The 395928-nt window shown below is 36.8% G+C and carries 410 protein-coding genes, 5 tRNA genes, 1 rRNA gene, 1 other RNA gene, 5 pseudogenes and 1 CRISPR repeat array (1 of these 423 cut by a window edge); of the genes and pseudogenes, 163 read left to right on the top strand and 259 right to left on the bottom strand.

The window, feature by feature from the left end:
* The 7 genes from G415_RS0109145 to G415_RS0109115 all read right to left on the bottom strand — a co-directional run.
* Positions 1 to 497, bottom strand: a 16S ribosomal RNA gene (locus G415_RS0109145); the annotation flags it as partial.
* Between the two features lie 168 nt (positions 498 to 665).
* Positions 666 to 1928, bottom strand: coding sequence for a pyridoxal phosphate-dependent aminotransferase (locus G415_RS0109140; protein ID WP_022671381.1), 1263 nt, complete (start codon positions 1926 to 1928; stop codon positions 666 to 668).
* 13 nt (positions 1929 to 1941) lie between these two features.
* A complete protein-coding gene (locus tag G415_RS0109135) occupies positions 1942 to 3990 on the bottom strand; it encodes a TRAP transporter permease (RefSeq protein WP_022671380.1) in 2049 nt (682 codons plus the stop codon).
* A 65-nt stretch (positions 3991 to 4055) separates the two neighbouring features.
* Positions 4056 to 5063 carry a TAXI family TRAP transporter solute-binding subunit gene (locus tag G415_RS0109130; RefSeq protein ID WP_022671379.1) on the bottom strand — a complete coding sequence of 336 codons (1008 nt, stop codon included), beginning with the start codon at positions 5061 to 5063 and terminating at the stop codon, positions 4056 to 4058.
* 126 nt (positions 5064 to 5189) lie between these two features.
* Positions 5190 to 6239, bottom strand: a complete 1050-nt coding sequence (locus tag G415_RS0109125; protein ID WP_022671378.1) for an NAD-dependent epimerase — start codon at positions 6237 to 6239, stop codon at positions 5190 to 5192.
* Positions 6236 to 9643: a DNA polymerase III subunit alpha gene (gene dnaE, locus G415_RS10425; protein WP_022671377.1), complete on the bottom strand. Its 3408-nt coding sequence runs from the start codon at positions 9641 to 9643 to the stop codon at positions 6236 to 6238. The genes G415_RS0109125 and dnaE overlap by 4 nt, the downstream gene beginning before the upstream one ends.
* A gap of 85 nt (positions 9644 to 9728) precedes the next feature.
* Positions 9729 to 10487, bottom strand: coding sequence for a DUF3108 domain-containing protein (locus G415_RS0109115; protein ID WP_022671376.1), 759 nt, complete (start codon positions 10485 to 10487; stop codon positions 9729 to 9731).
* Positions 10488 to 10543: 56 nt separating this feature from the next.
* Here G415_RS0109115 and msrA point away from each other — a divergent pair, with 56 nt between their 5' ends.
* Genes msrA through folE2 form a run of 3 tightly spaced genes read left to right on the top strand, consistent with a single transcriptional unit; the run spans position 10544 to position 14563 of the window.
* Positions 10544 to 11083 carry a peptide-methionine (S)-S-oxide reductase MsrA gene (gene msrA, locus G415_RS0109110; protein WP_022671375.1) on the top strand — a complete coding sequence of 180 codons (540 nt, stop codon included), beginning with the start codon at positions 10544 to 10546 and terminating at the stop codon, positions 11081 to 11083.
* A 3-nt stretch (positions 11084 to 11086) separates the two neighbouring features.
* Complete coding sequence (locus G415_RS0109105) at positions 11087 to 13753, top strand: plasma-membrane proton-efflux P-type ATPase (RefSeq protein WP_022671374.1); 2667 nt, start codon at positions 11087 to 11089, stop codon at positions 13751 to 13753.
* A 33-nt stretch (positions 13754 to 13786) separates the two neighbouring features.
* Entirely contained in the window at positions 13787 to 14563 is a 777-nt protein-coding gene (folE2, locus tag G415_RS0109100) for a GTP cyclohydrolase FolE2 (RefSeq protein ID WP_022671373.1), read from the top strand.
* Between the two features lies 1 nt (position 14564).
* On the opposite strand, the gene G415_RS0109095 is transcribed toward folE2, so the two are convergent.
* Entirely contained in the window at positions 14565 to 15734 is a 1170-nt protein-coding gene (locus G415_RS0109095; protein WP_022671372.1) for a thiolase family protein, read from the bottom strand.
* A gap of 173 nt (positions 15735 to 15907) precedes the next feature.
* On the opposite strand from G415_RS0109095, the gene sucC reads away from it, so the two are divergent.
* Both sucC and sucD read left to right on the top strand, forming a co-directional pair.
* Positions 15908 to 17113 carry an ADP-forming succinate--CoA ligase subunit beta gene (gene sucC, locus G415_RS0109090; RefSeq protein ID WP_022671371.1) on the top strand — a complete coding sequence of 402 codons (1206 nt, stop codon included), beginning with the start codon at positions 15908 to 15910 and terminating at the stop codon, positions 17111 to 17113.
* A 3-nt stretch (positions 17114 to 17116) separates the two neighbouring features.
* Complete coding sequence (gene sucD, locus G415_RS0109085; RefSeq protein WP_022671370.1) at positions 17117 to 18004, top strand: succinate--CoA ligase subunit alpha; 888 nt, start codon at positions 17117 to 17119, stop codon at positions 18002 to 18004.
* Between the two features lie 15 nt (positions 18005 to 18019).
* Here sucD and G415_RS0109080 read toward each other — a convergent pair whose 3' ends face one another.
* From G415_RS0109080 to ssrA, 7 genes are all read right to left on the bottom strand, one after another.
* The gene (locus G415_RS0109080) at positions 18020 to 18475 is read right to left on the bottom strand and encodes an RNase H family protein (protein ID WP_022671369.1); all 456 of its coding nucleotides are present in this window, start codon (positions 18473 to 18475) and stop codon (positions 18020 to 18022) included.
* The gene (gene feoB, locus G415_RS0109075; RefSeq protein WP_026939684.1) at positions 18466 to 20367 is read right to left on the bottom strand and encodes a ferrous iron transport protein B; all 1902 of its coding nucleotides are present in this window, start codon (positions 20365 to 20367) and stop codon (positions 18466 to 18468) included. Before feoB ends, G415_RS0109080 begins: the two co-directional genes overlap by 10 nt.
* Complete coding sequence (locus tag G415_RS0109070) at positions 20364 to 20594, bottom strand: FeoA family protein (protein WP_162138545.1); 231 nt, start codon at positions 20592 to 20594, stop codon at positions 20364 to 20366. The genes feoB and G415_RS0109070 overlap by 4 nt, the downstream gene beginning before the upstream one ends.
* A gap of 37 nt (positions 20595 to 20631) precedes the next feature.
* A complete protein-coding gene (locus tag G415_RS0109065; RefSeq protein ID WP_026939682.1) occupies positions 20632 to 20814 on the bottom strand; it encodes a DUF1049 domain-containing protein in 183 nt (60 codons plus the stop codon).
* Positions 20814 to 21761, bottom strand: coding sequence for a methyltransferase domain-containing protein (locus G415_RS0109060; protein WP_081639374.1), 948 nt, complete (start codon positions 21759 to 21761; stop codon positions 20814 to 20816). The genes G415_RS0109065 and G415_RS0109060 overlap by 1 nt, the downstream gene beginning before the upstream one ends.
* A gap of 57 nt (positions 21762 to 21818) precedes the next feature.
* A complete protein-coding gene (locus G415_RS0109055) occupies positions 21819 to 22778 on the bottom strand; it encodes a glucosaminidase domain-containing protein (protein ID WP_081639373.1) in 960 nt (319 codons plus the stop codon).
* Positions 22779 to 22836: 58 nt separating this feature from the next.
* Positions 22837 to 23206, bottom strand: a transfer-messenger RNA (tmRNA) gene (gene ssrA / locus G415_RS11005).
* Between the two features lie 106 nt (positions 23207 to 23312).
* On the opposite strand from ssrA, the gene G415_RS0109050 reads away from it, so the two are divergent.
* From G415_RS0109050 to G415_RS0109040, 3 genes are read left to right on the top strand one after another with little or no spacing between them, the layout of a single operon-like run.
* Positions 23313 to 23786: a DUF2726 domain-containing protein gene (locus G415_RS0109050; protein ID WP_022671366.1), complete on the top strand. Its 474-nt coding sequence runs from the start codon at positions 23313 to 23315 to the stop codon at positions 23784 to 23786.
* Positions 23777 to 23953 carry a Trm112 family protein gene (locus tag G415_RS11000; RefSeq protein ID WP_022671365.1) on the top strand — a complete coding sequence of 59 codons (177 nt, stop codon included), beginning with the start codon at positions 23777 to 23779 and terminating at the stop codon, positions 23951 to 23953. The genes G415_RS0109050 and G415_RS11000 overlap by 10 nt, the downstream gene beginning before the upstream one ends.
* Positions 23946 to 24809: a DMT family transporter gene (locus G415_RS0109040; RefSeq protein ID WP_022671364.1), complete on the top strand. Its 864-nt coding sequence runs from the start codon at positions 23946 to 23948 to the stop codon at positions 24807 to 24809. The genes G415_RS11000 and G415_RS0109040 overlap by 8 nt, the downstream gene beginning before the upstream one ends.
* Here the strand turns inward: G415_RS0109040 and minE are convergent.
* From minE to G415_RS10910, 3 genes are read right to left on the bottom strand one after another with little or no spacing between them, the layout of a single operon-like run.
* Positions 24799 to 25041 carry a cell division topological specificity factor MinE gene (minE, locus tag G415_RS0109035; RefSeq protein WP_022671363.1) on the bottom strand — a complete coding sequence of 81 codons (243 nt, stop codon included), beginning with the start codon at positions 25039 to 25041 and terminating at the stop codon, positions 24799 to 24801. The genes G415_RS0109040 and minE overlap by 11 nt on opposite strands.
* A 3-nt stretch (positions 25042 to 25044) precedes the next feature.
* Positions 25045 to 25839, bottom strand: coding sequence for a septum site-determining protein MinD (gene minD / locus G415_RS0109030; protein ID WP_022671362.1), 795 nt, complete (start codon positions 25837 to 25839; stop codon positions 25045 to 25047).
* Positions 25840 to 25849: 10 nt separating this feature from the next.
* Entirely contained in the window at positions 25850 to 26515 is a 666-nt protein-coding gene (locus G415_RS10910) for a septum site-determining protein MinC (RefSeq protein ID WP_022671361.1), read from the bottom strand.
* Positions 26516 to 26618: 103 nt separating this feature from the next.
* On the opposite strand from G415_RS10910, the gene G415_RS0109020 reads away from it, so the two are divergent.
* Genes G415_RS0109020 through G415_RS0109010 form a run of 3 tightly spaced genes read left to right on the top strand, consistent with a single transcriptional unit; the run spans position 26619 to position 28428 of the window.
* Positions 26619 to 27008, top strand: a complete 390-nt coding sequence (locus G415_RS0109020) for a secondary thiamine-phosphate synthase enzyme YjbQ (RefSeq protein ID WP_022671360.1) — start codon at positions 26619 to 26621, stop codon at positions 27006 to 27008.
* 5 nt (positions 27009 to 27013) lie between these two features.
* Positions 27014 to 28174, top strand: a complete 1161-nt coding sequence (locus G415_RS0109015; RefSeq protein WP_022671359.1) for a cofactor-independent phosphoglycerate mutase — start codon at positions 27014 to 27016, stop codon at positions 28172 to 28174.
* 2 nt (positions 28175 to 28176) lie between these two features.
* Positions 28177 to 28428: a hypothetical protein gene (locus G415_RS0109010; RefSeq protein ID WP_022671358.1), complete on the top strand. Its 252-nt coding sequence runs from the start codon at positions 28177 to 28179 to the stop codon at positions 28426 to 28428.
* On the opposite strand, the gene G415_RS0109005 is transcribed toward G415_RS0109010, so the two are convergent.
* Entirely contained in the window at positions 28417 to 29694 is a 1278-nt protein-coding gene (locus G415_RS0109005; RefSeq protein ID WP_022671357.1) for an ArnT family glycosyltransferase, read from the bottom strand. The two genes, G415_RS0109010 and G415_RS0109005, sit on opposite strands and share 12 nt — an antisense overlap.
* Positions 29695 to 29761: 67 nt before the next feature.
* Here G415_RS0109005 and G415_RS0109000 point away from each other — a divergent pair, with 67 nt between their 5' ends.
* From G415_RS0109000 to G415_RS0108965, 8 genes are all read left to right on the top strand, one after another.
* On the top strand, positions 29762 to 30391 hold the full coding sequence (locus G415_RS0109000; RefSeq protein WP_022671356.1) for an endonuclease III domain-containing protein: 630 nt from the start codon (positions 29762 to 29764) through the stop codon (positions 30389 to 30391).
* A complete protein-coding gene (gene coaE, locus G415_RS0108995) occupies positions 30388 to 30999 on the top strand; it encodes a dephospho-CoA kinase (protein WP_022671355.1) in 612 nt (203 codons plus the stop codon). Before G415_RS0109000 ends, coaE begins: the two co-directional genes overlap by 4 nt.
* Positions 31000 to 31059: 60 nt before the next feature.
* Positions 31060 to 32142, top strand: a complete 1083-nt coding sequence (locus G415_RS10905; RefSeq protein WP_022671354.1) for an OmpA family protein — start codon at positions 31060 to 31062, stop codon at positions 32140 to 32142.
* Between the two features lie 69 nt (positions 32143 to 32211).
* Entirely contained in the window at positions 32212 to 33507 is a 1296-nt protein-coding gene (locus G415_RS0108985) for a TolC family protein (protein WP_022671353.1), read from the top strand.
* Positions 33508 to 34383: a DMT family transporter gene (locus tag G415_RS0108980; protein ID WP_022671352.1), complete on the top strand. Its 876-nt coding sequence runs from the start codon at positions 33508 to 33510 to the stop codon at positions 34381 to 34383. It begins immediately after the preceding gene.
* Positions 34384 to 34441: 58 nt separating this feature from the next.
* Positions 34442 to 34519: transfer RNA gene (locus G415_RS0108975), tRNA-Pro, on the top strand.
* Between the two features lie 7 nt (positions 34520 to 34526).
* Positions 34527 to 34603 (top strand) — tRNA-Arg (locus tag G415_RS0108970).
* A gap of 166 nt (positions 34604 to 34769) precedes the next feature.
* On the top strand, positions 34770 to 35039 hold the full coding sequence (locus tag G415_RS0108965; RefSeq protein WP_022671351.1) for a hypothetical protein: 270 nt from the start codon (positions 34770 to 34772) through the stop codon (positions 35037 to 35039).
* Between the two features lie 6 nt (positions 35040 to 35045).
* On the opposite strand, the gene G415_RS11110 is transcribed toward G415_RS0108965, so the two are convergent.
* The 15 genes from G415_RS11110 to G415_RS0108880 form a co-directional block, all read right to left on the bottom strand.
* Complete coding sequence (locus G415_RS11110) at positions 35046 to 35204, bottom strand: hypothetical protein (protein WP_155825496.1); 159 nt, start codon at positions 35202 to 35204, stop codon at positions 35046 to 35048.
* Between the two features lie 345 nt (positions 35205 to 35549).
* Positions 35550 to 35987 (bottom strand): hypothetical protein, encoded by a 438-nt coding sequence (locus G415_RS0108955; protein WP_022671350.1) that lies wholly within the window; start codon positions 35985 to 35987, stop codon positions 35550 to 35552.
* An 84-nt stretch (positions 35988 to 36071) separates the two neighbouring features.
* Complete coding sequence (locus G415_RS0108950; protein ID WP_022671349.1) at positions 36072 to 36287, bottom strand: hypothetical protein; 216 nt, start codon at positions 36285 to 36287, stop codon at positions 36072 to 36074.
* A gap of 319 nt (positions 36288 to 36606) precedes the next feature.
* Positions 36607 to 37743, bottom strand: a complete 1137-nt coding sequence (locus G415_RS0108945) for a Fic family protein (protein ID WP_026939679.1) — start codon at positions 37741 to 37743, stop codon at positions 36607 to 36609.
* A 157-nt stretch (positions 37744 to 37900) separates the two neighbouring features.
* Entirely contained in the window at positions 37901 to 38446 is a 546-nt protein-coding gene (locus G415_RS0108940) for a hypothetical protein (RefSeq protein WP_022671347.1), read from the bottom strand.
* A 77-nt stretch (positions 38447 to 38523) separates the two neighbouring features.
* Positions 38524 to 38973, bottom strand: coding sequence for a hypothetical protein (locus tag G415_RS0108935; protein ID WP_022671346.1), 450 nt, complete (start codon positions 38971 to 38973; stop codon positions 38524 to 38526).
* Between the two features lie 18 nt (positions 38974 to 38991).
* Positions 38992 to 39336, bottom strand: a complete 345-nt coding sequence (locus G415_RS0108930) for a hypothetical protein (protein ID WP_022671345.1) — start codon at positions 39334 to 39336, stop codon at positions 38992 to 38994.
* A 144-nt stretch (positions 39337 to 39480) separates the two neighbouring features.
* Entirely contained in the window at positions 39481 to 40068 is a 588-nt protein-coding gene (locus G415_RS0108925; protein WP_022671344.1) for a hypothetical protein, read from the bottom strand.
* Between the two features lie 543 nt (positions 40069 to 40611).
* Positions 40612 to 41388, bottom strand: coding sequence for a hypothetical protein (locus G415_RS0108915; protein ID WP_022671342.1), 777 nt, complete (start codon positions 41386 to 41388; stop codon positions 40612 to 40614).
* Positions 41389 to 41603: 215 nt separating this feature from the next.
* On the bottom strand, positions 41604 to 41843 hold the full coding sequence (locus G415_RS0108910) for a hypothetical protein (RefSeq protein ID WP_022671340.1): 240 nt from the start codon (positions 41841 to 41843) through the stop codon (positions 41604 to 41606).
* Entirely contained in the window at positions 41843 to 42289 is a 447-nt protein-coding gene (locus G415_RS0108905; protein WP_022671339.1) for a Panacea domain-containing protein, read from the bottom strand. Before G415_RS0108905 ends, G415_RS0108910 begins: the two co-directional genes overlap by 1 nt.
* A gap of 157 nt (positions 42290 to 42446) precedes the next feature.
* Positions 42447 to 42851, bottom strand: a complete 405-nt coding sequence (locus tag G415_RS0108895; RefSeq protein WP_022671338.1) for a putative toxin-antitoxin system toxin component, PIN family — start codon at positions 42849 to 42851, stop codon at positions 42447 to 42449.
* Positions 42848 to 43132, bottom strand: a complete 285-nt coding sequence (locus tag G415_RS0108890) for a type II toxin-antitoxin system Phd/YefM family antitoxin (protein ID WP_022671337.1) — start codon at positions 43130 to 43132, stop codon at positions 42848 to 42850. The genes G415_RS0108895 and G415_RS0108890 overlap by 4 nt, the downstream gene beginning before the upstream one ends.
* Before the next feature lie 141 nt (positions 43133 to 43273).
* Positions 43274 to 43717 (bottom strand): hypothetical protein, encoded by a 444-nt coding sequence (locus G415_RS0108885; RefSeq protein ID WP_022671336.1) that lies wholly within the window; start codon positions 43715 to 43717, stop codon positions 43274 to 43276.
* A 145-nt stretch (positions 43718 to 43862) separates the two neighbouring features.
* Positions 43863 to 44534: a helix-turn-helix domain-containing protein gene (locus G415_RS0108880; protein WP_022671335.1), complete on the bottom strand. Its 672-nt coding sequence runs from the start codon at positions 44532 to 44534 to the stop codon at positions 43863 to 43865.
* Between the two features lie 241 nt (positions 44535 to 44775).
* Between G415_RS0108880 and G415_RS0108875 the strand changes: the two genes are divergently transcribed.
* Positions 44776 to 44994, top strand: coding sequence for a hypothetical protein (locus G415_RS0108875; RefSeq protein ID WP_022671334.1), 219 nt, complete (start codon positions 44776 to 44778; stop codon positions 44992 to 44994).
* 64 nt (positions 44995 to 45058) lie between these two features.
* Here G415_RS0108875 and G415_RS0108870 read toward each other — a convergent pair whose 3' ends face one another.
* The 5 genes from G415_RS0108870 to G415_RS0108845 form a co-directional block, all read right to left on the bottom strand.
* A complete protein-coding gene (locus G415_RS0108870) occupies positions 45059 to 48142 on the bottom strand; it encodes a conjugal transfer protein TraG N-terminal domain-containing protein (protein ID WP_022671333.1) in 3084 nt (1027 codons plus the stop codon).
* A 15-nt stretch (positions 48143 to 48157) separates the two neighbouring features.
* On the bottom strand, positions 48158 to 48469 hold the full coding sequence (locus G415_RS0108865) for a hypothetical protein (RefSeq protein WP_155825494.1): 312 nt from the start codon (positions 48467 to 48469) through the stop codon (positions 48158 to 48160).
* 182 nt (positions 48470 to 48651) lie between these two features.
* On the bottom strand, positions 48652 to 48993 hold the full coding sequence (locus G415_RS0108855; RefSeq protein WP_022671330.1) for a hypothetical protein: 342 nt from the start codon (positions 48991 to 48993) through the stop codon (positions 48652 to 48654).
* Positions 48994 to 49357: 364 nt separating this feature from the next.
* Positions 49358 to 49678: a type II toxin-antitoxin system PemK/MazF family toxin gene (locus G415_RS0108850; protein WP_022671329.1), complete on the bottom strand. Its 321-nt coding sequence runs from the start codon at positions 49676 to 49678 to the stop codon at positions 49358 to 49360.
* Positions 49669 to 49917 (bottom strand): AbrB/MazE/SpoVT family DNA-binding domain-containing protein, encoded by a 249-nt coding sequence (locus G415_RS0108845; RefSeq protein ID WP_022671328.1) that lies wholly within the window; start codon positions 49915 to 49917, stop codon positions 49669 to 49671. Before G415_RS0108845 ends, G415_RS0108850 begins: the two co-directional genes overlap by 10 nt.
* A gap of 149 nt (positions 49918 to 50066) precedes the next feature.
* Between G415_RS0108845 and G415_RS0108840 the strand changes: the two genes are divergently transcribed.
* Together G415_RS0108840 and G415_RS0108835 are read left to right on the top strand one after the other, a co-directional pair.
* Positions 50067 to 50270 carry a ribbon-helix-helix domain-containing protein gene (locus G415_RS0108840; protein ID WP_022671327.1) on the top strand — a complete coding sequence of 68 codons (204 nt, stop codon included), beginning with the start codon at positions 50067 to 50069 and terminating at the stop codon, positions 50268 to 50270.
* Positions 50251 to 50586 carry a type II toxin-antitoxin system PemK/MazF family toxin gene (locus G415_RS0108835; RefSeq protein ID WP_022671326.1) on the top strand — a complete coding sequence of 112 codons (336 nt, stop codon included), beginning with the start codon at positions 50251 to 50253 and terminating at the stop codon, positions 50584 to 50586. The genes G415_RS0108840 and G415_RS0108835 overlap by 20 nt, the downstream gene beginning before the upstream one ends.
* Here the strand turns inward: G415_RS0108835 and G415_RS0108830 are convergent.
* The 6 genes from G415_RS0108830 to G415_RS0108805 all read right to left on the bottom strand — a co-directional run bounded on the left by G415_RS0108830 (position 50578) and on the right by G415_RS0108805 (position 55014).
* Positions 50578 to 51135, bottom strand: coding sequence for a tyrosine-type recombinase/integrase (locus tag G415_RS0108830; protein WP_022671325.1), 558 nt, complete (start codon positions 51133 to 51135; stop codon positions 50578 to 50580). The genes G415_RS0108835 and G415_RS0108830 overlap by 9 nt on opposite strands.
* Positions 51136 to 51426: 291 nt before the next feature.
* Entirely contained in the window at positions 51427 to 52275 is an 849-nt protein-coding gene (locus G415_RS0108825; protein WP_022671324.1) for a hypothetical protein, read from the bottom strand.
* A 230-nt stretch (positions 52276 to 52505) separates the two neighbouring features.
* Entirely contained in the window at positions 52506 to 53729 is a 1224-nt protein-coding gene (locus G415_RS0108820) for a hypothetical protein (protein ID WP_022671323.1), read from the bottom strand.
* A gap of 35 nt (positions 53730 to 53764) precedes the next feature.
* Positions 53765 to 54388 (bottom strand): tyrosine-type recombinase/integrase, encoded by a 624-nt coding sequence (locus G415_RS0108815; RefSeq protein ID WP_022671322.1) that lies wholly within the window; start codon positions 54386 to 54388, stop codon positions 53765 to 53767.
* Positions 54389 to 54586: 198 nt separating this feature from the next.
* Positions 54587 to 54811 (bottom strand): type II toxin-antitoxin system HicA family toxin, encoded by a 225-nt coding sequence (locus G415_RS0108810; protein ID WP_022671321.1) that lies wholly within the window; start codon positions 54809 to 54811, stop codon positions 54587 to 54589.
* Positions 54808 to 55014: a type II toxin-antitoxin system HicB family antitoxin gene (locus tag G415_RS0108805; RefSeq protein WP_022671320.1), complete on the bottom strand. Its 207-nt coding sequence runs from the start codon at positions 55012 to 55014 to the stop codon at positions 54808 to 54810. The genes G415_RS0108810 and G415_RS0108805 overlap by 4 nt, the downstream gene beginning before the upstream one ends.
* Positions 55015 to 55415: 401 nt before the next feature.
* Here G415_RS0108805 and G415_RS0108800 point away from each other — a divergent pair, with 401 nt between their 5' ends.
* A complete protein-coding gene (locus G415_RS0108800; RefSeq protein WP_022671319.1) occupies positions 55416 to 55718 on the top strand; it encodes a HigA family addiction module antitoxin in 303 nt (100 codons plus the stop codon).
* A 626-nt stretch (positions 55719 to 56344) separates the two neighbouring features.
* Here G415_RS0108800 and G415_RS0108790 read toward each other — a convergent pair.
* From G415_RS0108790 to G415_RS11385, 5 genes are all read right to left on the bottom strand, one after another.
* A complete protein-coding gene (locus tag G415_RS0108790; protein WP_022671317.1) occupies positions 56345 to 57232 on the bottom strand; it encodes a hypothetical protein in 888 nt (295 codons plus the stop codon).
* Positions 57219 to 58010 carry an AAA family ATPase gene (locus tag G415_RS0108785; RefSeq protein ID WP_272943636.1) on the bottom strand — a complete coding sequence of 264 codons (792 nt, stop codon included), beginning with the start codon at positions 58008 to 58010 and terminating at the stop codon, positions 57219 to 57221. Before G415_RS0108785 ends, G415_RS0108790 begins: the two co-directional genes overlap by 14 nt.
* A gap of 128 nt (positions 58011 to 58138) precedes the next feature.
* Positions 58139 to 58798 carry a toprim domain-containing protein gene (locus G415_RS0108780; RefSeq protein WP_022671315.1) on the bottom strand — a complete coding sequence of 220 codons (660 nt, stop codon included), beginning with the start codon at positions 58796 to 58798 and terminating at the stop codon, positions 58139 to 58141.
* A gap of 61 nt (positions 58799 to 58859) precedes the next feature.
* Positions 58860 to 59171 carry a hypothetical protein gene (locus G415_RS0108775; RefSeq protein ID WP_155825490.1) on the bottom strand — a complete coding sequence of 104 codons (312 nt, stop codon included), beginning with the start codon at positions 59169 to 59171 and terminating at the stop codon, positions 58860 to 58862.
* 193 nt (positions 59172 to 59364) lie between these two features.
* Positions 59365 to 59499, bottom strand: a complete 135-nt coding sequence (locus G415_RS11385; protein ID WP_022671313.1) for a hypothetical protein — start codon at positions 59497 to 59499, stop codon at positions 59365 to 59367.
* Between the two features lie 416 nt (positions 59500 to 59915).
* On the opposite strand from G415_RS11385, the gene G415_RS11105 reads away from it, so the two are divergent.
* Positions 59916 to 60167 (top strand): hypothetical protein, encoded by a 252-nt coding sequence (locus G415_RS11105; RefSeq protein ID WP_033378900.1) that lies wholly within the window; start codon positions 59916 to 59918, stop codon positions 60165 to 60167.
* On the opposite strand, the gene G415_RS11445 is transcribed toward G415_RS11105, so the two are convergent.
* From G415_RS11445 to G415_RS10890, 3 genes are read right to left on the bottom strand one after another with little or no spacing between them, the layout of a single operon-like run.
* The gene (locus tag G415_RS11445; protein WP_420319352.1) at positions 60114 to 60542 is read right to left on the bottom strand and encodes a site-specific integrase; all 429 of its coding nucleotides are present in this window, start codon (positions 60540 to 60542) and stop codon (positions 60114 to 60116) included. The genes G415_RS11105 and G415_RS11445 overlap by 54 nt on opposite strands.
* A gap of 16 nt (positions 60543 to 60558) precedes the next feature.
* Positions 60559 to 60855, bottom strand: a complete 297-nt coding sequence (locus G415_RS10895) for a tyrosine-type recombinase/integrase (protein WP_026939677.1) — start codon at positions 60853 to 60855, stop codon at positions 60559 to 60561.
* A 1-nt stretch (position 60856) separates the two neighbouring features.
* Positions 60857 to 61267 carry a hypothetical protein gene (locus G415_RS10890; RefSeq protein WP_022671310.1) on the bottom strand — a complete coding sequence of 137 codons (411 nt, stop codon included), beginning with the start codon at positions 61265 to 61267 and terminating at the stop codon, positions 60857 to 60859.
* 492 nt (positions 61268 to 61759) lie between these two features.
* Between G415_RS10890 and G415_RS0108745 the strand changes: the two genes are divergently transcribed.
* From G415_RS0108745 to G415_RS11440, 18 genes are all read left to right on the top strand, one after another.
* Positions 61760 to 61833: transfer RNA gene (locus G415_RS0108745), tRNA-Gln, on the top strand.
* A 13-nt stretch (positions 61834 to 61846) separates the two neighbouring features.
* Positions 61847 to 61921 (top strand) — tRNA-Glu (locus G415_RS0108740).
* Positions 61922 to 61963: 42 nt separating this feature from the next.
* The gene (locus G415_RS10995; protein WP_162138544.1) at positions 61964 to 62869 is read left to right on the top strand and encodes a MarR family winged helix-turn-helix transcriptional regulator; all 906 of its coding nucleotides are present in this window, start codon (positions 61964 to 61966) and stop codon (positions 62867 to 62869) included.
* Entirely contained in the window at positions 62862 to 64385 is a 1524-nt protein-coding gene (gene hutH, locus G415_RS0108730) for a histidine ammonia-lyase (RefSeq protein WP_022671308.1), read from the top strand. The genes G415_RS10995 and hutH overlap by 8 nt, the downstream gene beginning before the upstream one ends.
* A gap of 1 nt (position 64386) precedes the next feature.
* The gene (gene hutG, locus G415_RS0108725) at positions 64387 to 65301 is read left to right on the top strand and encodes a formimidoylglutamase (protein ID WP_022671307.1); all 915 of its coding nucleotides are present in this window, start codon (positions 64387 to 64389) and stop codon (positions 65299 to 65301) included.
* An 11-nt stretch (positions 65302 to 65312) separates the two neighbouring features.
* Positions 65313 to 66461: an ABC transporter substrate-binding protein gene (locus G415_RS0108720; protein ID WP_022671306.1), complete on the top strand. Its 1149-nt coding sequence runs from the start codon at positions 65313 to 65315 to the stop codon at positions 66459 to 66461.
* Between the two features lie 45 nt (positions 66462 to 66506).
* A complete protein-coding gene (locus tag G415_RS0108715; protein WP_022671305.1) occupies positions 66507 to 68513 on the top strand; it encodes a urocanate hydratase in 2007 nt (668 codons plus the stop codon).
* The gene (gene hutI / locus G415_RS0108710; protein WP_022671304.1) at positions 68510 to 69757 is read left to right on the top strand and encodes an imidazolonepropionase; all 1248 of its coding nucleotides are present in this window, start codon (positions 68510 to 68512) and stop codon (positions 69755 to 69757) included. Before G415_RS0108715 ends, hutI begins: the two co-directional genes overlap by 4 nt.
* Positions 69735 to 70607 carry a branched-chain amino acid ABC transporter permease gene (locus G415_RS0108705; protein ID WP_022671303.1) on the top strand — a complete coding sequence of 291 codons (873 nt, stop codon included), beginning with the start codon at positions 69735 to 69737 and terminating at the stop codon, positions 70605 to 70607. Before hutI ends, G415_RS0108705 begins: the two co-directional genes overlap by 23 nt.
* A complete protein-coding gene (locus G415_RS0108700; protein WP_022671302.1) occupies positions 70604 to 71470 on the top strand; it encodes a branched-chain amino acid ABC transporter permease in 867 nt (288 codons plus the stop codon). The genes G415_RS0108705 and G415_RS0108700 overlap by 4 nt, the downstream gene beginning before the upstream one ends.
* The gene (locus tag G415_RS0108695) at positions 71446 to 72213 is read left to right on the top strand and encodes an ABC transporter ATP-binding protein (RefSeq protein WP_022671301.1); all 768 of its coding nucleotides are present in this window, start codon (positions 71446 to 71448) and stop codon (positions 72211 to 72213) included. Before G415_RS0108700 ends, G415_RS0108695 begins: the two co-directional genes overlap by 25 nt.
* The gene (locus G415_RS0108690; RefSeq protein WP_022671300.1) at positions 72200 to 72904 is read left to right on the top strand and encodes an ABC transporter ATP-binding protein; all 705 of its coding nucleotides are present in this window, start codon (positions 72200 to 72202) and stop codon (positions 72902 to 72904) included. The genes G415_RS0108695 and G415_RS0108690 overlap by 14 nt, the downstream gene beginning before the upstream one ends.
* A 44-nt stretch (positions 72905 to 72948) precedes the next feature.
* Positions 72949 to 74061: an alanine racemase gene (gene alr / locus G415_RS10395; protein ID WP_022671299.1), complete on the top strand. Its 1113-nt coding sequence runs from the start codon at positions 72949 to 72951 to the stop codon at positions 74059 to 74061.
* Positions 74061 to 74825, top strand: coding sequence for an MlaE family ABC transporter permease (locus G415_RS0108680; protein WP_022671298.1), 765 nt, complete (start codon positions 74061 to 74063; stop codon positions 74823 to 74825). The genes alr and G415_RS0108680 overlap by 1 nt, the downstream gene beginning before the upstream one ends.
* On the top strand, positions 74825 to 75571 hold the full coding sequence (locus G415_RS0108675) for an ABC transporter ATP-binding protein (RefSeq protein ID WP_022671297.1): 747 nt from the start codon (positions 74825 to 74827) through the stop codon (positions 75569 to 75571). Before G415_RS0108680 ends, G415_RS0108675 begins: the two co-directional genes overlap by 1 nt.
* Positions 75564 to 76982: an MlaD family protein gene (locus G415_RS0108670; protein ID WP_022671296.1), complete on the top strand. Its 1419-nt coding sequence runs from the start codon at positions 75564 to 75566 to the stop codon at positions 76980 to 76982. The genes G415_RS0108675 and G415_RS0108670 overlap by 8 nt, the downstream gene beginning before the upstream one ends.
* 85 nt (positions 76983 to 77067) lie before the next feature.
* The gene (locus G415_RS11100; protein ID WP_022671295.1) at positions 77068 to 77235 is read left to right on the top strand and encodes a hypothetical protein; all 168 of its coding nucleotides are present in this window, start codon (positions 77068 to 77070) and stop codon (positions 77233 to 77235) included.
* A 23-nt stretch (positions 77236 to 77258) separates the two neighbouring features.
* Positions 77259 to 77381 carry a hypothetical protein gene (locus G415_RS11440; protein ID WP_202897990.1) on the top strand — a complete coding sequence of 41 codons (123 nt, stop codon included), beginning with the start codon at positions 77259 to 77261 and terminating at the stop codon, positions 77379 to 77381.
* Here G415_RS11440 and G415_RS0108660 read toward each other — a convergent pair.
* The 5 genes from G415_RS0108660 to G415_RS0108640 form a co-directional block, all read right to left on the bottom strand.
* Positions 77352 to 78104: a menaquinone biosynthetic enzyme MqnA/MqnD family protein gene (locus G415_RS0108660; RefSeq protein ID WP_022671294.1), complete on the bottom strand. Its 753-nt coding sequence runs from the start codon at positions 78102 to 78104 to the stop codon at positions 77352 to 77354. The genes G415_RS11440 and G415_RS0108660 overlap by 30 nt on opposite strands.
* Positions 78101 to 79189 carry a branched-chain amino acid aminotransferase gene (locus tag G415_RS0108655; protein ID WP_022671293.1) on the bottom strand — a complete coding sequence of 363 codons (1089 nt, stop codon included), beginning with the start codon at positions 79187 to 79189 and terminating at the stop codon, positions 78101 to 78103. Before G415_RS0108655 ends, G415_RS0108660 begins: the two co-directional genes overlap by 4 nt.
* A 65-nt stretch (positions 79190 to 79254) precedes the next feature.
* Positions 79255 to 80793 (bottom strand): DHA2 family efflux MFS transporter permease subunit, encoded by a 1539-nt coding sequence (locus G415_RS0108650; RefSeq protein WP_022671292.1) that lies wholly within the window; start codon positions 80791 to 80793, stop codon positions 79255 to 79257.
* Complete coding sequence (locus G415_RS10390) at positions 80794 to 81759, bottom strand: HlyD family secretion protein (protein ID WP_022671291.1); 966 nt, start codon at positions 81757 to 81759, stop codon at positions 80794 to 80796.
* Positions 81756 to 82205, bottom strand: a complete 450-nt coding sequence (locus G415_RS0108640; protein ID WP_081639369.1) for a MarR family winged helix-turn-helix transcriptional regulator — start codon at positions 82203 to 82205, stop codon at positions 81756 to 81758. The genes G415_RS10390 and G415_RS0108640 overlap by 4 nt, the downstream gene beginning before the upstream one ends.
* A gap of 30 nt (positions 82206 to 82235) precedes the next feature.
* On the opposite strand from G415_RS0108640, the gene G415_RS11135 reads away from it, so the two are divergent.
* Positions 82236 to 82376 carry a hypothetical protein gene (locus G415_RS11135; RefSeq protein ID WP_162138543.1) on the top strand — a complete coding sequence of 47 codons (141 nt, stop codon included), beginning with the start codon at positions 82236 to 82238 and terminating at the stop codon, positions 82374 to 82376.
* Between the two features lie 78 nt (positions 82377 to 82454).
* Positions 82455 to 82874, top strand: a complete 420-nt coding sequence (locus tag G415_RS0108635; RefSeq protein WP_022671289.1) for a Fur family transcriptional regulator — start codon at positions 82455 to 82457, stop codon at positions 82872 to 82874.
* On the opposite strand, the gene uvrA is transcribed toward G415_RS0108635, so the two are convergent.
* The 8 genes from uvrA to G415_RS11380 form a co-directional block, all read right to left on the bottom strand.
* The gene (gene uvrA, locus G415_RS0108630) at positions 82871 to 85663 is read right to left on the bottom strand and encodes an excinuclease ABC subunit UvrA (RefSeq protein ID WP_022671288.1); all 2793 of its coding nucleotides are present in this window, start codon (positions 85661 to 85663) and stop codon (positions 82871 to 82873) included. The genes G415_RS0108635 and uvrA overlap by 4 nt on opposite strands.
* A complete protein-coding gene (gene dnaB, locus G415_RS10385) occupies positions 85664 to 87067 on the bottom strand; it encodes a replicative DNA helicase (protein WP_022671287.1) in 1404 nt (467 codons plus the stop codon). It lies immediately after the preceding gene.
* Positions 87057 to 87512, bottom strand: coding sequence for a 50S ribosomal protein L9 (rplI, locus tag G415_RS0108620; protein WP_022671286.1), 456 nt, complete (start codon positions 87510 to 87512; stop codon positions 87057 to 87059). The genes dnaB and rplI overlap by 11 nt, the downstream gene beginning before the upstream one ends.
* Before the next feature lie 13 nt (positions 87513 to 87525).
* Positions 87526 to 87789 carry a 30S ribosomal protein S18 gene (gene rpsR, locus G415_RS0108615; RefSeq protein ID WP_022671285.1) on the bottom strand — a complete coding sequence of 88 codons (264 nt, stop codon included), beginning with the start codon at positions 87787 to 87789 and terminating at the stop codon, positions 87526 to 87528.
* Positions 87790 to 87814: 25 nt separating this feature from the next.
* Positions 87815 to 88216 (bottom strand): single-stranded DNA-binding protein, encoded by a 402-nt coding sequence (locus G415_RS0108610; protein ID WP_022671284.1) that lies wholly within the window; start codon positions 88214 to 88216, stop codon positions 87815 to 87817.
* On the bottom strand, positions 88200 to 88547 hold the full coding sequence (gene rpsF / locus G415_RS10380; RefSeq protein WP_022671283.1) for a 30S ribosomal protein S6: 348 nt from the start codon (positions 88545 to 88547) through the stop codon (positions 88200 to 88202). Before rpsF ends, G415_RS0108610 begins: the two co-directional genes overlap by 17 nt.
* Before the next feature lie 93 nt (positions 88548 to 88640).
* Complete coding sequence (locus G415_RS0108600; protein ID WP_022671282.1) at positions 88641 to 89333, bottom strand: ComF family protein; 693 nt, start codon at positions 89331 to 89333, stop codon at positions 88641 to 88643.
* Complete coding sequence (locus tag G415_RS11380) at positions 89317 to 89661, bottom strand: TraR/DksA family transcriptional regulator (protein WP_022671281.1); 345 nt, start codon at positions 89659 to 89661, stop codon at positions 89317 to 89319. Before G415_RS11380 ends, G415_RS0108600 begins: the two co-directional genes overlap by 17 nt.
* 240 nt (positions 89662 to 89901) lie before the next feature.
* On the opposite strand from G415_RS11380, the gene nadB reads away from it, so the two are divergent.
* Genes nadB through serA form a run of 8 tightly spaced genes read left to right on the top strand, consistent with a single transcriptional unit; the run spans position 89902 to position 98670 of the window.
* Positions 89902 to 91458 (top strand): L-aspartate oxidase, encoded by a 1557-nt coding sequence (gene nadB, locus G415_RS0108585; protein ID WP_022671279.1) that lies wholly within the window; start codon positions 89902 to 89904, stop codon positions 91456 to 91458.
* Positions 91455 to 92303 (top strand): PLP-dependent cysteine synthase family protein, encoded by an 849-nt coding sequence (locus tag G415_RS0108580; RefSeq protein ID WP_022671278.1) that lies wholly within the window; start codon positions 91455 to 91457, stop codon positions 92301 to 92303. Before nadB ends, G415_RS0108580 begins: the two co-directional genes overlap by 4 nt.
* Complete coding sequence (gene rnc, locus G415_RS0108575) at positions 92242 to 92988, top strand: ribonuclease III (RefSeq protein ID WP_081639368.1); 747 nt, start codon at positions 92242 to 92244, stop codon at positions 92986 to 92988. The genes G415_RS0108580 and rnc overlap by 62 nt, the downstream gene beginning before the upstream one ends.
* Positions 92981 to 93874, top strand: a complete 894-nt coding sequence (era, locus tag G415_RS0108570; RefSeq protein ID WP_022671276.1) for a GTPase Era — start codon at positions 92981 to 92983, stop codon at positions 93872 to 93874. The genes rnc and era overlap by 8 nt, the downstream gene beginning before the upstream one ends.
* Before the next feature lies 1 nt (position 93875).
* A complete protein-coding gene (gene mgtE, locus G415_RS0108565; RefSeq protein WP_022671275.1) occupies positions 93876 to 95249 on the top strand; it encodes a magnesium transporter in 1374 nt (457 codons plus the stop codon).
* Positions 95246 to 96598, top strand: a complete 1353-nt coding sequence (gene glmM / locus G415_RS0108560) for a phosphoglucosamine mutase (RefSeq protein ID WP_022671274.1) — start codon at positions 95246 to 95248, stop codon at positions 96596 to 96598. The genes mgtE and glmM overlap by 4 nt, the downstream gene beginning before the upstream one ends.
* Positions 96599 to 96601: 3 nt before the next feature.
* The gene (locus G415_RS0108555) at positions 96602 to 97093 is read left to right on the top strand and encodes a TlpA family protein disulfide reductase (RefSeq protein ID WP_022671273.1); all 492 of its coding nucleotides are present in this window, start codon (positions 96602 to 96604) and stop codon (positions 97091 to 97093) included.
* Complete coding sequence (serA, locus tag G415_RS0108550; RefSeq protein WP_022671272.1) at positions 97081 to 98670, top strand: phosphoglycerate dehydrogenase; 1590 nt, start codon at positions 97081 to 97083, stop codon at positions 98668 to 98670. The genes G415_RS0108555 and serA overlap by 13 nt, the downstream gene beginning before the upstream one ends.
* Positions 98671 to 98755: 85 nt before the next feature.
* Here serA and G415_RS0108545 read toward each other — a convergent pair whose 3' ends face one another.
* Positions 98756 to 101515: a 6-hydroxymethylpterin diphosphokinase MptE-like protein gene (locus G415_RS0108545; protein WP_022671270.1), complete on the bottom strand. Its 2760-nt coding sequence runs from the start codon at positions 101513 to 101515 to the stop codon at positions 98756 to 98758.
* Between the two features lie 214 nt (positions 101516 to 101729).
* Between G415_RS0108545 and G415_RS0108540 the strand changes: the two genes are divergently transcribed.
* Positions 101730 to 103535, top strand: a complete 1806-nt coding sequence (locus G415_RS0108540; protein ID WP_022671269.1) for a flagellin N-terminal helical domain-containing protein — start codon at positions 101730 to 101732, stop codon at positions 103533 to 103535.
* Positions 103536 to 103583: 48 nt separating this feature from the next.
* Here G415_RS0108540 and pseC read toward each other — a convergent pair whose 3' ends face one another.
* Both pseC and pseB read right to left on the bottom strand, forming a co-directional pair.
* Positions 103584 to 104729: a UDP-4-amino-4,6-dideoxy-N-acetyl-beta-L-altrosamine transaminase gene (gene pseC, locus G415_RS0108535; protein WP_022671268.1), complete on the bottom strand. Its 1146-nt coding sequence runs from the start codon at positions 104727 to 104729 to the stop codon at positions 103584 to 103586.
* On the bottom strand, positions 104726 to 105724 hold the full coding sequence (pseB, locus tag G415_RS0108530; protein ID WP_022671267.1) for a UDP-N-acetylglucosamine 4,6-dehydratase (inverting): 999 nt from the start codon (positions 105722 to 105724) through the stop codon (positions 104726 to 104728). Before pseB ends, pseC begins: the two co-directional genes overlap by 4 nt.
* 81 nt (positions 105725 to 105805) lie before the next feature.
* Here pseB and G415_RS10375 point away from each other — a divergent pair, with 81 nt between their 5' ends.
* Positions 105806 to 108130, top strand: coding sequence for a cytochrome c biogenesis protein CcsA (locus G415_RS10375; protein ID WP_022671266.1), 2325 nt, complete (start codon positions 105806 to 105808; stop codon positions 108128 to 108130).
* On the opposite strand, the gene G415_RS0108520 is transcribed toward G415_RS10375, so the two are convergent.
* The 28 genes from G415_RS0108520 to G415_RS0108380 form a co-directional block, all read right to left on the bottom strand.
* Positions 108095 to 109735 (bottom strand): cytochrome c3 family protein, encoded by a 1641-nt coding sequence (locus tag G415_RS0108520; protein WP_022671264.1) that lies wholly within the window; start codon positions 109733 to 109735, stop codon positions 108095 to 108097. The genes G415_RS10375 and G415_RS0108520 overlap by 36 nt on opposite strands.
* Positions 109723 to 111486: a hypothetical protein gene (locus G415_RS0108515; RefSeq protein WP_022671263.1), complete on the bottom strand. Its 1764-nt coding sequence runs from the start codon at positions 111484 to 111486 to the stop codon at positions 109723 to 109725. The genes G415_RS0108520 and G415_RS0108515 overlap by 13 nt, the downstream gene beginning before the upstream one ends.
* Entirely contained in the window at positions 111464 to 112276 is an 813-nt protein-coding gene (locus G415_RS0108510; RefSeq protein WP_022671262.1) for a cytochrome b N-terminal domain-containing protein, read from the bottom strand. Before G415_RS0108510 ends, G415_RS0108515 begins: the two co-directional genes overlap by 23 nt.
* Entirely contained in the window at positions 112273 to 112662 is a 390-nt protein-coding gene (locus tag G415_RS10885) for a QcrA and Rieske domain-containing protein (RefSeq protein WP_022671261.1), read from the bottom strand. Before G415_RS10885 ends, G415_RS0108510 begins: the two co-directional genes overlap by 4 nt.
* 6 nt (positions 112663 to 112668) lie before the next feature.
* Positions 112669 to 113031 (bottom strand): hypothetical protein, encoded by a 363-nt coding sequence (locus tag G415_RS0108500; RefSeq protein WP_022671259.1) that lies wholly within the window; start codon positions 113029 to 113031, stop codon positions 112669 to 112671.
* 14 nt (positions 113032 to 113045) lie between these two features.
* On the bottom strand, positions 113046 to 113627 hold the full coding sequence (locus G415_RS0108495) for a 4Fe-4S dicluster domain-containing protein (RefSeq protein ID WP_022671258.1): 582 nt from the start codon (positions 113625 to 113627) through the stop codon (positions 113046 to 113048).
* A gap of 2 nt (positions 113628 to 113629) precedes the next feature.
* Positions 113630 to 115936 (bottom strand): molybdopterin-containing oxidoreductase family protein, encoded by a 2307-nt coding sequence (locus G415_RS0108490; RefSeq protein ID WP_022671257.1) that lies wholly within the window; start codon positions 115934 to 115936, stop codon positions 113630 to 113632.
* A complete protein-coding gene (nrfD, locus tag G415_RS0108485) occupies positions 115929 to 117086 on the bottom strand; it encodes an NrfD/PsrC family molybdoenzyme membrane anchor subunit (protein WP_022671255.1) in 1158 nt (385 codons plus the stop codon). The genes G415_RS0108490 and nrfD overlap by 8 nt, the downstream gene beginning before the upstream one ends.
* Positions 117068 to 117607, bottom strand: a complete 540-nt coding sequence (locus G415_RS0108480) for a TorD/DmsD family molecular chaperone (RefSeq protein WP_022671254.1) — start codon at positions 117605 to 117607, stop codon at positions 117068 to 117070. Before G415_RS0108480 ends, nrfD begins: the two co-directional genes overlap by 19 nt.
* A 67-nt stretch (positions 117608 to 117674) precedes the next feature.
* A complete protein-coding gene (locus G415_RS10365; protein ID WP_022671253.1) occupies positions 117675 to 118130 on the bottom strand; it encodes a rhodanese-like domain-containing protein in 456 nt (151 codons plus the stop codon).
* Between the two features lie 88 nt (positions 118131 to 118218).
* The gene (locus tag G415_RS0108470) at positions 118219 to 118893 is read right to left on the bottom strand and encodes a Crp/Fnr family transcriptional regulator (RefSeq protein ID WP_022671252.1); all 675 of its coding nucleotides are present in this window, start codon (positions 118891 to 118893) and stop codon (positions 118219 to 118221) included.
* A gap of 102 nt (positions 118894 to 118995) precedes the next feature.
* Complete coding sequence (locus G415_RS10360) at positions 118996 to 120906, bottom strand: glycoside hydrolase family 57 (protein ID WP_022671251.1); 1911 nt, start codon at positions 120904 to 120906, stop codon at positions 118996 to 118998.
* A complete protein-coding gene (locus G415_RS0108460) occupies positions 120906 to 122120 on the bottom strand; it encodes an ATP-grasp domain-containing protein (protein ID WP_022671250.1) in 1215 nt (404 codons plus the stop codon). The genes G415_RS10360 and G415_RS0108460 overlap by 1 nt, the downstream gene beginning before the upstream one ends.
* A gap of 284 nt (positions 122121 to 122404) precedes the next feature.
* Positions 122405 to 123685, bottom strand: coding sequence for an ATP-grasp domain-containing protein (locus G415_RS0108450; RefSeq protein WP_022671248.1), 1281 nt, complete (start codon positions 123683 to 123685; stop codon positions 122405 to 122407).
* Between the two features lie 26 nt (positions 123686 to 123711).
* The gene (locus G415_RS0108445; RefSeq protein ID WP_022671247.1) at positions 123712 to 124461 is read right to left on the bottom strand and encodes an SDR family NAD(P)-dependent oxidoreductase; all 750 of its coding nucleotides are present in this window, start codon (positions 124459 to 124461) and stop codon (positions 123712 to 123714) included.
* Positions 124443 to 125360: a transketolase family protein gene (locus tag G415_RS0108440; RefSeq protein WP_022671246.1), complete on the bottom strand. Its 918-nt coding sequence runs from the start codon at positions 125358 to 125360 to the stop codon at positions 124443 to 124445. The genes G415_RS0108445 and G415_RS0108440 overlap by 19 nt, the downstream gene beginning before the upstream one ends.
* Entirely contained in the window at positions 125357 to 126148 is a 792-nt protein-coding gene (locus tag G415_RS0108435; protein ID WP_022671245.1) for a transketolase, read from the bottom strand. Before G415_RS0108435 ends, G415_RS0108440 begins: the two co-directional genes overlap by 4 nt.
* Complete coding sequence (locus G415_RS10880; protein ID WP_022671244.1) at positions 126145 to 126630, bottom strand: class I SAM-dependent methyltransferase; 486 nt, start codon at positions 126628 to 126630, stop codon at positions 126145 to 126147. Before G415_RS10880 ends, G415_RS0108435 begins: the two co-directional genes overlap by 4 nt.
* Positions 126631 to 126815: 185 nt before the next feature.
* Positions 126816 to 127892 (bottom strand): ATP-grasp domain-containing protein, encoded by a 1077-nt coding sequence (locus G415_RS0108420; RefSeq protein WP_022671241.1) that lies wholly within the window; start codon positions 127890 to 127892, stop codon positions 126816 to 126818.
* Entirely contained in the window at positions 127889 to 128791 is a 903-nt protein-coding gene (locus tag G415_RS0108415) for a hypothetical protein (RefSeq protein WP_022671240.1), read from the bottom strand. The genes G415_RS0108420 and G415_RS0108415 overlap by 4 nt, the downstream gene beginning before the upstream one ends.
* A 321-nt stretch (positions 128792 to 129112) precedes the next feature.
* On the bottom strand, positions 129113 to 130141 hold the full coding sequence (locus G415_RS10515; protein ID WP_202897989.1) for an ATP-binding protein: 1029 nt from the start codon (positions 130139 to 130141) through the stop codon (positions 129113 to 129115).
* A 100-nt stretch (positions 130142 to 130241) separates the two neighbouring features.
* Positions 130242 to 130421, bottom strand: a complete 180-nt coding sequence (locus tag G415_RS11210) for an ATP-binding protein (RefSeq protein ID WP_202897988.1) — start codon at positions 130419 to 130421, stop codon at positions 130242 to 130244.
* A gap of 130 nt (positions 130422 to 130551) precedes the next feature.
* On the bottom strand, positions 130552 to 131424 hold the full coding sequence (locus G415_RS0108400; protein WP_022671237.1) for an N-acetylneuraminate synthase family protein: 873 nt from the start codon (positions 131422 to 131424) through the stop codon (positions 130552 to 130554).
* 89 nt (positions 131425 to 131513) lie between these two features.
* Positions 131514 to 132524 (bottom strand): cytidylyltransferase domain-containing protein, encoded by a 1011-nt coding sequence (locus G415_RS0108395; RefSeq protein ID WP_022671236.1) that lies wholly within the window; start codon positions 132522 to 132524, stop codon positions 131514 to 131516.
* Entirely contained in the window at positions 132518 to 133282 is a 765-nt protein-coding gene (locus tag G415_RS0108390) for an SDR family oxidoreductase (protein ID WP_022671235.1), read from the bottom strand. Before G415_RS0108390 ends, G415_RS0108395 begins: the two co-directional genes overlap by 7 nt.
* Positions 133279 to 134142 (bottom strand): aldo/keto reductase, encoded by an 864-nt coding sequence (locus G415_RS0108385; RefSeq protein ID WP_022671234.1) that lies wholly within the window; start codon positions 134140 to 134142, stop codon positions 133279 to 133281. Before G415_RS0108385 ends, G415_RS0108390 begins: the two co-directional genes overlap by 4 nt.
* Positions 134109 to 135038, bottom strand: coding sequence for a sialidase family protein (locus G415_RS11090; protein WP_051129563.1), 930 nt, complete (start codon positions 135036 to 135038; stop codon positions 134109 to 134111). Before G415_RS11090 ends, G415_RS0108385 begins: the two co-directional genes overlap by 34 nt.
* A gap of 3 nt (positions 135039 to 135041) precedes the next feature.
* Complete coding sequence (locus G415_RS0108380) at positions 135042 to 135419, bottom strand: hypothetical protein (RefSeq protein ID WP_022671233.1); 378 nt, start codon at positions 135417 to 135419, stop codon at positions 135042 to 135044.
* A gap of 172 nt (positions 135420 to 135591) precedes the next feature.
* Between G415_RS0108380 and G415_RS10345 the strand changes: the two genes are divergently transcribed.
* Genes G415_RS10345 through G415_RS10870 form a run of 3 tightly spaced genes read left to right on the top strand, consistent with a single transcriptional unit; the run spans position 135592 to position 137429 of the window.
* Entirely contained in the window at positions 135592 to 135897 is a 306-nt protein-coding gene (locus G415_RS10345; RefSeq protein ID WP_022671231.1) for an STAS domain-containing protein, read from the top strand.
* 3 nt (positions 135898 to 135900) lie between these two features.
* On the top strand, positions 135901 to 136293 hold the full coding sequence (locus G415_RS0108365) for an ATP-binding protein (protein WP_022671230.1): 393 nt from the start codon (positions 135901 to 135903) through the stop codon (positions 136291 to 136293).
* A 32-nt stretch (positions 136294 to 136325) separates the two neighbouring features.
* Positions 136326 to 137429, top strand: a complete 1104-nt coding sequence (locus G415_RS10870; protein WP_022671229.1) for a formylglycine-generating enzyme family protein — start codon at positions 136326 to 136328, stop codon at positions 137427 to 137429.
* On the opposite strand, the gene aroQ is transcribed toward G415_RS10870, so the two are convergent.
* From aroQ to rpsO, 8 genes are read right to left on the bottom strand one after another with little or no spacing between them, the layout of a single operon-like run.
* A complete protein-coding gene (gene aroQ / locus G415_RS0108355) occupies positions 137407 to 137838 on the bottom strand; it encodes a type II 3-dehydroquinate dehydratase (RefSeq protein WP_026939674.1) in 432 nt (143 codons plus the stop codon). The genes G415_RS10870 and aroQ overlap by 23 nt on opposite strands.
* Positions 137839 to 137841: 3 nt before the next feature.
* Complete coding sequence (locus G415_RS0108350; RefSeq protein ID WP_022671228.1) at positions 137842 to 138177, bottom strand: histidine triad nucleotide-binding protein; 336 nt, start codon at positions 138175 to 138177, stop codon at positions 137842 to 137844.
* Between the two features lie 3 nt (positions 138178 to 138180).
* The gene (locus tag G415_RS0108345) at positions 138181 to 139446 is read right to left on the bottom strand and encodes an adenylosuccinate synthase (protein WP_022671227.1); all 1266 of its coding nucleotides are present in this window, start codon (positions 139444 to 139446) and stop codon (positions 138181 to 138183) included.
* Positions 139446 to 140354 (bottom strand): ATP phosphoribosyltransferase regulatory subunit, encoded by a 909-nt coding sequence (locus G415_RS0108340; RefSeq protein ID WP_022671226.1) that lies wholly within the window; start codon positions 140352 to 140354, stop codon positions 139446 to 139448. Before G415_RS0108340 ends, G415_RS0108345 begins: the two co-directional genes overlap by 1 nt.
* Positions 140347 to 141471: a pyridoxal-phosphate-dependent aminotransferase family protein gene (locus tag G415_RS0108335; protein ID WP_022671225.1), complete on the bottom strand. Its 1125-nt coding sequence runs from the start codon at positions 141469 to 141471 to the stop codon at positions 140347 to 140349. Before G415_RS0108335 ends, G415_RS0108340 begins: the two co-directional genes overlap by 8 nt.
* A gap of 11 nt (positions 141472 to 141482) precedes the next feature.
* On the bottom strand, positions 141483 to 142676 hold the full coding sequence (locus tag G415_RS0108330) for a M16 family metallopeptidase (RefSeq protein WP_022671224.1): 1194 nt from the start codon (positions 142674 to 142676) through the stop codon (positions 141483 to 141485).
* Complete coding sequence (pnp, locus tag G415_RS0108325; RefSeq protein ID WP_022671223.1) at positions 142654 to 144780, bottom strand: polyribonucleotide nucleotidyltransferase; 2127 nt, start codon at positions 144778 to 144780, stop codon at positions 142654 to 142656. Before pnp ends, G415_RS0108330 begins: the two co-directional genes overlap by 23 nt.
* Positions 144781 to 144783: 3 nt before the next feature.
* Positions 144784 to 145050: a 30S ribosomal protein S15 gene (gene rpsO / locus G415_RS0108320; RefSeq protein ID WP_022671221.1), complete on the bottom strand. Its 267-nt coding sequence runs from the start codon at positions 145048 to 145050 to the stop codon at positions 144784 to 144786.
* A gap of 180 nt (positions 145051 to 145230) precedes the next feature.
* Here rpsO and G415_RS0108315 point away from each other — a divergent pair, with 180 nt between their 5' ends.
* From G415_RS0108315 to G415_RS0108290, 6 genes are all read left to right on the top strand, one after another.
* Positions 145231 to 145725: a ferritin-like domain-containing protein gene (locus tag G415_RS0108315; RefSeq protein WP_022671220.1), complete on the top strand. Its 495-nt coding sequence runs from the start codon at positions 145231 to 145233 to the stop codon at positions 145723 to 145725.
* Positions 145726 to 145820: 95 nt separating this feature from the next.
* Positions 145821 to 147464, top strand: coding sequence for a CTP synthase (locus G415_RS0108310; RefSeq protein ID WP_022671219.1), 1644 nt, complete (start codon positions 145821 to 145823; stop codon positions 147462 to 147464).
* A complete protein-coding gene (locus tag G415_RS0108305) occupies positions 147433 to 148347 on the top strand; it encodes a DNA polymerase III subunit delta (protein ID WP_022671218.1) in 915 nt (304 codons plus the stop codon). Before G415_RS0108310 ends, G415_RS0108305 begins: the two co-directional genes overlap by 32 nt.
* Entirely contained in the window at positions 148329 to 148913 is a 585-nt protein-coding gene (locus G415_RS0108300; protein WP_022671216.1) for a hypothetical protein, read from the top strand. The genes G415_RS0108305 and G415_RS0108300 overlap by 19 nt, the downstream gene beginning before the upstream one ends.
* 125 nt (positions 148914 to 149038) lie before the next feature.
* Positions 149039 to 150673 (top strand): L-glutamate gamma-semialdehyde dehydrogenase, encoded by a 1635-nt coding sequence (pruA, locus tag G415_RS0108295; RefSeq protein ID WP_022671215.1) that lies wholly within the window; start codon positions 149039 to 149041, stop codon positions 150671 to 150673.
* Between the two features lies 1 nt (position 150674).
* Positions 150675 to 151565 (top strand): proline dehydrogenase family protein, encoded by an 891-nt coding sequence (locus G415_RS0108290; RefSeq protein ID WP_022671214.1) that lies wholly within the window; start codon positions 150675 to 150677, stop codon positions 151563 to 151565.
* 32 nt (positions 151566 to 151597) lie between these two features.
* On the opposite strand, the gene G415_RS0108285 is transcribed toward G415_RS0108290, so the two are convergent.
* From G415_RS0108285 to G415_RS0108270, 5 genes are read right to left on the bottom strand one after another with little or no spacing between them, the layout of a single operon-like run.
* A complete protein-coding gene (locus tag G415_RS0108285; RefSeq protein ID WP_022671213.1) occupies positions 151598 to 151867 on the bottom strand; it encodes a DUF2442 domain-containing protein in 270 nt (89 codons plus the stop codon).
* 17 nt (positions 151868 to 151884) lie between these two features.
* Positions 151885 to 152022 (bottom strand): DUF4160 domain-containing protein, encoded by a 138-nt coding sequence (locus G415_RS11375; protein ID WP_202897987.1) that lies wholly within the window; start codon positions 152020 to 152022, stop codon positions 151885 to 151887.
* Positions 152000 to 152113: a DUF4160 domain-containing protein gene (locus G415_RS11435; RefSeq protein ID WP_202897986.1), complete on the bottom strand. Its 114-nt coding sequence runs from the start codon at positions 152111 to 152113 to the stop codon at positions 152000 to 152002. Before G415_RS11435 ends, G415_RS11375 begins: the two co-directional genes overlap by 23 nt.
* A 25-nt stretch (positions 152114 to 152138) precedes the next feature.
* Positions 152139 to 153245, bottom strand: a complete 1107-nt coding sequence (locus tag G415_RS0108275; protein WP_022671212.1) for a GNAT family N-acetyltransferase — start codon at positions 153243 to 153245, stop codon at positions 152139 to 152141.
* The gene (locus G415_RS0108270; RefSeq protein ID WP_022671211.1) at positions 153242 to 154423 is read right to left on the bottom strand and encodes an aminotransferase class I/II-fold pyridoxal phosphate-dependent enzyme; all 1182 of its coding nucleotides are present in this window, start codon (positions 154421 to 154423) and stop codon (positions 153242 to 153244) included. Before G415_RS0108270 ends, G415_RS0108275 begins: the two co-directional genes overlap by 4 nt.
* A 365-nt stretch (positions 154424 to 154788) precedes the next feature.
* On the opposite strand from G415_RS0108270, the gene G415_RS0108265 reads away from it, so the two are divergent.
* From G415_RS0108265 to G415_RS0108245, 5 genes are read left to right on the top strand one after another with little or no spacing between them, the layout of a single operon-like run.
* Positions 154789 to 155925 carry a branched-chain amino acid ABC transporter substrate-binding protein gene (locus G415_RS0108265; protein ID WP_022671210.1) on the top strand — a complete coding sequence of 379 codons (1137 nt, stop codon included), beginning with the start codon at positions 154789 to 154791 and terminating at the stop codon, positions 155923 to 155925.
* 12 nt (positions 155926 to 155937) lie between these two features.
* Entirely contained in the window at positions 155938 to 156837 is a 900-nt protein-coding gene (locus G415_RS0108260) for a branched-chain amino acid ABC transporter permease (protein WP_022671209.1), read from the top strand.
* A complete protein-coding gene (locus G415_RS0108255) occupies positions 156837 to 157784 on the top strand; it encodes a branched-chain amino acid ABC transporter permease (RefSeq protein ID WP_022671208.1) in 948 nt (315 codons plus the stop codon). Before G415_RS0108260 ends, G415_RS0108255 begins: the two co-directional genes overlap by 1 nt.
* A gap of 1 nt (position 157785) precedes the next feature.
* Positions 157786 to 158553, top strand: coding sequence for an ABC transporter ATP-binding protein (locus G415_RS0108250; protein WP_022671207.1), 768 nt, complete (start codon positions 157786 to 157788; stop codon positions 158551 to 158553).
* Entirely contained in the window at positions 158550 to 159272 is a 723-nt protein-coding gene (locus G415_RS0108245; protein WP_022671206.1) for an ABC transporter ATP-binding protein, read from the top strand. The genes G415_RS0108250 and G415_RS0108245 overlap by 4 nt, the downstream gene beginning before the upstream one ends.
* A 29-nt stretch (positions 159273 to 159301) precedes the next feature.
* Here G415_RS0108245 and G415_RS10865 read toward each other — a convergent pair whose 3' ends face one another.
* The 6 genes from G415_RS10865 to G415_RS10320 are packed head-to-tail and all read right to left on the bottom strand — an operon-like array spanning position 159302 to position 164665.
* Complete coding sequence (locus G415_RS10865; protein WP_022671205.1) at positions 159302 to 159844, bottom strand: hypothetical protein; 543 nt, start codon at positions 159842 to 159844, stop codon at positions 159302 to 159304.
* A 21-nt stretch (positions 159845 to 159865) separates the two neighbouring features.
* On the bottom strand, positions 159866 to 161728 hold the full coding sequence (gene metG, locus G415_RS0108235; RefSeq protein WP_022671204.1) for a methionine--tRNA ligase: 1863 nt from the start codon (positions 161726 to 161728) through the stop codon (positions 159866 to 159868).
* On the bottom strand, positions 161725 to 162564 hold the full coding sequence (locus G415_RS0108230; protein WP_022671203.1) for a PSP1 domain-containing protein: 840 nt from the start codon (positions 162562 to 162564) through the stop codon (positions 161725 to 161727). The genes metG and G415_RS0108230 overlap by 4 nt, the downstream gene beginning before the upstream one ends.
* Positions 162545 to 163156 carry a DNA polymerase III subunit delta' gene (locus G415_RS10860; protein WP_081639364.1) on the bottom strand — a complete coding sequence of 204 codons (612 nt, stop codon included), beginning with the start codon at positions 163154 to 163156 and terminating at the stop codon, positions 162545 to 162547. The genes G415_RS0108230 and G415_RS10860 overlap by 20 nt, the downstream gene beginning before the upstream one ends.
* Positions 163120 to 163737 carry a dTMP kinase gene (tmk, locus tag G415_RS0108220; protein WP_022671201.1) on the bottom strand — a complete coding sequence of 206 codons (618 nt, stop codon included), beginning with the start codon at positions 163735 to 163737 and terminating at the stop codon, positions 163120 to 163122. Before tmk ends, G415_RS10860 begins: the two co-directional genes overlap by 37 nt.
* Positions 163706 to 164665 carry a 3'-5' exoribonuclease YhaM family protein gene (locus G415_RS10320; RefSeq protein WP_022671200.1) on the bottom strand — a complete coding sequence of 320 codons (960 nt, stop codon included), beginning with the start codon at positions 164663 to 164665 and terminating at the stop codon, positions 163706 to 163708. The genes tmk and G415_RS10320 overlap by 32 nt, the downstream gene beginning before the upstream one ends.
* A gap of 149 nt (positions 164666 to 164814) precedes the next feature.
* Between G415_RS10320 and G415_RS0108210 the strand changes: the two genes are divergently transcribed.
* The 9 genes from G415_RS0108210 to pheA are packed head-to-tail and all read left to right on the top strand — an operon-like array spanning position 164815 to position 174675.
* Positions 164815 to 165672: a peptidyl-prolyl cis-trans isomerase gene (locus G415_RS0108210; protein ID WP_022671199.1), complete on the top strand. Its 858-nt coding sequence runs from the start codon at positions 164815 to 164817 to the stop codon at positions 165670 to 165672.
* Complete coding sequence (locus G415_RS0108205; protein ID WP_022671198.1) at positions 165669 to 165929, top strand: RNA-binding S4 domain-containing protein; 261 nt, start codon at positions 165669 to 165671, stop codon at positions 165927 to 165929. Before G415_RS0108210 ends, G415_RS0108205 begins: the two co-directional genes overlap by 4 nt.
* On the top strand, positions 165922 to 166947 hold the full coding sequence (pdxA, locus tag G415_RS0108200) for a 4-hydroxythreonine-4-phosphate dehydrogenase PdxA (protein WP_022671197.1): 1026 nt from the start codon (positions 165922 to 165924) through the stop codon (positions 166945 to 166947). Before G415_RS0108205 ends, pdxA begins: the two co-directional genes overlap by 8 nt.
* Positions 166911 to 167636, top strand: a complete 726-nt coding sequence (gene rsmA, locus G415_RS10315) for a 16S rRNA (adenine(1518)-N(6)/adenine(1519)-N(6))-dimethyltransferase RsmA (RefSeq protein WP_022671196.1) — start codon at positions 166911 to 166913, stop codon at positions 167634 to 167636. The genes pdxA and rsmA overlap by 37 nt, the downstream gene beginning before the upstream one ends.
* A complete protein-coding gene (locus G415_RS0108190; RefSeq protein ID WP_022671195.1) occupies positions 167621 to 169276 on the top strand; it encodes a ribonuclease J in 1656 nt (551 codons plus the stop codon). The genes rsmA and G415_RS0108190 overlap by 16 nt, the downstream gene beginning before the upstream one ends.
* The gene (locus G415_RS10310) at positions 169277 to 171403 is read left to right on the top strand and encodes an FtsK/SpoIIIE family DNA translocase (RefSeq protein ID WP_022671194.1); all 2127 of its coding nucleotides are present in this window, start codon (positions 169277 to 169279) and stop codon (positions 171401 to 171403) included.
* Between the two features lie 12 nt (positions 171404 to 171415).
* A complete protein-coding gene (locus G415_RS0108180; RefSeq protein ID WP_022671193.1) occupies positions 171416 to 172642 on the top strand; it encodes an aspartate kinase in 1227 nt (408 codons plus the stop codon).
* A gap of 12 nt (positions 172643 to 172654) precedes the next feature.
* Entirely contained in the window at positions 172655 to 173605 is a 951-nt protein-coding gene (locus G415_RS0108175; RefSeq protein WP_022671191.1) for an acetyl-CoA carboxylase carboxyltransferase subunit alpha, read from the top strand.
* A complete protein-coding gene (gene pheA, locus G415_RS0108170; RefSeq protein ID WP_022671190.1) occupies positions 173575 to 174675 on the top strand; it encodes a prephenate dehydratase in 1101 nt (366 codons plus the stop codon). Before G415_RS0108175 ends, pheA begins: the two co-directional genes overlap by 31 nt.
* Here pheA and cysE read toward each other — a convergent pair.
* The 10 genes from cysE to ruvX are packed head-to-tail and all read right to left on the bottom strand — an operon-like array spanning position 174672 to position 185107.
* A complete protein-coding gene (gene cysE / locus G415_RS10305) occupies positions 174672 to 175484 on the bottom strand; it encodes a serine O-acetyltransferase (RefSeq protein WP_022671189.1) in 813 nt (270 codons plus the stop codon). The two genes, pheA and cysE, sit on opposite strands and share 4 nt — an antisense overlap.
* On the bottom strand, positions 175465 to 175911 hold the full coding sequence (gene ybeY / locus G415_RS10300; RefSeq protein WP_022671188.1) for an rRNA maturation RNase YbeY: 447 nt from the start codon (positions 175909 to 175911) through the stop codon (positions 175465 to 175467). The genes cysE and ybeY overlap by 20 nt, the downstream gene beginning before the upstream one ends.
* Positions 175880 to 178153: an HD family phosphohydrolase gene (locus tag G415_RS0108155; protein ID WP_022671187.1), complete on the bottom strand. Its 2274-nt coding sequence runs from the start codon at positions 178151 to 178153 to the stop codon at positions 175880 to 175882. Before G415_RS0108155 ends, ybeY begins: the two co-directional genes overlap by 32 nt.
* Positions 178153 to 179673, bottom strand: a complete 1521-nt coding sequence (gene guaA, locus G415_RS0108150; RefSeq protein WP_022671186.1) for a glutamine-hydrolyzing GMP synthase — start codon at positions 179671 to 179673, stop codon at positions 178153 to 178155. The genes G415_RS0108155 and guaA overlap by 1 nt, the downstream gene beginning before the upstream one ends.
* The gene (locus G415_RS0108145) at positions 179666 to 180970 is read right to left on the bottom strand and encodes a TldD/PmbA family protein (protein WP_022671184.1); all 1305 of its coding nucleotides are present in this window, start codon (positions 180968 to 180970) and stop codon (positions 179666 to 179668) included. The genes guaA and G415_RS0108145 overlap by 8 nt, the downstream gene beginning before the upstream one ends.
* The gene (locus G415_RS0108140) at positions 180971 to 181993 is read right to left on the bottom strand and encodes a deoxyguanosinetriphosphate triphosphohydrolase (protein WP_022671183.1); all 1023 of its coding nucleotides are present in this window, start codon (positions 181991 to 181993) and stop codon (positions 180971 to 180973) included.
* Entirely contained in the window at positions 181987 to 182415 is a 429-nt protein-coding gene (locus tag G415_RS0108135; protein ID WP_022671182.1) for a hypothetical protein, read from the bottom strand. Before G415_RS0108135 ends, G415_RS0108140 begins: the two co-directional genes overlap by 7 nt.
* A gap of 21 nt (positions 182416 to 182436) precedes the next feature.
* Positions 182437 to 183705, bottom strand: coding sequence for a tRNA (N6-isopentenyl adenosine(37)-C2)-methylthiotransferase MiaB (miaB, locus tag G415_RS0108130; protein WP_022671181.1), 1269 nt, complete (start codon positions 183703 to 183705; stop codon positions 182437 to 182439).
* Positions 183702 to 184655 carry an endolytic transglycosylase MltG gene (gene mltG / locus G415_RS0108125; protein WP_022671179.1) on the bottom strand — a complete coding sequence of 318 codons (954 nt, stop codon included), beginning with the start codon at positions 184653 to 184655 and terminating at the stop codon, positions 183702 to 183704. The genes miaB and mltG overlap by 4 nt, the downstream gene beginning before the upstream one ends.
* Positions 184652 to 185107 carry a Holliday junction resolvase RuvX gene (ruvX, locus tag G415_RS0108120; protein ID WP_155825484.1) on the bottom strand — a complete coding sequence of 152 codons (456 nt, stop codon included), beginning with the start codon at positions 185105 to 185107 and terminating at the stop codon, positions 184652 to 184654. Before ruvX ends, mltG begins: the two co-directional genes overlap by 4 nt.
* On the opposite strand from ruvX, the gene G415_RS10855 reads away from it, so the two are divergent.
* Positions 185107 to 186201, top strand: coding sequence for an N-acetylmuramoyl-L-alanine amidase family protein (locus G415_RS10855; protein ID WP_022671177.1), 1095 nt, complete (start codon positions 185107 to 185109; stop codon positions 186199 to 186201). The genes ruvX and G415_RS10855 overlap by 1 nt on opposite strands.
* A 69-nt stretch (positions 186202 to 186270) precedes the next feature.
* On the opposite strand, the gene tsaD is transcribed toward G415_RS10855, so the two are convergent.
* Genes tsaD through dnaA form a run of 20 tightly spaced genes read right to left on the bottom strand, consistent with a single transcriptional unit; the run spans position 186271 to position 207245 of the window.
* On the bottom strand, positions 186271 to 187269 hold the full coding sequence (gene tsaD / locus G415_RS10290; protein WP_022671176.1) for a tRNA (adenosine(37)-N6)-threonylcarbamoyltransferase complex transferase subunit TsaD: 999 nt from the start codon (positions 187267 to 187269) through the stop codon (positions 186271 to 186273).
* Positions 187266 to 188003 (bottom strand): divergent polysaccharide deacetylase family protein, encoded by a 738-nt coding sequence (locus G415_RS10285; RefSeq protein ID WP_022671175.1) that lies wholly within the window; start codon positions 188001 to 188003, stop codon positions 187266 to 187268. Before G415_RS10285 ends, tsaD begins: the two co-directional genes overlap by 4 nt.
* Complete coding sequence (locus tag G415_RS0108100; protein WP_022671174.1) at positions 187982 to 189217, bottom strand: S41 family peptidase; 1236 nt, start codon at positions 189215 to 189217, stop codon at positions 187982 to 187984. The genes G415_RS10285 and G415_RS0108100 overlap by 22 nt, the downstream gene beginning before the upstream one ends.
* Positions 189214 to 190368: a murein hydrolase activator EnvC family protein gene (locus G415_RS10850; protein ID WP_081639362.1), complete on the bottom strand. Its 1155-nt coding sequence runs from the start codon at positions 190366 to 190368 to the stop codon at positions 189214 to 189216. Before G415_RS10850 ends, G415_RS0108100 begins: the two co-directional genes overlap by 4 nt.
* Positions 190352 to 191185: a cell division protein FtsX gene (locus G415_RS0108090; RefSeq protein WP_026939670.1), complete on the bottom strand. Its 834-nt coding sequence runs from the start codon at positions 191183 to 191185 to the stop codon at positions 190352 to 190354. Before G415_RS0108090 ends, G415_RS10850 begins: the two co-directional genes overlap by 17 nt.
* Complete coding sequence (locus G415_RS0108085; RefSeq protein ID WP_022671171.1) at positions 191172 to 191798, bottom strand: cell division ATP-binding protein FtsE; 627 nt, start codon at positions 191796 to 191798, stop codon at positions 191172 to 191174. The genes G415_RS0108090 and G415_RS0108085 overlap by 14 nt, the downstream gene beginning before the upstream one ends.
* Positions 191799 to 191807: 9 nt before the next feature.
* Positions 191808 to 192476, bottom strand: coding sequence for a BsaWI family type II restriction enzyme (locus G415_RS0108080; RefSeq protein WP_022671170.1), 669 nt, complete (start codon positions 192474 to 192476; stop codon positions 191808 to 191810).
* Positions 192467 to 193243 (bottom strand): DNA-methyltransferase, encoded by a 777-nt coding sequence (locus G415_RS10275; RefSeq protein WP_022671169.1) that lies wholly within the window; start codon positions 193241 to 193243, stop codon positions 192467 to 192469. Before G415_RS10275 ends, G415_RS0108080 begins: the two co-directional genes overlap by 10 nt.
* Positions 193243 to 194172: a transketolase family protein gene (locus tag G415_RS0108070; protein WP_022671168.1), complete on the bottom strand. Its 930-nt coding sequence runs from the start codon at positions 194170 to 194172 to the stop codon at positions 193243 to 193245. Before G415_RS0108070 ends, G415_RS10275 begins: the two co-directional genes overlap by 1 nt.
* A complete protein-coding gene (locus G415_RS0108065; protein WP_022671167.1) occupies positions 194162 to 194986 on the bottom strand; it encodes a transketolase in 825 nt (274 codons plus the stop codon). The genes G415_RS0108070 and G415_RS0108065 overlap by 11 nt, the downstream gene beginning before the upstream one ends.
* 3 nt (positions 194987 to 194989) lie before the next feature.
* Complete coding sequence (locus tag G415_RS0108060) at positions 194990 to 195847, bottom strand: uroporphyrinogen-III synthase (RefSeq protein WP_022671166.1); 858 nt, start codon at positions 195845 to 195847, stop codon at positions 194990 to 194992.
* Positions 195828 to 196724, bottom strand: a complete 897-nt coding sequence (hemC, locus tag G415_RS10270; RefSeq protein WP_022671165.1) for a hydroxymethylbilane synthase — start codon at positions 196722 to 196724, stop codon at positions 195828 to 195830. The genes G415_RS0108060 and hemC overlap by 20 nt, the downstream gene beginning before the upstream one ends.
* Entirely contained in the window at positions 196697 to 197980 is a 1284-nt protein-coding gene (gene hemA, locus G415_RS10265; protein WP_022671164.1) for a glutamyl-tRNA reductase, read from the bottom strand. The genes hemC and hemA overlap by 28 nt, the downstream gene beginning before the upstream one ends.
* Positions 197977 to 198927: a polyprenyl synthetase family protein gene (locus G415_RS0108045; protein ID WP_022671163.1), complete on the bottom strand. Its 951-nt coding sequence runs from the start codon at positions 198925 to 198927 to the stop codon at positions 197977 to 197979. The genes hemA and G415_RS0108045 overlap by 4 nt, the downstream gene beginning before the upstream one ends.
* Positions 198908 to 201349, bottom strand: a complete 2442-nt coding sequence (gene gyrA, locus G415_RS0108040; protein WP_022671162.1) for a DNA gyrase subunit A — start codon at positions 201347 to 201349, stop codon at positions 198908 to 198910. Before gyrA ends, G415_RS0108045 begins: the two co-directional genes overlap by 20 nt.
* Before the next feature lie 9 nt (positions 201350 to 201358).
* A complete protein-coding gene (gene gyrB / locus G415_RS0108035; protein ID WP_022671161.1) occupies positions 201359 to 203722 on the bottom strand; it encodes a DNA topoisomerase (ATP-hydrolyzing) subunit B in 2364 nt (787 codons plus the stop codon).
* A complete protein-coding gene (locus G415_RS0108030; protein WP_022671160.1) occupies positions 203715 to 204704 on the bottom strand; it encodes an AAA family ATPase in 990 nt (329 codons plus the stop codon). Before G415_RS0108030 ends, gyrB begins: the two co-directional genes overlap by 8 nt.
* Entirely contained in the window at positions 204705 to 205793 is a 1089-nt protein-coding gene (gene dnaN, locus G415_RS0108025; RefSeq protein WP_022671159.1) for a DNA polymerase III subunit beta, read from the bottom strand.
* A gap of 30 nt (positions 205794 to 205823) precedes the next feature.
* Positions 205824 to 205967, bottom strand: a complete 144-nt coding sequence (locus G415_RS11085) for a hypothetical protein (RefSeq protein ID WP_022671158.1) — start codon at positions 205965 to 205967, stop codon at positions 205824 to 205826.
* Between the two features lie 24 nt (positions 205968 to 205991).
* Positions 205992 to 207245, bottom strand: a complete 1254-nt coding sequence (gene dnaA / locus G415_RS0108015) for a chromosomal replication initiator protein DnaA (RefSeq protein WP_022671157.1) — start codon at positions 207243 to 207245, stop codon at positions 205992 to 205994.
* Between the two features lie 58 nt (positions 207246 to 207303).
* Between dnaA and G415_RS0108010 the strand changes: the two genes are divergently transcribed.
* The 3 genes from G415_RS0108010 (at position 207304) to G415_RS0108000 (ending at position 209030) form a co-directional block, all read left to right on the top strand.
* Positions 207304 to 207636 (top strand): hypothetical protein, encoded by a 333-nt coding sequence (locus tag G415_RS0108010; protein WP_155825482.1) that lies wholly within the window; start codon positions 207304 to 207306, stop codon positions 207634 to 207636.
* Positions 207599 to 208225, top strand: a complete 627-nt coding sequence (locus tag G415_RS0108005; protein ID WP_022671155.1) for a nucleotidyl transferase AbiEii/AbiGii toxin family protein — start codon at positions 207599 to 207601, stop codon at positions 208223 to 208225. Before G415_RS0108010 ends, G415_RS0108005 begins: the two co-directional genes overlap by 38 nt.
* 70 nt (positions 208226 to 208295) lie before the next feature.
* Positions 208296 to 209030: a CsgG/HfaB family protein gene (locus G415_RS0108000; protein ID WP_022671154.1), complete on the top strand. Its 735-nt coding sequence runs from the start codon at positions 208296 to 208298 to the stop codon at positions 209028 to 209030.
* A 371-nt stretch (positions 209031 to 209401) separates the two neighbouring features.
* On the opposite strand, the gene G415_RS0107995 is transcribed toward G415_RS0108000, so the two are convergent.
* The 17 genes from G415_RS0107995 to cysC form a co-directional block, all read right to left on the bottom strand.
* On the bottom strand, positions 209402 to 210832 hold the full coding sequence (locus G415_RS0107995) for a sugar transferase (protein ID WP_022671153.1): 1431 nt from the start codon (positions 210830 to 210832) through the stop codon (positions 209402 to 209404).
* 3 nt (positions 210833 to 210835) lie between these two features.
* Positions 210836 to 211954 carry a glycosyltransferase family 4 protein gene (locus G415_RS0107990; protein ID WP_022671152.1) on the bottom strand — a complete coding sequence of 373 codons (1119 nt, stop codon included), beginning with the start codon at positions 211952 to 211954 and terminating at the stop codon, positions 210836 to 210838.
* The gene (locus G415_RS0107985) at positions 211951 to 213018 is read right to left on the bottom strand and encodes a glycosyltransferase family 4 protein (RefSeq protein WP_022671151.1); all 1068 of its coding nucleotides are present in this window, start codon (positions 213016 to 213018) and stop codon (positions 211951 to 211953) included. Before G415_RS0107985 ends, G415_RS0107990 begins: the two co-directional genes overlap by 4 nt.
* Complete coding sequence (locus G415_RS0107980; protein ID WP_155825480.1) at positions 213019 to 214419, bottom strand: hypothetical protein; 1401 nt, start codon at positions 214417 to 214419, stop codon at positions 213019 to 213021.
* 172 nt (positions 214420 to 214591) lie between these two features.
* Positions 214592 to 215812, bottom strand: coding sequence for a glycosyltransferase family 4 protein (locus G415_RS0107965; protein ID WP_022671147.1), 1221 nt, complete (start codon positions 215810 to 215812; stop codon positions 214592 to 214594).
* A gap of 333 nt (positions 215813 to 216145) precedes the next feature.
* Positions 216146 to 216709, bottom strand: a complete 564-nt coding sequence (locus tag G415_RS10255; RefSeq protein WP_022671145.1) for a glycosyltransferase — start codon at positions 216707 to 216709, stop codon at positions 216146 to 216148.
* A complete protein-coding gene (locus tag G415_RS0107950) occupies positions 216690 to 217865 on the bottom strand; it encodes a glycosyltransferase family 4 protein (protein ID WP_081639361.1) in 1176 nt (391 codons plus the stop codon). The genes G415_RS10255 and G415_RS0107950 overlap by 20 nt, the downstream gene beginning before the upstream one ends.
* Entirely contained in the window at positions 217862 to 218866 is a 1005-nt protein-coding gene (locus tag G415_RS10250; protein ID WP_022671143.1) for a glycosyltransferase family 2 protein, read from the bottom strand. The genes G415_RS0107950 and G415_RS10250 overlap by 4 nt, the downstream gene beginning before the upstream one ends.
* A gap of 15 nt (positions 218867 to 218881) precedes the next feature.
* Positions 218882 to 219337, bottom strand: a complete 456-nt coding sequence (locus tag G415_RS0107940) for a hypothetical protein (protein ID WP_022671142.1) — start codon at positions 219335 to 219337, stop codon at positions 218882 to 218884.
* Positions 219306 to 219785 (bottom strand): hypothetical protein, encoded by a 480-nt coding sequence (locus G415_RS0107935; protein WP_022671141.1) that lies wholly within the window; start codon positions 219783 to 219785, stop codon positions 219306 to 219308. Before G415_RS0107935 ends, G415_RS0107940 begins: the two co-directional genes overlap by 32 nt.
* A gap of 40 nt (positions 219786 to 219825) precedes the next feature.
* Positions 219826 to 220974, bottom strand: coding sequence for a UDP-galactopyranose mutase (glf, locus tag G415_RS0107930; RefSeq protein ID WP_022671140.1), 1149 nt, complete (start codon positions 220972 to 220974; stop codon positions 219826 to 219828).
* Between the two features lie 5 nt (positions 220975 to 220979).
* A complete protein-coding gene (locus G415_RS0107925; RefSeq protein WP_022671139.1) occupies positions 220980 to 221891 on the bottom strand; it encodes a sulfotransferase family protein in 912 nt (303 codons plus the stop codon).
* 1 nt (position 221892) lies between these two features.
* A complete protein-coding gene (locus tag G415_RS0107920; RefSeq protein ID WP_022671138.1) occupies positions 221893 to 223197 on the bottom strand; it encodes a flippase in 1305 nt (434 codons plus the stop codon).
* A 185-nt stretch (positions 223198 to 223382) separates the two neighbouring features.
* The gene (gene cysN, locus G415_RS0107915) at positions 223383 to 225419 is read right to left on the bottom strand and encodes a sulfate adenylyltransferase subunit CysN (RefSeq protein ID WP_022671137.1); all 2037 of its coding nucleotides are present in this window, start codon (positions 225417 to 225419) and stop codon (positions 223383 to 223385) included.
* Positions 225406 to 225771 (bottom strand): four helix bundle protein, encoded by a 366-nt coding sequence (locus G415_RS0107910; RefSeq protein ID WP_022671136.1) that lies wholly within the window; start codon positions 225769 to 225771, stop codon positions 225406 to 225408. Before G415_RS0107910 ends, cysN begins: the two co-directional genes overlap by 14 nt.
* 75 nt (positions 225772 to 225846) lie before the next feature.
* Positions 225847 to 226755, bottom strand: a complete 909-nt coding sequence (gene cysD / locus G415_RS0107905; protein ID WP_022671135.1) for a sulfate adenylyltransferase subunit CysD — start codon at positions 226753 to 226755, stop codon at positions 225847 to 225849.
* Positions 226756 to 226765: 10 nt separating this feature from the next.
* Positions 226766 to 227497 carry an adenylyl-sulfate kinase gene (gene cysC / locus G415_RS0107900; RefSeq protein WP_022671134.1) on the bottom strand — a complete coding sequence of 244 codons (732 nt, stop codon included), beginning with the start codon at positions 227495 to 227497 and terminating at the stop codon, positions 226766 to 226768.
* A 424-nt stretch (positions 227498 to 227921) separates the two neighbouring features.
* On the opposite strand from cysC, the pseudogene G415_RS11430 reads away from it, so the two are divergent.
* Positions 227922 to 229026 (top strand): annotated as a pseudogene (locus G415_RS11430) (transposase).
* Between the two features lie 109 nt (positions 229027 to 229135).
* On the opposite strand, the gene istA reads toward G415_RS11430, so the two are convergent.
* A complete protein-coding gene (istA, locus tag G415_RS10505; protein WP_051129559.1) occupies positions 229136 to 229861 on the bottom strand; it encodes an IS21 family transposase in 726 nt (241 codons plus the stop codon).
* Between the two features lie 217 nt (positions 229862 to 230078).
* On the opposite strand from istA, the pseudogene G415_RS11425 reads away from it, so the two are divergent.
* Positions 230079 to 230912: pseudogene (locus G415_RS11425) on the top strand (transposase family protein); the annotation flags it as partial.
* Positions 230913 to 230953: 41 nt separating this feature from the next.
* On the opposite strand, the gene xerA reads toward G415_RS11425, so the two are convergent.
* Positions 230954 to 231847 carry a site-specific tyrosine recombinase/integron integrase gene (gene xerA, locus G415_RS0107870; RefSeq protein WP_022671129.1) on the bottom strand — a complete coding sequence of 298 codons (894 nt, stop codon included), beginning with the start codon at positions 231845 to 231847 and terminating at the stop codon, positions 230954 to 230956.
* A 50-nt stretch (positions 231848 to 231897) separates the two neighbouring features.
* Here xerA and G415_RS0107865 point away from each other — a divergent pair, with 50 nt between their 5' ends.
* A complete protein-coding gene (locus G415_RS0107865) occupies positions 231898 to 233373 on the top strand; it encodes a pentapeptide repeat-containing protein (protein ID WP_022671128.1) in 1476 nt (491 codons plus the stop codon).
* Here the strand turns inward: G415_RS0107865 and G415_RS0107860 are convergent.
* The 16 genes and pseudogenes from G415_RS0107860 to G415_RS0107765 all read right to left on the bottom strand — a co-directional run bounded on the left by G415_RS0107860 (position 233342) and on the right by G415_RS0107765 (position 245419).
* Positions 233342 to 234574, bottom strand: coding sequence for an ATP-grasp domain-containing protein (locus G415_RS0107860; protein ID WP_022671127.1), 1233 nt, complete (start codon positions 234572 to 234574; stop codon positions 233342 to 233344). The two genes, G415_RS0107865 and G415_RS0107860, sit on opposite strands and share 32 nt — an antisense overlap.
* 48 nt (positions 234575 to 234622) lie before the next feature.
* Positions 234623 to 235798 (bottom strand): annotated as a pseudogene (gene rffA, locus G415_RS11420) (dTDP-4-amino-4,6-dideoxygalactose transaminase).
* The gene (locus G415_RS11415; RefSeq protein WP_022671126.1) at positions 235785 to 235955 is read right to left on the bottom strand and encodes an N-acetyltransferase; all 171 of its coding nucleotides are present in this window, start codon (positions 235953 to 235955) and stop codon (positions 235785 to 235787) included. Before G415_RS11415 ends, rffA begins: the two are co-directional and overlap by 14 nt.
* A gap of 11 nt (positions 235956 to 235966) precedes the next feature.
* Positions 235967 to 236314 (bottom strand): GNAT family protein, encoded by a 348-nt coding sequence (locus G415_RS0107845; protein ID WP_022671125.1) that lies wholly within the window; start codon positions 236312 to 236314, stop codon positions 235967 to 235969.
* A 221-nt stretch (positions 236315 to 236535) separates the two neighbouring features.
* A complete protein-coding gene (locus G415_RS0107835) occupies positions 236536 to 236832 on the bottom strand; it encodes a TDP-N-acetylfucosamine:lipid II N-acetylfucosaminyltransferase family protein (RefSeq protein WP_022671123.1) in 297 nt (98 codons plus the stop codon).
* Positions 236833 to 237700: 868 nt separating this feature from the next.
* Positions 237701 to 237844, bottom strand: coding sequence for a hypothetical protein (locus tag G415_RS11065; protein ID WP_022671119.1), 144 nt, complete (start codon positions 237842 to 237844; stop codon positions 237701 to 237703).
* A pseudogene (gene rfbB / locus G415_RS10490) lies at positions 237844 to 238915 on the bottom strand (dTDP-glucose 4,6-dehydratase). The gene G415_RS11065 and the pseudogene rfbB overlap by 1 nt, the downstream one beginning before the upstream one ends.
* Positions 238908 to 239888, bottom strand: coding sequence for a dTDP-4-dehydrorhamnose reductase (gene rfbD / locus G415_RS0107805; protein ID WP_022671118.1), 981 nt, complete (start codon positions 239886 to 239888; stop codon positions 238908 to 238910). Before rfbD ends, rfbB begins: the two are co-directional and overlap by 8 nt.
* A gap of 23 nt (positions 239889 to 239911) precedes the next feature.
* Positions 239912 to 240460 carry a dTDP-4-dehydrorhamnose 3,5-epimerase gene (gene rfbC / locus G415_RS0107800; RefSeq protein ID WP_022671117.1) on the bottom strand — a complete coding sequence of 183 codons (549 nt, stop codon included), beginning with the start codon at positions 240458 to 240460 and terminating at the stop codon, positions 239912 to 239914.
* A gap of 72 nt (positions 240461 to 240532) precedes the next feature.
* Complete coding sequence (rfbA, locus tag G415_RS0107795) at positions 240533 to 241414, bottom strand: glucose-1-phosphate thymidylyltransferase RfbA (RefSeq protein ID WP_022671116.1); 882 nt, start codon at positions 241412 to 241414, stop codon at positions 240533 to 240535.
* Positions 241411 to 242874 carry a mannose-1-phosphate guanylyltransferase/mannose-6-phosphate isomerase gene (locus tag G415_RS0107790; protein WP_022671115.1) on the bottom strand — a complete coding sequence of 488 codons (1464 nt, stop codon included), beginning with the start codon at positions 242872 to 242874 and terminating at the stop codon, positions 241411 to 241413. The genes rfbA and G415_RS0107790 overlap by 4 nt, the downstream gene beginning before the upstream one ends.
* A gap of 12 nt (positions 242875 to 242886) precedes the next feature.
* Complete coding sequence (locus tag G415_RS0107785) at positions 242887 to 243168, bottom strand: nucleotidyltransferase domain-containing protein (RefSeq protein WP_022671114.1); 282 nt, start codon at positions 243166 to 243168, stop codon at positions 242887 to 242889.
* Positions 243149 to 243595 (bottom strand): hypothetical protein, encoded by a 447-nt coding sequence (locus G415_RS0107780; protein WP_022671113.1) that lies wholly within the window; start codon positions 243593 to 243595, stop codon positions 243149 to 243151. The genes G415_RS0107785 and G415_RS0107780 overlap by 20 nt, the downstream gene beginning before the upstream one ends.
* Positions 243579 to 244607 carry a UDP-glucose 4-epimerase GalE gene (gene galE, locus G415_RS0107775; protein WP_022671112.1) on the bottom strand — a complete coding sequence of 343 codons (1029 nt, stop codon included), beginning with the start codon at positions 244605 to 244607 and terminating at the stop codon, positions 243579 to 243581. The genes G415_RS0107780 and galE overlap by 17 nt, the downstream gene beginning before the upstream one ends.
* A complete protein-coding gene (locus G415_RS10225) occupies positions 244597 to 245100 on the bottom strand; it encodes a hypothetical protein (protein WP_022671111.1) in 504 nt (167 codons plus the stop codon). The genes galE and G415_RS10225 overlap by 11 nt, the downstream gene beginning before the upstream one ends.
* Complete coding sequence (locus G415_RS0107765) at positions 245090 to 245419, bottom strand: nucleotidyltransferase domain-containing protein (protein WP_202897982.1); 330 nt, start codon at positions 245417 to 245419, stop codon at positions 245090 to 245092. Before G415_RS0107765 ends, G415_RS10225 begins: the two co-directional genes overlap by 11 nt.
* A 132-nt stretch (positions 245420 to 245551) precedes the next feature.
* Here G415_RS0107765 and ppsA point away from each other — a divergent pair, with 132 nt between their 5' ends.
* From ppsA to G415_RS0107710, 11 genes are all read left to right on the top strand, one after another.
* Positions 245552 to 247945 (top strand): phosphoenolpyruvate synthase, encoded by a 2394-nt coding sequence (gene ppsA / locus G415_RS0107760; protein ID WP_022671109.1) that lies wholly within the window; start codon positions 245552 to 245554, stop codon positions 247943 to 247945.
* Positions 247946 to 247984: 39 nt separating this feature from the next.
* Positions 247985 to 249340 (top strand): TldD/PmbA family protein, encoded by a 1356-nt coding sequence (locus tag G415_RS0107755; RefSeq protein ID WP_022671108.1) that lies wholly within the window; start codon positions 247985 to 247987, stop codon positions 249338 to 249340.
* A complete protein-coding gene (truA, locus tag G415_RS10835) occupies positions 249310 to 250053 on the top strand; it encodes a tRNA pseudouridine(38-40) synthase TruA (RefSeq protein WP_081639360.1) in 744 nt (247 codons plus the stop codon). The genes G415_RS0107755 and truA overlap by 31 nt, the downstream gene beginning before the upstream one ends.
* Positions 250054 to 250064: 11 nt before the next feature.
* A complete protein-coding gene (gene gatC, locus G415_RS0107745) occupies positions 250065 to 250352 on the top strand; it encodes an Asp-tRNA(Asn)/Glu-tRNA(Gln) amidotransferase subunit GatC (RefSeq protein WP_022671106.1) in 288 nt (95 codons plus the stop codon).
* 5 nt (positions 250353 to 250357) lie between these two features.
* Entirely contained in the window at positions 250358 to 251773 is a 1416-nt protein-coding gene (gatA, locus tag G415_RS0107740) for an Asp-tRNA(Asn)/Glu-tRNA(Gln) amidotransferase subunit GatA (RefSeq protein WP_022671105.1), read from the top strand.
* A gap of 10 nt (positions 251774 to 251783) precedes the next feature.
* Entirely contained in the window at positions 251784 to 252167 is a 384-nt protein-coding gene (locus G415_RS0107735; protein ID WP_022671104.1) for a hypothetical protein, read from the top strand.
* A gap of 1 nt (position 252168) precedes the next feature.
* Positions 252169 to 252477, top strand: a complete 309-nt coding sequence (locus G415_RS0107730; protein ID WP_022671103.1) for a metal-sulfur cluster assembly factor — start codon at positions 252169 to 252171, stop codon at positions 252475 to 252477.
* Complete coding sequence (locus tag G415_RS0107725; protein ID WP_022671102.1) at positions 252477 to 253208, top strand: glycosyltransferase family 2 protein; 732 nt, start codon at positions 252477 to 252479, stop codon at positions 253206 to 253208. Before G415_RS0107730 ends, G415_RS0107725 begins: the two co-directional genes overlap by 1 nt.
* 23 nt (positions 253209 to 253231) lie before the next feature.
* The gene (locus tag G415_RS0107720; protein ID WP_162138541.1) at positions 253232 to 253963 is read left to right on the top strand and encodes a polysaccharide deacetylase family protein; all 732 of its coding nucleotides are present in this window, start codon (positions 253232 to 253234) and stop codon (positions 253961 to 253963) included.
* Between the two features lie 106 nt (positions 253964 to 254069).
* A complete protein-coding gene (locus G415_RS0107715; protein WP_022671100.1) occupies positions 254070 to 254627 on the top strand; it encodes an acetate uptake transporter in 558 nt (185 codons plus the stop codon).
* Between the two features lie 102 nt (positions 254628 to 254729).
* A complete protein-coding gene (locus G415_RS0107710; RefSeq protein WP_022671099.1) occupies positions 254730 to 255272 on the top strand; it encodes a helix-turn-helix domain-containing protein in 543 nt (180 codons plus the stop codon).
* Here the strand turns inward: G415_RS0107710 and rsmG are convergent.
* The 12 genes from rsmG to G415_RS10200 all read right to left on the bottom strand — a co-directional run bounded on the left by rsmG (position 255267) and on the right by G415_RS10200 (position 264374).
* Positions 255267 to 255839 (bottom strand): 16S rRNA (guanine(527)-N(7))-methyltransferase RsmG, encoded by a 573-nt coding sequence (rsmG, locus tag G415_RS10830; RefSeq protein WP_022671098.1) that lies wholly within the window; start codon positions 255837 to 255839, stop codon positions 255267 to 255269. The two genes, G415_RS0107710 and rsmG, sit on opposite strands and share 6 nt — an antisense overlap.
* Entirely contained in the window at positions 255814 to 257700 is a 1887-nt protein-coding gene (gene mnmG / locus G415_RS0107700; protein ID WP_022671097.1) for a tRNA uridine-5-carboxymethylaminomethyl(34) synthesis enzyme MnmG, read from the bottom strand. The genes rsmG and mnmG overlap by 26 nt, the downstream gene beginning before the upstream one ends.
* Positions 257701 to 257732: 32 nt before the next feature.
* Positions 257733 to 259091 carry a tRNA uridine-5-carboxymethylaminomethyl(34) synthesis GTPase MnmE gene (gene mnmE, locus G415_RS0107695; RefSeq protein ID WP_022671096.1) on the bottom strand — a complete coding sequence of 453 codons (1359 nt, stop codon included), beginning with the start codon at positions 259089 to 259091 and terminating at the stop codon, positions 257733 to 257735.
* Positions 259081 to 260625 carry a membrane protein insertase YidC gene (gene yidC, locus G415_RS0107690; protein ID WP_022671095.1) on the bottom strand — a complete coding sequence of 515 codons (1545 nt, stop codon included), beginning with the start codon at positions 260623 to 260625 and terminating at the stop codon, positions 259081 to 259083. The genes mnmE and yidC overlap by 11 nt, the downstream gene beginning before the upstream one ends.
* Positions 260612 to 260875 carry a membrane protein insertion efficiency factor YidD gene (gene yidD, locus G415_RS0107685; protein WP_022671094.1) on the bottom strand — a complete coding sequence of 88 codons (264 nt, stop codon included), beginning with the start codon at positions 260873 to 260875 and terminating at the stop codon, positions 260612 to 260614. Before yidD ends, yidC begins: the two co-directional genes overlap by 14 nt.
* Positions 260856 to 261197, bottom strand: coding sequence for a ribonuclease P protein component (gene rnpA, locus G415_RS10990; protein WP_272943634.1), 342 nt, complete (start codon positions 261195 to 261197; stop codon positions 260856 to 260858). Before rnpA ends, yidD begins: the two co-directional genes overlap by 20 nt.
* Positions 261185 to 261319, bottom strand: a complete 135-nt coding sequence (gene rpmH / locus G415_RS0107680) for a 50S ribosomal protein L34 (protein WP_022671092.1) — start codon at positions 261317 to 261319, stop codon at positions 261185 to 261187. The genes rnpA and rpmH overlap by 13 nt, the downstream gene beginning before the upstream one ends.
* Positions 261320 to 261471: 152 nt before the next feature.
* The gene (locus tag G415_RS11060) at positions 261472 to 261642 is read right to left on the bottom strand and encodes a hypothetical protein (protein ID WP_155825474.1); all 171 of its coding nucleotides are present in this window, start codon (positions 261640 to 261642) and stop codon (positions 261472 to 261474) included.
* A 2-nt stretch (positions 261643 to 261644) separates the two neighbouring features.
* Positions 261645 to 262040 (bottom strand): type II toxin-antitoxin system VapC family toxin, encoded by a 396-nt coding sequence (locus tag G415_RS0107670; RefSeq protein WP_022671091.1) that lies wholly within the window; start codon positions 262038 to 262040, stop codon positions 261645 to 261647.
* A gap of 57 nt (positions 262041 to 262097) precedes the next feature.
* Entirely contained in the window at positions 262098 to 263114 is a 1017-nt protein-coding gene (locus G415_RS10205) for a polysaccharide deacetylase family protein (RefSeq protein ID WP_022671090.1), read from the bottom strand.
* Positions 263111 to 263470: a molybdenum cofactor biosynthesis protein MoaE gene (locus G415_RS0107660; RefSeq protein ID WP_022671089.1), complete on the bottom strand. Its 360-nt coding sequence runs from the start codon at positions 263468 to 263470 to the stop codon at positions 263111 to 263113. Before G415_RS0107660 ends, G415_RS10205 begins: the two co-directional genes overlap by 4 nt.
* Entirely contained in the window at positions 263457 to 264374 is a 918-nt protein-coding gene (locus tag G415_RS10200) for a KamA family radical SAM protein (protein WP_022671088.1), read from the bottom strand. Before G415_RS10200 ends, G415_RS0107660 begins: the two co-directional genes overlap by 14 nt.
* A gap of 34 nt (positions 264375 to 264408) precedes the next feature.
* Between G415_RS10200 and G415_RS10195 the strand changes: the two genes are divergently transcribed.
* The 6 genes from G415_RS10195 (at position 264409) to G415_RS0107625 (ending at position 271074) form a co-directional block, all read left to right on the top strand.
* On the top strand, positions 264409 to 265056 hold the full coding sequence (locus G415_RS10195) for an ABC transporter ATP-binding protein (RefSeq protein WP_022671087.1): 648 nt from the start codon (positions 264409 to 264411) through the stop codon (positions 265054 to 265056).
* Positions 265034 to 265783 (top strand): ABC transporter permease, encoded by a 750-nt coding sequence (locus tag G415_RS0107645; RefSeq protein WP_022671086.1) that lies wholly within the window; start codon positions 265034 to 265036, stop codon positions 265781 to 265783. The genes G415_RS10195 and G415_RS0107645 overlap by 23 nt, the downstream gene beginning before the upstream one ends.
* 63 nt (positions 265784 to 265846) lie before the next feature.
* Complete coding sequence (locus G415_RS0107640) at positions 265847 to 268150, top strand: NADP-dependent malic enzyme (protein ID WP_022671085.1); 2304 nt, start codon at positions 265847 to 265849, stop codon at positions 268148 to 268150.
* 25 nt (positions 268151 to 268175) lie between these two features.
* Positions 268176 to 269177, top strand: a complete 1002-nt coding sequence (locus G415_RS0107635; protein ID WP_022671084.1) for a TRAP transporter substrate-binding protein — start codon at positions 268176 to 268178, stop codon at positions 269175 to 269177.
* Positions 269178 to 269251: 74 nt separating this feature from the next.
* Positions 269252 to 269803, top strand: coding sequence for a TRAP transporter small permease (locus G415_RS0107630; RefSeq protein ID WP_022671083.1), 552 nt, complete (start codon positions 269252 to 269254; stop codon positions 269801 to 269803).
* Positions 269800 to 271074, top strand: coding sequence for a TRAP transporter large permease (locus G415_RS0107625; protein ID WP_022671082.1), 1275 nt, complete (start codon positions 269800 to 269802; stop codon positions 271072 to 271074). Before G415_RS0107630 ends, G415_RS0107625 begins: the two co-directional genes overlap by 4 nt.
* A gap of 31 nt (positions 271075 to 271105) precedes the next feature.
* On the opposite strand, the gene G415_RS0107620 is transcribed toward G415_RS0107625, so the two are convergent.
* The 4 genes from G415_RS0107620 to G415_RS0107605 are packed head-to-tail and all read right to left on the bottom strand — an operon-like array spanning position 271106 to position 275542.
* Positions 271106 to 271648 (bottom strand): nucleoside deaminase, encoded by a 543-nt coding sequence (locus tag G415_RS0107620; RefSeq protein WP_033378894.1) that lies wholly within the window; start codon positions 271646 to 271648, stop codon positions 271106 to 271108.
* Complete coding sequence (locus tag G415_RS0107615; protein ID WP_022671081.1) at positions 271629 to 274208, bottom strand: CBS domain-containing protein; 2580 nt, start codon at positions 274206 to 274208, stop codon at positions 271629 to 271631. Before G415_RS0107615 ends, G415_RS0107620 begins: the two co-directional genes overlap by 20 nt.
* Positions 274186 to 274905 (bottom strand): 7-cyano-7-deazaguanine synthase QueC, encoded by a 720-nt coding sequence (gene queC, locus G415_RS0107610; RefSeq protein WP_022671080.1) that lies wholly within the window; start codon positions 274903 to 274905, stop codon positions 274186 to 274188. The genes G415_RS0107615 and queC overlap by 23 nt, the downstream gene beginning before the upstream one ends.
* A 1-nt stretch (position 274906) precedes the next feature.
* Entirely contained in the window at positions 274907 to 275542 is a 636-nt protein-coding gene (locus G415_RS0107605; protein ID WP_022671079.1) for a 7-carboxy-7-deazaguanine synthase QueE, read from the bottom strand.
* Between the two features lie 128 nt (positions 275543 to 275670).
* On the opposite strand from G415_RS0107605, the gene G415_RS10825 reads away from it, so the two are divergent.
* Positions 275671 to 277560, top strand: coding sequence for a diguanylate cyclase (locus tag G415_RS10825; protein WP_022671078.1), 1890 nt, complete (start codon positions 275671 to 275673; stop codon positions 277558 to 277560).
* Here G415_RS10825 and dtd read toward each other — a convergent pair.
* A complete protein-coding gene (gene dtd / locus G415_RS0107595; protein ID WP_022671077.1) occupies positions 277554 to 278009 on the bottom strand; it encodes a D-aminoacyl-tRNA deacylase in 456 nt (151 codons plus the stop codon). The genes G415_RS10825 and dtd overlap by 7 nt on opposite strands.
* A complete protein-coding gene (locus G415_RS0107590) occupies positions 278006 to 278578 on the bottom strand; it encodes a hypothetical protein (protein ID WP_022671076.1) in 573 nt (190 codons plus the stop codon). Before G415_RS0107590 ends, dtd begins: the two co-directional genes overlap by 4 nt.
* Positions 278579 to 278632: 54 nt before the next feature.
* Between G415_RS0107590 and rfaD the strand changes: the two genes are divergently transcribed.
* The 3 genes from rfaD (at position 278633) to G415_RS0107575 (ending at position 280103) form a co-directional block, all read left to right on the top strand.
* A complete protein-coding gene (gene rfaD, locus G415_RS0107585) occupies positions 278633 to 279568 on the top strand; it encodes an ADP-glyceromanno-heptose 6-epimerase (RefSeq protein WP_022671075.1) in 936 nt (311 codons plus the stop codon).
* A 49-nt stretch (positions 279569 to 279617) separates the two neighbouring features.
* Positions 279618 to 279693 (top strand) — tRNA-Ala (locus G415_RS0107580).
* 14 nt (positions 279694 to 279707) lie between these two features.
* The gene (locus G415_RS0107575) at positions 279708 to 280103 is read left to right on the top strand and encodes a YkvA family protein (RefSeq protein ID WP_026939660.1); all 396 of its coding nucleotides are present in this window, start codon (positions 279708 to 279710) and stop codon (positions 280101 to 280103) included.
* 3 nt (positions 280104 to 280106) lie between these two features.
* Here G415_RS0107575 and G415_RS0107570 read toward each other — a convergent pair whose 3' ends face one another.
* The 4 genes from G415_RS0107570 to G415_RS0107555 all read right to left on the bottom strand — a co-directional run bounded on the left by G415_RS0107570 (position 280107) and on the right by G415_RS0107555 (position 283481).
* Positions 280107 to 280661, bottom strand: coding sequence for a DUF1318 domain-containing protein (locus tag G415_RS0107570; protein WP_022671074.1), 555 nt, complete (start codon positions 280659 to 280661; stop codon positions 280107 to 280109).
* The gene (locus tag G415_RS0107565) at positions 280658 to 281842 is read right to left on the bottom strand and encodes a hypothetical protein (protein ID WP_022671073.1); all 1185 of its coding nucleotides are present in this window, start codon (positions 281840 to 281842) and stop codon (positions 280658 to 280660) included. The genes G415_RS0107570 and G415_RS0107565 overlap by 4 nt, the downstream gene beginning before the upstream one ends.
* A gap of 116 nt (positions 281843 to 281958) precedes the next feature.
* Positions 281959 to 282849, bottom strand: coding sequence for a hypothetical protein (locus tag G415_RS0107560; RefSeq protein WP_022671072.1), 891 nt, complete (start codon positions 282847 to 282849; stop codon positions 281959 to 281961).
* Complete coding sequence (locus tag G415_RS0107555) at positions 282846 to 283481, bottom strand: Crp/Fnr family transcriptional regulator (protein ID WP_022671071.1); 636 nt, start codon at positions 283479 to 283481, stop codon at positions 282846 to 282848. The genes G415_RS0107560 and G415_RS0107555 overlap by 4 nt, the downstream gene beginning before the upstream one ends.
* Before the next feature lie 74 nt (positions 283482 to 283555).
* Here G415_RS0107555 and hcp point away from each other — a divergent pair, with 74 nt between their 5' ends.
* The 3 genes from hcp to G415_RS0107540 all read left to right on the top strand — a co-directional run bounded on the left by hcp (position 283556) and on the right by G415_RS0107540 (position 285688).
* Entirely contained in the window at positions 283556 to 285178 is a 1623-nt protein-coding gene (gene hcp / locus G415_RS0107550) for a hydroxylamine reductase (RefSeq protein ID WP_022671070.1), read from the top strand.
* A 103-nt stretch (positions 285179 to 285281) separates the two neighbouring features.
* Entirely contained in the window at positions 285282 to 285503 is a 222-nt protein-coding gene (locus G415_RS0107545; protein WP_022671069.1) for a type II toxin-antitoxin system HicB family antitoxin, read from the top strand.
* Positions 285500 to 285688 carry a type II toxin-antitoxin system HicA family toxin gene (locus tag G415_RS0107540; protein WP_022671068.1) on the top strand — a complete coding sequence of 63 codons (189 nt, stop codon included), beginning with the start codon at positions 285500 to 285502 and terminating at the stop codon, positions 285686 to 285688. Before G415_RS0107545 ends, G415_RS0107540 begins: the two co-directional genes overlap by 4 nt.
* A 25-nt stretch (positions 285689 to 285713) precedes the next feature.
* Here G415_RS0107540 and trmB read toward each other — a convergent pair whose 3' ends face one another.
* From trmB to G415_RS0107485, 11 genes and pseudogenes are all read right to left on the bottom strand, one after another.
* A complete protein-coding gene (gene trmB / locus G415_RS0107535; RefSeq protein WP_022671067.1) occupies positions 285714 to 286853 on the bottom strand; it encodes a tRNA (guanosine(46)-N7)-methyltransferase TrmB in 1140 nt (379 codons plus the stop codon).
* Positions 286854 to 286886: 33 nt separating this feature from the next.
* Positions 286887 to 288092 carry an argininosuccinate synthase gene (locus G415_RS0107530; RefSeq protein WP_022671066.1) on the bottom strand — a complete coding sequence of 402 codons (1206 nt, stop codon included), beginning with the start codon at positions 288090 to 288092 and terminating at the stop codon, positions 286887 to 286889.
* A gap of 1 nt (position 288093) precedes the next feature.
* The gene (gene argF, locus G415_RS0107525) at positions 288094 to 289020 is read right to left on the bottom strand and encodes an ornithine carbamoyltransferase (RefSeq protein WP_022671065.1); all 927 of its coding nucleotides are present in this window, start codon (positions 289018 to 289020) and stop codon (positions 288094 to 288096) included.
* A complete protein-coding gene (locus G415_RS0107520; protein WP_022671064.1) occupies positions 289017 to 289763 on the bottom strand; it encodes a DUF364 domain-containing protein in 747 nt (248 codons plus the stop codon). Before G415_RS0107520 ends, argF begins: the two co-directional genes overlap by 4 nt.
* A gap of 1 nt (position 289764) precedes the next feature.
* Positions 289765 to 290079 (bottom strand): thioredoxin family protein, encoded by a 315-nt coding sequence (locus G415_RS0107515; protein ID WP_022671063.1) that lies wholly within the window; start codon positions 290077 to 290079, stop codon positions 289765 to 289767.
* 58 nt (positions 290080 to 290137) lie between these two features.
* Complete coding sequence (locus G415_RS0107510) at positions 290138 to 290686, bottom strand: helix-turn-helix domain-containing protein (RefSeq protein ID WP_022671062.1); 549 nt, start codon at positions 290684 to 290686, stop codon at positions 290138 to 290140.
* A 257-nt stretch (positions 290687 to 290943) separates the two neighbouring features.
* Positions 290944 to 291427: pseudogene (locus G415_RS0107505) on the bottom strand (ABC transporter ATP-binding protein); the annotation flags it as partial.
* On the bottom strand, positions 291414 to 292193 hold the full coding sequence (locus tag G415_RS0107500) for an ABC transporter ATP-binding protein (protein WP_022671060.1): 780 nt from the start codon (positions 292191 to 292193) through the stop codon (positions 291414 to 291416). The gene G415_RS0107500 and the pseudogene G415_RS0107505, both read right to left, overlap by 14 nt.
* 2 nt (positions 292194 to 292195) lie before the next feature.
* Entirely contained in the window at positions 292196 to 293239 is a 1044-nt protein-coding gene (locus G415_RS0107495) for a branched-chain amino acid ABC transporter permease (RefSeq protein WP_022671059.1), read from the bottom strand.
* 3 nt (positions 293240 to 293242) lie between these two features.
* Entirely contained in the window at positions 293243 to 294139 is an 897-nt protein-coding gene (locus G415_RS0107490) for a branched-chain amino acid ABC transporter permease (RefSeq protein WP_022671058.1), read from the bottom strand.
* 51 nt (positions 294140 to 294190) lie between these two features.
* Entirely contained in the window at positions 294191 to 295324 is a 1134-nt protein-coding gene (locus tag G415_RS0107485; protein ID WP_022671057.1) for an ABC transporter substrate-binding protein, read from the bottom strand.
* Between the two features lie 348 nt (positions 295325 to 295672).
* Here G415_RS0107485 and G415_RS0107480 point away from each other — a divergent pair, with 348 nt between their 5' ends.
* The 27 genes from G415_RS0107480 to G415_RS0107350 all read left to right on the top strand — a co-directional run bounded on the left by G415_RS0107480 (position 295673) and on the right by G415_RS0107350 (position 327626).
* Complete coding sequence (locus G415_RS0107480) at positions 295673 to 299104, top strand: pyruvate carboxylase (RefSeq protein WP_022671056.1); 3432 nt, start codon at positions 295673 to 295675, stop codon at positions 299102 to 299104.
* A gap of 63 nt (positions 299105 to 299167) precedes the next feature.
* The gene (locus G415_RS0107475; protein ID WP_022671055.1) at positions 299168 to 300595 is read left to right on the top strand and encodes a GNAT family N-acetyltransferase; all 1428 of its coding nucleotides are present in this window, start codon (positions 299168 to 299170) and stop codon (positions 300593 to 300595) included.
* 3 nt (positions 300596 to 300598) lie between these two features.
* Positions 300599 to 301789 carry an MFS transporter gene (locus tag G415_RS0107470; protein WP_022671054.1) on the top strand — a complete coding sequence of 397 codons (1191 nt, stop codon included), beginning with the start codon at positions 300599 to 300601 and terminating at the stop codon, positions 301787 to 301789.
* Between the two features lie 9 nt (positions 301790 to 301798).
* A complete protein-coding gene (locus tag G415_RS0107465) occupies positions 301799 to 303151 on the top strand; it encodes a phenylacetate--CoA ligase family protein (protein WP_022671053.1) in 1353 nt (450 codons plus the stop codon).
* A gap of 11 nt (positions 303152 to 303162) precedes the next feature.
* Positions 303163 to 304473: a phenylacetate--CoA ligase family protein gene (locus G415_RS0107460; RefSeq protein ID WP_022671052.1), complete on the top strand. Its 1311-nt coding sequence runs from the start codon at positions 303163 to 303165 to the stop codon at positions 304471 to 304473.
* Between the two features lie 10 nt (positions 304474 to 304483).
* Complete coding sequence (locus G415_RS0107455) at positions 304484 to 305602, top strand: LuxE/PaaK family acyltransferase (protein WP_022671051.1); 1119 nt, start codon at positions 304484 to 304486, stop codon at positions 305600 to 305602.
* A 12-nt stretch (positions 305603 to 305614) separates the two neighbouring features.
* A complete protein-coding gene (locus G415_RS0107450) occupies positions 305615 to 308314 on the top strand; it encodes an acyl-CoA reductase (RefSeq protein WP_022671050.1) in 2700 nt (899 codons plus the stop codon).
* 26 nt (positions 308315 to 308340) lie between these two features.
* A complete protein-coding gene (locus G415_RS0107445) occupies positions 308341 to 309432 on the top strand; it encodes an ATP-binding protein (protein WP_022671049.1) in 1092 nt (363 codons plus the stop codon).
* 21 nt (positions 309433 to 309453) lie between these two features.
* Positions 309454 to 310752 (top strand): hypothetical protein, encoded by a 1299-nt coding sequence (locus G415_RS0107440; RefSeq protein ID WP_022671048.1) that lies wholly within the window; start codon positions 309454 to 309456, stop codon positions 310750 to 310752.
* Positions 310737 to 312365 (top strand): GspE/PulE family protein, encoded by a 1629-nt coding sequence (locus tag G415_RS0107435; protein ID WP_022671047.1) that lies wholly within the window; start codon positions 310737 to 310739, stop codon positions 312363 to 312365. The genes G415_RS0107440 and G415_RS0107435 overlap by 16 nt, the downstream gene beginning before the upstream one ends.
* Before the next feature lie 2 nt (positions 312366 to 312367).
* A complete protein-coding gene (locus tag G415_RS0107430; RefSeq protein WP_022671046.1) occupies positions 312368 to 313579 on the top strand; it encodes a type II secretion system F family protein in 1212 nt (403 codons plus the stop codon).
* 67 nt (positions 313580 to 313646) lie between these two features.
* Positions 313647 to 314237: a type II secretion system protein gene (locus tag G415_RS0107425; protein WP_022671045.1), complete on the top strand. Its 591-nt coding sequence runs from the start codon at positions 313647 to 313649 to the stop codon at positions 314235 to 314237.
* A 15-nt stretch (positions 314238 to 314252) separates the two neighbouring features.
* Entirely contained in the window at positions 314253 to 315143 is an 891-nt protein-coding gene (locus tag G415_RS0107420) for an ExeA family protein (protein WP_022671044.1), read from the top strand.
* Positions 315143 to 316015: a prepilin-type N-terminal cleavage/methylation domain-containing protein gene (locus tag G415_RS0107415; RefSeq protein WP_022671043.1), complete on the top strand. Its 873-nt coding sequence runs from the start codon at positions 315143 to 315145 to the stop codon at positions 316013 to 316015. The genes G415_RS0107420 and G415_RS0107415 overlap by 1 nt, the downstream gene beginning before the upstream one ends.
* Positions 316012 to 316443 carry a hypothetical protein gene (locus tag G415_RS0107410; protein WP_026939657.1) on the top strand — a complete coding sequence of 144 codons (432 nt, stop codon included), beginning with the start codon at positions 316012 to 316014 and terminating at the stop codon, positions 316441 to 316443. Before G415_RS0107415 ends, G415_RS0107410 begins: the two co-directional genes overlap by 4 nt.
* Positions 316440 to 316853 carry a hypothetical protein gene (locus G415_RS0107405; protein WP_022671041.1) on the top strand — a complete coding sequence of 138 codons (414 nt, stop codon included), beginning with the start codon at positions 316440 to 316442 and terminating at the stop codon, positions 316851 to 316853. Before G415_RS0107410 ends, G415_RS0107405 begins: the two co-directional genes overlap by 4 nt.
* Positions 316828 to 318348, top strand: coding sequence for a type II secretion system protein GspD (locus G415_RS0107400; protein WP_022671040.1), 1521 nt, complete (start codon positions 316828 to 316830; stop codon positions 318346 to 318348). Before G415_RS0107405 ends, G415_RS0107400 begins: the two co-directional genes overlap by 26 nt.
* Positions 318345 to 319127 carry a tetratricopeptide repeat protein gene (locus G415_RS0107395; RefSeq protein WP_022671039.1) on the top strand — a complete coding sequence of 261 codons (783 nt, stop codon included), beginning with the start codon at positions 318345 to 318347 and terminating at the stop codon, positions 319125 to 319127. Before G415_RS0107400 ends, G415_RS0107395 begins: the two co-directional genes overlap by 4 nt.
* 117 nt (positions 319128 to 319244) lie before the next feature.
* Positions 319245 to 320402, top strand: a complete 1158-nt coding sequence (locus G415_RS10185) for an inositol-3-phosphate synthase (RefSeq protein WP_022671038.1) — start codon at positions 319245 to 319247, stop codon at positions 320400 to 320402.
* The gene (locus tag G415_RS0107385; protein WP_022671037.1) at positions 320353 to 321663 is read left to right on the top strand and encodes a sugar phosphate nucleotidyltransferase; all 1311 of its coding nucleotides are present in this window, start codon (positions 320353 to 320355) and stop codon (positions 321661 to 321663) included. Before G415_RS10185 ends, G415_RS0107385 begins: the two co-directional genes overlap by 50 nt.
* A gap of 77 nt (positions 321664 to 321740) precedes the next feature.
* Positions 321741 to 322691 (top strand): malate dehydrogenase, encoded by a 951-nt coding sequence (gene mdh, locus G415_RS0107380; RefSeq protein ID WP_022671036.1) that lies wholly within the window; start codon positions 321741 to 321743, stop codon positions 322689 to 322691.
* Between the two features lie 22 nt (positions 322692 to 322713).
* The gene (locus G415_RS0107375; RefSeq protein ID WP_022671035.1) at positions 322714 to 323562 is read left to right on the top strand and encodes a fumarate hydratase; all 849 of its coding nucleotides are present in this window, start codon (positions 322714 to 322716) and stop codon (positions 323560 to 323562) included.
* Positions 323563 to 323572: 10 nt separating this feature from the next.
* A complete protein-coding gene (locus G415_RS0107370; protein ID WP_022671034.1) occupies positions 323573 to 324139 on the top strand; it encodes a Fe-S-containing hydro-lyase in 567 nt (188 codons plus the stop codon).
* A 141-nt stretch (positions 324140 to 324280) separates the two neighbouring features.
* Positions 324281 to 324658: a succinate dehydrogenase, cytochrome b556 subunit gene (gene sdhC, locus G415_RS10180; protein WP_022671033.1), complete on the top strand. Its 378-nt coding sequence runs from the start codon at positions 324281 to 324283 to the stop codon at positions 324656 to 324658.
* Positions 324659 to 324679: 21 nt separating this feature from the next.
* On the top strand, positions 324680 to 325051 hold the full coding sequence (gene sdhD, locus G415_RS0107360; RefSeq protein WP_022671032.1) for a succinate dehydrogenase, hydrophobic membrane anchor protein: 372 nt from the start codon (positions 324680 to 324682) through the stop codon (positions 325049 to 325051).
* Positions 325052 to 325069: 18 nt separating this feature from the next.
* Positions 325070 to 326884, top strand: a complete 1815-nt coding sequence (gene sdhA / locus G415_RS0107355) for a succinate dehydrogenase flavoprotein subunit (protein WP_022671031.1) — start codon at positions 325070 to 325072, stop codon at positions 326882 to 326884.
* 19 nt (positions 326885 to 326903) lie between these two features.
* Positions 326904 to 327626 carry a succinate dehydrogenase iron-sulfur subunit gene (locus G415_RS0107350; protein ID WP_022671030.1) on the top strand — a complete coding sequence of 241 codons (723 nt, stop codon included), beginning with the start codon at positions 326904 to 326906 and terminating at the stop codon, positions 327624 to 327626.
* Positions 327627 to 327658: 32 nt separating this feature from the next.
* On the opposite strand, the gene xseA is transcribed toward G415_RS0107350, so the two are convergent.
* The 7 genes from xseA to G415_RS0107315 are packed head-to-tail and all read right to left on the bottom strand — an operon-like array spanning position 327659 to position 333305.
* Positions 327659 to 329053, bottom strand: coding sequence for an exodeoxyribonuclease VII large subunit (gene xseA, locus G415_RS0107345; RefSeq protein WP_022671028.1), 1395 nt, complete (start codon positions 329051 to 329053; stop codon positions 327659 to 327661).
* Positions 329043 to 329621 (bottom strand): Holliday junction branch migration protein RuvA, encoded by a 579-nt coding sequence (ruvA, locus tag G415_RS0107340; protein ID WP_022671027.1) that lies wholly within the window; start codon positions 329619 to 329621, stop codon positions 329043 to 329045. Before ruvA ends, xseA begins: the two co-directional genes overlap by 11 nt.
* A 1-nt stretch (position 329622) precedes the next feature.
* Complete coding sequence (locus tag G415_RS0107335; protein ID WP_022671026.1) at positions 329623 to 330765, bottom strand: tetratricopeptide repeat protein; 1143 nt, start codon at positions 330763 to 330765, stop codon at positions 329623 to 329625.
* A gap of 4 nt (positions 330766 to 330769) precedes the next feature.
* Complete coding sequence (locus tag G415_RS0107330) at positions 330770 to 331060, bottom strand: LapA family protein (RefSeq protein WP_022671025.1); 291 nt, start codon at positions 331058 to 331060, stop codon at positions 330770 to 330772.
* On the bottom strand, positions 331060 to 331536 hold the full coding sequence (locus tag G415_RS0107325; RefSeq protein ID WP_022671024.1) for an HIT family protein: 477 nt from the start codon (positions 331534 to 331536) through the stop codon (positions 331060 to 331062). Before G415_RS0107325 ends, G415_RS0107330 begins: the two co-directional genes overlap by 1 nt.
* A gap of 12 nt (positions 331537 to 331548) precedes the next feature.
* On the bottom strand, positions 331549 to 332853 hold the full coding sequence (locus tag G415_RS0107320) for a phenylacetate--CoA ligase family protein (protein WP_026939654.1): 1305 nt from the start codon (positions 332851 to 332853) through the stop codon (positions 331549 to 331551).
* 5 nt (positions 332854 to 332858) lie between these two features.
* Positions 332859 to 333305 carry an amino acid-binding protein gene (locus tag G415_RS0107315; protein ID WP_022671022.1) on the bottom strand — a complete coding sequence of 149 codons (447 nt, stop codon included), beginning with the start codon at positions 333303 to 333305 and terminating at the stop codon, positions 332859 to 332861.
* Between the two features lie 147 nt (positions 333306 to 333452).
* On the opposite strand from G415_RS0107315, the gene gap reads away from it, so the two are divergent.
* Genes gap through G415_RS10175 form a run of 5 tightly spaced genes read left to right on the top strand, consistent with a single transcriptional unit; the run spans position 333453 to position 338231 of the window.
* On the top strand, positions 333453 to 334466 hold the full coding sequence (gene gap / locus G415_RS0107310) for a type I glyceraldehyde-3-phosphate dehydrogenase (RefSeq protein ID WP_022671021.1): 1014 nt from the start codon (positions 333453 to 333455) through the stop codon (positions 334464 to 334466).
* Position 334467: 1 nt separating this feature from the next.
* Complete coding sequence (locus G415_RS11265; protein ID WP_022671020.1) at positions 334468 to 335652, top strand: phosphoglycerate kinase; 1185 nt, start codon at positions 334468 to 334470, stop codon at positions 335650 to 335652.
* Complete coding sequence (tpiA, locus tag G415_RS11260; protein ID WP_022671019.1) at positions 335649 to 336380, top strand: triose-phosphate isomerase; 732 nt, start codon at positions 335649 to 335651, stop codon at positions 336378 to 336380. Before G415_RS11265 ends, tpiA begins: the two co-directional genes overlap by 4 nt.
* Complete coding sequence (gene secG, locus G415_RS0107295) at positions 336381 to 336698, top strand: preprotein translocase subunit SecG (protein WP_022671017.1); 318 nt, start codon at positions 336381 to 336383, stop codon at positions 336696 to 336698.
* On the top strand, positions 336699 to 338231 hold the full coding sequence (locus G415_RS10175) for a peptide-binding protein (protein WP_022671016.1): 1533 nt from the start codon (positions 336699 to 336701) through the stop codon (positions 338229 to 338231).
* On the opposite strand, the gene G415_RS0107285 is transcribed toward G415_RS10175, so the two are convergent.
* Genes G415_RS0107285 through G415_RS0107275 form a run of 3 tightly spaced genes read right to left on the bottom strand, consistent with a single transcriptional unit; the run spans position 338228 to position 340569 of the window.
* Complete coding sequence (locus tag G415_RS0107285) at positions 338228 to 338644, bottom strand: NIL domain-containing protein (RefSeq protein WP_022671015.1); 417 nt, start codon at positions 338642 to 338644, stop codon at positions 338228 to 338230. The two genes, G415_RS10175 and G415_RS0107285, sit on opposite strands and share 4 nt — an antisense overlap.
* Before the next feature lie 13 nt (positions 338645 to 338657).
* Positions 338658 to 339368 carry a UPF0280 family protein gene (locus G415_RS0107280; RefSeq protein WP_022671014.1) on the bottom strand — a complete coding sequence of 237 codons (711 nt, stop codon included), beginning with the start codon at positions 339366 to 339368 and terminating at the stop codon, positions 338658 to 338660.
* Positions 339352 to 340569, bottom strand: coding sequence for a homocysteine biosynthesis protein (locus G415_RS0107275; protein ID WP_022671013.1), 1218 nt, complete (start codon positions 340567 to 340569; stop codon positions 339352 to 339354). Before G415_RS0107275 ends, G415_RS0107280 begins: the two co-directional genes overlap by 17 nt.
* 144 nt (positions 340570 to 340713) lie before the next feature.
* Here G415_RS0107275 and G415_RS0107270 point away from each other — a divergent pair, with 144 nt between their 5' ends.
* The 4 genes from G415_RS0107270 to G415_RS0107255 are packed head-to-tail and all read left to right on the top strand — an operon-like array spanning position 340714 to position 343871.
* Positions 340714 to 341379 (top strand): YggS family pyridoxal phosphate-dependent enzyme, encoded by a 666-nt coding sequence (locus tag G415_RS0107270; RefSeq protein WP_022671012.1) that lies wholly within the window; start codon positions 340714 to 340716, stop codon positions 341377 to 341379.
* A 51-nt stretch (positions 341380 to 341430) separates the two neighbouring features.
* Positions 341431 to 341946, top strand: a complete 516-nt coding sequence (locus tag G415_RS0107265) for a cysteine hydrolase family protein (RefSeq protein ID WP_022671011.1) — start codon at positions 341431 to 341433, stop codon at positions 341944 to 341946.
* 13 nt (positions 341947 to 341959) lie between these two features.
* A complete protein-coding gene (locus G415_RS0107260) occupies positions 341960 to 343108 on the top strand; it encodes a nicotinate phosphoribosyltransferase (protein WP_022671010.1) in 1149 nt (382 codons plus the stop codon).
* Positions 343101 to 343871, top strand: coding sequence for a TatD family hydrolase (locus G415_RS0107255; RefSeq protein ID WP_022671008.1), 771 nt, complete (start codon positions 343101 to 343103; stop codon positions 343869 to 343871). The genes G415_RS0107260 and G415_RS0107255 overlap by 8 nt, the downstream gene beginning before the upstream one ends.
* Here G415_RS0107255 and G415_RS10820 read toward each other — a convergent pair.
* From G415_RS10820 to G415_RS0107200, 11 genes are read right to left on the bottom strand one after another with little or no spacing between them, the layout of a single operon-like run.
* The gene (locus G415_RS10820) at positions 343840 to 344697 is read right to left on the bottom strand and encodes a phosphatase PAP2 family protein (RefSeq protein ID WP_022671007.1); all 858 of its coding nucleotides are present in this window, start codon (positions 344695 to 344697) and stop codon (positions 343840 to 343842) included. The two genes, G415_RS0107255 and G415_RS10820, sit on opposite strands and share 32 nt — an antisense overlap.
* Entirely contained in the window at positions 344694 to 345545 is an 852-nt protein-coding gene (locus G415_RS10815) for a diacylglycerol/lipid kinase family protein (RefSeq protein ID WP_022671006.1), read from the bottom strand. Before G415_RS10815 ends, G415_RS10820 begins: the two co-directional genes overlap by 4 nt.
* A complete protein-coding gene (locus G415_RS0107240) occupies positions 345542 to 346312 on the bottom strand; it encodes an MBL fold metallo-hydrolase (protein ID WP_022671005.1) in 771 nt (256 codons plus the stop codon). The genes G415_RS10815 and G415_RS0107240 overlap by 4 nt, the downstream gene beginning before the upstream one ends.
* Complete coding sequence (gene mtaB / locus G415_RS10160) at positions 346309 to 347529, bottom strand: tRNA (N(6)-L-threonylcarbamoyladenosine(37)-C(2))-methylthiotransferase MtaB (RefSeq protein ID WP_022671004.1); 1221 nt, start codon at positions 347527 to 347529, stop codon at positions 346309 to 346311. The genes G415_RS0107240 and mtaB overlap by 4 nt, the downstream gene beginning before the upstream one ends.
* Entirely contained in the window at positions 347526 to 348092 is a 567-nt protein-coding gene (hisB, locus tag G415_RS0107230) for an imidazoleglycerol-phosphate dehydratase HisB (RefSeq protein ID WP_022671003.1), read from the bottom strand. Before hisB ends, mtaB begins: the two co-directional genes overlap by 4 nt.
* Positions 348089 to 348958: a polyprenyl synthetase family protein gene (locus G415_RS0107225; RefSeq protein ID WP_022671002.1), complete on the bottom strand. Its 870-nt coding sequence runs from the start codon at positions 348956 to 348958 to the stop codon at positions 348089 to 348091. Before G415_RS0107225 ends, hisB begins: the two co-directional genes overlap by 4 nt.
* A complete protein-coding gene (gene xseB / locus G415_RS0107220; protein ID WP_022671001.1) occupies positions 348948 to 349169 on the bottom strand; it encodes an exodeoxyribonuclease VII small subunit in 222 nt (73 codons plus the stop codon). The genes G415_RS0107225 and xseB overlap by 11 nt, the downstream gene beginning before the upstream one ends.
* A gap of 1 nt (position 349170) precedes the next feature.
* Positions 349171 to 350469, bottom strand: a complete 1299-nt coding sequence (locus tag G415_RS0107215; protein ID WP_022671000.1) for a nucleotide sugar dehydrogenase — start codon at positions 350467 to 350469, stop codon at positions 349171 to 349173.
* A 15-nt stretch (positions 350470 to 350484) separates the two neighbouring features.
* Positions 350485 to 351246, bottom strand: a complete 762-nt coding sequence (locus tag G415_RS0107210; RefSeq protein WP_022670999.1) for an undecaprenyl-diphosphate phosphatase — start codon at positions 351244 to 351246, stop codon at positions 350485 to 350487.
* Between the two features lie 6 nt (positions 351247 to 351252).
* Positions 351253 to 352089: a DMT family transporter gene (locus G415_RS0107205; RefSeq protein ID WP_022670998.1), complete on the bottom strand. Its 837-nt coding sequence runs from the start codon at positions 352087 to 352089 to the stop codon at positions 351253 to 351255.
* An 8-nt stretch (positions 352090 to 352097) separates the two neighbouring features.
* The gene (locus G415_RS0107200) at positions 352098 to 352832 is read right to left on the bottom strand and encodes a hypothetical protein (protein ID WP_155825472.1); all 735 of its coding nucleotides are present in this window, start codon (positions 352830 to 352832) and stop codon (positions 352098 to 352100) included.
* A 142-nt stretch (positions 352833 to 352974) separates the two neighbouring features.
* Between G415_RS0107200 and mnmA the strand changes: the two genes are divergently transcribed.
* Positions 352975 to 353973, top strand: coding sequence for a tRNA 2-thiouridine(34) synthase MnmA (mnmA, locus tag G415_RS0107195; protein WP_022670996.1), 999 nt, complete (start codon positions 352975 to 352977; stop codon positions 353971 to 353973).
* Here the strand turns inward: mnmA and G415_RS0107190 are convergent.
* Positions 353963 to 355870: an IGHMBP2 family helicase gene (locus G415_RS0107190; protein WP_022670995.1), complete on the bottom strand. Its 1908-nt coding sequence runs from the start codon at positions 355868 to 355870 to the stop codon at positions 353963 to 353965. The genes mnmA and G415_RS0107190 overlap by 11 nt on opposite strands.
* 83 nt (positions 355871 to 355953) lie before the next feature.
* Between G415_RS0107190 and G415_RS0107185 the strand changes: the two genes are divergently transcribed.
* The 3 genes from G415_RS0107185 to G415_RS0107175 are packed head-to-tail and all read left to right on the top strand — an operon-like array spanning position 355954 to position 358981.
* Positions 355954 to 356688, top strand: coding sequence for a zinc dependent phospholipase C family protein (locus tag G415_RS0107185; protein ID WP_022670994.1), 735 nt, complete (start codon positions 355954 to 355956; stop codon positions 356686 to 356688).
* Between the two features lie 38 nt (positions 356689 to 356726).
* Complete coding sequence (rho, locus tag G415_RS0107180; protein ID WP_022670992.1) at positions 356727 to 358061, top strand: transcription termination factor Rho; 1335 nt, start codon at positions 356727 to 356729, stop codon at positions 358059 to 358061.
* A complete protein-coding gene (locus G415_RS0107175; RefSeq protein WP_022670991.1) occupies positions 358058 to 358981 on the top strand; it encodes a tRNA dihydrouridine synthase in 924 nt (307 codons plus the stop codon). The genes rho and G415_RS0107175 overlap by 4 nt, the downstream gene beginning before the upstream one ends.
* Here G415_RS0107175 and G415_RS0107170 read toward each other — a convergent pair.
* Positions 358962 to 359957 (bottom strand): right-handed parallel beta-helix repeat-containing protein, encoded by a 996-nt coding sequence (locus tag G415_RS0107170; RefSeq protein ID WP_155825470.1) that lies wholly within the window; start codon positions 359955 to 359957, stop codon positions 358962 to 358964. The two genes, G415_RS0107175 and G415_RS0107170, sit on opposite strands and share 20 nt — an antisense overlap.
* A 168-nt stretch (positions 359958 to 360125) precedes the next feature.
* On the opposite strand from G415_RS0107170, the gene rplM reads away from it, so the two are divergent.
* From rplM to argJ, 4 genes are read left to right on the top strand one after another with little or no spacing between them, the layout of a single operon-like run.
* Complete coding sequence (gene rplM / locus G415_RS0107160) at positions 360126 to 360554, top strand: 50S ribosomal protein L13 (protein WP_022670989.1); 429 nt, start codon at positions 360126 to 360128, stop codon at positions 360552 to 360554.
* A 9-nt stretch (positions 360555 to 360563) separates the two neighbouring features.
* A complete protein-coding gene (gene rpsI / locus G415_RS0107155) occupies positions 360564 to 360953 on the top strand; it encodes a 30S ribosomal protein S9 (RefSeq protein ID WP_022670988.1) in 390 nt (129 codons plus the stop codon).
* A 56-nt stretch (positions 360954 to 361009) separates the two neighbouring features.
* Positions 361010 to 362014, top strand: coding sequence for an N-acetyl-gamma-glutamyl-phosphate reductase (gene argC / locus G415_RS0107150; RefSeq protein WP_022670987.1), 1005 nt, complete (start codon positions 361010 to 361012; stop codon positions 362012 to 362014).
* Positions 362011 to 363216: a bifunctional glutamate N-acetyltransferase/amino-acid acetyltransferase ArgJ gene (argJ, locus tag G415_RS0107145; RefSeq protein WP_022670986.1), complete on the top strand. Its 1206-nt coding sequence runs from the start codon at positions 362011 to 362013 to the stop codon at positions 363214 to 363216. The genes argC and argJ overlap by 4 nt, the downstream gene beginning before the upstream one ends.
* Here the strand turns inward: argJ and G415_RS10155 are convergent.
* Positions 363213 to 363689 carry a PaaI family thioesterase gene (locus G415_RS10155; RefSeq protein ID WP_022670984.1) on the bottom strand — a complete coding sequence of 159 codons (477 nt, stop codon included), beginning with the start codon at positions 363687 to 363689 and terminating at the stop codon, positions 363213 to 363215. The two genes, argJ and G415_RS10155, sit on opposite strands and share 4 nt — an antisense overlap.
* A 60-nt stretch (positions 363690 to 363749) precedes the next feature.
* On the opposite strand from G415_RS10155, the gene G415_RS0107135 reads away from it, so the two are divergent.
* The 7 genes from G415_RS0107135 (at position 363750) to miaA (ending at position 375651) form a co-directional block, all read left to right on the top strand.
* Positions 363750 to 366749, top strand: coding sequence for a UvrD-helicase domain-containing protein (locus tag G415_RS0107135; protein WP_022670983.1), 3000 nt, complete (start codon positions 363750 to 363752; stop codon positions 366747 to 366749).
* Positions 366740 to 369475: a PD-(D/E)XK nuclease family protein gene (locus G415_RS0107130; RefSeq protein ID WP_022670982.1), complete on the top strand. Its 2736-nt coding sequence runs from the start codon at positions 366740 to 366742 to the stop codon at positions 369473 to 369475. Before G415_RS0107135 ends, G415_RS0107130 begins: the two co-directional genes overlap by 10 nt.
* A 154-nt stretch (positions 369476 to 369629) precedes the next feature.
* Positions 369630 to 371744: a hypothetical protein gene (locus G415_RS0107125; RefSeq protein ID WP_022670981.1), complete on the top strand. Its 2115-nt coding sequence runs from the start codon at positions 369630 to 369632 to the stop codon at positions 371742 to 371744.
* Between the two features lie 81 nt (positions 371745 to 371825).
* Positions 371826 to 373094, top strand: coding sequence for an MgtC/SapB family protein (locus G415_RS0107120; protein ID WP_022670980.1), 1269 nt, complete (start codon positions 371826 to 371828; stop codon positions 373092 to 373094).
* Positions 373095 to 373103: 9 nt separating this feature from the next.
* Positions 373104 to 373634 (top strand): 4-vinyl reductase, encoded by a 531-nt coding sequence (locus G415_RS0107115; protein WP_022670978.1) that lies wholly within the window; start codon positions 373104 to 373106, stop codon positions 373632 to 373634.
* On the top strand, positions 373631 to 374740 hold the full coding sequence (gene ald, locus G415_RS0107110) for an alanine dehydrogenase (protein ID WP_022670977.1): 1110 nt from the start codon (positions 373631 to 373633) through the stop codon (positions 374738 to 374740). Before G415_RS0107115 ends, ald begins: the two co-directional genes overlap by 4 nt.
* Complete coding sequence (gene miaA / locus G415_RS0107105) at positions 374740 to 375651, top strand: tRNA (adenosine(37)-N6)-dimethylallyltransferase MiaA (RefSeq protein ID WP_022670976.1); 912 nt, start codon at positions 374740 to 374742, stop codon at positions 375649 to 375651. The genes ald and miaA overlap by 1 nt, the downstream gene beginning before the upstream one ends.
* Here the strand turns inward: miaA and htpX are convergent.
* Positions 375622 to 376467, bottom strand: coding sequence for a zinc metalloprotease HtpX (htpX, locus tag G415_RS0107100; RefSeq protein WP_022670975.1), 846 nt, complete (start codon positions 376465 to 376467; stop codon positions 375622 to 375624). The two genes, miaA and htpX, sit on opposite strands and share 30 nt — an antisense overlap.
* A gap of 47 nt (positions 376468 to 376514) precedes the next feature.
* A complete protein-coding gene (gene mobA / locus G415_RS10810) occupies positions 376515 to 377099 on the bottom strand; it encodes a molybdenum cofactor guanylyltransferase (protein WP_022670974.1) in 585 nt (194 codons plus the stop codon).
* Between the two features lie 237 nt (positions 377100 to 377336).
* Here mobA and G415_RS0107090 point away from each other — a divergent pair, with 237 nt between their 5' ends.
* The 4 genes from G415_RS0107090 (at position 377337) to G415_RS0107080 (ending at position 380520) form a co-directional block, all read left to right on the top strand.
* Positions 377337 to 378671: a cytochrome ubiquinol oxidase subunit I gene (locus G415_RS0107090; RefSeq protein WP_022670972.1), complete on the top strand. Its 1335-nt coding sequence runs from the start codon at positions 377337 to 377339 to the stop codon at positions 378669 to 378671.
* 1 nt (position 378672) lies between these two features.
* Positions 378673 to 379701 (top strand): cytochrome d ubiquinol oxidase subunit II, encoded by a 1029-nt coding sequence (gene cydB, locus G415_RS0107085; RefSeq protein WP_022670971.1) that lies wholly within the window; start codon positions 378673 to 378675, stop codon positions 379699 to 379701.
* A 269-nt stretch (positions 379702 to 379970) separates the two neighbouring features.
* Positions 379971 to 380135, top strand: coding sequence for a hypothetical protein (locus G415_RS11055; RefSeq protein WP_155825468.1), 165 nt, complete (start codon positions 379971 to 379973; stop codon positions 380133 to 380135).
* 202 nt (positions 380136 to 380337) lie between these two features.
* Positions 380338 to 380520, top strand: a complete 183-nt coding sequence (locus tag G415_RS0107080) for a hypothetical protein (RefSeq protein WP_022670970.1) — start codon at positions 380338 to 380340, stop codon at positions 380518 to 380520.
* A gap of 2 nt (positions 380521 to 380522) precedes the next feature.
* Here G415_RS0107080 and G415_RS0107075 read toward each other — a convergent pair whose 3' ends face one another.
* The 19 genes from G415_RS0107075 to G415_RS0106990 all read right to left on the bottom strand — a co-directional run.
* A complete protein-coding gene (locus G415_RS0107075) occupies positions 380523 to 380882 on the bottom strand; it encodes a hypothetical protein (protein WP_022670968.1) in 360 nt (119 codons plus the stop codon).
* 74 nt (positions 380883 to 380956) lie between these two features.
* Positions 380957 to 381346 carry a hypothetical protein gene (locus G415_RS0107070; protein WP_022670967.1) on the bottom strand — a complete coding sequence of 130 codons (390 nt, stop codon included), beginning with the start codon at positions 381344 to 381346 and terminating at the stop codon, positions 380957 to 380959.
* Positions 381347 to 381420: 74 nt separating this feature from the next.
* Positions 381421 to 381715: a CRISPR direct-repeat array (repeat unit 30 nt; unit sequence GTTTCAATGCCTCGTAGGTAGAGTAAAAAC).
* Positions 381716 to 381864: 149 nt separating this feature from the next.
* Positions 381865 to 382131, bottom strand: coding sequence for a CRISPR-associated endonuclease Cas2 (gene cas2, locus G415_RS0107065; protein ID WP_022670966.1), 267 nt, complete (start codon positions 382129 to 382131; stop codon positions 381865 to 381867).
* A gap of 1 nt (position 382132) precedes the next feature.
* The gene (gene cas1b, locus G415_RS0107060; protein WP_022670964.1) at positions 382133 to 383128 is read right to left on the bottom strand and encodes a type I-B CRISPR-associated endonuclease Cas1b; all 996 of its coding nucleotides are present in this window, start codon (positions 383126 to 383128) and stop codon (positions 382133 to 382135) included.
* Positions 383129 to 383133: 5 nt separating this feature from the next.
* Entirely contained in the window at positions 383134 to 383640 is a 507-nt protein-coding gene (gene cas4, locus G415_RS0107055) for a CRISPR-associated protein Cas4 (protein ID WP_022670963.1), read from the bottom strand.
* Positions 383637 to 385925, bottom strand: a complete 2289-nt coding sequence (locus tag G415_RS0107050) for a CRISPR-associated helicase/endonuclease Cas3 (protein ID WP_022670962.1) — start codon at positions 385923 to 385925, stop codon at positions 383637 to 383639. Before G415_RS0107050 ends, cas4 begins: the two co-directional genes overlap by 4 nt.
* Before the next feature lie 8 nt (positions 385926 to 385933).
* Positions 385934 to 386662: a type I-B CRISPR-associated protein Cas5b gene (gene cas5b / locus G415_RS0107045; RefSeq protein WP_022670961.1), complete on the bottom strand. Its 729-nt coding sequence runs from the start codon at positions 386660 to 386662 to the stop codon at positions 385934 to 385936.
* 206 nt (positions 386663 to 386868) lie between these two features.
* Complete coding sequence (gene cas7b, locus G415_RS10480; protein WP_202897981.1) at positions 386869 to 387579, bottom strand: type I-B CRISPR-associated protein Cas7/Csh2; 711 nt, start codon at positions 387577 to 387579, stop codon at positions 386869 to 386871.
* Positions 387580 to 387591: 12 nt separating this feature from the next.
* Positions 387592 to 389415, bottom strand: coding sequence for a TIGR02556 family CRISPR-associated protein (locus tag G415_RS0107035; RefSeq protein ID WP_022670960.1), 1824 nt, complete (start codon positions 389413 to 389415; stop codon positions 387592 to 387594).
* The gene (locus tag G415_RS11170; protein ID WP_026939648.1) at positions 389412 to 389723 is read right to left on the bottom strand and encodes a type II toxin-antitoxin system death-on-curing family toxin; all 312 of its coding nucleotides are present in this window, start codon (positions 389721 to 389723) and stop codon (positions 389412 to 389414) included. The genes G415_RS0107035 and G415_RS11170 overlap by 4 nt, the downstream gene beginning before the upstream one ends.
* A 311-nt stretch (positions 389724 to 390034) precedes the next feature.
* A complete protein-coding gene (locus tag G415_RS11165) occupies positions 390035 to 390391 on the bottom strand; it encodes a virulence RhuM family protein (protein WP_026939647.1) in 357 nt (118 codons plus the stop codon).
* A complete protein-coding gene (gene cas6, locus G415_RS10805; protein ID WP_238321457.1) occupies positions 390381 to 390890 on the bottom strand; it encodes a CRISPR-associated endoribonuclease Cas6 in 510 nt (169 codons plus the stop codon). The genes G415_RS11165 and cas6 overlap by 11 nt, the downstream gene beginning before the upstream one ends.
* A gap of 41 nt (positions 390891 to 390931) precedes the next feature.
* Positions 390932 to 391120 (bottom strand): hypothetical protein, encoded by a 189-nt coding sequence (locus G415_RS10800; RefSeq protein WP_051129557.1) that lies wholly within the window; start codon positions 391118 to 391120, stop codon positions 390932 to 390934.
* Positions 391121 to 391210: 90 nt separating this feature from the next.
* A complete protein-coding gene (gene trpB, locus G415_RS0107015) occupies positions 391211 to 392404 on the bottom strand; it encodes a tryptophan synthase subunit beta (RefSeq protein ID WP_022670958.1) in 1194 nt (397 codons plus the stop codon).
* Positions 392401 to 392973 carry a phosphoribosylanthranilate isomerase gene (locus G415_RS0107010; protein WP_022670957.1) on the bottom strand — a complete coding sequence of 191 codons (573 nt, stop codon included), beginning with the start codon at positions 392971 to 392973 and terminating at the stop codon, positions 392401 to 392403. The genes trpB and G415_RS0107010 overlap by 4 nt, the downstream gene beginning before the upstream one ends.
* The gene (locus G415_RS0107005; RefSeq protein WP_022670956.1) at positions 392963 to 393700 is read right to left on the bottom strand and encodes an indole-3-glycerol phosphate synthase TrpC; all 738 of its coding nucleotides are present in this window, start codon (positions 393698 to 393700) and stop codon (positions 392963 to 392965) included. Before G415_RS0107005 ends, G415_RS0107010 begins: the two co-directional genes overlap by 11 nt.
* The gene (trpD, locus tag G415_RS0107000; RefSeq protein WP_022670955.1) at positions 393700 to 394692 is read right to left on the bottom strand and encodes an anthranilate phosphoribosyltransferase; all 993 of its coding nucleotides are present in this window, start codon (positions 394690 to 394692) and stop codon (positions 393700 to 393702) included. Before trpD ends, G415_RS0107005 begins: the two co-directional genes overlap by 1 nt.
* Positions 394685 to 395260 carry an anthranilate synthase component II gene (locus G415_RS0106995; protein WP_022670953.1) on the bottom strand — a complete coding sequence of 192 codons (576 nt, stop codon included), beginning with the start codon at positions 395258 to 395260 and terminating at the stop codon, positions 394685 to 394687. Before G415_RS0106995 ends, trpD begins: the two co-directional genes overlap by 8 nt.
* A protein-coding gene (locus G415_RS0106990) for an anthranilate synthase component I family protein (protein WP_022670952.1) crosses the window boundary here: on the bottom strand, positions 395244 to 395928 show its 3' end. It continues 716 nt past the right edge of the window; only the last 685 of its 1401 coding nucleotides appear in the window; its start codon lies off the right edge, out of view; its stop codon occupies positions 395244 to 395246. Before G415_RS0106990 ends, G415_RS0106995 begins: the two co-directional genes overlap by 17 nt.

The raw sequence follows: 395928 nt of genomic DNA, 5'->3' as shown, positions 1-395928 counted from the left end.
CGTCAAGCAAGCAGGGGTATTAGCCCTGCTGCCTTCTTCCCCTCTGACAGGAGTTTACGACCCGAAGGCCTTCATCCTCCACGCGGCGTCGCTGGGTCAGGCTTTCGCCCATTGCCCAATATTCCCCACTGCTGCCTCCCGTAGGAGTCTGGCCCGTGTCTCAGTGCCAGTGTGGCTGACCATCCTCTCAGACCAGCTACCCGTCGTAGGCTTGGTAGGCCGTTACCCTACCAACTACCTGATAGGCCGCAGGCCCATCCCAGAGCGAGAGCTTGCAAGCAGAGGCCCTCTTTCCCCCTGTCTCTTGTGAGACAGGGAACTATCCGGTATTAGCCCACCTTTCGGTGGGTTATCCCAGACTCTGGGGTAGGTTACCCACGTGTTACTCACCCGTGCGCCGGTTTACTCGTCTCCCGAAGGAGACTTTCTCCCACGACTTGCATGTGTTAGGCACGCCGCCAGCGTTCGTTCTGAGCCAGGATCAAACTCTCATGTTAAAACATGAAAGTAAGACTCAATTAAGTTCTGGCTAAAACTCTATATCAACCAGGGCTTTATCTTCCATCTTGGCTTGTAAAAGATCATGTCGCTTTCAAGCGACGGAATGAGAATATAATACACTTTGGGGGAAAAGTCAAGGAGAATTTTTCAAATTTTATCATTTTTTATAAACCAGCAACCCAATCGCAAATTCTATCAATTGCAACGACTGTATTTGAGCAATATTTCCTTAAAAACTCTTCGTTAACTTCTTCATTTTTTGCAGCTTCTAAAGCTAATTTACCGTCAAAATCGACATAGGCTATTCTGGCTGTCAACTCATCTTCTGGTCTTCCAAAATCATCGCCGGGCAGGAATGCAACCTGAATATCTTCAAGGGCTCTCTTGCAAAGCTCTCTGCTTGTTTTTATACCTATTTTATTAAACTGCTTTTTAAACTTGGAAAAGTTTGGCAGGTAATAAAAAGCTCCATCTGCCAAAGATACACTTATACCGACTTTGTTAAATTTATCAAAAATATACTTAGCCAAAGCCTTTAGAATAGCTCTGCTTCTTTTTAGGTAATCCTGCAAAGCTTCATCTATATTGAAAGCCCTTACTGCAGCATATTGAATCGGGGCACTAACAGAAGTAAATGTCTCGCTTGCAACGGAAGCCATCTTGTCTGCCAAAATTTTCAACTCATCAGGTATGGCAAATGTACCAAGACGCCACCCACCTGCTCCAGCCCACTTACTTAAACCACTGCTTATAATTGTTCCTTCAGGATAAAACTTGGCTATTGAAATATGTTTACCTTCGTGATGCAGTTCTCCGTAAATCTCATCTGATATCACTATAACACCATGTTTTCTGAAAACTTCAGCTAAATCCCTTAAAAGCTCAAGCGGGTATGTCTTTCCTGTAGGATTGTTAGGATAGTTGAGTATTATAATTTTTTGAGAATACTTATTATTTTTGCAATAGTTGTCAACTACATCAGGCATTAAGAGCCAATCATCTTCTTCTTTCGTCTCAAGCCAGACAAGATTTCTTCCCAAAATTTTGGACTGTGGAGCATAAGAAACCCAGCTTGGTGATGCAAGCAAAAGCTCTCCATACATAACAAGCTGAGCTATGAACATAAGCTCCTTTGAACCAGGACCTATCAAAATATTGTCCGGATTAAATCTTACACCCTGGCTTTTTAAATAGTACTCAGAAACAGCTTCTCTAAGTCTTTTCAATCCTTTTACCGGAAGATAATCCTTAACATGGGCGTATCTTTTTAACTCTTCAACAACTGGATCTGGAACATTAAACGGAGACTGACCCAAACCCAGTTTATACACTTTAAAGCCGTTTTCCAAGAGTTCATTACTTTTCTCATTTATTTCTAAGGTAGCAGACAGCGGCAAATCCTTAACATTCATATTTAAACAAAACAAGTTAACACCCTCCTTAAACGGCTTGTGGTTGAGCTTTTGCTCTTGCTTTTTGCTCGATATACAAAAGCCCCCAGATTAAAAGACCAACTAAATACATATAATATTTCATATCGTCTGGTAAATGCAACCAGTGCAAAAGACCAGCAGGATTAAGCAGAATCCATGCTGCAGCCAAGAAAAATGGTATTTCGTACCACTTATTCTTAGTCAAAAACCATCCTTGTAACGCACTCGCAAAGGCAAAGGAACCTAAAACAGCCATAGCAAATATCATTATTATTTTAGGCCAGCTTGTTATGTTATGCAAAATCAAATCGGGATTAAAAACGAACATGAAAGGCAGAATAGCTGTTCTCATATCGTAAATAAAGCCTTGAATAGCTGTAGGTATTGGGTCAGCATCAGCCAATGCAGCAGCAGCATAGGCAGCCAAACCAACCGGTGGAGTATCGTCTGCTATTATTCCAAAATAGAAACAGAAAAGGTGAGCCGCCATTAACGGAACGAAAAATCCGTAATTCTGAGCTATAGTAACTATTACAGGTGCTGTTAAAGAAGCCATAACTATATAGTTAGCCGTGGTAGGTAAACCCATACCAAGAAGCAGACTTGCCATAGCAGTTATGATAAGAAGAAGGTAGATGTTGCCATGTGCCATAGTATCAACAAGTTCGGTTATCATACTTCCTATACCTGTCGCAACAAGACCAACAACTATACCAGCCGAAGCACAAGCAAGTGCAACTATAACCATATTTCTCGAACCAGAAAGGAATGCTTCGCCTATTAAGGCAAATGTGTTTTTTATAGCAGCTGCAAGATTTATGCCCTCCTTTTTTATTTTTCTTAACTCCTGATAAAGAATGACAAAACCCAAAATTATTATCGTCCTAAAAGCAGACATTGCCGGTGAGTGTCTCAAAACCATAAGTTCTATAACAAGCCAAGTTATAGGTATAAGATAGTGAAAGCCGTTTCTTAAAACCTCTTTTGCGTTTGGTAACTCATCTTTCGGTAAGCCCTTCAACCCAAGTTTGCTTGCTTCAAGATGGGAAACATAAAAGAGAGTAATATAGGCAACTAAGGCTGGAATAAAGGCAGCTTTTACAACCTGTATATATGGAACATTAACATACTCTGCTATGATAAATGCAGCAGCACCCATTATAGGAGGCATAAGCTGACCATTTATACTTGCTGCAACTTCGGTGGCACCGGCTTTTGTGGCAGGATAACCGGTTTTTTTCATCAACGGAATGGTAAAAGTCCCCGTAGTCACGACATTGGCAACCGAAGAACCTGATACCAGACCGGTCAAACCACTTGCAACAACAGCAGATTTTGCAGGTCCACCCTTATAGCGCCCTAAACCCGCAAAAGCAAGGTCAATAAAGAACTTTCCGGCCCCTGCCTTCTCTAACATAGCACCGAGCAAAACAAAAAGATAAACAATATTGGTGGAAACCCTTAAAGGTATCCCAAATATGCCTTCAGTTGATAAAGAAAGTTGACTTACATATTTATCAAGCGTAACACCCTTATAAGCAAACAGTTCTGGCAAATTTGGTCCTAAAAAACCATAAAGTGTGAAAAGTATTCCAACTATAGGTAATGCAGGCCCAACAGCTCTCCTTGTTGCTTCAAAAACCATTAATATAAGCAAAAGGCCAAACACTTTATCCGTAAGATTAGGGGAACCCATTCTCATCATAATGCCATTCCAAGCAATAGTGATATATAAAGCGGATATAACACCAACGATGGCAAATATATAATCAATCCACGGAATACCTTCTCTCTGCGATAGGAACGGTAAAAAACCTATTTTTCTCTTTTTGAAAAATGGAACAGATAAGAAAATCATAGCCATAGCAAAAGCAAGATGAATAGAACGAGAAAATGTACTGTCTATCGTTAACCAACTTGCTATAGAAAGCTGAAACAGAGCCCATGATACCCCGATAAACAGAACAAGGTATCTTTCGTATTTATTTAATATCCTTACATCACCCGTGTCTTCTCTTATCAGTTCCTCAACTATCTTTTTTTTGTTATCATCCATAAGAAAACACCTCTGAAAAGGTTTTAACAAATTAAAAAGGGTGGCTTTTGCCACCCTAATATCTTTTACTGCTGAATAAGATTCTTAGGTATGTATTTAATTAAACCACTTTCTCTGTAATATTTGAGTGCTCCCGGATGTATAGGTGCCGTTAATCCTTCAAGCATATTTTTCTTTGTCAAAACAGCAAAGGCAGGATGTAATTTTTTAAATGTATCTAAATTTTCAAAAACTTCCTTCGTTATAGCATAAACAATATTTGCAGGTTCTTTTGCACTTGTAACAACCGTAGCCTTAACACCTACAGTCCATACAATTGGTTTCTTATTTGCAGCCATTGGATAAAACTTCTTAACAGGAATTTCAGCTTTGGCATAATAAGGATGCTCTTTAAGTAACTTTTCAACAGGTTTTCCTGTTATAGGGATTATTCTAACCTTAATCCTTCCACTCGTTGCTTCTTTTATATTACCATTTGGATGTCCAACCGTATAGAAAAAGGCATCAATTCTTCCATCCTGAAGAAGACCCGGTGCTTCAACAGCCTTAACATATTCAGGCTTTATATCCTTTAAAGAGATGCCAAAAGCCTTTAAAATATCTTTTGAGTTTTGAAGCTGACCAGAGCCTGGATTTCCAAGATTAACCCTTTTACCCTTCAAATCATATACGCTCTTTATACCGCTATCAACACTTGCAACAAGCGTAATAGACTCGGGATGTAAAGCAAAAACACTTCTTAAATTCTTCTGAGGACCTTTATTCTTCCACTCCGCAAGACCATGCCAAGCTTCATATTGCCTATCAGACTGGCAAATTCCAAAGTCCAAGTCTCCACTCAAAACAGCATTAATATTGTAAACAGAACCACCCGTTGACTCGACGGTCATCTTAATGTGATACTGCTTAAACTTGGCGTTAACCATCTTAGATATAGCACCACCAGCAGGATAATAAACACCTGTAACCCCACCTGTTCCGATGGTTACAAAGGTAATTTTTGACTGAGCCTTAAAACCCAATCCTAAAACAAGAAACATAATAGCCAAGACAAGATAGCCCAACTTACGCATAAAAACACCTCCAACACAAAAAATTAATTAGGTGATAAAAATTAAATCTCACCCCCTTCATTTTTAAATTATAGTATTATTATGATTTTGTCAATAAATTTTGGTTAAAAATTAATTAATTAACGGTTAAATTTTATAGAACGAACGATACCATTCTATAAACCTTTTTATTCCTACTTCGGGTGGCGTATATGGTTTGTAGTCTAAATCTTCAATCAAAGCCGATACATCGGCATAGGTTGACTCAACATCGCCCGGCTGCATGGGCATAAGGTTTCTTTTTGCCTTTTTACCCAGTTCCTTCTCTATTATCTCAATGAAGCGGTCTAACTTAACAGGCGAGTTATTGCCTATGTTGTAAATCTTGTAAGCCACCTTCGATGATGATGGGTCTGGATTTAAAGCATCCCAGTTATCGTTTGGTTTTGCTGGGTTTTTTATCACTCTTACCACACCTTCGATTATATCATCAATGTAGGTAAAGTCTCTTTCCATTTTGCCATAGTTATAAACATCGATGGGCTTATCTTCCAAAATATTTTTAACAAACTTAAACAGAGCCATGTCCGGCCTTCCCCATGGACCATAAACTGTAAAGAATCTCAAACCAGTTGCCCTTACCCCATAAAGGTAGCTATAGGTATGAGCCATAAGCTCATTGGATTTCTTTGTTGCAGCATACAAACTTATCGGATGGTCAACATTATCCTTTTCAGAGAACGGCTGCTTTTTATTCAGTCCATAAACGCTTGAAGATGAAGCAAAACACAGATTTTCAACTTCAAAATGCCTGCACGCTTCAAGTATATTCAAAAAACCATATATATTGCTGTCAATGTAAGAGTAAGGGTTTTTTAGAGAGTACCTAACACCAGCCTGTGCAGCTAAATTACATACAGCATCAAACTTCTCTTCTCTAAACAGTCTATCTATACTCTCTTTATCCTTTAAATCCACTTTTGAGAATCTATATGACTCATACTTGCTTGATTTAAACACCTTACCATACTCAAAACTTCCTTCGAAACCAGACTCTTTCAGCCTTCCATACTTTAAGCTTACATCGTAATAGTCATTTATGTTATCTATACCAAACACATCAAAGCCTTCACTTGCAAGTCTATTTGCAAGATGAAAACCTATAAAACCAGCAACACCTGTAATTAAGATTTTCATACACCAAACTCCTCATTTAGTTTAAATCTGTATCTTACATTATAACGCTTCAGAGCATCTAAAAGTATATTGTTTATCGCTATTTTCATAAGTGTCTGTATAGTGTATAGATTATCATTCTCTTTAAATCTTATATAGAGCGGTTTATCTCCTTTATTCCTTTCAACAATCGTCTTTAGCTTGTCTATGATTTCTATGTCTTTTTCTGCCAAGATTAGCTCAACACTTCTAACAAACTCATCAATCTTGTCGTATTCTATTATATCTTTAACTATTAGATTGGCCTTTTCTGTTGTAGGGTCTAAATTTCCCAATACTATAAGCAGCTTATTCTTCTCAAACAGCTCGCCTTTATCTTTGTAAAGTGCAGGAAAAACTGTGGCTTCAAATGTGCCGTCTATGTCCATAAATTTAACAAAAGCCATCGTCTCTTTCCTTTTTGTTCTTGTCTTTCTAACAGATACAGGGATACCTGCCATTATAAGTTCGCTGTCAAACTTCTCCTTTGCCGTTTGGCTTGTTGCGTTAACTATGGCTTCTATCAAATTTTTATACTTAGATATAGGGTTGGCACTAACAAAAAAGCCCAAAAGCTCTCTCTCATACTCCAAAATCTTCTCTTCTGACACATTATCAACCTTTTTAAGCTCAGGATAGTTCTCCTTCTCTTCCTTTACTGCTCCAAATAGAGAAGGCATCTTTTTTGTGCTCTTTTTTGTCTTTTCGTTTGCCCAATCTAATATTGTATCCAGATTGGCAAGCAGCGTTGCTCTATCTGTGCCGAGTGAGTCAAAGCACCCACTCTTTATTAAGCTCTCTATGACCTTTTTATTAACCTTTCGCGTATCAACCTTTTTTAGAAAATCAAAAATATCCTTAAACTTACCTTCTTTTCTTGTTTCTATAATGTTCTCTATTGCCGCATCACCCACATTCTTTATAGCAGAAAACCCAAAGCGTATTACTTTCTCTCCATCCTTTTCAGCAACGGCAAAATCATGGAAACTGTCATTTATATCTGGCGGCAGAACAGTTATATGCATTCTGTTGCACTCTTCTATGTATTTGGCTATCTGGTCTGTATTGTTCTTTTCGCTTGTCAGCAATGCGCTCATGAAGTAGGCAGGATAGTGAGCTTTTAGATAAGCTGTCTGATAGGCAATATAAGCATAGGCTGCAGAGTGAGACTTGTTAAAACCATACTCTGCAAACTTAGCCATTAAGTCAAAAATCTCTTCAGCTTTTGCTTTGTCTATTCCCCTTTCAACGGCTCTGCTTACAAATATGCCACGCTGCTCTTCCATGACTTCCTTCTTCTTTTTACCCATCGCCCTTCTTAAAATATCTGCTTCACCAAGTGAATAACCTGCCAGTTTACTTGCTATCTGCATAACCTGTTCCTGATAGAGAATTATGCCGTATGTGTCTTTTAGTATATCTTCAAGCTCTGGCAGTGGATACTCGATAGGTTTTTTACCATGCTTTCTGTCTATAAAATCCTGAACCATACCGCTGCCTAAGGGTCCTGGTCTATACAAAGCAACAAGGGCTATCAAGTCTTCAAATACGGTTGGCTTTAACTCTGTTATAAGTCTCTGCATGCCAGAAGATTCAAGCTGAAATACGCCAAGTGTATCACCACTTCTTAGAAGCTCAAATGTTTTCTCATCATCAAGCGGGATTTTTGATATATCAAAATCATCACCTATCTGCCTTACCGTCTCATCAATAACTGTTAAGTTTTTAAGTCCCAAGAAGTCAAATTTTATCAGTCCAATATCTTCAAGCAAATCCTTTGAAAATTGGGTTGCTATCGTATCTTCACCCGGTGCTTTATAGAGTGGGCATTTTTTGTAAATGGGCTCAGTCGAGATAACAACACCAGCTGCATGAATAGACGCATGTCTTTTAACGCCTTCCAAAACCTTGGATATTTCAAACAGCTTCTTAACTTCATCACTCTTCTCAATCTCACTTTTAAGCTGTGGATTCGACTTAATCGCACCATCAAGTGTTTCGTCGCCGGGAATCATCTTTGCAATTCTGTCTGCTTCTTTGTAAGGAAAGCCTAAAACCCTTGCCACATCCCTGACAACAGCCTTTGCCTTCATTGTTCCAAATGTGATAACTTGAGCAACATTATGCTCGCCGTACTTTTCTCTAACATAATGTATAACTTCGTCCCTTCTTACTGCACAGAAGTCAACATCGATATCGGGCATTGTTACCCTTTCTGGATTCAAAAATCGCTCAAAAAGAAGGTTATACTTTATCGGGTCAATATCTGTTATGCCTATGCAGTATGAGACAAGACTGCCTGCTGCTGAGCCTCTACCTGGACCTACGGGAATCTTGTTCTTTTTAGCATAGTTGATAAAGTCCCAAACGATTAAAAAGTATCCAGAAAAACCCATCTGTTCTATTATATTTAGCTCATGTTCAAGCCTTTTTCTGTAAAGCTCCCTTTTATCTTCATTAAAGCCTTTTGTCTTAATCTCCAACCCTTCATAGGCGAGTCTTCTTAAATACTCTCTCTCATCGCTGCCATCGGGTGTTTTGTAATGCGGCGGTGTGAGTTTTCCTATCTCAAGTTCAACATTGCACATATCAGCTATATAGCCAGAGTTGTGAACAAACTCAGGGTTATCTTTAAATACTTCGAGCATCTCTTCTTCTGTTTTGAAATAAAACTCATTTGAACCCATTCTCATTCTATCTTCATCGCTTATGAGTTTGTTTGTCTGAACACAGAGCAGAGCATCTTGAGCTTCTGCATCTTCACTGTTTAGATAGTGGCAATCGTTTGTTGCAACAAGTGGCGTATTTGTCTCAAGAGCAAGTCTTATTAGCTCTTTATCGATCTTCTCTTGGTCTTCAAGTCCGTGTCTCATAATCTCCAAAAAGAAGTTGTCCTTGCCGAATATCTCTTTATACTCATAAACGGCCTTTTTCGCTCCTTCATAATCACCGCTTAAAAGCTTAAACTGAACTTCACCATGAAGACAGGCACTGCCTGCTATAATACCTTTTGAATATTCTCTTAAAAGCTCTTTATCTATCCTTGGCTTGTAATAGAAGCCCTTCAAGAAACCAATACTGCAGAGATACATTAAATTCTCATATCCCTTATTGTTCTTGGCAAGAAGAGTAATGTGATAATTACCCTTTGTTTGCCTATCATCGAGTTTTGTCGGCGATATATAACCTTCAAAACCCAAAATAGGCTTTATACCTTTCGCTTTGGCGGTTTTATAAAACTCAAGTGCTCCAAACATGTTGCCATGGTCTGTTAAGGCAACAGCTTTCATATTGCTCTTTACTGCTTTATCTATCATTCTATCTATTCTGCTTGCACCGTCTAAGAGACTGTATTCTGAGTGGTTATGTAAATGGACGAAAGACATTTTCTCACCCCCCTTATCATTAAACGCCCATATCATATCATTTCAAGAGAGAAAGTTGAATCCTTTATAAAATAAAGTTAAATTCTCAATAAACCTTTAAATCTATAAGCTTAGCTTCAAATACACCTATAAAATGCCACATTTGAACCAAGACTGGCAACTGCGGAGGCTTTAGAGAAACCCAAACAACCAACTTTTTAACCTTTTCGTTTTTTATAAGCTCACCGTTTCTATCAAGCTTATAAAAAGAAAGTTCTGCTTTCAAAACCCTTCTTTTTCCCTTTTCTCTTCCGAAAGAGTCAAGGTTTATTGTTTCTTCCTTGATGGGCAAAATTTTTATTCTATAAAGTTTCTTGGATACAACAACATCTCTGTAATAAGCTTTGCCCAATTCTATCTTGTGCGTAATAAAAAACATATAGACGGTTAAAGGTGAGAAAACACCATTTTTTGACTTTACAATATACTCTTTTTTGTCCGAATTCTTCTGATACAGAACAGTTGCTTGAGTTCTGTTATCAAATTTAACATAAATCTTTTTTACCTTTTTAGGCCTTTCTATTGAAGAGTAATAATATATATCCCTATTGTTCGATAAATCTATTGCATCTTTGATTTTCACCTTTAATTTAAAAAACCATTTGACCGGAGAGACGGTTTTTCCACTAAAGTTTATAGTATAGGTGTTGTTATCAAGTTTTGCTGTTAATTCTCCTTTTGCTGCATTAAGGCCGCTAAAGTCAAACTTATACTTTGCCTTAAACGATTTTAGATTTAGCTCTTCAGCAACTGCCCAAGATGATACAAAAACCAAAAAAACCACTATAAGCAACTTTTTAAGCATGCAAACCTTTTATCAAAAAAATCGACAAAAGTAAAAATTTAACTAAATTTAAATATATGAGAGTATCAACTGCCATATTTGCCGGCGGATGCTTCTGGTGTCTACAGAAAGTATTTGACCAAACAGATGGTGTTATAAGAACAACAGTTGGATACACAGGTGGAAGATTGAAAAATCCAACCTATGAGAAGGTTTCAGCAGGCATAGGCGGACACTATGAAGCTGTAAAGGTTGAGTATAATACAGAGAAAATATCATACGAAGAGTTAGTTAAAGTATTCTTTAAAAACATAGACCCAACAAACCCTTACGGGCAGTTCTGCGACATAGGTAAACAGTATGAGACTGCCATATTTTACTCTAACGACACAGAAAAGAAAATAGCAGAAAAATTAAAAGAAAAACTCGAAAAAGCCAATATAACCGTAAACACAAAAATACTGCCTGTTTCTGAGTTTTATGAAGCCGAAGAGTATCACCAGAAGTATTACCTAAAATATCCAAAGGAATACAATTACTATTATGAGCATTCTCAAAGGGCATCAGCAACGGAAATGTTTAAAAGAATAGAGAAAATACTTGCAAAGGAGCCCTAAGAGATGAATGCAGATGATTACAAAAACATGCCACTTTACAAAATAGTGGCAGAATTAAAAACAGACGAAAATGAAGGACTTATAAACCAAGAAGCTGAAGAGAGAATAAAAAGGTTTGGACTAAACGAGATTTCAGAAAAAAGAGAATCTCTTTTAAGAAGGATTCTTAGAAGATTCTGGGGACCAATCCCATGGATGATTGAGATAGCAGCTATTCTAAGTGCTATAGTTCATCATTGGGAAGATTTTATAATCATCACAATAATGCTCTTTGTTAATGCCATATTAGACTTTTACCAGGAACACAAAGCCTTAAATGCTATAGAAGTATTAAAAAGCAAACTGGCAAGCAAAGCTTTGGTGCTAAGAGATGGAAAGTGGACAGAGATACCATCAAAGCTGCTTGTTCCCGGAGACATTGTCAAGATAAAAATAGGAAACATAGTTCCTGCTGATGTTATCATCATAGAAAACGACGGTTATCTATCAATAGACCAGTCAGCCCTTACAGGCGAGAGCCTGCCTGTGAGAAAGAATTTAAAGGATGTTGCATACGCAAATTCAATCGTAAAACAAGGAGAAGCAAAAGCCATCGTCATAGCAACAGGCTCAGACACATACTTTGGAAAAACGGTTGGTCTTGTGGCAAAGGCAGAAAAGACACAAAAGAGTCATTTTCAAAAGATGGTCATAAATGTCGGCAACTTCCTTATCATAATAACGGTTATAATGATTTCATTCATCATTTTTGTTGGTGTCAAAAGGCATGAAAACATCTGGGAGCTTATGGAGTTCTCTTTAGTTTTAACCATCGCTGCAATACCTGTTGCCCTTCCCACTGTTTTAACCGTTGTGATGGCCGTTGGTGCTCTAAATTTGGCACGAAAAAAGGCAATAGTAAGCAGGCTATCAGCAATAGAAGAGATGGCTGGAATGGACATACTCTGCTCGGATAAAACAGGAACATTAACACAAAACAGAATGACAACAAAAGAAGCCTATGTAAACAACGGATATTCTCAAAAAGAGCTATTTGTATATGCAGCCCTAACAAGCAAAAAAGAAAACAACGACCCGATAGAGAAGCCAATTTTTGAATGGTTAGAAAAACACAACATTGAACTGCCGAATTTTAAACTTATAGACTTCACTCCTTTTGACCCTGCAATAAAAAGAACAGAAGCAGTTGTTGAGATAGAAGGCAAAGTAATGAAAATCATCAAAGGAGCACCGCAGGTTATACTAAAACTTTCAAAACTCTCATCTCAAGAGAGCGAAGAGATAATAAAAAAGATAGATGAGTTTGCAAATGACGGATTTAGAACCATCGGAGTGGCAATAAAAGAAGAGAAAGAGCCAAAATTTAGATTCGTGGGACTGATACCGTTGTATGATCCGCCAAGAACAGACAGTAAAGATGCAATAAGAGAAGCAAAGAACAAGGGCGTTAAGGTAAAGATGATAACAGGAGACAACATCTCCGTTGCAAGATACATAGCAAAGATACTCAATATCGAAGGAAACATCTATCCGATAAAAGAGCTAAAAAACGAGACGCACGACGAGTATCTGATACTTTCGGAAGTCATAAGTAAAGCCCTTTTAAAAAACCTAAACCTTTCAGAAGAAGAGATAAAAGAAAAAGTCAACAACATCGTTAACGAAGTCAAAAAGGAGATTGAAGGCAAGCTCATTAAAGGAACGGTAAAAAGACACGAAAGTGAGATAATAAAAATCATCGAAGAAGCTGGCGGCTTTGCCGAAGTGTTGCCAGAAGATAAATACTTTATCGTCGATGAACTGCAAAAAGCCAATCATATCGTCGGAATGACAGGCGACGGTGTAAACGATGCACCTGCTCTAAAAAAAGCCGATACCGGAATAGCCGTCAGCAACGCTACAGATGCAGCAAGGGCAGCAGCCGACATCGTTCTTTTAAGTGAAGGATTAAAGGTAATCATAGATGCTATCAAAGAAGCAAGAATCACATTTGAAAGAATGAAGAGCTATACAATCTTCCGCATAGCAGAGACAATACGCATCATCATCTTTATGACACTTTCAATAATTGTATTCAATTTTTACCCGCTAACATCAATAATGATTATAGTTCTTGCCCTGCTTAACGACATACCCATACTTGCAATAGCCTATGACAGCACAAAAGTAAGAAAAAAACCTGTCAGATGGGATATGCACGAGATGCTGGTTTTGTCTTCCTGGCTTGGTATAGCAGGCGTTTTGAGTAGCTTTACCATTTTTTACATCGTTATGATATATCTAAAATCGCATCCAGAAACCTTAACCTTCTTACCACATGTTCCTGCATGGGTAAACATGAACGACAAAGAGTCATGGTATTCATTTGTTCAGTCAATCTTCTTTGCAAAGATGGTCATAGCAGGACATGGAACAATTTACAATACAAGGATTGATGATTGGTTCTTTAAAAAACCCTACCCGTCATTTACCCTATTCCTTGCCACATTTTCAACAAGAATCATAGGAACAGTAATCGCCATCTATGGGTTTGGCATCATGACTCCGATAGGTTTTGAATGGGCTTTATTTATGTGGGCATACGCACTTGCATGGTTTGTATTCAACGATTTTACAAAGCTTCTTGTAATCAAATATTACAGAAAAACAAAAGAGTTGGAAGTGATTTGATTTTAAGTTCAATCTAAATTACAATAGGCATGTATGAGCAACTTGGCAGATGTCCAATCGCAAAAGGACGAAAGAAACATACCAATAGACAAAGTCGGCGTAAAGAACCTTACATATCCTATAACGCTGCTTGATAAAACAAAACAGCATCAGCACACAATAGCAAAAATAAATATGTATGTTCTGCTTCCGAGTGATTTCAAAGGCACACACATGAGCAGATTTATAGAGATATTGAACGAAAATAGAGAGTGTATAGACATAAGAAAAATAGGAAAGATTCTAAGAGAGATGAGAGAAAGGCTAAATGCAAAAAAATCATATATAGAGCTAAACTTTCCTTACTTTATAGAAAAAGCAGCTCCAATAACAGGTATAAAATCATTAATGAGTTATGAGTGCGAAGTTAAAGCATGTGGCGATGAAAACAACAACGAAGAGATAACCTTAACCGTAAAAGTGCCTATAACAAGTCTATGCCCATGCTCAAAAGAGATAAGCGATTATGGAGCACACAATCAGCGTGGTATAGCAAAAATATCGGCGATTTTAAAAGAGTTTGTTTGGATAGAAGACCTAATAAATGTGGCGGAGTCTTCTGCAAGCTGCGACATTTATTCCCTTCTAAAAAGGCCAGACGAGAAGTATGTAACAGAAAAAGCATACAACAATCCCATGTTTGTTGAAGATATAGCAAGAAACATTACCCAAAAACTCCTTCAAGACAAACGCATCTCACACTTTGAGATAGAAGTCGAAAACTTTGAGAGTATTCATAATCACAACGCCTATGCGTTTATAAGCAGATAAATTACACTCTCTCAAACAGGGTTGCAACAGCTTCTCCGCCACCTATACACAAAGCCGCAATCCCGTATTTTGCGTTTCTTCTTCTCATCTCCCTTGTTAAAGAGACAACGAGTCTTGCTCCACTTGCTCCAAGCGGATGACCTAAAGACACAGCGCCACCGTTCACATTAACCCTGTCTATATCCAGTTTCAACTCTTCCAAAGCAGCAAGAACAACACAGGAGAAAGCTTCGTTTATTTCAAACAGGTCAATGTCATTTACATCAAGTCCTGTCTTTTTCAAAAGCTTCTCTATAGCTCCTATAGGAGCAAGCGGAAACAGTTTAGGGTCTAAACTAAACTCAGAATAAGCCACTACTTTTGCTATGGGCTCTAAACCAAATCTTTTTATTGCATCGTAGTCTGCCACGATAAACGCTGCTGCACCGTCTGAAATGGTCGATGCATTGGCTGCTGTTATTGTTCCATCTTCAACAAAAGCTGGCTTGAGCTTTGGTATCTTTTCAAAGTCAACCCTGAAGGGCTCTTCGTCTCTATCAACAACATTAACTCCCTTTCTTGAGCTTATTTCTATAGGCACAATCTCTTCTTTAAATACACCGTTTTCTGCTGAATGCTGAGCTCTTTTATAAGACAAAACAGCATAATCATCCTGTATTTTGCGTGTAATCTTTTTGGCTTTTGCGACCATCTCTGCAAGGTATCCCATATGCACATTATTATAGACATCCCACAAGCCGTCAAATATCATACCGTCAATAGCTCTTCCATCGCCCATTCTATAGCCAAACCGTGCCTTAGAAAGATAGTAAGGTGCATTGGACATACTCTCCATACCACCTGCTATTATTAGGCTGCTATCCTTTAATTTTATAGATTGAGCAGCAAGCATAAGAGACTTAAGACCACTTCCACACACCTTGTTGACGGTTAAAGCATTAACGCTATAAGGTAAACCAGATTTAATAATAACCTGTCTTGCTGGCGACTGTCCAACACCAGCCGATAAAACATTACCCATTATCAATCCATCAACATCTTCAATACCCGTTCTGCTTAGTATCTCTTTAACCACAAAAGAAGCAATCTCTGAAGCCGATAAAGAAGAGAGAGTTCCACCAAAACCCCCAAAAGGGCTCCTTAAAGGCTCAACAACAAAAACACCGTCCATCTTCAATCTCCTTTCCACACCGCTATTTTCAAATTATACTTCAAAAATAGACTACAAACAAAATATTATTAAAACAAATAGAAATATTCCATTGACTTTGGGTTGTTTTGGTGTTATTTTTAAAAATGGTTATAAGTTAACTTTTAGTTTACTTTTTATTTTGGAGGTTGTTGATGAAACTTCACGAATATCAGGCTAAAGAAGTCTTAGCCCAATACGGCATACCGGTGCCAGAAGGCAGGGTTGCCTATTTTCCTGACGATGCATGGATGGTATCGATGGAGTTGGGTTTGCCCGTTGTATTGAAGGCTCAGGTTTTAACAGGCGGAAGAGGTAAAGCAGGTGGCGTAAAAATCGCAAGGACGGCAGATGAAGCACGCCAGTATGCTCAAGAGCTGTTTGGCAAAAAACTGGTAACCAAACAGACAGGCCCAGAAGGTGTTGTAATCAGAAAACTGCTTGTTGAGAAGGCAGCAGACATAGAAAGAGAGATTTACTTCTCTATCGTAATTGATAGGACAACATCAAGACCAACAGTCATCGCATCAAAAAGAGGCGGCATGAGTATCGAAGAAGTGGCAGAAAAGTATCCAGAAGACATTATCAAAATCCCTATCGACCCTGTCGTCGGTTTCTTGCCTTATCAGATAAGAAGATTGAAATATGACCTTGACCTGATGGCTCAGGAAAAGGAAGCTGCAAAGCTCTTCAGTGCACTTTACAAGGTTTTTGTCGAAAAGGATTGCTCTCTTCTTGAATTAAACCCACTTGTTGTGTTGAAGTCTGGACACCTATTAGCCGTTGATGCAAAAATGGACATAGACGACAACGCCCTATATAGAAGAAAAGAGATAGCAAAAATGAGAGACTTAACGGAAGCTGACCCCGACGAGCTCGAAGCACGATTCTCAGGGCTAAACTTTATAAAACTGCAAGGTAATATCGGATGTATGGTTAACGGTGCTGGTCTTGCAATGACGACGATGGATGTCATTAAACTTGCTGGTGGAGAACCTGCAAACTTCTTGGATGTTGGTGGTGAAGCAACACCAGAAACCATAGCAAAAGGGTTTGAGATAATCACAAGAGACCCGAAGGTAAAAGCAATCTTCATTAATATCTTCGGTGGAATCGTCCGCTGCGACAAGGTTGCAAACGGCATTATCCAAGCATTAAAAACCGTTAAAGTAAATATTCCTGTTGTAATAAGACTGACTGGTATGAACAGAGAAGAAGGCATGGAAATACTTAAAAAAGCATCATTTAAGTTCTATGTAGCTAACGACTTGAAAGAAGCAGCAAAAATGGTCTCCGAACTTGCAAAGGGTGGCGCAGTGGAGAAAGAGAAAAACCAAAAAGAAGAGAAAAAGGAGAAGTAATAAATGGCTGTATGTGTATATAGAACAAGCAGGGTTTTAGTGCAGGGTATAACAGGTAAGGAAGGCAGCTATCATGCAAAAGCCTGCAAAGAGTATGGAACAAAAATTGTGGCAGGTGTAACGCCAGGCAAAGGTGGACAAGAAGTTGATGGGATTCCTGTATTTAATACAGTTGAAGAAGCCGTAAAAGAGACTCATCCAAATGTTAGCCTAATATTTGTTCCACCGCCATTTGCAGCAGATGCAATTTTAGAAGCCGTTGGAAGTGGCATAAAAACAATCGTGTGTATAACAGAAGGCATTCCTGTTCTTGACATGGTAAAGGTTAAAAGGGTTATAGAGAAAGAAGGTGTTACGTTAATAGGTCCTAACTGTCCGGGAATTATAACACCTGGTGCAACAAAGATAGGCATAATGCCTGGACACATATTTACCCGTGGAAGCATAGGCATAATCTCAAGAAGTGGAACGCTTCTATATGAGACGGCAGACCAGATAACAAAAGCTGGATTGGGTCAGTCCACATGCGTGGGAATTGGTGGTGACCCAATAGTTGGAACAGATTACATCTTCTGGCTTAAGAAATTCGAAGAAGACCCGGAAACAGAAGCCGTTATGATGGTTGGAGAAATCGGTGGTAACGCAGAAGAGAGAGCAGCAGAATTTATCAAAAAAGGCGGAATAAGAAAACCTGTCTTTGCTTTCATAGCAGGAAGAACAGCACCACCAGGAAGAAGAATGGGGCATGCTGGTGCTATAATAATGGGCAAACACGGAACAGCAGAATCTAAATACAGGGCTTTACAAGAAGCTGGGGTCTATACAATAGAAAATCCGGGATACATTGGCGAGACAATAGCTAAGGTTTTAAAAGAGAAAGCCATAATTTAGTCCAGAAGGCGACATTTAGTCGCCTTCTTTTTTCTGCTTAATGTAAAGTTGAGCTGCCTTTCTTGCAAGACTATCTGCTATCTGATTACCCTTATTGCCACGATGGGATTTAACTACATACCAATCTATAGGAAGCAAAGAGACATAGTGAAGAAGTGTGGAGATATTCTTTCTGTTTTTTAAGGATGTCTTTGACCTGAACGAGAATTTTCCTTTGTTTTCAAACTCTTTAACAACTTTAACAACATAATCACAATCCGTATAGAAGCTGACCTTTTCTATATCGTCAAAGTAATAGTCTAAATACTCAAGTGCTTTAAGAACGGCTAAAAATTCAACAGATACAGAATCTTTACAACTGCAGGCACCAGAAAACTTTATACTCTTCTTATCAACAATAATATATACACCCCAGCCTCCTATCTTAAGATTACTATAACAACTCCCGTCTGTATAAACCTTTATATCCATATACTCATTGCTATTTTAACAACAAAGGCAAGAAGAGATGCAAGGAAAAATGTGGCGGCTGTTATAACAAGAGAATTCTTTAATCCCACTTCCTTTTTTATAGCAGCTATCGTTGCAAGGCAGGGAACATAGAATATAACAAAAACCGTAAAGACAAGCATCTGCTCTTTACTCATAACAGAAGAGAGTTGATTTAGGCCTGCAACACCGAGTGCCTGATAAAGCATAAGAAGAGTTAACTCTTTTTTTAGAATACCAAAAATCAATACAACGCCAACGGCAGCTGGCAAACCCAAAAAACCTTCAAGAAACGGCTTAAACAAATCATTTATGTAAGGCGTAAGATGATAATAATCGATTAATGTAAGAACAACGCTGCCGCCTATCAGCATAGGAACAGCAAGATAGATAAAGTCTTTAATCTTGTGCCATGTCTTTAAAAGAAGCGTTTTAACTGTTGGAAGTCTATAGGGTGGAATGTCTATTATCATCTCTGGACTCATGCCTGGTAAGAGTCTTTTTAAAACCATACCTGTAAAGAAAATCACAACGATATTAAAGATGTAAAGTGCTATAGCATACCAATAACCCAAAAAATAACCAACAAGACCCATAATAACAGTGGTTCTTGCAGAGCATGGCACCAAAGACGCCAAAAATGCAGAGATAAACTTCTCTTTTTTGCTCTTTAAAATCCTTGTTGCCATAATCGCTGGAACACTGCAACCATAACCAGATACAAACGGTATAACACTTGTGCCGTGAAGACCCATCTTATGCATTAAAGAGTCCATTAAAAAACCAATTCGTGGTAGATATCCGATATCTTCAAGCAGAGAGATAAGAAACAGAAACGGTAACAGATAGGGAAAAGCTATGCCAAACGCCGCACCTACCCCATCAACAACGCCTTTAACTATAGAAAAAACGAGTCTATTTGACGAAAGAACTTCAGCAAGATAACTATCAACCTTGTCAAATACTCCAACTATAAAACCTTCAACAGGAACGCCACCTGTAAACACAATATAGAAAATCGAATAGAAAATAAGCACCATAAAGATATAACCAAAAAACGGATGAAGCAGAAAAGCATCAAGTCTTGTCTCTATGCTTTTTTCTTTAATCTTTTTTACCTTTGCCACTTTCTCAAATATATCCATACATAAAGCATGTCTCTCCTGAACTATAACAAGGCCATCCCTTAAGGCATACTTTGCTTGCTTTAGTCTATCAAAGCAATCTGTCTGCTCTTCTATCACCTTTTCGCACGGTTTAAAACCTTCTATAGCCTTTATAGCAAGCATCTTGTAAGGCCATCTGCTCTTTAGATTGCTCTTTTCTATACAGTCTGCAACAATTGATATATACTTCTCAACATCCTTTGAATAGACACATCTCTTTCGTGGTTTTTGGGCGTTCTTTACGGCATTTAGAAGGTTTTTTATCCCTTTGCCCTTCTTAGCTATAACAGGAATAACCCTTACACCCAACACATCCTCAAGCTTTTTCACATTTATAACAATACCTTTACGGTATGCTTCATCCATCATATTGAGTGCAACAACCATCGGTTTTTCAAGCGACATAAGTTCAATAGTCAACTCAATACTTCGTGCAAGCGTTGATGCATCAAGAATATTAACTATAACATCAAAATCCATAGAAAATAGAGCTTTTACAGTCTCTTTCTCTGCATCATCATACCAGCTTAAAGAGTATGTGCCGGGAAGGTCGAAGACTTCAACTATCTCATCATCTATGTATGTCTGCCCTTTTGTATATTCAACAGTCGCACCAGGGAAATTGGCAGATAAGCTCTTATAACCCGCTATTTGGTTAAATAGAGTGCTTTTGCCACAATTCGGTTGGCCAACAAATGCAACCTTCATCCTGCTTCCCTAATGATTATCCTGTTGGCTATTCCTCTGCCTACAACAATATCAACGCCATTGACTTCAATCATCAAAGGCCCACGCATGGGAGCTTTTCTCTTTATCGTTAAAACAACGCCGGGTATTATGCCCAGCTTCCACAGTCTATCCTTAGCTATACATCCACCTTCTACGGCTTCTACAAGATAGCTCTTCTCTGGCAATCCATCAGTCAATCTCATCATGACTTCCATTATAATAATCTCACTTTGTTAGTCAAGTCTAATTTTCTTCCCGACTCCTTTTAATCTCTTTTTCCAGCCTTTTAAGTCTTCTATTTATACTCATTATGCCAAAAGGCACATAAACCCACAAACCTACTATGAACACAACAATTACGATTAAGACAATAGTCTCAACAATAGAGATTGTATTAACAAAAGATTTCTGCAGTATCTCCAACACTATTTAACACCCAAAACAGCGACAAATCCGCCTTCTGAAAATCCTTCCTTGTATGGTTGTGATTCTTTTATCTCTTTTATACTGTCTGCAAACAGCGTCTGATATACACCTTCTATCTCAAAACCCACTTCCTTCATCATATCAATTAGCTCTTTAGTCGAAAAGAAGTTCACATTCTTATAAAACTCGCCCTTCTCTTTCTTTCTTAAATACTCTTTTCCTATTGCTGTCTCCCTATCAACAATGGCAACAATCGTCTTACCGTCCTTCTTTAAAATCCTGTAAACTTCTTTAAGGGACTTCATAGGCTCTTTTACAAAGCAGATTGTAACAGCCATCAAAACAAAATCATACTCTTCATCTAATATGGGCAGATTTTCGGCAAATCCGGGATAGACTTTTATGCCTCTCTCTTGGGCAATTTTTGACATACTATCGGAAGGTTCGACACCTTCCTTTATACCCAAAGGATAGGCAAATCTACCGCTTCCAACACCTATTTCAATGGCTCTGTCCCACTTTGGCATAATACTCTTAAGCATATTGATTTCACTCTCATATACAGCAGGATACTTATCAAACCAATCTTCATACTTATCCGTGCATCTCTCAAACACATCTATGTTTTTCTTGGCATCAAGATAATACTTTACCGCATCATATATATCTTCTGCACTAACAAGCAGCGTTCTTACCTTTAGCTTCTCAGTCAGCTTTTTTCTTGACTTCTGACCCATGTTCTTACCCACAAATGTTGAAACATCGCTTAAAAACTCTTTAACCTTAAACGGGTCATCATGATGTTTATCCTTTGAGAATGGGTTTTCTCTCTGCTCTATAAGATTGCCCTCTTCATCAAAGATACTATAAAAGGGAGATACACCAAAATGACCAGACCATAGACTCTTTTTGTCTTTTGCCGTTGCTACTGCTATAAGGTTTCCCATTTGTATACCCCCTTTTTTTTGGGAGCATTCTAATACAATTGAATTAACAAGGCAAGGTTATTGTAGAGAGTAAGAGCCTGCTGAAGTCTCTGCAACAACACCGGCAGGTGAGAGTTTATCAAATGCAGTCAAATCGTTTGATGCTATTATCTGTTGAATTAGTTTTGTGTACTCTTTTCTCTTCGTTGAATACATTGTCAAATACTCGGCAAGCTTGTAAGGGTTTGGATAATCACCCATTCTATAACGCGCTTCCCTAAAACGCTTATAAGCAGCGCTTCTGTCTAAATTTAGAACATAGCAGACCGTTGCATCGTATAAACTTTTAAATCTTCTTACAATGTCGTTGGGCTTTGGGTGTTTTTTGTGTATGCCATAGATGTTGTTGTAATAGATGGCAAATCTCGAACTGCCCCACCCTGATTCTATACCAGCTTGAGCTATAAGTAAACTTATCGGCACACTGCCAGATTTTTTAACAAGCTCATTAATCGTTTTACATCTGTATCTCTTATAGCCGTATTCAAGCAACTCCTTTTCAACGAAAGTAAGCTCTTTGTGAGAATCAATCTTAGCCTTTATCTTTTCAAAAAGTGCATGCTCTCTGTCAAACTGCTGTTTCACGGTTAAAGCTATAGGAAGCATAACCTTTATAAAGAGTTTTTTTCTTTCTGCTGCGGGAAGCTTTGCAAAGTCCTTAGGAAGGCTTTTTAAGAGATACGGCTCAACGCCAAAGGGATAAGACTTGTAATAATCATAAATTGCCAATCTCTCTTTGAGCTGCTCAACATTTTTCACACTATAGAGAATAACGCCGTTTTTAAGCGCATATCTCTCCTGCCCAAAAGCAAGAAGGGCTATTCCAGCTATAAAAGCTATGGCAAACAGAATGATAAATATTACAGCCAAAATGTTCGTCTTGGGTTTTAAAACAAGCCTGTCGTTCTTTCTCATACCGTCGCTAAATATACACCTAAACATCTCTTCGTCAAGCAAAACGGCTAAAAAAATAACCAAAATAAAAAGAGAGTTAGTTTAATCACGATATATGTTAACTTTTTAGATTGTTTTTTTCTGGTGGAGACGGCGGGATTTGAACCCGCGTCCGGGCGTGCGTCACACCCAAGGGCTTTTACATGCTTAGTTCCCTTTTTGGTTTAGCGTCTGTGGCGTAAGGAAAAAGGGAACAAAACCTTACACCTGACGCACCCGATTGAATAGAAAGGCTACCGCATCGGGCGGACGATAGCCTTCGGTGCTTTAACTCTAAAGGCTTTCTGCAACCTAAAGCACCAAAAGGTGCAGAAGCCTGCTGCTTTTATCTTAAGCAGCTAAAGCGTAATCAGCGTCTGCGTTTCTTTTTCCCTGCCAGTTTTACGAGCGGGCAGGAGCTCGGCATGACCCTTGGATGCTAAAACACCCCGTCGAACCCAAATTTCGTCCCCAATAACAGGCAAAGTGTTAATTTAATCAATTTTAGCAAAAAATCAACCCTTGCTTATTGATTAAAACAAAAAATTAGCCTATTATTGGACAAGTATGTGGTTGATTGTGATAGTTTCACTCATTATCCTTGTTATAGTCTATTACTTCATCACAAAGAATTACAGCATAAAGGCAAAAGATGACTTTGATGTCTATAAAACAAAGGATTTTCTTCTAAACAAAACAGAGAAAATAGCATACGACAGGATACTGCACTTTTTTAAGGAGCAGAAAAAACCTTTCACAATCTTGCCAAAGGTTAGACTCACAGATTTTATTTGGACACCAAAGGAGAACAGAAACGCATATCTAAGAATTCAAACAAAATTTGTCGATTTTCTTATTCTCTCATTTCCACAACTGCAACCCAAACTTGCCATCTTCATAGTCAACCCAGAAAACAAGGCAAAGATGCAATCCTTAAACATAATAGAACCAACACTAAGATCTGCAGGCATAAAGCTGATAAAAATAGAGCCAAAAGAGATTTTTGAAGATGAGCTAATAGAAAAAATCAAGGAGGGTCTAAAATGGCTATAAGTAAAGAGCTTTTAAAAATCATAGCATGTCCAAAGTGCAAAGGAGACCTTAAGCTGAGCGAAGATGAGAAGTTTTTAATCTGTGAAAATTGTAAACTTAAGTATCCCATTGAAGATGATATACCTATCCTAATAGTTGACGAAGCCTTAAAACTGGAAAATGAGTAAATCACTACTCTATGCCCTGCTCTGCGTTGTTCTGTGGGCATTTATACCCGTTGCATCAAAAGAAGCTCTAAAAAATCTCAATAATTTTTCCTTTCTGTTTTTTTCAAACCTGATATCGGCAGCGGTTATGTTTATTTATCTTCTCTCTCAAAGAAAATCATTAAAACTCAACTCGCCAACGGAGTATGCTTTTTTAACATTCTTGGGTTTTCTTGGAAGTTTTGCTTATTATGTATTGCTTTACAAAGCATTTAGTCTATCAACGGCTCAGGAAATTTTCATAATAAACTACAGCTGGCCAATCCTGATTGTTGCCTTAAGTATACCTATACTCAAGGAGAGTATCTCAGCAGTAAAGATAGTCTCAATACTTGTAAGCTTTTTTGGTGTCCTTATTATAGCATCAAAAGGCAACCCATTCAAACTGAACTTTACAAGTATAACAGGTGATATGTTGTCTTTTGCTGGTGCTTTGTGTTTTGCCCTTTTCTCTGTGCTTGGCAAGAAAAACAAAACAGACCCAGAAGTTGCAGTATTCTACTATTTTCTTTCTGCTTCTGTGTTTTCTCTATTCACCCTGCCACTCTTTAGAATTGAAAGCCTTGATACAAATACACTCTTCTGGACATTTATAAATGGAGCCTTCATAAACGGTATATCCTATATATTCTGGTTTAAAGCATTGAAAAGCGGAGAAACTTCCCTTATTTCAAATACGGTTTATCTTACACCTTTTGTCTCTTTGGTATTTATCTCTATCTTTTTGGGTGAGAAGATACACTTCTATAGCCTTTTTGCGCTTCTGTTCATCGTTGGCGGAATTTTGCTCCAAAGCTTTAAGAGATTTACTTATTGATAGGTATATTTATCTCTAAAATCTCAATAGCGTTATCCTTCTGAAGCTTCACATCTATCTGGTCTGGGTCTATCTCAACATACTTCGCTATAACCTTTATTAAATCCTTTCTCAAATCATCAAGAAAAGGCGCCTTGTTTGAGACTCTTTCGTGAGCTAATATGATTTGAAGTCTCTCTTTTGCCTGTTCAGCAGAACTCTTTCTCTTCTTTCTAAAAAAATCCAACAGCATAGCCTATTCCTTAAAAAAGCTTATTATTTTTTCAAACAACCCTTTTTTCTCAACTATCTCCATAAACGGAACATCCTTGCCCAGAATCCTTTGAACGATATTCTTATACGCCTTACCCGATTGGGAGTTCGGATGCAATATGGAAGGCTCTCCAATGTTTGTATAGCTTACAATATTTTCATCTTCTGGCACAACACCTATCAAAGGAATACTCAAAACCTGAAGCACATCGTCTTTACTCATCATATCGCCCTTTTTGACGAGTGTTGGATTGACACGGTTGATTATCAAACTCATCTCTTTTTTGTTGTTTGCTTCCAGAATCCCTATAACTCTATCCGCATCTCTTACGGCGGATATCTCTGGTGTTGTAACTATTATCACTTCATCTGCAGGCAACATGGCGTTTCTAAACCCGCCTTCTATACCGGCTGGCGAATCAAGCAGAATAAAGTCAAACTCCTTTTTCAATTCATCAGTAAGCTCTATCACCTGTTCTGGTTTGACAGCGGATTTATCCCTTGTCTGAGCTGCAGCTATAAGATACAGATTGTCCGTCCTTTTATCCTTTATTAGAGCTTGCTTAATCTTGCATGCCTTTTCAACAACATTAACAACATCATACACAATCCTGTTTTCAAGTCCTAAAATCATATCAAGATTTCTAAGGCCAATATCCAAATCAATAGCAACAACCTTTTTACCAAGCAATGCAAGACCAAGTGCCAAGTTCGCCGTTGTCGTCGATTTTCCAACACCGCCCTTACCCGATGTTATCGTAAGAACCTTCCCTGCCATACTTTTACTCCTATTTAGAATTTATCCACTCATCATAAGGCGTTATAACTATAGCTCCATCTTCAACATGCGCAACTTCAGGTACGACATTCTTCCTTTTTTTAAGGAGCACATTCTCTTCTGGAGAGCGTGTTATATAATCACCAATGCGTATCTGCGGTGGGTTTAAATCAAACGCAAAGATTATAGCATCGTTATCACCACCGTATCCTGCATGTGGCACACCGTAAAGCTTACCCAAAACAAAGATATTACCCGTTGCATAGATATAAGAGTTCGAATTAACATTACCAGCTATAACCAAATCGCCGTTTGCCTTTATCGACTGGCCACTTCTTAGATTACCTTTGAATGTTGACACTTCCTTTTCGCTGGTCTCATTTACAAGATGCAAATCAGAAAGCTCTATAACCGGCAGGCTTATATCTAAACCCTTTTTGCTTTCTGAAACAATAGCGCTTATAGGAATCTCTTTATCCTTCAAAAAAGAGACAAGCTCTTCAGCCAAATGTTTGTTCGTATCGTCAAGCTTAAGCGTTATTATCGAGTTTTTCATGTATTGGCTTGAAACGGCAAGAAGGCTCTCTATCTCTTTAAATATATTCTCCTTATCTGAGCCTTTAATCTCTATCTCAAAACCTAAAAAGTTTTTTCCTTTAATCGAAACCTTACCCATTGCTTGGTTAAATATCAAATAATCTGGTATAATTCAAGAGATAAATTTTGACTTATTGGCAATTTTACAATAAATTTTAAAAAAGTAAGAAGGAGAGAACATCATGATAAGAAAAAGCATAAGAACAAGCACAAGAAAGGAAGCTATAGAGATAACAAGCATGGTTGAAGAAGAGATTAAAGGCATCAAGAACGGTATAGCTATAATCTATGTTCCGCACACAACGGCAGGTGTTATAATAAACGAAGCGTTTGACCCTGCTGTTGCAGAAGACATACTAAACGAGCTCTCTCGATTAATTCCATACTCCGACAAATACAAACATTTAGAAGGCAATGCCGATGCACACATTCAGGCAACATTAACGGGAAGCAGCGTGATGATACCTATCGAGAGTGGAAGGCTTCTTCTTGGCAGATGGCAAGGAGTATTCTTCATGGAGTTTGATGGGCCAAGAAACAGAGAATTCTATATCAAGGTTATAAAGGAGTAAAAGTGATGAAATATTTGATTTTGCTTGGCGATGGTATGGCAGATTGGCCAATTGATGAGCTAAACGGTAAGACACCGCTTGAATATGCAGACACAAAGAATATGGACATAATCGCATCAGGCATAAAGGGTATGGTTAAAACCGTGCCAGAAGGCATGCATCCTGGAAGTGATGTTGCAAATATGAGTGTTTTGGGCTATGACCCAAAGATGTATTACACAGGCAGGGCACCACTTGAAGCAATCAGTCAGGATATAGAGATGAAGGATAGCGATGTTGCATACAGGTGCAACTTTGTAAACATAGAAAACGGCATAATGAAGGACTTTTCTGCAGACCATATTCCAACAGATAAAGCAAAGCAACTAATAGAACTTTTAAACAAAAAGATAAATGAAGAAGGAATAGAGTTCTTTGCAGGCGTAAGCTATAGAAACTTAATGATTTGGAGAGATGGCATAGAAGACAAAAAAACAACACCGCCACACGATATATCAGACAAACCGATAGATGATTATCTGCCAAATGGCGCAGCAAAAGAGAAACTAAGGGAGATAATGAGAAAAGCAGGTGAAGTTTTAAAAGATAATACCATTCACAAAGAAGCAAATGCCATCTGGCTGTGGGGGGAAGGCAAAAAACCATCAATGCCACTATTTAAGGATAAGTTCAACAAAGATGGTTGCATGATAAGTGCTGTTGACCTTATGGTAGGATTGGGTAAATTAACAGGGCTTTTTGTCCCGCAGATTGAAGGACTTACAGGCTTTTTGGATACAAACTTCGAAGGCAAAATAAATGCGGCGTTTGAGTTTTTGAAAGACGGCAGCGATTTTGTATATCTTCATGTGGAAGCAACAGATGAAACAGGACACATGGGCGATGTAAACAAAAAAATAGAAGCAATAGAGCTGTTTGACAAAAAGATAGTGGGTGAAGCAATAAAAATGGCAGATGAGTTTGAAGACGGATTAAAGATTGCAGTCCTGCCAGACCATCCGACACCGATAAAGATAAAAACCCACACAGACGAACCTGTGCCTTTTGCTGTGTGGCATTCAAAAATGCCAAAAAAATCCGATAGTTATAATGAGAACTCCTGCAAAAATGGAGTTTTCATAGAGAAGGGAGACATGTTTATATCTAAAATGTTGTTTGGAGATTAGTCATGGTCGGACCGATAGACTTACAAAATGTTATATTGAACGCAACAGCCCAAAGTCAGCTAAACCAGAACCCTTTGGCTCAAGCCGCTGCAGCAGATGCTTTCAAAGGCTTGATAGAGAAAAAGGAGAAAGAAGAGAAAACAACAAAGGTTGAAGAGAGCGAGAACCACCCACACAACACGATTAACAAAGACAAAGAAGAGCAGAAAAAAAGGGCAAAGTCCAAAGAAGGACATATAGACTTAAGGGCTTAATCTTTCTATTACACAATCATTGCCCTTTTTTTCTATAACAACGGAAGGTTTCGACATCATACTGCGGATGCATGAGAAGTTCAAATAACTCATCTCTAACTGATTCAATCCTTTAAATATGGCTGAGCCGTTTATCCGTTTTAACTCATCACATATTTTAAAACAGGCTTTGGCTTCCTTGGGCGGATGATGAAACGATTTGGGATAAAACATCACAGCAGCCAAAAAACCAAAAGTTATAACAATAAAACCAACAAAAACATACTTCTCTATATTCAATCTGACAACCGAATATGCAGCAAAAAGAGACGCCATTGGATAAAGATAGTAAAGATAGCGTGTAAACTTCTCCTTAGGGATATCTATTGCAATAAAAACAACAACAAGATAAACAAGAACAAGTATCCATAATCTGTCTTTTTTAAACAACTTATCTTTGAAGGTAAGAAACAACCCAATAAGAAAGAAGGGTAATCCAGGCAAAAAGCGTGAAAGCAATCTTTTAAAGTAAAACAGCTGACTTCTAACAGTGCCTTCGGAAAGCTCGCCTGTTATTCTATGGAGTATCTGTTTATTTATAAAAACATCAAAGAAATAAGGGTCAGTTAAAAGTTTATAAACATACCACCAACCGCCTACCACTGCAGCAATAAACAGACCTAAGAAAAACTTTCCAGAAACAAACTCATATTCCTTTACAAAAAGTTTATACAAAATAAAAGACACAATACCAAAAAACGCTATAGGCCCTTTTGTCAATATACCCAATCCAAGGGCAACACCAGAGAGTATATATCTCTTTTTTAAAAGCAGATAGAGATTTAAAAGAATAAAAAATGTTATTACGCTTTCCATTCTTACTATGCTTGTAAGCCTTATCACATGAAAATTAACTATAAAAAATAGGGAAGCCAGCAAACTTGTATTTCTATTTTTAAACAACTCTAAAGCCAGCAGATAAACAAGGATAGCATCAAAAATACCAAAAAGAGCAATAGGAATCCGAGCTGCAAAAGCCGAAACCCCAAAAATTTCAAAAGATAGAGCTATCAACCAGAAATAAAATGGTGGCTTTTTCAAGTAAGGATAACCATTTAGGTAAAGGTTCAGCCAATCATTACTTTGAACGATATGTTTTGCTATAGTTGCATGATTTAAAGAGTCTCCATTAATAAAAGGCTCAAAAGCCCTTCCGAGAAAAAACAGAAAACCCAAAATGAATATAATAAGAATAGACTTTCTATGCTCTTTAAATGCTCCAAACATACCGGCAAATTATATACAAATAGCTTTGTCTTGCAAAAAGATTTAAGCTTAAATATATTTTTACAAGATGGAAAATAGAATAGAGAAAATTTATCGCAAACTATTTGACTTTTATGGGCAGCAACATTGGTGGCCTGCCCAGACAAAAGAAGAGATAATAATAGGAGCCATTCTCACTCAAAACACTGCATGGAAAAATGTTGAAAAAGCCATACAAAATCTAAAAGCAACAGACTCATGCAATCTAAATGCCATCTTCTATATGGACATAGAAAGATTAAAAGATGCAATCAAACCTGCTGGCTTTTTTAATCAGAAAAGCATTTATCTTAAAAACATAAGCCGCTTTTTTAAAGAAGAAGGCGGAATCGAGAGACTCTTTAGCTTTTCAACCGAAGAGTTGCGTAAAAAACTGCTCAGTGTTAAGGGTATTGGTAAAGAGACGGCAGACTCAATCCTGCTTTATGCATTTGAAAGGCCAATATTTGTAATAGACGCATACACAAAAAGATTGGCAGAAAGACATAAACTATCAAAAAAGCTGGATTATGACTGTTTACAGAAACTATTTATGGACAACCTTCCAAAGGATTATAAGCTATTCAACGAGTATCATGCTCTAATCGTAAAGAATGCAAAAGAGTTTTGCAGAAAGAAACCAGATTGCGAAAATTGTCCACTTAGGGAACTGTTATGAAGTTTATAGGGCTTACTGGCTCAATAGCAACAGGCAAAAGCACAGTGGCAAAGATATTTGAAGAGTTTGGCTGTTATGTCATAGATGCAGATAAGCTGGTTCATAAGATTTATGAAAAGGGCGAAGAAGGATACAAAAGGGTTGTTGAAGCTTTTGGAAATGCGATTTTATATGAGAATAGAAACATAGATAGAAAGAAATTGGCAGAGATAGTTCTAAAAGATAAAGAACAACTTAAAAAGCTTGAGTCGATAGTTCATCCTATAGTTGAAAGAAAAAGAAACGAAATCTTAAGTAAAATAGCAAAAAGCAAAAAAGATGCAATTGTCATATACGATGTTCCGCTTCTGTTTGAGAAGGATATGCAGAGCATGTTTGATTGCGTAATTGTCGTATGGACAGACAGAGAGACGCAGATTAAACGACTAATGAAGAGAAACAATTTATCAAAAGAAGAAGCAGAAAAGAGAATAAATCTTCAGATGTCAATAGATAAAAAAAGAGAGCTGGCAGATATAGTGATAGACAATTCAAAGGATTTGGACTACACAAAAAAGCAGGTTTTATCTATAATCCAAGATATAAAACAGAATAAGTTATGCACATAAGATTTGACAAAAATCATCTAAAATTATAACTAAAATCAAAACCCAAAGAAGGAGGAAATTATGAAACGATTTGTCTTGGTTGTATTGATTTTGCTCACACTCTCTTTTTATACAAAAGCAGATGAACTTATAACGGGAGCAAACAAAACCTTCATACCTGCAGATAAAATATTATTCGAAAACAATTTTTCTAAATGCCCTGTTGGAGAGCCACCTTCTAATTTTGATAAAGTCATAGGAGCAGGAGAGTGTGTAAAATACAACAATCAGATATGGTTAGCACCATCGACAAATAGCGATTTCAGGGTATATAAAAAACTTTTCTTGGGAAGAGACGAGTTCTCAATAGAGTTCGACTACTTACCCTATCAGAAAATGGATGGTGCAGTTGGGCCAAAACTCATCTTTAGATTTTTAGAAAGCAGAGGTTCAGCCTGGGATAAAGCAAAACCACCTTATGATATCCAGATAGCAGGCTACTACAACAGATGCGGATTTTACCTTGAAAACATAGGCAAAATAGGAGAGATAAAAAACTGCTTTAGAAAAAGAGTTCATGTCGCTATTCAAGTTAGAAGACATCAGTTAAGAATATACGCCAATGGAAAAAGACTTATATCCGCTCCATTTAATTTAACAGACAACGAGCAAATAAGCGGGTTTGAGTTTATGTTTGTTGAAGATACAAACAGATACGGCGAATTGATAAGCAACATAAAAGTCGGCAAATACTCAAAAAAGGAAGAGAAACCATCGCCAGAAAAAGTAGGGATAAGCGTTGAAAAAACAAAAGAAGGCACAAAGCTGACTATACCAGAAAAGGTTTTATTTGATTTCAATAAGTTTTTCCTAAAAGAAAAAGCCAAAAAAGCCCTACATGTCGTGGCAGAGTTTTTAAAAGAGCAACCAAACAAGAAAATTCTTATCATCGGTTATACAGACAATATAGGTTCTGATACTTATAATTTAAAACTTTCGCTTCAGAGAGCACAAAGCGTGGCAGATTACTTAATCTATGTCGAAGGGATAGACAAAAACAGAATCAAAATCGAAGGAAAAGGTAAATCAAACCCAATAGCACCAAACACAACAGAAGAAGGAAGGGCAAAGAATAGACGGGTTGAGATAGTGATACTTGATTGAGTTAACCCTTTAAATAGTTGCAAATGAAACTATTTTCTTGTAAACTCCCTTCGTAAGGAGGGAGAAGAAATGAAAAAAGTCGCTATTTTTCTGATTATTTTCCTTATTCTTTTTAAACAACAATCACTATCAAAAACCTTAACACTCAATCAAGTTGTCAAAAGGGCCATAAGCAATAACTATCTGATAAAGATACAAAAAGAGAATTTAGAAGCTGCTCGATACAGCTATCTATCTTCTGTTTCAGACATGTTCCCAAAAATAGACTTCTCTTACAATTACACTCATCTTAAAGATAAGCCCTACACAGTATCAATGGGAAGAAAAACCATTATTGGAGATAGAAATAAAGTTGAGTGGTTTTTAAGGCTATCCCAACCCATATTCACAGGATTTGCCCTATCAACGGCGAAAGAGATAGCAAAATTAGGTATAGATTTAAATAAGATTTACGAAAAAGAAGCTATACTGGATGTTGCCTTAGATGCAAAGATAGCATATTTCAATATATTGCTTTTAGAAAAAAGACTCATGGTTGCCCAAGAAACCGTAAAACAACTCAAAGCACACCTAACTGATGCTAAACAGTTTTACAAAGAGCAGATAATACCGCTAAACGACCTTCTAAAGTCAAAGGTTGCATTGGCAGATGCCATACAAAACCAGACAAAAGCCCAAAACGCACTAAAGTTGGCAAAATCAAGGCTAAACACAATATTAACAAACAGCATAGATTCCGATTTTTCAGTTGAAGACATCAAAAATATCGAGATAGGAAAAATACCAAACATAGAGAAACTCTATCAAAAAGCCTTATCAAATAGACCACTAATTGCTGCATTAAAGATTCAAATTCAACAGGCAAAGCTAAATACAAAGCTTGCAGCAAGCAGTTACTATCCACACATAAGCGTTTTTGGAGAGTATCAGCAAAAAGGAAGGGATGTACTTGCAAGTAAAAACAATTTTGGCAATCAGCACAACGCAATGATTGGCATTCAGATAAACTGGCAGATTTTTGACTCATTCAAAACACACTACGATATAGAGTCAGCAGAACACAAAGTATTTGCATTAAACCAACGACTAAACGAAGCAAAACAGCAGGTAAAATTAAGCGTAAAACAGGCGTATTTAGACCTTCAAACAGCAATAGAGAATATAAAAACAGCAAAGGTTGCTTTAAAAGAAGCAAAGGAAAATTACAGAATCACAGACATCAGATATAAAAATCAATTAGCAACTTCAACTGATGTGTTAGATGCAAGAACCTATCTAACACAGGCAGAAATGAACTATTACACTGCCTTGTACGGATATTACATCGCTAAAGCTAAACTCAGAAGGGCTTTAGGAGAATACTAATTGAGCTATTACGCTCTATTTCTTGTTATATTTTCAGCCTTAATGCATGCAACATACAATTTCACATTTAAGAAAAGCAAGATAAAAACCATATATCTGTGGAGCATGTTCTCTGTATCAATCGTAATTATGACAATACTCGCCACTTTTAGAAAAGGCTTCATATCGACAGATACAAAAACAATTGGACTTGCTTCTGCTGCGGCTGTTTTCTTTAGCCTTTATCAAATATACACAGGCAAAGCTTACGCTTTAGCAAAAGGCGATTTATCTATGGTTTATCCATTAAGTATAACAGCACCACTCTATATACCATTTCTGGCATATTTTCTAATTGGTGAAAGAATAGGCATAAGAGTGTTCATAGGCATAGTTTTAGCCCTACTTGGAACATACACAATTCAGTTAAATACACAACTCTCAAACTTCAGGTTTAAGAAGCTCTCACTAAAAGAGAAACATATACCCTATGCACTATTTGCAGGTTTTATCTACTCGTTTGGCTCAATAATAGACAAAATAGGCGTCGGAAAAGACAAATTTTTTATTTATACCTACTGGGTTGTTATATTCATGTTTATATATATGACAGTAAATATATTAAAGAATGCAGAGTTAAAAGAGAAAATCTTTTACTGCTATAGAAACTCTTTACCTGCAGTTATAGCCGGTGGCGTTATACTTACACTCTCTTTTCTCTCCTACAGATACGCAATGGAGATGGCAAAAATCAGCGCTGTTGCAGGAGTAAGGCAGATAAGCTCACTGTTCGGTGTGCTAATGGGAATATTTATACTGAAAGAACCTTACGGTAAACTAAGATTTATAGCAAGCTTGCTTATAGTCATAGGTGTTATTTTGATAAAAATGGGATAAAAAATTTCAATTTTTTAGTTGAATTCGCCATTAAATTGTGATAATAATTGAACGCCAACGGGGTGTAGCGCAGTTTGGTTAGCGCACCTGCCTTGGGAGCAGGGGGTCGGTGGTTCAAATCCACTCACCCCGACCATGAAAGCGCGCCCGTAGCTCAGCTGGATAGAGCAACGGACTTCTAATCCGTGGGTCAGAGGTTCGAATCCTCTCGGGCGCGCCATCTAAAGCCTTTTATGATGCCGTTTAGGGCAACAAGCCTTAAACGGCTTTTTTGGTATTGGAAGTTTCCTGTTGGAAACATATTGGAAGTTTTTGTTTTTATAGGAAAAACTTGATTTTCTTTGTTCTTGTAGTATATTTTTCTAAAAAAGATTAGGAGATTGGCTATGGGCAGAAGAAAAAAAGAAGGAACACTGGTTGTGAGCATAAGAATGCCAACTTATCTGTATGAATTTTTCCGTAAACAAGCTGCAAAGAAAGACTCAACCATAAATTCTGTAATTGTTTCCTTTTTGGAAAGTTGTGCTTGCGCTAAAGAAAAAAAGGAACTTTTACAATCATACAAAGAGTGGTTAGAGGAGGAATATAAGAAAAAACTCGCCCGAAAGTTAGAAAAAAAAGGATTAACAAATGAAGAAGATGAAGATGACCTGTAATTGCTTTTATTCCCACGCTCTTGAGTAATTCCTACCCGCAAATAGAGAACCAAGCCCTGTAAACTGTTTTAGCCTTAATATCTCGTCTTTCCCTTTTCCAAGCTCTTCTGCTATGCGTTTATCACTCCAGCCAGAAAAGTAAAGTTTTTCCACTATTTTAGCCATAGGAAATATCTCGCGAGTGCTTCTTGCTTTGTTATGCCGCTATTCTTTTATCTATAACAACAAAGGCAGATAGCCTTTTACCCTCTCTCTAACCTCTTTTGACTCTTTGCCAACTTATAAAAGTAAAAAAGAGTTTATCATTGCAAAAGCTAAACATTTTCTCCCTTAACCTGTTTCTTGTTTTTCTTCACTCTCACCCCCCTTTCTTTCTCTATAAACTACTTCTTGTGCCCACTAAATATTTCTTCCTCAACCCTTATGGTTGTTTTGAGCATCTAAAATTTTCATGGAAATAAGACCAATCAGAGTGTTTTTCGATGTTTTTATCGAATTTAAAAAACCTGGTCATAAAACCCCGCATTTTCCTATGGTTGTCTTTCTGATTTGGGCATTTCTAAGCTTCTTCTCTTTCTGTTTTTTTCTTTGAGTTATCCACGACTCATCAGAGACGGTTTCAGGGGATAGGCCCTTTGTTTCTTTTCTGACACCTGTTATCTCTTCCAACATCCTGAGTGTGTAATAGGTATCTCTGTTAACAGCCCGTTTTTGTATTTTCCTCTGAACCCGAATGAACCTAAACCTTTTAACCATCTCCCTGTTTTTGCAAATCTCCTCATCTGGATACCAGACTGCTTTATGTCTGTTTGGGTTCAAAGGGCATATAGAAGCTGAGCAGGTGTTAAATCTTGGGCATTTTGAACAATCAACCTGCCCGAGAAGTGGGGTTTTAGGGACTGTCTCTCTTTCTTCGATGTTTTTATCGTCTGAGATGAGCTTGGTCATAAAACCCCCTGTTTTCCTATAGTTGTCTTTTTGTAAAGCACGTGTCTGCCCCTCACAGAGAAAACGAATTAGAGCCTTCTACTTTCAGGCATTAGATTTTGAATAAACTCTGTTTTTTCTCGAAAGCTTGTTTTGCTCGACAAGCTCATAGAACTTCTCTACATCGAGTAAAATGCGACCACCTATTTTGCTGAACATTTCTGGGTATTTTCCTTTTACAGCCCATCTGTAAAAAGTTTTTGGGTTAAATGGGATACCTGCTTTCTCAAAATCTTCTTTTGTCAACTGAATATACCTCATGTTATCCTCCTTTCACTTTGTGTTTGTAAGAAACCTGTATTCCTTTTTCCTACGTTTAGTAACCTGTATCTCTATATATATGGCAGAGGTTGTCACAAAAATTTCCAAAAGGGGTATATAGAAATCAAAGAAGGGACAAGGTTTGCTTTAAAACAAAATAAAAAGCAAACAAAAACAAAAAACAAACGGCCGTATATTTAAAAAACAAACCGTCAAACAAACAAAAATGCCCCTCACGGGGCAGGCGGGCTGAAAGCGGGGTTAAGGGAAAGGACAACAAAAAAGCCCGCACGAGGCGGGCTAAGCTATAACAGACATCTTATTTAGAAAAAGCTTTTAAGTATTCCCTAAAAACAAAAACCCTGTTTCTTCTGTAACCTGTAATCTCTTTTAGTATTCCTAAATCCATAAAGGACTTTATGATGTCGCTTGCTGCTTTAGGAGATAAACCTAAAGCCTCTTGAACATCTTTTGATGTAATTACAGGCTGAGAGAAAAGGTGCTGAAGTAATTTTAACCCGTTTTTTGCTCTCTTACCCATTGAGAGTATCTTTTCTTTCTCTATTCTGTTCTTCAAAGCTATTATCTCTTTCAGAGTTGTAATAGATTCACTGGAAGTCTCAACAACCCCCTCAAGAAAGAACTTAACCCACCCTGCTAAATTATTGTTTTTTCTTACAGAGTCTAAATTTTGATAGTAAAGCAGACGATTTCTTTCAAAAAAGGCAGACAGATAAAGCAGAGGCTTTTCCAAAATGCCATTAGCAACAAGGTAAAGAGTTATGAGGAGTCTTCCAACTCTTCCATTGCCGTCTAAAAACGGGTGTATGGTTTCAAACTGATAGTGAGCTATAGCTATTTTTATCAAATGTGGCAGTCCTAACTCACCGTTATTGAGAAAATTCTCAAGGTCTGAGATGAGCTTTGGTATCTCAGTATGAACAGGTGGAATAAACACTGCATCGTGTATGGTAGCTCCACCTATCCAGTTTTGGGATTTTCTAAATTCCCCTGGAGATTTATTCTCTCCTCTGACAGAAGAGAGAAGTATTTTGTGAATCTCTTTTATTAGCCTTGCAGATATGGGAAGTGTTTTTAGTCTGTCTATAGCATAATTCATGGCTTTTACATAGTTATTTACTTCTCTCCAATCGTCTCGTCTATCTGGTTCTATATCTTTCTCATCACTTAAAGCTTCTTCCATGTTAGTTTGCGTTCCTTCTATCTTGCTTGATACAACAGCTTCCTTATAGACAAGCATCTTTATGAACATATCTACATCTGGGACAAGGTTGGCAAAAGAATTTAACTCACCTAACTCAAAAGAGGCTTTCTCTAACAACTCGTTTATTGTTGGGTCTTTCCAATAAAAAACTCTGTTTATCGGTGAAGGTAAAAAGTATTCATAATCATTGATTTTCTTGTATTCTCCAGCCTTAAAGTGTTCTAAATCTATTGGTTGCATTACACCCTCCACTTTATATTTTACTTTAGCACAGAAAAGTATAATATGCAAAGTTATGTTTTACTTTGGAAGTTGAAAGTAAAATAAAAAACCCGCACAAGGCGGGCTGGAAGTTCAATCAAAACTTTAATATACGATTAGGCCATAACTACAGCAGTCCAAACATTTTCAAGACCTTCGCAACTTTTGCATCTTCTTTGGAAAGCTCTTGCAATGCTTTTATTAGACGGGAGTCTGTCTCAACTTTCCTGACAGATGCGTCAATAAGGCTTTTTCTATCCCAGAAAACAAGCCCTATAACGGTCGCAATGAGAACAGCGAAAACTCCCATTGCACCTACTATCAAATTGCTAATGGTATTTAACCTATTATTCATATCATCAAATCTTTTGTTCACACTTCTGTTCAGGTCATCAAATCTTCTATTTACATCATCAAACCTTCTGTTTATATCACCAAATCTTCTATTTATATCATCGAACCTCTTATTCACATCATCAAATCTTTTATTTATGTCGTTAAACCTTATCTCCATCTCTTTCTGTAAAGCTTTCTGTCCTTCTTCAAGTTTTGTTAGTTTCTCCACTATTTCCCTATCCGTTAGACCCAATGTCTTTTGATATGCAAAAGATGAAGACATAAACGCAAACATCAAAAATATGACTACACCAACGAAAACCGATAGCCTTTTCATTTTCTACCCCTCCTCTATAACATTTTAGACAAAAAACAAATATTGACAACAAAAAACCCGCACAAGGCGGGCTAAAGTCATGCTGCTTTTCTGTATCTCTCACTAATCTCTCTGATAAACTCAACCATCTCTTCATTTGTAAGAACCTTTCTGCTGCCAAATACATCTTTCATCTCCTCATCCCAAAGCCACCCGTTGAAGGTTAGCTCCCATCTGCCGTCTCTGTAGATATACTTTGCAAAATCTTCATCATCAATTTTCGATTCAAACACCAACTCTCCATAAGGAGACAACTCGATGTTGAGATTTGTAGGGTTCTCTTTGATAGTTTTTTCAATAAGACTGTAACCATCGATTTCCCAAGTATCTTCAATTTTTATCGTGAGCTTATCACTAACAGGAGTCTTTAGAAATTCGTATGTTCTTACAAACCTGTCGCCGTTTCTATAAACTTTGTATGAACCAAAACAGTCATAGTCTTTTTCTACGATTACATAGTCCTTTAATGTCTCTATTCTCTCTAACATTTTGCACCTCCTGTTGGGTTAAGCTGCTTCTTCCTCTTCACAATAAAAAGAAAATTCAGATAAAAAATCCATAACTGTTTTAAAGAATTGCTCGTAGTTAACTTCCACAAAATCTGACGGCATAAACCAACATAAAGGCTCTTCCCTTATTGGATTACCATTAAGCTTTTGGAGCTTTAATACAAATTCTCCATCTTTAACCATCAGAAAAATTCTTGCTCGATAATCAAAATGTTGATACCCGTCTATGTCATACACTAACCTTGCAACAAAACCCTTTCTGCTTTTGAAATTCTCTTTGGGTTTCTTGACTTCGATAATTTGCTCAAGACCCTTTAAGATATTCCATACATTTACCTTCATAGCACACCTCCTATAACTTAACTTTATTTTTATCTCTTATTTCTATGAAAAATATGGGGATTTTAAATTAAGGTAGGATTAAAATAACAACAATACGATATCTTGAATTAGAACCATTATTTCAGACTTGCCTATGGCAGGAAACTACTTTACTATCATCTCATCAAAGAAATTACTTACTATTCCAGCCAAAGTCTGACAGATGTCAGCATTATTTACCCCTTTCGTGTTCTTTTCGACTTTCTCTTTAACCCTTTTTGCTTCCACCCCATATAGACTGTAGTCTATGTAGTAACTTTTTCTTTTTACGACGGCTTTTACAACTATAAATAGGTGCCTGTGTGTTGTATCGTTGATAAGTATAACCTTATCTCTAAAAAGGAACTCTTCTACGGCCTCTTGAAACCAATTGTCTAAATTCTTTAAGAAATCTTTTTCGTCTATACCTTTTTTGTTGATAATTTCTCTACTTAAATAGACACAGGGATAGTTGTTGCTTATCGCTGGGTCTATGTAGGGTATGGATACCCAATAGCTTGAGCGAACTTTGTCAGCGACATAGTTTCCTATTACGCCGTTTAGGTAGCAAAGATAGTCATCGTTTCTAACAACATTTCTCCAAACTTTCTCAAACTCTTTCGCCTTTGCGAGGATACTACCATAGGGTTCTGCAAGATTTTCGGGCAACAAAACTGCACCTAAATACTTTTCTGTTTTTACCTTTGTAATCATACTACACCTCCTCTACTCTTTTTATGATTTATCCTTTTTATGAATAGGATTTGGATTCTAAATTAAGGCAGGATTAAAATATAAAACATACCTTCTTGCTTCGGATACTTTATACTCCAGATTTGCCTATGGTAGGCTTGCCCCTTACGGGGTCTCTCCAAAAGGAGAGAATTAAGGTTTATCAAAAACCTATTAACTATTTTAAGCGGTTTTTGGGAAAAATCAACCAAGTTTTGAGTGTGAAGAAAGTTACAGAAAAATCCCCCAAAAACTTTTCGAAGTAAAATTTTACCCCTATTTTTGCAAGTTTTTTGAAAATTTCTGGGGCAAAAAATCTTCATGGTGAGATTTTGAAGCACTCAGCTTATCGAGCCTTTTTCCTTTTCTTATTTCCCTTATGTAGGTTTCCGTATCAAATTCCCTGTCTTTCCACAAACCGAAAGCTTTGTTGATGGCTGAGTGGAAACGAAGGGTTTTTGGAAGCGAGTTGGATTGTTTCATGCTAACTCCGAGAAAATCTTAATGCTTGCTTTATAGACGGTCTTATCCGTTTTCCAGAAAACTTGATACAGCATTAACTAACTTATTTAGGGTATTTTCTAATTCATTTTCTATATTATCATGCAAAGATGATTCATTTTTTTGTTTTTGATAATTCATCCAATTTTTATCATTAAAATTCAATAAGAATTTATACTGCTTAAAATTCCACATAGGAAGAAAAATAAAATGAGTTCCATTCTCAGAGAAATTTTCTACACCAAATGCTCTCTCTGCAGATGAGAAGCCAAAAGAGTAAAAATATATATACCTAACACTCCACCCTTTATCTCTTGCTTGCTGAAAAAGTATATTTGATATAGCCGACTTCTTGGTAAAGTGGTTCTTCCATTCATCTTCCTCTTTCTTGTGTGCTGTGGTTTCTATAAAGACAATTTTGCAATTCTCTTTATTCCAAAATGCTATATCTACCTCTATGCTATTTTTATTAAAGAATAGACCAGGGACTTTTATGGTGAAGTTGTGAAAAAACTCCACCCTTACACCATTCTTTTTTATTTTCTCTGCAATTAAAGAGCCCGTTATCTTATTATACAGTCTTTCAAAAAGAGAATGTTGTTGCTTAGGTAATTCTCGCTCTTCCATATTGTTTTCCGTAAGTTCAAAAATAGAATTAAAGATATTTAAAAAGTCTTCACTAAGGTTATTCCAAGAAAAAAGTTTATATAATCCTATTAAATAAGATACTTTATCAAAACTACTTTCTTTCTTATTTCCTTTTTCAATTTCCTTTTTGAGAGAAACTGGGTCCTCATCCAAAATATGACAGTTATATTTTATTATGAGGTCTAATTCTTTTTCTAACCTTTGGACATTTTCGTTCTGGCAATGATTAGTTTTTTCCTCACTATTTTCGTGACACCAGCAAAAATAGGCATCTTTTATCTCTTTTGGTAATTTGTTTACTGGAGAAACTGGAAGGAGTCGAGGTTTTATTAACTGATATATTGAATGTTCAGGGGTAAAGTATAAATCTATTTTTTCTTACCTTCGTCATCTTTTATGTAATCGATATAAAAGATTGCTTTTAAAGTTCGATTTGTCACATAATAGATATGCAAAAATTCCCAAAAGTATTGTAAGTAGTCAAAAGGTAAACCATCAAAAAGGCCATCGAGAAGACCAGTTTGTCCTTTGTTTTTCTTAGTAAAAAAATCTTCTGTATTTGCATTTACATCCCAAGGAAAATCATGCTTGCATATCTCTTTTTCCATTAAATTGTTATTTCCTCTCCAAATCCTGCCTTTTCTACCTCGTCAAAGCTATACACTTCATCGAGTATTTCAGATAGACTTTTATTTCCAAAGTTCTCAACTATTTCGTCAAGAGCTTTTTTCTCATCCTCATTCAGATGTTTAAAGCTAACTTCTTTATCAGATTTACCTATGAGATATGCCTCATTTCCAGAAAGAGTTATGTGTCTAAAATATCTAATCAAGCCTTTTATACTTAAAGACCCAATAACATCCTCTATTTCTGAGGTGTATGGACCATAAAAATATCTTATATAACGAAAACCCGTGATATTTGAGTTACCTTCGTTTTCTTTTGAGAACTTTCTGTCTGCAAGAAAAAGCAACTTTACCAACTTAGTCTTAGGTATATTGCCAGTTCTCTCAAGTATATATCTCACAACCTCTTCTTTTTTACTTAAACTCATCTGCCTCTTTCTCTATCTCGTTTTTATATTTTACAGCATTTTACCCCCATTTCTCTAAAAAGATAATTTTAGTGCTTTTTTAATCAAATTCAACTATATTTTACCTTTTATTTTTTTTCTTTTTCTATTTCTCCTAAAACATACTCTATTTCTTCTTTTAAATTTTCTCATGTTCATCTCTTTTCTTCAAAAATTCCCCTGGCGTCACTATAAACTCTATAGCAGGATAATCTCTAATATTGCCTGTTATTAGATAATCAGCTTTGCCTGATATAGCAACTTCAAGAAACTTTTTATCTGATTCGTCAGGAATCGTCGTTTTTATTGGCTCTGTAATGACAAACTCTCCTTCTGCTTTGATAAAATCAATAAGTGGAATCACAATCTCCCTACTAAATCCGAATTTATCTCTACAAAGAACTGTCTCATACTCTTTAAGGATTCTATTGTCATAAAGAACTTTTATTTTCTTCAAAAGGAGAAGATTAATCACAACTGCTGGTTTACCGTTGGGATTAAGAAGTCCAGAAACTATGACATTGGTATCTATAACAACTCTCATCTGCTCTCTTGCCTTGCCTTCCTTATCTCTTCTTCTATCTCATCAATGCTCATTTTATCATTTCCTTTTTTAAGTGATATTTGCTGCATAAGTTTTACGGCATTCATTGCTCTTGCCTGTCTGATAGAAGAGAGAGTTTCTTCTAAGTTTGAATCACCTATAGGAGTTAAAAGAGCTATGGGTTTGCCGTTGTTTGTTATTACCATTTCTTGTTCTTCTGGCAATTCTTTCCATATTTTTGCTGGTGATGTTCTTAGGTCTCTTACGGTTATAAATTTCATTCTATCACCCCCTTTCCTTTAAATTAAAATACTCTATTGTCACTCAATTGTCAACTTAATTTCCCCGTATGTCAACGCAATTTAAAAATGTCCCCTCCTTTTGACAAAATAGAAATGTCCCTTTTCTTATTTTTTTATGTTTTACTCATAGACATAGACAAAGAAGAAATAGAATAAGAAGCATTCTCCAAGGAACAAAGAAAGCAGATTTTCTGCTTTCTTTGTTTTACTCTTTTCTATTTTTTTATCTTTTTCTATTTCCCTTATCTTGAGCTCTTTCTCTTTGTAAAAGACTCTTATGTTTTTGTGGATTGATTCTTTGATTAAAACCTTCTGTTTTCTTCTTACGGAATGGATATCTTCTATCTGGAATAGTTTAGAGTTGTATTTTATCGTATAGTTGTTGTTTATTGTTCTTGTTGACTCTAAAGCAAACTCCCACTCATAATCAAAATCTTTGCTTAACGGTTTAAAATACGATAGATTGGATTTTGGTGGTTTTGCAAACCGCTTGTTGAATATTGGCAGGTATTCTTCTAAGAAGCGGTTTGCTTCTTGTTTGGTTTTAATATCTTCCAATCTCATCTCTTTAATCAACCTATCTTGCAGAGTTTTAAATAATCTTTCTATCCTTCCCTTTGCCCCCTTTGCCTGTGGAGAATAGGCATGAATAAGCTTTACATTTAACCTTTCAAGTATTCTTTCAACTTGAGTTTTCGGTTTTTTATTCTCAAGCTGTTCTTCGGTTTGTTGTTTTGTAGGTTGAATGTCTATCTGTATATATGCTTTTTGGTAAACCGTATGTCTTTGTAAACTCTATTAATGAATTTAAAAAGGGATATACTCCTTCGTAATCATAGAATCTTGCGAATATCTCACCTGTTGCGTCGTCTATGTATCCCATAAGGGTTAGTTTTTTATCATATCTGTCTTCTAACCATCTATGGGTTGAGCCGTCTATCTGGATTAGCTCTCCTTTGTGGTGTTTTCTTTCTCTGAAAAGATGAACGGATTTGCTCTTTTTCTTTCTTTTTGTCTTATACAAACCTTCATCCTTTAGAATCGTTCTTAGAGTTTCTCTGCTTATATTGATATTGTGAATAGATGATAGTTTCTCAAGAAATAAAGCTATGGAGAAATCTGGATACAACTCACTATAAAGAGAACATATCTTATTCCTTATAAAATCATCTGTTTTTCTCTTTGATGTTTTACCTCTTAATCTGTGTATCAGACCTTTTTCTCCTTCTTCCTTAAATCTTTTTGCAATCCTTTTTGAATGCCTATAACTTATACCCATAAGTATACTTGCCTGTTTTAAGCTAATCACTCCTTGAGATACCATACCGAGATACTTCAGTCTTTCTGTCTCTTTTTTGCTCATAAGATAATGTCCTTCCATAATACCTCCCTGATTGGATGATACCAATTAGAGAGAAGATAAATAATAAGAATTGATTCTTATCATCTAACGATGATAAGGGACATTCTTATTCTGTATAAAGGGGACATTATCATTTTGCGGGGACACTTAATTTCCCCCGTATTGTCAAGACTTTCCCCGCCTTTCGGTCTCAAAAATCTTGACTTTTCCCCTTTTTGGGGTTAAGAATTAAAATAGGAGCAAAAGTAGGAGGTGTGCGATGGATGCTTTCACGATTACTTTTGTGGTGCTGGCAGTGGTTATAATAGGACTGAAATTCGCTTATTATAAAGCAACGGGGGATAAGGAAGGGCTAAAATCAAAAACAAAGTCATTCAACAATATGTTCTATGATGATAATACTCATACAATTAAACACTCAACTGGCCATGCAACTTTTTCAAGTTGCACTTACATTGATGATACAACAAAATTTTAACAGAAAAGTATAATAAAATAAATAAGATAAAACCCAGCGGGGCAATGCCCCGCTTTTTTTTGTTTTAAGGGAATTTCACATCTTTTTCCCTATCCTTTGCTCCGTCAACTCTCGTTATCTCGCTCACAGGTGTCCCAAAAACCGTAGGCTCTTTGCTCCTGTCGATATTATTTAAGTCGTTATTAAGGTTGTTTTGATTATGTTGGAAGTCCTTATGGTAGTTTTGTAAGTCAATATTAAGTGCTTTTGCTACACCTTGTATGTCCCCATGCATCAAAGACTGGGCAACTTCGTGTTCTCTTGCAAATGCCTGGTCAGGGTCCTGCAGGTTCATTTGCGTAAAAGAGCGGGTAAGAATTTCTCTCATGACATTAGTGGCAGCTTCGAAACCTCTTGAAGAATTAAGTGCAGCCATAGCCTTTTCTATATTCTGTTTATTGAAACCTGCCTCAGGATTCAACTTTATAATACCACCAGTCAGTTTATCAAGATTTAATCCCAGTTTAAGACCGCCAGAAACCACAAACTGCGCCAACGCCTGCTTTCCTTGCTCGCTCTTCAACGACTCCTTCACCGACGCCGACACAAACTTGTTCAAACTATCCACCACTCCGCCTGCTGCCACCATTGCTCTTGCACGCATGCCATCAGGCGTCTCAGCACCTTTTAAGTAACTGGCAAAGGTATGCCCGTAGCTATCTACAATTTTCTGAGAATCAGTGGCCAAAGCCGCATCCACCTGCGGTGCAAGTATTCTGCCCCAGAGATTGCCAGCGGTTTCCAAAGCTGCCTGCAGTTTTGGAGAAATGGCTTTGGTTTCTTCGTATTTATGCCACTCCAATTGTGCGTCTCTTGCACCTTTTTCTCCAGCCTGAGCTGGCGTTGGAGCAAGGTTGAATTGTCTATTCATGTCATACATATACTCGTTTGCGACGGCACGGGCAATGTATGGCACACCTTTTTCTTCTATCAGTTGCTCCCCAGCTTTGCCTCTTTCGTAAGCAGCAATATTAGGAGCGTATCTCATAGTCTTATAATAAGATACCCCATCTCTGGCGCCAGTTTTGGCTATTCCCTCTATGTCAGCGAAAATCTGACCCAGAATTGCCTGTTTATGGAAGTCATGCAATAGGGCTTCAGCTTGAACAGGCGACAACCCATATCTACTTGCTACACGAAGAAACTCTTTTTCACCTATAGCACCGCCAACTCTCTGGACAGCTGCCATCTCCTGCAGGAAACTCATCTCTTTGTTTAAATCGCCACCAAAGTATTTGTTTGCCATTTCTTGCATTGCCTGAGCTTCCTGAAATGCAGCCGTTCCTCTGTATTTGCTTTGTTCTCCAACCCACTGGGCAAAACTGCCATGATAACCATTTGCAACGGCTTGTTTATAGGCATTGTAGGTTCCCATTATAGAGCCAAGAGCGCTTTGGCCTTCCAAAGCGCCAGCCGTTGCCGCTCCCTCAATCCCCATCGCTGCGCCTCTGCTTATGCTCTCAACCATGTTTGCAGCTGAACCAGTCACCATCTTCTTCCAGCCCATCATGATTGCCATGTGTTTTGCAGCAGATTGAGCAGACATAAAATCGCCTTGTGCCAGGTATGTTTCTGCTGCACCACCAAGACCCTCTTCTTTTTCCAATGTCCCCGCTTCTCTCATCCTCACACCACTCTGCAGCTGCGCCTGAGCTCCCTCGTCCGTTGAGATTTTCTGAGATGCAGCCCTTGCGGCAGCGGCAGAGAGACCAGTTACTCCACTAACCATGCTTGTAAGGGCGTAGGCGCTTCCCGAAGCAAGAGCAAAGGCAATCACAGGCACAGAAAACATGATGTAACCCGCCACGGCCATGAGGGTCTGCCCGTGAGCAACGATGAAAGGCATAGTTTGGAATGTTATTAAGCCTGCCGTGCCTTTCTGGAGGGAGTATTTAGCGTAATCTTGCACTATGAAGTTTATCACGCTTGCAACAGGTCCCCAGAAGGCAATCCACATCAATAGGTTGAAAGCCATAGTGCCGTATCTCTTGGTTAAACCAGGAATAAACATCATGGCAAAGATAAGCGGCAACAGAGCGATTATAAAGCTCTGAACCACGAGAAAGCTCATGGGCAGGAAAACGCTTGCTAAGGCGTAGGAAGTAGCCATAGTTGAAGTGGTCTGTAAAGCGGATTCGGTTATAGCAGAATTCAAGCTCGCCGCAGGTAAACCGTAAGAATCTGCAAATCGTAATAAATTTGGGTTTGCAGCATTCACTAACATTGCTTGAGCAATGAGACTCTGAGCAGAAAGCCCTGCACCAACTTCAAAACTCGCAGCTGCCTGAAGCAGATTACCAGCCTCTGCAGTGGTTGAAATCCCAGCAATTCCAAGTTGCTTTAACATGTTGGCAAATGCTTGCATAGCTCCACCTGTTAAGGAAGCATCATTCTGAACAGCAGTGGAAATTAAGTTATAATCTTCCGAACAGGTCACATTTATTCCCGTTGGGTGAGTAGAATCGTAATAGTTCGTAGTCCATGCTGGTCCTAAAGCATCTGCAGCCTCTTTGAGAGTAGAGAGTATGTCTGAAGATGTGAAAATGTCCTGGTAATTAACCTTTCCTAACCTTGACGCCACGAGCCAACAGTCTTTCAAGTAATTTTCAACGGAAACCAACAAATACGCAGTTGAAGGATACACATTGCCCAAAGCCGTGACGGTTAGAATCGCAGATGGCGTTCCGCCCGTCTGCTCGTAGGTAAACTCATCGGGGAAACCCGAAGATGTAAACGCCTCATCAAAGAGCTTAGCAAAACCGTTAGTAAGTTTATTTGAAGTCCATATAACAAGAGCAGCACCTATTGGGACATTTCTAACGGAACTATTGAAGTGATTGATAGGGTCGTAAACCACCACATCCACTTTGGGTGAATACGCTCCATAGTAAAGCGTTGCAACTAAAAGAACTCCCATCGTTAAACTTAACCCACCGTGAGACCCAGCTGCACTGCTTCTGTGATAACCGACTACGAGCAAAAGACCAGCAAGAGTCATGGTAAGTTGCAAAAGGGTGCCGTAATCGCTACTGTTAAGGACATAAGTTACGCCTGCAATGATGTCGTTCATTATAGGGCCGTTGCCGTAATAGATAAGCTCGTAAGCCATTTACTTCCCCCTCTTTTAGTTTTTGTTAATCCTTTTGTTTGTTATTGAGATTGATGCCCACAAAGCTAAACCATCCAAAAGCACCATCAAAATAGAAGTAGGAAGCGGGTTTTTGTGAAAAACAAAATATCCAACGGCTCTTGATACTATGTATGCTACGAAAGAAAGGAAAATAAATAGAATAGAATTATAAACTATTGCCATCCTACCAAGCTCTTTTTCTGGAACTTTTACATCTGCCACTTTTGAGAGTTTTTTGTCAAACACTGCGTAATAATCTTTTAGTTTGTCATAAAACCAATGTGGAGCAGCAACAACGAGAAACACATAAGCACAAAGCAGAAAAAATACGACAAGGGGCTTGTCCCAGCCCTTGCCGTGAAGGAGAAAAACTATCAGAGAAAAGAGAAAGCCGTAAACGATAATAGCCTTTCAAGCTATGTCAGTTCTAACCTCTCTTTCGAAGCCTATTTGCTTTTTCTTTTTGCGGAATAGCATGTCTTACCTCCTTAGAAATCTGATTCGTTTTCTATGTCTTCTAAAGCATTTTTAAGCAACTCTGAGAAAGAATTTACGAGATGCAATATCTTGGGCATATTATCCATTATAGGCATCAGTTCCGTAGCAACCTTTTGTATAGTATTTTCTTTGTCTTTTGGTTTGAAAATAGCGCAAATATTATCGGATTTGTGGGACTTAAGAGTTTCAAGCACCTTGATGGCACTTGTGTTCACAATCTCTGTTTTTTGATGAATAATTTCCATGAGCGTAGTAAGTTCCTCAAGCCTCAAATTGTAGGGTTTGTAGGGTTTTCGTTCTCTTTTCTTTTCTTCTTCAAGCTTTAAAAACATTTCTTCCACCTCCTTTTGTCTTTTTTATATATGCAAAAGGTTGTCACAAAAAAACAAAACTGGTCAGATTCATCTTTCCCCTACAACATGTAACCTGTATTCAAATAGTTTTAGACAGTCTCAAATCCGACATTTTTCTGCGGTTGGGAAAGAGCGGAAATTGAGACTAAAAACTTATTAAAATGCTGTATTTGAGACTGAAATTAAGGATATTGGCGTTGGGACGGGAATAATGGGTGGTTGGTGAGAAAAAGAAAAAAGCGAAAATTTGGTTAGACTGATATATATTATATTGTTTGTTTTATTAAAATGCTGTATTTGAGACTTAGAAAAGAACCCCTGAGAAGGGGCGAGAAATCTTGCTTCATTCAAACATTTCTTTTAACACTTTCAAAACCTTTTCTTGTGTATCCTTATCTATCCTACCCAGTCTCTTTATAAGCCTATTCTTATCGACTGTTCTAATCTGGTCTAAGACAATTTCTCCCTCTTTGTTGTCGAATACGCACTTAACCCTTGTTGGGTAATTTCTTGTCCTTGTTGTCATGGGAGCTACTATAACCGTTGAGATGTGCCTGTTCATCTCATCAGGAGAGATAACAAGGCAGGGTCTGGTTTTCTTTATCTCATGCCCTACGGTGGGGTCAAGGTTAATCAAGAAAACATCAAATCTCTTTACTTCCATTCCCACTCCTCTTCATCCCAGTTACTCTCTGGCATATCAAGGAGCTTGTCATCACCGTTTTTGGCCATCTTCTTGAAAGCCTCATCCCAACCTTTTCTTGGGCTGTTTACTGGCTCAATAATGATTTTATTGTCTTTAATCTCAAGGTTTACCTCATCGGTTATGTTGCACTGCTCTAAGATGGCTTTTGGTATTCTTATACCTTTGGAGTTGCCTATCCTGACTAAAGAAGCTCTCATGGTTTACCCCCTTTTAACGGTTATGACTACATTGTAATTACATAAGAGAGAAAAGTCAATTAAATTACTCCCTTGTCCTTTATTACCACTTGCTTTATCTCGTTCTCGTGGTTATTATCTTAGAAAGTACTCTTTTAAAAGGAGTGTCTATGTTTTCAAAAGAGATTCAAAACGAGATAGAAAAACTCTCAATCCAAACAAACAAAACACAAGAGGAAGTCCTGAGAGAGTCTATAAACCTGTATAAGGAGTTTTTAAAGCTGAAAGAAGAGTTTGACTTATGGGACGAGATAACAGACACAGATTTTGCTAACTTTGAAAAGGAACTTGAAAATGGAGATATACCTTATTGAATTACCAAAAACAAATGGCCACGAACAGCATGGAGTAAGACCAGCGCTTGTTATTTCCAAACCAATAAAACAGATAGCCATAGTAATGCCTTTTACATCGAACATGACGGCCTTAAGATTTCCCTACACTTTAAAAGTAGAACCATCAAAAGAGAATGGCTTATCCTTTCCGTCTGTTTTGTTAATATTTCAGATAAGAGCAATAGATAGCAAAAGGCTCGTTAAAAAGCTTGGTGTTCTTGAAGATGTATATAGAAATCAAGTAATAGAAAGTCTCAAGAAAATTTTAAACCTATCTGGTTCACACTCAGATTAACCCTCTATCTCTCAGGATCTGTTTAGCCTCTGAATTGCTAATCTTAAGATATACGGCTGTCGTGGTAAGCGCCGAATGGCCAAGTAGGTTTTGAACAATAGTCACAGGCACTCCAGCCCTTAAAAGCTCGATAGCCCTTGTGTGTCTTAGGATGTGCGGGTGTGCAAGCTCCTTTGGTATTCCTGCCTCTTCGCACCTGCTTTTAAAAACCCTATAGAAAAAAGTCCTGTCAAGCTGGAATAGAGTATCTTTTATCTGTGGGTATTGGGCTATATAGGTGGCTATCTCTGATGTAACATTGACAGGAACAGGAACAATCCTAAAGCTGTTTTTCTTCCTGGGATTGTGCCTTTTCAGGGTAATAAGCCTTGTCCCTGCATTTCTGAAGTCTATATCTTCGTATTTGATATTCAACACCTCACTTATCCTTGCCCCTGTAAATCTCAAAACAAGGAAGATAAGCCACCACCTGCCATACTGCTTACGCTTTGTGTCTGTTCTGGCATTGTCATAATCTGCTTCGAAAAAACCTCTCTCCTTTTCTCTCATCTTCTCTTTCCTTTTAAAAACCCTCTCTACCTACCGAACCTTGCATCGGCACGGAAAACCAGCTTGTGGATGCGGGATTACAAAGGGCATGTAAATAAATCGATTTTAAGCGAATTTTTTCTCATTTCGACAATTCATCGATTGAGGTCGGATTGTGTGAATTTGGGAGACTATTTTAACACTGAAGGTATTAGGGATAAATTTTGCCACTTTTTAAGAGAAAATAAAGGGTGTTACTTCTTTTAAGTATGTCATAGCTTAAGCCGCTTTATATAGGCTGTTACTTCTTACTTAAGTAAGAAAAGGATCTTTTCCAAAAAATCTTTCGTGTGTTTTTCTGTTTTTGGGTGGATAATATATCATTCCTCTCCATTTCCAAAAACCAAAATCTTTAATGCATAAATTAGTGTTAATCAGTTGCCAAACTTTTATGTTGGGATGAGAGCAATTTTCACATTTATTTCTGGAGCAGTGAGAATTGTTGTTCATATAGTGTTCCACCGATACCCTTACGACCCCTGCAAATAAATCTACTATCTTTATGGATGTGGCTGCTTCTCTTCCAGACCTATCGCGCCCTCTTTTAGATATAAAAAATGGACCGCCCAGTTGAACTCCTTTCTCTTTAGCGAGATCTATTATTGTATTTTTTATTTCTTTTTCTCTTTCTGTATTTCTATCCAGAAACCACTTAATTGATGGAGGATTTGGGTAAAGTTTTTCTTCGTAGTGGTATTTTTTTAAAAAAGCAAATACTCTCATGAAACATTTTTTATATCCTTCCCATATATAGCTTTTGAAATTTTCCTTATCTATTGCAAATATGCCTTTTTCTATCTCTTTTTTATCCAGAACAAAAAAAGAGAAAAGAAAAAAATCGCAAGAAGTGCTGAAATTCTTCCATAAATAGTAATAAAAATTATACAGTCTTTGTGGGTCATGCTTAACTTTTCCTTTTAGTTCTGACCACTTTCTCAAAGGAGAATCTAAATAAGGTCTTGAGAGGTATCTCGCTGTTTCATTAAGTTTCTGTAAATTATCTTCACCTTTTAAAAGAGCTATAGATATGACAAAGCTACGTGTTCCTCCTTTGTAAGTCACACCCAAATCACCGGACTCGTCTGAAATAGCTATGAACATTTTATCCAAACCCTATTGGACAGTAAAAATAAAAAAAGCCGCTCACCCCCTATCGGGGCTGCGTCCCGATCATAGGCGGGACACGCGCGGCTTAAAAGTATTTCATCTAAATTCTATAGCAAATAATGTATATTTGTCAAGTTTTTACATGTTGAATTTATTTTAATGCAACGGCTTGATAAGTAACCCCGACAGGTAAAGTGCGAAGCACCGCAGAGTTGAGACGGGGTTTATGAAAATCTTTTCAGCCCTCCTTTACATATTTCTCTACTAATACTTTCTTTAACGATGCAATTCTCCTCTTTGCATTCGGCTATATAACCACAGCTTAATAGAGCTACAGGACAGTATTTATCTTTTGTTGGAATACAAATAGAATCAGCGCCATTTTTTCCAAAAAGACAAACATTACATAATTTTTTGTTGCACATTCTGGGTACAAAGTCAAAAGTTATGTCAAATTTTTCTGGATAGAAATCACCAATATCTTCCTTATTATTTTTCAATTGATTATAAATTTCTCTAACTATTCTTGGCATGCCCCAGGTTTTAGGAATGGAATTAAGATCTAACACATCCGCAAATAAATTATCTCTAAACAGAGGACTGTTGTTCCAGACATCACCTGGTAACTCTATTTGATCCATAGGTAAATTATTCCAAATATCAGATAACTTGTTCGCATGATTATCATCAGATGCTAACTCTTTTATAGCATTATTAAATATCTTATTATACAATCCTTTTTTATAATCTCTGATACAACACCACAATCTCTTTTTACCATATGTAGAGGTTCTTTTAAATTCTTTGAGTTTTTCTTCAAATTCCTTCTTACTGCTTAAAATCTCCAAGATTCTGCCAGGATTTGCTCTCTTACTCTCAAGATCATAGGTCAATAAATGCAAAGCACATGCCACTCTTACAAGAAGGTCATCTTTTCCTTTAAATCGTTGAATAAAATGCAATATAAAAGCGACAAGATTTCTTTTGTATTCATTTCCTCCGATAGTCGCTTTGTAATTGTCCAGAACTTCTAAAGTTTGGAATATGTTTTGGTAATCGTTAGTCACGTATCTGGATGCAAAGGTAACATTATTAGTGTTAGATTTAAATCTGAATCGTTCTTTACCTTTTTTATCTCTATATTTTTCATAATGTTCTTTGAGAATTTCTTCAGGAGATTTGTTTTTATTTCTAGAATATTCATATACCAGTTCCGAAAAGACATATCCACCCTTATCCCATACGATTTCGAATGACATTTGTCTATCGGTAATATAACAAATCCAATGTGTGAGTACTTTTTCATAATTGGTTAAATCATTTTTAAAAAAGTTTATAAAGTTATAATTGTCTTCTACGCTCCATCTAAGTGTATCTAACCAAGAAATCGTTTTGAAAATTTTAATAAGTAATTCTTTGTTTTTTATTTCTATTTTTATTTTTCTCATTATAGCACCTCATCCATAATTTTACTTAAAAGAGGCTAAACTAACCCTTTTTCTCTTAGTATATTTTTAGCCTCTTGCCCGCTTATCCTCAAATAAACAGCCGTCGTCGTTAAAGCCGAATGCCCCAAAAGATCCTGCACAATAGTAACTGGCACACCTGTCCTTAATAATTCTATAGCCCTTGTGTGTCTTAAGATGTGCGGGTGAGACAGTTCCTTTGGTATGCCTGCTTCCTGGCACCTTTCCTGAAAAACACGATAAAAGTTGCTTCTGTCAATCAAGAAGAGCCTATCTTTTATGTCCGGGTATTGAGCCAAAAAGGTGGCTATCTCACTGGTTACCTGCGGTGGGACTGGAACAATTCTTGTCTGGTTTCTCTTCTTTGGATTATGCCTCTTTAGAGTGATTAACCTCATCTCGGCATTGCGGAAGTCTATGTCTCCATATTTTGCGTTTATCACCTCACTTATCCTTGCCCCTGTAAACCGAAGAACGAGAAAGACAAGCCAGTAATTGCCTCGCTTTTTATGGTAAATTCCAGTTGATTTATCATACCAGTTTTGAAAGGCGATAGTTAAAGCATTTACCTGCTCTTCGGTTAGATAGGTTATAGCTGTTTGCCCTACCAAATAGCTGTTTTTTAATTCAATTGGTAGCATAGCTTTACTCCTCAGAATATTTATTTTATTACAACATTTACTTTAAGATTAAGTTGTATTTTGTCAAGAGAAAAGCTCTGTCTTGACAAAGAAAAATAGGTTTCATCTTTGTGGTTTTGGGAACACTTTACAACAAAATTTAGATTTTGTTGCATTTGTTTTCTACGGGCTCAAGGATGATTTTGAGTTTCATAAAACTTACCTATAAGACAAAAAATCGTCAATAGTCAAGCCAATGTCCTCTGCTATTTTTCTCAAAAGCAAAGGTGATATGTCTCTTCCCTTGTGAAAAGGAACGGTTGTAAATCTTCCGTCAGGATGTTTGAATTGTTTGTGAGAACCTACCTGCCTGACCTCTACAAAGCCAAGTTTATTGAGTATTTTGACTACTTCTTGAGGTTTGAGAACTGGGTATCTGCTCATGCCACTATATTTTGAACTCCAACAAACTCGCTCTCTGGCTCAAGAGCGCCGTCTTCCTCGAGAAGTTTTAACACTTCTTTTAAGTTTTCTATGAGTTCGTCCACTGTCTCACCTTGAGAGTGAGCACCTTTAATACCAGGTATATATCCCACATAAAGGCCAGTGTCTTTGCACTTCTCTATGATGGCAGTGTAGGTTTTCATAAGCACCTCCCAGTGCTTTTATAGAACGATAGCTTACGGATGAGGAGTTGTCAAGGAGAGAAAAATAACCCAACCTCGCAATGTTCTTCTTTTTTACTCAAGGAGGGCGGGCGTCTTCTTAAGAAAGCCCGCCCTCCCTATTTATTCTATAGAATACTATATATAACCCGCCTAAATTCCTATCAGGACAGGGATTACAGAGTGGGTGGTCGGACAATATTTCCCACTCGGTCAGATAAAATTTCCCATCTGGTCGGATAAAATTTCCCTTTTTTAGAAAAATCACAGTGAGGCGGGTTTTGGAATACTATAAGTTGTATATTGTTTTTATCATGTTATCCATGCTATCATGTAAATATGATTATATCTGTTAATTATCACGAATAAGAAAGGAACAAGAGATGGTTAGAATTCCAACAGATAGAGAGCCAATCCACCCTGGTGTTATTTTGCTTGAAGAGTTTTTGAAACCTATGGGCATAAGTCAGAAGAAATTGGCCAAAGCTATAAAGGTTCCTTACCAAAGGGTGAATGAGATAGTAAACGGTAAAAGAAGCATAACCGTAAGCACAGCCTTGAGATTGGCCAAGTTCTTTAATACCACTCCTGATTTTTGGCTGAATTTACAGCTCAGGTGGGATATGTATAAAACTATGGAGAAAGAAGAAAGTATTTTAAAAACAATTAAGCCTGAAGTGGCGTGAGCAAAACCAATAGGCATTGCAGACAGGGAAGTTGCTTGTGTTTTTTTACTCTTCATCAAAAAGTAACTCACCAGACCCTATCACCTTTTCTGCAAACTCCCTGTCGTCTGGAGATAGTTTCAAAAAGCCATACATTTTATCGGTTTTCTCTCCTGATGGGTTAATTCTATCTCTATTCTTTCAGGATTCATAGTTACCTCCTTTAAATAAGAATCATAAAAATAGGTCTAAGCAATTTTGATTAGAAAGCGGTGTGTGTGGGGGGGGGAGTCGATAGACGACCCCCACCACCGCTGGGTTTTATAGTTTTATAGTATCTAAAGATACTATATAGGGGCTTAAAATTGTTGTTTCTATACGGGGTTACAAAAATTTTTGGGATACCAAATTTCCCATTTTGGGATACCAAATTTCCCTCTGGCTTTTTCTTTTTTATCAGAATCGCATTCCAGATTTTATATATATAATTCATACATATAGCAAAATTTCACGAAAATTATTATTTGTATGCGGTGTTTCTAAAAATAACATATGTTCAAAATAGAATGAAGTCGCTTTCATTCCAATTGTATTATATTGGCTCTTAAGAGTGTCTTGGGGTACCAAATTTCCCCTATTGATTTCTTTTATTGGATGGGTTTGATTTTTGTAAATTTTTCATTTACTTCCTTTATATCTGCTCGATAATAAATCTTGCTTTCTTTGTCTAATTTGTATTCTGGTATTCCACATTTATACAAGATTTTCAAGCTTCTTTGTAGAAACTTCCTCTTCTCTGTTTCTGCAATATTTAATTCTGCTATGTGCGATGCGTAGAGTAATTCTTCTTCTGTATAGTATCGTCTCCAATAAAAGTATTTCTTTTTTCTTTTACTTTCTAATACCTCTTTTGTCCCTTGCATGTATAAGATCAGTAGAATAGCATATCCTTTATAATGTTTTAAATTTTTATCTTTGATTTGCTCGATTTTGTAAATATATTCCAAATTAATCACTATGCCTTTTTTTAAGCAAAAGTCAAAGAACCTCTTGTTTACATCTATTCTTAACACATTGACTTCTGTGTCTTCTTCTGCAATGTTATAAATATACGAGGAATACTCTGTTGTTCCGTTTGGCCATAAGTATCTTATTTCTGCATACCTAAAGCGCCTTAAAGAATTTAAAACAGTTTGTCTATTATTTTTTTTAGGGATTATTCCTCTTGTCTTGCAAATCTCCTTTAAGGATACTACTTTACTTGCGATCTCCATAGTTTTGTTTGATCTTTTAACCATTATAGTTGTTTTTTTCCAGCTTTCTGGATTTTTTTGATAGTCCTTGAGTAAAACAAATAATATCAAGAGGTCGTGAACATTTAGGCTTTCCTGTGCCCGTAATTCACACATTAGATTGCTATTTTTGTATTTTCGAATTACCTGATAATCTTTTTGTCGAGTTCGTGTTGGTAAAAAAGGTAAATAGTGTAACACACTATCTTCAATTTGCACGGTGTTGTTTTTAAAGTCTATCATAGCAATATCTTTCGTAATTTTCTTGATCCTGGAAGGGTAAATTGAAAGTGTCGATCACTATACCTTTTCTGCTTATATTACTTTTAATTGTTATGATTTTTTGTTTGTTAGGTATTTTTGTATCGCTTAACATAAAATACACTATTCGTGCCACATTAACTACTTCAGCACTTCCTCTTACCGTTTCTGTCAAAGCATCTACATGTTTACTGTCTATTTTGGATGCATCTTTTCCCCCATATTCTTGTTTTATAGTAGCAATTGTTTGGTAATCCTTATTCGTGTGGTAAATCCCAAGTAAAACAATGTTTCTTTGAGATATTGTATCTAATATTTTGTTTATAGCCTCTCTTATCATGTCGTTCTCATTTACATTCGATATAAAGTTCAATACGGGATCAAGAACTATCATGCCTATATCGTTAGTGCTTATGATTTCTGTAAGTCTTTTTAAGGCTGGAGTTGTCGTTATTTCCCCCATTCTTTTGGTTATAAAAGTTATGTATTGATTAACAATTTTGAGCTTTCTTTGCTCTAAAGGTTTTTTTAAATTTTGGTAAAAATTAACTAAATTTTTGAGCTTGAGTTTTGTTGACCATTGAGTTTCTTCTGGACTAAAATATATCATTCCTTTTCCTGTTTCTTCTACAAATTTTAAAGACAAATAATAAGCATAAGTGGTTTTTCCGACTGCTCCAGGAGCTACAAGAAGGTTTAAAACGCCTGGATACAGCTTCCCATTTAAAAATCCTTTTTCTTCTTTTGCATTCTGTAAAATATCAAGGGCATCTTCCAGAGGAATATCGTCTTCTTGTGTTTGTATTGCATGTTTTGCAAATACTATTTTTTTGTATTGACTTGGATATTTCCTGTATTTTTCTATAATTTTTTGTTTTTCTTGTTCTTCTAAGTTTTTTCGTATTCATGAAGAGTGATGAAACTAAATTGTGCGGCTATTTTGCGTGCTTCATCTTCTTGCTTAAATCTAAATAATTCATCAAAATCAGTAATTGCGTTTCTATCTTCATCTTCCTTATAAGGCGGTTCAGGCACAATGTAAATCTTGTTTTTTAAATCCTCCTGAATTTCTAAAATAAGTTCTTGTAAGGTATTTCCCCCTGCGCAATCCCAATCGGGGACAAGTATAGGAATCTTATCCTGTTCAAGTATGCTTTTAATTGTTTTTGCTTTGATACTTGAAACAGATCCAGTTGCAATTACTGGTATCGCAAAATCACTTACAAGCACAGGAGTTATTACATCGAATTCACCTTCAACTATGAAGACAAAAGGGTCAGGATGTTCAAGGAGCGTTCGAACGTTAAAAATCCCCTCTGCTTTTTCCTTAACTTTTAAAGTCTTGAATCGTTCCTGTTTTGTTTTTGCGAGTGGATCACGGATGTGAAAATGTGTTATGTTCCCATATATATCGTAATAAGCAAATATTATTTTTTCTGTATTTGCAAAAGGTTCAAATTTTTCTGCAAGCTGTAGTTTTTTAAGGATATCTGAAGATAATATTCCGATAGGGAGTTTTTTTATATTCTCTTCTTTCTCAAAGAGCAAATCCCCAAGGCGTTTGTAAAGATATGAAGCTGCCTGGTTTAAATTTAAATTTTTAATTTTTTCATAAAGGTTTTTTTTGCAAAATTTTAAAATCTGCTTGTGCCTTTTCTTGTCTTTCTTTTTCTTGTTTCCAAGATCTAAGTTTTTCTAATCTATTCTTTTCATGTTCGGTAAGCTTTTCATCCTTTTCTTTTTGCTCTAATTCTTGAAGCTCTTTTTCTTTGTCCTTTTGAAAAAGGGTTCCTGCGTATCCACAGGCAAAGCAGTGCCAGGCTACTTTACCATTGCGGGTCAGATAAATATTTAAGTTTGGATGTTTTTTATCTTTGTGGGCAGGGCAAACCCCCACCAACGCCCGCTCCTGTATTTCCATTTAAAATCATGGTTTGGATAAAGTTTTTCAAGGTATTGCTTTGTCTCCTCAAAGGCCTTGACAAACCGAATTTCTTGCCTTAAAGTTTTCATGTGTAACACTCCTTTCTGCCCCTTTTGCGGTGGAGGTTGAAGGGGCGGTTTTTGGACTTGCAAAATTGCTCAATGGGAGCATCTTTGGTCGGGGCTGCTCCTTATTGCTTTTTTCTTTTCTTAAACACATACGAAAATGGCATATCTTCTGCAAATTTTTGGGCAATCCCTGTCAGAATCCAAAAACCAATCTCTAAATCTTTTGCTTTTATTGCTTCCGTTGTTTCCATCTTCAACTTTCAACTCCTTTTTTACCTTCACCAAAAAACAACTACAAAATACATTTTTAATTCCTTTTTTTCCTTCTTTACGAAAGGATATCTCTTTTGTTGCTTTTGTTAAGTCTTTTTCTTATTTTTTCAAATTTTCATAGGCATTATAAAAGATGACATAAAATAAACTTTATTGACAATAAATGTCCTTAAATATCAAAAACAAATATTTTTAATCCTTTTATTTTGTTATTCAGTAGTGTAAAACAAAAAATAAGGAAAATAAGGAATGCGAATAAATAGCTATTCCAATAGTAATTTATTGGAAGTTTTTTCGTGTTTTCAACTACATTTTTAGTCTTTGGAAGTTTTGGAAGTCTTTGGAAGTTTTTTGTGTTTATTTTCGGATACAACATATAGAAAAAGAAGGAGGTGGGAAAATGCAAAAAGGAGAATGGGTATGGATTAAAGAAGCCCCTTCTGTTCTAAAACAAAAATATGGAATATCCCTTTCTCTTGGGTATTTAAGGCGACTTAAATACGAGAAAAAATATCCTATTTTTTCAAAACTGGGGGGTAAGGTATTTGTAGATGTGCACAAAATTTTGGATATTTTAGAGGAAAATAGACAACGGGATTTAGAGAAATGGAATCGTATTTTTTCTATTTATATTTATCATCATGATGCATAAGCTTCTCAATTGCTTGTTTCTTCGCGTCGGGTGCAAGGTGGCTATATATCTCTCAGTCATGGCTAAAGTTTTGTGTCCCATGGGCTCTTTAACTGTGTAAATTGGCGTGCCTTGCATGACTAACCAAGAGGCAAAGGTATGTCTTAAAGTGTGAAAGACAACTTTGTCTCTCGGGTCGGTTATGTTATTGTTTAGGCCTAATTTCTTAACGACTCTTTCAAATGTTCTTGACACTTTGCTTCTTGTTTTTCCATTTTTGTCTGGGAAAACAAGTCCTTGCTCTGTTTTTTCTCTCTTTTTTCGTTCCAAAAGCATATTTTTGATTTCTTCAGTCATATAAGCTGCTCTGTTTTCAGCACTTTTTGAGTCTTTTATATGAATTACACCATTTTCAAAATCTATATCTTGATGTTAAATTGGCTATTTCACTAAATCTCATACCTGTGTAGAGGGAAAGGTAAGCTATCTCATAAGTGTCTTGCGAGTGTTTTTTGAGTTCTTGTAGAAGCATTTTAGCTTCGTCCCTTGTGAGAAAGCGTATGCGTTTATTGTCTTTTTTTGGTATTTTTATGCCTCTTGTTGGATTTTCACCCTTGAAAAATCCTTGTTTTATCGCAACATTAAACATGTGTTTTACTGTTTGAATAGCATACTGTATAGTTCTGGGGGAGAGGCTTTTATCAAGCATGTCAGCCTTTATTTTTTCTATGTCGCTTGGTGTTATATCGTTTAATTTTTTTGTCTGCTAAAAACGGCGAAATATATTTTCTATAAAGTTCTATTTCTCTTCTAAGTGATTCAGGTTTTTTGTTATTTTTCTCAGAGGGAAGATAATATTGCTTCACAAAGGTATTAAATTCTATGCCTACGGGTTTTTCTGTGTATATACCTTCTATGATTCTTTGTTTTATTATAGTTTCCAATTTTTTTACATCAGCGAGAGATATGTTGGATATCAATTTCTTAACTGTTTTTTTCTCAAGTTGGATGAAAATTCTAAATCTACCAACTCGTGGTCTCGGTGTGCCGCACTTGGGGCACCGTGTATGTTTTATGCTATATTCTGTGCCACAGTTTGGACACCAAGCGTAGATAGGCATTTCTATATCCTATCATCACTTCCAATTTCCATTGGAAACATATTGGAAGTTTTTGTTCAAAACTAACAATAAAAAACTATCAAAAAAACACAAAAAATGCAAATAGTTGATATTTAAAAAACATTGTTTTGATAGGGATTTTTTTGAAAAAGCTCAGATAGAAAAGGTTTGGCAGAAAGTGTGCTTTTAGGACTTCTAATCCGTGGGTCAGAGGTTCGAATCCTCTCGGGCGCGCCAGTTTTTTGTTCAATCCACGCCTCACATATAGCGGATATCTTACAAAGAGTGAAAGAATGGAAAAGAAGAAAGCCGCTTTCTTGTTATTCAAAGACTGTTTCCTGTTCTATTTCCTATTATTACATGAGCAAAGGACAGGTAAAAATAAGAAGAAAAAGGGACATTTTTACTTTGGAAAAGGGGTATTTTTAAATTGCGTTGACACTCTTTACCCTTGACTTTCTTATATAAAACGGTAAAATTTGTGCTGGCGGTTGGGATGTCGTCTAACGGTAGGACAGCGGACTCTGGATCCGCGAGTCGGGGTTCGAATCCCTGCATCCCAGCCATTATTTGGTTTGTGGCCCCATCGTCTAGCGGTTAGGACGTCGGCCTCTCACGCCGAAAACAGGGGTTCGATTCCCCTTGGGGCTACCATTTTTTAAACATTTACTAAAGTGCTTAATTAAGGACTTAGTTGTGTCGGTTTTTAGCCTTGCAGGCGAGTTAATCTTAGGTAGCAGGTTTAAACGGCTAAGTGATAGGTTCTTAACAGATGTAAGTCTGATATACAAAAACCAACAGATAGAGTTTGAGCCATCCTGGTTTGCCATATTTTACCTGCTTGACAGATACGGCGAGTTAACCATGAGCGAGATAGCTCATCATCTCGATTTAACGCAGTCTGCTGTTAGTCAATCCATTGCTTCTTTGCAGGAAAAGGGTCTTGTCATTATAAAGCCCGATGAGAAGGATAAAAGATTCAAGGTTGTCTGCTTTACTCAAAAGGCAAAGGAGATTCTAAAGAGCGCCAAACCCATCTGGAAGCTTATAAGGACAAAGATGAGAGAGATGCTCGATGAAGGTGAAAACTCAAAATTTATGCTTGAGGCTTTAGATGAGCTCGAATCCGCTTTTAGAAGAAAGCCACTCTCAAAAAGGGTTCTTGAAAGTATAAAAAACTCAAGCTTTGCCTTTGTTAGATACGCCGATGTCTATTATCTCTCTTTAAAAAAGCTCGTGTTCGAGTGGATGTTTAACTTTGGTTGTGCAGATGAAGAGATTGTCGATGATTTCAAAGGGTTCATTAAAAAAACAGATTCTATACTTGCCGTAAAAGAGAGAGAAGTTGTTGCAGCCGTGATTTATATCAAGGATAAAAACAGTGTGCTTGTCTGCGATAAGGACGATGTTGATAACAAGGTTGCAGCATCTTTAACTTCAAAATTTTTCTCAGAAGTCAAACCTTCAAACTGCAGAGTTCTGCTTGATGCTGACAAGCCAATGATAATGGAGATGCTTCTAAACGAAGGGTTCAAGCTTTCAAAAATCACAGAAAGGGAAGATGTAAACAGAAGGGTTGCGGAGTTTGTAAAAAATGGGTGAGATATTTAGATACGGTTTAGACAATTTAACCATTGAGAATCTGATAAAAATAGCAAAGGGTGAAATTAAAGCAGAGCTTACAGAAGAAACCTTAAACAAAATAGAAAAATCCTTCAATGCCGTAGGAGAGATTTTAAAAAAAGGTGAAGCTGTTTATGGCATAAATACAGGCTTTGGAACATTGTGCAGAACAGTTATATCAAAAGAAGAAACCGACAAACTTCAGTATAACCTGCTCAAAAGTCACGCCTGTGGTGTCGGTGAACCTGTTAAGCCATTTATTGCAAAGTTAATGATGATTATAAAGGTGCACTCTTTATCGCTTGGCTATTCGGGTGTTTCAAAAGAGACAATTCAAAGAATAATCTGGCATATAGAAAACGATGCGATACCCGTTGTGCCGAGCAAAGGCTCTGTTGGTGCAAGCGGCGATTTGGCTCCTTTGGCTCATCTGTTTTTGCCGTTGATAGGTTTAGGAGAAGTGTTTTTCGAAGGCAAAAGAGTAAAAACAGAAGCAGTTTTAAAACAGTTCAACTTAAATCCGTTAAGGCTTCATCCAAAAGAAGGGCTTGCTCTAATAAACGGAACACAATTCATCAGTGCATTTGCATCATACGGAGCATATAGGTTTGAAAGGTATTTAGATTTAGCAGACATATCCGCAGCTTTGAGCATAGAAGCACTTAAGGGCTCAATTAAGCCCTTTGATGAAAGATTGCATAAAGTAAGGCCATTCAAGGGTGCTCAGATTACGGCAAGAAGGGTTTACAGCTTACTTAAAGATTCAGAAATCGTAAGGTCTCACATACATTGCCATAAGGTTCAAGACCCATATTCTTTGAGATGTGTGCCACAGGTTCATGGTGCTGCAAGGAATGCATTAGAGCATCTTAAAGAGTTGATTGAGATTGAGCTAAACAGCGTAACGGACAATCCCGTGATTTTTGATAAGGATACGGTGCTAAGTGGCGGTAATTTTCACGGCGAGCTTTTGGCTTTGGCTATTGATTATGCCACCCTTGCGGCAAGTGAAATTGGCAATATCTCAGACAGAAGAGTTTATCTTCTGCTTGCCGGCGACGATGAAGGTTTACCAAAAATGCTGCTTGAGAAGGTCGGCATAAACTCAGGTTTTATGATAACGCAGTATTTAACTGCTGCACTGTCAAGCGAGAACAAAACCTTAAACTTTCCTGCAAGTGCAGACAGCATACCAACATCATTGGGTCAAGAAGACCATGTAAGCATGGGCTCAATATCTGCAAGAAAATTCAACACCGTTTTAGACAACCTGATTTATATCTTAGCCGTTGAGTTTCTGCTTGGCGCTCAGGCGTTGGAATTTAGAAGACCATTGAAATCAACACCGTTAATTGAGTGGGTTCATGACAAAATCAGAGAAAAGGTGAACTTTGCAAAAGAAGATAGGGTTTTTTCAGAAGACATAGAGAAAGTAAAACGGCTTTTGGAAGATGGTGAAATCGTCAACTATATAAACAGACGGTTGGAGAGCTGAGATGGTGTGGAAAGGAAGGGTTGACGGAAACTTAAAAAGTCAACTAAGGTGGCATCAGGTTGTAAAACCATTTGATAAGCACAAAAAAGAAAAAGGTATATGCATCGTCGGTTTTCGGTGTGATGAAGGCGTAAAAAGGAACAAAGGAAGACTTGGTGCAAAGGATGCGCCAATCAGCATAAGAAAGGCATTGGCTTCTCTGCCGTGGCATTTTGAAAATCTGGGCTTGTATGATGCAGGCGATATAGAGTTTGACGGCAATCTTGAGTCGTCTCAGATGAAACTTGCAGAAAGGGTTGCCCAAATCAAAGAATCAACCCTTTTTCCTGTTGTGCTTGGTGGTGGCCATGAGACGGCATTTGGCTCAATCTATGGAATATATAAAGCAACAGGCAAGATGCCAGCAATTATAAACTTTGATGCACACTTTGACATGAGAGATTACTCAGCTTCACCAAGCAGCGGCACATCGTTTAGACAGATTGGAGATATCTGCAAAAAAGTTAATCAGCCCTTCAACTATTTGTGTATAGGTATACAGAAATCAGCAAACACCCAAGAACTGTTTGAGACTGCCAAAAATTACGGCGCAGACTGGATAGATATTGAGATGATACGATTTAATGTTCAGCATGCAATTAAGCACTTAAATGAGTTCTTAAAAGAGCAAGAGAGTGTTTATCTAACCATCTGCAGTGATGTGTTTGCAAGCTATTTAGCCTGTGGCGTAAGTGCTCCACAACCGTTTGGCCTTGAAATAAAGGAGTTTTTAACACTCTTTTACACGATACTAAAAAGCAACAAGATTGTAGGTTTTGATATATCAGAAGTCAACCCACAGTTGGATATAGACAATCAAACTTCGGCTTTGGCTGCAAGGATTATATTTAAACTTGTTGAAGGAATAACCTTTTAGGGAGGTGTTTTATGAAATTTAGAGCGTTTATCTTTGGTTTGGTTTTTATGTTTATCGCCACAACATCGTCCTTTGCAGCTGGAGTCATAAAAATTGGCTTTTTCGCACCTTTAACGGGCTTTGCTGCAGCTGATGGTGCAAGTGCAAAACATGGAGCCATGCTGGCGGTTGAAAAAATCAACGAAAATGGTGGAGTATTGGGCAAAAAGATTAAACTCGTCGTCTATGACGATGCCGTAAGCTCTCAGCAGGCAGTGGCTATAGCAAGAAAGCTCGTTCAGGAAGATAGGGTTATAGCTGTGGTAAGCGGCTCTTACTCAACACCCACAAGGGCAGCAGCACCAATCTATCAGAGATTCAGAATTCCACTTGTTGTAGCTTATGCAACCCATCCAGACATAACAAAGGCAGGAAACTATGTATTCAGAATTGGCTTCTTGGCAAGCGTTGAAGGAAAAGCCGGTGGCTATGTGGCAACAAAGATTTTACATGCAAAAAGGGTTGCCGTTTTAACAATGGATAACGATTTCGGAAGAGCTCTATCTCAAGGTTTTGTAAAAGAAGCTGAAAAGAACGGTGCTAAAGTTGTGGCAAATTTAAGCTTTTCTCTTGGTGAAAAAGACATGACACCCTATCTGACAAAGATTAAAGCCTTAAACCCTGATTTAATCTATTGCACTGGTTATTACTCTGAAGGTGCTTTAACCGTAAAACAGGCAAAACAGCTTGGAATAAAGGCTCAGCTTTTGGGTCAGGAAGGTTTTGACTCTCCTATGTTCTTAAAAATAGCAGGCAAATCCGCTAACGGCACGATAATAACAACAGACTTAAACAGAGATGACAAAAGACCCATAGCAAGATGGTTTATAGCACAATACAGAAAACAGTTTAATCTTGAGCCGGACATGGTCGGTGCTTCAAGTTTTGATGCAGTTTACATACTTGCAGAAGCAATCAAAGAAGCAAAAAGCACAAACCCTGCAAAAATCAGGGAAGCTTTAGCCCGCATAAAGAACTTCGACGGCGTAACGGGTGATATAAAAGGATTTACGAAAAACGGTGAAGTTATAAAACCCGTTCAAATACAGAAGGTTGTAAACGGTCAGTTTACATATTTCGGTGAGATAGACAATCTAGAGATAATAACACCATCAAATTAGAAGGGGGCTAAAGCTCCCTTCTTCTAAACAAAAGGAGGGAAACAGATGAACCCATTTATCGTATCTTTACCTAATGAGTTGCCAGAATACCCAAAGTTTGTTGAAGGCATAAGAAGGGCACCAGCAAGACACTTCAACCTAAACGAGTATCAAACAAAATTGGCATTAAAAAACGCATTGAGATACATACCTAAGCACCTGCATGAGCAGATAGCCGAAGAGTTTTTAGACGAGCTTTTAACAAGGGGCAGAATCTATGGATATAGATACAGACCTGAAGGAAGAATCTGGGGAAAACCTATAGACCAATACGAAGGCAATACACTGGAAGGAAAAGCCTTTCAGGTTATGATAGACAACAATTTGGATTTTGAGATAGCTCTTTATCCTTACGAGCTTGTCACATACGGTGAGACAGGCCAGGTATTTCAGAACTGGATGCAGTATAGACTCGTAAAAAAATACTTAGAAGTGATGACAGATGAACAGACGCTTGTCGTAATGTCTGGGCATCCTTTAGGACTATTCCCATCTCATAAAAACGCACCACGCGTTATAAACACAAACTCTATGATGGTTGGACTGTTCGACAATCCCGACGATTGGCACATAGCGGCTCAGCTTGGTGTGGCAAACTATGGCCAGATGACAGCTGGCGGTTGGATGTATATAGGGCCGCAGGGAATAGTGCACGGCACATACATAACCATCTTAAACGCCGCAAGACTCTTTTTAGGCGTTCCGTGGGATTCGGATTTAAAAGGACACCTGTTTGTAAGCTCTGGTCTTGGCGGTATGAGTGGCGCTCAGGCTAAAGCAGTCGAGATTGCAGGTGGCGTTGGAATTATAGCCGAAGTGGATTACTCCCGTATTGAGACAAGAAAGAATCAGGGATGGGTAAGCTTTGTAACGGACAGTTTAAGGGAAGCCTTCGATGTGGCAGGTGAACATCTTGAGTCTAAAAAACCCATATCGATAGCATATCACGGCAATGTTGTGGATTTATTGGAATATATGGTTGAAAACAACATAAAACCAGAGTTGATAAGCGACCAGACATCGTGTCATGTGCCTTACGATGGTGGGTATATACCACAAGGATTAACCTTAGAAGAAGCACGCAGAATGATTAAAGAAAACCACGAACTCTTTGTAGAGTATGTCAATAAATCCTTAAAGAAACATTTTGAACTGATAAAAATACTGCACAAAAAGGGCGGATACTTCTGGGATTATGGCAACAGCTTCCTAAAAGCCGTCTATGATGCAGGCGTAAAAGAAGTCGCAAAGAATGGTGAAACAACTGATGAAGGCTTTATCTTCCCATCTTATGTTGAAGATATAATGGGACCTTTGTATTTTGATTACGGCTATGGTCCTTTTAGATGGGTCTGTCTATCACACAAACACGAAGATTTAATCAAAACAGATAAAGCTGCAGCAGAGATTATAGACCCAAATAGAAGAATGCAGGATAGGGATAACTATCACTGGATAGTAAATGCCGAAAACAACAAGCTTGTCGTTGGAACAGAAGCAAGAATCTTGTATGCCGATGCTCAAACAAGGGTTAAGATAGCTTTAAAGTTCAACGAGATGATAAGAAAGGGTGAAATAGGCCCGGTAATGCTTGGACGAGACCATCATGATACAGGCGGCACAGACTCACCTTTCAGAGAGACGGCAAATATCAAGGACGGAAGCAATATAATGGCAGATATGGCTGTCCACTGCTTTGCTGGAAACGCAGCGCGCGGCATGAGTCTTGTTGTTCTGTCTAACGGCGGCGGTGTTGGTATAGGAAAGGCAATAAACGGTGGTTTCGGACTCGTTCTGGACGGCTCAAAAGAGAAAGATGAAATCATTAAAAAGGCTTTAGATTGGGATGTTATGGTCGGTGTGTCAAGAAGGGCATGGGCAAGAAATAAGAACGCATTAGAAGTAATTGATGAGTGGAATTCTGACTCAAAAGGCGCCATAACAAAACCAGAGATTGCAGAAGACGAACTAATAAACGACTTAGTAAAAACAAAATTGGGTGTGAAAAAATGATAGACTTACTCATTATCAGGGCTGAAATCTTTACATCGGACGGCAAACTGAAAAAAGGTGAGAAACTAAAGGAAGTCAAACATTTAAGCGATTACGGAATAGCCGTAAAAGACGGCATTATCACCGATATTGGCAAGACAGAAGATATGCTAAAAAAATACCACAGACAGGCAAAAGAGATTTTGGATGCAGGCGGAAAAGCCTTAATTCCCGGCTTTGTCGATCCACACACGCATGCCGTATTTACAGGAAGCAGAGAGCAAGAGTTCAAGATGCGCCTTGAAGGTAAAAGCTATATGGAGATTTTGCAGGCCGGCGGTGGTATCTTGAATACGCTTAAAAAAGTCAGAGAAGCAAGCCTTGATGAACTCGTGATAGAGCTAAAAAAGAGAGTCAGATTATTTTTCGCATACGGAACAACGACATTCGAAGCAAAAAGCGGCTATGGTTTAAACTTTGACGATGAGATAAAAATGCTAAAGGCTATTCAGATAGTAAATTCAGAGACCGATGCTGAAATAATCCCGACCTTCATCGGTGCTCATGCAATACCGCCTGAGTATAAAGACAACAAAGAGAAATACATAGAGAAGCTAATAAACGAGATTATACCGTATGTTGCAGAAAACAAACTCGCCGAATTCATCGATGTATTCTGCGAAAAGGGTGTCTATACAGCCGGTGAGACATTGAAGATACTCAAAGCCGGCGAAAAATACGGCCTAAAACCCAAAATGCATGCAGATGAGATAGAATCAATCGGCTGCAGCGAGCTTGCAGAAAAACTAAAAATTTACTCCTGCGACCATCTTTTAAAGATAAAAAAATCAGGCATAGAAGCAATGAAGAAAGGCGATACAATAGCGACACTTCTGCCCGGCACTGCATTTAGTTTAAAAGAACCTTTTGCCAACGCAAGAGAGCTCATAGACAACGGACTTGCCGTTGCCCTTGCAACAGATTGCAATCCGGGCAGTTCTTTCAGTGAATCCATGCCGCAGATAATAACGCTTGCCGTTTTAATGATGAACATGCTGCCCAAAGAAGCTTTAAACGCTGCAACAATAAATGCGGCTTATGCAATCGACAAACAGAACAAGCTTGGCTCTATTGAGATAGGAAAACAGGCGGATTTTGTGATTTTAAAGGAAAAGAGTTACTTGTTTATACCGTATCATTACGGTGTAAATCCTATCTGGAAAACCTTTAAAAGAGGCAAGTGTGTTAGCACAGCAGATTATTAACGGTCTGACTATTGGCAGCATATATGCTCTAATAGCTATGGGTTTGGCTTTAATATACGGAATTTTGCGCATAGTTCATGTGGCTCATGCGGCTGTTTATGTTGTTGGTGCCTATGCTGGCTTATACACCTACCTTACAACCCACAGTTTTATCTTAGCCGTGTTGACTTCAATGGTTTCTGCTTCCCTTGTTGGAATTCTCATTGAACTTCTCATCTATCTGCCACTCATAAAACACTCTCCCTTAATATCACTTATAGCCAGCATAGGCGCATTTATAAGCATAGAAGAAGCTGTTAGACTCATATTTGGTCCTTACATAAAATCGTTCCCTTCAACTCTATTTTCTGGCGAGATTCATCTATCGCATATCGTTATAAGCTATGCTCAGATGGTAGTGCTTTCTATAAGTTTGCTCTCCATTATCCTTATTTGGATTACAACGGAAAAAACGCGTTTCGGTATGGCTTTAAAGGCCGTTTCGCAGGATGTTGATTTAGCCGAGATAACATCACTTGATTCCAAAAAACTGATATTTTTGGCTTTTGCCTTTGGTTCGGCGTTTGCAGGCCTTGCTGGTCTGCTTGTTGGTTCTTATTACAACTCCATATATCCATCAATGGGCGATGTTCCAGCTTATAAATCACTTGCAATAATCGTTGTGGGTGGAATGAGCAATATCTGGGGAGCTTTCTGGGCTGCAATATTCATAGGATTGCTCGAGACAATATCGATAGGCGTATTTAACATTCCACTGCCAAGGGATTCGCTTGCCTTTATATTCATGATAATCATGCTTCTGTTCAAACCTGAAGGCATTATGGAATTATTCAAAGGATTAAAAGGATGAGCGGATATATCATTACACTTCTTATAACCATAGGCATATACATCATACTCTCTTTAAGCTTAAACATACTCGTAGGATATTCGGGACAGGTCTCTTTAGGTCATGCTGCATTCTGGGCAATAGGAGCATACTCATTTGCCATCTTAACCACAAGATACTCCGTTGGTTTTATAGAAGCATCAATGCTTTCCGTTCTGATTACCACCTTTGTCGGCATAATATTGGGTCTGCCGAGTTTAAGGTTGTCCGAAGATTTCCTTGTTATAACGACGATAGGGATAAACTTCATAGTCGAAGGCATATTCAACACCTTCAATTACTTTGGCGGAGCAATGGGTATAGGCAACATACCGTTTCCAACTATAAATGGCCATATGATATCAAACCAGGTATTTGCTTTAATAGTTTATACTGCTGTTGTTTTAACAATAATCATCAGCTATCTATTTAAACTCTCATGGAGCGGTTTGGCATGCTCTGCTATTAAAGATGACGAGCTTGCAGCAGATGTAAGCGGCGTATCTGTTGTAAAGTTCAAAATGATAGCCTTTGCTCTAAGCTCTGCTTTGGCAGGATTAAGTGGGATTCTGTATGCAAGCTTTATGGGATTTATCAGCGCTGCGGATTTCTCTTTTCCGGTTTCTGTAACGATTCTTGCTATGGTTATGGTTGGCGGAGAAGGAACGATAATAGGGCCTATATTCGGCGCTGCCCTGCTTGTTCTTCTGCCAGAGCTATTTAGACCCATTCACGATTACAGAATGTTGCTTTATGGACTCCTAATCGTGCTTATGATGAGATTTCAACCCGATGGATTCTTTGGCAGAAAGGGAATCGTATGGTCTCTTTTGAAAAGGTATTGAAAGTTGACAGTATAACACAGATGTTTGGCGGCCTAAAAGCCATAGATAATGTGAGTTTCTATGCGAAAAAGGGCGAGATATTCGGCATAGTAGGGCCAAATGGCGCTGGGAAAACCACACTTTTTAACATAATAAGTGGAACAATAAAGCCAACAGCAGGAAAAATTATCTTCAAAGATAAAGACATAACAAAACTCAAAGCCTTTCAAAGGGCAAAAATAGGCATAGCAAGAACATTTCAGGTTGTAAGGCCGTTTTCAAGTTTGAGTGTATTTGATAATGTTGCAGTAGCCTACGGGTTTAGATTCTATGATAAGCCTTTTGGTAAATTTTTACTAAGAAAGAACAGAAAAATTACCGAAAAAATAGAAGAGATACTGAAAAATACCGGATTAGAAGATTTAAAAGATAGAATAGCTGGCGAGCTTCCTTTGGGTTATCAGAGAAGACTTGAGATAGCACGAGCTTTAGCCTTAAACCCTGAAGTTATCCTGCTTGATGAGTCTTTTTCTGGACTTAGTTTCTCTGAAATGGACGAAATAAAGAGACTGGTTTTAAACTTGAATAGTCAAGGTATGACAATAATCATCATAGAACACCACATGCCCGTTATTATGGATTTAAGCAAAAGGGTTATGGTTATAAACTATGGCAAAAAGATAGCAGAAGGAAAACCAGAAGAGATAGTGAACAACAAAGAAGTCATAGAAGCGTATTTAGGGAAAAGCTATGCTAAAGGTTGAACATTTAACGGTAAATTACAAAAGCATAAAAGCGGTTGAAGATGTATCAATAGAAGTCAAAGAAGGCGAATGTGTTGCCATAATAGGTGCAAATGGGGCAGGCAAAAGCACACTTCTAAAGACAATCATAGGTCTTCTAAAGCAGAAAAGCGGCAATATAGAGTTTGAAGGAGAAGAGATATCAAGCCTTGCAGCCCATAAAAGGGCTCAGCTTGGTATATCGTTTGTTCCCGAAGGCGCAAGAGTATTTCCCAAAATAACAACAGAAGGCAACCTTCTTCTTGCCGTATATCATGAAAAGGATAAGGCAAAGATAAGAGAAAGACTCGAACATGTTTACACTCTATTTCCACGCCTAAAAGAGAGAAACAGCCAGCTTGCAGGAACCCTATCTGGTGGAGAAAGACAGATGCTTGCCTTAGGCAGGGCATTAATGTCAAAACCAAAGCTCCTTATGGTTGATGAGATTTCTCTTGGCCTGATGCCTAAGCTTGTTGATTTTGTGTTTGAGATACTAAGCGAATTACACAAATCGGGCATAACGATACTGCTTGCAGAACAGAATGCAAATAAAGCATCAGAGATCGCACAACGCATGTATGTGCTTGCCTTAGGAAAAATAGAAAAACAGGCAAAACCTGAAGAGATATTAAGCGACCCAGAGATAAGAAAAGCCTACTTAGGCATGTAAAAATTCTTTGATATATATCCTGTTTATTTATATACTTCTTCGGGATGATTAATTTTCACAGTAAGTCTATTGTCCATCTTGATAACTTTCACTATAACTTAAGTCAGCTTATAAAACTGATAGGCAAAAAAGTATCGATAATACCTGTAATAAAAGCTGATGCCTATGGGCATGGCATTGTAAGAATAGCGCGAGAACTTACAAATTACTCTCAGGTTGCATATCTTGGTATAGCCCACATAAAAGAAGGTGTCATGTTGAGAAAGAAGGGCATAACACAACCGATACTCGCAATGAGCTGTGTCGATTCGTTTGACTTGAATATGATGGACGAGTTTGAAATAACGCCTGTTGTTCATAGTCTATTTCTGCTTGAAAGAATTATAGAGTTTGCAAAAAGCAAAGGAAAAAGTATAAAGGTTCATCTAAAGTTTGATACAGGAATGGCAAGGTTGGGCATAAGGGAAGAAGAAGTTGAGAAGGCGATTAATGTATGTATAAAAAATGCCGACTATTTAAACATAGATGGAATTATGTCTCACTTCTCTGATTCCGAAAGCGACTTTGAGTGGACAGAAGAGCAGTTAAACAGGTTTGAAAGGATAATAAAGGCGTTTGAAGATAAGGGTATAATGGTAAAACTCAAACATATAGCAAACTCAGGTGCAATAATCTCATCAAAAAGAACGCATCTAAACTGCGTAAGGCCCGGGCTTTTCATGTATGGATACGCTCCAAGCTTAGAGCTTAAAAATAGCGTTGACTTAAAACCTGTATTAGAGATACAATCTCAACTGATAAACATTCATACCCTAAGAAAGGGTGAAGGTATCAGTTATGGAAGGACATTTGTGGCGGATAAAGATATGAAGGTTGGTGTTGTCGCCTTTGGTTATGCTGACGGGCTCTTTAGAAGCTTGTCAAACAGAATGCACTGCATAGTAAACGGTAAAAAGGTAAAACAGGTTGGAACAATATGTATGGACATGTTCATGTGTGATTTGAGTGATGTTGAAGCCAATGTATCTGACACGGTGATCATAATGAATGAAGATTTAACGGCTTATGAGCTTGCAGAAAAAAGCGGCACAATCCCGTATGAGATTTTAACAAACATTGGAAAAAGTATAAGGGTTAAAAGGGTTTATAGAAGATAATGGAAATTTTTGCTTTAATTGGAAGAGCTGTTATAAACTTTATATCCGAACTCGGCGGAATAGCCGTTCTTTTATTGAATTTTGCAAAATCCATATTTGAAAAACCGAGAATTCACGCCACATTTGAGCAGATGTATTCAATTGGTGTTAAATCGACATTGATAGTATTTTTAACTTCCATGTTCGTTGGAATGGTTGAAGTTTTACAGATTTATCATGGATTTCACAAGTTTGGTGCCGAAGGTATGATAGGATACACGGTTGCTGTATCATTGGGAAGAGAGCTATCACCTGTTCTGACGGCTTTGATGATTGTTGCAAGAAATGTCTCAGCTATGGCAGCAGAACTTGGCACGATGAAAGTAACACAGCAGATAGATGCTTTGGAAGTGATGGCGGTAAATCCAATAAATCTGCTTGTTGCACCACGCATAATAGCGACAACAGTAATGTTGCCAGCTTTAGTTATACTGTCAAATGCTGTCGGCAATCTGGGTGGCTATCTTGTAGGTATGGGCATTTTGCACCTAAACCCAACGGTTTATGTTAAAAACATTCAAATTTACATAGAGATGACGGATTTAACATATGGACTTATAAAGGCTGCTGTGTTTGGCTTTATTATCTCGCTTATTGGCTGTTATATGGGTATCACGACAAAGGGCGGTTCAAAGGGTGTTGGTATATCAACAACAAAGGCTGTTGTCGCTGCAAGCATCTCTGTGCTTGTGGCTGATTACTTTTTGACGGCGTTTCTATTCTGATGATTGAAGTAAAAGATTTGAGTGTGAACTTCTATAACCAGAAGGTTTTAGATGAGCTAAACCTTAACATAGAGAAAGGCAAAATAACGGTAATAATAGGCAAAAGTGGTGCAGGCAAGAGCGTGCTTTTGAAAAACATCATAGGACTTTTAAAACCCAACAAGGGCAGCATTATTGTTGAAGGCAAAGATATAACAAAGATTCGCTATGATGAGTTAAAGAGAATAAGACTGAATTTCGGTGTCCTGTTTCAGGAAGCAGCTTTGTTTGACTCTTTAACCGTCTTTGAAAACATAGCCTTTCCTTTAATTGAGAGAAAACTCATAAAAAACAAAAAAGAGCTAAAAGATAAGGTAAAAGAAGCACTCTCACTTGTCGAACTGCATGATATAGAGAACAAGCTTCCAAGTGAACTATCCGGCGGTATGAAGAAAAGGGTTGGGCTTGCAAGGGCAATCATAACGAATCCAAAGATAATATTCTTTGACGAACCTACGACAGGTCTTGACCCGATAACGGCAATGTCGATAGCAAAACTGATAAAAAATATGCAACAGACATTAAATACAACCTGCTTTATCATAAGCCACGACCTTGCTTTAACATTCAAAATTGCCGATAGAATAGGCTTCTTACATGAAGGAAAAATAATTGAGTTTGGTGATGCAGAGCAGATAAAAAATTCAAACAACCCTATTGTAAAAGAGTTCTTAGAGAGTTATTATGTAGGAGAGAGCCATGAGTAATAGAAAAGTTGAAGTTATTGTAGGCATCTTTATATTGGCCATTCTGGTTGTTCTTGGGTGGTTAACGACACAAATGGGTAAATTTTCACTAAAGAAAAAGCCCACATACACCCTGTATGCAGCATTCAACAATGTAAACGGTTTAGATGTCAACACGAAGGTCAAGGTTGCCGGCGTCGATGTCGGATATATAAAGAACATTGGATTAAGGAATGGCAAAGCTATTGTTGAGCTTGAGATATACAAACAGTATAAAATACCTAAGGATTCAATAGCCGTAATTGCAAGCAAAAGCCTTTTAGGCGAGAAAACACTGGAAATCAAATACGGACACTCAAACGAGTATCTTCAAAATGGAGAATTTATAGCAAAAACCGTTTCTCCAACCGACTTAGGAACACTAATAACAAACATAAACAAGGTATTCAATCAGCAAAACAGGGACAACATTGCAAAGGCTTTAGAAGAGATAAGCAAACTCTCTTCTCGCTTAAACGATGTTGTGGAAGAGAATAGACAAAACATAAAACAGGCTATAGAAAACTTCAATAAATCTATGCAGACACTCGCAGAGATTCTTAAAGACAACAAGCAGGATGTAAGATTGGCTGTAATGGAAGCAAAAGAAGCGATGAAAAAGCTGAACGAGACGCTTGAGAATATCTATCTTATGAGTGCAGATTTAAGACATGGAAAAGGAACATTGGGCAAACTGCTCGTCGATGAGAGCTTATATAACAATGTTGACAATGCGAGCGAACATCTAAACAGCATATTTGCAAAGATTGATACAGGAAAAGGAACGCTTGGCAAATTGGTAAACAACGATGAAGCATACAACAATCTCAACGAGACATTAAAAAGCATAAAGCATTACTTAAAAAGAGGCGACCAGATAGCTCTAAACATCTATGCAGCAAATCAGCACAACTTTAGAGACTCATACAACAAGGGCATTGTTAATGTTGATATATACACGATGCCGGATAAGTTTTACAGAATTGGAATAGTAAGCGAAAAGGATTACGAACATACAGAGCATCCAAAGAACACAGACAACAAGCTCAGATTTACAGCTATGATGGGCAAAAGGTATTACGATTTTGTCTTAAGGGCGGGTATAGAAGAGTCTCGCTTCGGTGCAGGTGTTGACTATTATCTCTTAAATGACAATCTAAAGGCAAGCCTTGATGTTTTCGATTTCAATCATGAAAACGACATAAGAGATAAACATGTTCAGGCAAAATTTCAGCTAACATACAGATGGCTTAGGCACTTTGACATCTTTGCCGGTGTCGATGAGATATTAAATCCGAAAACAAGAAGCGTATTTGCTGGTGCAGGTGTTGAGTTCTCAAGTGATGACACGAAATATCTCTTAACCAAAATGCCATCGATTTCACCTAAGTAAATAAGTAAATAAGATAAAATTATCTTGAAAACGGCATACAAAAGCAGAAAAATTAAAAAATTAATCGACAGAGGTGAGGTGAGCTATGAATGAAGAATTTAAATACATAGATGAAGAAGAAAAAGAGATAATCGAGATGTGGAAAAATGTTGATTTTAGTAAACTCAAAAACGATGAGAAAAATCTGAAAGAGTTAAAAAAGCTGCAAAAAAGTATTTTGAAGAAAACAATAAAGAAGAAAAGTAAACTATAACTTTAAGAATACCTGCTGATGATTTGCAAAAGATAAAAACACTCGCTGCTAAAAAAGGATTGTCATACCAAACCTTTATAAAGAGTATTCTGCATCAGATTGCTGAAGATGTGGAATCAGCTAAAGAGCAAAGGCCTAATATTTGAGATAGCCTTGCAGGAGTAAGCAAGCTTTAAAAATTCTTCAATTGCCTTTAGTTTCTCTTTGGTTAAATCATACTGTATATTTTCTGTTAAATACTTCTTACACTCATCATAACCCACAAGGCTTCTTGACTCTTCACAGATATCGTTTATCAACTGCTTACCCTTCTCTTTTGCTCTAACAAACTTTTCAACAGTATCAGATGATAGTTTCCTATTTGTAATCCATGCAGCAAATACAAATGGCAAACCCGTCATCTCAAACCACTCTCTTGCAAGATCAACTACAGTGCCGTTTGATGTTTTCAATCTTTTTAAAGCATTGTCTCCTATTACAAGCTCGCAATCTGCTTCACCGTCCCAGACATAATCAACCGACATATTGTATTTAAAATGAAAGAGAACCTTCGTTAAGGCAACCGATGTCTTTGAGTTCTTATCAAGCTTTACAACCTTAACCTGCTTTAGTGGTTTTTTTAAAAACAGAACAACACTCTTTACCCTGCTTGTCGTTGAGATACAACCATCCGGCAGAAGAAGATAATCTTCAGAGTTTACATATTCGACAATTGACGCATTGCTAATATCAACCTTTTTAGCAAAAAGCAGCCGTGCACACTTACTCGGCACGGCTGATATAAACTCAAAATCGTTATCAACAATCTTCTTTTTCAAAGCATAATAGAGCGGAACAGCATTCAAAAACTCAACTAATGCAACCTTCATACTCTTCTTTCTACCTTTTTCAACCAGCCTTCTGGCGCTTCAATTTTGCCCGTCTGGAGTCCCGTATAATATTCATAAATCTTTTTTGTTATCTCACCTATCTTGTTGTCATTTACAACAACAGAGCTTCCATCTTCAAATACATACTCACCAACAGGCGAAATCACGGCGGCCGTTCCAAATCCACCTGCTTCTGTTATCTCGCCAGTTCTTATTCCTTCTATAAACTCATCAACCCTAATTCTCTCCTGTTTTGTCTTTATACCCATTCTGTCGGACAACTCCATCACACTTTCGCTCGTTATAGACCTTAAAATCGTATCGGTGAATTCTGGTATAACCACTGTTCCATCCTTCATAACATGGTAATGATTCATTGTGCCTGCTTCTTCGATGTAGGTGTTTGTTGTATCAAGATACAAAACCTGCGTTGCACCGAATTTTTTTGCAAACTCAGCAACCTGCAGAGATGCAGCATAATTACCTGCGGCTTTGGCTGAGCCTGTTCCACCCGGTGGCACTCTGTGAAACTTTTTTGTTATTAGAAGCTTTATAGGTTCTGTAAAACCCTTTGGATAGTATGGACCGCTGGGCGAAAGTATAACCATAAACTTATAAGTCGAACTTGGATGAACACCAAGAGAATCTTCTGTTGCAAACATAAATGGCCTAATATATAAGGATGCACCTTCTTGAATAGGAAACCAGAGCCTGTCAACATCAATCAGAGAGTGTATTGCTTCAATCTGCATCTCTTCTGGTATATGTGGCATACAGAGAATATCAGCAGACCTGTTCATTCTTTTTGCGTTTTTGTCAATCCTGAATGTGTAAATCTCACCATCGTCGTGCATAAATGCCTTTGCACCTTCAAAAATAGCCTGAGCATAATGAAGAACTATGGCACCGGGCGACAGCTCAATAGGAGAATACGGCACTATGCGTGGGTTAATCCACTCACCATCTTCATAATCCATAACAAACATGTGGTCTGTCCTTAAAAGACCAAAGGGCAAAGTCTTGTCTGGCTTAAACGCTTCTGTTCTTCTTTCTGATTTTGGTTTTAAGTTATACTGGATGTTCATTTTACCCTCCCACTATTTTTGATTAGAAGCATATCACTTTATTGAATAATTTTCATTATTTTTTTCTAATGCATTTTACTCATGTCAAGTGAACCCGAAGGTTTCTTTATAAGGAAAACAGTTGGGATAAGAACAACAAACAGAATGGCACAGAAATAGAAAGAATCATTGAAGGCAAGCATGTAAGCCTGTCTCAGTAATTCCTTGTATATAACGGCATATTGATGCATTACATCGTGCAGCTTTAAAGATAAGACATCAAGAGTGTGGTTAAAGCCATCATTCAGCGGCGTTAAATTCTCAACAAGCCTACTCTGGTGAAACTGGGCTCTTCTTGAAAGTATCGTCATAACAATGGCTGTTCCAAAGCTTCCACCTATGTTTCTTATGAAGTTGAACAAACCAGATGCATTACCCATGTCTTCATTGCTGATATTGGCAAATGTGGCAGCAGCAAGTGGCACAAAGAAGAGCGCTATAGCAAATCCCTGCAATGCTCGTGGGTATATAACATTCCAAAAGTCAGCCTGCAGATTGAAATGAGCCATAATGTTTATAGCAATAGCATTTATGATTAGACTTCCAAGAAGCAGTTTTCTTGGGTCAAAACCCTTCTCAAGCAGTTTTCCCGTCAAAGGCATACCGATTAAGGTCGTTAAGGCTCCAGGTCCGAGCACCAATCCCGCCAAAAATGCCGTATAACCCATCAGGTTTTGAAGGTATAAAGGCAGAAGAACAATTGTTCCAAAAAATCCAAAAAAGCCCAAAAACATAACAAGATTACCGAGTGAATAGTTTCTATCCTTGAAAATTTTAAGATTCACAACGGGATGCTCAACCTTAAGCTCGTTGTATATAAACATAATAAAGCCAACAGCTGAAATTATGGCAAGAGTGGTTATAAATCTGCTTTCAAACCAATCCTTTCTCTGTGCGTTATCAAGCAGAATCTGTAATGCTCCAACGGCAATTGCTAAAAATGCAAGTCCCATATAATCTATGCTTTCTATTTTTTCTTTTGCTTTCTTCAGATACTCCGGGTCAAACACAAACAGCTCTATAAGAAGTATTGATAGTATTCCAACGGGTATATTGATAAAGAATATCCATCTCCAGCCCCAGTTATCTGTAATCCAACCACCAAGCACAGGTCCTAAGATAGGCCCAACAACAACACCCATACCAAATATTGCCATTGCCATACCACGCTGCTCTTTTGGAAAGCTCTCAAGCAGAATAGCTTGAGACAAAGGCTGCAAGCCACCACCTGCTATACCCTGAACAAACCTTGACAAAACCAAAAAGTAAAAAGATGGCGCATATCCGCACAAAAACGAGAAGAAGGTAAAAGCAAAAATAGAGAACATTAGATACTTTTTTCTGCCAAACTTTATAGCTAACCAGCCTGTTATAGGTATGATAATGGCGTTTGAAACCATGTAGGATGTCAAAACCCAAGTTGACTCATCAAGCGAGATGCTCAAAGCTCCACGAATGTGTGGAAGTGAAACATTGACAATCGTTGTATCAACAATCTCCATCAAGGTAGGCAGTATAACGGCTAAGGCTATAATCCACTTGCTGGGCTGCTGATTTTTCTGCATTTACTTCACCAGAACAGTTGTCTCAACAGACATACCAACCCTTAACGGCACATCTGGTTTTTTGTCAAACACAATCTTTACCGGCACTCTTTGGACAACCTTTATCCAATTACCTGATGCATTCTCCGGCGGAAATAGAGAAAACACTTCGCCCGTTCCGTATTGAATTGATGCAACCCTGCCTTCAAACTCCTTCGAAGGATAGGCATCTATCTCTATTTTTACCTTCATACCTGGTTTTATTTTGCCGATTTGAGACTCTTTGTAATTTGCCACAATCCATGCACCACTCTTCGGAACAATGGCGCAGATAGGCAGCTGTGGTGATGCAAACTTGCCAACTTCTATGTTTTTCTTTGTTATGAAACCATCTGCTGGCGCTTTTATGTAAGTATAGGAGAGATTGAGTTCTGCCTGATGCTCGGCTGCTTTTGCCGCTTTTAGAGCTTCTTTTAAGCTATTTAAGGATACTTCAGCCCTTTTTAGAGCATCCTGTTTTGCCTTTAAGGTTGCCTTCAAAACATTGTAATTCGTTAGATACTTCTCATAAGCATCTTTTGATATAACCCTGTTTTTGAACAGCTTTTTTGCCCTTTTAAAATCCCACTCTGCTTTTTTTAACTTTGCAACTACAAGGTTTACTTCTGCTTTTGCAGCTTCTATAGCCGCTTTTGCTTCTTCTATTTTTGCTTCATACAGCGATACATTGGCTTCTGCTCTCTGAAGAGCTATTCTGTAAGGCTTCTGGTCTATAACTGCAAGCACTTTACCTTTTTTTACATACTCGTTATCTCCCATAAACACCTTCTCAATAGTGCCGCTTACCTTTGGGTTAACCCAGTATATATCGTTTGTTATGTATGCATCGTCGGTTGAAATATGCGTTTTTTTGTATTGAATAAAGATAAAAGTGGCAATACCAAAAATCAAAAAAATCCCCAAAACGATAAGTTTCTTCTTGCTCATCCTTCCATCTCCTTCTTCTCAAAGTATTCAAGGCAGTTCTGGGTTATTCTTCTAAGCAAATCGTATGCACATCTCTTCTCATCTTCACTAAAACCCTTAAGCAGAACATCTTCATCCCACTCAAAAGCTCTTTTAAATATAACTTCCTTAACCTGTATGGCTTTTTCTGTTGGATAAAGCAGATGAACTCTCTTATCTTCCCTGCTAACCTTTCTTGTCAAATAACCCTTTTTTATAAGAACCTTTATAGATTTTGCCGTTGTGCTTTTATCTATTCTTAGCTTCTTTGATAACTCTTCCTGCGTTATGCCGGGGTTTTCTATGATATTTATAAAAAATGGTAGCTGACCTGCATTTATCTCATAATCCTTTAAAAACTCGTTGGCATACATCATAGAGTGCCTGTAAAGTATGGAAATCCATTTACCCAAAGGCTCTCTTTTCATATTGTGAATAGTATATAAAAAAAGTTTCAATTGCAACTAATTTATAATTATGCTAAAAAAGAAGCATCACCTAAGTTTGACGGAAGGAGAAAAACCCAGGCGATGCTAAAGGTGGGCAATCAAAGAGTCTTATTGATGGGCATATTAATTATACCAAAACCCATCTATTAGTCAAGAATAAAAAATATTACTTGACAATAGAAGCGGGTGTGATTATTATATTTTAAAATTAAAAGGAGGGCATATCTGATGGACGAAATAAAAGAGATGTTAAGGGCTACTAACCTTAAAGCAACTCCTCAGAGATTAGCTATCTTGGAAGAGATTAAAAAGGCAGGGCATATAGACTTGGAAACAATATACAAAAACATTTCTGAACATTTCCCATCTATGTCCCTTGCCACGGTTTACAAAAATATCCACACACTCAAGAGATACGGTCTTATAAAAGAGCTTGCCATCAGTGGAGCAAAAAGCAAGTATGAGATAGCATTTCAAAAGCCACATCACCATCTTATATGCAAGGTTTGTGGCGATGTCATAGATATAGAGCTTGACACATCATTTTTAGAGAAACAACTTAAAGAGATAAGGGATTTTGAAATATCAAGCTGTGATATATACTGCTACGGTATCTGCAGCAAGTGTAAAAATAAGTCGCAGGGTTAAATAACTCTCTTTAAGTAAAAGGCAGTAAAAGAGTTTGAATTAGCAACTTCAACAGGCGTGCCGGATGCAACAATCTGGCCGCCTTTATCTCCACTATCAGGACCTAAGTCAATGATGTAGTCTGCACTCTTCAAAATATCCAAGTTATGTTCAATTACAATTACGCTATTTCCTGTTTCAACAAGTTTTTTCAGAACTTCTATCAACTTCTTCACATCGTCTGAATGCAGTCCAACGGAAGGTTCATCAAGCAGATACAATGTATGTCCAACAGGCGGGCTTATTAAGTATTTTGCAATCTTGATTCTTTGAGCTTCACCACCAGACAGCGTCGTTGCGGGTTGGCCAAGCTGAATATAACCAAGCCCAACATCCCTTATAATCTCAAGCTTCTTTCTTATCTTGGGCACATTCTCAAAAAACTCATAAGCCTGATTAACCGTCATCTGAAGTACATCGTATATGTTTTTACCCTTGTATTTAACCGACAGCGTCGCTTCATTGTATCTTTTGCCGTCGCACACATCACATTTGACATACACATCGGCCAAAAACTGCATCTCAATCTTTATATACCCTTCACCTTTACACTTCTCACACCTACCACCTTTGACATTAAAGCTAAACCGCGAAGGAGTAAAACCTGCAACCTTTGCATCTTCCGTTTGGGCAAACAGCTCCCTTATGTCAGTAAAGACAGAAGTGTATGTTGCAGGATTGCTTCTTGGAGTTCTGCCTATGGGTGTCTGGTCGATTTTTATAATCTTGTCAATCTTGTTCAGATTCTCTATCGTCTCGCATACATTTAATTTTTTACCCATCTTGTAAGCCATTGCATACTCGTAAAAACAGTCAAAAATAAGACTACTCTTCCCACTGCCAGAAACACCACTAACACAAACAAATACGCCAAGTGGCAGTTCGACATCAATATTCTTCAAATTGTGCACTTTTGCACCTTTTATCCTGATAAAATCCTTTGGCTTTCTGTATGCTTTTGGCGATTCTATTTTCAATTTTCCACTTAAATATTTGCCCGTTAAAGAGTTGTCGTTGCTTTTTATCTCTTCGGGTGTTCCAAAAGCCACAACTTCGCCACCAAGCCTGCCACTTGCAGGACCCATGTCTATTATGTAATCTGCAGATTCGATAATATTCGTATCATGTTCAACCACAACAACTGTATTGTCGTTATCCCTTAATCTCTTCAGTGTTTTTATAAGCCTATCGGTATCCCTTGGATGCAAGCCTATGGATGGTTCGTCAAGCACATAGGTTATACCACTCAAACCGCTACCAGCCTGCGTTGCAAGTCTAATACGCTGAGCTTCACCACCAGAGAGTGTATTGGCTGTCCTATCAAGTGTCAAATAGTCAAGTCCAACATCCACAAGAAACTGAAGTCTTGTCTTTATCTCGTTCAACACTCTTTTAGCTATCTGTTTTTGCTGTTCTGTTAAGCTCTCTTCAACCCTTTTGAAATAATCAAGGGCATCTGAGATTCTCATGCGCGTAACATCGATAATGTTCTTTGAGAGTATTTTGACAGATAGACTCTCTCTATTTAGACGAGCACCGTTGCATGCAGGACATGTTATCTCCTTCATTAGGGCGGTTATCTCGCTTTTTACCTTGATGCTATCAGTCTCAGCAAACTGCTCCTGAATCAAACCTATAACACCTTTCCAAACTTTTCTTACCTTTTTGCCCGGCGAAATCTCAAACACAACAACTTCGTCTGGTTTACCAAGCAGGATTATATCTTTTTCTCTTTCTGAAAGCTCTTCAAACGGCGTGTATATGTCAATGCCAAACTGTTTGCATGCTTCCATTAAAAACTTTTGATAATAGTAATATCTTGGTTTTCTCCACAGCTTCACAACACCTTCTCTGACGGATAAACTCTTATCCGGTATAACCTTATCCAAATCAAGCTGATGTCTCTTGCCAAGTCCAAAACACTCTGGACATGCACCAAGCGGCGAGTTAAAAGAGAAGCTCTGTGGCGTTATCGGCTTGTAATTTATACCGCAGTATGGACAGGCAAAATGCTCGCTGTATAACTCCATCTCACCTGTATCTATATCTTTAACATTCACAATACCTTTGCCGATTTTTAATGCAAGCTCAACAGACTCTGAAACCCTTAGCCTTGCATCTTCTTTAACCTTCAACCTGTCAACAACAAGATAGATATCGTGTTTTTTGTTCTTATCAAGCTCAATCTCTTCTTCCAAAAACCTTTCAACGCCATCAACAATAACCCTTACAAACCCTTCTTTTCTTAATTTTTCAAACTCGTTTTTGAATGTGCCTTTTTTGTTTATGGCAATAGGCGAAAGAATTAGAATCTTCCTTCCTTCTTTTTTCATTATCTCGTTTACGATTGATTGCGGGTCTTGTTTTTCTATCTTTCTTCCGCACTGATAACAGTAAACTTCACCTATGTGTGCAAATAGAAGTCTCATATAGTCGTAAATCTCTGTTATCGTTCCAACGGTTGAGCGTGGGTTTGTTGATATACTCTTCTGGTCTATGCTTATAGCCGGTGATAAACCTTCGATGCTTTCGACATCGGGTTTCTCTATTTTCTCAAGAAACTGTCTGGCATAAGCGCTTAAAGACTCAAGATATCTCCTTTGGCTTTCTGCATACAGCACATCAAAGGCAAGTGTTGATTTGCCGCTTCCAGAAGGTCCTGTTATTACGGTTATCTTGCCTTTTGGTATATCAACATCTATGTTTTTTAGGTTATGAACCTTTGCTTTTCTGATTTTTATGAACTTCATTTACAGAGAGTCTGTATGGTCTTCAATCTCTAAGTCTTCGTTAGAGTCGTATTCCTGATTTAGTGTGTATCCGTAATCTTCGGCTGTTTTGGCAAGGTTTCTGAATGTGGCTATCCTGCTTTCAAACTGCAGTTTAACCGTTCCCTGTGGGCCATTTCTCTGCTTTGCTATGATTATCTCTGCTTTACCCTTATCCTGAGAATTCTTGTTGTACACTTCGTCTCTATATATAAAGATAATCAAATCTGCATCCTGCTCAATAGAGCCAGACTCCCTTAAATCTGCCTGAGTTGGCCTTTTATCTTCTCTATTTTCAACGGCTCTGTTTAGCTGAGATAAAGCTATAACAGGTATGTTAAGCTCTTTTGCAAGGATTTTTAAAGAACGGGAGATTTCAGAAATCTGCTGAGTCCTATTTACAGACGCATTTTTGCCTTCTATGAGCTGAAGATAGTCAATAATGAGAAGGTCTATATCCTTCTCCATTTTAAGCTTTCTTGCCTTTGTTCTTATATCGATAGAAGTAAGAAGCGACGAGTCGTCTATGTAAATCTTGACATGTTTAAGTTTATCTAAAGCCTTAACAACCCTATCCCACTCTTCGCTATCAAAAAAGCCTGTTCTTAGCTTTCCCATGTCAACGCCAGACAGTGTTGCTATCATTCTCATCACAAGCTGTCTTGATGCCATTTCAAGCGAGAAAATGCCAACACTCTTTGAGTAATCCAAAGCAGCATTCAAAGCCACATTCAAGACAAATGATGTCTTGCCCATGCCCGGTCTTCCAGCAATGATTATTAAATCTCCTTCCTGAAAACCGTTGGTTAGCCTATCTAAATCTATAAACCCACTTGGAACGCCTGTTAGAACAGTCTTTCTCTCTTTTAGCTTAAGCAAAAACTCAAGCGTATCTTCTGCCAAATCATCAAGCCCTTTATACCTGCCGGCTCTTTTTCCGACTATCTCAAACAACCTTTTCTCTGCAATATTCAGCACATCTTCAATATCTTCAGGCTCATCATAACAGATAGTCGCAACTTCGTTGGACATGGAGATAAGCTGCCTTAGAATAGACTTCTTTTTGATTATCTCAGCGTAGTATTTTGTGTTTGCAGGTGCAGGTAAAAACTCTGTTATGCTGGTTAAATAATCAGGACCTATCTTTTCAAACAAATCCTTTTCTATTAAAGCGTTTGAAACGGTAACGAAGTCAAAAGGAATACCGTCTGCATAAAGCTCCTTTAAAACCTTAAAAATAGCCGCATTCTTCTCATCATAAAAATCTTCTTCACTAACTATCTCTAAAACTTCACTGATTTTGGAATTATCAAGAAAGAGAGAGCACAAAAGCGCTCTCTCTGCTTCGATTGATTGCGGGTAAGACCTTATTGCATTACTGCTCATCTAATGGACTGACTTTAACTTTAACAGAAGCCTTAATGTCTCTGTAAATTGCTATCTCAACTGTATATTCGCCAACTTCCCTTATGCCACCTTCTGGAAGTCTTATGTTTTTCTTATCTATGCCTTCAGCCTTATCCTTTAGCTGCTCAAAAATCTCGTTTGCCGTAACAGAGCCAAACAGCTTGCCTTTCTCTCCTGCTCTGGCTTTTATCTCTATCTCAACACCATCCAAAGCTTCCTTTATCTTATTTGCTTGGGCAATCTTCTTCTCTATCTTTCTCAAGATAGCTCTTCTTTTCTCTTCAACAAGCTTTAAGTTGCTCTTTGTTGCAGCCAAAGCTAAACCCTTAGGTATAAGGTAATTGTTTGCGTATCCGTCTTTTACTTCCTTTATATCACCTGCGTATCCCAAATTTTCAACATCTTCCAATAGAACGATTTTCATTGTTTCCCCCTTTTTAGCCCTTAAGTTTCCTGCTGATTGTAAATGGCATTAGTGCCATTACACGGGCTCTTTTGATGGCTCTTGTGAGCATTCTCTGATGTTTTGCGCATGTTGATGTTGTCTTTCTGCCGATTATCTTATACCTTTCTGTAACATACTTCATTAATGTATCAACATCCTTGTAATCTATCTCTTCAACCTTGTTTGCACAAAACTGGCAAACCTTCTTTCTTGGGTATCTGAAATATCTCTTTTTCTTTTTATTGTCTGTGCTCATTTAAGTTTGACCTCCACTCTCTTTTTTAAAATGGTATATCTTCATCTTCATCTGGTGCTGGCATGCTTATATCTTCTGCTGTCTCATCCTTAGCCTTTAAAGATAAAAACTGAAAGTTGTTTAAAACAATCTCATGCTTAGACCTTTTCAAACCGTTGGCATCTTCCCATGTTCTGTATCTAAGCCTGCCTTCTAAATAGATCAGAGAACCCTTTTTTAGATACTCTGCAATTGTCTCTGCCTGTCTGCCGAATGCAACAACATCAACAAAGAGCGTCTCTGTTTTCCTGTTGCCCTGTTCATCCTTACCAACAGGCGTGTTGACAGCTATGCCAAATGTTGCAATACCCAAACCTGCCGGCGTGTATCTAAGCTCTGGGTCTCGTGTTAGATTGCCTATGAGCATAATCTTATTCAGATTTGCCATTGTCTTCCTTCTTTGCTTCTGCCTGCTGATACTGCTTCATATCCTTCTTTAACATATTAACATTAATCCACCTAAGCACCGCTTCTTTGATGCGCAGATAGTCTTCAATCTTCTTTGGAACGGTTGGCTCTGCCTTGTAATGAACAAGCACATAATAACCCTGCTTAAATTTTTTAATCGGATAGGCAAGGTTGCGCTTCTGCCACAGCTCGTTTTTGAAAATCTCTCCGCCTTCTGATTTAATCCTTTCGCCCACTTCGTTAATAAACTTGTTCAGCTCTTCTTCTGACATCGTGGGCTGCAACACATACAACAGCTCGTAATACTTCATCAACACCCTCCTTCTGGACTTTTGGCTTTCCACGCCTGTGGAAAGCAAGGATATAGCCTTGTTATGATATACAAATGAAAGAAAAAATCAACTTTAACTTTGCGGCGTTGCAGCAAAAGTGAAGAAGTTTGTCTCAATACCTTTTGCTTTAAATAGAGAAGCTATCTCATTTATTGTTGAACCAGTGGTAAACACATCATCGACAATTATAACCTTTTTACATTTCAACTCTTTTGTAATTCTAAATGCTCCTTTTAGGTTTCTCTTTCTCTCTTTGGCGGATAAACCTACCTGTTTCTTTGTCTGTCTAATCTTTTCAACACAATCAAAACACACCTTTATATCTGTTATTTTGCTTATAGTTTTTGCTAAGACAACCGATTGATTATAGCTTCTTGCTTTTATATCTTTTCTATGCATGGCAACAGGGATAATAAAATCAACACCTTCAAACACATCTAAATCTTTTATGATGCTTGAGAAATAAAAAAGAATGTCAAAAACCCTTGGTTGCTCGTAAAATTTAGCAAACTCAACAATCCTGTTTGATATACCGTCTCTATAGTTAAAAAGTACAAAGCCTTTTGAAAACTGCCTATCGCCTTTTAAACAGTCAATACAAATCGAATTTTCAGAAGCAACAGGACGAGAACAGAACCTGCATCGCGGGAAATTTATGTCAAGTTTTGAGAAACACTCATCGCATAAAAAAGACTTACTCTTTGCTTTGCATACGATACATCTATGTGGGAATACGAGATTTACAATCTCATCTGCCAGACTCAATAATCTTTCTGCACTCGATACAGTATTTTGCCGTTGGTTTTGCCTTCATTCTCTCTATCTCTATCTCTTTGCCACACCTTTTGCAGATACCGTATGTGCCCTTTTCTATATCGTATAGCGACTCTTCTATTTCTCTTAAATGAACTCTATCCTTCTCTATAAGGTCATATATAACCTGCCTGGAATAGACAGCAGATGAGAAATCGCCTTCATCACCCTTTAGCTGGATAGAGTTAACCTTTTGTAGATTCTCTTTTATTCTTGCACTTATCTCTTTTTTTAGACTTAACAACCTATCTTTTAACTCTTCAAGTGTAGCTGCATCCATATCCTTTCCCTCCAGCTAAAAAACTACAAGAATAATCACTATTTTGAGATTTTTGTCAAGAGAATTTTACATCTTCTCTGCTTGATTTTATTCAATCTTTTTTGTAGGATTTCGGCATGAAAAAGTTAATAATTGCACTGTCTCTTGTTGTAGCTATTGTAAGTTTATACTCTTGCGGACACAAAACGGACATAGTCCCACCAAAGGAAGTTTTACTTCTCCACTAAAGGAGAAAAACAGATGAAAAATCCCGTTATAGTCGTGGGTAGTGGTGTTGCTGGTCTAAGGGCAGCAATAGAGTTGCTAAACAATGGTTTTGAAGTTTTACTCTTTTCAAAAAGAGAGATAAATTACTGCAATACGGATAAAGCTCAAGGTGGAATAGCAGTTGTTCTAAACGAAAGCGATAGTTTTGAAAAACACATAGAAGACACACTCAAAGCCGGTGCTGGATTATGCAGAAGAGAATCTGTTGAAGTGCTCGTAAAAGAAGGCCCAGAAAGGGTAAAGGAACTTATAGAGTGGGGTGCAAACTTTGACAAAGACAAAGAAGGCAGACTCGACTTCACAAAGGAAGCAGCACACTCCGTAAACAGAATTCTGCATGCCTTAGGCGATGCGACAGGGCACGAGATAGAAAGAACCTTGATAGAGAGACTGAAGAGATTTGACAATGTAAAACTGCTTGAGAACAGAACAGTTGCGAGACTTCTAACCAAGGACAACAGAGCTATAGGCGTGTTGGCATTTAACACGAAAGAGCAGAAATACGAGACATACTTTGCAAAAGCTGTGATACTCGCAACGGGTGGTTATGCGGCTATATACAAAAATACAACAAACCCAGAGATAACAACGGGCGATGGTATAGCTGCTGCATTCTTATCGGGTGCAGAACTTGAAGATATGGAGTTTGTCCAATTTCATCCAACGGCTTTAAAGCGATACAATGCGCCACAGTTTTTAATCAGCGAGTCTATGCGCGGCGAAGGTGCGATTCTTGTAAACGATAAAGGCGAGCGTTTTATGGAAAAATACCATAGGCTTAAGGAGTTGGCACCAAGAGATGTTGTTGCAAGGTCGATAATATTTGAGATGAGAGAAAGAAGCATAGACAAAGTCTATTTAGATGCAACAAAAATGGGAGTAGAGTTCTTAAAAAAGCGTTTTCCAACCATTTACAACGAATGTCTAAAATACGGCCTTGACATAACGAAGGAAGCAATACCCGTTGCACCTGCTGCACACTATACGATGGGCGGTATAAAAAGCGATATTGACGGAAGAACGAATATATATGGACTGTTTGTTGCGGGTGAGACGGCCTGCAATGGTGTGCATGGCGCAAATAGACTCGCAAGCAACTCGATGCTTGAAGGCCTGGTTTTTGGTAAAAGAGCAGCAGATAGTGCGATGGAGTTTGCAAAAGATGCAGAGATAGAAAGGATAGATGTTGACTTATCCAATATAAGAAGATGCAACAGACAGTTTTTGAAAAAACGCATAGCGGATTTAAGGGAAACTGTTTTCAAAAAGCTGGGTGTTGTAAGGCGTATAAGCGAGATGGAAGAGATATTGGAATGCAGCTGGGCACTATTTTTAAAACAGGATGGGCTTTATTATTGTGAAGAAGGTATAATACTGAGAAACATATCGCTGCTTGCTTCTGCCATAGCATACAGCGGCATATCGAGAAAGGGCAGCGTAGGAGCACACTACTGCGTTGATACGCCACACGCATACGAGAATAAAGAGCATATAACTATAAACATAGGAAAATTACAGGATGAGTTATGAGAGTAATTGACACAATAGGCAACACGCCAATAGTCAAACTAAAAACAGGAATATACGCAAAACTTGAATATTTCAACCCAACGGGCTCGATAAAGGATAGAACAGCCCTTGGCATGCTTGACGATGCAATTAAGAAAGGTTTGATAACAGAAAAGGGCATTGTTGAACCAACAAGCGGCAACACGGGTATATCGCTTGCATTCTTGGGTGCATACTTGAATATTCCTATAACAATTGTGATGCCTGAGAATTTTAGTAAACAGAGAATATCAATAATGGAGAGCTTTGGTGCATTAGTTGTTCTAACAAATGCAGAAGAAGGAATGAAAGGAAGCTTAAAAAAAGCTGAAGAGCTAAAGAAAGAAGGCTATCTGCTTTTAGACCAGTTTTCAAACCCTGCAAATCCAAAGATACACGAACTAACAACTGCCGTTGAAATTGAAAAAGAGTTAAAAATAGATATACTTGTATGTGGCGTTGGGACAGGCGGAACTTTAACGGGCATAGCAAGAAGACTAAAGAAGACGAATCCAAACTTAACCGTTGTTGCTGTTGAACCAGCAGGCAGCCCATTTTTGAGTGAAGGCAGGGCTGGACAACACAAGATTCAAGGGATAGGAGCAGGTTTTTTGCCGAGAGTTTTAGATGTTAGATTGATTGATAGAGTTGAGAAAATCACAGACGAAGAAGCATTTTTGTTTAATGATAAACTTCTAAAAGAAGAAGGCATATTTGCAGGAATATCAAGTGGTGCAGCTTACTGTGCTGCTTTGAAGTTGAAAGATGAGTATCCCAAGAAAACGATTCTCGCCATATTCCCAGACTCAATGGACAGATACATTTAAAAGGCTTATGGACTTGGAAGAGAAACTAAAATACACCTTCAGAAACAAAAATCTCCTAAAGCAGGCAATAACGCACAGGTCGTATGTCAAAGACAAAAGATTATCAAACGAAAGGCTTGAGTTTTTAGGTGATGCAGTTTTGGAGCTTGTGATAACTGAATTTCTGCTAAAAAACTATCCGACAATCGACGAAGGCAGGCTATCAAAAATTAGGGCAGCAAGCGTAAACACAAAAACTCTGTCTCAAATTGCAAGAAGGCTTGGACTGTCTGAGTATATACTTGTTGGGAGAAGTGAGAAGAAGGAAGGCATAACGAATAATGACAGCATACTTGAAGATACATTTGAAGCAATTGTTGGTGCGATATATCAGGATAAAGGACTCGATGCTGCAAGGAGATTTGTTGAGACGATGCTTGCAGATACGATTAGAGAGATTGTTGAGAATGGCGTTATTTTCGACTATAAGACGCATCTTCAAGAGATAACGCAGAAAAGGTTTGGCTGTCTGCCTGAGTATGTAATAGTGAAAGAAGAAGGTGAAGAGCATAATAAAACCTTCTATTGCAATGTTTACATAAAAAACATAGAATATGGTTCTGGAATTGGCAAAAGCAAGAAAGAAGCAGAAAAAAACGCAGCTAAAAAGGCTGTTGAGAGACTAAAGGGAGAAGGAAATGTTTAAGAGCGGGTTTGTTGCTATATTGGGAAAGCCAAATGTTGGAAAATCGACATTGTTGAACTTGTTAATTGGTGAAAAGATAGCTATTGTCTCGCACAAGCCACAGGCAACAAGAAAGTCCGTTAAAGGTATTTTGAACGGAGAAGATTACCAGATAATATTTGTTGATACACCCGGTGTTCATGAGTCTGCAAAAAAGCTCAATCAGGTGATGAAAAAATACATAGACGAAGCATTGGAAGATTTTGATTTGGCTGTTGTTATGACAGATAATAACGGTGAGTTAGACGAAGTTTTGGAAGAATACCTAAACAAAATAAAAGAGAAAAACAAAAAAGCGATACTTGTCATTAACAAGATAGATTTAATGAACAAAGAGCAGATAAAAGATATAAAATCAAAGTTTACATCCATTGCTGACTTTGAAGAGATTTTGGAAGTCTCTCTGACCAATCAACCCGATGCAAAAGAGAAAATATTGGAAGCAATCCTGAAACTCTTACCCGAAGGACCAAGATATTATGAAGATGACATTATAAGCACAGAAACAGAAAGGTTTATTATTGCCGAGATAATCAGAGAAAAGATAATGAACAGCGTAGGGCAGGAAATACCCTATCACATAGCTGTTACGGTTGAAGAGTTCAAATACAGAGAAGAGAAAAATTTATACTATATCAAAGCCAACATAATTGTTGAGAGAAGAGCACACAAGATGATTATTATTGGTTCTGGCGGTAAAAAGATAAAAGAGATAGGTAAACAGGCACGACTTGAGATAGAAAACTTCTTAAAGAGCAAAGTGTATTTAGAGTTGTGGGTTAAAATAAAAGAGCACTGGACGAAGAAAGAAGCACTAATTAAAGAATACATAGACCCAAGGTTCTAATATGACAAAAGAGCATGCAAACACAGGTATAATTGTCCAAACAGTAAGAAAATTCATAAGAAAAGAAGCGATAGATAATGTTAGAAATATCTTAAGCAAACTCCATCCTGCCGACATAGCAAAAGTTATTCAGAATTTAGCACCTGATGAGAGAATTTACGCTATAAAAGCGCTTAAGGATTTGCCACTAAAAGCCGAAGCAATTGAGTATCTTGACGATTACAAGATAGCCGCAATGCTGCTTGAAGAGTTATCGCCAGAAGAAGCGGCAAAGATACTTCAAAACATATCTATCGACAAAGCTGTTGACATATTGGAAGAGCTAAACGAAGAGTTTGCAGATAAAGTTGAGTCTCTGTTTGATGAGCAGTTTAAAAACGAGATAGCCAGCCTGCTAAAGTATCCAGAAGATTCAGCAGGCGGCATAATGAACCCAGATTTCTTTGCTATAGATAAGGATTTAACCGTTGAAGAAGCCTTAGAAGAGATAAGAAAGGCAAGCAAAGAGAAAAAGATAATCTATGTCTATGTTGTTGATAAATTTGGGCATCTTATAGGCGTCGTAACATTGAGAGCGTTAATAACAGCAGATAGAAACGAGAAGATAGAGAATATAACAAACACAAATATAATCTCTGTAAGAACGGATATGGACCAGGAAGAAGTTGCAAAGCTTGTTGAAAAATACGACTTGCTTTGTGTTCCTGTGGTAGATAATAAAAATAGGCTTGTCGGAATTATCACTGTTGACGACATAATCGATGTTATAAGGGAAGAGACAACAGAAGACATCTATAAATTAATCGGTACATCGGGTGAAGAGTTTGAAGAGACAAAAATTATCAACATTATAAAATACAGAGCTCCGTGGCTTATTATGAGTTTGATTGGTGAGTCTATATCGGGAAGTGTGCTTAAGTTTTTTGATGGGACATTGAAGACTGCTATATCGCTCTCGTTTTTTATGCCGTTAATCATGGCTTTGGGTGGTAATACGGGTCAGCAGTCTCAGACAATCGTTGTAAGGGCATTGGCGCTTGGCAAGTTTGACGAACATGGGATATGGGAGATAATAAGAAGGCAGATAAAGACGGCAATATCCATAGGAACGCTCTTTGCCATCTTAGGGTTTGCTATGGCGATGGTGTTTCAGAGAAACTTCTATTTGGCGTTAGTCGTTGGCGCTTCGCTTTTTATTTCAATGTTCTTATCAACCATGATAGGTGCTCTTTTGCCTTTGGGATTAAAAAAGCTCAATGTTGACCCGGCTGTTGCTGCATCGCCTTTTATCTCGGCAATGAACGATATAATGGGTCTTCTGATTTATCTAAGCATAGCAACATTCACAATTAGGTATTTTGGAGTAAAGCTATGAAGCTATTTGGAACAGACGGAATAAGAGGAAAAGCCAACATCTATCCGATGGTTGGAGACTTAGCGTATAAACTTGGCAAGGCTTTGGTTTATGCGCTTGATGGGCAAACGGATAGAAAAAGAAAAATAATCATAGGCAAAGACACAAGGCTATCTGGATATATGCTTGAAAGCGCCATAACAAGCGGCGTTGTATCTATGGGTGCTGATGCTTACCTTGTAGGGCCTATGCCAACACCTGCAATAGCCTTTTTGGTAAGAAGTATGAGATGTGATGCAGGTGTTGTAATATCAGCGAGTCATAACCCTTATGATGATAACGGCATAAAGATATTCTCAAAAGATGGTCTAAAGCTTGACGATGAGCTTGAAGAAAAAATAGAGAACTTGATTTTAAGCGATACATTGGATAAGAAAGGCGCAACAGGAGACAAAATCGGAAGGGCATACAGAATCAGGGATACACTGGGAAGGTATATTGTATTTGCAAAAGATACAATACCTTATAGTGTCAGTTTGGAAGGTTTAAGGATTGTGCTTGATTGCGCAAATGGCTCTACATATAAAGTTGCTCCCATGATATTTGAAGAACTTGGAGCAGAAGTTATCGCAATAAACAATCAGCCAAATGGCACGAACATAAACGATAAGTGCGGCTCTACATACCCAAAGACGATAATCGAAGCCACAAAATTATACAGGGCAGATGTGGGCATAGCCTTTGATGGTGATGGTGATAGGGTTTTGATGGTTGATGAGAGATACAATCTTGTTGATGGCGATGCCATACTTGCCATACTTGCTTCAAACTTTAAAAGGGAAAAAAAGCTTAAAAACGACACGGTTGTTGGAACAGTGATGAGCAACTATGGTCTTGAAGTATTTTTGAAAAATATGGGCGTTAATCTTGAAAGGGTTGATGTTGGAGATAAGAATATCGTAAGGAGAATGATTGAAAAGGGTTATAATTTAGGTGGTGAGCAGTCCGGACATATAGTTTTGTGGGATAACAACACAACCGGTGATGGTATCGTGACAGCTTTGGCGGTGCTGTCTATAATGCAGCAGGAGAAGGCCAAATTATCTGAATTAACTCAGAACTTCAAAACAATCCCACAAAAGACGGTTAATGTGATGGTAAAGAGCAAGCCGCCATTGGAAGAGATAGAAGAGATGCAGGAAGCCATCAAAAAGGCAAACAGTATTCTAAAGGATGCTGGAAGATTAATAGTAAGATACTCAGGAACAGAACCGCTTCTAAGAATTACTGCCGAAGCGTTTGAAAACGCTATGGTGGATAGGTGTTTGGAAATAGTCAAAAAAGCCGCAGAAAAAAGCTTAAAGGGGTAAGCCATGAAAAAAACCCTTATTATTTTATTAGCTTTTTTTATCCTTTCTCCAGTTGCCTTTGCAAAAATAAGCATAAGACTTGACGCTCCATACTTTGACAACGACACAACAACAAATGTAGCAAACTATATTGGCAAAAGGCCTGTCGTGCTTGTATTTTTTTACCCTGACTGCACACCATGTGAACATGAAGCAAAAGAGATAAATAAACTATACAAACAATACAAGGATAAGGTCTTTATTTTGGGCATAAGCTTGAGTAGGGATAGATACGATATTGGTGATTTTATAAAGGATTTAAATGTTATTTATCCAATCTGGAGAATACACTCAAAAAGCGATTTAAGAAGTATCGGAGGAATATTAGCAACACCGACAATTGTAATACTTGATAAAAAAGGCAAAATAGTAAAAAAATTTATAGGCAAAAGGCCAATAATTACAATAGAAGAAACACTAAAACAGCTTATAAAGGAGGAACAATGCACAAAGTAGTAATATGTGATAACATTTCCGAAGCTGGCATAGATATTTTAAGAAACGAACCAGACATAGAAGTTGAAATAAAAAGCGATGTGGACAAAAAGGAGTTGCCCAAGCAGTTAGAAGATGCAGATGCCATAATAACAAGAAGTTCAACAACCATAGACAAAGAGTTCCTATCCTATTGCAAAAATCTAAAAGTTATTGGAAGGGCGGGTGTTGGTGTCGATAATATAGATCTAGAAGAAGCAAGCAAAAAGGGTATTGTCGTTTTAAATATGCCAACAGGTAATACGCTTGCTGCAACAGAACATACAATGACATTCATCTTAAACTGCTTGAGATTTATGCCCAATGCCAATTACGAGCTTAAATATAAACATATATGGGATAGAAAAAAGTGGATGGGTATAGAGCTATACGGCAAAACCGTTGGTATTATAGGTATGGGAAGAATAGGAACCAGGGTTGCCATAAGGGTAATGAGTTTTGGTGCAAATGTTATTGTTTATGACCCGTATATTCCTAAGGAGAAAGCAACAAAAATAGGTGCAAAAATCGTTGATGATTTGGACGAACTAATTAGAAATGCCGACATAATCACTATTCACACGCCAAAGACAAACGAAACATACAACATGATAGATAAAGAAGAGATAGAAAAGATGAAAGATGGTGTCATACTGATAAACTGTGCCCGTGGTGGCTTATACAACGAAAAGGCTCTATATGAAGGTCTAAAGAGTAGAAAAATAAGAGCTTTGGGAATTGATGTATTCGAGAATGAACCGCAACCCAATCATCCACTTCTTGAGTTTGACAATGTTATAGCAACACCGCATTTAGGTGCTAATACTTACGAGTCTCAGGTAAGGGTTGGAGAAGGTATAGCAAAGTCTGTAATCGATGCCCTAAAAGGTAGGGGATATGAAAACGCCGTAAACATCAAGATGGAAGAAGAAGAGATAACCGAACTCGGCAAACAGTTTCTCGGTTTGGCAGAGAGAATGGGCTCGTTTTTATCCCAATATGTTAAAAGCTTTATCAGAAAAATTACCGTTTACGCACATGGTGAGATAGAAAGCTGCACAAACTCTCTCGGCTTATTTACGACAGTTGGAATATTGAAGAATATGGTTGATGAACATGTGAATTATGTTAACGCTCCATACCTTGCCAAAGAGAGGGGCTTAGAAATAGAAACAAAAATATACGACAAAGCCACCGAATTCAAAAATTATCTTCTCATAAGTGCAGAATACGACGACGATAAGACTCTTGAGATAGGCGGAACAGTTTTTGAGCCAAACAAGGCAAGAATTGTCTATATGGACGGATTTGACATGGAGATAGAGTTAACAGGAAACATAATAGTTTTCAGAAACCACGACAAACCAGGCATTATTGGCAAAGTTGGTGAGATATTAGGAAGGCACAACATAAACATAGCAGACTTTAGACTTGGCAGAAAGAAAGAGACTGGCGAAGCGCTCTCTTTTATCAAAGTTGACCAAGATGTTAGCGAAGCCATACTTAAAGAGATATGGAATATAGACGGTGCAATTTCCATATCTAAGGTTAGGCTTTAACAAAGGGTGGCATTTGTTTTCCGCCCTTTTTCTTTTTATCTCATCTCAAACCTTAAACCCTAAATCCCAAAAGAGTCTTAATACTCTAATTCGCTTCTGTAATTGTTCGTATTTTTTCCATAAGCTTGTTATACTCTTCAATCATGCCCATCTCTTTGTAGCACAAAGCAAGTTTAGTTAATGTTTTTATTTTATCATCTGAATACTCTAAAAACTCTTCAAACGCTTTAAAAGCTTTCTCATACTCTCCAAACTCATAATAGAGATTGCCGAGTGTATCTAAAACGCCCGGTTTTAAGTTCGGATTCATTGCGATTGCTTTCTCGAGATTCTCTTTTGCCAAGAGATACTCTTCCTTTTCTATGTAAAGTTTACCCAACGCAAGATAAACCAAAGGCTGATACGGAATAAGCTCAACGGCTTCTTTTAGATATTTTTCGGCTTCGTCGAGCTCCTTTCTGTCCACATGAATACTACCAAGTAAAAATGGAATATCGCCAAACGCACCATGCTTATCGTAAAGCTCTTTTAGTATATCAAACGCTTTATCAAACTCTTCTTTTTTCACAAAATCTATTGCCTTTTTGTACATATCAAAGGATTCATCTTCTATCTTTAATTGTTCAAATAGTAAGTTTTGCCTTTGGACATTTTGATCAAGTTTCGCGATTTCATCAACGATTTTTATCCATCTTTTTATCTCTTCGTTATCCGGTTCGTAATCAAGCGCTCTTTTCAAAAGCAGTTTAGCTCTTGGGAACTCCTTTTTTTCAACAGAATTTTTTGCAAGTATCATGTGAGACATAACCATTTTCTTTTCAACTTCATAGTCAAAAATTGCCTTTTCAAAATCAGGCCTTAATTCGATTGCTTTTTCAAAACTTTCAAGTGCTTCTTTATGCATAAATCTGTTTAATGTATGTAATTTTGCCTTCCAGTAATACAAATCAGCAGAATCTGGATAGATACTCAAAGCATAATCAACAAGCTCAAGTCCAGAGTATGTATCTTTAAATTCAAAATACAATTCGGCAAGTCTTATTATTCTATCGAGTTTCTTAACAAATTTTTCTTTATCAACAATAAAATCGTGCTCAAGTTTCAGAAACTCAAGCAATTTATCAACTCTTTTCTTAACCAAAACACTTTTGCTCTTTATAAGTTTGAAATATTTGATGGACTGTTCAATTCTTTTTTTTGTGTCTTGTCCTTCTATATACATCTCTTCTCTGTAAAAGTAGAAGAAATCCTTAAAGTAAAATATTGCAACCGCCGAAGAGAACACATTATCAAAAGTTATTTCATCATTTATTTTATTAACTTCATCTACATCTTTTCTGATTTCTTCAACATTTTTATTTCTTATCCATCTCTTTAAAACCTTGTTGTCAATTGCCAGCGCTTTTGTCGCTTTTTTAATAATGTCCTCAAGTGATTTGCTTATTTTTTCCGTTTTTCTAATAAATGCATCATGTTTTAGTTCAATTCGTGGTTTTTTTATAAAACTTTTGTCTATGCGCTCTTTTAAATACTTATCAATCGCTTCTTTAAAACTTATAACTTCTGTCCCTTCAATATATGCACCACCTTCCGTTGCATTAACATATTTAAACCCTTCATTCTTTGTGCTTTTTATAATCTCTTCTACGATTTTAAGTCCAGAGTAAAGGGTTTCAGTCGTTGGAATCTTCTCTTCATAATTTCCTTTAACCCAGATAACATTCTTAGGTAAACCACCAGATAAGAATACGCCCTTTGCATGGTCTTGACCACCAGAGTAAGCCCAATCCTGACCAATAAATATTATCGGATTTGCACCCATTATATATGCAAGTTGAATAGCTATGTTGGCAACATTGTTTAAAGAGAAATGTTTCTTTTTGGGTTTTTCAAAAATATCCGAGTAAAGGTAGCCTATAGACCCACCTGAAAGTTCAAAAAATGAGTGTTTAAATAATTTTGGTATGGAAAAGTATATACCATCGGCTCCTACAAAATGCGACTTTCTTCTTTTTTTCTCTTTTAATATTGGAGAGTATTTATTCTCGTTAATTTGTTGGTGATCAACGCCACATACAAAATCGGGTTCAACATCTATATCCTTCAATACAGATATTACGCTGTCTGCGGCTATAATCACTGCTTTATCTTGTATTTCTTTTAGCAGTCCAACATTTTTTGACAAAGAAGGACCGCTTGCAACAATTACAGCCGGTTTGTTTTTGAATCTATCATTAAAATATTCTATGTATCCACCTTTGGCTAAGGAAGGTATGTTATACAAGATATTTTCACTCATATGCACGGATCTGTTGATTAAGGTGTTTCTATTTACGATTATCAAAGATAGTTCTTTCTTTAGTATGTCTCTTATTTCCTTTATTTTGTAAAACGATACTTTGTCGTAGTTTGGCGAAGTAAATTGTATTACATCGCTCCAGTTTAGGCGTTGATTAAGTATTTTTATTACCGTTGTTATATTTTTTTGTGCTATTTCTATATTCTTTATTATAGCTATTATTACTTTTTTATCCAGAATAATTTCAGACAAATCTTTATGCTCGAGCGTTTTCTTTATAATACAAGGGTTACTTTCCAGAACAACAATTACCGTTTCAGGAAAGGCTTCTCTTAAAATCTTTAATGTATTGCCGTATCCAAACCCGTGCAAAAAAATTGTGTCAATAGGTTTAACATTTTCTTTTACCTTCCTTTTTTCATCCAGTTCAATATCACCGTAAAATAGCTTATCGTCCTCTACTTTTATATTTGGGTCGTCTTCACAGTTTTCTATTATCTCCAAAATTCCTTTTTCTTTTAAAGCCAATCTGTTTTTTTCAAGCATCTTTGACCCCCACTACTGTAATTGCTTTAATCTTTTAGCAATACCCATTCCTAAAAAAGTTAGACAAAAGGCTAAAGTTTTCTTAAAAGCTGCCGACTAAATAGATAGGCAACAAAAGAAGTAAGGAGGTGATGCCCTTTAGGAGAAATCAAAACCTAAAGGTTAAGGGTTCGGGAATCTATGTTTAACCTTAAAACTTAAAAGGAGGTAAGCAATGGGACTTAGAATCAATACCAACATCGCTGCTGAATATGCAGTATTCAACCTTAACAACACGAACAACAAACTATCACTCTCTTTAAACAGACTTTCAACAGGTTTAAGAATTACAAAGGCTGCAGACGATGCAGCAGGCATGACAATCGCAGACGGTCTTAAGTTTCAGTCCATGAACTTAAATCAGGCTATAAACAACGGCAATAACGCTATCAAACTCATTCAGATTGCAGACATGGCTCTGCAGAAATCCATCGACATCGTTCAGACAATCGCACAGAAGGCAGCACAGGCTGCAAACGCAACAGAAGACCCATCTTCAAGACAAGCTATTCAGGCAGAAATTAACAAACTCATTCAGGAAGTAAACAACATTGCAGAGACAACATCCTATAAAGACACAAAGCTACTTGATGGAACATTTACTGACAAGATAGTCCACATTGGCGCATATATGGACCAGACGATTTCAATAGGAGCAAGAAGAACAGCAGCAGACTCTATCGGTTGGGTGGCTAATGGGACATTGACAGCAGATTGGCTTGAGCCAGAACAGGAAGCAAGCAATACTACAGGTAATATACTTACCTACAATAGCAAGACAAATCTCATTGAATTAAAAGATAACGACTTAACAATCAATGGTGTTGGTGTAGGTCAGGATATAGCTGGAATAGACAGGCTCAGACAGCTTGATGCAAAAACAGTTGCTGCTGCAATCAACGCTGTTCAGCTTGACACTGGTGGTGTTGAAGCAAGGGCATCTAATGTTGTAACCGGAACTGCTGCAATTCAGGCTGGAACAATTAATGCTGGTGATTTATGGATAAACGGTGTTAACATCGGTCAGGTTAATGTTGGAGCAAACGATTCAAACGGTGCGTTAGTCAATGCAATCAATAAATACACAGACCAGACTGGTGTTGTTGCAAGTGTAAACAAGAGTGGTCAGCTTGTTCTTACGGCCATTGATGGAAGAAATATAGCTATAGAGACGCATGGCAATGCCGCAGCCATAACAGGATTAAGTACAGCTGAAACAGCCATTAAAGGAACAAAAAATCAAGTTTTAACTGGATTCAGCTTCTATTTAAATGGTATAAAATTAACGGTAGCAGCTAATGCATCTGGTAAAACTGCGGCTCAGTCTATTAATACCCAGCTTCAGGCAGCGGGTATAAGCACAAATAATATAAGGGCAAGTTATGTTTCGACTACTACTGCGGGTCAATATGATTTAAAGATTATAGTAAGAGATGGTGAAGATTTAAATATCTATGTTGCAAGTAGTCCTGGCACTGTTAATAATGCTGCCGCAAGCCACTTACAATTCTTAGGCCTTGACGATACAAATGCAAATCACGATAATTATTATCTTGCCAATGAATCACACAGAGGAAAAGTAATCCTTACATCAACGGATAACATAACTGTAGGCGGAGACAAGCCAAGTGTTGGCGGATTCAAAAGCGGCGTTATCGCACCTAACAATAAACTCGATGACGTCAATGTAATGACAACTCAAGGTGCTGAGCTCGCAATCAAGATTGCTCAATCTGCCCTAAGCGACCTTGACGCTGTCAGGTCTTCTCTCGGTGCTATCCAGAACCAGATTCAGGCAACCGTCGAAAACATCTCAGTGACGAAGATTAATATTGACGGTGCAGAATCCACAATTAGAGACGTAAACTTCGCACAAGAGTCTTCAACATTCTCCAAACTGCAGATTCTTGCTCAGTCTGGTACCTATGCTCTTGCTCAGGCAAATGCAGTTCAGCAGAATGTTCTCAGACTGCTGCAGTAATAAAAACTCAAGCACACAAAAAGGGAGACTTTCAAAAGTCTCCCTTTTTTATTCTTTTGAAAAAATCTCATAAATAGAGTTAAAAATATAGTTCAACTCTTTTGTAGGAAGCGAAGGATAGACAGGCAGACTCAACTCTCTTTTGTAAAATTCTTCGGCAGTGGGACAATAGGGCTCATTTTTTAATATACTCCTATAAAAGGGCTGTTTATAAATTGGAATATAATGCACTTGAACTCCGATATTTTTATCTCTTAATCTCTTAAAAATTTCTCGCCTTTTTTGAATAAAACCGTCTTTGAGCAAAACAGCAAGCAAATGATAACCACTTTTTGTATCTTCTGTCTCTTCTAAAAACTCAAAAAAACCTTTATCTTTAAATTCATTTCTGTAAAGCGAAACAATTTTTCTTCTCTTTTCAATAAAACCATCAAGTTTTTTTAGTTGAGACAAACCCAAAGCAGCTTGAACATCGCTCATTCTGCCATTAAAGGATAAAAACTGCATCTCATAATACCAATCACCATCGCTTCTAAACACAAAATCGCTTTCATCTTTTGTAATTCCATGATTTCTAAACATCAAAAGCTTTTTGTAAATTTTCTCATCGTTTGTCAAAGCAGCACCACCTTCAATGGTTGTTATAGGTTTTACCGGATGAAAACTAAAAACAGTAATATCAGAAAAATCGCATGAACCTATCTTTTTTTTCTTATACTCTGCACCTAACGCATGAGATGCATCATCGATAAGCTTAAAACCATACTTTTCTGATAGCTCTTTTAGTTTATCCCATTTTAAAGGATTGCCAGCATAATCAACACCTATGACAAGTTTAACTTTATCGTCAACCAAACTTTCAACAGAATTTATATCGATATTACCCGTTTTTAGTTCAATATCCGCAAAAACAGGCTCGCTTCCACACCAGACACCGGCATTTGCCGTTGAAACAAAGCTTATAGGTGTTGTTATAAATTTATCTCCTTTTTTTAAATTTAAGGCGAAACATGAAGCATATAAAGCCGTCGTGGCAGAGTTAAATGCAACGCAATATTTTACTTTACAATAATCAGCTAAAGCATTCTCAAACTCTTTTAACCTTGGGCCTTGCGTTAAAAAATCGCTTTTTAAGACTTCAATAATAGCTTTTATATCGTCTTCATCTATAACCTGATGAGAGTATGGAATCATCCATAAATCTCCTTTAGCTTCTTTTTTAAGTCATCTACCGTAAGCCACCAGCCATTGTTATCTGACCTGAAGCTAAAACCATACTCCTTTCTTTCGCCCTTTTCATTCCATGCGTTTGTTAGGTATTCTTCGCTCTCTGCAACATCTATGGATGGCTGAATGGCATAATAATTTTCAAACTCTATTGTATTGTAAGACTCATCAATAGATACAAGCGTCTCGTGTAATTTTTCGCCGGGTCTTATGCCGATTATCTTAAATTTGGCATCAGGATTTATAGCTTTTGCAAGGTCAGTAATTCTCATAGATGGAATCTTAGGCACAAAAATCTCACCACCCCTCATCGTTTCAAACGAACTCATAACAAACTCTGCGGCTTCTTCCAATGTTATCCAAAAGCGTGTCATCTCTGGATGGGTTATAGGCAACTCTTTTGCTCCTTCTTCTGTCAATCTCATAAAAAATGGTATAACACTACCACGAGATGCCATGACATTACCGTATCTAACAACACTAAATTTTATATCCCTTTTGCCTTTCATTTTGTTTGCTGCGATAAATAGCTTGTCCGCTGCAAGTTTTGTTGCTCCATATAGGTTGATAGGATTAACAGCTTTGTCAGTTGAAAGGGCAATAACCTTCTTTACACCGCTGTCTAATGCTGCATCGATTACATTATTTGCACCAAGCACATTTGTTTTTATTGCTTCCATCGGGTTGTATTCTGCTGCTGGAACCTGCTTTAATGCCGCTGCGTGAACGACATAATCAACATCTTCAAAAGCCCTTTTAAGACGCTCTTTATCCCTTACATCGCCAATAAAGTATCGCATGCACTTGTCGTTGAAAACCTTGCTCATCTCGAATTGCTTAAATTCATCTCGCGAATAGATAATAATCTTTTTGGGTTTATATCTCTTGAGCAGAAGCTCAGTAAACTTTCTACCGAAGCTTCCTGTTCCGCCTGTTATTAAAATTGTTTTGTCATTAAACATGTTGCCTCCCTTTTGTTTTTTAAACTTTTAGCAAAAAGCAAACCAATTGATTTTAAGTCAACAGTTGTATATAGATAGTAGATGGTTTCAGTAATGAAAAAATTTTACAACATGCTCTCTTCCCTTAAACTAACTATTGTAATTTTTATCGCATTAATGATATACTTTATGAGTGCAACACTATATTTTTCTTCAGACAAACAAGCATGGGTTAATGTTTATGGAACAGATTGGTTTGAGTTCATATTTTGGATTTTAGGAATAAATCTAACGCTAACCATCCTAAGATACAAGCTATACAAAAAGCCACCCTTAATTCTAATTCATCTTTCCATACTCGTAATGCTTATAGGAGCAGGGATAACAAGACACAAGGCATTCGAAGGCATACTTCATTTAAGAATTGGCCAAACATCATCAAATTTTTTAGAAACTTTCAGGTCAAATCCTTCTAAAGAAGAGACAAAGCCGCTCGGTTTTGAGATAACTTTAACAAATTTTGTCATAGAGAAATACTTAGGAAGCAATCAACCAAAAAGCTATGATAGCTATATAGTAATAACGGACAGAAACAAGTCTTTTTATTATCACATCTACATGAACCATCCGATAAAATTTAAAGGGCTCAGAATATATCAGATGAGTTATGACCCGGATGAAAAAGGCTCTGTTCTGTTTATCCGATACGACCCAGGAATTTACATAACATACTTCGGATACCTGCTATTCTCGATAGGTTCTTTTCTGCTTATACTATTTCCACCTGCCCAACTAAAAGAGACCTTGAAAAAACTTTCAAAAATAACCCTTATGCTTTTTTTAATAATACACTCAACCCAAAACATATCCAACTCCGCAACCATAAAAGAGTGGGCTAAAAAATCAAAAAAAGTCAGCGAGCTATGGAGCAGAATACTCGTTCAAAACAACGGAAGAATAGAGTCAATGGACACGCTTGACAAAAACATCGTATATAAACTGACAAAGAAAAGCAGCTTATACGGAATGAATTATAACCAGATAATAACAGGAATGTTAACACATCCAAACCTGTTTCAGAACATCAAAATGATTTATATTGGCAACAAACAGATAAGAGAAAAACTCAAGATAAAAGGAAGGTATGCATCATTCAACGACTTTTTTAGTTTAACAGGATTCTTTGCTTATTCTGATGAAATAAACAGAGCCTTAAGAAAGCCACCCAACCAAAGAAGCAGAGAAGATAAAGAATGGCTAAAAATAGCAGAGAGAGTATTTATAGCAAACGAAGTGTATAATGCTTCTATCTTTAAAATGTTTCCTTCTGAATTCAATAACTCAGATTGGCTCTCTGTCCAAGACTTGCAAAATGCATACTACTTAAACATCTTTAAACTTCTGATTAAATCTATATCGAATTACGACACTAAAAAAGAAAAAGAGTTGATAAAAATAATATACACAATCCAAAAGATATACTCACCAAAACTAATACCATCAAAAATAAAAATAGAAGCAGAGATTATATATAATCGCCTATCAATTTTTTCAAAGCTTGCGATACTCTATCCAATTTTTGGCTTGGTTTTAATAATAATCGGATTTTCAAGCAAAAGAATCATCTCAAAATTATACAAACCATGTATTTTTACTGGAATTTCTCTTGTCTTACTTCATTCTGCAAATCTAATTTTAAGATGGTATATATCAGGACACATGCCCTGGTCTGATGCCTACGAATCCATTGTGTTTATAGCATGGAGCATAGCTTTGGTATCCCTTGTTGTATTCAAAAGAAACATCTCAATTTTAGGAGCTGGCTTTTTTGTTTCTGGCATGTTTATGCTCACAGCCCGCCTAAGCGACATAGACCCACAGATAATAAACATAATACCCGTTTTAAAATCATATTGGCTTCTATTTCATGTTGCAGTCATAACTGTTGGGTATGGATTCTTGGCTATCTCTTCGGTATCAGCCATTATATATATCATAGAGACAAAAAACAGAGAACAAACGGAGAGTATATCATCCCTTTCGGCTTACATAGGCCTTCTTCTTTTATCGATTGGAACCATTTTGGGAGCCATCTGGGCAAATGAAAGCTGGGGAAGATACTGGTCTTGGGATCCGAAAGAGACTTGGAGTTTAATATCTATTCTTGCATACTCAACTATACTCCACCTAAAAGCAACAAAAAGAGTTAGCGGCACATTTATGGCTTTTCTTTACATATTTAGCTTTTTCTTTATCCTTATGACATATTTTGGCGTAAACTTTTATTTAGCCTTAGGCCTTCACAGTTATGGAAAAGGAGAAGCATCTCCAGTTTGGTTTTATGCAATAAAAGCCGGTATAGCTATATGGTTCGTTCTTGTTTTGTACACACTATTTACTGTTGGCATCAATAAAAAATCTTCTTAGCTCTTCGAATCTGACCTTTTTGTATTTTTCGGTATTTATAAGGCTTTTATTATCAACCTTTCTTCCAAACAGAACCTTACCTTGAAAAAATAGTTCTTCTGCAGAACCTTTTAAGGCATTCTCATCAAACATAAATCTATTGTTATGACACTGCTCACAGCTTTTGCCGTAAAGTGATATCGTATGTGGCGAATATGGCATTATAACAGACATATTATCAATATCATCAAATACAATTTTGCCATTTCTATCTTTATAGGTGAGTCTATATTGGAAAAGCGGCCTTCCTATCCTATAGATACCATCCCTATCTTTAACCAAAACAAAAGGCATCCATCGCCTTGCAAGCCAGCCAGAATACCAGATACCACTCTTAAGTTTGTTGTCTATATAATCTGGCATTATAGGTTTTAAGCTTGGGTCTTTTAAAGCCTTTTTCAAAAACCGCTCAAGATATGGATCTTCCTGATAAATCAAATTTTTCCACATTGCATAATTTTTGGTTTTATCAAGATAGAGATTTAGCTGAAAGTGGTTTGACTGCCAAAGAGAATGACAAGCGCTACACGAGACATTTTTGTGATACTTATGTGCATCTAATGTTTTATCAAACTGCTTTACATAAAAATTTTTACCGCTAACAGACCTAAAAATATATCCTTTACCAACCCTTTTAACAAAACGGCTGTTAGGCTTTTTTTTGTATCCACCATGACAATTAGCACACCTTATCTTTACTGCATCAAGCTCTCTTTCGTAAAGCTTATAATTACCCATAACATCGGACTTTTTATGACAATCGACACATGTCAAACCCTTCTTAAAATGAATATCGCTGCTTAGATGATGCTGACCTATGCCGTATAGTCTCATCTTGAAATAGCCACTTTTTTCTATAGGAGAACGGAATGATTTATCATAATCCTGTGGAAACAGCCCAACATAATCGCTTCCCACAAATTCGTTGTTATGACACGCAAGACAACTCGACATCTTCGGATGTTTAAAGAATCTATGTGTTTTTGAAAAACCCTTCTTGCCGTAAATTGTAGCATCCATACCTTCGTATCTGCCAAATTTTGAATACTCCATGTGGCAGGCTGCACATCCTTTTGCCCTGTATGTTCCAACAGTTCCAAAAGAGTTGTTTTGAATATGACATCTTAGACACTTTCTCCTTAACAAATCGTCAACCAAATCGGCCGGCTTTTCTATTTTCTCCTTTGGCTCTGGTATGGCTTTTAAGTATTTTGCTTTAAAGATACCATAAATCGGTTTATAACTGCCTTGCGCATGCCATACAAATCTGGTTATGTTTATAGCTGAAGAGAGCGTTCCATGAAGCGAGTTTTTTACTCTTTCTATATCTGCTTTATGGCACTTTGCGCATTGTTTATCAACATACTCAAAGGATGACGGATTTTTTATAACAACCTTGTGCGAATAAATATTATCACGATTCTCTTTCAAAACATGACACTCTACACAACTCAAATTGTGAACATTGTCAATCTTTTCTATCTTATGACAACTTGTGCAATCCCTTATGCCTTCTGCATAAGAAGATATAGTCAAAGCAACAAGAATAACAATCACCTTGAGCATGGCGTTTTACCTTCCAAAAATAGCTTTTTCGAACTTTCAAAATCCTGATAAATCTTATCAGAATAACTGCCATGACACAAAATGCAGCTATATGCAGAAATAATCGTTTTTATCTCTTTTTTATTAAAAGCCATTTCGCTCTTTATGGATACACCCTGAAGCTGTTTTCCTTCAATATTCACAAACGCATCAAGCGGGAAATCTATTGGCAAACCCGAGAGTTTAGAATTATAAACAGGATTAAAGACTATTTTTCCGTTTTTTATGTGAAGTGAGCCTCTGCCTAAGCCGATTGTTGCAGGATTGAAGTGGCAATCTGTGCAGCTTCTTGATCTTAGTTGTGTTGTGTGTGGGTCCCACGATGCAAAAAAGAGCCTATGAAATTGATTTTTGGGTTTTATTTTGCCAGAATAGACCGTAACAAACGACTGACAACCCGGTGCAAACGGCATAATTTTACCCTTCCAACTAATTCCAAGTGTTGGATGAGAAAACCTATTAAACGAGCTAAACTCTCTAAATGCGCCCTTTGTTGGTTTGTGTAAGAGCCAATCAAATTGCTTTTTGTCTTCAAAGTTTGCAACATGACAGCCATAACAGGAAGGCATCCATTCAGAATGACAAGCCTGACAGGAGAGTTTTTTGTGTATGTCGAGTGTATGATAGGGTTTATTTGACATTAGTTTCATCTCTATAGGCTTTCCATCAAGCTTTCTATAAAAAAGTATTCTACCACTTCTGTCTTTTTGAAGGTTATAGATAGGTCTAAAATCCTTGTGCGTATAAGCTACTTCTATATCATCCTTCAACGGTATCTTTGCATTTGTCTGTGCAAGCAACTTAGCCAATTCGTTGGGTTTGCCAAACTGCGGACTATGACAATCTTCACACTGTATTACAACTTGCTCTTCAAATCTCTTATGTTCATAACCATCACCCATTATGCCGTGTTCTGTATGGCAATCTATACACTCAAGTTGAGCCTTCTGCCAATGAATGTCAGCATGTAGTTTCAAATAATATCTACCACCACCCTTAATTACATGCGAAAACTCACCATGTTTATAGGGTGTTCCATATCCTGCCGATTGAAACTGACCAAAGTATGCAAGCCCTATCCTGTTGGAACGATTATGACACTTTAGGCAGTTTGAAGATGGTATGCGTGTAGTTAAAATTGTATGTGGATTATTTTTTTCCTTTACGCCATGACAGTCGATACAGCCACCACCCCTGACTCTTTGCTTCGGGAAAATAGATTGAAGCTGATTTATGTGGCATGCTGCACACATCTTTCTAAAATAGCTAACCGTAAGATTATCCGTTTTTATACTTTTAATCTCTTCAATAGAAGGATAGCTATCAATACCCAAATACTTCCTATTTAAAACGCCAATAATACCCTTATTGGTTGCCATTATAGATTTTTTTACTCTATCAATAACATCAGAATGACACTTAGCACAATACTTAGATGCATATTCAAGTCTGGCAGGATTTTTCACCATTCCCTTATGAGCCACATCCTTATCTGTTGCATATCTGTTTCCGCCATGACAGGTTGCGCAACCAAAAACAGAGATTGGATGAGATTTTCCAACGGTTTTTATATCGTTGTGGCATGCAACGCAAGAATCAACAGTTCTTGGAGCCTTTCTCTTTTTCTCAAAACCAAACTCAAACAGAACAACAACTACAACAAACAGAGCGGATATAACGGCAATCCACCTAAACCAAGCTAATCGCAACATAAAATATAACCCAAAGAATAAGCAGTATGTTTATAACTGTTTTGAACTTTGACTCATTTTTATAAAACATAAGGGCAATAGACGGAAAAAAACCAAGAAAAACGGCAATATCAACATTTACATTCATCTTTAACATATTTTCAACACCTTCAAAAAACCAAGGACCTGTCAAATGCTTTGAAGTCAAATTAAACGGAATGTCCTTTGGCATTTTAAAAAACAGCATAAAAATAACACTCAGCGATAAAGCTATAGATACAAACTCAATCCTTGGTAAAACTCTTTTTGCGTGATAAAAAACAAACAAAAAAAAGAAGAAGGGCAAAAATATCACATGCCACAAAAAAAACTTCCAATAAAAGACAGAAGAATCACTCAAAAACGAACTAAAATACTTCAAAATTACACTATCCTTCATTATATTTTGAGCAACCAAAGCCGCAGATTGACCATTCTGGTCGGCTTTTAAAACATATCCGCTAAACATTAAAAGAATCACGGCAATAAAAGCTAAACTGCCAAATAGATAGTCAGACTCTGTTTTTCTTTTGCTCTTATAAGACAAAAAAAGTTCTATAATCACATGAAAAACGATGAAAAACAAAAGAAGCTCTGAAGAGAAATAGTGAAGTTTTCTAAAAAATAAGCCAAACGGTGTTAAATATGTTATTTTCTGAACACTTTCAAAAGCGTGTTGTGGATAATAGGCAAAGACAAGTGGTATGCCACTCAACAAAGCAACAATAAACAGAGCTTGGCATATCCATGATATTACATAATCTATCTTCATCCTATGATTAAACTATTATTAACAATTTTAAAAGTCAATCTGTTAAGCGGCTTTCTGGCAGGTCCTTTAAGTCTTTTTCCGCTTAAATCAAATACGCTTCCATGACAAGGACATTCAAACAGCTTATCTTTGTTGTTGTAATTCAATATACATCCCATGTGAGTGCAGTGAGCGTCAAAAACTTTAAATCCGCTTTCCACCTTTACAATAAAAATATCGTAATCTTTAAAAAACACAACTCTTTTGTTTATTTTGTTTATCGGGATCTCGACTCTTCTTTTGCTGTATAAGGAATTTATAAAATAATAAAAAGGGAAGGCTAAAGCCAAAACGCCTAAAGCAGGCATATAAACTAAAGCCTTCCCTAAAAAGTCTCTTCTATTCAAATCTGTTTAGCAGCCTTCTATCTCTTCTCCTTCACCTTCAGCAGAAGGTGCTTCTTGTGGCAATTCAGCCTTTTCTTTCTTTGGCTCAAGAGTAATATCTGGATTACCGCCAGTAATTCTTACGATAATCATATTGTAATTATTCCATGCTTTTTTACTCCAAGGATTAGCCTGAACAGCTTTCTGTGCATACAGCTTAGCCGAGTATAAATCGTTATCCTGCAAAGCTTTCTGGGACATCTCCACATATTTCTCGCATAGAGCCTTATCCATTCTGTAATAGTCAGACTGACTTGCCCTTATCTGTAAACCACCCACAACAAACAAGAATATTGCTATCACACTTACAACAACCCATACTCTCTTCATGGCTTTCTCTCCTTTCAATCATTCATACTTACATAATAAACATTAGGCAATGTACCTTTATCTTCCTGAAGTCTCCAAACCTTTTTAGCATCTTTTAGCAGTTTGTAAACCTTACTGTTTCTGTCATTTAAATCACCAAAATTCCTTGCTTCGCCCACGCAAGTTGCAACGCATGCAGGCTCAAGGCCATTGCTTATTCTCGGCAAGCAGAATGTGCACTTATCAACAGCTGTCAATTCTTCATTATAATATCTTGCATTATAAGGACAAGCTTCCATACATGCCTTACAGCCTATACACATAGATGGCTCAACCAGCACAATGCCATCTTCTTCCCTTTTATAACTTGCACCTGTAGGACAGACATCAACGCACGGAGCGTTATCGCAGTGGTTGCACAGTATAGGAAGAAAGGTTACAACGGGATTGCCATCAACTCCTTTTTTCTCAATCTCTAAAACCTGCGTTCTAAACATCTCTTTATTAATCGGCACTTCCCATTCAAATTTGCAGGCACTATAACATGCCATACATCCTATGCACCTATCCTGCACTATAACCATGGTATATCTATGTTTTCTCTTCTTTGCATCCATGATTAACCCCTAACCTTCTTTATTTTGACGAAAGCGTTGTTTAAAGCCGCTGCCCCACTAATTCTGTCAACGCCGTCACTACACAGAGATGAGTCAGAAGCTCCTTTCTTATATGCGACTTCAAGGAATTTGGAGATATGTCCAAACCCATGAGCAATAAACACACAATCCCTTCTTATTCTTGCTGTAGGTTTCACTTTTATAGGTTCAGAATCAACACCAGTTTCAAGACTATGAAGAACAACCTTATCGTGTTCTTTGAGTCCGAGCTTTCTGGCTTCTTCTTCGTTTATCCACAACTCGTTCTCTGGATATATTTCTGCAAGCATCTTGTTGTTTTGGGTTCTTGCATGAGTATGCATAGGTACCCTTCCAAATAACAATCTATAAGCTCCACTCTCTTTCGGCTGAACAGGTGGAACATATTTGGGCAATGGATAGTAATACTCATCCTTCTTCTCTTCGTAAAACTTGGCAAGCTTCGTGGAGTAAAGCTCAACCTTTTTAGAAGGCGTTTTAAATTTAAGCTCTTCTCCTGCAGCCTGGGGGAAAGGTTGCGTGCCTTCAAACACCACAACACCTTTTTCTTTAAGCTCTTTTCGTTGCTCTTCTGGTAACTCTTTCAATATCTCTTCTATTCTCCCTTCGACGCTCTTTTCAAAATATTTACCGTGACCCAATCTTTCTGCTATGCCCTTTGCTATATCCCATGCACCCTTCGTATCAAACAGTGGTTTTACAGCAGGTTCTCTTATTGCGATAAACGGATAAGCATCTTTCTGAATGTGTGGCAAGTCGTATCTCTCAAGATAAACAGATTCAGGCAATATAACATCTGCATACATACTGATGTCGTTTGGTATTATGTCTATATCAACTATAAAGTCAAGGTTAGGTATAACTTCTTCAACGAGCTTGTTCTTACCTATGGAAGAAGAGCCTATTGGATTTGTCCCATAAAGAAGCCAAGCCTTGATAGGATAAGGCTTTTGCATCCTTGTTGCTTCTATCATTCCATTTTCTCTTCCCAAGCTTTTTGGAGCAAGCGGGAATAATGTTCCTGCTCCATCAGCTCTCTCATCGGTTGGCTTTGGCGGCTCCCCTTCTTTTGGTTCTCTAAACTCTATCTCCCTAACATCACATTCGCCTCTGTTGTATTCTGCTAATATATAGGCATACTTGCTTCTTACCCATATACCGCCTGGAACACCCCAATTTCCTGCAAGCGCGTTAAGTATGGCTATAGCCCTTGATGTTTGAGTATCGTTGCCATACCTTGAGAATCGTCTTGGCGGAACAGCAACAACATTAGGAGCGTATTTTGCAAATTCCCAAGCAACTGTTTCTATCGTTGTTGCGTCTATACCAGTCTCTTTCTCTGCCCACTCTGGCGTATATTGTTTAACATGTTCTGCAAGCTGACTAAAACCAAAGCAATACTTATTGACGAAATCCATATTAACCAGCCCATCTCTTATCATTACATGTATAATACCTAAAATAAGAGCAAGGTCTGTTCCCGGTCTTACAGGAAGCCATCTATAGGCTTTTGCAGCAGTTTCAGAAAATCTTGGGTCGCAGTAAACTAATTTCGCCCCTCTTGCTAAAGCTTCCGTCACATCTTCTGCTTCCCTTACTTGCAAAGCACCAAGCAGGTTTCTTCCGAAAGAGATTATATATTTTGAGTTTTTAAAATCGAAAGTCGAGTGCCCTGAAACACCAGTTCCATAAGTTAAAACCCAACCTACTTCTCTTGAACCCATACATTGAGAGTAAGCTGGTATAACAACATTAGGTGTTCCTATGGCATGAGAAAGAATAATAAATGGCTCTTCTCCCGTTCCGTGCAAGAAGCTTGCAACGCTTTTTGCACCATACTTGCTGGTTATCTCTTTAAGCTTATTAGCTACATAGTCAAACGCTTCATCCCAGCTTGCTTTTTTAAACTTTCCTTCCCCTCTTTTCCCAACCCTTATAAGCGGATATTTGAGCCTGTTAGGGTCGTATAAAGACATAATTCCAGAGTTTCCTTTTGCACAGAGATGTCCTCTGTTGTTTGGATTAAAAGGATTACCTTCAAGTTTGTGAACAACACCGTTTCTTGTATGAGCTATAACGCCGCAATTCCAAAAACACATTTCGCAGTATGTAAAACTCGTTTTTCCTTTGTCGTAATGTGTCATTTTCTCATCATACAGCTCTTTTTTAGATTTAGCAGACGAACTCTTAGAAAACACGCTACCTGCCGCTAAAGCAGAAGTCGTTATAGCAGCAGTTTTTATAAACGCTCTTCTTGTTATTTTAGCCATGGTTTTCCTCCTCTAATCGGAGAATCCGACTTCCTAAAACATACAACAGACCCATAACACCTGCAGCTGAGATAAACAGGCTTATCTCAGCAATCGACGGAAAATAGTGTAAAACTTCAACTTTGTCAAAATATACAGAGTTCTCAGGAATAATCTGGCCTGCAATAACGGCATCGTATCTCATGAAGAATACGCCAACTATCACACAGAAAGCAGCAAAAAGCGACGCCCACAAAGACTTAAACCTTGAAAAAATCAAAACAAAGAAAGGAATTAAAATGCCAACCAATATCTCGAAAAACCAGAAATTAAATGCCATAGAACCCGCAACAAGCTCCTTTACTGCCTGATAGGTCATGGGCTCTCTTCCATAAAGTAGCGCTATCGTTCTCCAGATTTTTGCAAATATAACAGTAAGAAGCACCAAGAATAAAGTTTTCGAGAATATCTTTAATGTTATTTCAAATCTTTCATCAGAGAGCTCTTTTCTACTTATAAACAGAACAATAATCGCAAAGGCAGCTCCAAGACCAACAGCTGAAAGAATAAAGAACATCGGAATAAATGGGCCATGCCAGAACGGCCTTGCCACATTTGCAGAAAAAACAAATCCCATGTTGCTATATGCGCTTATTCCAACAATAAAACCCAGAATACTTGCAATAAAGGTGTATTTTTCCTTATTGGCAAGAAGTAGGAGAACTTCAACTATAAGGATAGGCAACTCCATAGCATACAAAACAGACATCCACCAGATAGGAGAAGTCCAGTGAAATGGAACGATATTTACCACAAATCTCAATATTTGCAATCTAAAAGGTCCACCCAAATCCCAAAAAATTATAAAAAATCCAGCAATCAAGGCACTTAAAGCCATCCACATAATCTTTCTACTTAATACATGAAAATTCTCAAAACCAAACAGATGGCCAAAGGCTGCAAGCAAAGAAAGGCCGGTTGTTATTCCGACAAAAAACGAATAGCCTATAATGAGAAGACCCCAAGAAATCTCGCGCGTTACATTATAGCTTGCTTCCTGACCGTTAAAAAATACCAAAGCCATACCTATGCCACCGACAGCAGCAAGTAACAGATAAAACACGACCCAGCCATCAATGGCAAACTGCTTTTTTAAGATTCGCTGAGACATACTTCCCCCTTCTTAATCTTGTTTAGAAAATTTACAAGTATCGACAAAATTTCCCCGTATATTTTACTTTTATCCTTTACGCACTCATAAAACTTATTCACCCATCCGAGATGTTCTCTAACCATCTTACACGCTTCTTCAAATCTTTTCTCTTCTATAAGAAGCGAAAGAAATCCAATTTCTATAGAGATATGGTCTGGCGGCATCTTAAACTCATCCCTATTGTATCTAAAACCACACCTTTCATAGAATTTTTCAACATTCAAAGCTTCATTACCCATAAGTCTCTTTTTAGACCACCAAGACTCATAAGGCACACACTCAACACCACCAAACTTTACATCAAACATGCTAATATAATGACTTTGCAAGTCACTCAAACTCTTACCTTCCAAGATTTCATCCACCTTATTTGTGGACCCTACAAGAGAAAACAACCTTGCAAACTCATGTTTTATCTCTTCTTCTGGATAATAAAGCAAATCCGCACAAATCCCTAAGGCTTCGGAAAGCTCACTCATGTTTTGCCTTTAAAAAGCCCTTCTCCTGATTAAACAGAAGAAGGGCTTGGTCTTTACTGTTTCTTTCTTATTTCTCTACACCTTTACCCAAGCCAGCAGGAGCACCTTTCTCGATTGGTAAACCAGCCTTTTTCCAAGCAAGAAAACCACCCTTTAAGTTGTAAGCTTTATAGCCGAGCTGAACCATATCGTATGTGGAGATTGAGCCTCTTCCGCCAGTTTTGCAGTAAACGATGTAAGTCTTGGACTTATCCTTGAACCATTTAAGAGCTTTAAAGTCCAGCAATCCTCTTGGAGCCCATATTGCACCAGGAATGTGGCCAGCCTTATACTCTGGCAAGCTTCTTACATCAACAAAGATTGCACCTTTCATCTCTGCTGCCTTCTGCGGTGTTACCTGCTGGATGTGCTGCTTAGCAATCTCCATCTTCTTTTTTGAGACAGGCGTTCCAGCATGAGCACCAAAGCTTGCAGTAAAGATGAACATACAAGCTGCTACCATTGACACAAAAAATCTCTTCATAAAGCACCTCCCTTTACAAGTTTTCATTTTCGGTTTCAATTATATAGAGAGAGAAAATTAATAGATGTGATTTAAATCACATCTTGAATTAAGACCTGTTCGAGCAGTAATCCTGAAGTTTTTTTAAATCCTTTATTACTATCTGTTTTTGACCTATATCCAATATACCTTCTTTTTTTAGGCGCGATAAAATTCTACAGACAGTCTCTCTGCACACACCACTTAGGGATGCTATCTCGTTTTGAGTAAGCGGAATAACACATCTCTCTTCAGCAGTAAACATATAATTGTTATCTGTCAATATGTCGAATATTCTCATTTTTGTATCATTCAGTGCAACATTCTCAAGAATTCTTGACTTTATAAGAAATCTATGAGCCATTATATCGAGAACCTTAGCATAAACATCCGGATATTTCTTAAATATTCTCTCGACATCTTTTTTGTGAATGTAATAGACACTACTTCTTTCCACAGCTCTTACATTAGATATAGCTTTACCAAGAGTAAAAGCAGCAAGACAAAACGGTTCAAAGGGTCTTATATACCAAAGTGTGAATTTCTTACCATTTTCATTATTTTTATAAACTTCAATTCTACCATCTTTAAGTATTAAAAGTTTATCTACAACATCATTTTCTATAAATATTATCTCTCCTTTTATATAATTTTTTATCTTTATATACCTGTCGATTTCTCTTAGAGTCTCATTATTGAGATGAGAGAATATCTCTATATTCTTGATTACTCTTATATCACTCATTTCTTCTAAGCCAAATTATACAAAACAATCCACCGATAATCAATTTATACAAACTTCTGATAATCTGACATATTATGTTACGATAATGATATGATAAATTTACTATTTTGCCGCTCTAATAATAAACTCACACTCTATATTCTGAGACTCTTTACTCTCCTTAAATGTATCATCCATTTCGCAGGCTGAATATTCGAGTCTTAAGAAAAATGTATCATTCATAGGCTTAAAAAATACAAAAGGAATCAAAGCGCTTCTTAATGGGTTATGGATAACTTGAAGTGTCTTGTATCTATCACCAATAAACATTATACCTTCTGTTGCGCCAAGCCCGTATTTGGCAGATATTAAAGCAGATAAACTCTCTGCATGATTAACTTCAACATTCTTCAGATAAAAAATCTCTTTATCCGAGCCGTTGTGTGTTGCAAAAAAGAGCGACTCCCTATCCCATGCATCAGGAATAAATGTTATATTGAATGGGTGAATCCTTGCCAATTTTCTATTTGGAAGCTCAATTTTTATGCCAATCCTTATGGCATCTTTCAGAATACAAACACTTTTTTTGAAAACTATCCCTTTATCCTGCTGTGTATCTTCTATTTTCACAAAATCATCACTCTGCTCAATCACAAACTCAGTTTCACCTAAATTCGTAAATTTATGTTCACCTGGCCTTTCTATAATACTATGAAATGAGAAGAAATCGGCTCCAAGCGAAATATCATCATAATAGCCGTGCTGAATCGTGCCAATTAAAGGCTTATTTGAAATATCCTTAAATACAACACTTTTTGCCGTTAAACCCTTGATTTTGTTAAAAACGCAACCTATACTGTCCGTTTCAATCTCAAGATTAAACCTGTCGTTTTTAACCTTTAAATTTTCAATCTCTTTCAAAGGTAAACTTAATGGCTCAATATAAACAGAAAACTTTTCTTTAAACCTTTCAATCCGTTGCCTAAACCTTTTCCATCTTTTGTCTGTTATGTGCGTTCTAAAATCGCTCGATGCAAAATACAAAAGTTTCTTCCACTCTTCATTGTTTGCATTGCCACTAATCAAGGCTTTTGTAAGCCTAAAGACATCGGTATTAATTTCCAAATCATTTCTACCTGTCAAAGCCCAACGGTTTATGTTGTATTTTTCCTGTTTTTTCACAGGAATAGGTTGCTGAGGCGATTCAAGTCGTATGGCTTTATTAATCACATGTTCAGTTAACTCAGAAGGCAAAACAAACTCAAACTCCTTTTTTTTATCTAAAACACACAGAAGCCTTTTAATCCTATTCCACTCATCATGTTCCACCAAACCTTCCGTTTTATATCTTCCTGGCCTAAAGTTAAAAATCTCAGCATCATTAGCATACAAAGGAAAGAATCTCGGTTTTTCCGAATTGTGCGATGAAATATATTCAACATACTCCTTAAGCGACATCTCTCCGTGTGCATATCGTTGAAACTTCTGAAACGCTATTGAGTCAGCCCAGATGACAGGCAGATTCTTTCTTACTCCTTCAACCATGCAAGGATAGTATCTAATCTCTTTATCCCACTCCTTATGAAACCTATAAGGATTATTCCACTCCATAATAAAAGCTTTGAATCCAAAATCAGCATAAATATCAACAAGTCCTTTAGAATAAGCCATTTCGTTTACAAGAACAATTTTCGGTTTTATCCCTAAAAGACTTTTGTAAACTTCAAGTCCAATCTCCTGGTTTTTTATATTCAAAACCTTTGGCATCAACGGGCCAATAATTTGAGAATAACCACTTGCTACAAACTCAACCCTTTTAAGCTCAACAAGCTTCTTTAACTTATCGATCCAGGATGGCTCAATGGAGTTTATTATTTCAAGCGTCAACCCAGTTGCTTCTATGCCAACAGGCGCAAAATTTTCGGCAATATCAAGCAAAGGAAAATAGCACTTTTTAATTACATCTTTTCTCTGCTCTTCTTCGATTGAAGAATACATAAGATTTAGGTGGAAAATAAGATAAAGATTAAGCATTACTCTATCTCTACAACTGTCTCTTTATAAACTCTATCTATCTTGTTCTCAATTTCTTCTCTTTTATCGGCAACAACTATAAAATAGCCCAATCTTTCTGGGTGAGACTTAACAGGATAGTTTGCAATATCACCTTCCTTAAAATAAAAGCCCTTTGCAACAACATTCTTATCATTTTCCATCCAATCGGGAAACTTAAGCTTTCTTATAATGCCCTTCTTATACGGGAAGATATAACGCAAGCTTACAAATCTTTTAGATTGATACTCCAACACTTTTGTATCAATTTTTTCGCCTAATGCTATCAAAATTGCATATTTTAAAAAATCAACACCCGTATTCATTGGAATTTCAACAGAAGAGAAATGTCCGCCTGACAACCTTAAAGCAACTTCTATAACAAAAATCTTGCCATCTTTTACAACAAGGTCTCCTTTTATAACGCCGTTTTTCACACCAAAGGCTTCGGCACACTTTTTAATCTCTTTATCGATCAATTCTCTTTGACTATCATCCAAATCAGGCGGCAAATCTCCACCGTTTTCTATAATGAAAGGTGAGAACTTTTCCAAAAATTCATAATTTCTTGCTGACAGTCCGATTGTATAAACTCTGCCATCAACAACAAAACTCTCTGAGCTAATCTGCAAGCCATCCAAAAACTGCTCAACTATCAAGTAATCCTTAGAGCAAAAACTCTTCGAAAACTCATAGGTCCATTTTAAATCTGTCTTGTGGGTTAGTCTTAAAACCCCCCTTGCGCCGCTGTTGTCGACAGGTTTCAAAACAACAGGATAACCAAACTCTTTTATTGCTTTCCTAAGTTCTTCAAATGTTTCGATTTTTTTATACTTAGGCAACCTTACGCCATATTTACTCAAAATCTCTTTTGCAAGAAACTTATCTTTTGATAAAGCGGCTTTTTCAAAACTTGTATAAAAAGGCAAACTCCTAATTTCTGCAACCTTTGCTAAAATCTCAGGTATATCAACACCAAATGCTATAACACCATCAATCTTACCCTTATAATTTCTAACAAATCCTTCAACAGCTTCTAAATCCTTTACACTTACCTGATGAAACTCATCAACCAACTTAACACCACAGGATTCGGCATTTGCATCAAGACCGATTGTATATAAACCCATTTCTTTTGCTTTTTTTATGCCAAAAATCTGGTCAGCACCTGTTCCAAGAATGAGAAGGGAATTCATTTACACTCCTACCAACATTTCTTGTAAAATAATTCAACATCATGATAAAACTCAAGGGAACAGAAGAATCTCATTTTACCTAAGCTGTTGTTTAGCCAACAAGCTTCTTTAGGAGTCTGTTCGATGTTCCCTAAGCTCCTATTGGTTGATTTAGCTTTTAAGCTACTCCAAAGCTAAACAGCATTCCACCATTTACATTTATTGCTTGATCGGTTATGCAAGATGCCTTTTCACTTACCAGAAACGAAACAACTGCTACCATACTCTTTATATCTCCAAATTTGTTATATTTCTATAAAACCACACCCTTTCTTTGAGAAACCTATCTCTTCTATCTTTTTTCCTATACTTTTGTACCAATTTATATAACTTTTATCTGGCAAAATATTGATTCGAGATTCATAGAAAAAATCAATCAATAAATTCTCAACATCATTTTTGTCATTACCATACGCACAAATATATCCCGGGATTTTTGTCGTATCTACATATTTATCAATACTACGTTTGCATTTCTCATTAAACCACAACATCGTTATTTTATCAGAGATCTCAGACGGCCATTGAATATCAATAACTTTGCCTGGCGGAAAAGCTAATACTCTCCATGTAGCATACTTTCTATCTTCACTTTTAAGAAAAGAAATATCTATCTCTTCTTTTGCTAAATAATTAAAATAAAATTTTATAGGATTTATCCCTGAACCAAACGGTAAGGTATTTACTGTTGTAACATTACCATGAAACCTCGCTGAAACTTCTAAAACAAAATATTTTCCATCGTCAGTCCTGATAAAATCCCCTTTGACAGGTCCATGTTTTATTCCTATAGCCCTACATGCCTTATCTAACAAATCATAAACTTTTACAACTTCTCTCTCAGAAATATTTGCTGGATCATATCCTCCTATCGGCAGAAAATTCGGAAGAGGTGTAATAAATTTTTCTAGAACGCCACAGGGATAAAAAATTTCATCTATATACACTCCATTTACATCTATTTGACGCCCCCTTATAAAAGATTCAACTATAATTTTTCCCAAATCCGTATTATATTCATGGTAAAAATCTTCCATTGTTTCTGTTCTTACAAACCTAACCCCCCTGCTTCCAGAACCTTTTGATGGTTTAATAATCACTTCAGAATTAGACTTAATAAAATCTATTATCTCACTTTTATCATCTGAACATACCCATTTTGGAGTAGGAATGTTGTTTATCTCCCATATTTTTTTCATCCTCTCCTTGTTTAATACATTGTATACAGATTCATTGTCATTGGCTTTTACACCAAAGAAACTGAGAACCCTATTTAATGTCTCTATGCAAAATTCTCCACTACAATACCCCCCAACTATTCTATACTTTCTCTTTATTCTTTCCGAAAACTGCAGATGTGCATCAACATCAGAACCATCAGCTATAAGAACTTCATCAGCAAGACCTAATCCTGGAGCACTTTTATTCTTGTCTGTTAAAATTATTTTCAACCCCAATTCTTTTGCCCACTCTAAAATCCTTAACCCTAATTTTCCAACCCCTATCAAATAAACCGCTTTATCCATTCATTCACCTCGTTTTATTTATTTTGCTACACTCCGAAACTAAATAGCATTCCACCATTCACATTAATCGTTTGACCTGTAATGTAAGCTGCTTTTTCACTTGCTAAAAATGAGACAACTGCCGCCACTTCTTCAGGTTTTGCAACTCTACCAACAGGTATATTTTCGACCTTCTTCTTACCTGCTTCGGTTGTTAGCTCATAAGCAGACATATCAGTCTCAACAAGTCCCGGAGCTACTGCGTTTGATGTTATACCATATCTTGAATAAATCTTTGCGATAGAGTGCGTAAGATTTATCAAAGCTGCCTTTGATGCAGCATAATGGACTTGATTAAAACCACCCCACTGACCGCCGATGGATGTTATGTTTATTATTCTTCCCCATTTCTGCTTTAACATAAAAGGTAAAGTTTCTTGTATAAGCATAAAAGGTCCTTGAAGATTTACCTTCAACATCTTTTCCCAGTCATCGTCTGTTATAGTTTCAAAAGGTTTTTCTTGAGACATAGCCGCATTATTTACAAGAATATCAACTGAACCAAAATATTCTGCAACAGACTTTATTAGCTCTTTAACACTTTCTCTTTCTGATTGCTCAAGATAAAAGCATTTTACACCATAACCTTTTTTGCTTAACTGCTTTTCTAATTCTAAAGCAGATTCTTTGTTTGTTCTGTATGTAAAAGCAACTTTATAACCTTCTTCTGCCAACCTTTTAACTATTGCTTTTCCAATTCCACGACTACCACCAGTTATTAAAGCTGTTCTAAGCATTTTTTTATCTCCGTTTTTATGGCCTTTTCATCTATTTTAAAAACTTCAGCAAGCTCTTTTGGGTCTCCAGACTTACCAAACTTATCCATAATTCCTATTTTTACAACCTTTACAGGTAAACCAAATTCTGCAACAATAGAATCAATCAGAGAACCCAAACCGCCAATTATATTGTGGTCTTCGCAAGTTATTGCAAACTTTTTGCCTTTTAGAATTTCAGCAAAACTATATTTATCCACAGGTTTAAGTGTTGGGACATTAACAACGGATACATTATATTCTTCAGCTGCCTTTAAGGCTCTGTGAGTTTCGATACCTGTTGCAAAAATAACAATACCATCGCCATCTTTCAAAACATTCGGCTCTTTAAATCTAAACTCATAATTGTGCTCATGAATGTTTGGCACAGGGCTTCTTCCCGTTCTCATATAAACAGAACCTTTATAATCTAAGGCAAAATCCAAACATTTTTTTAATTCTATCTCATCGGCGGGCGACAAGACAACAAAATTAGGAATTGCCCTATAAACAGCCAAATCTTCAATAGCTTGATGAGTTGCACCATCCGGCCCAACATCAATTCCAGGATGAGATGCTATAATCTTTACATTAAAATTAGGATAAGCAATTGAATTTCTTGCCTGCTCTATTGCTCTTAAGGATGCAAAAATCGCATAGGTTGAAACTATCGGTATTATCCCAAGCGTTGAAAGTCCTGCAGCTACGCCAAACATGTTTTGCTCTGCGATACCACACTGCACAAATCTATCAGGATATTTATCTCTAAACCAATGCGTAAATGTTCCACCTGCAACATCGGCATCAAGCACAAAAAAATCTTTTCGCCTCTCCGCCAACTCTAATAAATATTTTCCAAACGCTTCTCTTAGTGGTATCACGACTTCAGCTCCTTTAACGCCTGCAACAACTCTTCTTTTGTTAGCCCTCTACTGCCGTGCCATGCAGGATTATTCTCCATAAAAGAAACACCCTTGCCTTTTATGGTATGGGCAATGATGCAGGTTGGCTTACCTTTTACAGATTTTGCCTCCCTAAACGCGTTTCTTATCTGTTCAAAATTATGCCCATCTATCTCAATAACATGCCATCCAAATACTTTCCATTTATCAACCAATGGAGACAAAGCCGTAACATTATCACAGGTATTGTCGCTTTGAAGGTTGTTGTAATCTACAATTGCGACAAGATTGTCAAGCTTATGAAAGGCTCCAAACATTGCACCTTCCCACACTTGACCTTCGTTGCACTCACCATCACCCAAAATAACATAGGTTCTAAATTTTTTATTCAGTCTTTTTGCTCCAAGTGCAATACCTAAAGCAGCAGAAAAACCCTGACCCAAAGAACCAGAAGCAACTTCAATTCCGGGAATGCCAACTTCTGGATGGCCCTGAAGCAGAGCATTAGTTTCTCTAAGTCTCCATAATTCTCTTCTAGATATAAATCCTTTTAGAGCCAAAACAGCATACAAAGCAGGACATGCATGGCCTTTAGACAAAATAAATCTATCCCTTTCAGGGTCATCAGGGCTTTTTATGTTCATTTCTTCAAAGTAAAGATAAGCCAGAATATCAACGACAGATAAAGAACCGCCAGGATGACCAGAACCAGCGTGGTAGATAGACATAAGTAAATGCTTCCTAATTTTATTAGAAATTCCTTTCATTTTTTACCTACCGCTATAATAGATTTAGTTCCACCTTTTATTATTGCCGCTATTTTCCACTTTAAAAAATTAGGCAATTTCCAAAACCAACTTTTTTCAATCAATCCTGGCTCCAGAAAAATAACATCAAAATTGAATAATTCTAATGTGTTTTTTAATGTCTCGGGCGAATAAGGCTTTACATGCGTAGGATCGTTATAAAAATCTTTCCAATCCATTTTCCAATTAGGAGTTCTTATAAAAATAAACCCTCCTTTTTTCAAAACTCTAAATGATTCACTAAGAATATTACTTGGATTTTCTACATGTTCTATGACTGCATTCATTGTAATAAAATCTACACTCTCACTTTCGTGAGGAATAGAATCCTTTTCTATATCAAAGTTAGGATAATCACATGGATAAGAAATTATTTCTATACTCTTGCAATATTCACTAAACCCTTTATCACCGCTTCCTAAATCTATGTTTACGCCTTTCAAATCACAGCCTACTATTTCTTTTATTTAGATATAACGAAACATATTTATCTTTTCCTGACACCTTTTTCTGGCATAGCTCTTTCAAATCCATTTTTAATCCCTACCTTTACTCTTCTCTTTCAAACAAACTTTCAATTCCTACCCCATCAACTATTTTCAATTTCCAATCTAATAACAGAGTAAATTTAATCATCATTACAGAAATATATTCCTTCCTGTCGCTTGGTTCCCACAAATTTCAGGAGCTCTTTCCAACCTTTAAAACAAGCTATTTCATACCTTCCCTTCTGATTACAATCAAAAATAATAGCGCACTTCTTTTTGAGTTTTGTTTTTTCCAAAGGTTTACCTAAAACAAAGTTTATATTCTCCTTAAATAAATTGTATCCATCGAAACATGAAGGTATAAAAACATCAGAAGTGTAATCACCACCTATCTCTCCATGAATTTCATATATTTTGGCATGCTGAAAATCTTTGCTTACTTTCGTAGCTATCTGAAAAAAACCATTCTTTATACTGAGCTCCTCAACAAACTTATGAACAGTCTTCTTTACTGCAAAAGTAAAATCTTCAGGTGGAATATACCAGCCAGCACCAACAAAATCAGGTTTGCCCTTATTTAGCTCTCCTAAGTAGCAAACATGAAAAATTTTTCCATTATTAACAAAATCTATAGAAACAATATCATAGCCAGTTAAATATTCTTCGATGTTAGCCTTTCCATTGTCAGATACTGCTACAGCTTTAGCTATTGCTTCTTTCAGTTCAAACTCATTAAAGCACAACGACATTCCAGCATGTGACTTAATTGTTTTTGACGGCTTAACAAAAACGGGAAATTCAACATCATCCGGTATAGAACCATCACTAATTATTAACTTGGGGGACGGAATGTTCAACTCATTTAGTTTTCTTATTAATAAAGATTTGTCTGTTAAAAGCTTCGCTATTTCTGGAGTTATATATTTCAGGTTAAAATGTTTCGCTATCATGGCAGTAGAGTAAACTGGCATACCTGTTGACCTTGTTAACACACCAGCAAGCCTATCGGCAAAACCATTCTTCTCTATATACTCAATTATGCTCCTAAAATCATAAGAACTTATAGGAGCATAATAGTCTGATATTAAAAACCCTTCGGCATTTTTATTTCTATCGAACGATAAACACTTATAACCTTGCTTACGTATTTCTTTTATTAATGGGATTTGATTCTTACCAGCTCCAACACTCACAATTATGTCTTTTTGGCTTATCATATTTTCCTATACCATTTCAAAAATTCTCTTACCATCTCACACCTTTTAGCCAACACCCTACACCCTTCTTCATTCTCTTTCGTATGTCCCACACAATACACAGGCACATTTAAATAAATCAACTCATAAACACTTACACCAAATGTGGCAATTGCCACATCGCCTTTTAACAATTTAGTCGGATGATACGGCTCAATCTTAAAATTCTCTGGCAAGTCTAATTTTTCTAATCTCTCACGATGCTTAAACGAATCACCAATTAAAATCAAAACTTCTTTGTCGGTATTTTTAATTTTATCAATTATATCAAACAGCATCCCTTTTGGGTCTGAGCCGCCTGTTGTAATAACAATCTTATTTATCTTTTCGGGTAGCTTTTCTTTCGGCTTTAACTTCAAAATTTCCCTATTTATCAAAACCCAATTCCAGCCCCATTCTATATTCTTAAACCCTGCATACTTTTTGGGTTGGAAGTGAGCATTGGGTACGATGATTTTATCAACAACTCTGTAATTTTCGCAAACATGATCAATTATGACTATTTTTGTTGACTTTTGCCATTTTAGCAATGAACTTTTTGAATAACACTGCTTTTCATCAATAACAAGCGTATTTGGTTTATATTTCTCAATCAAATAATCAACAAATCTCTCATCGTTATCGAACCGATTAACTTCAAACTCAAACCCTTCATCTTTTAATCGTTTTTTTGCATAATCGAAATCGTTTATAGCAAACAATACATCTCTTTGCTCTTCTTTTATAAAGCTTGCAAGTGTTATCATCCGAGACAGATGACCAAGACCCACATCTTCAGACGCTTTAAGCTTTAAAACTACACTATTACCCAAAAGTTTACAGTAATTGTCTTTTATAACTTTCAAATCCATTTTAAACATAATCCATCTCCACGCTCATATTTCTTTTAGCAAGATGCATTCCTTATAAACAATAAATTCGACACCGTCATTTAACTGTTGACTACATTAACCAATTTTACTATATTTTAACAAAAGGGTATAAAGCCAACTTTTTTGTCTTGCTCAACGATTTTAAGCTATTTTCCGGGTTGGTTCGTCGGGCTTTTTATCCATGTCAGCCAGGTTGCTCAGATTCAACAATATAGGATATGAAAAACGGCAATGTCTTTGCAGCTTCTTTTCATCAAATAAAAGAAAACTCAATGCACAACATAAAAACCAATCTTGTCTTAGCATTATTTATACATCTTCTAAACTAAAACCTTTATATTCTATTTCATACCCTTTTAAATAAGGAAAAATTTTTTCCGCTTTTCGCTTTAAGGTGTTTATGTTTATTCTGTCTTTATTCATTTTAACTTCCGCAATCAAGACATGCTTTTCCATCTCGTTTAAAGCAACTATATCAATCTCATTCTCTCCCTTTTCATCCCAGTAAGAGCCTATATACGAAAATCTGCCAGAAAGCATTAGCTTTTCTTTAAAATATCTCTCCAAAACTTTACCCAAAAAGGTGTTAAAGTTTTCTTTTATATATCTCTTTACATAATCAAAATTTTTTATCTCTACGGCGGATGAGTTTCTATATACAAATCTAAACCAGAAATTCAGGAAGTTATCGTCTATAACATATTTAATATTTTTTGTCTTTTCCTTAGAAAACACTGGGCGTATTTTCTTGATTATCATGTATTCCTTTTCAAGATTTTCAAGATAGCCACCGACACTTTTTTCTAAAATACTTTCAATTTCGCTCCTTGATGTTTTTGAGTTGGCTATTAAAGATAAAATTGAAAAATAGTTATGATAATCCTTCCCAAACTCATCTATGAGAACATCTCTTCCTTTGCTCAAGAAAAACGAGCCGTCAGAAATTACCGTATCAATCATTTCATCAAATTTTAAAGATTGTTCTTTACATAGCAATTCAACATACTTTGCTATACCGCCGGTAATGGCGTAAAAGCTTATAAAATTGTATGGGTCAAATTTTTCGTAGTCCTTATATATTTCTTTCAGTGTATTTACATCGAAAGGATAAAGAACTATCTTTTTATCCGCCCTTCCATACAAAGGTTCTTTGTTATCTTCAAAAATCTTGTGCATGATAGAATATATAGAACCAGACAAAATAAGGTTAACCCTGCTATTTTCTCTATATGAATCCCATACATTCTGCATCTCGGAATATATAGACGGATTTATACTCATAAATTCCTGAAGTTCGTCTATCGCAAGGTTTATCTGTCTTCTTCTGCTTATCATCATAATATATTCAAAAATATCTTTGAATGATAAAAGTTTGCCGATGATTTTTGTGTTTAGGGTGTTTTTTATGATAGAAGAGTATTCTTCGCACAACAGTTTTTCATTCTTTTTTGATACAAAAAAAATACACTAAATTGTCGTCCTTAAAAGCTTCTTTTATCAATCGAGTTTTACCCACCCTTCTTCTGCCTATTACAAAGGTCATAATAGACGATTTTTCAGACAGCTCTTTTGCTCTTTTTAAGATACTTAATTCGGGTTTTCTATCATAAAACTTCACACTTTACCTTATCACTTTGAATTGCAACCATCATTACTGCAATATATATTGCAGTGATTAGAATGTCAAACTCTCAACACAAACCATTCAACCAATTAAGTAACATATCGACAATTTTATAAATTCCTGCTTAAAACTGACTTCTTATTTTCTTTAGTGGCCTTAAGCCGTCTTCTGGGTCTGCTCGCCAGAGTCTCTCATCTATTTCATTTGGCTGCGGCTCCTTTTTACCATCTCCATCGGCTAAAAAACCATCCTTTACCATCTGAATCATCCTTCTTACCCTATCAGGTAGCCAACAATGACCAAAGCCGAACTCTTCACCTTCACCTTCCAAATCAAAATGAAACTCAACCATTTGAACATTCCACTTATGAATCGCCCTTAAAATCACGCCTTCATTCACAGAGTGGTCAGACCAACCAAATTTAAGATTTACACCTTTTGGCACTTTTATAGCTTTTCTCATAGTTTCAATGGCGGATAGATTGCACTGTTCTGGCGGTGTAGGATAACTTGAAGTACATTGGAGAACGGTTATGTCATTGCAACCTTCTTTAACTAAAACATTAACAGCCGACTTGACTTCATCGAGAGTCGCCATACCTGTTGAAATTATCGCAGGCTTGCCAGTCTTTGCACATTTTCTAAACAAATCATGCCACAAAAGTTCATAAGATGCTATCTTATAAGCATCAACATAAGGCTCTAACTCATCAACAGCATCAAGATAAAAAGGTGTGCAGATAAACTCTATGCTAAGCTCTTTACACTTCCTTGATATTTCGGGTAAAAATTCAATGGGTAATTCCCATTTCTTTCTCTTCCTGTGTTCTTCACTCTTTGTGAGTATTTCAGGAACAAACAGCTCTTCAATCTTAAATAGCTGAAACTTGACACCATCACAACTGCAATCTTTGGCTGCTTCCACAAACCTTAAACATCTATCCAAATCTCCATTATGATTACTGGAAACCTCAGCAATGAATTTGACCTTATCCATAAATTCCTCGTCTAAACTAGTTCTTTAACCCCATTCTAATTAATTTTCCCACTACCTTAGCCCTTAAACAGATATTCTTCCATTCTTTTCTATAAGTTTCTCACCCCGGAAGCATCTGGGCACTCATAATTCATCTTTTTATCACTGATAACAAAGTCATATTTTGCCTTTTCAATGTTCTCTATAACCCCAAAACCTTTTGAAATAATACTATCTTTGATATTCCTATGTTTTGAATAAAATCTAACACCCATTCCCTTCTTCGTTAAATCGTAAGCTATATCAAAAAATAAATTTAGACTTTCATCGCTTTCAACAATAAATAGAGCCTTTTTAGGTCTCTCATCTATTCTTATCTGATGCACATCCTTGTTTATTTCCATAAGTTCCGGTTTTTCACTCAACAATTCCACCACATCTCTTAAACTGAAACCTTTACCCCGTTTTTTAAGTTCATTGAATACGGCATTCATAAACTCCAAATCAGCAAGCGTATCCACAGAAATTCTATGATTTATCTTATAAAAAATATCATCACACAAAATACAATCAATCTTAAATAAATCTTTCTTTAATCCTATAATAGGAAAATGATGCTCCCTTAAATTGGACTTGTTCGATAATTTATCAGCCAAAATCCATGCTTTTTTTCTAAAAACACCTACACTTGAATGAATCGGATACTTGCCATCTTTCTGACAAAAACCAACATAATCAAGTTCTTTATCTTCCGAAATTTTTTCAATCCTTCTGTTTGTTGCATCAGGCCATATTAAAGGGCAATCTCCACTAACCAAAACTGGAACATCAGCGTCAAACTCTATCGCGGCTTTTGTAAGTCTTCCCACAACATCATCAACATCTCCATCGTAGAGAAAGATATTTATATTGTGCTCTTTTGCTACACCAACAAGCTCTCGATTCTCTTCTTCGTTCGTTGTGGCTATTACTATCTCATCTAAGTGTTTAATTTGTTTTGTAAAGTAAATAGTCCAATCTATCATTCTTCTGTCGCCTATCATTTTAAGATGCTTTTTAGGTAATCTCGACGATGAAAGTCTTGCGACTATAAATGCAACAACTCTTTCATTTTTCACCATATTGTCCACCCACCATCAACAATCAAATTATGTCCTGTTATAAACGATGAAGCATCAGACGCCAAGAACACCACAGCACCTTTTAGCTCATCAGGTAAACCAATTCTGCCCAAAGGCACCTTATTCTTTAGATTTTCAATAAAGCCTTTTGACTTTTGCACTTCTTTAGACGGGAAAGGCCCTGGTGATATGCAGTTTACCCTTATCTTTGGAGCAAGTCTTACTGCGTAATATTTAGTCAATTGAATGACTCCTGCTTTTGCAGCACCGTAATGCGGCGGGTTTGTGTAGTTTTCAAAGCCTTTATAGATTCTAAAATCTGGTGAGACAAAACCATACATCGATGAGATATTAATTATACTCCCACCATTTTTCATAAACTCAACAACTTCTCTAATGCACCTAAAAACACTACTCAAAACACCATCAACGCCACTATTCCAAGTCTTATCATCCATGAATGCATCACCCCAAGCAAGGTTTACGGCGTTGTTGATGAGAATGTCTATTTTGTTATCTTTCGAAGCAATAGTTTCAAATGCATTTTTGATACTTTTCGTATTTAAAATATCCATTTCTACGAATTTAATGTCGGTGTCATTGAAAGCATTCAAAAACTTTTCTTTATTTCTTCCAGCAACAAAAACTTTAGCATTTGCTTCTTTCAAAGCCATACTCATAGCTTTTCCAAGATGTCCATACCCACCTGTAATAACAGCTACCCTGCCATCAAGCCTAAAACTATCCATGACATTCATTTTAGTCTCCATAATGATGGAACTATTATTTTCTCATCATTAACAGAAAAATCATCCAAAAAATCAACAAGCTCAAAAACTTCATCATTTAAATCAATATTACTCAAAAATTGCTCATATGAGTCAACTCCAATAATTACTTTGTCAACAAAATCATTTCTCAAAACCCATACAAGCAGAAGCTTAGATAACTCTACTCCCTTTTTATCGGCATATTCTTGTATTAACTTTATCTTATCCTTAACACTATCAAACCAACTATGCAGATTCTCTGACTTTATAAAAAACAAACCCTGCAAAAAAGCCGACCTTGTGTGAATTTCGATACCCTTTTCCTTTAAAACGGGAAAGTATTTTTCAAATCTTCTATCAAACACATTATAGGGCACTTGAATTAAGTCAATGTCAATACTGTTTTTCAAAATATACTCAAGTTCATAAGGATAATAAAGAGAAGCTCCAATTTTTTTAACCAACCCTTTTCTTTTTAAATCCTTGAGTTTATCCAAAACACTATTGTCTTTAATAGATTCAAATCTGTGAGCCAAAAGCGCATAAATATTTTTTACATTCAACCTTTTCAAGCTCTTTTTTAAGCTCAATTCTGGTTCTTCATTATCTAAAAACTTCGAAATAATTTTAAATCTATCTATATCATCAAAACTACCCAATACAACTTCGGCTTTTCCATAGCTTGAAGCCGTGTCCAAAAGGTCAATACCCACTTCTAAAGCATAGGTTAGTATTTTATAGACTTCACCTTCAGAAACCTTACCCGAGCGGTTGTTTATACCGTAATCCATACCAAACTGGGCGGTGCCTATGCCTATCTTAGAGATATAACTTTTCCTTCTATCCATGGCTCATTATCCTCATCACAGGTGTAATAAACAACAAAAAGTCTGCCATCATCAAGCTCAACAAAGTCCGTATATCCACCCTCGTATAAACCGCCAGTATAACTTCCTATTTTAATTCTTTCCCATTTTCTGCCATCTTCTGTTATAGCCAAACCAAATCCTGGCAGAGATTCATTTAAATCCCTAAACGACATACAGACTCTGCCATCTGATAAACTTCTTAAACTCGGCGCATGACCAACAAAATCAAGCTTTCTTGGCTTGCTCCAGCGGATTAAATCATCACTAAAAGAGCAAAAAAGGTCATAGGTATCAGTGTAAGATCTAATTACAGCTATAAACCTATCATTCAAGTTCGCTATGGACATCTCATTCAGTTTTGGCTCAAAATCTTTACTTGCTACGACACTTTTAAATTTCCAGCTTTTTCCTTTGTCAGAAGACGACAAAACCAAAGGTAAGGGAACACCATCAATCAAACCATAAGCCGAAGCTATAAGTTCTCCTTCAAACTCAAACATATGGCCAAAAAATGCGCTTAAAACAACATTTTCTATCTGGACTTTACTTCTTTCTGTAGGCAGACTATCTATTTTAAATCTCGAAACATAACTTTCATTTCTCTTTTTGTACTCAAAACTTCTCGTAACCAAAATAATTTCATCATCAAAAGGACCGGAAAGTATAGCATCAAGCTCATTATCGTTAAACGGCGTGTCAAATTCTGTCCACTCTTTAAGATTCTTACTTTTCAAAATTTTTACTTTGCCATTCTTGCCGTGCGGTTTTGTAATTTCAGTTTCTCCATCTCTATAGGCAACAATTATCTTATCTTCAACCTTTACAACAGTCGGAAACGCTTTATATCTGCCCTTTTCCTTCTTTGCCAAAATCATAACCTACCTGCCTTTCGGTTGAATTCCCTTGTAAATAAAGTCTTTCTCTTCTGCACTTCCTATAACCCTAATGATTTTCTCAACCTTAATAGTTCCTGACCAGCCTATTCTTTGAGTTTCACCTTTAACTTCTACAACCTTTCCGTTGAGTCTTGCAATATCGTTTTTGAGTCTACCTTCAACATAATAACTCACCCTTGAGCGAGAAGTATAATTAGAAACGATGTACACATCTTTCCCATAAACTTCAACAAGCCCAACAAGTATGCCATAATTTTTAATAACGCTCTTTTTCAAAGTATGTCTTTCTGTTTTAGAATTACATCCATAAGTAAATGTCAAAACCAACACAAAAATCAATAAACCAATAAACTTTCTCATAAACAACTCCTTTCCACAAAATTCTTTCTAATTTTAAGCAAAAATCGTTCCTTATATAAAATGGCCTAATTGATCAAAAATTCAAATACCTTGACTTATCTTTACTTTAAACAGATTATGATTTATGATAGAATTAAGCGTAGGAATTCACCGAACAGTTAAGGAGGGAGCAATGGGGGTTAATTTCGAAACAAAAGATAACAAACTCACAATATCGATAGAAGGAAGTCTCGACTCTTTGAATGCCGAAGAGATATACAAAGAAGTAGAAAATCAGCTAAACTCTTTTGAAGGTGATATCATTTTTGACCTTGAAAAACTTGAATATATAAGCTCAGCAGGCCTTCAGGTTCTTCTCATGGCAGCAAAAAAGGTTGACGCCAAAGGATTTTCAGCCTATATCTCAAAACCAAAAAGCATGGTCGATGAAGTGTTAAAAATCTCTGGATTTTACTCGTTTTTAAAAAAGATGGAATAAAAAATGATAGAAGATAGATTTACTTTAGAGAAGGAAAACTTGGAAAAAGCACTTCTGTTTACCGATAAGGCTTGTAAAATAATAAACAATGAGAGATTATGCTATCGCTTTAGACTGATCTATGAAGAGCTAATTACAAATGTTTTCTTTCACGCAACAAAACTCAACGCAACATATACAAATGTAAAAGCAGAGTTAGACAAAGACACAATAATCTTAATTATCGAATACGATGGCGGTGAATTTGACCCGACAAAGTATAAAACAAAAGAGAACAAATTACCTTTAAAAGAGAGAAAAGAAGGCGGGCTTGGTCTGTTTCTCGTATTCAACTTTGCAAAAAAACTGTCATACGAAAGAGTAAACGGAATGAACATTCTAAAGATAAACATATAAAGATTTTCAGAAATTGGCCGAATTAAAATAAAATGAGAAGGCTTGTTTTTCTTTTAGTAGCAATTATATTTAGTCTTCATAATAACGCTTTTGCTTTAGAGTATCAAAATGCTCAGGTTAAACAAGACGGCAATTACTTGGTTTTTTACTACGACCTTATAGGTAATCCCAATCAGGAAGCTGTTGTTGGCATAGAAATAAAAACACCGGATGGCAAGATATACACAACACGAAACCTGCACTTGCAGGGAGATATAGGCCTTGTAAATGTTGGTAACAACAAGAGAATATACTGGGATGTCTTTAAAGATTTCCCAAAGGGTTTGCCTGCCAACTCAAAATGGTCTTTGCTTGTAAGACCAACCCACTATACAAACGCCTTAGGCATGAAGTTTGTTTATATACCTGGTGGATGCTTCATGATGGGAGCAAACCCAAATGATAAGTTAGCAAGAAAAGACGAAAAACCACAGCACAAGGTTTGTTTAAGTGGATATTTTATAGGACAATATGAAGTAACAAACAAACAATTTTGGATGTTTGACCCAAAACATGACAGTGGAAGCAGTAAACTATACACACTTGATAAACCCAATCAGCCTGTTGTTAATGTATCATGGGACGAAGTTCAACAATATATAAAGTGGCTTATAGCAAAAACCGGTGAAGTTTATAGGTTGCCAACCGAAGCAGAGTGGGAATATGCAGCACGAGCAGGCCTAAAAAGAGACACATACTGGACAAACCCAAAAGATGCATGCAAATATGCCAATGTTTACGACGAGACAGCCTACAATAAACTAAACAAATACAAGGTTTCAAAAAAGCATTTCCCATGCAAAGATGGTTATGTAGGAACAGCACCCGTAGGAAGTTTCCTACCTAACAACTTTGGGCTATACGACATGTTGGGCAATGCTGCAGAGTGGTGCTATGACACCTATTACAATAAAGCATACAAATACATGAACAACAAGAAAGACCCTGTATATATAACACCTTACATCTTAGTAAAGGTAGTAAGAGGTGGCAACTGGTTTAACGCCTTTGAAGACAACAGACTCTCAGCTCGAAGCAATTATCTGCCGGGTTTAAGGGAAGAGTTTATTGGTTTTAGGCTCGTCTTAGAACCTTAACAAGATAATCCAATGCATACTCATAGCCATAAATACCAAACCCAACAATAACACCCAAAGCTATATCTGACAAATAAGAGTTATGTCTAAAAGGCTCCCTTTTGTAAACATTAGAGATATGAACTTCAATAAACGGCACAGAGACGGCAAGGAGTGCATCCCTTATTGCTATGCTTGTATGCGCATAGGCTGCAGCATTCATCACAACTCCATCATAATCCTTTTCCTGTATCCTGTTTACAATCTCACCTTCTGAGTTAGACTGAAAAAACTCAATTTCCACATTGAGCATCCTTGCCTTGTCTATAAGACGCTGCTCTATTGAGTCAAGCGAGATATCACCATATATAGACTTTTCCCTTTCACCCAGTAGATTCAAATTAGGTCCATTTATAACAAGAATCTTCATCTTCTAAACCGTAAACGCCATCTTCTTGCCGCCAAGCAAGTGCATATGTATATGGAACACTTCCTGGCCGGCATCTGGTCCATTGTTTATCAAAACCCTATAGCCTGTCTTATCTATACCAAGCTCTTTGGCTATCTTGTTTGCAATAACAGCCATATCAGCAATTATATGTTTGTTTGTCTCGTCTATATCTGCAAGATACTCAATATGCTCCTTAGGAATTATCAAGATGTGCACAGGAGCCTTTGGATTTATATCCTTAAAAGCCATGTACTTCTCATCTTCATAAACTTTATCAGCTGGTAGCTCACCATTCACGATTTTGCAGAATACACACATGGATTACCTCCTTATTGTCTCTTCCCTTTTTGCACCCGTTGAGACAATACTTACCTTAACACCAACAAACCACTCTATATACTCGATATACTTCCTTGCATTCTCTGGCAAATCATCATAATTAAGCACACCCTTTGTTGAATCCCAACCCTTAAATGTTTTGTAAATCGGCTTACACTTTTCAAACTCTTCAAGCTGCGAAGGTATGTATCCTATCTTCTTACCTTCATACTCATAACCAACACAAACTTCAATCTCATCAAGCCCATCTAAAACATCAAGCTTAGTTAAGGCAATCTCATCAACACCATTTATCATTGCAGCATATTTAACAACAACCAAATCAAGCCAACCGCACCTTCTCGGTCTGCCTGTTGTCGCACCATACTCTGCGCCTTTATCCCTTATCTTTTGACCAAGCTCATTAGTTAACTCACTCGGAAACGGCCCATTTCCAACCCTTGTTGTATAAGCTTTAACCACAGCCACAACAGAATCCAAAGCCTTATAAGGCAGGCCTGTGCCAGTAAATGCTCCGCCAACAGTCGGGTGAGACGATGTAACAAACGGATATGTGCCAAAATCAACATCGAGCATAGAACCTTGAGCACCTTCAAAAAGTATGTTTCTTTTGTTCTTGAAAACGCCGTTTAAATAGTAAACCGTGTTTCTTATGTAAGGCTTTAGCTTCTCTGCATAATCCCTATACTCATCAAAAATCTTACCCGCATCGAACGGCTCTATCTCATAAAGCTCACATAACCTATTTATCTCTTTAACATTCTCTTCTATCTTGCTTTTCAACACTTCCAAATTCAATAAATCGCAAACCCTTATGCCCATTCTCGCATGTTTGTCGGTGTATGCTGGGCCTATCCCCCTTTTTGTTGTGCCAATTTTACTACTGCCGAGTATCGCTTCCCTTCTTGCATCAAACTCCTTATGATAAGGCATAACAAGATGAGCTTTTTCTGAAATCAGCAATCTCTCACCGATATCAATACCTAAATCTTCAAGTGTCTGTTTCTCTTCAAGAAAGCTTTTTGGGTCTATAACAACACCGTTGCCTATTACACAAATCTTCTCTGGATGCAAAATTCCCGAAGGAATTAAGTGTAGTATAAATGTTTTATCCGAAACACAAACCGTATGGCCTGCATTACTTCCACCCTGATATCTAACGATAACATCTGCTTCTTCGGTTAAGATATCAACTATTTTGCCTTTTCCTTCATCGCCCCACTGGGCACCAAGAACAAGCCTGTTCATCACTTTCTCCTTTCAAAGAGAATCTGGCTTACTTCATCTAAATTTATAGCAAAACCAGTAGCCGGAATATACTTTCCAAGCTGTTTTGTAATATTTCCATACCTGCCGCCGACGGCAAGTTTTTTATCCTTTGCAAGAATCTCAAATGCTATGCCATGATGATACATAGGATACTCGCAATAAAACAGATCGCAAAACACACTCAATCCAAACTTCTTTTGTATCCTTTTTGCAAGTTCGAAAATTTCACCATCACCATCTCTATCAAATCCACTTCTCTCTTGCAACTCTTTAAGTTCACTTATGAGTCCTTCTTCATAACCTTCTTTCTCTATATCAGATAAGTTTTTTTTATTTACAAGAAACATAAGTCTATCGGCTTTCTCTTTTGAAAGATTGTATTTTGAGATAAGTTCTTTTAATATGTATGTATCGCCTATTCTAACAAAAAAATCATCAAAACCTAATCTCTTTAGACCTTCGACAGCAAGCGATATTATCTCTTCATCTGCGTCCAACTCTTTTATACCAAACAGCTCAACACCAACTTGCCTAAACTCCCTTTTCTTACCTAAATACTCCTTTATATCTCTGTAAACATTCTGGGCATAGCAGACCCTAACGGGAAAATCAAAATCACCAAGCATAACAGCTTGGGTTATCTGAAGCGTTATATCAGCCCTTAGAATCATCGTCTGTCCGCTATTCTTGTCAACTATCTTAAAAAGCTTGTTTTTCAGTGGCTCAAATAGAAACTCGCTCACAGAATCTTCATAGACAAAAGTGGGAGTTATTATCTCTGAATAGCCGCTATCTTTAAACAGACTGATAAGCTTATTTTCTGCTTCCCTTCTTATAGAGCTTAAAGGCTCAAAAAATAGAACAACACCAGACGGTATTCTATTCACTCAATATCTCCATTGCTCTTTTGATTCCTTCGCCAAAATTACCATTTGCATTCAGCTTTTTCAAGGCAATTTCAAGAACAGAAATCACCATCAATATATCAGCTTTATCGAAGTATCCAAGATGAGCTATCCTGAATATTTTACCCTTTAGATGAGCCTGACCGTTTGATATCTCAACACCGTAAGACTTCATCAACTTTATAATCTCAGATGAGTCTATCCCTTCGGGAGAATAAACGGCAGTTAAAGAGTCTGCAGGTCTTCTGCTTAAAAGCTTCAAACCTAAGGATTTAACCGCTTCCCTTGTAGCCTTTGCAAGCAACTTATGTCTTTTAAAAACATTCTCTAAACCTTCATCAAGAATCTTCTTAACTGCAGCGTTAAGTCCAAAAACCAAAGAGACAGCAGGTGTATAGTTACCCCATTTGGCTTTTAACTCACCCAAGATATCAAAATAGTAAAACCTGTTATTGCTTTTTTCTATCTTCTTAAGGGCTTTCTCGCTCACAGACAAAATACTCAAACCCGGTGGCAGCATCAATGCTTTTTGAGAACCCGTTATGCCTATGTCTATATTCCACTTATCCGTCTCAACATCAATTGCACCATAAGCCGTTATACCATCAACAACAAAAACCACTTCAGGATACTTCTCTTTAAGCATCAAGCCAATCTCATCGATAGGATGAAATGTGCCTGTCGAAGTTTCACTCGCCTGAATATAAACAGCCTTTACATCCGGGTTTTTCTCAATCAAAGCCTTTATATCTTCAACCTTCGCATAATCACCATACTCATAAGTCAGCTCAAGATTAACTCCACCAAAAGCCCTTATCAACTTTCCCCATCTTTCGCCAAATTTACCCGCATTTATAGAGATAGCCTTCTCACCTTCATTCAATACATTGCTAACTGCGGCTTCCATAGCTCCTGTTCCACTTGATGCAAACATAACAATCTCGTTTTCTGTCTTGAATAGACGCTTGATTAGCTGTTTTGTCTCATCAAACACCTTCTTAAACTCGTCTGTTCTGTGATGAACGATGGGTTTTGCCATGTAAAGAGCCACATCTTCTGGAACAGGAGTAGGACCCGGCGTCATCAGATACCTTTTCATTTTCTGCTCCTTTACCAATCTATGGAGTCAATATTTCCAAGACATGTTATATGAAACCTATCTAAATCTATAAGTTCAATAATCTCATTGATATCGTCCATGTTAACAGACTTAATCTTGTCCATAATAATCTTCTCATCAATGTAATCGCCATACAGTATCGTATCAACAGCCTGCTTGACCATTACAGAATAGTTAGATTCAAGTCCCAATGCATAAGAGCCGAGCGAATGCGTTTTTGCATCTTCAAGCTCTTGTTTTGTTAAACCTTGCTTTTTTAACTTCAAAAGCTCACTCTTCACAGCATCTAAAAGCTTTTGAGCCTTTTCGTTTGATGTTGCAGCAGAGACAACAAACATCCCGCCTTTTTTATAAAGCCTTATGGATGAGTAAATACTATAGCAGAGCGACTTATCTTCCCTTATAGATTGAAACAGACGAGAGCTCATCATCCCGCCAAAGCTATCGTTCAATATGTAAGCTGCATATTTTCTCTCATCATACACATCAAACAGCTCGCATCCCATAACCACATTCGTCTGAAATATATCCCGTCTAATAACATCTATACCCGGCTTAAATTTAAAAGTGGGCTCAAATGAATAATCTTGTCTATACTCATCAAAGAAAAAATCACCTTCTAAGTTAAAATCAAACCCTTCAACACCACCACCTACAGCAGAGACAATAATCTTATCCGGATTGTAAAACTTGCCCAAGAAATTGAGCAAATCGTCCCTTGTATATGAAGAGACCTTCTCTTTGCTGCCAAGAATCGGCTTTCCATAACTGCCTTCAATAGCGTTTTTTGTAAACGCTTCGTAAACGGCTTCATCTGGATTGTCTTCAACCATGTTTATCTCTTCAATAATTACACCCTTCTCTTTTTCAAGCTCCTTCTCATCAATAAGTGAATTCTTTATCAGATCAGCCAACACATCAAAGCCTTCTTCTAAATAATCTCTCAAAACCTTTATGTAAAAGCCTGTATATTCAGCCGAAGTGAAGGCATTTATAACGCCGCCAATCTTGTCTATATCTGCGGCTATCTCTTTGTATGTTCTATTTTTTGTGCCCTTAAAGAGCATATGTTCAATAAAATGGGCTAAACCCTGCTCTTCTTCTGTTTCAAAGGCGCTTCCTGTGGGCACAAAGATACCCACGGAAACGCTCTTTGTATCCTTAGCTATCCTTTTTATCTTCATTGGATGGACTTGTTGAAGTGTTGTTAAGAAGGACTTTTCTGCTTAAAGCCACTCTACCGAACTCATCGATGTTCATAACCTTGACTTTTACCTTATCGCCTATGTGCAAAACATCGGCTATGTTGGTTATCCTGTCGTTTGAAATCTGGGAGATGTGCAGTAAACCTTCCTTGTTGGGTAAAATCTTTACAAATGCTCCATACTTCTCTATACGCGTTACAACGCCTTCTATCACATCGCCTTCTTTTAGGCTTGCTGTAACTTCCCTAATAAGCTCAACAGCACCATCAAGGTCTGACTCAAGTGTTCCAAACACATTTATTTTACCGTCTGGATTGATATCTATTTTAACATTCGTCTTATCTATAATCGATTTAATCGTCTTTCCACCAGGCCCTATCAAATCCTTTATCTTCTCTGGATTTATAGTTAAGCTTCTAATCTGTGGTGCATATTTGGAGATTGACGGCCTTGGTGAAGGCAAAACGGCAAGCATCTTGTCAAGTATAAACAGTCTTGCTTTTCTTGCCCTTTCAAGCGCTTCTTTGAGAAGGTTTGCATCAACACCCGTTATCTTTATATCCATCTGAAGAGCTGTTATACCATCTTTCGTGCCTGCAACCTTGAAGTCCATATCGCCGTAATGGTCTTCATCACCCAGTATATCAGTCAAAATTGCATAACCACCTTCATACTTTATAAGGCCCATTGCAACGCCGCTTACCGGTTTCTTTATAGGTACACCAGCATCCATCAAAGAGAGTGTTGCACCGCAAACCGTTGCCATTGAGCTTGAGCCATTTGACTCAAGTATGTCAGAGACCACTCTTATAGCATAAGGAAACTCCTCTTCGGTTGGCAACATCGGCTCAACAGCCCTTTTTGCAAGATTGCCATGCCCTATCTCTCTTCTGCCCGGCGGACCTAATCTTCTTACTTCACCCGTTGAGAATGGTAAGAAGTTGTAATGCAGCATAAATCTTTCGTATCCCTCTTCTGAGACATCATCTATAATCTGGGCATCTTCCCTTGAACCAAGAGTGGTTGCAACAAGTGCCTGAGTCTCACCCCGCGTAAATACAGCAGAACCATGGGCTCTCGGCAGAACACCCACTTCACAGGTGATAGGTCTTATCTCATCAAGCTGTCTGCCATCTATCCTTACACCTGTATTTATTATCTTGGCTCTTACTATATTTTTAACAACATCTTCAAATGCAGCCGCCGTCTTCTCTTCTATATACTCTTCGTCTTCAAACTCATCAACTATCTTCTCTTTAACCTTGTTGAAAATCGCTTCTATCGTTGAGTTTCTCTTCTTTTTCTCCTTTATGTTAACAGCTTCCGTAAGCTCATCAGAAGCCAGCTCTTCTATCTTATTCACTATATTTTCAGAAACATCTATCGGCACATATTCTCTCTTTGGTTTTGCAGCCTTTGAGATAATCTCTTCTTGAGCTTCAAGCAGGGCATTTAAGTGCTCTTTTCCAAACATTATAGCTTCAACCATCTCATCTTCGCTTAACTCTACAGCACCCGCTTCTATCATGTTTATGGCTTCTTTTGTGCCTGCAAGTATCAGATTGAGCTTCGACTCATCCAGCTCTTTCATTGAAGAGAACACATCAAGTCTACCGTTTATCTTACTTACCCTAACGCCAGCAACAGGGCCAAAAAACGGTATATCACTCAAGCATAAAGCACACGATGCTGCCGTTATACCCAAAACAGCTGGGTCGTTCTCTCCATCTGCACTTATAGTTGTAACGATAACCTGAATCTCTTGTTTATAGTCTTTGGGAAATAAAGGCCTTATGGATCTATCTATCAAACGAGACACAAGCGTCTCGTGATTGGTTGGCTTACCTTCTCTCTTTACAAAACCACCCGGAATCTTACCCGCAGCATAGAATCTCTCCTGATAATTAACCGTCAAAGGCAAAAAGTCCAAAAACTCCTTTGGTGGCTCTTTTGAAGAGACAGCAGTGGCAAGCACCATCGTGTCGCCAAGTCTTACAACACAGGCACCGTCAGCCTGCTTTGCATACCAACCCGTCTCTATCTTGAAAGGTTTACCGTTTATAGTCTTCTGAACGAAAACCATAGATTAACCCTTCAAGCCAAGTTCTGTTACTACCTTCTTATACTCTTCGAAATTGTAATTCCTTAAATACTTAAGAAGTTTTCTTCTTCTTCCGACGAGTTTGAGAAGTCCCCTTCTTGAGTGAAAATCCTTCTTGTGGGTTTTAAAATGCTCTGTCAGATATTTAATTCTTGCTGTCAAAAGGGCAATCTGAACAGCAGCAGAACCTGTATCGTTCTCATTCTTCCCAAACTTTTTGATGATTTCTTGCTTCTCTTCCTTAGTAAGCATACTTCACTCCTTCTTCCCAAAAAATTTTCCAGCGTTTATATTATACAAAAAGCCTTTATTTGTAAAGGTGTTTTATAAAATAAACAGAAGAAACAAAAACCTTTCCAAAACTTGCCTTTACACAAAAAAGCGTTTATACTCAAAGATGAAATAAATCCAGACAAATTAAGGAGGTGCTCTATGGGTAGCAAAGGTATTGAAATTGTAGGAATGGATGTTAACGAAGTCATTAATCTTTTAAACAAAGCATATGCTGATGAGTGGCTTGCATATTATCAGTATTGGCTTGGTGCAAAACTGGTTAAAGGACCTATGAAAGATGCTGTTATAACTGAACTAACAGAGCATGCAAACGATGAGTTGCGTCATGCAGATATGGTAGCAAACAGGATTATACAGCTTGGTGGAACACCTATTTTAGAGCCAAAAAAGTGGTATGATTTCACAAACTGCGGTTATGATGCACCTTCAAACCCTGTGGTTGAAGAGATTTTAAGACAGAACATAAAGGGTGAACAGTGTGCAATCAGCGTTTACAAGAGTCTGCTTGAGATAACCCACATGAAAGACCCAATCACTTACAATCTTGCACTCCAGATTCTTGAAGATGAAGTTGAACATGAAGAAGACTTGCAATCCTTAATGGAAGACTTCCAGATTCTAACATCCAAATAACAGGCAGGGTTTAACCCTGCTTGCTTAATTTTTCTTGCTCAAAATAACCCTTTTACTTATACTGGTCTGTTAGAAAAAGAGTGAAGGGGTGTTTTATGGCAAAAAAATACATCTTTATAACGGGTGGCGTTGTTTCATCGCTCGGAAAAGGCATAACAAGTGCATCGTTGGGCTTACTTCTTATGTCTTACGGCTTAAAGATTTCACTTGTCAAAATAGACCCATACATAAATGTTGACCCAGGCACAATGAACCCGTATCAACACGGAGAAGTCTATGTGCTTGATGATGGTGCAGAGACAGACTTAGACTTGGGACATTATGAGAGATTCACAGGTCTAACATTAAGCAGAAAAAACAACTTCACCACCGGACAGGTGTATTACACCGTTATAACAAAAGAGAGAAAAGGCGATTACTTAGGCAAAACCGTTCAGGTTATCCCGCACATAACAGATGAGATAAAAAAGCGCATAAAGGAAGCAGGCAAAGACAAAGATGTTTTAATCGTTGAAATTGGTGGAACAATCGGAGATATTGAAGGTTTGCCTTTTTTGGAAGCAATAAGGCAGATGAGATATGATGTCGGAAAGGATAACTGCCTTTACATTCACCTGACACTTGTCCCATACATAAAGGTTGCTGGCGAGCTCAAAACAAAACCAACTCAACATAGCGTAAAAGAGCTTCAATCCATAGGAATTTCACCAGACATAATCGTATGCAGAAGCGAAAAAAGGCTAACAAACGAAGCAAAAGAAAAGATTGCAATGTTCTGTAATGTGGAGAAGGAAGCCGTAATCAACGCCGTTGATGTTGATACTGTTTATGAGATTCCACTCAGATTTAAAAAAGAGAAGCTCGATGAACTTGTGCTTAAAAAATTGGGTTTAGAACCAAAAAAAGAGCAGGATTTAAGCCAATGGCAGGAGATGGTTGAATCAATAAAGAAACCAAAAGACTCTGTCTCAATAGCATTTGTCGGCAAATATGTAGGATTGAAAGAGTCATACAAAAGTCTCATAGAAGCTTTTATTCACTCTGGAGCATCAATGAACATAAAGGTAAACTTAAAATGGATAGAAGCAGAAGAGTTAGAAGAAACAGAACCCGATAAACTGCTTGGCGATGTTGACGGTATTTTAGTGCCTGGCGGTTTTGGATTAAGAGGTATAGAAGGCAAAATAAAGGCCATTCAGTATGCTCGAGAGAACAAAATACCCTTCTTAGGTATCTGTCTTGGAATGCAAGCAGCCGCTGTCGAGTTTGCAAGACATGTCGTAGGATTAAAAAATGCTCATTCAGAAGAGTTTGATAAAAATGCAGAGCATAAGGTTATACACCTTGCAAAGAGATGGGAAAAAGACGGCCAAATTATAGAAAGAGACGAAAACACAGACAAAGGTGGCACAATGCGTCTTGGAGCATACCCATGCATAATAGCACCATCAACACTTGCACACAAAATTTACAACAAAAAGAAGATATCCGAAAGACACAGACATAGATACGAATTCAATAACGATTACAAAGAGCTTTTCAAAAAACACGGGCTTGTCATAAGCGGCGAAAGTCCGGACAAGGAGTTTGTTGAGATAATAGAGATAAAGGAGCACCCATTCTTTATCGGTGTTCAATTCCATCCAGAGTTTAAATCAAGGCCACTAAACCCGCACCCTGTTATAAAGAGCTTTGTTGAAAAGAGCTATGAATCAAAAAGAGCTAAAGCAGAAAATTGAAAAGAATCAAATAGAAAACTTCTATATCTTCTGCGGCGAAGATTACTTTCTAAAAGAGATATATGCAAAAAGAATAGCCGACAAACGCAGACTAAAACTAAAAAAACTCTTTATAGAAAACGAAGATGAGCTTGAAGATTTAAAAACAAAGCTTTTATCAGAAGGTTTGTTCGAAAAAGAGAAAAAGCTATTTTACTGCAAACCCTTGTTCGAGATAGAGAAAATAAACCTACCAAAGCCCAAAAGCAATGTTGTAATCATCGATTTGATTAAGTGTAAAAAGTTTGACAATGTCATAACATTTGAGCCGCCAACAGAAAAAGAGATAGAAGATTTCATCGTAAAAACAGTAAGAAAACAGAAAAAACAGATAGACAAAGAAGCCGTAAACAGATTATTAAACCTTTTCATAAGCACAAAAAACACAACATACATGAACAACGCACTGTCTATGCTCTTACTTTTCACCCTAAACAAAACAGTTATAACAAAGGAAGATGTCGAAAAGTGCTTAACTATAACCTTAAAACCAGACTTCAGGTTTTTTATAGAGACAATAGCAAAAAACAGACTTGACAAGATGGCTGAAAATTTAGACAGCCTACTATCTCAATTCCCGCCACCATTGTTTATTCACCTATTCAGCGGAGAGTTAATAAAAGCCTACTCATCATGCATAATGAACAGAGATACATTTTCAGAGACTTTCAACAGGGCAAGCTTTGATAGATACAGAAAAATATGTGAGACAATAGGGAAAAATAAGATAGAGAAAATACTTGAAGAGCTGTATGAGTTAGATAAAATATCAAAAAGCTCATCGGAGAAGAACATGGATATCTTGATAAAGACAAGGTTGAGCCTATGGAGTATCCAGAAGTAGAAGAAAAAGAGAGCTATTTCTCTTTAAAAAACACAGATTTTATTATAAACATCGACAATACAGGAAAAATTCTAAGCTGGCAGGTAAAAAACAAAGGCATAACCCTAATAAGCACGGCTTCATTTGAAGACAAACTTAGCATAGAGACAGAAGAGCCGTTTGCAAGCAGCACATCTTCTTCTGCCATCTTTGAAAGGGATTTTGAAAATGGCCAAATCAAAAAGGTTTTCAACATAAGGGAAAAATCTCTCGTTGTTGATATATACTTCATAACCCTAAAACCTATGAGCATAGATTTTGGGTTTGAGCTGAAGTTCAACAACTGGATGGATTACATGATGATTTCAAAGGATAGGTTTGAATTAAAAGAGAGCATAGAGCAACAGGCAAAGGATTTTCTTCTTGTAAATGAGAAACAGGATATATACTTAGGTTGCATATTCAAAGAAGAAGCAAACCTAAAGGCAGAGCCAACAAACAACCTACTAAACATCTCTTTAACAAACACACTTGAACTTACGGAAAACGACATGTTTATGCTCTCCTATACATTTGCTCTGGTTTAATTTCTAAAAATAGAACAGCCCACTTTTGCAAAATTCTTATTAAAATACTTGATTTATTTTTAAAATTGGTTTATGTTCATTATAGTGAAAGTGTTTTGAAATAAAATAATTTTAGGAGGTGTCCTATGCGCAACACCATAGCAAGAATCCCAATCCCAACAAATGAGCCGGTTTATTCCTATGCACCAGGAACGGAAGAGAGAGAAAAATTAAAAGAAGCCATCAAAGAGATAAAATCCCAAGAGATTGAGATTCCTTTGATAATCGGCGGAGAAGAGATAAAAACAGGTAATGTAGCAAAAATCGTTGAGCCGCACGACACAAAATCGGTTCTCGGCGTCTATCACATGGCAGGAGAAAAAGAGATAAACATGGCAATAGATGCAGCAATGCAGGCAGCTAAAAAGTGGAGAGAGTATGATTGGATTGACAGAGCTGCCATATTCTTGAAGGCTGCAGAGCTTTTAAGCACAAAATACAGATATCTGATAAATGCTGCAACCATGCTCTCTTTAAGCAAAAATGTATTCCAGGCAGAGATAGACTCAGCTTGTGAGCTTATAGACTTTCTAAGGTTTAACCTGTTCTATATGCAGAAAATTTACGAAGAGCAGCCTTTATATTCACCAAAAGGCACATGGAACATAATGCAGTATAGACCTTTGGAAGGATTCATCTTTGCTGTTCCACCTTTCAACTTCGTATCAATTGCAGGAAATCTGCCAACAGCACCGGCAATGATGGGTAATGTTGTCTTATGGAAACCAGCAGAAAGTTCTGTTTATGCACCATATATTTTCATGAAAATCTTGCAGGAAGCTGGTCTGCCAGACGGTGTAATTAACTTTATACCTGCAATTGGAAGAGAAATTGGTCATTTCGTATTTGCATCTGAACACTTTGCAGGCATCCACTTTACAGGAAGCGTGCCAACATTTAACAAGATGTGGCAAATGATGGCAGAAAACATTCACAAATACAAAGCATATCCCAGAATCGTCGGTGAAACGGGTGGAAAAGATTACATATTTGTTCATAAGTCAGCAAACAGAAGAAAATTAATTACAGCTATAGTAAGAGGAGCATACGAATATCAGGGACAGAAGTGCTCTGCTGTCTCAAGGGTCTATATACCAAAATCTATGTGGAGCGAAATAAAGGATGACTTATTCAAAGAGATTGACAAGATAAAGATGGGTTCACCAGAAGATTTCACAAACTTTATGAACGCCCTAATCGACGAAAAAGCCTTTAAAAAAGTTACAAGCTACATAGACTATGCAAAAAATGCAAGCGATGCTGAGATTGTAAAAGGCGGTGGATACGACAACTCTAAGGGTTGGTTTGTTGAGCCAACAGTCATCTTAACAGAAAACCCACACTTCAAAACAATGGAAGAAGAGATATTTGGCCCGGTCGTAACGATTTATCCTTACGATGATGATAAATATATTGAAACACTACATCTGTGCGACCAGACAAGCCCATACGGATTGACTGGTGCAATCTTCTCAGAAGACAGAGATGCAACAAGAGTAGCTATAGATATACTTGAAGGCAGTGCAGGAAACTTCTACATAAACGACAAACCAACAGGTGCAGTCGTTGGCCAGCAGCCATTTGGCGGAACAAGAGGCAGTGGAACAAACGACAAAGCAGGAAGTCATCTAAATCTTTTAAGATGGGTAACACCAAGGGCAATTAAAGAAAACTTCATAGCACCAGAAAGTTTTGAATATCCATTCATGGCGGAGGAGTAAAATGTCGCTTTTCAACAAAAGCGTAAGTCTTGTAATAGATAAAGTGCCACCGCAGGCGGTGGCTGTTTTTGCTAAAAGATACATAGCAGGCCCTGAACTCGAAGATGCAATAAGGGTAACAAAACAACTCAACGCTCAAGGTGCGATGACAACTATTGATGTCTTGGGTGAGTTTGTTTCTAATGCCGAAGAAACAATACACTTCAGAAACTTAGCCATAAAGGTTTTGGAAGCTATAGACAGCCACAAATTAGACGCTAACTTATCGCTAAAATTAACTCAAATGGGTTTAAAACTTTCAAAAAGTCTATGTCTTGACAATATAGAAAAGATATTTAAAAGAGCAACTGAACTTGGAATATTTGTCAGGATTGATATGGAAGATTCAACATGCACAGACGATACACTCGAGATTTATAGAAATTACAGGGATGAGTTTAATATAGGAACCGTACTTCAAGCATACATGAGAAGAACAATAAACGACATAGAGAAATTGTCAGATGGAAGACTAAATTTCAGACTATGCAAAGGTATTTACGACGAACCAAGGAAAATAGCATATAAAGAGAAAGATATCGTAAGAGACAACTTTATATATTGTCTTGAGACGCTTTTTAAGAAGAAGGCTTATGTAGGAATAGCTACGCACGACGAATACTTAGTATTCCATGCAGAGAGACTAATCAGAGAATACGGATTGAAAAGAGATGAGTACGAATTCCAGATGTTGCTCGGAGTTGACGAAGAGTTAAGAAATATTATTTTGGATAACGGCCACAGATTAAGGGTTTATGTTCCATTTGGAAGAGATTGGCTGCCTTACTCAATCAGAAGACTCAAAGAGAACCCAAACATTGTAAGGTCTGCTTTAGAAGGCTATCTAAAATAACAGTTCAGGGTGGCTTTTGCCACCCTATTTTTTCAAGCAATTCCACCAACTTTATCCGAAGAACTCTTCTCTTTTACAGAGTGCTCATATAGAAACTCTGGATCAAAATCCACACCATTGGGCCACTCTATTGTGTCAAAAACAACTCTAACCCTTCTAAAAAGATCCAAATCCCTAAGCTCTGAAAATTTACCCAAACCAAGATACGGTTCCAAATCAAATATTTTCTCTTCGTTATTTTCAAACCTTATTTTTAATATATAATTATCCAGAACCTTTACACTCTTCACTTCGATATGCATCTTAATTACCCCTTAAATCATCTCAAAGGTTCTATCTTGAATGGTAATTCTCCTTTTTTTTGAGATAGAGTCCAATCAGCAAAAAGTTCATCCTTATGTATCTCTATCCAAGCTTGAACAAGCTTAAGTTGTTTAGCTGGTAAATTTTTCAGCAATAACTTCCCCGTCTTCTATTTTAATAGCAACTTTATATTGATAATATGCATGAATATGTGGGGGTTCATGCTCAGAAGGTGCACAATACATTAAAACATTGATACAGTGGGCAAAACTAATCTATCTCCTTCTGATAAATCCTGTAAGTTTTGTAATGTTCTGCACCCATTTTTAGGATGGGTTTGTTTATGGCATCGTTGTCTTCAAGTGTCCAGGACAGCTCACCACCTTTACCTTTTCTTCTTTCAACAACTTCAAAACTCTTTATATAAAGCAACAAATCAACACCCATTTTTCTGCACTCTGGCAATACACCAAGTGTAATCAACCTGTAATTATCTATCTTTTTGAATCTATAAAGCACTTTCAACGCATTAAACGGTGTTATCTTGCCCTTGGCGTATTTTAAAGCCTGGTTGAAATCTGGCACTATTGCAGAAAAACCACACGGTTCACCGTCTCTTGAAGCTATTATAACAAGCTCTTCTGGAACCATAGTTTTGAAATCTTCTATGCCCCATCTAAACTCTTCATAGGTTGGCGGCACAAAGCCCCAGTTATTCTCCCATGCTTTGCAATACAATTCGTGTATAATCTTTACATCTTCTTCAAAGTTCTTCTTCGAAAAATTCCTTAACTCTATTTTAAACTTCTTCTGAACATAATCGGCAAGCTTTATTAGTTTCTCTTTTGGCTTATTCGCTGTTGTCAAATAAAATGCATATAGATCCTTTATCTTTTTAAACCCGTAAGACTCAATCAAATCGATATAGTAAGCCTTGTTGTAAGGCATCATAAAGACAGGTTCAGAAAAGAATCCCTTTATCAGCAAACCGCTCATATCGTTCATCGAAGGACTTATAGGGCCCCTTATCTCTTTAAGGCTGTTATCTTTTAGAAACTTTTCAGCAGCTTCAAATAAAGCAAAAGCAACTTCTTTATTATTTATACTCTCAAAAAAACCAAAGAAACCAACCTTATCCCTGTGAATTTCATTATGTCTTGGGTTTACGATGGCTGCTATTCTACCAGCTAAAGAACCATCTTTATATGCAAGAAAGAGAGCCCTTTTAGAATACCTATAAAACGGATTTTTTTTATCATCCAGCAGTTTTTTATCTTCTTCTATCAGATTTGGCACATAGAGTAGATCGTCTTCATAAAGCGAAAAAGGAAACCTAACAAACTTATCGATATTATCAGTTTTTTCAATCTTTATCATATGACCTTCAATGCTTTGCCAACCTTATAAAGCTTATCCAGGGCAAAATCTATCTGTTCAAATGTGTGCGTCGCCATAAGACTCAATCTTATCAAAGCACGATTTGGCGGAACAGCAGGCGACAAAACGGGATTTACAAACAAACCTTCATCAAACAACATTCTTCTCATCTTCAAAACCGTTTCGTTATCTCCAACAATCAAGGGAATTATTGGCGTGCAACTTGTTCCAATGTCATATCCCATTTCAACAACACCTTTTCTCATTCTCTCTGTGTTTGCCCATAGCTTATCTATAAGCTCAGGCTCGTTCTCCATAATATCTAAAGCAGCCAAAACCGCAGCAGTCGAAGCAGGCGTTATGCTTGCAGAAAAAATAACACTTCTTGCAAAATGCCTTAGGTAATCTATAACTTCTTTATCGGATGCTATAAAACCACCAAGCGAAGCAAATGATTTACTGAATGTGCCCATTATGATGTCAACTTCATCTTCCAAACCAAAATGATTAGCCGTTCCACGACCATTCTTACCAATAACACCAAAAGCATGAGCGTCATCAACCATCAATCGAGCATTGTATTTCTTTTTAAGTTTTACCATTTCGGGTAGATTGGCGATATCACCATCCATACTGTAAACACCATCTACAACAATGAGTTTACCCGCTTCAAATTCAATTGATGCTAAAACCTTTTCAAGCGACTCCATGTCGTTGTGTAAAAATCTTTTAACCGTTCCAAAAGACAACCTTGAACCATCGACGATACTTGCATGGTCTGACTTATCCAAGATTACATACTCGCCCTTACCAACAAGCCCAGCTATAGCACCCAAGTTTGCTTGAAAGCCCGTACTAAACAGCAGTGCATCTTCTTTGTTAACAAAAGCTGCAAGTCTCTCTTCTAACTCTTCGTGTATATCTAATGTTCCATTTAAAAACCTTGAACCTGCACAACCTGTTCCGTATTTTTCTATAGCCTTAATTGCGGCTTCTTTGACTTTCGGATGAACCGTCAAACCAAGATAGCTATTGGAACCAAGCATTAATATCCTTTTGCCGTTTATGATAACTTCTGTATCCTGCTCTGAAGATATAGGCTGAAAATAGGGATACAGACCTATCTTTCTTATCTCTTCTGCTTCCCTAAAATTATAACATTTCTCAAATAAATCCATTCTGCCCACTCCCTTAGTAAATGATTTACACTTCTATAAAAAAATCGTTTTTTTGTCAAGCAGTGTAAAAATAAGCAGAATCTTAACTAAAATCTAACTTTACTAACAAATTTACCTTTATCTTTTGTTCAATTTAAAGAACAAATGAACCGACACTTGCTTATAATTCAAACACAAAAACAGGAAAGAGTGTATTTTTCAACAGAGTATAACGGCGAGAATTCCTAAGTTAAACAGACTTTAACCTATTTAAAACAGCATTTCAATATATGAAAAATTTTATTTGATTTAATTTAAAAAATGCCTATAATTACAGAAGGGTTGTTGAAACTTTACGAGCAATTAATTTTTTAAGGAGGTGCTGTATGAAGCGCAAGGGTTTGGTTGCACTGGTGGCGCTTTTGGTTACGGTTCTTTTTGGCTTTTCTGCGATGGCAGAAGGCGTCATCAAAATCGGTGTTCAGGCTCCTATCACAGGTAAGTTTGCAAGTGAAGGTCAGTCCATCGACAAAGCTGTAAGATTAATCGTTAAACAGGTTAACGCAAAAGGTGGCATTTTGGGAAAAAAACTCGAAGTCATTACATGTGACGACGAAGGAAAAGCAGTTAAAGCCGCTATCTGTGCAAGAAAGCTCGTTGATGCTGGCGTAATTGCAGTTATAGGTTCCTACACTTCCACATGCGCAGAAGCCGCAGAGCCAATCTATTACAGAGCTGGTGTTCTTCAGACATCTGACGGAACGAGCGACACACTCGTAAAACACGGATACTGGACATTCTTCAGAAACTCTTCTCCTAACTCCGCAGAAGCAAAATTCACAGCTGAATTTTTCTTAAAAAAACAGCACTATAAAAGAATCGCTTTAATTTCCGATTACTCTACATTCTCTGTTAACCTTACAAATGCAGTAGCAAAAGATATCAAGAAACTTGGTGGGAATATCGTATACCAGGGTAAGATCGTTTCCGGTTCTCAGAACTTTACACCTATTTTAACCAAGATTAAATCCTATCATCCTGATGTAATCTACTTCGGTGGTTATTATACAGACGGTGGTCTTATAAGGGCTCAGATGGTTCAACTTGGAATCAAGGCAGATTTCGTAGGCGGTGACTCCAATGACAACCCAGAGTTCTTAAAGCTTGCCGGCAAGGCTGCTGTTGGTGCATACTTAATCAACGTTCCACTTCCAAACATGCTCCCATATCCTGCAGCAAAAGAGTTCTTAAAAGCTTACAGAGAAACATATCATGAGAATCCAGCAAGCATTTGGACTCTCTTCAACGTTGACGGATTAAGAGTAATACTTTATGCAATCCAACAGACAAAATCACTCGACACAAAGAAAATCGCTCACTATTTACACTATGAACTCAAAGACTTCCCAGGTATAACAGGTCCTATAAGTTTTGCACCAAATGGCGAAAGAATCGGAAGTGCATACATGGCTTACCAGATAGGTCCAGATTTAAAATACCACATCGTTTACAAAGAGAAGTAAGAGGAATAGCTTATGGAAATCTTCCTTCAGCAGCTTGTAAACGGTTTAACAATCGGAAGCATTTACGCCCTTGTGGCATTAGGTTATACAATGGTCTACGGCGTACTTAAGCTCATCAACTTTGCACACGGAGACCTTGTTGCCCTAAGTGCTTACATAGGACTTGTAATAATGATGCAATTAGCAGGAGCTTTGTCTCCTGCTGCTTTAATCATTATTACATTTCTTGCAACTATGGTTATTATAGCTATAGCAGGTGTAATACTTGAAAGAACTGCATATAGACCTTTAAGAAAAGCACCACGATTAAGTGCTGTTGTTTCTGCGTTGGGTGCATCTCTTGTTATAGAAAATGGCATAATGCTTATCTGGGGACCAATGCCAAGAATATATCCCGCTAGTATTGTTCCAAATGTAAATTATGATTTACACGGTGTCTACATAAGTTTAATGCAAATACTGGTTTTAGTAATCTCTTTTGTCCTAATGATTGGACTCTACTTCTTTGTTAACAAAACCAAGCTTGGTACAGCTATGAGAGCCTGTGCTATAGACCAAGATGCAGCAAGGTTGATGGGCATTGATGTAAACCGCGTTATAGTCACAACATTCATCATAGGTTCAGCTTTAGGTGCTGTTGGTGGTCTTTTTATAGGCATGTATTACCGTGGCATTACATTCAATATGGGATGGATTTACGGCCTTAATGCATTCGTTGCCGCAATAATTGGTGGAATCGGAAATATACCCGGTGCAATGCTGGGTGGTATGTTGCTCGGAATATTCAACGCCCTTATAGCAGGATATCTATCCAGTAGTTGGGCTATGGCTTTAACATATGTCCTTCTGATAGTGATAATGATTATTAGGCCTACAGGAATCCTCGGAGAGAGAGTGGCGGAGAAAGTATGATGGATACAAAAAAAACGCTTTCCTACGGAATTTTTCTTCTTATTCTTGCAGCTTTACCTTTTGGTTTAAACTCCAACTGGGTCTCTGTAATGACAACTTTTCTTATATATTCAACAGTTGCTTTAAGTCAAGACATAGTCTTAGGTAGGGCAGGCATGTTTGATATGGGTCATGCCATATTCTTTGGACTTGGAGCTTATGCAACTGCTATCTTGAATATGCAATTTGGATGGCCTATTTTAGCTACAATTCCTATAGCTATAATACTGCCAACTATAGCGAGTGTTCTTTTGGCTGCACCTATAATTCACTTGCGCGGCGATTATCTGCTTGTCACGACAATAGGTTTCAACATAGTTTTTACCCAAGCTTTAAAAAATAATGTGTTTGGCGTAACAGGTGGTCCAAATGGTATATTCGGTGTAGAACCGTTAAAAATATTTGGTTTCACATTTGCTTCCCAAAACTCAGTATACTTTCTTGCCTTATTTATATTGATACTTACCCTAATTATCATCCATAACCTTGAGACGAGTAAACCGGGAAGGGCTTTACATTACTTAAATCTTGACTCTTTGGCAAGCGAATGCATAGGTATCAATACAAAGTTTTACAGACTCTACTCATTTGCTCTAAGTGCGGCAATTGCAGGATTGGCAGGTGTTGTATTTACACTTCAATTCTCAGCGGTTAGCCCAGATGCATTTAACTTCATCCAATCAGTCTTATTCTTTACCATAGTTTTAGTGGGTGGACCATCTTCAATTCCAGGCGTTCTTCTCGGAACTTTCTTTATGTTTGTTGTTCCTGAGATATTCAGACAGTTCGCAGAAGCACGATACCTTGTATTCGGTATCGCAATGATACTTATTATGATATTTAGACCTAAGGGCATCTGGCCTGTAAAATTCGGAAGAATCCCAAATTTCTTAACCAAGGAACAGTAAGATGGCACTATTAGAATTACAACAGATAACGAAGATATTTGGTGGTCTTGTTGCTGTTGACTCGCTGAGTCTCTCTATAGACAAAGGAATGATTTACGGCATAATAGGGCCAAACGGAGCGGGAAAAACCACTGTGTTCAACTGTATAACAGGCGTTTACAAACCAGAAAAGGGCAAAATCATATTCAACGGCAAAGACATTACGGGTCTGTCGCCGCACAGAATAGCCAATATGGGAATAGTAAGAACCTTCCAGACAATAAGGCTCTTTGGTGATATGAGTGTTGCAGAAAACATCATGTCTGGAAGACACTTCAGAAGCAGACAGAAGTGGTGGCATGGCATAATCCATACACCTTTCTACTATAAGGACGAAAAGGAGAACTGGCTAAAGGTAAAAGAGTATATGGATCTATTCGGACTTACCCACCTTGCCAAAATGCCAGCAGGCAGCCAACCTTACGGTATTCAGAGAAAGATAGAGATGGCAAGGGCATTGGCGACAGAACCAGAGCTTTTGATACTGGATGAGCCTGCAGCAGGACTAAACGACAAAGAGAGACTCGAGCTTGTTGGGACGATTAAAAAAATTAGAGACATGGGTGTCACTATCCTTCTGATCGAGCACAACATGGACCTTGTTATGAGCATCACAGAATACATTAGCGTTCTCAACTTTGGTAAGAAAATAGCAGAAGGCAAACCCGAAGAGATACAAAACAATCCAAAAGTTATCGAAGCCTACTTAGGTAAAGAGGAAGAAGAATGAGCGAAAAATTACTAATCGTTGAAGACCTTGTCGTCTCATACGGAAGCATTGAAGCCGTAAAGGGTATATCCTTCCATGTCAATAAGGGAGAGTTAATCACAATCTTAGGTGCAAATGGTGCAGGAAAAACAACAACACTAAGAACCATAAGCGGCCTTATAAAGGCAAAATCCGGCAGCATAAGATACAAAAACATTGAGCTTACAAGCCTTCCTGCACATAAGATTGTTGGACTTGGAATAAGCCAATCCCCCGAAGGAAGAAGGGTTTTTGGCACATTGACAGTCGAAGAGAACCTCCTGCTTGGAGCATACACAAAACCAAAGCCCAACACAGCAACCTTAGAGTGGATTTATGAGCTGTTTCCACGATTAAAGGAGAGAAAAACACAGCTTGCCGGAACACTATCCGGTGGTGAACAGCAGATGCTCGCAATCGGAAGGGCTTTGATGGCAGAACCTGAGATGCTACTTTTGGATGAGCCAAGCTTGGGATTAGCACCTGTGCTTGTTAAAGCCATATTCGAAACAATAAAACAGATAAAACAAAACGGCGTTACGATTCTCCTTGTTGAGCAGAATGCAAAGGCGGCTTTAAAGCTCGCAGATAGAGCCTATGTCTTAGAAGTTGGCAAAATCGTCATGGAAGGCACATCCGAAGAGTTGATGAACTCACCAAAGATTCAAGAAGCCTATCTTGGCAAGAAGAAAGAGAATTAAAAGGGAGCTTTTAGCTCCCTTTCTTTAAATCAAACCAACAGATTAACATTTATCATATCAGGATTTACAGGAAGATTTTGAGCTAAAAGCAGCGTAACTTCAGTATAAAGCTTTAATTTTTCCTGCTGAAGCCTTAACTTTCTATCTTCTATCTGTTTAAGCTTATTCTCATAGAGCGATTTTTCTGTTTCGCTTTTTGCCTGCTTAACCATTAAGTCTAAGTTGAGCTGCTCTCTTTGATACTGATTGAGCTTACTGTTCAACATGCTGCCAAGATTACCCTTTACCTGCTCTTCCTTTGCTTTCTTTGGGCAGTATGTAAGCACTTCTGACCTGCCACTTGTCGCTGCAAGATACATACCGTCCTGCTGAAGATTCAGGTAAAGGTCCTTTGCAACAACATAGCAACCCTTCTTTAAGGCTTCCTTCTCAAAACGCTGAATATTGGCAGACTCATGCGTTGCTACACGCATTATGGATGTTCCTGCAGTTGCTGGAGCAGAAGAGCCCCACTCGCCTGGATCTAATTTATAATGCAAAATAGGATTAGCGGCAGATGGAGATATGTTCATTGCCGCTACCCCCTTTCGTTATTAGCTAATCGAAGCCCCCGGTTTAACGGGCTTTTCAACGGTAAGCAGAGCTAAATTCTTGCCATCCTTAGCTGCAAGCAGCATACCGTTTGACTCAATACCCATTAGCTTTGCCGGTTTTAAATTAGCTACCACAATAATATATCTGCCAACCAACTCTTCGGGTTTATAAAACTCCTTCAAACCCGCAACCAATGTTCTTGGTTTCTCTTCACCTATATCTATTTTAAGTTTAAGCAATTTTTTAGATTTTTCAACAGCTTCAGCTTCCAGTACCTTTGCAACCTTAAGCTGAACATTGAAAAACTCATCTATCGAAATTCTCTTCTCTTTCTCTTCCTTTTTCTCTTCTTTCTCTTTCTGATCTATCCTTTTAAACAGAACACCGCTTCTTTTAACCTCTGCTTCGTCAACATTATAAAAATCTAAATAGTAATCAATCTTCTCATCACCCTTTATACCCAACATCTGGCTCATCTTAGCCGCAGCATCTGGCAAAAACGGTCTTATAATACCCGCTATAAACTTAAGCGACGCATAGAGCATATACAAAACTTCGCCAAGCTCATCTTCCTTGCCCTGCTTTTTAAGAGTCCACGGCTCTTTTACGGTTATATACTTGTTTGCAGACTTTATAAAATCGAATATGTCTATTAACGCTTCATCAAACCTAAACACATCAAGATGTTTTTTGACCTTTTCAAAGGTTTCAGATGCAAGGTTTCTCAATGTCTCATCAGATACCGCCTGCGGCCTTTTCACTCTGCCGGCTGAATACTTCTCCATCATTGTCAAGCTTCTGTTTAGAAGATTGCCAAAATCGTTTACAAGGTCAGAGTTTATCCTTTCGATCAATTCCCTTTCAGAGAAGTCGCCATCTAAACCAAACGGTACATTTCTTAAAAGAAAGTATCTGTAAGCGTCTCTTGGATACTTCTCTATCATCTCGTTTGGGTCAACAACATTACCCAAAGATTTACTCATCTTTTTACCATCAACAGTCCACCAACCGTGTGCGACAACATGCTTGGGCAGTGGCAGATCCAAAGCCATCAAGAAGGCAGGCCAATATACTGCATGGAATCTCAAAATATCCTTACCAACAAAGTGAACATCAGCAGGCCATATACTATCAAAATCACCCTTTCTGCAACCTATCGCACTGACATAATTCAACAGCGCATCAAACCAGACATATATGACATGCTTATCGTCAAATGGAACAGGAACACCCCAATCGAACGATGTTCTTGTGATGCTTAAATCCTTTAATCCCATCTTAACAAAGCTCTTTATCTCGTTATAGCGAGTCTGTGGAATAACAAAATTTGGGTTTTTCTCATAAAAATCAAGCAGTTTATCCTGATAAGCAGAAAGCCTAAAGAAATAGCTCTCTTCCTTTACAAGGTCAAGTTTTCTTCCGCAGACGGGACAGGTTTTGTCTTCTCCTATCTCAATCTCTGAGTAATAGCTCTCACATGGAATACAATACCAGCCTTCATACTCACCCTTGTATATATCACCCTTTTTGTAAATGTATTCAAACGCTTCCTGAACGCACTTTTCGTGATAATCATCGGTTGTTCTTACAAAGAAATCATTGGTTATATCCAGTCTCTCCCACAGCTTTTTAAAATTCTCAACGACTTTATCGGCAAGCTGTTTTGGTTGTAAGCCAATCTGCTTTGCAGCCTTCTGAATCTTCTGTCCATGCTCATCTGTGCCTGTCAAAAAGAAAACATCATCTCCGAGCAATCTCCTGTATCTTGCAAGCGTATCAGCGGCCAAAGTTGTATATGAGTGTCCAATATGCGGCACATCGTTAACATAGTAAATCGGTGTTGTTATGTAGTATTTTTTCATATCTCTTCTCCTTCCATCTCTTCATTATTGTTCTCTTCTGTAATCTCTGGTGCTTCAAGCACTTCAACATCAAAAGCACCAACTTCAACCATCAAACCTTCCTGCGTTCTTAAAATAACAGTTTTCTTGATAGGATTTATGTAAACAACCCTGCCTTCCACATCACCTGCTTTAGCCAATGAGTCCATCGGCGGTGCTATCTTTAAGAACTCTTCATACATCTCATGTTCATACCACAAACAGCACATCAACCTGCCACAAGCTCCGGAAATCTTCTTAACATTTATGTTTAAATTCTGCTGCTTTGTCATTTTCATAGAAACAGGATTGAATGTCCTTAAAAAACGGGCACAGCAGAGCTCATCGCCACACAGACCAAGTCCGCCAAGCATTCTGGCTTCATCTCTTACGCCAATCTGACGCATCTCTATTCTCGTTTTAAATATGGACGCAAGCTTTTTAACCAAAGCTCTAAAATCAACCCGAGTAGGTGAAGTGAAATAGAACACTATCTTCTTTCTATCCATCATGTATTCAACTTTTACAAGCTTCATATTGAGATTGAAGTTCTCTATCTCTTTTTTGCAAATCTTGAACGCCTCTTCGGATAGCTTCTTGTTCTCTTCGTATATCTGAAAATCTTCTTCTGTCGCTTTTCTTATTATTGGCTTTATATCATCTTCGATATACTCTGCTTCATAAACCTTAACAACCTTGCCCAACGCAACGCCACGCTCATACTCTGCAACAACCCTATCACCCGGTTTTAACTCTTCTTCAAATGTATAAGGATAGAGCTGTCCAACTCTCATAAACTCAACAATAGCTATTTTCATGTCCACCCCGCAGTGTGAGATATATGTTGATAAGCAACAATCTCTTGTTTAGATTAAACTCTCTATATGTTTTTAAAAACTCAACAATCCTTCCAACACCTTTTGCATCCTTCTTCTCTGAAAAATAAAAAAGGAGCTTTTTCAAAAGGACAAGCATCTCTTCCTTTGAAAACGACTCACAGGAAAGCAGATACTTAAGCAAGCCTTCATCGTCTCCTTCAATCACACTCTTTAGTTCATCATCAACAAAATCCTTTTCTCTCTTTATTGAGACAACCTGACAGCGAGAGTATATCGTATCAAGCAGGTTTTCTGGCTTATAAAAGATAAAAAATGTATTCTCTGGCGGCTCTTCGGTCAACTTAAGCAGTGCATTCTGCGCATCAAAACCAATATCACCAAATACAAACGCAATCTTCTTATCATGCAACACTTCGCATCTATTTTTAATCTCTCTTACATCGTCTATCTTTAGCTTATCAAAAGAGACAATATTTTTATCTTCAACACCAAGCTCTTTGGCAAAACCTATGGCATCATCTATCGTTGCATCTTTCAAGATAAAGCTTGAGAACCTATCAAACCCTTCCATATACCCACAATCTCTTCAAAAACCATATTTTCACTTCTCGAACCATCAACGATAAAGTAATTTTCACAAAATTTTCCAAGCCCTAAATAACCATCCCTAACCCTTCTAAAAAAATCATCACCCTTTGACTCGATAAAATCCCTGCTTTTGATACGCTTATGCATAATCTCAACCGGTATATCAATGCAAAAAACAACATCCGGCTTTAAGCCTTCCAAAGCAAACATGTTCAACTCAAAGAGAAACTCAACATCCATCTTGTCGCCATATCCTTGATACGCAAGTGTTGAGAAAAAACTTCTATCACTTACAACAATACTCTCTTTTAACTTTTCAAAAATCAAATCTGCAAGCTCACTTCTGTCTGCCAAAAACATAAACAGTTTGGCTTTGTCGTTGAAGTTCTCGTTAAGCAGAATATTTCTCAACTTCTCGTTGTAAGGCTCCCTAACAAAAAAGACACTCTTACCTTCCCTTTTTAAAAACTCCACAAACAGCTTAGCCTGAGTTGTCTTACCAGAACCATCGATACCTTCAAATGCTATGTATCTAAAGGAGCTCTTTTGACTTCTTTGGTGCATATATCGCCTTTCCTATGATTTTTATCAAATCACTCCATCCGCTACTCTCATCAACCTTTGCATCAACCACCGGCTGCATCCTTGAATCCAGCATATCTATCATATTCATGAGCACAGCTTCTTTTGTTTTTGGTTTCTTAGGAGAACCATACTCATACTCTCCATGATGAGCCAAAATGCAGTGCAAAAGCAACATCTCTTTTTCTCGATTCAAAAGCCCTAAAGCTTTTATCTTGTCGTGAACAATCGTATAGCCTATAACAATGTGGCCTATCAATCTGCCTTCCGTTGTGTAATTAAATGTCATAGGGTCAAGCTCATACACCTTTCCTATGTCGTGCAGGAGTGCACAACTTACAAGCAAATCCCTGTCTATATCCTTATAGGCTAAAGCAACCTGACTTGCAAGCTTTCCAACCGATACAGTGTGCTCAATCAAACCGCCAACATAGGCATGATGCATCGTCTTTGCAGCTGGTGCATGACTGAAACGCTCAAAGAACTCTTCATCTGTAAATATCTCTTCAAGCAATTTTTTTAATCCTGGATGCTTTACAGAATCTATAAGGCCCAAAAGTTCGCTCTGCAGCTTGCTTATATCCTTCTGTGTCGATGGTAAAAACGCCTTCTTATCCACATCTTCTTCTTCAACCCTTTCCAAATCCTTTATAATCACCTGCCAGTTATCGTTGTAATAGTTGCTCTCACCCGTAATCTTCACAAAATCGCCAGCTTCAAATTTATCCTTCAGATGCAGCAGATTGTTCCAAATTTTAGCATCGATAATTCCGCTTCTGTCTTTAAGCTTCAACCCAACATACTCATCACCATTTCGAGCCTTTAAGATATGCTTCTCAGAAACCAAGAAAGTCTCACCGTTTATCTTCTTTAGCCTTTTCTGTTTTATAGCTTCGATGCAATCATACATTTTTGCTACCTCCCTGCACGCTAAAAGATATATAAAACATCCTTCCTTTTCAAGAAACTTCTTGCTAAAAATCGTTTTTTTTGTATAGTTATGTTTGATAATGTGTGGTTTTGAGTGCAGAAACAGATAACAAAGATGGAGAGACGAAGATGAAAAAAATTTTGATTGTTTTGGTTGTGGTTTTCTTTGGGTTAACGAGCCTACCAAACGCCGCTACTCTTGTTGATAAAATCGTGGCAACAGTCGATGGCAAACCGATAACCCTGTATGAGCTTAAAAACATAGCCGGATTTTACAATGCAAAAAAACCGCAAGAACTATTAAACAGAGTGATAGATGATTATCTGATAAAAGAGTATGCAGAGAATGTTGGCATAACAATAAGCGATGATGATGTTGAAAGATACATAGAAAACCTTGCAGCTCAAAATAACCTAAGCACAGAAGAGTTTATAAACAAGATAAAGGCAAGCGGTATAGATTTTGACTATTACAAGGAAGGTGTAAGACTAATACTTTACAGGATAAAGTTTGCACGAAAGGTGTTTTTACCTTCAATAAAGATAACAGAGCAGGATATAAAAAATTACTATAAGCTGCACAAAAACGAGCTTTCAAGCTCAAACAAGATTGCCGTCTTAAGCATAATAACCTTAGACAGTCTAAAGAAAGCCCAAAAGGTATATAAACTCCTTCAAAAGGGTAAAGATTTTTACAAACTCCTTGAAAAATACTCTTTAACCAAAGATAAGACAAGGGATGTGCCTATTTCTGCTCTAAACCCGTATCTTCAAAGCCAGATTCTAAGCCTAAAGAGTGGCGAACATACAAATATAATAGAGTCAGAAGGCAGATTTTACATAGTAAAACTTATAAAGATAAAAGAAGCTGAAGACATAGATCAACAGATAAGAAATATTCTTATAGACAAACGCATAAATTCAAAGCTAAAAAGCTGGCTGAAGCTTGTTAGGGCAAGAAGTGACATCGAGATTTATCTAAAATGAGATTAGACCAGTTCTTGAAGGAGTCAAGAATAATAAAGCGCAGAACTGTTGCAAAGCAGATGTGCGATGAAGGTTTTGTGTTCGTAAACTCAAAAAAAGCAAAAGCATCCTATGAAGTAAAGATGGGTGATGAGATAGAGATATACTTCAAGCAGAAAAAGATAAAATACAAGGTTGAAGATTTGCCGCAGAAAGGCACGCCAAAATCCTTAGCTAAAAAATATTACACTACGATTAGCGAGGAGTATTATGAATAAACCACTATTAGGCGTTAGTATGGGAGACCCTGCGGGCATAGGCCCTGAGGTGATTTTAAAGCACTTAATATACGAACCAAGCTCTAAACACAAACTCGTCATTTTTGGCTCAAGCGCAGTTTTTGAGTATTACCTTGAAAAGTTCAACCTTGCTATGCAGATAAACTCCATAAAGGATGCAGAGTCTATTCAAAACTCTTACAAAGATGGAGAGATTAATATCGTTGAAGTGGACAAGTTTGACATCGATGAACTAAAGGTTGGCCAAATCAGTGCGGCCTGTGGAGATATAGCATTTAAAAGCTTCGTCGCAGGCGTTGAAGCAACAAAGAACGATTATGTAAGTGCCATTATAACGGCGCCTTTCAGCAAAGAAGCAGTTAATTTAGCCGGGCATAAGTATGCAGGCCATACAGAGATTTTAGCAGAGCTTACCGGAGTAAAAGAGTATGTTATGATGCTTGCTGCAAAGCGTTTCAGAATTGCCCTTGTAACAACGCATGTCCCATTAAGAGAAGTTCCAAAACTCATCACAAAAGAGAGAGTTTACAAAACGATAAAGATAGTAAACGACGATTTAAAGAAGTGGTATGGCATGCCAAAACCAAGAATAGCCGTTGCAAGTCTAAACCCGCACAACTCAGAAGGTGGTCTTTTGGGTGATGAAGAAGAAAAAGAGATAATACCTGCAATCAGGCAGGCTCAAAGCGAAGGAATAGATGTTGAAGGCACATTCTCTGCCGACACCATATTCGTCAAAGACAGACGCAGCGATTATGATTGTTTCATAAGCATGTATCACGATCAGGGATTGAGTGTTTTGAAGGCGTTATACTTCGACACAAGCGTAAACATAACGCTCGGCATACCCATAATAAGAACATCGCCAGATCACGGAACGGCTTTTGACATAGCTGGCAGATTCATAGCAAGCCACAGAAGTTTCTCAGAAGCCGTCAATCAGGCATACAGAATGGCACGATGGAAGCAAAGAAACAGCTCGGGCAACACTTCTTAATAAACGAAGGTGTTGCCCTTAAAATAGCTAAGCAGTGCGAAGGTGAATCTCTAATCATTGAGATTGGGCCTGGCAAGGGAGCCCTAACCGAAAAGCTTTTAGTCGATAATAGAACAGTTATCGGCGTTGAGTTGGACAGGGAGCTTTTTGGCTATCTAAAAGAAAAGTTCAAAGGTAAGAATTTTTATCTGATAGGAGGGGATGCAGCGCACCTTAAGATAAAAAGAAAAGCTGTTATATGTGGCAACCTGCCATACAACTCAGCAAAAGCTATAATAAAGAATTTCGTTTTACAGTTTGATTTTATACCAAAGATGGTTTTTATGGTTCAAAAAGAAGTTGCAGATACCATAACGGCAAAACCACAAACAAAGGAGTTTTCAAAATTCAGTGTTTTATGTCAGCTCTATTACGACACAGCAAAGCTGTTCAATGTCTCTGCAGGCTCATTTAAACCAAAACCAAAGGTCGTATCAAGCGTTGTTAAGTTCAAAAGAAAAAAGAGCAGTTATCAAATAGATAACAGCTTTTTTAAATTTATCGATAAACTATTTTCATATCCAAGAAAAACCGTGAAAAATAACTTAAAACCCTTCTCTGTGAGAGAAGAGTTTGCACATAAAAGACCATCCGATTTAAGTTTGGATGAAATCTATTATCTCTGGAGAGAAGAATGGCAGAATTCGTAAAAATCATAGCTTTGGGTGGATTAGACGAGATAGGCATAAACTCAACCGTATTTGAGACTGAAAACGACCTAATCCTGATAGATGCAGGGTTAATGTTTCCAGAAGAAGATATGTTAGGTGTCGATATCGTAATACCTGACTTCACATACATTTATGAAAACAAGGATAAATTCAGAGCGTTAGTTCTAACTCATGCACATGAAGACCATGTGGGAGCAATTCCTTATCTACTTCAGAACATAAAGGTGCCTATATACGGCACAAAACTTACGCTTGGCCTTGTAAAGGCAAAACTAAAGGAGTTTGATTTAACAAACATAGAGATGATTGAGATAGAACCATCAAAAAAGTTCACAATCGGTGATTTTAAGATAGAGCCTATCAGAACAACACACTCAATTGTTGATGGCGTCGGTTTTGCAATAACAACGGATGTGGGCGTTATTATTCATACGGGTGATTTCAAAATAGACCAGACGCCCGTTGATGGTAAGCCGTTCGACATGCTCAAATTTTCAGAGTATGGTTCTCGCGGTGTAAAGCTGCTTTTAAGTGATAGCACAAACGCTACAGCCAAAGGATTTACAGGCTCTGAAAAAGAGATAAAAAAAGGGTTCTTTGATATATTCTCAAATGCCAAAGGCAGAATCCTGCTTGTCACATTTGCATCAAACATACACAGAATACAGCAGGTTATAAATACAGCCGTCGAGACGAATAAAAGAGTCTGCATAACCGGAAAAAGTATGATACAAAATGCAACCATAGCTATGGAGCTTGGATATTTAAAGGTTCCAGAAAATGTCTTAATAAGCGAAGACGATATCTGCAAATACCCAGACAAAGAAGTCATAATCGTAACAACAGGTTCTCAAGGCGAACCGATGAGTGGATTATCCCGTATAGCGTTAGGCGAACACAAAAAGATTAAGATAAAACCAACAGACACAGTTGTTATCTCAGCCAAAGCAATACCCGGCAACGAAAGGGCTATCCTAAAAATCATAAACACGCTCTCCCGCAAGGGTGCTGATGTCTTTTATGAAGGCAATTCCAATGTCCATGTCTCAGGCCATGCATCACAGGAAGAGTTAAAACTAATGATAAACATGGTAAGACCTGAATACTTTATGCCCATACACGGCGAATACATGATGAGAAGGCAGCACGCAAAGATAGCTCAAGAGCTGGGCATAAAGCCACAAAACATATTCAACATAGATAACGGCGATATACTCAAGATAACAAAGGATGGCGTTAAAGTCGATGGAAAGATAAGAACAGGCAGAGTGTTTGTTGATGGCAAGGGTGTTGGAGATGTTGAAGATGTTGTAATCAGAGACAGAATGAAACTCTCAACAGACGGGTTTGTCGTTGTCATTGTTACGGTAAGCAACACAACGGGTGAACTTTTAAGCAATCCAGAGATTATAACAAAGGGTCTGCTGTATGAAGAGAAATCCCAAAAGCTTTTACACGAAGCAACTATGATGGTAAAAAACCTAATAAACCAAAGCAATATAGATTTAAGAACAGACGCATACGAAATAAAGAAAAAAATCAGAAAGGCGATGAACAAGTTTTTACACAAAAAACTCATGAGAAATCCGATGGTTCTGCCAATAATAATGGAGATTTAAATGAAAAAACTAAAACCTTTTCCTTTAATCAATCTCTTTTTGGCACTCATCATAGTCTTAGCCCTTGTTTCTTATCACTTTAGTGATATCTTTTATCCATATCAGAACATAAAAAACTTCATAGGACTCTTTGGAGCAAAGCTATCATTCTTCCTTTTAAACAGGTTTGGCATTTTGGCTTTTCTTATTCCGCTTTTTATGGCGCTAAGCCTTTTCTCTTTTGCTAAAAGCCCATTAAAATACATAAGAAGCATACTCTTTTCACTTCTATTTATAATCTTTTTTGACATTGTGCTATATGCAACAGTTTCGATAAACAGGGCAAACCTTATAAATCACGGCTTCTTTATCTGCGGCAGTATAGGTTATATGGTTGGCTCATCGGTTATATTCTTCTTGGGTAAAATAGGCACATTCATTATATTTTTGCCGCTCTCATTTGCCATTTTATACATAGCCCAAAAGGAGTTTTTTGTCTTTCTTATCTCTCTCATTCCAAAAAAAGAGAACAAAGAAGTAAAAAAAAACGACAAAGAGAGAATAACAAACAGCAAGACTCATAAAGAGACTTTAGAAGAAAAACAACAAGAACAACCAAAAGAACAGCCTAAAGAAAAAACAGAAAAAACCAACCCAGAAAACACAAGTTCAATCAGAATAGATACAGAGTATTTAGAGAAAAAAGACGAGACAGAGACAGAAAAAACCGAAAGAGAAGCAGAAGACGGATATACATTTCCGTCTATTGAACTTTTGGATGAACCTATCCAGATTGGCGATGAAGAGTTTAACAGGCAAGAGATAGAAGAGAGTGCAAGAAAGTTAGAAGAGAAACTCAGACACTTTGGTGTCGATGGCAAGGTTGTTGGTGTAAAACCAGGCCCTGTCGTCACTATGTATGAGTTTAGACCCAAATCCGGCATAAAAATCAGCAAGATAGCTAACCTTTACAACGATTTAGCTTTGGCAATGGAAGCGATGTCAGTTAGAATCATAGCTCCCATTCCAGGCAAGGCAGCTGTTGGTATTGAGATATCAAACAAACAGAGAAAAACCGTCTATATGAAGGAGATTATCGCATCAAAAACATTTATGAACTCAACGAGCAAACTAACGCTCGGCTTAGGCAAAGATACGGTTGGCAATGTATTTGTAACGGACTTAACAAGAATGCCACACCTTCTGATTGCTGGTGCAACAGGTTCGGGCAAAAGCGTATCGCTCAATACGATGATTGTAAGCATCCTATACAAAGCTACGCCAAAGGAAGTAAAGTTCGTCATGATTGACCCGAAGATTTTGGAGCTTTCCATGTATGACGGCATCCCGCATATGATGATGCCCGTCGTTACAGACCCAAAAGAGGCAGCAGCAGCCTTGAGCGCTCTGGTAAACGAGATGGAGACACGATACAAAATAATGAACGAGACAGGCGTAAGGAATATTGAAGGTTTCAATAAAAAGGCAAAAGCAGGCAGTATAGATTATCCACCCATGCCCTATATCGTCGTTGTAGTTGATGAGCTTGCAGATTTAATGATGGCAAGTGGCAAAAAGGTTGAGATGTATATCGAAAGATTAGCTCAGAAGGCAAGGGCAAGCGGTATTCACCTAATCGTTGCAACACAAAGGCCAAGCGTCGATGTTATAACCGGATTAATCAAGGCAAACTTCCCTGCAAGAATCTCATTCAAGGTAACATCTAAGGTTGATTCAAGAACAATTTTAGACCAGCAAGGTGCTGAAGCCTTACTCGGTATGGGAGATATGTTGTTTATGCAACCCGGTGCTGCAAGCTTAATTAGGGTTCACGGAGCATTTATAAGCGATAACGAGATAAAAAGAGTAACAGACTTTGTAAAATCACAAGGCTCGCCAGAATACAACGAAGAGCTAATTGAAGCAACAAAAGAGATAGTGGGCATAACCGAAAATGACGAAGAGTTAGACCCGATGTTTGAAGAAGCCGTCAGGGTAATAAAAGAAGGTGGCAATCCGTCAATTTCGTATTTGCAAAGAAAATTAAAGATAGGATACAATAAAGCTGCAAGAATTGTTGAACAAATGGAGAAAAAAGGTATACTGTCAAAACCCGACCACAGGGGGAAAAGGGAAATCCTTATTTAGGAGGGATTTAAAATGGCTCTGATTGTTCAGAAGTATGGTGGAACAAGCGTTGGCTCTATTGAACGCATTAAAGTCGTAGCCCAACACATTAAAGAAACAGCAGAAAAAGGTAATAAGGTAGTCGCCATTGTATCTGCAATGGCTGGCGAAACAGATAAATTAATTAAAATGGCAAAAGAACTATCAAAAAGACCAAGCGAAAGAGAGATGGACTTACTTTTGTCCAGCGGTGAGAGAATCTCAAGTGCCCTTGTTGCCATAAGATTAAATGAGATTGGTGCTAAAGCTGTTGCAATGACAGGAAGGCAGTGTGGCATCGTAACAGACGAGATACATACAAAAGCACGAATAAAATCAATTGATGCTAAAAGAATATTTGAACATTTGGATAATGGAGAGATAGTTATTGTTGCAGGATTTCAGGGAATTAGTGAGACAACAGGAGATGTAACAACCTTGGGAAGAGGCGGCTCAGATACAACAGCCGTTGCCATAGCAGCAGCATTAAAGGCTGATATGTGTGAGATATACACCGATGTCGACGGCATCTATACAGCAGACCCACGAATCGTTAATAATGCCAGAAAGCTGGATAAAATCAGCTATTCAGAGATGATGGAGCTTGCAAGCTTGGGTGCTAAGGTGCTTCAAATACGTTCTGTTGAGTTTGGCATGAAATACAATGTGCCGATCATGGTTCTATCAAGCTTCACATTTAATCCGGGAACCTTAGTAACAAAGGAGGACAAAGAGATGGAGAAAATCGTTGTTTCTGGGGTGGCACACGACAAAAATCAGGCAAGGCTCAAGATAAACAAGGTTAAGGATGAACCAGGTGTTGCAGCAAAGATATTTGATGAGATAGCCAAAAACAACATCAATGTTGACATGATTGTCCAGAATGTTAGTGATGATGGTAAAACAACGGACATATCTTTTACGGTTCCAAGAGACGACGCAGATAAGGCGTTTGAAATACTGCAAAACTTATCAAAAGAGCTAAACGCTGGAGAAGTAAGCATAAATAAGGATGTGGCAAAGGTATCTATTGTTGGTGTCGGTATGCGTTCACATCCAGGTGTTGCAGCGAAAATGTTCAACACCTTGGCAACTGAAAACATAAACATAAGGGCAATTACAACCTCAGAAATTAAAATATCTTGTCTTATAGATGAAAAATATACAGAGCTTGCAGTAAGAGCATTGCATGATGCGTTTGAACTATATAAAGAACAATAAGGAGGGCTTTAAATGTTTACCTTGGACTTCGAAAAGCCCATCTATGAGATAGAAGAGCAGATAGCCAACCTTAAAAAGATGGCCGAAGAGCGTAATATAGATGTTCTTGACGAGATAAGGAAACTCGAAGAGAAGAAAAATCAGATATTAAAAAGGGAGTTTGAAAATCTCTCCATAGACAAGATAATAAAAATAGCAAGGCATCCAAACAGACCATACACCCTGGATTATGTAGAAAGAATTATTGATGACTTTACAGAGATTCACGGCGATAGAAGATTTGCAGACGATAAGGCTATTGTTACGGGTTTTGGCTATATAGATGGACAAAGGGTTGCAATCATAGGCCATCAAAAGGGCAAAAACACAAAAGACAACCTTTACAGAAACTTCGGTATGGCAAACCCAGAAGGATACAGAAAATCCCAGCGCATAATGAAGTTAGCAGAGAAGTTTAACATACCTATTATAACATTTGTTGACACACCCGGAGCATACCCAGGTATTGGAGCAGAAGAGAGAGGTCAATCCGAAGCCATAGCCACAAACCTAAAAATGATGTTTGAAACAGAAGTGCCAATTGTGGTTGTTGTAACAGGTGAAGGTGGCTCTGGTGGTGCTTTGGCTATTGCAGCAGGCGACAGAGTCGGAATGCTGCAGTTTGCAATATACGGCGTTATATCGCCAGAAGGTTGCTCATCAATCCTATGGAGAGATACAGAACATTCAATCGATGCTGCAAAGGCAATGAGAGTGGGAGCAAAAGATTTATATGAGCTCGGCGTAATTGATGAAATAATAGAGGAGCCTTTAGGTGGAGCGCATAGAGATTACGATAAGATAGCAGAAAATGTAAAAGACTTTATTTTGAGAAGTTTCGAAGAGTTGCTTGGACTCTCAAAAAAGAAACTCATTCAGAAGAGATGGGAAAAATGGAGAAAGATGACAACGCAATTTCTGTAAAACTTGAAGAGCTAAGAAAAAACATAAGTGATATAGATAAAAAAATCATAGAGCTTCTAAATAAGCGTGCTGTCTTAGTAAAGGAAGTGGGCAGGCTAAAGCAAAAAAGTGGTCTGCCCTTTTATTCTCCCGACAGAGAAGCAAAGATATACAAGATGATTGAAGAGCTGCCCAATGGAGAGTTTCCCAAAAAAAGCCTAAAAAACATCTTCAGAGAGATAATGAGTGCTTCTATAAGACTGGAAGAGCCTTTAACCATTAGCTATTTAGGACCTGAAGCCACCTTCACACATCAGGCGGCAATCGAGCGATTCGGCCTTTCCCTGCATTACATAGCCGAAGAATCGATTGAAGATGTGTTTATGGATGTTGAAGCAGATAGGGCAGATTTTGGCGTCGTTCCAATTGAAAACTCTATAGAAGGTGTTGTTCACTATACGCTCGATATGTTTACAAACTCAAATGTGAAGATAGTCTCAGAAATATATATAGACATTCATCACAACCTTCTCTCAAAGGCAAAGTCTCTGCAAGAGATAAAGGCAATATACTCTCATCCCAACGCTCTTGGTCAATGCAAAAGCTGGTTAAAAAAACACCTGCCCAATGTTCCACTGTTTGAAACTGTCTCAACAGCCAAAGCAGCCAAAATAGCAGAGAAGGATAGTTCTGCTGCGGCTATAGCAAGCAAAGCCGCAAGCGAAATCTATAATCTTAACATCTTGGCAAGCGGCATAGAAGATAAAACAAACAATACAACACGCTTTCTTGTTATAGGCAAAAACATACCTAAACCCACAGGCAACGACAAGACATCGTTTATGTTCTCGATAAAAGATAAGGTTGGTGCACTGTATGAGATATTAAAACCATTCTACGACAATAAAATCAATCTAACACGCATAGAATCCCGTCCATCAAGACAAAAGAGCTTCTCATACATCTTCTATGTTGATGTGGAAGGGCATATTCAGGACAAAAACCTGCAAGATGCACTCTCTAAGATAGAAAATCTGACCGTATTTTTAAAAATCTTAGGCTCTTATCCTAAATCAACATACAAAAACTAATCTATGCCTTCTATCTCATAACTTTTAATATACTTCTCTATCTTCTTAAGCTCTTCTGCTTCCTTTTTTCTTTCCTTCTCTATCTCTTCAGGCTTTCCTTCTCTTAAAGCCGATATCTCTTTCTCAAGCTCCTCAATTCTGTGCAACAGATACCTTATAACCTTACCTTCGACATCCGGCAGTTTTGTATGCTCAAGGTCAACCTTTTTATCAATCTTCTCTTTCTTTATAACCTTTGCAGGGATACCAACAACCGTTGAATTTTCTGGTACATCTCTAATTACAACACTGCCTGAGCCAATCTTTGAGTTATCACCAATCTTCAAAGCACCAAGCACCTTTGCTCCACTGCCAACTACCACATTATTGCCAACAGTTGGGTGTCTTTTTACTTTTTTTAAACTCGTTCCACCGAGCGTAACACCTTGATACAGTGTCACATTGTCGCCAATTTCTGCCGTTTCACCAATAACAACACCCATTCCGTGGTCTATAAAAAACCTTTTACCAATTTTTGCACCGGGATGTATCTCAATACCTGTTAAAAATCGGGAGACATGCGATACAAATCTACCCAAAAACTTAAAATCATGCTCCCATAAGAAGTGTGCAACCCTATGAAACCAGAGTGCATGGAGTCCTGGATAGCAGAATATAACTTCGGGAATGCTCCTTGCTGCAGGGTCTCGCTCAAACACAGCATCTATGTCTTCCTTTATTGTCTCTAATGCACCGGTCTTTTTCAAAGCAACATAACCGGCAGTCAATGTTATTGCTGTCCAACCCAATTTAACTGGAAGCTTCTTCATCTTGACTCTCCTTCTTCAAAAATTCTTCAACAAGCTCACTCTGCATCTTCATCATTTTATCAAACTTCTCCATAGTCTCATGCGTATAACCCAAAAGATGCAAAAAACCGTGAGCAATGATAAAAAGCATATACTCAAAAGGGTCTTGATTCTTCTCTTTTGCTTCTTTTTCTATCGTATCAAGCGAAATAGCTATATCTCCAAAAACATTTCCATCGTATCCGTAAAAACTCAACACATTGGTTGGTGCATCTTTTCCTCTAAACTCTTTGTTTAAATCTCTTATCTCATCATCATCACAGAAAAGAATATTGAATTCTTTAGACTTGTCCACTCCAAAGCTGTCAAATAGAAATTCAACGAATCTCTTTATCGTTTCGCTATTATAAAATGCACTAACCTTGTGTTCTATTAGGGTTAAATTCATTTTCGCCTTTTGCATTCAACTTACAGGTTTCTCCAGCTACATTATCCTTTTTCTCGTCTTCTGGATACTCAATCCTGTGATGGAATATACCAACCAAAACCTTAACAAAACTATCAACAATAAGATTTAAATCCTTTAGCGTCAACTCGCACTCATCAAGCTGGCCATCTAAAAATATTTTATTTGTTATATCCCTTACAAAATCCCTTAAGTGTGCAACCGTAGGATTGGAAAGTGTTTTTGATGCTGCTTCAACTTCATCTGCTATCATAACAATACCCGCTTCTTTTGTCTGCGGCTTAGGGCCTGGATACCTAAAATCTTCTTCCTTAGGGTTTAAACCATTCTCCTTTGCCTTGTTGTAAAAATACTTTATCAAACTCGTTCCGTGGTGTTGCTGGATAATGTCTATTATGTAATTGCCGAGCCTATGTTTTTTTGCTATCTCAACACCATACTTTACATGGTTCTTAATAATCAAAGCGCTAATCGAAGGTTTTAGTTTATCGTGCGGATTGATGCCGTCAACCTGATTCTCTATAAAATAGAGCGGTTTTTTTATTTTGCCTATGTCGTGGTAGTATGAGCCAACCTTAACAATCAACGGGTTTGCTCCTATCTGCGTTGCTGCAGCTTCAGCCAACGACGACACAACAATGCTATGATGATAAGTTCCTGGTGCTTTAATGGCAAGCTCCTTTAGTAAAGGATTATTAAGATTACCTAATTCTAATAGTTTTATATCCGTTGTGATGTTAAACGCATATTCAAAAACCGGCAAAAACCCACTTACAATTATAGCAGAGAGAACACCACCAAAAGAGCCAAAGGCCAAATCTATCAGCATTGATTTGTTAATCTCACCATTTTTAAGTGTGTAAAATAGAAGAATAAACAGAAGACTGCTTAAAGAGACATACAAGCCAGCTTTTATAACACCTGTTCTTGTCTTCTCTTTTCTTATGCCAAAAATTCCAGCTATATTACCCAGAAAGACATAAACACCTACAAAAAACATCTCTGGATTCAAAAGTAGCCAAGCAGAGACACCAAACAGAATAGAAACCAAAAATGCAAGCTCAAAGTCTATCATAATCGCAACCATCATAGAAGCAACGGCAAATGGTGTCGCAAAAAGAACTGCTGTTTGTGGAAGGTCAACATTGGAAAATGTGATAACATTTGACAAATAAACAAATAGCTTAAATAAAAGAATTTGTATAACAACAAGGCTCTCTGTAATTGCAAGTAGCTTAGCTTCGCTTATCCATTTATTCTTTTTTGCCTTCGTTATTCTGTAAACTTCATACAGTATAAAACACAAAACCATAAATAGGAGCATATCAGCTACGAACTTAATATAGGTATTCTGTTTCTGCTTTAAAGAGTTTAAAGCATTAAGTTTAAGATAATCAGCTTTAGTAATAACATCTCCACTGCGTACAATTATTTCACCTTTGGATATTTTGAAAAAAACTTTGTTAACTTTTTTTGCTGCTTCCTGCTTCTTCTGCCGTGTTGCAAGAGAGTTGAATGTTAAATTAGGAACAATCAACTGAGATATTAAATCCCAGACAGTATTTCTCAAACTAACATCATCGACAATACTTTTAAGTCTATTATATGCAATTATCTTTGCTCTTGTTGTATCTATCACATCATCTTTACTTAACAAACGTTCTTTTTGGGGGTTTTTGATGCTCCTTATAATGATTTTATCGGGTGAGAATTTATAAAGTTGTCTTACAGAGTTCACGATATAGTAATGTTGCAGCGTGTTGAGTGCATCCGAAGCATATTTGAATATATCATCCTTATTGTATCTTAAAATTCTCATAAAAAGCGGATGAGACGGTTTTATCTTTAATATTTCAAAAAACTTTTTTTCAGAGCTCTTTAAATCTTCATCGTTTATTTGATTTAACGCCTTTTTTAAAGAGTCTATGGCATTTGAAAAAACATTGGCATTATAATCAAACACAGGCGGTGTGTTATTCATTGCTTCTTCTATTCTTTTCTGGGTTGCCTGTTTGTCTTCAACAAGCATAGAAACGGTTGCTCTGATTGTTTTTGGCGCTATATCGCCTATCTTTAGATTGTAATAGTTCTCAGATGAGCGTGGAAAATTCAAAATAATGATAACAACGAAGAACAGAATGGTTATCACATACTTGTTAAAAACCTTCTCAAAGAAGTTTTCTATGTTATCGGCTAAATCATCTTTTATCTTTTTTAGCTTCATCACTCCCACTCTATTGTTGATGGTGGCTTTGAAGATATATCATAAACCACCCTGTTTACACCTTCAACTTCGTTTATAACCCTATTTGAAATTCTACCCAACAGTTCATAGGGTAGTCTTGACCAGTCAGCCGTCATGCCGTCAACACTCTCAACAACACGCAGAGCAACAACATTTTCATAAGTCCTTTTATCACCCATAACACCTACAGTTGAGATGGGCAACAAAACAGCAAAAGCCTGCCACACATCGTTATAAACGCTTGCCTTTTTTATCTCTTCAATTACGATAGCATCTGCTTCCCTTAAAACATTTAATCTCTCTTGTGTTATCTCGCCAATCACCCTTATAGCAAGACCGGGCCCTGGAAACGGATGTCTGTTTATAAACTCATCATCAAGTCCAAGCTTTTTGCCCAACCTTCTAACTTCATCCTTAAACAGCTCCCTTAACGGTTCAATAAGCTTGAAGTTTAAATCTTTAGGCAAGCCACCAACATTGTGATGGCTCTTTATTGTTGCCGACGGGCCTTTTACAGAGACACTTTCTATCACATCTGGATATAGTGTGCCTTGAGCCAAAAACTCAACATCATCGTACTCTTCAGCAATTTCTCTAAATACATCTATAAATGTATGGCCTATGATTTTTCTCTTTTTCTCTGGGTCAATTACACCCTTCAATCTCTCCAAAAAGAGTTCAGATGCATCGACATAGCGTATATTCACGCCCAATTTTTTAAAGGATTCAAGCACATATTGAGCTTCGTTTTTTCTCAAAAGTCCGTTGTTGACAAAAACGCCTATAAAATTCTCACCGATTGCCTTATTCATTAAAACGGCAACAACACTCGAATCAACACCGCCAGACACAGCACCAATAACCCTTTTATTCTTAACCGTTTCTCTTATCTGATTTATCTGCGTCTCAAGGAAGTTCTCCATATTCCAGTTCGCTTCTGCGCCACATATATCAAACACAAAACGGGCTAGTATCTGTTTGCCTTTCTTGGAGTGGTGCACTTCAGGGTGAAACTGAACAGCCCAAATTCTTCTTTTTGTATTCTGCACAACAGCAAACGGTGAATTATCCGTATATGCAACCGACTCAAAACCTTCGGGTAACTCTTCAAGCCTATCGCCATGACTCATCCATACAACAGAGCCATCAATCTCTTCATCTATAAGCTCATTTTTCTTTTTTAGTCTAATTATTGCAGGTCCATACTCCCTTTTTTTGGATGGTGCAATCTTGCCAGAGAAAAACTTGGCTATAACCTGCATACCATAACAGATGCCAAGAATAGGCAAACCAATCTCAAAAATCTCTCTACTCGGCAGTGGAGCGTCGTTATCGTAAATACTTGAAGGTGAACCGCTCAAAATAATGCCTTTTACATCTGTTTTATCAAAATACCTATTAAAGGGCACAATCTCGGCATATACACCCAACTCCCTGATTTTTCTTGCTATCAGCTGAGTGTATTGACTGCCAAAATCGAGTATTATTATCTTATCCATTACTCTCTCCTATCACACAATCTGCGACAGCAACATCAACAGAACCGACAGAGCCGCTAAAGTATAGGTTGTTTGAGACATTGATAATGCGCTTTATCATCTCATAAAAATTATCGGCAAAGGTGGCGGATTTAAAGTAAGAGACAAGCTCACCGTTGTGTATCAAAAACCCGTTTATTCCAAATGAGAAATCGCCACTCACTGCATTTGCCATATGAAGACCCATAATCTCTGTGATATAGACGCCATCTATCATGTTAAGCAGCTTCTCAAAAGGCAAATCAGACGGCTTGACATAGAAGTTAAAAGGCCCAACATCGACCGATGCAAGCGAGCTTCTCTTTGCATTTGCCGTATTTTTTTGGTTTAACTTAGATGATGTATAACTATTGTGCATAAATGTCTTCAAAACGCCATCTTCAACGATTACCGTATCTTCTCTTCTGTTTCCTTCGTGGTCAAAAGGCAAGGCATAAGGCCTATTTTTGAAGCTTTTAGCATCAATAATCGTTATGCAGTCGCTAAAGACTTTTTCACCCAATTTACCTTCAAACGGCGTTGTATGGTTTATAACGCTGTAAGCACTAAATGCCGAGATAAAATGCGCAAGCATATCTCTAAACACGCTGTTTTCTATTATAACGCTGTATTTTTTTGTCTGAATTGGCTTTGGATACAGCTTATTTACGGCTATACTTGCGGACTTCTTAGCCAAAAAGTCAAAATCTATACTCTCTAACCTATCGGCATCTAAATGAAAATAACCCAAATCGGCAATCTTGTCTTCAGCTAAAACTTCAGCTGCAGCAGAAACCAAACTATAGCTTCCTTCTGCTTTAACTCCATAGCTGTTTGCTACTTCAAATCTCTTATAAGAGATACCAAGACCAATGCTTTTTGTCTGTTTAACCCTTTTGTCAAACTTACCAATCTTTTCGACAGTCTCTTTTAAAAGCTCCTCTGCTTCTGCACTCTTTATGCTCTTAAACTCTGCTTTAACTTCAGAAAAAACAATCGGCTCTTTCGGCAAAATATCTGCGTCAACATCCTTTGCAAACTCAATAGACGATTTTATCTCATTTACAATATCGTCTGGATTATCAAAACCGCTAAACCAACCTGCAGCAAATTTACCATTTTTAACAGCCCTTATACCGCAACCCTTTTTCTCTTCCAAACCCTTTGAAAACTCTTTGGAATTCTTAAGCTCAAACTCTTCGGACTTACTCTCTTCAACATACACTTCAACTTCATCAAAATCATCGGCAATCTTGTTTAGAATCTCTTCAGCTAACACTTAACCACCCTCCCATGGCTTTGGCAGAAATATCTTCTGGTATAGATTCAAGGCAAATCTGTCTGTCATGCCTGATATATAGTCAACAACAACCGTCTCTATATCGTCTGAATAGTGCTTCTCTATCAAATCTGGATGTTCCATAAAGTAATCAAACAGATCACTTAATATCTTTTCTGATTTTTTAACTTCGCTCATAACCCTATCGCTGTAATAGACATGTTCAAAGAGAAAATCCCTTAATTTATTCAAAGCTTCAAGCACATCTTCTTCCATCGAGATAAACTCATAGTTCTTGTCCTGTGTATCCTTTATCACACTTTTAACCATAGTTGCTATTCTTTGTGCATGGCTGTTTCCAAGCACATCGGATATATCTTTTGGTATATCGCTCTCTTTAATTATCGATGCCCTTACAGCATCGTCTATGTCGTGATTTACATACGCTATAATGTCTGCAATCCTAACAATCTGGCCTTCAAGCGTATTGGCAAGGTTGCTTTTATCTTTTGGGATTATTGCCCCTCTGCCTTTGGAGTGCTTCACTATACCATCTCTAACTTGGTTTGTTAAATTCAAGCCTTTACCATCTTTTTCTATAACATCAACAACACGCAAACTCTGAACCCAATGCTTAAAACCCTTTTTTGACTTCTCATTGAGAATCTTCTCACCAGCATGACCAAATGGCGTATGACCCAAATCATGCCCGAGCGCTATCGCTTCTGTTAAATCTTCGTTTAAAAGCAGTGCTTTTGCTATGGTTCTTGCAATCTGGGATACTTCTAAGGTGTGCGTCATTCGGGTTCTGTAATGGTCGCCACCGGGAGAGAAGAATACCTGCGTCTTATGTTTTAGTCTTCTAAATGCCTTGCTGTGGATAATCCTATCCCTATCCCGCATGAAATCCGTTCTTACAGGGTCTTTCTCATCACCCTTGGGTCTTGTTGCATTTTTAGACAAAAAAGCATATCTGCTTAGCGTATCTTCTTCTATCTTTTCAAGGATTTCCCTTATTAGCATAAATCAAGCTCTTTTAAAAACCTATACCAGATGTATCGCTCAAGCTCTTCAATTTCCAAAAAGCAGGCTTCTTTTTTGACAAACAGGGGAGCTTCAGATAACAAGCCCAAAATCAAAGCATCATCTATATTAACTGGAAGGGATTTTATCTCCTTTGAATCTGTAAGGTTAACAACTGCTCTATCTTTGTATCCATCAAGCACAACAACTGAGTGAATACCAAGGCCAGTCATATTTAACAGATTCAACAGAAGCTCATAAACACTGTTATTCTGAACATATACACCGTGAGCAAGAAGAGAGATCATTTTACCCTTTTCAGCGTCGGTTCTAAACTTGTATGTATAGCCTTCATCGTCTTCAAAATAGATATCACAAAAATCATCGCTTAAATCTATATCGGTAAGCTCAATTCTAACCATCGCTATTCACCTTCTGTTTTATTAAATTGGCTCCCCTATCAGGGAATGCTTAAGGGCTTTTGTTATCTTAACCCTTAAACAGTCGCCTGCTTTTATATTATCCCTAAAATCAACATTGACAACTATATTTTGCCTATTTCTACCATAAAGCTTATCGCCCTTCTTTGATTTTCCTTCTATAAGCACTTCAACAATCTTGCCTTCATACTCCTTGAGCTTTTTTTGGGTAATCTCAGCCTGAAGCTGTTGAAGTATGTTTAAGCGTTTAAGCTTTTTGTCTTCTTCAATCTGGCCTTCCATTTCGGCTGCTTTTGTAAATCTTCTCGGTGAGTATTTAAACGAAAACGATGTATCGTATTCAACGGTTTTTACTACTTCAAGCGTCTTTTCAAAATCATTTTCTGTCTCTGTGGGAAAACCAACGATAATATCTGTTGTAATCGAGCAGTTTTTTACTTCGCTCTTCAATAAAAACACCTTCTCAAGATACTCTTCAATCGTGTATTTTCTTCTCATTAGCTTCAAAATCCTATTTGAGCCTGCCTGAAACGGCAGGTGAACATGCTCACACAACTTGTCCAAATCCCTTATCGCATAGATAAGCTCTTTTGAGAAATCCTTTGGATGGGATGTGGTAAATCTAATACGCTTCAAGCCTTCTATCTTGTTCACTTCATAGAGCAAATCAACAAAATTATAGCCCAAGCTCTTGCCATATGAGTTAACATTCTGACCGAGCAAAACAACTTCTTTCGTGCCATTATCGACAAGTTCTTTTATCTCATCAATTATAGCTTCCTTCTTGCGAGAAATTTCCCTTCCACGAGTATATGGAACAATACAGTATGTGCAGAAGTTATCACAACCATACATAATATCGACAAACGAAACCACACTCTTAACATGCGGGAATATATGGTCTGGCTCTTCCATCTTATCCTTTATAAAAACACCTTCAACAGAGTAATCCTTAGCGATTCTGCAAAACTCGTCTATCGTATTTGTGCCGATTACAATATCTGCAACCTTAGATAACCTATCGTATGCAAACTGGGCAACACAGCCCATCGCCACAATCTTTGCTTTTCTGTTCTTAAACCTTAATCTTCCTATCTCACTGTAAATCTTGTTCTCAGCTTTCTCTCTAACCGCACAGGAATTTACAATCAAAAGGTCTGCCGTTTTAGGGTCATCACTCTTCTGCCAACCATTCTCTTCCAAAATCGCTTCAACCTTCTCTGAATCCCTTTCGTTCATCTGACAGCCAAATGTCTTTATGTAAAATCTCATTTTAGATACTTCCTTATGTTCCTGTTGTGCTCTTTCAATGTTTTGCTAAAAATCATGCTTCCATCTTTTTTTGAGATAAAGTAAAGATAGTCGGTTTTTTGCGGCTCATAAGCAGCTGCCAAAGCATCGTAAGATGGATTACAGATAGGCTCAGGCGGCAAACCTTTATGCAGATATGTGTTAAACTTCTCATCAAACCTTGTTGAGTCCATCTGAAGATACATACCCTTTTTCAATCTATTATAAATCACGCCTGCAACCAGTCTCATATCCTTCTTATCCGTTGCTTCCTTCTGAACAATAGATGCAACTATCAGTCTTTTATAGTCATCTTCTTTAAAATCACTCCTGCCCGTGAGCTTCTTAAACTTATCCTTAAACTGCTTACACATCAAAAGCGCAATAGATTCAACCTTATCGTCCTTTGAGACAAAGTATGTATCAGGATATAAAAACCCTTCAAGACTTTTTGCCTTGTCAAACCCGCTGCATCTCTTTACAAAACTCTCGTTGTCGTTTAGCTTAAGCAATCTATCTCCATCAAAGCCAGCCTTTGATAAAACATCTGCAACTCTTTTGATATTATACCCTGCAATAACCGTTATCTTTGCCGTATAAACCTTCGGACTTACAAGTTCGTTTAAAACCTGCTTTGGTGTATAATCTGTGTAAAATAGATGAAGACCTGCCTTTATCTGTCTTGCTTGTCCGCTTAAACGCAGATAATAGTAAAACCAGTCGCTTCTTGTTATTATGCCTTTCTCTTTGAGAGTATCAACAATACTTGGAACAGTTTGATTCTTGGCTATCTCTATGTAAACCTGCTTATGTTTATTCGAAGCTTTAGTGTTTAAAAAACTTTCAAACTTGAATATGGTAAAAACAACAAAAGCCAAAACAAAAAGAAACAGGATTATATTGGCTATAAACAGCTTCTTTATAAAACTCATAGCGAGTCTAAATAGCCTTGAAGGATAAATGTTGCAGCTATCTTATCGATAACCTTCTTTTTATTTTTTCTTCCCTTTACATTGGCGTTATTTAAAATCCTTTCAGAGAACCTTGTTGACATTCTCTCATCCCATTCAACAATCTCAATATCTAAGACTTCCCTTAGCTTGTCTATAAAATCTTCTGTCTCTTGAGCCCTTTTACCTTTCATACCGCTTAAGGTCATAGGCAAACCAACAACGATCCTTGTTATATTGTTGATTTCAGTTATCCTTTTAATCTCATCTATCGAGTTCTCGTCAGAATCTATCACACTTAAAGGCAAAGCTATTGTGTTTGTCTCATCAGATATGGCAAGTCCAATCTTCTTCGTTCCGTAATCAATACCCAAAATACGCATAAGCCACCTTTGACTTGCAAACAGTCGGATTATAACTATAATAACTTTCAATGTTAAAAGCAATAGTTTCGATACTTTTTATCCTGTTCAGCCTGCAGGCAGATGCAACCCAGATAGCAAAACTCAAAAGCTTCAGTATCGTAAACCTGCAAAACGGCGTCGATAACCTAATCTTTAGATTCGACAAGATAAAACATTACAGATTTATAAGATTAAGTGACGATTACTTCTACATAGCCATACCAAACACCATCATAGCAATAGAAACACCACTCATACCGAAAGGTTCTGTTGAAAAAATACTGGTCAGGATAATAAAGGGTGAAACAAGGATATTCTTTAAACTCAACAGAAACTTCAAATACAGGTTTAGACTTCTTCTCTCATCAGATAGGTTTCTTATCGTCAGAATAGAAAAAAGCGTTGCAATAAAGCCACAAGAAAAACAGACATACACACCATCAAAACCGAAAAAGAAGACGGTAATCGTGATAGACCCAGGACATGGCGGCAAAGACCCGGGCGCTGTTGGTATATACAACAAAGAGAAGACAATAACACTCTCAATAGGCAAATATGTAGCCTATTTCTTAAGAAAAGATGGATACAAAGTGGTTATGACGCGCACAAAAGATACATATCCTACCTTAGCACAAAGGGTCGAACTCGCAAACAAGGTTCATGCAACGCTGTTTGTCTCGATACATGCAAACTATGCACCCAAAGACAGACTCAAAGCCAAAGGTTTGGAAGTCTATTTTGTAAACACAACATCAGACAAAAGAGCGCTTTGGCTTGCAGCCAAAGAGAATGGCATGAGTATAGCCCAGATAAGCGACTTAAACCGCATCATTCTATCTCTTATTCAAACATCAAAGATTCAATACTCAAAGGTCTTGGCAGCAGATGTTTACAAAGAGATGTTAAAATATGGAAGAAAAGTATATCGCTCATACAAAGGCAGAGGCGTAAGACAGGCTCCATTCTATGTGCTTGTCGGAACACACTGTCCATCAATCCTGATAGAGACAGCCTTCATAAACAATCCATCCGATGCCTTATACCTAAGAAACCCAACATTCAGAAGAGCTTTAGCAAAAGGCATAGCAAAAGGCATAGAAAACTTCCTAAAAGGCAAAAGTTAGCAAAAATTTCTATTACACTCTAAAGAAGTCCAAGATTTGACAAAACCTTCGACCATAGAAGAAAATTTTTTAATCAACGGTCAGCCTAAGTGACGGGTCGGCTTCTATGGAAGCATAATCAAATGTTGCCCTATCCAAAGATAGAGATGACGCAAACGCAATCATTAATGCATTGTCTGTCGTCAACTCTTTTGGTGGCAGTATAAGATTGATACCTTCTTTTTCGCATCTTTCTTTAAAGGTATCTCTTAAGAGTGAGTTGGCAGATACACCACCAGATATTGACAAATTTTTAACATTTAAATCCTTACAAGCTCTAAGCGACTTTTCAACCAATATATCAACAGCGGATTTTTGGAATGATGCTGCAATATCGGAAATGTCAGTTTTTGACAGGTTACCCAGTTTACTGACAAGGTTTTTGACAAAAGTCTTCACGCCACTAAAACTAAAGTTATAGGATTTTTCATGCTCAAGGCCTTTGGGGATCTTGAAACGATAAGGATTTCCAGTTTTTGACAGCTTATCTATCGCAGGCCCACCCGGATATTCAAGACCTAAAATCCTTGCAACCTTGTCAAAGGCTTCTCCGACCGCATCATCTAATGTTTTTCCAAGCAGTTTATACCTGCCAAAGGATTCAACCAAAAACAGATGCGTATGTCCGCCAGATACAACAAGCGAAAGAAATGGATAGTTAATTTCTCTGTCAAAAAATGGAGCGAATATGTGCCCTTCTATGTGGTTAACAGGAATGATGGGCAATCTGTTTGCATAAGCTAAAGCCTTAGCAAAAGCAACACCAACAAGAAGACTGGGTAAAAGCCCAGGACCAACCGTAACGGCAACATACTCAACATCACCCAAACCCTTTGAAACCCTATTTAGCGCTTCTTCTGTTAAATAGGCTATTGTCTCTGCATGCTTTCTTGCTGCAAGCTCTGGTATAACACCACCAAACTTTGCGTGTATATCATTTTGAGATGAGATAATGTTTGAATAGAGATTGCAGTCTTTATAGAAGGATACAGATGTATCATCACACGATGTATCAAATGCCAAAATCATCTCAACACAAACACCACATTAACAAGATACGGTTTTAGTTCTTTTCTCATTCTTCTTAAAGCTATTAATGTTTTTGGTCTGCAGTGCCCTATAGCAAGAACGACATCCCTTCTCTTTAGCATCTCAATCGCCTTTCTAATCTGGCCTTCAATGTATCCAACATCGGCAACATTATCAAGAAAAACCCTTCTTCTCTGACACAGAACACCTATTTTTTTTGCTTCAATGCATCCCAAACTATCCTTAACGGTATAACTATCAACAAAAAACATTTTATGCTCTTTCAAAAACTCTAAAATCCAATCAATATGCCTTTTATCCCTTAATATTGCAGAGCCTTCGTGATTATTAAGCCCAACAGCATCTGGAATTTTATTTAAAGCTCTCTCTAAAAGCTCAAATGTCTTTCTCTTTGAAGTCCACAAATATATGGCATTTTTACCCGGATTGTTCTTCGGATAATCAAGCGGTTGACTGGGCATGTGAATCATAACAATATAACCGTTTTTTGCAAACTCTTTAGAAAGCTCTTGCGTATAAGGAGCATCGGGTAAAAAAGAAAAGGCAAGGGGAAGGCCAAGCTTTTCAAAACCCCTTGCCAAGCCTACATCATAGCCCATATCGTCTATTACAATTGCAAGTCTCTTCTTTTTTAAAAGATAGAGAGCACTTGCTCCAAATACACTCTGCGATATAAAGACAAAAACAAGAATCAGTGCGATTTTCTTGAACATATTATATCTTCTGCCTTTATCAGCTCTATTGCCCTTAACAGCTGATAATCGTCTTTTAACTCCTTCTGTAGGTCTGTCTCTTTTTTAACCTTCTGACCTGTCGGATTGTTTAGATGATGCAATAGATTGCTTTCTCTTATCGTGAAGTTGCTCTCTTCTTCTATAATCTTTGCCTGATGCACGACAATATCCGGCTCAATGCCAACAGCTTGAATACTCTTGCCACTTGGCGTGTAATATTTAGCCGTCGTAAGCCTTAAAGCAGAACCGTCTCCAAGCGGTATAATCGACTGAACAGAACCCTTACCAAAGCTTCTTACACCCATTATGATTGCCCTTTTATGGTCTTTTAAACAGCCTGAGACAATCTCTGCCGCACTTGCCGTTCCAGAGTTGATTAAAACAACAATAGGATAATTGGGCTCATTACCGTCATCGTGTGCATAGAAGTATCTACTGTCTGACTTGTTTCTTCCCCTAATCGATACAATTACACCCTTCTTAATAAACAAATCACACACACCTATTGCTTCCCTTAAAAGACCACCCGGATCGTTTCTTAAATCAATCACAAGGCCTTTTATTTTGCCCAACTTTTTCAAAGCCTTTTTAAGCTCGCTCGTTGTTCCATCTTGAAACTGCGTTATTCTTACATAACCGATATCACCATACTTTTTGTATTTAACGCTCTTTACATGAATAATCGCCCTTGTGATTGTAACATCAAACGGCTTCTGTTTACCTTCCCTTATAATCGTTATCGTAACCTTTGTGCCGGGTTTTCCACGCAGAAGCTTCACACACTGTTCAAGCGTCATACCAAATGTGCTTTCACCGTTTATCTTTATAATCTTGTCACCAGCTTTTATGCCAGCCTTAAAAGCCGGTGTATCTTCGATGGGTGAGACAACCGTTAAAATACCATCTTTCATCGTAACAACCATTCCAAGACCACCAAACTTACCGGTTGTTGTAATTTTAAGCTCCTTATACTCATCCTTTGTCATGTAAGATGAGTGCGGGTCTAATGAGCTTACCATGCCTTTGATAGCATCGTTAATCAGCTTTGTCTGGCTCACATTGTCAACATAATCATGCTCAATAATCGCCATGACTTTAGCAAAGATTTTTAGCTTCTCATATTCGCTCTCTTTGGCAAATGTCGGCACAGCAACAATTACAAATGCAAAGACCAAGGCAAATAACCTTTTCATCTCAAAAACCTCCTATCAAGAAAATATAACGGATTGACTGGCGTTGCATGTCTCCTTATCTCAAAGTGCAGTTTTGTTGAGCTCAATCTACCTATGCACTGATAAGCCTTAACAATCTGACCCACCCTTAAAGAGCTCTTAAGTCCAGCATAAACGGTATAGTAACCATTTAAGTGGTTTATTATAACAACACCACCATATCCCGGCAAATCACCAACAAACCCAACCTTGCCGTATGCTATGGTTCTTATGCAGCTTCCTTTTTTTGCCCTTATATCTATGCCGTCGTTTCTTGTATAAACCTTAAAAACAGGGTCATACTTCCTGCCAAAATAAGCCACAACCTTACCATAAACAGGCGGTTTTATTTTATGCGCTAAGGCTTTAAACTCTTTCTCAACAAGTTTCGGGTTTACCTTCTGGACAACCTTAAGCTTTCTGCTTTCTCTCTTTTTCTTCTCTTCTTCTATAATCTTCTTAAGAAGCTCCTTTAGATTCTCTCTCTGCTTTGTCAACTGTTGTATCTCGGCAAGATACTGCTTCTTTTTGTTCTCTGCCATCTCTGCAAGCTTGCTCAATGTTGCTTTCTGCGTATCCAAATCTCTCTGTTGACTCTTTATCTTCTCCATAATTTTCTGCTTTTGAACCATATACGCATTTAGCTTGGCTATTCTCTCTTTAAGATACTCCCTTTTTGAGATATAATTCTTTATCTTCTGCTGCATATACGAAGTAATAAACCTGTTCATATAGCTATACCAGACACCCTTGGCATAATAGTTGCTCACCTTCGAATACTCATAATAGCTAACAAGTTCCCTATAGAGCTTCTCTTTCTGCCTTTCTAAATCTAAAGACACCTTGTCAATCTCTTTCTTCAAAGTTGCTATCTTTTTATTTAGCAAATCTAAGTCCCTTTTTGTTCTTTTTATTTTTGATTTCAGAAAGGTTATCCTTTTGTCTGTGTTTGAAATCTGCTTAAGTATCGTCAAATACTGGCTTCTTATCTTGTTGTAATCTTCCTTTCGCTGTTTTATCGTCTCGGAGATGCTTTTTAGCTTCTCTTCTATTGCCTTTTTATTTGCTGAATATCCACAAATCGGATTAAGAAGAATCAAAAAAAGTATAAAAAAACTAAACCTTTTCATCATTGAAAACGAAAACGATAAGCGATGAGACGAAAGTAAACAGAAAACCGATGAGTATATTTAAGGCAAATGTGCTTTTTTGGGAACTTTTAAACAACTCCTTGCTGATGTATGGAATGTCGCCGTATTTGTCGTAAACAAAGTAGATTGCAACAATAACGACAACAGAGAATAGAAAACCCCAAACCGCAGGGACTATCGTATCCTTAAGGAACATCCTAAAGATAATAAACCGCTTTATACCGAAGAATTTAAGCGTATCGTAATCGAACTTGCGATGGGAGTAAAATATCGTCATAATGGACAAAAAGACAATAAACTCAACAGCATACAAAACTCCGACAACAACTTCAGAAAAGTAAATAAGTCTTTCATGCAGGGAGCTAATCTCTGCCAAAACGCCCTTTGGATACTTAACGGCATCAACAATATCAGAGTTCAACGAAAGGGCAAACTGATTAAAGTAAGACTCCGTTGTAAACGAAGGTATAAAGAAAACTTCAATCGAGTAAGGAAACGGATTTCTACTGAATAGGTTTTTATCTATGGAGAACTTCTTAATCATCTCGTTGAATGCCTTATCTTTGTCTATCAGCTTTACTTTACGCACGCCCTTTTTTAGCTCTATCTGGTTTATGAGAGCATTGACTTCTTCTGCTGAAGCTTCAGGTTTTACAAAGACAAACAGTGGCGTCTGGCTTTTTTTCTGCTCAACATAGGCGTTTAATGCAAAAAAGATGCTCATCAAGATACTCATCGTTAAGACAAACGAAACAAATATGAAGAAAAGTGCAACCTTTACATTATCACGCCGTCTCATTGTTTATCTCTATGGTAAAAAACTCATCGTCTATCGAATTCAGCGTTGCAATCAGAAATGTTATACCCTTCTTCTCGTTTAATCTTTTAAACAGGTGAATAACCTTTCTCCTGTAATGCTCAGAGAGATATCTCAAAGGCTCATCTGCTATAACCAACGGAAAGTTGTATATAACACCACGGGCAATATTGACAAGCGACTGTTCGCTAATGGATAACTCCTGCGGATACTTGTCAAGCAGATGACCAATCGAAAGTATGTCAAATATCTCTTCTGACAGATACAGGTTTCTCTTTGTCAGTTTCGTTATAGCCTGCAGGTTCTCCTTGACTGTCATTGTTGAGATAAGCCTTATATCTTCAAATATAATGCCTAAATATCTTCTAAGCAGAAGGATGCCTGAGTAATTCAAATCACCCACATTAAAATCAAACACCCGCACAAACCCACTATCTGGCTTCTCTGCACCATAAATCATCTTTAGAATTGTGCTTTTGCCTGCAGACTGTGGCAGTATTATCTGATTTATCCTGCCTTGAGCGATTCTAAAGTTCAAATTTTTAAATATAACACGCCTGTTATAGCTTTTGTTTACATCAATAAACTCAACCATAAAGCAAAATCAACAATCAACTGTTTTTATTAGCCTTTTTAAATCTCTAATCATCTCGCTAAAATGCTTCGCCTTCTCTGTCTTTTCAAAATCGCTCTTTAAGAAATATATACCGTCAAGCTCATGCTCCAAAATTATTCTCATCTTTCTCGGGTTCCTTTTGTGCACCCTGTAAGATATTTCACCATCTTTATCAGGTGTTGCTAAAAACATAACAATCCTTGATGTGATAGAAGATTGTGTTAGTTTTAATTTCCAATAGGCAGTTTCAAAGCCCCTTTCTCTAAAGGAATTTTTAACCGACACAACGGCTATAATCTCAATATCATTAACTTTTTTGCATCTTTTGTAAAGAATTATATCAGCATCTGGCAAAAACAGATACTGCCCATAATCTATAGCAAGCTTTCTTTTAACCTTTTGATACTCTTCTTCTAAATGACTTTTAAGCAGCTCTTTATCGGATATTATACCAACAAATGAATCATCAATCTCTCTCTTTAACAGCTCAAATATAATCTTCTGAACTCTAAAACCGATATATGTTCTCCATGATTGGTTTGCTCTATTAACGGACTCTTCACTTGAAAAACCCTTTTTAATATACTCATCAATCTTTTTGTTTAAATAACTCTTCTTTTCACTTTCTAAAATCTCGGATATACCATCTATTTCCATAACATCTTCCTATAAAGAGAGCACTCTTTTGATACCCTATCAATTGCCAACTTAAAATAGCCTTCATCTATCTCCACACCTATTGCCTTTCTGTTTAACTTATATGCAGCAATAAGCGTAGAGCCACTACCCAAAAATGGGTCTAAAACCAAATCTCCCACATAACTAAACAGCTTTATACACCTTTTTGGCAACTCAACAGGAAATGGAGCAGGATGACCCACTCTTTTTTTACTCTCGCCAGAAAATGTCCACAGACCGTTTGTCCACTCCAAAAACTCATCCTTTGTTATATCGGAATCGCCTTTATTTAACTTCTTCCAAAACCTTTTATACATAATCAATATAACTTCCACAGGAGCTATCACATAAGGAGCAGACGCAGAAAGCCAGCTTCCCCATGCTGTTCTTCTCGATATATTCCCTTCGTTCCATATTATTGTTGAGTGATATTTAAAACCCACACTTTTAGCTATAGTCGTTATATCGGCATAAACACTCTGCTGACCATTCTTGTTTTTATCAAGCGGAATATTTAGACACAACCGCCCATCTTCTTTTAAAACATCAAAAGCCTTTGACAACCATTTTTCAGTCCATCTTAAATACTCATCGTAAGATGTTTCATCATCATGAGTGTTATACTCAATTCCAACATTATAAGGCGGTGAAGTTATTATAAGGTCAACAGTTGCAGGCTCTATATCAACATTTAAAAAATCAGCATTTATAATCTTTAAACCTTCTAAAACAGACCAAACCTGCATTACACCTTCAAGGTTTTCTTTATCTCTTCTGTTAACTTCTCCTTTGTAAACCCATATTTGCAGAACAGGTCATCTTTTGAGCCAGACTCACCAAACACATCATTTAAACCTATACGCTTGACTCTCGTTGGCAGGTTTTCAGACAAAAACTCACTAACAGCAGAACCCAAACCACCTATTATGGAGTGTTCTTCAATTGTTATCACAAGGTTTGTCTTTTTAGCCGAATTGAATAGCGTCTCTTCATCCAACGGCTTTATGGAAGATGCGTTTATAACTTCAGCTTTTATGCCGTTCTTTTCAAGCAGCTTGGAGACTTCCAAAGCAAGGTGAACCATCATGCCACACGCAACAAGCGTTAAATTATCACCTTCTTTAAGTACATCAAACCTGCCAAGTTCAAACTTCTCTTTGTTTATAAAAACAGGCGATTTTGCACGAGATGTTCTGATATAGACAGGCCCATCCCAATTAATGCTTTCAAGCACAGCCAAATATGTCTCGTTATAATCTGCCGGCACAACAACCTTCATATTCGGCAAAGCTCTCATAAGTGCTATATCACAAACAGATTGATGAGAGCCGCCATCTTCACCAACACTGATACCCGAATGGGAACCACACAAAACAACATGCAGGTTTTGATAACAGATGGACTGTCTTACAATCTCAAACGCCCTGCCCGTAATAAAAACGGCAAATGAAGAAGCATAAGGTCTTAAACCCGAAAGAGCCATGCCGGCTGCAACACCAGCCATATTTGCTTCGGCTATTCCCATATTAAAGAATCTATTTTCAAACACCTTTTGAAACTCTTTTGATTTCGTTGAACCACTCAAATCAGCATCAAGAACAACAACTTTCTCATTTTTTTCTCCTAATTCAACTAATGCCTTTCCGTATGCTTCCCTTGTCGCTTTAAACTCCATTGTCAAGCTCCTTTAACGCCTTTTTTAGCTCTTCATCTGTCGGTGCAACACCATGATACTCAACCCTATTAGCCATAAACGATACGCCATATCCCTTAACTGTCCTTGCTATGATAGCTGTTGGCGAGAGTGCGTTTCTCTTTGCCGTCGTCAGCGTATCAATAAGGTTTTTATACACATGCCCGCCTATCTCGTATGTCCTAAAGCCAAACGCTTCAAGTTTATCCTTAAGCGGGTTTATGTTCATCACATTTGCGACAGCACCATCAATCTGCAAACCGTTATAATCAATAATCACTATCAAATTATTCAGCTTATAATGATTGGCAGCCATAAATGCTTCCCAAACAACACCTTCCTGCAGCTCACCATCACCCATAACGCAAAAGACTTTATATCTCTTCTTCAACACTTTACCAGCCAAAGCCATACCAACAGCCTGCGTTATGCCGTTTCCAAGTGAGCCAGTTGCTGCATCTATACCCTTTAGCTTTTTTGAGTCTGGATGACCCTGAAGTGGCGAGCCGAGTTTTCTCAAAGTCCACAACAAACCCTTCTCAAAAAACCCAGCTTTGGCTAAAACTGCATACAAAGCAGGACAGGCATGACCCTTTGATAAAACAAGCCTGTCTCTGTCTTCCCACTCTGGATTCTCAGGGTCATAGTTCATTATTCCGCCAAAATAGAGTGCAACGAGTATATCAAGCACACTTAATGAGCCGCCAGAATGACCACTGCCAGCCTTGTTCAACATTATCAGAATATCTTTTCTTAAATCCCGTGCAATTCTCTCAAGATTGTCAAACTCTCCCATTGCTCACTCCCCCAATATGTATTTAAACATCTCATCTATACCCGCCTTTTCGGGTATTTCTGCTTCAAAGCCACACGACTCTATGTATGACTTTGTCGTTTTACCTATTGCTATAATCCTTTTTATCTTCTTTGCAAAATCATAGCTGCCGAATGCTTCTTTCAGATGCCAGAACGCAGATGGAGAACTAAACAGACCAAAATCAAACTCACCTTCTGGCTTGAAATAGCCTATCTCTTCGGGTATCACATTCCTATAAGCAGGCACAACCAACACATTATCGAGCTCATCATAAATCTTGTTATACTTCTCAGCCGTAATAATAAGCAATCTGCCCTTATCCTTCAAAAACTCAACCAACGCTTCACCGTAAAAATCACCCGGCACATAATCCAACCTAAAACCCTTCTCTATTAAAGCCTGAGCCGTTTTATCGCCTATTGCTGCCATTCTCTTATCGCACAGATATCTAACGCCGACTCTTTTAAAGAAAAACTCAACAGCCCTTTTGCTTGTAAAGACAACCCAGTCAACCTTGCTCTCCACCATAAACTCAATCCCTTCAAACTTCATAGAATAAACCGGGTGTATATCGAATATCTCATCAAACATCTGTGTGTATCTAATCAAATCTTCCCTATTCGCACTAAACAGCACCTTTGCTTTGTAAAAAGGCTTAAGCTTAGTCTCGATTGAGATATCGGCCGAATCAACATCATGCGTCAAAAAGGCACTATAGTTTTCTTTGTCAATTTTACATGCCTTAAGCAGATACTTTCTATCCAAATCATTATCAAACCAGACAGAGTCAAAAACCGGTGTCAATTTTAAAGGCAAACTCTTACTTATTCCTACTCTCATACTCTTTCACCTTCTTCTTAACATAATCCATTACATCAGCCAAAACAAACAGCATACTTCTATCACACCTTAAATATCTTATAACCTTTTTCAAATCGTCAACAAAGCCATACATAACACGCATGCAGAACTCTTCATTTTCAAAATAGGCATGAGCACCAATTGGATAGTTGCAGCTTGCATTGAGTTCTCTGACAAATGTCCTTTCTGCATCTATGCACAACCTTGTCTTTTTATCTTCCAAAGATTCAATCTGCTCTTTAAACTCAAAATCACGCAGAAACTCAATCGCAACAACACCCTGTCCTGCAGCAGGTGTTATAACTTCCAAATCATACATACAAGTCTCATCGTATAAATCTAATCTCATTAAACCGCTCTTTGAAACAACAATACCATCGACTTCACCATCTTTTAGCTTACTCAAGCGCGTGTCAAGGTTGCCACGCAAATCAACAAACTCAGCATCAGGCTTAATCCTTAAAATCTCAGCCCTTCTTCTTAAGGAAGTCGTGCCAATCTTGGGTTTTTCAAGCTCCAACAGATTACCCTTAAAGCTCACAAATGTATCCTGATGATAATCCCTTTCTAAAACCACAAAATCAAACGGCTCATCTTCAAAAACACTCATATCCTTCAAACTATGAACGGCTATATCAACCCTTTTATCAAGCAGGATTTTCTCTATCTCTTTAACAAACAGACCCTTGCCGCCAAACTGATATAAGGGCTTTTTAATCCTATCGCCTTCTGTCTTAATCGGCACTATCTCGGTTTTAAAACCAAGTTTTTTTAGCTTTTCTGCAACAAACTCAGCCTGCCATAGGGCAAGCTTCGATGAGCGCGTGCCTATTCTGAGTGTTCTGAGAAGAAACATCGTATATCCTTCCTTGAACTGCTTAGGTTAAACAGTCTCCTTAAAAGCTCTATGTAAAGGTCTCCTTCTGGATGATTCAAAAACGACTTTATATTCATCGTTGGTTGATGTAAAACCTTTGACAGAAGTGCCTTTGTCAGTTTATCAACACCATCTAAGATCTCATCATCAACCTTATTTTTATAAATCTTTTTAAACTTGTAAAGCTCAAGCTTTCTAATTCTCTCTGCTGTTTGTCTTATCTGTTTTATAACTTCGTCATAATCGAGACTCTCAACATAAGCCTTATAGGCTTCAATTTCTTCTTCTATTATATCCCTTGCAAGCTCAGCCTGTTTCTTCCTATACTCAATAGACTGCTTAACTATCTCTTTTAAATCATCAATCAGAAACAGCTTTACATTATTCAGCTTCTTAACGCTTTTATCTGTGTCTGGTGGAACAGCCAAATCGAGAATAAAAATCTCCCTATCCTTTGGCAGATGCTCATCTTTGATTATAGGCTCTTTTGATGCAGTCGATGTTATGACAATATCAGCTTTTCTTAGCGCTTCCTTTAGGTTATCCAGTGAATACAGCTCTGCCTTATATCTCTCTGCAAGCTCTTTGGCATTTTCGACAGTCCTATTAACAAAGGCTTCGATTCGTGCACCATGCTCAGAGAAGTGCTCACATGCGAGCCTATTCATCTCTGAAACTCCAATATTTACAACCCTTTTGTCTTTTAGACTGACAAGCTCCTTTATTTTTAATAAACCAGCATAGGCAAAGCTTATCGCACCCTTAGAGATATCCGTTTTTGAGCGCACAACCTTTGCACAGTGGAACGCCTTACGCATAATCCTGTTCAATGTTGCACCACTGGTTGAAAACTCAACAGACCATTTATAGGCTTCCTTTAGTTGACCCAAAATCTGCGGCTCGCCTATAATCATCGAATCAAGCCCGCTTGCAACTTCAAACACATGTCTTATCGCATCAATATCTTCCTTTACATAGAGATAACCTTTTAGCTCATCAATACCTATCTTGGAATAATCAGACAAAAATCTGATAATCTCTTCCTTTTTATCAGAAGCAGAGACATACAGAATCTCAACCCTATTGCATGTTGAAAGAATCATCACTTCATCAAGGCCTAATGACTTTAATCTCTCAAGTTCAACATTCAACTTATCGTTATCAAAGGCTAATTTCTCTCTTATCTCAAGCGGGGAGTAGTTGTGATTTGTGCCAATTAAAGTGATACTTTTCATTTGCTCCTTTCAATAGAGTAATCGGCTATAGCAAGCAGATACTCTTTAAACTTAGAATCCTTTAAGCTTTTAAGTGCATCCTTTGCCTTGGAAGCATAGTTCTTTGCTATTTCTATTGACTCATCAAGCGAATTTCTCTTTACAATCTCCACTATTTCAGAGAGCAGCTGCTCATCTTTGCTTTCAAAAAACTCTTTAACAGCTTCTCTTTTTAATACGCCTTTTTCCAAAGCAATAAGCACGGGCAGTGTCATTTTACCTTCTTTTAAGTCAATGCCTGTATCTTTACCAACAGACTCTTTATCTGACATATAATCCAAACAGTCGTCCTTTATTTGAAACGCCATACCCACATTCTTGCCATACTCAACAAACACATCTTTAAAACTCTTATCTGCAAGCAGACAGCCAACCGTTGTGCTTGCTTCTATCAGAACAGCCGTCTTTTTATAGATAATATCAAGGTAATCTTCCCTTTTTACATCAACATTAAAAGCTTTTTCAATCTCTAAAATCTCACCTTCACTCAACACATAGGCAGCCTTCGATATGACAGATGATATCTCTTGTCCAAACTCCAAAACAAGATTATAAGCCAAAGAGTAAAGATAATCACCGCCCAAAACAGCAGGTTTTACACCATAAATCGCATTAGCAGAAGGCCTGCCGCGTCTATACAAAGCCTCGTCAATTATATCATCGTGTAAAAGGCTTGCCGTGTGGACAAGCTCAATAATAGAGCCAAGCAGAAGCGCTTTTTTCTCATCTCCAAATCCAAGCGAATAGGCAGAATACAAAACAAGTAAAGGACGCAAGCGCTTGCCACCATCTATAACCTGTTTATATACCTTTTTTGTCAAATCGCTCTCTGGTTTAATGAGAGCTTCTAAAGTCCTATCAACATTTTTAATATCACTTTTTAAAGCATTAAGAATCCTTATATCCATCTTCTTCCCTTGCTATCGATATACTTACAACCCTATCATCATCGTCTAAGTTAATTAATCTAACACCCTTAGCATATCTGCCCATAACACTGATTGAGCTTGCATCCATCTTTATCATTTTACCATTTTTGGTAATAATTAACACATCATCTTCATCACTTAAGGTTAAACTCGAGACAACAGCGTCGTTATCCTTTAGTTTGATGCATTTAACTCCTTTGCCGCCCCTTCTTATTTTTCTTATGTCATCAATTTTTATAAGCTTGCCAATACCTGTCTCTGTAACAACAATAACCTTCGTATGCCTGTCCAAATCCAAGCTATCGGCACTTACAACAATGTCATCACCAACAAGCCTTATACCTTTTACTCCAGCTGCAGACCTACCCATATCTCTTACTTCTTCAGCATCAAACCTGATACATAAGCCGTTCTTTGTTACAATAATAATCTCATCACTCTCCTTTACGCCAAACACCCTGATTAGAGAATCCTGCTCGCTCAACCTAATCGCCATCTTACCATTTGACGGTATATTCTCAAAGTGTTTAAACGCCGACTTTTTAACAACACCAGACTCTGTAACAAAAAACAGGCTATCAACATCTCTCATCGGCACGATTGTCTTTATCTGCTCACCAGCCTGCAGTTTTACAAAGTTAACAACAGGCCTTCCCTTTGAAGATGGTGCCTGCTTTGGTATATTGTAAGCCTTAATCGCATAAACCCTGCCAAGGTTGGTAAAGCAGAGCAGTGTATTTAAGCTGTTTGTTAGGAATATATCAACGAGATAGTCGTTATCTGAGAATGTTGCAGCTATTCTGCCTTTGCCGCCTCTGTTCTGGGTTGAGTAAATATCAAGCGGCACAGCTTTAATGTAACCCTTCTTTGAGAATGTGATAATCAGCTCTTCATCTTTGATTACATCTTCAACGCCTATATCGACGATTTTATCTAAAATCTGGGTTCTTCTCTCATCTCCATAGGTGTTTTTAACATACACAAGCTCATCTCTTATAACAGACTTCAAAGTCTCCTTATCCCTTAAAATCTTCTCGTAATACTCAATATCCTTCAAAAGCTGGTTATACTCATCAATTATCTTCTGCTTCTCGAGTGCAACAAGGCGCGCAAGTTTCATATCCAAGATAGCCTGAGCCTGTTTATCACTCAAAGTAAATCTCTTTTTTAGTCTCTCTTTTGCTTCAGATGTGGATTGAGAAGATTTTATAATCGCAACAACTTCATCTATATTATCAAGCGTTATTAAAAGCCCTTCGAGTATGTGAGCCCTGTCTTTTGCCTTTGCCAAAAGATACGATGTTCTTCTCTTTACAACATCTATCCTGTGATTTATAAAGACGCCTATTGCATCCTTTATATTCAAAAGCTTTGGTGTATTATCAACCAAAGCCATCATGTTTATACCAAATGTTATCTGAAGATTCGTTAGTTTAAACAGTTTATTGAGAATCACTTTGGGTTGTTCATCTTTTTTGAGCTCTATAACAACCCTAATACCTTCCTTATTTGACTCATCTCTTAAATCCGCTATACCTTCAATCTTCTTATCTTTAACAAGCTGAGCAATACTCTGAAGTAAGAGAGCCTTATTTACCTGATACGGCAGCTCATAAACAACCAAAGCCTGTCTATTCTTAATCTTCTCTTCCTTTACCCTTGCTCTGATTTGAACCTTACCAATTCCCTTTCTATATGCTTCTTTAATCGAGTTTATATCAAAACAGATACCACCCGTTGGAAAGTCTGGCCCTTTTATAAACTCAAGTATCTCATCTATGCTTATCTCACCATCTCTATCCAAATAGGCAAGGCATGCATCTATTACTTCGTTTAAGTTGTGCGGTGGAATCTTAGTTGCAAAACCAACAGCGATTCCATCTGAGCCGTTCATTAACAGGTTTGGTATAAATGTAGGTAAAACAGAAGGCTCTTCTAATGAGTCGTCATAATTTAAAACAAAATCAACGCTGTTTTTATCAAGGTCTTTAAGCATCTCTTCGGCTAATCGTGTGAGTCTTACTTCTGTATATCTCATTGCTGCAGGTGAATCACCATCAATTGAGCCGAAGTTTCCCTGTCCATCAATCAAAGGATAGCGCATGGAGAAATCCTGACTCATTCTAACCAAAGCATCATAGACAGCCATATCGCCGTGTGGATGGTATTTACCTATGACATCACCAACAACACGGGCACTCTTTTTATACGGTTTATTATGCTCAAGATTTAACTCCTTCATCGCATAGAGAATGCGCCTGTGGACAGGTTTTAAGCCATCCCTTGCATCGGGAATTGCCCTTCCAACAATAACACTCATCGAGTAATCCAAATACGACTGCTGCATCGTATCTTTTATATCAATAGGCAAAATATTCGCCGAACTAAATAAATCTTTCATTTACCAACCTCACACATCTAAATGCTTTACGAATTTGGCGTTTTTCTCAATAAACTCTTTTCTCAACTGTGGATTGTTGCCCATAAGCATATTAAAGACCCTGTCTGCTTCTTCTGCATCCGAGATTGAAACTTGAAGCAGTCTTCTTCTTGCTGGATCCATCGTTGTCTCCCACAACTGCTGTGGGTTCATCTCACCAAGACCTTTATATCTTTGTATCTCAAGTCCCTTTTTGGCTCTCTCTTCAATAAAGTTTAGCATATCCTTAATCGTTTTAAACTCGACAATTTCACCCTTTACTTCTGCTTTAAATGGCGGTCTGCCAAGCAGATTCTTAGACGGTGCATATTTCGTTAAAAGCTCATACTCGTGAGACTCAAAGAAATCTCTGTTTATAAAAATCTCCTTCTCTTCGTTGTCTATCTCATACTTAAACAGAAAACTATCGCCCTGTTTCTCTATCTGTTTTATCTTGATAGATGAGTTCTCAGCCAAACATTCATTTAAATTATCTTTAACTTCAGAAGGCTCATTAAAATCATCAAGAGACGGCGAAACAATAGAGAGACACCTAACAATCTCTTCTGATGGATACTTCTTTGACACCTTATCAACCATACTCTCATAAACAAGCAGCTTATTTAAAATCTTTTTAAACTCTTCTGTCTCAAGCTCTCTTCCATCAACAATCGGTATAAAATCTTCTATTCCCTTATTTACTAAAAACTCTTTCATCTGTTTCTCATCTTTGACATAAAACTCTTTCTTGCCAATCTTACACCTGTAAAGTGGTGGTTGGGCTATATAAACATAACCCTTCTCTATGAGCTCTCTGAAATACCTAAAGAACAGCGTCAAGATAAGCGTCTGTATGTGGCTTCCATCAACATCGGCATCCGTCATAATGATAATCTTATGATATCTAACATCATCTATATTAAACGACTCATTAATTCCTGTGCCAATTGCCGTGATAATGTTTCTTATCTCTTCGCTCTCTAAAACCTTTTTTAAGTTGGTTTTCTCTGTATTGAGTATTTTACCTTTTAAAGGCAAAATAGCCTGAAATACCCTATCGCGAGCCTGTTTTGCACTACCACCGGCTGAATCACCTTCAACCAAGAAAAGTTCAGCCTTTTCTGGGTCTTTCTCCTGACAATCGGCCAACTTACCCGGCAGGCCTTTACTTTCAAAAACCGTTTTTCTTCTAACGAGCTCTTTGGCTTTTCTTGCCGCTTCTCTTGCATTATAAGCCTTTAAAACCTTATCAATTATCGTTTTTGCTATAGCTGGATGCTCATCAAAATACTCATTTAACTTCTCATACAGCTTAGCCTGAATAATATTTTGAACTTCGGTATTAACAAGTTTTGTCTTTGTTTGGCCTTCAAACTGTGGATTAGGCAATCTTACACTCAAGATAGCAACAAGCCCTTCCCTTACATCATCACCCGAGAACTGAATATTACCCTTTATAAGGTTGTTATTTTTTGCATACCTGTTAATCGTTTTTGTAAGGACTGTCTTAAAAGCCGACAGATGAACACCACCTTCAACCGTGTTTATCGAGTTTGCAAATGTGTATATGGTTGATGAGTAAGTATCTGTATAGACAAAGGCAAGCTCCATCTGTATATTACCTTCGCTTATATTAAAGTAAATAGGCTCATCAAATAGCTTCTTTTTTGTTTTAGCAAGAAAGTCTATAAATGAGACAATGCCTTGAGTATAGTGAAATGTCTCTGATTTATCTATCCTTCTATCGATTAGGCTTATCTTTATGCCTTTATTTAAGAATGCAAGCTCCCTTAATCTCTTTGAGAGAATCTCATAATTAAACTCAACAGTCTCAAATATCTCTTTATCGGGCAGGAATGTTATTGTCGTGCCTGTTTTATCCGTTTCACCTATAACTTCAAGCTCTGTTTTTGGAATGCCTTTTTCAAAACTCTGTCTATAGATTTTGCCGTTTCTCTTTACTTCAACTGTTAAACTCTCAGAAAGCGCATTTACAACGCTCACACCGACACCGTGAAGACCGCCTGAGACCTTATAATTCTTATTATCGAACTTCCCACCTGCATGAAGGGTCGTCAAAACAAGCGTAACGGCTGGGATTTTCTCTTCTGGGTGAATATCCGTTGGAATACCACGCCCGTTATCTTCAACAGTTATTGAGTTATCTTCGTTTATATAAACATTAATCGTATCACAATAGCCTGCCATAGCTTCATCAATAGAGTTATCAACAACTTCATAAACAAGGTGATGCAAGCCTTCTGTTGATGTGCCGCCTATATACATGGCAGGCCTTTTTCTTACAGCTTCTAAACCCTTTAAAACTTTTATATCTTCTGCTGTGTATTTATCCACTTTGCTTTAAGCCTCCTAAATCGATAGTGTTGTATCCTTCAAAAGCTTCTAAGGTTGTTAAAAGTATCTGATTTGGCAGTTCTGTTATGGTTTCAAAAGCCTTTTTTTGCCTTTCTCTATCTAAGTCTCCTTCTAAATCATCAATAAGAAAAACAGGCATATTATTCAATTCATTATACACTTTTACTATACTCAAAACAATACATAAAAGGGCTATTTTTCTCTCTCCAACAGAAGAAAACTGAATTTTTCTGCCGTTTAGATAAATGTTAAAGTTATCCTTCTTTAAAGAGAAGAGTATTCTTCTTTTCTGTTTCTCTTTTTCAAAGATATTTTTACCCAAATTAACAATCTCGTATTCTATTTTAAGCTCTTGATTGTAAAACTCATTATAACAGTTATAAACGCTTTTTTCTATTTCTTTTACAAGCTCTTCTCTTAAGCCTGATATCTCTGCCGTTAATGTGTGGATCTCTTCATTTAAGATATTTAGTGCTTTATCGTCGCTGTTTTCTTTGAGTATATTTCTCTTTATTCTTTGCAGTTTTGAATATTTGACTAACTTATCTATTATCTTGTTGTTTTTTGCATAAATCCCACGATCTATTAAGGAGAACAGATAATCCTTACTTTTTAGAGAGATAAACGAGTTTATTGAATAGTCTATGCAGGGAAACATCTTTTTTAGGTTGACAACCGTTGTCTGCTTCGAGTTTAGTTTTAAACTTTTACCTTTTTCATCAAACCTTACAAGCACGGTGTTATTATCTATAACAGCCGTTATTATTGCCGGTTTTTTTAAATCCTTTTGAATTGGTTTAAAACTTCTTATGAATGGATGGCCATTTAGAGATATAAACACGGCTTCTAAAAGGTTGGTTTTACCTGCGCCGTTTCTTCCTTTTATAATGTTTATTCTTTCAAAATCCGCCTTTAGTAAGTCGAAGTTTTTAAAGTTGTTCACTATTATTCTTGTTATCATTTACTCGATTATTGGCGTCATTATGTATTTGTATGAGTAAATGTCTTCTTCTGCTTTAAACATTATTGGATCTTCGCCGGTTTTGTAAATCATATCAACCGTTTCTGAGTTTGTCTGGTTTAGAAAATCCAGTATAAATTTTGAGTCTAACTTTATTATCAGATTAGACTCTGCCTGTTTTGGGTTTATTTCAATTATATCTTCTGCTGTTTCGCCTTCCTGGTTCTGTGCTTTTATAGTGGCTTTTTTCTCATTTAAATTTACTTCTATGGTTATCTCTCTGTTTGAGCTTAAAATAGAGCTTCTCCTTATAGCGTCTTTAAACTCGCTTCTGTTTAACTCTACTGTATTTGATGTCTCTTTATTTAAAAGAATCTGATTGTAATCAGGAAATGCGCTGTTTATCAATTTCGATGTTATGTTTAAGTTTTCTGATTTTATCATTATCTCGTCTTCTGATTTTAGTATCTCTATCTCGCCGTTGAGTGGGATTCGGTTTATGAGCGTTGCACCTGCATTTTCTATGATTAGGCTCTCTTCTGTATTTGAGCTTTTTGAAGCTGATATGTTTATAAGCCTATAGTGGTCTGTCGCTGTTGCTTTGATTTTTTCTTGTTCGAACTCTATATAGATGCCTGTATATTCTCTTGATATGTCGTTTTTATCTGGGCAGTATATTGTCTCCTTTATCAGCTTTTTTAGTACTTCTGCTTCTATTTTTGTTATTGGTTTGTACTCTTTCTTTGGGAGTTGTGGAAACATCTGGCCATCTTGAATCTTTATTGTGGTTTTGAAGTTTTCTGCTTTTATTGTTAGTGTTCTCTCGTTTATGTTTAGTTCTATGTTCTCTGTGTTTATCTCTTTTAGGATACCTGATAGCTTTTGTGTATCTATTACAAAACTTATGTTTTCTTCTGTGTCTGTTTCTGCTGTTTGTGTTAGTGTTGTTATGTTGTTCATTGAGATGGCTGTTAGTTTCTTGTTTTCTATCTTGATTAGTGTGTTGTATAGGATGCTGTCTTTCTCTTTTGCTGTTGATAATGTGGCGTTGTTTGTTATCTCCTTCAACTGGGCTGTGTTTATTAACATTTTTCTTTCCCTCCTTCTCTTTTTTTATTTTTAGATAGTTGTAATAATAACCCTTGTCATTCTGTCAAAATCACCCGCTTTTGTTGTTCTTTTGAAAAGTTCTTTCTTTTTATCTGTGTCAATATTTATTCTTCTATCTTTTTTTCTTCTGTCTCTTTCTTTACTTATTGACATGGTTGAAGATTTTTTGAAAGGTTTTTAAACATTTGTTATCTCTTTTTCTATCTCATCTATTTTTTCTTTTAGAAGTGGATTGTTTTGAATCTCTTTTTCTATTTTTTTGCAGGCGTTTATGATTGTTGCATGACTCTTAACGCCAAATTTTGCTTTGATTTCAGGAAGTGAATTTTTTGTTATCTTTCGTGTTAGATACATTGCCACTTCACGCGGCAAGAGAATCTCTTTCTTTCTTGTTGATGACAATAGCTCTTCGACAGATATATTAAAGTGTTTTGCGACTGTTCTTTGGATATTTTCTGCTGATAGCATCTTCTCTTTTCGCATTACTATGTCTTGAAGCGTCATTTTAACGAGATTTAATGTTATTGGCCTTCTCATAATTGATTTGTATGCTGAGATTTTGATTAGAGCACCTTCAATCTCTCTAACATTTGAACTTATATTTTGTGCTATAAACTCGACAATTTCTGGCGGTAGTTTCAGATTAAACAACTCGGCCTTTTTTTGAATTATTGCTATGCGTGTCTCGAGCTCTGGCGGTTGAATATCGACGATTAGGCCCCAGCTGAAGCGGGATTTTAATCTATTTTCAATATCTGGAATGTCGTTTGGCGGTTTATCGCTCGTTATAACAATCTGTTTCTGGTTTTCATAGAGCGAGTTGAATGTGTGAAAGAACTCTTCTTCAGTTCTCTCTTTTTTTGAGATGAATTGGATGTCATCAATAAGCAGACAATCTAAGTTTCTGTATTTATCCCTGAACTGACTCATCTTTTTATACTGGATTGAGTTTACAAGCTCGTTTGTGAACTCTTCGCTTGATATGTAAAGCACTTTGGCTGATGGGTTGTTCTTTTTAATGTTGTTTCCTATTGCGTGCAGCAGGTGGGTTTTACCTAAACCAACGCCGCCATAGATAAATAACGGATTGTAAGCCTTGGCAGGGTTTTCACTGACAGCTACGCTTGCAGCATAAGCCAATTGATTACTCGGCCCAACAACAAAATTCTCAAAACCATACTTTGGATTTAGATTGTCTTTAAACTGACTTTTAAGTAAAAGTTCTACCTTGGGTAATTTCCCAAATGTCTCTTTTAAGCTCTCTTTAAACTGCTCTTTGTATTTGACTTTTATTAGGTCTTTAAAGCTCTCTTCTGGTATTGCAAGTGTGATTTTTACTGGTGAAACACTAACTGGTTCAATGAGCGATATCTTTTCAATATCTTCTGTTTCTACTTTGCTTTTTAAATTCTCTATTACCTTCTCCCACATAGCAGCTCATTATATTAAATTCGTGATTTTTTATCAATTAGATGATATTATTTTAACAATGGGTGATAAGAGAGCGTTGTTTGAAAAGCTAAAGAGAAAAGGATTGTTTTATAGTTACAGTAAAGATATCACTTATGAGAACCTTAGTGATAATTTGCTTATCGAGTATGTATTAAAATATGCCGATTTTGATGATATAAAGGAGATTATTGAGATTTTTGGTGTAGATAGAGTTAAAGCTGTTTGGGAGAAAAGTATGAAAACTGATAGAAGATTTATAAAAGTCAACCTTATGATTGCCCGCGTGTTTTTTAATATGGATGTTGAATCTGATTATTTTAAGGGTTTGAAGAGTGAGAGATTTAAAGGGATTAGAGTGTTTAACAGATAGAACTAAACAGGTTTTGTTAAAGCTTATAGATGTTGGAATTTTAAGAGACTATTTACTTGTTAGTGGAAGTGGGCTTGCCTTTCATTTATGCCATAGAAAGAGTGAAGATTTAGATTTTTTTACATTTAAAAGTGGATTGTTCAGTAAATTGAAGATTTTGGGTTTATCTGATTATTTTAGAAAGTTTGAAGTATTGAATTTGTCAGATGAGCAGATAGACCTTCTACTTGATGGTGTTAAAACAACATTTTTTGATGCAAAATGGGAATTTTTAAAACCGCATAGAGTTGATTCGTTTAATGTTGCAACAGTTGAGCAGATAGCTATTATGAAAACTCATACTCTCTTTTTAAGGGCAAGATTTAGAGATTATTATGATATGTATTTTTTGGTTAGTGAATTGGGTTTGAAAAAGGTCTATGAGCTTTCTAAAGAAGTACTTGAAGGTATAAGTTTTAAACTATTTGCAACAGCTCTTTTGTATGTTGATGATATAGAAGATGAAGATATATTACATCTTGAACCCAAAAAAGAGCTCTCATTAAAAGATATCAGAGACTTTTTTGAGCAAAAACTTAAAGAGTTGTAATAACTATTTGACTTTGGAATATATTATTTGATAAATTATTATAAATTAAGTTTTGGGGGGAGGTTGTTTTATGAAAGCTAAGTTTAAAGTATTATTGGTATTGTTAAGTTTTAGTTTAATTCTCTTTGTCTACAGCTGTGCCACAACTTCTACTCAGGTCTCGACGACAAATCAGAATCTGAACGAGATTGCAAGCTACAATGGGCCTAAGGCACGCATCGCTGTTGCAAGTTTTAAGTGTAAAGCAGCTAAGTGTGGCGGCAGTATAGGGTCGGGTATTAAAGATATGCTCGTTGACTCATTAGTTAGAAGCAACAGGTTTATAGTCCTTGAAAGAGGGGAAACCTTCAGCGCTGTTCAGAAAGAGCTTGCTATGGCTAAAGGTAAGTATTTCAATAAGAAGCAGGGCCCAAAAGGTGGCCATCTTGAGAGGGCCGATATACTTGTAACCGGTGCTATTACGGCTTTTGAGCCTAACGCAGAAGGCATGGGTGGAGCAGTTGGTGGTCTGTTTGGCGGACTTTTTGGTGTTGGTGCAAAGACAAAGAATGCATACATTGCTATGACTATAAGGCTTGTTGATGTTGCAACAGGCAGAATAATAAACTCAACAAGGGTTGAAGGTAAGGCTTCAAGTTTCAAGATAGGTGGTCTTGGTGGTGGTTTAATAGGTAGTGTTCCACTTGGTGTTGGTTTAAAAATGTATAAAAACACACCAATGGAAAAGGCTATAATGGTTATGCTTGATAATGCCGTTAAAGCTATTTCTAAGCTTGTTCCAGAGAATTATTATAGATATAAGTGAATTGGCATAGAGTGCGATTTTTAGGTTATTTAGCCCCCTTTTAGTAAGCGGGGGCTTCTATTTCTTTCTTCTTTCTTTCTTTTTTCTTAATTTTTGATAGTTATGTTATACTCTTTCTTTTTCTTTTTGTTTTTGTCTTATGTAATTTTTTTGTTAATTAATTATTAGGATTTGTAAAAATAAAGTTAGTAAAAATCTTAAAAGTTATAAGTTTTTGTTGCAAGTTTAAGTTTTGGATTTATTGTTGAACAGACAAAAATTATCTTTAGTTATCTGTTTGTTTTTATTTGCACACGCTTAATGGCAAAGCATAAAATTTTGAATTGGAGAATTAAACTTTAAAAAGCTGAATTGTTTACTCCCATTATATTTCAATAGGCGCCTTCTTTTTTTAAAACGGCTTTAACCGTTTTTATAAGAATAACTATATCGAGCCATAAAGACCAGTTAAGAACATACCAAGAGTCAAGTTCTACTCTTTTTTCAAAAGACAATTTATTTCTTCCAGATACTTGCCACAATCCTGTTATTCCAGGTTTAGACTCAAGAATGATTCCTTTGTATTTACCCATCTCTTCTAACTCTTTGGGAAGATAAGGCCTTGGGCCAACCAAGCTCATTTGTCCCAGCAAAACATTAAATATCTGTGGAAGTTCGTCCAATGAAGTTTTTCTTAAAAATTTACCTACTCTTGTTATTCTCGGATCATATCCTTTAATTTTTTTGTACCTTTTCCATTCATCTCTAACCTTAGGATTTTCTTCCAAATATCTGTTCAGTATTTCATCTGAATTTACAAACATGGTTCTAAATTTTATGCACCTAAATAGCTTACCTTTTCTGCCCACTCTGTTCTGAATAAAAAAGACAGGTCCTTTAGAATCAATTTTTATTAAGAAACCAAATACAAATGTAGTAATCGCCAAAACTGGCAAGATAGCCAAGGATACAGTGAAATCAAAAACCCCTTTCAATATTTTGTTTTTGAGATTCATCAAATTATTGTTAACTCTTAGCACAAACATTTGCTCATCAAACAAAGGGTAAATCTGAACATTAGAGACAGCCACGCCTTTCAGCTCTGGTATAACATAAACCCTTCTAACAAGCAGTTGAACTTTTGAAACCAAGTCAGCTATCTTTTCAGAACCTACAGAAGGCATAGCTATCATCACACTATCAACATTGAGTTTGTCAATAACACTTTCCAGATCACTCACTTTACCTATTATTTTAAATTCTTTATTGTCTATTTCTATATTTCCCTTTTTGAAATCATCCAAAAAACCTATTATAGTCATTCCAAATTCTTTCTGTTTTAAAATAGAACTAACGGCACCTTTGGCAGAACTTCCAGCTCCTACAACAAGCATACTTCTTCCGTACAGACCAATCTTAAGCAAAAATAGTTTAAACCAATGTCTAACAATAGGGACAACAATCACTGCTAAAGAGAAGTAAATAATAAAAATAGATCGTGGAAAATTCCACATCTTTTGCATATATATGAGCGAAAGTGATACCAAAACAGTAAAGAAAACAGAAGAGAAAATCTCTTTTGATTCACTCCAGAATGGCAACCTTTTAGAGTAAAGTCCTTTTATAAAAAATATAGCAACCAATACTACAGAAACCCACCAAATTTTTAGAAAATAGTCACCTTCGTTGGGTTTTATCGATAATAAGCCGTATTTTCCGAGTTCGCCCTTTATAAAAATAGAAAGCATTAGTATAGCACTGCTTATGGCAAAATCAAACAGCAACAAAAGAATCTTTACTAAGTCTTCTTTGACTCTTGGCATATCTCAACCCTGCCGTTTAAAAAACTCTCTTACTTTTTTATCAACAAACTCTTTAAACTCCTGTTGGAATCTACTTTTACAAAACCTTTCTGCATTTTTTCTTATCTTAACACAATCAAACTTTTCTTCAATTTTTTCAAACTTTTTAATAGCCTCTACTAAACTTTCAACTGTCTGTTCTTTAAAAAATAACCCGGTTTTACCATCTATTACAGTTTCTGTTGCTCCACCCTTACCATAAGCAATTACAGGTGTTCCGCAGGCTTGAGCTTCAACCGGAACTATACCAAAATCTTCTTCTGCGGCAAAAACAAACGCTTTTGCCCTTTGCATATAATCCTTTAAGATTTCAAATGGTTGATATCCCAAAATTTCAATATTTTTACCTGCCTTTTTCTTAATCTTTTCTAAATCAGGGCCATCACCAATAACTACAAGTTTTCTTTCTGGAATTTTAGAAAACGCTTCAACTATCAAGTCAATCTTTTTATATGGAACCATCCTTGATGCTGTTAGATAAAAATTCTCCTTCTTTGTATGCAATTCAAATTTATCAACATCAACCGGCGGGTAGATTACAACCGATTCCTTACCGTAGATTTTCTTTATCCTTTTTGCTACATAATTTGAGTTCGCCACAAAATAATCTACTCTATTGGACGTTGTAAAGTCCCAGATTCTTATATAGTGTAAGATAAGTTTCGCTATAAAGCCTTTTACTCCTTTTGACAAACCCGACTCGTTTAAATACTTATGATACAAGTCCCAAGCGTATCTAATGGGAGTATGACAATAACAGATATGAAGTTGATTAGAGTTGGTTAAAACACCTTTTGCTACAGCATGAGAAGATGAGATTATCACATCGTACTCTGATAAATCGAACTGCTCTATAGCTAAAGGGAAAAAAGGTAGGTAATTTCTATACTTGGTTTTTGATTTTGGGAACTTCTGAATAAATGATGCTCTAATTTTAGCTTTTTCAAGTGCCGTTTCCTTTAAAGCTAAATCATCTTTCACAAGAGTATATATGGCCGATGGATAGATATCGTAAATGGCTTCTAAAACTTTCTCTGCTCCAGCTAAAGTTACAAGCCAGTCGTGAATAAGGGCAAATTTCATGAAAATCTCTCCAAAATTCCTATAATTTTCTGTGCCGATTTTTCCCAGCTAAACATTTTGACTCTTTTAAATCCCTTTTGTATTAGTTCCTTCTGTAAAGACTCATTTTCTAAAACAGTTTTCATACCTTTAGCTATATTTTCAACATTATAAGGATCAACATAATATGCAGCATCTCCACATACTTCTGGCAAACTTGCAACATTGGACACAATAACAGGCGTTCCGCAAGCCATAGCTTCTAACGGCGGAATGCCAAAACCTTCAAACTTTGAAACCAATACAAAAAGTTTAGCTTTATTATACCATTTTACCAGTTCATTGTCAGACACGTAACCTGTGAATACTATGTTCTGTTTATTGCCAATTAAGTTTAATGTGCCTGTGTTACGAAAAACCTTCTGGTTAATTCCTCCAACTAATACAAGTTTGTAATTTTTGAATTCTGAATATTTACTTTTCAGTAAAATAAAGGACTTGATTAATCCTTCCATATTTTTGTATGGTTGCAGAGTAGCAACAGACAGAATTATATTTTTCTTTTTTATACTGTCTATTCTTTTAAACTTGCAGGCAATAGCATTGTAAATTACTTCAACCTTATCTTTATCGATATTTAAGTTCTTGGAGATGTCATTTTTAGAAAACTCACTTACAGTAAAGATAAGAAGGGAGTTTTTTGCTATTTTAGGTATCAAAAAGTTATAAAAAGAATAAAACTTTTTAGAAACGGAACAGGGAAAATGTTTCCAACTTATATCATGAATCGTTACTACTTTGTTTTTATAAAATAGCGGAGCAGTATTTACTAAATTTACCAATAAAGGACTTCCGATTCTTTTCAGGTACAAAGGTAAATCTACCTGCTCCCATAAGTGACCCTTATTGATACCTATGGTTTTAACTTCTAATTCTTCTGCTATATTTTTGTGTAAAATATTTTTTGGAGCAACAAATAGAATATCATGATCCATTTTCTTTAATTGTTTAGATATTTCAATTGCAAACCTTTGAGAACCTGTTATCTTTTGAGTTAGAAAACGTGAGTTAATAACACACAGCATCTAAATGTTCTCCTTATTATTCTTTAAGCTAATAAATCCGGAGAATATAAGTGACATATATATCCATAGAAATGGCGGCCAATTTATATCTGGCAAAGCTGCAAACATAGCAAATAAATAAACAATAAAAGACAAAGAAACAGCATATAACAAACCAGCCTTTTGATGATTATGTCGCAATAATGTCAAGTTCTTTTTAAACATCATAGCAAGAAAGTATAGAAAGCTAAAAAATAAAAATAATCCTGGAATACCTAAGTTAGATGCAAGATAAGCCAAAAAAGATGAAGGACGATTTGAACCTAATCCGGCACCTAAAAAGTATGTCTTAGGTAATACAACAGTGTAAGAGAAATAATCAGCCCAAAGTCTGTGTTTAAAGCTGCCGGAATTAACTTTTTTCACGGTTGTTTGTTCAATCTGATTGCTGATTTTAGCACTTCTTGCTTTACCGCTAACAATAAAAAAGGAAAATCCTAAAAGTAAAACAAATATTATAGCAGCAAAAGTTTTATAGTTTTTTTCAAAAAAGGTAAACACAAAAAATAACAAAATCAATGATACAAAAAAGGAGAAATAAGCAGTAGTAGATTGCGTAGCTAATAGCGTAAAAAAAGCAAATGGTATAGCAAATAAATATATCTTTTTAGCGTTAAAAAGATACCTGGTCATTAAAAACATTAAATAAGAAGCCAAAAATCCGCCACAAAACGATGGTTCGCTAAGTGTAGAGAAAATTCTTTTGCTATTATATGGGTAAAAGGAATATGTATAGTTATTATGAAAAACTTTGTATAACCATAGATAGGTAGTATTAGAATAAAAATAAACGGATATATATTCAAATAGCCCAAAAATAACAACAAAAATACCTGTGTAAAATAAAACCTTTGTCAACGAATCAAAAAAAGAGCTATTACGCCTTGAAATAACAATAATGATAGAAAGAAATATAAAATTTAGTATCATATAGCCAGCCTGCCCAATATTGCTAAGGGAAAATTTTAGCGAAGATGGGTCGTGATATTGTAAATCAATACCTTTAGTAGGGCTCATTATGTACACACCTTTAAAGAAAATTGAAAAAACAAAAGCAGAAAGTGCAGAGTATAAGCAAAAAAGCGATAAAAAAATCAAAGCATATCTAAAATTTTTCTCACTATTCTTGAAAATAAAACTTAGTTCTTTTCTAAGATTAGATTTAAAAGTGAGAATGAAAGCAGTAAAAGTTAAAATAATCGACATCCAATAAGGAGATACACCTTTTGACGCATGACCTATATGTATATCAACAAAACTAAATGCTTGGAATACAGAAAAAAATAATGTTGTAAATATTAGAAAATACAATAAACTATTCAAAATATTGCTATTATTCTCTTTACTCTGCAAGTTTACCATTAGTTTTTTTTCTTTCTCCTTTGCCTGTAATTATATGAAACATCATCTTCAGCCTATCAAATTGTCCTCTTTTTATTCTGTTAAAAGCCTTAGGAGTAAAACTCAAATAAACACCTTCTAATAAGATATTTAACCATCATAACTGACAATCCATTAACCTCTTTTACCACTTTTAATCCTTAGCAGAAACAACATCACCATATACACTTTCCCATCTGTCAAGCCATTTATCATAATTATATGTCTCAACAGCTTCTTTTTGAATTAAATCACTTTTTTCTTTCCAAGAGTAAATTTTTTTTTCAAAGTCTACCATTTTTTCATATAAATCTTCTTTATTATTATATTTAAAAATATAACCATTATTTTCATTTATCATCTCAGGAATACCTCCTATTTTAGAACCGATAACGGGTTTGCCATAAAAAAGTGATTCAAAAATTACACCAGGAAAATTTTCTTCCCACAAACTAGGTACAACAGTTACATCAACATTTGGAAAAAATTCATCAGGATGAACTTTCCCTAAAAATTTTACATTTGAACGGTTATATTTTGATTTTAAAAAATCTTCATAATCTTTATCCCCATTACCGGCAACCAAAAGTTTCCAATTTTCTCTTTTACTATTATTTATAAATACATCCAATAATAGTTCTATTCCTTTATTTGGAGCAAGTTTTCCTATAAATCCATATATGATATCATTAGAAATAGTTTTTCTATTGTTTAAATTTATATTATAATTATATTTTTTAATATTTCTGGCATTATATATTACTTCTTTAAATTTAGCATTTTTGAAATATCCATAATTTAACAACTTATTTAAAATAAAATTACTAACTCCCACAACAGTTGGAACATATTTAGAGTTTTTTTTATAAAAAGTTCTCAATACTTTGCATTTTGAACACTGTGTTTGGCATATTTTATTATTTCTAAACATATTAGTAGGGCATAATAAATACTGGTCATGTAAAACTTGAATAAAAGGATATTTATTTTCATATAAAAATTTCCACAATACCGGAGCAGACCATCCCTGAGTGTTGTGTATTGACACAACATCAGGGTTAAAACCTTTTATTATATTTGCAGTTTCTCTCAATATAAAAGGATTATAACTTTCAATAAAATGCCATATGGTTCTTTTCAAACTATTAGGTCTTGTTTTGTTATCAAAAAAAGGAAGATATAAATTTTTAATTGGAACTCTTATAACATCAATATCATTAATCTTTTCTTCTTTCACATGATTTTTATCCCACAACGATACTACTTTTACAATATGTCCTTTTTTCTTCATTCCTTCTACAATATTTTTTAACGTAATCTCTGCACCACCGGCTATATAAGGTTCATAAAATACATTTATATATAATATTTTCATAATGTTCTTCCTAGTCTATTGTTTAAACCATCTTGAATCGCTTGATTTAACAATTTCATTTTTTTCTTTTTTGCAAAAAATTTTAATATCAACATATATACTTTTACATTCAACCAATAAAAAAATTTACTATTTATTAGATTTTCCTTTTCAAAAAAGACTCTGTTTCTGATAGCATAATATACTCTAAAGTTGTCTCCATTTGCTAAAACTTTAAAAGAAGATTCTTTTTTTGAGATATTCCAAGAAGTATCAATATCCTTTAACATACTGTCCAAAACTAAATAAATATCTCCACCATTTTTAGTAATCCTATAACTCCATTCATGATCATCAGAATAAACAAAAAACTCTTCTTTTGGATATTACACCATCAACATATCTATTCGAAAATAATTTCTTAGTAAACGAGTATAACTTACACAAGCCACACTGTTCTTCACAATTTTTTCCATTTTTGAACATAGTAGACGAAGGACAAAGAAGATAGTAATCTCTTATAGTATGCATAACTGGAAGATTAAGTTCCTTTGCTATTTTCCAAACTATTACCGAAAACCCGGCAAGATTATTAGTGTGGATGATATCCGGTTTTTCAGCCTTTAAAATTTTCTTTATTTTTCTTTTAGTTAATACGTTATATGCATCTATTAGATGCCAAAAAGGTTTTTTCCATTTCGGTTGTTCTTTGGTTTCCTTCATCCAATATAAATTTGGAGTTTTTATATAGTAGACTTTCACCCCGTTAACGTAATCAACATATTCTTTGTCACTCGTTGACACCACAACAGAAGTAATATTTCTCCTTACCAATCCCTCTGCAAGAATCTGTACAGACCTTTCAGCACCACCAACAATATTAGGATAATAGAGAGAGTTAAATATTAAGACTCTCATTTTTACTTACCTTTTCGTACACTTTTAGCGTTTTTTTTGCAATTTGATTCCAGCTGAAGTTATTGATACAGTAATTAAAAGCATTCTCTTTAATTTCTTCCATTTTAGAGGTTCTTAAATTTTCTATGCAAAACTCCAAAATTTTTTTTAGTTCAGCCACATTTTCTTTCTGAAACAGAAAACCTGTTATACCATCCTTAACAAACTCTGGAACTGCCCCAACATTCGAAGCTATAAGTATTTTTTTTGAAGCCATCGCTTCAAGAACAGTTATCGAGGCATTTTCAAACAATGAAGGCAACAAAACAATATCACTCTCTTGATACAAATAAGGCATTTTAGAAAACTCTATTTTTCCTAATAGTATGTAATTGTTTTCTAACCCTTGAAGATCTTTAAGAATCTTGGATCTGTATTTTTCATCGTCATAAATGTCACTTCCAGCAAACATAAAAAGTAGCTTTGAAGCATATTTTGTTTTTAACATTTCTTTCAACAAACTAACTGCAATGTGAATTCCCTTTACTCTTGACCACCTTGCAGGTATTAATATTTTTATCTTACTGGTAGGTAAACCAAAAAGCTTTTTCTTTTCAAATTTTGTAAATCTTTCAATATCTATACCATTAGGTATGGTTACAATGTTCGAATTTCGCAAAATCTTACGAGTCTTCTCTTCATAAAGTTTACTCACAGTGATAATAAACTTGGCTTTTTTTAGTTGATTTAGAATCAAAGGCTTTAAAAGTAAATTCTTAAGAGTTTTTTCTGAGAAAAATTTAAAAAAGTAACTAGTATGATTAGTCCAAACAAACCTATCGTAATAACAGGAAGGAACCAAAAACTCCGTAGTTTTAAACTCATGAGTATGGATGACATCGAACTTTCCAAACTTATCAATTATTTCATTTATGTATGGTCTATACCTAAATTTATTTAGTTTTTTTAAAGGATCTTTTAAAAAGAACCTGTAAACAATATTTCCATCAATCTCTGTTTCTTCTAACTTTAAATGTTTATCTTTTGCATTTTCTATTATTTGAAGAATTCTTGCATCTATTCCCAATTTTCTCAATGTCTTATTTAGAAAGTGTATATGGTTAGAAATTCCTCCCAATCTTGGTAAATAATCCATACATAGCGTAAGTACTCTCATAATTTAAAGTACCCTTCCCATAAAGCTTTTGAAAAAAGTTTAACTTTTTTAAAATTATAAAAATTTTTTAAAGATATTAAAATAAATAGAAAAAATGGCTTTAATTTTACAAGAAAGTTATTCCCGTATTTTTTATGAATGAAAGTATAGTTTCTAAAGTTATAAAAATCTCTCCAACTAAGACCTTTTCTTCTTTTACTGACAGATGAAAGCTTACTTAATTTTCTTACTAAAACTGCACGAGTTATACACAAAAACTTAACATTGCTTAGTTTACTCTTTATTCTCAATGAATATTCTAAATCATCACCTCCTATGAAAAACTCCTTCATAGGAAAACCAACAACTTCAACGACTTTCCTATTTATGAGAGGACCTTCAAAAGAAAAGTCCTTAACTTCTATAAATTCAAGTTGCTGCGCTTCCTCCAAATTTTCATACAATTCATAAATTGGAATCTTTAAACGATTAAACCTTAAAAAAGGGTTGGATAGATCAAGTCTAATTCCGTTATACTCCTCAATTCTTGAAAATTTATTTATTCTTAATGGAGTTAATATCATACTCTTTTTACCATAAGATAAAAGATAATAAAGACAATCTTCAATCGCTTCAACATCATCATCCATCAACCACAACCAATCATATCCTTTTTCATAAGCCCTTTTAACTCCTTCATGGAAGCCACCTGCTCCGCCTGTATTTTCGTGCATTCTTACATAGTGAATTGGTAGTTGATGATTGCCACTTGGTGATAATTGGTTGGTAAGTATAAATTCTTTTTCCCACGGCTCACTCAATTCTTTCGGCGGCAGTTCTTGAATAAATCTTTTCTCTTTTAACAACTCAGGTGTGCCATCTGCTGAAGCATTGTCGATTATATAAATCCCATCTAATGGCCTTGTTTGCTTTAGCAATGCTTCAAGACACTCAATTAGAAGCTCTTTTCTATTGTATGTAACGACAACCGCACATACGGTTTCTGTTTTTGCACTTTTCATCTGTTTTTTACCTCTTTACAATCCACTTTCTAAAACTTGCATAATGCTCTTTATTGCTTCAAAAGATTTTTCAAAATCCACTTTTCTAACAGATGGCGGTTTTTTGGGGTTTCTTCCATGAGCAATCCAATCTCTATAACTCTTAATCTGTTTGATAAACCCAACAGTATTGCTGTCAATTATCTTTTTTAAGCTATCCAGAAGGTCTTCTATTCTTATGTATTCCAGATGGTTTAAAATTCTTTCTTTCTCAAAATTGCATTTTTCCAATTCTATACAATAAATTAAACTATTTCTTAAAAATCTTTCTAAACATGCAAAGATTTCTACTATAAACAAATCTTCCACTGTATCTTTACTTTCATTTAAAACATCAATCCTTTCGTATAAGTTTGTTTTTTTGACAAACCTGTAAGTTTCTTTAAAAATTTTATAACTATTATAAATTCTTTCCAGGGCATTTAAATTCACTTATATTCTCCAAGATGTTACAAATATTGTTTTCATTTATAGGTGCAATCTTTTTTCTTTCGAGAGATATATACCATCCAGGATTTTCAAAGCCAACATAAAGCGGTTCCTTAGAATGTGAAATTACATTCTTTTCATTTCCTGCTGATATTTTTGTCTCCAGAAAATGATTTTTTTCTAAATAAACTAATACTACTGCATCTAATATGCCAATCAAATCTGCTCTACCTTCTGCTCCTATTATATAAGCTCCAATTGGTTTTACTTTAAAAACAAAATCATCATTTTTTAAAACATAGAGCTCTTTTGTTTCGTATTTACCTGCATATTCTTCATATATTTCTATATTCTCATACTTCCAACTCAAATTATATTTTTTAGCAAATTCTTCTATTTGTCCAAATAGTAAATCCAAATTTTTCAAAAATTTCTCTACCTTTTTGTTCATCTTTTCCTCCGGAAATTATCAATTACACAAACTTTTTTAATCATCTTACTTTTTCCTCAAACACTTCCAAAGCTTTTTTTACCACATCATCCATGTCATAATAACGATACTCCGCAAGCCTGCCTAAGAATATCACATTGCCAAAATTGTTCGCAAGATCTTTGTATTTTGAGTAGCTTTCTTGATTCTCTTTTGTAAAGATAGGATAATAGGGTATATCTGTCTCTGGATTGTAGGCTTTTGGATATTCCTTTAAAATAATAGTCTTTTCTGTATTTGTCAGATGAATGTGTTTAAACTCTGTTATACGAGTAAAATCGTAATTGTTTGGATAATTAACCACTGCTGCTTCCTGGAAGTATTCTTTTTCAATCACATTGAACTGTAAGTCAAGTGAGCGATATGGTAGCCTGCCAAATTTATAATCAAAAAACTCATCTATCATCCCTGTAAAAATGAGTTTGCCCTTAAATTCTTGATTGAAGAAATATATCTTTTTGCTATCTAAATCAACTTTTATTACTTCTCTAAAGTCTGTGTTTAACATAATTTTAATGTTCTTGTTGTTGAGCATTTTTTCAAAGAGTTTAGTATATCCATATTTAGGCACACCTTGATACTTGTCGTTGAAGTATCTATCGTCTTTCCCAATAAAAACAGGAACTCTCGCTGTAACTTCACTATCTATCTCTTCTGGTTTCATTCCCCACTGTTTGGCTGTGTAGTTAGCAAAGATTTTTTCGTATATGTAATCGGCTAAGAATTTTAAGTCTTTGTCGCTTGACTTTTTAAGTTCAAGTATGGGCACTTTTGAGTTATATTGGTAATTCTCAAGAAGCTTGTTTTCTAATCTTTTGGCAAGCTCACTTGGAAAAATCTTATGTAAGGTATTGAAATTAAAAGGAATTGGAACTTTTTTGCCATCTATAAATGCTAATACTTTGTGATGATATATCTCCCATTCTGTAAAGTTTGATAGATAATCCCATACATCTTTATAATCTGTATGAAAGAGATGTGGGCCATATTTGTGAACGATTATGCCACTTTCGTCTTTAAAGTCATAACAGTTTCCGCCTATATGGTTTCTTTTTTCAATTATGAGAATTTTCTTATTTAATTTATTCGCTATTCTTTCCGCTATAACAGAACCGGCAAAGCCGGAGCCAATAATCAGGTAGTCAAACATAATTTTCACTCCAGCCAGTGTGATAAGTCTCTATTTATTAAATCTTGTAACTTTAAAATATCTTCTTTATAAAATTGCTTCAAATACTCTCGCGTTTCTGGTTTCATTTTTGGCTTTTTTAAATTCTTCTGCATAATTTTATTTATAAGTTTCTGTCTTTTTTCTCTATCAGGCATAACTGTTCTAACCACTGGTCTTATTAACTTTTTAACTAAGCTGTCTTTTGATAGAAATTCATGCAGAAATCTGTTTTTAGGTATACCAGATACATTGAATTTTTCATTCAAACTTTCCGGGACAAAGTTATCATCCACTTCTAAAAATCTGTAAATGTCCTGAACTACACCTAATCTATTGTTCATTAAATCATCATATAGATATATCTTTACATTTTCAAAATTTTCAAGGTATGCCTTTACTTGATTGTAGTACAGACCTACATCTTTGTAAAACCAAGCCCATTCCCAATTAAGTTCCTTTCTTCTGTTTTCCAGTTTTAATGCCTTCTCAAAAGACAATGTTTCTCTTCCATCTCTTGTAAAATGAAGATACTGTGAAAAAGCTCTATCTATAGGGTTTCTTAATACTATGATTATTTTTGGATTCAATAAAAAATTTTTTATATTATCTATTGAATTTTTAAAATAATATAAATAGTCGGGAGAAATGTCTCCTATTGCCTTTTCTCCATTTATTTTCTCAAAGAAACTTTCGTATTCATCTATACTTTTCGACACACTTTTATTCACATTTTCATCACCAGGCCCTTGAAAATTTCCTTCCATGTTAGAAAAAAATCTTAACTCTTTGATATCACTTAAATATATCTCAGGATGCTCTCTCAAATAGTAATACAATGATGTTGTGCCCGCTTTAGCAGCTCCTACTATTAGAAAATTTGGCAATCTTGTATTCACTTTATCCTCCCAATAATGATAAAGCTATGTCTTTTCTTTCCCTGTATAGTCCGGCTATTCTGAAAGAAAGTATCAGGCTTTCCGTGATTAATACTGCTATTGCAGCCCCCGTCGCTCTTTTCAGTAATACTAATAGAGGTAGTATTATAAGATGTGCAATAGACATATATACTATACTTACTGTAAACAGTCTTTTCATTCCAAAATTCAGCAGTATTTGTTGACCTATTACAGCAGATAATATTATCACAGGAGCAGTAAAAATTAGAATCCTTATTATGCCCACCGATTCTATAAATGGCTTACCAAATAGCAGAAGCACAATTTGAGGAGCAACAATAAAAACGGCCGCACATAAAATTATCTCTGAACCAAGCAGTGACTTTAGTTCAGTTCTTACCACTCTTACTGCTCTATCAAAATTTTTCTTCGAAAGACTCGATACATAGGGAAACATAACCTGAAGTATTACATTATTAAGACTCTTTACGGCATTAACCAATCTTTCTGCTGCGGAATAATACCCCACAACGACATTGTTTGTTAACAACCCTAAAACAAAAGTGTTTGAAATGGTATAGAAACTTATACTAACTCTCGATATAAATATATATCCTCCTTCTTTTAGCTGATGTTTTATACTTTTCCAAGAGGGAAACTTTAGTCTCAAATTAAAGTCTTTCCATATTATAGTCAAAGCAGATATTCCTGCTACAATAAACCCAACTGAGTTGATAAGCGGCACATATATATAATCTGAAACCTTGCGGATAAAAATAAAAATGCAAACGGTAAATATTAACTTAGCTATTATGTTTAAAAAAGTAATATATTTCATTCTCTCCATTCCTTGAAAGAACCAAACAGGGAACAAAACCTGACCAACAACCATGCCAAATGTTGAATAATAAATCAGCCAATCTTTTCTAAACTTTTCAAAAGAAAAAACAATGACAGTCATTATTATAAAAGATAAAATTAATAACGCAAACTTTATTATCATAACGGAGCTAAAGATTTCTGAAACTTTCTCTTTGTTTTCCCTGTGTATGGATATTTCCCTTGTTGCTGAAAGCTGAAAACCATAGTCAGTTAATATATTGAAATATTGAATAAACGCTTGAGCAAATGCTATTAAACCAAATTTCTCAGGGCCTAATACTCTTACTAAATAAGGCAGAGTTATCAACGGCAGTATATAATTTGCACCCTGCAAGACCGAAAGTGAAAAAAAGTTTTCCAAAAGCCGTTTTTTATCTTCGGAGTTTGTAAACAACTTTAAATTGTTTATCAATCTATTTTTCATTCAAGTGCTTTTGCCACTTCATTGTTTTTCTTATCTCACTCTCGAACGCAATAATAGATCCAAATAGTTTTTAAACTTTTCAAAAGAGAAAACGAGAGCAGTTATTATCATAAATAATATACTGAACCTTTTCATCTTTCTTTTTTAACAAAGGTTTTTTAAAGAAAGTCATATTTTTATGTAATTCATAGTATCCCTGTTTTTCTAAGGTAGTTTATAATCCTTTCAACGCTTTCCTGAACAGTTAATCTCTCTGTCCTTATATGAATCTCTGGAGCATCGGGTGGTTCGTAAAGTGAATCTATTCCTGTAAAATTCTTTATTTTTCCTTCCCTTGCTTTTTTATAAAGACCCTTAGGGTCTCTCTGCTCACATACTTCAAGCGGCGTATCAACAAATACTTCAACAAACTCATCTTTATCGACAAGACTTCTTGCAAATTCCCTTTCTTCTTTAAATGGAGATATAAAAGCCGTTATTACGATTAGTCCAGCATCAACAAACAACTTCGCAACTTCAGCTATTCTCCTTATATTTTCTTTCCTGTCTTCATCAGAAAAGCCTAAATCTTTGTTTAAACCATGTCTTATATTGTCTCCGTCAAGCAGATATGTATGATAACTTTTTCTATTTAAAGTATCTTCCAAGGCGTTAGCTATAGTCGATTTACCCGAACCACTCAAACCCGTAAACCAAATAATGCATGGTTTATGACCCTTTATTTTACTTCTATCCTGCTTGCTTACCTTATGTTGATGCCAGGATATGTATTTTGATTGGCCTCCTTTTACAATCAGACCTGCACCTACGGTATTATTGGTTATTCTATCTATAAAAATGAAACTGCCTGTATATCTGTTAGACCAATATGAATCAAACGGTATTTCGTTTGTAAAAACAACACGGCAGTATGCGATTTCATTCATATTTAGCCTGTTGTCAGTCTCTTTTTCGAGCGTATTTATATTTATTTTAAAATATATCTCATCTACATAACCTGATAAGTACCCTGTTCCTTTTTTAATATCGTAAGTTTTTCCTACAACTAAGGGCTCATCCCCCATCCAGATAATAAACACATCAACAGTGTCGCTTAATTTTGGCATCTCGGACGGCTTTACAATCAAATCGCCTCTGCTTATGTCAACTTCGTCTTCCGTAAGAACAGTAACTGCCATTGGTGCACGAGCAGAGTCTGTTTGTTCAAATTTTCCATCGTCTGAACTTTGAGCTTCCCTATAAGCAGGTGGCACTATAGCCTTTACCTTTGTTTTTATCCTTGATGGTAAAACAGCTATCTCATCACCTTTTTTTATCTCTCCGGAGATAATAGTGCCACAATACCCTCTGTAATCAAGATTTGGACGATTCACATACTGAACAGGAAAACGAAACTGCCCAGTATTGAACACTGAACTTTGAACTTTCACGCTATTCAGATACTCAAGCAGAGTTTTACCCTTATACCAGGGCATATTACTGCTCTTCTTTACAACATTATCGCCTTTTAAGGCAGAGATTGGTATAAACTCTAAATCTACATTCAACTTCTCTGAATCACCAACAACTTCACTCACTCTCTCTCTAATCTCTTCTATTATTTTCACATAGTCGCTTTTTATCTTTTCAAAAACTTCTTCTCTGTATTCCACAAGGTCCATTTTGTTTATAGCAACGACAATATGTCTTATTCCAAGCAAAACCATTATAAAAGAGTGCCTTTTGGTTTGAGTTAAAACTCCATTTCTCGCATCTATTAAAATAACAGCCAAATCAGCATTTGATGCTCCTGTGACTGTATTCCTTGTGTATTGTTCATGCCCTGGTGTGTCTGCTATGATAAATTTTCTCTTTTCACTTGAAAAATACCTATAGGCAACATCTATAGTTATACCCTGTTCTCTCTCCGCCTGAAGCCCATCAACAAGCAAAGAAAAATCTATCTCATCTTCCGTTCTCTTATACTTTGCTTCTGCCTTTAGAGCCATAAGCTGGTCCTTAAACACAGCCTTTGTTTCATAAAGCAGCCTTCCTATAAGAGTACTTTTGCCATCATCAACACTGCCACAAGTTATAAAACGCAATAGCTCTTTCTGTTCATGCTGACGGAGATATTCGAGTATGTTGCTTTTTATAAGGTTTTGGGTATTTGGTTCTGGGTATTCGGTTTTGGGTTCTGGGTTTTGGATAGCAGATATTTGGTTTTTATTATTTTCCTTCATTGCTCACCCTATATTTAATTAGTGTTTTTATCATTTTTGAAAGTCTTTCTAATTCAGAAAGAAATGTATTGACTTCTGATTCATGTAAATATCCTATATCCCTACATATTAAAAGTTGTGTAATCAACTCTGCAATGGAACCATTTGCTATGTAGAAACATCTAATAGCTTCTTTATTGCTAAATCTCTCATCTCCTTCAGCTATATTACTTGGAATCGATACAGCAGCTCTCCTAATTTGGTCTCTCAAAGAAAAATCTTTTTTAAAAGAATCACTCTCTGTCATTTTATATATCTCAACTGCTAAATTTTTAGCCTTTTTCCACACATCCAATTCCTTAAAATTACCCATCCCTACTCCCTTCAACCCCAGTACCCACTACCCAACACCCAATACCCAATTACCTAATACCCAACACCTACATTTTCAGAAATACCCTTCTATCTTCTTCTTCTCCATACTTCCAACCTGGTCAAAATCTATTAATCTTCCCTGTCTCTCTGAGTACTTCGCTAACAGGGTTTCCTGTATAACTTCAGGTAAAGTTTTTGCTTTCGACTCTATTGCACCTGTAAGTGGATAACAGCCAAGCGTTCTAAATCTAACCCATTTCATTTGAGCCTTTTTTCTTAACTCTAATGGCATTCTATCATCATCCACAAGAATCAAAGTGCCATCGTATTCAACAACCGGTCTCTCTTTTGCAAAATAAAGTGGAACAACAGGAATATTTTCAAGGTAAATATACAACCATATATCTAATTCTGTCCAATTAGACAACGGAAAAACCCTTATACTCTCACCCTTGTTCTTTTTCAAATTATACAAATTCCACAACTCTGGTCTCTGATTCTTTGGATCCCATCTGTGATGTTTGTCTCTGAATGAGAAAATCCTCTCTTTTGCCCTTGACTTTTCTTCGTCTCTCCTTGCACCACCCAAAATCACATCAAACTTATACTTATCCAACGCTTTTTTTAGAGCTTCAGTCTTCATTATGTCTGTATGAACCTTGCTACCGTGAGTAAACGGATTTATCCCTTTCTTTAGTCCTTCTTCATTTATATAAACTATTAAATCAAGCCCTAACTCTTTTGCCCTTTTGTCCCTAAACTCTATCATCTCTCTAAACTTCCATGTTGTATCTATATGCATTACAGGAAACGGTAATTTTGCCGGATAAAATGCCTTCAATGCAAGATGAAGCAAGACGGATGAGTCCTTGCCTATGGAGTATAAAAGCACTGGATTTTCTGCTTCTGCTATCGCTTCTCTTATTATGTGAATGCTCTCGTACTCAAGCAACTTTAAATGCGTTATTTTATCGTTATCCATAACCACACCTTTAAAGTTTTACAATATTTTTCATCACATACTTATAAACTATTTCTGTCATCTCTTCAATCGAGTATTTTTCTGTATCTAAAACTATCTCGGCAGAATCAGGCTCTTCATAAGGTTCATGAATACCGGTTAGGTTTTTTATTTCCCCAATCTCAGCCTTCTTATAAACGCCCTTATAGTCTCTTCTTTTGCACTCATCTATACTTGCTTTTACATAAATCTCAATGAAATTTTTGGTATTTTTCCTTAAAAACTCTCTAATATCCTTATAAGGCGAAACAAAGGAAGCAACAACAGAAATAGAATTGGACTGCAAAACTTTTATCAAAAAACCAACTCTCTTTAAATGGCGAACTCTATCTTCTCTATCGTATCCTATCTCTGGTATCATCTCCCTTATGTCCTTACTATCAATTCTCTGGATAGGAAGATTCTTTATTCCCTTCAATTTCTCATACACCGCATTGGCTATGGTTGTCTTTCCAGATAGCGGAAGTCCAGTAAACCATAAAACAAATGGCTCAACTCTTTTCCTGCCAAAGTTTATTTTATTCCAGATTCTCTCATGGACAAAATACATTATAATTTTACTTATACTTTCCAAAATGCCAGCAGCTATAGCAAGCTCTAACTTTCCAAAAAATATAAAAACAATAAGAATCGTTATACTTGTGGCAAAAACACGCCAAGAGACGGCTTTCAAAAGAGAGCGGGTTTTGGTTTCAATAAACATGCCTTACTTTCCAATCTTTATTATAACCATTTCTCAAAGTCATACATACAATATAATTTATGTTTTTGCAAGTTAATTTATTTTGCAAATCTAATTATTGTAAAACACTTTTTGTAAAATAAAAAGGCAATCATATTGTAAAAATGGTATCTCTTTAGCCCTTTCCATCTTCACAGTTTTTATCCTAAATAAACTTCAGCACCCTTTTTCATTATTTGGGAGTTAAAAACTATCTTATCCTTATCTGCTAAAAGAAATAGTATATCGTGCTCTATAGCCTTTTTCACTAACTCGTTAAACTTCTTGTCTTTTCTATTCTCAACATACCCATTCCTTACAATGTCGGATAATATCCCGGGACTTAAAACAATTTTGTGTCTATCCTCAAAATAAGTAAAATGATTTTTAAAGGAGGGTGGCTTACATGAACAGAGATATGTTAAAAGAAATAATGTCAAATAATATGGATGTAGTAAGAGAACTGGATGAATATGGTAAGAATAAATTAGCCTCTTTAATGGAAGGGTTGTTAATTGAAATAATGGGAAAGGAGAGATATGAATATCTTCTTGAAAACCCAAAGGATAAAGGCAATGGAGTATACAGAAGAACCCTAAATACAGGGCTTGGTAAACTGGAACTTGAGGCTCCAAGAACAAGGAGCTCAAACTTTCGTTTAAATCTCCTACCTCCTAAATATCAAAGATACGACGAAAGTTTTGAAGATTTAATCTTTTCTTTTTTAATCAACTGAGATTCAAAACAGGAAATTGTATACAAGATGAAATTAAGAGGTTTAGACTTTAGCGAAAAAGCTTATGATGAAATACATAAAAACCAAATGCTTGAATTCAAGTCAAAAGAATTACAGGAAAGCTATTATTTCATCTATATCGATGCTTACCATTGCATGGTAAAAGATTTAAAGGATAAAAGGGTTAAAAAGAGTGTTGTCTATACTGTTGCTGGTATAGATATAAACGCGAATAAATCCCTTCTTGGATATTATTCTTTCTTTGGAAAAGAGAATAAATCCACATGGATGGAGGTTTTGCAGGATTTGATAAACAGGGGAATGAAAAGGGTATTGATGTTCAGACGCTTCTTATATTAATAAAAAACTAAAAGAGATTAAAAATTACTGCGATACATTTGATAAAGGGTTGGTTATATTTCAAACCGATATTATCGATAAATTAAAGAAACGATATAAAACCTACACTCAATATTTAGAATCAAAGAAAGAGGAGTTCTTGTCTTTCTTAAAATATCCAGAGACCATAAGAAAATTCATCAATTCGACAAACACCGTTGAATCGGTTCACTCTACCTTTGAAAAACAGAGACTGAGAAAAGAAGGTTTCTTCCAATCTATGGATGTTTTAAATGTTGCTTTGTTTGTTGCAATAGATAAGCTGGATAGGAGATGGAGCGTCAATCCTCTGATTAAGTCAAAAAGATACGAGTTGAATCAAATATTTGTTTCTAAATTTGAAGATTGCGATTCCAGGGATAGTGAAGTATTATGATAAGGGAAAGACACAAGAAACGGTGGAAGTCTCGAGTTTAACAAATTTGCAGTTATCTCTATACCACTGCCTTTTAAAGATGCAACAAGGGGTCTGTAGAAGTTTTCCTTTAGGTATCTGTTAAATCTTTCAACCTTTTCCTTGGTCTGAGGCCTATATGGTTTGCATATTTTTGTATAAACCAGCCTTTGGAGAAATCTAAAAACTTCTGATTAAATCCGTGTCTGTTTTGTCCGTATTTATTTCTCTCTATAATTGCACTCTTTAGATTATCATAAAGTATGGTTTTTGGAACTCCTCCAAAGTATGAAAATGCTCTTATGTGGCAGTCTTGCCATACATCCTGTTTCATTGAGTCTGTGAAGTATACAAATGGAGCCCTTGAGTAGCTTAGAATCATAACAAAACCATAGATAGGTGATTTTCCTCCTCTTATGGTAGTCCAATCAACCTGAGCCTGAAAGCCGGGCTTAGTTTCAAACCTTATTATGCTTTCTTCTTTTCTCTTTGATGCTTGATTCTCTTCATACCATTTGTGCATATACACCTGCAATATTCTTATTTTACCTTCATAGCCTTTTTCTACTATCTCATCTAATACAACAGTTGATGGTATCCTATGGGGTAAAGCCGAGAGAAGCCTTTTTCCGATATACTCTTTAAAAGGGTCGAGTTTACTTGGACAAACCCTTGCTTTATATGGCTTGGGTTCATCCTCCTTTAGCCTTTTTGCTATAGTTCTTCTGTTTATTCCTCTAATCCTTGAAATTGCCCTTATGGAATGTCCTTGTTTATGCAGTGTATGTATCATAACAAACTCCTCATAACTCAGCATCAAGATAATTCCCTTTGTCCTTATTTGGAATCAAAGAGGATTATACATCAAGTGGTGCACTTTTGGTCTGCGTTAGTGGTGTATTTTAGAAGTGCGGGGGACACTTTTACCGAATAGTACATACAAACCCCCAACAATTTTATTTACCCTCCATCTATTTAAAAAGATGAGGGCATGCTACCAAAAGGGTGGGGAGTTTATTGTAGCTTTGACATAAGAAATCAGTGAAAACACAATAAAGGCAATCCTAAAAAGAAACAGATTAAAGCCAAAGAAGATAAGAACGATAAATGGCAACAGAAGAAGGCTGTATGACTATGAACACCTTACGCCATTTACCTATCTTCAGGTTGACACAAAGCATATACTGGATAAATCCGCTTTACCAAAGGATGTGTATGACCACATAGTAAAATACAATCTGCCAGTTTATGAGTATAATGCCATAGATGTAAAAACCAGAATTAGATTTACTGCTTATTCACATAGTTTATCTGCTGCAATATACGATTTAGCCTTTCTTATGCTTGTTGTACTCTGGTTAAGGGCTCATAGTGTCAAAGAGAAGATAAATATAAGATTAGACAATGGTGCTGAATTCTGCTGAAGGAAGCAAAAGAAAAACTAAAAGAATACAACGAACTATTCTCAATCCTGAATACAGAAATAAAACCTATTCCACCTGGTGCAAAATATCTTCAGGCTATTATTGAGAACTCACATAGAAAGGATGATTAAGTATTTCTTCTCTATCTATCCTGAAAGATGTAGAGATGATGAAGAATTCATAAGAAAAGCCCAAAGTTGGCAGGATACCTGGAATCTTGCAAGACCACACTTTGGAATAGATATGAATGATTAATACATGTAAGAGAAACTCAAAAGGTGTAATACCGTGATATCAGACAACATTGCAAGACTCCCAACACTACTGCTTGAGTATTTCTTGAGTGTTGTTTCTTATCCTATGAAGTGGTTGAGAAAGTATCTAAACCTGTATATCATTTCAAAGAGTGGTAAGTATGTCTATGCCCAATACCAAATCTTTTAGTCTGGATGGATAAAAAATGAAATTGAAAAAGTAAGATATCGTTAATTGTTGTCATTATCTAAAAATTCATTCAAAGGGTGCTTATCTAATACATTTTTATACATACTTTCATCAAAATGAGTATATATTTGCGTAGTTAATATGGAACTGTGTCCTAACAGGACTTGAATTTGCCTTATATCTACTCCTGAGTTTAGCAAAATGGTTGCAAAGGTGTGCCTCAAAGTGTGTGGGGTTATTTTTTTGTTGAGACATTTTTTTGAGTATTTTTCTAAAATCTTTCTTATACTTTGGTCAGATAAGGGTTCATTATATTTGTTTAGAAAAATATACCCGTTTTGAATGTTGAATTTATCAATAGTTTGTTTCAATAAATTTAAAATTTTATTGTTAGGTATGTATATTTTTCTTTCCTTGTTTCCTTTTCCTTTTATCATTATAAATTTATTTGAGAAGTTTATATCTTCTTTTTTTATATTGCACAGCTCAGAAACTCTAATGCCGCTAATTAAAAGAATTTCTATAATTAGCAAATTTCTTTGATAAAATTTACTTTTAAAATTATACGCGCACTTTAGGAGTTTTTTAACTTCATCTAAAGATAAGACAACTGGTAATTTCCTATTTTCTTTTAGGCTTATTCTTATTTTTCTAAAGGGATTATTAAAAATGTACTCTTCGTACTCTAAATAATTAATGAATGCTTTAATTGTTATTATTTTTCTTTTTATTGTTTTAGATTTGTTGTATTTTTTGCTTAAATATTCTAAGTATTCTTTGATTTTATCTTTATTGATTTCTTTTATGTTGATATTTCCCAAAAAGGATTTAAAATTGCCCAAATCTATTTTATACATTCTTATGGTGTTATTGCTTAAATTTTTCTGAATTTTGCAATATTTTAGAAATGCGTCGATAGACTTTTCTAAATTCATAAGACTCCTCTATAGAGAAAAATTATACTAAATTTTTATTTTGATAATCAATGGTTAACATTAGTGAGTTTAGGGAAAATTTTCAAGGAAGAGTTTTTAGCTACAGTGTTGTAAGTTTTAAAGAAAAAGCATTAAGAGAATATTGCTTTTTTAGGGCCGACTTTGTCAGAGCAAAAATTGCTAATTATGATTTTATTAATTGTGACATGTCTCATATCGACGCAAAAGGTGCTTATTTTAAAGGTTGCAAATTTATAGATTGCAGTTTTAAACACTCAAATTTTGCTGATGCTGTTTTTGAAGATTGTCAGTTTATTCACACAAAAGACCACAGTGGGATAAATATAAGGAATTATTCCAAATTTGAATCCCTATTCGAAAAATCAGGGATGTTTGGAACAGTATTTAAGAACTGCAAGTTTGAAAATTGCTACATAAAGGGGGTGGGCTTTAGATATTCTTTATTTGATAAGTGTAAATTTAGAAGAGTCATGAATTATTCGGTGTCTTTTGAAAACGCTATTATAAAAAATTGTGACTTCGATATTTTCGATATCAGATCATCTGCAGTTTATGGACTTACCATTGAGAATAGTCGTTTTGAGAAAATTGTGTGTAGATTTGAAAAGAGTATACAAATAATAGGAATAGATAAAATATATAAAGAATTTAATTATTATCTCAAAAATGATCCCAACAGTACTAAAAGTCAACTTTTATTAATATTTTCCAAGTCTAGTAAAGAGAAAAATGATAATGATAAAAAAATTGATATATTAGAATCTCTGAAAAATCTGATGAAATTAAAAAAGAGTCACTTTGAGACTTTAAACCTATTGTATATTTTAGACAAAATTAAGAGTGCCCGAAGCCTACAATATGACACCATTAAAAATAGGTTAATTCAGATTAACAACCTATACCCAAATATTTCAAACATAGAAAAGCTGGTTTTAGCCTATATTGATACTATCACAGAGGATGAAAGTATTTTTATAGACTTGCAAGATATAAACATGATGCTAAAATTGCTGTTTTTTCAGGAAACCAATTTGATATATGCTTACGATATGCTATTAACAAAACACCAAAATCGTACTATTGAAGCAAATGCAGAAACAAATATAATAGAAAAATCTATATACAACTATTATAAACATATATATAAAACATCAAAACTGAAAGCAAGAATAACAATAGACGAAAAAGCTCATATTGACAATGTTATAGCAACCTTAAAACAGATTAAAGAAGAGTTATCTAAAAAAGGACTATATGAAACATATCACTATCAATTATCTTATGTTTCATCAGGTTCAATCGAAATAGTGCTTGAAGCATTAGTTTTTGTTATTGCTGCATTAATAAGTGGATTGAATATAAAATATAGCAAAATTACTTTAATGAATGAGAAAAAAGAAGAGTTTAAACTTGAGTATAATGGGTCTGTTGCAATAAAAACTCTGACAAATGAAATTAAAAGAATTATAGGATTTACTCAAGATAGAACCCCTGTGGAACATTAGGTTCTAATCTTATATGGTCAAATGCAGACCTAATATCTAAACTCTCATTTTTATATTGTTGTTCTATTTCTTTAATATTAGAAAAATACTTGTACTTACTGTAATCGCTTTTTAACTCTACATATTGATTTTCACATATATCCATATTATTCTTGAACTCAACTATATAATTACCATAATAAAATGATAACATGTGCAAAATATAAGGATTAAAAAGGTCGTCGTTATAAGTAAGTAAAAAAGTAGAACCTTGAAATCTTGGATTTATTTCAATAAAGTAAACTTCATTATCTGATATAATATAGTCACATCCAAATATTCCGCGGTAACCCAATTTCTGCAACTCGAGCCCTATAAAATGAGTTAGTTTGGTTATTTTTCTTTCTATTTTTTCATCTATTTTAAGCTTAAAATCAGAACCTTTAAATCTCATTTCTCCTTCGTGTTCTTCAATGATTTGGCGAGATGGTTGATATTTTATAATTTTATCAAAGAAGATTATGGCAAACTGGTTCACTGGTATGCAATTTTCAATGAATTTTTCAATTTTAACTACAGGGGTTTTTATTTTTGAAATAGCTCTTTTAAAATCATCATGATTCGCTATTTTAAATACACCGTCACCACCGTTCGAAATTTGGGAAGAGATAACCCATGGCAACGAATAATCATCGTTGATTAGTTTATAGAATGTTGAATTCGTATTAAATTCATATCTTGTTTTTAGCTTTTTTGTTCTTATCTCTAAGTGGCTACGAAGATAATCGTTTCCTTCAAGAAGATTCAGAGCCCAAATCTTATTATTTAGTTTTATGTACAAATCATAATCAATTAGCAAAACCTTATTGTTTCCTATTCTTTCTAGGTCCTTACACCATTCGTAAGTTCTAAACATCCATAAATTTATACCTTTTGAAAATATTGAACTTCTTAGTTTTTCGAATAATCCTGATGTAAACAAGTAGTTTCTAAAAAAGTTTTGAGTTGAAAATTCTCTTACTTTAGTTTTAAGCTCATAAACATATATATTCCTATATCTTTCTCTCATTTTAGTTGATGTTCTAACGGCTATCACGTTTTCTTGTTTTAAATTCCAATATTTTAAAAGACTTTCTATTTCATCTATGCTTTTCGCTAAAAAAATTGTTCTATTAATAATTTCATCTATGATGTATTCCCTAAACTCACTAATGTTAACCATTGATTATCTCCCCCTGCTTTTTTGTATATTTTAAACATTGGTTTTTGTCTAAAAATAATCTTTTACTTTTTTTAGTTTCATTTGTTTCGTTTTGTTGTTAAAAAATTCTTTCACTTTATTAATAGCAAATTCGACTTCATCTTTAGTGATAGAATAATATAAAGGCAATCTTATAAGTCTCTCACTTTCTTTTGTTGTAAATTCGTCTTTTCCTACGAAATTTCCAAACTTTATTCCCGCTGGGCTGCTGTGAAGTGGGATATAATGAAAAACTACTAAGATACCGTTTTCTTTCAAAAAATTTATAAGTTTTGTTCTTGTTTTTAAATCTTTTACTTTTATATAAAATATATAAAACATGTGGGCATTATGTTTGCACCCTTTTGGAATAATTAGTAATTCAATAAACCCTTTATTTGCTAAATTCAGAAATTCTTTATAATAATATTCCCACATCTTTAATCTTTTTAGGTTTATGTTTTCAGCCTTTTCAAGTTGCCTCCATAAATAAGCAGCACTTATTTCATTCATTAAATAGCTACTTCCAATATCTACTCGGGTGCATTTATCAGTCATTCCTCTAAAAATTGGCTTCTGTTTGTTCCTTTCTCTCTAATAATTTCTGCTCTGTCAATGAATCTTTCGTCGTTCACTATTAAAAGTCCACTTCCACCACCACTGGTGTAATTTTTGGTTTCGTGAAAACTATAAGCTCCAAAATGTCCAATAGTTTAGTTCCCAAAGGTTTTTCTTTGTAATAACTTATCATCCCTTGAGCAGCATCTTCAATCACATACAGATTATATTTATTTGCAACCTTCATAATTTTATCCATTTCACAAGCAACTCCAGCATAATGAACAACAACTATCGCTTTTGTCTTCTCAGTGATAGCGTCTTCAATTTTATTTTCGTCAATATTCATTGTGTCAGGACGAATATTTACAAAAGTTATTCTTGTCCCTCTTAACACAAATGCATTTGCGGTGGATACAAATGTATGGCTCGGTATAATAACTTCATCGTTTTTCTTTATGTTAATTAACATTACACACATCTCAAGAGCAGCAGTGTGAGATGGTGTTAATAATGCTTTTTTTCTTCAAAACATTTCTCGCATCTTTTACCAAAGTAGTCATTTCCTGAAATTTTATCGCTTTTTATAGCTTCAAGTATATATTTTTCTTCGTTTCCAGTATATGGTGGTTTGTTAAATGGAATCATTTTTATCATCTTTAAACAAATAAGAAATATACTTTATATCTCTAACAAAAAAACCGTTTTTGATATAAAAAATTTGGGCTGATATATTGCTCCCTTCTGTAATTACTTTGAGAATACTTATATTCTTATCTATAAGATAATTCTCTAAAAATCGCATCAATAATGTCCCTATTTTTTGCCTTGATATTCATTACCAACGCCTATTAATCCTATTTGAGTTAGTATTTTACAAGTTACTGCTAACTTATTCCTTTCGAAAAAACCTAAACAAAAATCGTCAAATGTTCCCAATATAGCTTTCTTTGCCCATTCACTATAAAACCTGTCTACATACTCCTGAGAAATGCCTATGGATAAAAATCTACTATGTTTATAAAGAGACTTAATTATTTTTTTAATATCCTCAAAACAATCAATATTAACATTGCTTATGCTTTTGGGAATTATATTTGGCTTGTGTTTTTTAGTTAATTTTTTTTCATAAACAATATGAAAATCTACAAAAGAAAACCCCATAGATTCAATGATTTTTATAGATTTTCTATTACTCGCATTGATTTTAGTTTATTTTAGTTTGTATTACATCAAAATTTATTGAGTTTATCTCTTTTTTTAAATTTAAAATATCTTTTTTACAAATGTTATTTGCTTCCAAATCGTATATAGATAATCCAAAAAAATTACTATCCCACTCTAAATACTTTATATGAAACATAACTGTCCCTTAAAATCAACATTCAAAAATCATCTTCCATTGACTTAATAATGTCTCCTGAGAAAAAATTTTTTAATGTTTTTTTGTTCATTTCTATTACTCTTTTATCAATAGATCTTAAATCTATCTCTTTCTTAATATCAAACAATTTAATCCCCTTTTCCTCAAACATTTTCCAACAAGTAACATCACTTCTAACATAAACCTTTTTACCAAACCCTAATAAAGTTATTATATTTCCCATCCCTTGTTGTCTATTATGGTTAAAAATAATTATATTAATTTTGGATAAAAATTCAAGATGCTTATCAAAAGGCATAAATTTCAAAATAGGTTTAAATTTTTTTCTCCAAGTATTTCATATCCTTTTTTAATAACTTTTTTTACATATTCTTTGTTCCCGTAAGAAAGCGGAACATATAAAACTATATTTTCATTTTTATATTTTTTAATTTTTCAAAGACTTCAAAATTGTTATTTGTTTCGGTGGCAGAATTACCAATTTGGATTGTCACATAATCTTTTTGGAGAATGTTATCAATATTATATTCTTTAAACAAATTGTTTGGATACATAATGCATTCGTGCTACTTTCCCTTTGCTCCATACCATTTCTTAGCCAATTCGTAGTCACCTTTAATATATGTGATAAAATGTCCCATCTGTTTTGTTGCTTTTTTCTTTGCTCTGCTTTGCCTTTTAGTAAAGTAGAAATCACCTTCCCATAGAACATGATAACATTTCTTTAATAGCCAAGGTTGCGCTAACAAAGCATAAGTCAATTTTTCATTTCTAACCCATGAATTACTATTTTTTTGCAGTATACATATACTAAATATAGTTTAAAAAAATTTAAAAACATCTCTTCTTGCTTTTACCCATCTTAAAGGATAATCTTTATTCAGACCATATTCGTATCTTTCTTTTCAAGCAATATAAATTCGCGTTCTGAAATATCAAAATTTTTATTTACAAACTCAATAATAAATGGCGGAATAAATTTATCTAAACCACAAATATGCAAAATCATATAGTATATTTTTCCGTGAAGATGTAACCTATAAAGATCACTTGCGTTATTTGCCAATACTCCCCAAAAAACATCACAACCACTTCTTATCTCAAACAGAACAACTTATGTGTAACTTGTAAAGCTAATGTTCCATTCGCAGTTAAAACTATGTAATCTATTTTAAATAATCTTTTAACTTCTCTTCTAATTCCTGGACAAACTTTCCATTATTTGTAATCCAGTGATTGTCCCACAATTCTTTTATTTTGTTGATATATTTATCAAATTGTGGCAAATATGGTCTTGCAACATTGATCATTATATTCTCCTAACATATCTATCCAAATACCACTCCACTGTCTTCTTTATTCCGGTTTCGAAAGTTTCTTCTGCCTTCCACCCAAGCTCATTCTCAATTTTGCTTGCATCTATGGCATATCTTCTGTCATGACCGGGTCTGTCTTTTACGAAAGTTATAAGCTCTTTATAACTTTTTAGTCTTGGATTTTTAGTTTTGAGCTCTGAATTGACAGAAGGTGGATATAGTTCATCCAAAATTTCACATATCTTTTCTGCTATGTATATATTTTCTCTCTCGTTTCTTCCGCCTATGTTGTAGGTTTCACCTGCTTCTCCTTTGTGGAATACAAGGTCTATGCCCTTGCAATGGTCAAGAACATAGAGCCAGTCTCTTATATTCTTACCGTCTCCGTATATGGGAATAGGTTTTCCTTGAAGTGCATTTCTTATTATGTTCGGGATTAGTTTTTCATCATGCTGTTTTGGGCCATAATTGTTTGAGCAGTTCGTTACTACAACATTTAAACCATAGGTCTTAAAATAACTTCTTGCAATCATATCGCTTGCTGCTTTGCTTGCAGAATAAGGAGAATTTGGGGCATAAGGAGTTTTTTCCGTAAACAGTTTACTTGGGTCGTTAGGGAGTGAGCCATAGACTTCATCCGTTGATATGTGGTGAAATCTGCACTCTTTGTATCTGTCTTTATATTCAAAGGGCTCTTTCATCCAATGTTTATAAGCCACATCCAACAGTGTAAATGTGCCATGAACATTTGTCTTTATAAATACATCAGGATTTTTAATTGAGTTGTCAACATGAGACTCTGCTGCAAAGTGAATTACGCCCTGAATATCAAACTCTTTAAATATGTACTCGACAAGCTCTCGATTACAGATATCACCTCTTATAAATTTATATCTTGGATTGCTTTCTACCTCTTTTAAATTCTCAAGATTTCCTGCATAAGTAAGTAAGTAAGTCTAAATTTATTACATTATACTCAGGATGTTTCTCTAAGAAATAAGGAATAAAGTTGCTGCCTATAAATCCTGCACCGCCAGTTATTAGGATAGAAATTAAATTATTCATTGCTGTCTCCTTTTGTTTCACTTAGCATTCTCTTCAAACTGTCTCTCCAATAGGGTATCTCAATACCAAAATCTCTCTTTATTTTTGCTTTATTTAGCACACTATAGTGTGGCCTTTTTGCTGGTGTGGGATAATCCTTTGTTTCTATTGGATTAACTCTTATGTCTATACCTTTTATTTCAAATATTGCTTTTGCAAAATCATACCAACTACAAACACCTTCGTTGCTGTAATGGTAAACCCTTACAGAGTTATGAAGGTTAGGTGTTGAGTTTTGAATTACATTACCATCCTTTTCGTTCATAATTCCCAATTCATAATTCATAATTGTCAGCAGGGCTGATGCAAGGTCTCTTGCATAAGTTGGTGTTCCTACCTGGTCATAGACAACATTTAGCTCCTTTCTTGTTTGTGCAAGCTTTAGCATCGTTTTGACAAAGTTATGGCCAAACGAAGAGCATAACCAAGATGTTCTTATTATGACTCCTTTTGCTTCTGAGTTAATTAATGCTTCTTCACCTTTTAGTTTTGTCAATCCATAAACACTCTGTGGGTTGGTTTTGTCATCTTCTGTGTATGGTCTATAGTTTTTGCCATCAAACACATAGTCTGTTGAGATGTGAATAAGAAATATACCATACTCCTTTGAGACTTTTGCAAGGTATTCAACAGCTTTATGATTTATTAAGTCTGCTAACTCTTTCTCTTCTTCAGCCTTATCAACAGCCGTATATGCAGCACAGTTTATTATCACGTTTACATTGCTCTTATCTATAAATTCCTTGATTTTGTCTTCTTTTGTGATATCTAACTCGTCAATGTCAGTGAAGTAGAATTTTGAATTTTGAGTTTTGAGTGTTGAATTACTCTTTTCTCCATTTATAACTCCTATCTCATGATTCATAATTAACCTATGCAATTCTCCCCCAAGTTGCCCACTGCTGCCAGTGACCAAAATCCTTGCTTCATTCATAATTCAAAACTCATAATTCATAACTATTCAAATATCTCTGCATCCTTCAAATATGGAGCATTTCTGTCTTTGTCTGATACTATAATTTTATCCTTTGGAAACTGCCAATCTATGTTTATCTCTGGGTCATCGAATCTGATGCTTTTATCGTGTTTTGGAGAGTAATAGTTATCAACCTTATAGACAACGATTGCTTCGTCGCTTAAAACTAAAAAACCATGGGCAAAACCTTGTGGAATAAAGAGCTGTCTTTTGTTTTCATCACTCAACTCAACAGCCATATATTTTTTAAAAGTCTGAGAGTTTCTCCTTATATCCACAGCAACATCAAGTATTTTGCCTTTGATTACTCTTATAAGTTTACTTTGGGCATAAGGTGGAAGTTGATAGTGGAGACCTCTCAAAACACCCTTTTTGCTTTTTGATTCATTGTCTTGCACAAAGTTTATCTTTGCAACATTTTTTTCAAATAAATCTTGTCTAAAGGTTTCCATGAAATAGCCTCTATCATCGCCAAACACCTTGGGTTCTATTATAACAACACCTTCTATCTCAGTTTTTATAAATCTCATTGTCTTTGTCTCCTTTTTTTCAACTAAACACTAACATTCATAACTCAAAACTCGCAACTCATAATTTGCAATTCAAAATTCACCATTTATAACTTTTAGTAAATATTCCCCATACCCGCTCTTTAATAGTGGCTCAGCAAGCTTTCTTAGCTGTTCTTTATTTATCCAGCCGTTTAAGTAAGCTATCTCTTCAATACAACCTATCTTTAGCCCTTGTCTTTTTTCAATCGTCTGGATAAATCTTGATGCATCTATTAAGTTCTCATGAGTTCCTGTATCAAGCCAGGCGTATCCTCTACCCATTAGTTCAACTTTAAGTCTATTTTCTTCTAAATACATCTGGTTTATACTTGTTATCTCAAGCTCCCCTCTTCTGCTGGGTTTTACTTCTTTTGCTTTTTTGACGACATCGTTGGGATAGAAGTATAAACCAACAACAGCATAGTTGCTTTTTGGTTTTTCTGGTTTTTCTTCTATACTTACTGCGTTGCCTTTATCATCAAATTCGACTATTCCATACTCTCTTGGGTTGCTGACATAATAACCAAAGACAACAGCTTTGCTCTCCTCTTCTACTGTCTTTTTTGACTGCTTTAAAAGGTCTGTGAAACCGTGACCATAGAATATGTTATCGCCTAAAACTAAACAGGCGTTGTCTTTGTCTATAAAATCTTCACCAACCAAAAACGCATCAGCTAAACCCTTTGGTTTTTCTTGGATTGCATACTCTATTCTCATGCCCAATTGAGAACCATCTGAAAATATATGCTTGTAATTATCAATATACTCTGGTTTTGAGATTATTAAAACTTCTCTGATGCCAGAAAGCATTAGAACAGACAAAGGATAGTAAATCATTGGCTTGTCGTAGATAGGTAAAAGTTGCTTTGATATGCCAAGCGTTATGGGATAAAGTCTTGTGCCTGAACCACCAGCAAGGATTAGGCCTTTCATTGCTGATTCCTCCTATAATCATCCTCCACTCTCTCTATATCATTCTCTTCCACATACTCACCTACCTGGGCTTCTATCAGAATAACAGGGATTTTACCGGGATTTGCAAGCCTGTGTAGTTCACCCATCTTTATGTATGTAGACTCGTTCGGTCTTAAAAGGAATGTTTTATTTCCTACTGTTACTTCTGCTGTTCCTGAAACTACTATCCAGTGCTCGTTTCTGTGGAAGTGTTTTTGCAAAGAGAGTCTTTTGCCCGGTTTTACAATTATTCTTTTTATCTTGTATCCTTTGTCTTCAACCAAGACTTCGTATGTTCCCCAAGGGCGATGAACGATTGAGTGAGTGGTAAGTAGTGAGTTGTGAGTTTCTTTTAGCTGGTTTACTATCTCTTTAACCTGTTGAGTCTGACCCTTCTTTGCTATCAGCAAAGCATCGTTTGTGTCTATAACGATAAAATCTTCAAGTCCTATGGTTGCTATCAGTTTATCTCTGTCGCTGAAGTAGAAGTTGTTTTTACTGTCTATCTCTATCTCTTCTGCTTTGTTATTCTCATTATCATTGCTTACTGCCATCTCTCTGACAAGACTGTCAAAACTTCCCACGTCACTCCAATAAAACTCACTTTTTATAACTTTTATCTTTTTGCTCTTTTCCATTACGGCATAGTCTATGCTTATAGACGGAATGTTTTTCATATCCTTAATTCTTATCTGATTATCGTTTATCTTCTGTCTGTTCTCAAAGCTCTTCAGAGACTCTTCGTAAACTTCAGGAGCATATCTTTTTAACTCTTCAAGATAGACGCCTGCTTTGAACATAAACATGCCAGAGTTCCAAAGATAAGTGATAGGTGTCGAGTGCGAAGCGTTAAGTTCGAGATATTGTTTAGCTGTTTTTAAATCAGGTTTCTCATGGAATTTCTCAACACTTAACACATGATTCCCATTACCAGAATCTTCAGTTTCAATATATCCGTATCCTGTATTTGGTTCTGTTGGAGTTATGCCAAATGTAACAAGATAACCTTTCAAAGCAAGCTCTTTGGCTTTTAATACCGCTTCTTTGTATTTGTCCGAGTTTTTTATCAGATGGTCTGCAGGTGTTATAAAGAGTATCTCATCTTCATCTACAGAGAGTGATGCAAATGCTATAGCTGGTGCTGTGTTTTTAGCTTCTGTTTCAAGAAGAAATTGTAAGCTGTGGGTAGTGAGTAGTGAATCGTAAGCGGTGATTTGTGAGTCGTGAATAGTGAGTTCTTCTATCTGGTCAAGAACCAAGAAATACTGCTCTTCATTAACAGATATAATAAAACTATCACATAGTTCTATATTTCTCTCTATGGTTAATTGGAATAGAGACTTTCCATTAAAAAGCTTTAAGAACTGTTTTGGCATCAATTTTCTGCTTAACGGCCAAAGACGGGTGCCAGAGCCGCCACATAATATTAGGTTTTTCATTTTAAACACCTTTTAAATTCTTATTCCTTTCTCGGCTTCCTTCTCTATTTCTCTTTTGCTATCTGATGCTACCAATATATCTACAGGTTTGTAAAGTAAATCTTCAAGGATTGTTTTTAGTCTTAGTTTTTGACTGAAGCTTACTTTACCCTTCGGCTTTATGTAGATGTCTATATCGCCACCTTTTTTGTTTGGGTCTGTTCTACTGCCAAAGATTATTATTTCACTCTCTCCGATTATCTCTTTTGTTTTTTTCTTTATTATTTCTATTTCTCTATCTCTTAGCCTTAACATTTATTCTGTCTAATATCTCTTTTAAACAATTTACATTGTCTATCAGGTAATTTATGGCTTCTGCTTTTTCTCTATCGGTGTAAGGATAGTCGTGAGCTATTTGGTTTCTTATTGCCCTAAACTCAGCCCATTTATCTATGTCAATAATGCTTTCTTTATCAAGTTCCCTTAGGATTTCATAAAAGCTTTTGCCTTCTGTTATAAAACCGGTTTCGCTTAAATACTCTCTAAAGATTTTATTTCCTAAAAGGTCTTGAAGTTTTGAGAACCTGAAAGCTAAAACATCTAATGCGTTCTTTTTCTCTATATCTAAGTTGTTGAGCTTTTCTATAGTTATGGGATAGATATTTCTCAGAGTTTTTAAGACTTCATCTATACGCTGTATGTGTATGTTGGCTTCTTTTAGGTATTTACTCAGCCTGTTCATTAAACCTTTTCTCCCACTCATACGCAGTTTTGCAGATTGTCTCAAGGCTGTCATATTTAGGCTTCCATCCCATCTTGTTTATTATTTTATCGTTTTTTGCAATTAGTATTGCTGGGTCTCCCAATCTTCTTTGTGCTGTTTCGACTTTGAAATCTATGCCCGTTACTTTTTTCATTGTCTCGATTACTTCCTTTACACTTGCACCCTTGCCGTATCCCACATTGAATATGTCGCTTTCGTTTTTCTCTAAATACTCAAGCCCTTTGATGTGAGCATCCGCCAAGTCCATTACATGAATGTAATCCCTTACACCCGTTCCATCTTTTGTCGGATAATCATCACCGAAAATGAACATTTTATCTCTTTTACCAACGGTTGTCTCTGCTGCAACCTTAATCAAATGCGTCGCATTTTTTGTTTTTTGCCCTATTGTTAAATCAGGACTTGCTCCTGCAACATTGAAGTATCTAAAAATTACATATTTAAAATCTGGGTTTGCTTTGGCTGTATCTTGAATAATCCTTTCACTAAACAGCTTGCTTTGTCCATAGGGATTTATTGGCTCTGTTTTAAAATTCTCATCTATTCCATCACCTATTTCCTTAATAGTTGGTTCACCATACACTGCAGCTGTTGATGAGAAGATAAACTTTTTTACTTTGTATTCTACTGCCAGTTTGACAAGATTTGTTGTATTTGCCGTGTTGTTTAGGTAATATTTCAGCGGTTCTTTGACGCTTTCTGGCACTATTATACTTGCTGCAAAGTGAATTATCGCATCAAACTGCTTTGCTTTAAAAACACCTTTTATCTCATCCCAGTTGCTTAAATCGGCATAAATAAAATCAAAATCTCTAATCTTTTTTAGCTCGTCAATTGTTGACTTAAATCCAGTCGATAGGTTGTCAATAACGGTGATATCACTGTTGCTGTTCTCAAGTAAAAGCTTAACAACATGGCTGCCGATATAACCAGCACCGCCTGTGATTAGGATAGATTGGTTATTTGTCAATGGTTTCCTCCCTATAAAGATTAAATTTTTCTTTTAAGAAGTTTTTTATATGTGAATATGTTGATATCAAAAAATCAGATTTTTCATATAGAGCATTTATCATTTGTGAACCTATAGCAGGGTTGTCTTCATAATTATGCGCAATTTCGTTTCTGTATTCCCTTAGCTCTTTCCATGAGTCGGCACTTTCTATTAACTTGAGTTTTTCCATGAGATTTAGAATATCAATAAATGGTTTGCCTTCAATGTTTTCTTCCAAAAGCTCTAAGGTAATTCTAAACAGTTTTTGACCCATTGCATCTTGCAATTTTCCAAATCTAAACAGAAACTGGTCTATCACGCCAATCTCATCGTCGCTCAACTTTTCATACTTTTTAGAATCAAGCGGCATAAAAGTTTGCATTTTGGTTTTTGCTTTTTCTATTCTATAAGCATGCTTATCGCACTCTTTTAGAACTCTTTCTGTCTTTTCTATTAGAACTCTACTGTTCATTTAGTAATACACCTGTTCTTTTTGCTTCGTTTACTATGTTTTTGTTGCTTAAAGAAGGTATGATGACGTCAATACTCTGCTCGCCTATTATCTCTTGGAGTTTGATTTTAAACTGTATCTTTTTCTGAAGCGCTAACGACTCCGCCATATCTGTTTCTAAAAATATGTCTATATCGCCACCTTTTTTGTTTGGGTCTGTTCTACTGCCAAAGAGATAAACCTTTACATTTTTGCCGAATATCTCTTTAGCTGTTTTAACTATCGCTTCAATCTCTTTTTTGGATAACCTTATGCCTTCCATCTTCCATAATATAAACATTTTGGCTTTATAAGTCTATAAATTTACCAATACCATTTGAAAAGCAATATCTTTTTTGTTAGAATGCCAGCGCAACACGGCACTAAGGGGGTAAATCAAACCAAACTATCTATTTTTTTCGGGGGTGTGTAAATGAAGTATGTCAAGTGGCTTGACGAGATTGGTGCAGACGATGTGCACATTGTTGGCGGTAAAAATGCATCTTTGGGTGAGATGATTAAAGAGCTTAAGGATGAAGGCGTCAATGTTCCATACGGCTTTGCTTTGACTGCTGACTCTTATTGGTACTTACTTGACTATAACAACTTAAGAGAGAAGATTGGCGAAGTTTTAAGAGATTTAGATACTCATGATATTAACAGTTTGAGAGAGAAAACAAAAGCCGCAAGAGACCTTATTTTTAATGCAGAATTGCCAGCTGATTTGTACGAAGAGATAAAGGAAGCCTACAAAAAGTTGAGTGAGTATTATGGCGAAGATGAAAGTGATGTTGCTGTAAGAAGCTCAGCAACGGCGGAAGATTTACCTGACGCTTCGTTTGCAGGCCAGCAAGATACTTATCTAAATGTCAAAGGCATTGATAATGTCGTTCACTATGTGAAAAGCTGTTATGCATCAATCTTTACAGATAGAGCCACATCCTACAGGCATGATAAAGGTTTTGACCATTTCAAGGTTGGCTTGTCTATTTGTGTGCAGAAGATGGCAAGAAGTGATTTAGCCGCAAGTGGCGTTATGTTCTCAATAGATACAGAGAGTGGTTTTGACAAAGTTGTTGTTATAAATGCAAGTTACGGATTGGGTGAGAATATTGTTGCAGGCAAAGTGAATCCTGATGAGTTTATTGTATTCAAACCTACGCTTGAGAAAGGCTATAAAGCGATTATAAACAAAAAATTGGGTTCGAAGCTAACAAAAGCCGTATATGACGAAAACGGCGGCATAAAGGATGTTGAAACAACAGAAGAAGAGCGCTTTAAATACTCTTTGAGCGATGATGATGTTCTTACGCTTGCAAGGTGGGCTGTGAAGATAGAGAATCACTATACCAAAAGAAACGGCAGATATACGCCAATGGATATAGAATGGGCAAAGGACGGCAAAACAGGTCAACTTTTTGTCGTTCAAGCGAGACCAGAAACCGTCCAATCAAGAAGAAACTTAAGCGTCCTTGAAACTTACAAACTTAAAGAGAGAAGCAAAGTTCTTGTCGAAGGTATAGCCGTTGGAAGCAAGATAGCAACGGGCAAGGTTCATGTTATAGATACACCAGAAGAGATGGATAGATTTAAGGATGGTGAAATTCTTGTTACGGATATGACAGACCCTGATTGGGAACCAATAATGAAAAAAGCCGCAGCAATAATCACGAATAGAGGCGGAAGAACCTGTCATGCTGCGATTATATCAAGAGAGCTTGGTGTTCCTGCTATTGTTGGCTGTGGCGATGCGACGGAAAAATTACAGACAGGACAAGAGATTACCATTTCCTGTGCGGAAGGTGAGATAGGGTATGTTTACGAAGGAAAACTCGACTATGAAGTTGAAAGAATCGATTTATCAAAGCTTGAAAAGCCAAAAACTCAGATAAAGATGAATCTTGGTAATCCCGCAATAGCATTTCAGATGGCGGGTATTCCAAATGACGGTATAGGCCTGGCAAGAATGGAGTTTATAATAAGCTCTTTCATTCAGGTGCATCCTTTGGCTTTAATTCATTTTGACGAGCTTGAAGATAAAAAAGCAAAAGAGATAATTGCAGAGCTTACAAAAGGATACGACGACAAACCGCAGTATTTCATAGATAAACTCGCATACGGTGTTGCCATGCTTGCTGCAAGCGTTTATCCAAACCAGATACTCGTCAGAATGAGCGATTTTAAGACAAATGAGTATGCTAACCTTATAGGTGGGCAGGAGTTTGAACCAGAAGAAGAAAACCCAATGATAGGATTTAGAGGGGCTTCCAGATACTATTCAGACGCTTACAGAGAAGGTTTTGCTCTTGAGTGTAAGGCTATGAAGAAGGTTAGAGACGAATTCGGCCTAACTAATGTCGCTTTAATGATTCCGTTCTGCAGGACTCCGGAAGAAGGCGTTAAAGTAATCGAAGAGATGAAGAAAAACGGCCTTGTTCAGGGTGAGAATGGCCTTGAGATATATGTGATGGCTGAAATTCCAAGCAATGTAATATGTGCAGATGAGTTTGCTGAGATTTTTGACGGTTTCTCGATAGGTTCAAATGACTTAACGCAGTTGACACTTGGAATAGACAGAGACTCAGGACTTGTAGCTCACCTGTTTGATGAACGCCATATAGCGGTTAAAAGAATGATATCCATGTTGATAGAAAAAGCTCATAAACACGGCAAGCCTGTCGGTATCTGCGGACAGGGTCCATCTGATTTTCCTGATTTTGCCGAATTCTTGGTTGAGCAGGGTATTGACTCTATGAGCTTAAACCCTGACAGCGTCATGCAGACAATCGTGAATATTAAAAAGCTTGAAGAGAAGCTGGGAAGGTAAGAATCGGGGGCTTTAGCCCCCTTATTTTGGGTGATAGAAATGTATGAAGATGCTTTTGGTTTGCTGAAAAATAGCAATTCTGACTTTTTTGACATATATATTGAAGACTCTTTTGTTCGCTTAATAGAAGCCAAAAACAAAAAGATAGAGAATATTAAGGTTGGCAGAGATAGTGGTGTTGGCGTAAGGCTCGTTAAGGGCTTGAGCACGCTTTACTCATCATCCAACGATACGACAGAAGAGAATATCTATAATATGGCAAAATTCCTTGTCGATGTTGCAAATCTAAAAGAAGGTAGTTTTGTTGTATCCGAAACAGGTTTACAGATGATTGATTCTTATAACGATTACAAGCCGCCGATTGAAAAGATTAAAGAGATTTACGATACAGTATGCCAAGTTGCGTATAAAAAAGAAGAGGTAAAACAGGTCAGTATGACATTTTCCGATAGACTTAAAGAGATTCAGATTTTAAACGAAACGGGTAATCTTTTGAAGGAAAAACGTATATACACAGTTCTGTTTTTTGAGATTACAGCTAAAAAAAATGATATAGTTCAGACAATAAGAAAGCCTTACGGTGTGCTTGGTGGGTTTGAATACTTTGAAAAATTTGATTTTTCAAAGATTGCCGAAGAGTTGACAGAAAAGCTCGTTGAGTTGCTTGACTCTCCAGCGCTGAAACCAGAAAAGATGACGGTTGTTCTGTCTTCTGAAGCTGGCGGGACGATGATTCATGAAGCTGTGGGTCATGGACTTGAAGCCGACCTGGTTTATGAGTCGATGAGTGTTTATAAAGATAGGTTGAATCAGAAGGTGGCAAACGAAAAGATTACCGTTGTTGATGATGCGACAAAACCAAAAATGCGCGGTTCGTTCTATTACGATGACGAAGGCACAAAGTCTGAAAACACAGTTTTGATAGAAAATGGAATTTTGAAGAACTATATGTTTGATAAGATGTATGCAAAGGTTGCAGATAAATCATCAACAGGTAATTCAAGAAGAGAATCCTATCGCTATCCACCGATAGTTAGAATGTCGAATACCTATATTCTGCCCGGCGAAGACAACCCAGACGATATAGTTGCATCTGTTGATAAAGGCTTGCTTGTTAAAAGGATGGGTGGTGGGCAGGTTAATCCGATAACGGGCGATTTTGTCTTTGAAGTTGCCGAAGGATACCTGATAGAAAAGGGTAAAATCAAGCACATGGTCAGAGGGGCAACGCTCATTGGCAATGGCCCTAAGGTGCTTGAAGAGATAGATATGGTTGGCAACGATTTTGGCGTTGAAGTTGGAACATGTGGCAAATCCGGTCAGGGCGTGCCTGTGACAGACGGTGAGCCTACAGTCAGAATCCCATCCATAATGGTGGGAGGGAGCAGCCTATAAAAGCAGCAGCCATTGTTGCATACGACGGCACAAATTATGCAGGTTTTCAAATTCAGCCAAACGATAGAACCGTTCAGGGCGAAATAGAGAGAGCCCTTTCTGTTATCTTTAAACAGGAGATAAGAATAAACTATGCTGGCAGGACAGACAGCAGAGTCCATGCCTTTGGCCAAGTTATAGACTTTAGCCTGCCGTTTTTTATAGATAACGAGTCGCTAAAAAAAGCCTTGAATTCCCTGCTTGATAAAGACATACGCATATTGAAAGTATTTTCTGTTTCTGATGATTTTCATTCAAGATACTTAGCTAAAGCACGAGAGTATCTCTATTTTATCTTTACGGGTGAAGTTTTGCCGCCCTTTTTGAGAAATTATGTTTGGCATAGAAGGGATGTAAATGTTGAAAAGATTAGGCAGATGACCCACCTGTTTGTTGGCAGAAGGGATTTTAGGTTTGTTGCAAATGAACCAAATGATAAGAATTGTGTAAGAGAAGTGCATTTTTTTAGGGTAAAAAGGATTAGGAATTTTGTTGTTTTTCATGTTAGAGCTAATGCATTTTTGCGCGGAATGGTTAGGAATATGGTCGGTTTGAGTGTATTTTTCTCTTCAAACGACTTGCAAAAGGATAGTGCTGGTAATATAATTTTTGAAGATGTGCCGTATTTTAAGGCACCAGCTAACGGGCTATTTTTAAGAAGGGTTATCTATTGAAGGAGAGAGAGATGATAGATAAGGAAGAAGTCAGAAGAATAGCAAAACTGTCGATGCTTGAGCTAAAAGATGAAGATGTTGATAAATTCTGTTCTCAGTTTAACGAGATTTTAGATTATATGAAGGAGATAGACGAGCTTGATTTGGATAAACATGAAGCGGTGTTTCATGTGATAGAGCTTCAGAATGTATTTAGAGAAGATAAGGTTAAAGAGTCTATCGATAACGGAAGGGCGCTTGAGAATGCTCCTGATGCTGCAGATGGTGCTTTTAGAGTGCCAAAGGTTATAGAGAGGTAATAAAAATGCTTTATAAAAAGACATTACACGAACTTTTAGGGTTGATAGAAAAAGGCGAGATAAAAGCAAAAGATGTTTATGAGTCTGTTTTAAATAGAATTAAGGAGAAGGATGGGAAGATAAATGCTTATGTGAGTGTGTTTGAAGAGTTTGAGAAGTATGATGAAGGCTTGCTTAAGGGTTTGCCTATAGCAATAAAGGATAATATTCACATAGAAGGCAAAAAGACAACATGCTCATCAAAGATTCTCTCAAACTTTATAGCTATATTTGATGCGACAGTGATAAAGCATCTCAAAAAAGCAGGTGCTACATTTATTGGCAAAACAAACCTTGATGAGTTTGCTATGGGCTCATCGACTGAGACATCCTATTTCGGGACAACCAAAAACCCGTGGGATACGACAAGAATTCCTGGTGGTTCTTCTGGTGGTTCTGCTGCTGCCGTTGCAAGTGGCGAAGCGATTGCCGCTTTGGGTTCTGATACGGGTGGCTCAATCAGACAGCCTGCATCGCTCTGTGGAGTTGTCGGATTTAAACCGACATACGGCAGGGTCTCAAGGTTTGGGCTGGTGGCTTTTGCATCGAGCCTTGACCAGATTGGCCCTATAACAAGAGATGTTAGAGATGCTGCTATTTTGATGAATCTGATATGCGGTCATGATGAGAACGACTCGACTTCTGCTAATGTTGATGTGCCTGATTTTACTGAGTTTTTGGATAAAAGTGTGAAGGGAATGAAAATAGGTTTTTACGATAAAACGCTTGAAGACTGCGACGAAGATGTGCAGAAGGCTATGGATGAGACGGTTAAAATACTCAAGAATTTGGGATGTGAAATAGAAAGCGTCGATTTACCCAATGCGAAGTATGCCGTTTCTGATTACTATATCATTGCACCAGCAGAAGCAAGCAGCAATCTTGCAAGATACGATGGTGTCAAATACGGCTTTAGAGCTGAAGAGTATGAAGATTTGAAGGATATGTATATAAAAACAAGGTCTGAAGGCTTTGGCGATGAAGTGAAAAGAAGAATAATGCTTGGCACTTATGTACTCTCAAGCGGCTATTACGATGCGTATTACCTAAAGGCTCAAAAGCTCAGAGGATTGATAAAACAGGATTTTGACAGAGCGTTTGAAAAGTTTGATTGCATAATCTCACCAACAACACCAACTGAAGCCTTTGGAATTGGCGAGAAGGTAAATAATCCACTGCAGATGTATCTTTCTGATATTTTTACAATTCCTGCTAACTTGACGGCAATTCCTGCTGTGAGCATTCCAAACGGTTTATCCAAAAATGGTCTGCCTTTGGGACTGCAGATAATGGCTAATGCCTTTAGGGAAGATTTGATATTTAAACTTGCAAGTGCCTTTGAGAAGGAGTTTAATTTGTGGGATAGGCTCCCACTTGATTAGGAGATAAACGATGGCTAAGATTTGGGTTAGAGTGGATATGGTTGACAAAGAGTGTTATGCTGGATACATAGAGACATTTTACGAAAATGAAGATGATGATCTGCTTTTAGTTTTGGAAGAGCAGGCTTATTTGGGTTTGAAGATTGACAATGTGCACAGATGCAAAGATGTCGATGGTAAGATGGTTGTTGAGCCGATAGATAATGAGAAGTCGGAATACAAAGACAGCATAATCATAATGAATACAGACAATATTTTGACGATAAAGCTTCTAAAGGAAGATTCAGATGTTGTTAAAGAGATGGAGAAAAGGTTAAAAAGAGAATCTCAGTCCATACCAAAAAACGCCAAAAATGTGCTTAAGTTTAGACAAATAAAAAAGGAGAAGATTTGATATGGGTAAAAAGCTAACAAAAAAAGATGTTATTGATGCTCTTTACAATGTAATCGATATGGAGATAGGTCTTGATATTGTGAATCTTGGGTTTGTTTACGGAATTGACATTGATGAAAACAACAATGTTAAGGTTGTTATGACTCTGACGACACCTGGGTGTCCTTTGATTGCTCCACTTCAGGAAGATGTTGTAAATAGGGTTAAAGAGATTGGTGCTAATGATGTGATTGTTGATATAGTTTGGGACCCACCCTGGAATCCTTCAATGATGAGCGAAGAAGCCAGAAAGAAACTGCTTGGCGAGTAATGAGTCTTGGCTGTGCTATAATCACGCTAAATGAAGAGAAGAAATTAGAAAGAACACTGAAAAGTCTCTCCTTTTGTGATGAGATTGTAGTTGTTGATTCAGGAAGCAGTGATAAAACAGTTGAGATAGCAAAGAGATTTACGGATAAGGTGTTTTTTCAAAAGTGGCTTGGTTATGGTAAGCAGAAGAACTTTGCTATTTCAAAGCTTTCAACGGATTGGGTATTAAGTGTTGACGCTGATGAAGTGGTTTCTGATGAACTGAAAGATGAGATCTTAAAAGAGCTTAAAAACCCTTCAGCTGATGCCTATGCCGTCAATATTCAGCTTGTCTTTTTGGGCAGACCGTTAAGGTTTGGTGGAACATTTCCGGATTATCATGTTAGGTTATTTAAAAAAGGTAAATACTGGTTTGAAGAGACGGATATCCACGAAGGAGTAAGGGCTGAAGCAAAAAGGCTTAAAGGAGTTATGCTGCATTACAGTTATGATAGTTTAAGCGAATACTTTGAGAAGTTTAATAGATACACTTCGCTGCTTGCTGAGAAGAATTACGAAAAAGGCAGAAGGATAACAAAGTTTTCGCCTTATTTAAGATTTGGATTTGAGTTGTTTAAACGCTTTGTTTTGAAAGGTGCTTTTTTGGATGGGTATGAAGGCTCTCTGTATGCTTTTGTCTCTTCGTTTTATGCTTTTGTTAAATACGCTAAGTTGTTAGAGTTGCAGAAGTGATTTATCTTTTTGCTTTTTTGTTTTTGGCTGTTTTCCTTGCCCGTTTTAACTTTTTTAGGATTCCCAAGAAGGGTATTCTTGTTCTGCTTTATCATAGAATTGACGATAAGCCTACGGGTAAGTCTATTGATAAGTTTTCTATCTCTCTAAGTAGGTTTGAAGAGCAGATAAAGTATCTAAAAAGCAAGGGTTTTGAGTCTATCACACCTTATGATATTGAAAAAATTAAGTCTAATAAACTTTACTTAAGGAAAAAGTATGTCCTTATAACCTTTGATGATGGATATAAAGATAACCTTGATGCTGCAAGGGTATTAAAAAAGTATGGATTTAAGGGTCTGTTTTTTATCTCCACTGCTTCGATTGGCAAGAAACTTGACGGTGTTGATATGATGAGTTTTGATGAGCTTAAAGAGCTCAAAAAGATGGGAATGGTTTTGGGTTCTCACTCTCACAATCATAAAAAACTTACAGAGATGGATTTAGATACAGCAAAGAAAGAGATTAAAGTTTCTCTTGATATACTAAATAAAATTCAGAAAATAGAAGATTTTGCCTATCCCTTTGGAAATTATAACGAGAGTGTAGTAGAAGTGTTGAAAGATTTAAGAATTAAACGAGCATACATTATAGGTCAGAGAATCTTTGACCCAGAAAATGAATCAATATTTAAAATTCCCAGAGCAATAGTAAGAAAAGATACAAACAAAATAGATTTTTACTTAATAATTACACGAGGACGCAGCAAGTTTTAACTTTCATTTAATTTTTCTCTTGACTTTTTGAAAAAAATCAATATAAATATACTTACAAAGCTAAGGTTGAGTTAAGGTGGTAATTTTATTTTAGTGGAGGTGTTTTATGGCTGAAGGGAAACTTGCTAACCCGGGACCATTGGGACTTGGTGGATTTGCTCTGACAACCTTTATTCTCAATGTTCACAACGCTGGATTGGTTCCAGCAGCATTGGAAGCTGCATTGCCATTGGGTCTGTTTTACGGTGGTTTAGCTCAGTTGATTGCTGGATTCCTTGAAATGAGGACCGGCAACACATTCGGTATGACAGCATTTGGTTCTTACGGTGCATTCTGGATTGCTTTAGCATCTTTAATTTATTTCACGAGATTGCATCTTATTCCTGCCGATGCTTTGGGCCCAGCATTGGGAATCACACTGATAGGTTGGACCATCTTTACTACTATCATGACAGTTGTTACATTTAAGTCTGGACATGGAACATTGATTGCCATCTTCGTTCTGTTGGATATTCTCTTTATCCTACTCGTTATAGGTCATTACACTGGTAGCAAAGCTATTACAACATTTGCAGGTTATGAAGGTATTCTGACTGCTTTAGTTGCTTGGTATGGTATGTGGGAAGGCCTAAAGGCTCAGTTTGATGTAATGAGCACAGACTAAAAAAGCATGAGCATGAGATAGCAGGGGCTTGACAAAAAGCCCCTGTTTTTTTATGCTTATGCCCGTGAAAATTAATTAATTTTTTAGGGAGGATTTAGGCTGATGAACATGGCTGAGAAAATAAAATCTTACAGAAAAAAGCAAGGGTTAACATTGAAAGCTTTGGCTGAAAAGGTAGGTTGTACTGATGCCTATATTTCTCAGATAGAGACGGGCAAAGCTGTTCCGTCTATAAGCGTTTTGCAAAAGATTGCTCAGGCCTTGGATGTTCAGGTTAGAGATTTGTTGAGTGATGAGCAGTCAAATGACAAGATATTCTTAACGAAGGAAGAAAGAACCCAAATTATATATCCAGGTAGCCATGTATATGCGGAATTACTTGTTGCTAAGATTTCCAACAAAGCCATGGAGCCACTCTATAAGGTTGTTCCAGTGGGTTGTGATTCCAAAGGTGAACACAGGCACGCAGGCGAAGAGTTCGGATACATTCTGAAGGGTAAACTCGAACTTAAAGTTGGAGACCAGGTTAGGGTGTTGGGTCCTGGTGATAGCTTTTACTTCTCATCTACTCAGCCGCACTCATATAGAAATGTTGGTGATGTTGATGTTGAGACAATCTGGGTTGTAAGCCCGCCAGTTTTATAGGGTGTAAATCTTAGCACAGTGGTTTTTAAAGAGAATCTCCTGTTTTAGGTCAAAATCGAGCTGGTTATCCTTCGATGTAAGATAAAAGAGATGACCAGCTCTTATCTTTTTTATCTCATCAATCATATTTCTTAGATTGATAGCACGAGCAGTGATAACATCACATATTAACTCTTCATCTATCTCTTCTAATCGTTTATCTATTATGCTGCATTTTAGATTGAGTTTTGAGCAGATATATCTTAAAAACGCCGTTTTTTTGTGGTTTGGTTCAATCATCGTTATACTTAATGTTGGCTTGTAAATTTTAAGAATTACAGCTGGAAAACCAGCACCAGAACCTATGTCTATGATTTTTAAGTTATCTTTTTTAAATACTTTAAAAAATAGAAGAGATGGTGCAACGAGATGATTGACGATGTTCTCTTCCCTTTTTGAGATAAGGGCTATACTTCTGTTCCACTGAGTTAGAGTGTTTATGTATTCTTCGAAGGGCTGTAGGCTTTCTGGTTTTGGTATATCAACCCTTTTAAAAGCCTTCTCAAGCCGAGTCTTTAAATCTCTCATTCTGCTTCTTTAGATAGACCATTAATATGGATATAGCAGCAGGTGTTACGCCAGATATTCTCATTGCCTGCCCTATAGAAGTTGGTCTTACTTCCATTAATTTGCCGCGCACTTCGTTTGAAAGACCACCAACTTTTGTATAGTCGAAATCTTCTGGTATCTTCATGTTCTCGTATTTTTTAAACTTTTCTATCTGTTGTTTTTGAAGTGTCAGATATCCTTCGTATTTTATGTCTATCTCAACTTCCTGCTTTATATAACTGTCGAGTTCTTCAAGTTCTGGTTTTAGCTCTCTCAATTTGTCGTAATTAAGCTCTGTTCTGCGCAGGAGCTTTGCTAAATCTGTTTTGGTTTTTATGATTTCTGTTCCAAGTTCCTTTAGTTTCTTGTTTGTCTCGTCAGTTGGGAATATGAATGTTGTTTTCAGTTTTTTAATTGTCTCTTCTATTTTTCTCTTCTGTTCTGCTATCATCTCGTATTCGTCTTTTGACAAAAGGCCCGCTTTGAAGGATTTTTCTGCCAACCTTAGATGTGTGTTGTCTTCTCTTAAGATGAGCCTATATTCTGCACGGGATGTGAACATTCTATAGGGCTCTTTTGTGCCTTTTGTTACAAGGTCATCAATCAAAACACCCGTGTATGCTTCATCTCTTCTTAGTATGAACGGTTCTTTCTCAAGTAAGAAGAATGCTGCATTTATGCCTGCAACGATACCTTGAGCTGCTGCTTCTTCGTATCCACTTGTGCCGTTGATTTGACCAGCTAAAAAGAGTCCTTTTATCTTTTTTGTCTCGAGTGTGTGTTTTAGTTGCGTTGGGTCAACGAAGTCGTATTCAATTGCATAACCCGGTCTCATTATCTCAACTTTCTCAAGCCCTTTGATTGTGCGTAAGAAGTTTAGCTGGACTTCATAGCTCATAGATGTGTGAAGGCCGTCTGCATATATTTCAGTTGATTTTTCGTCTTGTGGCTCTAAGAATATCTGGTGCTGTTTTTTTTCGAAAAATTTAACGACTTTGTCTTCAATGGATGGGCAGTATCTTGGGCCAACGGATTCAACTATGCCGCTGTATAGTGGCGATTGGTCTAAATTTTTTAAAATTATCTCGTGTGTCTTTTCGTTTGTGTATGTTAAATAACAGGGAATGTTTGGCCTGTTTAACTCTTTGGTTCTGAATGAAAATGGCACAGGCTCATCGTCGCCCGGTTGCGGAATTAAGGCATCAAAATCTATTGTTCTTGCATCGAGTCTTGGAGTTGTGCCTGTTTTTAATCTTCCAACCCTTAAACCCAGCTTTCTTAAGCTGTCTGATAGATGTTCGCTTGGCGGTTCCCATGCTCTTCCTGCTGAGTATGTGTTTAAACCTATAAAGATTTTACCCTTCATAAATGTACCTGTTGTTATGACAACGGCATTTGCATAATACTCGTTGCCTAAGTTTGTTCTTATACCTTTAACCCTGTCGCCATCAACAAGCACTTCATCTGCCATCTCTTGCTTTATGTCTAAATTTTTTTGTCTTTCAAGAGTATATTTCATTCTAAGTCTGTATGCAGTCATGTCAGCTTGAGCTCTGCTTGACCAGACGGCAGGACCTTTGCTTTTGTTGAGTATCTTAAACTGCAAACCTGTCTCGTCTATATTTCTTGCCATCTCACCGCCAAAGATATCCACTTCTTTAACAAGATGTCCCTTTGCCAAACCGCCGATAGCAGGGTTGCAGCTCATCTGTCCAATTGAGTCAAGATATATGGTTAAAAGTAGGGTATTGAGTCCTAATCTTGCATTAATCAAAGCCGCTTCTATACCTGCATGCCCACCACCGACAACTATCACATCGTAATTCTTAGGGTAAATCATCTCTCTTCTCCTTCAATGTTTCACATGAAACATTACTTTCCTATACAGAAGTTTTTAAACATCACATCCAGCATATCTTCGTTTGTGATTCTGCCTATCACTTCGTCTAAATAGTCTGTAAGAGATAGAAAGTCAACACCAATTAAAGCTGGGTCTATCTCGTTTTCTATATCTTTTTTTAACTGTTCACACATCTCTATTGCCTGTTTTAGGTTCTGTTTTTGAGAAGCATTCAACGAAACAAGCTCGCTGTCATCAAACCCTTTTAGTGCTAAGTTTGATAATTTTTTCTCAAGTTCTTCAAGTCCAGTCTCATCTTTACATGATACATAGACTTTGTTTTCAAATGGTATTTTATTTAACTCTATTTTCTGTTTTAAATCACTCTTGTTTATTACGGCGACTATCTCTTTATCTGAGTTTTCCAGATTTTCGATAATCTCTAAATCTTCATCTGTCAGTTCAGATGAACCGTCGAATACAGCCAAGACGATATCTGCCCTGCTTATTGCTTCAAGACTTCTCTCAACGCCAATCTTCTCTACAATATCGTCTGTTTTCCTTATGCCAGCTGTATCCATTATAGAGAATGGGATGCCATTTATATTGAATGTCTCTTTGATAACATCTCTTGTTGTGCCCGGAATGTCTGTTACTATTGCTCTATTTGAGCCGACTATTAAATTAAGTAGACTTGATTTTCCCACATTGGGTCTACCTACTATGGCAAGCTGAATCCCATCAAATAGGTTGTCTCCGTACTCTGCAGCTCTTAGAATCCTTTTTAAGTCGTTTTGGATTTTTTCTATGATATTTAATCTATCTTTTTTTGTTAGATTGCTTAGCTCTTCTTCTGGGTGGTCTATTATCACTTCATTTTCTGCCATAAGATAGAGAATGTTCTCCCTTATTTTGTCAAGTCTGCTTGAAAACTTGCCTTGAAGTTGGTTTTGTGCAACCTTTAAGGCTCTTTTGCTTTTTGCTGATATTACCTTTGCAACGGCTTCTGCTTGAGATAGGTCTAATTTCCCATTTAAGAATGCCCTTTTTGTGAATTCACCGGGTTGAGCTAATCTTGCACCAACTTCTAAAACACGCTCTAAAACAGCATTCAAAACGACAAGGCCACCATGACAGCTTATCTCTGCTGAATTTTCGCCTGTGTATGAGTGTGGTTCTTTGAATATGCTAACCAGAACTTCATCTATAATTTCACCACTCTTATCCTTTATAAAGCCGTAATATACCCTTCTGTGCTCATAAGGTGGTTTTTTTGAAAAAATACTCTCTAAAACTTTAAATGTATCTTTTCCAGATAACCTGATTATGCCTATTGCTGCTTCTGAATAACCTGTTGCTATAGCTGCTATTACATCATTTTCAGCCTGCATTTTTTAGCTTCAGTTTCTTCTCTTGAGCCTGCAGAATTTTTGAATCAATAAACTGCTGCAGGATTGTTAGTAGGTTGTTTGTTGTCCAGTAGAGCACCAAACCGCTTGGAAAACTCATAAACATAATTGTGAATATAATGGGCATAAACATCATTATTTTTTGCTGTGTTGGGTCCATTGTTGCAGGTGTCAGTTTCTGTTGTATGTACATAGTCAGGCCCATTATGATTGGCAAAACATAATATGGGTCTTTGGAGCTCAAGTCTGTTATCCAAAGGATGAATGGTGCTCCTCTTAACTCGATGGCGTTAAGCAGAACATTGTAAAGAGCAAAGAAGACAGGTATCTGAATGAGAATAGGTAGACAGCCGCCGAATGGGTTGACTTTGTGTTTTTTGTATAGCTCCATCGTGGCTTTGTTCAACTGTTCGGGTTTGCCCTTGTATTTTGCCTGCAATTCTTTCAATTTTGGTTGAAGCTTTGCCATCTCTTTCATTGATTTGTATGATTTGAAACTTAAGGGATAGAATATGAGCCTTATGATTAGTGTTAGTATAATGATTGCGACACCGTAGTTGCCAAAGATGGAGTAAAGCCAATTTAGGACATAAAGAAGCGGTTTTCCTATGAAACCAAACATGCCAAAGCGTATGATTTTTTCAAGCTTGTGGTCAACGGATGCTATTGTCTCTTTGCTTTTTGGCCCGCTGTATATGGTTATCTCCGCTGGCGTTTTAAAGTTGGCATAAATGTAGTTGCCATCGTTTAATTTCGTATATCCTGCTTCTATAGAGTTTGAATGTTCGGGGATAAATGCTAAGCAGAAGTATTTGCTCTCAAGTGCTATCCAGTGGATATCTTCGTCTGGTTTTATCTTTTTGTCTGTTCTTATTTTGTCGTTATTAACTAAAGCCACAGCACCGAGATGTGAGTACTTGCTCTTTTGCAAATCTCCTAAGTCTGGTCCTGCATAGATTGAGAATGCCACATGTTCAGGCTTGTCATTTTTAAAGACTTTCACGCTTAATTTAAAGTCATATTGGCCGTTTTTGAAGTAATAGGTTTTTACTATCTTTGTTGCGTTGTCTTCTTTTACGAGTTTGAGTGTGTATGTTTGGTTTGGCTTGGTTAAGTCTATGTTGTAGGAGTCAACCTTATATGGTTTTGTCTCTTCCATATTTTCTATTGACTTGTCGGCAAATACGGTTTCAAGTGTATTGTAATATCCTGTGCTTTTTACAAGCGTAACCTTTCTCTCCTGCACACTGTATTTTTTAAGAATCAGCTCTTTTATAGCTCCGTTTATGCTCGATATTTTCATTATGTAATTGTCTGTGTTTATGGTTATGAGTTTCTCGTTTTTCTTTGTAGTTTTTGTTTCTTTGGTAGCTTGTTGGGATACGGTTGTCTGTTTGTTTGGTTCTTGTTGTGGCTGCTTTGGAGTTGTTTTTGGTAAAAAGAAGTATGTGTATGCTGTAATTAAGAGAGTTACTATCAAAATCGCTATCAGAGCCCTTTTTTCATAGCTTCCCATTTTCTCTCCTTTTAAATTCAAATAGTGGTTTTTCTGGCGGGTCGTATCCGCCTGCACTCCACGGCCCACATCTTAAGATACGCCATATTGCCATTAACGAGCCTTGAAATGGTCCAAATTTTCTTATTGCTTCTATCGAATAATTAGAGCATGTTGGATAAAATCTGCACGACGGTCTGTGTAATGGCGATATGAATCTTTGATAGAACTTTATTGCACCTATTAAAATATTAGACACTATCTGTCTCATTTTTTATCTTATTTAGAAACAGCTTTTGAGCTTGCCAAAAGTCAGCCTTCAGTATGCCCTTTCGTGCCACAAGCACAAGCCACATATTTTTACTCAAAAACGGTTGAGACAACCTTACAATCTCTCTCAATCTTCGTTTTGCTCTGTTTCTTTTAACGGCTTTACCTATTTTTTTACTTGCAACGACGCCAACTTTAAGCTCTTCTTTGCCCTTTAAAATGAATAATACATAAAACGACGTTACTATCTTTTTCCCTTTTGTATATACTTCCTTAAACTCGTTAGACTTTAGAGATTTAAACTGCTTCTTTAGACTGTCAATCTCTTTCTGCCCTTTGCTCTCCTTCTGGATAGAACCTTTCTTCCACCAGCCGTTTTCATTCTTGCCCTAAAACCGTGAGTTCTCTTTCTTGGTTTATTGTGTGGTTGAAATGTCCTTTTCATTGTCAAACCTCCTTTTCTTTTTGGCGATGAGAAGTATAACCATAAACGATTAAGAATTCAACATTTTTAGGCTGTTTGAGAAGATTGTAAGGTTTATTTGTGAGTTTCTCTGCTTTCTCTTATAATAGAAACAATTTCTTCTGTAGATATGTCTAAATTAATGCTTTCAACATTTTTAAAGGAGATGTTTTTTCTTTGATAGGTTTCAAAATAAATAACTTTCCATTATCTCTTTTTATTAAAACTTCACCTTCTTTCTCAGCTTTGTCTAAAATTTCTGTGAATTTGTCTTTATCATTTGAATATGTATATATAAGTGTCATTTTTATACCTCCAGTACTTTTACTGAGATGCTTTTGGCAATTTGTATTAACTTTTTATCTAAGGTTATCAAGGGAGCGTGATATTTTAAGCAACGTCTTAAAAGATAAGCATCGTAGCAATATATGTTTGCTTGGTAAGAAATTTCCAAAGATTTATCTAATTCGATCTCTTTTATATATTTTATTGGAATTTTTTCGAAGATAGAGAGTGCTATTTTTGTCTTTTCTAAATCAGCTTTTTTCTTTTTGAACATAGCTGAAAAAGCATTACCGATTTCCCAATATACAGATTCTGGAGCTATCAATGTTGCTCCTGTTGTTATTTCTATAATGCTATTTCTCTCTGGCTCTCCTAATATAACAGCTATAATGGCCGAAGTATCTATTACTATATTCATAGCATTACCTTTACTTTTACAAGAATACTTTTTTTGGAAAATCAATTGTGTAATACTTTATTCTACCACAATCATCCAAAGCGTTTTTGCTACTTTGCCGTTTTTCTTTAAAGCCATGATGCCCACCCGTTGGACTCTCTTTGTCAATTTTGGTGCTTTTATGAATACAAGATTACCCTTTGTATTCGCCTTTATCCAGCCGTATTGGGAGCAATAAACCTTAAAAGAGTTTGGTTTGTATCTGTCTATACCATTCACAATGCCGCCGATAATTGAAGGCTGAGCGGTATCTCCTATGTCGGGTATTCTTTTTTTAACATCAAGATATGTTTCGTTTAGTATCTCTTTGAAGTGTTTCATTGTTGACCAGTATTTGCCTAAGATTGGTTGTCTTGGAAGAAGCCAGAGTGGTGTATTTTTGTTTAAAGCTGTTGCATCTTGAGTTAGTATTGCTTTAAAGCCCAGCTCTTTAGCACTCTCTATGACGGTTTTGTTGTAATCGCCATACGGTATAGCAAAGGCGTAAGGCTTGTATCCCAAATACTTTTCAAAAAACTCGATACTTTTTTTAAGGTCATTTTTTATCCAAGCTTTATACTTTTCTTTTGTTAATCCTTTGGGTGGATTTGTAAAGTGTGGGTGCGAATAACTGTGTGATTGAAAATCGATATTATACTGTTGCATTATCTTTATCTGTTTCATTGTTAAATAGTCTGGATAGTGTTTCTCTATCGCTTCTGTTGGAAGAAATACAGTGGCTGGTATCTTGTATCTTTTTATAATAGGAAAGGCATTTTTAAATACGCTTCTATATCCATCGTCAAATGTTATAACTACGCACTTTTTGGGCAAATTCTTTCTCTTTTCTATTAAGTTAACGAGTTCCTTTAAGGGCATTATTCTGTAATTGTTTTCTATTAGGTACTGCATCTGTTCTTTGAATCTTTCTATTGATACATTTGTGCTTGGTGTTCTGTTGTCTCCGACCTTGTGATAGATTAGGATTGTGCAAGCGTTTGCTTTGAGTATTGTAAAGATAAATATAATTAGCATCACCGTTGCCGCTTTTCTCATCTTTCTATCTCCTTGACTATCTCTTTTTTGAGTTTTTCAATTATCTCTTCAAACAGTGGCAAGAGCCTTTTTCTGTCTGTTCCTGCAAGCACAACAAACATTATGTCATCACCAATATTTAACTTTCCCTTGTTTATCCAAACAACGCACTTCTCTACAAAGCTCTGTTTATTTGCATACTCAACGAGCTCTTTTAATTTTTTCTCATCGTAATCAAGCTCCATAAAGCTAATCTTTCTTCCATCTTTTGATGTTGCCCTTACAATACCGTTGTGCATAAGTATCATGCCAAGATTGTCAATGTTTGAGCTATTTTTTATCTCTTCTATTGTTCTGTTTATATCAAACATCTTCATAGGGTATCTTTCTCCCTTCAAAGTTTCTAAAAATGTATCTGTTTTTGACTCTTTTTATTATCCTGTCTGGTTCTAAAACTACTTTACCGCCACCTTCTGGTAAGTCAAATGCAAAAACCGGCATACATAAGCCACTAATTCTAAACCTTAAGTCTTCCATAATTCTTAATGCTTTATCAATTGAAACTCTATAATCTTCATTTGCTTCTGCTTGGTCGCATCCAAATAAGTAATAGGGTTTTATGCCTATTTCAACGAGTTTGCAGAATAACTCTTCAAGTGTGTGAGAGTTGTCGTTTATCTCCTTGAGCAGAACAGTTTGTGAAACGATTGTTATGCCTGTTTCTATTAGCATTCTTGCTTTTGTCTTAAATAGTTCTGTTATCTCATCAGGGTGATTTATGTGGATTGCAAACCAGAGTGGCAGGTATTTTCTTAGAATGTTTATTAATTTTTCATCTATACGCTGTGGAAACGCTGTTAATACCCTGCTTCCTATTCGTATGATTTTTATATTGGGTATGTCCTTGATTCTTTTTAGTATATTTTCAAGTTCCCTGTTTGAGAGCGTTAAAGGGTCACCGCCGCTTATAAGCACTTCTCTTATGCTTGGATGGTTTCTTATGTAATTTTCTGCTTCGTTTAAATCGAAACCTTCAAACTCTTCCCAGTTGTGCTTTCTAAAGCAGAAATTGCAGTATACAAAGCATTGGTTTGTTATTGTCAATACCACCCTATCTGGGTATCTGTGTATTAAGCCCTTTGCTTTGGTAAACCTTTTTTCATTTAGTGGGTCTTTTGTGCCGTTCTGTTTTAGGAGTTTTGCTTCAAACTTAAACTGCTTTTTTACTCCTTCCTTATGAATTATAGAAGTTAAATATCCGTTTAGTTTTACATTACCCATCTTTCAAAGTATAATTAAAGGAAAGGAAAAAGCAATGGTTTTGAAGTTAAACCATTTGACAGCAGGATACAATAGAAAGGGTATAGTTTATGCGGATATGGATATAGGGAATGGTTTAACTCTGCTTATGGCTCATTCTGGCTCTGGTAAATCAACACTGCTAAAGACAATAGCTCTTCTTATTAAACCTATCTCTGGTTTTGTAATTTTTAACGATAAAAAGATAGAAAAGAGAGATAGATTCTGGCGAAGAGAGTGTATAATGCTCAAGCAGGGTGATTTTTTCTTTATCGATACGGTTCTTGATACACTGCTTATGCCGTTTGAGTTCGAACCCAATAAAGGCAAACTTTTTGATAAAGCTGAAGTTATAAAGCTTTTTGAGTTGTTTGGAATGAGCGAGAAATTTTTAAGTTTGAAGGTTGATGAGCTTTCAGGTGGAGAAAAACAAAGGGTTGCATTGATAAGGGCTTTGATACTCAAACCATCTGTTTTGCTTTTAGATGAGCCAACAACGGGATTGGATAGCGAGCTTATCGAGACGGTTTTTGAATTTTTGAAAAGCTATTGTAAGGATAGGGTGTGTATCACTGTTTCACATGAAACATCGGCTGTTAAGTTTGCCAACAGGATTATAACAATAGAGAATGGAGAGCTTCATGATAAAACAGATAACCTTTGAAGGTTTACTAATATCTTATTTATTACTTTTAATTGTTTTGGGTATCTCGTATTTTGAAAGGCTCAGACTTGAGAAGGATATTTTGGTTTCTTTTATTAGAATGTCCCTTCAGCTTTTTGCTGCAGGGTTTGTTTTATCTTATGTATTTGTTTGGGATAAAACCATCTTAAATATGTTGATTTACCTTTTGATGATATACTTTGCTTCAAGGATTGTTGTTAAGCGTGCCGGAGTTAACTTTTCAGGCTTGAGTTGGTATATATTTTTGTCCATTCTTCTGTCGAGTTTTGCTGTGCTTGTTGTTATGCTGTTTGGTGTTGTTGGTCTTGAGTCTTTAAATGCCCGTTATTTTATCGTGCTTGCGGGTATGATAGTTGGCAATTCTATGAATTCGACAACCATAGGCATAGAGAGATTCTTCTCTTCATACAAGGATAGTAAAGGCAGAATAGAAGATTTGCTCTGTCTTGGTGCAACAGAAGAAGAAGCTTTAAAGTTTATAGGAAGGTCAGCTCTTAAGGCTTCTATACTGCCGTCTCTTGCTTCTGCAAGCGGAATGGGTATTGTTTTTCTGCCTGGTATGATGACAGGGCAGATACTATCAGGTGTTAATCCGAATCAAGCCGTTTTTTATCAAATAAGCATAGTTGCTGCCATAACAACAACCGTTTGTTTATCTAACTACTTTATGGTAAAAACATTAACGAAAAAATGGCAAAAAATTTAATTGACACTTTATTGTTTTTAGAATATAAAAAATAGTTAGAAATGCGTAAAGGAGGGTTAGTGAATGGAGCATTCCAAGCTTAGAGAGTTGGCTTTGGAGTATCATTCAAGGGGCGGAAGGCCCGGAAAAATAGAGGTAAAGCCCACAAAGCCACTTCAGACTCAGAACGACTTATCTTTAGCTTATACACCCGGTGTTGCTGAAGTGTGTGAAGTTATAGCAGAAAACCCAAAGGCTGCCTACAGATACACATCAAAGAGCAATCTTGTTGCTGTTGTATCCAATGGAACGGCTGTTTTGGGTTTGGGTAATATAGGTGCCCTTGCAAGTAAACCTGTTATGGAAGGTAAGGGCAATCTGTTTAAAAACTTTGCCGATATTGATGTGTTTGATATAGAAATAAACGAGACAGACCCTGATAAGGTTATAGAAATAGTTGCTGCTTTAGAGCCAACCTTTGGCGGTATAAATTTGGAAGATATAAAAGCTCCTGAATGTTTTTATATAGAAGATGAGTTAAAGAAGCGCATGAAGATACCTGTGTTTCACGACGACCAACACGGAACAGCCGTTATAAGCGGTGCAGCTTTACTTAATGCATTGGAGATAACGGGTAAAGATATATCTAAATGCAAGCTCGTTGTTGTTGGAGCGGGTGCTGCTGGTATTGCTTGTGCAAAGTTTTACATGACTCTTGGACTGAAAAGAGAGAACATTATAATGCTTGACTCCTTAGGTGTTATTTATAAAGGCAGAACTGAAAGGATGAATAAATATAAAGAGTTTTTTGCTGCTGATACATCGGCCAGAACACTTGAAGAAGCGATAGAAGGTGCCGATATATTCGTTGGGGTTTCGAAAGCTAATATCCTTACGGAAGAGATGGTTAAAAAGATGGCTGACCCGCCAATTATTTTTGCTATGGCAAATCCAGACCCAGAAATAACATACGAAGCTGCAAAAAGGGCTAATCCAAATGTTATAATGGGAACAGGAAGAAGTGATTACCCTAACCAGATAAACAATGTTTTAGCGTTCCCATTTTTGTTTAGAGGTGCTCTCGATACATTTGCAACGCAGATTAACGATGAGATGATGATGGCGGCAGCTAAAGCTCTGGCTCAGCTTGCAAAGGAAGATGTGCCAGAGAGTGTTTTGAAGGCATACGGTGTTGAAAATCTTAAGTTTGGACCTGAGTATATCCTACCGAAACCTTTTGACCCAAGAGTCTTGTTCTATGTTGCACCAGCTGTTGCAGAAGCAGCTATAAAGTCTGGTGTTGCTCAAATTGATGAAGATGAGTTCGATATAGAAAAGTACAAAGAAAGCCTAAAAGAGAGACTGGATAAAACAAAGGCTGTAACAAGATACATTTACAATAAAGCAAAATCAGATCCAAAAAGGGTTGTATTTACAGAAACAACAGATGCAAATATTTTACGAGCAGTTCAGGATGCTTTGGAAGAAGGTATCGTAAAGCCAATATTTATAGGTGCTCGAAGTTTTACAAAAGACGATGTTGCAAAGAAAATAAAAGAGCTTGGACTAAAAGAGAGTTTGCTTGATAAGATTGAGTTTATAGATCCATTGTATTATGAGAAGACAGAAAAATATGCCGAAATGCTCTATCAAGAGAGAAAAAGAAAAGGGCTAACACGCAGAGAAGCATCTTACATTATGGAGCATAGACCAAATTATTTTGCTGCTATGATGGTGAAAAGCGGAGACGCCGATTCTATGATTATAGGTGAAACCTACAACTATCCAGCTGGTATAAGACCTGTCCTTACCGTGCTTGATAAAGAACAGGACAGCGTTGTTGCGGGTTTGTATGTTATGATAATCAAGAACAAGATTTATGTTTTTGCTGATACGACAATAAATGTTGACCCGACAAGTGAAGAGCTTGCGATTATAGCAAAAGAAGCTGCATGCTTCTATGAAGATTTAACTGATGACAAAGCCGTGGTTGCTATGCTCTCGTTCTCGAACTTTGGCAGCAATAATCAGGAAGATGCGACAAAGGTTAGAAAGGCTGTTGAGATAGTAAAGCAAAGGCATCCAGAAATAATTATTGACGGTGAGATTCAAGCCAATGTGGCAGTTGATAAGGATTTGATAGACAAATTCTACTCATTTAGCGACCTTGTCAATAAAGATGTGAATGTTCTTGTATTCCCAGACCTTGATGCTGCAAACATAGCATACAAACTGTTATACAAGATGGGTGGTGCTTATCCTATAGGCCCTATCCTTGTGGGTTTAAAACAGTCTGCTCATGTTCTTGAAATGGGTTCAACATCTCAGATGATAGAAGATATGATAGCGATAGCTTCATTTGATGCTCAGAGAAAGGGTTGTAAGTAAGAAAATTTTTTATGGGAGGTGTTTTATGAGAAGGGGGCTCTTGCAAGCCGTAATGGTTTTACTTGTTTCATTGGTTTTTGTTGTTTCTTCATTTGCTAAACCTATCATCATTAAATTCAGCCATGTTGTTGCAGTAGACACACCTAAGGGTAAAGCAGCTGAGTATTTTGCAAAAATAGTCAAGGAAAGGACTCACGGCAAGGTTATCGTAAAGGTTTACCCAAACGCTATGCTCTATGATGATAGAGCAGCGATAGAGGCTTTGCAGATGGGTGCTATCCAAATGGCATGCCCTGCAACGGCTAAGTTTACAGGATGGATTCCTGAGATTCAGTTATTTGACCTACCTTTCTTGTTTAAAAACTCTGAAGGATTGCACAAGGTTATGGATGGTCCTGTGGGCAAGAAAATTCTTAACCTATTCAGAAGAAAGGGTCTGCTTGGTTTAGCTTATTGGGATAATGGGTTTAAAGTTCTTTCAAACAACAAGCATCCTATCGTTCTTCCTAAGGACTGCAAGGGTTTGAAGTTTAGAATTATGTCTTCAAGGGTTTTAGAAGCTCAGTTTAAGGCTTTGGGTGCAAGCCCACAGGTTTTGCCTTTCTCTGAAGTTTATTCTGCTTTAGAACAGGGCGTTGTTGACGGTTGTGAGAATCCATGGTCTAACCTTTACACAAAGAAATTCTATGAAGTTGCTCCTTATACAACGGAGACATATCATGGATATTTAGGTTATGTTCTCGTTACGAACGCAAAGTTCTGGGATAGTTTGCCGCCAAAAATCAGGAAGATTCTTGAAGGCTGCGTAAGAGATGCTACGGCTTATGAGAGAAAATTAGCTGAAGAGCTTGCAAAGAAGCAGAGAGCTTTAGTTCTTAAAGACCCGAAAGTTAAAGATGTAGTTCTCACTCCTGCTCAGAGAGAGATATGGAGAAAAACGCTCGTTAAGATTTATCCGAAGTTCTACAAAGTTATAGGAAAAGACTTGATAGAAGAAGCTATAAAAGAGCAGCAGGGAATTAAATAAAATACCTTTTCAAGGGAAGGCTGGCCAGCCTTCCCTTTTTCTTTTTTAAGATACTTTATCATTGGAGATTTAGTATGAGAGAGACGCTTGAAAAGATAGATAGGGTTTTGGGTGCTGTAGATAAAACATTGATGGTTATCTTGGCGTCTTCCGCTACTATACTTGCTTTTGTTAATGTTGTAGCAAGGTATGTGTTTAATGCAAGCATAGTATGGGCGGGTGAGTTGACTACCTATCTATTTATATGGATGACACTTTTTGGTGCCAGTTATGGCTTTGAAGTTGATATGCATATGTCCTTCAATGCCCTTGTCAAAGCTTTGCCGGCAAAGTTGTGTAAGGCGGTTACTATTCTTTCGAGGCTTATAGTTTTATTTTTCCTTGTTATGCTTGCTTATTTGGGAGTTCAACTTGTAAAATTTGACTACATGACAGGTCAGGTTTCGATAGATCTTCAGATACCTTTCTGGATTATTTATCTTGTTGTTCCTATTACCATGATAACGGCAACCTGGAGAGTTTTTGTTAAGATAGTCGATATTATTTTGACGCCCGCATCTGAGCTTAAAAAGATGGGGATAGATGCCGAACTTGAAGAAAAAGAGAAGGAGGGCTTGATAGAGTGACAATTTTGATAGTAGCGGGCATTTTATTTTTTCTAATAGCTATAGATGTTCCTATAGCTGTAGCTTTGGGTATGACAGCAACTGTTGCTATCTACACTATAGCAGGTCTTCCTATGCTTTCTATTGCCCAGAAACTTTTTACGGCTCTTGATAAGTTTGCCTTAATGGCAATACCGTTTTTCGTTTTAGCTGGTGCTTTTTTATCTGAAGGTGGAACTGCTAAAAGGATAATAAACTTTGCTCATACTATGGTTGGACATCTTCCGGGTGGTTTGACCATGACATCCATTATGGCATGTGCCATTTTTGCAGCTGTTAGCGGTTCAGGTCCTGCGACTGTTGCTGCTATTGGTTCAATTATGATACCTGCAATTAGGGAAGCCGGTTATTCCGATGTATTTGCGATAGGTTCAATAACCACGGCAGGTTCTTTGGGTATTCTAATTCCACCGTCTATCGTGTTGATAGTTTACGGTGTAACGGTTGACCAGTCCATAGGTGATTTGTTTTTAGCCGGTGTCATACCGGGCATAGTTATAGCCGGTATGTTGATGGCTCTTACTTATTTTATGGCAAGGAGAGCCGGATTTAAAAAAGGCCAAAAAGCTTCAGCAAAAGAGAGGTTTAAGGCGTTTGTTGATAGTTTTTGGGCTTTAATGCTTATAGTTATTATAATCGGCGGTATTTATTCCGGTATGTTTACGCCAACAGAAGCCGCTGCCGTTTCTGCTGTTTACGCCTTTTTTATAGCCAAGTTTGTTTACAGGGATATGACATGGAACGATGTTCCCAAAGTCATACTTAAAGCTTCGGCAACAAGTGCAATGATTTTATTTATTATTGCAAATGCTATGCTTTTTGCGTATTTTCTAACTATTGAACAGATACCACAACAACTTTCTGACATGATAATTCAGGCCCATGTTAGCAAAATAATGTTCCTTGCAGGTATTAATGTTCTTTTAATCATATTTGGCGCTTTTATGGAACCGTCGAGTATAGTCATGGTTACTGCACCTTTGTTTTTCCCTGTAGCTATGCATTTGGGAATAAACCCTATCCAGCTGGGTATAATTTACACAATAAATATGGGATTAGGAGAGATAACGCCACCGGTTGGTTTGAACCTATTTGTTGCTATGGGTATAACGGGAAAGAGTATAGAGTATATAACAAAAACATCTATACCGTGGTTTTTAACTTATCTTGTAGGTCTTTTGCTTGCAACATACATACCACAACTTTCTCTTATAATCTTTAAGATTTTCTAAAATTGCTATAGGGCGGGGAAACCTGCCCTTTTTAGTAAATTATGCCGTTTCTGTTTTTGTAAAGGTGCAAAATTTCAATCGCTTTTTCTTTAAGAAGACTGCCTTCTACCTTTATGCCTTTTCTCTTTAAATATTCCCAAGACTCATTAAATACAGGTCCTTCATCAAAACCTATTTCTCTTGCATAAGAAGACTCTGCTCCAAACACAACTCGTTTTACTCCGCTCCATAAACACGCACCAAGACACATGGCACACGGTTCGGACGATGAGAAAAGCTCAAAATCCCCAATTTTGGATAAGTCGTATGTGTTTAATTTAGTCTGAGCCGTTAAAAATGCCACTATCTCTGCATGTAAAACAGATAGTCTATTTTGCAAAACCAGATTGACGCCGCAGGATATAAGCTTGCCTGTTTTTGAAAAGATAGCTGCTCCAAATGGCCCACCACCGTTTTCAACATTTATTTTTGTAAGGTTTATCACAAACTCCATTTTCTCTTTATCGTTTGAAAAGGTTTTCTGTTTGCACTCTTTATTCAGCCAATTTGGAAGTTTAATTATTATCTCTCTCATTTTTATACTTCTTCTTTACATACTCTATTGCTTGAATTTTATCTTTTATCTCACCTAAAAGCTGTCTGTTGAATACATCTTGGATAATCTCAGAAAATATTTTAGATGGTTTAAACCCAAGATCTATAAGGTCTTTGCCTTTTATTAGTGGTTTTCTGTGCATTAAATCTTCTAAGTAGAGAAGCACTCTGTCTTTATTGTTAGAAAGAACATACAGTGCCAAAACACCTTCAAGTGGCATAGACGATAAAGCGTTGTAAATCTGTAAATTGTCAACATCGTTTTTCTTTATTATACCATTTGCCTGTGGTAGTTTGCTTGTGATCTTTTTTATCTGTTCAAATGTTGACTCATCTGCTCCTATAATCTCGCAAAAACTTCCAGTTCTTCTAAATAGATATTCAAGCACACTCAAGAACACTCGCTCTCTTTTAATGTTTTTATCTTTACAAAAAAGCGAGCAGCCCTTTACAATCTCTTCTGTCTCTTCCAAATAATTTAAGATTCTTTCATCGATTATAAACCTTTTATCCAAAGCCCTTATTAGCCTATAGCTTTTTAACATTTCGAAGCTCTCTCTAACATTGTTATTATTTAGAATATGCACTATCTCGTGGAATATCCTAATTCTTTCAACTCTTTTGACTACGCCCAAGTCAACGGCTGTTTTTATTAGCCTATCTGTCTGTTTGCCTATCTCAAAACCGAAGCGGGCGGCAAACCTTACAGCTCTATACATTCTTGTTGGGTCGTCTATGAAGCTTAGCATGTGTAATACCCTGATTTTTCCGTTTTTGATGTCGTTTAACCCGCCAAAAAAGTCAAGCAGCTCTCCGAATTCATCATGAAGTTTTACGGCTAAAGCGTTTATGGTAAAATCCCTTCTGTATAAATCTAATTTTATTGAGCTTTTTTCGACAACGGGCAAAGCACCTGGCAGAGCATAATACTCTTCCCTTGCCGTTGCTATATCAATTTTTAAATTATCGGGTGTTATTATTGTTGCAGTTTTAAAGCGTTCGTGTGTTGCTATCTTGCATGAGTATTTTTTTGCAAACTCTTTGGCAAATGCTATGCCATCACCTTCTATTACTATGTCAACATCAAGATTCTCTTCTCCCATTATTATGTCTCTAACAATACCACCAACCAAATAGCTGTTAAATCCAAGCGTTTTTGAGAACATACCAATCTTTGTAAGCCAGTTTAAGACATTGGGTGGGAGTATGTTTTTTATCTTTGATGAGATATTTTGAAGCTGCAGTGGCTTTTCTCTATTTATGCTCTCGCTTAAAAACTTTAAGATATTTGTGCGCGTTATAACGCCTGTCAATTTGCCGTCTTTTAGAACAGGTATGAGTCTCTGTTTCTCATCGAGCACTATCTCTTTTACAACATTAAAACTCGTCTCTTCATCAACGGTTTTTATTTCGGTATTCATTACAAGGTCAATTGGTTCATTCTCCATGTGGTGATATATAGCTTTGTTTACTATCTGTCTTGTTATTATGCCTTCTACTTTGTCGGTTTTTCTATCGACAACAACTAAAGCGTTCATGCCGCTTTTTGATAATATCTCGTTCACTTTCCCTAATGTATCATCTGTATAAACATATTTGGGTGGGAAACTCATTATATCTTTTGCTTTTATTTTTTCCATTAACTCTAATTTTATTATCTGGCTTAGTCTTTCTGTTATCTCGATAAGTGTTGCATTTTTGATTGTAGCACTTGCAGCCTGTGGATGTCCGCCACCACCGATTTCTTTCAGCATTTTTGATACATCAATTTCTAGGTCGTTTGATCTGCCTATAACATAGGTCGTTGTTCCCATTCTAAATATGCAGATCGCTGCGTTTGTGTTGTCTATGCTCATTATTTTTGAAACAACACCTGCAACATTGGATGTATATTCGTCGAGTGATGCAAACGAAAGTAAAATTTTTTTGTTATGTATCTCGTAAATTCTTTTGTTTCTAACAAGTTCGTTTAGGATAATTATTTCTGTCTCCGTTAAAGCTTCTTCAAGAAGGCTCTTGACGGTTTCTAAATCTGCACCCTTTTCGAGTAGAAAAGCGGCAGCTCTTATGTTGTTTGGCGTCGTTGATGTGAATGTTAGCCTGCCTGTATCTGCGTATATGCCGAGCATGAATAGTGTTGCTTCTTCTTCGTCTATTTCAATGTTTTTTTCTATTATCTTTTCGACAAGCTGGGTTGTGTTTGCACCGTAATTGACAAAATAACTCTCATTGCACTTTAAGTCTCCATCTTTGTGATGGTCGTAGCAGATTATTTTCACACTGCCTACAAGTTGAGCAAACTGTGGTTCTATGCGTTTAGATGAGTGTGTATCAACAACAATAAGCGTATCAACTTTATCTGGCTCAAACTCTTTGTCTTCCATGAATGGGTATATTAAGGATTGCAAAAGAAACTGCTTCTTTGATTTGTGCTGAATTTTTGGAAAGAATATAGTTGCGTCAGGATACAGTTTTTTTGCCGCTACACAACTTGCTATTGCATCAAAATCTGGGTTTTTATGTGCTGTTATGACCTTCACGCTTTAATCTTACCAAAAAATCATCTTCTAAGCCAGCTTCTTTAAATCCCTTTGCCCTTAGAATACACGCATCGCATTCACCACAAGGTGTCTTATCTCCGCTATAGCAGGAATAGGAGTATGAATAGTCTGCATCATGCTCTTTTCCAAATAGGATTATCTCTGACTTTTTCATTCTTATAAGTGGCGTTAAGATTTTAAATCTTTTACCTTCGCTACCTGCCTTTGTGCCTAAGTTTATTGCCTTTTCAAATGTATTTAAAAATTCATCTCTGCAATCTGGATATCCAGAATAGTCAAGCATATTCCAGCCACCCACGATGTTTTCAATCTCAAACCTTTCAGCCATTGCTGCCGTTATGGATAAAAATACACCGTTTCTAAAAGGTACATAGGTTATCGGTATGCCGTTTTCTATCTCTTTTTCACTTCTGTTTTTTGGCACTTCTATTAATTTATCTGTTAGGGCACTGCCGCCAATCTGGGATAAATCTATGTCGAAATAGTGAGCAAATACCCTTTTTTTCTTAATCTCTTCTGCGATTTTTAGTGTTTTTTTTGAGTAATCTATTTCTATGGAGTGTCTTTGTGCATAGTAAAATGTGATTGTGTGCACTTCATCAAACTCATCTAATGCCCAAAATAGACATGTGGTTGAATCAAGACCACCAGAGTAAATTACGATTGCTTTTTTCATTTTATACCCCCTTCTTGTTTCCGTATAAAATTTTATGCAACTGCGGAATGACTCGAACATTTATATCATACTGTTTTGCTTTTTCTATGATTTTTCTTGTCTTTTCAAGATATGAGTTTAGAGTGTCTTTAAACCAGATAGGTTGAAGCGTTATCTCTTTTAGGTTGAGTTTTTTTGCAAGTTCTATCTCTTCTTCGAAGTTTTCTTCAACTACAAACTTAAACTCGACGCTTTTTGCTCTCTTTTTTATCTTAAACAGAACGGTTGTATTTAGCGCAAACATTTTGGGACTTACAACGATATGCTCGAGTAACTCTATACTTTTTTGTGGAAATATGGTGCCGTTTGTCTCAAGAAGGAATCTATAATTTTGGTGTTTTTTTATGAAGTATGCTATGAACTCATCTTGAAGTGTGGGCTCACCACCCGTAAATATAACATTTTCTGTTTTGAATTGCAGGATTTGAGAGTGTATCTCTTCGTCTGTAAACTCATCGGTGCAGTTGATGGCATACTTTGTATCACAGAAGTAGCAGTTTAAATTACATCCGCATAGCCTTATAAATGCCGCTTTTAGGCCTATAAATTTACCTTCTCCTTGGATGGAGAAGAAAATCTCACTGACCTTTGCTTTCACAGAGATTGTTTATAGAAAAAAACACAACTTATTACAAGGTGTTTTTGTTGTTTCTTTTAATTTTTTATTGACAATAACAAAATTATATTTTATGTTGGGAAACAAAAAAGAACCAAAGGAATAGGTGTATGTTTGACGAGTTTAAGAGGTGGTTTTTTTCTCGGAGCATACGTTTTAAAATTATAGGCGCATATCTTGTCTCTATAGCTCTTATCGGTATGGTAGGGTACTCGTATTATGTTCTTGTTAATATAAGGTCTATAAATAGAGAAGCGGAAATATATAAAGCAAGACTTATAAATAGTCAGAAAGATACGGTAAGAAGTATTGTAAACATAGCCATAGATGGAATAGAAAAATATTATGAATCATTTAAAAAAGGTGAGTATAGTGAAGATGTAGCAAAAAGAAAAGCGATAGAATTCGTAAATTCAATCAGGTATAATGTTGGTAAGAATATATCAAATTATGATTATGTTTGGATAAATACGCTTGATGGCATAATGATACTTGACCCGCCGAAACCTTCCTTAAACGGCAAAAGCGTTTGGGATTTTAAGGATAAAAATGGTGTTTATGTATTCAGAGAGATGGCAAGGATTATAAAAGCTCAAGGTGGGGGTTTTGTCAGTTACTGCTGGCCAAAGCTCGGAGAAGATAGTAAGGTCTGTTATCCAAAAATATCGTATGTTGGGTATTTTTATCCATGGAGATGGGTTGTAGGAAGCGGTTTTTATCTTGATGACATAGATAGGGTTGTAAAGGATTACAAGATAAGAAAAGAAAAAGACATGTTGATTACCACCTTAAATAGTGTTCTTATGGGAGCAGGTATAACTGTTATAGCTGCCGTTGTGTTTATGATTATTGTATCAACGATTACAAGTCATTTAAGAAGAATGGGTGAATTATCAAAGAAGCTTGTTGAAGAAGAGATATCGCCAGAGTTAAAACTTCCCTATAAAGGCTCAGACGAACTTGGTGTTCTGGTTGAAAATTTTAACAGGTTTGTAGATGAGAGTTATAAATTGTTGCTCTTTAAGAAGACAATTGAAGATGATTTGGATGTTAATGCCGTTTATAAGAGAATATTCGACCTTATAAAAGATGAGTTTGGCATAAAGCAGTTTAACATATTTGAAGTTAACAACAGCAAGAATGCAATGAAACAGATTAGCGTATATGGCGATGAGAAGATGATGTGTAAGCAGGATATGCTTATAGACTGCACTCTTTGTAGGGCCGCAAGAACAGCAAAAGAAGTCAACTCGTTCTTGGAAAAAGAAGTTTGCTTAAGCTTTCTTTATTCAAAGGAGAAGAATCATATCTGTCTTCCTTTGATGGTCGGCGGGAGCGTCGGTAGTGTTGTTCAGCTTGTGTTTGACGATAAGGAGAAAAATGATGAACTCTGCACTAAGGTTAAAAGGCTTAAAGTCTTCTTAAAAGAAGCGGCACCTGTTATAGAAGCAAAAAGACTGTTGAGTCAGCTTAAAGAGTCAACGATGAGAGACCCATTAACGGGTCTTTATAACAGAAGATTCCTTGATGAGTTTGCTCAGACATTTGCAGCAGGGGTAAAAAGAAGGAATACCAATGCTGGAATACTCATGTGTGATATAGATTTCTTCAAACAAGTTAACGATGTGTATGGACACAATGTTGGCGATGAAGTGCTAAAAGGCGTTGTAAAGGCTATAACGAAGTCCATAAGAGAATCCGATTTAGCTATAAGGTTTGGCGGAGAAGAGTTTTTAATTCTACTCAACGATGTTGATGACGAGATGGCTTTAGATGTTGCAGAACGTATAAGGTCTGAAGTGGAAAGGACAGAAATTGTTGTTCAGGGTAATATACTGAAGAAAACATTAAGCATTGGTGTTTCCATATTCCCAGAAGATTCAAAGAATCTGTGGCAATGTATAAAATTCAGCGATGTTGCTATGTATAAGGCAAAACAGAGTGGCCGCAACAGGGTTGTAAGATTTGAGCCGTCTATGTGGACAGAAGAGAATTATTGACGGTTGACTTTTGAGTCTATGTAAATCGTAACAGGCCCGTCGTTTATTAGATGCACATCCATGTGGGCCGCAAAGATACCGGTTTGGACTTCGATATCATGCTCTTTTTTGCATATCTCGTTGAATTTTTCGTAAAATTGTTTTGCTTTTTCCGGTTTTGCTGCATAGAAGTATGAAGGCCTGTTGCCTTTCTTTGTATCGGCTGCAAGTGTAAATTGGCTTATAACAAGAAGTTTTCCGCCTACATCTTTTAACGATAGATTGAATTTGCCGTTTTCGTCGGAGAATATTCTCATGTTGATTATTTTTTTTGCCATGTATTTTATATCTTCTTCTGTATCATCTTCACACACGCACAAAAGAACAAGCAGCCCTTTTTCTATACTGCCTGTGATTTTGCCATCGACTTCAACATATGCTTTTTTTACCCGCTGAATTACTGCTCTCATAGTTTAAGGAGTTTTAAGCTGTTTAGTTCTCTTCCTAAATAGTTTTGAATCTCTTTTATTAGGGTGTTTTTTAAGCTGTTTAATATCATTTTTTCGTTAGTTTTTGGTATTTTGGGTTTCTCTTGTGTTAGTTCGTTAATCATCTCTATCTGTTCTGGTGTGAATATGCTTCTGTCCATCACTCCATTCTCTTCTAAAAATAGATACAAAAAGCAGACAAGGGATAGTAAGCTATCCCACTCTTTAAGCTTGTTTAAGCATCTTATCAGTAAATTGAAGCAGCAGTTTGCCCTGTATGATATCTCCAAAAATAGCATACCTACGGATAGTTTTGAGAACGACTCTCTTATCTTCTCAAACCTGTCTATTATGTTTACCGAATCAACCACAAGATACGGTTTGTTTGTGTTTTTTATCTTGCCTTCAACTTCCATTAATACGAGCGTATCTATGTCTGTATGTCTGCCGTATATCAGTAAATCGACATTACCATCTTCTTTAATTGCCTTTACGAAGAGCTTATTGCCCATATCGACACAGTAGGAGCTGATACACTTGAACTTAAACATACCTATTTTATATACTTTTCCTTAGCTGTAATCAAAAAAATTTTGGGGGATGTCATGATAGTTGTAACAGGTGGTGCTGGTTTTATAGGGAGCAATATTGTAAAAGGGCTTAACGAGAAGGGCATAGATGATATACTGATTGTTGATAATTTAACCAACTCTGCAAAGCATTTAAATCTCAACCCACTTAAATTCGTAGATTTTGTCGATAAGGAAGAGTTTTTAGAAAGGCTAAACGAGTTTGATATTGAGCTTATATTTCATCAGGGTGCATGCTCTGATACACTTGAGGGAAACGGCAAATACATGATAAAAAACAATTACGATTACTCAAAAGCCCTTCTTCATTACGCAACAGACAAAAAGATAAGGTTTATATACGCATCGAGTGCTTCAGTCTATGGGCTTGGTAAAAATGGATTCGAAGAGAAAAGAGAAAACGAGTATCCTTTAAATGTGTATGCCTTTTCAAAGTTTATGTTCGATAACTATGTAAGAAGGGTGGGTTTTGATAAGGCGGCTCAGATTGTAGGTTTGAGATATTTCAATGTTTATGGGCCAAATGAACACCATAAGGGTAAGATGGCGTCAGTTGTCTATCATTTTCACAACCAGATACTCTATGATGAGACTGTGAAGCTATTTGAAGGCAGTGAAAACTTCAAAAGAGATTTCATATTCGTTGATGATGTGGTTAAAGTAAACCTTTTCTTTATGGAGAATCCTTCAAAGAGTGGCATATTCAATGTGGGAACAGGTAAAGCAGAGAGTTTTTTAAAAATAGCACAAATAATGAGTCAGCTCTATTCAAATGTGAGAATTGAGTATATTGAGTTTCCCGAAGAGCTCAAGAAAAAGTATCAGACATACACATGTGCAGACTTAAAAAACCTAAGAAAAGCTGGATATAAGGATGAGTTTATCTCTCTTGAAGATGGTGTTAGAGCTTATGTGAAGGTTTTAAAAGAGAGTGATGGTGTCTGGGTTTGATTTTGTTGACAATAACAGTAAATTTTAATATACATTCCCAAAAGAATAAGGGGCTGTAGCTCAGCTGGGAGAGCGCCACGCTGGCAGCGTGGAGGTCGGGGGTTCGAGCCCCCTCAGCTCCACCAAAAGGAGAATAGCAATGAAAGAGAAGATAGAGAAAGCTTTTGCTTTGGTTGAAAAGGTAAAAGAGCTGGACATTGAAGCTTTTTTAACTGATGCAAAGAAGAGAGTAGAAGAGATAGCAGAAAATCCGGGTCAGTTTGCGTTGAATAGTCTTTTGCAGTTGAAGTTGGCTTATCAGATGATAGAGTGCTATTTCCATAAGGAGTGCACACTTCCGCGGAGAACTGTTCTTGCGGTTGTCTTGCTTCTTCTTTATCTGATTAACCCGTTTGATATAATCCCTGATTTTTTGCCGGGTGTTGGCTATCTTGACGATGCTGTAGCTGTTGGTGTTGCTCTTAAATTCATTAGAGACGATTTAAGAGAGTACGCCATAGCCAAAGGGCTAAACCCTTCCGACTATGGCTTATAAGCATTACTTTCTTATCCATCCTGTTGCAGTCTGGATATAGGTGCCCTTTGGTGCTGTGTCTTGCCACTGTTTTGCAAATATGCGTCTGACTCTGTCTATCTGTGAAGCTGGTATATGCAGAGCTTTAGCAACTTCTTTATAGAGCATGTTTCTGTCGCTATTTTCAGCATTGACCAATTTCTTTAGCTTTAATCTATCCTTCAGAGAAGCTGGTTGCTTGTAAATCTTTAGGAATCCGTTAAGCGTTTCACCTAAATATCCTTTCTGATAAAATGGCTTCATCTGGGAGTATCTTGCCTTCATACGCTGTTTTATTGCATTTATCGTGGCGTTTGTTGTGTTTAAAACATCACCAGCATAGGCCCTTGGAATGATAATCTTAAAGAAGAGGGATTGTGGCTGGATGTTCTGCCGTTGGTTGGCTTTTTCGCTTCTTATCTCGTTGACAATCTCCTTTGCTTTCTTTTTTACTTCCTGGGCAGGGAAGTAGATGTTAACCGTTACACAAGCATACAACAGTAGTGTTGCAAACACCCATAAAAATTTTGCTTTTCTCATTCTTTTACACCTCCTTTCTTTTTCATTACTCTTTTTATCCTGTTTAAAAAGTCATTCCACTCTATTTTGTTGTTTGAATTCATATTGATTACACTAACACCAACCAAAAAACCCTTCTTTACAATATATTCTTTATTGCCTTCTTTGTAAAGTCCATGTAAAGAGAAGATATTGTTCTTGAGTGTTGCCCTAAAGCCTATGCTTGAATAGGCGAAGTTTTTGAAAAACGGTATGGCGACACTTGCAATACCACCACCGACCTTCGATATACTGTTTACTGCCTTCAAAGATATTCTTTTGCTCACACCTTTTACATTCTCTGTCTTAACGAGCATTTCAAACTCAAGCGGATTTTTGAAATTCACAAGCTTTAAATCTTTAACATATCCTTCAACAAATCCCGTTACCCTTCCAAAGTCGGTCATGTCTGTAAGTTTTTTAAGATTTATGTGTCTAAAAGTTATATCACAGGCGAGTATGGGCAGTTTTCCTAAGATTAGCTTTATGTTTTCTATTTTTAGATAGCCGTCAAAAATTCTTACTGTCATATTACCCAATATGTTTATGAGTTTCTCTGTTCCGCTAATCTTTAGATTTGCCGATGCCTTGGCTATGTCTGTGTTTGCATAAGCCTTTATTTTTGAGCTTTCTATCTCTCTTTTTGCAAGGTTTAAGGTTAAATAAAAGGGCTCTATTTTTACTTTATTGCTTTTTATATTCACTTTCAGCTTTAAAACGCTATTGTCTGTTGTTGTTTGAATGTCTATTTCTGAATTTAATTTGCCTGTCTTAATCTCTTTAATCTTTATATATCCTTTGTGCTTTAGTTTCTCGTTTAATGCAACGGCTGTGTTTATTTTTATCTCTTCTGCTTCGATGTTTCTGTATTTTAATGTTGAGATTTCTACATTTAAGAAGGCTTTAAATTGTTTACTGTTTTTAATGTTGAGAAGAATTAGGGCTTTCTGTTTGCCTTTGAAACTCAAGTTATTTAAAAACTCGTTTTCTGTCGCAGAGATAATAAAATTCTTCGCTGCTGTTAAATTATCTGACTCTATTTTTACAGTTGTTCCTTTTGGGTTTTTGTTTATATCGACTGTGCCAATATTTCCTATTTCTATAAGAGCTCTTTTTTTGTCTATGTAAATAGTTGATGTTGTTGGATATGCAGAGAAGTCCATGTAATAATTTTCATAAATAATCGCATCGCCTTTGATTACTTTAAGGTTAACTGTTTTGTCTTTAAGCGAGATGTTGCCTGCAATGTTTTCTGAAGTAAATAGTTCGTAATCTGAACTTAGGTTGTCAAAAGAGATATTAAGAAGTTTTTTTTTAAGTCAAAAATTGAAGTCGGTATGTTGAATTTGAGTTTGTTGTCTAAGTTTATCTGATAGAGACTCGCCTTTATTATGCTCTGTTTTAAAAAGACACCAGCTTTTGAAATGTTGACTAAGTGTTTTTTGTATTTTGCCTGTAAATCTGATGTGTCAATTGAGCCAAAACTAACAGAAAATGGTGAGAGATTGATAAGAAGGTTTGTTATATATATAGGCTGTTTTATAAGAAGCTGAGCCTTGTCTTTTGTGAATGTTATACTTTTGGGTTTTATAAGCATTTTTGGGATTAGAATAGAATTAGAAGAGAAATTTAACTCTCCTTTTGCTTTCTCTATCTCTGCAGTGAGCGAAGAGTTTTTGTCTTTGAAGATTATTGTGCCGGTAAATTCTATATTCTTGCTTGTTAAGTTTATGTTCATTTTGCTTATCTTTATAGTCTTTTCTTTTGCTATAAGATTTAGTGTTAAGTTGTCTATCTCTATCCTGCCGATTTTTAATGCTGGCAGTGTGAAGTTTGAGCCTTTGGACTCGTTTTGACTGCTTAAGTTTATCTCTATTATCGGGTTTGTTAGTTTTAGATTTAGATTGCCCTTTTTGTCCAAATTAGCCAAAAGCTCATCTGCATCGGCTTTAATTTTGTCCGTTTTTATGCTGAAGCCCTTTATGTTTATGCTTGAAGCTGATTTTATGTTTAGTTTTTCAAAGCTTGAAGTTATGTTGTATTTTTTGAGATAGGCATTTATAGCTATTTTAAGAAGAGATGAGCTGTTTGTGAAGGTTATATAGCTTAAAAGAACCAAAATTATAGCGCTTAAGCCGACTATCGTTGCAACATATACTGATTTTTTCATCTTTTTAGTTTTATCTCTTTTCCTTTCTGGTCTATTATACCTTTATCTTTTAATTTTTTAAAGAGTCTTGATAATGTTTCTGCTGATACTCCTATGGCAGTTGCAAGCTCCTTTTTGGGTATGCTTAGGACAACCATATTTTTTTCATCTTTTAGATTGTTTAGATAGCTTATAAGTCTCTCTTCTGCATCGTCAAGCGATAGCTCTTTTATTCTTTTTGCCATAAAGTTGAGTCTCTGAGCAAAGACGCCAAGCAGCTTCATTGCAAATTCGGGATTCTCTTTTATCTTCTCGAATAATCTGTTTGAGTTTATCTCAAGCAGGAGAGTGTCTTCAATTGCTTCTGCACTAACAGGATATGTATCCTGCAAGAACAAAACAATTTCTGCAAAAGTTTCGCCTTTTCCTATTATATTTATAACCACTTCTTTGCCGTCTTCTGAAGTTTTGAATAATTTTACAAAACCCTTTACAACGAAAAACATACTATTGCCTTTTGAACCTTCAAGAAAGATAACTTCCTTTTTCTGTTTGTTTATGAGCCACGATACAGCGTTTATGTCATTAATGAGTTTATCGTCCTTTATATCAAGGGCATCTAAAAACAACTCTATTGCTTCTTTTTTATCCATTCTTGACCTAAATCAATTATTTTTTCATCTAAAAGTATATATTTAACGCAAGAAAAAAACAAGGAGGTGTGAACATGTCAATGTTCTGTTTTCAATGTCAGGAGACTTTAAGAAACCAAGCATGCACAGCAAAAGGCGTATGCGGTAAAGATGAAAGGGTTGCAAACTTAGAAGATGTGCTCGTTTACGTCTGCAAGGGTATAAGCGTTGTTGCTAAGAAGGCTGGCAAGGTTGATAAAGAAGTGGCTCACTTCATAGCAAAAGCCCTATTTACAACAATTACAAATGTTAACTTCGACGAAGATAGAATCGCCGATGCAATAAGGGAAGGACTAAGGCTAAGAGACCAGCTCAAAGCAAAATACAACATAAGCGACGAAGGATTGCACGATTCTGCAACATGGAATGGCTCAACAAAAGAAGAGTTTTTAGCCAAATGGGACGATGCAAAAATTCCAGCAGAGACAGACGAAGATAAAAGGTCTTTGAAAGAGTTAATGATTTATGGAATTAAAGGCATTGCCGCATACGGCGAGCATGCCTTAGTTTTGGGATATGAAAACCAGAAGATTTGGGATTTTATGATTGAAGGTTTGGCTGCAACAACAGAAGAGCATAGTGTTGATGAGTTAATCGGTCTTGTGATGAAGACAGGTGAGATTGCCGTTGATGTTATGGCTCTGCTTGATAAGGCAAACACCGAGACTTACGGTCATCCAGAGATTAGTGAAGTTAACATCGGCGTAAGAAATAATCCGGGTATTCTCATTTCTGGACACGACTTAAAGGATTTGGAAGAGTTGCTTGAGCAGACAAAGGGCACAGGCGTTGATGTATATACGCATGGTGAGATGCTGCCTGCAAACTACTATCCTGCATTTAAAAAGTATGAGCACTTTGTTGGAAATTACGGTAATGCGTGGTGGCAACAGGATAAGGAGTTTGAAGCGTTTAATGGACCAATTCTAATGACCACAAACTGTCTTGTGCCACCAAAGGATAGCTACAAAGATAGAGTGTTTACGACAGGCAATGTAGGATTTCCTGGTGTAAAACACATTCCAGATAGGGTTGATGGTAAACCAAAGGATTTCTCAGAAATTATAGAGCTTGCTAAAAAGTGCAAACCACCAACGCCGCTTGAAGAAGGCAAGATAATTGGCGGATTTGCTCATGAGCAGGTGTTTAAACTTGCCGATAAGGTTGTTGAAGCTGTTAAGAGTGGCGCCATAAGAAAGTTTGTTGTTATGGCTGGGTGTGATGGCAGACATAAGGCAAGGGAGTATTACACCGAGTTTGCAAAGAAGCTGCCTAAGGATACTGTGATTTTGACTGCAGGATGTGCAAAGTATAGATACATCAAACTCAATCTCGGCGATATAAATGGTATTCCAAGGGTGCTTGATGCTGGTCAGTGTAATGATAGCTATAGTCTTGCTGTGATAGCATTAAAGCTTAAAGAAGTGTTTGGCTTAAACGATATAAACGAGCTGCCGATAGCATACAATATTGCATGGTATGAGCAGAAAGCCGTTACAGTTTTACTTGCACTTCTTTATCTTGGCGTTAAAAATATTAAATTGGGTCCAACCTTGCCTGCATTCTTGTCTGAAAATGTTGCCAAAGTTCTTGTTGAGAAGTTCAACATCTCAACAATCAGCGATGTTGACTCTGACATGAAAGAGCTAATCGGATAATACCCACCTGCCCCCTGATTCTTTCAGGGGGCTTTTTCATAAATTGACAACCTTAATAAGTTGCTATATCATTTGAAAAATAAAAATGTTAGGAGATTGTAAAATGAAGGCTGAATTTACGGCAATAATTAGACCGGCCCCCGAAGGTGGTTATTGGGCTATCTGTCCGGAAGTTCCAGGAGCAAATGGTCAAGGAGAGACTGTGGAAGAAGCTAAAGAGAGTTTAAAAGAAGCTATAGAGCTTATCTTGGAAGATTTAAGAGAAAATGCTCTAAATAATTATCCTGCGGAAAATGTTATTCAAGATACCATAGTTATAGGATGAAAAGAAAAGATTTAGAGAAAAGATTAAAAGCTATGGGTTGTTATTTAAAAAGAGAAGGTAAATCTCATTCTTTGTGGATTAACCCTAAGACTGGTATTGTTGAGACCATTCCACGCCACAAAGAGATAAAAGAGCCGTTAGCTTGGAAAATTCTCAGAAGGCTGGGAGACGATAGAGAGATTTAATAAATAGAAACGAATTTTTAAAGATTTACTTTCTGGCGAGTTCAAAAGCTAAGCAGGCTTCTCTATCTGGAACGAAGACGCTTTGTGGTAGTAAAAATAGCTCATTGTTTTTTGTTAAGCCGAAATATGCGTGTTGTGGGTTTTTGCTCTCTCCAAATGTGATTTCTGCTATTCTTTGGTCTTGATTATTTGTAAATATCTCCATAACTTTAAAGATAATGCCATCTTTTAAGATAAACTCTTTTTCTATTTTTACAGGAAAATCTATGTTAAAGCTCTGTTTTTCTTCCGTTGGTTTTGTCTTTTTGAACGCAACCGAGTAAATTTGTCTTCTTTTTCTTATCCATCTGCGCTCGTATCTTGTCTCTATCTTCTCTTTTGCCGTCTCTATAACTCTTTTTTGAATATTCTCTAAATCTGTTAAACTGCAGGCTAATGATGAGCTTACTGCATAGGCTAAATTATCCGTTAAGAGTTTAAAAACTCCATTAACTGCCAATATTCTCTTTAGCTTTTTAATGGTATTTTTGTTTAAAAGTGCATGTTTTATCCTTTTGAATTTATACCAAGGCTCGGGAAAGTTCACATATACAGCATCGACACTGTTTTCTTTAAAGACGTCCAAGCAGTATTTTGCATCATAGTTTACTATTCTTACATTTTTTAAATTCTCGTCATTAAATCTCTTTGAAGCTTTTGCTATTGCTTCGTTTGATATCTCAAAGCCAATGAATGTGGTTGATGGATTATTTTTTGCCATTTTTGTTAAAAATTCTCCGTTTCCCATACCGAGTTCTAAGATAATTTTGTTCTTGGATTTTGCAAAATCCTTCAAATCGTTGGCTTTTATTAGGTATCTGTTTATTATCTGGCAATCCTTGTTTGTGTCTGTAAGATTGTGGTGAACTATTGAGCCCTGAGTCTCTTCTGCTATAAAACTTGCAAACTCAAATATTGCCTGTTTTATGTCGTCTGTTATGAGCGGGTATGTCGTTTTGTCAAGCTTAACGACTATTTTGCCGTTTTTCTGGTAGGTTCTTATAAAGAAATCATCACACTTTGTTGATACAGGTTTTATAAAGAAATCACCCTTGCTTGAGAAATATATATCTTTATCGCTGAAACCTATTATATCGGCGTCTGTTCTTATGACTGCATGTGGCATAATCAAAAAGGCGGGCTTTTAACCCGCCACAGATTACATCTTATTTTTTATCTCTCCAGCAACCCTTAAAGGCAATCCCCAAATATAGCAGAATGCTTCACCGTATTTGTGATTGAATGTATCGCCTGGGTCGTATGTTGCAAGCTCTTTCGAATACAATCCGTAAGGCGATTTTCTTGCAACGGATACGGCTTTGCCTTTGTATAGTTTTACTTTGACTGTGCCTGTTGCCCTTTCGTTTAGTTTGTCTGCAAAGGCATCCAATGCTTCCCTTAAATCGCAGAACCAGTATCCGTAATAAACAAGCTCTGCATACTTCAAAGCTAATTGGTCTTTTAGGTGCAGGGTCTCTCTGTCAAGAATTAGCTCATCTAAGCTTCTTTTTGCTTCAAGCAGCATAACGGCAGCAGGTGCTTCGTAAATCTCCCTTGATTTTATGCCAACGAGCCTATTTTCAACCATATCTATCCTTCCAACACCGTGTCTGCCTGCTATCTCGTTTGCCTTCTCGACAAGCTCAACGATGCTCATTTTTTGACCATTCAAAGCGACAGGAATGCCCTTTTCAAAGTCTATCTCGACATACTCCGGTTTGTCGGGTGCTTCAAGTGGATTTGTTGTCATTGAGTATATCTCTTCATCTGGCTCGTGATACGGGTCTTCTAAAGGGCCTGCTTCAACGGATAATCCCCAAATGTTTCTATCAATCGAATATGGTTTATCTTTCGTAACGGGAACAGGAATTCCATGTTTTTTTGCATACTCTATCTCTTCATCTCTTGACTTTAACTCCCACTCTCTAACGGGTGCTATTACTTTTATATCTGGTTTCAAAGCAACGGCAGATACATCAAACCTTACCTGATCGTTGCCTTTCCCTGTGGAGCCGTGAGCTATGGCGTCTGCTCCTTCTTTTTGTGCTATCTCTATCATCTTTTTTGTGATTAAAGGCCTTCCTAAAGCCGTTGCGAGCGGATATTTGCCTTCATATAAAGCGCCAAACTTGAACGCTCTCATCACATACTCGTTTAAAAACTCTTCCCTTACATCTTCAATATAGGCTTTACTTGCTCCAACTTTTAAGGCTTTCTCTTTGATGGGTTCTAAATCTTCATTTTGACCCAAATCAGCCGTATAGGTTATGACTTCACATCCATATTTATCCTGAAGCCATTTTACGATTACGGATGTGTCTAATCCACCAGAGTAAGCCAAAACAACCTTTTTAACTTTATCCATCTTAATCCCTCCCAATTAGTTTCATTATTGTTGCAAGTTGTGCATATGTTCTATTTTCTGCTTCGTCCCACACAACAGAGTGCTTCTCATCATCAATTACATCGGCTGAGACTTCTTCTTCTCTGTGAGCGGGCAAACAGTGCATAAAGATATAATCTTCTTTGGCAAATTTGGTAAGCTCTTTATTTACCTGATAGGATTTCATTAGAGCATGCTTTTTCTCTTTTTGCTCTTCTTGACCCATCGAAGCCCAAACATCCGTGTATATCAAATCTGCGTTGTTTACAGCTTCCTGTGGATTATCGGTAAGTGTTATCTTTGCACCGGTTGTTTTGGATAATTCCAATGCTTCTTTTACAACAACGCCGTTTGGTGCAAAATCGACAGGTGTTGCAACAGATAGTTCGAAGCCTACAACAGCTGCAGCATAAATCCAAGAGTTTGCCATATTGTTGCCATCTCCCAAAAAGGCAACCTTTATATTTTCAATGTTGCCCTTTTTCTCTTTGATTGTCATTAAGTCAGCAAGAACCTGACACGGATGGAGCAGGTCTGTCAAGGCGTTTATTACAGGAACAGACGAATATTTTGCAAATGTCAAGATTCTCTGGTGCTCGTAAGTTCTTATCATGATTATGTCAACATACCTTGAGACGACCCTGGCTGTGTCTTCAATCGTTTCTCCTCTGCCGAGTTGTATATCTCGTGGCGACAAAAACACAGCGTCACCGCCTAACCTTTTCATTCCTGTCTCAAACGATAGTCTTGTTCTTGTTGACGATTTCTCAAATATCATACCCAGAATAATGCCCTTTAGTGGCGTATAATCTTCTCTGTTTTTTATCTTTGATTTTATCTGGATTGCTTTCTCAATTAATTCTAAAATTTCATCTTTTGTTAAGTCTTTTAAACTCAAACAGTGTCTCATTTTTCTCTCCTTTCACACTTTACGCTTATTTTTTTGACAGCGGGCTTTAGCTTCTGTGTTCCGCCGCTTTGACTGATTATCTCTTTTGCTTTTGGTATATCTGTTATTATGCTGCCCATAAGGTATATGTTTCTGTTAAAGATGGAGCAGCTCATGGGCGTTGAAGGACCCATTATTGCAATAACTTTTGCTTTTTTAATCATCTCAAGCAGATTATCTATGGTTTTGTTGATGATTGAAGTTGCAGTCAAAATAACTATGTCTGCATCTTTTAGCTCAAAATATTCAGCATAATCGGGTAGGCTTTCTTCTCTTGGTGTTCTGTCGCATACGACAAATTGACCTGCCCTGCTTTTTATTGGCTCTATCAGTGGCGAAAAATAGCCAACCATCACAACTTTATCGCTCTTTGTGATGATTGAAACGATGTCTATATTTTCATCTTTTATCTCTTTAGAGTTTATTATCGCATTTGCTGTTGCTAAGGCAAGCGTTGAGTCAAGCAGATTGTATGAAAATATCTTCTCAAGAAGAAAATCAGCCCTTTTTCCTGTAAGTTCTCCTGCTTCTTTTAAGACGGTGCAGTTTTTTAGGTTAAGCTGAGAATAGAAGCTGTATGAGAGTCCAGCTATTGAGCCGTCAAGTTCGACGAGTGTATAACCCAAGCCAATCCTTACATCCGTTATTGTGCGTTTTTTTGCTTCGTCTATGGTTAGATTAAAAATGGTTTCGTGGATAAACATTTTATTCCATGAATTGTAAGATTCTGTTTAGCTTCTCTTCTATCTCGTCCATTGAAAAAACTCTGATGAATCTGTAAAGCTCTTTTGATTCAAGATAGATGCACACTGTCGGCACATTAAATATGCTTAACCTTCCCGATAGCTCTGTCAAATCATCCAAAAATACTTCTGCTGTCTCAACCTGTGTAAATCTCTTTTCCACTTTCTCTTTAACGGGTTTGCATGTTGCACAATCGTGTGTTGAAAAAACGACTATGACAGGTTTTTCACTTGAAATGAAAGAGTCAAACTCTTCGATACTCTCAATTTTTTTCATGGCACTTACCTTATCATAAATTGCTGCTATTTTCTAAAAATTTTGACAAAAATGCAAGTTAGAATGTTGGTGGGTGGTTAACCCAGATAACTTCTGTCTGCTTGTCTGATGGATTTCTCCATCTGTGTGGTATGTTGGAGTTATAGACAGCTGAATCGCCTTCTTCCAGCAGATACTTTTTTCCGCCCACTTCTATCTCAAGCTGACCTTTTAAGACAATAACCAGCTCTTCGCCGTTATGTGAATGTGGATTTGGGCCGCTTAAAGCACCCGGCTCAAGATACATATACAGCGCTTCTATCGTTGTATCTGAGAACTGTGGACGCAGAAGCTCATATCTTACCTTTGAGCGTTTGTTTTCAAACCTGCCTCTGTTTGCCTTTTTGACGACTATGGAGTCGATTGGTGACTCTTTTTCTTCAAATAGAGAGATTATGTTTATGTCTAAGGCATCTGCTATTCTTCTTAAACTTGAAATAGTTGGTGAAACTAAATCTCTTTCTACTTGAGATAAAAACCCTAAGGAACAGCCGGACTTTTTGCTTAAATCCCTTAGGGTCATATTTTTCTTTAGTCTAAACTCACGAATCTTGCTTCCAATTTTCATGATTTCAAAATATAGAACATTTTTTTATGAAAATCAAGATTAAGTTTCACCGAGATATGCTTTTCTTACATCTTCGTTTTCGAGTAGCTCTTTTGCATCACCTTCAAGAGTAATCTGACCATTTTCAAGCACATAGCCATAATCGGCAAGCTGCAGAGCTTGGGCAGCATTCTGCTCAACAAGGAGAATCGTTTTGCCTTGTTTGTTTAACTCTTTTAAAATATCAAACACTTCAGACACAATCAGCGGTGCAAGACCAAGACTTGGTTCATCAAGCATCAAAAGTTCGGGTTCACTCATCAGAGCCCTTGCTATAGCAAGCATCTGCTGTTCACCGCCTGATAGTGTTCCGGCTTTTTGATGAGCTCTCTCTTTCAGTATTGGGAATAACTCAAACATTTTCTCATAGAGTGGCTCAAGCTCTGAGTGTTTTTTGTTGAAACCGCCCATTCTTAGATTTTCAAGTATTGTCAAATTGACAAAAACTCTTCTACCTTCTGGAACCAAAGCTATTCCCATTCTTGATATTTTATAAGCCTGCGTTTTTGAAATATCTTTATCCTTAAATAGGATTTTGCCTTTTGGCTTTACGAGTCCTGCTATTGACTTTAATGTGCTTGACTTGCCTGCACCATTTGCACCGATAAGCGTTACGATTTTGCCATTTGGAACTTCAAAGCTTATGCCCTTTACTGCATGTATAACGCCGTAATACACATTTAAATCTTTAACCGTTAGCATGGAAATCTCCCAAATACGCCCTGATAACATCAGGGTTTTTCTGTATCTCTTCGGGTTTGCCTTCTGCTATCTTTACGCCGTGGTCTAAAACGGCTATCCTTTCGCACAGATTCATAACAAACTTCATATCGTGCTCTATGAGAAGAATAGTGAGATTGAACTTGTCTTTTATCTCCTGTATGAAATACATAAGATTGAGTGTCTCCTGCGGGTTCATGCCTGCAGCAGGCTCATCCAAAAGCAACATCTTAGGGCCTGTTGCCAATGCCCTTGCTATCTCAACCTTACGCCTTTCACCATAAGGCAACTCGCTCGCTTTAAAGTTTGCCTTGTCTGCAAGGCCAACGCTTTCTAAAAGCATCATTGCTTCTTCTCTCATCTGCTTTTCGTATCTGTAAAATCTTGGAGTTCTCAAAATTGCGTCGATGAGATTGTATTTAAGCTTATGATGGAATCCTGTTAAAACATTTTCTATTACCGATAGGTTTGAGAATAATCGTATATTTTGAAATGTTCTTGCCATGCCCAAAGAGACGATTTTATAGGGTTTCATTCCTGTGATATTTGTGCCGTAAAATATTATCTCTCCGCTTGTAGGTGTTAGGTTGCCCGTTATCATGTTGAAAGCTGTTGTCTTTCCTGCACCATTTGGTCCTATGATGCCGAATATCATGTGTTCATTAACTTCTATTGAAAACTGGTTTACAGCTGTTAACCCACCAAATCTCATTGTTATCTTATCGCACTTTAATATTACATCACTCATGGCTAAGCGTTATTTCCCCTTCCCTTTAGTTTACTGAACAACCAGTCCCACGAGAACTCTTTTTGTCCCATTATGCCTTCACGTGCAAATATCATTATTACAATCAAGAGAACAGAAAATATAACCATTCTCATGCCAGGTATTCCTGGTATGTGTAATCCAAATATATTCATAGGTTGCTCTACGACTCTTAAAAGCTCGTTTCCCCATATAACCAGAATTGTTGCAATAGCTGTTCCCGTCATACTGCCCAAACCGCCGACGACTATTATTATTAGTAGTTGGAAGGTTAGGAAAAATGTAAACATTGTTGGTGATATTGTTGTTATAAGATGTGCAAGCAACCCACCACCAACACCTTCAAAGAATGCTGCTGTAACAAAGGCTGCTTGTTTTATCCATAGAGTATTTATACCCATGGCGATTGCAGCATCTTCATCGTCTCTAATTGCTTTCATTGCTCTTCCAAAGGCTGAATCAACTATTCTCATTATTACTATCATGCTTACTACAGCCCATCCTAAGCACCACCAAATATTTGTGTAGCTTGCTATTCCTTTAAGACCTAAAGCGCCGTTAGTTATCGTTATTGTGTTGTTTGAGACTACTCTAATTGTTAAACCGAAACCAAGTGTTACGATAGCGAGATAATCTCCTCTAACTCTAAAAACCGGAAAACCAAGCAGAAAACCAACAATCGCTGTCACTACACCTGCTATTATTAGGGCAGGCAAGAACGACATGTGAAGATGTGCAAGCCAAGGAACCATTGGTTCGATAATAAACATTGCTTCTTTTTGGGCAGGTGTTAATGTTAGTATTGCAGCAACATAAGCTCCTATAGCGACAAACCCATTCGGTTCTAAGGAGAACTGACCCGTTACGCCGTTTATTAAATTGTAGCTTGCTGCAAGCATAAGAAATATAGCCGTTGTTTCCCATATTCTTATGGAGTAGGCTGTGAAGTTGTGGTTGCCGTACCAGAAAAACACAAAAATAGCTAAAATAAAAAGAGCCGTTAGTATATTATTTCTGTCTAATTTCATTTTTTAGAAGCGCCCCCTTTCAAGGTCTTCGCCCATTATACCTGTGGGCTTAAACAGAAGAACGAATATCAAAAACAGAAAGGCAAAGGCGTCTTTGTATCCTGCTAATGCAGGGAATAAGGCAACTATTAAGATTTCTGATATACCTATTATGAATCCACCGACTGCTGCACCAGCAACAGAACCTATTCCACCCAATACAGCGGCTGCAAATGCTTTAAGACCGGGCATTATTCCAATTAATGGGTTTATGGCTGGGTATCTCATAGCCCAGAATATTCCACCTAAAGCCGCTAAGAAGGAGCCTATTGCGAATACCAGCGATATTATCAGGTCAACATTTACACCCATTATTCTCACAGTTTCCATGTCCAAAGATAGTGCTCTCATGGCCATACCGTATTTGGTCTTGTGGAGCAGAACGAGAAGTATCCCCAGAAAAATCATAGCCACGATAGGTGTTATTATAGCTATGTTAGGAAATATGACGCCATGTATATTTATTGCTCCGCCAAAGACTGAAGGAACGGGAAAGGCTTTAGGAACACCGCCGTAAACGACCAAAAATAAATTCTCTAAAAAGAAGGATACACCGATGGCAGTTATCAAAGCTGAGATTCTGCTTGCGTTTCTTAAAGGTTTGTAGGCTATTCTATCAATAATAACTCCCAAAAGTGCTGTTGCAATCATAGATAGCAGGAATGCAGCCCACCACGGCATAAACATCATAGCTACACCTGTAAAGGCGAAATACATTCCTACCATCATAATGTCGCCGTGTGCGAAGTTTATAAGCCTTATAACTCCATAGACCATTGTATAGCCTATAGCCACCAAACCATAAAGACTTCCAAGAGATATGCCATTAACTAACTGTTGCAAAATAACTGTCGAGTTCATTTTTCCTCTCTCTTTTTAGGATTGGGTGGGCTTTGCCCACCCTGGAATTTTTTATGGATTGACCGTTGTTACATATACGAATTTGCCGTTTTCTACTTTTCTTATAACGGCGCTTTTTATAGCGTTGCCTGTTTTTGGATTAATGGTTATTACTCCAGTTACGCCTTTGAAGTTTTTAGTATGCCTTATCCAGTAATTGATTTTATCAGGTGTAGCCTTGCAGCCACCAGCCTTGTTGATTGCGTTTGCAAGAACGAAATATGCATCAGCTCCTAAAGCTGCCATAGCGTCAGGGTCTTCATGGTATTTTTTTCTGAATAGTGCTATGAATTTTTTAGCGAGAGGGGTTGCTGCTGCATGAACATCATAATGAGTTGTGAATGTAAGCCCATTAACTGCTTTTCCGCCAATTTTTAGAAGAGCATCGGCTTCTGCACCATCTCCCGCCATTATAGGTTGGTTTAAGCCATACTGCCTTGCCTGTCTTGCAAATAGGGAGATTTCCTGATAGTAAGATGGCATGTAAATAATCTGAGGATTCTTGTTCTTTAGGTCAGCTACTTGAGCAGAGTAATCTTGGTCTGTAGATTGGAAGAACTCAATAGCAACAATCTTGCCACCAAGTTTTTTAAATGCTTTCATAAATGCGTGGGCAAGACCTATAGAATAGTCTTGGTCTTTTTCTATCATTACAGCTGCTTTTTTAAGGTGAAGAGTATTATAAATGTATCTTGCTGCTACTTCACCCTGAAATGGGTCGATAAAACATACTCTTGAAATATATTTTTTACCCTTTGTCACCAGTGGATTTGTAGCAGAAGATGTTAGCATAGGAATGTGGTTTTTCTCGGCAATAGGAGCACCAGCCAGCGTATTACTACTTGATATTGCACCGATGATTGCTTTTACATGGTTCTCGGTGATTAATTTGCTTACTGCGTTTGCCGTCTCTACCTTCATTCCTTTGTTGTCAAGGAGAATTAGATGGATTTTACAGCCACCTTTTACTGTCGGTTCCATTGATTGGGCAAGCTTTGCTCCCTTCCAAGCGCTTTGACCAAATGCTGCAATTAGGCCTGTCATAGGCCATACAACACCAACTTTAATCTCTTTGGCAAGGCTTGCACTTGCCAAAAACGAAACGGCAACCAATACCGCTACGAGCGAACTTAACAATCGCTTCATAGCCCACCTCCTTAAAATTTGTTGCTAAGGTTATATTCCAACCTAAAATCCTTGTCAAGACAATAATTTTTGTTTTTTAGTTTAGAATGGTGAAAAAAGTAAATTTTGTTCTAAATATTGAACTGACATTTTTAAGAAAACGCTTTCTCTATAAGGTTATATTGGAATGTTTAGTAAATTAAAAAACTCGATATGAAATTCGTGCTCGAACTTTTCCATGATTAAATTTTTTAAATTTCGATTAGTTAACTAACATACTATTACTTAACAATAAGCTATTTGACATGGGTGGTATTATTAGGTAAAATGTTAAAAACATTACACATATAATACTCAAAGGGGGGAGCGATGAGGCTAAACAAGATTATGTGTGCAAATAGGGGGGAGATAGCCATCAGAGTTTTTAGGGCTGCAACAGAGCTTGGCAAGAAGACTGTTGCTATCTATTCCGAAGAAGATAAGTACTCTCTGCACAGATACAAGGCAGACGAAGCCTATCTTATAGGCAGAGATAAAAACCCAGTTGAAGCGTATCTCAGTATCGATGAGATTATTGATTTAGCTTTGAGAAAGGGTGTAGATGCTATTCATCCGGGTTATGGTTTTTTAGCTGAATCTGCCGAGTTTGCCAAAAAGTGTTCGGATGCGGGTATAAATTTTATAGGCCCAAAGCCTGAAGTTATAAAGCTATTTGGCGATAAGCTGCTTTCCAAACAGCTTGCTAAATCCTGTGGTGTGCCTGTTATTGAAGGCTCTGATGAGAATGTAAAAACACCCGACGATGTTAAAAGAATAGCATCGCAGATTGGCTATCCTATAATGATGAAGGCAACGGCAGGCGGTGGTGGCCGTGGGATTAGAATAGCAAACAACGACAAAGAAGTTGACGAAAACTTTGATATCTTAAAAAGAGAAGCTCTTAAAGCCTTTGGAAGAGATGATGTTATAGTTGAGAAATATCTTCCAAACCCAAGACATATAGAAGTTCAGATACTTGCGGATTTGCACGGCAACATTGTTCATCTCTATGAGAGAAACTGCTCTATTCAAAGAAGACATCAGAAGATGATAGAGATTGCGCCAAGTCCATCCCTACCGTTAAGGGTGCTTGAAGGTTTATACGATGCCGCTTTGAAGATAGCAAAAGAAGCCGATATCACATCTGCTGCGACGATTGAGTTTTTAGTAAGCAATGGTGATTTTTATTTCCTTGAAGTAAACCCAAGAATTCAGGTTGAACACACAATAACAGAGCTTATTACGGGTGTTGACCTTGTTCAAAGTCAAATACTCATAGCTGAAGGCAAAAAGCTATCAGACAAAGAGATTGGCATATACTCTCAAAGCTCTATTAGAAAGGAAGGATACGCAATCCAGTGCAGGATAACGACAGAAGACCCAGAGAACAACTTTATGCCAGATACAGGTGAAATTCAGGTTTACAGAAGCCCTGCAGGTTTTGGTGTAAGGCTTGATGCTGGCAGTGCTTACGCTGGTGCAAGGATTTCGCCGCATTATGATTCTTTGCTTGTTAAGGTTTCAACATGGGCTTTAACCTATGAGCAGGCAGCAAAGAAGATGGGAAGGGTTTTAAAAGAGTTCAGAGTAAGAGGCGTAAAAACAAACATCCAATTCCTTGAAAATGTGATAACGCATCCAAGATTCTTAAACGGCAAGTTTGATGTCAATTTTGTCGATAGCACGCCCGAACTTTATAAATTCCCAAAAAGAAGGGATAGAGCAACCAAGGCTTTGAAGTTTCTTGCAAATAATATTGTGAATAATCCATCTAATGCCGTTATAGATGATAAAACTGTTCTGCCAACGATACCTGTTTATACTGCTCCTTTTGGTGAAAAACCACCAAAGGGCTGGAAGGATATCTTAGACGAAGAAGGCGTTGAAGGTGTTATATCTAAGATAAAGGGTTCTAAAAGACTTCTTATAACCGATACGACTTTTAGGGATGCACACCAGTCTCTGCTTGCAACAAGGGTAAGGACAAAGGATCTGCTCAATGTTGCAGATTTATACGCCTATCACTTGAACGGATTGTTCTCTCTTGAGATGTGGGGCGGTGCAACCTTTGATGTGGCGTATAGATTTTTGAAGGAATCACCATGGGATAGACTGCACAAGTTGAGAGAGAGAATACCAAACATTCTGTTTCAGATGCTTTTTAGAGCATCTAATGCTGTTGGATACACCAATTACCCGGACAATGTTGTTAAGGAGTTTGTAAGACTTTCTGCCGAAGCCGGTATAGATGTGTTCAGAATTTTTGACTGTTTCAACTGGGTTGAACAGCTCAAACCGGCAATGGAAGAAGTTAAAAAGCAGGGTAAAATCTGTGAAGCTGCCATAAGCTATACGGGTGATATTTTGGATAAAACAAAAACCAAATACACACTTGATTATTATGTAAAACTTGCAAAGGAGCTTAAGAGTGCAGGTGCTGATATAATTGCCATAAAGGATATGGCTGGGCTTGTAAAACCTTATGCGGCTAAGGTTTTGGTTGAAGCGATTAAGAGCGAGACGGGATTGCCTATTCATTTCCATACGCACGATACAAGCGGCAATGGAGAAGCTGCTGTCTTGATGGCTGCAGAAGCTGGTGCTGATATTGTTGACCTTGCGATGAGCTCAATGGCTTCCCTAACCAGTCAGCCAAGTTTGAACTCTATACTTGCGGCGTTAAAATTTACAGAGAAGAAGCCAGATATTGATGAAGATAAGGCTCAAGAAGCTGCCAACTATTTTGAAAAGGTTAGAAAGTATTACTTCCCATTTGAGAGTGGCCTTAAAGCACCAACAGCCGAAGTGTATGAGCATGAGATACCCGGCGGGCAATATTCAAACCTGATAGTTCAGGTTGAAAGCTTGGGTTTAATTGATAAGTGGGAAGAGATAAAGAAGATGTATAAGAAAGTCAACGATATGCTGGGTGATTTGATAAAGGTTACGCCATCTTCAAAGGTTGTTGGTGATTTGGCACTGTTTATGGTTCAAAACAACCTTGAGCCAGAAGATTTGTATAAGAAGGGTGATAATCTCTCATTTCCTGATTCTGTCGTAAGTTTCTTTAAGGGTATGCTTGGTCAACCTTATGGCGGATTCCCAGAGAAGCTTGCAAAGATAGTCTTAAAAGGCGAAAAACCGATAAAAGAAAGACCGGGTAAACTGCTGGGTGATTACGATTTTGATAAGGCAAGAAAAGAGCTCAAAGATAAATTTAAAAGGGATTTTACAGACGAAGAAGTTATATCTTATGCGCTCTATCCGAATGTGTTTGTTGACTATGTGAAGTTTGTCAACGAATACGGCGATGCGTCAATTTTTGACACAAAATCGTTCTTCTATCCGTTGAAAAAACAGGAAGAGATAGAAGTGGAGATAGAAGAAGGCAAAACCCTGTTTGTCAAATATATAAACATGAGTGAACCGAACAAGAAGGGCTATAGGCGCGTGTTCTTTGAGTTGAATGGACAGGCAAGAAGTGTTGATGTAAAAGACGAAAAAATCGCATCGAGCATAAAGAGTAATGTGAAGGGCAATCTTGACGACCCGAAGGACATATGCGCCATGATGCCGGGTAAGATAGTCAAAATAAACTTCAAAGAAGGCGATAAGGTCAAAAAAGACGATGTAGTTGTTATTACGGAAGCCATGAAGATGGAGACGAAGATAAAAGCATCAACGGACGGTGTTGTTGAAAAAATTTACCTAAAAGAAGGCGATACTATTGAAGCAGGAGATTTAATAGTTAAGCTTAAATAGTTGTTGATTTAAGTAAAAATATTTATATTATTAGGAGAAAAAAGTTGGTTTTATAGGGATGGTGTGAACTTTAGGCTGACTGTTGAGAACGATATAGGCTGTTTGCCCGTTGTTAAAGCGTTTATTTCTAAATCTGCTGAAGTTGCAGGTTTTTCAAAGGAGAGTCTTACTCGTTTTGAGCTAATAGCTGAAGAGTCGTTTGTCTATATACTGAGAAACTCGTTTGAAGAAGACGAGAAGGGTTTAGTTGACATAGATGTCAATATAGACGAGTCTCACCTATGCATATCATTTAGGGATAAAGGTATTCCGTTTGGAGATAGAGTTGCTGAGAATGACCAGTTTAGCAAGCTTCAGTTAGCTCTGCTTAAAAACACATGCGATAAGATAGAGTGGCTCAATCATGGAAAAGAAGGAAAAGAGCTAAAAATAACATTCTTCAGACCCAAAAAAGATATAACCCAGTATGCCATTCCTTTTTTAAGCAAACATTTAGAGCCAACAGATAATATATCCATAGAGCTTCTTAATCCAGAAGATGCATATCAGGTTTCTCAGTTGATATATAAAACTTGTGGCTATACCTATCCGTCAGAAGATGTGTATTATCCTGAAAGGATTGAAGAGCTTAATAGAAAGGGTGGGCTTATTTCTATTGTTGCTATTGATAAAACTTACAACAGGATTGTTGGTCATTATGCAATAGAAAGACACGGATTTTACGATGTTGGAGAGATAGGTAAAGCCATAGTTGAGCCTTCGTATAGAGGCAGAGGCATTCTTTCAAAAATGAGAGAGAAATTAGAAGAGACAGCCAAGAGTCTAAGGATGAAAGGTATATTTTCTCAGCCTGTTATGAGTCATACAAGGACGCAAAAGGTGAACGAGAAGTTTGGCTCTAAGGTGTGTGGTGTATCATTTGGACTTGTTCCAAAAAACTTTAATTACAAGAAGATGGAGATAAAACCACTCTCAGAAAGGGAGACTTGCCTGTTTTACTTTAAATCTCTGTCTAAGGAACATTTAGGCGTGTTTATACCTGAAAAACATAAAGATATGATAGAGAAGATATATGTTCATCACGGTTTTGAGATAGAAGAGCCAAAACCTGTATATTTTAAGACAACAAAGTTGGATGCAAAATACAATACTTCTTGGGGTTTTGGAACAATAAATGTGGTAAAGGTTGGTAAAGACCTTTTTGAAAAGATTAAGGCTTCCTTTAATCACATTAGGTTTACGACACAGGCTGAAGTTATATTTCTCAATATATCGTTGGGAGATAGACCTATAGACGACGAGATAGAAAAAATAGAGTCGCTCGGTTTTTTCTTCAGTGGCATAATACCTTTTGGGTTTTTTGGCAAAGATTTAATCCGTTTTCAGTATCTTAATACGCTTGTGAATGTTGAAAGGTTGAAGGTTTACGGAGAGTTTGCAAAAGAGTTGTTTGGATACTCTGTTTCAATGATGAAAAGGGTGTTTGAATAAGCCGTGTTAGATATTTTTAAGAACAACAGATACTTTTTGAGATTTTTTTTATCCCGTTTTATATCCTGCATAGGCGATAGTGTTCATTCCCTTGCGCTTCTATGGATAGCCTATCATTACGGTAAATCAGGAATAGTCTTAGCAGCTGTTATGATATCATTTTCACTTCCTGCTATGCTTATCTCACCTATTGCAGGTGCAGTAGCTGACAGCAAAAAAAGACAGAGAATAATGGTAATAACAGATATTGTGCAGGCGTTAAGCGTTTTTGGGCTGGCTCTTTTGGCTTTTTCTGGAAAGTTAAACTTAGGGTTCATTTTGCTCTTTACCGTTTTTATGTCTATAGCTTCTGGATATTTTCAGCCTGCTTCATTAGCTTTGGTTCCACAGATAGTAAGGGCAGAAGATTTAACAAAGGCAAACGCTTTGGTCAGGATAAGCACAAGCTTCAGCGCCGTTATAGGGCCTGTTATAGGTGTTGGTTTGATAGCTGCTATCGGTGTTCCTCTTGCATTCTTGGTTAATGCTTTATCTTTTGGTGCATCTGCCTTGCTATTGTATGGAATAAAAGCAGAAAGGCCAGCGTCTAATATAGAGAAAGGTTCTTATTTTGATGCCTTAAAAGATGGTTTTGGTTTAATAAAGAAGTACACGATAACATCAACGCTTATAGGAAAACTTGCTATTATAAACCTATTTTACGGTTCTCTTGTAATTATTATACCGATAATAGCAGAGAGCGTGTATCACTCGGGCGCAAAGGGAATGGGTTTTATGATGGCAAGCTTTGGGTTTGGTATGTTTTTGTCGTCTATTTTGCTTGGCAATGTGAAGATAAAGGCAAAGGAGAAGTTTCAGCTTGCAGTTGGTCTTCTTGTTTTGGGGATTATGTTTGTCGTATTGGCTAATTTACTCTTTTTCTCTGTTTCACTTATAACGCTTTTTGCTATAGGCTTCTCTATAAACTTTTTAAATGTGACGATACTTTCACTGCTTCAAAGAAAATTACCCAATGAGATTTTGGGAAGGGTTATGTCGTTTTTGAGTGCCGTTTCGTTCTCTTTGATGCCTGTTAGCTATGCACTAACTGGTTTTTTAGTGTCTTTGATTGGTGTTAAATGGATACTTGTTGTAGCTGGAACTGCTATAGGGTTGAGTGGGTTAAGAATCGCTGTTATTAAGGATTTTGACTAAGGGGGAAGTATGGATAAGATGGCTTTGTTTTTTGATGTCAAAGAGAATGTCGAAGCTTATAGGGATTTTTTAGAAAGGCATAATGCTTTGGATGTAAATAGATGGGAAGATATACCAATAATGAATAAAGAGAATTATCTGCTTTATTATCCAATGGAAAAAACAGTAAGAAAGGGTGATTTCGACAACTGCTTTCTCATAGGTGCATCAAGTGGTTTTTCAAAGACAGGCACAATCTATTGGCCAAAAAGGGCAGAAGACGAAAAGGGTTATATAAAGGCGAGCGAAGAAGCCCTAAAGGAGCTTTACGGGATTCACAAAAAAAGAACGCTTATCATTGTCGCTTTGGCTTTCGGGATGTGGATAGGCGGAATGCAGCTTGCTTGTATGGTAAGAAGATTGGCTGCAGAATCGGATTATCCCTTAACATGTGCTTTGGTTGGTTTTGATATAGAAGAAGCCGCAAATATAGCAAAAAGGTTTGAGAAGGATTTTGAGCAGATACTCTTCATAACAAACCCGTCAAATGTGAGCGTAATTTATAGCCTTGTGAAGGATAACAAAAACCTGTTAAATGGAAGAGTCTATTTTGCTGTTGTTGGAGAGTATTTCAGCGAGTTTTATAGAAGAGAGATGACTCTAAAGTTTGGTCATACTGAAGATGCAAAAACTGTTCTTTGGACAGGTTATGGAAGTGCAGATACTGGTGCTTTGGCTGTTGAGACCGTATCAACTATATCTTTAAGAAGGTATTTGACCTTTGACAACCAGAGCCTAAAACAGGAGTTGTTTGGCGATGGTGATACGCCAATGATAATGGAGCCTTCGAAAAACGCATTTGTTGAGATTGTAGATGGCAATATAGTTGCAACCTTAGACCAGCTTACACCACTTATAAGATACAACACAAAGGATAAAGGAAAATTGCTTTATAAAGAAGAGCTTAAAGGTAAAATTGACGACAAACTGTTTGAGAGTTTACCAGATGTAATGCTGTGCATATTCGGAAGGGCAAGCAACAGTATAGTTTTTTATGGCACGAATCTTACGATACCCAAGATTGATGCGATTCTTTACTCTATAGAAGACAAGATACATTACTCTGGCTTGTTTGAAGTCGAAAAGATTAAAAAAGGTGAAATAGATGTATTTAGGTTTACTGTTTATTCATTTGAAGACAAGAAGGATAAAGAAGAGTTTGTAAAGAATACATTAATAGAAAACTTCAAAAAGCTATCACGAGAGTTTGCTGCAAAATACGATAATCTATCTAAAGCGGCGGGTTTTGACTTAATTGAAGTTGAAATAAAAAGGATAAGCAAGAATCAAGCATCAAAAAAACATAGACATATAAAGTCATAAAGGAGACAAAGATGGATATGGAGTTTAAATATGTGCCTTTTGATAAAGGTTTAGAACTTGCGAAGGAGATATTTAACTTTGCTAAAAGGCACTCTGCATTCTATTCTAAAAAATTTGAAGATATAGGAGAGATAAAGACTTACAAGGATTGGCTGAATATACCGTTTCTTACAAGAGATGAGCTTTACAACAACGCTTTTCCTTACTCTTTGGATATGATAACACGAGAAATCAAAAACATGATAGTAATCTCAACGGGCGGGACAAGTGGCGTTGCAAGGTATATAACGCTCACCCATGACGAGTGGGATAAATTTTGTGAGATTCAGGCAAAGGCTTTGCATCTGTTGGGTATAAGGGAGAACGATATAGTTGCAAATCTCTTTGTTAGCGGAAATCTTTGGCCGTCTTTTTTGGGAGCTCACGAGATTTTAAAGATGCTTGGCGCTGTCCATCTGCCGATAGAAGCTCGAACGGAAGGCGATAAGATGATGGAGTTTCTGTTTACCTTTAAACCCACTGTAATTTTAAGTGTGCCGAGCCTTCTTGTGTCTTTAAGCGACATGGCATTGTCGATGGGCAAGGTTTTTGAATCTGTTAGGCTTATTATGTTTGCCGGTGAGCATCTAAGTAAATCTGCGTCTTCCCACATAAAGAAGGCTTTTCCAAACACCGAAATAAAAGCTGCAGCATACAGCAGTTCAGACTGCGGTATTATGGGTTATCAGTGTGAGTATTGCGAAGCAGGAGAATACCACATACCTACGGAGTTTCAGTTTATTGAAATCTTCGATTTTGAAAAAAATAGAGTGGCAGAGCCTGAAGAAGAAGGTGAAATAATCATAACAAACTTACACAGGACAGCCATGCCACTTATACGATACAGGATTGGAGACATTGGGTATATAAAGAAAGAGTCCTGCAAGTGTGGTGATAAGAATCCGATACTTGTTTTAAAGGGCAGAGCAGGAGAAGACTTCAAGATAGCAAGTGCTTATGTTTCTATGGGTGAGATTGAAAGAGCCATAAGCAGTTTTGTGTCAAAGGATGGGATAAGCCCGAATTATCAGGTTGAGATAACAGAAGACGAAAAGGGATTTGTTGGCTTTATTCTAAGGATTGAGTCGTCAGATATCCAAAAAAGCAACAGACACAGAGAAGGTATCATAAAAAGCTTGGTTGACAACATTCAGATTTTGAAAATGGGTTTTGATGCTAACTATTTTAGCGTATTTGATGTTAAATTTGTTCCTGTTGGGAGCCTTCCAAGAAGCCCTATTACGGGCAAGATAAAAAGGCTTATTGACAGAAGGGTTAACTAAGGAGGAAAAGATGGAGTATCTTGATAAGTTGTTTGAGATAAAAGACCCGTATTGTGTTAGCAGGGAGTGTAGGGAGATATTCTTTCAAGCGATGAGAGAAGCCTTTGAGTTTCACTATGAAAACAATGAGATTTACAGAAAGATTTGCGAGTTCGAAGGCATAAGTCCATCACTTTTAAAAAAAGAAGAAGATTTAAAGCTCATTCCACATATAATGGTTAATGTCCTTAAATGGTACACGCTAAAAAGCTTGCCGAGTGAGAAGATAGCCTACGAGTTTACATCAAGTGGCACAAGTGGCCAAAAAAGCCACATACTTTGGGATGAAGGTTCTAAGATTAGGCAGAGCACGATGAGAGAAAGACTCGTTGAAAGGGTTGGTATAAAAAGCGATACAGTTTCTAATTATATTGTCTTTAGCTATTCTCCCGATACAAAGGGCAATAAGGGTGCAGCAAACACTCACATCACTTATGCCAGCTTTACACCTGCAAAGAACAAGTTTTTTGCCATCCACAAAGGTAAGGATGGTGCTGCATTCTTTGATATGGAAGGCGTTATAGAAAAGCTAAAGGAGTATGCAGAAGATAAGAATACGCCTTTGAGAATTGTTGGTTTTCCCGCATTTATTCATGAGACAATTTTAGAGCTCAAAAAGAGAAACCTCTATTTCAATTTTAATCACAAAGAAAGCATGGTTATAACGGGTGGCGGATGGAAAGATAAACAAGAAAAAAGCATACCGTTTGATAGGTTTAAAGATGAAGTATCAGAAGTTTTGGGTATTCCAAAAGATGGTTTTAGAGACATTTACGGCTTTGTTGAACATGGTGTCCCGTATATAACCTGTCCTAAAGGGCATTTTCATGTGCCTGTCTATGCTAAAATTTTTGTAAGAAAGCCAGGCACACTTGAATTTTTGGGATATAACCAGAAAGGGCTTTTGCAGTTTTTATCGCCTTACAATCTTGCCCAACCGACAATATCCGTTCTTTCAACCGATTATGGTATGCTGAAAGATGATTGCGATTGCGGAATAGAGACGCCTTACATAGAGCTTTTGGGAAGGGCTGGCAAAAAGAAACATAAAGGTTGCGCTATAACGGCAGCCGAATTACTCCAATCATAGGGGAGGCAAACAATGGAGATATATGTTTTTGGAAAGATAAAGGAGCTGAGCTCTTATCTTGAGCCTAAGGAAATTTATGGGATTCTCGATGAAGCAGAAAAATTGAAAAAAGAGATAGAGAAAATCCCAATGAAAGATATTATGACTGTTTTGGATAAGCTCTCTGAGTTATGGCTTGATGATGAGTATCCCTATAGAAAAGAAGCACTAAAGAGATTGCCATCTCTTGTTGGTTTTTCAGAGCCGATGGTTGCAGAAGGCATAAAAACTATGTGCTCAATGATGAAGAAGGAGAATTTAAAAACCAGACTGGTATGTGATTTGGGTGATGATAAGTATCTTGACGATTGGGTATATCATCCGGTTTTTAAAGGCTATATTATGGCAAAACCGAAAGGGATAGTTGTTCATGTCTCAGCAGGTAATGTATTTGTTGGTGGTGTCGATAGCCTAATTCAGGGTATAATGACGAAGAATGTCAATATAATGAAGATGTCAACAGTTGACCCTGTATTTCCCGTTCTATTTGCCAAAAGCTTCAAAGAAAACGACCATACGGGCATTTTACATAAGGCTATGGCTTTGATTCATTGGAAGGGTGGAGATGAGCGCTTGGAGAAACCTCTAAAGCAGCTTGCAGACTTCATCGTTGTCTATGGTGGTAGAGAGACGGTTGAAAGCTATAGAAAGGATTTAGGGCTTCATACAAAACTCGTTGAATATGGGCCAAAATACAGCTTTGTCGTTGTTGAAGATAGAAGACTCAAAAGGGAAGGGATAGATAAAATAGCCAAACTTATAGCCAAAGATGCTCTGATGTGGGAGCAGTCTGCATGCTCTTCTCCGCATGTTGTTTATGTTGAAAAAGAAGAAAATGCCAAAGCCCTATTTGAGAAGATAGCAGAATACTTCGACTATTGGGCTGATATCCTGCCACAGGGTGAAGTCTATGATGATGAAGCGGTGGAGATAAATAAGGTTAGAGAGCTTGCGAAGGTTGAAAAGGCTATGGGCAAATCAGATCTTAGAGTTGGAAGCAAAGGCCTTTCTACAGTTGTTTATCAGAACAGTAAGGAGTTTCAAATATCGTGTCAGAATAGGACACTGTTTGTAAAAGCAGTGGATAACATATTCGATGTTGTTGAAATAGTAAAACCGATGGGTGAATACCTGCAGTCTGTGGCCGTTGTTGCAGAAGATGATACAGCCAAAAGGCTGGCAAATGAGCTTGGAAGTGTTGGTGCTGATAGGTTTACAGAAGCCGGCAGAATGTCTGCAAGAAAACATGGCACTCCACACGACGGAACAAAAGGATTATCTGAGCTTGTTAAGTGGATATCGCTTGCAAGGAATGATGTTGAGTCTGAGTGGGATATTGTTGTTCCTAACCATAAATACGACCCAGAAAGCGACTATTTTGACTTTTTAGACCAAGAAGAAAGAGACAAACTAACACTTGAAAGGCTAAAGAAAATAGTGAAATATGCAAAAGAGCATTCTCCTTTGTTTGCAGAAAGATACAAAGATATAGATGAGATTAACAGTTTTGACGATTTTAGAAAATTGCCGCTTCTTACGGGAAGTGATTACAAAAAGTATCTGCCACCTGCTGGAGACGGTCTTTTGACGGATAATCATGCTTCGGGTTATGTGTTCTCAAGCGGTGGAACGACGGGAACTCCAAAGGTTGTATATAGGACATTTCAAGAGCAGTGGTTTAATGCTCTAAAGTTGGGAAAGGGCCTGAGATTGTCTATATTTGATGAGAATGACGTAGTTGCTAATCTTCTATTTGCGGGAAACATGTGGGCATCGTTTGTTTCTTACAACATGGCACTTGAAGTAGTTGGATGCCGAATTTTGCCTATGGGCGGAAACTTTGATGTAAAGGACATAGTAAATACGCTGATTCTATTTAAAGCTAACGGTTTTATCACGATTCCTTCCCTTGCAATATCCATAGCCGAGTATGTTGATAAGAACGGTGTCAATTTGACAATTGATAAAGTTGTAACGGGTGGTGAGCATCTGTTCTCTGAAGCAAGAGAGTATATAAGAGATGTCTTGAAAGTTAAGAAATTTGCCTCAACTGGTTATACAACAAACGATACTGGTGCTATAGGCTATCAGTGCGAACATCAGAGCGGCGGACTGCATCATGTTCACGAAGATTTGCACTATGTTGAGATTTTAAATGAGAACAATGAGCCGTGCAAACCAGGTGAAATAGGCAGGATAGTTGTAACAAACTTACACAGAAAGCTTATGCCAACGATAAGGTATGAAGTTGGAGATTTGGGAAGATGGGTTGAAAGAGAATGCGCTTGCGGCAGAAAGACTAAAGTATTTGAACTTTTAGGCAGAAGTGATGATGTCCTGATAATAGGCGGTGGAAATATACATCCAGAAGTTATCTCAAAATCTATATCTCAAGTTGAAGGATTGAGTAAACACTTCCAAATAATTGCAGAAGTTGAAAACAGAAAAGATACACTCAAGGTTATTGTTGAAACTGTTGACGAAAAACCTTATGATAAAAAAAGGGAAGAAATGTTAAGAAAAATAATATATGAAAATTCAAAGGAGTTAAGGATACTTCACAATAAAGGCTTTATAAACGATGTGGTGGTTAAAATTGTTCCACCCAATTCTATAGAGCGCAATCCAAGAACAGGCAAGATTAGGTTAATAGTTGACAAAAGAAAGGTATAAAGGTATAGCCAAAAAAGGAGCAACCCATGAAAACCCGTATCTTCAGAAACAAAAAACTCATAGACAGAGATAAAGAGATAAACTTCTTCCTTGATTGGTTCAATCAATTACCAGAGTTAATACTTTGGGTTTATGGCCCAAAATCTTCAGGCAAAACAACACTCATTGAGTATGTTGTTGAAAAAGAGTTATTTGAAGATTTTGAGAACTTAAAACCCAAAGGTAATTGGTGGGTGAAGTATATAAACTTAAGAAGATATCTAATAAGCAATTACTCAAGTTTTATAGAAGCAATACTAACACCAGAGAAAGATGACAAAGGCAAGAAAGAAGAGAAACTCTCAGCAAGCTTCAATATTGGAGTATTCAACATAAAAGCAGAACTGCTAAATGAAGTAAAAAACAAAGAGAAAGACTTATTCAAAGTTCTAATGGAAGAGATACAAAACAGAACAAAGAAAAACAGACAACCTATAATCATCATAGACGAAATCCAAACACTTGAAGATATATACATAAATGGAGATAGAGAACTACTCAAAGAGTTCCTAAACTTCTGTGTCTCTTTAACAAAAGAGACACATCTGTCTCATGTTGTTATCCTAAGCTCAAACACTGTGTTTATAGATAGGATTTATAATGATGCAAAATTGAAGAAGACAAGTAAATTCTTCAAGGTTGACCATCTTGATAAGAGTATAGTTGTAGAGTGGTTGAGTTCTGAAGGATACACAGAAGAAGAGATAAATCTCATCTATGACTATCTTGGTGGTTGTATTCCTGATATACAAAGAATGATGTTTGAGAAGAAAGAGTTTAAGACATTGAAAGAGTATTTAGAGCATAGGGCGTTTTTGGCTTATACTGAGATGGTTGACTTCTTAGCAAGAGAAAATAGTCAAGAAGAAGAGAAGATATTTAGAGAAGTTGCAAAGATAATAATTAAAGATGGCAAGTTTATTTTAAAAGATAACTCTCCAAACAAACATGAGCTTATCAAAGTTATCTCCAAATGGGCAGAAAAAGAGATTCTCTTCTTTGACCCACTTACATTAGAAGTTAAAGGAAATAGCAGGATTTATGAGAAAGGTATGGAGAGGTTGTCATACAGGAATTGATTTTGCTATTAGTTGAGCGTTATGTTTAGGCTAAATCTTGGTAAAAAAAAGACACTTCTGCTGTTTATACGCCCTTCCTTTGATACTGTTGAGTATGCTATTGCGGTTGGCAGTGATTTGGTGAAAAGTAGTAGCTGCACATTCGAAGAGCTAAAACAGATTGCAAAAGATGAGAAGATTAAGTATGCCCGTATCTCATTTTTAACAGAGCTTAGCTATTTTGATAAGACAACCGTAAGGGTAAAATCAAAAAAGTTTATAAATTTAGCAGTTAGAAAGTATATAAACGACCAGGCTATATTTGTTGATTCGTTTGTTTTTAAATCCAAGATATTAAAATCCGCAGAGCAGCATCTTGTAGGTGTTTGTGCTATTCCTGAAGATGACTTGAAGTTTATAGATAAGCTGAAAGAGACTTTTATTGTTGAGTATCTTTTGCCTGTGGAAGTTGCTCTGTTTAATCTTGCAAAAAGGTTAAATGAAAAGGTGAAGAGCGTTGTATGGGTAAAAGATGATTTTCAGATAAATTTGACGATAGATGATAATTTTATAGTGAACAAGAGTATAAGTTCCTATGTATCAGAAGAGATTGAGCCATATGCAGAAGATGAGATTCTGTTTAATCAGAAAAATCACCCTTTGGCTCATCTTGAAGGATTGCTTTATCCTGATAAAGAGTGTGATTTTTTGCCGGCTGATTATGTGGGCAGTGTTATCTCTTATGAGTTGGCAAGACTCTCGCTTGGTTTTTCTGTTATCATTTTTGTTATACTTTCTACACTTTCGTATGTGGATTATACTAAATACTCAAAGCTTCTTGCAGAATTTAAAAGGAAAAGTGATTTGCTTAACTCAAAGATAGCATACATAAACACACATATGCCGTCTCAGGATGAAATTGAAGCTTTAAATAAAATATACCAGTTTGTAAACGAAGAAGAAAATGAGCTTGATTTAGGCGGTTTTTTGAGCTGGATAACCAGGATTGTGCCTTCAAATAGCGTTATAGTTATGCTTGATATAAAAAGAAGTGGGCTAAACAATCAAGGAGACACAGAAGAGAGCCCTTCTTTCAATCCCGAATCGGAATCTCAACAGCCTGCATATCAGCAGAATCTCTCGGGTTTTACTGTTAGGTTGAAACTGAAGATAAAGGGCAGTTATGTTGAAGCCAAGTCTTCAGCTAAGGAGTTTGTGAAAAGCTTATCAGAGAAGGTTAAACCGAAGGATAGCAGGTTTGAATACGACAAGAGCAACAGTGGCGCAACTCTTTATACTCAATTTGAGATAAAAGGGAGAGTTAAATGGCAAAGCCTATAGGCCAACTTCTCAAAGAGTATGGAATAGTAACCGAAGAGCATATACAGTATGCAATATCTGTTCAGAAGGCTTTAAAGAAGAGATTGGGTGATGTTCTGCTTACTTTGGGTTTTGTTACGGATTATGAAGTAGCTCAGGTTTTAGCAAAACAGTCGGGTTTTGAGTTTATCGACCTAAAAACATTAAATCCAACACTCGATGCACTTAAGTTGATTCCAAAGAGCTTCTCTATCCAGAACAACATTTTGCCCATAGAGATAGACGAAAATAGGCTCATTGTTGCAATACCAGACCCTTACGATGAGAGATTAAAGGCGACTATAAAAAGGTTTTTTCGTGGAGAGATAGTTTTTAAGGTTGCACCTGCTTCTGAGCTTGCAAAAAAGGTTGAGCGTTTCTATTATTTAGCTGAAAATCCTATCGATGAGACTATAAAAGAGAATGTAGAGCAGCTTCTTAAAGGTAATGAGATATCCGTTGAGAATTTAGCCAATCTTTTAATAGAAGATGCAATAGACAAGGGTGCAAGTGATATGCATATAAACCCGCTAAAGGAAGTTACTCTTGTATCGTATCGTATAGACGGTGTTTTGCATCTGTTTCATAGCTTGCCAGCGTCTGTCCATTCCAGAATTATCTCAACGATTAAGGTAAGAAGCGGAATGGATATAGCAACAACAAATATTCCGCAAGATGGAGCTATGGACTATGAGTTTCTGCATGAGAAGTTTAATTTTAGAGTATCAACTGTCCCTTCCATTCATGGCGAGAATCTGGTTATAAGGATACTTGGTGGAGCATCAAGACTTATAACGCTTAATCAGATAGGTTTTTCGGATAAACAGCTTGAAATTGTCCAAAAGGCTATAAATGCACCGTTTGGTATTATCTTAGCCACAGGACCGACAGGTGCAGGTAAAACAACAACGCTTTACTCTCTACTTAGACATATAAACACAATGGAACGCAATGTGTTAACAATAGAAGACCCGGTTGAGCTTAGAGTTCCGCTTGTTCATCAGGTAAATGTTAATCCAAAGGCTAATCTTACCTTTGCTTCTGCTATTCGCTCATTCTTAAGACAAGACCCGGATGTCATACTGGTTGGTGAGATAAGGGATGAAGAGACAGCAACACTTGCAATCAGAGCTGCATTGACGGGACATCTGGTTCTTTCAACACTTCACACAAATGATGCTATAGGTGCTATATCAAGACTGAAGGACTTGGGTATAGGAAATTTTCTTCTATCTTCGTCTCTTACCGCTGTTATAGCTCAAAGACTTGTTAGAAAGCTTTGTCCTTTCTGTAAACAGAAGGTGAAGTTGAGTGATGAAGACAAGAAGTATTTGGGTATCGATATAGATGAAGCCTATCAGCATATGGGTTGTGAGCATTGTAAATTTACAGGGTATGTTGGCAGGATAGCAGCAGGCGAAGTGATGCTTGTTGATAAGAAGATTCAGGAGATGATAGTTGATGGTTCGTCTATTGCGGCTATAAAGTCCTATCTTTCCGAAAAGGGTATGATAACAATGAGAGAGTCTGCCGTTGGGTTTGTTAAAGAAGGCATAACGGATATAGCAGAAGTAAAAAGGGTATTCGGCGTTTAGGTATGGCTCTATTCATATACTCTTTCATAACCAAAGAAGGAGAAATCCGTAAGGAGTCTGACGAGTTTGAGTCTATAGAAGCGTTGTATGAACATATAGATACAATAGGTGGAACATTATATAAGGTTTTTGAAGTCCCGTCAGTTCTTGAAAGTATTTATAAATCGATAGTAATAGGTAAGCCAAAGCTTAAAGATATATCCGAGTTTATAAGGGGGGTATCCGTATATTTGGAAAGCGGAGTATCAATTCAATATGCCCTTAAGGATTTAGGCGAAGGTGCTACAAATAAGGCTATAAAATATGCAGCATTTAAAATGCTTAAGATGCTTGACGAAGGCTACAGTCTTTCAAGTGCAATGGAAGAGATAGGCTTTTTTCCTAAGATTGTCATATCTATGGCAAAAATAGGCGAAGCATCAGGAGAGTTAGACAGAACTCTAAAAGATGCGGCAGATTATCTTGACAGAGTAATAGAGATAAGGTCTGCAACCAAAAGGGCGCTTATCTATCCAACATTTAGCCTTCTCTCTATCATAGGAGCATTTATTTTTTGGATAGCCTATGTATTACCAAAACTTGTTGGGCTTTTTACATCCGAAGGCATGAAGTTACCGTTGGCTACCCGTATGCTTATCTGGATAAGCAACTTCTTTGAAGCTTACTGGTTTGTGTTTGTTGTGGTTATTTTAGCTGTCATTTTTACATTTCCGTTTCTGCTTAAGATTAAGAAATTTAGATATTGGGTTCATTATACACTTTGGAGAATGCCCATTGTTGGTATGATAATCAGATACTCCCAGATGGCGTTTTATTTTCAATACCTTGCTTTGCTCTCTGCTGCTGGTGTTACGATTACTGAGTCTCTTGAGACGATGGAATCCGCAATAACAAACGACTATTTTCTAAAGTCTGTCGGCAAACTGTCCGATAAATTAAGAGAAGGAGAGAAGTTGTCCGAATCTATGAAGGGTTTAAATGTGTTTGAAAAGATTGCAATAAGAATGATGATGGTTGGTGAAGAGACAGGGAATATGGATGAGCAGCTCGACAGGTTGTCAAGGATGTATTACGATAAGGTTCAGGCGATGGTTGAAGTTATAGGTAAACTGCTTGAGCCTATTGTTTTAGGATTTTTGGGTCTTATGTTTATCTTTTTCATCCTTGCGCTCATTAGTCCAATCTATAACATGCTTGGTAATATGACGAAGTAATTGTGGTATTGACAAATGGTAAAATTTAACTTAAAATTTTGTTAACTAAGAATTAGGAGGTGTTAAGATGTTACCCAAGACGAAGGGTAAGGAAGGTTTTACACTGGTTGAGTTGGCTATTGTTTTAGTAATTATCGGTTTACTGTTGGGAGCTATTTTGAAGGGTCAGGAGATGATTAAGAATGCCAAAATGAAAAGGATAAAGAGTGATATAGACGGCATAGTTGCGGCGACTTACTCGTATCAGGATAGGTATAATTATTTGCCAGGGGATGATCCTAATGATAGAAGTGCGCGTCCACCAGCAGGATTGAATGCTACAGGATGTACAGGTGGTAACGGAGATGGCCATATATATGTAGTTGCTGGTTATGATGAGAGGATTTGTTTCTGGCAAGAGTTAGCAGGTGCTGGGTTTATATCGGGTGACCCAACAAATCATACAAATCCGCAAAAGATTAGTCCTTATGGTACACCCTATAATGTAAATTATAATAAGACACTAGGGAAAAATTACATATATGTCAATTTGCCTAATGAAGTTATAAAATATCTCGATGAAAAGTACGATGATGGCGTATATAATACAGGTGATATACGCTCTAATCATAAATATACTTACACTGGAATGGCAACAATGTATTGGTATGCATTTTAATGAAATAGATGAAGTATGAACGACTCTCTCTCCTTTTTCGGCTTTTCTGATGAGCCGTTTAAGTTGACGCCTGATGCTGATTATTTCTATCCATCCAGTTCACACGAGGAAGCCTTAGGGCTTCTCTCTTTTTTTCTGAAAGATGGTGATGGCTTTGCTGTCCTAATAGGCTCACCTGGAACGGGAAAGACGACGCTTATAAGAAGATTGCTCAAATCCATGCCGAATAACTATACCTTTGCTTTTATCGTTACTCCAATGCTCTCTCCTGCTCAGCTTTTAAAGGCTATTTTGGAAGATATTGGATTGAAAGCAGCCGATGAATTTACCGAAAATATTAATATGCTTCAAGATTATCTGTTGAATCTTGCGAAGGAGAAGAAAAAGCTGCTTTTAATTATAGACGAAGCTCAGAGCTTGCCACTTGAGTCACTCGAGCAGATTAGACTGCTCTCAAATATAGAGACAAACGACTTTAAACCTTTACAGATTCTGCTTTCAGGTCAACCAGAACTTGAGAAGATAATAAAAAATAAGCTTAGTCAGCTCAATCAGAGAATTACAATACGCTGCTATCTTAAGCCTTTAAGCAAGGAAGAGACAGAAGAGTATATTCAATATAGGTTTGCAAAGGCTGGTGGTTCTATACCGTTGGACAAAAAGGCAAAAACTCTTGTTTTTAAGATAAGCAAAGGCATTCCGAGATTGATTAATAGTATCATGAAAAGAGCCCTTCTAATGGCTTATGCAGAGAACAGAAAGAGTATAACAAAAAAAGATGTTGTAAGTGCAGCAGAGTCTCTTGAGCTATTCTCTTCGAAAAGAGAGATGTTTTATATACTTGCGGGCATATTTTTTGCTATAGTTTTAATAGCTTTTGTCCTTTTCTATTTCTGGAGGGGCTAATGAGAAAAAAGTCTGCTTTTACGCTGATAGAGATGGCGATAGTATTGGTTATACTCGGTTTGATAATAGGTATTGGTATCCCTATGTTTAAAATGTTAATGCAGCAGAATAGACTTACTAAAAACAGAAATGCAGTTGAAAGAGCAAAATCAAGCATTTTAGGTTATGTAATGACTCATTACTGTATCCCAAGACCAGTATGGAAAAGTGTAGCGGGAAAAAATAGAAGGGCTTTACCTGATGGTTTTGGTATAAAAGATGCTCAAGGATTTGATTTAATTTACGATGTAGATAATAGTTTGAACAAGATAGAGTGTAATTATGGTAGTTTTGGAAGTAAGACCACATTTTGCGATACGATAAACAATTTATCCACTCAGCATAGGCTTTATATACAGAGTGGTTCGCCTTATGCGTTTATAGTTGTCAGTGCAAGTTTGAATTATAGGTTTGATAGACAAAATGATATTGCATCAACTTTGGGTAATAATAGAAGAAGAACTTACGAAGATCCTTCGCATGCCTATTCAGAAAATCAGGATGATGTTGTTGATGGATACAGCATTGATGAGTTTGTAAATCTTGTGAAAAACAAGCTTGGGATGTGTAATAGTAGCTCTTCTGGTGGTTCATCTTCTGGCGGTGCTTCTGCTAAGTCCAAATTGCTTACAATTGCATCCCAGATAGCCGATAAGTTTTCAAGTTATAAAAAAGCACCGACGAAGCAAGAGCTTGAGAGTCAGATTGATTTACCTGCAGGTGCAAAGTATAAGGTGTCTAAAAATGGAAAAAAATCGATTATAACTTATGATGGTGAGAAAGCAACTTTTATTTGGGGCAATAATGGATTAAAAAGGGTTATTGTAAGATGAGAAGACAAATGATTATTCATCTTCTTGTTGCTTCTTTTCTTATATTTGCTTCAGTTTTTATGAAGGTTTATCTATCAAAAAGCACAGACGAACTCTCCAACGCTTTAAGTATGGTTGAAAATAGACTTCATCAGATAAAAAACGAAGAGAAAAAGATTGATGATTTTGTGATTTATAAAAAAAGAGTGGGAGATGTAAGAAAGGCTATAAGAGTTGAACCTGTTGAGTTTGATGCTCACTTCTCTTCTGATGAGATTAAAAACAAAATAGATGAGATTGTAAACTCAACCTATCTTGAGAAGGGTTTTTTCTTTCTTGATAGTTTCAGGATTGCAGAGTCTAATAATGACGAAGAAGAAAACTCTCGTGGAGAGTTAAAACTCTCTTTAAAGGGTAAAAAGGTTTTGGTGTTTGGTTTTGAGCAATGAGACATTTTGCTGTTTTTGTTGTTTTACCTGTAGCTCTTTTTGTTGGCATATTTTTGGCAGATAATTTTTTGCCTGTATATTATGTTTCTGATATTCCAAACCTGAACATACCTGATGTTAATGGTTTTAAAAAGGTTAACTTCTCAAAGTGTTCTATTAATAGGTTTGCCTTTTTTAAAAGGGAGATAATTCCGAGTTTTGCTCAAGCCCAAACATTAAAGGTGGATTTGGAGTCGATATTTATCTCGCAAAATGTTAAATACTGTTATATAAATGGAAAGCTTTTCAAGGAAGGTGAGAGTGGAGCAGGTTTTAGGGTTTTGAAGATAAATAAAGATAGTGTTTTGTTAAAGACAAAGAATGGAAATATAAGGGTGAGTCTAAATGTTGAAGCTACGCAGAAAAATTAATGCTATACTTATTCTATTGCTTATAGTTGTTATCTCTAACTGTTCAACTGTTGGTAATAATAAGAGCGTTGAACTTCCAAAAAATCAATATTTCAAACCACTAAATGAGAAAAAAGAGCAGAAAAAAATTGACTTAAGCAGATTTTTAAAACCCGTAAAGAAGAAGATAAGCATACTTGACCTTGCCAAGGTTAGTATATTTTCTAAATCTATATCGTATAAGGATGCTATTATTCAAATACTCAAGCCTTACAATCTCAATGTGGCGTTTGATAGTGCTTTGAGTGGATATGTAAGCGACCCAAATATAAGCATATCGTTAAACAATGTGAGCTTAAGAAAAGCTTTAAATACTATAACAGGAATTGTTGGTGTAAACTGGGAGAAGAGAGGTAATGTAATCTGGATAACGCCGTTTGTTAATAAAGTATTTGATTTGGGTTTTCTTGGAATTGTTAGGAGTTCTCAGACTGTGCTTGGTGGTGATGTTTTGGGCGGTTCTTCAAACTCTGATAACAATGTTACTACGCCCTTAAAGGGAAGTTTTACTCTTACTTCTTCATCTGCTAAGGGAAGCACTGATATTTATAAAGTGCTGGAAGATAATATCAAAAAGATGCTCTCAAAACAGGGAACATTTAGTTTAGATAAAGCGAGCGGCATCTTATTTGTTCGGGATGATGCTTCTCACATGAAGATGATAACCGACTATATAGATGCAGTGAGAAAGGCGTATTCAAAGCAAGTTATGATAGAGGCCAAAATAATAGAGATAAACTTGAAAAAGCAATGGCAATTGGGCATAAACTGGGATTTTTTGGCTCACTCTTCTAAACTAAATCAAACTGTTAATATAACCCAAGAGACAATAGATTTTGGAACGGGACATCCTGCTATGACGATAAACATATCGAGAATCTTCCACCCAGGAAGTTACGATGTAACATTTGATAGTGTTATTCAGGCTTTGAGCCAGTTTGGAGCACTAAAGCTGATAAGTGAACCACATATTAGAGTGATGAATGGACAGCCCGCCCTTCTTTCTGTTGGAAGGTCAATTAGCTTTATAAAGGATATAGAAGTGACGACAGAGAGTACACAGGGTGGAACTATAACAACTCCAACAGTTGATATATCGAGTGTATTTGATGGCATAATGTTTGGTATAACACCTTATATAAGAGATGATGGTAGGGTGCTTCTAAGGATTGTGCCTATAAAGAGTAATCTCGTTGCTTTGCAGGAAAAGGAAATATCCGGCAATACATACACTTTGCCTATTATGGATATAAGAGAAGCAAGCAGTGTTGTTTCAGTTAAAAATGGAGATATAATAGCAGTAGGTGGTTTAATAAGTAAAACGAGTCAAAGACAGGATAGTGGTGTGCCTATTCTTTCGGATTTACCTGTTGTTGGCAGTCTGTTTAAACAAAGACAGGATTTAACTGATAATATTGAGCTTATAATTTTGTTAAAACCTATCATTATCCAATGAGTAAACTTTACGATGCTATAAAGAAACTCGAAAATAAAAAAAATCAACCAGAAACAAAAGATAACCCTTTTGTCAAACCAAGAAAAGAGAACAATACTAAAAGGTTGGTAGTTCTCGGTTTGGTAAGTTTTTTTCTTTTATTTGTTGGCTTTTTTGCTGTTGATAAGTTTACAACACATAACGTAAAAAAAACCAAGAAAGTGAAGTCTGTTGTTGTAAAAGATACAGCTAATGCCAGAAGTATTGATAACGATACAAAGCAGGCGTTGAAAAATAAATCTGTTGTTGAAGTTAAGGTTAATAAGATAGTAAAAATCCAAGCTAAACCAAAGATAGAAAGGCAAGAAATCAAAAAACCAAAAACGGTTGAAAAGAGTGTATATGTTGCCTATAAGGAAGAGAAACCTAAGACTTCAAAAAATAAAGAGCCATCTGTTTCTGTTGCTAATCTCATTGAAGTAGCTGAAAATGGTAATGATACGGAGTCTATATCGGCATATAAAAAGCTTATAAAGATATTCCCTGAAAATCTGGATTTATACAACAATCTTGCCGTGAGATATATGAATCTTGGAAAATACGATGAAGCGATTAAAATCTTGAAGAAGGCTCTCAGTATAGGTGATTCTGTTGATGTTAAGTTAAATTATACGCTTGCCCTTGTTAAGGTAGGAAGGTTGAAAGAAGCCAGAGAAGTGATTAGGACAATAGATGTTAAAGAAGTTAAAGATAAAGAGCTCTATTATGCTTTGATTTCTGTTCTCTTTTCTCGCCCTTGACAATCAAAATATAGGGATTATTTATTATAGCGAACCTTATATAGGCGCTTTTCCTATTACTTGCTATTACCGTCTTTTATTATTTTGTTTTTTAAAATTTTCAAAGGAGGTGCAGCTATGGGAAGGATTAAAGTCGGTATAGTGGGTGTAGGAAACTGCGCATCTGCATTAATCCAGGGTATTCACTATTATAAGGATAAAGACCCAAGCGAAGTTATAGGTCTAATGCATTACGATTTGGGTGGGTATAAGCCTTCCGACATTGATATTGTATGTGCTTTTGATATTGATAAAAGAAAAGTTGGTAAGGATGTTGCAGATGCTATATTTGAGAAGCCTAACTGCACAACAGTATTTTGCAAAGATATACCAAAAACAGGCACAATAGTAAAAATGGGACGGGTGCTTGACGGTGTTTCTGAGCACATGAAAAATTACGATGAAGACCATACTTTCGTTGTTGCAAATGAACCAGAAGCAACAAAGGAAGAGATAGTAAATCACCTTAAAGAGACTGGTTGTGAGATTTTGATTAACTATCTGCCTGTGGGTTCAGAGAAAGCCACACAATTCTATGCGGAGTGTGCTTTGGAAGCAGGTGTTGCATTTTTCAATGCAATTCCAGTATTTATAGCATCCAATGAGTTGTGGGCAAAGAGATTTGAGAAAGCGGGTATCCCAATAATAGGAGATGATATAAAGTCTCAGGTTGGAGCAACCATAACGCATAGAGTTTTGGTTGATTTGTTTAGAAGAAGGGGCGTTAAATTAGACAGAACATATCAGCTCAATACCGGTGGTAATACAGACTTCTTGAACATGCTCAACAGGTCAAGACTCGCATCCAAGAAGATTTCAAAAACAGAAGCTGTTCAGGCCGTTGCAGCAGAGAGACTTGACGATGAGAACATCCATGTTGGCCCAAGTGATTATGTGCCATGGCAGAAGGATAACAAGATTTGCTTCATAAGGATGGAAGGCAGGCTGTTTGGCGATGTGCCAATGAATTTAGAGTTGAGATTGTCAGTTGAAGACTCTCCAAACTCTGCAGGCGTCGTAATAGATGGTATAAGATGCTTAAAGCTTGCATTGGATAGAAATATAGGCGGTGTGTTAGAAGCTCCAAGCGCTTACTTCTGCAAACATCCACTTAAGCAGTTTAACGACGATGAAGCTTATCAGTTAGTTGAAGAGTTTATCAAAGGCAACATAGGAGCGAAAATCCATGAAGTGTCTGATTATAGCAGCAGGAAAGGGAAGCAGGCTTCAGCATAAAGGTTCACCTAAGCCTTTGGTTAAACTGCTGGGTTTAAGTTTGATAGAAAGGGTCATCCACTCCTGCAGACAAGCGGGGGTGGATGACTTTTTTGTTGTTGTAGGTAATCAGGCTGATAAACTTGTGCCTTTTCTTAAAAAACTATCTGAGAAACTCAATGTTCCTATAACGCCAATTTACAACGATAAGTGGGATAAATATGAAAATGGTTATTCTGTTTTTGTTGCAAAGGATTACATAAACGAGCCGTTTCTTTTATCAATGAGTGATCATATTGTAGAAGCAGATATAGTAAAAAGGCTCATTAATTGCGCAAAGAAGTATGAAGACGCTGTTTTGAGTTTGGCTGTTGATACAAGATTGGATAATCCTTATATAGACTTTGACGATGTTACAAAGGTTAAGCTGAATGGCGAGTCTATAACTGACATAGGCAAAAAATTAAGCCAGTTTGATGGATACGATACAGGCCTTTTTTATCTAAAACCAGATGTTTTTGACGCCTTGAAAGAAGCAATAGATAGTGGTGATTCGTCTCTTTCTGCTGCTGTTAAGCTGCTTGGCAAACAGAAAAAAGCAAAGGCTTGTCTGATTGAAGACGGTTTTTGGATAGATGTTGATACAGAAGAAGCTTATAAAAAGTGCGAAAGTTATCTGCTTAAGAGCTTAAAAAAAAAGACTGATGGGCCAATCTCTTATTATCTTAATCGGCCTATTTCAACCTTCATAACCCGTCTGCTTGTCAATACAAACATAACTCCAAATCAGATAACTATTTTTTCGTTTTTACTTTCAATTTTTGGAAGTTATCTTATTAGCATAGGTTCTTATCTTTGGCTTGTTATTGGTGGGTTTGTAGTGCAGCTTTCTTCTATTATAGATGGCTGTGATGGTGAGATAGCAAGACTTAAATTTTTATCAAGCGATTATGGTGCTTGGCTCGATAGAAGCTTGGATAGATATTCCGATGGCTTTTTGATAATGGGTTTGACACTCTATCTTTTTAAAAATGACCATTCCATTTTGAATATTATTGTAGGCTTTTTGGCTTTGATTGGTTCTTTTATGGTGTCTTATACGGCGATTAAGTATGATGAAATGCTAAAAAAAAGAGAGAAACGGACATTTCGCATAGGTAGAGACTTAAGAATTTTTATAATTTTTTTAGGTTCTCTTCTAAATCAACTGTTTTTAACCTTGACTTTAATAGCAGTTATTATGAATTTAGAGTCAGTTAGAAGAATAGTTATTAAATATTGACACCCTTGCGGTTTTGAGTATAAAATGAACACGCAAGAAAAAAGGAAGGAAAATAATTAATTTTTAGGAGGTTAGTTATGTTAGCAAATGCTAAGATTAGTATTATCGGTGCAGGTCAGGTCGGCGGAACGACCATGTTGAGAATCGCTGAGAAGGAACTTGCAAAGACAGTTGTATTGTTGGACATCGTTGAAGGTTTGCCACAGGGTAAAGCATTGGATGAGATGGAAGCAGCACCAATTGAAGGTTTTGATACTGAAATCATCGGAACAAACGATTACAAAGATACAGAGAATTCAGACATTGTAATTATCACATCTGGCATGCCAAGAAAACCGGGAATGAGCAGAGATGACCTGCTTGAAAAGAATGTTAAAATAATGAAGGATGTTGCAGAGAAGGTTGCAAAATACTCTCCTGATGCAATCGTAATCGTTGTTGCTAACCCGCTTGATGCTATGGTTTATGCAGCAAAGAAAGTTGGTGGCTTTGCAGACAATAAACTTATGGGACAGGCTGGTTGTCTTGACTCTACAAGGTTTGCAAGATTCATCGCTTGGGAAGCTAAATGTTCTGTAAAGGCTGTTCAAGCTATGACATTAGGTGGTCATGGAGATGACATGGTTCCATTAACAAGCTACTCTACAGTAAGAGGTGTTCCTATAACAAAGATTTTTGATAAAGAGACGATTGATAGGCTTGTTGAAAGAACGAGAAAGGGTGGTGGAGAAATCGTATCGCTCTTAAAGACTGGTTCTGCTTTCTATGCAACTGCTTCTGCTGTTGTTCAAATGGTTGAAGCAATCGTAAAGGATACAAAAGATATACTGCCATGCGCAGTTAAGACACAGGGCAAGTACGGACTTGACCCAGACCTGTTTGTTGGTTTGCCAGCAAAATTGGGTCAGAACGGTGTTGAAGAGGTCGTCGAGCTTGACCTTACAGATGAGGAATTGGCAGCATTAAAGGCTTCTGCTGACCATGTAAAGGAACTCTGCAATAGAATCGAGGAGCTTAAACTCTTATAAAAAACATGAAAGGAAGCCAAAAATGGCAGAAGTAAGAAATATAAGCGTGAAGGATGTTGAAGAGGCCGTCTACAAGCTTGCCCTTGAGGCGGCCTATCATATACCAGAGGATGTTTTAGAAGCCGAGAAGAGAGCTTATGAGAAAGAGAAATCACCGGTTGCGAAACAGGTGCTTGAGACAATTTTTCAAAATATAGAAGTGTCCGCAAAAGAGGAGTTTCCACTCTGTCAGGATACAGGTTTGGCTGTTATCTTCCTTGAAGTTGGTCAAGATGTTCACTTTGTTGACGGATATCTTGTTGATGCCATAAATAAGGGCGTTGAGAGAGCCTACAAAGATGGATATTTGAGAAAGTCAACCTGCCACCCGTTGACAAGGGAGAATTACGGCAACAACCTGCCTGCTGTTATCCATACATTTGTCGTGCCGGGCAACAAGGTAAAGATTATCTTTGATGCCAAGGGTGGCGGTAGTGAGTCGATGAGTAAGGTTCAGATGCTTAAGCCTGCTGATGGAAGAGACGGTATAATTCAGACGGTTGTTGATTGGGTTATTCAGGCAGGTCCAAACCCATGCCCACCAGTCATAGTTGGTGTTGGCATAGGCGGAGATTTTGAAAGAGCTGCTGTTATGGCAAAACATGCCACATTGAGAAAGGTTGGACAGCCAAGTGATGACCCAGTGTTAGCAGAGATGGAGCAGGAGATTTTTGAGAAAATCAACAACTCCGGTATAGGTCCTGCTGGTTTGGGTGGTTTAACAACCTGCTTGGGTGTTCATATAGAAATGGAGCCATGCCACATAGCAACACTTCCGTTGGGTATCAACATTGCCTGCCATGTGAACAGGCATAAAGAAATAGAGCTTTAAGGAGTTTGAGATGGCAGAGTATAAATTGACAACTCCTTTAACTGATGAAGATATAATTAAGTTAAAGGCAGGAGATAAGGTATATTTGTCTGGCGTTGTATATACGGCAAGAGATGCAGCTCATATGAGAATGGTTAAAGCGCTGGATGAAGGCAAAGAGTTGCCGTTTGATATTAAAGGTCAGATTATCTACTATGTTGGTCCTTCTCCGGCTCGCCCAGGCAAACCGATAGGTTCTGCAGGTCCAACAACGAGCTACAGAATGAACCCATTTGCTCCAAGGCTTATCTCTTTGGGTCAAAAGGGTATGATAGGCAAAGGTAAGATGAGCGATGAAGTAAAACAGGCATGCATTCAGTATAAAGCATGTTATTTTGTCTCTATTGGTGGTGCTGCTGCAGTTGTAGGGAGTTCTGTTAAGGAAGCCGAAATTATAGCTTATCCTGAACTTGGGCCTGAAGCCGTTAGAAAGCTTGTAGTAGAGGACATGCCGTTATTTGTTTGTTATGACGCTCATGGAAACGATTTGTATGAGATGGCTAAAAAGGAGTGGGCTAATAAGTATAATTTGGCTTAATAAGTTAATAAAAGGGGCAGTTGTTGTTAACTGCTCCTTGATTTTTTAAATCTTGACAAATAGTTAGAGTTGTGCTATTGAAACTTAAAAATTTTGAGAAAGGAGGTCAGAGGTTGCACTAAGGTGCAGCCGAGGAGGACTATGGATTGGTATAGAGGTCGTCCGCATCATATCCAGTATAAGTGGCATGAAGGCTTTATAGCCTGGGTATTCCACAGGATTACGGGTCTTTTGTTGATTCTTTATCTGTTCTTGCATGAATGGGTAATTTCCACTCTTCAGAATCCTGCTGGATTCCAGAAGGCTATGGCAGCATTGGAGAACCCTGTTTTTAAGTTGCTTGAAGTTGGTCTGTGGTTGGTAGCAAGTTATCATGCTATCAACGGTTTAAGGGTTATCTTGGTTAATTTTGCAGGTGCAGCAGAGAGGGAGAATTACCAGGGTAATGTATGGATTTTCTGGGTAATTTTCGCGATCGTGTTTGTGGCTGGTGCAATTCCTATGCTTATGCAAGTATAAAAAAGGGAGGTTTAGGTCGTCATGATGTATATGAGAGGGTTTATTGATAGATATCAAGGTTCGGGCAAAGGCGGCGATTTAAGCTGGCTTTTGCAAAGGGTGTCTGGTGTTGCACTGCTTGTTCTTTTACTTGGACACTTCTTTATAGAGCACTTTACGGGTGCACCAGTTGATTATCAGCATGTGGCTGCGAGATTAGCTTCTCCTTTGTGGAAAGTGTTTGATTTAACATTCGTTGTTTTTGCTCTCTATCACGGAATTAATGGCATATTTATGAATATTGAAGATTATGTTCACTCTGGCTGGAGAGTTTTCTGGAAGGGTTTCTTCTGGGTTGTTGGTATTCTCTATCTGGTTTTGGCAGCCATAACTATTTTGCCATTCAAAGGTTAAAAAAGGAGGTTAGGAATAATGGCTAATATTTCGTATAGATACGAAGTTGCTGATGTTGTTATAGTTGGTGCTGGTGGTGCAGGTCTTGCGGCTGCTGTTCAGACTGGCCTTGCTAAGTTAAAAACAGCTGTTATAACAGAAGTTTTTCCGACAAGGTCTCACACAGTTTCTGCTCAGGGCGGTATAGCAGCAGCTATTGCAAACATGGACGAAGATTACTGGATTTGGCACATGTATGATACCGTAAAAGGTTCTGACTATCTTGGTGACCAGGACGCGATAGAAGAGTTCGTTAAAAACGCTCCTTTAGCAATCTATGAACTTGAGCACTGGGGCGTTCCATTCTCAAGAAATGAAAACGGGACAATTTATCAGAGAGCATTTGGTGGCCAGACAAGAAACTTCGGTGAGACAATAGCTCACAGAAGCTGCGCAATTGCTGATAGGTCTGGTCATGCTATGTTGCATGCTCTCTTTGAGAGAACCTTAAGGCCAGATATAGCTCCTTATGTAAGCTACTATGTTGAATATCTTGCACTTGAGCTGTTCAGAAACCCAGAAACAGGCAAAGTATTTGGTGTTCTTGCTTGGGATATGGTTAACGGTGGATTGCATGCGTTCTTTGCGAAAGCTGTTATCTTTGCAACAGGTGGAAGTTTGAGAAACTTTAGAACAAATACGAACGCTCACATCAACACAGGCGACGGCTTATACATGGCATTAAAGGCTGGTATTCCTATAGAAGACCCAGAGTTCATACAGTTCCACCCAACAGGAATCTACGGCGTTGGAAACCTGATTACTGAAGGCGTTAGAGGCGAAGGTGGATACTTGATTAACTCCGAAGGCGAGCGCTTCATGAAGAAGTATGCTCCGCATGTTCTTGACCTTGCTTCCAGAGATGTTGTTTCAAGGTCAATGACACTTGAAGTTAGGGCAGGTCGTGGCGTTGGTCCTAAAAAAGACCATGTTCTTCTTAAGCTTGACCATCTTGGCAAAGACTTCATTATGGAAAAATTGCCAGGAATTTGGGAGCTTGCATATAAATTTGTTGGCGTTGATTGTACAAAAGAGCCTATTCCTGTTGAGCCTTCCGCTCACTATCAGATGGCTGGTATTCCTACAAATGTTAAGAGTGAAGTTGTTATCTGGGATGGTGAGAAAGAAGTTAGAGTTCCGGGCTTCTATGCAGCTGGTGAATGCTCTTGCCAGTCTCTGCATGGTGCAAACAGGCTTGGAACAAACTCCTTGATTGACCTTGTTGTAAGTGGTAAACAGGCTGGATTCAATGCTGCTAAATACATAATTGAAGAAGATCCACCAGCTCCATTACCAGCAGAAGACTTCTGGGCAGAGAAGTTCGGTAAGGAGACTGTAGAGAAAATTAAGGAACTCTATGATGGTCCTGCAGGCAACATTAAGTATCAGGATATCTTCTATCCATTGAGAGACTCCATGCAGGAGAACATGTCGGTCTTTAGAGAAGAAGAAGGCTTGAAGAAAGAGCTTAAGATACTTGATGAGCTTCAAGAGAAATTCAATCAGATGGGATTGGCAGATAAGAGCTTGCACTTCAATAGCGAACTCGTTGAATACTTTGAATTAAGGTCTCTGTTGACACTTTCCAAGATAGAGACAATGGCAGCCTTGAATAGAACAGAGAGTAGAGGCGGTCATTATAGAGAAGACTATCCAGAAAGAGATGATAAGAACTGGCTGAAACATACACTCGTTTATCTTGATGAAGATGGCTCTATAAGGTTTGATTATAAACCAGTTAGGATGAAGGGAGCTACAGCACCAACATTTGAACCCAAGAAGAGGGTTTACTAAAGGTAAGGAGGAGTAAATAATGGCATTGAATGTTGGAGATAAAGTGATATTTAAGATTTTCAGATATGACCCTGAAAAGGATAAGGCTCCTTACTATAAAGATTATGAAGTAACCATTACCCGAAAGGGTATGATGGTGCTTGATGGTCTGAATCAGATCAAGTGGGAGCAAGACCCCACTTTGAGCTATAGAAGGAGCTGCCGTGAAGGTGTCTGCGGTTCTGACGGAATGAACATCAACGGCATGAACACAGTCTCTTGTATGGCTCACATAGAAGATTACAATAGCGATGTGCTTGTTATTAAACCGCTTCCCGGATTTCCTATAGTAAAAGACCTTGTGTGCGATTTTGATGACTTCTTCAATAAATACTATGCAGTTAAGCCTTACTTGATAGAGAAGACACCACCACCATTGAGAGAGAGACTTCAGAGTGTTGAAGATAGAAAGAAGCTTGATGGTCTTTATGAGTGTATATTGTGCGGATGTTGTTCAAGCTCCTGTCCATCTTACTGGGCAGACCCAGACTATCTTGGACCATCTGCCCTGCTTAACGCTGCAAGATTTGTTCTTGATACAAGGGATGAAGGCTCTGACGAAAGGCTTGATGTTGTCAACAATATACATGGTGTCTGGAGATGCCATACAATTCTCAACTGTATCCATGCATGTCCAAAGGAGCTCAACCCGACGAAGGCTATTGCTGCACTTCAGAAAGAGATACTCAAGAGAAAATACTAAGAAACAAAAAGACGGGGGCTTTAAGCCCCCCTTTAATTTTTTATTGATTTGACAAGAGAAGTTGCTTCACCTTCTCCAAAGCGTGTTGTTATCAGGTCTCCTTCTTTTATCTGAGATATGCTTCTTATAGGTTTTCCACTTTCATCAAAGGTAATTGAATAACCCTTTTTCAGAATAGATAAAGGTGATAAGTTTTCTATCTTTGATGTTAAGATTTCAATTCTCTGTCTTTTATTTTTTATCGTCAGTTTGAACCTGTTTTCTATCTCTTGATGGTATGGTTTTAAAAGCTGTTGTTTGTTTTTTATGATAAGTTGAATTGAGCGATTTATACTTGTATTAAAGTGTTTTAAATGCTCTTTTGATACTCTTAATTTCTCCTGCGGACTTAAAAGATTTATTCTGTTTTTTAGTTGCTCAACTTTTCTTTCCTTCTGCATGATTAATCGTTTGATTGAGGAGTTTATGTTATCCGTCAATCTGTCTAAGTGAATAATTTTATTCTCAAGCAGTCCTTTTAGCCGCATTGCATTTCTTTGTGTTGAAAAGTTTTTGAGTTTTTGACCCTTTAGATTTAGGAGCTTTTGTGTAAGAATGGTTATGTAATCTCTGATTCTGTTTATCCTTTCGATTAGCTCGAGTCTTTTTTCTGTCAGCATCTCTGCAGCGGCAGAAGGTGTCTCTGCTCTTTTGTCTGCTACGAAGTCGCACAGTGTTGTATCTATCTGGTGCCCTATTGCGCTTATTGTTGGAAATTTTAAGTTGAACAGAGCCTTTGCTATGTCTGGGTCGTTGAATATCCATAGGTCTTCTTCTGAACCACCGCCTCTTGCTAAGACGGCCACATCTATCTCTTCTTCTATAAAGTTTGCCTGTTTTAATGCGTTGAGAATGCTGTTTTTTGCCAAATTTCCCTGAACTGTTATAGGATAAATCAAAATCTCTACGCCCTTACTTCTTCTTTGTATTATGTTAATGATGTCCCTTACTGCTGCACCCGTTATGCTGCTGAATAATAAGATTCTCTTTGGTATCTCGGGTATAGGCCTTTTTCTATCAAAATAACCCAGAGCCTTGAACTCTTTTTTTAGCTTCTCAAGGTCGTAAAATTTTTTGCCTTCACCTGCCTCCTTTATTGCTTCAACAACTAAACTGTATTCACCGCCCTTTAGGTATACCGAGATATGGCCAAAAACCTTTAACTTTAGTCCATTTTTTGGTTTTACTTTGAACCAGTTTATGCGTGATTTATAGATGATGCACTTGAGTGCTGCATGCTCGTCGATTAGCAAAAAATAGAGATGACCGCTTGATGAAGGTCTTACATTAGAAACTTCACCTTCAACCCAAATGCCGTAAAAACTGCCCTGAAGAAGCTCATCTATCTGTTTTGTTAGCTCTGAGACTGTATATGTCTTAACGGCCATGTTTTCCTATGGATTTTAGCGACTCTTTTATTAAATCTTCGAGTTTTACGGAATTATCTTTTGAGTATATCTCTTTTACGGTTTTTTCGGATTCCTGTTTGGAAAAGCCTAAGGATATAAGCGTCTCTATAGCGTCAGATACTACAGAAGGTATATTTAGCTCATCATTTGGTATCTTATTTGATAGTTCAACAATGATGTTTAAAGCTGTTTTTTTACCTATGCCGGGTATTTGCGTAAGTAACTCTTTGTCCTGTTTCTGAATAGCTGCATAAAACTCTTCAACGGATATGTTTGAGAGTATGGATATTGCAGTCTGTGGGCCTATTTTTGAGATTTTTCTTAACTCATTAAACAGATTTTTCTCTTCTTTTGTTGCAAAGCCATAAAGCTTTATGCTCTTTTCTCCGATTACAAGCTCAACAAACAGTCTGCATCTTTTGTTTGTGTTTGGGAGCTTATCGAATGTTGATAGTGGTATCGTTAGGTTAAACTCTATTCCATTTACATCAATTACTGCCTTTAGGTTTGATTTTTCCCTTAAGATTCCTGATAGTGCTTCTATCATTTTAAACTATTTCCACTTTGAGCTTATCCCATGTTTTGCACTTTGGGCATCTAAATGATAGTTTGTAAGCCGAATGACCACAGTTTGTGCAGGTGTATCTTATTGGGCGTATATCTGTTTTGCTTAAGAATAGCTTTATGAACTTGTCGTCCGCTTCCGAGCTTGCAAGGTATCGCTTTAAAATATACAAACTTGAGATGCCGTTTTTTATCAGCTTTTTGTAAAGAGATAGAGCTTTTTTCTCTTGATTGATGCTAAAGTATGACTCGGCTGCAAAAAAGAGAATAAACTGGTTGTCTGGTAGTTCGTAAAGAAGGTTTTTGATTGCTTTTTTTAAAGTTGTTTCATCTTTTATTCTTGATAGAGCAAGATTGCACAGCTCTGGCCTTATTTTGCATACACTCTCCCATAGCTGGTAGGCTTTTTCTAATTTGCCATAATTGAAATATATATCACCAAGATGCAGAAGTGCATCAACACACTCTTTATACTCCTTTAAGGCTTTTTCAAAGTTCTTTTTTGCTGCTTCTGTGTCGTTCTCTTTTAGCTTGTCTTTCCCAAGCTCTGTGTAAATATGTGCAAGTATGTGCTTGTCTGTTCCGTCAAACCTTTTATGCCAGACTAAAGCGTTCTCCCAATCCCTCGAATCTTCATAAACTTCATACAGCATCCTTTTTGCTGTCATATTCTTTGGGTCTATCGATAGAGCATCTTTGAAGTATTTTTTTGCTCTGTCATAAAGCCCTGCTTTTCTGTAGTCTATGCCAACATTTAGATATATCTCGAGTTTCTTATCTTTACTTAAATCGGATTTTGCAAGCAGACTTTTGTGTATTATTAGGGCTCTATTTATCTCGCCTTTTTTTCTAAAGAGATTACCTATGCTTACATAGATGTCTATCATGTCAGGGTCTAACTTTGCCGTTGCAGTTAGCTCCTGAATTGCCTTGTCTGTCTCATCTTCTATGATGTAATTGATACCTTTTATATAGCTTTCGAGCTTTCTTTTGTCTATGTTCTCCTTTTTCTGTTTGCTTATAAGTGCGATATAGACAAGAAGTGCTCCTATAAATAAGCCTACTGTAAATATTGCTATTTGACTGTGTATTATGGCGGTAAATATCTGTTCAACATTTACGGACATTGCATCACTCTTTTGTTATCGTTAGTTGTCTGAGCTGGGCTATCTCTTCTTTTAGGGCTTTTATCTCTCTCTCTTTGTTTTTTAGGTTTCTTTTTAGTCCGAGCTCGTCTATGAACATAAAAAACCAGCCTATAAAGATACCTATAAAAACGGAGATAAACACAACAAGCCAAAGCGGCATGTTCTCAAACTTTATGCCCAAATAACTGACATTAACGGTTTGCGTATTGTAAATGATGAAAATCCCCAATACGGCAAGGACAAAAACTATAGATATAACCCTTATTACAGTCATTATAGTACTCCTTTAAGTTTTTTGTATGTCTCTTTTAGGGATTCAGATATAACTTTTGTGTCAGATAGTATAGGCATGAAGTTTGTATCGCCGTTCCATCGCGGGACGATATGGATATGAATATGGTCATCTATACCAGCACCTGCACTCCTGCCGAGATTCATGCCGAGATTGAAGCCATCAGGGTTCATCACCTTTTTTAATATCTCTATGCATTTATTTGTCAATTTAAACATGTCAAGCTGCTCTTCTTCTGTTAGCTCTATTGGATTGCTTATGTGTCTGTTTGGCACAACCATTAAATGTCCTGCATTGTAAGGATATAGATTCATAATGATGAATGAGTGTTTTGACCTAAACAGGACGAGTTTTTCTTCATCGTTTTTTGAGTTAAATGCATTGCAGAAGACACAGCCATCTTCTTTCTTATCTGATAAAATGTATCCTATACGCCATGGAGCCCATAATTTATCCATCTTTTCTCACCCTTAAAACTTTCTTTTGTCTATTACCCTTTTTGCCTTGCCTTCGCTCCTCTGAATTGAGTTTGGCTCAACCAGTTTTACATCAACTTCAATGCCGAGTGTTGTTTTTAGCTCTGCATTTATTCTGTCAAGCAGCTGTTTTTGTTTCTTCATCTCATCGAAAAAGAGATTTGCATTTGCTTCAACCATTACGGTTATCGTATCAAGGTTATTGATTCTGTCAACGATTATCTGATAATGCGGAGATATACCTTCAATGTTAAATAAAACTTCTTCTATCTGACTCGGGAAGATGTTGACGCCTCTTATTATGAGCATGTCGTCTGTTCTGCCTATGGGTTTGTCCATTCTTGCAAAACTTCTTCCGCATTTGCAAGGTTCTTTTGTTATTCTTGTTATGTCTCGTGTTCTATATCTAAACACCGGCAGGGCTTCTTTGGTTAGGCTTGTGATAACCAGCTCGCCGTATTCTCCGTCTTTTGCTGGTTGGCCTGTTTCTGGGTTGATTATTTCGGCTATGAAGTGGTCTTCAGCTATGTGCATGCCGTTCTGAGCTTCGCACTCACCAGCAACACCAGGCCCGATTATCTCGCTCAGTCCATAATTGTCATAGGCTTTTATGCCTAAGTTTTCTTCTATCTTTTTGCGCATCTGCTCGCTCCATGGTTCAGCACCGAACATACCTATGCGCAGCTTTAAGTCCTTCTTAGGGTCTATGCCTATTTTCCTTGCAACTTCTCCAATATAGAGTGCATAACTTGGTGTGCAGACAAGCACCGTTGCGCCGTAATCCTGCATTATCATTACCTGTCTCTTTGTATTTCCGCTTGATGCAGGTATAATGGCTGCACCAATCTTTTCAAGTCCATAATGAAGGCCAAAACCACCAGTAAATAGACCGTATCCAAAGGCTATCTGGACAATATCTTCGTCGTTTACTCCAGCTGCTGCAGCTATCCTTGCAACTAAATTACTCCATGTTTCTATATCCTTTCGTGTGTATGCAACAACGGTTGGTTTTCCTGTTGTGCCGCTTGATGAGTGAATTCTTACTATTTCCTTCATTGGGCGAGCTAAAAGCCCAAACGGATAGTTGTCTCTGAAATCTATCTTTGTTGTAAATGGCAGTTTTCTTATGTCTTCTATAGATTTTATTGACTCTTTGGTTATACCTGCTTCTTCAAACTTCTTTCTATAAAACGGCACATTCTTGTAGGCGTATTCTATCTTTTCCCTTAAAAGTTCAACCTGCAACTCTTCTATGCTTTTTCTATCCATAGTTTCCTTTTCTTTTTCCCAGAACATCACTCCCCCTAAATCCTTTCGAAGTATTCTTCATCAAGTAGCTCTGCACCTGCTTTTAGAAGCTTCTCTATGGCTTCGTCTATCTCTTCAAACTTAAACAGCATAACGGCTTTGTTGTCTAAGTTATTTACAAATGTGTACATGTACTCTATGTTTAAGTCCAAGTCGCTTATAAGTTTTAATAAATCACTCAAACCGCCAACCTTATCACTTATGGCAACAGCTATGACAGGGTTTGTCTTTACTATAAAGTTTGCTTCCTGTAAGGCTTCAAATGCTTCGCTTGGTTTGTCAACCACGAATCTTAAAATACCAAAGTCCATCGTGTCTGCAAGGCTCATAGCTCTAATATTGACACCTGCTTCTTTTAAAACCCTTGTTGTGTTGTAGAATCTGCCCTTTTTATTTTCTATAAAGACGCTTATTTGGGTTATTCTGTATTTTGATGTCTCCATCACTTCCCCCTTGAAAATCGTTTTCTTTTGAAGTATAACTATTATGGCAAAACATTCAATAATTTTTGCACATCTTTTCCTATATTGCTTGAAAAAAATGGAGAATTGTGTATATACTTGGGTCAAAATTTACGGTAGGGGGTAAGCATGGCTATAAAGATTGCTATCAATGGTTTTGGAAGGATAGGAAGAGCCTTTTTTAGAACTGCAATAGGCTATGACGATATAGATATAGTTGCAATAAACGATTTAACAGATGCTCATACACTTGCCCATCTTTTGAAATACGATTCGGTTCACGGTGTGTTAAGGGAACACGAGATAAAGTCTGAAGATGATGAGATTATTTTTGATGGAAAGAGAATAAAGGTTTACGCAGAGACAAACCCTGCCAATCTGCCGTGGAAGGATTTGGGTGTTGATTTAGTTATAGAGTCAACGGGAAGATTTAGGACTAAAGATAAAGCCGAGCTTCACCTTAAGGCTGGAGCAAAAAAGGTTGTGATAAGTGCACCGGCTAAAGGTGGAGATGTGCCAACAGTTGTTCTTGGTGTGAACGATGAAGGATTTGATTTTAAAGGCAATAATGTTATCTCAAATGCATCTTGCACAACAAACTGCGTTGCTCCGATAGCTAAAATTTTGCACGATAGCTTCACCATTATCCATGGTTTTATGACAACAGTTCACTCATATACAAACGACCAGAGAATTTTGGATTTGCCGCATAAGGATTTAAGAAGGGCTCGTGCAGCAGCAGAGAATATCATACCCACAACAACAGGTGCTGCAATAGCCGTTGGCATTGTTGTGCCATCCTTGAAAGGTAAGCTTGATGGAATATCTATTAGGGTTCCGACTTCCAATGTCTCTATAGTTGACCTTGTTGTTGAAGTCGAGAAGAAGACGAGCATCGAAGAGGTAAACGAAGCCGTTAAAAAGGCATCAGAGACAAATATGAAGGGTATCGTTGAGTATATTGATGAGCCTGTTGTATCAAAGGATTTGAATGGCAATCCATATTCGAGCATATTTGACAGTCTTGAGACGATGGTTATTGATGGAACGCTTATTAAGGTGCTCTCTTGGTATGACAATGAGTGGGGATACTCTTCAAGGCTTAGAGACCTTGTTCTAAGGATAGCAAAAGAGGGGTTTTAAAATGAAAGTGATAAACGAGATAGACATAACAGGCAAAAGGGTTTTTATACGATGCGACTTCAATGTGCCAATGGATGAAAACGGTAATATAACGGACGATAACCGTATAAGGGCTGCTCTACCTACGATTCAATATGCCATAGACAATAAGGCAAAAGTTATACTTGCAAGCCATCTTGGAAGGCCAAAAGGCAAAAGAAACCCTAAGTACTCTCTAAAGCCTGTGGCAAAAAGGCTTGCAACAATATTGGGCAAGCCTGTATTGTTTATTGAAGATTTTGAAAATCCAGAAGACAAAGCCAAACTTGAAGCTTTAAAAGATGGTGATGTTGCACTCCTTGAGAATTTGAGATTTTGGGAAGGAGAAGAGAAGAACTCAAAGGAGTTTGCTTTAAAACTCAAAGAGCTGTTTGATGTGTATGTAAATGATGCCTTTGGTGTTTGCCATAGAAAACACGCATCCGTCTATGCTTTAGCTGAGATTTCCGAGATAGCTGCTATAGGGTTCTTGCTTAAGAAAGAGCTTGAATACTTCGACAAGATATTTACCATTGAAGAGAAGCCGTTTGTTGCAGTAATCGGTGGAGCAAAAATTTCTGGTAAGTTGGACTGCTTGCTCAACCTTTTAAACAGGGCAGATAAGATTATAATAGGTGGTGCTCAAGCATTTACATTCTTAAGGGCTTTGGGTTATAAAACGGGCAATAGCCTTGTTGAAGAAGAGTTGATTGACGAAGCAAAAAGGGTGATGGATGAAGCAGGCAGAAAAGGGGTAAAGTTATATCTGCCTGTCGATTTTGTCTGTTCAACTTCACCAGAAGATGAGAGCGGCTATGTTATAAAGCCGTATCAGGAGATACCAAAGGGTATGATGGGCCTTGATATAGGTCCTGCATCAATTGAGCTGTTTAGGGAAGTATTGTCAGATGCAAAGGTTGTTGTCTGGAATGGACCTATGGGAGTTTTTGAAGTTAAGGCATTTGCACACGGAACAAACAGGATAGCTCAGATAATAGGGAGTTTAAACGCCTTAAAGGTTGTTGGTGGTGGCGATACGGCAGATGCAGTTGAAAGAGCTGGTGAAAGTGATAATATGAGCTATATCTCAACAGGTGGCGGGGCATCTCTGAAGCTGCTTGAAGGTAAAACCCTGCCAGCTGTGGAAGTTTTGGAGAAGAAACAATGAGAAGAAGTATAATAGCTGCTAACTGGAAGATGCACTTCGATATGGAGAGAGCTGTTGAAGTTGCAAGGCAGATGGTTGAAAAGGTTAAGTCCGACTCAGAGATTATAGTCTGTCCGTCGTTTGTGTTTTTGGATAGGTTGAGCGGGATATTCCTAAACTCACAGATAAAGCTTGGTGCTCAGAATATGTGCTTTAAAGAAGAAGGTGCGTTTACAGGAGAAGTCTCGCCTATAATGATTAGAGGTGTTGGATGTGAGTATGTGATTTTGGGTCATTCAGAGAGAAGGCATATATTCGGTGAGAACGATGTCGATATACATAAGAAGGTTGTAAGTGCTATAGAACATGAGCTAAAGCCAATTGTCTGTGTTGGTGAGACATTAAGTGAGAGAAATAATGGCAAGGCTTTTGATATAGTTGAAAGACAGATTGTCTCTGCCTTAGATGGTGTTGACCTTGATAAAGTTGTTGTAGCTTATGAGCCTGTTTGGGCTATAGGCACGGGTGTTGCAGCGGATAACAAAACTATAACCGAAATGCATAAATTTATAAGAGAAATGGTGGGTGATGTTTCTATACTTTACGGTGGCAGTGTGAAGGATACAAACGCAAAAGAGCTTGCAGAGATTGAAGATGTTGACGGATTTTTGGTTGGTTCTGCAAGTCTTGATGCTGGGAAGTTCTCAAAAATAGCAGAAGAGTTTGATAAGGTAAAGGGAGGGAAATAGATGCTTTCGCTTCTTGTTGTTGTTCAGGTAATTTTGGGTTTTATACTTGTAGGTTTGATTCTTATTCAGAAGGGCAAAGGTGCTGAGATGGGTGTGTCGTTTGGCGCTGGTGCTGCAGATACACTATTTGGCCCAACAGGAGCCATGAGCTTGCTTGCTAAAATCACTTGGGTTTTAGCGTTTTTATTTATGCTTAATTCCATAGGCATATCTTACATGGTCTATAAATCGAATACATCTTCGATGGTTCCTTCAACACCAGCGACGCAAACGCAGGCTCCAAGTTTGCCATCTTCGGCAAAGCCCATAACTAAGTAAATGAGAAGAGTATTACTCTTAGTTGTTTTTGTTTTTTTATCACATGTCTCTTTAGCTAAAACCATATATTTCTCCTTAGGTGCAAACCCTAAGCGCTTTATACCGTTTTTGGCTATCGACTCATCCAGTGCAGAGATATCGTCGTATGTGTTTAATGGACTTTTAAAGCTAAATAAAGATATGCGTATTGTTGGTGATTTAGCCAAAAACTATGAAATTAAGGATGGTGGCAGAAGGATTGTTTTTCATCTAAGGCGTAATGTTTTTTGGCAGGATGGTGTTCCTTTTACGGCAAAAGATGTGATATTTACATACAAGCTTATTACCAATCCCAACACGCCAACACCATACGCAGGCAAATATAAACTGATAAAAAGGATTTATGCACCTGATAATTACACTGTTGTGGTTGAATACCCATACCCTTTTAAGCCTGCTTTATACTCTTGGATGATGGGAATAGTTCCAGAGCATCTGCTTAAAAATACGAAAAACATAGCGACCTGTGAGTTTAACAGAAAACCTATTGGAACAGGTCCTTATATATTGAGACAGTGGAAAGATGGTCAGTATATAACACTTGATGCCTTTAAAGATTACTTTATTCACAAGCCATACATTAGCAAAATCATCTATCGCATAATACCAGATCAGACCACTGCTTTGCTTGAGCTTGAAAATGGTGGGCTTGATATGCTCTCTTTGACACCATTACAGTATGAGTATGAGTTTAAGGGTAAAAGGTTCGCAAAAAGGTATAAGGTCTATTTTGAACCTTCGAGTGCATACACATACTTGGCATTTAATCTGAGGGATAAGCTGTTTAAAGATATACGCATAAGAAAAGCTATCTGTATGGCAATAAATAGAGAAGAGATAAAAAAGGCTATTCTGTTTAATTTTGGTAAAGTTGCAGATAGCATCTACCCACGAAGTTCGCCATATTTTTATCCAAAAACCGTGTGTCATTATGACCCAAAAGGTGCATTGAAGTTGTTGAAAGAAGCTGGCTGGCATAAAGCTGAAGATGGTTTTTTGTATAAGAATGGGCATAAGTTTAGCTTTACTGTCTATACAAACGAAGGCAACGGTGAGAGAAAATATGCTGCTATTATGATTCAAGAGTATTTGCGTCGCATAGGCATAGAGATGAAGATAAGGATACTTGAATGGCAGGCATTTTTAAACTTTGTAAACGAGAGACACTTTGATGCTATTATTTTGGGATGGCAGCTTGGAGCAGACCCGGATATGTATTCAATCTGGGACTCAAAGAGCGATTTTAAGGGCGGTTTTAATTTTGTTGGATTTAGAGATAAGAGGGTTGATAAGCTGATTGAACTTGCAAGAAGGACATTTGATAAAAAGAAATCTCAAAAAATCTATGAGAAGATAAACGATTTAATTGTGCATCAATACCCGTATATTTTTCTTTATTATCCGACTTCCATCGTTGCAGTAAACAAAAATATCAAAGGCATTAAACCTGCAAAGGCAGGCATCACTTACAACATTATCGATTGGAGATATTAGAATTCATCAGGCAGACTCATAGCCTTAACAGGACACACTTTAACACAGTATCCACACGCTATGCATCTATCCTTGTAAAGTTCCACTCTCATTGTTTTTCTATCTTCTATGGTTAGAGCTTCTGTTGGACAGACTGCAACACAGAATCCACAATGATAACACTTTTCTTCGTCTCTTTGGATACTCTCTTCGACAAAGCTTATAGAGACACCATTCTCTTTCAAATAATCTATGCCTTTTGAAAAATCTTCTTTGCTTCCTATTATCTCAAGTGTCAGTATGCCTTCCCTTCTTGGAAATATATTTGCTCTCATTATGTTGAATGTTAAGTCATATTTTTTGCATATATCTGACACCAATGGTTTGTCTGCTATCTCTTTTGGAAATCTCAAAACGACCTTTTTTGAGAACATTTTGCCTCCTTTTTTAGCTGATAAGTTTTAAATTTCCCCAGATACCCAATTTCTCATCTTTTATGAATAGGCATCCTATTACGCCCTTGCTTTTGGCAAAGTTTATTGCTTTTTCTATGTCGCTTGTTTCTTTTATCATGTTTGCTGTAGCCGTTGCCATTGCATCGGCAAACGCCGTGTTCTTGTCAATGATAACGGAAAGGTCTGCTTTGCCTTTGCTTAATGATGGACCTATCTTTGAGCTGGACGCACAGACGCCAAAAGCCTGATTGTTTAGGTTTACGCTAAATGTTATGTAATCTTTAAACAGCGGGTTGTTGGTGTATATCCCTATCCTTGCGGGTCTGTTTAGTTTTAAGAATAAATCTCCACCATTTTCTATTACGCACTCTTGACAGTTTTTCAGTATGTATCTGCCTATCTCTTCAGCTATAGCTCCAGCAACAGCAGCCATAGGCCCAACATCTGCCCTTTTTGCTGCTTCAATCATGATATTGGCTATTTTCGGTGCTTTTCTGTCTGTTTTTATAGGTTTTAGAGATGTTAAAAACTCCTTTCTTTTGGATATATACGACTCAAGCTGTTCGATTAACTTTTTTAAAAGCTCAAAAATCTCAAATCTATTGTCGCTGCAGCTTTTTATGAACAGGTTGCTGTATTTGTATGATACTTCGAAGGCGCAGAAGCCTTCTGTATCAAATGAGTTTCTATAGATTCTTCTCATATCTCTTCAAATATTTCAAAGGTTCATAATCCTTCGATTGTGGCAGAAGTTCGCTTGGTTTTGTTAAATAGAACTTTTTGTCATAAATCCACTGTTTCAGTGTCTCTGCTATCTTCATAGCACCTGAATAGCTTGACAGTGGCGATGCTGGTATCTTTTTGCCCTTTACGGTTATATATCCGCTTCTTAACTCTTTGTAATTTGTAAGGCCATAGTTGTTGTCTATTTTTAACGGATAGTCGTGTCCATAGTCGAATATATAGGCGTCAATCTCTTCATCGCTAACAGAAGTGAAAAATGCCATCTCTTCGTTCAAAATGGGTATTGCAACTCCAACTCCAACACTCAAAGAGCATCCATATCCCAAAATTGATGCACCTTTTACAAAATCTGGGCTCATCTGTTTCATATCACCCATTACCGCTAATGCACCGGCGCCTGTTTTTGGAATGCCTCTTTCGTTTCTCTCTTCGTTTGGATTATGCTGTGTGCCGTGCCAGATTACATAACCAATGCCACCGCCTAAAAATATTCGAGTTCCAATGCCTATGGTTAGATAAAACGGGTCGTTCATTAATGGAGATAACTGTCCGGCCGATGAGTATGTCGCATTTGCCAATCTTGGTTTTAAAACGCCCATGTATGTATAAATTGTGTGGTCTGTTGAGTTAACAGCAACAGAGTAATTCTGATAAGCATTTCTTGGGTTTAGAAGTGTTGCCTGTTTTAAGTCGTTTATAGTTATCTCCATCTCTATGTGTTTTGCAGGATAACAATCCGTTCCGTATCCTTCTGCGACAAGTTTAACCCTTTTACCTGCTATTAAATCTTCTATTACATGACCGCCGCCATACTCAAACCTGCCCGGATGAACGGCATTTAGCGGGTCGTCTTTTCTTACCGATGTTGCACCTAAGAAGCAGTCAACAGCAGCAACGGCACCGTATGCTTCAACATCGTTCAGCCACACTTTGGCTGCTTTTATCTTGGGTGTGGTATGTCCGAAGTTTATTAATGCTCCGCTTGAACACATTGTCCCAAAAGTGCCAGTTGTTACCACATCAACCTTTTTCGCTGCTTCTATTACGCCTTCCTTTCTTACGATATCTATCATCTCTTCGGCATTTACGACGACAGCTTCACCGTTTTCAATCTTTTTGTTTATTTCGTCTATGGTTTTGTTTACTTTGAATACACTCAAGGCTTACCTCCCACTGCTTTAATTGAAAAAAACAAATATCACCTAAGATTTGCAAAGTCAATATGTAAAAAGGATTTGTTGTGAAATTATCCATTGAAAAAGCAGGGTCAAGGGTATAATATTGCCCAAAAAAGGAGTGAAATTATGTCCATCAAGGAGAATGTTGAAAGGATTTTAAAAGAGATACCCAAGAGCGTAAAAGTCGAAGCAGCAGCTAAAACAAAAACAGCAGAAGAGATAGAAGAAGCTATTGAATCGGGTATAACGATAATAGGTCAAAATTACATGAAGGATTTTAAAAACACATATTGGAGTGTTTCATTAAAAGCAGAGTGGCACTTCATAGGCAGCTGCAAAACACAGAAGCACGACCTTCTAAAACCAAAGTTTTTGCATGTTATAGACATGATTGAGACGATAGATGATTATGAGTTTGCAAAAGCTCTTGATGAGAAGTTAAAAGCTTTAAATAAAGTAATGCCTGTTCTGATTGAAGTTAACTCAGCCGAAGAGCCGCAAAAAAGCGGTATTATGCCTGGTGATGTCATCGGGTTTGCAAAAAGGATAGCCATATTTGAGAATGTAAAGATAGATGGTTTAATGACAATGGGTCCAGCTATTGAGCCTGAAGGTTTAAGAAAATATTTCAAGTTAACAAAAGAGCTGTTTGATGAGCTAAAAAACGCTCTTGGAATAGAGTTAAACACACTCTCTATGGGTATGACGGATTCGTATAAAGTTGCCATAGAAGAAGGTGCAAACCTTATCAGGATTGGCAGGGCTATATTTGGCGAGCGTATATACACTTGATTTTGACTATATTTGATAGTAATCTTTTTCGCCAAGAAAGGGGGTGCAAAAATGAAAAAAGCTATTCTGGTTGTTGACATGCTCAACGATTTTACACTTGATAATGCACCACTGAAGGTAGAAGAGAACAGAAAGATAATACCCAACATAAAAGAGCTGTTGGAAAAAGAGAGAAAAAACAATACGCCAATAATATATGTGTGTGATTCCCATCTGCCGGATGATAGGGAGTTTAAAATCTGGCCGAAGCATTGTGTAAAAGGAACGGAAGGTGCTCAAATTGTTGATGAGTTAAAACCGAAAGAGTCAGATTTTATTGTTGAGAAGACAACATACGACGGTTTTTACAGAACAAACCTTGATGACTTATTGAAGCAGCTGGGCGTTGACCATCTGATTATAACGGGATGTGTGATAAACATCTGCATACTCTATACCGCATCAAGCGCTGTGCTTAGGGGCTATCAGGTCGAGATACCACTAAACTGCGTATCCGCTTTAGATGAAGAGTCAAGAAGATGTGCTATAGCCCAATTCAAGAATGTGCTCAATGTAAAATTAACATAAAAGGAGAAGTCAAATGTTTATAGCCGATGAAGAGCTGATAAAAAAGGGCAAGATTACCGATATTTACTTCGAAAGGGCGATTGAAGTAATAGAAGCAAAGAACTTAGACAAGGCTGTAAAGGCAGAAATCAGTGTTAAGGGTTTGCCGAAAGATTACTCATGGGCTGTATTCTGCGGTCTTCAGGAAGTGCTTGAACTGCTTGAAGGCAAGAGTGTCAGCGTAAGGGCAATTCCAGAAGGAAGCATATTTAGAGAGAACGAACCAGTCATTGAGATAGAAGGCAAATACTCTGAGTTTGCAGTGCTTGAGACGGCTATATTGGGCTTTCTATGTCAGGAGTCTGGCGTTGCAACCAAAGCTGCAAGGGTAAGAAAGGCAGCAAAAGATAAAACCGTCTTGTCCTTTGGCGCAAGAAGAATGCATCCTGCTGTTGCTATAGCGATAGAAAGGGCAGCATATATCGGTGGGTGTAATGGGTTTTCGACTGTTGCTGCAGCAGATAAGCTTGGCATTAAGGCATCAGGCACGATGCCACACTCTCTGGTTTTGCTTGTTGGTGATACACTAAAAGCTGCTCAATACTTTGATGAAGTTGTTGATACGGATGTGCCAAGAATTGTTCTGATAGACACATTTGGCGATGAGAAGTTTGAAACAATAAGGGTTGCAGAAGCATTGAAAAAGAGACTCTCAGGCGTTAGGCTCGACACACCATCATCAAGAAGAGGCAACATGAAAAAGATTCTTGAAGAGTTAAGATGGGAGCTTGATGTAAGAGGCCTAAAACATGTCCAGCTATTCGTAAGTGGCGGACTGGATGAGAACAGCGTTGCAGAGCTTGTTGATGTTGCTGACGGTTTTGGAGTTGGCACAAGCATAAGTTCTGCAACGACGATAGATTTCTCGTTGGATATTGTTGAAATAGAAGGCAAACCGATAGCAAAGAAGGGCAAAAATTCTGGTTCTAAGAGTCTTCTTAAGTGCAATAAGTGTTTTAAAAGCAAAATTGTGCCTTTTACCACACAGTCTATAGAGTGCGAGTGCGGTGGCACTATGGAAGATGCGCTTGAGTATTACATAAGAAACGGTAAGCTTATCAGAGATTTTGAAGATGTATCAACCATAAGGAGCAGGTGTTTAAGGGAGCTTAGGCATGTATAAGATAATCGATACGCACTGCCACATCGATATGGAACAGTTCGATAAAGACAGGGATGAAGTGATAAAGCGCTCATCGGAAAACGGTGTAAAAGCGATTCTTGTCCCTGCAACCGTTGTTGAAGATTTCGAAAAGGAGAAAGAGTTAAGCGAAAAGTATGAGCCGATTTACTATATGGTTGGCATTCATCCACACGATGCAAAAACAACCAATCAGAAGACATACGACGAAGCAGTTAAACATTTGAACAACGAAAAGTGCGTTGGCGTTGGCGAGATAGGCCTTGACTATTACTATGAGCACTCGCCAAAAGACATACAGAGAGATGTGTTTGCAAACTTTGTTGAGCTTGCGATTGAGAAAAACTATCCTGTCTCAATACACTGCAGAGACGCAGATGATGACCTTGTTGATATTTTAATCTCAAGAAAGGATGTCAAAGGCGTAATACACTGTTTTTCTGGAAGTGAGAAGCTTTTAAAACTTGGACTTGACTTAGGCCTTTACTTCGGCATAGGTGGGGTTTTGACATTCAAAAACTCTCACCTAAAGGATGTAATAAAGGATGTTCCGCTTGAGTTTGTTGTCTTTGAAACAGATGCGCCATTTCTTGCTCCAGTTCCAAAAAGGGGAAAACGAAACGAACCGCTCTATATTGCCTATGTGATAGAAAAAATGGCTGAAATTTTAGATTTGGATGCAGAGAAGATAGCAGAGATAGGCTTTGAAAACGCTAAGCGTGTCTTCTCTTTGGAAAGAATATAGCCTTTGAAAAGTAATAGACCAAAAACGCCACAATGATACCAGCTATCACATCGGTTAAATAGTGGTATCTGAGAACAACCGTTGCAAGTATAAGTGAGAGAACCACAGGAAGAAGAACTAAGGCTATTTTTCTATTCTCATTCCAAAACAGCATAACAACAAGCAGGGAAATCTCCGTATGTCCGCTAGGAAAACAGTCCTGTTTTATATGTTCAAGTGAGTTTAGAAGCGGATGGACAAAGTTGAATATAACGCCACCATGCAGCGGCATACTCTCAAGATAAGCAAGACTGTATCGCGGCCCTATGGCAGGTAGAATTATGTATCCGAGATAGGATATATAATATCCAACAGATAAAGCAAACAGCGTGAAGCTTAGCTTTTTAATCTCCTTTTTCTTGTAAAGATAATAGATGATGAAAAATGGCAGAAAGTAATAGGCAAGATATGAAACCTGAAGATAATCAACGATGCCTTTAACATTAAGAAAATTAAACAGCTTAGCTGCATCTGTGCCAAGAATAAGTCTGTCTATATGAATTAGGATATAATCCTTGTTTTTTGGGTTAATAAACGGCACAATAAAGCCCAACGACTCAAATACAAAGCCTATGAAAAAATAAGGATAGAAATAACGCATGAGCCTAAAGAAACGGTTTGTATTCTCGTTGTAAATCAAAAACAGCGTTGATGCTATGATTGCAGCGTACATAAATAGAATCGGCATAGGGTTTGGGATTTTAGAATAGTTTATCACGACGATAAAAAACATAAACAGGTAAAACCCTATGTTTACATAGTCAAACAGACGAATGTCGTTTTTCATCTTACAAGTTCAATACTCTCTGCAACTGTTATAACAGCTTCGCTTTGCGGAAAGTAATCTCCATCTATCTGAATTTTCGTACCTTTTATAGTTATCTCTTTGTTTGTTATTACCTTGTGAATAAAGGAAAGGTTTGTATAGTTGTGCATGCCGCTAAACAAAGCGGCATTACAGTAAGGCAAAAGGAGTTTTCTGTTTTTGCATTCGCAGAAGAAGAGTTCAAACTTTGGCTCTTTTAAATCAACACTCTTTGAAATTTTAAACCTTCCTGCATAATGCTTTATCTTTGAGACAATAGCCCACAAGACTAAATACTCTTTATCATCTATTTTTAGCTTGAAACATTCTGAGTCTTCTTCTAAAAAAGCCTTTATGCCACCCAAAATATATGCAAGCTTGCCTGAAAATCTCTTTATCTTCGGATTAACATGATAGACACTTTCTGCATCAAAACCTGCACCTGCCATCAGTATAAATCTTCTTTGGTTGATTTTGCCTAAGTATGCCTTCTCTTTTTTGCCGTTTATCAGAGACTCTGTCGCTGTTTTAAGGTTTGGCAAGCCAAAAAGCTCAATTGCAAGCACATTTGTCGTTCCCGCAGGCAAAACGGCCAATGCCGATTTTTTTAGTGGCGCATTTATTATCTCGTTTATTATACCGTCTCCACCAAACCCTGCGATTGTATCGTATATGCCATCTATCTTTTTTGTAATCTCTGTTCCATCGCCAGCCTTTTTTGTTATGAATATATCAACCTGTTTTTTGTTCTCTTCCAATCTTTTCTTTACCCAGATAAGCTTTTCAAAAGAGAAGTTATGGGCAGCAGGGTTTGCAATTATGGCTATCATAAGTCAACCACCATCCCGTCGTATGCAGCAACAACATTCACACCAGTATCAGATGCAATCCTTTCTGCCACTTCCCACGGCTTTTCTTTTAAAAACGAGAGTCCAAAGTGCGTAATTATTAACTTTTCAGGTCTAAATTTATCAACAAACCTGTACACATCTTCTGCAGCAAGATGCTTAAAGTTTGCCCTTCTTTTGCAAAAAACGGTGTTCATTATAACAATCTTTGATTTATAACAGTCTGCAAGTTCATCAAAATAAGCTGTATCGGGAATAAAAGCAAAACTGTGAGATTTGCAAGAGAAAACAGCACCATAGGTCTCTGTTGTATGATGATGCTTGCATTTAACTTCGATTTTAACGCCGTCAATCTCGTATGTTTCAAACTCCTTCTGATTGATTAGCGTATAATTCTTCCTGTTGTAAAGCAGAATAACAGGGTCAATATCTGTGGCTTCGTGTGGTGCAAGCACAGCACCACGTTTTTTGTGTCCACCTTCGGTCATTGATTCAATTATTGTATTTATATCCGCACTATGGTCTAAATGCCTGTGGCTTAGAAATATGCCACTGAGCTTATTTGGATAGAGTTTGTGTTTTATTGCTTCAATTAGCGCACCAGGGCCTGGGTCTATAACAAACAGTTTGCCGTTTAGCTTAAACCAGATACCACCGGATTTTCTTATCTGATTGAAAACGGTAAATCTGCCACCACCTGTGCCCAAAAATATGAGCTGATTGTCTGATATCGTGTTTATCCTTGTCATTTTAAGTAAGCAAAAGAGTCATCAGCTGACTCTATAATGCCCTTTACAACACCCTTTTTGTATTTTTCAACTAAAACAGGAAAATACCAGCTTGATATAGCCTTGAAGAATTGTCTGTTTTTTCTCTTTACCTTTGTCGATTCAATCACAATTTCACACTCACTTCTTACCTTAGAGAGCATACTCTCTCTTCTTTTCTTTGCAAAAAGCTCTCTTAAAATCCTGTTTCTCTCTTTTACTGTAGGTCCTTTTGGCAGATAGCCTTTTATGTTTGCTGCAGCCGTAAAGGGTCTTTTGGAATAACTAAACACATGACCAAAACTCAAAGGCAGCTCTTCTATGAACTTGTATGTTTTATCAAACTCTTCTTCTGTCTCATTAAAGAAACCCACAATTACATCCGTCCCGACGAATATATCCTTTTTGTGGCAATACTCGACTATTTTTTTATAATCTTCGGTTTTATAATCCCTGCCCATGAGTTTTAAAATCTTATCGCTGCCGGACTGCAGTGGTATATGAAGATGCTTTGCAAATCTGCCAGATGCGATTATGTCTATTAGCTCTTTGTCAACATACATAGGTTCAATCGAGCTTATCCTTATCCTAAAATCGCCCGCAATTGAGTCTATCCTTTTTAAAAGCCCTTTGAAATTTTTGTATGAGCCAATGTTTGTTCCTGTAAGCACTATCTCAGGAAATTTCTCTTTTAGGTTGTTTATCTCTTTGATAATTAGATTTTGGTCTTTGTCTCTCTCTTTCCCTCTCAATTTTGGGATTATACAGTATGTGCAGTGGTTGTTGCAGCCTTCTTGAATCTTTATAAACGCCCTGCTTTTCTCAAAATACTGATTCAATGTCTCGTTTAGCGGGTAATTCTTTGTATCTTCGGATATATCTGAAATGCCACTCTCTATAACTTCAACAATCCTTGTTTTGTATGAGTTCCCGACAAGTATAAACTGACTTTTTAGTCTTTCTTCAAGATAACTATCGCAGCCTGTATATATAACTTTGCCTATTTTTGAAAGTCTCTTTGCCAGCATTCTTGACTCTTTTGATGCCTTTGATGTCACAGCGCATGAGTTGATTATATAAAAATCGCAGGGCTCGTCTATCGAACCTATTTCAAAGCCCTTTTCTGTTAATTGCTGTATCATCTGCTGTGTCTCGTATTGGTTTAGTTTGCAGCCAAAAGTGGCTAAAGCTACTCTCATAGGGTTCCTTTTGTGGTTGGTGTCTGCTGCACTTCTGCTATTGCCATTGATAGGCTCTTTGCAACGGATTTAAAGGTTGCTTCTGCAATATGATGCTTGTTTGTCCCATACAGCTGTTTGATGTGCAACACCATGCCTGAGTTATAAGCAAATGCTCTAAAAAACTCTTCAATCAGCTCTGCATCGAAGTTGCCTATGTTTCCAAAAATTCTGCAATCATAGTTTAAGAAGAATCTGTTGCAGATGTCTATGCTTGATAATACAAGTGCATCATCCATCGGTATTATGGCATATCCGTATCGTGCAAAATTCCTATGCTCGAGTGATTTTTTTAAAGCCTGTCCAAGCAGTATGCCAACATCTTCAACCGTATGATGAAAATCCACTTCTAAATCGCCCTTTGCTTCTATCTGCAAATCTATGCCTGAGTGTTTTGACAAAGCAGAGAGCATGTGGTCAAAGAAGCCGATACCCGTATTTATCTCAAACTCGCCCGTTCCATCTATGTCGATTGTTATGTTTATGGCTGTCTCTTTGGTAATTCTTTTAAGATTCAACTTCATCTATCACGCTCCACGATTAGTTTTGCTATATCGATTAACGGTTTGCTGCCCTTTAAGTCCTTTATTTCGTCAATTGCCATATCTTTGAGCTTCTGTGCAAATCTGTATGAGTTTTTCAGTCCGTAAACCTTTGGATAAGTCAGTGTATTGTTTATCTCATCAACCTTCTTTTTGCCCAGTTTCTTCTCATCACCAACAACATCTAAATAGTCATCTATGATTTGAAAAGCAACGCCAGCATAAAGTCCGTATCTCTCTATTCTTTTTAATTCTTCTTCGTCTGGATTGCCGCAGACTGCACCACTTACAACGCTTGCCTGAATAAGTTTTGCCGTTTTGTGCTTATGTATAAAATTAACAAGCATCTTTGGTGAGTGCTTTTCTATTCTTTCTCTTGCCGTTAAAACATCAACAACCTGACCAACAACCATGCCGCCTATACCAGCGTTATTCGATATCCAGCTTATTATCTCTATCTTTTTTCTCTCGTCCAAAGGCGAGTTTGCAATCACGCTGAATGTGTATGTGTTTAGCCCGTCTCCTGCAAGAAGAGCCAAATCTTCACCGAAGACCTTATGATTTGCAGGTTTGCCACGCCTAAAATCGTCGTTGTCCATAACGGGTAAGTCATCATGGATTAAAGAGTAAGCATGCATAAGCTCAATCGCTGCAGCAATATGAACCGCTTTTTGAATATCTGCATTAAACATCTCAGCGGCTGTCAAAACGAGCATAGCCCTTATTCTCTTGCCGCCACTTTTGGGTGTGTAGAATAAAGCTTCCCTAAAGATATCTGGAAATCTCTTCTGTTGGGATAGTTTTTCTATAAAGTCGTCAACCATCTCTTTGAAAAGGTTAAGCTTCATCTGTGAAATCCTCTGTCTCTAATTGGCCGTTTTTTATGCCTGTTATAATCTTTATTCTGTTTTCTGCTTCCTGAAGCTTCTTTGAGCAGAAATCAACCAACTTCATGCCTTCTTCGTATAATTTTATCGCTTCGTCAAGCATAATCTCTTCATTTTCAAGTCTCTTTGCTATCTCTTCCAATCTCTTTAAAGCTTCTTCAAAGTTCTCCATCTTAAAGGCTCCAATAGGTTTTTCCGTTTAGCTTATTTTTATCAACAACGCCCTTAATGTCAACAAAAACACCATCTTTGTCAAGATACCCAATGAGCTTGTCTATATCTTCCAAGAATGCCTTATGTTTGACTGCAAGTATAACAAGGTCGTAAGAATCCTTTAGCTCTTTTTTACTCTTCAACTCGATAGAGTACTCTTCTTTTACTTCTTCTCTGTCTGCAAGTGGGTCAAATACATCAACATCAACGCCAAACTCTTCAAGTTCCCTATACACATCAACAACTCTGCTGTTTCTTATATCCGGCACATTCTCCTTGAAGGTTATGCCCAGAAGCAGAGCCTTTGCACCAAGAATCGTTTTTCCGTTTTTTATAAGCCTTTTTATAGACTCTTTTGCCACATACTCGCCCATTGAGTCGTTTATTCTTCTTCCTGCCAAAATCACTTCTGGGTGATAGCCTATCTCTTGGGCTTTGTAAGTTAGATAGTAAGGGTCAACGCCTATACAGTGTCCACCGACAAGACCTGGCTCAAAAGCCAAGAAATTCCACTTTGTTTTTGCCGCTTCAAGCACTGCGTATGTGTTTATACCCATTATGTTGAATATCTTTGAGAGCTCGTTCATTAAGGCAATGTTTAAATCTCTCTGCGTGTTCTCTATGACTTTGGCTGCTTCTGCTGTCTCTATGGACTCTGCGATAAATATGTTGTCGTTATTTATTGCACCATAAATCTTTGCCAAAAATTGCGCAGTTTCTCTATTGCAGCCGCTTACAACCTTTGTGATTTTGTCTGGCGTGTGAACCTTGTCGCCAGGGTTTATCCTTTCTGGTGAGTATCCGACAAAGAAGTCTTCACATGCCTTCAAAGACGAGATATCTTCAAGAATGGGAACACACTCTTTATTCGTTGCTGTTGGATAGACGGTTGACTCATAAACCACAACATCGCCCTTTTTTAAATGCCTTGCAACCGTCTGCGTTGCAGAGAGCAGTGGTTTTAAATTGGGCAGTTTATGTTCGTCAATCGGTGTTGGAACAGCAACAATAAACAGGTTTGCTTCATCAAGTATGGTTTCATCATAAGAAAACTCTATGTTGTTCTCTAAGAAGTTCACACCTTCAAGCTCACCTGTTGAATCTATGCCTTTTTTTAACTCTTCGACTCTATCCTTTTTTATATCAAAACCTATACAGTTGAAATATTTTGAAAGATGATAGAGAAGTGGCATGCCAACATAACCAAGTCCAATAACTGCGATCCTTTTAGTTTTGTTCTTGAATTCTTCAAAGTTCACCTTAATACCTCCTTTTTACTTTATCATCAAAAACGCTATAGCTATCAAAATCCTGTAAAATCCAAAAACTTCAAGCGTATATCTGCTTACAAAACTTATAAATGTCTTCACGGCCACTAAAGCAGAAAAGAACGAAACAACAAACCCAACGGCTATTAGATGCCACTGAGATGCAGTTATATAGAATCCACTTTTGTATATATCATAACCCGTTGCTGCAAACATCGTTGGTATAGCAAGCAAGAAAGAAAACTCAACAGCTTCTTTTCTCGATAATCCCATAAACATACCGCCAATTATACTGCTTGCAGAACGACTCGTTCCAGGTATCACAGCCAGCGACTGAACAAGGCCAATGGCTGCGGCTTTTTTATATGAGAGTTTATCGATTGTTTTATCCGTTGGGTGTTTTTTGAAGTATCTCTCTATGAGAATAAGGAGCATTCCACCAACGGCCAAAGACCACACGACAATATGCGAATTAAACAGATACTCCTTTATTATCTTGTAAAGCAGAAAACCAACCACACCGGTTGGTATGAATGCAGCTATTATTCTAAACCATAGATTTAAATCCTTTTTTAATCTGTTAAAATACAAAAAAACGACGCTCAGAATGGCTCCAAGCTGAATAACAATCTCAAAAGTTTTAGTAAAATCCGTCTGCGGAATACCCAATAGTTTGCTTGCAAGTATTAAATGCCCGGTTGATGAGATGGGTAAAAACTCCGTTAGCCCTTCTACAATTCCCAAAATCACAGCATCAATTAGAGTCATAGCTTTTCACCTTCTTGCCTTTAGTGTTTGAACAAAGCCACCAGCAACAATGAAAGCACCACCTGTTAGTTTATAAAAATCGGGTGTGTCTTTAAAGAAAATAAATCCAAAGATAACAGCAAAGAGAATCTCCAAATATGCAAGAACGCCGTATTCTATCGCCCTTAATCTTTTTATGGCAGCAATCATAAGCGTTATTCCTAAAAACCCACAGACTATAGCCATAGAGAATATCATTGCGAACTCGCTTTCTATCTTGTTTAAATCGGGTTTTGAAAACATAAAAAGCGGAAAGACAAACAGAGAGCCTATTGCAAACTGATACAGACTGGACAACTGCGTATTTGTCTGTTTTGCTGCTCTGTTTGCTACGATTAAAAGGCCGTATGAGATACCAGAAAGTATGCCAAATAGGGAATTACCAATCATCTTTAACTCTATCTTGAATCTGAGTATTAAAAGAAGGCCTATCATGGCAAGAACAAGGGATAAGAAATCAGCTTTTGTTAGTGGCTCTTTAAGTAAGATAAAGGCAAACAGAGCCGCTATTGCAGGCCCTAAATAGAGAAGAAAGACAGACAGAGACATGGTTGTTTTTCTAATTGAGAAGATGTAAAAGATGATGGTTAGAGATAAAAATATGCCTGCAACTATAGTAGGAAGAGTGATTCTTTCAAACTTCACGCCCTTTGCAATGAAAAAGGCCGTAAGCAGAATAGCCGGTATGAATAGTCTTAAAAATGTTAAGGTGAAAGGGTTTACAGTTGTGTAATTTACAAAAACACCCAGACTTCCCATTGCTGCTGTTGCAAGTATTGCATATATGTATCCTTCTTTTTTCATTGATTTTCCTATTTGAGTATGTTTTTTAGCGTGTTTAAGTTTGAGCCTGCCTGATACCTTCCATTCTGGGTTATGAATGTGGGCAAACTATTTATCTTTAGCTCTTCAAATATGAGCCTATTGCTTTCTGAAATGTATCTTTTTGCCCTTTTGCAAGAGATATCTTTTCCGTAATTGCTCTCTGTGTAATCCTTAAAACTCTTGTTGTTGCAGATAAAACGCTCTATCTTATTTTGAGCATCTTGACTTATGCCGACTAAAATTAACTTTATTCCAAACCCGCTCTTTTTGGCAAAGTCTATTAAATCTCTCTTTAGAAATTCACAAGCCCTATTGTTCGGGTCGCACACAAGATAAACAAACCTTCTTGTCTTTTTTGATGGCTTGTATGTGCTTATGGCTAACTCTTTTAGTTTGTTGCCATACAATTTAAAGTTTTTTGAGAACTGGCTTTGCAAATATCTGTTTATCTCTTGCGAGCTAATATTAGAACCATTTTTGAACAGTGTTCCTACGATGGCTATTTTTTCGTTTGCATACACTGTGAACAGTTTGCCATTGACTTCAATAAGCATATCACACAGGTTTGTGTTTTTTAGTGGTTTTTTGTGAATGACTCTATAATCTGCCGGCATATAAGGCATAATTTTGCTAAGGCTAACTCTATCACATACACTCCCTGCAAATGAGAAACTTCCGATAAAGGCAAATAGCATAACAGATAAAAAGACTTTTCTTTTCATGCCGAGCATTTTAACAAAAACAGAAACCGATGCAAGGTTAATTACTTGAATCTATTTCATGCTTTGAAAGATTTTATTTCACGACTTGAAACATTTGCAACTTTTGTTTGTTGAAAGGGTTTAAAAATTGTATCATCCAAGCATGAGAGTGCTTGTTGGTTTGAGTGGCGGCGTTGATTCTGCTGTTGCTGCTTATCTTCTAAAGGAAGAAGGGTATGAAGTTGTTGGTATAACTCTTAAGCTGTATGATAACGAATCGTCTATCAAAGATGCAAAGCTCACAGCAGAAAGCTTAGATATAGAGTGGCACCTGTTTGACTATTCTGATTATTTTAAGAAAACAATTGTCGATTACTTTTTTAGAAGCTATTTAGATGCAAAAACGCCAAGTCCATGTCTGTTCTGCAATAGAAAGGTAAAATTTAAACTTCTATATGATAAGGCTAAAGAGCTAAACTGCAACTTTGTGGCTACAGGTCATTATGCAAGGGTTGAAGAGATTGGCTCAAAAAAAGTGATAGCAAAATCTATTTCAATAAAAGACCAATCCTATTTTCTTGCCCTTCTAAGACCATCCCAAATAGAAAGAACAGTTTTTCCATTGGGTAATATGGAAAAAGACAGAATAAGAGAGATAGCAGAGAAACTAAACCTTCCTGTTGCAGAAAAGAAAGAGAGCTTAGATGTCTGTTTTATAGATGGCGATTATAGGGATTATTTAAAAAGATTATATCCGAATAGGGAAGGTTATTTTATTTTAAACGGAAAAAGAATAAAAAAACACGACGGGATTTTTAATTATACGATAGGTCAGAGAAAAGGCTTAAGAATTCCTTATAAAGAAGCCCTGTATGTCAGAAAGATTGATGTAAATAGCTTGAATATTTACCTTACAACAAAAAGCAAAATGTTTAAAAGAAAAGTAAAAGCTAAGCTAATTAATCTTGTCTATCTGCCGTCATTTGAGTTTGAAGCAAAGGCAAAGCTCAGATCAAAGATGAGCGAAGCTGACTGCACAGTTAAATTGAAGAAGAGTATTTTGCACATAACATTTAACGAGCCGCAATTTGCACCAACACCCGGTCAGATAGCTGCCATCTATTATAAAAACGCAGTCATCATGGCTGGTGTTATACTCTAATGTAAAGGCCATTTTTTTGAACATAGTCTAAGAAGTCAGCATATATCCTGTTTATAGTAAGCGTTTTTGCATCACCAACAACGATAAGCTTTCTCTTTGCCCTTGTTAGAGCCACATTTAACCTTCTTTTATCCTTCAAAAAGCCTATCTCTTCTTCGTCGTTTGCCCTGACAAGGCTAAGTATAATAACTTCCTTTTCTCTTCCTTGAAATCCATCAATCGATTTTATCTCTATGTCTGGTATGATTCTTTCTAAATACTCTTCATGGTCTTTATATGGTGTTATAACGCCAATTGCTTCGTTTTTTACACCTGATTTTTTCAGCTCGTCTGTTAGCCTTTTTACAAACTCCGCTTCAAGCGGATTAAATTTTGAAAAACTCCCCTTCTTGTTTTGTTCGAGAAATTTACCCATTGTGTCAAAAAAGACAACAGGCTCATCAAAACCGATAAACTCAGTAGGAGACGCTATGTCGCTGAGCTTAATATCTTTTACAGACTCATCAGAAATCACTCCACAGTCGTAAAACTCACAACTGGGAAACTTATTTATCTTTTCGTTCATTCTGTATTGTATTGTCAGCATGTGGGTTGCTTGTGGATAAAGCTTGCTGAATCTCTCAAATAAACTAAAAGATAATCTTTTTGCTCTTTCTGATAGGATTGTGGGTGGAAGTTGTTTATGGTCTCCTGCCATTATCACTCTTTTGCCTTTTGTAAGCGGGATAAGTGCCGATGGCTCTATTGCTTGTGCTGCTTCATCTATAAACACAATATCGAATTTGAAGTTTTCTAAGAATTCGCTGCCAGCGGTTGAGTTTGTGGCAAATATAATCTCGGCACTGTTTAGTTGCTCGTGTATTATCTTCTGCAAAATATTCTCTTTCTGCTCATACAAGTTTGATATCTTTGCTGTTGTTTCAATCCAGCCTGCCATCTGTTTGATTTTTGATGCTTTGAGTCCTCTTTTTGACCTGTTTTGAGATGCAAGTGTCAAAATTTCATCGTTTGAGAGCCCTCTCCTTGTTGCTGGTGTCGGCTTTTTGTATGTTTTATCCCTTTTCTCCTTTAATTTGTCTATCTGTTCAATCATCTTTTCTATCTGAATGTATCGTTCGTCTTGGCGTATTACGACATCGAGTGATAGATTTAAAAGCTCATCTTCTATCTTTGCAGGATGGCCTATTCTTACAACCTTTCTGTCTTTGAACTTCTCAAGAAGGTTGTCTATTGCAACATTACTGTCTGCTGCAACCAGTATCTTTTTGCCTAAGTTTGCTTTTATGATTTCAGTAAGTGTTGTCGTTTTTCCCGTTCCTGGCGGGCCATGAACCAAAAACAGCTCAGACTCCTTTGCTTTTTTTAATGCTTCGTTTTGGGATTGATTGAGTCTTTCGGATTTTTCGGTTGAGTTTTTGATTTGTGGGCTTTTTATTCCGAGTATAATTTCTGGGTCAAACTCGCTATTCTCTATATTTAGAATTACACTCTTCATGCGCTTAAAGGTTATATCACTGACAAACAGGTCAATTCTATAATGCTTGGATTTAAACAACTTCTGTTTAACCATGACATCGATGTATTTTTTTGTCGCTGCACTGACGGTTGCTTCTTGGGAAAATTTCAACGGCTCACCCTTTGAGATTAGAACAATATCACCAACCTTTATCTGATGTTCTCTCTCTTCCTTGGCGGAAAATCGGTATATCAGATAATCCAAAAATCTGCCTATGAGTTTGCCCTTAAGGTTAAGAAGAGCCCTTCCACGAGACTGTCTTTGTCTTGGCGTTAAATGTCTTATCTCTTCAAGATGAAACTGTTTTTCGGCTTTTCTCTCAAGCTCGATAAGTTCCAAAAAGTAAGATTTATATTCGTCAAACGATTCAAACCTTATCATAGCTGGAGTTTAATACCATAAATTTTTCTTTTTTCAACGATTTTGTTTGACTTTTTCAAAAAAATGGTTGTATTATAAAAGTGATGTCTGCGCTGCTTATCGTGTTTACCGCTCTGTTTATTGTTATAATTCCAGATGTGAGTTTTGCATGGGGTCCTGCTGTTCACATAGGTGTTTCGCTAAATGCCATTGGAGAGCTTCCCAATTATCTTCAAATGCTTCTGTTTGCAAACTTAAGCGAATACCTTTATGGAGCATTAGCACCTGATTTTATAGTTGGCAAAAGTTTCTCTTCAAAGGATAAGCACTCTCACAACTGGTCTGTTGGTTTTGACTTACTAAAAAGAGCAAAAAGCGATAGAGAGAAAGCGTTTGCCTGTGGGTATTTAACCCATCTTGCAGCAGATGCTGTAGCTCATGGCATAATCGTAAAGGGAATGGAAGATAAGCGTAAAAATTTAAAGCATACATACATTGAGCTTGTTGCGGATTCTTTGAGCGATGTCTCATACAAAGAGCTTGCAAAAAGGATTTTATCAAGGTATAATGCTGATTTAGATGGGCAATTCAAAAACAGGGTTGATAGTGTTTTATTCAGCTTTACCGTAAGCAAACTAATCTTTAAAGGTATGGTTAGGGCTTCTTTGGGCAGAAAGAGTTTGCAAAGGGTTCTTTTCAATCCCAAGATTATGGAGTTTTTCACCGTGGATGTATCATCAATAAAGGAGTATGTCTCTTTATCTGAGAAATTTGCCGTGAATGTTCTTTTAAAAGGTGAAGATTCCCCCGTCTTAAAGCTGGATGCAGTTAGCGAATAAAACGAAAAAATAGCATAAAAAAAGGAGAGAAGGATTTTATGTGTTTTGACAGGGAAACTCTGACAAAGAAGAAACTTGTTGAGCTTGTTGAGATTGGAAAAAGTTTGGGTATTCCCACAACAATAAAAAGAAAAAACGACCTTATAGAGGAGATTTTAAAAAGAATGGAGACAAAGAAGGAGAATAAAACTCAGCCAGAATTACCTTTGAAGAGTCAAACTGAAACTGAAGAGAAAAAAGAGACCAAACCGCAGATTGTAAGCTTGATGAAAGGTGAAGGCGTTTTGGAGATTCTGCCTGATGGTTTTGGATTTTTAAGGTCTGTTAAGAACAACTATCTTGCAGGCCATAACGATATTTATGTCTCTCCAAGTCAGATAAAGAAGTTTGGACTTAAAACGGGAGACTATGTTTACGGACAGGTAAGGGCTCCAAAGGAGAATGAGAAGTATTATGCCCTTTTAAAGATTGAGCAAATAAATTACAAATCTCCGGAAGAAGCGATAAAGAGAAAGAATTTTGACGATTTAACGCCTTTGTATCCTATGGAGCGCATCAAACTTGAAACCACGCCAGATAATCTATCATCCCGTGTTATGGATTTAATAACACCTATTGGAAAGGGTCAGCGTGGATTGATTGTTGCTCCACCAAGAACAGGTAAGACGATGCTGCTTCAAAATATAGCAAATAGTATAACGAAAAATCATCCCGAAATAATTATTATCGTGCTTTTGATTGATGAGAGACCTGAAGAAGTTACGGACATGAAAAGGTCTGTTCAGGCTGAAGTAATAAGTTCGACATTTGACGAGTCTCCAGAGCATCATATACAGGTTGCGGAAATTGTGCTTGAAAGAGCAAAAAGGCTCGTTGAGCAGGGTTATGATGTGTTGATACTGCTTGACTCTATTACAAGACTTGCAAGGGCTTACAACTCTGTTATACCACCATCTGGCAAGGTTTTAAGCGGTGGACTTGACTCTAACGCACTTCAGAAACCAAAAAGGTTTTTTGGTGCCGCAAGGAATGTTGAAGATGGCGGAAGTTTAACAATTATCGCAACGGCTCTGATAGATACAGGTTCAAGAATGGATGATGTTATCTTTGAAGAGTTTAAAGGCACGGGTAATATGGAGCTTCACTTAGACAGGGGCCTATCAGACAGAAGAATCTTCCCTGCCATAGACATAACGCGTTCTGGAACAAGAAAGGAAGAGCTGCTCGTTCCAAGAGACCAGCTTAACAGAATCTGGATTTTGAGAAAGATTTTGCTTGAGATGAACGATATAGACGCCATGCTGTTTTTACTTGATAAGTTGTCTAAAACGAAGAGTAATAAAGAGTTTTTGGACTCGATGAATCGTGGATGAAGCTTCCCTTTGATGTAAAGTCTCCCTATTTTTTAGCACCTATGGCTGGCTATACGGATAAACCCTTTAGAAAATTGTGCAGAGAGTTTGGCTGCGGTTTGACATTTAGTGAGCTTATTTCCGTTAATGCTCTCTATTACGACAACAAAAAGACTTTCAAACTCATAGAGAGAGATGTTTCTGATGTTCCCTATTGCATTCAGCTGTTTGGGTCTGAACCTGAACTGTTTGTTTCTACTGCTAAAAAACTTGAAGGACTTTGCGATTGCATAGACATAAATGCTGGATGTCCTGCACCTAAGGTGTTGAAGATTAAAGCTGGCTCTTATCTGCTTAAGGAACCAGATAGGCTTTTTGAAATTGTAAAGGTTTTAAAAAAACAGATAAAAAAACCTGTTTCTGTAAAGATGAGAATGGGTTTTGACAAGCCCAATGATTTATCTTTGTATTTGAGACTTCAGGATTTGGGTGTTGACTTTATTACGATTCATGCAAGGTTAAAAACCCAGTTTTTTAAAGGTGAACCTGATTATGAGCATATAGCAATGGTTAGGGATGCCTTAGAGATTCCTGTTGTCGCAAATGGCGGAATAGACTCTTTTTTAAAACTTGAGAAGGTTAAAAGATTGACAGGGTGTGAGTTTTTTATGGTAGGCCAGGCGGCAATAGGAAAGCCTTACATTTTTGAAGATTTTTTAAACATGCAGGATTCTAAAAGAAGTCTTGAAGACATCAAGAAAATAATGAAAAGGCATCTGATTTACATGGAAGAGTTTTGGAAAGAGAAAGCCGTTGTGAAGTTTAGAAAATTTTTCCATGCTTATTTAAAGGGTTATCCAAATGTCAAAAAGTTCAACAATATGATAAATCATGCAGAGAGTTTGAATGAAGCATTCGATATCATCGATATGATTCAATAATCACATTGCGACAATCTTTGATAGATAATCTGTCTTTTGGTATGTTGCAGCCTTTTGTTTCCAAAAGGTTTAAGTTTTCTGCAAACAGTAAAATTTTCTGATTTGCATGTATCGTCGAGTTGTAAAGTTTTAGTTTTGAGTTTTCAGCCCAGATTTGTGGTCTGTTAAGATTTTCTAATATTGTTGATTGGTTAATTAATACAGTTGAACTTTCAAATATACACACTCCGCCTAAATTGTTTGAGATTTTACAATCTGTAATCTCTGCATTTGAGCCCTTTTGTATATAGATGCCGCAAATACCATTTTCTATGTTGCACTCCTTTGCTGCTAAAGTAGAATTATTAACCCATATTTGAATAGTCTCATTGTACTCATCGCCATTTCTTTTAATATTACACTTTGTCAAACTAACAGATGAGTATTCGTCTATTGCAATTCCATTTCTTGGGTTGCAACATATATTGGTGTTGGTTATCTCAATCTGCGACTGGTTTGTTATATAAATACCGTTTGAGTTAATTGAGTTTGCTACAGATGAATTTTTGATTCTGCCCTTCGAGTTGTTTATGTAAATTTGGGAAAATTCACTCTCTTCAGAGCCATTCTGGGTTAGCGTTGCAGTATCTATATCGAAAACACTTTGGGTAAGTATTATTCCGCAGCCTTCAAGTTCTTTAACTGTTATGTTTCTGATTTTTATCCAGCTGTTTTCTGCTTCTATGCCATGAGAATTTTTACTTTTCAAGATAAGGGTATTGTTTATTTGGACTTGGGAATTTAGAATTAATATGTTCGGATATAAAATTTCTTCTTTGTCTTTGGTAAAAGTACAATTTTCTATCCTACACTTTGAATTTTCTAAAATCATTGTGCCATGTATATCGCAATTAATTAATTCTACATCTTTATCTTCGATTGTTAGGTTTTCCTTTATTGAGTAGTTCCTTAGAGTCAACTTTTTTTCTACTTGCATGGTTATTATTATATTCAAATTTTGAATAAGGAGGTAGTTCTTAAATCTTTTTATCAAGAAAGAGTTAAATGTGGTTTCTTTATTTTAAACACCAAAAACGCTTGACAAGGCTTAAGATTTTCAGTATAAAGGCATTTGCTTTTGGAATTTGAGCGAAGGAGTGGTGTGATGAAAACTTTTATGGCAAAATTTGAGCCCGAGAAGAGAAAGTGGTATCTGATAGACGCAAAAGGTAAGACGCTGGGCAGGATAGCGACGCAGATAGCCAATATTTTAAGAGGCAAAAACAAGCCCACCTTTACGCCACATGTTGATACGGGCGATTTTGTTGTGGTTATAAACGCGAAACATGTTAAACTCACGGGTAAAAAGTGGGAGCAGAAGGTCTATTACAGACATAGTGGCTATATTGGTGGTCTGAAGGCTATTACTGCTGCAAAGATGAGAGAGAAGTTTCCAGAGAGATTGATTATTCATGCAGTTAAAGGTATGCTTCCCAAAAACAGACTTTCAAACAGATTAATAACAAAGCTTAAAGTTTATCCAGAAGCCGACCATCCACATGAAGCTCAAAAACCTATAAAGTTAGAAGTTTAGAGGTGTTAAATGGATAGATATTACGCAACAGGTAAGAGAAAGACGGCGGTTGCCAGGGTTTGGATTTGGGCTGGTGATGGCTCAATAACAGTTAATAAGAAAACGCTGGATGAGTATTTTGGTGGATTAGAAGAAGCAAAGCTGAAGATTTATTATCCGTTGAATCTCGTTGGTTTGAATGGCAAGATAAGTATCTATGCCACCGTTAAGGGTGGTGGTATAATGGCCCAGGCTGAAGCATTAAGACATGGTATCTCCAAGGCTTTGGTTGAGTATGACCCGAACTTAAGAGCAACATTAAAGCCGCTTGGACTGCTCTCCAGAGACGCAAGGGTCAAAGAGAGGAAGAAATACGGAAGGAAGAAAGCAAGAAAATCTTTCCAGTGGTCGAAGAGATAATAAGCTAAACACCCCCGCCCCACGCTTGTGGGGTTTTTTCTTTTTTGTAGGCAGATATGATAAGTGTTGGTATAGTAGGGATAACTGGGTTTACAGGTCTTGAGCTTATAAAGATACTTTTAAGCCATACTAATGTGTCGATTGACTATATTGCTTCAAGAAGTGAAACAGGAAAAAAGATATCCGATGTGTATCCAGAGTTTGTCGATGTCTTTGAAAAAGAGATTGAAGCGATAGATATAGATAAAATCTCTCAGCTTGATGTTGTTTTTTTGGCTCTTCCGCACACTGTCTCTTTGAATGTGGCAAAACAGCTAAAGGGAAATGTAAGAGTAATAGATTTAAGTGCTGATTTTAGGCTTAAAGATATTTCGGTTTATGAGAAGTGGTATAAGGTTAAGCATGAAGCTGAAGAGTTGCTTGAGAGCGCCGTTTATGGATTGCCTGAGTTGAATTATGAAAAGGTAAAGACGGCAAAAATAGTGGCAAATCCTGGATGTTATGCAACGAGTGTTATACTCGGCGTTGCACCTGTTGCAGAGTATGCGATAAGTGTTATAGCGGATGCAAAATCTGGCGTAAGTGGAGCCGGTAGAGGCTTAAAAGAGGGCCTACAGTTTTGCGAAGTAAACGAGAATTTCAAGGCTTATTCGATTGAAGGGCATAGACATATACCAGAGATGGAGCAGGAGCTTTCAAGGTTTAACGAGAACATAAGGGTTATGTTTATACCACATCTTTTGCCTATTCAAAGGGGAATTTTGTCAACTATCTATATAGATGTAAAAAAAGAGATGGACTTTAAAGCTCTTTATAAGGATTTTTATAAAGATGCGCCTTTTGTAAGGGTTGTTGATAAACCGCCAACACTCAATAGTGTTAAAGGGACGAATTTCTGTGATATCTATGTCAGGTTTGATGAAAGGGTTAAAAAGCTTGTGGTTATAAGTGTTATCGACAATCTTATAAAGGGTGCATCTGGTCAGGCTGTGCAGAATATGAACATTATGTTTAATCTTAATCAGAAGGAGGGGCTTATTCTAAAGCCGTACTATCCATGAAAGTAGAAGAAGTAAAAGGTTCAATCTGTCTTGTTGATGCGATAAGGGTTTCAGCCGTTGGTGTCGGCTTTACGCAGAAGGATGTTGATGTTGGTTTAATATACTCGGAAAAGCCGACGGTGTCTGCTGCTGTTTTTACCAAGAACTCAATAAAGGCTGCTCCAGTCATATACGACATAAATCTGATGAAAAAGATGCCCGATATAAGGGCTGTGCTTGTTAATAGTGGAAATGCCAATGCATGCAACTCTAACGGAACAGAAGCTGTTGAAAAAACTGTATCTGAGCTTGCCATAAAGTTAAAACTGGAAAAGAATCAAATTTTTGTTGCATCAACGGGTATAATTGGAGAAGACCTTGATTATAAAAGGATTATAGACTCATACGACAAGTTGATATTTGGTTTGAGTAAGGATAAGTGTGATAGTTTTGCTCGCTCTATAATGACGACAGATACATACACGAAGCAGTATGCGTTAAAGTGCAGTTTTTACGGTGTTCCGTTTGTTATTGGTGGCGTTGCCAAAGGTGCAGGCATGATACATCCCAACATGGGAACGATGCTTGCGTTTATTGCAACAGACATAAACATAACCCAGAAGATGCTCGATATGGCTTTAAGGGAAGCCGTTGATAAATCCTTTAACAGGATAAGCGTCGATGGTGATACCTCGACAAATGATACGGTGTTGATACTCTCGACATGTGAAGCAAACAATGAGATAATAGATACAGAGAATGAGCTTTACAGATTTTTTGCAGACCAGCTTATTCATCTATGCACGCATCTTGCCAAGATGATTGTCAAAGATGGTGAAGGTGCAACAAAGGTAGCAGAAGCTGTTGTTGTTGGTGCATTCTCAAGAAAAGATGCAGAGCTTGTGGCAAGAAGCGTTGCAAACTCACTGCTTGTTAAAACTGCTCTGTTTGGCTGCGACCCTAACTGGGGCAGAATTGTCGATGCCGTTGGTTATTCTAATGCCTATTTTTCTGTGGATAGACTTAAGGTTTATATAGGTGATGAGCTTGTATTTGCCTATGGCAAAAAAGTTGATTTTAACAAAGAAGCAGTTGAAAATTATATGAAAAATAAAGAGATCAAGATACTTATTGACTTGGGCGTTGGCACATGCACATACAACATGTGGTTTAGCGATTTAAGTTATGATTATGTGAAGATAAACGCTGAGTATCACACTTAGAAGTCGTCTCTGCTTACAGCTCTTTTATCTTCCGGTTCGTGGTGCAGCATTTTGATTACGCTATTTTCTTCGTCTTCAGGTATTGGGTAATATTTGCCTTCAGCTTCAGCTAAGACGGTGTTGTTCTTGTCTTTTAATGTTGCGGTAGCAAAACAGATGTTGTGCTTCTCTTTTATCATTACAGCTTCAACGAAGAGCTCTTCTTCTGAAGAAATAGGTTTCTTGTATTTTACGGTTAATTCTATCGTGAAATAGAGCCTTTTTGTTATCACTGTGCATGACCATCCCATCGCTTCATCGAGTAAAGCTGCAGCAACACCACCATGAACCCTGCCTTTGTATCCTTCGTGAATTTTTTTGAGCTTTGTCCTGACAAAGACTTTTTTATCGTCTGTTTTAAATGTGATGTTTAAACCGGCTGGGTTATCTTTGCCGCAGACGAAACAGTCTTTGTATCTTGGCAAGTTTCTCATGGCAATATGATAGAAAATTGTTAAAATATTTCAATAACTTTGAAAATAAAGGAGAAGCTTATGGAAGATAAATTTTCAATTATAGAGGCTTCTGCAGGCTCTGGAAAGACATATTCGCTCGCGGTAAGGTATTTAAACATTCTTTCGGGTATAAGGGATGAAAAGTTTATAAGTTCTATCGTGGCAATAACATTTACAAATAAAGCTGCAACTGAAATGAAGGAGCGTATTATTGCTTTTTTAAAAAGCTTGGGAGAGATAGATAAAACCGTTTCTGTTAACAGGAAGGATTTACATATATCTCGGAACAAAGTTGTGAGACTTTTAGTTAGTATTGTTAAGAATTATGATGATTTTAATATTATGACCATAGACTCTTTTATGAATAGAATAATGAGGGCTTTTGCTTTTGATTTACAAATAAATCCGAATTATGAGATAAGTTTTAGAAGTGATGAGATATTTGATATTGCTTTTGAAAATATGATTCTTGATAAGAAGCTTGAAAAGAAACTTCTTGATTTTCTTAAAGTGCGTCTTAGTTACGGTGATAACGGTATGGATGGGGTTGCGATAATATCAAAGGCTTTAAAAAAACTTGCTCTATTGGATTTGAAGACATGTGAAAATACCGTGAGTGATGACGAGATTTTAAATTGGCTAAAAAGCAAGGTAGGTAAAACCAGAAATATGTTTGATGATATAGAAAAAAGAAAAAAAGAAATTTTTGAAAAGTTGAAAGAATTGGCGGAAGAAATGAAGAATAAAGACTGCTTTAAGGGTAATAAGGTCAGGTCAGGTGGTTTTCTGTTTAATTTTGAAACGGCTTTTAAAAATATAGATAGATTCAAGCATATATGCAAAGAAGGAGTTTATGAGCTTTTGAAAAGTGACGCTTTGGAAAAAGGGTGTGAGACAAAGAAAATAAAAGAATTAGCATGTGAGTTGTTTGATGCTTATGTGATGGGAGAGATATACTCAAACTATAAGGTTTTAAACTCCACACTTGAGATTTTAAGAGAGTGGGAAGAGAATAGAAAGAAAGTTGAAGAGTATTTTAATGTTATAGATGGAAAAACCATTGTAGATAGGATTATGAGAGTTCTAAACAGTGATAAAGGTGTTAGCTATGCTTTTTTGAGATTGGGAGAGAAAGTGAATCATTACCTTATAGATGAGTTTCAGGATACATCTAAGGAGCAGTTTAAAGCTATGGAGCCATTGATAGAGAATGCCTTATCTGAAGGTGGAAGTCTGTTTGTTGTTGGAGATAGAAAGCAGGCAATATACGCATGGCGTGGTGGAGATTACAGAATTTTTGATAGTATAAAGAGATATAGCTTTCCTATAAGTCCTATCATTAGCAAACTCGATTACAACTATAGGTCATCTAAAAATATAGTAGAGTTTAACAACAGGGTTTTTAATCCTGAAAAGTTGCCAAGAAAAGAGATAGAAAAGGTATTTAAGGAGTGTAACAAATCGAAAATTATTTTAAGAGAGATTAAGAATGTTTATTCAAATGTCAGACAAAACGGAATTAAAAAAGAAGAAGGGTTTGTCAAAGTTATTCTAAAGGAAGAGCCCAGGGACGGATTTGATAGAGATGAGTTTTACAAAAGAGAGCTCATTGCTGTTCTTAAAGAGTTTTTTGATAAAGGGGTTGACCCGAATAAAGTTATGATTCTTCTAAGAAGAAAAGAGGATATTAAAAAGGTTGTTTTATGGATTTCAGAAGAGTTCGAAGGTGTAAATATACTGACAGAAGACTCTCTTATACTTACTCAGAATTTTGCAGTAAAAAAACTCCTGACTCTTATTTCTGTTTTGATTTATGACGGAGACGATGGGTATAAGAAGGCTTCTGAAGAGTGGTTTGGTTGCATTGATTTTGAAGAGATAGCAAATAAAACAAAAGGGTTTTCTTTGTATGAACTTGCTGTATTTTTGCTTTCCGAATTTGATTTTGATTATGAGAATAACAAACTTTATATAGATACCCTTCTTGAGGAAATTTTGAAGAGATTGAACGAAGGGAGAAGCTCTGAAGAGATTATAGAAGATATTTACGAGAATCCTGCAACCGTAGTTCTTCCTGAAAATGTTGGTGCGTTAAGGGTTATGACCATTCATAAGTCAAAAGGACTGCAAGCTCATACGGTTATAGTACCGTTTTACGATTGGAGAATATATGATTCTAAGAAGGAAATATTTGACTGTATTTATGTAAGAGAATTTAAAAACTTTATGTTTGCAGATGTATTCAAACTTAAAGGTGTGGTGAAGGATGCAAAAAGAATTTATTGTGAGAAGTTAAAGGTTGATTTTATAGAAGCTTTAAATCTCATGTATGTGGCGAATACAAGAGCTCAAAGCAACCTTGCTATAATCGGACTATACAGAATGAATAAAGAAAAGCAGATAAAAAAGATGCCCAAAAACATTACTGCTTCAAACATTTTAAGAGAAGTCTTAAAAGATGATATGAGAGAGTTTGAAGAGCATGAATCTTTTGAGATTGGAAAAATAGAGACATTTGGAGAGTCTTCTATTGAGCGTGAAAGTATTGAACTTTCAAGTAGAATTTTCTTCAATATAAGGGATAGACTCAGAATAGACCCGGTGTTGGATATTTATGAATCACAAAAGGACAAAAGAATCGGAGACCTTTTTCATACAGCTATTTCTTTTATAGATACTGTTGGTGAAGATGTAGATAAGTGTTTAGAGGGTGCCTATAGAAAAGCAGTCAATTTGCTTGGTTACGAAGAAAAAGATGTCTTAAGACTGCTTAAAAATACGGTTGAAGATTTGGCTTTGTATTTTAAAGGTTTTGATAGGTGTTTTAATGAGAAGGAGTTTGTAAACAAGAAGGGAGAGATAGTTCGCCCTGACAGGATAGTTGTTAAAGATAACAATATTTTTGTTATAGAGTACAAAACTGGAGCAGAAAAAGAAGAGCACGAATGGCAGCTTAGAAGATACATGAACCTGTTTAAAAATGCAAAAGGTATCCTGTATTACTGCAGAAACAGAAGGAGTAAGATTTTATGCCTTTAGAAGTTGTTAAGGTTGATTTTTGTAAGAATTTTATAGATTTTTCGGTTAATGAGATAAGGAGAATTTTAAAGAAGAAAAAAAAGGTTGTTTTCGTTTCTCCTAATAGAAGGCCGTTGAGATTTATAGAGATGCAGCTTGAACCAGAAGAGATTTTTGAAGTCAATCTTTATACGATTAACGACTTCGTAGATAAACTCTGTTCTGTTTATAGACCTGATTTAAGAAGAGACTCTAAACTAACAAGAGAGCTATTTTTTCTAAAACTTATAAGAGATAAGTTTGAGAACAAAGATTGCAAGGCTTTTGTTTGGGCTAAGAGATTATCTGAATTGTTCAATGACTTCGATAAGCAGCTTGTTGATAGTATAGAAAACATAAAGTATGTTGAGATTTCCGAAGATGCGATAAAAATAGTAGAAAGTCTCAAAGAACTGTTTGAAAAATATAAGCGAGAGTACAAAAATGTTATTTTTGAAGGCAAAGCTTCTGCAATTGCAGGGGAGATAGTGGAAAGTGAAGATTTTTTAATGGATTTTGAAGGGTATGTTTTTCTGTTTGCGGGATTTGGTTCTATGTCGAAATCAGAGATAAGGCTTGTAAATTCAATTGCCGATAGATTTGATTTATCTTTGGTTGTTCAAACAGATAATTTGGGAAGAGACAGAATAGGAGATATCAGTTTTGATAATTGTTGGGTTGTGGAAAAGTTTATAAAAGGGCTTAGGGTCAATAGCATTAAAGAGATAAAATGTGAGAAAGATGAAACTCACATAGAATTTTACGAATTTAATTCAAGGCATGCGGAAGCTTCATTTGTTGCCCAAATACTTAATAAGACTGGAGATGTGAAGAGTCCTTTTAAAATAGGTATAGTAACTCCAGAAAATGATGCTATTTTACCGTTTCTAAGCTTTGTTAAAAGAGATGTAAATCTTAATATAACGGCAACATATCCCTTTAAACTAACGCCTTTAGGCGGTTTTTTAAAATCTTTATTTGAGATGCTTATGGATGCCCAAAGGAGAAATTTTAAAAGTTTGAATCCTAAGCTTCTTTTAAGAGTCTTAAACTCAGGTTTTACTCGTTATTTTGGGAATTTGAACAGAGAGCGTATATTGAGTTATCTTTACGACAACCCTTCTGTTTCGGTAAATGTCAATAGATTTGAAAGCCTTAAGAAAATAGTAAAAATTTTTGAAGATATAAATGATTTTAAAGGTTTGAAAGAAGCGTTTTTGAGTTTGTTTGACAATTTAAATATGGGGATTCTAAGAGAAAATGTTCTTGACCTTTATTCATTGAATCTATTTTTTGAAGAAGTTATTGAAAATCTGCCTGTAGAAGAAAAAGAGATAAATGTTGATATTATTTTTGCATATTATTTTATCAAAGAATTCATTGAGGATTTAGAGATACCATTTGAAGGGCATCCGCTTAAGGGTATTCAGGTGCTTGGAGTGCTTGAAAGTAGGATGCTTGGTTTTGATGAGCTATTTGTGCTTGATGCGAACGAAAATGTTTTGCCAAAGAGTGGCAAGATAGACCCACTTTTGCCTGAAGAGCTGAAAAAGGCTTTCGGGTTGACAACTTTTTACGAGAAAGAAAAGTTAATTAGGTATAACTTCTTTAGACTCGTCTATTCTTCAAAAAAAGTACATATTCTTTATAAAACATCTACAGTATCGGATGAAAAAAGTCAACGCAGCAGGTATGTCGAGCAGTTGATGATTTTAAATGGATTAAAAGGTGAATCAGATAAGCCGAGAGTTTACATGCCTAAACTAACCAGCTCCAATTTCGATATAAAAATTGATAAAGATGCTTTAAAGAACTACATAAAAGACAAGTTAGAAGGGAAAGGCTTTTCTCCTTCTGAAATTAACGAATTTATAAGATGTCCCTATGCTTTCTATCTTCATAGAGTAAAAAAGATAGAGAACAGAACGTTTTTCGGTGAAAGGTTTGAGTCTGACAAAATTGGCACTATAATTCATAGAATGTTGCAAAAAGAGTTTGAAAAATACAGAGAAACAGGAGAGATTATAACGCTTGAAAAATACCAATCCATAAAGGATAACATGCTTAGCAATCTTAAAAGCATAACTACATTGTCTGATATAGTGAAAGGTAATGATGCAAAAGAACTTGTTGCTTATTTGAAGAACATGGAGCCGATAAGAAAAAAAGCACTTCTGGTCGTTTTAAGGTATAGGATTGAGAACTTCTTTAAAGAAACATCAAAGAAATTTAAAGATTTTAGAGTTAAGTATATAGAGAAGGAGTTTAAAAGCGAATCTCTGCATCTTTTTGGTGTTTTGGATAGAGTTGATGAGATTGGTGGGAAAATCAGGGTAGTTGATTACAAAACAGGATACCACTCTCAAGGATATAAAAATAAAAAAATAGAGAGCTTGGAGTTTGAGAAGATTGAAGATTGTTGTGATTTTGTTATGACCGTAAATGATATTTATTATTCAATTCAAATGCCTATTTATATGGTCATGGTCAAAGAACAATTTGCAAGCAGAAATGTTTATGGTGAAATTTACTATCTTGGAAGCAGCGATAGAGTTGTGGAAGAGTTCAAGGCTGAGCATATTGATATTCATAGAAAGGTTTTAGAGATTTTGATGAGAAGGGTAAAAGATTGTCAAAGCCCGTGTGCTTTTTCTTCGGAGTTTTGTTCTTTTTGTGATTTTAATAGATTTTGTCCGTACTCCAGATAAAAAATAAATATTTTTGCTTTTTCTTGATCTTTTTGGAATGGTGTTTGACTTTTGAGGTATTATATGATATTTTAACTTAAAATTGAACATTATGCGTTAAAGGCGGACGGAATTAAATTTTTGATCTTTTAGATTAAAGACAAAGGGGGAGTGTATGAGGCGGTATGTAGGGTTGCTGTCTATTGTTTTGGTTTTATTTTTAATTTTGAGATTTTCTGCCTTAGGCGGGACGCTTGCTTTTCCCAGCGTTGAACCTGTGGGTGATATGCCGGTTTATTATGGATGGGGGTATGATACTTCCAGACACACATTTACTGCTCCATGTGTGAGCTTTGATAGGAATGCCATTCTAAAAACAGGAAAACCGAAGAATAAGAGTAGTTTTAGACTTGTCCAATCAACATCTGAAATAGCCGAATCTTCAGACTTAAGTGTAGATGCTTCTCTTAAGATTTTAAGCGGAACGGTTTACAAAGCAAGTGATAAGCTGAGCGTTGTAAGTGGAAGTAAGGCAAGTGCTTTTAATGTTTCTCTTTATGCCCATGTTATGAAGTATTATGTTCCATCATACATAGATATTGGCACAGTTTCTATAAAGCCTGAAATGTTAGACCTTCTCAGACAGCCAGGAGGTATAGCTAAATTCAGACAGAAGTGTGGAAATGCTTTTGTTATAGGAATAAGAGAAGGTAGGGAGTTTTTAGGTCTTGCAACGGTTAAGAAACAAACTTTAAAAAGTTGGACTAAATTTGCAAACAAAGCCAATGTTTCAGCCAAAGGTGCTTGGGGGAATGTCGAAGTAGATACATCTTTAGCAAAGAGCTTGGAAGAGTCTTTTAGCTCATCTTCCATAGAGATAAATGTTTACTCTACGGGTTCTTCCATGCTTGAGCCAACCAATCTTGACCAGTTAACTGAATACTTTAGAAAGTTCCTTTCTCAGAATGGTGAAAAGGAAGTTGTAAACTACATTATTGCGCCTTATAGCATCTTAAATGATTATCCGCAGCAGGATGTTTTAAGTATAGATTCAAAGGAAGAGTATCTGAATACACTTATTGTCTCTTTGTGGGACCTTAAAGCAGGTATAGAAGATGCAAAGATGGTTTTGAGTAGAAAAACTCAAGAGCTGTTTGCTTTGGGAACAGTTCAATCAAAAAGAAGACAGCATATAAATACGATAGCAATGTATAAAAGGGCTTGGGAGAAGGAGTTTGATCAGCTCCTTAAAGCAACAAAGATGTGTAATGAAAATTTTACTGATAAGTGTAAAAAATTGGCAATATATTACGGAAGGTTTAGAAACTTTTATGATGAGTGGGATGCTGTGATGCCAGAGAAGTATTTAAGCGATTGCAAGACGCCCATTATTTTATCCGATGCTGCGTTTAAGAACTTAAAAATGAGTATAGAAGGAGTAAAACAGCAAAGGGTTCATGGAGATTCAGAAGGCGGTGGTGGTTCGAGCAAGACAAGGATTGTTGTTGTTATGAGAGTAGTTCCAGATGGTAGAAAACTAAAGGCAGAAGTTTCTCTTGCAAGAATAGAGTGGAAGAGAAAAAGGTCAAAGGGTTATCCTATAGAAGCCAAGATGAAGGGTGAATCTGCATGGGCATTGTATGCAAAGGAGACGATTTTTGACCTTGACAATCCTATGGCTTATGGGCTGCAGCCAGACACAAATCTTAAGTATTGCACATGGAATCCAAAAACTCACGGTATAAAGAATCCTGTTGTTAGAAATATTCCACCTGCCGCTTCCTATTTTGCAAGGTATGGATTTAAAGGCTTTAGAACATCAGCAAATGGGTATATTGATGGCATGACGGGTAGAGGCCCAAGAGGAGACCAAACATTTGCAGGTGGCAAAGGGATACTCGATTATATAGTTTGCGAAGCCGATAGAAAGGGTAGTGATGATAGATTAGTCTGCAAAAAGATAGCATTTAAAGAAGTAAGGCTTGACCTTGTATCTACGCAGGATTTAAAGGCTGATAGATGGGTTCCGCCCAAAAATCCTTCTGTTCCTGTGCAGCTTGCCAGTTTCTTCTCAAACGGTTATATCCAGCTTAAACTTAGAAGGATGAGGATAAGCGGAACTATGAGTCCATCAGCAAGAAGGCTTAATATGGAAAGGCAAAAGTTAATTAGGAGCTTTAAGAGTAAGAACTTAATTAGGCTCAACTTCTCTCCTTCAAGTTTAAAAAATTTAAAGTTGAAGAGTTTAAAACCCAACCAGTCAAATAACATCAGGTTAAACTTCCATTAATTTTTTACAGGGATGCTTTGGCATCCCTATTTATCTTTATTTTCCTTGAAAAAATCATAAACAATTATTATTGTGTTAAATATGGAAGCGTTACTTTTAAAGTGGGTCCCGAAATGGTTTTTTCTTCTTGTTCTTAGTATATTAATTGGTGGATTAATAGGGCTTGAGCAGGAATCTTACCATAGAAAAAGGGAAGAAAAGCATTTTGGCGGCATAAGGACATTTCCACTTATATCAATGCTTGGTTTCTCTACTACATATTTTCTTAACAATACAGCAATTACTGTTATTGTTTTTGCGTGTTTTTCTTTAATGATAGTTGGAGAATATCTTTATGAGGCTTTTTATTTTAATAAGAAGGGTATAACGACGGAAGTAGCAGGACTGTTTACTTATGTATTGGGTATCATACTTGCGAAAGGGTTTGTAATAGAATCTGCAGCTTTGAGTATAATAATAACTTTGATTCTTTCTTTAAGGGATTACATACATGGATTTATAGAGAAATATATATACGAGAAGGATATGGCAGCCATATTAAAGTTTCTTGTCGTTTCAGCCATTATGTATCCGCTACTTCCCAATGAATCATATACTTTTTTAAAGCTAAACCCACGATCTATTTGGCTCATGGTGGTTTTGATATCTTCGATATCATTTGCTGCGTATTTTGCTACCAAGTTATTAGGAACTAAAAAGGGAATAATGATAACGGCTTTGCTTGGTGGGCTGCTTAGTTCAACAGCCACTACTCTTGCTTTCGCAAAACGCTCAAAAGAAGTTCCGGAATTATCAAAGGAGCTTGCATTGGGGATCATACTTGCAAGTTCAATAATGTTTGTAAGGCAATGGTTAATAATGTTTATAATTTACCCTTCTATCTCTTTAAAATTTTTACTTTTTGGAGTTGCTGTATTTGTTGTTGGTTTGATATTCTTTTTGAGTAAGCATTCAAAAGTGACTCAATCTGTTGATGTAGTATTTTCTAATCCTTATGATTTGAGCCATGCTCTATTTTTTGGAATTTTCTATACCTTGATATTGATTTTATCAAGACTTGCAAATATGTATCTTGGCTCTAAAGGAGTTTACCTGTTGGGTTTTGTTTCTGGGCTTGCAGATGTTGACCCTTTGACCATCTCTATGACACAGTTGTCAAAAGATGGCGTTATAGCTGTAAATGTTGCTCTTGTAAGTATAATTATATCGAGTATTACCAACACATTTGTAAAAGGTGTTTATGCAAATATGTTTGGCAGCAAAGATTTGAGTAGATGCGTATGGAAAGCCTTTGCTTTTATGGGTGTTGTGAGTATTCTTTTTATTTTAGGAAAAAATTTACTTTTGTAGGAGGTTGTTTTGGAAACGAAAAGGTTGAACGATAAAGATGTCGAAAAGTGTTTAGATGTTGATACTAAATGTGTTTTGAATCATATTTGCTATAAATATTCCGCAATGGTCATGGCAGGCTTAATCGAGGCATTGGATTATTTTGGTGGTAGTCAAGGTTCTAAGGTTTTAAGGAGATTGCTTGCAAAAAAGATTCCTATGGAGATGATGAAGGCTATGGATATAGACCCTACCATGTTGAGTAAGTTCTCAGAAGAAGAGATTTTAAAGATACTGCCAGAAATAATATACTCAAAGGGTGGGCCCAAACTTACTATAGAGAAGATTGATGATGGTAGTTATAGGTTTACTCTTAATGAGTGTCACTTTCTTCCATATTCTAAATCTAAAGGTTTCTGCAATGTTACGGCCGGATTGATGTTGGGCTTTGCCCAGATGCTAAGCGGTAAAGCGATGGATATAGAAGAAGTTCAAACCATAGCCAAAGGTGGAGAGATTTGTGAATTTATAGCCAAACCAAAATTTGGGGGTAAAAAATGATTATAGGCGTTCCAAAAGAGATAAAGCCAAATGAAAATAGGGTCGGCTTAACACCTGCTGGTGTTATGGAATTTGTTCATCATGGCCATACGGTGCTTATACAAAAGGGTGCTGGTTTGGGTAGTGGTATAGGAGATGATGAGTTTGTTAGAGCTGGTGCGAAGATTATTGATGCGGCAGAAGAGATATTTAAAGAAGCCCAGATGATTATAAAGGTAAAAGAGCCGCAGACCGTCGAGATAGACATGATGCATGAAGGTCAGATTATTTATACATACCTTCATCTTGCGCCAGATAGAAAACAGACAGAAGGCTTAATGAGAAAGAAGGTTGTGGCTATAGCGTATGAGACGATAGAAGTTGACGGGAAACTGCCACTGCTTGAGCCTATGAGTGAAGTTGCAGGTAAAATGGCTTCAATTATGGCTGCATACTATTTGGCAAAACCCTACGGTGGTATAGGTGTTTTAGCAGGTGGTGTAACAGGTGTTCATTCGGCTAAGTTTGTCATCTTAGGCGGCGGCACAGCAGGGTTGAATGCGGCAAAGGTGGCAAGCGGTATGGGAGCAAGCGTGTTTGTGCTTGATATAAATGCAGAAAGATTGAGATATTTGGAAGATGTTTTGCCTAAGAATTGTCAGATGATAATGTCTAATAAATTTACTATTGCAGAAGAGATTAAAGATGCAGATGCCGTTATAGGAACAGTGCTTATACCGGGTGCGAAAACGCCGAGATTGATAACAAGGGATATGTTAAAAACCATGAAAAAGGGAGCCGTGATAGTTGATGTTTCTATAGACCAGGGTGGTTGCGTTGAGACGAGCAAACCTACAACACACGCAGACCCTGTTTATGAAGTTGATGGTGTTTTGCATTACTGCGTTGCAAATATGCCGGGTGCTTATGCAAGGACTTCAACCTTTGCCCTAACGAACGCCACACTGCCTTATGGTTTGATTATTGCGAACTTGGGTTATAAGGAAGCTGCAAAGAGATACGAGCCAATAGCAAAGGGTATAAATGTTTTGAATGGCAAGATAACCTGCAAACCTGTTGCAGAAGCTCATGGGTTGGAATATACGCCACTTGAAGAATTGATTTAATGGAATCTATTGTCATACTTGGCCCAACAGCAATAGGTAAAACGGAGCTTGCTATATCTCTTGCCAAAAAGATTAATGCAGAGATTATCTCGGCAGACTCTATGCAGATTTACAAGTTTATGGATATAGGCACTGCTAAGCCTTCAAAAGAAGAGCAAAAAAAGGTAAGGCATCATCTAATTGACTTTAAAATGCCCAGCGAGAAATTTAGTGCTGGTGAGTTTGCAAAAGAAACGAGAAGAATTATAGAGAGTTTAAAGAAACAGAACAAAAATGCAATAGTTGTTGGTGGGACAGGATTTTATGTTGATGCGCTTATCAATGGAATAGATAATATAGGCGTGGTTGATGAGAAGATAAAGCTGTTTTTTGATGACTTTTGCGAAGAGATGGGTAGTTATGAGTTGTTTAAGTGGCTTGAGATTGTTGATGAGAGTTGGGCTAAAAGGATTCATCAAAACGATTCTCAGCGTATAAAAAGGGCTTTGAGTGTCTATGTAAGCTTAAAAAAGCCGTTAAGCTCTTTCTTTGTTAAATCCAAAAGCGTCAATGAATTTTCTGTTTTTGTTTTGACATCGAGCAAGGAATTTTTAAGGAAAAGGATAGAGAAGAGAGCTATTCTGATGGTTGAAAGTGGGCTAATAGAAGAGACAAAAAGATTGTTGGAAATGGGCTTTTCTGACTGTGATGCCTTAAAGTCTATAGGTTATAAAGAGACGGTGGAGTTTTTGGAAGGCAGAATAAAGTCAAAAGAAAAGCTTATAAATGCTATCGTTAAGAGCACACTTGAGTATGCAAAAAGACAACTCACCTTCTTCAGAAGCAAATTCAAAGACGCAAGGTGGATAGATGTTGAAAGCGAAAACGCAGAGCAGGTTATTCTAAATGCCGTTTTGAGCCATCTCTCTTAGCCTTCTGATTCTCTCTTCAATCGGTGGATGTGTTGAGAAGAGATTTATAAAGCCTCTTGCTGAGAATGGGTTTACTATAAATAGATTCTCCGTTGCAGGGTTGCCGTGAAATGGAATTGCCTTTGAGTATTGGTCGAGTTTCTCTAATGCGCTTGCAAGATACAACGGATTGCCGCTGTAAATTGCTCCTGCTTTATCTGCTTCGTATTCTCTTGCTCTTGATATTGCAAGCTGAATGAGTGTTGCTGCAATTGGCGCTACTATTGCCATAGCTATTAGAATAATTGGATGGTCTTCATTGTCTCTACTTAGCCCGCCAAAGATGGCTGCCCACTTTATCATGTCTGATAGAACCATTATTGCACCTGCGACTGTGGCAGCAACAGACGATATCAGAATGTCTCTGTGTTTTACATGTCCAAGCTCATGTCCCAAAACGCCCATTATCTCTTCTTTTGTTAAAAGCCTTAGTGCACCTTCGGTTATTGCTATGGCTGCGTGTTTTGGACTTCTTCCTGTAGCAAAGGCGTTTGGTGCTTCTTGTGGTATTATGTAGATGCGTGGCATTGGAAGGTTAGCCCTTTCGCATAATTTTCTCACAATTGCATAAAGCTCTGGCGCTTCTTCTTCGCTTACGGGTTTTGCTCTGTACATAGCAAGTGCAATTTTGTCGGAGAAGAAGTAGCTAAAGAAGTTCATTAATCCTGCAAAAATAAGAGCTATTATCATACCTGTTCTTCCGCCAAGCAAATCCCCAATTATGATAAACAACCCAGTTAGGAATGTAAGGAATAAAACCGTCTTAACGGTATTCATTCTTTCCTCCTTTGTCCTTTGTCAATAGAAAGGATAGTCTATGATTATTAAAAGTCAAGGTGAACCTTTTTTGCAAGCAATTTTGCATTTTCTAAATCTTCCTGGGTGTTTATGTTAAAAAGGTTTTCTGGGTTGCTCCAGTTTATGGTACATGGATTTTTGAAAAATAAAAGTTCTTTTATTTTTTTGTTCTTGCATCCTTTTTCTTTAAAGAAAACTATACTTTCGTGCGATATAGCAAATGGCAAAGGATAAATTTTATCATTCGAAGAGAAAAAACAGCTAAAATAGCCAGAATTTATACATGCTATGAGTTTTTCTATCATTTTTCTTGTGATAAAAGGCATATCTGCTGCTAAGAATACAAAATTTTTTAAGGGAAATCTTTTTAATACTTCATAGACTCCACATAAAGGTCCGTTGAATGCTTCTTTGTCTTCTATTGATTCTGTATCTTTTATTTTTAATTTTTCACCTGTTCTTGTTGATATTATTATGTTTGATTTAAAACTTTTTAGTGTGCTAATTGTGTGCTCTATTAGGGTTTTGTTTCCTAAATAAGAGAATCTTTTATCTGCTTCAAACCTTTTACTTTTGCCTCCAGCAAGAATGCAAAAAATAATGTCTTTCATATTAAAAATTATAAAAATATGTTTGTTGACTTGCAAATATTCGTTATAGGGTTATTAATTAATTAAATTGATTTAAGTATTGAGTTGAGGATAAAGAAAAGAAGTATGAAATTTGAATGCTTTTTGAATCATAAAATATATTATTTGAGAAATTTTAAAAATATCCTTGACATCAACGTTGGTATTGTTAAGATAAATAATGTAGTTTTTAATAATTAAAACGGAGGTGAAGGTTCAATGGATGCCGTTTTACTGTCCCGTATTCAATTTGCAATGACAGCTCTGTTTCACTTCATTTTTGTTCCATTGACACTTGGTTTGGTCATTCTTGTTGCAATCATGGAAACTCTATATGTTGTAAAGAACGATGAGATTTACCTAAGAATGACCAAGTTCTTTGGTAAGCTGTTTTTAATTAACTTTGCCTTAGGTTTGGTAACAGGTTTAACGCTTGAGTTTCAGTTTGGAATGAACTGGGCTCGATATTCTAAGTTTGTCGGAGATATTTTCGGCCCACCTTTGGCAATTGAAGCAACGGTAGCATTTTTCCTTGAATCAACATTTTTGGGTGTCTGGATATTCGGATGGAAGAAACTTTCAAAGAAGATGCATGTTATATCTATTTGGCTTGTTGCCTTTGGCACAAACATATCTGCTTTGTGGATACTTATAGCGAATGCATGGATGCAGCATCCTGTTGGATATGTGATAAAGAATGGGAAGGCTGAGATTGTAAACTTTTTAACCGTTGCAACGCAGCCTTTTGCAATTTTGGAATTTGTGCATACGATAACGGCTGCTTATGTTTTAGGTGCATTTTTTGTAATGGGTGTGTCTGCTTATCATCTTCTTAAAAAGAACGAGACTGAGCTGTTCAAAAAGGCGTTTAGTATAGCTGCTAAGTTTGCCGTTTTTGCTTCTTTGGCTGTTTTTATAACGGGGGATTTGCATGCTGCTGAAGTTGCAAAGACTCAACCAACAAAACTGGCTGCCATGGAGTCTGTTTGGGAAACCCAGAAAGCAGCTCCAATGTATCTGTTTGTCGTTCCTGACCCAAAGCATGAAAAGAACAGTGTTGAATTACTTGGAATACCTAAAATGCTCAGCATTCTTGCCTATCACGACCCAAATGCAACTGTTAAAGGCTTGAAAGACTTTCCAAAAAACGACAGACCGCCTGTAATGGCAACATTTGTTTCTTTCAGAACAATGGTTGCCTTAGGAACACTGTTTATCGTTCTTGCCTTTTTGGCTTATTTCTATGCAAAGAAAAACTCTTTGCTTGATAAAAAGTGGTTTTTGAAGTTGATGCTTTTTGCTATACCTTTGCCGTATTTAGCTATAGAGCTTGGATGGGTTGTTGCAGAAGTTGGAAGACAGCCGTGGATTGTTTATGGTTTGATGAGAACGGCAGATGCGACATCGACGGCTGTTACGGTTCAGCAGATAGTTATGTCTTTGATTGGTTTTGTTGCACTCTATGGGACATTGGGTATAATTGATATATATCTTTTAATCAAGTATGCAAAACAGGGTCCAGAACCAAAAACAGCCGAAAGTGGAGGTTATTAAAATGCTAAACACTATCTGGTTTGCTATATGGGGACTTCTTTGGGCTGTATATTTTATGCTTGATGGTTTTGATTTTGGTGCCGGTATCTTGCATCCATTTGTGGCTAAAAACGATACAGAGAGAAGAATGGTTATAAACACACTTGGCCCTGTTTGGGATGGAAACGAAGTGTGGCTTGTTACGGCTGGCGGTGTGACTTTTGCTGCTTTTCCAACGACTTATGCTTATATGTTTAGCTATCTTTACACACCGCTGTTTTTTATCCTGTTCTCTTTGATTTTAAGGGGTGTATCTTTTGAATTTAGAGGCAAGATTCACTCCCAAAGCTGGGCTAAGTTTTGGGATTTTATAATTTTTGTGTTCTCTTTTGTTCCTGCTTTGCTGTTTGGTGTAGCTTTTGGTAATATTTTTGAAGGTTTGCCTATGGATGCTGCTGGTTATCACGGAACCTTGTTTAGCCTTCTTAATCCTTACGGACTTCTAACAGGTGTGCTCTTTGTATTGCTTTTTATTGAACATGGAGCTTTGTGGCTGTCTATCAAGGCTTCTGGTAATGTAGCAGAAAGGTCAAAAGCTATAGCATCGAAAATCTGGATTCTTCTTCTTATTGTTGCTGTTTTATTTCTTGTTTACACGAAGTTTGCAACTTCACTTTATGATAACTATTTTTCTAATCCCGTTTGGTTTATTGTTCCTGCCTTAGCTGTTGCGTCTCTTCTTTCTATAAGATTTTTCATAAAAACCAGCAGCTATGTTAAAGCCTTTTTTGCTTCTTGTTTAACGATACTTTCTATTGTATTTACAGGTATAGTTGGTCTTTATCCAAACCTTATACCGTCAAGTATAGATAAGGCATATAGCTTAACGGCTTTCAATTCTGCTTCTGGTCCTTATACATTAAAATTAATGCTTATAGTAGCCGTTATATTTGTGCCAATCGTTATTGCCTATCAGATTTGGACATACAAAGTTTTCAGTAAACCTATAACAGAAGAAGATATACACGACAAAGAAGTGGAATCTTATTAATTAGGTTGAAGCCCCCGGCGGGGGCTTTTTGTCTTAAAAATGCTGTTTTCAAGTTTGCCTTAAAAATACCCGCAGAAGCAAATATATTCTTAATATGGAGTTTTTGTATTTTGTTGTTGGGTTTTTGTCTTCTTTTATAGTATTTGATACCTTAATGTCTATTCTTGACAGCATTTTAAGACAAGCGAAAAAGAACGCAGAGTGCACAGAATTATTAATCTTATTCTTGCCTTTATTTCGACTTATATCTCCTTTCCATATATAATCAGATGATTTTATTAGGTATATGTGCGCAAAAACCTGATATACTTCTGCAAATTATTCTGCTTTCAAACATTGAAAACTTACTCTTCTCAACTTATAATAAATATGAGCCTATGGGAAAATCTCCCGGCGGTAATGCTAAAGCGTGTCCCGGTGTGCAAAAAGTGTAAATCCACAGGGTGTGGGAGTCTGCGGCATAGGCTCTATGGAGAGTCAGGGTAACTCTCCGTCTATTTTAGTTGTTCTGAAAATACGGTGAATTGGTGCGCTTTCTGAAGTTGCAAGAGAATGGTGTTTTATTCAAAGTTGTTTTTGTTGTAATAAAATAAGCGTTAGAAAATTTTGTGTTCTAAATGTTTTCGGTGTTTCAGCATGAAGGCTGTTTTGCTATTTATTTTTGCATTTTTTGTATCATATACTGCATACAGTTTTTGGATGTTCATAGCCAATGCCATCATAAAAGCTGATGAATGGGAGTTAAAATTGCAAAAAATAATAGGTATTATCTTGTCTCTTCTTTCTGCTTACTTTTCTCTTCCTTATTTGCTTAAGTGATTTTAGCAATAGTGCTCATTTACCCACTCAACACCCTGCCAAATGGTGCCTGTGAATCTCTCTTTAACCTCAAAAGGCTCTTTGTCTTCGTCTTTTATCACATAGCATTCAAAATCAACAATCTCATTGAAAGCGTCAATTTTTTTCAGCTCATCAACTTCTTTAAATGGGAATGCGTCAAACAAAAATATTATTTTGCCATTTTCGCAGCTTGTCATTCCAAAAACCACATCGTATTTGTCAGAAAACCCACAACTTTTGCCCGGAATTTCTTTACCCCTATACCTTTTGTCAAATATCTCCCAATCTCTGTCATAGCGAATCCAGATAATAAACTCTCTTCTTGCTTTCTCTTTACTCATCTATACATTTCCCCATTTACTCATTCACCCATTTTCTCATTTAGCTTTTTTATCTTATTATGACTTAAGACCGACTAAGACTTGCTTGGTTTCAATTCTGGATGCAGTTTGTAATACTCTTCTTTCAAATGATCAGGCAGAAGCTCAGCCGGATATGTGCCTTCTTGAATCTTGTCTAAATGCCACCACCATTTCTTGATAGAATCATTTTCAACATAATCTCTATTCAATTCTGCTGGGTATTTTCTTAAGCCTCTAACTACTTTTTTATCTAAATTCTCTAATATCTTTCTCTGTTCATCGGTCATTTTATGCTCTACTTTGCTCAAATCTTCTCTAAACTCTAAATCGGCACAGCTTTGGTAATAATGATAAACTCCAGGCCATTGCTCCGGGTTTTCAGATACAAATTCATATAAATCTAATAAATCCTCAATACTGCTTTTCTCTTTTTCTTCAGCCATCTTCCAACATCTAATTTAGTAAAGTTTCATATTTTAGTTTATATAGTTTTAAGCGTCTTTCAAGTTATTATAATGTTTCAATGCCTTGTAGGTAGAGTAAAAACCTGGAAGAGAGACATCCCTTTAATAGGGATTACATAGTTTCAATGCCTCGTAGGTAGAGTAAAAACAGGACATGTTTTGTATGTGTTTATACGAGAAAAGCTGGTTTCAATGCCTCGTAGGTAGAGTAAAAACCAAGTTGACAATATACCAGAAATAAAAACTAAAGTTGGTTTCAATGCCTCGTAGGTAGAGTAAAAACATAGAAAAAATATCAAGAATTCATACAAAAAAGTTGTTTCAATGCCTCGTAGGTAGAGTAAAAACACCAGAAATTAACTGCTTTTTCCAGTTTTTAAAGACCGTTTTCTGAATCTAAAATTTATAACTTTTGAGCATAAATTGCAACACCATTCTGTCGTTTGAATGGACTTTTTGCACTATCACCCATCGACAGAATTACTTTAGGCTTTTAATCAGATAAAACTCAAATCGTCTTTTTTATCTATACCAAAAACGACTCTTTCTGTATATCTCTTTGTTCTAAATTTGTAAATAATCACCGAGTCGCCTTCTTGCGGTTTTATTATTTCGCTTATTTCATAAGTCAATTTTTCAAGATTGGCGATGCTAATCTCTCCTTCAAAAACCGAATTTTGCACCCATTGAAGATATTTTCTGCAGGTTTTTAACATCTTGGCACAGCGTTTTTCACCCACATCGTAATACAAAATCACAAACATTTCACCAATCCATCACAAACGGCTCATACTCTTCTTCGCCGATAAAGTGTTTTTCTAATTTATACAACTCAAGCCTTATCAATCTTCTATAACTAACCTGCCTGTTTAATTTTGAGTGTTTAATCGTCTGTTTTAGTCTTTCTTCCATAGCCTGAAGAAACTTTTTCCTGCCGGTCTCTTTCAAATATACGCCTTCGAGTTTATCTTCAAAATCATTCGGTTTTATAATTCCCTTATTCAAAAGCGAAAGAATCGTCCTATCGCCTATTACTGGTTTGAAAATCTCGGCAATGTCTAAATTCAGAGTAAATTTTCTAAAGTTTGTTGTATGCAGATAGCCAATGCGCGGGTCAAGGTGGGTTTTGTAAATTTCGCTTAAACAATAATTGTAAATCAACGAATTGGAAAAACTAATCAAGGCATTTATCCTATTTTTTGGCGGCTTTTTGCTTCTTTCCTCAAATTTAAACTCGTCGCTGTTTATGATTATGTCGAAACCTTGATAGTATGTTTGCTTAATTTGGCCTTCTATTGCCATTGCCTTGTCAACCGAGTTGTAATTTCTAAGTTCAAGGACGAGTCTTTCAATCTCGTTTATCTGATTGTTTAGGTCTTTGCCGCGCCTGTTGTAGTACTTCAGAATCTTTAAGCTATTTTTGGCAGCACCTTCGATGAATCGTTTAGCAATAAAGACCCTTTCTGTCTCATTCAAATAATGCTCAGCCTGTTTTAAAATCATGTAGCCCGAGTTGTAATGCTCTCGTGGATAAAAGGAACCTGTATGATAGCCGTAATAGTTGAAATAGTGCACGACTATCTCTTTTTGAGATAAAAAATTCAGCGCCTTTGTGTTTATGTCAACTTCGCCAAATAGGAAAATCTCTTTTATATTCTCAACAGGTATAAACTTTTTCTGTCCGTCTTCGGTCTCAAATATAAGCGAATTATCCTTTCTTCTTAACCTGCCGTTTGAGAAGATGTAAATTGTTTCTTTCATTTTAACTATCCGAAACAGAATTCATAATGGGCGCATACTTTGCATTTTTTAGAGTTCCTTAAAACCTTCGGCGGGGCATCAGAATATAAAACCACACTCATTTCCTTTAGAATCTTTTCAATTTTCTTTTCATCTTCCTGGGTTAACTCTACCGTTTTGCTAATCTTTTCTTTGGGTATTTTAATTAACCCTTTTGCTTTAATGCCTTTTTTCTTTTTTAATAAGTACAGATAATACTTTAGTTGAAAAATTCCCGTTTCCATAGTTTTTGAAGATTTTTTTATCTCGGCGATATAATAAATGCCGTCTTTTTTCGTTACCATATCGAGCATTGCTTCTAAATCAGCAAGATAAATTTTTCTCTTTTCGCGTTTAAAGGCAGTTTCGTCGATTAACCTTCCAATCTCTAAAAACGCATTATCTTGGTCAGCCGTTAAGTTTCTTATCATCAACCAAGCTTGCCTTTTGCAAATATTGTATGCATTGAATATTGAAGGTGCAAATGTTCTCATATAAAAATACTTATCTCTCTAACCAAACCTGTTTCTTTATCGTAGATATTGTTTACCAAATCTTTTCTTACAATCTTAATCCCGCCTATCTCTTCCAAATCCATAAAATAACTTTTCGTAGAGTTTGTGATTTTTACAGAAAGAACATATTGATAAAATTGAGACCTAATCTTTAAAAGTTCGTTCTTTCTCTCAAAACGGTTTTCTATCTCCATTATCTTGCAAAATCTATCCAACAAGTCAGTTGCTCTATCGTCGATTTCAAAAAACATAGAGAAAGACGGTATTTCGTCAATTAACTTAAACTCTTTAGAAACATCTTCATATTTTAGTTTTTTCATTGCGCTTATGATTTTATTGCTTTCGTTATTCGATTTATTTTCCTTCACCTTATGAAAATACCCATCTATAAGTTTTAGCATCTTGTTTTCTTCAACTTCTTCTATATCCTTGAACAGTTCGTTTGTTGCATTTAAGGGTAGGCCTTTATAAATATAGCCAAAATCGTATTTTTCTTTTTCGTTCTTTAATTTAAAAAGCTTCACTATACCCATTTTTTGTCTATTATTTCTATTGCACCTACCCGCTGTTTGGATAATAGAATCAAGCGGGGCAAAATCCCTATAAACCACATCAATATCTATATCGACACCTGCTTCTACAACTTGAGTTGAAATAATAATCTTACCTTCTGGATTATCTCTTATAGCATCAATGCGCTTCTTTCCATCTACGGGCAAGATATTGCTTGATAAATATATAAATTCCTTTTGAGGCAAAATCTCTTTTAAAAGCCTGTAAAATTTAACGCTTGTGTTAATCGTGTTAAAAACAAAAAGAAAGCTTTTATTTGGATTATGTTCTATGTCGTTTTTTACTATTTCAACTAACTCATCAATTGTTAAGTTTTCCAATCCCTTTAGAGTAAGTATTTTGTATCGTGAAAAGGCAGAAAAGAACTCATCTCTAACATCGTCGGATATTAAGGGATAAAGTTCTTCTTTATCAAAAATTAAAGGCATTGTAGCCGTTAAAAAGATTATTTTACAGTTGAGAAGTTCTGTTAACTTTTTAAGAACAACATTTGTCAAATGCCAATATTTGTAAGGTATAGATTGGACTTCATCGAGTATGATAACCGAGTTTGATATATTGTGAAACTTTCGCAGATGTGAGTTTTCATTTGAAATGATTGAGTGAAACAGCTGCCAAAATGTGGTTAAAACCAAAGGCTTATCCCAATTTTCAATCAACAGTTGAGCTTTGTCTCCTTCAATGTAGTTTTCGTCGGTTTTTATTCTTGCTTCTGTAAGATGATGGTGAACAGTTATAAAATCGTCGGGATTGCAATTATTTTTCTTGAGAACATCTTTTATAACCTTTTCAGTCTGGTCAACGATGGATGTAAACGGCAAAGCATATATCACTCTTTGTAAGGTTTTATCTTCTCTGCATAATTTGAAGGCAACATTTAACACTATCAAAGTTTTTCCTGCACCTGTCGGCAAGTTAAGTGATAAAATTTTCTGTGTATTTGATTTCAACAGGTTTTCATAAACCGTTTTGTAAGCCTTTTCCCTAAGCAAGTTTAGTTTGTTTGGTTTTTGATTTGAAAATGTTTTTTCTTTGTATGTGTCTATAAATGTGTCTATGTTTGACGGTAAAGTGTTTTTTGCAATTTTACCTACGACAACCTCCGTTTTGTCTGCATAGGTGAGAAGGGAAAAGAGAAAATTAAAGATAAAAAATGTATCTATATTATTTTGGATGTTGTCTTTTTGCCAAAATAGGTCTTCGATTAGCTTTTTTATATTTTCAAAGGAAAGATTTTTCGTTTCTTCCTTAAATTCACACTCTATGTTTTGCCATTGTTTTTTGAGATTTCTCCAATCGTTTTTACTTACGATGACCATATTCTCTAAATTTTCGAGATTTCCATGATGCTTTTTTACGGCTATAAATCCGAGAATAGTCCATAAAAACGGCTTTTCCGCTTTTGATAGTTGGGTATAGATTTTGTAAGCACCAAGACAGGCAGACAGAAGGGAATGAGAAGTTAAGTTTGATGGGTGTTTGCATGTCTTGCTTTCTATTGAAGATTTAAGATAGTCCTGAAAGAATTTTGTGGCTTTAGCAAAATCGTGATAGTAAAGGGATGTTGTCAAAACTGTATTGAATTCTTCGGGAATATCAAGTAATTTTTCATTAAAAGCCAACAATCCTATATCTTTTACATTCTTAAGATGTTCTATCAATTTTTTATTTGGATGAGAATAACAACTCATATAATCTCCTAAAAGAGAAAAATATTTTCATCCAGCTCTTTTACATGATAATACTCTCCACTTTTAAGTTTTATTGGATTTCCGTTTGCTTCTATCAAAAAATATCCGCTTTTAATCAGTTCTCTATCTGGTTTCATCTCAAGTGGGATGTGGATTTTTAAGAATTTACTGTTTTCCGACAGAAAATCGACCTGCGATGGCTCCGTTAGTTTATTAAGTGGAATTATAGATACAATCTCAACGGGTTTGTCGTTTGCCTGTCTTTTTTCCAAACCAAATAGTCCTATATATTTAAAATTCGCAAGACATTCGGATAAACCTAAAGAAACCGTATAGGTGGATTTGTGGTTTTCAAGAAGATTTTTGAGCCTAACCAGTTTGTCGTTTTCTGAAGTTGCATAGATCCTAAAATACGGCTCTTTTAAAAACTCAAGGTTTATCTGGGTTCTGCGCGGCTTATTTTTTGGCATCCTTCCAAACATCTTTGCACTTTTTGTGTCTATAAAGTTTTCTGGAATATAAACAGTTTTAATTGGTTTTTTTATGCCAACAGCAAACCGCCACTGGTTATCTTGAAAATGCTCAAGATATGAATCTTTATCATAACCTAATATAGCAGAGATTATCCCATAGAGCACCGTTTTTGAAGGAACAGATAAGGTTAAAGGAGAGCTTGTTGTATATGGCACTCTGAAATGCCCATAATCCGCCCAGATATCAAATACTAATATTTTCATGGCGATATCCTTGTTAAATGTTTAATTGCTCCCAATTTGAAGGAATTTCTGGTGTTATGTTTAGGTTCTCGTCTGCTTTATATTCTATTTTCTCTATTCTCTCTCCGTTTTCATCAAAGATTTTAATCAGTTCTGATATATCAAATTTAAAATCCTTTGGGCTTCTGATTGAAAACTCATTTTCATAATCGGTTAGCTTTACTTTTTTATCTAAATCGCCAATAAAGAAGCCTTTCTCTTTTGTATGTAACTTTTAGTAAGAATCTTGGCATTTGACCAAACTTTGAGCGGCTTATGAGATTCTTGGTTCCGTTCCAAATGGCGTCCATTAGCTCATTTACATCTTCTTCTGTTAGTTTAGTGTGTTTTGCTGCGGCTTCGTTTACAATTCCGTGAAAACATATAAAAGAATAGGGTAAAATATACTCTTCTCTGAAAGTTGCTTGTTTAGAGCCTGCTTTAGCTGCAAAAGCACCAGTGCCTTTTATATGCTTTAATTCAACTTTATGCAGAGAACGACCCATCTTAAATTGGACAGGTCCTGTAAATGTAATAGAGTCTTTATCCAGTGGAATAACACCACCAAAAAGCCTAATATCAATACACTCGTTTAAAACATTATTCGGGTCATTGCCGTAATCTTTTGCTCGTGTTTTTCCGTCTTGAATACCTTTTGTTGGGTCGTTATCTATAAATATTTCTCTTACAAAAATATCTTTTCCGTTTTGGCCGTTATAACCTTTGTATTCATACAGGTAATCCCGGATTGTTCTTTTTAGCCTAACATCCGTTACAATATTAATCTTTGTCTCTTCATCAATTCTCGGTTTGTTTTCATCCATCGGGTCTCCGTTTGGGTTTGCGTCTGTAACATCATAGCAAAACAAAATCTCACTTCTTTTTTCAATAATAGCCATGATTTACCTCCTTCAATTACTTTCTTTGATTTCTTCATTTTCAAATGTGAAGTGTTTTTCGAGCACCATACCCAAGGTAAAATAATAACTTAACTCGTCAACTGAATAGTGAGAAAAATCCGATTTAATCAGGTATTCGCCAAGCGTTTCTTCGAGTTTTCTGTAGTAATTTTTTCCGTATTCTTCGAGTTTATTTATCATCTCGGGCAAGAGCCTTTTTGCCGTTTTTTCGTCAATTTTTAGGCCATTTAATCTGCTTCTAAACGGTGTTGCACTTCTTTCGTTGTATTGAATTTTTAACAACTTCTGAGCTAAAATTCCTTCCAAGAACAGAGCCTTTTTAGTTTCATCGTCAAAAATCGGGTTTTCTTTGAAAAAATCTTCGAAGTTATTGCCATAGTTTTTCATGGTTTTTCTTCTCCTTTCTAATAGGTTTATTTCTTCCAAGAATAGGGTAATTTTATAAGATTTTAACACTGTCGGTTCTATCCAGTTATCGTTTAAAAACTCCTTTCTTATTCTTTCCATGAATCTCGATAACAAAAAGTCAAAAGATATATTTTTGCCTATAAAAATGTTATTCAGTATTTGAAGAAAATATTTATCGAACTTTCCTTTCATTTTCGAGTTTGGAAAAAACTCTCTTATGAAACTAAAAGAGAAGTTAAAGTAAATCGTATCTTTTTTGGTTGTTATCGGTTCGAATATATTGAATTTTCTCTCTTTGTTGTCAACTTCATCTTTCTTATCTATTAGAAATTTTAATCTTGATGGTGCTATTTCCCTTAAAAAGAGCAAAATCTTAAAAGCTGCATTTTGCTTTTCGTAAAACAGAAAATTTAAATTTATTTGATTTGAGAGTTTAGAAAACTGTCTTAATAGATATTCTTCTGTTCTTTTAGTTTTGGTTGATTTTTTCTCTTGAAGCGAAAAATCTACGTAATTTTTCAGTGTTTTAAGCGTATTTTGAAGCATAGAATCATCATCAAATACAAGTTGTGGTATAAGATAATAGTTAAAACCACAAAAATTGCATGACAGGTTTTCTTCTATGTATTTTTTGCCTCTTTCGAGTATCTTTGCACATTCCGAACATACGGGATAATTTTTCCACATGTTTGAAGCATCAAATCCGCCGGCGATATAGCTTTCTTTATCTGCTGTATAAAAATTGAAAGTGTTGACAAAACCCCAAACTTCTTCTGCTTCTTTATTGCAAATATAACAGTATTTGCCTTTCGCCCTGCTTTCTGTTCCGGATTTTTTATAAAAACTTTTGTATGCTTCGTTTTCATTGTTTTTAAAAGGATTTACGAAAATATCCAAATCACCAACATAGTGAACTTTATCGTCTTTTTGAAAAACAAATGTAATAACAGACGGTTCTTTGAAGGAGTCTTTGTCTTTAAGCAACCCGTTTTTATCGGCAAAGTCTATAAGGTCGTTTTTTATTGTTTCAATCTTTTTACCTACTAACTTTTGGATATTGTTTATCAAGTTTTTCTCACTGTTTGAGAGAGATTTCTTCTTCTCTTCAAGAAATTTACTAAACACATTTTTAATCTTGTTTTTGAATGTTTTATCTATTGTAGTGATTTTTGAAGTGGGCGTTTTATCTGGCCCGTTAGCAGAGCCACGTTTGTAAAAATACTTTAGTTTCTTTGATTGGTCGTATTCTTCAAAATCTATCTGCAGATATGCGGGTTTCTCAGGATTGCTAACATCTACAACAATCTTAAACACATTTTTATAATTGTCGCCAATATCGTCTATAAACTCTTCCAGAAAATCCGATTGTGGAAGTATCTTACCTATTCTGTAAACGGCTTCTATCATATTTGCACCTCATTCCCTATCATCTGTGTTATCAAATTAATTAAAATCTCTTTTTGGTCTGGTCTGCTACCTGCAACAAGATAACAAAGAGCCGTAAGGGCATTATTATTGAATTTTTCTATAAGTTCATCAAATCCCAAATTGTCGTAAAGAAACATTAAAAACATCAATGCTCTGATGTGCTTGTTGCCATCAACAAAAGGGTGATTCTTGACCACGAAATAGAGAAGATTAGCTGCTTTTTCTTCAACCGACGGATACAACTCTTCACCGCCGAATGTTTGGTAAATCCCGTTAAGAGCACTCAAAAAAGTCCTTTATCTCTTTCCATGCCAAAAATGTCAGATGCTTCATTATGCTTTATAAGATAATTCTTGAGTTTTTTGATAGCTTCTTTTGCTTTTTCATATGTTATTTTTTCTTTCTCTTTAATGTTTTTTGACGGCTTGATTTTTCCTGTGTCAAATTCTTCTATCCACTTCCATGTATTTGCGTATTTTTCAATGATTTCTAACAGCCCTTTTACTTCCGATGCAGTTAAGGTCGAAGTATAAATAGTGTTTTTATTAGTTTTATGGTGTTTTCAAGTTCTTTGAGTTTCTCTTGTGTAAGTTTGTTCTCATTTATTGCATAGCCTTTTACAAGGTATTTTTTTGAGAACATTTGTAGCCCATATGCGAAACATTGTAGCCTTTTTAGAATTTACACGATAACCGACAGAGATTATGACATCAAGGTTGTATAAATTCATAATTCTTCTTTTGCCGTCTTTGGCAACCTGTGCAATTTTTGCACAGGTTGATTCTTCGTTTAATTCTCCAGTTTTGTAAATATTTCTGATGTGCTTTACAATTACCGTTCTATCAACATCAAAAAGGTAGGCCATTTTATGAGCATCTAACCAAATCGTTTCTTCCTTCAACGAAACTTCTATCTTTTTATCCTTATCTCGATAGATTAAAATCTCATTTTCCACCTAAAACCTCCACCATGCCGAAGCCTTGAGAGTTTCTGCTGCCAAGCCCTGCATCGACTATAAACCTTAAAAATTCAGGTTCGCCGTAAAGCCTGAATCTTCCATTCCAGCCCTTTACTATTACATAACGATTTTTCTGTCCAAACCTGACAATCTTTTCTTTATTAAATCCAACAGGCTCTATCTTTAGCTCGAATGGGCATTTTTCTTTATAAAACGCTTCCCATTTCTTCTTTGCGTTTTCATTTATCAATCTATTGAAATCTTCTTCAAAAGGTGTGTAATAATGAGTTTTCTTTTTTCCTTCTATCTCAAATGTTGAGTGAACCTCAATCGGCGATAGGGTTTTTATAAGTATCTTGCTTGTATTGATTTCAGCCTGTTTTAAAACCGCTATCTCTTTTAAACTTACAATGTTCCCGCCAAGATTGATTTCGTGGTTAATCAGAGAACCTGTTGACAATTTTTCCAAAATCCAGTCAACGGGCGATGAGACGATAAAACTTATCGTGCGTGGGAATATGAAAATACTCTTATCTTTTATAAACCTGCCCTTTGAAGTATTTCAGAAAAGCAAAACAACCTAAAGCTTCTTTTGCCCTTCGTAAAACCAACATTGTGGAGCCATTCGTCTTTTACAGAATTATAGATAAACCATTGAATAATCTCTTTAAAACCAACGGGTAGGATTATACTTTTGTTGCTTTCGAGTGTAAACTTTATTCTCACAAAGAAAATTAGGGAAAAATCCCTTTCTCCTTTTAATTGTAAGTTTTAAAGTATTTTAGTTATTTTTATACTATTTTGCAAGTTTTTGCTTTATAAATTAACCAATTGTTTGTTTATATCGTCAAACAGCCCGATGTTTTCTATTATGGGTAAGTCTTTATCACCTCTCCCTGAGAGATTTACTATAATAGTTTTGTTTTGAAATTTGTGTTTGTTTTTTATCAGATAACCCAGAACATGAGAGCTTTCAAGTGCTGGTATGATGCCTTCGAGCCTGCTTAAGAGTTTAAATCCTTCTATCGCTTCCTTATCAAAGCATACATCGTATTTTACCCTTCCTGTATCCTTTAGATAACTGTGCTGTGGACCCACACCGGGATAGTCAAGCCCTGCAGATATAGAGTGAACCTTTGAAATTTGGCCAAACTCATCCTGCAAAAGATAGCTTATCGCACCATGCAGGATACCCACCCTTCCTTTTGTTAAAGCTGCTGAATGCTTGCCTAATTCAAGTGATTCTCCACCTGCTTCAATGCCGTATAATTCAACATTTTTATCATTTATAAAGCCTGAGAATATGCCTATGGCATTACTTCCGCCACCTACACATGCAATCACACTATCGGGCAAAGCTCCTTCCATTTTTAGGATCTGTCTTTTTGCTTCTTTGCCTATTACCGATTGAAAATAGGCAACAATAGACGGGAATGGATAAGGCCCTACAACGCTGCCTATTAGATAATGTGTTGTCTTTACATTCTTAACCCAATCCCTTAATGCTTCGTTTATTGCACTTTTCAAAGTCATTGAGCCTTTGTTTACAATTCTCACTTCAGCACCCAAAAGCTTCATTCTCAAAAGATTCGGCCTTTGCCTTTCTGCGTCTTTTTTACCCATGTAAACAACACACTCCATACCAAGCAGGGCTGCTGCTGTTGCTGTTGCGACGCCGTGCTGTCCTGCCCCTGTCTCTGCAACTATTCTTTTTTTGCCCATAAATTTTGCAAGTATGATTTGACCAAGCGTGTTGTTTAGTTTATGTGCTCCTGAGTGCAAAAGGTCTTCCCTTTTTATGAAAATTCTTGTGTTTAGAGATGAGCTTAAATTTTTTGCAAAATACAAGGGTGTTGGTCTTCCTGCATAATTTTTAAGATAGTTTTTAAGCTCTTCATTTGCCTTTTTATCCTTTTTAAACTCTCTAAACGCTTCTTCGAGCTCCTTTAAAACTCTAATTAAGGTTTCAGAGACGAATTGTCCGCCATATATTCCAAAATACCTTTTCATTCTTGACTCCTTACAAACTCCATAAATTTTCTCATCTTTTCAAAGTCCTTTTTGCCCGGATACGCTTCAACGCTGCTTACAAGATCAACACCATAAACTCCCATATCAATCAAAAGTTTTACATTTTCTATGCTTATTCCACCTGCAATAAAAAGCCTATCCTTAAATGGAAAACCCTTAATCAAATCAAAATCAAAAGATTTGCCACTTCCACCTATTGAGTCTGTAAACTTATCAAACAGCAACAGTCCATCGGTAACCTTTTCTGGTAGTTTATCCTTGATTCTATAAACCCTGATTCTTCTTTTTAAAAGACAGTCTTTGTAAACTTGAGCATAATCAAGACCACAGAAGTTCATTATCTCTTCAATCTCTTCGCAACTCTCATCAACAAACACTCCAACCGTCTTGACTTCTCCTTTGATTTTTTCGATTATCTCTCTTGCCTGCCTGTAATCTATAAACCGTTTGCTCTTTTTGTAAAAGACAAAACCAACAAAATCAACACCCAAATCTATCGAAGCCTTCACATCTTCATAATTCGTCATGCCACAGAACTTAACCTTCACCTTTTAGCTCCTTAAACTTCTCTTTTATGTTTTTGCTTTTTAAGAGTGTCTCTCCTATTAGAAACGCATCACAGTCGTTTTTCAAAAGCTCAATATCATTTCTTGTCTTTATGCCGCTTTCTGCAATTTTTATGCATGGAAAGTCTATTCTGTTAAGTAAAAACTTTGTTTTTTCAATAGATATCTCGAGTGTATCAAGGTTTCTTGAATTTACGCCAACGATTGACGATTTGAGTTTTTCAACCTTTTTTAAATCTTCTTCATCGAATATCTCAACAATTGCATCCATGCCAAGCGACAGAGTTGTATCGTAGAATTCTCTTAAGTTTTCAAAATCAACTATCCTTGCAATAAGCAGAATAAGGTCTGCACCCGATAAATAAGCCTTTAGAATTTGCTTCTCATCAATGATAAAATCCTTACAGAGCAAAGGTAGAAGGCTCTTTTCTTTGGCAGTCTTCAGCAGATTGAAGCTGCCGCCAAAGAATTTCTCATCTGTTAAAATGCTTATGGCTATAGCTTCTTCATTGTAAACTTTTATAATTTCGTCTAATTCTATATTTCGTATAAAACCTGCAGAAGGTGAGCGTGGCTTTATCTCTGCGATTATGTTTACTCTTTCTCTTTGAATCTTTAATTTGCGAATTTCTCCTTCTCTGTTTCCTGATAAGTCAAGCTTTTTTATCTCTTCTTTTTTTGATTCTATGATTTTATTTAGCAGGGACATCAGCTTCTCCTTAGACTGTTTAATTTCTCTAAAGCCTTGCCGTTTTTGATACTTTCCAAAGCGAGTTTAAACCCTTCTTTTGGCGTATCTGCAATACCTGAGATATAGAGTGAAAAACCTGCATTCAAAGAGATAATCTCAGAAAGCTTATCTCTTTTTCCTTCAAATGCTTCTGTTAGCATTTTTGCGTTTGTTTTTGCATCTTCTCCTTTGATATCCGTATAATCTGTGTGTATGCCAAAATCCAAAGGGTCAATCTCTATTTGTTTTATGATTCCGTCTCTTTTTATGAAGCAGATGCTTTTTGCGGATGGGCTTATCTCATCCATTCCATCGTAAGATGAAACAACCGCTATGTTATCTATGCCTAAATTTAGAGCTGCTTCAAAGATAGCTTCTGTAAAGTCAGTTGAGAATACGCCTATTAGCTGATTTTTTACAAAAAACGGATTTGCGAGTGGGCCTATAAGATTGAAAATTGTTCTGCGTTTTAGCTTTTTTCGGATTTGAGCAACATTTTTCGTTGCAGGGTGAAAATTCGGTGCAAAGAGAAATGCGAATTTGTTTTCGTAAAAGAACTTGATTGCTTTATCTTTGCTAAGAGTTGTTGGTATGCTTAATGCATCAAGTACATCTGCCGAGCCAGATTTTGAACTTACCGCCCTATTTCCGTGCTTTGCGACAGGAATAAACAGGCTGCATAAAATAGCCGATGCTGTTGAGATGTTGAATGTGTTTTTGCCGTCTCCACCTGTTCCGCAGGTATCCAATGCATTCTCTTCAATCTCTATGCCATCTGCATGCTCTCTTAGGGACAAAGCCGCAGCGTATATCTCATCTGCCGTCTCTTTTTTGTCTGCAAGCAGGCTTAAGAATTCTTTTGCCAACTCTTCATCTTCAACACCTTCAAGCAGTTTGTCGAATATGTTTTTTGTTAGCTCAAAACCTAAGTTTTCACCTTTTTTTAGCTTTTCGATAGCTTCTTTAATCATTTTTACACACCCCCTTTACAAAGTTTCTTATCAGTTCAAGGCCGAATTGACTTGCGTATGATTCTGGATGAAACTGAACGCCAAAAATTCTTAGCTTTCTGTGCTCTATGCCCATTATCTCGTTATCTGTTTGGGAAATTGAATTAACGATAAAATCACTTTTAATATCGTCAACGACTAAAGAGTGATACCTTGTAGCCTTGAAATTTTCTGGCAAATCTTTAAACAACAGGCTTTCTGTTTTTGTTAATATCACATCAACCTTGCCATGCATTATTCTTTTTGCTTTTCTTATCGTAAAATCAAAATAGTATCCTATCGCCTGTATTCCTAAGCAAACACCAAGAATCGGCAATTTTCCCTTGAAAAAGTCGATTATCTCAAGCGAAAGTAGAGAGTTTTTAGGGTGAGATGGGCCAGGTGATATGACAATGCCTTTTAGATTGTTTATATTTTTGACAGAGTTTAATTTCTCATCGTTTTTTACAACCTTTACATCGTCAAACAGCCCAAGATAGTGGTATAGGTTGTAAGTAAACGAATCATAGTTATCAATTAAGAGTATCACTGTTTATACCTCCTGCTTTTAGAAGTGCCTTTAGTTTGTTTATGGTTTCTAAATACTCGCTGTGTGGGTTGCTGTCATAAACTATGCCTGCACCAGCCTGCAGTTTAGCTGTGTTGTTTTCAAAAATGGCTGTTCTTATTGTGATTGCAAGGTCTAAATCACCATCAAACCCTATATAACCGACGCATCCGCCGTATGCTTCTCTTGGATGCTTTTCTATCTCGTCGATAATCTCTATCGCCCTTACCTTTGGTGCACCGCTTAAGGTTCCGGCTGGAAATGTGTTTGATACAACTTCTATTGGTGAAGTGTTTGTATCTAAATCTGCTTCAACATTTGAAGTTAAGTGGATTACGTGCGAGTAAACTTCAGGTTGCATAAACGATGTGACCGTAACGGCTGCGGGTTTTGAAACTCTCGCTAAATCGTTTCGGGCAAGGTCAACAAGCATTAGGTGTTCAGCTCTCTCTTTCTCGTCGTTAAACAGCTCCTTTTTGATTTTTTCTAAGTTTTCTCCTTTTGGCCTTGTGCCCGCTATAGGCCTTATTGTTGCTATTCTGTTTCTTATTCTTAGGTGTATCTCTGGTGATGAGCCGGCAAGATAAAAGTCCTTATATTTGAAGAAAAACATATAAGGCGATGGGTTTATTCTTCTTAGATTTCTGTAA

The organism is Hippea alviniae EP5-r (genome assembly GCF_000420385.1).
In the GTDB taxonomy this organism is placed as follows: domain Bacteria; phylum Campylobacterota_A; class Desulfurellia; order Desulfurellales; family Hippeaceae; genus Hippea; species Hippea alviniae.
This window is presented reverse-complemented; position numbering and strand designations above follow the sequence as displayed.

Coding starts and splice junctions, on each gene's coding strand:
- G415_RS0109135 (WP_022671380.1), bottom strand. CDS start 3,990: ATGGATGATAACAAAAAAAAGATAGTTGAGGAACTGATAAGAGAAGAC.
- G415_RS0109130 (WP_022671379.1), bottom strand. CDS start 5,063: ATGCGTAAGTTGGGCTATCTTGTCTTGGCTATTATGTTTCTTGTTTTA.
- G415_RS0109125 (WP_022671378.1), bottom strand. CDS start 6,239: ATGAAAATCTTAATTACAGGTGTTGCTGGTTTTATAGGTTTTCATCTT.
- dnaE (WP_022671377.1), bottom strand. CDS start 9,643: ATGTCTTTCGTCCATTTACATAACCACTCAGAATACAGTCTCTTAGAC.
- G415_RS0109115 (WP_022671376.1), bottom strand. CDS start 10,487: ATGCTTAAAAAGTTGCTTATAGTGGTTTTTTTGGTTTTTGTATCATCT.
- msrA (WP_022671375.1), top strand. CDS start 10,544: ATGAGAGTATCAACTGCCATATTTGCCGGCGGATGCTTCTGGTGTCTA.
- G415_RS0109105 (WP_022671374.1), top strand. CDS start 11,087: ATGAATGCAGATGATTACAAAAACATGCCACTTTACAAAATAGTGGCA.
- folE2 (WP_022671373.1), top strand. CDS start 13,787: ATGAGCAACTTGGCAGATGTCCAATCGCAAAAGGACGAAAGAAACATA.
- G415_RS0109095 (WP_022671372.1), bottom strand. CDS start 15,734: ATGGACGGTGTTTTTGTTGTTGAGCCTTTAAGGAGCCCTTTTGGGGGT.
- sucC (WP_022671371.1), top strand. CDS start 15,908: ATGAAACTTCACGAATATCAGGCTAAAGAAGTCTTAGCCCAATACGGC.
- sucD (WP_022671370.1), top strand. CDS start 17,117: ATGGCTGTATGTGTATATAGAACAAGCAGGGTTTTAGTGCAGGGTATA.
- G415_RS0109080 (WP_022671369.1), bottom strand. CDS start 18,475: ATGGATATAAAGGTTTATACAGACGGGAGTTGTTATAGTAATCTTAAG.
- feoB (WP_026939684.1), bottom strand. CDS start 20,367: ATGAAGGTTGCATTTGTTGGCCAACCGAATTGTGGCAAAAGCACTCTA.
- G415_RS0109070 (WP_162138545.1), bottom strand. CDS start 20,594: ATGATGAGATTGACTGATGGATTGCCAGAGAAGAGCTATCTTGTAGAA.
- G415_RS0109060 (WP_081639374.1), bottom strand. CDS start 21,761: ATGGGAAACCTTATAGCAGTAGCAACGGCAAAAGACAAAAAGAGTCTA.
- G415_RS11000 (WP_022671365.1), top strand. CDS start 23,777: ATGGCTATAAGTAAAGAGCTTTTAAAAATCATAGCATGTCCAAAGTGC.
- G415_RS0109040 (WP_022671364.1), top strand. CDS start 23,946: ATGAGTAAATCACTACTCTATGCCCTGCTCTGCGTTGTTCTGTGGGCA.
- minE (WP_022671363.1), bottom strand. CDS start 25,041: ATGCTGTTGGATTTTTTTAGAAAGAAGAGAAAGAGTTCTGCTGAACAG.
- minD (WP_022671362.1), bottom strand. CDS start 25,839: ATGGCAGGGAAGGTTCTTACGATAACATCGGGTAAGGGCGGTGTTGGA.
- G415_RS10910 (WP_022671361.1), bottom strand. CDS start 26,515: ATGGGTAAGGTTTCGATTAAAGGAAAAAACTTTTTAGGTTTTGAGATA.
- G415_RS0109020 (WP_022671360.1), top strand. CDS start 26,619: ATGATAAGAAAAAGCATAAGAACAAGCACAAGAAAGGAAGCTATAGAG.
- G415_RS0109015 (WP_022671359.1), top strand. CDS start 27,014: ATGAAATATTTGATTTTGCTTGGCGATGGTATGGCAGATTGGCCAATT.
- G415_RS0109010 (WP_022671358.1), top strand. CDS start 28,177: ATGGTCGGACCGATAGACTTACAAAATGTTATATTGAACGCAACAGCC.
- G415_RS0109005 (WP_022671357.1), bottom strand. CDS start 29,694: ATGTTTGGAGCATTTAAAGAGCATAGAAAGTCTATTCTTATTATATTC.
- G415_RS0109000 (WP_022671356.1), top strand. CDS start 29,762: ATGGAAAATAGAATAGAGAAAATTTATCGCAAACTATTTGACTTTTAT.
- coaE (WP_022671355.1), top strand. CDS start 30,388: ATGAAGTTTATAGGGCTTACTGGCTCAATAGCAACAGGCAAAAGCACA.
- G415_RS10905 (WP_022671354.1), top strand. CDS start 31,060: ATGAAACGATTTGTCTTGGTTGTATTGATTTTGCTCACACTCTCTTTT.
- G415_RS0108985 (WP_022671353.1), top strand. CDS start 32,212: ATGAAAAAAGTCGCTATTTTTCTGATTATTTTCCTTATTCTTTTTAAA.
- G415_RS0108965 (WP_022671351.1), top strand. CDS start 34,770: ATGGGCAGAAGAAAAAAAGAAGGAACACTGGTTGTGAGCATAAGAATG.
- G415_RS11110 (WP_155825496.1), bottom strand. CDS start 35,204: ATGGCTAAAATAGTGGAAAAACTTTACTTTTCTGGCTGGAGTGATAAA.
- G415_RS0108955 (WP_022671350.1), bottom strand. CDS start 35,987: ATGACCAAGCTCATCTCAGACGATAAAAACATCGAAGAAAGAGAGACA.
- G415_RS0108950 (WP_022671349.1), bottom strand. CDS start 36,287: ATGAGGTATATTCAGTTGACAAAAGAAGATTTTGAGAAAGCAGGTATC.
- G415_RS0108940 (WP_022671347.1), bottom strand. CDS start 38,446: ATGAAAAGGCTATCGGTTTTCGTTGGTGTAGTCATATTTTTGATGTTT.
- G415_RS0108935 (WP_022671346.1), bottom strand. CDS start 38,973: ATGTTAGAGAGAATAGAGACATTAAAGGACTATGTAATCGTAGAAAAA.
- G415_RS0108930 (WP_022671345.1), bottom strand. CDS start 39,336: ATGAAGGTAAATGTATGGAATATCTTAAAGGGTCTTGAGCAAATTATC.
- G415_RS0108925 (WP_022671344.1), bottom strand. CDS start 40,068: ATGATTACAAAGGTAAAAACAGAAAAGTATTTAGGTGCAGTTTTGTTG.
- G415_RS0108910 (WP_022671340.1), bottom strand. CDS start 41,843: ATGGAAAAAGAGATATGCAAGCATGATTTTCCTTGGGATGTAAATGCA.
- G415_RS0108905 (WP_022671339.1), bottom strand. CDS start 42,289: ATGAGTTTAAGTAAAAAAGAAGAGGTTGTGAGATATATACTTGAGAGA.
- G415_RS0108895 (WP_022671338.1), bottom strand. CDS start 42,851: ATGAGAGTTGTTATAGATACCAATGTCATAGTTTCTGGACTTCTTAAT.
- G415_RS0108890 (WP_022671337.1), bottom strand. CDS start 43,132: ATGAAATTTATAACCGTAAGAGACCTAAGAACATCACCAGCAAAAATA.
- G415_RS0108885 (WP_022671336.1), bottom strand. CDS start 43,717: ATGAGATTGGAAGATATTAAAACCAAACAAGAAGCAAACCGCTTCTTA.
- G415_RS0108880 (WP_022671335.1), bottom strand. CDS start 44,534: ATGGAAGGACATTATCTTATGAGCAAAAAAGAGACAGAAAGACTGAAG.
- G415_RS0108875 (WP_022671334.1), top strand. CDS start 44,776: ATGGATGCTTTCACGATTACTTTTGTGGTGCTGGCAGTGGTTATAATA.
- G415_RS0108870 (WP_022671333.1), bottom strand. CDS start 48,142: ATGGCTTACGAGCTTATCTATTACGGCAACGGCCCTATAATGAACGAC.
- G415_RS0108855 (WP_022671330.1), bottom strand. CDS start 48,993: ATGTTTTTAAAGCTTGAAGAAGAAAAGAAAAGAGAACGAAAACCCTAC.
- G415_RS0108850 (WP_022671329.1), bottom strand. CDS start 49,678: ATGGAAGTAAAGAGATTTGATGTTTTCTTGATTAACCTTGACCCCACC.
- G415_RS0108845 (WP_022671328.1), bottom strand. CDS start 49,917: ATGAGAGCTTCTTTAGTCAGGATAGGCAACTCCAAAGGTATAAGAATA.
- G415_RS0108840 (WP_022671327.1), top strand. CDS start 50,067: ATGTTTTCAAAAGAGATTCAAAACGAGATAGAAAAACTCTCAATCCAA.
- G415_RS0108835 (WP_022671326.1), top strand. CDS start 50,251: ATGGAGATATACCTTATTGAATTACCAAAAACAAATGGCCACGAACAG.
- G415_RS0108830 (WP_022671325.1), bottom strand. CDS start 51,135: ATGAGAGAAAAGGAGAGAGGTTTTTTCGAAGCAGATTATGACAATGCC.
- G415_RS0108825 (WP_022671324.1), bottom strand. CDS start 52,275: ATGTTCATAGCTATTTCAGACGAGTCCGGTGATTTGGGTGTGACTTAC.
- G415_RS0108820 (WP_022671323.1), bottom strand. CDS start 53,729: ATGAGAAAAATAAAAATAGAAATAAAAAACAAAGAATTACTTATTAAA.
- G415_RS0108815 (WP_022671322.1), bottom strand. CDS start 54,388: ATGCTACCAATTGAATTAAAAAACAGCTATTTGGTAGGGCAAACAGCT.
- G415_RS0108810 (WP_022671321.1), bottom strand. CDS start 54,811: ATGAGCAGATACCCAGTTCTCAAACCTCAAGAAGTAGTCAAAATACTC.
- G415_RS0108805 (WP_022671320.1), bottom strand. CDS start 55,014: ATGAAAACCTACACTGCCATCATAGAGAAGTGCAAAGACACTGGCCTT.
- G415_RS0108800 (WP_022671319.1), top strand. CDS start 55,416: ATGGTTAGAATTCCAACAGATAGAGAGCCAATCCACCCTGGTGTTATT.
- G415_RS0108790 (WP_022671317.1), bottom strand. CDS start 57,232: ATGATAGACTTTAAAAACAACACCGTGCAAATTGAAGATAGTGTGTTA.
- G415_RS0108775 (WP_155825490.1), bottom strand. CDS start 59,171: ATGGAAATACAGGAGCGGGCGTTGGTGGGGGTTTGCCCTGCCCACAAA.
- G415_RS11105 (WP_033378900.1), top strand. CDS start 59,916: ATGCAAAAAGGAGAATGGGTATGGATTAAAGAAGCCCCTTCTGTTCTA.
- G415_RS10895 (WP_026939677.1), bottom strand. CDS start 60,855: ATGCTTGATAAAAGCCTCTCCCCCAGAACTATACAGTATGCTATTCAA.
- G415_RS10890 (WP_022671310.1), bottom strand. CDS start 61,267: ATGCCTATCTACGCTTGGTGTCCAAACTGTGGCACAGAATATAGCATA.
- hutH (WP_022671308.1), top strand. CDS start 62,862: ATGGGTGAGATATTTAGATACGGTTTAGACAATTTAACCATTGAGAAT.
- hutG (WP_022671307.1), top strand. CDS start 64,387: ATGGTGTGGAAAGGAAGGGTTGACGGAAACTTAAAAAGTCAACTAAGG.
- G415_RS0108720 (WP_022671306.1), top strand. CDS start 65,313: ATGAAATTTAGAGCGTTTATCTTTGGTTTGGTTTTTATGTTTATCGCC.
- G415_RS0108715 (WP_022671305.1), top strand. CDS start 66,507: ATGAACCCATTTATCGTATCTTTACCTAATGAGTTGCCAGAATACCCA.
- hutI (WP_022671304.1), top strand. CDS start 68,510: ATGATAGACTTACTCATTATCAGGGCTGAAATCTTTACATCGGACGGC.
- G415_RS0108700 (WP_022671302.1), top strand. CDS start 70,604: ATGAGCGGATATATCATTACACTTCTTATAACCATAGGCATATACATC.
- G415_RS0108695 (WP_022671301.1), top strand. CDS start 71,446: ATGGTCTCTTTTGAAAAGGTATTGAAAGTTGACAGTATAACACAGATG.
- G415_RS0108690 (WP_022671300.1), top strand. CDS start 72,200: ATGCTAAAGGTTGAACATTTAACGGTAAATTACAAAAGCATAAAAGCG.
- alr (WP_022671299.1), top strand. CDS start 72,949: ATGATTAATTTTCACAGTAAGTCTATTGTCCATCTTGATAACTTTCAC.
- G415_RS0108680 (WP_022671298.1), top strand. CDS start 74,061: ATGGAAATTTTTGCTTTAATTGGAAGAGCTGTTATAAACTTTATATCC.
- G415_RS0108675 (WP_022671297.1), top strand. CDS start 74,825: ATGATTGAAGTAAAAGATTTGAGTGTGAACTTCTATAACCAGAAGGTT.
- G415_RS0108670 (WP_022671296.1), top strand. CDS start 75,564: ATGAGTAATAGAAAAGTTGAAGTTATTGTAGGCATCTTTATATTGGCC.
- G415_RS11100 (WP_022671295.1), top strand. CDS start 77,068: ATGAATGAAGAATTTAAATACATAGATGAAGAAGAAAAAGAGATAATC.
- G415_RS0108660 (WP_022671294.1), bottom strand. CDS start 78,104: ATGAAGGTTGCATTAGTTGAGTTTTTGAATGCTGTTCCGCTCTATTAT.
- G415_RS0108655 (WP_022671293.1), bottom strand. CDS start 79,189: ATGAACATCCAGTATAACTTAAAACCAAAATCAGAAAGAAGAACAGAA.
- G415_RS0108650 (WP_022671292.1), bottom strand. CDS start 80,793: ATGCAGAAAAATCAGCAGCCCAGCAAGTGGATTATAGCCTTAGCCGTT.
- G415_RS10390 (WP_022671291.1), bottom strand. CDS start 81,759: ATGAGCAAGAAGAAACTTATCGTTTTGGGGATTTTTTTGATTTTTGGT.
- G415_RS0108640 (WP_081639369.1), bottom strand. CDS start 82,205: ATGAAAAGAGAGCCTTTGGGTAAATGGATTTCCATACTTTACAGGCAC.
- G415_RS0108635 (WP_022671289.1), top strand. CDS start 82,455: ATGGACGAAATAAAAGAGATGTTAAGGGCTACTAACCTTAAAGCAACT.
- uvrA (WP_022671288.1), bottom strand. CDS start 85,663: ATGAAGTTCATAAAAATCAGAAAAGCAAAGGTTCATAACCTAAAAAAC.
- dnaB (WP_022671287.1), bottom strand. CDS start 87,067: ATGAGCAGTAATGCAATAAGGTCTTACCCGCAATCAATCGAAGCAGAG.
- rplI (WP_022671286.1), bottom strand. CDS start 87,512: ATGAAAATCGTTCTATTGGAAGATGTTGAAAATTTGGGATACGCAGGT.
- rpsR (WP_022671285.1), bottom strand. CDS start 87,789: ATGAGCACAGACAATAAAAAGAAAAAGAGATATTTCAGATACCCAAGA.
- G415_RS0108610 (WP_022671284.1), bottom strand. CDS start 88,216: ATGGCAAATCTGAATAAGATTATGCTCATAGGCAATCTAACACGAGAC.
- rpsF (WP_022671283.1), bottom strand. CDS start 88,547: ATGAAGTATTACGAGCTGTTGTATGTGTTGCAGCCCACGATGTCAGAA.
- G415_RS11380 (WP_022671281.1), bottom strand. CDS start 89,661: ATGGATGCAGCTACACTTGAAGAGTTAAAAGATAGGTTGTTAAGTCTA.
- nadB (WP_022671279.1), top strand. CDS start 89,902: ATGAAAAATCCCGTTATAGTCGTGGGTAGTGGTGTTGCTGGTCTAAGG.
- G415_RS0108580 (WP_022671278.1), top strand. CDS start 91,455: ATGAGAGTAATTGACACAATAGGCAACACGCCAATAGTCAAACTAAAA.
- rnc (WP_081639368.1), top strand. CDS start 92,242: ATGAGTATCCCAAGAAAACGATTCTCGCCATATTCCCAGACTCAATGG.
- era (WP_022671276.1), top strand. CDS start 92,981: ATGTTTAAGAGCGGGTTTGTTGCTATATTGGGAAAGCCAAATGTTGGA.
- mgtE (WP_022671275.1), top strand. CDS start 93,876: ATGACAAAAGAGCATGCAAACACAGGTATAATTGTCCAAACAGTAAGA.
- glmM (WP_022671274.1), top strand. CDS start 95,246: ATGAAGCTATTTGGAACAGACGGAATAAGAGGAAAAGCCAACATCTAT.
- G415_RS0108555 (WP_022671273.1), top strand. CDS start 96,602: ATGAAAAAAACCCTTATTATTTTATTAGCTTTTTTTATCCTTTCTCCA.
- serA (WP_022671272.1), top strand. CDS start 97,081: ATGCACAAAGTAGTAATATGTGATAACATTTCCGAAGCTGGCATAGAT.
- G415_RS0108545 (WP_022671270.1), bottom strand. CDS start 101,515: ATGCTTGAAAAAAACAGATTGGCTTTAAAAGAAAAAGGAATTTTGGAG.
- G415_RS0108540 (WP_022671269.1), top strand. CDS start 101,730: ATGGGACTTAGAATCAATACCAACATCGCTGCTGAATATGCAGTATTC.
- pseC (WP_022671268.1), bottom strand. CDS start 104,729: ATGATTCCATACTCTCATCAGGTTATAGATGAAGACGATATAAAAGCT.
- pseB (WP_022671267.1), bottom strand. CDS start 105,724: ATGTTTAATGACAAAACAATTTTAATAACAGGCGGAACAGGAAGCTTC.
- G415_RS10375 (WP_022671266.1), top strand. CDS start 105,806: ATGGTTTCAGTAATGAAAAAATTTTACAACATGCTCTCTTCCCTTAAA.
- G415_RS0108520 (WP_022671264.1), bottom strand. CDS start 109,735: ATGCTCAAGGTGATTGTTATTCTTGTTGCTTTGACTATATCTTCTTAT.
- G415_RS0108515 (WP_022671263.1), bottom strand. CDS start 111,486: ATGTTGCGATTAGCTTGGTTTAGGTGGATTGCCGTTATATCCGCTCTG.
- G415_RS0108510 (WP_022671262.1), bottom strand. CDS start 112,276: ATGAAGATAGATTATGTAATATCATGGATATGCCAAGCTCTGTTTATT.
- G415_RS0108500 (WP_022671259.1), bottom strand. CDS start 113,031: ATGAAGAGAGTATGGGTTGTTGTAAGTGTGATAGCAATATTCTTGTTT.
- G415_RS0108495 (WP_022671258.1), bottom strand. CDS start 113,627: ATGGATGCAAAGAAGAGAAAACATAGATATACCATGGTTATAGTGCAG.
- G415_RS0108490 (WP_022671257.1), bottom strand. CDS start 115,936: ATGGCTAAAATAACAAGAAGAGCGTTTATAAAAACTGCTGCTATAACG.
- nrfD (WP_022671255.1), bottom strand. CDS start 117,086: ATGTCTCAGCGAATCTTAAAAAAGCAGTTTGCCATTGATGGCTGGGTC.
- G415_RS0108480 (WP_022671254.1), bottom strand. CDS start 117,607: ATGAGTGAGCTTTCCGAAGCCTTAGGGATTTGTGCGGATTTGCTTTAT.
- G415_RS10365 (WP_022671253.1), bottom strand. CDS start 118,130: ATGAAGAGATTTTTTGTGTCAATGGTAGCAGCTTGTATGTTCATCTTT.
- G415_RS0108470 (WP_022671252.1), bottom strand. CDS start 118,893: ATGAGTGATATAAGAGTAATCAAGAATATAGAGATATTCTCTCATCTC.
- G415_RS10360 (WP_022671251.1), bottom strand. CDS start 120,906: ATGCTTAATCTTTATCTTATTTTCCACCTAAATCTTATGTATTCTTCA.
- G415_RS0108460 (WP_022671250.1), bottom strand. CDS start 122,120: ATGAATTCCCTTCTCATTCTTGGAACAGGTGCTGACCAGATTTTTGGC.
- G415_RS0108450 (WP_022671248.1), bottom strand. CDS start 123,685: ATGGATAAAGCGGTTTATTTGATAGGGGTTGGAAAATTAGGGTTAAGG.
- G415_RS0108445 (WP_022671247.1), bottom strand. CDS start 124,461: ATGCTTAGAACAGCTTTAATAACTGGTGGTAGTCGTGGAATTGGAAAA.
- G415_RS0108435 (WP_022671245.1), bottom strand. CDS start 126,148: ATGAAAGGAATTTCTAATAAAATTAGGAAGCATTTACTTATGTCTATC.
- G415_RS0108420 (WP_022671241.1), bottom strand. CDS start 127,892: ATGATAAGCCAAAAAGACATAATTGTGAGTGTTGGAGCTGGTAAGAAT.
- G415_RS0108415 (WP_022671240.1), bottom strand. CDS start 128,791: ATGTTTAAAATGGATTTGAAAGTTATAAAAGACAATTACTGTAAACTT.
- G415_RS10515 (WP_202897989.1), bottom strand. CDS start 130,141: ATGATGATAAGCAGAAGAAGACAGATAAACCTTGCGATAGACGAACTT.
- G415_RS0108400 (WP_022671237.1), bottom strand. CDS start 131,424: ATGGATAAGGTCAAATTCATTGCTGAGGTTTCCAGTAATCATAATGGA.
- G415_RS0108395 (WP_022671236.1), bottom strand. CDS start 132,524: ATGGTGAAAAATGAAAGAGTTGTTGCATTTATAGTCGCAAGACTTTCA.
- G415_RS0108390 (WP_022671235.1), bottom strand. CDS start 133,282: ATGAATGTCATGGATAGTTTTAGGCTTGATGGCAGGGTAGCTGTTATT.
- G415_RS0108385 (WP_022671234.1), bottom strand. CDS start 134,142: ATGGATAGAAGGAAAAGTTATATCTCTAAGATAGGCATAGGCACCGCC.
- G415_RS11090 (WP_051129563.1), bottom strand. CDS start 135,038: ATGATTTTGGCAAAGAAGGAAAAGGGCAGATATAAAGCGTTTCCGACT.
- G415_RS0108380 (WP_022671233.1), bottom strand. CDS start 135,419: ATGAGAAAGTTTATTGGTTTATTGATTTTTGTGTTGGTTTTGACATTT.
- G415_RS10345 (WP_022671231.1), top strand. CDS start 135,592: ATGGGGGTTAATTTCGAAACAAAAGATAACAAACTCACAATATCGATA.
- G415_RS0108365 (WP_022671230.1), top strand. CDS start 135,901: ATGATAGAAGATAGATTTACTTTAGAGAAGGAAAACTTGGAAAAAGCA.
- G415_RS10870 (WP_022671229.1), top strand. CDS start 136,326: ATGAGAAGGCTTGTTTTTCTTTTAGTAGCAATTATATTTAGTCTTCAT.
- aroQ (WP_026939674.1), bottom strand. CDS start 137,838: ATGAAGATTCTTGTTATAAATGGACCTAATTTGAATCTACTGGGTGAA.
- G415_RS0108350 (WP_022671228.1), bottom strand. CDS start 138,177: ATGTGTGTATTCTGCAAAATCGTGAATGGTGAGCTACCAGCTGATAAA.
- G415_RS0108345 (WP_022671227.1), bottom strand. CDS start 139,446: ATGAACAGGCTTGTTCTTGGTGCCCAGTGGGGCGATGAAGGAAAAGGC.
- G415_RS0108335 (WP_022671225.1), bottom strand. CDS start 141,471: ATGAAAAGGTATCTGATGACGCCGGGTCCTACTCCTGTTCCAGAAGAT.
- G415_RS0108330 (WP_022671224.1), bottom strand. CDS start 142,676: ATGAAGATAAAAAGGATAGCTAAGGATACAAAGAGCGTTTCCGTGGGT.
- pnp (WP_022671223.1), bottom strand. CDS start 144,780: ATGGTTTTCGTTCAGAAGACTATAAACGGTAAACCTTTCAAGATAGAG.
- rpsO (WP_022671221.1), bottom strand. CDS start 145,050: ATGCTTACTAAGGAAGAGAAGCAAGAAATCATCAAAAAGTTTGGGAAG.
- G415_RS0108315 (WP_022671220.1), top strand. CDS start 145,231: ATGGGTAGCAAAGGTATTGAAATTGTAGGAATGGATGTTAACGAAGTC.
- G415_RS0108310 (WP_022671219.1), top strand. CDS start 145,821: ATGGCAAAAAAATACATCTTTATAACGGGTGGCGTTGTTTCATCGCTC.
- G415_RS0108305 (WP_022671218.1), top strand. CDS start 147,433: ATGAATCAAAAAGAGCTAAAGCAGAAAATTGAAAAGAATCAAATAGAA.
- G415_RS0108300 (WP_022671216.1), top strand. CDS start 148,329: ATGGAGTATCCAGAAGTAGAAGAAAAAGAGAGCTATTTCTCTTTAAAA.
- pruA (WP_022671215.1), top strand. CDS start 149,039: ATGCGCAACACCATAGCAAGAATCCCAATCCCAACAAATGAGCCGGTT.
- G415_RS0108290 (WP_022671214.1), top strand. CDS start 150,675: ATGTCGCTTTTCAACAAAAGCGTAAGTCTTGTAATAGATAAAGTGCCA.
- G415_RS0108285 (WP_022671213.1), bottom strand. CDS start 151,867: ATGCATATCGAAGTGAAGAGTGTAAAGGTTCTGGATAATTATATATTA.
- G415_RS11435 (WP_202897986.1), bottom strand. CDS start 152,113: ATGTATTGTGCACCTTCTGAGCATGAACCCCCACATATTCATGCATAT.
- G415_RS0108275 (WP_022671212.1), bottom strand. CDS start 153,245: ATGATAAAGATTGAAAAAACTGATAATATCGATAAGTTTGTTAGGTTT.
- G415_RS0108270 (WP_022671211.1), bottom strand. CDS start 154,423: ATGGATTTATTTGAGAAATGTTATAATTTTAGGGAAGCAGAAGAGATA.
- G415_RS0108265 (WP_022671210.1), top strand. CDS start 154,789: ATGAAGCGCAAGGGTTTGGTTGCACTGGTGGCGCTTTTGGTTACGGTT.
- G415_RS0108260 (WP_022671209.1), top strand. CDS start 155,938: ATGGAAATCTTCCTTCAGCAGCTTGTAAACGGTTTAACAATCGGAAGC.
- G415_RS0108255 (WP_022671208.1), top strand. CDS start 156,837: ATGGATACAAAAAAAACGCTTTCCTACGGAATTTTTCTTCTTATTCTT.
- G415_RS0108250 (WP_022671207.1), top strand. CDS start 157,786: ATGGCACTATTAGAATTACAACAGATAACGAAGATATTTGGTGGTCTT.
- G415_RS0108245 (WP_022671206.1), top strand. CDS start 158,550: ATGAGCGAAAAATTACTAATCGTTGAAGACCTTGTCGTCTCATACGGA.
- G415_RS10865 (WP_022671205.1), bottom strand. CDS start 159,844: ATGAACATATCTCCATCTGCCGCTAATCCTATTTTGCATTATAAATTA.
- metG (WP_022671204.1), bottom strand. CDS start 161,728: ATGAAAAAATACTACATAACAACACCGATTTACTATGTTAACGATGTG.
- G415_RS0108230 (WP_022671203.1), bottom strand. CDS start 162,564: ATGAAAATAGCTATTGTTGAGTTTATGAGAGTTGGACAGCTCTATCCT.
- G415_RS10860 (WP_081639364.1), bottom strand. CDS start 163,156: ATGGAAGGGTTTGATAGGTTCTCAAGCTTTATCTTGAAAGATGCAACG.
- tmk (WP_022671201.1), bottom strand. CDS start 163,737: ATGCACCAAAGAAGTCAAAAGAGCTCCTTTAGATACATAGCATTTGAA.
- G415_RS10320 (WP_022671200.1), bottom strand. CDS start 164,665: ATGTATGATTGCATCGAAGCTATAAAACAGAAAAGGCTAAAGAAGATA.
- G415_RS0108210 (WP_022671199.1), top strand. CDS start 164,815: ATGAAAAAAATTTTGATTGTTTTGGTTGTGGTTTTCTTTGGGTTAACG.
- G415_RS0108205 (WP_022671198.1), top strand. CDS start 165,669: ATGAGATTAGACCAGTTCTTGAAGGAGTCAAGAATAATAAAGCGCAGA.
- pdxA (WP_022671197.1), top strand. CDS start 165,922: ATGAATAAACCACTATTAGGCGTTAGTATGGGAGACCCTGCGGGCATA.
- rsmA (WP_022671196.1), top strand. CDS start 166,911: ATGGAAGCAAAGAAACAGCTCGGGCAACACTTCTTAATAAACGAAGGT.
- G415_RS0108190 (WP_022671195.1), top strand. CDS start 167,621: ATGGCAGAATTCGTAAAAATCATAGCTTTGGGTGGATTAGACGAGATA.
- G415_RS10310 (WP_022671194.1), top strand. CDS start 169,277: ATGAAAAAACTAAAACCTTTTCCTTTAATCAATCTCTTTTTGGCACTC.
- G415_RS0108180 (WP_022671193.1), top strand. CDS start 171,416: ATGGCTCTGATTGTTCAGAAGTATGGTGGAACAAGCGTTGGCTCTATT.
- G415_RS0108175 (WP_022671191.1), top strand. CDS start 172,655: ATGTTTACCTTGGACTTCGAAAAGCCCATCTATGAGATAGAAGAGCAG.
- pheA (WP_022671190.1), top strand. CDS start 173,575: ATGGAGAAAGATGACAACGCAATTTCTGTAAAACTTGAAGAGCTAAGA.
- cysE (WP_022671189.1), bottom strand. CDS start 175,484: ATGAAGAAGCTTCCAGTTAAATTGGGTTGGACAGCAATAACATTGACT.
- ybeY (WP_022671188.1), bottom strand. CDS start 175,911: ATGAATTTAACCCTAATAGAACACAAGGTTAGTGCATTTTATAATAGC.
- G415_RS0108155 (WP_022671187.1), bottom strand. CDS start 178,153: ATGAAGCTAAAAAAGATAAAAGATGATTTAGCCGATAACATAGAAAAC.
- guaA (WP_022671186.1), bottom strand. CDS start 179,673: ATGGATAAGATAATAATACTCGATTTTGGCAGTCAATACACTCAGCTG.
- G415_RS0108140 (WP_022671183.1), bottom strand. CDS start 181,993: ATGCTAATAAGGGAAATCCTTGAAAAGATAGAAGAAGATACGCTAAGC.
- G415_RS0108135 (WP_022671182.1), bottom strand. CDS start 182,415: ATGGTTAGAATTGAGCTTACCGATATAGATTTAAGCGATGATTTTTGT.
- miaB (WP_022671181.1), bottom strand. CDS start 183,705: ATGAGATTTTACATAAAGACATTTGGCTGTCAGATGAACGAAAGGGAT.
- mltG (WP_022671179.1), bottom strand. CDS start 184,655: ATGAGTTTTATAAAGAAGCTGTTTATAGCCAATATAATCCTGTTTCTT.
- G415_RS10855 (WP_022671177.1), top strand. CDS start 185,107: ATGTTAAAAGCAATAGTTTCGATACTTTTTATCCTGTTCAGCCTGCAG.
- tsaD (WP_022671176.1), bottom strand. CDS start 187,269: ATGATTTTGGCATTTGATACATCGTGTGATGATACATCTGTATCCTTC.
- G415_RS10285 (WP_022671175.1), bottom strand. CDS start 188,003: ATGTTCAAGAAAATCGCACTGATTCTTGTTTTTGTCTTTATATCGCAG.
- G415_RS0108100 (WP_022671174.1), bottom strand. CDS start 189,217: ATGAAAAGGTTATTTGCCTTGGTCTTTGCATTTGTAATTGTTGCTGTG.
- G415_RS10850 (WP_081639362.1), bottom strand. CDS start 190,368: ATGATGAAAAGGTTTAGTTTTTTTATACTTTTTTTGATTCTTCTTAAT.
- G415_RS0108090 (WP_026939670.1), bottom strand. CDS start 191,185: ATGAGACGGCGTGATAATGTAAAGGTTGCACTTTTCTTCATATTTGTT.
- G415_RS0108085 (WP_022671171.1), bottom strand. CDS start 191,798: ATGGTTGAGTTTATTGATGTAAACAAAAGCTATAACAGGCGTGTTATA.
- G415_RS0108080 (WP_022671170.1), bottom strand. CDS start 192,476: ATGGAAATAGATGGTATATCCGAGATTTTAGAAAGTGAAAAGAAGAGT.
- G415_RS10275 (WP_022671169.1), bottom strand. CDS start 193,243: ATGCAGGTTTGGTCTGTTTTAGAAGGTTTAAAGATTATAAATGCTGAT.
- G415_RS0108070 (WP_022671168.1), bottom strand. CDS start 194,172: ATGGAGTTTAAAGCGACAAGGGAAGCATACGGAAAGGCATTAGTTGAA.
- G415_RS0108065 (WP_022671167.1), bottom strand. CDS start 194,986: ATGGGAGAGTTTGACAATCTTGAGAGAATTGCACGGGATTTAAGAAAA.
- G415_RS0108060 (WP_022671166.1), bottom strand. CDS start 195,847: ATGAGAGTAGGAATAAGTAAGAGTTTGCCTTTAAAATTGACACCGGTT.
- hemC (WP_022671165.1), bottom strand. CDS start 196,724: ATGTTTCTTCTCAGAACACTCAGAATAGGCACGCGCTCATCGAAGCTT.
- hemA (WP_022671164.1), bottom strand. CDS start 197,980: ATGAAAAGTATCACTTTAATTGGCACAAATCACAACTACTCCCCGCTT.
- G415_RS0108045 (WP_022671163.1), bottom strand. CDS start 198,927: ATGGATATAAGGATTCTTAATGCTTTAAAAAGTGATATTAAAAATGTT.
- gyrA (WP_022671162.1), bottom strand. CDS start 201,349: ATGAAAGATTTATTTAGTTCGGCGAATATTTTGCCTATTGATATAAAA.
- G415_RS0108030 (WP_022671160.1), bottom strand. CDS start 204,704: ATGATAACAAGAATAATAGTGAACAACTTTAAAAACTTCGACTTACTA.
- dnaN (WP_022671159.1), bottom strand. CDS start 205,793: ATGTTAATAAACACAGCCCAGTTGAAGGAGATAACAAACAACGCCACA.
- G415_RS11085 (WP_022671158.1), bottom strand. CDS start 205,967: ATGTCAATAAGTAAAGAAAGAGACAGAAGAAAAAAAGATAGAAGAATA.
- dnaA (WP_022671157.1), bottom strand. CDS start 207,245: ATGTGGGAGAAGGTAATAGAGAATTTAAAAAGCAAAGTAGAAACAGAA.
- G415_RS0108010 (WP_155825482.1), top strand. CDS start 207,304: ATGGGTGATAAGAGAGCGTTGTTTGAAAAGCTAAAGAGAAAAGGATTG.
- G415_RS0108000 (WP_022671154.1), top strand. CDS start 208,296: ATGAAAGCTAAGTTTAAAGTATTATTGGTATTGTTAAGTTTTAGTTTA.
- G415_RS0107995 (WP_022671153.1), bottom strand. CDS start 210,832: ATGCCAAGAGTCAAAGAAGACTTAGTAAAGATTCTTTTGTTGCTGTTT.
- G415_RS0107990 (WP_022671152.1), bottom strand. CDS start 211,954: ATGAAATTTGCCCTTATTCACGACTGGCTTGTAACTTTAGCTGGAGCA.
- G415_RS0107985 (WP_022671151.1), bottom strand. CDS start 213,018: ATGCTGTGTGTTATTAACTCACGTTTTCTAACTCAAAAGATAACAGGT.
- G415_RS0107980 (WP_155825480.1), bottom strand. CDS start 214,419: ATGGTAAACTTGCAGAGTAAAGAGAATAATAGCAATATTTTGAATAGT.
- G415_RS0107965 (WP_022671147.1), bottom strand. CDS start 215,812: ATGAAAATATTATATATAAATGTATTTTATGAACCTTATATAGCCGGT.
- G415_RS10255 (WP_022671145.1), bottom strand. CDS start 216,709: ATGAGAGTCTTAATATTTAACTCTCTCTATTATCCTAATATTGTTGGT.
- G415_RS0107950 (WP_081639361.1), bottom strand. CDS start 217,865: ATGAGAGTACTTACGCTATGTATGGATTATTTACCAAGATTGGGAGGA.
- G415_RS10250 (WP_022671143.1), bottom strand. CDS start 218,866: ATGAAAAGTGCAAAAACAGAAACCGTATGTGCGGTTGTCGTTACATAC.
- G415_RS0107935 (WP_022671141.1), bottom strand. CDS start 219,785: ATGAACAAAAAGGTAGAGAAATTTTTGAAAAATTTGGATTTACTATTT.
- glf (WP_022671140.1), bottom strand. CDS start 220,974: ATGTTTGACTACCTGATTATTGGCTCCGGCTTTGCCGGTTCTGTTATA.
- G415_RS0107920 (WP_022671138.1), bottom strand. CDS start 223,197: ATGAAAAATAGATTGATAAACAATTTAAAGTTGTTTACAAACTCCGAA.
- cysN (WP_022671137.1), bottom strand. CDS start 225,419: ATGAAGGAAAATAATAAAAACCAAATATCTGCTATCCAAAACCCAGAA.
- G415_RS0107910 (WP_022671136.1), bottom strand. CDS start 225,771: ATGGGTAATTTTAAGGAATTGGATGTGTGGAAAAAGGCTAAAAATTTA.
- cysD (WP_022671135.1), bottom strand. CDS start 226,755: ATGGATAACGATAAAATAACGCATTTAAAGTTGCTTGAGTACGAGAGC.
- cysC (WP_022671134.1), bottom strand. CDS start 227,497: ATGTTTATTGAAACCAAAACCCGCTCTCTTTTGAAAGCCGTCTCTTGG.
- istA (WP_051129559.1), bottom strand. CDS start 229,861: ATGCTGAGTTATGAGGAGTTTGTTATGATACATACACTGCATAAACAA.
- xerA (WP_022671129.1), bottom strand. CDS start 231,847: ATGAATTTAGAAAAGTCTATCGACGCATTTCTAAAATATTGCAAAATT.
- G415_RS0107865 (WP_022671128.1), top strand. CDS start 231,898: ATGGTTAACATTAGTGAGTTTAGGGAAAATTTTCAAGGAAGAGTTTTT.
- G415_RS0107860 (WP_022671127.1), bottom strand. CDS start 234,574: ATGGTTAACATTAGTGAGTTTAGGGAATACATCATAGATGAAATTATT.
- G415_RS11415 (WP_022671126.1), bottom strand. CDS start 235,955: ATGCGATTTTTAGAGAATTATCTTATAGATAAGAATATAAGTATTCTC.
- G415_RS0107845 (WP_022671125.1), bottom strand. CDS start 236,314: ATGGGGTTTTCTTTTGTAGATTTTCATATTGTTTATGAAAAAAAATTA.
- G415_RS0107835 (WP_022671123.1), bottom strand. CDS start 236,832: ATGCCTTTTGATAAGCATCTTGAATTTTTATCCAAAATTAATATAATT.
- G415_RS11065 (WP_022671119.1), bottom strand. CDS start 237,844: ATGATCAATGTTGCAAGACCATATTTGCCACAATTTGATAAATATATC.
- rfbD (WP_022671118.1), bottom strand. CDS start 239,888: ATGAATGAAGCAAGGATTTTGGTCACTGGCAGCAGTGGGCAACTTGGG.
- rfbC (WP_022671117.1), bottom strand. CDS start 240,460: ATGAGATTTATAAAAACTGAGATAGAAGGTGTTGTTATAATAGAACCC.
- rfbA (WP_022671116.1), bottom strand. CDS start 241,414: ATGAAAGGCCTAATCCTTGCTGGTGGTTCAGGCACAAGACTTTATCCC.
- G415_RS0107790 (WP_022671115.1), bottom strand. CDS start 242,874: ATGAAAAACCTAATATTATGTGGCGGCTCTGGCACCCGTCTTTGGCCG.
- G415_RS0107785 (WP_022671114.1), bottom strand. CDS start 243,168: ATGTTAAGGCTAAGAGATAGAGAAATAGAAATAATAAAGAAAAAAACA.
- G415_RS0107780 (WP_022671113.1), bottom strand. CDS start 243,595: ATGAACAGGCTGAGTAAATACCTAAAAGAAGCCAACATACACATACAG.
- G415_RS10225 (WP_022671111.1), bottom strand. CDS start 245,100: ATGAACAGTAGAGTTCTAATAGAAAAGACAGAAAGAGTTCTAAAAGAG.
- G415_RS0107765 (WP_202897982.1), bottom strand. CDS start 245,419: ATGTTTATATTATGGAAGATGGAAGGCATAAGGTTATCCAAAAAAGAG.
- ppsA (WP_022671109.1), top strand. CDS start 245,552: ATGAAGTATGTCAAGTGGCTTGACGAGATTGGTGCAGACGATGTGCAC.
- G415_RS0107755 (WP_022671108.1), top strand. CDS start 247,985: ATGTATGAAGATGCTTTTGGTTTGCTGAAAAATAGCAATTCTGACTTT.
- gatC (WP_022671106.1), top strand. CDS start 250,065: ATGATAGATAAGGAAGAAGTCAGAAGAATAGCAAAACTGTCGATGCTT.
- gatA (WP_022671105.1), top strand. CDS start 250,358: ATGCTTTATAAAAAGACATTACACGAACTTTTAGGGTTGATAGAAAAA.
- G415_RS0107735 (WP_022671104.1), top strand. CDS start 251,784: ATGGCTAAGATTTGGGTTAGAGTGGATATGGTTGACAAAGAGTGTTAT.
- G415_RS0107730 (WP_022671103.1), top strand. CDS start 252,169: ATGGGTAAAAAGCTAACAAAAAAAGATGTTATTGATGCTCTTTACAAT.
- G415_RS0107725 (WP_022671102.1), top strand. CDS start 252,477: ATGAGTCTTGGCTGTGCTATAATCACGCTAAATGAAGAGAAGAAATTA.
- G415_RS0107715 (WP_022671100.1), top strand. CDS start 254,070: ATGGCTGAAGGGAAACTTGCTAACCCGGGACCATTGGGACTTGGTGGA.
- G415_RS0107710 (WP_022671099.1), top strand. CDS start 254,730: ATGAACATGGCTGAGAAAATAAAATCTTACAGAAAAAAGCAAGGGTTA.
- rsmG (WP_022671098.1), bottom strand. CDS start 255,839: ATGAGAGATTTAAAGACTCGGCTTGAGAAGGCTTTTAAAAGGGTTGAT.
- mnmG (WP_022671097.1), bottom strand. CDS start 257,700: ATGATTTACCCTAAGAATTACGATGTGATAGTTGTCGGTGGTGGGCAT.
- mnmE (WP_022671096.1), bottom strand. CDS start 259,091: ATGCAGGCTGAAAATGATGTAATAGCAGCTATAGCAACAGGTTATTCA.
- yidC (WP_022671095.1), bottom strand. CDS start 260,625: ATGGGAAGCTATGAAAAAAGGGCTCTGATAGCGATTTTGATAGTAACT.
- yidD (WP_022671094.1), bottom strand. CDS start 260,875: ATGAGACAGATAGTGTCTAATATTTTAATAGGTGCAATAAAGTTCTAT.
- rpmH (WP_022671092.1), bottom strand. CDS start 261,319: ATGAAAAGGACATTTCAACCACACAATAAACCAAGAAAGAGAACTCAC.
- G415_RS11060 (WP_155825474.1), bottom strand. CDS start 261,642: ATGACACTTATATATACATATTCAAATGATAAAGACAAATTCACAGAA.
- G415_RS0107670 (WP_022671091.1), bottom strand. CDS start 262,040: ATGAATATAGTAATAGATACTTCGGCCATTATAGCTGTTATATTAGGA.
- G415_RS10205 (WP_022671090.1), bottom strand. CDS start 263,114: ATGAGAAAAGCGGCAACGGTGATGCTAATTATATTTATCTTTACAATA.
- G415_RS0107660 (WP_022671089.1), bottom strand. CDS start 263,470: ATGAAGATGTTTGATATAAACAGAACAATAGAAGAGATAAAAAATAGC.
- G415_RS10200 (WP_022671088.1), bottom strand. CDS start 264,374: ATGGGTAATGTAAAACTAAACGGATATTTAACTTCTATAATTCATAAG.
- G415_RS10195 (WP_022671087.1), top strand. CDS start 264,409: ATGGTTTTGAAGTTAAACCATTTGACAGCAGGATACAATAGAAAGGGT.
- G415_RS0107645 (WP_022671086.1), top strand. CDS start 265,034: ATGATAAAACAGATAACCTTTGAAGGTTTACTAATATCTTATTTATTA.
- G415_RS0107640 (WP_022671085.1), top strand. CDS start 265,847: ATGGAGCATTCCAAGCTTAGAGAGTTGGCTTTGGAGTATCATTCAAGG.
- G415_RS0107635 (WP_022671084.1), top strand. CDS start 268,176: ATGAGAAGGGGGCTCTTGCAAGCCGTAATGGTTTTACTTGTTTCATTG.
- G415_RS0107630 (WP_022671083.1), top strand. CDS start 269,252: ATGAGAGAGACGCTTGAAAAGATAGATAGGGTTTTGGGTGCTGTAGAT.
- G415_RS0107620 (WP_033378894.1), bottom strand. CDS start 271,648: ATGAGAGAGATAATAATTAAACTTCCAAATTGGCTGAATAAAGAGTGC.
- queC (WP_022671080.1), bottom strand. CDS start 274,905: ATGAAAAAAGCAATCGTAATTTACTCTGGTGGTCTTGATTCAACCACA.
- G415_RS10825 (WP_022671078.1), top strand. CDS start 275,671: ATGTTTGACGAGTTTAAGAGGTGGTTTTTTTCTCGGAGCATACGTTTT.
- dtd (WP_022671077.1), bottom strand. CDS start 278,009: ATGAGAGCAGTAATTCAGCGGGTAAAAAAAGCATATGTTGAAGTCGAT.
- G415_RS0107590 (WP_022671076.1), bottom strand. CDS start 278,578: ATGTTTAAGTTCAAGTGTATCAGCTCCTACTGTGTCGATATGGGCAAT.
- rfaD (WP_022671075.1), top strand. CDS start 278,633: ATGATAGTTGTAACAGGTGGTGCTGGTTTTATAGGGAGCAATATTGTA.
- G415_RS0107575 (WP_026939660.1), top strand. CDS start 279,708: ATGAAAGAGAAGATAGAGAAAGCTTTTGCTTTGGTTGAAAAGGTAAAA.
- G415_RS0107570 (WP_022671074.1), bottom strand. CDS start 280,661: ATGAGAAAAGCAAAATTTTTATGGGTGTTTGCAACACTACTGTTGTAT.
- G415_RS0107565 (WP_022671073.1), bottom strand. CDS start 281,842: ATGGACTTCTCTGCATATCCAACAACATCAACTATTTACATAGACAAA.
- G415_RS0107560 (WP_022671072.1), bottom strand. CDS start 282,849: ATGAAAAAATCAGTATATGTTGCAACGATAGTCGGCTTAAGCGCTATA.
- G415_RS0107555 (WP_022671071.1), bottom strand. CDS start 283,481: ATGGATAAAAAAGAAGCAATAGAGTTGTTTTTAGATGCCCTTGATATA.
- hcp (WP_022671070.1), top strand. CDS start 283,556: ATGTCAATGTTCTGTTTTCAATGTCAGGAGACTTTAAGAAACCAAGCA.
- G415_RS0107545 (WP_022671069.1), top strand. CDS start 285,282: ATGAAGGCTGAATTTACGGCAATAATTAGACCGGCCCCCGAAGGTGGT.
- G415_RS0107540 (WP_022671068.1), top strand. CDS start 285,500: ATGAAAAGAAAAGATTTAGAGAAAAGATTAAAAGCTATGGGTTGTTAT.
- trmB (WP_022671067.1), bottom strand. CDS start 286,853: ATGCCACATGCAGTCATAAGAACAGACGCCGATATAATAGGTTTCAGC.
- G415_RS0107530 (WP_022671066.1), bottom strand. CDS start 288,092: ATGGATAAAGTTAAAAAGGTTGTTTTGGCTTACTCTGGTGGATTAGAC.
- argF (WP_022671065.1), bottom strand. CDS start 289,020: ATGAGACACTGTTTGAGTTTAAAAGACTTAACAAAAGATGAAATTTTA.
- G415_RS0107520 (WP_022671064.1), bottom strand. CDS start 289,763: ATGTTTATCCACGAAACCATTTTTAATCTAACCATAGACGAAGCAAAA.
- G415_RS0107515 (WP_022671063.1), bottom strand. CDS start 290,079: ATGAAAAAAATTGAGAGTATCGAAGAGTTTGACTCTTTCATTTCAAGT.
- G415_RS0107510 (WP_022671062.1), bottom strand. CDS start 290,686: ATGAAAATTGGAAGCAAGATTCGTGAGTTTAGACTAAAGAAAAATATG.
- G415_RS0107500 (WP_022671060.1), bottom strand. CDS start 292,193: ATGAGTGATGTAATATTAAAGTGCGATAAGATAACAATGAGATTTGGT.
- G415_RS0107495 (WP_022671059.1), bottom strand. CDS start 293,239: ATGAAATTAGACAGAAATAATATACTAACGGCTCTTTTTATTTTAGCT.
- G415_RS0107490 (WP_022671058.1), bottom strand. CDS start 294,139: ATGAACTCGACAGTTATTTTGCAACAGTTAGTTAATGGCATATCTCTT.
- G415_RS0107485 (WP_022671057.1), bottom strand. CDS start 295,324: ATGAAGCGATTGTTAAGTTCGCTCGTAGCGGTATTGGTTGCCGTTTCG.
- G415_RS0107480 (WP_022671056.1), top strand. CDS start 295,673: ATGAGGCTAAACAAGATTATGTGTGCAAATAGGGGGGAGATAGCCATC.
- G415_RS0107465 (WP_022671053.1), top strand. CDS start 301,799: ATGGATAAGATGGCTTTGTTTTTTGATGTCAAAGAGAATGTCGAAGCT.
- G415_RS0107460 (WP_022671052.1), top strand. CDS start 303,163: ATGGATATGGAGTTTAAATATGTGCCTTTTGATAAAGGTTTAGAACTT.
- G415_RS0107455 (WP_022671051.1), top strand. CDS start 304,484: ATGGAGTATCTTGATAAGTTGTTTGAGATAAAAGACCCGTATTGTGTT.
- G415_RS0107450 (WP_022671050.1), top strand. CDS start 305,615: ATGGAGATATATGTTTTTGGAAAGATAAAGGAGCTGAGCTCTTATCTT.
- G415_RS0107445 (WP_022671049.1), top strand. CDS start 308,341: ATGAAAACCCGTATCTTCAGAAACAAAAAACTCATAGACAGAGATAAA.
- G415_RS0107440 (WP_022671048.1), top strand. CDS start 309,454: ATGTTTAGGCTAAATCTTGGTAAAAAAAAGACACTTCTGCTGTTTATA.
- G415_RS0107435 (WP_022671047.1), top strand. CDS start 310,737: ATGGCAAAGCCTATAGGCCAACTTCTCAAAGAGTATGGAATAGTAACC.
- G415_RS0107430 (WP_022671046.1), top strand. CDS start 312,368: ATGGCTCTATTCATATACTCTTTCATAACCAAAGAAGGAGAAATCCGT.
- G415_RS0107425 (WP_022671045.1), top strand. CDS start 313,647: ATGTTACCCAAGACGAAGGGTAAGGAAGGTTTTACACTGGTTGAGTTG.
- G415_RS0107420 (WP_022671044.1), top strand. CDS start 314,253: ATGAACGACTCTCTCTCCTTTTTCGGCTTTTCTGATGAGCCGTTTAAG.
- G415_RS0107415 (WP_022671043.1), top strand. CDS start 315,143: ATGAGAAAAAAGTCTGCTTTTACGCTGATAGAGATGGCGATAGTATTG.
- G415_RS0107410 (WP_026939657.1), top strand. CDS start 316,012: ATGAGAAGACAAATGATTATTCATCTTCTTGTTGCTTCTTTTCTTATA.
- G415_RS0107405 (WP_022671041.1), top strand. CDS start 316,440: ATGAGACATTTTGCTGTTTTTGTTGTTTTACCTGTAGCTCTTTTTGTT.
- G415_RS0107400 (WP_022671040.1), top strand. CDS start 316,828: ATGTTGAAGCTACGCAGAAAAATTAATGCTATACTTATTCTATTGCTT.
- G415_RS0107395 (WP_022671039.1), top strand. CDS start 318,345: ATGAGTAAACTTTACGATGCTATAAAGAAACTCGAAAATAAAAAAAAT.
- G415_RS10185 (WP_022671038.1), top strand. CDS start 319,245: ATGGGAAGGATTAAAGTCGGTATAGTGGGTGTAGGAAACTGCGCATCT.
- G415_RS0107385 (WP_022671037.1), top strand. CDS start 320,353: ATGAAGTGTCTGATTATAGCAGCAGGAAAGGGAAGCAGGCTTCAGCAT.
- mdh (WP_022671036.1), top strand. CDS start 321,741: ATGTTAGCAAATGCTAAGATTAGTATTATCGGTGCAGGTCAGGTCGGC.
- G415_RS0107375 (WP_022671035.1), top strand. CDS start 322,714: ATGGCAGAAGTAAGAAATATAAGCGTGAAGGATGTTGAAGAGGCCGTC.
- G415_RS0107370 (WP_022671034.1), top strand. CDS start 323,573: ATGGCAGAGTATAAATTGACAACTCCTTTAACTGATGAAGATATAATT.
- sdhC (WP_022671033.1), top strand. CDS start 324,281: ATGGATTGGTATAGAGGTCGTCCGCATCATATCCAGTATAAGTGGCAT.
- sdhD (WP_022671032.1), top strand. CDS start 324,680: ATGATGTATATGAGAGGGTTTATTGATAGATATCAAGGTTCGGGCAAA.
- sdhA (WP_022671031.1), top strand. CDS start 325,070: ATGGCTAATATTTCGTATAGATACGAAGTTGCTGATGTTGTTATAGTT.
- G415_RS0107350 (WP_022671030.1), top strand. CDS start 326,904: ATGGCATTGAATGTTGGAGATAAAGTGATATTTAAGATTTTCAGATAT.
- xseA (WP_022671028.1), bottom strand. CDS start 329,053: ATGGCCGTTAAGACATATACAGTCTCAGAGCTAACAAAACAGATAGAT.
- ruvA (WP_022671027.1), bottom strand. CDS start 329,621: ATGATAGAAGCACTATCAGGAATCTTAAGGGAAAAATCAAACCTAAAG.
- G415_RS0107335 (WP_022671026.1), bottom strand. CDS start 330,765: ATGTCCGTAAATGTTGAACAGATATTTACCGCCATAATACACAGTCAA.
- G415_RS0107330 (WP_022671025.1), bottom strand. CDS start 331,060: ATGACTGTAATAAGGGTTATATCTATAGTTTTTGTCCTTGCCGTATTG.
- G415_RS0107325 (WP_022671024.1), bottom strand. CDS start 331,536: ATGGATAAATTATGGGCTCCATGGCGTATAGGATACATTTTATCAGAT.
- G415_RS0107315 (WP_022671022.1), bottom strand. CDS start 333,305: ATGGAGACATCAAAATACAGAATAACCCAAATAAGCGTCTTTATAGAA.
- gap (WP_022671021.1), top strand. CDS start 333,453: ATGGCTATAAAGATTGCTATCAATGGTTTTGGAAGGATAGGAAGAGCC.
- G415_RS11265 (WP_022671020.1), top strand. CDS start 334,468: ATGAAAGTGATAAACGAGATAGACATAACAGGCAAAAGGGTTTTTATA.
- tpiA (WP_022671019.1), top strand. CDS start 335,649: ATGAGAAGAAGTATAATAGCTGCTAACTGGAAGATGCACTTCGATATG.
- secG (WP_022671017.1), top strand. CDS start 336,381: ATGCTTTCGCTTCTTGTTGTTGTTCAGGTAATTTTGGGTTTTATACTT.
- G415_RS10175 (WP_022671016.1), top strand. CDS start 336,699: ATGAGAAGAGTATTACTCTTAGTTGTTTTTGTTTTTTTATCACATGTC.
- G415_RS0107285 (WP_022671015.1), bottom strand. CDS start 338,644: ATGTTCTCAAAAAAGGTCGTTTTGAGATTTCCAAAAGAGATAGCAGAC.
- G415_RS0107280 (WP_022671014.1), bottom strand. CDS start 339,368: ATGAGAAGAATCTATAGAAACTCATTTGATACAGAAGGCTTCTGCGCC.
- G415_RS0107270 (WP_022671012.1), top strand. CDS start 340,714: ATGTCCATCAAGGAGAATGTTGAAAGGATTTTAAAAGAGATACCCAAG.
- G415_RS0107265 (WP_022671011.1), top strand. CDS start 341,431: ATGAAAAAAGCTATTCTGGTTGTTGACATGCTCAACGATTTTACACTT.
- G415_RS0107260 (WP_022671010.1), top strand. CDS start 341,960: ATGTTTATAGCCGATGAAGAGCTGATAAAAAAGGGCAAGATTACCGAT.
- G415_RS0107255 (WP_022671008.1), top strand. CDS start 343,101: ATGTATAAGATAATCGATACGCACTGCCACATCGATATGGAACAGTTC.
- G415_RS10820 (WP_022671007.1), bottom strand. CDS start 344,697: ATGAAAAACGACATTCGTCTGTTTGACTATGTAAACATAGGGTTTTAC.
- G415_RS10815 (WP_022671006.1), bottom strand. CDS start 345,545: ATGATAGCCATAATTGCAAACCCTGCTGCCCATAACTTCTCTTTTGAA.
- G415_RS0107240 (WP_022671005.1), bottom strand. CDS start 346,312: ATGACAAGGATAAACACGATATCAGACAATCAGCTCATATTTTTGGGC.
- mtaB (WP_022671004.1), bottom strand. CDS start 347,529: ATGAGAGTAGCTTTAGCCACTTTTGGCTGCAAACTAAACCAATACGAG.
- hisB (WP_022671003.1), bottom strand. CDS start 348,092: ATGAAGTTGAATCTTAAAAGAATTACCAAAGAGACAGCCATAAACATA.
- G415_RS0107225 (WP_022671002.1), bottom strand. CDS start 348,958: ATGAAGCTTAACCTTTTCAAAGAGATGGTTGACGACTTTATAGAAAAA.
- xseB (WP_022671001.1), bottom strand. CDS start 349,169: ATGGAGAACTTTGAAGAAGCTTTAAAGAGATTGGAAGAGATAGCAAAG.
- G415_RS0107210 (WP_022670999.1), bottom strand. CDS start 351,246: ATGACTCTAATTGATGCTGTGATTTTGGGAATTGTAGAAGGGCTAACG.
- G415_RS0107205 (WP_022670998.1), bottom strand. CDS start 352,089: ATGAAAAAAGAAGGATACATATATGCAATACTTGCAACAGCAGCAATG.
- G415_RS0107200 (WP_155825472.1), bottom strand. CDS start 352,832: ATGAAAAGAAAAGTCTTTTTATCTGTTATGCTATTTGCCTTTATCGGA.
- mnmA (WP_022670996.1), top strand. CDS start 352,975: ATGAGAGTGCTTGTTGGTTTGAGTGGCGGCGTTGATTCTGCTGTTGCT.
- G415_RS0107190 (WP_022670995.1), bottom strand. CDS start 355,870: ATGATAAGGTTTGAATCGTTTGACGAATATAAATCTTACTTTTTGGAA.
- G415_RS0107185 (WP_022670994.1), top strand. CDS start 355,954: ATGTCTGCGCTGCTTATCGTGTTTACCGCTCTGTTTATTGTTATAATT.
- rho (WP_022670992.1), top strand. CDS start 356,727: ATGTGTTTTGACAGGGAAACTCTGACAAAGAAGAAACTTGTTGAGCTT.
- G415_RS0107175 (WP_022670991.1), top strand. CDS start 358,058: ATGAAGCTTCCCTTTGATGTAAAGTCTCCCTATTTTTTAGCACCTATG.
- G415_RS0107170 (WP_155825470.1), bottom strand. CDS start 359,957: ATGCAAGTAGAAAAAAAGTTGACTCTAAGGAACTACTCAATAAAGGAA.
- rplM (WP_022670989.1), top strand. CDS start 360,126: ATGAAAACTTTTATGGCAAAATTTGAGCCCGAGAAGAGAAAGTGGTAT.
- rpsI (WP_022670988.1), top strand. CDS start 360,564: ATGGATAGATATTACGCAACAGGTAAGAGAAAGACGGCGGTTGCCAGG.
- argC (WP_022670987.1), top strand. CDS start 361,010: ATGATAAGTGTTGGTATAGTAGGGATAACTGGGTTTACAGGTCTTGAG.
- argJ (WP_022670986.1), top strand. CDS start 362,011: ATGAAAGTAGAAGAAGTAAAAGGTTCAATCTGTCTTGTTGATGCGATA.
- G415_RS10155 (WP_022670984.1), bottom strand. CDS start 363,689: ATGAGAAACTTGCCAAGATACAAAGACTGTTTCGTCTGCGGCAAAGAT.
- G415_RS0107135 (WP_022670983.1), top strand. CDS start 363,750: ATGGAAGATAAATTTTCAATTATAGAGGCTTCTGCAGGCTCTGGAAAG.
- G415_RS0107130 (WP_022670982.1), top strand. CDS start 366,740: ATGCCTTTAGAAGTTGTTAAGGTTGATTTTTGTAAGAATTTTATAGAT.
- G415_RS0107125 (WP_022670981.1), top strand. CDS start 369,630: ATGAGGCGGTATGTAGGGTTGCTGTCTATTGTTTTGGTTTTATTTTTA.
- G415_RS0107120 (WP_022670980.1), top strand. CDS start 371,826: ATGGAAGCGTTACTTTTAAAGTGGGTCCCGAAATGGTTTTTTCTTCTT.
- ald (WP_022670977.1), top strand. CDS start 373,631: ATGATTATAGGCGTTCCAAAAGAGATAAAGCCAAATGAAAATAGGGTC.
- miaA (WP_022670976.1), top strand. CDS start 374,740: ATGGAATCTATTGTCATACTTGGCCCAACAGCAATAGGTAAAACGGAG.
- htpX (WP_022670975.1), bottom strand. CDS start 376,467: ATGAATACCGTTAAGACGGTTTTATTCCTTACATTCCTAACTGGGTTG.
- mobA (WP_022670974.1), bottom strand. CDS start 377,099: ATGAAAGACATTATTTTTTGCATTCTTGCTGGAGGCAAAAGTAAAAGG.
- G415_RS0107090 (WP_022670972.1), top strand. CDS start 377,337: ATGGATGCCGTTTTACTGTCCCGTATTCAATTTGCAATGACAGCTCTG.
- cydB (WP_022670971.1), top strand. CDS start 378,673: ATGCTAAACACTATCTGGTTTGCTATATGGGGACTTCTTTGGGCTGTA.
- G415_RS11055 (WP_155825468.1), top strand. CDS start 379,971: ATGATTTTATTAGGTATATGTGCGCAAAAACCTGATATACTTCTGCAA.
- G415_RS0107080 (WP_022670970.1), top strand. CDS start 380,338: ATGAAGGCTGTTTTGCTATTTATTTTTGCATTTTTTGTATCATATACT.
- G415_RS0107075 (WP_022670968.1), bottom strand. CDS start 380,882: ATGAGTAAAGAGAAAGCAAGAAGAGAGTTTATTATCTGGATTCGCTAT.
- G415_RS0107070 (WP_022670967.1), bottom strand. CDS start 381,346: ATGGCTGAAGAAAAAGAGAAAAGCAGTATTGAGGATTTATTAGATTTA.
- cas2 (WP_022670966.1), bottom strand. CDS start 382,131: ATGTTTGTGATTTTGTATTACGATGTGGGTGAAAAACGCTGTGCCAAG.
- cas1b (WP_022670964.1), bottom strand. CDS start 383,128: ATGAAAGAAACAATTTACATCTTCTCAAACGGCAGGTTAAGAAGAAAG.
- cas4 (WP_022670963.1), bottom strand. CDS start 383,640: ATGAGAACATTTGCACCTTCAATATTCAATGCATACAATATTTGCAAA.
- G415_RS0107050 (WP_022670962.1), bottom strand. CDS start 385,925: ATGAGTTGTTATTCTCATCCAAATAAAAAATTGATAGAACATCTTAAG.
- cas5b (WP_022670961.1), bottom strand. CDS start 386,662: ATGAAAATATTAGTATTTGATATCTGGGCGGATTATGGGCATTTCAGA.
- cas7b (WP_202897981.1), bottom strand. CDS start 387,579: ATGGCTATTATTGAAAAAAGAAGTGAGATTTTGTTTTGCTATGATGTT.
- G415_RS0107035 (WP_022670960.1), bottom strand. CDS start 389,415: ATGATAGAAGCCGTTTACAGAATAGGTAAGATACTTCCACAATCGGAT.
- trpB (WP_022670958.1), bottom strand. CDS start 392,404: ATGAAAAGGTATTTTGGAATATATGGCGGACAATTCGTCTCTGAAACC.
- G415_RS0107005 (WP_022670956.1), bottom strand. CDS start 393,700: ATGTCCCTGCTAAATAAAATCATAGAATCAAAAAAAGAAGAGATAAAA.
- trpD (WP_022670955.1), bottom strand. CDS start 394,692: ATGATTAAAGAAGCTATCGAAAAGCTAAAAAAAGGTGAAAACTTAGGT.